Here is a 405,525-nt window from a genome sequence, read left to right on the forward strand (position 1 = left end):
TTCAGACATGGCCAGTAAAAGCGCCTTATAGGCGCAGAGCAAACCACCAGTTCTACTGGTGGTTATGATTTCTTTTTAATAAAGAAAACCTCTACCAAAATGGGTAGAGGTGGTTTCTTTAACTGATTGTTTTTCCTAATTCAGTGAGACGTTGTGCGAATGGTTCACTGCGATCAAATGCACCGCCGAAAGATTCTTTGACTTCGTAAGCACTCGTTCCGTGCTCTACATAATCCAGACCTGTTACTTCTTCTTCGCTTGTTACACGTATGCCCATTGTCCACTTCATCCCTAATACAACAATGGATGAAGAAGCGGCAACCCATACAATAACGGATACCACACCAATTGCCTGGATTCCAAGTAAACTGGCACTTCCCGTTGTGAAGAGACCGCTTGATGTTTCAAATAGCCCCACTGCCAGAGTTCCCCAAACACCAACTACTCCATGAACTGTAATAGCTCCTACTGGATCATCAACTCGTAGCTTTGCATCCAAAATGCGAATACTCTCGGTCATAATGATTCCCGCAAAAAATCCAATGACAATGGCTGCTGGAAGGGATACATTTGCTGCACCTGCTGTAATTCCTACAAGACCACTTAAAGCGCCATTCAATGTAAGCGAGGCATCAATTTGCTTATAACGTAGTTTGGTATATAAAGCAGTAGATAAGACACCGGCAGAAGCTGCAAGTAGTGTATTCGTAATAATCGATGGCACAACAGCTGGATCTGCTGCAAGTGTGCTAGCCCCATTAAAACCAAACCATCCTAACCAGAGAATAAAGACACCTAGTGCTCCAAGAGGGATGCTATGACCAGGTAAGACATTCACTTTTTTACCGTTGTATTTGCCAATGCGCGGCCCAAGGATCGAGGCAGCAACCAATGCGGCAACGGCACCAGTTAAGTGAACAACAGTCGACCCTGCAAAATCAATGAACCCAAGCTCAGCTAGCCAGCCTCCTGACCAAATCCAGTGACCTACGATTGGGTAAATGATTGCGACCATGGCGATGGTCAAAATAAAATAGGCCGAGAGTTTCATCCGTTCCGCTACGGCACCAGAAATGATTGTTGCACATGTTGCTGCAAAAACTGCCTGGAAGACAAAGAATGCAATGTCATCGACGCCAGATAGAACAAAACCACTAAATCCAATGACACCCCCAACAGAACTCCCAAACATAAAGCCATAACCCACTACAAAATAGAGAATAGAAGCAATTGACACCGTGATGATATTTTTCATTAAAATATTCACTGTATTCTTCGATCGAGTAAACCCAGACTCTACCATGGCGAATCCGGCATGCATAAAGAAAACAAGTACAGTTCCTAGCATAATCCATAACATATTAATCGATGATTCCAAAAGTTCAACTGTCATGTCAATTCCTCCTTAGCGCACAGCAATCGCGCCTTTCTCTTTTGTCCGAATTCGTATCGCTTGTTCCACAGGGTAAATAAATATCTTCCCATCACCGACTTGTCCAGTTGATGCGTAGTCGAGTAATAGTTCAATCAGTGTTTCGACTTCATGATCATCGACCACCATCTCCAGTTTTAGTTTGGTGTGAAATTGCATTTCATATTTGTTCCCTCGAAAAAGCCCAGTTCGACCTTCTTGGTTACCGATACCAGCGATTTCACTCACACTAAACCCATCTATACCGTGAAGGGCGAGGGCTTGTCGAACATCTGCAAATACATTTGGACGAATGATTGCTTCTATCTTCTTCATAATGCCACCTCCAATGTTATAATAACTAACATCATAATGCGTATAATCTGAAAAATCAAGGATTATTTTTTACTATATGTCAGAAAACATTACATTGTGTGTAGAATAATCTTTTAAAATGTCAATTCTTAAGTTAAATGTGTGCGAGGAATGGAGGAAAGGAGTAAAATGGAGGTAGTGTGTAACGGAAAAGACACGGAGGTTTTACTATGTCAGAATTAGTTGGTTCCAAGCAAGGAACTTTACACTTATATACAGAAACAATTGAATGCGAAGGGATTTCTCCACTTGCCCTATATGAGGCGGGGGAAAAACTATATAAAGGTCAACGCTTCTTTTGGCAAAATCGAGAAAAGACACGAACGATTGTTGGAATAGGTCATGCGCGCATTATTCGAGCGGAAGGAAGCCGCCGTGTGGACGATGTTCGTGAAGAATGGAATGAACTGAAAAACAACATCATAAAAGAACAAGCAGACCAGGCACCTATTCTTTTTGGAGGCTTCTCGTTTGATGAAACAGGCGTGAGTAGTGAAGAGTGGGATGCATTTTCTCCTGGTTTATTCGTTGTCCCTGTTTTTCAGTTAGAGATTGTGAATGAATCATCACAACTATCCATCAACTGCGTCACACCTCAAATCGACTACTCAAAACGCTTTGATCACTTACGTAAAGAACGCGATCGCCTGCTACACATCGCCCAAGTGCAAGAACGACCGTTATTTGAAAAACCGGTGGTCATCGAGAAAATAGAACGCAATGTACCTGAGTATTTGCAAGCTGTTCGATCGGTAAAAAGAAATATCACGCAAGGGCGTGTAGATAAAGTTGTGATTTCAAGATCCATCGAATTGGATTTTGAGGATACAGTGTCGTCTGGTTCCGCTCTTTATTATGCACTTCAAGAGCAACCAGAAAGTTATACGTTTGTTTTTGAAAATGAAAGTGACACGTTTTTTGGTGCAACGCCAGAGCGACTGATTCGAAAAGAGGCAGGTAAAATCTTTTCGGCGGGTGTCGCCGGGTCCGTCCGAAGGGGGAAAGACCTTGGTGAAGACCAGCGCTTAGGTCAGGCACTTTTATCTGATGAAAAGAATCGTGAGGAACACGCTTATGTAGTATCGATGATCCAAGAAGTGATTTCTCCTTTATGTACGTCATTGGAAGTGCCAAAGCATCCAAAATTACTTAAAATACGGGATATTCAACATCTCTTTACACCGATTCATGGGGAGGCGAACGCTTCTGCTGATTTACTCTCATTTGTCAGTGCATTACATCCCACTCCAGCGCTAGGTGGAACGCCTCGGAAAGAGGCTGTAGAATTAATTCGCGAACTGGAACAGATGGACCGTGGGTATTACGCAGCGCCTATTGGTTTTGTAGATGCAGACGACAATGGAGAATTTGTCGTAGGTATTCGTTCCGCGCTTTTAAAAGGTGGAAAAGCACTTCTGTATGCTGGAGGAGGCATCGTTTCTGAGTCCGATCCACTTGCTGAACTGGAAGAGACGAATGTGAAATTCCGCCCGATGCTTCGTGTATTAGGAGGACATCGCCATGAATTATAAGGAACAGTTAACTCACTATGTCCGGTCACTTTTATCTGGACTCAAAGATTATGGTGTCGAAGAGGTGGTTATCAGTCCTGGTTCTCGGTCCACGCCACTTGCGTATGGGTTTGTCTCCGACGAAGACTTCAAACACTCCATCCAAGTAGATGAAAGATCGGCCGCATTTTTTGCACTAGGTATAGCAAAAGCTTCTGAAAAGCCAGTTGCATTATTATGTACGTCCGGTTCTGCTGCTGCAAATTATTTTCCGGCACTTGTAGAAGCTTATTATGCTAGAGTCCCACTGATTGTACTGACGGCTGACCGACCACATGAACTTCGACAAGTCGGTGCTCCTCAGACGATTGACCAAGTGAAGCTTTATGGGGATCATGTCAAATGGTTCTTTGATTTTCCAGTGGCAGATGGTCATGAGGCGACCGCGCCGTTTGTCTATCACCAAGCATCACGAGGTATTCAATCTTCCATGACCCATCCTCGTGGACCGGTGCACTTTAATATCCCGTTTCGAGAACCATTGATGATTGATTTTGCACAAAAGGTACCTGGGAAAAAACCGAGAACCTATTTAAATGTCCAGTCCCACCTTGATATTCAAGCGGTAAAAAACCTTAAAGACATCGTAGAAAGCTCGAAAAAAGGGATTGTTGTAGCTGGAGAAATTTTAGTGAGTGAAAAACACCAGGTTGAGTCGTTCTTAGCGAATCTTGGATGGCCAGTGCTTGCAGATCCTTTATCAAATCTACGATCAACAGAACATCCGGAACTGCAATCCTTGATTATCGAAAATTATGATGCCATTTTAAAAAATGACACACTCTATCCACCTCTAAGTCCGGACACAGTCATTCGAATCGGCGCACAGCCCGTATCGAAGTTTCTAGGTATATTTTTGCAACATGTGAAGCCGTCGAACTTTCTTATCGTGGATGAGCATCCGAACTTCCGCGACGCACTTGGTTTAGCAACTCAACATTTGTCAGTCCTTCCAAGCGCTTTACATCACTTATCTGTCACGAAAAAAGGGCATGATACACTTACGCTTTGGAATGACTTGAATCGTTTAGCGCGAGAAGAAGTAGCTCATTATATTGGGAATGAAGTAGAAGAAGGGGCTTATGTGGGGACACTCATTCAATCCCTTCCGGAAGAGAGTGTATTATTTACAAGTAGCAGTATGCCGATCCGTGATGTAGATACATTCTATTCGCTTACGAGTAAGAACCAGACGGTTTACGCAAATCGTGGGACGAATGGGATTGATGGGGTGGTTTCCACCGCTCTTGGCGTTCAAAAAGCACTTCAAAAACATGTCTATCTCCTGATTGGAGACCTTGCGATGTTGCATGATTCGAATGGACTCCTTCTCAGCCGTTACCAACATCTCGACGCGACCATTGTGATAGTCAATAATGATGGCGGGGGTATCTTCTCGTATCTACCACAATCACAAGAAGAAGTGTATTTCGAGAAGCTCTTTGGCACTTCTTCCGGACTGACATTCGAGAAACTTGCAGAATTGTACCAGCTATCTTATACGTTGATTGATTCAAAAGAGCAGCTTGCAAAACTAGTAAGTGAACCATTTAAGGGACTGCGAATCTTAGAAGTGACAACGAACCGCCAATTAAATACCAAGCGGCACAGAGTTCTTTGGCAGCGTATCAAAGAAGGTGGAGAGAAGCTTTTATGACATTTCGTTATTTAGAATGGAATCCTAAAGGAAAACATACTGCCGTCCTATTACATGGTTTTACAGGTAGTGACCATTCTTTTGACATGGTCATTCCCTATCTTTCAGAAGACATTCGTGTCATTGTACCGTTACTCCCGGGGCATGGGAGTGTTTCTTATCCATTAGCAAATTTTGCAATGGATACACAGGTCGATTGGCTTCATCAGTGTTTTAAACAACTTGGGCTAAAACGATTTACTCTCATTGGCTACTCCATGGGAGGGCGTCTCGCACTCGGCTATTCGCTCGAATATCCGGTAGAAAAACTGTTGCTTACAAGTAGTTCGCCTGGCATTGAGGACGAACAAGCAAGAGAAGAACGGGCACAGGCGGATGCGAACCTTGCCACGCGAATCGTAGAAGTGGGAATCGACGCGTTTGTAGACTACTGGGAAGAGATTCCGTTATTTGCTTCTCAAAAAAAGCTCCCTACTGAAGTACAAGAAACCGTTCGAAGAGAACGTGAATCACATGAGGCGATTCCTCTCGCTCAGAGTTTACGAGAGTTCAGCACAGGGAAGATGCCAAACTACTGGCCGATGCTAGGAGAGTATTCAAATTCTGTGAAACTTGTAGTCGGAGAACTCGATCAGAAGTTCGTTCAGATCAATAAAGTTATGCAAACTAAATTTCCTCACGCATCCTTAACGATTGTTGAGCAAGTGGGCCATGCGATACATGTGGAAAATCCAAAAATGTTTGCTACAATAATAGAGGAGTACATATTGAAGGAGGAAAATTCATGACAAGAGAGTGGAAAACACTTCATGAATATGAAGATATTAAATATGAATTTTATAATGGTATAGCGAAAGTAACCATTAACCGTCCGGAAGTGCGCAATGCATTCCGCCCAAAAACGGTCATGGAAATGATTGATGCGTTTTCACGTGCACGTGATGACAAGAATGTAGGCGTGATTGTACTGACAGGAGAAGGCGAAAAAGCATTCTGTTCAGGTGGTGACCAATCTGTTCGTGGACACGGTGGATATGTTGGCGACGATGAAATCCCGCGTCTAAATGTACTTGACTTGCAGCGTTTGATTCGTGTCATCCCGAAACCTGTTGTCGCAATGGTTGCCGGTTATGCAATTGGTGGTGGCCATGTACTTCACGTGGTGTGTGACTTGACCATTGCAGCTGACAACGCTCGTTTCGGTCAAACTGGACCGACTGTAGGTTCATTTGATGCTGGGTACGGTTCAGGCTATTTAGCGCGTATCATTGGTCATAAGAAAGCACGTGAAATTTGGTATTTATGCCGTCAATACGATGCGCAGCAAGCGTTAGACATGGGGCTTGTGAACACTGTAGTTCCTTATGAGCAACTGGAAGATGAGACGGTTCAGTGGTGTGAGGAGATGCTATCAAAATCACCAACCGCTCTACGTTTCTTGAAAGCCGCAATGAATGCAGATACAGATGGACTTGCTGGTCTTCAACAATTTGCAGGAGATGCGACACTTCTTTACTATACAACGGATGAAGCTAAAGAAGGCCGTGATGCGTTCAAAGAAAAACGCAAGCCGGACTTTGGTCAATTCCCACGTTTCCCTTGATTGATGGAAAAGCTGTCCTATTGGACGGCTTTTTTTCTACGTAGTGAAAGAGAGAAGGTGTTTCAAAGTGTATCCGAATTTACTGAAAAAACGTGTCTCACTGACTCCTACGCGTCTTGCTCTATCAACTGAGTCTCGTTCCTATACGTGGCAGCAAGTGATGAGTCGGGTTCATGAGCTCGCTGGAAAACTTCCCTTTGAATCCGGGAGTCGCGTCGGCATTTGGGCGAAAAATAGTGAAGACGTCTATTTTTGGAGTCTTGCGTTGATGTGGAGAGATTGTGAAATTGTCTTTTTCAATGAACGTTTATCGGAAAAAGAATGGGCCTACCAAGAAAAAGATGCGAGTGTCTCTCTCGTCTTGGTCGATGATAAAAGAAGATTTACCAATTGCCCCCCAAATATCGTTACGTTTGAGGAAGTCGCTGACCATGAAGTAGCCCCCTATTCTTCAACTGACATGTGGGAACCAGACCGAACGATTTCCATCATGTATACATCTGGAACAACAGGAAAACCAAAAGGAGTCCGTCAAACACTTGAAAATCATATGACCAGTGCCCTTGGAGCCGCTCTCACGTCGGGAGTCTTGCCGGAAGATAAATGGCTATGTATGGTGCCTCTGTTTCATATCAGTGGATTCTCCATGATTATGCGCTCGTTAGTTTACGGATCCGCTCTAGAGCTCCATGAGCGTTTCGATGCAGAAGTAGCTGTAGAAGCGATTTGCAATAGAGGCGTCACGCATTTCTCCGTCGTCACCACGATGCTTGGAAATCTATTAGATGTCATTGAAAGAGACGACAGAGCGATTCCATCTTCATTTCGGGTCTTGTTGGCAGGAGGAGGACCTGTTCCAAAAACGTATCTTCTCCGTGCGCAGGCTCATCAACTTCCAGTTTTACAGACATACGGTATGACGGAAACGTCTAGCCAGACATGTACGCTTATGCCAGAAGATGCACTTGAGAAGCTGGGATCTGTAGGCAAACCTTTGTTCTTTGCAGACATTCGAATCGATGGTGAAGCGGAAGGTGAGATTTGGATTAAAGGGGCTCATGTCACCCCTGGATATATCGGAGATTTTCGAGAAAAGAATCCATTAACGGAAGACGGCTGGTTTCGAACAGGTGATATTGGACGGCTGGATGCTGATGGGTATCTCTATGTCCTAGACCGCCGATCTGATTTGATTGTTTCAGGAGGGGAAAATGTATACCCTGCTGAAATTGAACAAGTGCTCATGAACCATCCTCATGTGAAAGAGGCCGGAGTCGTAGGGATGGAAGATACAAAGTGGGGACAAGTACCAGTTGCTTATGTAGTGATGGAGCCGCAAGACGAGGAGTCACTGCGCCAGCTTTCGAAGGAAACGCTAGCGAAGTTCAAACAACCGGTTATCTATCATTTTGTTGCATCACTACCACGCAACGCATCGAATAAATTAGTGCGACGAGAATTGAAGCCATAAAAAACGTGCACTGGATATCTTTCCAGTGCACGTTTTCATTCATTGCAATGCTGTTCGTAGGGCTTCTAAATTTTGTTCCATCAACGTAAAATAGGTTTCTTCATTATCAACGTTCTCTTGCGTCAATACACCTAAGTTGTGAAGTTGGAGTGTTTCTGCCCCAACTTCTGAGCGAATAATTTCCGTAAGTTTCGACGATACATTTTGTTCGGTTAAGATGTACGCGATTTGTTGCTCACGGGCTTGATCAACCAAAGAAGCTAGTTCTTTTTGAGATGGCTCATCTTGTGAGTTAAGTCCAGCCACAGCTACTTGGTTGAGATTGTATGCGTCTGCCCAATACCCAAATGCAGCGTGCGAGACAAAGAAAGTATCTCGGTTCGCTTGCTCAGCCATTTCTTTGAAAGAAGCGTCGAGTGCAAGAAGTTCAGCCTTTAACTCGTTGAAGTTTGCTTCAAATGTAGCTTGTTCTCCTGGTGCAGCCTCGCTTAACTTTTTCTCAATGGCACGAGCGATTTCAATGCTGATGGCAGGTGAAATCCAAATGTGTGGATCCAGTTCTCCGTGGTCATGACCTTCATGTCCGTCCTCTTCATTAGCATGTTCTTCTTCCTCATGTGCATGCTCGTCTTCACTATGTGCGTTTTCCTCTTCTTCTCCGTGATTGTGCGGATCTCTAGCAATGAGGTGTTCATCCGAAATCGCATCTGCCAATTTGACGATTTCTACAGACTGGTTCGCTAATGTGTTTTCAGCACTTGAGAAGAATCCCTCCAACCCTAACCCAATAGAGAAGAGGTAGTCTGCGTCCGCCATTTCCATCATGTCTTTTTGAGTTGGTTCAAATGTATGTTCATCAGATCCAGGCGGATAAATGGAAGAAACAGAAACCGCTTCACCACCGATGCGTTCTGTGAAATATTCGATCGGATACACCGTTGTATAGATTGATAAACTATCTGTATCTGTTGAATCCGCGGCAGGTGAAGTCGTTTGTTCCTCTGTGTTGTTGCATGCAGCCAGTAGTAATGCAGAAGCAGCTAAAAATGCGGGTAATTTGAATTTCATAAGTTCCTCCTAAATAGGAATTATTCCGTTTTATAAATTTGACTTTCTTATCATACTTCGAAGCAGAAAAAAATGCAACAAAAAAAGCCACTTAGATTAAAGTAGCTTACTTATTGCTTCTCTTTTGCCATTCATCCGGAACAGGGTCAATCCCACCTTCGTGAAATGGATGACATTTCGATATTCGGCGAATCGTTAGATATAATCCTTTCATAGCCCCGTGTTTCTCTAAAGCTTCGATGCCATAGTGAGAACAAGTTGGGTAAAACCGGCAACTTGGTGGTGTGAGAGGAGAAATGGCCTTTTGGTAGATGCGAAACAGACCGATAAAAATTTGTTTCATAAATGTCACCTCGATACGTTTAGTTTACTTCAGAAATTGGGAACAATATAGTATACCGACTTAGAAAAGGAGATGTTTTTTATGTCAGCAGCTTTAAACAAAGAATTAAATAATCAAGTAGCTACCTGGTCTGTGATGTATACGAAATTACATAACTACCATTGGTATGTGAAAGGTCCAGCATTCTTCACACTACATGCTAAGTTTGAGGAACTATATAACGAAGCGACTTTGCATATGGATGAAATTGCCGAGCGATTACTTACTTTAGGTGGTAAACCAACCGCTACGTTAAAAGAACATTTAGAGCTTTCCGTTGTTAAAGAAGCAACCGGCAAAGAATCCACAGAACAAATGGTGGAAACGGTCGTCAAAGATTTTGATACGATTATGAAATCTTTGAAAAAAGGAATGGAAGAAGCAGCAAAAGATGAAGATGATATGACAGAGGATCTGTTAAATGCAATCTATCAGAGCATTGAAAAGCACCAATGGATGCTCAATGCATTCTTAGGTGATACAAACAAATAAGTTTAGTGGCGTGTACTTTATAGTACACGTTTTTTGTTATACTTTGAACGAAGAGAAAGGGAGGAGACCATGATGCAATTTCAAGATGGTAGGGGCATACCTGTGACTCTCTCCTTTAAGGAACATTCATTTGCAGAATCGGCAACACATATTCTCGTCATCGTTCGTAAAAGACATCAGTTTTTATTGACGGAGCACCAGGAGCGAGGATTTGAATTTCCCGGTGGCAAAGTAGAAGCAGACGAGATGCCAGAGGAAGCAGCGTTCCGTGAAGTGTACGAAGAGACCGGTGTGGAAATTTCCGATCTTCAGTTCTTTGCAGAATATCGTGTAGAAACTGAGACGCCATTTGTAAAACGTGTTTTTTTAGCAAAGTATTTAGATGAAAGACCTTTTCATGCAGAGCATGAAACAAAAGGTCGTGTCTGGCGAACTATTCGGGAGATTGAACATCAGCCAAATAAAAGCTTCTATATGACGGACGCAGGCATGGAGACAATGGTAAGTAAGTTAAAGCAACTGTTTCCCGAAGTGCACAAACACCGAATACCAAGTCCTCATCCGGACGTGAAACTGGAAGAAGTGAGTTATTATTCTGGTCCTTTCATCGTCAAAGGGTGGCTTGCGAGCCCTCGAGAAGAGTCGAATCGTTCGATTGTTTATTTACGCGGTGGAATCAATCAGATTGGAAAAGTACGCGCGGCTCGAATAGCTCAAATCGCAAGCCAAGGTTTTGTGGTGTTTGCTCCTCATTATAGAGGTTCATTCGGAGGAGAAGGGAAAGATGAATTTGTCGGGGAGGATCGACAAGATGCATACGCAGCAGTGGATTATCTCAAGACTCTAGGAATGAAATCCATTCATCTTTTTGCCTTTAGTCGTGGAGGAATTATGGCTTTATGGACGGCTGTCAAACGGCCAGAAGTGACATCTCTCGTTACATGGGGTGGTGTATCCTCCATTTATTTGACGTATAAGGAACGTGTTGATATGCGACGAATGATGAAGCGTATCTATGGGGGGAGTCCAAATACCGCCAAAGAAGCGTTTGAAGCACGTGATGTGCTCACACAGCTTCATCAGATTTCGTGTCCCGTACGGATTATTCATGGGGAATTAGATACCAATGTGGGATTTGAACACGCTACTCTCTTAGAGGAAGGGCTAAAACGAGAGGGGAAACAGGTAGAGACACAATATTTACAAAAGCATCATCACTTTGTTCCAGATCCGCTCAATCGACAAATTGTTCGAGAAGCCCTTGAATGGATGAAAAGACAAGAATAAAAAACCGTTCAGCGTTTGCTGAACGGTTTTTTGAATTAGATGATTGGGCCACCTTTAGAAAGAATGTCCTCAGATACATTGTTGAATTTTTTGAAGTTTTCACGGAAGCTGTCTGCAAGTTCTTTTGCTTTCTTATCATATGCTTCTTTGTCAGCCCATGCATTACGTGGATTCAATACTTCGCTCGGTACTCCTGGTACTTCTAAAGGAATGGCTACACCAAATACAGAACCTTGTTCTGTTTCAACGTTTTCCAGTTTTCCATCGATTGCTGCACGCACCATTGCACGTGTGTAGGATAGTTTCATACGTGAACCGACTCCATACTCTCCGCCTGTCCAGCCTGTATTGACTAGGTAGACGTTCGCACCGTGCTCATCAATTTTCTTTCCTAACATCTCTGCATAAACCGTTGCAGGAAGGGGAAGGAATGGAGAACCGAAGCAAGTTGAGAAGACAGGTTGTGGACTTGTAATGCCACGCTCAGTTCCCGCAAGTTTCGAAGTGAATCCACTTAGGAAGTGGTACATTGCTTGTTCTTTCGTTAATTTAGAGATTGGAGGTAATACGCCAAACGCATCCGCTGTTAAGAAGACGATTGTTTTTGGTTGCCCTGCTACAGAAGGAACCATAATGTTTTCGATGTAATCGATTGGATAGGCAGCACGCGTATTTTCTGTCAATGAATCGTCTGCGTAATCAGCTTCACGAGTTTCTGCATTTACCACTACATTTTCCAATACTGTTCCAAACTTGATGGCTTCATAGATTTCAGGTTCATTCGCATGTGTTAAGTTGATTGTTTTTGCGTAGCATCCGCCTTCCATATTGAAGACGCCTGTGTCAGACCAACCATGCTCATCGTCACCAATCAGCTTACGACCCTTGTCTGCAGATAACGTCGTTTTTCCTGTTCCAGAAAGGCCAAAGAACAAGGCTACGTCGCCGTCCTCTCCAACGTTTGCTGAACAATGCATTGGAAGAATCCCTTGTTCAGGTAGCAAGTAGTTCATGATACCAAAAATAGATTTCTTCATCTCACCCGCATATTCCGTTCCACCGATTAACACGATACGCTCTTCCATCGACACCATGATGAAGGTCTCTGAATTCGTACCATCGACAGTAGGATCTGCTTTGAAAGTTGGTGCACTCACAATCGTAAATTGTGCTTCGTGTGAAGCAAGCTCCTCTTTAGTCGGGCGAATGAAGAGTTGATGAGCAAAAAGATTATGCCATGCATATTCGTTAATCACTTGGATTGGAAGACGGGAGTCTTTATCCGCACCAGCAAATCCTTTAAATACGAATAACGCTTCTTTTTCTTGTAAGTATGCGGTTACTTTTTTATATAGGTTCGTAAATATGTCTTTTGAGATTGGACGGTTCACTGAACCCCAATCAATTTTGTCGCGAGAAATATCTTCATCGACCATATATTTATCTTCAGGAGAACGACCTGTGTATTTTCCTGTTTCCGCACGTAAAGCTCCAGTAGACGTCAACATGCCTTCTCCGCGTGAAGTTGCCTGTTCGACGAGCTCAGCTACAGAAAGTTGAGTGTGGACGTTGGCTCCACTTAATAAAGACTGGATTGCGCTTTTCGTATCGATTGATTGCATAGGGTAAGTACCATCCTTAAATAGATTTTCCGAAGCTACGGAATGCTAATATGTGAATTAGTATAACACATTAACCCAAATAGTCTACACTAATGACCCTGGGTCAATGACTTTTTTTGTGCAGCTTTTCACACAGTTTTTCGTTGACTTTCGACAAAGGAATGCGTATGATGAAAAATTGAACGGATACTCTTATCCCGAGCTGGTGGAGGGGTCAGGCCCTATGAAACCCGGCAACCTCAATAAGATAGAAAGCAACACTTATTGAAAGGTGCCCAACCTGAGACAGGGGATTTCCCTGATTGATAAGAGTGAAAGGTGCAAAGAAATCATCCTTTCCTCACGATGAGCGAAAGGATTTTATTATTTATGGACGCCTTCAACCATGTGCCAACCATTGTAGAAACGACTTTCATAGACGTTTTTGCATCTAAAATTCCAAAACAGCTTCAAGTATTTTAGGCTTGCCATGGGGAATGAGTACCGGTTCAATTCACGGAAGCAATTCCGCAGGATCAAGAAGGAGGAAATATATCATGACTCAACGTCGATTATTCACTTCGGAATCAGTAACAGAAGGCCATCCGGATAAAATCTGTGATCAAATCTCAGATGCTATCCTAGACGCAATCTTGGCTGAAGACCCGAATGCACGCGTCGCGTGTGAAACTACTGTCACAACAGGTCTTGTACTTGTCGCAGGAGAAATTACAACATCTGCTTATGTAGATATTCAAAAAACCGTTCGCGAAACGGTACGTGAAATTGGGTATACGCGTGCAAAGTTTGGTTTTGACGCAGATACATCGGCTGTCCTAACAGCAATCGATGAGCAATCTGTAGACATCGCAGCAGGAGTGGATCGTGCACTTGAAGCACGTGAAGGTTCTATGACGGATGCCGATATTGAAGCAATTGGTGCCGGAGACCAAGGTCTAATGTTCGGATTTGCATGTAATGAAACAGAAGAATTAATGCCACTTCCTATCAGCTTGGCACATAAATTGTCTCGTCGTCTATCGGAAGTACGTAAAAACGATACACTTGAGTACTTACGTCCTGACGGAAAGACACAAGTAACGGTTGAATACGATGAGAACGGCAAACCAGTTCGCGTGGATACCATCGTTATTTCCACACAACACGCACCAGAAGTGACACTTGAACAAATCCAATCAGACTTGAAAGAACACGTCATTAACGCTGTTGTTCCTGCTGAATGGATTGATGACAACACGAAATACTTCATCAACCCAACTGGCCGCTTCGTAATTGGTGGACCACAAGGAGATGCAGGTCTAACGGGACGCAAAATCATCGTCGATACGTACGGTGGATATGCGCGTCACGGTGGCGGTGCCTTCTCTGGTAAGGACGCAACGAAAGTTGACCGTTCGGCTGCTTACGCTGCGCGTTATGTAGCGAAGAATATCGTCGCGGCAGGCCTTGCGGATAAAGTGGAAGTCCAACTTGCATACGCAATTGGTGTAGCTCAACCGGTATCGATCTCTGTGGATACATTTGGGACGGGCAAAGCACTTGAAGCGGACATGGTTACTTGGATTCGTGAATTGTTTGATTTACGTCCAGCTGGCATCATCAAGATGCTTGACCTTCGCCGTCCAATCTACAAACAAACGGCTGCTTATGGTCACTTCGGTCGTACAGACATCGATGTACCATGGGAAAAAACAGACAAAGCTGCTGAGCTAAAAGTGAAAGCAGGCCTATAAGATAGATGAAGCCCACTCGAATTTGCTTCGAGTGGGCTTTGTTTTGCTTAAGATTATACTTATGCCACATCTAGTGTGGAAATGACTGTATGGCTAGTGCATCTAAATTCAGTAATAATTGGATACTGCCCAAAATCAGTAGTGAATAAAGCACATTCACGAGTGTTACTTCTGTAATCCCTTATAATACTGCCCCTTCTCATAATACTCTCGCACAATCCGCTCCATATCCTTGCGGTCTTCATCATTGATTTCACGTACAACTTTCGCTGGACGCCCATACGCCATCATACCAGGAGGAATCACTTTACCCTGAGGAACGAGGCTGCCAGCCCCAATAAATGCGCCTTCCCCGATTACTGCACCATCTAAAATAATCGAGCCCATTCCAATCAAGGCACCTTTCCGGATGGTACAGCTATGTAAAGTTACTTGATGGCCAACCGTCACTTCATCTTCAATCACGAGCGGGAACTGAGGACTTTGATGCAAACAACAGAGGTCTTGGATATTCACTTTTTTTCCTATACGAGTAGCGTTCACATCTCCCCGAATGATGGTATTAAAAAAGACAGCGGAACCTTCGCCAATTTCGACGTCCCCCGTAATGGTTGTAAAATCTGCGACAAATACAGAATCGTGGATTTTTGGAGTTTTTTCACCGAATGGATAGATCATAACAGACTTCCTTTCTCATCCCTTGCTATACTAGTAGAATAAGTGTAGCAGAATACGAAAGGAGAGGGTAGCCATGTGGATATGGGAAGCCGCACACCAACCTAAAGCCGTCGTCGTACTCGTCCATAGTGTCTTTGAACATCACAGACGGTATGCATGGCTGATTGAGACTTTCCGAGAAAATAATTTTCACGTGGTCATGGGAGACTTACCTGGTCACGGAGAAAATACGAAGCTCAAAACGATGCACAATGAATCCATTGGTGAATATGATTTGTACATCGAACGAGCCATTGAGTACGCTTCGAAAATGGAGTTACCCATCTTTCTGGCCGGCCATGGGTTTGGGGCGACTACCATTCTTTATTATATGAGAAAACCGAGAGAGTCCATAGCGGGTATCTTGTTGACCAGTCCTTGGCTTGAATTGCACCATACACCATCTAAGTGGACGAATCGCTTAGCGAAGTTAACTATTTCTCAAAAACTGCATTATAAGATTCCAACCGAAATGTATGTCAGTCAACCTGAACTAGTTGAAGAATATAAGACGGATGAATTAGTCCATGATGTGGTTACGACGGACTGGTATAGCGCATTGACAGAGCGGATGAAGCAGATGGCACAGTCATCAAGTGAGTGGTCAACACCCGTTTGGCTGCAGGTGGCTGGTCAAGATGAATTGATCTCTGTGAAAGCCGTCAGGGCATGGGTGAATCAACAACGTATGAAAACTCTGCATTATTCTGAATGGGCAGGTATGAAACATGACCTTCATCAGGAACCCGACCGAGAATTCTTGGCGAAAAGCGCGATTGATTTTATGCATTTAATGGTTTTGCGAATCGGTTATATGTTGTGATGTCAGACCTTTAGTTCTTTGGTGGTATATGATATACTCTTAAAATTGAAAACATGAAGGAGACAAAGCATGCGTCATTTAATTCGTAATATTATAGTAGAAACCCCATCAAAACCTGGAAATTTAGGGCTTGTTACATCAGCCATTGGAGCGGCAGAAGGCGACATAGGTGATATTAAGACCATTAAGAGTGGTCCACTTTCCACTGTTCGTGACATATCTGTGACCTGTAAAGATGAGGTCCATCTCCAGCAAGTCGTGCAGAACATTGAAACGATTGGAAATGGTATTAGTATTCATGCGGTGACGGATGATGTGTTGAAAGCCCATGAAGGTGGAAAAATTGCGATGAAGAGCACATTAGACGTACGCTCTTTAGGAGATCTTCAGCGTGTCTACACACCAGGAGTAGCAAGTGTATGTTTAGAGATTGAAAAAGATCCAGAACAAGCAAAATACTTCACTTCAATTGGGAAATCAGTCGCCATTGTTACTGACGGGACGGCGATTCTTGGACTTGGGAATATTGGTTCTGTTGCGGGCATGCCTGTCATGGAGGGAAAAGCCGTCTTACTTGATCACTTTGTAGGACTAAGTGGCATTCCGATTCTCCTTGATACAAGTGATCCAGACGAAGTTGTCGAGACGATTAAGCATATTTACCAAGGATTCGGAGCCATCTTATTAGAAGACATTGGTTCTCCTCACTGCTTTGAAATCGAAGAACGGTTGAAGGCGGAGTTACCGATTCCTGTGATGCACGACGATCAACACGGAACAGCTGTCGTGACACTGGCTGCCGTACTGAATGCTTGTAAAGCAACAGGTGTAGATCCGACGAAAGCAGTAGTTGGTCAAATTGGACTTGGGGCAGCCGGTTTAGCCATTGTCCGTATGCTTCTTGCTTACGGTGTCAAAGATGTGTTTGGCATCGACCGTCAACCGGATGCGATGGAACGCTTGCATAAATACGGTGGAAAATCGAAAGACTCCCTCGAAGACATGATGGCAGAATGTGATATCATCATTGCGACTACAGGAGTGGAAGGGTTGATTAAACCGGAGATGGTGCGAGAAGGTCAAATTATTTTGGCGCTGTCGAATCCGAATCCAGAAATTCTTCCTACAGAAGCAATTAAAGCCGGGGCGGCTTTTGCAGCAGATGGTCGCTCTGTCAATAATGTCGTTGGATTCCCTGGTATTTTCCGCGGAGCCCTAGATGCAGAAGCGAAAGAAATCACGTATCCGATGTTAATTGCCGCAGCGGAAGCGATTGTGAATCACACGCGTAAAGGGGAATTGATTCCTACGCCACTGGATCCTGCACTTCACCTAGTGGTTTCTCGTGCGGTAGAAGAAGCAGCGACGCTTGAAAAGAAGAATGTTTAATATGAAAACAACCCATTCTAGCGAACGGGTTGTTTTTTCTTTTCTATAACAACAAGCTCCGGGGGAGAGTTTTGTTGATTTAAAAAAGCTGTATGAAGAACTTGGAATTGTTCCTGTGGCAAATCAGCAACCTGTTGTAAAACCCTTTCTCTTTCACGCTTTCCACTTTCATGCCCATGATAAAGGACAATAACGGTTCGTCCGCCTGGTAAGAGAAGATTGAGTGTCCCCAGGATGGCTGTCCACGTTGAGTCACTTGTGGTGGTAATGCTGCGATCGGCACCTGGAAGATAGCCTAAATTGAACATTGCTGCTCGAATGGGCAGAGTTACAACTGTTGATAAATCCGCATGACTCCCATGGTAGAGTGTGACTTGATGAATCGCCTGTTCTCGCACAAGTCGTTCACGTGTCGCATCAATAGCGGCTGCTTGGATATCAAAGGCGGTGACTTTGCCATTTTTCCCCACCAGTCTAGCAAGAAATAAGGTATCATGCCCGTTTCCAGCTGTGGCATCCACTACGTGATCTTCCGGCAATACAATCTCTTTCATATAGCTTTTCGCTTGGTTTAGAGCATTTTGAAGCATATATTCGCATCCTTTCAATTTCTAGTTTATCATCTTGTTGGAAGTCAGAGAAAGGACTACAATGAGTGGAGTGAATGGAGATGTGAACAATGCCGAAATCGGTGTGGCTTTTGGTCATCGGAATGCTGATTAATGTAACGGGAAACTCATTACTTTGGCCTTTAAATACAATTTATATGAATGAATACTTAGGGAAATCGTTATCTGTAGCAGGTCTCGTGTTGATGGGAAACGCTGCTGCTGGGATAGTTGGAAACCTTTTAGGTGGCTGGATGTTTGATAAAGTGGGTGGCTATAAGGCAATTATGCTTGGTATCACTATCACACTTGTGGCGCTTATCGGACTTAATTTTTGGCATGGCTGGCCGCATTATGTATGGTTTATGATTCTCATTGGTCTTGGCGGCGGAATAGTATTTCCGAGCATGTATGCCCTTGTCGGAACTACATGGCCAGAAGGAGGACGAAAAGGATTTAATGCGATTTATCTTGCTGTGAATGTCGGCGTTGCACTTGGACCTGCAGCTGCAGGAATTATTGCCAGTTACTCCTTTGACTATTTATTTACGGCCAATATGTTGATGTATATACCGTTTTTCTTTTTAGCACTTGTTGCTTACAAAGGCTATGATCGTCGCGCAGTAGCTTCTACAAATGTTGTGCAAGAAAGCAGTCGAATCGATCGGAAAGCACCTTTTTATGCCCTCTTGTTAATATCCGGAGCATATCTTTTGGCGTGGGTCGGTTATGTGCAGTGGCAAACAACGATATCTACTTATACGCAAGAGATTGGTATTAGTCTGAAACAATATAGTCTTCTATGGACAATTAACGGAGCGATGATTGTACTTGCGCAACCACTTATCGCCCCTCTTGTGAAACGACTCGAAAACCGAATCAAACTCCAGATGGTCGTCGGCCTTGTTATTATGTTTAGCTCGTTCATTGTGGTGGCGTTTGCTGAAGAGTTCTCCATGTTCGTCGTTTCTATGGTCATATTGACACTAGGTGAAATGTTCGTCTGGCCAGCCGTACCTACAATTGCCAATCAACTCGCTCCGGAGGGAAAAATCGGCTTTTATCAAGGGATTGTAAATAGTACCGCAACAATTGGTCGAATGATTGGCCCTCTTGCAGGGGGGATTCTTGCAGATGTCTACGGAATGAGTTTTATGTTGCTTTTCATTACTTTGTTTGTGGGAGCTGCTATTATCCCAGCCCTCCTATATGACCGTCCGCTTCGTCAAGAATCTTCTGATTAGTCGAACAGTTAGGTTGCGGACGTAGGTGTTATTCTGCTTTAATTAAATATGAAAGCGTTTTTACATACGATAGGGAGGATTTACAACATGAAGCCAATCTATTCTTCTGCAGAAGAAGCAGTCAGCCAAATTCAAGATGGAGCTACATTAATGGTAGGTGGTTTTGGTCTTGTCGGTATTCCGGAGCAACTGATTATCGCCTTGGTCAATAAAGGTGTAAAAGATTTAACCGTCATCTCTAACAACTGTGGAGTCGATGAATGGGGGCTTGGATTATTACTTAAGAACAAACAAATAAAAAAGATGATCGGCTCTTATGTCGGTGAAAACAAAGAATTTGAACGCCAAGTGTTATCTGGTGAGATTGAAGTCGAATTAACGCCACAAGGAACGCTTGCAGAAAAATGCCGTGCAGGTGGTGCAGGGATTCCTGCGTTCTTCACGCCTGCTGGAGTGGGTACTACTGTAGCTGAAGGCAAAGAAGTGCGTGAATTTAACGGTAAGGAATACGTTCTAGAAGAAGCGTTAACTGCTGATTTTGCGCTCGTACGTGCAGCGAAAGCGGATAAATTCGGGAACCTCATTTATAACAAGACAGCGCAAAACTTTAATCCAATGATGGCTGCAGCTGGAAAAATTACGATTGCGGAAGTAGAGGAAATCGTTGAAACAGGTGATCTCGACCCAGCGATGATTCATACACCAAGCGTGTATGTCCAAGGTCTTTTCCAAGCGAACCAAGAAAAACGGATTGAACGTATGACGACGCGGGATTAATTAAAAGGAGGAATCAACGATGACACTTTCAACACGTGAGTTTATTGCGAAACGCGCAGAGATGGAAATCGAAGACGGAAACTACGTTAACTTAGGAATTGGAATTCCTACACTTGTTGCAAACTTTATTTCACCTAATAAGACAGTGGTACTCCAATCTGAAAATGGTCTACTTGGAATTGGACCATACCCGACAAAAGATCAGGTTGACCCGGATTTGATCAATGCCGGTAAAGAGACGGTCACAACGATTCCAGGTTCGGCATTTTTCACGAGCGCAGAGTCTTTTGCCATGATCCGCGGAGGCCATATTGATGTTGCGATATTAGGCGGCATGGAAGTTTCTGAAAAAGGAGATCTAGCGAACTGGATGATTCCTGGAAAGATGATAAAAGGGATGGGCGGTGCGATGGACCTTGTTCATGGCGCGAAAAAAATCATTGTCATCATGGATCACGTGGCAAAGGACGGATCACCGAAGATTAAGAAAGAGTGCTCGTTACCACTGACAGGTAAAGGCGTCGTTAACATGATCATCACAGACCGTGCTGTAATTGAAGTGACAGAAAACGGTCTAATTCTGAAAGAAGTTTTTGAAGGGCATACTATCCAAAGTGTGGTCGAAGCGACAGAAGCAAGCTTGACTATAGACGATGTAAAAGAGAATGTCTCTTTTTAATTGAGGAGTTCTCTTGAACTTCTATGAAAAGTTCGCTACAATACAATCAATAACATGACAGTGAGAAGGACTAGTAAGAACGCGACGATTCCAAAGAGAGCTGGTGGGTGGTGCAAACCAGTGAACGTGCATTCTGAACTCCCCTTTGAGTCAAACAGACGAACATTGAGTAGTCTGTTTCGTATTCCGCGTTAAGGAATCAAGTTGAGCAGAATTCTGCTAATTTGGGTGGTACCGCGTGAGACTAAATGACTCTCGTCCCTTTTTCAAGGGACGAGTTTTTTTATTGTCTGAAATGCGCCACCGACAAGGAGGAAATAGCATGAGTTTTCCGCATCAGGAAATCGAAAAGAAGTGGCAACAATTTTGGGACGATCATAAAACGTTCCAAACAGTGAATGACAACGAAAAAGAAAAATTCTACGCACTCGATATGTTCCCCTACCCATCAGGTGCCGGCTTACACGTAGGTCACCCGGAAGGCTACACAGCAACGGATATCTTAAGTCGTATGAAACGTATGCAAGGGTATAATGTGCTTCATCCAATGGGCTGGGATGCATTTGGCCTACCGGCAGAACAATACGCGTTAGATACAGGTAATGATCCAGCGGAATTCACAGCACAGAACGTGGCGACATTTAAGCGTCAGATGAAAGAACTTGGCTTTTCTTATGATTGGGATCGTGAGGTGAACACGACCGACCCGAACTACTACAAGTGGACGCAATGGATTTTTATCCAACTATACAATAAAGGACTTGCTTATGTAGATGAAGTGGCAGTGAACTGGTGTCCAGCTCTTGGAACCGTCCTTGCAAATGAGGAAATTGTCGATGGTGTTTCTGAACGTGGCGGTCACCCAGTAGAACGTCGTCCGATGCGCCAATGGGTGCTACGCATTACCGAATTCGCAGAACGTCTACTTGATGATTTAGAAGAGCTTGACTGGCCGGAAAGCATCAAAGATATGCAGCGTAATTGGATTGGAAAATCAAAAGGGGCAGAAGTCGAATTCGCCATTGATGGAACAGACAAAGCGTTCCGTGCCTTTACGACCCGTCCAGATACTTTGTTTGGTGCAACCTATGCCGTTCTTGCGCCTGAACATGCGCTTGTTTCAGAAATCACCACTTCGGAGCAAAAAGAAGCAGTCGAAGCGTATTTGGACAAAGTGAAATTGAAGAGCGACTTAGAACGTACGGACCTTGCGAAGGAAAAAACAGGTGTTTTCACAGGAGCTTATGCAGTCAATCCTGTGTCAAATGAGAAGATGCCAATCTGGATTGCGGATTACGTGTTAGCTTCGTATGGTACTGGAGCGATTATGGCGGTTCCAGCTCATGATGAGCGTGATTATGAATTCGCCAAAACGTTTAATTTGCCAATCAAAGAAGTAGTGGCGGGCGGAGATGTTTCAAAAGAAGCGTACGTCGGTGACGGCGAGCACGTGAACTCTGATTTCTTGAACGGTCTTGGCAAAGAGGAAGCCATCGGGAAAATGATTGACTGGTTAGCAGATAAAGGCGTAGGCGAGAAGAAAATCACGTACCGTTTGCGCGATTGGTTATTTAGCCGTCAACGTTACTGGGGAGAGCCTATTCCAATCATCCACTGGGAAGACGGTACGATGACAACGGTTCCAGAAAGTGATCTTCCTCTTGAACTACCTAAGACTACTGATATCAAACCAAGTGGAACTGGAGAGTCACCTCTTGCCAATATCGAAGAATGGGTCAACGTCGTTCATCCGGAAACGGGTATGAAGGGTCGCCGTGAAACCAATACGATGCCTCAGTGGGCAGGAAGCTGTTGGTATTACATTCGCTATATTGATCCAGATAATGCAGATGCCATCGCGGATCCAGAACTGTTGAAGCGCTGGTTACCTGTGGATATCTACATCGGTGGTGTCGAACACGCGGTTCTTCACTTACTGTATGCTCGTTTCTGGCACAAAGTATTGTTCGATATTGGTGTGGTTCACACAAAAGAGCCGTTCCAAAAGCTATTCAACCAAGGAATGATATTGGGTGAAGGTAACGAGAAGATGTCGAAGTCGAAAGGAAATGTCGTAAATCCTGATGACATCGTACGTTCTCATGGTGCGGATACACTCCGTATGTATGAAATGTTTATGGGGCCACTTGAAGCAGCCGTGACATGGTCAACCAATGGGTTAGATGGATCTCGTCGTTTCTTAGATCGTATCTGGCGTTTGATGATGACGGAAGAAGGAACGCTTGCTAGTAAAGTTCAAGATTCTTCTGACACAACACTTGAGAAGGTCTACCACCAGACAGTGAAGAAAGTAACGGAAGACTACGAAGGTATTCGTTTCAACACGGCAATTTCGCAATTAATGGTGTTTATCAACGAATGTTACAAAGCAGACGTTGTGCCAACACACTACGCAGAAGGTTTCGTAAAAATGCTTTCACCAATTGCACCACACGTTGCGGAAGAGCTATGGCAGCATCTTGGTCATAACGAGTCCATCACATATGCAGAGTGGCCAACGTATGATGAAAGCAAATTAGTGGATGATGAAGTCGAAATTCCAGTTCAGATTAATGGAAAACTTCGTGCGAAACTTGTCATCTCTAAAGATGCCACGCGTGAGGAAATGGAGTCACTCGCTCTATCAAACGAAGTCGTGAAGGAATGGACGGATGGCAAAGAAGTCCGTAAAGTCATTGCAATTCCAGGTAAAATGGTAAATATCGTTGTTGGATAAATAATAGCCGCTTCCTTTAGAGGGAGCGGCTTTTTCAAAGGACAAAATAAGTAGATGATTACTATGAAACCTGTGTTCATAGCATTTTTGCACGTGCGGACCAATGGAGGCTTCGATCCATACCAAATGCATGGTTGATTGATACCAAACGCACCCTTTAATGATACCAACTTGCTCGTATTCCTCTCAGTAAAAATTTGATTGAACCCAAAGAGGGCTCTAACCGAACCAAACAGGTCTTTTAATGATACCAATTATTTTAAAAGCTCCTCTTTTTATCTCAAATCATTTTGTTACCCACTTCTTCGATGAAAACAGGGCTGATTCTAAGAATCAGCCCTGTTCTTATGAGGTAGGTGGAATCGAGTTTGGCAGCCTTGAAATCCATGCCAAATGCCATCGCGGCCATTGAGGCAAAAGGCGCCTCCCTGTCCACGCTGTCATTTGACAGAATTTCAGTGCGAGCCTGCTACACATCTAGAGAAATCGAGTTTCGCCACCTAGAAACACACTCCAAAATCATTTGCACCCATTGAGGCAAAGACCGCCTCATTGGGCACACCTGATTTTCTCGGAGTTTCTGGAGCAGGTGGCTACACATCTAGTTTTGCAGCACTCATCCCCGCAACCCTTCCCGTAACTAGAGCAGCTGTGATGTTGTAGCCGCCTGTGTAGCCATGGATATCAAGAACTTCGCCGCAGAAAAAGAGACCATGCTTTTTCTTTGAAGCCATCGTCTTTGGCTCGATTTCTTTGATGGAGACACCACCACCTGTAACGTACGCTTTTTCAAGAGGCTGCGTTCCGTCTACACGCATGGAGAAAGATTTCAATAAAGTCGAAAAGGTACGTACTTTATCAGCGGACAGTTGTTCACCACGCATATCTTCGTCAATTTCGGCCCGCTTCAGTAAAAACAGCAACCAGCGTTCAGGAACTAACCCTTTCAACGAATTCTTCACAGCTTTCTTTGGTTCTTCTTTTAAAATGCCATATACGTGCTGGAACGTTTCTTCTCCGTTCAAATCAGGAAGGGAATCAATTCGGAGTTCCACGGGTTTGCCACCATTTTTCTTGCGTTCTTTGACGACAAATTGGCTACAGCGCAATATCGCGGGACCACTGACGCCAAAGTGTGTGAAGAGCATATCCATCTGATGCGTCACCAATGTCTTGCCTTTCGTATTGTGTACAGTAACTGCGACATCCCGTAACGCGAGTCCTTGCAACTCCTTTGAACGGATAAATGGTTCTGAAGAGAGCACAGGCACTTCTGTGGGGAACAGTTCCGTCACGGTATGCCCTGCTTTTTCCGCCCAAGGGTAGCCATCACCTGTAGATCCTGTTTGGGGCACAGCTTTTCCGCCTACCGCAATGATGACGGCCTTTGACAAGATTTCTGTGCCATCTTCTAAGCGAACACCGAGGACTTTATCATCATCCATTAGCAGCTTGGAAACTTTTGTCTGGAGACGAACGTCAACATGCCAACGTTTCATTTCATTGATCAATGCATTGACGACATCCATAGCTTTATTGGACACCGGAAACATGCGACCGTGGTCTTCTTCTTTAAGTGGGACACCCAGTCCTTCGAAGAAAGAAATAATGTCTTCGTTATTAAATACGGAGAAAGGGGAGTAGAGAAAACGACCATTTCCAGGAATATGTTTGACTATTTCTTCTTGTGGCAGTCGGTTGGTTACGTTACAGCGCCCTCCGCCGGAAATCGCAAGCTTTTTTCCGAGCTTCGTACCCTTTTCAATGAGTACAACCTTTTTTTGTTCTGCTCCTGCTGCACAAGCAGCCATCAGACCAGAAGGGCCACCGCCAATAACGATTACATCAAACATACATCATTCACAATCCTTTTTTCTTTTAGTATACAGCATTGAGGTTTTCAATGAGGAGATGTAAACTGAAAGATAGACATTTTGCAGATGGGAAGATGACAATGGCAGGAAATTTGCTTAAAGGCACCATGATTTTAACGCTGGGGCTCGTGCTCTCACGAATTCTCGGCGTCTTATATGTAATTCCGTTTTATCAATTGATTGGAGAAGAGTACGTCGTTCTTTATCAGTACGCATATGTTCCTTATACAATTATGCTGGCGATTGCTGTTTCCGGCGTTCCCGTAGCTGTATCCAAGTTTGTATCCAAATATAATGCGATGGGCGATTATGCGACCGGACGCAAGCTTGTGAAATCCAGCGGACTTATCATGTTGATTACCGGTTTTGTTGGCTTTTTAGTTCTCTTCTTTTTAGCAGAACCACTTGCTCATGTAGTGATGAAAGAAAATGCAGATCCTACTAAACCAATGCCATTCACTGTAGATGATGTAGCAACGGTTATTAAATACGTCAGTTTTGCGGTTATTGTTGTGCCAGCAATGAGCTTGGTACGTGGCTTCTTTCAAGGCTACCAGCATATGACCCCAACGGCTGTCTCTCAATTAATTGAACAGATCATTCGCATTGCTGTTTTATTGGTCGGTGCATTTGTTGTTGTAAAACTCATAGGCGGGACGGAGAAGACAGCGGTCTCCTTTGCGGTATTTGCAGCGTTTATTGGCGCCATTGCGAGTATGGGTGTGCTTGCGTGGTACTGGAAAAAGCTAAAACCGGAATTTGATGCCCAAATGCATCAAACCGGAACGGTTACATCAGATCACTCATTGAAATCAATCTATAAAGAAATGCTAATTTATACAGTGCCATTCGCACTTGTAGGCGTTATTAATCCACTGTTCCAGTTTGTCGATATGATCACGTTTAACAATGCGATGGTGTCGATTGGGGTAGATGCAGCCGACTCCCAAACGCTACTCGGAATGCTGAACTTTTCGGCCCATAAACTCGTGATGATTCCGGTCATGCTTGCAATGGGGTTTGCCATGACGCTTATCCCACTTATTACAACATATTATGCGAAAGAGGACACGGCCGGACTGACACGATCACTCAATCAAACGTTCCAAGTCCTAACGTTCCTAACATTACCGGCAGCTCTAGGAATTTCCGTCCTAGCGTATGAATTTTACACGGTTTTCTATGAAGCGAGTGAAACTGGGTCCTCTATCCTGGCATTCTATGCACCTGTCGCCATGCTGTTCGCCTTGTATCCTGTGACAACTGCGATTTTACAGGGAATCGATAAGCAAAAACTCATTATTTTGAATCTAATGATTGGAATCTTGGTGAAGATGGTATTGAATGTCCCGTTGATTAAGCTCTTTGAAACGAACGGAGCGATTTTAGCGACTGCGATTGGGTATATCACCGCTATCACATTAAACTTTATTGTGATTCGCTACTACTTGGATTATCAGACAAAAATGCTCTTTAGAAGACTGTTACTCATTGTAGCGTTGACCGCTGTCATGTTGCTTCTCGCGTTTGGAGTGAAAGAAGCCTTAGAACTGTTCCTAAATCCGGACTCGAAACTCCAAGCACTCATTATTATTTTTGTATCGGCTGGTGTTGGAGCTGCGTTTTACGGGTTGGTCAGCTTGAAGCTGGGCCTTGCGCAAAAACTATTTGGTGAGCGACTCACACGTATCACACGAAAGTTGGGAATCATATAATGCGAATGGATAAATTTTTAGCCAATATGGGCTTTGGTACACGTAAAGAAGTCAAGCAGTTGATTAAGTCGAAAGCCGTCACCTTGAATGAAGAAACGGTGAAAGATAGTGGCAAACAGTTTGACCCGGAAGCGGATATTGTCCGGGTGTATCGGGATGTGGTCGCTTACAAACCATTCTTGTATTTGATGCTCAATAAGCCTTCAGGCGTGATCTCTGCTACAGAAGATTATAAAGAGAGTACGGTCATTGATTTACTCGATGCGGATGTGCGTCATTATGATTTGCATCCGGTCGGTCGTCTTGATAAAGATACAGTGGGACTGCTTCTATTAACGAACGATGGAGATTTGACACATCAACTGCTTTCTCCAAAAAAGAAAGTGCCTAAGAAATACTATGCGCATATTGAAGGGCAAGTAACCGATGCAGATGTTGCTGCTTTTGCAAAAGGCGTCACTTTAGATGACGGCTATGAGACTAAACCAGGAAAGTTGACCATTTTAGAAAGTGCCTCTGAGTCAGTCATCGAACTCGTCATTACGGAAGGGAAGTTCCACCAAGTAAAACGAATGTTCGAAGCCGTCGGAAAGAAAGTCGTTTATTTGAAACGACTGGAGATGGGAAGTTTACGACTTGATGAGTCTCTACAAGAGGGAGACTACCGGGAACTGACTCAAGAAGAACTCGAACACTTATACTAATCAAGAAAAGAGAGGCTCTCCGCAATTGGAAAGCCTCTCTTTATTCGTAGATGTCTTGCGCCTAAGATGGAATTTTAACTCGTTTGTTCGTCGTTGTCCATTTTCCTCTAACAGGGCTGATGACTAGGTCATTAAATGCAAGCACGTTCAAATCCCGTTGAATCGTGCGAGGAGTGATGCCAAATTCATCGACTAAATCTTGCGTTGTCACGGTTCCGTTCTCACGGATGAACATGTACATATCTTTAATTCGATTGAGCATCCGATCAGTAGTTGGTTTCATTCGTAACCACTCCTTCTTATCGTATCCTTGACTCGACTAGCGGACGATGCATAAAACGGTTAACTGGCTGGTTCAGACAACCCCTTTTAAAATTCTATTATTATCTGACAATTCCATTATAACGACAATAAGCATTTTTTTCTAGAAAATTTATCGAATTTACAAAACCTTTACGTCATTTCGGTGTAGAATAGAAGCATTAAACTGCGCAAGGAGGCACGATATGAACTGGCAAGAACTTGTCTTAGAACGTAAAGATGAATTGCTTCAAGAACTTCAGCAACTGATACAAATCGAAAGTGTATTGGATGAATCGAATGCGACAGAAGAGTACCCATTCGGACCAAAACCTGCAGAAGCTCTAGCCTATTTGTTACAAAAAGGTGCTGAGCAAGGGATGAAAATCAAAAATGTGGATAACTTCGCAGGTCATATCGAGATGGGCGAAGGGAACGAACTAATCGGTATTTTAGGTCATGTAGATGTTGTGCCAGCTGGAGAAGGCTGGTCAGTTCCTCCATTCGAAGGACGCATCGTGGACTCAAAAATGATTGGTCGGGGAACGATAGATGATAAGGGACCGACAATAGCAGCATGGATGGCTATGAAACTTGTCAAAGACGCCGGTATTTCACTCGAGCGCCGCGTGCGGTTAATTATTGGAACAGACGAAGAGAGTGGCTTCCGCTGCGTACGTCGCTACTTCGAAACGGAAGAAATGCCGACACTTGGATTTGCTCCAGATGCCGACTTTCCTATTATTAATGCGGAAAAAGGCATTGCAGGCATCGAACTAAAACAACAGGCCTCTTTTGAATCAAGCAAGTTGCTTCTCTTCCAATCAGGAGAGCGCACAAACATGGTTCCTGATGAAGCCAGTGCACTGATTCAACTGCCTTTAGACGATGTAAACGAAAGTTTCCATGAATTTTTACACACCCACAAGTTGAGCGGGAAAGCACTAGATATGGATGGAAAAACGTCTCTCCTTCTTTATGGGAAATCAGCGCATGCCATGGAACCGGATCACGGAGTGAATGCAGCCATCAAGCTTGCTGAATTTTTGACGACTCTTGAACTGGACGGACAAGGAAATACCTTTATAGCAACGCTCGTCCACGCATTTGCAAGCAATTCGCGTGGAAAAGACTTTGATGGCTATTTTGCGGATGATATGTCAGGAGAAACCACGTACAATGCTGGCATTGTCCAATTTGCAAAAGAAGAAGGTTTTACAATTAAGGTGAGTATGCGCTATTCGGTCAGTTGCCCATTTGATGAAGTCATGGAACGGATTACGAACCACTTTAAGCAGCGAGATGTCGAGGTACGTGTAGCCTCAAATTCGGCGCCTCATTATGTCGACAAGTCAGATGAATTGATTCAATCGTTATCGAGGGTTTATGAACGTCAGACCGGTCACAAGGCAGAATTAGTAGCCATCGGCGGCGGGACATATGCTCGTGTTCTTAAAAAAGGGGTTGCGTTTGGCATGTTGTTCCCAGGCGAACCAGACGTTGCCCATCAAGCAGATGAATTTGTGAATATCGATAATTTGTTAAAAGCCACCGCGATTTATGCAGATGCGATTGCAGAACTTGCAGGAAAGAGGGAATAGACAATGGAAAAAGTGTTATGGAATGATCAACTAACAACGCGTGACGAAGTGAAAATCGGAATAGAAGACAGAGGTTACCAATTTGGTGATGGGATCTATGAAGTGATCAAAGTATATGGTGGAGACGTCTTTACGGCAACCGAGCATATTGACCGGTTCTATTCAAGTGCAGAAAAAATTGCTATGGCCCTTCCGTATACAAAAGATGTGCTGCATCATTTAATTCATCAGCTAATAGAAGAAAATGAACTCGAGAACGGTATCGTCTATCTTCAAGCAACACGTGGCGATTCCCCACGAAACCATCCGTATCCGAATCCAGCCGTCGAAGCTGTTTTGACCGGGTATACGCGTGAAACAAAGCGCCCACTTGCGGAGCTAGAGGCCGGAGTACCAGTTATTCTTATTGAAGACATTCGCTGGTTACGTTGTGATATTAAATCACTGAATTTACTCGGTAACGTCATGGCGAAGCAACAAGCGGTTGAAAAAGGCTGCTTTGAAGCGGTACAACACCGAGGGGATGTCATCACAGAAGGTTCTTCTTCCAATGCATTCGGAATTAAAGACGGAACGCTGTACACGCACCCAACGACAAACCTGATTCTGAACGGGATTACACGACAAGTCATTCTCGATTGTTGCAAAGAGATCGGTCTTCCTGTGGTGGAAGAAGCGTTCACTGTGGAGCAAGCGAAACAAATGGATGAATTCTTTATTTCTTCGACAGGAATTGAAGTGATGCCTGTAATCAAGTTAGATGATCATGTCGTTGGAAATGGCACTCCAGGAGAATGGACGCGCAAGCTTCAACACGCGTTTGAAGCGAAGTTGCCACGAAAACTCTATGTCTAATTTTCACTATTGTGTTGGCTTGTTCGTACCGGATGAGATAAAAGCCTATTTACGTACGATTCAAAAAGAATTAGATCTCGAAAATTATTACCGGAGGCTAACCCATGCGGATGATTTTCATATCACCTTATCGTTTATTGGTGAAATGAAGGAGGAAAATCTGCTAGCTCTTCAAAATCAACTAGCCCAACTCACATTTCCTGAGATGACATTCCGCTTGACGGATATAAAAGGCTTTGGAAGCGGACATCCTCCGCGTGTCGTTTATGCAGGCGTTGAAACGCAACCTACACTTGAAAAATTGGAGGAGGACGTGTACCGTGTGACATCACAGTATCAAGCGGACCGAAAATCACCTTTTGTACCGCATATCACGCTTGCCAAGCGGGTGAGACATGCAGATGAGGTCCAGTTCTCAGGAAAACTTGAAGGGGAGTGGACAGCTCAGGAGATGTCGCTATTTCGAGTGCATAAAGGGAAGCAACCAAGTTATGAGAGCATTGCAACGTTCGATGGTAAAGGTGAAGTGTAAATGAAATCTGTAACAGTCATTATTAATCCGGTGGCGGGGAACGGGCGGGCACTTAAAAAGTGGCAAAACCTACAACCGTCTCTACCGGAAGCAACTGTGTATTATTCAGAATACCCGCGCCATGCTGTTTCGATAGCGAAAAATCTGGTGAAAGAGAAGATCGCCAGATTAGTTATTGTCATTGGCGGCGACGGGACAGTTCATGAAGTGATTGAAGGAACAAAAGGGGCACCTTGGATAGAAGTGGTAGCTGTCTCTGCAGGAAGTGGCAATGATTTTGGTCGCACGTTCACAACGGTTGACTCCTTAGAAGATATTCAAGATTTTGTTGAGACGTCTGCACCGGTCAAACAGATGCGCATCGGACGAATGCACACTTCCCCTAAAGAAATGGTCTTTATCAATAACTCAGGATACGGATTTGATGCGAAGGTCGTCTATGAAGCGAACCAATCGATTTGGAAGAAGAGACTGAACCGTTTTGGACTAGGGAAAGTCGTCTATTATGGGCTCGTTGTGAGGGAATTGGTCACGTACCAGCCGACTTCGTTACAGTTGAAAGTCGACGATGAGAATCATACATTTCACGATGTATGGTTCGTTGTCGTCTGTAACCAAGCGTATTTTGGTGGAGGTATGAAAATATCGCCTCATTCCAATCCGGAAGACGATTTCCTGGAGGCTACGGTTGTCTCGGGCATTTCCCGGTGGAAATTACTTGTGTTATTTGGTACGGTTTTCTTAGGCTGGCATACGAAGCTTGCGGCTGTAAAGCAGTTTTCAGGAACTCGATTTGAATTAACGACAAGTGCGCCGCTCATTGGACATGCTGATGGAGAATACTCCGGTCAGTTACTGCCAGGTGACGTGGCGGTTGCGACTTTATATCAAGAAACATGGGCCATGCCCATTCAGTCAGAAAGGTGAACTACTATGCGTTTACGTAACAAACCATGGGCTCAAGAGTATATCCAAGCCCATCCGGAAGTGGTCATTGCCAACCCGGAAGCACGAAAAGGAAAGTGGCACGAAGAATTTGGGAATTCGAATCCTGTACACGTCGAAGTCGGCACGGGGAAAGGCCAATTCGTGATTGGTATGGCCCAACAAAATCCACACATCAACTATATCGGTATCGAATTATATGATTCCGTAATCGTAGTCGCACTCGAGAAAGTGTTGGAGCAGGAAGCACTTCCGAACTTGCGTTTGTTGAATGTGAATGGAAAAGATTTGACGGAGTACTTTGAGAAGGGCGATATCCATCAAGTCTATTTGAATTTCTCAGATCCTTGGCCTAAGACACGTCATGCAAAACGCCGTTTAACGCATGCGAATTTCTTAACATTATATCGTGATTTAATGCCAGAAGGTGGAGAGGTCCACTTTAAGACGGATAATCGAGGACTTTTTGAATACTCATTGATAAGCACGACAGATTTTGGTATGCAGTTGAAGCTCGTTTCATTAGATCTTCATGCAGAAGAACCAGAGGAAAATGTGCGTACGGAATATGAGGAAAAGTTTGCTGCGAAAGGGCAGCCGATCTATCGGTTAGAAGCCAAATTTAAATAGGGGTGAAGGAATGGACACGTATCAATTTGGGGATTTTTCATTTACTTGGTTAAAAGGAGGAACGACGAACATGGACGGGGGTGCCATGTTCGGTGTCGTCCCAAAAGCACTATGGTCAAAGCGCTACCCTGTGAACGACAACAACCAGATCGAGTTACCATGTGACCCTCTGCTGATTCAAACAAATGGTCACAACATCTTGCTTGAATCCGGACTGAATTTTGGAAAGTTTGATGACAAGAAGAAGCGGAACTACGGCATCACCGATGAGTCTCGAGTCGAGGCACAGCTTGGGGAACTTGGATTAACCGCAGCGGATATCGATATAATTATGATGACACATCTGCATTTTGATCACGCTTCCGGACTGACGACATTAGAACAAGATGGATCGTATTCATCGACATTCCCAAATGCCAAGATTTTTGTATCGGAAGTGGAATGGAACGAAATGAAGAATCCAAACATTCGCTCTCGCAATACATATTGGAAAGAAAACTGGCAGCCAATCGAAGGACAAGTGGTACCATTCACGGACTCGTCCGAAGTGATTCCTGGGATTGAAATGATTCATACTGGAGGCCACAGCAATGGCCACAGTATTGTGAAAATGGAGCAAAATGGTGAAACAATTATCCATTTTGCGGATTTGATGCCGACACATGCTCACCAAAGTCCGTTATGGGTGCTTGCGTATGACGATTACCCCATGACATCTGTCTTTACAAAAGACAAGTGGGTGCCGGAGCTACTTGAGAACGGCTACTGGGCAAGCTTCTATCACGATACATTTTACCGACTAGTGAAATGGTCGAAGGACGGGAAAGAGATTGTGGAGAGCGTGAAGCGCACGACTTAGATACATGAGTTCGAGTAAATAGTTTTAACATACTCCAGATGTTTTTATAACTATGTGATGATATAAAAGAATACGGTTGGATTGTGCAAATAGAGACGCACAATCTAATCGTATTCATTTTTTGTTGGCTAATATATCTTCCGGAGTGCAAAGCTACTTGGTAAAAGCATTATAGGGAAGTGTGCATCCATCCCACATTTATCAGTAGCACGAATTGTCGTGGGAAGAGATCTTAGAGTATTCTATATCTGGAAAGTTTCGCGTACACCAGTTGGCTTGATATTCGCACTAGTGAAGCTAGTATTCGCACCAGACAAGACGTTTTTCGCACCAGTCAACCAATTCAGCTAAGCTGCAGCTAAAATCGAAGCTTATTTAAAGGCGGAAACGCTCGTATATTTTCCAACGACATTCCCAAAGACAGTCTGCGAGATATTCGACGAGATACCCACGAATACAGTCCGCGAAAAACCCACGAATACAGACCTCGAAAAACCTACCAAAAAAGCCACAACCACCTAAGTGGTTGTGACTCCAAAATTCGCTTTTATGCCAACTGCTTAATCTCTAAAATCGTACCTGTCTTCGCATCCGCAGAGAACTCAAAGTTTTCTGTCACACCGTTTTTCATGCGGGAGATGCCGCCTTTAAAGACTTCCGTTTCGATTACACCGACATGAAACGGTTCGGTTTTCATATACACCCAAGATCCATCAATGGGGCCTTCTTTTTTAAATTCTGCCTTCACTTGCTCCAGGACCTGGTCCGCTGTCACACTGGGAATATACTTTGAAGCAGCCTGTGCTGCGACCACGCCAATCACTACGCCAGTTCCTAATCCCATCATATAATCACGAATTTTCATAGTCATATCCTCCTCGACAATCTGTTTATGGGTACAGTATATACTTTATTCACATGAATAAGAAACGAAAGCTATCTCAGGGCATTTCGGAATTCGAAAGAAACGATGGAATTTTCACGGTACATCCACTACAATAAAAGAAGAATGGTTGTGGAAGGGGAAATTGTCGTGAATGAACAAACACTTGAACTTTTTAAAACATTAACAGAGCTTCCGGGTACACCTGGAAATGAGCATCAGGTACGTAAATTTGTACGCTCTGAGCTTGAAAAATATGCAGACGATGTGATTCAAGATAACTTAGGCGGCATCTTCGGCGTGAAGAAAGGTCCGGAAAATAGCCCAAAGATTCTTGTCGCAGGTCATATGGATGAAGTAGGCTTTATGGTATCGTCCATCACAGAAAACGGTATGATTCGTTTCCAACCACTTGGGGGTTGGTGGAATCAAGTGATGCTCGCGCAACGCGTAGAGATTGTGACGCGTGAAAAAACAATTCCGGGTGTCATCGGATCGATTCCACCTCATTTATTAAGTGAAGAAGTACGTAACAAGCCGATGGATATTAAAAATATGTTGATTGATGTCGGTGCAGATGACAAAGCAGACGTGGCTTCAATGGGTATCCGACCAGGAGATCAAATCGTCCCAGTGTGTCCGTTTACTCCGATGGCTAACCCGAAAAAAATTATGGCGAAAGCTTGGGATAACCGGTACGGAGTAGGTCTTGCGATTGAATTATTGAAAGAGCTGAAAGACGAGCAGCTACCGAACCAGTTGTTTTCTGGAGCAAATGTGATGGAAGAAGTTGGCCTGCGTGGTGCACAGGCTTCTGCAACGATGATTAAACCGGATCTCTTCTTTGCACTAGATGCAAGCCCAGCCAATGATGCGTCAGGTAATAAAAATGAATTTGGGCAACTTGGTAAAGGCACATTGTTACGAATTCTTGACCGCTCGATGGTGACACACCGCGGCATGCGCGAGTTTGTCCTCGATACTGCGGAAACGCATAAGATCCCGTATCAATACTTTATTTCCCAAGGTGGAACGGACGCAGGACGTGTCCATACAGCAAATGAAGGTGTGCCAAGTGCGGTAATCGGGATTTGTTCACGTTACATTCACACGGCAGCTTCGATTATTCATACAGATGACTATGCAGCAGCAAAAGAACTTCTCGTGAAGCTCGTAAAATCAGCAGATGCCACGACTTTAAAAACAATTAAAGAAAACGTCTAAGTGTCCTTCGGGGCACTTTCTTTTTGGAGGAATCTTATGAAAATTGTCATTGGGACGACTAATAAAGCAAAGATAAGTGCAGTCCGTGAAGCTTTTCTGAAAGTAGGGATTATGGCGGAATTTCACGGAGTAGAAGCGAATTCCCTCGTATCGGCACAGCCATTGAACGATGAAGAGACCGTAAAAGGCGCAATCAATCGTGCAAAAGATACCTTGAAGAAAGAACAAGGAGACTTAGGGATTGGCTTAGAAGGCGGCGTCAAATGGGTGAATGAAACGCTCTACTTATGTAACTGGGGAGCCATGGTAACTCGCAGCGGACACCTGTATACAGCTACTGGTGCGGGCCTTCCACTTCCGCCAGAGATTGAGATGGGCATAAAAAAAGGTCACGAACTGGGACCGCTGATGGATGTCTATACGAATCAAAAGGGAATCCGGCATCACGAAGGGGCGATTGGTATTTTTACAAATGGACTCATTACCCGCAGTGATATGTTCGAACATGTGGTCATTCAGTTAATTGGCCAGTGGCAGCGTGAAAATTCAGTTGTTTGATTGTTTGGACTGTGTTCGTTACAATAGAAGGCAGGGAATTTTTGATTGGAGGAAAAGAAATGTTGAAAAGAAGGTGGCAATCATTCCTTGCCCCAGTAGCAGCCCTGTTCCTATTAACGGCATGTTCATCACCGGAAGAGCAAGCGGCGGAAGGTGTGCGTGCTGCAGTTGAGCACATTGAAAATGAACCAGAGTCGCCGAATGAAAAAGTAGGAGAGCAATCCATTTTCTTGCCAAGCGGTTTTTCAGTAGAAGCAGGCAGTGAAGCACCGAATTTCTTACTCCAAAAAGGCAATGACACGTACGTGCTATTTATAAATGAAAATGAACCGGCGACAAGCCGTCTATATTATGATTTACTCGTTTCCGATCCATCGAAGACGATTATCGAAGAACAGACAAATGAACTGAGTGATCAGTTCGCCTTTGCAGCTGTTGTGAAGCATGCAAAAGACCAATTTGAATTGATTGTCAGTCGCGGAGGCGTCAAATTATCTACCGTTACAGACGATTCACGCATTAATCAAAAATTACAAGATATGATGACGATTGTTCACTCGTATCAAACTGAGGAGGATACCCCATGATCACATTGCAATCCAAAGAACAATTTGAGGATTTAAAAAAAGGGAACACGGTCTTTTTGTTTACAGCTGGCTGGTGTCCAGATTGTACTTTTATCGACCCCTTCATGCCGGAAGTCGAAGAGAAGTTTTCAAGCTTTACGTTTGTTTCCGTTGACCGTGACGAATTTATCGACATCTGCCAAGAGATGGATGTATTCGGGATTCCAAGCTTCATCGTCTTTGAACAAGGCAAAGAAACGAAACGCTTTGTCAGCAAAGACCGTAAGACGCAACAACAAATTGAAGAATTTTTAGACGGTTCACTTGCGTGAGCCTTTTCTATTTGAATGAAAGAAGGAGGAGCTGAATTGAAGCCACTTGAATTGATTGCTCGCTTAAAAACAGCTTTACCTGAAGAAACCTATCACTACTCCTACAATCGGGAAACGAATATTCTAAAACTTACGCATATATCGCTTAACCGAAAACTAGACTTATCTTTAGGGCCTGTCATTGCGAAATATGGGAAAAAAAATCAAGTAGCGATTGATGAAGTCGTTTATATGATTCGAGAGACGTTTGAAGCGATGGAAGCGGAAGCAAAGCAAGAGATTTTTGATAAAAAATCTATTTTTCCAATAATCCGGTCGACATCCTTTGCCAAAGAATCAAAGCAAAAAATTCCATTCATCACAAAAGAACATACAGCTGAGACACGTGTCTACTACGCGCTTGACCTAGGCACGACCTACCGTCTTATTGATGATGACATCTTACAGAAGCTCAACATGTCTGAACAAGAGGTCAAGGAATCCGCATTATTTCAATTGCGTAAGTTGCCTACTACCTTTAAAATAGACGAAGTTGCAGGTAATCAATTTTATTTCTTTAACGCAAATGATGGCTACGATGCGAGCCGTATTTTAAATGATAAATTGTTACAAGAAATGAAAGCCAAGATTCAAGGAGAAATGACAGTTTCCGTTCCGCACCAAGACGTCCTTATCATCGGCGATATTCGTAACGACCAAGGGTATGATATTTTGGCGCAAATGACGATGCATTTCTTTACGGTTGGGATTGTACCGATTACATCGCTCTCTTTTTTATATGAAGAAGGCGAGCTTGAACCGATTTTTATTCTCGGGAAAAATGCGATTCAAAAGGAGAACAACTAAATGCGCGTGTTTTACAATACGAAAGGAATTGGAGATGTTCTGCTTGTAGAACTATCTCATTCAACCCCAAAAGAAGTAACAACCGAACGCTTTGGGGATATTACCCTCATTTCCGATGCAGAAACGAAAGAAGCATTGGCTCTTAATATGTTCTGCTTCTCAAACTACGAAAAATTGCCAAGTACAGGCATCGTCGAAGTGACACCAGAATTAGTGGACAAGTTGCAATCAATTGTCGACCGCAGCGACGTACCACTCGAACTGAATGTCGACTTCTCACCCAAATTTGTTGTCGGGTATGTGAAAGAGCTAACTGCTCACCCGGATGCGGATAAATTGCGCGTCGCAACGGTGGATATAGGAAGCAAAGAGTTACAAATCGTTTGTGGGGCTCCGAATATTGAACAAGGTCAATCTGTGATTGTTGCGAAAGTCGGGGCTGTGATGCCATCTGGATTAGAAATCAAAGATGCCGTTCTGCGCGGCGTGCCGTCTTCTGGCATGATTTGTTCAGCGAAGGAACTTGATCTTCCGAACGCCCCACAGGAAAAAGGAATTTTAGTCGTTGACGGTGGCTATGCTCCTGGCACACCTCTTGAAGCTCTTTCGATTGAATTATAAGACCTACGAACCAGATAGTGACGCTCACTATCTGGCTTTTTTATGTGGAATGCACCATCTATTGAAATTCCTACAGACGAAGGCGTAGATTCTTGATAAAATGGAAGGATAGAAAGGATGAAATCGTCCATGGAATGGTTAAAACGTATATTCCGTCAAGAAGAAGAACCAGAGGGTCACGTAGAGGAATATGTGGAGCTACCACAGACTGCTAAAAAACCACCTTTTCGTTTTCCTCTCATTTCTGACGAAGAAAAAGCATACTTGTTGCAATCGACACACCAGTCGGTTGATCAATCTTACATAGCACCATCAAAATCAACAGCAGCGTATAAAGAAGAAACGTACTTCAAGCCTCCTCGTGTCTATTCCGAACCCATACGCCAAGAAGTAAAACCAGTCACCAAATCAATAGCTTCACCGAATTCGCGAAAACGATATGTACCAAGTGTCGTACCCTCACCTGTATACGGCTTGAAGCCAGAAGCAGCAACGTTGACGGGACCTACTCGCACGATGCGAACGTCTCACTATGATTGGTCGGAAGCGCAAAAGCAAGAAGTGCAAGAGCAAGTAGTGGAAGAACAACAAGTTCAGCCACCAGCTGAAGAGCAATTAGCTACTCCAGAACCTGCCATTTACAAAGAGGCTCAACTAGACGATGCGTGGATCAATCCGGTTGTGATGGATGTAACACAAACGAATCTTCCGGAAGAGCCAGCGATTGAGAAAGAAGATGTAGTTGAGAAGATTGAAGAACCAATTGTTGAGGGACCAAAACTGGAAGAGCCAAAAGAAAAAATCAAACCATTTAACGTGATGATGCTTTCGTCTGATAAGAAAAAATGGAATGAAAAGCAACAACAAAATTCGATTGTAGAAGAACCACCTACAGAACAACTGAAATCAAAAGAAGGGTCACCTAGAACGGAAGCAGTGACAGTAGCTCCAGTAAGAAGCTATGCGATGCCAAACGCCAACTTCTTACACACACCTGATCATCAGCACGATGATTATGAATGGATGCAGCAACAAGCTGATCATCTTGTGGAAGCCCTTGCGCACTTCCAGATTCAAGCGGAAATCGTGGATATTGTTCAAGGACCTGCAGTGACTCAGTTTGAATTAACCGTCGGCCAAGGAACAAAAGTCAGTAAGATTCGCAATCTGACGGATGATTTGAAACTCGCGCTCGCTGCGAAAGACATTCGTATCCAGGCACCTATTCCAGGTCGCCGTTCGATTGGGATTGAAATTCCAAACCGGAAGTCACGAGCAGTCCAACTCGCAGAAGTAGTGGAATCGGCTGCGTTTAAGCAAGCAGAGTCCCCTCTTGAAGTGGCAATGGGCTTAGATCTCCATGGACAGCCTGTCACAATGGATCTTCGCAAGATGCCCCACGGATTAATTGCAGGAGCAACCGGCTCTGGGAAATCGGTCTTTATCAATTCTTTACTGATCAGTTTACTGTATAAAGCTTCTCCATCGGATTTGAAATTGTTACTCATTGATCCGAAAATGGTAGAGCTTGCCCCTTTTAATCACATTCCGCATTTAATTAGTCCGGTAATTACGGACGTCAAAGCGGCCTCTGCTTCATTAAAGTGGGCAGTAGAGGAAATGGAACGTCGTTATCAGTTATTTGCACATACAGGCGTTCGAGATATTAACCGCTTTAATCAGCAGGCGATGCAAGCAGGGGAGTACAACAAAAAACTTCCGTTCATCGTTATTGTCATTGATGAGTTAGCCGATATGATGATGGCGGCTCCACAAGACGTGGAAGATGCCATCTGTCGCATTGCGCAAAAAGCACGTGCGTGTGGAATTCATTTGGTGCTCGCTACTCAGCGACCATCGGTGGACGTTATTACAGGCCTCATCAAATCGAATGTGCCCACACGAATTGCCTTTGCTGTATCTTCTCAAATCGATTCGCGGACTATTCTCGATCAGCAAGGGGCCGAGCGCTTACTTGGAAAAGGAGACATGCTCTATCTGGGTAGCGGGATGGCTAGTCCGGTCCGGATTCAAGGTACCTATGTTTCCGATGAAGAAATTGACCGCATTATCGATCATGCGCGTGCGCAAGGAGAACCGGACTATATCTTTAAACAAGAAGACCTCATTGTCCGCGCAGTCGAAATTGAAGAACAAGATGAATTATTTGAAGAAGCTTGTCGCTTTATTATCGAACATGGCGCAGCGTCTACTTCGCTGTTGCAGAGAAAGTTTCATTTAGGCTATAATCGAGCAGCACGCCTGATGGATGCGATGGAACAAGCAGGCATTATCACATCCCAAAACGGCAGTAAACCACGTGAAGTATTAGTTACTGAAGATTTTTTACAGGAAATATTGTAAGCATAAGTTGAGGGGGATATGAGATGACAAGCTACCATTTTACAGGAATCAAAGGATCTGGAATGAGTTCACTTGCTCAGATCTTGCATGACGTAGGTCACCAGGTTCAAGGTTCAGATAAAGCCGAGTATTTCTTTACAGAAAAACCTCTTCATGAACGAGGCATACAAGTGTATGAGTTTGGTCAATCCAAATTAGAACCGGGCATGGTAGTGATTGCAGGGAATGCATATCCAGACACCCATCCAGAACTTGAAGAAGCACGGACACTCGGGCTCGAAATTATTCGTTACCATACGTTCTTAGGAGATTATATGAACCACTTTACATCGGTAGCTGTGACTGGTGCGCATGGGAAAACTTCTACTACAGGACTTTTATCGCATGTGTTGAATGTGTATTCGCCGACATCGTATTTAATTGGAGATGGAACAGGAAGTGGGATCGTCAATGCAGAGAACTTTGTGTTTGAAGCGTGTGAGTACCGACGCCACTTCCTGGCTTATCACCCGGATTATGCCGTAATGACGAATATTGATTTTGATCATCCTGATTACTTTACAAGCAAAGAAGATGTATTCCAAGCCTTCCAAGAGATGGCGAGTCAAGTGAAAAAAGCAATCTTTGCATGTGGAGATGATGAGGATCTGCAGCGCATTACCGCTACGGTTCCTGTGATCTATTATGGTCTAGATAAAGGAAACGATTTTCAAGCGACAAATATAGAAAAAACAACAGAAGGTACATCTTTTGACGTATTGATTCGGGAAGAATTTTATCATCGGTTCCATATTCCGATGTACGGAGACCATACGATTCAAAATGCACTAGCCGTGATTGGGCTTTGCCATTTTGAAAACATTCCAGCAGAAGCGGTTGCAGAAGGTCTTAGCTCATTCGGTGGCGTAAAACGACGGTTTACGGAAACAGTTATTGGTTCGCGTGTCCTTATTGACGATTATGCGCACCATCCTACTGAAATTAAGGCAACCATTCAGTCGGCTCGACAAAAATATCCGGAGAAAGAAGTTGTTGCCGTTTTCCAACCGCATACATTCTCACGTACGGCGAAGTTCTTAGGCGAGTTTGCGGATGCTCTGTCGCAAGCGGATACGGTGTATCTCTGTGAGATTTTTGCCTCTGCTCGAGAGACACAAGGAAAGTTAACTATTGCTGACTTACAATCCATTATCAAAGGAAGCACTATCATACAAGAAGAGGATGTCACCCCCCTTTTACAACATGAAAACGCCGTCTATCTGTTCATGGGAGCAGGAGACGTTCAGAAATTCCAACAATCGTTTGAAACACATTTATAAGATGGAAACTGCGCCTTTGGTGCGGTTTTCTTTTTGTTTTCCTTGCAGGAAATTCAAAAGAAAGGGAGAATAGGAATATAGGAGTACATGCGTTTAGTTTTTTTTGAGCAGGGTATAGCTAAACTAGCGATGCTTCATCTATTTAAAGGAGGAAACCACATGGAGAATTTACTCTACATAGCTGCCATCATTGCGGCAGTTGGCTTTTTGATTCTCTGTATCAGTCTCGCTGTTACTTTCTTCTCCGTGAAGAAAACATTAGCAAATGTAGCTGTCACAGTAGAACATCTCGATTCAAACTTACAAGATATGACGAAAGAAACAGCTCTCCTTTTACACAAAACCAATGCGTTAACTGAGGATATCCAATATAAATCTTCTCAGCTAAACGGTCTTGTCACTTCTGTGAAAGGGTTTGGTGATACGGTGAACCAGTTTAACCATTCGATGCAACGTATCACGAGCTCAGTTACAAATGAAGTAGAACGTAACGAAGACAAGATTGCACAAGTTGTTCAGTGGAGCAATGTCGTACTCAGCATTCGCGACCAGTGGAAAGAACGTAAATCATTAGAAGAAGCTGGTTACTACACGTACAAAGCGAAACAAACGAAACAAGAAGACCCGAACTACCGATCAACATTATAAGAGGAGGAAACAACATGTCAAACTACTCAAATAAACCAAATTACGGTGAAAGCCGCAAAAACAATACGGAATACTATGATCACGAGGCTTCTTATGCTACACAAGGCGAAACATTTTACGCACCACAAAATTATACGTCTCAACATGATATCTACAGAGAAGATTCTGCAGGAAAAGACTTCTTATTAGGAGCTATCGTTGGGGGAATTATTGGTGCAGCGACAGCGTTGTTACTTGCTCCAAAAACAGGTACGGAGTTACGTGGAACAATTTCTGAACAAGCGACAACATTAAAAGACAAGTCTTCTGATCTTTCCCAAGCTGCGAAAACAAAAACTACGGATTTCTCGAAAAAAGTCTCTGAGCAATCCAACCAGCTGTTAAGCAAAGTAAAGAAAAATCAAACACCTCCAATGGATGATGGAACAGCCTCTTCAGAAGGTGAAGAAGAAATCGATGTCATTGGCACAGTTTCAAACACTATAGATGAGTCAGACACCTCAGATACAGTCGTAGGAGAAGCTTTCTCTGATGCAATTGCTGAGAAAAAAGAAGATGACTCAAACGACAACAAATTAAACTAATCTGGGATTTGAAACAGCGAAGCTGCAGTAAAGGGCTCCGCTGTTTTTTTTTAGTATGAAATACTTTTTTGAAACAACCTTGAATTCCGTTAGTTAAACCTTGCTAATTCTAGCTTTGTAAACTTGTTTTTTACCATTTAAAACTTCAATGAGTTGAAGCGCTAAATTATTTTTCGTGACAAGTCCGACATCATTCCTTATAATAGACAGTATCTCGAAAATACAATACAATTTTCAGAAATTCCAAGCGACATAGGAGAGGAGCCTTATCATGAGTCAATCAGAACTAGAAACGTTAAGAGGCCGCGTAGATGAACTGAATAGTGAAATTTTGAAACTAATCAATGAACGTGCGGTTGTCGTACAAGAAATAGGACGCGTCAAAGAAAAGTCAGGTGTCAATCGTTACGATCCTCTTCGTGAACGCACGATGCTAGATCTTTTAAAAGAATCCAATCATGGTCCACTTCCTCAATCAACAGTGGAACATATTTTCAAAGAGATTTTTAAAACAGCACTTGAACTACAAGTGGATGATCAAAAGAAAGCTCTACTTGTCTCACGTAAGAAAAAAGCAGAAGATACTATTGTGACTGTGAACGGCGAGCCAATTGGACAAGGGAAGCCATCATTTGTGTTCGGTCCTTGTGCAGTAGAATCGTATACGCAAGTGGCAGAAGTCGCTGCTTCTATGCAGTCTAAAGGATTGAAGCTTATCCGCGGTGGAGCATACAAACCACGTACATCTCCTTACGATTTCCAAGGCTTAGGATTAGAAGGTTTGAAAATCTTAAAACAAATCTCAAAAGAATATAACTTAGGTGTCGTTTCTGAAATCGTGACACCAGGTCACTTAGAAGAAGCACTTGAATATATCGATGTCATTCAAGTCGGTGCACGGAACATGCAAAACTTCGAGTTACTTAAAGCAGTAGGTTCTGTGAATAAGCCAGTCTTACTTAAGCGCGGAATTTCTGCCACACTTGATGAGTTTGTACATGCGGCAGAGTACATCATGTCTCAAGGTAATGATCAAATCATTCTATGTGAACGAGGAATTCGCACATATGAGAAAGCAACACGTAACACGTTGGATATCTCAGCTGTACCAATTTTAAAACAAGAAACACATTTACCTGTCTTTGTAGATGTTACGCATTCGACTGGACGCCGTGATATCTTGCTTCCAGCTGCGAAAGCCGCACTAGCGATTGGGGCGGATGGTGTCATGGCAGAAGTGCATCCGGATCCAGCTGTTGCCTTATCAGATCAAGCGCAGCAAATGAACTTAAAGCAGTTTGATGAGTTTTACGAGTCCATCCAAAAATTCATGAATACTCACCATATTCACGCGTAATGGAAAGCACCCTGAGGGGTGCTTTTTCAATGGAGTTAAATGGTAATGATTTACTTTCAAAAATGGCCATGAAATAATAATTCAATCAAGAAAAAGTAGTGTATACTAAATGAAACAACCGTATTGTGGAGGGGAAAAACTATGACTGTCACCATTTATGATGTCGCACGCGAAGCCAATGTATCGATGGCAACGGTTTCACGTGTTGTCAATGGAAATCAAAACGTCAAACCTGCAACAAGGCAAAAAGTATTAGCGGTCATTGAACGCTTAGACTATCGTCCTAATGCCGTCGCCAGAGGATTGGCAAGCAAAAAGACGAAAACTGTTGGCGTCATCATTCCGGATATTTCGAATGTTTTTTATGCAGAGCTAGTTCGCGGAATTGAAGACATTGCAACGATGTATCGATACAATATCATTTTAACGAATTCCGACCAACAACCGATGAAAGAAGCCCAACTTCTTTCGACACTCCTTAGTAAACAAGTGGATGGCGTCGTGCTCATGAGTGATCAGTTGTCCGAGGAACTGCGTGAAGAAATGAAGCGTTCTTCTATTCCGATTGTGCTTGCAGGAACGTTGGATCAAACATCGGATACACCTTCTGTGAATATTGAATACCATGAAGCAGCCGTAGAAGCAGTGGAACGATTGATTCGCAATGGTCACACGCGTATTGCCTATGTGACAGGGTCGCTGAAATCGTCGATTAACCGCCTTCACAAGTTGACGGGTTACGAAAAAGCGTTAGATGCAGCGAATATCGAAATCGATTCTGATTTAGTTGTTGAAGTTAACAATACGTATGAAGAAGGAATTCGCGCGTTCGAGCAACTTCAATCGTTGAAACAACCCCCAACTGCTTATTTTGCGGGGAATGATGAAATTGCTATTGGTATTTTACAAGGGGCAAAAGATGCAGACTTAGATGTACCAGGGGATATTGAAATCATTAGTTTCGAAGATTCGAAGCTAACCCGTATGGTTCGTCCACAGTTGACAAGTATTGCCATGCCTCTTTATGACATTGGTGCGGTTTCCATGCGTCTCTTAACGAAGTTTATGAACAATGAAAAAGTTGAAGACAACTCTGTCATTCTTCCGTATCGTCTAGAAGAACGACAATCCGTCAAACAATAAACAAGCAGCACTTCTCCAAAGTGGGGAAGTGCTGCTTTTATTCGGTCGTCGATAATTTACGTTCATTTCGAATAATGTACAATGCTTTTTCAAGCATTTGATGGTTCTTTTCTTCTATTTCTCCTTTACGAGGAATTGCTTCATAGAGAGGAGAGGGATCTTCCCATGTAGGAATAAGTGGAACAGGGCTCTCTTCTTGCCAAGATGCAAGCCATTCTTCAGGAAGTTTTCCTGTTGGAGCAGGTTGTTTGGTCATCTCCATCCAGATAAGTGACCACGCACGAGGAACGACGCGCCAAATGTCATAACCACCACCACCTACAGCAATCCACTTGCCATCACAATACTCATGGGCAAGTTCATGGGCAAGTTTCGGGATCTCTCTGTAAATTTCTATCGTGCCATATAAGTGCGTCAGTGGATCAAAATAATGGGCATCTACTCCATTTTGAGTCAGAATCACATCCGGTTTGAAATGCTCAATAATCTCCCGGAAGGCTGTTCTATAGATTTCTAAAAACGATTTGTCTTCTGTAAACGCATCGATGGGAAAATTGAAGGCAGTCCCATAACCTTCACCCGAGCCGCGCTCTGTAATATTTCCGGTCCCAGGGAACAAATACCGACCCGTTTCATGAATAGAAATGGTACAGACATTTGGGTCATCATAAAAACACCACTGTACACCGTCTCCATGGTGCGCATCAGTATCGATATAAAGGACGCGCGCATTATATTTTTTCTGCATATACCGAATCGCTACCGAACTATCATTGTAGACACAAAATCCAGAGGCTTTTCCTCGGAAGCCGTGATGTAGACCACCCCCGAGGTTTAAAGCGTGCTGCGCTTTCCCTTCCATGACATAATCCACCGCCGTCAAGGTACTACCTACAAGGCGAGCGCTCGCTAAATGCATATCGACAAAGAGTGGGGTATCTTCGGTGCCTATCCCGTATGGCTCAAATTCCTCCGGATTACATTCCGGAAGGCTGGCTCGTTTCACTGCATCTATGTATCGTTCATCATGTGCCAGTGCCAGTTCTTCATCTGTTGCCAGACGAGGAGATACGATTTGGTTATCTGAAAGCGCATTCATTTTTCTGAGTAAATCGACCGTTAAGGTCAATCGTTTTTGGTTGAAGGGATGTGTCTCGGAAAATTTGTAGCCTAGCTGATCTTCCGAGTAGATAAACACCGCTTCTACAGGTTCGGCTGGCTTGGCCATAACACTTCAAACCCTTCCTTTTCAAGTGCCGAGACCAGTTTGAGTGGATTGATGGTTTTAACACGAATGACCAGTACTTTGTAGGTCTCATCTCTTTTATCTGGATAAACTAAGACAGACAGTACGTTAATTTTAAATTCGTAGAACACTTTGGACACTTCAAACAAGACACCTGATTTATTTGGTACGCGAATCTCTAATTGAGACCCTGGTTGATGAACTCCTGTGAGCTCGATAAATTTATATAGCATATCGGATTCCGTAATCATGCCTACCAGTTTGCCCTTGCTGACAATAGGGAGACAGCCAATACGATTGTCGTAAAAAATGGTGGCTGTTTCCTCTACAAAGTCGAGGGGGTGACCAGTTATCGGATTCCGCGTCATGATTTTTTCAATGGGAGTTTCTAAAATGGAATGGTCATCACTTTCCAACAAATTTGAAGGCGTCGCTTGTTTGATATCGCGATCTGTAATGACACCAACCACTTGACGTTCTTCGTTAATGACAGCAATGTGACGAATCTGCTTTTCACGGAGCGTAGCCGCCGCTTTTTTTAACGTTTGATGCGGATAAAGCGTTGCTACGTCTTGATTCATAATTTCTTCAATCAGCAAAATGATTCCCTCCTAATACATAAAGCGGTTCATAAAACGAAGTTGGTCAAACTTTTGAACGGACTCTGCGTCTATTCGCGTGCCAATCCGTGCCATCAAGCAGTTAGCAGGGTGCGAACTAATTTCGGGGTCATCGGTTGCGTAGTATTCAAGTCCGCCGGCATTCATCATTTTTTCCATCACTTTGCGGTATTCCCATACATTAAGGCCTGTTCCTTTTAAGTCCCAATGCCAATAATATTCGGTCGTAATGATGATGTAATCATTCATCGCATCATCCATCATAGAAACTTTGAGTAAACTTTTTCCGACGCCGCTACCTCGGTACTTTGGAATGACTTCAATAGCTCCCAGTTCAATCAAGTTTTCCATATTTCCTTTTGACCATCGTTCAAGAGGGTCGGGATATAAGAACGTCGTATAACCAACAATCGTCGTTTGGTCTCGGACAATAATTAAGCGTCCTTCAGGTAATTTTGCAATCTCGATAATGGCTTTATGTTGCTGTTCTGGAACACGGAAGGCTTTTAAATCTTCATGGAAATGCAAATTTGCGATTTCTTTACTTGGAACCGGTCCTTCGACAATCACGGTTCCATGTTTCGTCTTCACTTCAATTGCATTGTAGGTCTTCTTGTGAATCACACCGACACCACCTTCGTTAGTCTATCCTACATTATACCTTAAACAACAGATAATGTGTGCGCTTTCATAAAACATTCAGAATAGTTGTACAAACGAAATGACTTTCGGTAAAATAAGGGGGTGAATACATAGAAAGGGTGATTGGATGAAGATCGAAACTTTACCAGCAGCACAAGGAGATTATAATTTACATGATTACGAAGCATTCTCAAAAGATTTTTCTTGGGATCAAGCATCGGAAGTGTTTGATTGGCACAAAACCGGAAAGGTGAATATGGTACACGAAGCGATTGATCGCCATGCCCACTCCGATCGGAAAAATAAAGTAGCACTGTATTATCAAGATGGTACGCGTAAAGAGAGCTATACATTTTATGAGATGATGCGCAATGTGAACCGCGCAGCGAATGTGCTCTCTAAGCATTCAACCTTAACGAAAGGGGACCGGATGTTTATTTTCATGCCGCGTTCGCCAGAGTTATACTTCGCCCTACTCGGTGCTCTAAAAATGGGTGCTATTGTTGGTCCACTATTTGAAGCATTTATGGAAGGTGCGGTATTCGACCGATTAGAAGACAGTGAAGCAAAAGTATTGGTAACGACACCAGAACTGCTGTCTCGGGTTCCTGTGGATAAACTACCTAAGCTTGAGACGATTTTCTTAGTGGGTGAACATACACACTACGATGATAAATATGTCGATTTCACTTCACAGCACAAAGAAGCGAGTGACAAGTTTGAAACGGTTTGGTTAGACAAAGAAGATGGTCTGGTTCTTCACTACACGTCCGGTTCAACAGGAAAACCAAAAGGAATTCTTCATGTTCACGGCGCGATGGTCCAGCACTATCACACGATGAAGTGGGTTATGGACATTCGTGAAAATGATATCTATTGGTGTACAGCCGATCCAGGTTGGGTGACAGGTACTGTATACGGTGTATTCGGACCCTGGCTCACAGGAACGACATCTTTAATTCTAGGTGGCCGCTTCTCTCCAGAAGCTTGGTATAAAGCAATCCAAGATTATGGCGTCACAGTTTGGTATAGTGCACCAACAGCATTCCGTATGTTAATGGGAGCTGGAGACAATCTAGTAAAAGAATTCGATATGTCAGCGCTACGTCATATCTTATCTGTTGGTGAACCTCTCAATCCGGAGGTCGTCAAGTGGGGGATGCAAGTCTTTAATATGCGCATTCATGATACATGGTGGATGACAGAGACAGGTGGACAGATGATCTGTAACTACCCAACCATGGCGATTAAACCAGGTTCGATGGGGAAACCGATTCCAGGTGTCTATGCAGCCATTATTGATAACGAAGGGAATGAAGTACCTCCACTCACAATGGGGAACTTGGCAATCAAAAAAAGTTGGCCATCAATGATGCGTCAAGTATGGAACAACGAAGAAAAGTACCAATCGTATTTCATGAACGACGAGTGGTATTTCTCAGGCGATTCCGCGTACATGGATGAAGATGGCTACTTCTGGTTCCAAGGCCGCGTGGACGACGTAATCATGACGTCTGGCGAACGTGTAGGACCATTTGAAGTGGAAAGTAAACTGATTGAACACCCAGCGGTTATGGAAGCAGGGGTTATCGGAAAACCTGATCCGGTCCGTGGGGAAATCATTAAAGCATTTATCGCCCTAAATGAGGGATACGATCCATCTGATGAATTGATTGCTGAAATTCAGCAGTTTGTGAAAAAGGGGTTAGCAGCTCATGCGGCTCCACGTGAAATCGAATTCAAAGACAAATTACCAAAAACACGAAGCGGAAAAATTATGCGCCGCGTATTGAAAGCTTGGGAATTGAATTTACCTACTGGGGATTTATCTACAATGGAAGATTAATGAATGGCGGGCTCTCTTCGGGGGAGCTTTTTTTGATGGGATGAGTGGTGACTGTTTACTGTTTACTCCATTTAGCACGCTAATGAAAAAACCCTCCCTTCTCACAATAGAGAAGAGAGGCATTCATTTACTTATTCACCATCACCTGGCTCAGTCGGTTCAGGTTCGGTTGGTTCGGTTGGTTCGGTTGGTTCGGTCGGTTCGGTCGGCACAGATGGTGGAGTGGTTGTTCCACCGCCGCCGTTACCACCGTCGCCATCACCGTTACCGCCACCTGAAGTCGGTGGAGGGGTTGTAGGTCTAGGTGGAGGCGTAGGTTCAGGACGCGCAATGTTGACTACATTCGACGGAGCTGAAAGTTTTCCAGTAATGTCGACTGCAACTACATAGTAACTTCCAAAAGCTCCCGTAGAATAGCGATTTTCACGAGCTTCCGAAATGGTGGCTACACGAGAGCCCCCCTCTCCAACTGAACGATACACATAGTATCCGACAACATCGTTTGATCCGGAGTTGGACCAGGTCAATGTATTTCCAGATAAGGTCAGGGAAACACTAGCAGGTGCAGCATTATCTGCACTAAATACATTTTCAGAAACTACATTTGTAGACCAGGATGAATTGTTCGGGAACAATTTACTCGCATCGCCACCAAATCGTCCCATCATCCGATCCACAAACTCTTCACTGACTCCAAATCCGCCACCAACAACGAATTCAGAGGGTGTGGAAGGTAATGCACGATAACGACTACCGTTGATAGACACATAGGAAGAAGTGACAAGACTATCGTCCGGTTGTGTTGGCAAATAGGTTGCTGAATTAAATAGATCTGTTCGTACAAGCCCTGCATTCGAACAAGCTGCCGATGGAGCTAAACCAGAAATTCCACAGAATGCACGCTCTACGACACCTTCTGGGCGTTGGAATGTTTTGTTCGGAGCTGCAATCAATTCTGGGTTGACATCATACAAACCGTTCATGATATTGGACCATAACGTGTTCGTACGCGAGCTTGGGTGACCGTACGTATTGTTCATATAGAATAACGTATTGTCATCTGGGGCATACTTGTCATACCCGATCCAAACACTTAATGTCACATTCGGATTGTATCCGACTAGCCATGAATCCTTGTGATCCTGAGTCGTTCCTGTTTTCCCAGCAATATCTGAGTTGAATTTCAAACGTGAATTGGCAAGGGTTGCTGTTCCTTCAGTAAATACATCACGCATGATGTCAGTGATGATGTACGCTGTTGCTGGACTAAAAATTTGTGTGACTGGAGCTTCGTGTTGATATATCACGTTGCCATCAATATCTTCAATCTTTTCAATCAAGTACGCATCAACATGTGAACCATTGTTGGCAAGCATTGCGAACGCATTTGTATTGTCTTCAATCGTTACCCCGGAAGTCGTGCCACCAATAGAAACGGAAGGGTTGTTGTTTTCACTTTCATCGAGTGACTCGAAGCCCATTTTCTTATAGAACATGATTGGCTTGCGGTCTCGAATCTGGTCAAAGAGTCGAATCGCTGTTAAGTTTTGCGAAGTCGCTAACGCACTTCGTAACGATATAATTCCTTTTTCTTGATCCGGATTATAGTTCTGTGGTGACCAGTTATCATTAAACGCATCGGAGTATGTGAACTCCACATCGACAACTGGTGTACCTGCTCCGGCTACACCATACTCGATAGCAGGCGCATACACGAGCAATGGTTTAATCGTTGAGCCTGGTGACCGAACCGCTTGAGTCGCATGGTTCAGTGCTTCTATGTTATGGTCGCGCCCCCCCATAAAGGCAAGAATGCGACCGGTTTGGTTCTCAAGAAGCATTCCACCAACCTGGACTGGTTCTTCAATCGTTTCTATTTCGCCAGATTCTTCATTCTTAACTTCCTTCACACGTGTATAGCCATAGCTGTCATAGGCAGTTTTTACTTCTTCCATTTTTCGCATGAGTTGTTCATCAATAGTTGTATGGATTCGGTATCCGCCTGTGGCCATTTCTTGACGAGCTAGTTGGCGGTATTCTGTGCGAAGTGTGGAGTCGCCATCAATCCGTTTTGGGTCAAGGCCGTCGCGTTCTGCTAATACTTTTGCCATGATGGTTGTGACGCGTTCTTCAACTTCAATTGTTAGCCATGGTAAATCTTCATACGTAGATGTCTCACGTGGTTTGAAGTCTTTCGTGATGTCATAGGTGAGTCCTTGTTGGTACTCTTCGTCCGTAATATAGCCTGTTTCTTTCATGCGGAAGAGCACCGTTTTCATCCGGTCAATACCAGGTTGCAAACCTTCTGCGCTTTTCAGTTCACCACGGTTGGTAAAAGGTGTGTAGCGATAAGGAGCTTGCGGAATTCCTGCGATATAAGCAGATTGGGCAAGGTTAAGATCTTTTGCTTGGATTCCAAAGATCCCTTGCGCAGCCGTCTCAATTCCTGCAATGTTGCGGCCAGCCGAATTACGTCCGTAAGGAATAATGTTTAAATATGCTTCTAAAATTTCTTCTTTATTCATGAATTGTTCAAGACGCATCGCCAGTAAAATTTCAGTGGCTTTACGGGAATAGGAGACTTCACTCGTCAAAATTTGATTTTTAATGATTTGTTGCGTCAGTGTCGATCCTCCCGTTTGAGTATCAGCATTTGTGATGTCCTGGAACAAACCGCGGAAAATAGCTTTTGGCACAATTCCTCCATGGACTTCAAAATATTCATCTTCCGTTGCAAATACCGCATTTAAAACGTTAGATGATACAGAATCGAGTTTTGTTTCAGTACGTTCGAGGTCCGTCCGCATTTTTCCGAAGTAATTATTATCTTTAAAATAGATTTCAGATGTCTCTTCATATGTAAATACGGCGGCGCGCATCTGTGATTCGGAACGCAGTGGCTCATCTTTAACAAGCGCAGCAAAATAGCCGGCTCCTACGGATGCCCCAAAAGCGCCTAATACGACAAAAATGATCAGTACAAGTAGGGCGAGGTTCCAAAAAACACCCCCGGTAATACGCAAAGCTTTGGCCCATTTTGAGTGTGTCCATTTCGTCAATTGTTCTTTCCAGTTCAAGGTCGTGCACCCCCTAAAATATCACTTCATTATACCATAGGAAGGTTTGGGTTTACGATAGTTATTGACAAGTTCATCGAAATGAGTAAAATAGGGGTATATTTAAGCGATGAATAAATCGGAGTAGCGAACGACCAATGCCATTAGAAATCTGGTGGGTGCTGAAAACCAGACATTGTCGTGCGTGAATTACAGTTTAGGAGCTTGACGCATGACGGCGTTATCGTCATTTCGAGTGAGACGGAGATAGCTCCGTTCTAAACTGGGTGGTACCGCGCAAACATAGCGTCCCTGCATCAATTTTGATGCGGGGACTTTTTTGTTGGTGGACATCGCGAAAAGAGGAGGAAGAATCATGTCAAAAGAATTACTAGAAGATTTAAGCTGGAGAGGCTTGTTATATCAACAGACAGATGAAGCTGGCATGGCAGAACTGTTAGAGAAAGAGAAAGTATCTTTATACTGTGGAGTAGACCCCACTGCAGACAGTATGCACATTGGTCACATTGTGCCACTTCTCACACTTCGCCGTTTTCAACTTCACGGTCATCAACCCATCCTTTTGGTAGGTGGGGCGACAGGAACCATTGGAGACCCATCAGGCCGATCGGATGAACGTCAACTTCAAACCATGGAGCAAGTCGACTACAATGTTGCAGCGATTACGGAACAAATCAAGCGTATTTTTGATTTCGAAACGGAAAATGGCGCGAAGATGGTCAACAACAAAGAATGGATTAGTAATATGACAATCATCGATTTTTTACGTGACTACGGGAAACTTGTGAACATCAACTACCTACTTGCGAAAGATTCGATCTCGAGCCGCCTAGATTCCGGTTTATCTTTCACAGAATTTGCATACACTTTGATACAAGGGATCGATTTTAATCATTTATATGATTACCATAATTGCCGTGTTCAGGTTGGTGGTTCGGACCAATGGGGAAATATCACAACAGGTCTTGAAATGATTCGTAAAACACATGATGAGGAAGCAAAAGCTTTCGGAATCACGATTCCACTTGTGACAAAATCGGATGGAACAAAATTCGGAAAAACTGCAGGTGGAGCTGTATGGTTAGATGCAGAAAAGACATCACCTTATGAGTTCTTCCAGTTCTGGATTAATACTTCAGATGCGGATGTAATCAAATACTTAAAAATCTTTACATTTGTTTCTCGCGAGGAAATTGAAGCCCTTGAGAAATCCGTCGAAGAGCAACCACATCTTCGTGAAGCACAGAAGCGTTTGGCGAAAGAAATGACGACATTAATTCACGGGGGGGAAGCGTATCAGCAAGCTGTCCGTATCTCCCAAGCACTCTTTAGTGGCAACATCAAAGAGTTATCAATTGATGAAATGAAAGATGCATTCAAAGACGTACCGACAGCGGTAGCACCAAAAGAAGACAAGAACATCGTTGATTTACTGGTTGAAACAGCAGTTTCCTCTTCGAAACGTCAAGCTCGTGAAGATGTAATGAATGGAGCTATTTCCATAAATGGGGAAAAGGTCACAGACGTTGCATATACCGTAAGTGGGGAAGATCGTCTAGATGATACGTTTTTGGTTGTAAGAAGAGGAAAGAAAAACTATAAAATGATACATTTTTTACAGTAGATGGCATGAAAAGTTTATTGATTAATTTTAAAATTATTATTAATTTTTTGTTGTATAGATGTGGTACACTAATGTATATATGACCCGAAGCAAGGAGTACTGGTATGTCACAATCAAAATTCTGTACAGTTAGTCTTGTGGATGACTTCTTTGTGATCTTAGTTGATGAATCGTCCAAAGAACGCATCTTTGTTCCAAAGGATAAGTATACGTTGAAAGTAGTAATCGGGGAGCGTCTGGAAGTCATACGAGATGAGCGCCGAGGTGGCTACATATTTAAACAACTCATGTAAATCCCTTGTTCTCCATGCTTGCCATGGAACAAGGGATTTTTTGTTTTCATCTTATGAGGTAGAGAAAACAAAAAACCCTTCCACAGGGGAAGGGTTAAGAAATACCTATTAGCGAGAGTAGAACTCAACGATAAGAGCTTCGTTGATTTCAGCAGATAATTCGCTACGCTCTGGAAGGCGAGTGAATTTACCAACTTTTTTGTCAGCGTCAAACTCAAGGTACTCAGGAACGAAGTTGTTTACTTCGATTGCTTCATTTACAGCAGTTAGGTTTTGAGATTTTTCACGAAGTGAGATCTCTTGACCTGGTTTCACTAGGTATGAAGGGATGTCAACGCGAGCTCCATCCACCATAACGTGACCGTGGTTAACTAACTGACGAGCTCCACGACGAGTACGAGCAAGACCTAAACGGTAAACTAAGTTGTCTAAGCGAGTTTCAAGAAGAACCATGAAGTTTTCACCTTGTTTACCTTGAAGCTTAGCAGCTTTGTTGAATAACGTTTTGAATTGACGCTCGTTTAAACCGTAAGAGTGACGAAGTTTTTGCTTCTCTTGAAGTTGTAATCCGTACTCAGAGATTTTTTTGCGTTGGTTTGGACCGTGTTGGCCTGGTGCATAAGGACGCTTTTCTAATTCTTTACCTGTGCCGCTTAGAGAAATTCCAAGGCGACGAGACAGTTTCCATGATGGACCTGTATAACGAGACATAGTAGTCTCCTCCTCTGTTGGTTTTATTTTGTTGTAAAATAAAAACCAATTGTATTCAGTCAAAAGGCTATTTTGTCATCTGGTGATTTCGCCCATGCAGCCGAAGGGTTACGTATCACATCCACGCGGTGGTGGGACAAACTAGCAGCTCTTCACCATACAACTGCTGCGTTTATTTTACACAAAGGCCATTGTACCGCACTATAGAATACCTGTCAAGAGGATTTCCTCTTCAACAAAAGTCGCTTGTCTGACTTCCTAATGAAGCATTGTCAATTTCGAACGGAAAAAGTAAACTAGTAATGAAAGCGTTTACATCAAAGAGGGGTGCTTGACATGAAAAAAGATACACGCTTAATACACGAAGGAATGAATCCCGCCGATCATCATGATAGCCTGACGGTTCCGTTGTATCAGACTTCAACATTTACATTTCACAGTGCAGAGCAGGGCCAACGTCGGTTTGCTGGAGAAGAGCAGGGGGGAATATACTCACGCCTAGGGAATCCAACAGTAGATGTTCTTGAAAAACGTATGATGGCTTTAGAAGGTGGGGGAGGTGCGCTTGTATTTGGCTCGGGGATGGCCGCTGTAAGCACGATTCTTGTCCATCTGACGAAATCAGGCGATCATATTTTATGCTCGAAAGGGCTTTACGGTTGTACATTTGGACTTCTAAGCATATTTGAACAGAAATACGGAATTCACCATTCGTTATCAGGAATGACGTCGAAAGAAGAAATCGTAGCTGCTATTCAAGACAATACGACGGTCATCTATGTGGAATCACCAATTAACCCGACAATGGAACTTGTTGATCTTTATCTAGTGACAGAAGTTGCTAAAGAACGAGGAATTCGAGTAGTCGTTGACAACACGTTCTGTTCACCTTACCTACAACAACCACTTGAAATTGGAGCTGATTTTGTCCTGCACAGTGCAACCAAATATTTGAATGGTCATGGGGATGTCATTGCGGGAGTTTTAGTTGGCAAAGATGCTGACGAGATGCATCGAATCCGGATGTCGGTTCAAAAAGATTATGGCGGAATCATCTCGCCATTTGATGCATGGTTGATTTTACGTGGTCTTAAGACGTTACACGTACGCATGGAGCGACATGTAAAGAATGCACAAAAATTAGTGGACTATTTAAACACAGTTCCAGCAGTAGAGACAGTATTGTATCCATTTGATGCGAAACATCCACAAACAGCGATCGCAAAGAAGCAAATGTCAGCTGGTGGCGGCCTCATTTCATTTATTATTAAAGGTGGTACAGAGAAAGCGCAACAGTTTTTGAATGCTCTTGAACTGATTCATGTTGCTGTAAGTCTCGGGGATGCAGAAACGCTCATTCAACATCCTCCCACCATGACACACTCAGTGGTACCGGACAAAGACCGCATTGCAATGGGAATTTCGAATGGCATGTTACGACTCTCAGCCGGTCTTGAGGACATCGAAGATTTGATTGCCGATTTAGACCAAGCCTTTGCATCGATTCAATAATAAAAGTCAGCTGTCGAATAGGCAGCTGACTTTTGTTATAGTTAGAGGTGTTTCATTAAATGGTGGACAAATAGTTCAAGTCCTTGTTGGTCTTCTTCTGTAAAGCGACCTTTTGAAGGGCTATCGATATCAAGTACCCCAATGACTTCATCCTCTTTGATGAGCGGAATGACGATTTCTGAATTCGAAGCTGCATCACATGCAATATGTCCTGGGAAAGCATGTACATCTTCAATACGTAATGTCTGACGTTCCGAAACGGCTGTCCCGCAAACTCCACGACCTACAGCAATACGGACGCAAGCAGGAAGTCCTTGAAAGGGGCCGAGGACAAGCTCACCGTGTTCCATTAAGTAAAAGCCAACCCAGTTCGTATCCTCTAAGAATTGATTAAGTAACGCTGACGCATTACTGAGATTGGCGACTAGGTTGGTTTCACCCTCAAGAAGGGCTTCTAATTGTTTCGCAAGAAGTGCATAATTTTCCGATAAAGATTGGGCATACGTTTGTTTTGTAAACATCATCATTCCTCATTTCTCAAAATTTAGTAAGCGTTCAGAAAATTGATGGAAGTCTTTCGCTTGGTGGGCATCTGATCCAAAGACAACAGGGACACCAAGATCGATGGCTTTTTGAATCCAGCGTTCCGGAGGATAGGATTCCTGACAATACGGTTTTGCAAATCCTGCACTGTTCATATCGATTTCGTATTCTGCATGATGAATGGCATGAAGTACTTCTTTAAGATACTGATCATCATTTGGCTGAGTGGTTAATACATGTTGGAATTTATGGATTAAGGAAAAATGACCGATTCGTTTAGGTTTCCATTTCCCTAAATTCGCTGCCACTGATTTTAACACAGTAGTGTAATAAAGTGAATAAAGCTGTTCCGGCCCACCTAAGCGATCAGCCGTTTCAAGATACAGTTCCTTCGAATAATCAATGCATACGTAGTCAGCTTTCGCAACCTGTAAAAAATGTACAGAAAGAATGGAATCATCTAAGTACTGACCGTAAGCGTCTAAAAAGTTGGTTGTTTGTTCTTCAAATCCTTCGATAAAATCTACTTCAAGACCTGTCCGTATCGTCAAATCGTTTCGATATCTGGACTTTACGTCTTCCACAGCAGTCAGGTATTTTTCAAGTGTGTCTCTACTCATACCGCTGTCTCTAGTTGGTGTCGTATCTACAAAACCTTCCGGTAATGGGGCATGTTCAGTAAACGTAAGATCCTGAACACCTAACAGAATGGCTCGTTCAATATAGGATGAAAGTGAATCTGTCGTGCCATGTGGACAAAAAGGAGAATGTACGTGCGCATCACGCTTCATATTGAAATTCCTTTCTAAAAATAGTTACAATAGAATGAAACAATCTTAACATAACATGTTAAACTAGAAGTAATTGAAGCGTTTGACAATGGAACAGGGGGCTTATAATGGAATTTGTTATCCCAATATTACTTGTAATCGTTGTGGCAATTGCCGTTATTCTTATTTTTCGAAGAAAACACAATGCCATTATAAGTGATTTAGATCATCAGAAATTACAAATTCAGCACAAACCGATTTTAGAGGAAATGACAAAAGTCAAGCAGCTGAACATGAACGGGCAAACGGAAGAAATGTTCGAACGATGGAGAGCTTCTTGGAATGACGTCATGGATCATGACATTCCTCAAGTCGATACAATGCTTTTCGATGCAGAAGAATATATTGATAAGCTCCGTTACGGGAAAGCGACTCAAATCGAAGAGCAAGTGAAAGAAATCTTACATACAGCAGAGCAAAAGATGAATGCTATTTTAGAAGAACTCAACAACCTAATCGGCAGTGAAGAAAAGAATCGGATTGAAATGGAACAGATCCAAGAACAATACCGTTCCGCTCGCAAAACGGTTCTTGCACATCAGTACTCGTTCGGAGAAGCATTACCGGCTTTAGAGCGAGAACTTGAAAGCTATCAGCCTGAAATTCAAGAGTACAATGAGTTAACTGCTACAGGGAACTACATGAGTGCACGAGAAGTTGTTATGCGACTAAAGGAAAAGAGCGATCAACTCTTCCCGAAACTACATGACATACCCACGCTGTTATCCGAAGTTTCAACAAAAATTCCATCGACCATCCATGAACTGCGAATGGGTAAAAATGAAATGGAATCACAAGGCTATTATTTAGAGCATTTAAGCATTACGACAAAGCTTGATGGGATCGAGCAAGAGCTGTCTCAGCTAAAAACAAGTTTAAGTGAATTATCTGTTGGTCCTGCGAAACAGCGCATGGAAGAAATGAAAGATGAACTCGACTCGTTCTATGACTTACTTGAAAAAGAAGTGACAGCAAGATCGTTTGTCGATCAACAACATTTGGCCATTGCTGAACGATTGGATGTAATAAAAAGACAAACACTTACCGCCCAAGAAGAAGCAAGTTATGTACAGCAGAATTATCATCTTTCGGATGAACAGCTGGCGATTCCAGTCAAGTGCATGGAATCATTAAATTCGGCTGAATCTAAACTTATGCTTGTCCAAACGCGTTTAGGAGAAGAGCAATCAGCGTATTCTTCTTTAGAAGAAGAACTTCGTGAGATTGAGCAAGTGGTTGGGCAACAGGACGAAATCCAATCGGAATTCCATAATCGTTTGAAGAATCTTCGCATCGATGAGAATAGCTCACGGGCGAAAATTGTCGAATTAAAGAAGAAATTGCACACGATAGAACGAAGCTTACATAAAGCAAACCTTCCGGGAATCCCAGAAGAGATTGATGTCCGTTTTGAAGAGGCGGAAGAGCATATCTTTGTTGTGGAACGCAGCTTATCAGAAGTTCCACTTAACATGACAGCTATTGACCAGCATTTAAAAAATGCAGAAGTTTCAGTGGGAGAAGCTCAAGCAAAAGCACAAGAAATGCTTGAAAACGCAATGCTTGTCGAACGCATCATTCAATACGGAAATCGTTACCGCACGACGAATACGGCCGTTCATGTTAAACTATTGGAAGCAGAGCACGCTTTCCGACAAAAACGGTATAACAAAGCACTCGAAGAAGCTGGTATTGCTGTTGAACAAGCCGAGCCGGGTGCATTGAAAAAGATTCAAAAGATGATGAAAGAAAAACAATGGGACAATTAAAGGGGAGCTGCCTTTCGAGGCGGCTCTTTCTATTGGAGAGGAGATGCGCACATTGATTTATTTAGATCATAGTGCTACGACTAAACCGGATGCTGCTATTTTGCAAACATTTCTAGCCGTCAACGAAGACTACTGGTTCAATCCGGCCTCCATCCATAAAGGAGGCGACCAGGCTGCGAACTTACTTGAACGTGCACGGGAGCAAGTAGCTACTTTATTAAAAACACCGTCAAAATCGGTCATTTTCACTTCTGGTGGGACGGAAGGTAACAACTATGTCCTCAGGGGGGCGGAGATTGCTACAAAATCAAGAGGAAAGCATATACTTGTATCTTCTGTCGAGCATCCATCCGTTTTAGAGACAGCCAAAGTTCTACAAAATGAAGGATTTGATGTAGAATGGATAGCTGTGGATTCGAATGGACAGGTTTGTTTAGCGGATTTAGATAGAAAAGTTCGGAACGATACCATTCTCGTTTCAATACAACATGTAAATAATGAGATAGGCACCATTCAACCAATTGTGGATTCCATTGATATCATTCGAACCAAAAGCCGTGCAATAATCCATATGGATGCGGTACAGAGCTACGGAAAACTGCAGGTTGATTTTGATAAGTATCCAGTTGATTGGATTACACTATCAAGTCACAAATTCCATGGCATTAAAGGGTCAGGCGTGGCAGCTAGTCGCAATCACATCACACTTCCTCCCTATATTCATGGAGGTGGTCAAGAACATGGACACCGCAGCGGAACGACACCGGTAGCTCAAGCCGTGTCGACAGCAAAATCCATGCGTTTAGCTGCGAATGAACAACAAGCCACTTTTAAACACTTAGATATGCTTCAAAAAGAATTACGTAAATTTTTCGAAGAGCTATCTGCTGTGAATATTCTTACACCCGACATTTCAGCCCCACACATTTTGACAGTAGCTGTTCGTGGTGTAAAAGGCGAGGTCCTCGTTAACGCACTGGAGAAAAGAGAAATATACGTTTCGACAAGTAGTGCCTGTTCGTCTAAGAAAAAAGGAACGAGCCATGTACTTGAAGCGATGAATCTGCACTCAGAATTAATTGATGGCGTCATTCGCATTAGTACAGGTAAACATACGAGTATAGAGGAAATCGAGCAATTTAAACTTCATTTCACACACGTGATGAAGCAATTAGAGAGGAATGTAAAATCATGAAGTGGGACAAACTATTAATACGTTACGGCGAGCTTTCAACAAAAGGTAGAAACCGCAGACAATTTACCAATCGTTTACGTGACAACATTCGATTTTCATTTGAAGATGTACCGACACTGAAGTTGCAAGCAGAACGGGACCGAATGTTCTTGCGAACGACTTCTGAAGAAGATATGCAGACGTTGCTGAAACGATTGCCTACTGTATTTGGCATTCAATCGTTCAGTCCAGTTGCTTACGCTGAAAAAGACATTGACGCAATTGCGAATGTTGCAATCGATATTTTATCGGAAATCGAGTTGACGGGTAAAACGTTTAAAGTTACGGTCAAGCGCTCGGATAAGAGTTTTCCACTGGAGACCAACGAAATTCAACACTTGGTTGCCAGCCAAGTCCTGCGAAAATTTGAGGGTTTAAAAGCACAAATGAAAAATCCCGATTATACGGTGCGCATTGAGATTTTGAAAGAGGGAGCGTATATCTCTGCACAAACGATTCAAGGCGCAGGAGGAATGCCTGTCGGTTCGAACGGACGATCACTTCTCATGTTATCAGGAGGGATTGATAGTCCGGTTGCTGGCTATCAAATGCTAAAGCGTGGCGTGCGTCTCGACGCAATTCACTTTCATAGTCCACCTTATACAAGCGAACGGTCGCTGGATAAAGTAAAAATGCTCGCAGAAAAACTAAGTCATTTTGGTGCTACCGTTCGTTTACATGTCATTCCGTTTACAGAAATTCAAGAAGCTATTCAGCAACAAATTCCTAAAAATGTCTCGATGACGACAACTCGTCGTTTAATGCTGAAAATTGCAGACCAGGTGCGAGAAGATATTGGGGCACTTGCAATTGTTACTGGAGAGAGCTTAGGCCAAGTGGCAAGTCAGACACTTGAATCGTTAACGGCCATTAATGAAGTGACTTCGACACCAATCCTTCGGCCGCTTATTGCAGAAGATAAAACGACGATCATTCGACTGGCACAAGAAATTGGGACGTATGAAACATCCATTTTGCCTTTTGAAGACTGCTGCACGATTTTCGTTCCAAGTTCCCCGAAAACAAAACCAAAACTTGAAAAAGTGCAGTTTTACGAAAGCTTTGAGGCATTCGATGAAATGGCTGAAAAAGCGGTGGCAAACCGAGATGTCTATCGCTTCCCAGAAAAGAAAGAAACAAAACCGTTCGACAATCTTTTATAAAAGAAAAAATTACCACCTTGCTGCATGTATGAATGAAGACAAAAGGGTCATTCTATAGGCACAAGGAGGTGACAAACATGGCAAACAACAACAACTCCAATAAATTAGCGGTTCCTGGTGCAAAACAAGCCCTTGAACAAATGAAGTATGAGATTGCTCAAGAGTTTGGCGTACAGTTAGGAGCAGACGCTACTTCACGTGCCAACGGTTCAGTTGGTGGCGAGATCACAAAACGTTTAGTTCAAATGGCTGAACAACAATTAAATAACGGGCGTCAACAGTAATTAAATGACTCGAAGGATCACTTAGGTGATTTCTTCGAGTTTCTTTTCGTTCTCTGTAATTTACTTAAGTTCGACAAAGTGCTACACTGAATTCATTATTTCGAAAAAGAAAATTAATAGAGGATACCGCTTATGAATAAAGAGTTAAAAGGAATCCTACATGTTTTCCTTGCCTATGTTTTATGGGGACTTATGCCGATTTACTGGAAAACTGTCGCTCACATTTCGAGCGATGAAATCTTAGCAAGCCGCGTCGTTTGGTCGTTTATCTTTACCTTGTTACTCATTTTCGTATTACGTGATGTCCCCAAATTAAAACGTGACCTTCACGAACTATGGACGGATAAGAAAGCATTCTTTAGTCTGATGATTGCTTCGTACCTCATTACTGCCAACTGGTTTACGTTTATCTTTGCTGTCAATGCAGGAGAGCTCGTCCAAACAAGTCTAGGGTACTATATTAATCCTCTTTTCTCTGTGTTATTAGGGATCCTATTTCTCGGTGAACGATTAGCTGATGCTCAAAAAATAGCCGTAGGCATCGCTGCAGCAGGTGTTGTGATTTTAACAGTCACGTATGGACAACTTCCATGGATTTCACTTATACTAGCCAGTACATTTGCGTTTTATGGACTGATTAAAAAACAAGCGAAAGTCGGTGCTATCACTGGACTTTCAATTGAAACATTCTTTGTGTTACCGATTGCTTTTCTTTATCTTGTGTATTTATTTTCTCAAGATTCCCTTCAGTTCGTTGACTCGGACATATTGACTGTTCTACTATTAATGCTTTCAGGGATTGCCACAGCCTTACCATTGTTGTTGTATGCAAGTGGAACAAAATCGATCCCCCTTTATTTATCCGGATTTATTCAGTACATAGCACCTACAATGATGCTCATTTTAGGCGTTGTTCTCTATAATGAACCTTTTTCATCAAAGGAATGGGTTGGATTTAGCTTTATTTGGATAGCTTTACTGTTATTTTCTATCTCCAAGTTCATACAAGTAAAGCGCTCATTATAAAAATGAGCGCTTTACTTTTTCCCAATAGCTATTATCTTTTAATTTGACGGTCTTTACGACATGCTCGCTTAATCGGATATCAATCGAATTGACGTGTTGGATGGATAACGCTTCATTGTCCGTCGACATTGTAGGGTAGTCATTCCAGTCTTCATGAAGCTCTAAGCGAAGTGAACGATTTCCGCTTAAAATAAACGGTGAACCCAGTGAACGGAATTCATTATTATTCATGGAAGCGACTTCTGTTACTTGGAAGCAAGGAAGTTGCGGATCCACTACGGCCCCATGAAGGGATTTGTTATACGCAGAACTACCAGTTGGTGTGGAGACTACCAGGCCATCACCGCGGAATGTTTCAAAGAGTGTTCCATCAATTTTTACATCCATAGCAATCGTCTTCATAATGTTGGAACGTATCGAAAATTCATTGAGGCAATAAAATTTAGGTTCTTCATTTATGGAGACTTCGATAATCGGGTATTTACGTACTTCGACACGGTCCTGAATGATGGCATCTGTCATATCAGGAAAATGGAGTTCTTCTAATAAAAAGTCGCAATACATCGCGAGAATGCCAGACGTAGAAATACCGGCATACAATACATCCTGTCTAAATCCGGTTTTCCGAACAGCTTGTAGAAAAGATCCGTCAGAACCGACACTGACAATGATTGAAGCCTCTTCAGGAGAACCGACTACTTGAAGTCCTTGAGCGTCAATGGCTGTACCGAGCTCTTTTCGTATTTTTTGGGAAGCCTCATCATTTTTCGCATAAATATATAACGCATTGCGTTGTTTCATTGGATTGACCCCTTTCGCAAGGTAATACTATAGTTAGTGTACATCGGATGAAACATTTCTGCATGTTTTACGTAAAGAATAAAGAGACAACATGAAGGAGGAACATAGAATGAATGTGAAACGTTGGGTAGCACTTGGAATTGCTGCCGTTTTAGTAGGCGTATCGGTCTTAGTCAATGCAGCTTCAGCCGCTTTTACGACGGACTGGACAGCGTGGCTTGAGGATTATGACTCTGCCGTGTCAGAAAATTTAAGTGTGAAAGTTGTTGAAGAAGGGAATGCATCTAACCGCATTGCCGTCTTAAGAGTAGATGGAGTCATTCAAGATACTGGCGCTGCTACGAGTTTATTTGCCACTGAAGGATATAACCACTCCTTCTTTTTAAAGCAATTAGAAGAAGCGAAAGATGATCCGACAGTGAAAGGGATTGTGTTAGCTGTCGACTCACCAGGTGGTGGTGTCGTGGAATCTGCAGAGATTTATAAAGATTTAATGAAGATTAAAGAAGAAACAGATAAGCCGATCTATGTATCGATGGGCGGAATGGCCGCATCAGGTGGTTACTATATTGCAGCACCTGCTGACAAAATTTTTGTCATGCGTGAGACGATGACAGGGTCGATAGGCGTTATTTTACAAAGTGTGAATTACGGTGATTTGGCAGAGAAATACGGTGTCGAATTTGTAACTATTAAAACAGGTCCATATAAAGATATTTTAAGTCCATCTCGAGATATGTTACCTGAAGAACAAGCGATGCTTCAAGAAATGATCAACGATTCGTATGAAGAGTTCGTTCGAATTATTGCGGAAGGGCGAGGGATGTCTGAAGCCGATGTGCGAAAAGTGGCAGATGGCCGTATACTAAATGGTCGTCAAGCTGTAGAAGCAAATCTTGCAGATGATTATGGATTTGAAGAAGACGTCATCGCTGCACTGAAAACAGATCTTGACTTGCCAAATGCAGAAGTGTTTGAATATACATCTTCTCAAAGCTTAAGTTCATTACTAGGTGTCAAAGCGGCTTCGTTCTTAGGGTTTGATCTAGAAACAATGGTTATCTCTAAATTGATTTCTGATAATCAAGCACCGAGAATGATGTATCTATATGGTGAACAGTAAGGAGGACTACCTATGGAAACGACGTTTCAACCAAAATACGCTGGATTTTGGATTCGATTGTGGGCATATGTGATAGACTTGTTGATCATCACAAGTATCGGGTGGTTACTTGTACGCCCAATTTTTCGGCTCGTTGATTTAGATCTTTCTGCGACGATTTGGTATGCACCCATTACAATCGTATCGGTTGTGATTTTTTACACTTACTTTACATTGATGACGTATTTCTTCCAGCAAACACTTGGAAAGATGATTGTTGGGATACGGGTAGTAGACTTGTCTAAGCAGAAACCGTCCTTTGTTACTATTGTTTTTCGTGAGACAATAGGACGCATTTTATCTGTTATTCCTTTCAATCTACCGTACATCATTGTCGGATTCACTCCTAAAAAACAAGCAATTCATGATTATGTGGCGGATACTTTGGTTCTTCATGAACAAGACTATCAGCAGTTTGTCGTGGCGAATCAGTTGCACCAACCAAACCCTGTACAGTAAGATGAGTACAGGAAACCAAAGGAGGCTGTTATACGTGGCAAAAGTGACATTCAAAGGAAATTCAATAACTTTACCAACAAATGAAGTGAAAGTTGGCGATACAGCACCAGACTTCAAAGTACTTGCCAATGATTTATCTGAGGTGACGCTTGCCGACTCAAAAGGCAAAGTTCGTTTAATCAGTGTCGTACCTTCACTTGATACAGGTGTTTGCTCAACGCAGACGAACAAATTTAATAGTGAAGCGGCAAGCATGGGTGAAAATGTAGAAATTTTAACGATTTCTGTCGATCTTCCATTCGCCCAGAAGCGCTGGTGTGGTGCAAATGAAGTCGATGCGGTTCGTACGTTATCTGATCACCGCGATCTGTCGTTTGGAGAAGCATACGGCGTGACAATGAAAGAACTTCGACTTCTTGCTCGTTCCATTTTCGTCGTAGACGCAGATGATAAGGTCACTTACGTAGAATACGTTTCTGAGGGAACGGACCATCCAGATTATGAAAAAGCAGTAGAAGCTGTAAAGCAAGCAGCAAGCAAGTAAGAAGAATGCCCACTTCCTAGAAGTGGGCATCTTTTCGGTTTGCACAAAAGGAGCCTATTATGCACGCAGTAGAAAAATATTTTGAACAATTAAATCAAGCAGCAGAACAAATTGAACAAACAGGTCATGGAACATATTTAGAGGGAATCGTCTACGGTTTAGAACGATGGTTATCAGGAGCTGAGGAATGTCCAATCATTGAAGCGACAAAAGAAGAAAAACGACGCGCGATTCAATTGGCAATTTTAAAAGGCATGCGAAAATCTTCGCAACCAAACCACCAAATGACACCCGATTCTCTTGGAATGATCATGGCATTTCTAGTTCAAGAACTTGCAGATGGAAAAGGAAATGTTCGCCTATTTGATCCGGCGATTGGAACGGGAAATTTGTTATTTACAGTAGCCAACCATCTTAACGGAGATGTACAGCTCTATGGTAGTGAGGTGGATGAGCTCCTCGTTCAATTAGCCTCTCAAACAGCTGAGATTTTAAATCAACCAATTGAAATATTCTTGCAAGACTCTCTGAGACCATTTTTACTGGATCCTGTTGATTTTATTATTAGTGACTTACCAGTAGGTTTCTATCCAGATGATGCGCATGCTGATACGTTCCAGCTAAGGGGCAATCAAAAACATGCGTACGCGCATCACTTGTTTATTGAGCAGAGCTTTCAGTATACAAAAGAAGGTGGGCAACTATTCTTCTTAGTCCCAGCAGATCTGTTTTCTTCGCCTGAAGCCCAAAATTTACATCAATTAATATCCACGCAAGGAAGACTTGAAGCAGTATTCCAACTTCCGGAGGCATTGTTTAAAAACAAATCAGCGGCTAAAGCGCTCATCATCCTACGTAAAGACACTCAGATGACACTACCTAAAAAGGATGTACTACTTGCCCAAGTGCCGACTCTTTCTAACCGGAAAGGTATGGAGTTGTTTTTTGAAAAAGTACGCAGGTGGAAGTAAAATGAAACAAACAGGTCGGAGAGGAAGATTCGATGCATAATATACTCGCTATCAATGCGGGGAGTTCATCCCTAAAATTTCAACTCGTTCGTGTCCCTGAAGAGCGAATTGTCGCCAAAGGTCTGATTGAGAGAATCGGACTGACGGATTCCTTTATCACCGTAACAGTGGACGACCACAAAACAAAAAAGTTAGAGAAGATCCCAAATCATCACGTAGCCGTCCAATTCTTAATGGACTCGTTGGTTGAGACGGGGGCTATCCGCTCACTTCATGACATACACGGCATTGGCCACCGTGTTGTGCACGGCGGGGAAGTATATAGTGATTCGGTCATGATAACAGATCAAATTATCGATAAGCTGAACGAGTTATCTGAACTTGCTCCTTTGCATAATCCAGCCAACATCACGGGAATTGTCAGTTTCAAAGAAGCTTTACCTGATGTCCCTGCAGTTGCTGTATTTGATACGGCATTCCATCAAACGATGCCTGAGAGTTCATTCCTCTATTCAATTCCGTATTCGTATTATGAAAAATATGGTATTCGTAAATATGGTTTCCATGGAACCTCTCATAAATACGTCTCCGAACGCGCAGCGGAACTATTAAACCGTCCAATTGAAACGACGCGCTTCATTTCGTGTCACCTTGGAAACGGGGCAAGTATTGCTGCGATTCAATACGGAAAATCCATTGATACATCTATGGGCTTCACACCTCTTGCTGGTGTCACCATGGGTACACGTTCAGGAAACATTGACCCTGCATTAATTCCATTTTTAATGGAGAAAACGGGACTAGATGCTGAACAAGTCCTGGATATTTTGAATAAGAAGTCGGGAATGCTTGGCGTCTCTGGTTTTTCAAGTGATTTACGAGATATCGTGGAAGAAGCAGAGAAAGGCAATGACCGTGCGCAACTGGCATTGGATGTATTTGCGAATCGTATTCACAAATACATTGGTTCCTACGCAGCGCGCATGAACGGTGTCGATGCAATCATTTTCACAGCTGGAATTGGAGAAAATAGTGCAATTGTGCGTTCGAAAGTTTTACAAGGACTACAGTTTATGGGGGTCTATATGGATCACGAGCTAAATAAACAGATCGGAAAAGAGACGGCAATTAATTATCCTCATTCACCAGTCAAGGTCCTTGTCATCCCAACGAACGAAGAAATTATGATTGTCCGCGACACAGTTCGTGTAGCGAATTTATAACATAAGCAAAGACACCTGACGATTATATCAGGTGTCTTTTAGTGAGGGCTTCATAAATATCTGTTGTTCCACTACCTGATAACTTATTCGTCATCGTATGGAGCGTCAGTACGAACGACTAGTACATCACATTTTGATGTGCGTACAATGTTTTCAGAAACACTACCAATTAAGAAACGTTCTACTGCATTTAAACCAGTTGCCCCTACGATGATTAAGTCTGCATTGACTTTTGTTGCAAGGTCCTTTGAAATGATGGTTTTAGGGGAACCATATTCAACAAGTACATGTACTTTTTCGACACCGTGTTTTTCTGCTTCTTGCTTGTAGCCATCTAAAAGTTCTTCAGCAAACTTTTGTGCCCGTTCTGCAATCGAGCGGTCATACGCTTCGATAGATGCGAATGAACGTGTATCAATAATATTGGCAAGGTGTAGAGTTGCATTGTTGCGGGCCGCAATGCCTACTGACTTTTTAAATGCTAATTCCGCTTCTTTCGAACCATCTACTGCAACTAAAATTTCATTGTACGATAAGGCCATGTTTTACCTTCCTCCTTTAAAATGAATTCACTTACTTATTTCGACATGAAAAGATAAAACTCCTTTTTTAATTGTAAACAATTTAGAAGTATACCTAAAAGATAATTGAAATTCCTCCTAAAAAATAATTAAAGCTTTTTTTAGACACATTTGCTAAAATGGATTTGATTTAAGAAAAGGGAGGCACTTACTCATGAAAATCGGCGTTCCAACAGAAGTCAAAAACAATGAAAACCGTGTTGCCATGACACCAGCAGGTGTAGTTTCACTTGTAACGAATGGTCATGAAGTATATATTCAATCCGGGGCAGGTTTAGGCTCTAGCTTTACTGATGAAGATTATACACAAGCAGGTGCTCATATCGTTGCTATAGCACAAGAAGCTTGGCAGCAAGAAATGGTCATGAAAGTGAAAGAACCTATTGCTTCTGAATATGATTTTATTCAACCAAACCAAATTTTATTTACATATTTACATTTAGCTCCTGAACCAGAATTGACAGCAGTTTTACTTGAGAAATACGTAACCGCGATTGCCTACGAAACGGTTCAATTACCAAACAATACACTTCCATTACTTTCTCCAATGAGTGAAGTAGCAGGACGCATGGCGACACAGTTAGGTGCACAATATTTAGAAAAAATCAACGGCGGAAAAGGTATTCTTCTTGGGGGTGTACCAGGGGTTGAACGCGCTAACGTAACCATTATTGGCGGCGGAATCGCAGGAACAAATGCAGCGAAAATGGCTGTCGGTCTTGGCGCAAATGTCACAATCATTGATTTAAGCCCGGAACGTCTGCGTCAACTGGATGACTTGTTCGGTTCAAGCGTACAGACGTTGATTTCAAATCCTTATAACATTGCGGAATCATTGAAGAAATCCGACTTAGTCATTGGTGCTGTATTGATCCCGGGTGCGAAAGCTCCTAAATTAGTATCCGAAGAGATGATTAAATCGATGAGCCCAGGTTCTGTGGTGATTGATATTGCCATCGATCAAGGTGGTATTTTAGAGACGTCTGATCGAATTACAACTCACGATGACCCAACATACATTAAACATGGCGTGGTTCACTACGCCGTAGCAAATATGCCTGGAGCTGTTCCACGTACGTCAACCATTGCCCTGACTAACACAACAGTTCCTTATGCAGTTCAAATTGCAAACAAAGGGTACAAACAAGCATGTGTAGACAATCCATCACTACGTAAAGGGTTAAATACTCTTGCAGGTCACTGTGTGTATCAAGCTGTTGCAGATGCGCAAGGCCTTGAATACAAGGATGTAGAAGACGTATTGGCAACGGTTTAAAAAAGTAAGACTGACTCCACTCGAGTCGGTCTTTTTTTCACTTGAAGGGAGGAGTCTCATGTTTGCAGTTTTTTTAGGTGGGGCCATCGGGTCTATTCTACGTGCTATTCCCCTGTTACTCATCCCGGGGGTGAGTTCAGGATTTCCTCTATCCACTCTTCTTGTTAACTGGCTTGGTAGTGCAGGAATTGCTATTGCTTATCTTCACTACCGAAACCGATCGCCTAACTTTTTTCAGCGGTTTTGGATGACGGGTTTTTTTGGCGGATTTACAACGATGTCTATCTTCAGCTTTGATTCATTGATTTTGTTTCAAACGGAAGAATGGCTTCTCTTAATGGGATATATTCTGTTGACACTTCTTGGCAGTGTAGGAATTGTCAAATGGATGCTTCTTAGAGGAGGCGAGACGACATAATCATTGTACTCGTTGCTCTTGGCGGGGGATGTGGTGCTATTCTTCGGTATCTCTTGAGCAGATGGAATGTTACATTTCCATTTGGCACACTTACGGCCAATGTACTCGCTGCCCTTTGTATAGGATTTCTCATTCCTTATCTGAAAGAGGGAAATGTATTCGCTTTTTTTGTTACAGGAATCTGCGGTTCACTGGGCACGGTTTCGACATTTGCATTAGAAGCCGTGACAACGAACTATTCCATCCGTTATATGTTGATTACATGGTTACTCACTTGTGCGGCAGTTTATATCGGCCACCAGTTGAACTCATAAAATTTTTATACGTAAAAGAATGAAGCTTCTCCAAATCCGAAGACTCCTGAAGCATCAGAGGATTCACGAGACCCCACAGTGGGGAGCAAAGCGCAAACCTTAATGTGGAAAAGGCTGGTCCAGAAACTCTGTGAAGATCAGGCGGGCCAGAAGAGGCGTTCTTTGCCTCTACTGGAGCGAATGATTTTTACGTGTGTTTCTAGCCTTTGCAACTGGATACCACTTTGGGTAACCACGAGCAGGCTCGGGGATTCTCGCTTCGGAAAGCGTAGGATTTGGGGGAGCTTCATGATGTTAACACTAAATGCAAATAAAATTAAAGCACAATCAGGTCTTTCGTAAATTTGGTCAGGACTTCAACTCCGTCTTTTGTGACGACGACATCGTCTTCAATACGAACACCCGTGATTTCTGGATGGTAAATGCCTGGTTCGATGGTGAAGACCATTCCTTCTCGTAAGGCGAGGTCATTTTCTCCGTGAACGGAAGGATACTCGTGAACGGAGATTCCAAGTCCGTGGCCAAGGCGATGCGTGAAGAAGTCTCCGTAACCTGCTTCCGTAATTACATTACGTGCCGCGGCATCTAATTCTTTTGCAAGAACGCCTGGTCTTACTAAAGCGACAGCTGTTTCTTCTGCGTGTCGTACCGTTTCATAAATTTCGCGTTGTTCCGGTGTGGGTTCTCCAAAAGCGACTGTACGTGTGATATCCGAACAATAGCCCCCTACAACTACCCCTAAATCAAATAATACGAAATCGCCTTTTTGAATTTTACGGTTTCCAGGTGTCCCGTGGGGAGACGCCGTCTTAGGTCCACTTAATACCATCGTACTAAACGACATCGATTCTGCACCTTTTGCTTTTACCGCAGATTCGACAGCTGTTAAGATATCCATTTCTGTTTTGCCTTCTGCAATCAATCGACACCCTTCTTCAATCGCATAATCCGCGAGTTCTGCAGCTTTCCGCAGTTGCACGAGTTCTACTTCCGTTTTAATCAAACGCATTTCCGTGACTCTGTCATCAATGGCTGATAAAGCAACCCCTTGAATTCGCTCTTCTAAAAATTCTTTTCGCTCGACGGTCATATGTGATTTTTCAATGGCAAGTTTCGCTACAGGCACTGTGAATTGGGAGACAAGAAGGTCCCATGCATTTTCTGTATCCATATGTCCGATAATTTTCCCGTCAAAAACTTCTGATGCATCTGGAACTTCCATCTTCGGACAAATCAAAAAGGACTCGCCTTCAGCAGGAATAAACACGCCGAGTAATCGTTCGTGCGGATTGCTTCTGAATCCTGTGAAATAAAAGACATTATCTGGTGTTGTAATAAAAGCAGCATCGACTTGCTGCTCTTTTAGTACAGCTTGTAGCTGAGTGATTTTTGTCATCTCAATAACCTCCTAAGTGTTTAACTATCCATTTCTCATACTATCATAGTACAATTTGAAATAGGCAGTAAAATCTGAAAATGGAGGGAATCAAATGAATATTAGTTATCACGGACATTCCGTAGTGAAAGTCACGACAGGAGATTTTACCATTTTAATTGATCCATTCTTAACTGGAAATGGACAAGGGGATTTAAAACCAGAAAATGAGAAACCGACACATATCTTATTAACACATGGTCACAATGATCACGTAGGAGATACGATAGCACTTGCTAAGGAGAATAAGGCGCTCGTCATTGCAACATTTGAACTTGCTGATTATCTCGCAACACAAGGAGTGGAGACGCATGGCATGGGAATAGGGGGCGGACGTACATTTGACTTTGGGCATGTGAAGTACACGCAAGCCTTTCATAGCTCATCGTTTACAGACGAGGAAGGAACCGTTCATTATACAGGGATGCCAGCTGGAATTATTCTGACTGTTGAAGACACAAAGATTTATCACGCAGGCGACACAGGACTGTTTAGTGATATGAAACTCATCGGTGAAGAGGGCATCGATATTGCGTTTGTTCCAATAGGAGATAATTTTACAATGGGACCACGGGATGCTGCACGTGCAGTCGAATGGATTTCTCCAAAAATCACTGTGCCTATGCACTACAATACATTCCAACCGATCGAGCAAGATCCGGAAGAGTTTAAGAGATTGGTTTCACATGCAGATGTGCAAATTTTAAAAGCAGGAGACCGCGTGTCACTTTAACTTCCCCTGTGTTGAACTATGGTAAGATGAAGGGAACACTGTAATGGGGCGTGAACAACTGTGTCAACCAAACATGAACAATTACTGAATTATATAGAATCGCTACCTGTTGGAGATAAAATTTCAGTCCGGCAGATAGCGAAAGAATTATCGGTCAGTGAAGGCACGGCGTACCGAGCCATCAAAGAAGCTGAAAATCGTCGCATTGTTTCCACCATTGAACGGGTGGGAACGATACGGATTGAAGTGAAACGAAAAGAGAATTTCGAACGATTGACGTTTGCGGAAGTGGTCAATATTGTTGATGGACTTGTGCTTGGTGGGAAGTCAGGATTACATAAATCGCTGAGTAAGTTTGTCATTGGTGCCATGCAAGTCGATGATATGATGCGCTATGTAGACCCAGGAAACTTATTGATCGTTGGAAACCGTTTTAAAGTTCATGAACATGCACTCCGTGCAGGTGCAGCCGTACTTGTAACAGGTGGATTTGATGTACCCGAAGCTTCGAAACGACTAGCGGATGAATTGGAGTTGCCGTTGATTTCTACGAGCTATGACACGTTTACGGTTGCGACAATGATCAACCGGGCAATAGACGATCAGCTGATTAAAAAAGATGTGTTATTGATAGAGGATATATATATTCCAAAGCAACAGACTGCTTATCTGCATCACACGGATAAGGTATCGCACTACCGTGAACTGAATACAGAGACCAACCATGGTGGCTACCCCGTTGTGGATGCGAAAGACAATGTAGTAGGAGTCGTTACCGCTCGGGATGTGATGGATGCAGAAAGTGATGAACTAATCGAAAAAGTCATGACGAAAAATCCAATCGTTATCTCCTTGACGACAAGTGTTGCGGCTGCCAGTCACCGAATGGTATGGGAGAGTATCGACTTACTCCCGGTGGTCAATGATGCCAACAAACTGCAAGGAATTATTAGTAGGGAAGATGTCTTAAAGGCTCTACAAGCTTCTTCTCGTCAACCGCAAAATCGCGAAACGATTGATGACATCGTCAAATCGCAAATGACGATTGCTACAGATGATAAAACGGCTGTTGAATTTCAAGTGACACCGCAGATGACCAATCATTTTGGGACGCTGTCCTACGGCGCGTTCACGACGGTAATCACGGAAGCGGGATCCCAAGCGTTACGTTCGCGAAAGAGGGTCGAGAGTGTCGTGGAAAACATGGCGGTCTATCATACAAAGCCTGTTCCACTCGATGCCCATTTAAAGGTGATTACGAAAGTACTTGATTTTAGTCGACGCATGGCGAAGGTCGATGTCGAAGTGTATAACGATAAAGTTCTCACTGGTAAAGCACTCATTACTTATCAAATCTTTGATCATTAAAAAAGACCGTCCGGAAAAAAATTCGGGCGGTCTACTTCTGTTTATTGATTCAATTCCCATTCTTCTTGAACAAACTGTCCATAGTGCTTAGATGCTTTGAAATTATGGAAGGCCATATACCCACCTAAAACTAGAAACAGTCCAACTACAATGTAGGTAATGGTATCTGGAAAAAGGAATAGATAGTTCAATCCGAATAAGAAAACAAACGTGCCCATGCAGATTCCACTTTTCGCAGCATACCATTTTTTTCGAATCGGTAAATCTGTTCGGAATTGCTTTGTTTTAAAATAAAAATACCATACAATAGATATAATAATCCCAACGACTAAGAACGAATTCACGCGAATATCCCTCCAAAAACTTGCTCATTTCAGTTTACAGTCTTTTGAAGGAAATTGCGACCTTGGGAACCATCCAATAGGGGGAAATTCAATGCACCGTCAAATCCTGGACAAAATTAAGGCTTACTCGAAAATAGTCATTCATCGACACGTGCGACCGGATCCGGACGCCTATGGTTCCTCTATCGGTCTTTATCACTTGCTTCAAGAAAATTACCCAGAAAAAGAGATTTGGGTGACAGGGAAACCAGATGCAACTCTCGATTATCTGGCCACTCTCAAACCGGTACCTGATGGTGCGTTTCAGGATGCACTCATCATTGTTACAGATACCGCCAATACAGCACGCATTGACGATCAACGGTATACACAAGGGGATTACTTGATTAAAATTGATCACCATCCAAATGAAGAACCATATGGCGATTTGATCCATGTCGATACTAATGCCAGCTCAGTAAGTGAAATGATTTATGAACTGTTTCTTGTGGCAAAACAAGAAGAGGGTTGGCAGATGAATGCAACAGCTGCGCGACTTCTATATGCAGGTATAGTGGGAGATACGGGGCGCTTTATGTTTAGTAGTACATCTCTTGCGACAATGACGTATGCCGGTGAGTTGATGAGCTTTGACTTTGACCGGACGAAATTATTTAACGACATGTACGAAGTGTCTCCAAACGTTCTGAAATTAAAAGGCTATGTCTATGAGAATTTTAAGATGAAGAATGGAATCGGTCACGTGAAAATGACACGAGAGCTTTTGAAAGAATACGGGGTCAATCAATCAGAAGCCTCTTTACTTGTCAGTGCTTTAGCTGACGTGAAAGGGATGCGTGCCTGGGTGTTCTTCATCGAAGATGAAGACTCGATTCGTGTTCGCTTGCGTTCAAAAGGTCCGATTATCAATGTGATTGCGAAACAATTTAACGGTGGGGGGCATCCACTCGCTTCCGGAGCGACGATCTACAAATGGGAAGAAATGCAGGACGTATTAGAAGAAATGTATAAACTTTAGGAGGTTTCTCATGGCGGTCACCTATCCACAAATACGCACATCCATGGATCTACTGAGCAGTACAATACGGCTCGATCGCTTGAGTACTTTTCTAGTCGAGCAGCGTGTCCAACTCGCAGCCATTACAAACTCAACTCTTTATGGGGTACTCCCTTTTTATGATGCCATGATAGCTCATGGTATTCAGCCTGTGGTGGGTCTGCGCTATTTTCTTCAGTTTGAGGAAGAGCGGTTAGAAGTCGTTAGTTACGCAAAGACCGAAGTGGGGTGGAAGAATTTACTCAAGCTATCGAGTGCGATTGAAACAAAGCATGTCGAAGCCGTTCCCTTCTCCTGGTTCCAAGCTTACTCAGAAGGACTTTTCCATACTCTTGTCGTGAGTGAAGAAACGAACGAACAGGTGCATACGTTGTTTTCATCATCTATTGTGCCTGCTGTTCGAAAAGAAACGGTCATCCATGCAAAATTTATTGAGACGCTCTCTAAGACAGCGTCTTTCATCATTCCATATGCACCTGCAGATATGGAATCAGAAGAGGACCAGCATGCCTATCAGGTTCTTTCCGCTCTAAGACAAGGAAAGAAGTTACAAGACGTGAAAACAGTACAAGGACAACCTCTCTTAAAGAAAGAAGAGTGGGGGGATTTTTCACAATTAGGAAACTGGCATCAACATTTCTATGCCCAGTTTTCTTCCACATTTTCTCTGACGAGTAAACAACCATTGCTCCCTCGTTTTTCTGTCCCACCTGGGCAATCCTCAGATACATTCCTTGAAAAACAAGCACAACGTGGGCTGGAAGCGAAAGTACCAAACTATGATCAAACGTATGAGGAGCGTTTAGCAAAGGAACTGGGTATCATTCAACAAATGGGCTTCAGTGATTACTTTTTAATTGTCCAAGATTTTATTGCCTACGCACGTAGTCAAGGAATCTCAGTGGGACCTGGGCGAGGATCTTCAGCTAGCTCTCTAGTTGCCTATTGTCTTGGTATCACAAATGTAGATCCACTTGCGTACGGTTTATTGTTTGAACGCTTTTTAAATCCCGAACGTATCTCGCTTCCGGATATTGATGTAGACTTTGCGGATTATCGCCGAGATGAAGTCATTCAGTATGTCCGCCAAAAATACGGCCAACACCACGTGGCGCAAATCCTTGCGTACGGAACGTTGTCAACGAAAGCCGTCGCACGAGAAGTGGCTCGAGTGATGGAATATCCACAAGAAGTGTTGGCATTTCTTTCTAAAACGATTCCGTCTCAAGCAACGACTCTCGACGAAGTGGTCAATACGAATCGCGATCTGCAAAGTTTTGTCAAACGGGACGAACGAAACCAGCTTTGGTATTCCTTAGCCCGACGACTTGAAGGCTTCCCACGGAATACTACCGTCCATGCCGCAGGTGTCGTCATCTCTCCAGTTCCTATTGTGCAAGTCGTTCCGATTGAAGAACACCAAGAAGGGATGTTTTTAACCCAGTGGACGATGAAAGAAGTGGAAACAGCCGGACTTTTGAAAATGGATTTCTTGGGTCTGCGTAATTTAAGTATGCTCGATCAGATGACATATCTGATTCGAACACACGAGCAGTCGAATTTTACATTGGAAAGCCTTCCAGATGAAGATCGAGCCACATTTGCTACGCTCGCTTCAGGAGATACATTAGGGATTTTTCAGTTTGAATCTCCGGGCATGCGAAATGCACTTCAAGTAGTGGAACCACAGACGTTCCGAGAAGTGGTCGCGGTCAATGCCCTTTTCAGACCAGGTCCTATGGCATTTATTCCAACGTTTGCAGCTCGAAAAAAAGGAAGAGAGCAAACGGAATATCCGCATCCATCACTCGAGCCTATTTTAAAAGAAACGTATGGGATTATTGTCTATCAAGAGCAAATCATGCAAATTGCCCGTAGTGTTGGGAATTATTCGTATGCGGAAGCAGATTTATTACGCCGTGCGATAAGTAAAAAAGACCGGAATATTCTTGAAAAAGAGCGCCGCCAATTTGTCGACCGTGCTAGGTCCAATCAATTCCCTGAAGAAACAGCGAAAGTTATTTATGATCTAATTGTGCGTTTTGCTGAGTATGGTTTTCCGAAAAGTCATGCAACAGCCTATAGTTTGATTGCGTATCAGATGGCGTATATTAAAACACATTACTCAGCTTCTTTTTATGCAGCTTATTTATCGTCAACAACGGGAAACAAAGATAAGCAAGCACATGTCTTCCGTGAGATGAAACGGAAGGGTGTTCGTATCGAGTCACCTGACCTCTGGAAAAGCCGAGCTTCATTTTCTCTCGAACAAGACCGGGTGCGTATTGGTCTATCTAGTATTAGTGGCGTCCCAAGACCTTTCGTTCAGCGTCTACTTGCCATTCGTAAACAAAAAGAACGTCCGTGGAACAGTTTATTTGAGCTCGCAGCGGATCTTTCCGCTAAACATTTTACACGTGCCTCCTTGGAGCCTCTTATCAAGGCTGGGGCACTCGACTTTTTAGGCAAAGACCGTGCTGTTCTCTTAGCAAGTTTGGATCCTGCCATCATGCATGCTGAACTCGTTCGTCCAACTGATGACGTGGATTTGTTTGGTACAGATACGCACTCATTTGGTGAACCAAAGTACACGGAACAGGCAGACATGCCGCTCGGCTATAAATTACAATACGAAAAAGAAGTGTTGGGGACTTATATCACGACACATCCAGTCGAACTGGTGAGAAATAAAGTAAACGCGTCCGTCGAGACACTGGACCGTGTGGATCACCTCGTCGGCAGACGAGTCGATGTCATTGGTCTTATTCGAGACATCCGTAAAATCCGTACTAAAAAGGGACAAGCCATGGCATTTGCGTTACTTGAAGATGAACGGTCAGAAATCGATCTAACGTTTTTTCCTGAAACGTTTGCGAGTATCAATTTGCATTTAAAAGAACAGACCATCGTACACATGACCGGGAAAGTGGAACAACGAAATGGTCAGTATCAACTTATTGTTCAATCGATGGAACCTATCTAACTGTCAGCAAATGCTGGCAGTTTTTTCGTCTTTCTAGTTGTTTCTCTACATAAAATGCGGTATGCTATCCATGTGAGTGGTCTGACCACTTTCAAATAAATGGGAAAAGGTGTTTGAATGACAACCTCCTCACCAAAATTATTTATTGAAATCGTTCAACAATTACGGTCTCTCATCGAAGAGGAACGTATTCCTATTGGTGGTAAGTTACCATCTGAACGCGTTTTAGCCGAACAGTTAGACGTCGGTAGATCAACCATCCGTGAAGCATTACGCAGTTTAGAACTACTTGGATTGATTGAAACACGCCGTGGAGAAGGAACTTTTTTAGCGGACTATCGTAAACATCAGTTAGTAGAAGTGTTAGCAGCATTCATCTTACAAGACACGAAGTCGAGCGAAGATGTAACAGCTACTAGAATAACTATAGAGAAACAGGCCATGGCGGATGTGATGCAGCGAAACTCGAATTTGTTCCGCACATGGAAAAATGCATTAGATGAGTTAGAAACGATCAAGAGGGACTGGCTCATCAAAGAAATCGTAATTGCTTCTGGTAATCGATTATCTTTTAAAATTTGGCTATTATTGACAGAGTACAGTGGCAAACCTTATCAAAAAGATATGACGCCTGATGAAATGACACTTTGGCATCAGTTATTAGATGCCCTTGAAAAGAAGAACCGTGATCAAGCCTATGCACACTATGATGCGTGGTTCGAGTACATAAAGGGGAGAACGTAAAATGATCCGTGAGCTATTTGCAAAAAACAAAGTGAAATACGCAACGATTCCAAAAAAAGAACATAAAAACGACGTTCCAGAAGGGATTATGACCAAGTGTCCTTCATGTAAGAAAAATTTATTTACCAAAGATATTGAAGCTAACTTGTGGGTTTGCCCAAATTGTGACCACCACTATCCATTGAATGCCAAGCAGCGTGTCGCTACACTTCTAAAAGTCGAGGGGCAGACTTCTTTTGATAATGACTTACAGACAACAAATCCTTTAGAGTTTCCAGGATACACGGAGAAGATTCTTTCCGACCAGAAAAAGACGGGATTAAACGAAGCTGTATGGACAGGGGAAGGTGTTTTAGAAGAATCGAAAGTAGTTGTTGCCATCATGGATTCAACATTCCGCATGGGGTCAATGGGGTCTGTGGTTGGAGAAAAAATTACTCGTGCGATTGAATACGCGACAAAGCATCAATTGCCTATTATTATTTTCACAGCAAGTGGTGGTGCACGAATGCAAGAAGGTGTGTTATCTCTTATGCAAATGGCAAAAACCAGTGTGGCGCTAAATGCCCATCGACGTGCAGGACTTTTGTTTATTTCCGTCATGACCCATCCGACTACGGGTGGTGTATCGGCAAGCTTTGCTTCACTAGGGGATATTAACTTAGCTGAACCTAAAGCGCTGATTGGCTTTGCCGGTCGCCGCGTAATCGAACAAACCGTTCGCGAAAAACTCCCGGAAGATTTTCAAACAGCCGAGTTTTTACTTGAAAAAGGTCAACTAGATGCGGTGGTTCACCGTCACCAAATGAAGCATACGCTCAGCAATTTAGTTCGTCTTCACAGTAAGGAGGAAGTGCAGTGGTAAAACCATTACCGTTTGAAGAACCGATAATTAAGTTACACGATAAAATTGAAGAACTAAAAACATATACGAAGCAAGCAGATGTCGATTTGACAGATGAGATCACGACATTAGAAGAACGCTTAGAGCAGCTGCGGAAAGAAATCTACTCCAATTTACAGCCGTGGGATCGTGTCCAAATTGCCCGTCATTCGGCCCGCCCAACGACATACGATTATATAGATGCCATTGTGACGGACTTTATTGAGCTTCACGGGGACCGAACCTATGGAGATGATGCAGCGATTGTTGGAGGCATCGGGCGTATAGAAGGCAATCCGGTTACGATTATCGGACATCAACGCGGTCGTGACACGAAAGAGAATGTACGTCGCAACTTTGGAATGCCGCACCCTGAAGGGTATAGAAAAGCTCTTCGATTAATGAAACAAGCCGAACAGTTTGGTCGACCGATAATTTGTCTCATTGACACAAAGGGAGCGTACCCTGGAAAAGCAGCTGAAGAACGTGGTCAGAGTGAAGCAATCGCACGGAATCTGATTGAAATGGCCGACCTCAAAGTCCCAGTGGTAAGTATTATCATAGGGGAAGGTGGAAGTGGAGGGGCACTTGCCCTTGGTGTAGGAAATCACGTCCATATGCTTGAGAACAGCACGTATTCTGTCATCTCACCGGAAGGAGCAGCGTCCATTCTATGGAAGGATGCGACCATGGCTCGAAAAGCAGCGGAATCCATGAAAATTACGGCTCCAGATTTGCAGCAGATGGGCATCATTGACGCCATTATCCCAGAAGCTGAAGGAGGCGCCCACTTAGACAAAAAACAACAAGCAGAATTTATAAAAGAGACGATTGTTGCGTCGTTTAAAGAACTTGCCAATCTAACGCAGGAGGAGCTTGTTTCGCAGCGCTATGAAAAATTTGCTAAAATAGGTGCCTTCTCTTCCTAAATAAATTCATTCATTGACCTTTTTTCTTTCGAGGAGAAAGGTTTTTTCGACCTCTTTAAAAAAAATTCGAATTAAAGCGTTTTCATGGCTTTGCCCTTTAGACATCTGACAACCTAAGTGATAAGCTAAATAGAGATAAGCATTCTGGAGGAGGACTTCCTGTGAAAAGAATTGCAGTACTAACAAGTGGCGGCGACGCTCCTGGCATGAACCCGGCCATTCGAGCAGTAGTTCGTAAAGGAATTTATGAAGGCCTCGAAGTCGTGGGTATTTATAATGGATACCAAGGGCTTATTGAAGGAAAAATGGAACCGATGACACTCGGTTTTGTAGGAGATATCATTCAACGTGGTGGTACGAAGCTGTATTCCGCTCGTTGCCCAGAATTTCAAACTGAAGAAGGACAGAAAAAAGCACTCGAGCAATTAAAAAAACATGAAATCGATGGGCTGGTCGTCATTGGTGGGGACGGATCGTACCGCGGATCGATGATTTTAACGAAACAGGGAATTCCTTGTGTAGGTGTACCTGGAACCATTGATAATGACATCCCTGGAACAGACTATACACTAGGGTTTGATACAGCACTCAATACGGTAGTGGAAGCCATCGATAAAATTCGTGATACCGCAACGTCACATGAACGGACGTTTATTATCGAGGTCATGGGACGCGATGCAGGAGATATAGCCGTCTGGGCAGGACTTGCTGGCGGAGCAGAAACCATTTTAATTCCGGAAGTCGATGAATCCATGGAGTCTATTGTGAAACGACTGAATAGTGGTTCGGAGCGGGGTAAAAAACATAGTATCATTATTGTGGCAGAAGGTGTCATGAGCGGAACAGAATTTGCTGAGAAACTAAAAGACTATACGGACATCGATACACGTGTATCGGTACTTGGTCACATTCAACGTGGTGGAACACCTTCTGGACGAGATCGCGTAATGGCGTCCTTGTTCGGCGCGAAAGCCGTAGAAGTTTTACTTCAAAATAAAGGCGGACGGGCCATCGGTCTCCGAAGAAATGAAGTTGTCGATTACGATATGCAGGAAGCTTTCGAAGGAAGTCATGTATTCGATCTATCGATGTATCAACTGTCTAAAGAATTATCTATCTAAGTGAGGAGAAACTAGAATGCGTAAAACAAAGATTGTATGTACGATTGGACCAGCAAGTGAATCAGAGGAAATGTTAGAGAAGTTAATCTTGGCAGGGATGAATGTCGCTCGTCTAAACTTCTCACACGGAAGTCACGAGGAGCACGGAGCACGAATCACCCGAATCCGCAATGTAGCCAAACGTTTAAATAAAATTGTCGGAATCTTGCTGGATACAAAAGGTCCTGAAATCCGCACTCATAAAATGGAAAACGATGCGATTGAATTGTCGACAGGTCAACGAATCGCGATTTCAACAAGTGAAGTGTTAGGAAATGCAGAAGTATTTTCGATTACGTATGAAAAATTGATTGAAGATGTAGCAGAAGGTTCGGTCATCTTACTCGACGATGGGTTAATCGAATTAGAAGTAGAATCAATTGATGCAGAAGCTGGAAAAATCCATACACGTGTTATTAATGCGGGAACATTGAAAAACAACAAAGGTGTCAATGTTCCGGGTGTATCTGTGCAACTACCTGGTATTACTGAGAAAGATGCCCAGGATATCTTATTTGGAATTGAACAAGATGTCGATTTCATTGCGGCTTCCTTCGTACGTCGCGACACAGATGTACTCGAAATTCGCGAATTACTTGAGCAAAATGGTGGCGCACATATTCAAATCGTTCCAAAAATTGAAAACCAAGAAGGTGTCGATAATATCGATAAAATCTTGGAGGTCTCTGATGGCTTAATGGTTGCTCGTGGAGATCTTGGTGTTGAAATTCCTGCAGAAGAAGTACCACTTGTTCAAAAAACATTGATTGAAAAATGTAATGATTTAGGGAAGCCTGTAATCACTGCTACTCAAATGCTCGATTCGATGCAGCGCAATCCACGACCAACACGTGCAGAAGCTTCAGACGTGGCAAACGCAATTTTAGATGGTACAGATGCCATCATGTTATCAGGAGAAACTGCAGCTGGTATGTATCCAGTGGAATCTGTGGAGACAATGGATAAGATTGCACTTCGAACTGAAAAAGCAGTAGATTATCGTTCGATTGTTGGGAAATTGAGTAAAAAACGCGACGTGAATATGACGGACGCGATTGGCCAAGCGGTAGCTCATACATCTCTTAACCTTAATATAAAAGCAGTTATTGCACCTACAGAAAGTGGTCATACAGCTCGTATCATTTCTAAATTCCGACCAGGTGTGCCGATTATTGGTGTAACATCAAGCGAGCGACCTGCTCGTAAGCTTTCACTAGTATGGGGCGTCTATCCAATTATTGGAGAAAGAGTATCTACAACGGATGAAATTCTAGAAACTTCGATAGAAGATAGCATCGACCATGGATATGTCTCACATGGAGATGTTGTGATCATCACTGCAGGTGTTCCAGTAGGTAAAGCTGGATCGACGAATCTGATGAAAGTGCATATCATTGGAGATATGGTCGCACGTGGACAAGGAATTGGTAAGTCAACAGCAATAGGGAATGCATATGTCATCAAGCCTGGTGAAACGGTAGATGCTGCGAGAGCGGAAAACAAAATTCTGGTCACTGTCGGGACAGATAAAGAGATGGTGCCTGCTATTGAACGTTGTGCAGGTCTGATTGCGGAAGAAGGTGGACTCACTAGCCATGCTGCAGTTGTGGGGTTAACCCTCGGTAAACCTGTAATTGTAGGTGTCGACAATGCGACAAACTTGATAGAGTCGGATCAAGAAATTACAATTGATGCAGAGTCTGGTGCAATTTATCATGGTCAGGCACATATTATTTAAGGACGTGACGTCTTGAAATATTTGATTGCAGCAGCTATCTTTTTACCGATTATTGAGATGATTCTGTTCGTAACAATCGGAAAAGCGATTGGCGTCTTTTGGACAATCGGTCTAATTTTTCTTTCGGGAATTGTGGGTTTGTATGTCGTGAAAACTGTAGGAATTCAAGCTTTTAAAGAATTACCAAGACAAATGGAACGAGGAGAGCATCCTGCCAATACGGTCGTGGATGGGGTACTTCTCGGAATTGGTGCTATTTTGGTCATTCTCCCTGGCTTTTTCACAGATTTATTCGGACTGTCTCTACTTTTTGCACCGACGCGAAAATTGTATCGGCCTTTCATCAACCGCTTTATTCAGAAAAAGATACGAAAAGGGAATATTATTATTGTTCGTTAACACATCGCCTGATTCTGATTTGGAGTCAGGCGTTTTTTATGTTCAGTTCACTTAAGGCTATAAATAGCAAAGGGAGTAATAATAAGCCTTTGACCCCTAAAATAACAACAAGGCTCGTCAGACTAATAAGCAGAAGGAAGGTTGGAATTCGTATCGATTGTTTCCACAACAACGGTTCCAATAATTGACGTGAAATTACGACAAAAACAAACATGATGAGTGTTATGGTCGCAATCATCCATTGGTCAGTCAAATACCCATAGAGAGAAAAGGGGATGTAAAACAAGCTGATCCCAATAAACGGTATCAAGTCTGCTAAAGCGACAAGAAATCCAATAAAAAAAGGTTGGGGAATATGAAGTAACCAAGCAAATAGCGCTGTTGCAGACCATGTGAAGGCAAATAAGATGAGCTCATTTCGAAAAAACAAAGCACTCATTGACTGAACTCGTTGAATGGTTTGTTTATATCGATATCTTTTCTCGAACGGAACAAGAGTCAGATACCAATCAGGTTGTCGATAAAATTGAAAGCTAGCGCTAAAGAAAATTAAGAGAAACAACAAAAAATCCATAAGAATCGATGACGAGTGCGTGAAGGATGCCAAAATCGTTTCCATGGTAACCATTTCTTCAGCCATCATTTGTAGCGACGAAGATGAGAAAAAGAACGTAGCATGATTTAGTAAGTAGTCTATAAAGACATGAACTTTAGGAAGGAATTTTTCGGCAGATTGATACAAGAGCAATGTTACTAGTGCAACGACCGTACCGATTCCAATCCCGTAGAGCAATAAACCCATCTTAGGAAACCGTTGATGTTGTCTTTGCTGCATGATTGGTGTCAGAGTAAATGCAAAAAACACACCTAAATAAATGGGCGTCAACCAGTAAACAGCAATGGTACTAATCAGTAAAAGAAGGCTCCATTTTATATAAACGGATTGTGACCGAACATTCATCAATTTCATCCAATCTTTTCAAAAAATTAGGAAATAAAGTGTTGCGCAATTGTTATTTATTTATAAATTCAAGCGTTTTCATTCACAAACCCGCCATAATTAGCTATAATACGAGAGGTAAGGTTTATAAGGTACATACTCGATTTAAAGGAGAGAGACACACATGACATCCACACGTGGACTTGAAGGTGTTGTAGCTACACAATCAGCGATCAGTTCGATTATCGATGATACGCTAACGTATGTAGGCTATGATATTGACGATTTAGCAAACAATGCGAGTTTTGAAGAGGTTGTCTACCTTTTATGGCATCAGCGTCTTCCTAAACAAGACGAATTGGATCAGTTAAAGCAACAACTTGCTGAGCATATGGCAGTTCCAGATGAAGTGCTTGCTCATTTCAAAACCTATGATATTAAGTCAGTTCATCCTATGACCGCACTCCGTACAGCCGTATCGATGTTAGGTTTGTTCGACGAAGCAGCTGAAGATATGTCAGATGAAGCAAACTACTTGAAAGCAATCAAACTACAAGCGAAGTTACCTACGCTTGTAACAGCTTTTGCACGTGTACGTAAAGGGGAAGAGCCTGTACAACCACGTCACGACTTAACGTATGCAGCTAACTTCTTATACATGTTATCTGGTAAAGAACCAGAAGCTATCGAAGTGGAAGCATTTGATAAAGCACTAGTATTACACGCCGATCATGAATTAAATGCTTCTACGTTTACTGCACGTGTTTGTGTGGCTACATTATCTGACATGTATTCAGGTGTTGTCGCAGCTCTCGGTGCGTTAAAAGGACCACTTCACGGCGGAGCGAACGAGCAAGTAATGAAGATGTTATCGGAAATCGGATCTGTGGAAAATGTAGAGTCATACATTCAAACAAAACTAGATAACAAAGAAAAAATCATGGGCTTTGGTCACCGCGTATATCGCAAAGGCGACCCTCGTGCTAAACACTTACGTGAAATGTCACAGAAATTGACAACACTTCGTGGAGAGTCGAAATGGTATGAGATGTCTGTTAAAATTGATGAGTTGGTAACAGGTCAAAAAAATCTTCCACCAAATGTGGATTTCTACTCAGCTTCTGTTTACCACTCACTGAATATTGACCATGATTTGTTCACACCAATTTTCGCAGTTTCTCGTGTATCTGGATGGACAGCTCACATCTTGGAACAATATGCAGATAACCGTCTGATTCGTCCACGTGCTGAGTATACAGGACCTGGCATGCAGACTTATGTACCAATTAACGAACGTTAATTAGTACGAACTAAAGAGAGTGGGGCTACCGCATGTTATGCGACTAGCCCTTTACGTATGATTTATAGGAGGAGACATGACAATGACAAACGGTAAAATTACTGTAGAAAATGGCGTACTAAATGTACCTAACGAGCCAATTATTCCTTTCATCGAAGGTGACGGAACGGGTCCAGATATTTGGGCTGCAGCTGTTCGCGTCTTAGATGCTTCTGTAGAAAAAGCATTTGGCGGTGAGAAAAAGATTCAGTGGAAAGAAGTTTTAGCTGGAGAAAAGGCATTCAACCAAACGGGTGAGTGGTTACCACAGGAAACTTTGGACACAATCGATAAGTACCTTCTTGCAATTAAAGGTCCTCTTACAACACCAATTGGGGGAGGAATTCGTTCTCTAAACGTAGCTCTTCGTCAAGAATTAGATCTATATGCATGTGTACGCCCAGTACGCTACTTCGACGGTGTTCCTTCGCCAGTTCGTCGTCCAGAAGATACAGACATGGTCATCTTCCGTGAAAACACAGAAGATATCTATGCTGGAATCGAGTATGCTAAAGGTTCTGACGAAGTGAAGAAATTAATCGACTTCTTACAAGGTGAGATGGGCGTTAAAAACATTCGTTTCCCTGAAACATCTGGTATCGGTATTAAACCAGTTTCTGAAGAAGGAACAAAGCGTTTAGTCCGTGCTTCTCTTGAGTATGTCATCAAAGAAGGCCGTCAATCATTAACACTAGTTCACAAAGGGAACATCATGAAGTTCACTGAGGGAGCTTTCAAAAACTGGGGTTACGAAGTAGCTGAACAAGAATTCGGTGACAAAGTATTCACTTGGAATCAATACGATAAGATTAAAGAAGAGCAAGGTACAGAAGCTGCTGACAAAGCACAAAATGATGCACTTGCATCTGGCAAAATCTTAGTAAAAGATTCAATTGCCGATATCTTCTTGCAACAAATCTTGACGCGTCCTAAAGAGTTCGATGTAGTAGCTACAATGAACTTGAACGGTGATTACATTTCGGATGCACTTGCTGCTCAAGTTGGTGGTATCGGTATCGCACCAGGCGCAAACATCAACTACGTGACAGGTCACGCGATCTTCGAAGCAACTCATGGTACAGCTCCAAAATACGCGGGTCTTGATAAAGTAAACCCATCTTCAGTTATTCTTTCAGGAGTATTGATGCTTGAGCATCTTGGTTGGACGGAAGCAGCGAAACTAATCATGGACTCTATGGAGAAAACAATTTCTTCTAAAGTTGTAACTTATGACTTCGCCCGTTTAATGGACGGCGCAACAGAAGTAAAATGTTCTGAGTTCGCTGATGAACTAATCAAAAACATGTAATTCACTCTAACCAGTCTCTTCGGAGGCTGGTTTTCTTACAACCATGAAGCTTTTCCAAAGTCTCAGTTCAACAGTGGGACTTAGCGGCACGCTGATCCTCTGGAAGTCTTCGGTTTTGGGCCACTTTCTTCTTTTCCGACTTCCTCAGGTAGTAATGCATCTTATCTAATTTGAAGTTACATCTGTAGTAATTGAAATGACGCATCCTAAATGCATTTGTGAAAATTAAGTGGCGGAGTTGTGACGATGTTTGATAAACTGAGGGTAAGTGCTTGGATGAGGAGGACTCTGAATGTTTCTCGGAAAAAAACGCAAATTGGGACGTAAAATTGAAGACATGTCCGTGGGTGAAAAGCTTGTTATTACTGAGAAAATCGAAGACAAAGATTTATTGCTTTATTTAGGACTTACCAATGATGCCAATCCGCTCTATATTCAACATGATTACGCGATGAATACGAACTATGAAAAACCAATCGTGCCATCCATCATGTTAACAGGAATCGTAACATCTGCGGTTTCAAAGTACTTACCAGGTCCAGGTTCACATGTGATTCAACAGCATATAAAATATCCGAATGCAGCTTATCACTATGCGACACTCGATTTCCTCTTTGAAGTGGAATCATTAGATATCGAAACCAATGTAGCTATTATTAGAGTTCATGCAAAAAATGAAGAGGGTCAATCTGTGATTGAAGGAACACTTCATGTCAAACCGCCAAAGATTTCAGACCGTATGACTGAGCAAGCAATGGAAAATTTCTAAGTTTCTCTGGTTTGAAAAGGGGTTTTCAAATCAATAGGAGGTACATAGAAAATGGCGAAAATACTTGTTGTGGAAGATGAACAATCGATTCAAACGTTACTTACGTACAATTTAAATGAAGCTGGTCATGACGTTGTGAATGCCATGGATGGAAAAGAAGGTTTAGAGTTGGCACAAACTGAACAACCGGACTTGATCTTGCTCGACTGGATGTTGCCACAAATGGACGGAATGGAAGTGTGTAAACAGTTACGTTTGCAGAAAAATTTGGTGCCTATCATTATGTTGACTGCAAAAGATGCCGAGTTCGATAAAGTTCTTGGACTGGAGTTAGGTGCAGACGATTATATGACGAAACCATTTAGTCCACGGGAAGTGCTTGCTCGAGTCAAAGCCTTGCTTCGGCGTGCCCAGCATTCCGAAACCACTGATTTTGCAAATGGCGAAAAGCGCTATCAGTTTGGCGATCTCTTGATCTATCCGGAACGCTTTGAAGTAACAAAAGGCGGAGAGCGACTTGAATTCACACCAAAAGAATTTGAGCTTCTTGTTCATTTAGTTGAAAATAAAAATCGAGTTTTGACACGTGATCAACTTTTAAGCTCGGTTTGGAACTATGATTTTGCAGGTGATACGCGGATTGTCGACGTGCACGTAAGCCATGTTCGTGAAAAGATTGAAGAGAATAGTCGCAAGCCCCTCTATATTAAGACGATTCGTGGACTTGGGTATAAATTTGAGGAGCCGAAAAAGGGATGAAAACCTTCTATAGTCGCTTGCTCTTAGTGTTTGCTGTCCTCTATGCCATTTTACTTTCGTTAGTTGGCATTGTCCTCGGACAGCTTTTTCCAATTGTCATAAGACAACGAGTGGAACTGCACTCTTCTAGAGAAGAAGCGTCCGAGTTCATGCAATGGATTAGCGAGGATAGTGTGATTTATTCCACTCTATTAAGTGTTGTCTTGCTTGTTTTTTATGTTGCCTCGTTGTGGATTACAAGTCTAGTGATTGCCCGCTACATTAAACCAATCGATGATATTTCACAAACAGCGATTCAGTTAGCGGACGGCAACTATACCGCTCGGGTCTATGAAGACGATTTAACAGGTATAACACCGCTCACGAACTCGCTTAATGTGCTCGCTCGAAATCTACAAGAAATGAGCCAATTAAGAGAATCCGAACAAGAGCGTTTAAAAACTCTCATTGAAACGATGGGGTCCGGATTAATTGTACTCGGGCGCTCGGGCGACATCTCCATTATGAATAGACCATTCAGCGAGTGGTTTACTATTGATTTTAAACAAGCGCAGTCTAAAAATTATCAAGATATCGGTCTTCCGAAAGAGCTTGAAAAATTTGCTTATCAACTCCTGATGACAGAGACACCTACTCGACAACAAATTCCACTTGATACACTGAATGGATTGCGATATACCGAGTGTTATGGCGCGCCAATCATAGGGGAATATGGAAAATGGCTTGGGATGGTCATTGTTGTGCATGATATAACAGAACTAAAACGATTAGAGAAAGTTCGGCAGGACTTTGTAGCCAACGTCTCTCATGAATTAAAGACCCCTGTAACGTCTATCAAAGGATTTACAGAGACGCTACTATACGGAGCCTATAAAAAAGAAGAAACATTGCTTGAATTCTTGGAAATCATTAAACTAGAGAGTGATCGGTTGCAGCTATTAATCAATGATTTGCTTGATCTCTCGAAGATGGAGCAACAGTCCTTCGAATTGATGCGAAGACCGGTTTCAACGCAAACACTTTTCCAGCGGACCTTGCAATTGACACAACAGGCTTCAGAAGAAAAAAAGATTGCCATCGAACCTGAGCTGACGGAAGACGTCTTTTTACATGCGGATGAAAACAGACTTTTACAAGTCATGGTCAACCTAGTCAGCAATGCCATCACATACTCATCAGAACAAACGAAAATTACACTGAAGGCTTGGAAAGAAGATAGTTTTGGTGTACTTGAAGTGACAGATGAGGGGATAGGTATGGAGGCGGAAGAACTGACACGTATCTTTGAACGTTTTTACCGCATCGATAAGGCACGCTCACGCAACAGTGGAGGAACAGGACTAGGTCTTGCCATTGTGAAACACTTGGTGGAAGCACACCAAGGGAAAATCGAAGTGGCGAGTTCATCAGGAAAAGGCACAACATTTACGGTCTTCATTCCTCTCGCTCACTCATAATTTGGAGGCACATGATGCAACACGATTTTTTACCTATTATTGTAGGGACAGATATGAATGCCTATAACATGGCCATTTCTTTTCATGAGGAATATGGAATCCACCCAGTGCTCGTAGGAAAAGAAGAGATGTCTTTTACGAGCCTAAGTTCGATTCCACAAGCCATTGAATATGAGAAAAATCTATGGAACAAAGAAGCATTTGTTTCCATTTTAAAACGAATCGCACAAAAATATGCAGCACATAATCAACAGTTAGTACTTATCGGAACCAATGATTTTTATGTCCGCTTGATTATTGAACATCAAGATGAACTTCGTGAAGACTACGTATTTAATTACATGTCGGAAGAACTGATGAATAATCTCCTTGTGAAAAAAAACTTTTACCGGTTATGCGATGAGCACGGCTTGGATACACCGGAAACGTATTTTTACAGCTGTCGTGAACAAGGGATTTTTGACAAAGATGTTCGTTTTCCAATGATTGTCAAACCGAGCAATGGGGTTGAATACTATAAGAACAAGTTCCCTGGACAGCAGAAAGTGTATCGCGTGGAGTCTCTTCCGGAACTGCAACAAGTGTTAGATCAAGTCAATGCTTCTGGCTATCAAGAAGACATGATCATCCAAGATTTTATTCCGGGTGATGATACATTTATGTGGGATTCAGTATTCTATGTGAATTCTAAAGGGAAAGCGGAACTTGGGACACTTGCCCAAGTCGTCCTGCAAGAACATACGGTAACAGCAATCGGGAACTACACTGCGCTTGTTACTCGATACGATGAGGAGCTCCTGAAGAAACTGCAATACTTCTTAGAAGCCGTCGGGTACCAAGGATTTGCAAACTTTGATTTAAAGTACGATGCTCGAGACGGAAAATTTAAAGTATTCGAAGTGAATATTCGCCAAGGACGCTCAAGCTATTACACGACAGCTTGCGGCCATAACATGGCGAAATACATCGTTGACGATGTCATCCATTCCGAAGAAAAAGAATTGACGTATTTGAATACGGAGTATCTGTTCACAGTAGTACCTAAAATTGTGTTGCACAAATTTGTCGACAATCAAGAAGTGAACCAAGAATGTCGACGCTTGATTCGCCAGGGAAACTGGGGAAATCCGATGTTCTACAAGGCAGATACAAATTTCAAACGGAAATTTTATTTGTTTGCACGACAAGTGAACTATTACCGAAAATATAAAAATAACCAGTGGGATTCTTAACATAGAATTCATAATGGGTTAACAATCAAACCGTATGATGAGAGTAACCCCTTTTCCTACCAGGAAAAAGAAGGACCGGTGAGACATTGTCTTACCGGTTTTTCTTTTGTCGAAAGAAGGGTGAAACCATCGAGTGACTTGTCCGTATACATAGGTAGAACGTGAAAGGAGAACTACATATGACGTCCAAACGAATTCTTACGATCATCGGTGTATCGATTGTTGGCTTGATTGCCATTGTCGCATTGGCAACATCTTGGTACACTGTCGATGAATCCGAACAAGCTGTAGTCATTACATTTGGTGACGCAGGCGACCCAATTACAGAACCGGGGCTCAAATTTAAGATGCCTTGGCCAATACAAAAAGTTGAAAAATTATCAAAAGAAACATTTAGTCTCCAATTTGGCTATCAGCAAACAGCCGATGGTGAAATTGTTTCCTATGATAATGAAACCAAAATGATTACCGGAGACGACAATATCGTTCTTGCCGACTTAGTTGTACAGTGGCGTATCACGAGTCCACGTGACTACTTATTTAACTCAGAGGATCCACGTGAACTATTGCACTCTGCCACTTCTGCTTCTATCCGTTCCGTTATTGGGAGCTCAAAAATAGATGATGCCCTCACTTCCGGGAAAGCAGAAATTGAAGCAGCCACGCGGGATCTTTTAGCGGACCTCGTGACGAAATATGATATCGGAATTACAGTTTTATCCGTTAACCTACAAGACGTTGAATTACCAAATGAAGAAGTGCGACAAGCGTTCACAGCAGTACGTGATGCAGAAGAACAAAAAAATATTAAAGTGAACCAAGCAGGCCGATATGAGAACCAGCGATTTGGGGAAGCGAATGGTGAGAAAGATGCCATCATTTCTCAAGCTACTGGAGAAAAGATTGCCCGTGTGGAACAAGCACGCGGAGATGTCGCTTTATTTAATGAACTGTATGAAGAGTATCGATTAAATCAAGAAATCACACGTGATCGTTTGATCTTAGAGACGCTTGAATCGGTCTTACCGAATGCACAACTTTACATCATGAATGATGACAGTGGGACGATGACGTACTTGCCACTTGCAGGACCACGTCAAGCAGCTCCTGTTGCTACGGAAGGAAGTGACAACGAATGACCGGAAAAGATCCCAATTTCGTCTCGTTAGAAGAGCGATTTAATATGAATAAAAAGAAAAAGAGTGCGAATCCTAAATCACAAGTGGATATTGACTGGAAAAAACCCGGGAAACTGTTTGGTGGGTTGTTGCTGGCCTTTATCTTACTGATCATCCTGTTAACAAATATTTATGTTGTGCGAGAAGGGGAATACAAGATCGTCCGTCAGTTCGGTGAAATTGTCAAAGTCGTCAATGAACCAGGACTTGGCATGACAATTCCTTTCATTCAAAGTACCACCACGGTTCCTAAGTACTTAATGAACTATGAAATTTCAGAAGCAGAAATTAATACACTCGACAAACGGCGTATAATTATTGATAACTATGCAGTGTGGAAAGTAAACAATCCACAACTGATGATTGCCAACGCAGGAACACTTGTGAATGCGGAAGCACGGATGGAAGAATTCATCTACTCCGTCGTTCGTACCGAACTTGGCCGTTTGGCGTATGCTGAAATTATCAATGACGAGGACTCCTCACGCGGAAGTCTAGGTGAACAAGTCACGGCTCGAGTGAATGAACTGCTTGCTGCTGACAACTACGGAATCGAAGTCCTCGATGTGCGCATTAAACGTACGGACCTTCCCGTAGAAAACGAACAAGCAGTTTTCCAAGATATGATTTCTGAGCGTGAAAAAATTGCGCAGAAATTCTTATCAGAAGGGGACGCGGATAAACGTCGAATTGAAGCTGAGACGGATCGCCAAGTGCGTGAAATCATCGCCAATGCCGAACGTGAAGCAGCCGTTATTATTTCAGAAGGGGAAGCAGAAGCTGCTCGAATTTATAACGAATCCTTCTCGAAAGACCCAGAGTTCTACAATCTTTTCCGTACGTTAGAATCTTATAAATCAACCATTGGAGAAGACACGGTCATTATCTTACCTCCGGACTCTCCATATGCACGGATTCTTTCTGGAATCACAGAGTAATCAAAGCACCTTGCTTTCAGTCATGGTAAACTGAAAGCAAGGTTTTTTCTTTATTTAAAAAGGAGTGACGTATGTGTCCAAACAAAAAATCGTGTTAGTCGATGGCAACAGCCTTGCGTACCGTGCATTCTTTGCATTGCCTTTACTGACCAATGACCAAGGGATTCACACGAACGCAACATATGGATTTACGATGATGCTTCAAAAAATAGTGGAAGATGAAAATCCATCCCATGTGTTAATTGCATGGGATGCTGGTAAGACGACATTCCGCCATGCGACATTTAAAGAATATAAGGGCGGACGACAAAAGACGCCACCTGAACTCTCGGAACAATTTTCATACATTCGAAAACTTGTCGATGCGTACAACATCACTCAGTATGAACTCGAACAATACGAAGCCGATGACATTATCGGAACACTCTCCAAAAAAGCAGAAGAGCAAGACTTTGAAGTGGTCGTCATTAGCGGAGATAAAGATTTGACTCAGCTAGCAAGTGACCGAACGACTGTCCAGATTACTCGCAAAGGGATTACGGACCTTGAAATTTATACGCCTGCACATATCCAAGAGAAATACGGCTTAACGCCACTCCAAATCATCGACATGAAAGGATTCATGGGAGATGCATCCGATAACATACCGGGTGTACCGGGAGTTGGGGAGAAGACTGCCATTAAATTGTTAGTGGCTCACGAAAGTGTTGAAGGCGTGTATGAAAATATCGACGCGATGAAACCATCGAAGATGAAAGAAAAGCTTGTCGAAAACGAAGAACTCGCACATATCAGCAAACAACTCGCCACAATTGAACGGGACGCACCACTAACAATAGCAATAGATGACCTTACGTATGCGGGACCGAATATGGAAGAGGTGCATGCACTTTGGCAACAACTTCAGTTTAAAACACTTCTTGAGAAATCAGACTTCGCAACAGATACAAAAGAGATGGAAGCCATTTCTTACGAAGTGATTACGACATGGACACCGGAACATTTTAAGGAAGACATGGCTCTTCACATCGAATTGTTCGCAGAACATTATCACACGGCGGATGTACTGGCGGTTGCCGTCTTAACAGATAAAAAAGCGTACGTAATGGAGGGAAGCACGTCTTTTGAGCAACCAGCTTTTATCGAGTGGCTGAAGGATGAAACGAAAGCCAAGCGCTGCTATGATGTGAAGGCATTCCAAGCAGTTGCCAAACGATTTGGTAGCGAATTAAACGGAGCGTCATTTGATATGTTACTCGCTGCATATATTTCGGATCCATCGATATCGTCATCGCAAGATTTGTCGGCACTGTCGAAAGCTTTTGGCTACATGGAAGTGGACGGAGATGAAGCGGTATTTGGAAAAGGGGCGAAGAAAAAAGTTCCTGAAGCAGATGCTTTATTCACTCACACGGTTCGTAAAGCAGCTGCCGTGTGGCATTTAGAATCAACGATTGAAGCGAAATTAAAAGAAAATCAGCAATACGAACTCTATCATGAACTCGAACTTCCATTAGCGAGTGTATTAGGGGAAATGGAGTCGTTTGGTATACGTGTCGACAACGGTACACTGGAAGAGATGGGCTCTGAACTTAAAGGCCGCCTTGAAGAAATAGAGGCACATATTCACAAATTAGCAGGTGAAGAGTTCAATATTAATTCACCAAAGCAATTAGGTGTTATTTTATTTGAAAAACTTGGATTGCCAGCCCTCAAAAAGACGAAAACAGGGTACTCCACAGCAGCTGATGTTCTTGAAAAGCTTCAAGGCAAACATGAAATTATCGAGCATATTTTACTATACCGTCAACTTGGAAAACTTCAGTCAACGTACATTGAAGGTCTGTTAAAAGAAATTCACAAGGACGGAAAAGTGCATACCCGTTATCAGCAAGCTCTCACATCGACCGGACGACTAAGTTCGATACACCCGAACTTGCAAAATATCCCGATTCGTATTGAAGAAGGTCGGAAAATCCGGAAAGCCTTTGTGCCTTCAGAAAAGAACTGGGTATTATTTGCTGCCGATTACTCTCAGATCGAGCTTCGTGTAATGGCTCATATGTCGCAAGATGAAAAGCTCATGGCTGCATTTAAAGAAGATAGAGATATCCACACGCAAACAGCGGTTGATGTCTTTGGTGTGTCACCTGATGATGTGACACCGAATATGCGCCGAGCAGCAAAAGCGGTTAACTTTGGAATTATTTATGGCATCAGTGATTACGGTCTTTCGCAGAGTTTAAATATTACACGAAAAGAAGCCGCTGAATTCATTGAAAACTACTTAACCAGCTTTCCTGGGGTGAAACGATTTATGGACGCCGCAATCCAAAGTGCAAAAGAAAAAGGATACGTTACGACCATAATGAATCGTCGTCGCTATTTGCCTGAGATCACAAGTTCGAATTTCAATTTAAGAGCTTTTGCAGAACGGACGGCCATGAATACACCCATTCAAGGCAGTGCCGCCGATATCATTAAAAAAGCGATGATTGATATGGATAAAGAACTAGAAGAACGCGGTTTGAAAACAAAAATGCTCCTTCAAGTTCACGATGAATTAATATTTGAAGTACCTCATCATGAACTTGCCATTATTGAAGAGCTCGTACCACGTGTGATGGAGCAGGCAGTAGAATTGTCTGTTCCTTTGAAAGCAGATTTTGCGCACGGAGATACCTGGTACGATACGAAGTAAGGAGGGCATATTATGCCAGAATTACCGGAGGTAGAAGGGGTCGTTGAGTCCCTTCGACCTTTTGTTATTGATCAAACAATTGAAGAAGTGGAAGTTTCGAAACAACTTTTAGTGAGCCATGAAGCGGGAAAAGCAGCCATTATTAAAGGGTGTTCACCTGAAGAACTCATACGTGAGCTACCTGGCTACCGCATTACTGCACTGACTCGGAAATCGAAATATATGTACTTTGCGTTGCAGCGTAAAAATGAAGAAGCACTGCTTGTTGGTCATTTAGGAATGACAGGAGCTTGGTTTCCAGTTGAAACGGAAGAAGCTATACAAGAAGATAAATTTCGTAAGCATATCCACGTAAAATTGAGATTGTCCGGAGGCTACTGGCTCATCTATTCTGATATTCGTCGTTTCGGGGAATTACGGCTTTTACAGCAAGAAGCGGATTATCCGCCGCTCCTGCAGATGGCACCCGAACCGTTTACGGAAGAAGGGCGCCAACATTACCTCTCGATGTCAGAAATTGCAAAATACAGAAATAAACCAGTCAAAGGATTTATTATGGATGGCCATGTGTTGTCCGGCTGTGGAAATATATATGCGACCGAAGCGTTATTCCGGATGAAGATTCACCCGAACCGAAAAGTAGCACGCATCTCTAAATCTCGACTAAATGCTTTATATGACACTATTGTGGATGTGTTGAACGAAGGTATTGCGCGCGGCGGAAGTAGTATTTCGGATTACCGCAACGTCAATGGTGGAGCCGGAAGTATGCAGCATTTCTTGCAAATGTACGGGAAGAAGATGTGCTCAACATGTCTTACAGAGACAAAACAACTCATCATTGCTGGACGAACATCCACATATTGTCCAAAATGTCAGCGTTAGGAGGGTTCGTATGATTGTAGGACTAACAGGAAGCATTGCGACCGGTAAAAGCACAGTGGCCAATAGGTTAAAGGAACTTGGGTTGCCGATCGTTGATGCGGATGTAGTGGCGCGCCTGGTGGTGGAACCTGGTTCTAAGACGCTTACCGCAATCCATAAGGTATTTGGTGACGAGGCACTCTTATCAGACGGCTCAATGAACCGTGAAGGAATTGGTCGACAAATCTTTGGCGACAAAGAAAAAAGAGACAAATTGAATGCGATTATCCATCCTGCGATTCGACAAGAGATGTTGCGTCAGCGAGATGAACATGTCGCTGCAGGAGAATCAATTGTGGTTATGGATATTCCATTGTTGTTTGAAAGCCAGCTTCAGCATTTTGTTGACCGAATTCTTGTAGTGGGAACGTCTGAAGAAACTCAGATAAAGCGACTCATGAAGCGGAACGATTTTTCTCATGAGGATGCTTTGCAGCGGATCCAGTCTCAAATTCCGGTTCGTGAAAAAATGGATCAAGCCGATGACGTATTGTTAAATGAAGGTTCCGTCCAAGAACTTTATGAAAAAGTGGATGAACTTGTCGCTACTTGGAAAGCTCAGCTTTCAGAATAGTTGAACATTATTTCAAAATCTCAATTAGAGTACCTAATAGCAGTTAATGTGTTATACTAATTCCGTAAGTTTGTGAAACAGTATCACATAGTTAATGGGAGGAAATTTTTCAATGACAGCTTCTATCGCGATTAATGGATTTGGACGTATCGGACGTATGGTATTTCGCCAGGCAATCTTACAAGACGAGTTATCAATTGTAGCGATCAATGCAAGTTACCCAGTAGAAACATTGGCACATTTAATTAAATTTGATTCTGTACATGGTCCTTTCCAAGGGGAAGTAGTGACAGAAGAAAATGCGCTTGTGGTAAATGGTAAGCGCATACAAATTGTTAACGACCGCAATCCTGCCGCTTTACCTTGGAAGGAACTAGGTGTGGATATCGTGATTGAGGCAACTGGAAAATTCAATGAACGTTCTGGCGCTGCGCTTCATTTAGAAGCAGGTGCAAAGAAAGTTATTTTAACGGCTCCAGGAAAAAATGAAGATATCACAGTGGTACTCGGTGTCAACGACGATCAATTGGATATCGAAAAACATGATGTGATCTCGAATGCGAGCTGTACAACAAACTGTTTAGCACCTGTTGCCAAAGTGTTGCATGATGAGTTTGGTATCGTGAACGGTTTGATGACGACAGTCCATGCGTATACAAATGACCAAAATAACTTAGATAATCCCCATAAAGACCTTCGCCGTGCTCGTGCATGTGCACAGTCAATCATTCCGACGTCAACTGGAGCAGCAAAAGCTTTAACGCTTGTACTTCCAGAATTGAAAGGGAAGATGCACGGAATGGCGCTTCGCGTGCCGACTCCAAACGTCTCTCTTGTCGATTTAGTAGTTGATCTTGAGCGTGACGTAACAGTAGAAGAAGTGAACGAAGCGTTCGAAAAAGCAGCGAATGGCGCGATGAACGGCATTTTAGCGATTACTAATGATCCATTGGTGTCGATTGACTTTAACACAACTACGACTTCCGCTACAGTCGACGGGTTAACAACGATGGTGATCGGCGACCGTAAAGTGAAAGTTCTTGCATGGTATGACAATGAGTGGGGCTATTCTGCTCGCGTGATTGACTTGACGAAAAAAGTAGCGAAATCGTTATCTGCTATTACAGCCTAATTGATTTTCGTAAGCTCCCTCTTTTTATGAGAGGGATTTTTTTATGTATTTTTAAAATTCTATTGCAATTCGTACCCTACCATCCTATAATGAAATTCGTGCTTATTGCACCGGCTACTTAAAGGGTTAGGACCTCTTTGGACTAACTTTCCCCCGTGGTAGTCACTTTGATTAAAAATTCCAGTCAAAGGGGGAAACGGACATTGGAAACAATCGGACGTCACATCATTGCGGAACTATGGGAATGTGATTTTGACAAGTTGAATGATATGGACTTCATCGAGCGTACATTCGTGGATGCAGCACTGAAATCAGGTGCGGAAGTTCGTGAAGTGGCTTTCCACAAATTTGCACCACAAGGTGTAAGTGGAGTCGTCATCATTTCTGAGTCACACTTAACGATTCATAGTTTTCCGGAACATGGCTATGCAAGTATCGATGTGTATACTTGTGGAGACCTGGATCCAACAATCGCTGCAGGATATATCGCAGATGCATTGAATGCCAAGACGCGCGAAGTCATGGAACTTCCACGTGGTATGGGCCCAGTCGCAGCCAAATCACTACAAACTGTTTAAACCAAAGCAGAGGGAACTCCCCCTCTGCTTTTTCTTATGGATGGGTGCAGAAGCCCCTAAACTTTAGTATAATGAATGAAATACGAGCATATAGGAGCGTTTACTATGAGATGTCCTTCCTGCCAATACAATGGCACGAAAGTAGTCGATTCTCGTCCGGTGGATGAAAACAAATCTATTCGTAGACGACGAGAATGCGAGCAATGCGGATTTCGCTTTACGACATTTGAAAAAGTAGAGGAAACCCCGTTGATAGTTGTGAAAAAAGATGGCTCTCGCGAAGAGTTCAGTCGAGAGAAAGTGTTACGTGGACTGATCCGAGCGTGTGAAAAACGTCCAGTCACCTTAGAACAATTAGAAGAAATCGTCTTTACAATCGAAAAGGAATTACGGCGCATGGGCAATTCGGAAATCAAATCAGAACAAGTCGGCGAAAAAGTCATGGACAAACTAGCCGCTGTGGATGAAGTCGCGTATGTTCGATTTGCGTCGGTGTATCGACAGTTTAAAGATATAAACGTATTCATGGAAGAAGTAAAGGAAATTCTGAAACGGAATCCTTCTTCACACGATTAAGGAGGAAAGCCGATGCTGCGTAATGAATTGCAACCGATGGATGCGTTTCGCACCTCTACGGCTGCCCCAGTTACAAGTCAACATTTACAAACGGTCACGCTTCTTTACCAACCATTGATTGGTGCTGAGGCATTTACACTCTATCAACAACTATGGACCATGCATGATGACATGAAAGAAGAGCATGCTCATTATGCACTGATGAACGCGTTATCTCTTCCGATTCAGCGGATTTTTGAAGCGCGCGCTCACTTAGAGGCGATCGGTCTACTCAGAACATGGCGAAAAGGAAACGATGACCGCACGTTTTATTACGAAGTGCAATGTCCACTCGCTCCTCATGCATTTTTTGCAGACCCACTGCTTTCCATTTTCCTATGGAATAAAGTAGGAGACCATATGTATCAACAACTTGAAAAACGTTTTTCCCGTGATACGTCGTGGCAAAACAACGCCAAAGAACTCACCCGTAGCTTCACTGACGTGTTCCAGCCGAATTTAAAAATGGCAAAGACCACAACATCTAAAAGATCTTCTATAAAAACAAGTTACGATTTTGACTATGATTTTGATTTTGACTTATTGCTAGAAGGGTTAAACGAGCATCTGTTGCCTCGAAAACTATTAACTGCCGACGTCAGAAAGATGATTGCCAAACTTGCTTTTCTCTATGCATATTCGCCGTTAGATATGCAAAAGATCATTTTACTTGCAGTTGATGATCCGTCCACGATTTCGCTCGAACGATTAAAAAAGTCATGTGAACACTACTTTAAATTGAAGGCAGAACAACCCGTTGCTATTCAATCAGTGGTTACGAAAAAACAAGATGTGGTTGTACTCGAATCTGTTCCGGAGAAAATGCCTTCTATTTCAAAAGAACAAGAACTGCTCACATACTTAGAGACGTCGGCCCCTGTTGACGTGTTGCGAGATGTGGCAGGAGGGAAGGAACCTTTTCCTGCAGATGTAGAACTAGTAAACCGCTTTGTGACTGTCTACGACATGCCTGTCGGTGTCGTGAATGTATTGATTCAATATGTGATGCTGCGAACAGATATGAAATTGACGAAAACCTTTGCGGAGAAGATTGCTTCCCACTGGGCACGTAAGCAAGTCAAAGGTGCGAAAGAAGCCATGGAACTTGCCCGCAAAGAGCATGAACAGTATATGAAATGGAAGTCTGGAGAGACGAAGTCTTCCACTCCAGTGAAACGACAAGAAAAAGTACCTGAATGGTTTTATAAAAAAGAACAGCCAGTGGTGGAGGAATCTCCGGATATTGAAGCGGAACGTCAACGACTGCTTGCTGAAATCAGTGCAACGAAAGGCCGGTGATCTCCATGGAACCTATAAACCAAACTTTGCGACGGATGATTAAAAACCCTTCGTTCTCAGCTCGCATGGAAGAAATGAAGAATGAAGTTCTAGCAAATCGTGATGTGCAAGCTTTTCTTGAAGCGCATGCAGAAGAAGTCACGCCGGCTGTTTTAGAGACAAGTTTAAGTAAGCTCTACGAATTCATTGAGCAGACGCACGATTGCCAAGGGTGTCCGAGTGTCGCTCAATGTCAGAACCTAATGAACGGGTACGAACCTAAACTTGTGATGGGAAGAGGTCGAATTGAGATTGATTACCTACGTTGCCGTCAAGGTCGAGTGGAAGACGAACGGAAATCCATCACGTCTCTGATTAAGAGCATGCACATGCCAAAAGATGTTTTACAAGCATCATTTGCGGATGTGGATTTAACGGATGGTTCGCGAGTGCTTGCGCTTCGAGGAGCGAAGAACTTCATTGATCAGTTCGATCAGTCACATACTTTACCAACAAAAGGGTTGTTCTTACACGGCCCATTTGGTGTAGGTAAATCTTATTTTCTTGGTGCCATTGCAAATGAGCTTGCAGACCGACAGATAGCTACCGTGCTCGTATATGTACCAGAGTTTTTACGGGAGATGCGTCAGTCGATTGCGGAAAACTCACTCGCTGAAAAAATGGAGATGGTGAAAAATGCACCAGTTTTGATGTTAGATGATCTTGGAGCAGAAACGATGTCTAGCTGGACGCGTGATGATGTCATCGGTACCATCTTGCAACATCGAATGGCCCAGCAACTGCCGACATTTATCTCATCAAATTTTGATTATAGTGATTTGCAACATCACTTTACGACAACTCAAAAAGGCGAGAAAGAACCTGTCAAAGCAGGACGTCTGATGGAACGAATTAAAGCTCTAACGATTCCCATGACTCTTAAAGGGAAGAACTGGCGAGAAAGTTAATAAACTTTCTCGCTTTTTTTGTTGATTTTCATTCTCAATGAAGCTATACTAAAACATGGGAATGAAAATCATTATCAATTATAAAGGAGCTAAACAATGAAAAAATTATTTTTTGTCATTGCCATCTTGGCATTATTCCTAGCAGCTTGTTCAAACTCTTCTTCTGAACCAGCGGATACAGCAACATCTACACAACCTGAAGCAACTGAGGAATCAGGCGAAGTGAATCTTTACACGAGCCGTCACTATGACGTAGATGATGAGCTTTATGCAAAATTCACAGAAGAAACAGGAATTCAAGTGAATGTTATTAAAGGAGAAGCCGATGAGCTTTTAGAGCGTATTAAGCGTGAAGGAGATGCTACAGAGGCTGACCTACTTTACACAGCTGACGTTGGTAGATTATTCCGTGCGAAAGAAGAAGGCGTATTAGAAGCGGCAGAAAGTGATGTTCTTAGTGAACAGATACCTGCTAAATACCGTGATGTAGACAACGAGTGGTTTGGTTTAACGAAACGTGCGCGCGTGATCGTTTATAATAAAGAAACCGTTCAACCAGAAGACCTTTCTACATACGAAGCGTTAACTGAAGAGCAGTGGAACGGACGCGTATTGATACGTTCATCAGAAAATGTATACAACCAGTCACTAGTTGCTTCATTTATCGCAATTGATGGAGAAGAAAAGACAACAGAATGGGCACAAGGCTTAGTAAATAACTTTGCTCGTGATCCTGAAGGTGGCGACCGCGACCAAGCAAAAGCGATTGCTGCAGGTATTGGTGATGTCGCGATCATGAACACATACTACCTTGGTCAAATGCTAAATTCGGAAGATGCAGAAGAAGTAAAAGTTGCTGAAAACCTTGGTGTTTTCTTCCCGAACCAAGAAACGAATGGGACACACGTGAACATTTCTGGTGCAGGTGTTGTCAAAGGTTCTAAAAACAAAGAAAACGCCATTAAACTACTTGAATTCTTATCTGCTGCTGAAGCACAAGAAGTATTTGCTGAAGCTAACTATGAATACCCAGTGAACGAAAACGTATCAGCTTCTGAGCTGCTTCAAACATGGGGTGAATACAAAGAACAAGATATCCCACTTTCTGATCTAGGTACTCACAACGCAAAATCTATCATGATCTTCAACCAAGTTGGTTGGAAGTAATTCAAATTCATTCCTCCTCTTGTGGGAGGATTTTTTTTGACTATTTACCGAGCATACGTCACAATCTTCGGGCAGGGAAGAAAGTCACATGTTATAATGAACATCGCAAAGAAATTCGTTATATAGAAGGGTTTGACTCCCACTTGAGAAAACTTTCTTATTACTTAAATGGATGGACGATTCTATCCGTCATTATTGTCCTTACCTTATTGGCTCCCATGCTTCCAATCATTGGAGGACTCCTTGCTCCTACGAGTGAGAACTGGGAACATATTAAAGAATATATGCTTTGGAATTATATGGAGACGACGTTTCTCCTTGTATTTTATACAGCCATCGGAACGATTGTCATTGGGACCAGTTTGGCGTGGCTCATTGCCCAATATGAATTTCCACTAAGTCGGTTTTATAAATGGGCACTTATTTTGCCCTTATCCATCCCGCCATTCATCGCAGCATATACATATTCAGGAATGGTAAGCTACACAGGAGTCATTCAATCCACACTAAGAAATGTGTTTGATGTTCAAGTGAACCAGCGCTTTTTTGACATTATGAACATACCGGGTGCGATTTTCATCTACACGATGTTTTTATACCCATATGTCTATACCATCACGCGTGTCTTCTTGACGCAACAAGCTGCATCCCTTGTCGAAAGTGCGAAACTCCTTGGGAAAGGACCTTGGGCGATTTTCTTACAAGTGGTGCTTCCAATTTCCCGAGCTGCCATTATTGGCGGAGTTAGTCTGGTGTCGCTCGAAGTATTGAATGATTATGGTGTGGTAAAGTATTATGGGATTCAAACGTTCAGTACGGCCATCTTCCAGACTTGGTTCGGACTTGGAGACATTGACGCTGCCATTAAATTAGCGGGTTCGTTAATGACGTTTGTGGTGCTGATGCTGGTCATTGAAAAACTGCTCCGAGGGACAAAGCAATTTAGTTACTCGAATACGAAAGTCAATCCGCTTCCAAAAGTAAAATTGACTGGCTTCCGGAAGTGGGGCGCGTTTAGTTACGTCACAGTCATTTTCAGTTTGGCGTTTTTGTTTCCGGTCATTCAATTAATGGATTGGTTCGTTTTAACATGGGGAGCCATTCCAAATGGAGAATTCACCACCTATATTAAAAATTCGGTATTGGTGGCGGGTATTGCAGCAGTCATCATTATTATCGGTGCATTGATTGTAGGGAACTTTCAGCGCTTTACGCGAGGGCGCATTGGAAAGGTTCTTCCGAAATTCACAATTGTCGGCTATTCCATTCCTGGTGCCGTCATAGCGGTTGCCATTGTAACGATGTTTATTTGGCTTGATCGCCAATTGATTCCTCTCTATACAGCTTGGGGAATGGACCGATCGCTTGTCTTAAGTACCAGCGTCGTTATGCTCGTTGTCGCATATATCGTGCGGTTCTTCGCGATTGGCTACAATGCGATTGAGTCCGGATATGATAAAATTGGAGTAAACTTCAGTTTGGCATCACGGATGCTTGGAGCTTCCGTTTCAAAGACATTTTTTAAAGTGGATATCCCGCTTCTTAAAGGGGCTATCGTTTCCGGTTTGATGCTTGTGTTCGTAGATATTATGAAGGAAATTCCGCTTACGTTAATTTTGCGACCGTTTAACTTTGATACATTAGCCACGAAAGCGTTCCAATATGCGAGTGATGAGAAAATTATGCAAGCGAGTCAACCATCACTCATTATTATTATCATGAGCGCACTTGCAATCTTTATTTTCTATCGCCTACTTGATAAGGAGGATGCGAAATGACAATTGAAATCAAAGACCTTTGCTTTGCTTACCGCAACAGTAAGGAATTAGCTGTCAATCAATTTTCGATGAACATCGAGACGGGAGAAGTCATTTCGATTCTTGGGCGAAGCGGAAGTGGAAAGAGTACGGTTCTTCGCATCTTGGCAGGGCTAGAAGTGCCGTCTGAAGGAGAATTTACGTTGTTCGGTGAAACGATGTTTGGAAAGTCGACATTTGTGCAACCCGAAAAACGAGGGATTGGATTGGTCTTTCAAGATTATGCACTTTTTCCGCATATGACTGTTTTTGACAATGTGAAATTTGGATTAAGTAAACTGTCGAAAACGGACCGCAACAAACGCGCAAATGAAGTACTCGAACTTGTGGAGATGCAGGATTATAAAAAGCGTTTTCCGCATCAGTTGAGCGGGGGACAACAACAGCGTGTCGCTCTTGCCCGTGCGCTTGCCCCAAATCCGAAATTGTTGCTGCTCGATGAACCGTTTTCGAATTTAGATAAAGAACTGCAAAACAAAATTCGCGAAGAATTGTATTCGATTTTAAAACGTGCGCAGATTACGTCAATTTTTGTGACACATGATGAAGATGATGCACACACCATTGCGGACCGGATCGTCAAACTTGATAAAGGAAAGGTCACCAAAATCGGACGACCGTGTGATATGCTGGGCACACCACTCAAGCGTCCGGAAGTCATTTTGAAATAGGTCTTGCTAATTCAGCTATGACTCGGTATACTAATTTTCATATTAGGTTAGATGTAGGGATGAGGACACGAAGTCACCCTTTCGCCATTCAAGAGAGAGAAGCCAAGGCTGCAAGCTTCTTATGGTTGAACGTTACTTTACCACCTCTGAACAGTGTGCAACTCAATGCGCACCGGTACCGGCCGTTATCCGATGTAGAGCTTCGATTGTCTATGGACAATCTGAAGAAGGGTGGAACCACGAATTTATTCCTCGTCCCTTTATTGGGACGGGGATTTTTTGCGTTCTGCACCACAAAAAGAAGGAGAGATTCGTATGTCAGAAAACATTCAATTAGTTTATCCAGACGGTGCTGTAAAAGAGTTTGAACGTGGCACGACAATGGAAGACGTTGCTCAGTCCATCAGCCCAGGTCTTCGCAAAAAAGCACTTGCTGCTAAAGTTGGTGGCAAATTAGTCGATTTGAAGACGCCTCTTACGGAAGGTGGCAAAATGGAAATCATCACACCGGATGCACCGGACGCGCTAGAGATTTTACGTCACTCATCTGCCCACTTATTAGCACAAGCTGTCAAACGTTTGTATCCGGATGCGAAGCTTGGCGTAGGTCCAGTTATTGATGGTGGATTCTATTATGATATTGATTCAGAAGAGCCGATCACTTCAGAAGACCTTGTGACAATTGAAAAAGAAATGAAAAAAATCATCAATGAAAATATAGCGATTACACGTCATGTTGTTTCACGCGACGAAGCGTATGCTCGTTTTTCTGAAATTGAAGATCCATACAAGTTAGAACTGCTTGAAGCGATTCCAGCAGATGAGCAAGTATCAATCTATGAACAAGGGGAGTTCTTCGACCTTTGCCGTGGTGTCCATGTCCCGTCTACTGGGAAGCTAAAAGAGTTTAAACTGTTGAGTGTCGCGGGTGCTTACTGGCGCGGAGACAGCAACAATAAAATGCTTCAGCGTATTTACGGAACAGCGTTCTTTACTAAAGAAGATTTGAATGAACATCTTCGCTTATTAGAAGAAGCGAAAGAGCGTGACCACCGCAAAATCGGTAAAGAACTTGATCTATTCATGAACAGTCAAAAAGTCGGCCAAGGTCTTCCGTTATGGCTTCCAAAAGGGGCAACAATCCGCCGTATTATCGAGCGATATATCGTAGATAAAGAAGTCCAACTTGGCTACGACCACGTCTACACACCAGTGATGGCAAGTGTAGAGCTTTATAAAACAAGTGGACACTGGGATCATTACCAGGAAAACATGTTCCCCGTGATGGCTATGGACAATGAAGAGCTTGTTCTTCGTCCGATGAACTGCCCACACCACATGATGATTTTCAAAAACGGCATTCACTCATACCGCAACCTGCCGATTCGCATTGCAGAACTCGGTACGATGCACCGGTATGAGATGTCAGGTGCATTATCCGGTCTTCAACGCGTTCGTGGTATGACGTTAAACGATGCGCATATATTCGTGCGTCCGGATCAGATCAAAGAAGAGTTCAAACGTGTGGTTCAGTTGATTCTTGAAGTATATAAAGACTTTAATTTAGAAGACTATTCATTCCGTCTATCGTACCGTGATCCTGCGGATACAGAGAAATACTTTGATGATGATCAAATGTGGGAACGCGCACAAGGTATGTTAAAAGAAGCGATGGATGAGCTTGGACTCGACTACTATGAAGCAGAAGGAGAAGCTGCTTTCTACGGACCAAAGCTTGACGTCATGGTTAAAACAGCTTTAGGTAAAGAAGAAACGCTTTCAACAGCGCAACTTGACTTCTTATTACCAGAACGATTCGATCTGAACTACATTGGAGAAGATGGAGAGAAGCACCGCCCAGTCGTTATCCACCGTGGAGTTGTATCGACCATGGAACGCTTTGTTGCCTTCTTAATCGAAGAATACAAAGGTGCATTCCCAACATGGCTTGCCCCAGTACAAGTTCAAATCATTCCGGTATCGAACGAAGTGCACCATGATTACGCGAAGCAATTAGAAGAACAGTTTAAATCCAAAGGCTTCCGCGTGCACATTGATGACCGCGAGGAGAAACTGGGATACAAGATCCGTGAAGCTCAGATGCAAAAGATTCCGTACATGCTTGTTCTTGGCGATAAAGAGAAAGACGCAGGCGAAGTCAACGTCCGTAAGTACGGAGAACAAAAATCCGAAAGCATGGCATCAGAAGACTTCATAGCTCATATTTTAAAAGAAGTGCAATTCTCTGTTGACAAGTGACTCGTTGGGTGATATAGTTAATAAGGTTATTGAATACATGTTTGTGGTATAAGAAGAGGCTGCCCGCTTCTCACCTGTTCGACACATTGTTGACTGGTTCGCACAAGAACGACTTTCACATGCGTAAGCATGTCGTATAGCGGCGGGCAGACAGAGATGTCTGCCCGCTTTTTATATGGGTACAAGTTGTGAATAGCAACTGCACTTCATACCCGACTTTGTATTCGCGATACTATTTGGAGGTGGATTATTATTAGCAAAGACATGTATGTAAACGAAGGCATCCGCGCAAGAGAATTACGTGTAATTGACCAAAACGGTGATCAACTTGGACTAAAAACACGTAACGAAGCGCTTGAGATCGCTGCTCGCGTTAACTTAGACCTTGTCCTTGTGGCCCCTCAAGCCAAGCCACCTGTTGCGCGAATTATGGATTATGGTAAATTCAAATTCGAACAGCAGAAAAAAGATCGCGAGATTCGTAAAAATCAAAAGATTGTCGTTATGAAAGAGGTTCGCTTGAGCCCTTCTATTGATGAACATGATTTCCAAACGAAACTTCGTAATGCCATTAAGTTCCTTGAAAAAGGGGACAAAGTGAAAGCATCGATCCGATTCAAAGGCCGTGCGATTACGCATAAAGAGATTGGACAACGTGTCCTTGATCGATTTGCGGAAGCATGTACAGAGGTTTCTACTGTAGAGCAGAAACCGAAAATGGACGGACGCAGCATGTTCTTGGTTTTAGCGCCAAAGAACGAGAAATAAGCATTTAGAAATTGTTTAGGAGGAATTCGACATGCCGAAAATGAAAACTCACCGTGGAGCAGCTAAGCGCTTCAAGAAAACGGGTACTGGGAAACTTAAGCACGACCGTGCATATGGTAGCCACTTATTTGGAAACAAATCTACAAAAGCGAAACGCAAACTTCGCAAGCTGAAAGTAGTTTCTTCAGGCGACTACAAGCGCATCCGTACACTATTAACGTACATGAAGTAATTCGACTATAAATGAAATAGCAGGAGGTTGTTTAATATGCCACGTGTAAAAGGTGGATCAGTAACGCGTCAGCGTCGTAAAAAAGTCATTAAATTAGCTAAGGGATACTACGGTTCAAAACACACACTTTATAAAGTTGCTAATCAAGCAGTTATGAAGTCTGGTATGTACGCATACCGTGACCGTCGTCAAAAGAAACGTGATTTCCGTAGACTATGGATCACACGTATCAACGCGGCAGCACGTTTGAATGGTCTTTCTTACAGCCGTTTAATGTTCGGTCTTAAATTAGCAGGTATCGAAGTTAACCGTAAAATGTTAGCTGACCTAGCTGTAACGGATGCAGGTGCATTCACTCAGTTAGCAGACGCTGCTAAAAAAGCAATGAACAAATAAGAACCAACACAAGCTCTTCCTCTTATAGAGGGAGAGTTTTTTCTTTGGATTCAGACAAAAAATATAGTGGCGGGACGATGAGCATAATGGTCATAGTGCTTTAAGACAGTAAATTAAAAGAATAATAGTGATGTATCAAGAATAGAGTGAAGATGCACATAATGACTAATTAAAGCCACATAGTGATTAATTAAGGAAACAATAGATGGTTTAACAAATCGAACTTAGATTTCATCACTCAATTTTGCTACACTAGAAAAGAAAGTGGGGGAAATGGATGGAATACATTTGGATAATTATCGTCATCATGTCAGTTATCACATTTTTTGTAATGAGGTATGATAAGAAGCAAGCGCAACAAAGAGGACAGCGTGTGCCGGAAAATACACTATGGCTTTTAGCCTTACTTGGAGGAGGTCCCGGAGCATACGCTGGTATGCAGATGTTTCGTCATAAAACGAAACATACATCGTTTCGTGTAGGATTTTTAATTCTTGCCATCTTGCAGCTTTTTCTCATCCTCTGGATCAATCAGCAGGTGAGTTGAAAGTGGAATAAGAAGTAACTAAAGAAGTATTCGCAAAGGTGAAACTCAGGGCAGTTCGCAGTGCTAAAGTCAAAACTGTTCATAGAGCCAAAAATTCGGCCTAGTTTAAATAAATCAAACGAAAAAGCCGGTTTACACCGACTCATCTTTCACTCTCATTAAGTCTTCAATAGGATTTTTCCAGTTGATCTCCGCATTCGGATAACTCATGCGGATTTCGTTTTCGAGGAAAAGAAAATCTTCCCGCGTCAGCCCTTGCAATTTCACGGAATCATGGATCCATACAAAAATGGAGACCACATCAAATGCGTCAGTCGTGGTACCTAGATATTTTTCGCCTTCGAAGAGGGCTCCGCGGTACGCAATAAAAAAGTTTTTGCGTGCATTTTTGCTATCATCATAAAAGTAATACGTTTCTTTTTCAATTGCTTCATCGAGTTTGCGTTTTGAATCGAATAAATACTTTAGAACACGGTACATTGCATAAATAAGAACCGCGATAAGAATCAAACGAAAAATCATGACACCACTCCCTATACATACTTCTACCTTAGATACGTATGAGAATTAATTTGGTTTCAAACTATTTTAAATAAAGGTGTGAAAAAAGTGAACCTCACAAAATTATTTCAAATGCAGCGAGATTTAGACCGCTATATCGAAAAGCAACGAGACATTCAAAATGATGTCTTCGAACGAAAAGTGGTAGCTCTTTATGTGGAACTAGGAGAGCTTGCCAATGAGACCCGATGCTTCAAGTTTTGGAGTAGTAAAGGCCCTTCTGCTAAAGAGGTCATTCTAGAAGAATATGTAGATTCAATTCATTTCTTATTATCCCTCGGCTTAGAAAAAGAGTGGCATGAAAAAGTAGAGGTTTGGCCACCGGGTCGACACGTACAGGATTTAACGGAAGGCTTTTTGATAACGTATGAAGCGATAGCTAAGTTACGAATCGAACCAACACTTGATCGTTATCAATCTGTCTGGGAAGGGTACGCAGAGATTGCTAGACAGTTAGGATTTACAACCGACGAAGTAACGGAAGCGTATTACCAAAAGAATGAGATCAATTATGCAAGACAACAATCTGGCTATTAACAGTTTACATTCTATTCAGTGTTTTCGTATAATAAGGATAGATTGCTTAGGAGGTCGAAATAATGACGAAGCTAGATGAAACATTAACCATGTTAAAAGATTTAACTGATGCCAAAGGAATACCTGGCAACGAGCGCGAAGCGCGTGAGGTTATGGAAAAATACATAACTCCTTTTGCGGATGAAGTCAGCTACGATAATTTAGGTAGCTTGATTGCTAAAAAATCCGGTTCAGCAGACGGTCCGAAAATCATGGTCGCGGGTCACTTAGACGAAGTCGGGTTTATGGTGTCTCGTATTGATGACAAAGGATTTTTATTCTTCCAACCAGTTGGTGGTTGGTGGAACCAAGTTATGCTTGCTCAGCGTGTGACTGTTGTAACGCGTAAAAAAGGAGAGATTACAGGGGTCATCGGTTCAAAACCTCCTCATATTCTTTCACCAGAAGCTCGCAAAAAACCAGTCGATATCAAAGAGATGTTCATCGATATTGGTGCCTCTTCAAAAGAAGAAGCGATGGAGTGGGGCGTATTACCAGGGGACATGATTGTACCTTATTTCGAGTTCCATGTGATGAACAATGAAAAACATCTTTTAGCTAAAGCATGGGATAACCGTATTGGTTGCGCCATTGCAATCGATGTATTAAAAGGCTTGAAAGATACTGAGCATCCAAACACAGTATACGGCGTAGGGACAGTTCAAGAAGAAGTAGGTCTGCGCGGTGCGAGAACAGCAGCGATGAGAGTTCAGCCAGACATCGCCTTTGCAGTCGACGTCGGTATCGCTGGGGACACACCAGGGGTTACGGCTAAAGAATCAAATTCAAAAATGGGAGATGGCCCACAAATCGTCTTATTTGACGCATCTATGGTCTCTCACAAAGGATTGCGTGATCTAGTCGTCGATACGGCGGACGAAGCAGGAATCCCGTACCAGTTCGAAACCATTGCTGGCGGAGGGACAGATGCAGGTGCTATCCACTTAACGATGAACGGTGTACCAGCTGTAGCTATCGGTGTCGCTACTCGTTACATTCACTCACACGCAGGAATCTTGCATCGTGATGATTACGAGAATGCAGTAAAATTGATTGTAGAAGTTATCAAGAAATTAGACGCAGACACAGTCGAAAACTTAAAATTCAACTAAGTACCTTAGCCTTCCTCAGTTTCTGGGGAAGGTTTTGTTGTAATGAGATGGATTAACTAACTTTAGATGACTTTTCTTCAACAAGAAACAATAACTCTTGAGTGGCTTTCGTCTCTTTGTTAATAGTGTTCATTCACGAAGAACTCTATAAATATAATGTAGCAACTTTGTGAACTCATTTTGTTTAATTTTTATTTTCATGCATTGACATACACCTTTATGAATATTTATAATATATATTACATGAATATACATTTAAAGGGGATGGCGGATATGAAGTTGCTGGAATGGGTGAATTGCAAACCAGTGGAAAGTTTAAAGGGACGTGACTTGTTAACGCTTCTTGATTACACATCAGACGAAGTAAAAGATCTATTAGATTTAGCGACAAATCTAAAGTTTTTAACGAAGGAAGGAAAATGTCCACCGTTACTTGAGGGCAAGACGTTGGGCATGATTTTTGAGAAGCATTCCACGCGTACCCGTATCTCCTTCGAAGTAGGAATTAAACAATTAGGTGGAAATGGTATGTTTATGCATTCGCGTGATCTGCAAATTGGACGAGGAGAGAGTGTAGCAGATACAGCGAAAGTATTATCTGGCTATCTCGACGGCATCATGATCCGTGCAAATTCACATGAAATGGTGAAAGAGCTTGCGGACCATGCAAGCATTCCTGTAATCAATGGTCTGACGGACCTTTTCCATCCCTGTCAGGCGCTTGCAGACTTACTTACGCTTCAAGAACTAAAAGGGGCGCTCAAGGGACTAATACTAACGTATGTAGGCGATGGTAACAACGTGGCGCACTCGTTAGCGATTGGAGCAGCGCACATGGGGATGCATGTCCGCATTGCTACACCTCCGGGGTATGAGCCGGTGGAGTGGATTTCTGAAGAGATCTCCAAGCTGGCGATAACGAATGGTGGTTCTTATGCAGTGTTCAATGAGGCAAAAGAAGCCGTCCAAAATGCAGATTGTATTTATACGGATGTGTGGACATCAATGGGACAAGAAGAGGAATCTCAAGCTCGACTTGAAGCGTTCGCCACGTATCAAGTGAATGAAGAACTTGCTGCGCATGCAAAAGCAGATTTCACTTTCCTACACTGCCTGCCCGCACACCGTGAGGAAGAAGTGACGGCAGCCATTATTGATGGACCGAATTCGTATGTATTTCAGCAGGCGGAAAATCGTCTGCATGCACAAAAAGCAGTACTTGCATCGGTTATGTAAAGACAAATATAGGCAGACGTCCGACAATTTGTTTTAGAGGTTCGCTTGTGCCAGAGGGCACGGCGAGGTTACCTACATAAAAGTGGCCCGGGAGACGCTGGGCCACTTTTTTAATGGGTAAATTTTTGGGCAATTAGTTCGACGGCATCTTGTTTAAGGTGTGGTTCTGCGGATTGCCACCACTGTTCAAAAAATACGCCAAGTCCGGGTAAGAAGTGTTCGTCTCCTTTTTCAATAGCATCATCGACCATGGCATAGATCTCTTGCGCATCGGAGCCCGCGACACTGGTTGCAATCGCTTGTCTGATTTGAAATGACATTTTCATTCCTCCTTTTCCTTAATCAGTATGAATTCTGATAACCCTTTTTATACAAATCTTTATGGTACACTGAAAGAAAAAAAGTAGAGGGCTGCTATGAAACGATTAGAATCCACGGGAAATGCACTCGTAAAACATTGGAAAAAATTGATTACCGTTCGGAAGGAACGCGACAAAACGAATGAGTTCGTTGTAGAAGGAATGCATTTAGTAGAAGAGGCCATCCGGGTTCCAGGAATGGTTAAACATATCATGCTAAGTGATTATGCCTCGATTCCACATACATGGAATATAGATGGCATAGAAGTTCTAGAAATCAGTCCGGAAATCGTCGAGGAACTGACAGACACAGAGCATACGCAAGGAATTTTCGCACATTGCGCGCTTCCTCAAATGAAAGTAAATTCGGCAGAGTGGAGACGTGTACTACTGATTGATGCTGTGCAGGACCCAGGCAATGTGGGTACGATGATTCGCACGGCAGACGCTGCTGGCGTAGATGCTGTGATTTTAGGAAAAGGTTCTGCGGACGCGTACAATCCGAAGACGCTGCGCTCGGCACAAGGGTCAACTTTCCATCTTCCGGTGTTAAAAGGGGATTTGAGTGAGTGGGTCAACCAACTTGCGGATCATCACTTTGCGATTTTAGGAACGTCATTACAAGGGGCATCAAACTACAGAGATGTGAGTATGACGGAGAAAATGGCGTTTATTATGGGGAACGAGGGAAGCGGTGTTCAACCACAACTTCTCGAGCAAGTGGATGCCAAAGTGAAGATTCCAATTTACGGGAAAGCCGAGTCCTTGAACGTGGCGATGGCGACAGGTATTCTGTTGTACCATTTCGCTGAAAAAGCTTGAACATTCGCTGCGCTCCTCGTATAATGAGGGATGAAAATACAAAAGCAATGACCGGGAAAAGTATAAGAAGATGCGAATGGCTATAGGGAGAATGCGGCATGACTGAGACCGCTTCCCATTCACTTCTTAGAAGTTCACCCCAGGTAGCTGCCACTTGGACCAGAAATGTAAAGGTGGCCGGTTCCGAGCCGTTATTCGTTTGAGTGATGATGCTTCGGCATGATAACTAGGGTGGTACCGCGATGAGAACTCGTCCCTTTTTGGGGCGGGTTTTTTGTTGTTTAAAAAAGGAGGAAGAATCAATGGAAGCGCAATTAACTGTCCTGAAGCAGGAAGTTTTAGAGAAGATTTCAGCTGCTGCATCTGTGAAAGAATTAAATGATGTCCGCGTTGCGTATTTAGGGAAAAAAGGACCCATCACGGACTTATTGAAAGGCATGGGAAAATTGCCTGCAGAGGAACGTCCGAAAATGGGGGCTCTAGTCAATGAAGTGCGCCAAGAGGTAACCGAAGTTTTAGAAGCACGAATGGCAGATTTAGAAGCACAGGCTGTAGAGGCGCAACTCGCCAATGAATCCATTGACGTGACTTTACCAGGTCGTCCAGTCCAAATTGGAAATCATCATCCCCTTACGAAAGTCATTGAAGAAATTGAAGACTTATTTATTGGTATGGGCTACGAGATTGCGGAAGGGCCGGAAGTAGAAAAAGACTACTACAACTTCGAAGCACTGAACTTACCAAAAGGGCATCCAGCTCGTGACATGCAAGATTCGTTCTATATTTCGGAAGAGTTGCTTCTTCGTACTCATACATCTCCCGTACAAGCGCGCACAATGGAGAAGAAACAAGGCGAGCCGATTCGTATCATCTGTCCAGGAAAAGTATTCCGTCGTGACAATGACGATGCAACGCACTCGCATCAGTTCATGCAGATCGAAGGTCTCGTCATTGGCGAAAACATTCGCATGACGGACCTAAAGGGAACGCTTGATTTACTCGGGAAAAAGATGTTTGGGCAAGACCGTGAAATTCGTCTGCGTCCAAGTTTCTTTCCGTTCACAGAGCCATCTGTCGAGATGGATATCTCCTGTTTCAAATGTGGCGGTTCCGGATGTTCCGTATGTAAGCGCACTGGCTGGATTGAGATTTTAGGTGCCGGAATGGTACACCCGAACGTGCTTCGTATGGCTGGATATGATCCAGAGAAAGTTTCTGGATTTGCATTTGGGATTGGAGCAGAACGAATTGCCATGCTGAAATATGGCGTTGAGGATATTCGTCATTTCTATACAAACGACATGCGTTTCTTACAACAGTTTGAACGCAGTGAAGGGTAAGGTGAAGACACGATGTTAGTTTCTTTAAATTGGTTAGCTGAATATGTGGATCTTCAAGGACAAGACCCAATTGAGCTTGCAGAAAAAATCACACGTTCTGGAATTGAAGTTGATGGGATTGAGATGCGTGCGCAGGACATGAAAAATGTGGTTGTTGGACATGTCGTTTCAAAAGAGAAACACCCGGAAGCGGATAAGTTAAATATTTGTCAAGTCGACATTGGCGGAGGCGAGATTTCTCAAATCGTCTGTGGTGCCCCGAATGTGGACGCAGGACAAAAAGTCATCGTAGCCGTACCTGGAGCAAGATTACCTGGTGGCTTTAAGATTAAAAAAGCAAAGCTTCGCGGCCAAGAATCAAACGGAATGATCTGTTCTTTACAAGAGCTGGGGATTGAAGGGAAGACGGTTCCGAAAGCATACGTAGATGGGATTTTTGTGTTGCCAAGTGACGCAGAACCTGGTCAAGATGCACTCGAGTATCTTTCATTATATGACACGGTGCTTGAACTTGGCTTGACGCCAAACCGTGCGGATGCAATGAGTATGTTCGGTGTCGCTTATGAAGTAGCAGCTATTTTGAATAAAGAAATAAACCTTCCTGAGATTTCATATACACCTGTATCGAAGAAAGCATCTGATGTGTTTGCACTTGAAGTCGAAGCAACAGATGCCAATCCATTGTATGTCGCGAAAGTTGTGCAAAACGTCAAAGTCGGACCATCTCCATTATGGTTACAAAATCGTTTGATGGCGGCAGGCGTTCGCCCACACAATAACGTAGTTGACGTGACGAACTATATCTTAATGGAGTACGGGCAACCGCTTCACGCCTTTGATTATGACCGCCTTGAGACGAATAAAATCGTAGTTCGTATGGCAGCTGAAGGTGAAAAAATCACGACACTGGATGATCAAGAGCGTACATTAAAATCGACTGATCTCGTCATCACTAATGGACAAGAGCCCGTGGCTGTAGCAGGAGTTATGGGTGGGGCAAACAGTGAAGTGCATGACGGCACAACGACAGTTGTTATTGAGTCTGCGTACTTCTCAGGTTCATTTATCCGTCAAACTTCAAAAGAGCTTGGCCTTCGGTCAGATGCCTCTGCACGTTTTGAAAAAGGGGTCGACCCGAACCGTGTGGAAGCAGCTGCGGAACGTGCTGCAGGTCTTCTAGCTGAACTGGCAGGTGGTGAGGTATTAAAAGGAAGTCTTGTCGCAGACGAACTCGACAAATCACCGAAACAAGTCATCGTTTCTCCGGACTTCGTGAATGAGCGTCTTGGAATGAAGATTTCATTTGATGAGATGCAACAGATTCTAACTCGCCTTCAATTCCCATTTGAAGTGGCGAACGGTCTGTTCTATATCGCCGCACCGACACGTCGCCAAGATATCGTCATTCCAGAAGATATCGTAGAAGAAATTGCGCGTATGTATGGGTATGACCGCATTCCAATGACCCTTCCGGAAGGGGCAAGTCAAGCAGGTAGTTTATCTTCTTATCAAGCAAAACGTCGCTTAGTGCGCCAAACACTTGAAGGTGCAGGCCTCTACCAAGCAACTACCTACTCATTAACATCAGAAGAACAGTCGCAGAAATATACGATGTATACAGCGGATACGACGAAACTATTGATGCCAATGTCCGAAGAGCGTAGTACGCTTCGTCAAAGTTTGATCCCACACCTAGTAGAAGCAGCGAGTTATAACACCGCGCGTCGTGTGGAAAACGTAGCTTTATATGAAGTGGGTTCTGTGTTCCTTGATCAAGGTCAAGATGAACTACCTCATGAGATTGAGCACGTTGCAGGTGTGGTGACAGGACTTTGGGTCGACCACGCATGGCAAGGCGAGAAGAAACCAGTTGATTTCTTCGCTGTTAAAGGGATTGTTGAAGCACTTGCTGCAAAACTTGGCGTGGAGCTCTCGTACACACAAGCGAAGATCGAGGGGATGCACCCAGGTCGCACAGCAACGATTCATTTAGGTAATGCACAAGTCGGTTTTATCGGCCAGTTACATCCTAATGAACAGAAGCGCTTAGACTTGAAAGAAACCTATGTATTCGAGTTAAACTTAGTCGCTTTAACAGCGGATGCGTTACCAACTATCGCCTATACGCCAGTGTCCCGTTACCCAGCGATTACACGTGATATCGCACTAGTAGTGGAACGCGCAGTTCCAGCTGGGACACTTGAGTCCATCATTCGTGCAAATGGTGGCCGTCTCGTAACATCTGTGCGCTTGTTCGACTTGTACCAGGGAGAGAAGATGGCAGAGGATAAGAAATCCATCGCCTTCTCGATTACGTACCAAGACCCAGAACGCACATTGACGGACGAAGAAGTCGTGAAAGCACACGATAAAGTCGTTAAAGCCCTTGCAGAAGAAGTACAAGCGGAATTGCGCGGGTAATTTCATAGGTGAAAAAAATAACGGGTGCCCATGTGAATAGTTGCATGGGTCACCCGTTTTGTAATTTTATAAAAGTTGTAAGAGGCGAGTGGGACATTATACAAAGTTTCCGAGACATTTAAGGAGGTTTCCGAGACATTTCAAAACCGTTTCGAGACGTTTAGAAATTTCCGGGACATTTCCTATGCTTTTCGGGACATTCCAATCGTTGTCACGTCATATTGGACCATATTTCCGAGACATTTCATTCCTCACATCAAAATACTTATTTACTTCTTCACGCCCGCTAGTTTCACCGCCTTTTGCGTATTGGCAAAGTGAGCTTTCGTGATTGTGCGTAAATAATCTACCCCTTTTTTCTGGATGATGCGTGCAGCTACTTCATCGACTTTCGCCCCAGCTCCTTTCGGAATCATTACACCCGTTGACTCCGACAACGTATCCATCTCCTCCAAAAATGCGTAGCGCGCTAAAATAGATGCTGCCGCAACTGAGACATGAAGACCTTCTGCTTTTGTCGCGAAGTAGACATCTTCACGTATGATTTCAAGTTCTTCTGCAATGTGGCGGTAATAGATGCCTTTCTCCGCAAACTGGTCAATTAGGATGGCTTCTGGTTTCTTAGGAGCCATTTTACGTAAGACATGTTTCAGGGCTTGATTGTGGAGTAACGCTTTGATTTTTCCTTGTGACCATTTTTTATCCGTTGCCTTGTTGTACTTATCCATTGGAAGGACAAGGATGCTGTGTGGGAAGGCCGCTTTAATGTCCGGAGCGATCTTGCGGATCAGTGTATCGTTTAGTTGCTTCGAATCTTTACATCCAAGTTCCTGAGCAAGTGCGATTTGATCCCTCGAGATGTAGCAAGCTGCGACCGTAATGGGACCGAAGAAATCACCCGTCCCCGTCTCATCCGAGCCTAAGACGGACTTCATAGCAAATCCTTCTGGTAAAAGTGAAGAGCGTGTAGGTGTCTCATAAGTACCAGACGACCTTGCTGCTTCCCACTTCTCCGCTTCCCTTACTGCTCCACTTCCTTGAAACATCACTTTTCCGGATTTGTACATACTGACCCGGACGTCCGGTAAGACGGCAGCAAAAATCATGCCTGGTGCTAATTTAGAGACCGAAGCGTGTGCGTATTCTTTTTTTATTGCATCCAATTGTTCATTTGAAGGTTGTATAACCATGTTTGACATTTGATATGTTCCTTTCTTTCCATCTCTCTTCACTTCATGGTATCATAATAGTTAGGATTTTCTGAGGAGGGCTTTTCTTTGTCAGATCAAACAATTACACGCGTGTCCGTAGACATTTACGGGAATACATATAAAATGGCGGGATATGAATCGGCAGGTCATATGCGACTAGTGGCGACCATGGTCGATGACAAAATGCGCGAGATTCAAAGTGCCAATCCCAGTCTGGATACTGCAAAGTTAGCCGTACTTACAGCGGTCAATACCATGCATGATTATTTAAAAGTAAAAGAGCAAGTGGAGCAACTAGAACAGGAATTGAAACAGATAAAGGGCGGTCTAAATGGTTGATATCATTATACTGATTATTTTAATTGGAGGGTTGATTGTTGGGGCCAAACGTGGCCTGATTGTTCAACTCATCCACATGGTCGGATTTATTGTGGCACTCATTGTCGCATTTACCTACTACAAATCACTCGCAGAAAAATTTGTGCTGTGGATTCCATTCCCAGCCATTACAACGAATTCCCAGCTGTCGATTGCTGTAGAAACACTGGACTTGGATCAAACGTTTTACCGCATTATAGCATTTGCACTTATTTTCTTTGTTGTTAAATTCGCACTACAAATCGTCGCATCCATGTTCGATTTTTTAAAGTTTTTACCTGTCCTCGGGCCGATTAGCAGCATTGTCGGAGCCATACTAGGATTCATTGAAATGTATTTCCTCTTATTCGTCTTCCTATACATTTTAGCCTTACTACCGGCGGACTTCATGCAAGCAGCCATTTCCGAATCCGGACTGGCGAACTTTATTATAGAGAGCACACCATACTTATCAGAAGCCGTAAAAAACTGGTGGTATATTTACCAAGAGAATCGTACAACATAACGCACCCAAAAACTTCTCTCGACATGCTGGGAGAAGTTTTTGTTGCTTACACGCTGGAAAGGGGTCTTACCTATGGATAAAAAAACAATCATACGTACATTAGAACGCATTGCTTTACTTATGGAGTTACAAGGGGAAAATCCGTTTAAAGTGAGTGCATTTCGAAAAGCTGCGCAGACACTTGAGCTCGATTCACGAAGTCTTTCTGAAATGGACGATCCAACTAAATTGAAAGGCATCGGTGCGGCAACAGGTGGTGTCATCACAGATTTACTTGATAGGGGAGAATCCACATTATTAATGGAGCTTGAAGAGCAAGTTCCTGAGGGTCTTGTTGAAATGTTGCAACTTCCAGGTATGGGCGGCAAAAAAATTGCGAAACTCTACGCGGAACTTGGAATTGAAACACTAGATCAGTTGAAAGATGCGTGTGAAAAGAATGAAGTGCAAAAACTCGCTGGTTTCGGAGCGAAAACGGAAGAAAAGATTTTAAAAGAGCTGGAACAACTGGCATCACGTCCGGACCGTTACCCAGTTTGGAAACTCGAGCCGATTGTCGAGAGCTTGGAACTGCTTTTGAAAGGTCATAAAAGTGTTCAAAACGCTTCTGTGGCGGGGTCATTCAGACGTACAAAAGAGACGAGCAAAGACCTGGATTTTGTCATTGCAACAACTGATGTGCAAGCTGTGAAAGAGGTACTGAAATCTACACTGGATATTGAAGAAATGATTGCAGACGGCGACACGAAAATGTCTGTCGCTCTAGCGAAGCCAGAACGTGTCGATATTGACTTCCGGTTTGTCAGTGAAAAAGAGTTCGCATCGACACTTCATCATTTTACAGGCTCTAAAGACCATAATATTCGTATGCGACAACTTGCGAAAGAACGTAACTGGAAAATTAGTGAATATGGCGTCGAAAAAGAGAATGGGGCAGTGACGACGTATACGTCTGAAACAGAATTTTATGCAGATTTCGACTTACCCTTCATCCCGCCTGCAGTACGTGAAACAGGACAAGAGCTTGACCGACTTGATGAACTCGAGGGTCTTGTTCAACTTGAGGATATCATCTCAGACCTACACATGCATACGACATGGTCGGATGGCGCACATTCTCTAGAAGAGATGATTGAAGGATGTATCGCGAAAAACTATCAACTGATGGTCATCACGGATCACTCACGCTATCTGCGAGTGGCTAATGGGTTAACACCAGAACGTCTACGTGAGCAGAATCAGAAAATCAAAGAGCTTCAGAAGCAGTATCCGGACATTCATATTTTGTCTGGTACAGAGATGGATATCTTACCGGATGGATCACTCGATTTCGATGATGACCTACTTGCAGAACTGGATTTTGTAATTGCTTCGATTCATTCCAGTTTCTCACAGCCACAAGAAAAGATTATGGAACGACTCTATGCAGCCGTTTCGAATCCACATGTCGATATGATAGCGCATCCTACGGGGCGCATCGTAGGTGAACGCAATGGCTACGACCCAGATGTAGAGCAACTTCTTCAGTGGGCTAAAGAATTTGATAAGATTGTCGAATTAAACGCCAACCCGTACCGCTTAGATCTTGCGGTCAATTGGTTAGAACGCGCACAAGAACTCGGTGTAAAAGTGGCTATCAATACCGATGCCCATCATCTGGATCACCTGCGCTTTATGGATGTGGGTGTTCGTCACGCACAAAAAGCGTGGCTGAAAAAAGATACGATCGTCAACACATGGGAACCGAAGAAGTTCCTTGAGACTTTACAAAAGTAAGGAGGCGCCCGCATGATTGCTGCAAAAGCGCTGAAAACATTAGAATATCCAAAAATAATTGAACAACTAAAAACGTATACAACATCATCTGTTGGAAAATCGATGATTGAAGAACTGACGCCATCGACGTCGTTAGAACAAGTTCAGAAGTGGACAGATGAAACCGACGAAGCACTCTCCGTTCTTCGCGTGAAGGGGAATGTACCTCTTGGTGGGCTATTTGATGTACGTCCCCATGCGAAACGCGCGCAAATCGGCGGCGTGTTAAGTGCGATGGAGCTGATGGAAATTGCATCGACGATTCGTGCAAGTAAAATTATCCGCCGTTTTATGGAAGAAGTGAACGAATCGGAAGACTTTCCAGTGGTGAACTTGTATGACTACACGGAATCGCTTCCGGTTCTGACGGAGCTGGAACATGAGATCAATCACTGCATCGACGAGAACGGGGTCGTCCTTGATTCGGCGAGTCAAACATTACGTTCCATTCGTTCGCAACTTCGTACAGCCGTCCAGCGAATTCGTGAAAAATTGGAGAGCTATACCCGTGGTCAAAATGCAGCAAAAATGCTGTCCGATTCAATCGTAACGATTCGAAATGACCGCTACGTGATTCCTGTGAAGTCGGAATACCGTAGCCATTACGGCGGGATCGTCCATGACCAGTCGTCATCCGGTCAAACGCTGTTCATTGAACCGAATGCCGTTGTCCAGTTAAACAATGATGCTCGTGCCCTTCGTGTGAAAGAACAAGAAGAAATTGAGCGGATTCTAAAAGAACTGACACTTCAAGTTGAAGCCATCGCACCGGATTTGTTCCATCTTGTGAAAACAATGGCGAAACTCGATGCGATCTTTGCCAAAGCAAAGTACGGTACGGCGGAAGCATGTACACGTCCGGAAATCAATACAGATGGGCGTATCCGACTTATTAAAGCGCGTCATCCTCTCCTGTCTAAGGATGAAGCGGTCGCGAACACGATTGAATTCGGGGACCCTCATACCGCAGTCGTGATTACAGGACCGAATACAGGAGGAAAAACCGTTACACTGAAAACGGTTGGACTCTGTACACTCATGGCCCAAAGTGGGATTCCAATTCCTGCACTCGATGGTTCTGAAGTGGCACTCTTTGAATCCGTGTATGCAGATATTGGAGATGAGCAATCGATTGAGCAAAGCTTGAGTACGTTTTCCTCTCATATGGTGAACATCGTCGATATTTTAAAGAAATTTGATGAGCACTCCCTTGTCTTATTTGATGAGCTTGGTGCTGGAACGGATCCACAAGAAGGAGCAGCACTTGCCATCTCCATCTTGGATGAAGTTCATGGACGTGGAGCACGCGTGATGGCAACCACTCATTATCCGGAATTAAAAGCATACGGCTATAACCGTCCGGGTGTCATCAATGCAAGTGTGGAGTTCGATGTAGAGACACTCAGCCCGACGTATAAACTTCTACTAGGAGTCCCAGGACGAAGCAATGCGTTCGAAATTTCAAAGCGCCTTGGCCTGCCAGGACACATTATTTCTCATGCGGAAAGCTTTACAGGTACTGACCGCAGTGAAGTCGATACAATGATAGCTTCTTTAGAAGAAAGTCGTAAACAAGCTGAGCAGGACGCGATGGAAACCGCGCGTGTGCTCGAAGAATCCGAACAACTGAAAAAAGAACTCGCTGAACGATTAGCAGCATATGACCAAAAGAAAGAACAACTTGAACAAAAAGCAAAAGATAAAGCGAAAAAAATAGTGGAAGACGCAAGGCGTGAATCAGAGTCTGTGATTGCTGAACTTCGCCAACTGCAAAAGCAAGCAGCTGTCGGCGTGAAAGAACACGAACTGATTGATGCTCGAAAACGACTCAAGGATGCACTTCCTTCAAATCCGGTACTGAAGAAAGAGAAACAAAAGAAGCAGCGTGCGCAAAACCTTCAAGTGGGGGACGAGGTCAAAGTTCTCTCTTTCGGTCAAAAAGGTGTACTGCTTGAGAAAGTTTCCAAATCCGAATGGGCTGTCCAGATTGGTGTCCTAAAAATGAAGCTACCAGAAAGTGATTTAGAATTTGTGAAACCGGAAAAAGAAAAACAAATGGTTTCTGTGAACAATGTAGCAGGTCGTTCAGCGGGTGGAGTAAAGCTTGAGCTTGACCTTCGCGGTGAACGCTACGAGGATGCGCTCATCCGTACAGAGAAATATTTAGATGACGCTGTTCTAGCGAACTATCCACGTGTCAATATTATTCACGGAAAAGGCACGGGTGCTCTTCGTCAAGGAATACAGTCGCTGTTGAAAAAAGACCGCCGCGTCAAGAGCTACCGATTTGGTGAAGCCGGCGAAGGTGGGTACGGAGTGACCGTGGTCGAATTAAAGTAACGGAATTATGAAACCTCTTAAGAACTAAGCCGTATAGGGTACAATAATGAATGAAAATATAGGGTTTCGGGAAGAGGGGAAATGTAATGACATTACTTGCATTCTGGTCGCACCCACTTGTGGAATCAGCGGGTTACTTTAGTGTCGTCATCTTATGTCTGATTGTAGCGATGGTCATCTTTGAACTCGTTACCAAGTATAAAAACTGGGAAGAAATCAAGAAAGGAAATATCTCCGTTGCGATGGCCACAGGCGGAAAGATATTTGGGGTAGCCAATATTTTTCGATTTTCAATTGAAAAACACGCCAGTTTTCTTGAGATGATTGGCTGGGGAACGTTTGGGTTTGCGCTCCTCATCATCGCGTACTGGTTATTTGAGTTTTTGACGCCATCCTTTAACGTTGATCAGGAAATCGAAAACGACAATCGTTCCGTCGGGTTGATTTCGTTTGTGCTATCCGTTGGATTGTCCTACGTCATTGGGGCAAGTATTACAAACTAGGAGGACAACATGGAAAAACTAGCAAAAGTACTGCTGGTTGTCAGCGTTCTATTTATCTTAGTCGGTATCTATTATGTATTTTTACGATGACAGAAGACCGCTCTTTGAAGCGGTTTTTGTCATTTTTTTGATGAAATTATAAAACTTCTGTAGAAATTCATTGAACACCTATTCATTTTTTCATATACTAAAGTTAGGAATATTCACGCTATTTGAATGAAGGGGGTAATGAAATGACAGAAAAAGTTTGGCTCAAGCACTACCCAGAACAAATTCCTCAAACATTGATGTATGAATCTGTGCCTATTCAAGAGTTTTTGACGAGGTCGGCAAAGAAGTATCCTGAGAATACGGCGATTCATTTCATGGGGAAAGAAATGAATTATGAGGAGCTCTATGAATCGTCCCTCAAGTTTGCAAACTATTTGAAGACACTGGGTATTGAAAAAGGGGACCGAGTGGCGATTATGCTTCCGAACTGTCCACAAGGTGTCATAGCGTATTACGGAATTTTGTATGCGGGAGGCGTAGTGGTTCAGACGAATCCTCTCTATACGGAACGTGAAGCTCAGTATCAATTGAAAGATTCAGGCGCAAAAGCGATCATCACGCTAGACATTCTCTATCCACGCATTTCGAAAATCATGAATGAGACCGATTTAGAAAATCTCATTATTACAGGAATCAAAGATTATCTACCATTCCCCAAAAATTTAGTGTATCCATTCATTCAGAAAAAGCAGTACGGCTTCTCTGTGAAAGTCGAACACCGCGGGGCAAATCATTTATTTACAGAAGTGATAAAGGTTGCAAAAGCGGAACCGATTAACGTAGAAATAGATGCAGATCACGATTTAGCAATGCTTCAATATACCGGTGGAACGACTGGATTCCCTAAAGGGGTTATGTTAACGCATAAGAACTTAGTATCCAACGTGACAATGTGTAAAAATTGGCTCTACGAATGCAAAGACGGTCAGGAACGCGTTTTAGGAATTCTCCCATTCTTTCATGTATACGGCATGACGACGGTCCTTGTGTTGTCGGTGATGCAAGGAAATACAATGATCTTGCTTCCGAAATTCGATGTTGAAACCGCTCTCAAAACAATTGATAAACAAAAACCAACGTTATTCCCAGGTGCGCCAACAATTTACATCGGTATTCTGAACTCACCTAATTTAGAAAAATACGATCTTTCTTCTATTAATGCATGTATTAGTGGATCCGCTGCTCTACCGGTCGAAATCCAAGAGAAATTTGAACGGGTGACGGGTGGACGATTAGTGGAAGGGTATGGATTAACGGAAACATCGCCTGTTACGCATGCGAATTTAATTTACACAGACAAGCGTGTGAAAGGGTCAATTGGAATTCCATGGCCAGATACAGAATCAGCTGTATTCCAGATGGATTCCACAGAACCACTTCCGGTCGGAGAAGTTGGAGAGATTGCCGTGCGTGGCCCACAAGTGATGCAAGGCTACTGGAACCGCCCAGAAGAAACAGCTATGACGATTCGCAATGGGTGGTTGCTAACAGGTGACCTTGGTTATATGGATGAAGATGGATACTTCTATGTGGTGGATCGTAAAAAAGATATGGTCATCGCAGGTGGTTTCAATATCTATCCACGAGAAATAGAAGAAGTGCTTTATGAACACGAAGCGATTCAAGAGTGTGTCGTTGCAGGAATTCCAGACCCCTACCGCGGAGAAACGGTGAAGGCCTATATCGTGCTGAAAGAAGGACACCATGTAACGGAAGAGGATTTGGATACGTATTGCCGGACGAAACTTGCGGCATTTAAAGTTCCGCGGTTCTATGAGTTCCGTGATGAACTACCGAAGACAGCGGTTGGAAAGATTCTTCGTCGTACGTTGATTGAAGAAGAGAAAGAAAAATTAAAACAAGTACAAACAAGTTGACATTTAAAAAAAATCATACTACTATAAAAATATGAATGAATCATCATTCATATTTTTATTTTTGGGGTTGAGCAGATGAAAAAAGAAAAACCTAAATACCGACAAATCATTGATGCAGCAATACTTGTGATTGCCGAGAACGGGTATCACCAATCCCAAGTCTCCAAAATCGCGAAGCAAGCGGGCGTAGCAGACGGGACCATCTATTTGTATTTTAAAAACAAAGAAGATATTTTAATCTCTGTTTTCGATGAAAAGATGGAGATGTTTGCAGATCGACTAAAGGAAATAATCGATGAACCGATCAGTGCTTCTGAGAAATTATATAAAATGGTGGAAAATCATTTTATGGTGCTATCGAATGATCGTAATCTAGCCACGGTGACGCAACTAGAACTCCGTCAATCTAATCTTGCCTTGCGTTTGCGAATCAATGCCGTACTTAAAAATTATCTTGTTCTCTTAGATACGATTTTAAAGGAAGGTATTGATAAGGGAGAATTCGATAAAAATATGGACATTCGTTTAGCTAGACAAATGGTTTTTGGTACAATCGATGAAACGACCACCACATGGGTGATGAACGAATACAAATATGACCTGGTGGCAAATGCACCTAAAGTGCATCGGTTGTTGTTAAATGCATTAAAAGCTTAGCAAAGGGATGTGATACAGTGGAGTTTTTATCATGGGAAACAAAGGACTACGTAACAACAGTTACCATCAATCGTCCACCGGCCAATGCATTATCACGTGGTTTGATTTTAGAAATCAATGAACTGTTACATCAAGTCGAGTCTGATGACAATGTTCGCGTCATCGTGTTAAAAGGGGAAGGACGATTCTTTTCAGCTGGTGCTGATATAAAAGAGTTCACATCGATTACAAGTGGCGAAGAGTTCTCAGATCTTGCGAAGAATGGCCAAGATATTTTCGAGCGTGTCGAGACATTTTCAAAACCAGTAATTGCAGCGATTCATGGGGCAGCACTTGGTGGAGGACTTGAGCTTGCAATGAGCTGTCATATGCGAATCGTGACAGAAAATGCGAAACTTGGACTTCCGGAACTTCAACTTGGTTTAATACCTGGATTTGCAGGTACACAGCGTCTTCCGCGTTATGTAGGTCTTGCAAAAGCGACAGAAATGCTGTTGACGAGTGATCCCATTACAGGGAAACAAGCAGCTGAATTTGGACTTGCTAATCATGCCGTGGCAGAAGAAGACCTAGAATCATTTGTTCAAGAACTTGCTTCGAAAACGGCGCAGAAGAGTCCGGTTGCTGTGAAATTTGCTCTTAAAATGCTTCAATATGTGAAACACGAGCAGTACCATAAAGGTGTAGAAGCAGAAGCACAATCTTTTGGAACCGTTTTCGTATCCGAAGACGCGAAAGAAGGAATCTCTGCATTCTTAGAAAAACGCCAACCAGTTTTCAAAGGGAAATAACTATTTGGAGGGAAACTCATGAACATTTACGTATTAGTTAAACGTACATTTGATACAGAAGAAAAAATCGTCGTTTCTGGCGGACATATCCAAGAAGATGGTGCAGAATTTATCATTAATCCATACGACGAGTATGCAATTGAAGAAGCGATTCAAGTTCGTGATGCACATGGCGGAGAAGTAACAGTTGTCACAATGGGCGACGAAGAAGCAGAGAAACAACTGCGTACAGCACTTGCAATGGGCGCTGACAGAGCAGTGTTGATTAATACAGAAGATGTAGAAGACCTGGATCAGTTCAGTGCCGCACACATTTTAGCTGAATTCTTAAAAGATAAAGACGCGGACTTGATCTTAGCTGGAAACGTAGCGATTGATGGCGGTTCTGGCCAAGTAGGACCACGTGTTGCTGAACTTTTAGGGATTAACTATGTGACGACGATCACGCACCTTGATATCAACGGTGAAACAGTTTCAATTAAACGTGACGTTGAAGGGGATACAGAAGAATTAGAAACAAAGCTACCACTCCTAGTAACAGCTCAACAAGGGTTGAACGAACCACGCTACCCATCTCTACCAGGCATCATGAAGGCGAAGAAAAAGCCTCTTGAAGAAATCGAGCTGGATGATCTAGATATCGATGAAGACGATGTTGAAGCGAAGACAGAAACAATTGAAATCTATCTTCCTCCGAAAAAAGAAGCTGGAAAAGTGTTACAAGGCGATCTTCAAGACCAAGTAAAAGAACTTGTCCAACTACTACGTTCAGAAGCGAAAGTCATTTAAACTCTTACCAACAGGAATGAAGGAGGAACATAGAATGTCGAACAAAGTTTTAGTATTAGCAGAATCTCGTGAAGGTGCGTTACGTAACGTATCGTTTGAAGCGATTGCAGCAGGTAAGAAAATTGCAGGAGGCGGAGAGGTCACTGCCGTGTTACTTGGCGATTCCGTTCAAGGTCTACCAACTGAACTTGGTGCGTATGGAGCAGACCGTGTCATTACGGTTGAACATCCCCACTTAAAACAATATACGTCGGATGGATATGGTCAAGCATTATTGGCGGTAATCGAGCAAGAAAGTCCGAACGCAATTGTTTTTGGACACACAGCTCTAGGTAAAGATCTATCACCTAAAATTGCTGCTAAACTACAAGTAGGTTTAGTGTCTGACGTGACAGACATTAAAGGCGAAGGGGAAGACGCAGTCTTCGTCCGTCCAATCTACTCTGGAAAAGCGTTTGAAAAAGTGAAGATTAAAGATGAATTGAAATTTGTAACGATTCGTCCAAATAACATTGCGCCACTTGCAAGAGAAGAAGGAAAATCAGCAGATGTGAGCTCGCTTTCTATAGATATCACAAACCTTCGTACAATCATCAAAGAAGTCGTTCGTAAATCAACTGACGGCGTCGATCTATCTGAAGCGAAAGTAGTTGTAGCTGGTGGACGTGGTGTGAAGAGTGCGGACGGTTTCGGGCCATTAAAAGAACTGGCTGACTTACTTGGAGGAGCAGTGGGCGCTTCACGTGGAGCTTGTGACGCGGACTATGTCGACTACTCATTACAGATTGGTCAAACAGGGAAAGTTGTTACACCTGACCTTTATATTGCAGCAGGTATCTCTGGTGCGATTCAACATTTAGCAGGTATGTCCAACTCTAAGGTTATTGTTGCCATCAACAAAGACCCAGAAGCGAACATCTTCAAAGTAGCTGATTACGGAATCGTAGGAGACTTATTCGAAGTCATTCCAATGTTGACAGAAGAATTCAAAGCGGTTATCAATAAATAATGATGTAACTCGGCTCAATTCAGAGCCGAGTTTTATTAGTAGTAGGTTCAGGTTTTGTTTGTTATAATCACTAGTAGATATTGTAAAGGAGGAATTATGATGGCAGTTACACATACAACAGATGCTTCATTTGCACAAGATATTCAAGAAGGTTTAGTGTTAGTTGATTTTTGGGCACCTTGGTGTGGTCCATGTAAAATGATTGCTCCAGTTCTTGAAGAATTAGATGGAGAACTTTCTGACAAAGTGAAAATTACCAAGTTAGATGTAGATGAAAACCAAGCGACTGCTAGCCAATACGGCGTGATGTCCATTCCTACACTGATTCTTTTCAAAGACGGAGAGCCAGTAGATAAAGTAATTGGCTACCAACCAAAAGAAAATTTAGCTAACTTAGTGAGCAAACACGCCTAATCAAATTGGCATACCGGAGTCCCCATGGATTCCGGTTTTTTAAAGCATACGATACGAACATCCGTACGTGCTTACCATTCATCCAGAAAGCAGGTGATCCGATGAATGAACTCGTCAAACAAAAAAGTGAAATTCTTCCGGAACAACCGGGCTGTTACTTGATGAAGGATGGTCGCGGTACGATTATCTATGTAGGTAAAGCGAAAGTCCTTAAAAACCGTGTCCGCTCCTATTTCACAGGCACGCACAATGGAAAGACGCAACGACTCGTACAAGATATCGAAGACTTCGAATACATCGTGACATCTTCTGATCTAGAGGCATTAATTCTGGAACTTCACTTAATTAAAAAACATGACCCGAAATACAATGTCATGTTGAAAGATGACAAGACCTATCCCTATATAAAAATCACAGGTGATGCCTATCCACGCCTGATCACAACGCGCACTGTTAAGAAAGATAACGGCAAGTATTTCGGGCCTTATCCGAATGTTTACGCAGCCAATGAGACACGTAAATTGCTCGACCGCATCTATCCGTTTCGCAAGTGCGTTAAAATGCCAGACCGCTTGTGTCTCTACTATCATATTGGTCAGTGTCTGGGTCCTTGTGTAAAAGACATTCCTCGTTCAGATTTCCAGTTTATGATTGATGAAGTGTCGAAGTTTTTGAACGGCGGACATATAGAAGTGCGTTCCGAGCTTGAGAAGAAAATGATGCTTGCTGCAGAAAGTATGGAGTATGAACGTGCAAAAGAATACCGAGATCAAATTGCGCACATTGATACCGTAATGGAAAAACAAAAGATGCAGATGAACGACTTTACGAATCGCGATGTCTTTGGCTATGCAGTAGATAAAGGCTGGATGTGTGTCCAAGTATTTTTTATTCGTCAAGGAAAACTGATTGAACGAGATGCTTCTTTATTCCCGATTTATGGAGAACCAGAGGAAGAGTTTCTCACGTTTATCGGTCGTTTTTATGAGCAGTCGTCTCATATTAAGCCGAAAGAAGTCATGGTTCCTGGAAACGTCGATGCCGAGATCATTCAACAGTTACTCGATATTCGTGTCTTTGTTCCACAAAAAGGAAAGAAAAAAGAACTCGTTAAATTGGCAATCAATAATGCAGAAGTAGCGCTTCGTGAGAAGTTCCATTTGGTCGAACGTCAAGATGACCGAACAATTGGTGCAGTGGAACAACTCGGCATGCATATGGGTATTCCCGCACCACGCCGTATTGAAGCCTTTGATAACTCTCATATTTACGGGACGGATCCGGTTTCCGCCATGGTCGTCTTTGAAGACGGGAAACCATTGAAGAAAGAGTATCGCAAGTATAAAACCAAAACAGCAGAAAAACATGACGATTACGGCGCGATGCGCGAAGTCATTCGTCGCCGTTATACACGTGTGTTGAAAGAGCGACTTCCGCTTCCAGATTTGATTCTGATCGATGGAGGGAAGGGACAGATGTCATCTGCCCGTGAAGTACTCGAAGATGAACTTGGTCTTGATATCCCGATTGCAGGACTTGCGAAGGATTTAAAACACCAAACGGCTGAGTTATTATTTGGTGAACCACCCGTACCGGTTCCACTAAAGCGAACGTCGCAAGAATTTTATTTGTTGCAACGCATTCAAGATGAAGTCCATAGATTTGCAATTACCTTCCACCGTCAGCAACGTCAGAAACATGGGATTCAATCGGTACTCGATACCATTCCGGGCATTGGTCCAAAGCGTCGTCAGCAACTGATGAAACATTTTGGTTCGGTGAAAAACATGAAAGCAGGATCGACGGAAGACTTTATTAAAGCAGGTCTACCGGAAGCGCTGGCAGTCACAATTCAGAAAAAATTAGCAGAAGATGCCTTGCCACCAACCAATTAGTGTGTTAAAGTAATACCAATTTCATATTCACATTACGTGAAGATAGAGGTGCGAGCGTCAACAGTACGACTTTCGAGGACAGCAGGTCCAGTGACAAAGTCGGAAAGGGGCAATCGCCGAAATAAAGAGAAGCTGCTACTTTTCTTTGTTGGTCTTGTGTTGAACAAACCCAAGATTGTCAGAATACACATTCTGGAGGGCTATCTTACATGGACAGGTAAAATTGACCGTGTTGGACTAAATGCTTTCCGTTACTGGAAAGCATTTTTTTGTACCTTCTGAACGACGGAGGAGAAAAGAGAATGGGAATTGTAGTTATGAAATTTGGTGGGACCTCTGTAGGTTCCGTAGAACGTATTCGAAATGTTGCGGCACGAGTCATTCGTGAACGCGAGTTAGGACACCACGTCGTGGTCGTTGTATCGGCGATGGGCAAAACGACCGATCATCTAGTAGAACTTGCGGAAGAAATCAGTTCCTCACCTTCGAAGCGGGAAATGGACATGCTGCTTTCAACAGGGGAGCAAGTCTCGATGTCGTTACTTGCCATGGCACTTGAAACACAAGGGTATCCTGCTGTATCTATGACTGGCTGGCAGGCGGAACTCCAAACGGAAAAAGTCCACAGAAATGCGCGCATTGTGTCACTAAAGGGTGAAAAGATTAAAGCACGTCTCGACGATGGCAATATCGTAGTCGCTGCTGGATTCCAAGGGATTACGGAAGACGGAGAGATTACGACACTCGGTCGTGGTGGTTCAGACACGACAGCGGTTGCCATTGCTGCAGCCATCGGAGCAGAGCGTTGTGACATTTATACAGATGTTGATGGCGTGTATACATCCGATCCGCGGTACGTTGAGGGAGCTCGAAAACTACAGTCTATTGAATATGATGAGATGCTAGAATTGGCAAACTTAGGAGCGGGTGTCTTGCATCCACGAGCTGTTGAGTACGCAAAGAACTATAAAATCCCGTTAACCGTCCGTTCGAGCATGTCGGACGAAGAAGGTACAGTGATTGAGGAGGTAACATCGATGGAGTCTAATTTAATTGTGCGCGGCGTCGCTTTCGAATCGGACGTAGTGCGTTTAACGATAAGTTACGAAAAGGCATTTAACGGGTCATTGGCACTCATTTTTACAACGCTCGCCAAACACAATATTGACGTGGACATTATCGTACAGTCAATTGTCGATGGTACTCGCCCAACCGTGTCCTTTACTATTAAGAAAGAGTCATTGTCAGAAGCGATTCAAGTACTTGAGGAGCGGAAAGCAGAACTCGGCTTCCATGTAGCAGATTTTGAAGTGGGTCTAGCGAAAGTATCGATCGTGGGCTCGGGCATGGTATCGAATCCCGGGGTAGCTGCTCAGATGTTTGATCGTCTGCGTCAAGAAGACGTCCCGGTAAAAATGGTCAGCACATCGGAAATCAAAGTTTCGGTTGTTGTGCCGCAGGACCGCATGATTGCTGCTGCGAATGCACTGCATGATGAGTTTCAGTTGTCGGAGCTTGAAGTGGAAGTGTAAAACTCAAATTGAAAAACACGAGACAAAAATTTGTATAGTGACCGACGGATTGAAAGACTCCGACGGTCACGTTAGGCATCCAACTTTGAATATAATTATAAAAATTGTTATTTCTTAAATTGCTACTATCGAATAAAGTGAGCTAAAACCTAAGACTTTTAGAAGTTTCCTATAATTATTTCTCCAGAGAATGAAACTTTTCCAAAGGCGAAGACTCCTGAAGCATCAGAGGATTCACGAGACCCCGCACGGGGGAGCAAAGCGCAGCTTTGGGTAACCCGGAGGAGGCTCGGGGATTCTCGCTTCGGAAAGCGAAGGCTTTGGGAAAGTTTCATGATGAAACACGTACAGTCCAAGGTGCGACCTCAGAAAAGCGAAGGTGTTAGCGAACTTTCTGGTCTTATAAACTATCTTCATCATTCACTAATAAAGAGAGTAGACGTTGCATAGATGCAATCCGGTCTACTCTCTTTTTTCGTTGTTAATTCAAATATTCGACACTTAAGTTATTTAGAATCGTTACAATTCTGTGAACATAAATGTCGAAAATTGTCTGAAAATGAGCATATTTTTATAAACCTTACGGGTTACGTATTACACTAAAAAAGAACAGCTATTCTGATTTCGCCGTAAAGACGATTGCCACTGATGTAATGTCATCTGCACACTCTGTCATTCGACCATTCATCATTTCCAATTGTTCAGCTAAGAACCCTGCTTCTAGTTTGAAACAACGATTGGAGCGTGATTCTGATAACAGCGTTTCATTTAAATGGTAAACAGCTTCATTTTTTGAATATTTCTGTAATGTCAGGTTCCCCCAACCGGCCTGTTGGAAAAAAGCTTCAATCTCTTCCGTGGAGTGACAAGGAAACTTGCGGGCGAGGTCTTTTCCAGACCAATACAGCACTTCCTGCTCGTGTTTACCAAGAAGTGAAGACAATAGATGATCACGAATGAGTTCATACCCGAAGGCAGGAACGTTTTTTTCTTTTATTTCTTCCATAGGGACCACTCACTTTCGAATTTCACGCTATTAGTATAGCATGTCAAAACCGTCAATGCGTATGTGAAAAAAGACACAACCTCACCGAAAGCCTTGATGTGTCTAGTGTTTGAGAAAGATTCTCAACCTTATCGTACCTTGACCTACCTATTTTAGGGGAGTACAATAGTTATGTTAAACAACAACTACGCTGCAAGCGCGTAAAGCGCTATCATTTGTGGCAAATCTATTGAATTCTACATCGCCGTATAATTCAATCGCAAAATTTGAGGGGGGTAACTATTTTGGCGAAAAACAATGAATTTCTTTGGCGCCGACTGCATTCCTTACTAGGAATTATTCCTGTAGGACTGTTTTTGACGCAACATTTGATCGTGAACCATTATGCAACACGAGGTGAACAAGCTTTCAACGATGCAGCACATTTTATGGAAAGCTTACCATTCCGTTATGCACTTGAGATTTTTGTTATTTTCCTACCATTAATGTTCCATGCATTTTACGGAATCTACATTGCGTTCACAGCAAAAAATAACACAAGCCGCTACTCAACATTCCGTAATTGGATGTTCTTTGCACAACGTGTTACGGGAATCTTCCTTGTCATCTTTATCGCATGGCACGTGTATGAAACGCGCTGGCAGGTGGCAATTGGTGCAGATACAGCTGACTTTAACATGATGGCTGAAATTTTAGCGAATCCATGGATGTTTGCTTTCTACGTTGCCGGTGTACTTGCTGCAACATTCCACTTAGCAAATGGTATCTGGTCATTCCTCGTAACCTGGGGAATAACACAATCTCCCGGTGCACAACGTATGGCTACATACATCACGCTTGGTATTTTCCTAGCACTTTCAGTAGTGGGAATCCGCGCATTACTCGCATTCGTTTAATGACCGACCACTACTAAAAAATTGAGGAGTGAAAAAAGCATGGCAAAAAGTAAATTGATCGTTGTAGGCGGAGGACTTGCTGGTCTTATGGCTACAATGAAAGCTGCGGAAAACGGTACGCCTGTTGACTTATTCTCATTAGTTCCAGTGAAACGTTCACACTCCGTGTGTGCGCAAGGTGGAATTAATGGTGCTGTAAATACAAAAGGGGAAGGCGACTCGACGGACAAGCATTTTGATGATACAGTGTACGGCGGTGACTTCCTAGCAAACCAAGGACCTGTAAAAGCAATGGCGGACGCAGCTCCTGGTATCATTCACTTATTCGACCGTATGGGTGTTATGTTCAACCGTACACCAGAAGGCCTTCTTGATTTCCGTCGTTTTGGTGGAACCCTTTATCACCGTACAGCTTTCGCTGGTGCAACAACTGGACAACAGTTACTTTATGCACTAGATGAGCAAGTTCGTCGCTATGAAGTTGATGGTCTTGTCTCGAAGTATGAAGGCTGGGAATTCCTAGGTATTATCAAAGACAATGAAGGCGTTTGTCGAGGAATTAAAGCGCAGAACTTGAACACTGGAGAAATCCAAGCATTCCGTTCTGACGCAGTTATTCTTGCTACAGGTGGTCCTGGAATCATCTTTGGTAAAACGACAAACTCCATCATCAACACAGGATCTGCAGCATCTATCGTGTACCAACAAGGTGCGAAATATGCAAACGGGGAATTCATCCAAATTCACCCAACAGCAATTCCTGGAGATGACAAATTACGTCTGATGTCTGAATCAGCACGTGGAGAAGGTGGACGTGTTTGGACCTACAAAGACGGCAAACCTTGGTACTTCTTAGAGGAGAAATATCCGGATTACGGGAACCTCGTTCCACGTGACATTGCAACACGTGAAATTTTTGACGTGTGTGTCAACCAGAAACTTGGTATCAATGGAGAGAACATGGTGTATCTAGACCTTTCTCATAAAGATCCACACGAGCTTGACGTAAAACTTGGTGGAATCATCGAGATCTACGAAAAGTTCACTGGGGATGACCCACGCAAAGTACCGATGAAGATCTTCCCAGCAGTTCACTATTCAATGGGTGGATTATGGGTTGACGAAGATCAAATGACAAACATCCCTGGTTTATTCGCAGCAGGTGAGTGTGATTACTCACAACACGGTGCGAACCGTCTAGGTGCCAACTCCTTACTTTCAGCTGTATTCGGCGGAAGCGTAGCGGGTCCAAATGCTGTGAAATACATGAAAGGTCTCGAGAAATCAGCCGACGATCTTTCAGACGATATCTTTGCTCGTGAAGTTCAGAAAGAACAACAAGAGTGGGATAAAGTATTGAACATGAGAGGTACGGAAAATGCGTATTTGATTCATAAAGAGCTTGGTGAGTGGATGACAGACAACGTAACTGTTGTACGTTATAACGACAAGCTTGAAGAAACAGATAAAAAGATTCTTGAATTGATGGACCGTTGGGAGCGCATCAACATGGACGATACACAGCAGTGGTCGAACCAAGGTGCTTCATTCACTCGTCAGTTAAAGAATATGCTTTACCTTGCACGCGTGATTACAATCGGTGCACTACAGCGTAACGAAAGTCGCGGAGCTCATTACAAACCGGACTTCCCTGAGCGTAACGACGAGGAATTCTTAAAAACAACGGTTGCTGAATTTGATGTGGCAACTGGAGCACCAATCATTACTTACGAAGAAGTGGATGTTTCATTGATCCCACCTCGTAAGCGTGACTATTCTTCTAAAGGAGGGAAATAATCAATGGTAACTGCAACTGAAGCGAAAAAAATTACTATTGAGATCCAACGTCAAGACACTCCTGACTCGGAACCCTACTGGGAAGCATTTGAGGTAAATTATCGTCCAAATATGAATGTGATTTCTGCTTTAATGGAAATCCGTCAGTACCCAGTAAATAAAGATGGCAAAGCCACCAAGCCGGTAACATGGGATATGAACTGTCTTGAGGAAGTATGTGGTGCATGTTCGATGGTGATCAATGGTCGTCCAATGCAATCATGTTCAGCGCTTGTGGACAAACTTGAGCAACCAATCAAATTGGCTCCTATGCGTACGTTCCCAGTCGTTCGTGACCTTCAAGTAGACCGTACGCGCATGTTTGATTCACTTAAACGTGTGAAAGCTTGGGTTCCTATTGATGGATCATATGATCTTGGAGAAGGACCACGTATGCCTGAGCGTAAACGCCAATGGGCTTATGAATTGTCGAAATGTATGACATGTGGAGTTTGTCTTGAAGCGTGTCCTAACGTGAATGACAAATCAGACTTCATGGGACCAGCACCATTATCACAAGTTCGTCTATTCAATGCACATCCAACAGGTGCAATGAATAGAGACGAGCGTCTAAATGCGATTATGGGTGAGGGTGGACTAGCGAGCTGTGGTAACTCACAGAACTGTGTAGTCGCTTGTCCTAAAGGTATTCCATTAACAACTTCGATTGCTGCTCTAAACCGCGATACTACGGTTCAAATGTTCCGTAACTTCTTCGGTTCAGACAACATGGTAGACTAATTTTAGATGTGAAGAACGCTCGTTCAGAAATCTCGTGAAAATCATGCGGCTCATATGAGGCGACAGATTTTTGCGTGTATTTCTAGCGTTCGCAACTCGATATTATTACTTGCCCTGCTACTTCTGTAGCGGGGTTTTTTAGTTTGATTTTCTATCATGAATCGTTCCAAAACCTTCGCTTTTCTGAGGGAGCACACCGGAGCCTCCTTGTCGTGGCCCCCGAAAGCTTGCGCTCCCCTAGGAAAAGGTGCTTGAGTGGAGTTGCGATTTAGGTAGCTGAACAATAAAATAAGAGTTCATTATCAAGTTTCCTCCGCTCACCAAACTATGGTATAGTAATGACTGAATAGTCATTCATTTTAAGGAGGAAGGACAATGCGTGCGAATTACATAGAGAATCTAGAAGAGTGGAAAAAAGGCTTCTCATTTTATTCAGAAGTAAGTGTTCGATTCTCAGAAACGGACATGTATGGGCATTTGAACAATACAGTGAACTTTGCCTACTTCGAATATGCGCGGATCGAGTTTTTCAAGCATATTCAGCTGATGAACGACTGGCTTGATCCGAAAGGGGATACGATTCCGGTTGTAGCAGATCTTCAATGTGATTTTGTACAGCAAGTATTTTTTGATGAGAACCTACGTGTCTATGTGAAGGCCAACTCTGTGGGTAATTCCTCAATGGACATCCACTATATGATGGTGAATGAGAAAGAACAAATTACATGTACGGGTCGCGGGACGATTGTGCAGATTCATCGCCAGACCGGTAAACCAGTTCCTTGGCAAGAAGATACAAAAAAACAGCTTCAAGAGGCGTAGTCACCGCTCCTTCCTGTCCTTCATAAAGTAAGGAGACAGGGAGGAGATTTTTTGTTCGAACCAAACTATTTTATACTGACTGAACGTGAACGAGATGTCTTTTCATTACTTGCGAGTGGAAAATCTACGCGAGATGTAGCTGAAGCACTCGCTATACGAGAGAAGACGGTACGGAACCATATTTCCAATGCCATCCAAAAACTTGGCGTTTCCGGGCGGAAAGCAGCTATTGAAGAATTGATTCGACTCGGAGAAATTCAATAAACCTGCCGTGTTTGCTTGCCAATTACCCAGAAACACGTCACAATAAGATGTACTAGGGAAGACAAAAGTGAGGGATTAGATGACGAACGAACAAAATCCACCGGTAACCCACAATGCGGACCGAGTGGCCGTCTTAGAAAAAGAACTACGCTACATTTCCGGAGTAATTAAACAAAAAGGAAGACAAATTTTAAATTCCTATACAATTACACCACCCCAATTTATAGCGCTTCAGTGGCTGCATGAATCAGGGGATATGACAATTGGTGACCTATCAACTAAAATGTATTTGGCATTTAGTACGACAACGGATTTAGTGGACCGTATGGAAGCTAATTCCCTTGTCCAGCGTGTACGTGATGAATCCGATCGTCGTGTTGTGCGCATTCATCTATTAAAAGAGGGCGAACGGATCATTGAAGACGTGATTAGCAAACGCCGGGAATATTTAACAGCAGAACTTGAAACATTTACAGAACAGGAAGTCGAGCAATTGACAGAACTGCTTCATAAATTGCACAAAGAAATGAAAAAGAACTGAGGAATTTTTGTGGATCGACCGATTGGTGTACTAGATTCCGGAGTAGGCGGGTTGACGGTAGCGAAAGAGATTATGCGCTTACTACCAAACGAACAAATCATTTACGTCGGAGATACAGCTCGCTGTCCATATGGCCCGCGAAGTCCGCAGGAAGTTCGTAAATTTACTTGGCAAATTTCGCTTGCGCTGCAAAAAATGAATGTGAAGATGCTTGTGATTGCATGTAATACAGCGACGGCTGTAGCTCTCAATTCATTAGCTCGGAAAATGCCTTTTCCGGTTCTCGGTGTTATTTTTCCGGGAGCACGGGCAGCTTCAAAAGCGACAAAGAGTCATAAAGTAGTCGTCCTTGGAACACAAGGAACGGTAAAGAGTGGAGCCTACGAGTATGCCATTTCAGCGCTCAGCTCTTCCTGTCACGTTGAGGCACTGGCGTGTCCGACATTTGTGCCACTAGTGGAAAGTAATGAATACGACGGAGACTTTGCGTACAAAATGGTGCAAGAGGCGCTTGCTCCTCTCAAAATAAAAAGCTTTGATACAGTCATTTTAGGCTGCACGCATTATCCACTTCTCCAACCTCATATTGAAAAAGTGGTCGGTCCGGGTGTGACAGTGCTGTCTTCTGCAGAAGAGACAGCGAATGATGTCAAAGACTACTTAGATTTTCACAAGCAGCACAATCCGGATCAACTTATCAAACAGCCCATCTTTTATACGACAGGTTCAATTCCGATGTTTAAAGATATCGCGGAACGTTGGCTTGAGCTCGAAGATGCGGATGTCCGACGCATACAATTTTGACCCTCAGCAGGCTATCCTGAAGAGGGTCTTTCTACGAAAGAAGGGTACTCATGAGACATGATGAACGAACAGCAGAAATGATACGACCAGTGGAATTTGTAAAAGATTTTATAATTCACCCTGAAGGATCTGTCCTCATTACAGTGGGACAAACAAAAGTGATTTGTAATGCAACGATTGAAGAGAAGGTCCCCCCATTCTTGCGTGGACAAGGAAAAGGCTGGATCACAGCGGAGTATTCCATGTTACCTCGTGCAACACACTCCCGTTCTCCGCGTGAAGCGGCGAAAGGGAAAATTGGTGGTCGGACAATGGAAATCCAGCGTCTGATTGGACGAGCACTGCGCTCTGTCGTTGATTTAGAGGCACTTGGTGAGCGAACGATTTGGGTCGACTGTGATGTCATCCAAGCAGATGGCGGAACGCGTACCGCATCCATTACAGGCGCATTTGTCGCGATGACAATTGCAGTTGGAAAGCTTGTGGAAGAGAAACAATTGCCGGTGTTTCCTGTAAAGGATTTCTTAGCGGCGGTCAGTGTCGGTCTACTGGAAGAAGGTGCGGTAGCCGATCTTGATTACGTGGAAGATTTCGCGGCACTCGTCGATATGAACTTGGTGATGACAGGAAATGGAGAACTGGTTGAGATTCAAGGAACAGGCGAGGAAGCTACATTTTCAAGAAGCCAACTGAATGACTTATTGGATCTAGGGGAAGCAGCGATTCAAGAGTTGATTGTGAAACAAAAAGAAGTACTGGGTCCCCTTGCTGCTGAAGTTGGCATTCAAACAGGAGGACTGGCGTAATGAAAGAACTTATAATCGCAACGAAAAACCAGGGGAAAGCAAAAGACTTTGAATCAATCTTTGGTCCACTTGGGTATACTGTGAAGACATTAAATGATGTGGCGAGTCACATAGATGTGGAGGAGACAAGTTCGACGTTTGAAGGGAATGCGATTCTAAAAGCGGAAGCACTCGCAAAGGAACTCCATACATTTGTCATTGCAGATGACAGTGGACTGGAAGTCGATGCACTTGATGGCGAACCAGGTATCTATTCGGCTCGTTATGCTGGAGAAGCGAAAGATGACAACGCGAATATGGACTTGTTGCTTCAAAACCTTGAAGGTATAGAGGATGAAAAACGCACGGCACGCTTTGTTTGTGCGATTGCAGTAGCGGCTCCAGGTAAAGAAACGGAAACGTACCGCGGAACGTGTGAGGGTCGTATTGCTTTTGAACGTAAAGGAGCGTACGGATTTGGCTATGATCCGATTTTTTGGGTACCTGAGCTAGGCAAAATGATGGCAGAACTGAAGCCCGAGGAAAAAGCAGCCATCTCCCACCGGGGTCAAGCGATTCGTAAAGTACACGAAGCATGGAACTTCGAAAATTAATTTTTCTGAAATACCATTGACTTTGAGTTGAGCTCTACTTATAATGAAAAATGTCTTTCCTGTCAGATGGTGGGGAAGTACTTTGACTCTGTAGCTCAGCAGGATAGAGCAACGGCCTTTAATGTTAGGAGCCTCTATAGGGAAACCAAAACCTATAGAGTGGACGACACTGTATCGGTGAACCCTTCCAGGTTATGCTGATGGCAATACCGAGGAAACTTACGATCACTTTGTGATTAAGGCATAGTGAAGGTTCCATTCTTAAGTGATGGAAGGTAATTGTGCTAAAGAGTAATCAACTTATTGATTACTGTGAGGTTCCGTAGAGACTATACGTGTCGCACCTGAAATGGTGAAGATATAGTCCAGACCACAAACAAATCTGTTTGGTGACGAAAGTCATAGTGGTAAGCTAAGCCGTCGGTCGGGGGTTCGAATCCCTCCAGGGTCGTACATCAAGAGCCTTCTTCTTTCTATATCAATGGAAAGAGGAAGGCTTTTTATTTTATTCACTTTAGATGTTTTATCATTCCACAGAACGACACTTTCCTAGGGGAGGGCATCTCAGCCACACTCTGTTTCCTGGGAAAGTGCACTTCTGCTCCATTACATTTATAATAGATGTAACAAAAATATTTGAATGTGTTCCTAGTCTACTCTTGAATGAATAAAACCACTATGTATTAAGAATAGTTATGAATTCGAGGAAACTACGAAGACTTCCAAAGGTGCGCCTTGGAAAAGTGAAGTGGTTTCTGAAGGTTCGTTAAGTGATCCAGACCTACGAAAGCAGGTGAATCCATGAAAAAGCACAAACCGGAACAACGAGGCAACATGGTTATTTTCCCTGGCGCCTTTATGACACAGCTGGACAAAGCCGCACGCGCCGCCGACCGGCATGATTTTATGGAAGCCGTACGGCAATTTGAAATCGCGAAAGAACTCGGTGAACTTGAACCGGGCATGCAGCTCGTCTTTGCCTATTCCCTCTATGAGGTACGGCAATTTGAAAAGGCGCTGCTCATCTGTGAATCTCTTCTTCATGAAGGGTATGAAGAATATGAAGAACTAATGGACCTTTATGTTACGCTTCTCGTCGAGCTCCGACGATTTGAAGAAGCAGACGCATTGATCTCTACACTCATCGAAGAGCGCGTGTTATCTCCAGAACGGAAAGAGAAATGGTTGCACCTCCGGGACCTCAGTGGTCGTCTTGCAGCAAACGCAGAATCTAAACCCATTCCGGAACCGCTTGAGGAATTGGATGCTGAACTTTATAGCCTCGAAAATTTCTTGACCTATCCGCTTATCAAGCAGTATCAATTGCTTCTTTCTGCTTTTGAAGGAGATTGTCAGAAGCTTGAAGACGAATGGCGTAGTATTGTGGAGCAGCAGACCATCCATCCCGTCGTCCAGACGCTAGCACTACTTCTCCTCATGTCGACAGACAGTACAGAACTTGTGCGTGTTCGGAAGTTTAATTGGGACCAGCCGTGGATTCCGGCCGCTTTGGATGAACCATTCGACAATGCTCGCTTCCTTGACCTTGTCAAAAAGATTGAAGAACGTCTGGAAAAAGAACCAACTGCGTATTTACTCATTCGCGACACGTTCCAGCACCATGCCTATCTGCAATACCCGTATGTATGGAATGGCTATGCGGATGAGGATGTCGTCGAAGGATACGAGCTCTATTTCAAACAGCTCCTCTCGGGGAATGTACAGAAGAGTGAGCACCGAGTGTTAAACATGATTCGGAAGATTGACCAACTGTATGCGCTACTAGAAATTGAATAGGTTGAAAGTCGACTGAACTATGGTATAATGTACAAGTTGTCAATAGAATACATTGATTAAAATCAAAAATGAAACCAATTGTTGGAGGTAGAATATATGTCAGCGAAATGGGAAAAACAAGAAGGAAATGAAGGCGTATTAACGTTTGAAGTTTCTGCAGAAGAATTTTCAAAAGCAGTCGATCAAGCATTCAAAAAAGTTGTAAAAACAATTAATGAGCCAGGATTCCGTAAAGGAAAAATGCCTCGTCAGTTATTCAACAAAAAATACGGTGAAGAAGCTCTTTATCAAGATGCAATCGATATCGTACTTCCTGTAGCGTATACAAAAGCTTTAGATGAATCAGGAATCGACCCTGTGGATCGTCCAGAAATCGACATTGAGTCACTTGAAAAAGGACAACCTGTTGTATTTACAGCAAAAGTAACTGTGAAACCTGAAGTGAAACTTGGCGAATACAAAGGCTTAGAAGTAAAGAAATTAGAAGAAACGGTTACTGAAGAAGAAATCAACGAGCAATTAACAAACCACCAAGAGCGTCTTGCTGAAATGTCAGTAAAAGAAGATGCAATTGTAGAAGGCGATACTGCAACAATCGATTTCGAAGGTTTCGTAGGTGAAGAAGCATTCGAAGGCGGTAAAGGTGAAGACTACGAATTAGAAATCGGATCAAACACATTCATCCCTGGTTTTGAAGAGCAATTGGTTGGTGCTAAAACTGGCGACGCGAAAGACGTAGTAGTTACATTCCCAGAAGAATACCACGCAGCAGAGCTTGCTGGTAAAGAAGCAACTTTTAAAGTGACTGTAAAAGAAGTCAAAGGAAAAGTTCTTCCGGAATTAAACGATGACTTCGCAAAAGAAGTTGACGAAGATGTAGAAGGCTTAGATGCTCTTCGTACAAAGTTAACAGAACAAACAACTGAAGAGAAAAAACAAACGGCTGCACAAGCACTACGAGACGATTTAGTTGAGCAAGCTGCTGCAAACGCTGAAGTGGATATTCCTGAAGCAATGGTTACTTCTGAAGTAGACCGTATGCTACAAGAGTTCGGGCAGCGCCTTTCGCAACAAGGTATGAACCTGGATCTTTACTACCAGTTCTCTGGTCAAGATGAAGAAGCGCTTCGTACACAAATGAAAGAAGATGCAGAAAGCCGCGTTCGTGTTTCTCTAACTCTTGAAGCGATTGCTGCTGCTGAGAACATCGAAGTGACAGAAGAAGATGTGAATTCTGAACTTGAAAAGATGACTGCTCAGTTCGGTATGTCAGTTGATCAAATCAAAACAGCTTTAGGCGGAACTGAAATCTTAGAAAACGATATCCGTTTCCAAAAAACAGTTGAGTTCTTAGTAGACAACGCAAAAGTAACTGAATAAATAGAAGTATTCAGAACAAGGTGCAGAGAATTCTGTGCCTTGTTCTTTACATAATCTTTTCATTTGCTATACATACCACAATCTTGTAAACTAAATCTCTGAATAGGGGTGAGTACAGTGTTCAAATTTAATGATGAAAAAGGGAACCTTAAGTGTTCGTTCTGCGGCAAACCTCAAGAACAGGTTCGCAAACTTGTTGCTGGCCCTGGCGTATATATTTGTGATGAATGTATCGATCTTTGCTCTGAAATTGTAGAGGAAGAACTGGGAACAGAAGAAGAAGTCGAATACCGAGAAGTTCCAAAACCAAAAGAAATTCAAGGCATCTTGAATGAGTATGTCATTGGGCAAGACCGCGCGAAAAAAGCACTCGCGGTAGCCGTATATAATCACTATAAACGCATCAATTCCAACAGTGTGATTGATGAAGTTGAGCTTTCTAAATCCAATATCGTGCTAATCGGTCCTACTGGAAGCGGGAAAACGCTTTTAGCTCAGACACTTGCACGTATTTTAAATGTACCTTTTGCCATTGCGGACGCAACATCGTTAACGGAAGCTGGATACGTAGGGGAAGATGTAGAAAACATCTTACTAAAACTGATCCAGTCAGCTGATTACGATATTGAACGAGCGGAAAAAGGAATCATCTATATCGACGAAATCGATAAAGTTGCACGTAAATCGGAAAATCCTTCGATTACACGTGACGTGTCAGGGGAAGGTGTACAACAAGCCCTTCTCAAGATCTTGGAAGGCACAACTGCAAGCGTCCCACCACAAGGTGGTCGTAAGCACCCACACCAAGAATTCCTTCAAATTGATACAACGAATATCTTGTTCATCGTCGGTGGTGCATTTGACGGCATCGATTCGATCATCAAGCGTCGTATGGGAGAAAAAGTCATTGGATTCGGTTCCGACCCGAACAAAAAAGAACCAGAAGCAGGCAGCTTAATGAGCCACTTGATTCCAGAAGATCTTTTAAAATTCGGTCTCATTCCGGAATTTATTGGTCGTTTACCAGTGCTTGCTAGTTTGGAGACGTTAAATGTAGAAGCGTTGATTCAGATTTTAACAGAACCTAAAAATGCACTTGTTAAACAATATGAAAAAATGATGGAACTTGATAATGTCAAATTAACTTTTGAAGAGGATGCATTACGTGAAATTTCGAAACTTGCGATTGAGCGTAAAACGGGTGCTCGTGGACTTCGTTCCATTATCGAAAATATCATGCTTGATGTAATGTTTGAACTGCCGTCTCGTGAAGACATCGTCGAATGTATCATCACAAAAGAAACGGTAACTGAAAGCAAAAAGCCGAAGTTAATCAAAGAAGACGGGACAGAGTTCCAGTCAGATGCGAAAACTTCTGCATAATAGATGACATCAACAGCTGGCTTTCCATGAGCTCGTATAGAGCCTTTCGGAAAGTCAGTTTTTTATTTTAGATGTGGAGAACGCTCGCTGATACATACTATCGAGTTGCGCAGACTTGAAATCCATGCCAAATGTCATCGCGGCCATAGAAGCAAAAAGCGCTTCTCTGGCCACGCTGATATTTGACCGAATTTCAGAACAGTCTGCTCCACATCTAAATTCTAATCACTAGGGTTAAATGACCATTTTCGAGTATACTAAAGAACAGAATGGTCACTAGTACCATGAAAGGTGGAATCGTCATGACCTCACAAGATTCAACACGTTATCCGGTACTGCCGCTGCGCGGTTTGTTGGTCTTCCCATCAATGAATTTACATATTGATGTCGGCCGCAAGAAATCGATGGCAGCGCTGCAAGCCGCGATGAAAATAGATGAGAAAATTGTATTAGTTGCCCAGCGCGATATGGAAATGGACAACCCGCTCGAAAAGGACTTGTATAATGTCGGTATTTTGGTACACATTAAGCAATTAATTAAGCTGCCAAATGGCACGATGCGTGTACAAGTCGAAGGCGTTGAACGTGTTTCTTTTGTTGATTACCACGAAGAGAAGGCCTTTGATCAAGTGACTATTCAGTTCCACGCGGATGCGAAAACACCAACGCAAGAACAAGAAGCCCTTATGCGCACTCTTGTGGAAAGTTTTACGAAATTCAGTAAGCTCTCCAAACAAGTATCGGAAGAGTCTTCCCGTGCAGCCGCGCAGATTACGCAACCTGGTCTTTTGGCAGATACTGTCGCGACACATCTTCCGCTTCGTATTTCTGACAAACAAGCAGTGTTAGAAGCCTTCGATGTGACCGAGCGTATGGTGTTCTTGATTCAAAAGCTCGAGAATGAAAAAGAAATCCTGGACATTGAAAAGAAAATCCAAGTACGAGTAAAAAAAGCAATGGAACAAACGCAAAAAGAGTTTTACCTGCGTGAACAAATGAAAGCCATACAAACGGAACTTGGCGACAAGGACGGAAAGTCAGGCGAAGTGTCTGAACTTCGAAAGCGCATTGACGCAGCTGGTATGCCTGAAGCCGTAAAGAAAAATGTGTTGAAGGAACTTGAACGTTTTGAACGTGTACCTGCACAGTCGCCGGAAAGTGGCGTCGTCCGAAACTATTTAGAATGGATGACTTCGGTTCCTTGGTCGAAGAGAACAGAGGATGTACTCGATATCAACCGTTCGGAAGAAATCTTGAACCGTGACCATGACGGGTTAGATAAAGTAAAAGAGCGAATTTTAGAGTATCTTGCTGTACGTCAATTGACTCAATCTCTTCGCGGACCGATTCTATGTCTTGTTGGTCCGCCGGGGGTAGGGAAAACATCCCTTGCGAAATCAGTCGCAGAGTCACTGGACCGTAAATTTGTCCGTGTCGCACTTGGTGGCGTCCGAGACGAATCCGAAATCCGTGGTCACCGCCGCACATATATTGGTGCGATGCCAGGCCGTGTCATTCAAGGAATGAAAAAGGCAGGAACCATCAATCCAGTGTTCTTACTCGATGAGATTGATAAGATGTCGAATGATTTCCGTGGAGACCCGTCTTCAGCAATGCTTGAGGTACTTGATCCGGAACAAAACCACTCGTTCAGTGATCATTACATCGAAGAAGCATACGACTTATCGAATGTGTTATTTATCGCTACAGCGAATGATTTAGGTTCGATTCCGGGTCCACTGCGTGACCGTATGGAAGTGATTTCACTTGCCGGATACACGGAAATGGAAAAAGTTGATATTGCTGAGCACCATTTGTTGCCGAAACAAATGAAAGAACATGGTCTGACGAAGTCAAAGTTGTCCATCAAGCGCGACGTGTTGCGTGATGTCGTCCGTTATTATACGCGTGAAGCCGGTGTTCGTTCACTCGAGCGTACGATTGCAGGGCTTTGCCGTAAAGCTGCGTTACAACTCGTAAAAGGTGATAAGAAAAAGGTAACGATTACGGCAAAGAACTTAGAAGACTATCTTGGCAAACGGAAGTTCCGTCATGGGCAAGCGGAGAAGTCAAACCAGGTCGGTGCAGCGACGGGTCTCGCGTATACATCTGTTGGTGGGGATACACTTCAAATTGAAGTGTCGCTTTCAGCCGGTAAAGGCAAATTACTTCTTACAGGAAAATTAGGAGATGTCATGAAAGAGTCTGCGCAAACAGCGCTATCTTATGTGCGTTCTAATGCGGAAGCACTTGGCATTGATTCCGATTTCCATGAAAAATATGATATTCATATTCACGTTCCGGAAGGGGCCATTCCAAAAGACGGGCCATCTGCAGGAATTACGATTACAACCGCACTCGTTTCCGCGTTAACAGGACGTCCTGTGAAACGAGAAGTCGGGATGACAGGCGAAGTAACTCTACGTGGTCGGGTGTTACCAATTGGCGGACTCAAAGAAAAAACATTAAGTGCACATCGTGCTGGTATCGACACCATCATCCTACCGAAGGACAATATTCCGGACATGGATGACATTCCAGATAGTATTCGTGAAGAATTAACGTTCCATCCCGTCTCTCAAGTGGAAGAAGTACTAGCCATCGCACTCGAGGAGGGCAATTATGCAAATTCATAATGTCGAACTACTGATCAGTGCTGTGCGACCAGAACAGTATCCGGAATCCGGATTACCTGAGATTGCACTGGCAGGACGTTCGAATGTCGGAAAGTCATCATTCATCAATCGGATGATCGGACGTAAGAGCATGGCACGTATTTCATCAAAACCAGGAAAGACACAAACACTGAACTTCTATAAAATTGAAGAGCAATTAGTGTTTGTCGATGTGCCAGGATATGGTTACGCAAAAGTCTCAAAATCCGAGCGCGCAGCGTGGGGCAAAATGATTGAGACGTATTTCACTTCCCGTGAAGAGTTGAAATCGGTTGTTCTGATAGTGGACTTGCGCCACGAACCAACGAATGACGACATGATGATGTACGACTTCTTAAAGCACTACTCCATTCCATGTATCATTATCGCCACTAAAGCCGATAAGATTCCAAAAGGAAAATGGGAGAAACACAAGAAAGTTGTCAAAGAAACGCTCGATATGGACCCATCCGATCCTCTGGTATTGTTCTCTTCAGAAACCGGCAAAGGTCACGACGAAGCGTGGGCCGAAATTCAACGAGCGATTGGTGAGAAAACAGAATAAGTCCTAAGTTTATTAATCATGAATCGGCCCAAAACCTTCGCTTTTCTGAGGGAGCACGCCGAAGCCTTCTCCGGAGGGGCTTCGACGCACTCTGACTCTCTAAAAGCCTTCGGTTTTGGGTCGATTCATTCTCTATTTTTTTACATTGTGTAACGCTCATCGTCTATCTAGTCAGGGACCCAGGGTCGGACCGTGTCGTCGTCCTACTCGGCAACCCAGGGTCGGACCGTGTCGTCGTCCTACTCGCTTTCCTACTCGGCGACCCAGGGACGGACCGTGTCGCCAACCGTGTCGCCAACCGTGTCGCCAACCGTGTCGCCAACCGTGTCGCACATATGTTTCACGCCCAGAATCGAGGGAATACTCTGTAAAAGGGCGATGCGTTGTCGAATCTCCTTGTCTTTGCTATAATTTATTTAGAATCATTCTAAAGTGGATTATCAAGCAATCGTTTCTTTCATACAGTGTTCACAAATACCAACGTATGAAGGGTACACACTATGGTATACTCATTACTAGTTAAATGGACGTATAAAGGAGCTATGACGCAATGAACACACTTGTGGTCGGTGTCAATTACCGAACAGCGCCTGTTGAAATTCGGGAAAAGTTGTCGTTTATTGAAGCGGAACTGCCGAATGCAATGGAAGCGCTACAGGAACAAAAAAGCATATTAGAAAACGTGATTGTCTCTACGTGTAACCGTACAGAAGTCTACGCAACTGTAGATCAGTTACACACGGGCAAATACTATATCAAACAATTCCTCGCTGCATGGTTTGACTTAAGCATCGATGAATTGTCTCGTTATGTCTTCGTTAAAGAAGAAGACGAAGCAAAGAAGCACTTGTTCAAAGTATCTGCAGGAATCGATTCGATGGTTCTTGGGGAAACACAAATTTTAGGACAAGTGAAGAAGAGCTTCCTATCCGGTCAAGAGCACGGAACAACAGGGACTGTTTTCAATCAACTGTTCAAACAAGCGGTGACGTTCGCGAAACGTGCCCATGCCGAGACAGCAATTGGTGAAAATGCCGTATCCGTTTCGTATGCAGCAGTTGAACTTGGTAAAAAGATTTTTGGGTCGCTCAAAAACAAGCATATCGTGATTTTAGGCGCAGGAAAGATGGGCGAACTAGCCATTCAGAATCTTCATGGTTCCGGAGCGGGCAAAGTGACTGTTATCAATCGCACATTTGAAAAAGCAGAAGTCCTTGCAGAAAAGTTCAATGGACAAGCAAAACCGTTAGATGAGCTACAATGTACGCTTCTCGAAGCAGACATCTTGATCAGTTCAACAGGATCTTCGACGTACGTCATTGATTATCAACTGATGCAGTTTGTGGATAAATTACGTAAAGGTAAGCCACTCTTTATGGTCGATATCGCGGTTCCACGTGACCTTGATCCTAAAATCGGCGATCTTCCGAATGTGTTCTTATATGATATCGATGATTTACAAGGAATCGTCGAGGCAAACCTTGCGGAACGTAAGCGTGCAGCTTCTAAAATCGAAGAGATGATTGAAGGTGAAATCGTTGCTTTCAATGATTGGATTGCGACGCTTGGGGTCGTTCCTGTGATCTCGGCACTTCGTAAGAGAGCAAGCTCGATTCAACAAGAGACGATGGCATCGATTGAAAACAAGATGCCAGATTTAACAGACCGTGAAAAGAAAATTTTAAACAAGCATACAAAATCCATTATTAATCAGCTATTGAAAGAGCCGATCTTACAGGCGAAAGAGCTTTCTACAAGTCCGGAAGCTGCGAAGCAATTGGCGTTGTTCCAACAAATCTTTGGCATCGAAGACGATGTGCAAGAAGAAGTGCAGTTGGCAAGCCAAAAACTTAAAGCAGCGAAATCGGTTGAAGTTGTAGAGGAAACCTCTCTTCGCGGAGAATACTCTTATTAAGCAATCAAAAGGCGTTTCTCAAATCTATTTATGGCATAATAGATGATAGAGAAATGCCTTTTTCTTTGGACATCTAGTAGAGGATGATTTCTATGAATGACTTATGGGTATTACGGCTGCAAGAAGTCATCGTCATCATGATTGCGGCAGCCCTTGTATTTTATGTGATTGATTTTCTTAAGAAAAGTGAACGAATGAACCGCACCGGAACGATCTTGTTATCTACTGGATGGAGCATTCAAACGCTTCTCATCTTGTACCTCATCATTGGAGACGGACGTTTTCCGATTCTTTCCCTCGAAGAGGGGTTTTACTTCTATGCTTGGTTACTTCTCGGAGTAACGATTGCACTGCAAGTCATCTGGAAGTTAGACATTCCCGCATTGCTCGTCACGTGTATCGGATTTATTTTTCTTGTGATTCACACGTTTGGTCGAGGAGCAAACACGGCTGTTACGGATTCACTGATAAGTGAATTACTCATTATTCACATCACATTCGCAATTCTAGCGTACGTGGCATTTTCCGTCTCGTTTGTGTTCTCGATCTTGTATCTCGTCTTACACCGGATGCTAAAAGAGAAGAAATGGAACGCGACATTCTCAAGACTTCCGTCCCTCTCGCAAGCGGAATCAATGATGACGTATTCGATCATCGCAGGGATTCCTTTATTATTTGTGAGTTTATTGTTAGGCTTGGAGTGGGGCTATATTGCTATTGAAGAATTTAACTGGCTAGACGCTAAAATCGTCACATCGTTTATTTTACTCGTCCTCTACTTATTCGTTTTCATCGTCAGGGAACGAGCGAAAATCGTAGGGACGAATTATGCGTGGATTCACGTCTATGCCTTCTTGTTTGTATTAATTAATTTTTTCCTCGGAAGTTCATTTTCCGAATTTCATTTATGGTAGCAGAAAGGTTGGAGCAAAATGCGCAAAATTATTGTCGGATCTCGCCGAAGCAAACTCGCTTTATGGCAGACAAACTGGTTTATTGATCAACTGAAGAAGAGTGGAGCACCGTTCGAGTTTGAAATCAAAGAAATCGTTACAAAAGGTGATAAGATTCTCGATGTGACGTTATCGAAAGTCGGTGGTAAAGGATTATTCGTGAAAGAAATCGAGCAAGCTCTTTATGATAAAGAAATCGATTTCGCTGTACACAGCATGAAAGATATGCCAGCAGAAATGCCAGAAGGTCTTGTCATCGGCTGTATTCCGGAACGCGTAGATGAGCGTGATGCGCTTATCTCAAACAACCATGTAAAACTTGCTGACCTGCCTGTTGGAGCCGTTGTGGGAACAAGCAGCTTACGTCGTAGTGCACAGATTCTGTTGCAACGTCCGGATGTGGAAATTAAATGGATCCGCGGAAACGTCGATACACGGTTAGCAAAATTAAAAGCAGGCGAGTACGATGCCATCATCTTAGCCGCTGCAGGACTTAAGCGTCTTGGATGGTCCGATGACACGGTAACGGAATATTTAGAAACCGATATGTGCATTCCAGCTGTAGGGCAAGGAGCTCTTGCTATTGAGTGTCGCTCAGAAGACCAAGAACTGCTTGATGCACTTGCGAAATTGACAGATGCGGGTACGTGGACTGCTGTTGAAGCGGAGCGAGCATTCTTATCCGCTATGGACGGCGGATGCCAAGTGCCAATTGCGGGCCACGCAACTGTTAATGGTGAAGAAATCACGATGACAGGACTTGTGGCAGCACCAGATGCTTCTGTCGTCTATAAAGAAACACGTACGGGCACCGATGCCGTTAAACTCGGACAAGAAATTGCTGAAATCTTGACGAAAGAAGGGGCTTACGACCTCATTCAACGCGTCAAAGAACAGGCCGATGTCTAATTTCATTTTAACGAACCAACTGCATGATCCGGAGTTCCTTGAAAAAATCGAGGCTTCCGGATTTCGTGCTGTCCATTATCCGTTGATTGAAACAGAACCAGTTAAGATGACGAAAGAAGGGATTTCGCAACTGCTTGCTTGCGACTGGTTGCTTTTCACAAGCCAAACAGCGGTACATGCCTTTTTTCAACAAGTCACACAACCACTCTGGCATCAGTTCGCAGTTGTTGGGACGAAGACGGCAACAGCTTTAAAAGAGTATGGTTACTCCGCTTCTTTCATCCCATCGACTTTCAGTGCAGACCGCTTTGTCGAGGAGTGGAATGCGGTCCAGCCTTCTGGAAGTAGAGTCGGTTTTTGCAAGGGGAATCTCGCAAAACCTACGATTGAAGAGGGACTGGATGCCTTAGTCACGGCTGTGGTTGTCTACAAAACGACAGACAGGCCAGAGCATATAGAAGCAATCAACAAGTTATGTTTGAATGAGCCGGAATCGACCCTCGTTTTTGCCAGCCCTTCCGGAGTCAAGGTGTTTCAAGAAGCGGGTGGCAAGATTGCCCCGGACACCATTGTCTGTGCGATTGGCCATGTCACGAAACAGGCTCTTGAAGAAGCAGGACTGCCGGTTCATGTCATGCCGGAACGCTATACTTTAGAAGATGTACTACTCGAACGCTTACAATATAAGGAGTGATTTCCATGCAACCTACATTTACCCGTCACCGCCGCTTACGAACATCAGAAGCGATGCGCGCATTAGTAAAAGAAACCTATTTGCACAAAGAAGATCTGATCTACCCGTTATTTGTGGCAGAAGGAGAAAACCGTAAGACGGAAGTATCATCGATGCCGGGCGTGTACCAGTTTTCACTCGATCGACTAGGGGAAGAGCTTGATGAAGTGGTGAAACTCGGTATTCAATCCATCATCTTATTCGGTCTTCCCGCTGAAAAAGATGAAGTAGGAAGTGGTGCTTACCACAACCACGGCATCATTCAAGAAGCTACCCGCTTAGTGAAAGAGCGTCATCCCGAACTGCTCGTCATTGCGGATACATGCCTATGTGAATACACAAGCCATGGTCACTGTGGTGTAGTTGACGCGCACGAGCGTATCGTCAATGATGACTCACTAAATCTCCTTGCGATAACGGCTGTGAGTCAAGCAGAAGCGGGAGCGGACATTATTGCTCCGTCGAACATGATGGACGGATTCGTTGCTGTGATTCGAAAAGCTCTTGATGACGCTGGGTATCACGATATTCCCATCATGTCGTATGCGGTTAAATATGCATCTGGCTACTACGGGCCATTCCGTGAAGCAGCGGACGGTGCACCGAAGTTTGGGGACCGTAAAACGTATCAAATGGATTATTCAAATCGTTTAGAAGCACTTCGTGAAGCACAATCGGACGTTGATGAAGGAGCAGACTTCTTAATTGTAAAGCCTGCACTAAGCTACTTAGACATCATCCGTGACGTGCGAAATGCGCATAATCTTCCGATTGTCGCATATAACGTGAGCGGTGAGTATGCGATGGTGAAAGCCGCTGCCATCAATGATTGGATTGACGAGAAATCAGTCGTCATGGAAACCATGACAAGCATGAAACGTGCGGGTGCGGATCTTATTTTGACGTACCACGCAAAAGACGTCGCGAAATGGTTGGAGGAGAAGTAAATGACAAAATCGTACACGAAATCACACGAAGCATTCACCGAAGCGAAAGACTTGATGCCAGGTGGCGTTAATAGTCCCGTACGTGCATTTAAGTCTGTAAACATGGAACCGATTTTCATGGAAAAAGGAAAAGGGGCTATCGTCACAGACATCGATGGCAATGATTATATTGACTACGTTCTTTCATGGGGTCCTCTTATTTTAGGGCATACGGACGAAAAGGTTGTCTCAGAAATTCAACGTGTGGCTGAGCTCGGTTCAAGTTTCGGTGCATCCACACTGATTGAAAACGAAATGGCGAAACTTGTAATGGAACGCGTGCCATCGATTGAAATGATTCGTATGGTATCTTCAGGTACAGAAGCGACGATGTCTGCACTTCGTTTAGCGCGAGGCTTCACAGGCCGCAATAAGATTTTAAAGTTTGAAGGCAGCTACCACGGACATGGGGACAGCTTGTTGATCAAAGCAGGGTCTGGTGTGGCGACACTTGGACTCCCTGATTCACCTGGTGTACCGGAATCGGTAGCGAAAAACACATTAGCGGTGCCATTCAATGATTTAGAAGCCGTGAAAGAAGCATTCCGATTATATGGAGACGATATCGCAGCAATCATCACAGAACCAGTGGCAGGAAACATGGGTGTCGTCCCACCTCAACCTGGATTCTTAGAAGGCCTACGCGAGATCACCTCTGAACACGGTGCCCTTCTTATTTTTGATGAAGTCATGACCGGATTCCGCGTCGATTATGGGTGTGCTCAAGGCTACTACAATGTGAAGCCAGATCTTACGTGTCTTGGTAAAGTTATCGGAGGCGGCCTACCAGTAGGTGCATTCGGTGGACACCGTGACATCATGGAGCAAATCGCACCTGCAGGTTCCGTCTACCAAGCAGGTACGTTATCTGGGAACCCACTTGCGATGGCAGCAGGGTACGCAACACTTTCTCAACTAACACCGGAAAGCTACAAGCATTTCCAAAAGCTTGGCGACCGTCTTGAAGAAGGTTTCCGTCGCGTTGCGTCGGAATTTGATATCCCGCACACCGTGAACCGTGCAGGCTCGATGATCGGCTTCTTCTTCACCAATGAAGAAGTAATTAACTATGACAAGGCGAAAACATCTGACCTCGCATTGTTTGCAGATGTTTACAAACTCATGGCCGAGCAAGGCGTCTACTTGCCACCGTCTCAGTTTGAAGGATTGTTCTTATCGACCGCACACACGGAAGAGCACATCGATCAAACAATTGAAGCGTTCCGTAAGGCATTTGAGCAGTTGAAGAAATAATACATGACAAAGACCTGATCTCACTATCGATAGGAGAGCAGGTCTTGTTTGTTTCCTACGAGCATATGCTTTGGCAGGAGGGATGTCATGAAGAAAACTTGGACAGAACAACAATCGTTTGCACTGGAACCTGCACTTGGTGCATTTCATGGAGTGGAAGAATTCAACATCCAACCGCTCTTCACCTGGAAACAAGTAGATGGACAGTGGGAGTTAAAGGGACTTTATAAATTGATGGTACGAGCAGAGATTCAAGATGAGAGGGAAGAGAACGGCGATTTTGACGCGTCCGTGACACAAATTGATGACGTCGACCGCGAGAATACAACTGCCTATTTCGAATACGCTTTACCGTTCCACGTCTATGTGGACATCGATAAAGTGGCGAATAATTCGCAACCGTCCTTTGAACTCATCAGTCATGATGCGGACTATGATTCGGGATGTATCCACTGTTCATGGCAAGCATCTGTCGCGTATGAGGAAGCAGAAGCCGCTGTAGAATCCACGTCGGCGTATTACGAAATTGAAGACGCTATTGAAGCGTGGCAGGAATCTACGATTGAAGTTCCGGAAGTGGAAGCCGTGCACCCAGATCAACTTCCCAAATGGAAAGATACGTACACGACAATCCGAATTCCACTTAAATCACATCATGGTAGAACATAAAACTGAGTGCTACAAGGAAAAGTAGTAACAAAAAGTCGCCGGTGGTTGGAACGATAAGTACGCGGACGAGCTGGAAGCAGGTAATCGGAATGCAGATGGCTTTGCAATAGAACCGCGGCTTGCGAATCCATTCGGGCAAGTAGTGCGGGTTGTAGCGCCGTTTCATTAGAATCACCTCCTTTCGACAGCTTGACGTCTTGCAGCGGATTGCTTACAATAAGAACACATAACCAAATGCAACGAACGGGAAGAGTAGACAATCCCCTGATCTGTAGAGAGAAGGCCACTTGGTGAAAGGTCTTTGATGAGAATTGTTGAAGGTAGCCCGGGAGCAGCTGTCGTGAACATTGAGTAATGACAGCCGGCGTGAAGCCGTTACCGATTGAAGAGCATGTCTATTTAGGTAGGCATGAATAAAGGTGGTACCGCGATCATTCCTCGTCCTTTTTTAAGGACGGGGATTTTTTGTGTTCTGCTCCTCTTCAATCTACAAAAAAGGAGTGACTTACATGACAAAAGAAATCGAAATGCCAACCAAGTACGATCCGCAATCGATCGAACAAGGCCGTTATGACTGGTGGCTTGAAGGAAAATACTTCGAAGCTCATCCGGAAAGTGACAAAAAACCGTATACCATCGTAATTCCACCACCCAACGTGACAGGAAAACTTCACCTAGGTCATGCGTGGGATACAACGTTACAAGACATCATCACGCGTATGAAACGTATGCAAGGCTATGACGCGCTATGGCTTCCAGGAATGGACCACGCCGGAATTGCAACGCAAGCAAAAGTAGAAGAAAAACTGCACTCTGAAGGCAAGACACGTTATGATCTTGGTCGCGAAGCTTTTGTGGAAGAGACATGGAAATGGAAAGAGGAGTACGCAGGCCATATCCGCTCACAATGGGCAAAACTAGGCCTTGGACTTGATTATTCCCGCGAGCGTTTCACTTTAGATGAAGGTCTGTCTCATGCCGTTCGCGAAGTCTTCGTAAAGCTTTACGAAAAAGGCTTGATCTATCGTGGCGAGTACATCATTAACTGGGACCCAGCTACGAAAACCGCGTTATCCGATATCGAAGTCATTCACAAAGAAATTGAGGGTGCCTTCTATCATATGCATTACCCGTTGACAGATGGAACCGGGGCGATTGATGTTGCAACGACGCGTCCGGAAACAATGCTTGGCGATACCGCGGTTGCAGTTCACCCAGAAGACGAGCGCTACAAGCACTTGATCGGAAAAACCGTAACGTTACCAATTGTCGGGCGCGAGATTCCGATTGTAGCAGACGATTATGTCGATATGGAATTCGGGAGTGGGGCTGTTAAGATTACGCCAGCCCATGACCCGAACGACTTCGAAATCGGAAACCGTCATAACCTAGAACGTGTTCTTGTCATGAACGAAGACGGTTCGATGAATGGCAACGCCGGCAAGTATGACGGGCTCGACCGTTTCGAGTGCCGTAAGCAAGTTGTCAAAGATCTACAAGACATGGGTGTCCTGTTTAAGATTGAAACACATGTTCACTCGGTAGGTCACTCGGAGCGAAGCGGAGCAGTTGTAGAGCCGTATCTATCGACGCAATGGTTCGTAAAAATGAAGCCACTTGCCGAGCAAGCGATGGCGATCCAAGGCACAGAGGGCAAAGTCAACTTCGTTCCAGACCGTTTTGAGAATACCTATATGCGCTGGATGGAAAACTTGCACGACTGGTGTATCTCTCGTCAGTTATGGTGGGGTCACCGAATTCCGGCTTGGTACCACAATGAAACTGGCGAAGTATTTGTAGGGCACGAGGCACCAGCAGATAGTGAAAACTGGCGTCAAGAAGAAGACGTTCTGGATACGTGGTTCTCTTCTGCACTATGGCCGTTCTCTACAATGGGCTGGCCAGATGCGGATAACGAAGAATTGAAGAAATACTATCCGACAGATACACTCGTTACCGGGTATGACATCATTGCCTTCTGGGTATCTCGTATGATCTTCCAAGGTGTCGAGTTCACTGGACAACGCCCATTCAGAGATGTACTGATCCATGGTCTCGTGCGTGACGCGGAAGGCCGGAAGATGTCGAAGTCTCTCGGTAACGGGGTCGACCCAATGGATGTTATTGCGCAGTACGGGGCGGATTCTTTACGTTATTTCTTATCAACAGGCTCGTCACCAGGACAAGACCTTCGCTACTCAACCGAAAAAGTAGAAGCCGTTTGGAACTTTGCGAATAAGATTTGGAACGCTTCTCGATTCGCATTGATGAATATGGACGGTCTAAAATACGAGGAAATTAACTTAGATGGCAAGAAATCAGTGGCAGATGCGTGGATCTTAACGCGCCTTAACGAAACAATTGAAACAGTGACGCGTCTATCTGACCGCTACGAGTTCGGAGAAGTAGGCCGTGCTCTTTACAATTTCATCTGGGATGATTTCTGTGACTGGTACATCGAGATGGCGAAACTTCCCCTTTACGGAGAAGACGAAGAAGCGAAGAAAATGACGCGTTCTGTGCTTGCCTACGTACTGGACCAGACGATGCGCCTACTTCACCCATTCATGCCGTTCATCACGGAAGAAATCTGGCAGAACCTGCCGACAGAAGGTGACTCGATCGTCACAGCTGCTTGGCCAGAAGTACGCAACGACTTGAACTTCCCAGAGCAAGCAGAAGAAATGAAACTTCTCTCTGAAATCATTCGCTCTGTCCGCACGATACGTGCTGAAGTACAAACACCGATGAGCAAAAAAGTACCGTTGATTCTATCTGCGAAAGACGAGAAGTCACTTGCCACACTTGAGAACAACGCTGCCTACATCGAGAAGTTCTGTAACCCGGAAACGCTTGACATCGGTTTGCGTCTTGACGCGCCCGAAAAGGCCATGTCTGCGGTTGTAACAGGAGCAGAACTGTTCTTACCACTTCAAGGTTTGATCGACATCGACGCAGAACTTGCGCGTCTTGAAAAAGAACTTGCGAAGTGGGAGAAAGAAGTGAAGCTCGTTCAAGGCAAGCTCTCAAACGAACGCTTTGTCTCCAAAGCACCTGAAGCGGTTGTCGCCGAAGAACGCGCGAAAGAAGCGGATTATCTTGAGAAGCGTGATACAGTGATCAAGCGTTTAGAAGAATTGAAGAACTTGTAATACATCTTGACCCCTATTCTCGGAAGAGAGTAGGGGTTTTGTAATGAATGGCCAGTATTCGTATGGAGTGACCGACGGATTAATAGACTCCGACGGTCACGTTTAGCATCCTTCGTTGAACATGGTTAATGTAGGTTGTTATCTAATGTGGTGATTGTATCAAAGAAAGTGAGCTAAAACCGAAGACTTCTAGAGGCTTTAGAGTGGCTCAACTGACCCCTACGGGGGTACAAAGCGCAAGCTTTGGGTAACCCGGAAAGAAATAAAAGACATCGACCCTCAAGATTGCTATACTGAATTTGTACTTTTACGACACACGAAACATTACTCGGAACTAAGAGGAGACACGCTATGTATACCAATCTAAAGGACTGTCTTAAATTCGTATTTTCCATCCGCAATGAAAACTACAAACAAACGCCACTCGACCTGGTGGCTGACATATTACATGATTTAGGAAACCCTCAGAACAACATTAAAACCATTCACCTAGCTGGATCTAATGGAAAGGGCTCAACACTCAATGCCATCCATTCCATCCTAAAAGAACATAACTTGAAAGTCGGCGTCTTCACGTCTCCGCACATCCATCACGTCAACGAGCGCATCATCGTCAACGGACAACCGATTGATGAAGACACATTGCTCAATCACTTTAATACGATTATTGAGATTTCTGAGAAAAAGTATAACAAATATCCCACGTTTTTCGGCATGATGGCCATCATCTCGTACCTGTACTTTGACGAACAACAAGTCGATGTAGCGTTGATGGAGTCCGGAATAGGTGGACGACGCGATTCAACAAATGTCATCACACCACTCGTTTCTGTCATTACGACCGTTTCCTACGACCACACCGATGTGTTAGGGGAGACGATTCAAGAAATAGCTTCTGAAAAAGCAGGAATCATTAAACAAGGAGTTCCGGTTGTATCGAGCGTGAAAAATCCGGAAGCCCAGCTTGTTATTCGCGAAACGGCAGCTGAAAAAAAGGCACCACTTCAGCAACTCGAAGATCACATGAAAGTATCCAATGTTCGACTTGAAAATGGATATCAACTTTTTGATTTGGAAATTGGTGAAGACCGCTACGAAAATATCGAGCTCTCCATGTTCGGAATTCACCAAGCAGAAAATGCAGGACTGGCAGTTACAGCTGTTCTAACTTTACAATCTCATTTTGACATTCATACGGAAGCTATATATGCAGGACTTAAAAAAGCGAAGTGGGCAGGCCGTTTTGAAAGATTCGGCGAACACATCGTGATTGATGGTGCGCACAATCCGGAAGGGATGACGATGTTGCTCCAAACATTAGCTGCCGTGTACCCAGAGTATAACTATCATTTCCTATATGCAGCACTCGAAGAAAAAGACAACGCATCCAGCGTCGCCATGGTCGATCAAGTCGCAACTGACATTACGTTCACTAGCTTCCAACATAGTGGAGCTACACCAATAGACACGTTGATCGAGTACTCGTCACACACAGAAAAATCTGCTGTCGACGACTGGAAACAAGTCATTAATCAATTCCATGAAACTCATAAAGATACCGAAGTCCTGGTCATTACAGGATCTCTTTACTTTATGAGCGAAGTGCGGGAACACCTGTTAACGATGGAGTTTTAATTTATTCATTATGAATCCCCACAAAACCTTCGCTTTTCTGAGGGAGCCTCCCGGAGCCTCCTCGTGGCATACCAAAGCTTGCACTTTAGCCTCGACTGTGGGGTCTCCGGAACACTCTGACCTTCTAGAAGTCTTCGGTTTTGTGGAGATTCATTCACTTATTGCTCATCGGAGATTTTTTCTCATCATGTTGCTATATTATGAATTAACTCGACTTTCTAAAGTGAATTTAGAAGCCGAGCTTTTTGTGAATCTAAGGGGGACATACATAATGCAAATTCCAGGATTGGATGCATATAAGGAAAAGTGGGGGATTGGTAGTCGTTCTGTAATTGAGCCAGGACTCGAGCGCATGGAACGAGTCTTGGCTGAACTCGGAAACCCTGAACAGCACGACAAAATTGTGCATGTTGCGGGTACTAACGGCAAAGGCTCCACGATAGCATTTATGAAGGCCATTTGTGAATCACACGGTGTCACGTATGGTGCATTCCAATCGCCTGCCATATTAGACGTACATGATCAAATCACTATCAATGGTCAAAACGCCACAGAAGTGCAACTCGATTCCGCCATGAGACGAATAGCTGAGACGAAAGATGCTGATTCCTTAACAGACTTCGAACTCTTAACCATCTGTGCTTTTCTTATCTTTAACGAGTCCAATGTTGAAATCTGGTTGATTGAAACCGGTATGGGGGGAAGATACGATAGCACGAACGTGATTCCTCAAAGCATTGCAATCATCACGAGTCTAGCAATCGAACATACAAACTTCCTGGGTGAGTCGCTCGAAGAAATAGGGGAACATAAGGCAGGCATCCTAAAGCAAGATAGTGACGTATTCTTACCGGAAGATATCTATTTACCCCCGTTTGAGCGAGAGGCGGATATGAAAAACGCGCGACTCTTCCGCATGAGACCCTTAACGGAAGATATCGAGCTCTCCTTACTAGGTGAACATCAACGTATGAACGCCACTTTAGCTTCCACAGCTTTAAGTCAATATCTTCAGTTAGATGATACACTTCTTAGATCAGGTCTTAAAAAAGCATTCATCCCTTTCCGTATGGAGAAAATCACTGAAAATATTTACTTGGATGGTGCACATAATCCTGCTGCTGCAAAGGCGCTTGTAGAAACTATCCAAGCTCAGTTTTCTAATGAAAAAATCCATTTCGTTATGGGAATCTTAAAGGATAAAGATTTTGAAGAGGTGTTACGGACTTATGAAACAGTGGCGAACAAGTTCACATTTGTCGATTTTTCATATGAACGCGCACTTAAGTCAAATAGACTAGTCGAATTATGTCGAATTCAAAATGTTTCTTGTAAACATATTTCAGAAATAGATATAAATTTATTAAACAACGATAATTATAGGTCTTTTATAACCGGTTCTTTGTATTTTTTAAGTGAATGGAAATTGAAAAACAGGATTTAGTGCCTTAGTGAAGTATAGTAAAAGAGTGCTATAATTTGATTTGTCAGAAAACCAAATAACTGGAAGGAGGACCATTGTGAAGTTTAGTAAACGAACCAAACTGAATATTATTCTGCTGTGGGTATTTACTGCACTACCGATGTCGATCTTCCTTTACTACTACTACCCTAGTCAACCTATCGACTGGAGTATCTTCATGTTGATGGTCCTATTGGCCATTGCTACCACAGCCATCCCAATTTATATTGGAAATGTAACGATTTTTTTCTCACAATGGGTAACTGTAGCGGCATTCTTAGCTTATGGTGCTGGCGTTGAGATGATTCTTGTTCAACTTTCTATACTTCCAATGATATTCCGAGTACTCTTCTTACAAGATTTACCGTACCGACTCATTTTCAGCTCATGGATGTTTATTATGGTCTCTTTCTTGTCCGCCAGTGCTGCGCATATCGCGGGATATCAGATCGGCTCTATGGATACGATTCAAATTCTCCTGGGTGCAACGATATTCATGTTTGTGAGTTTGTTAAGTAATCATGTCATTTTATACAGTAGAGAGCGTATCCTCGGTCAGAAGGAAAAATTTTTCAGCCGCGATGCTCTGTGGGATTACGCAGCCGGATTAGTTACCTTACCGTTTGCGGTTGCGTTATATGTCCTTCAGCTAACCATGGGGTGGCTTGCATTTCCACTACTGGGTATACCATTTCTACTTATTACATATGTGATGCGTATGTACAACACGGCTGAACGAGCGAATATTGCACTTGCTAAAGCGAGTGCGTTCGGCCATGAATTAGCGGATCGATTAAGTGTGGAACAAATCGTGAACATGTTCTTAGAGCACTTGAAGAATTTACTTCCGGCGGATAACATCTATATTATCGATAACTTAAAAGGCAATTATGTTGTGATGCGTGCATTAGAGGATGGACATGAAATGCGCATTGACGTTCCATCGGATACGATTAAGAACTCATTTATTCATTACTATTTCACGTATTCTGAGAAACAGTGTTATGTCAAATCGAGTGAGTGGGTCCATGAAGCTCCTGACTTTTTAAAGAACGACATGAACAGTTTGCTAATTGTTCCGGTCCATCGGAATAAAAAGACAGAAGGATTGATCATACTTACGGCAAGGAAAAAGTATGCCTTCGAAAAGTTCCAGCTTGATATCGTTCACTTACTGGCCACGTATTTTGCCGTATCACTTGAGAAAGCAAAGTATGTCAATGCAGCAGTGGAGAAGAGCGAGACATGTGCCTTAACCGGGCTGCATAATTATCGATTCCTGAATAAAACACTAGAAATCGAACAGAATCGTTTGAATTCGAATCCGCACCTCATTTTGTCCGCATTGATGTTAGATATTGATCACTTCAAACAAATCAATGATCGGTATGGACATCATGCTGGAAATATCGTACTAAAAGACTTTGCAAAGTTAATACAGAAGAATGTTCCGGAGGATGCAGTAGTCGCAAGGTATGGGGGAGAAGAGTTTGTCATCATATTACCTCAGTATACAAAAGAAGAGGCGACGAAGATTGGCGAAAAAGTTCGTCAAACCGTGGAAATCCATCCATTCTTAGTGGATTCGGATTTAACGAAAAACCGTTTGGACGAAATCATCTACATCACGGTCTCTATAGGCGTTTCAAGCGCGCCAGAGGATACGGATGAAACGATGTCCTTATTACGCAACGCGGATCGCGCTTTATACATTGGCGCGAAGCAGGCGGGTAGGAATAAGGTGGCGGAGTATTTGAAATAAAAAACGCGGCCGTTATGGTCGCGTTTTTATTGATATTGAATATTTTCAATTAATTTCGTAATTTCTAATTTAGTAGTAGAAAATGAATTGTTTGAAACTGATAAATCTATATTAATTTTGCAATCTGTTTTAAACTGGTTCAGGTTTGAGATTGATAGTACTATATAATTTGGGGATGTTGGAGATTTCCAATCAAGTTTTTCTAACTGTTCGTTTGTTGGAGGAGAAAGAAAACAAATTTTAGTGTTTTCTAATTCAACATTTCTAGCATTTACTTTGTTGTTGAAAGCTAACTTATTAACAATAATTGTGGAATTCTTTATTTCTAATTTTCCGCTAGCAGAAGCAGGGAAGTTAAAAAATAAATCATCAGTTATCAACATGAAATTATTCAATCTAATCTGGTTTGCTTTAAGTTCAATGGTGTCATTAGAATATAATGTATAAGCCGGGGTAGTGAAATTTTGTATTTTAGCTATTTGTATAGTGCCTTTAGCAAATATGTCGTTTGTGATTGAGTCGTTTCCACTATTACCTTTCAATCGACTTTCTACACATTTGTTTTGTTCAATACAAAAAGTATTAAAAAATTTATTTAATACGGAATCCGAAGTTACTTTACTTGTCTCTGGTGTTCTAGTGACGCCGAAATTCATGGGTAAAGTAAAAGTAATATCAATTGATTTCTGAGTTGCTTGCTCTTTACCGAGACTTCGTATAATAAACTGATTATTATTCACATATGAAATCATATTAGTAGAATTAATATAATTTACGGTAGCAATTTTTTCAAATTTATTAGTTGAAAAGTTGAAAATTTGTATTTCTATTGGATTATTTACTCGATTGAATTTATTGTAAAGAGTTTTAGTGAATGACTGTAATAGTGATAACTTGGAATTGATAATTGCTTGGTTAAACTGCTGGTTTGTCCAACTTTCGTTCACTCTTACTAAGTTATATAGTTCATTTTGTGTTTTTAAAAAAAAACTCTGATAAGTTTCTTTACTATATTCAACTCCCATTTCTGAATACGCACCTGAAACTATTTGATTATCTGTTTTAACTACCTGCTTCGCCTGATTCATAGAAGCCATTGTAAACGTAGTCGTTATCATAATAAGTAAAACGACTAGAACAAGAGTGATGAGCAGTGTATAACCACGATTTGATGTAATGTACTTCATATGAATTGGCCTCCCAGAAAATCTAACCTAAAATAAGTATACAGGCTTCGACAAAACTTGCCAATCTTCGAATAGATATCCTCACTTATTCCATTAATTAAGCGGCACTTGCCACCGTTAAAAAAGGGTGACTTATTTAGGTAAAATTTTAAATTACAACAAATCATCCTTCTAAAAAAGACCTCATCTTGAGTTCCTTTAGTTTGCTGTTAGTTTTGAGAGACGAGTACTTAAAGTATAGTTAATTGTCTCAATATCTTTAAACGCACTAGACAGATCAATTTTAACTTCCATATTAATTCTGTTATTACCAATTGAATTAGAAATTAGACCATTAAGCGTCCTATTACAAGGAGATATGAGTTGATGTGGCGCTGAATCAACTAAACTGTATGTGATTCCATTACGTTTGGAAATCGTTTCTTTTGAACAAGAACCACCTTTATAAATTGTTAATGCACCATTTTCAATGGTGAGAGCGTGAATTGTGTTTTTTGTATGCTCGGCTTGCAATTTCGCCAAAATTACATTTGCTTCTTGTTGCAACGTTTGTTCAGTAACAGCGTAAGTATTATAATCAATTGTTTGAAAGAAGAATCGCCAGATAATAACTGTTAAAAAGCTTACGATTACGATGGCTGCTAAAATTTCTACTAATGTTATTCCTTTTTGATTATGGATAGACGAGTTCATTGAGATTGCCCTCCACTAAATAGCCATAATTGGTTGCACGTATTGTATCATCTTTATAAATATGAATAGTCGTTTCAAACAAATTCAATCCATCAACAAATTGATTATCGACTATAATCAAAGCGGTAAGTGGTGAATAGGAAGAATCGATGATGTATAAATGATCTTGGGGTATTTCAACTCCTCGAAACATTTCATTAGGTCCTGCAACTCTTACTTCATATCCACTTGTCTCATAATAAGAACTTTTTGCTTTAACCAATACATCCTTCGCCACCGCAACAGCATCTAAACTTTGCTCATTCACATCGTTTGTTCGAAACATATTTGGAAAGATACTTAGCGATAAGGTAATAACTACTGCTAGCAGTACAACAGATGCTAAAACTTCTACTAACGTAAATCCTCTCGAATTCAGAAAATTTCTTAACATCTATTGCACCCCCGTTCAAATCACTTTATACTTTCATCATATCAAACGTATCAAAAGAATGAAACAAAGGAAGATTCTGTTGCATAAATTTCATATATTCCACCAAAAGACATATTCAATGTAATAGAAATAACGTTACAATGATGATAAAGATAATGAATATATGATTTTTCGACTATAAAAATAGTTAGTCAATATTCCAACAAAGGGTGAGGAAATAGTATGAAATCATTTAAATATTTACTGACCATACTACTTGCATTACTATTATTATCTCCATTTGTTGCTGCAGACGAATTTCTTCACACGCTTGGTGGAGAGGTTGCTCCTAGTTTAGATAAACAAGAATTATCTAGCTTTATTACAAATGAAGTTGCGATTTGGAGCGATTCGGCATCTGTTCAATTGAATGCAAATCATCCCAATCTTGAAGTTACGCCAAATGATTTTCAATTTAATATAGAGAGTTCAGTCCAGCAGTTTCTTGATAAAGCAGATGTACCATGGTACGCGTTTTGGAAGAGAAAACAAGAAGTACATCAACCACTTGTTGTAACGATAAGTGATCGTCTCACAGAGGCTCTTGATCTAGATCCTTCCATAGATATGGTGCAATCGAGTAATGAACTACATTTGAAAGCAAGTGTATTAAGTGATGAACCTATCCAATTAGTAGCAAGTAATATTTCGACATCGGATATGGAACGTTTTTCATTTGTTCATGTACAAACAGGGTTATCTGCAGCGGAGCTTCTAACAGTCAGCGAACTATTAAATGATCACACTTTGCAACCTCAAGAAGAATTTTCATTACTAACTATATTAAATGGAGCTGCAGCGCCTATTAGTGAAGAGACGGCGAATTTTGTCGCATCTATGTTCTATATCGCTGTTTTACAGTCAGAATTCGAGATTTTAGAACGTCACTCACAAGGAATTGTCCCAAATTATACGACTCTAGGCTTAGAGGCGATGATTAGTGAAAAACTTGTTCGAGATTTTAAGTTTAAAAATACGTTTGATTCGCCGGTAACGATTAATGTAATTCATAATGCAGGGGTTTTCTTAGTAGAATTTTATACACTTGCACCCGACTCCAACGCTCGATACGAGGTAGGTTCAAGAGAAGAGATAGAACCAAAGCGAATTGAACGACTCGTGGCGGATTTAAGTTATGGGGCTGAGCGGAAAATTGAAACGGGTAGAAGTGGATGGCGGGTAACTACATATCGGACTATCTCATCATCAACTGGATCATTTGAAACGCAAGAAGTTGTCGCGCGGGATTATTATCCACCTGTACATAATGTTTATGAAGTTTCGTCACAACTACCCCCGGAAGTGGTAGTGACACCTACAGATGGTCAAACAACGGGGGATGGATCAATAGGAACAGATGGAACGACACCTGGAACTGATACTCCAACGGATGGAACGGCTCGATCCGGGTCAGGTGATGGAGGGGGTACTTCTCAGGGTGGAACTACCGGGGATAACACGAGTAACAATGGAGTTGGTTCTGGAGGAAGTTCTTCAGACGGATCGAATTCTAATGGAGGTTTATCAGGAGACGGGTCGAATAATGGCTATGATAAAGGTGGAAATAAAATTAATTAGAAAGGGGTGCTCACGATGCGGGTAAATTCACGAAAACGTTTAGGTGATATGCTTGTCGATGCTGGCATGATTACTCATGAACAGCTTGAATATGGACTTCAAAATAAGTTGCCAACTGAAAAGCTTGGAGATTACTTCATTCGTGAGAACCTTATTACTGAACAACAATTAATCGAAGTTTTGGAGATGCAACTCGGTATTCCTCACGTGAACCTAACACAGTATCCGATAGATCCTGAACTGACGGCTTTGGTTCCAAAAGAATTAGCAAAACGATTACTCGTTTTACCGATTAAAAGGGAACGAAATAAATTGCTACTCGCGATGTCGGATCCAATGGATTATTTTGCAATTGAAGAGGTCAGGATGTCTACAGGTCTTCAAATTGAACCAGCAATTGCAGCGAAATATGATCTATTACGGATGCTCACGAAATTTTACGACTTGAAAGAAACAATGGATATGTCACTGCAAGACATTATTCCCCAAGACATTGATGACGAGAATCAAATCATGGATTTAGACTCACCAATCGTTAACTTAGTAAATCAACTGATAGGTAACGCCGTTACACAACGGGCATCAGATATCCACTTTGATCCACAAGAAACGGATTTCCGGGTTCGTTATCGTATTGATGGGGTGCTTCACTTAGAACGAGCCTTACCTAAATATATTCAAAACGTTATATTGGCACGTATTAAAATTATGGCGAATTTAAATATCACTGAGCATCGTATTCCCCAAGATGGTCGGATCAAGCAAAATATCAACATGAAACCTGTCGATATCCGAGTTTCCACTTTACCAACTATTTACGGTGAAAAAGTTGTAATGCGGGTACTTGATCTGACAAATGCGATTAATGATATTAGTAAGCTGGGCTTTAGTGACGACAACTTAAAATGTTTTAAGAAAATGTTGAAGCGTCCAAACGGGATCGTCTTGATTACCGGCCCAACTGGATCAGGGAAATCCTCGACTTTATATGCTGGTCTAAATCGATTAAATGAAGATGAAGTGAACATCATAACAGTTGAAGATCCAGTCGAGTATCAATTAGAAGGTATCAATCAGATTCAAGTAAAAGAAGAGGTCGGGCTAACATTTGCGGCAGGACTTCGTTCGATTCTACGGCAAGATCCAGATATCGTCATGATTGGGGAAATTCGAGATTTAGAAACGGCACAAATTGCTGTTCGGGCTTCTCTAACAGGACACTTAGTATTAAGTACCCTTCATACAAATTCTGCTGTTGAGTCAGTCTCTCGTTTGCGTGATATGGGTATTGAACAGTTTCTAATTGCTTCTTCACTCGTAGGAGTTATTTCACAGCGACTCGTCCGCCGTGTGTGTCGAGACTGTGCTGTGAAGGAACCTGTATCTACTCGAGAGAAAGAATTATTTAGTGAGAATGGTATCGAAATTCATGAAGTCGTTAGAGGGGTAGGTTGTCCTGCGTGTAACAATACAGGATATCGTGGTCGGTTAGCAGTTCACGAAGTTTTGGAAGTAGATGATGATATTCGTTCAATGGTAATGGAAGGAAAGAGCCAGCGTGAAATTATGCGGTACATGAAAACAGCTGGTATGAAAACTCTTCTCCAGGATGGTATGGAAAAAGTCGCTCAAGGGATTACCACGACAGAAGAAGTATTTAGGGTCGCAACACTTGATTAAAAGGAGGTGGCATACTTGGTCTATTCAATTCTGGATTTATTAAATACAAGTTACGAACAAAATATCTCTGACTTACATATTACAGTCGGTGTGCCGCCCATGTTTCGTAAACATGGTAAATTGATTCCGGGTGGGGAAGTTACATTAACTGAAGAAATGACAGCGCATATGGTCAATGAAATTCTTCCACTTGATAAACAACAAGAGTTTGCAGAACGAGGAGAAACCGACTTCGGATTTGCGTTAGGCGACAAATGTCGCTTCCGTATCAATGCCTACCATCAACAAAAACGAGTAGCGTTAGCAGCGCGTCAAATCTCTAATAAAATTCCAACACTTGAGCAGCTTAATATGCCTAAGGTGTTATACGATTTGGCTGAACGTCCGCAAGGATTGATTCTGGTCACTGGTCCAACAGGTTCTGGAAAGTCAACAACACTCGCAGCGATGATTGATCATATAAATCGCACGACGAGTCGCCATATTTTAACTCTTGAAGATCCAATAGAATATGTACATCCGCATAACCAATCCATCGTGAATCAACGTGAAATTGGAGCCGACTCTCAAACCTTTGCCAATGCATTGCGTGCCGCACTTCGACAAGATCCTGATGTCATCCTGGTTGGTGAGATGCGTGACCTCGAAACCATCTCGACGGCTATTACTGCAGCAGAGACAGGACACTTGGTTATGGGTACGTTACATACAAGTTCCGCACCGACAACAATTGATCGTATCATAGATGTCTTTCCGCCTTTTCAACAAGGGCAGATACGAATCCAACTCGGAAATGTTTTACAAGGAATTGTTTCCCAGCGATTATTTGTGAATAGTTCAGGGAATGGCCGAGTCGCAGCTACTGAGATACTAGTGTCTACACCGGCTGTATCCAACTTGATTCGAAATGAAAAAGTTCACCAGATTCAAAACGTCATGCAAACGAGTCGCGCGCTTGGCATGCATACTCTCGAGGCAAATATTCAAGAACTCATTACTAAAGGGTCGATTAAATACGAAGATGCAAAACCATATTTGCCAGTGGGTGAGTATTGATGGTTGTTTTTCGATATCATGGACGATCTATTGAAGGTCAGCTGAAACGAGGAACGGTTGAAGCCGCAACGAGAGCTCAAGCGGTCCAAAAGTTACGTGAAATGAAGATTAATCCTCGTGAGGTGGAAGAATCAAAGTCGATTTTGCATAAAGAATTAGCAATTGGGACGAAAGTAAAAACGCAAGACTTTGTCATTTATACACGACAGTTTGCTACCCTGATTCGGGCAGGCGTTTCCATTGTGGAATCCACACGAATTTTAGCAGATCAAACAAAATCGAAACCTCTTAAGAAAGCTTTAAATAACGTAGAGGAAGATGTTCGCTCAGGTCTTACATTTTCAGATGCAGCAGCTAAATATCCGAACGTTTTTCCAGCCGTGTTTGTCAATATGATTCGAGCTGGGGAAGCGACAGGAAATCTAGATACCTCTCTTGACCGACTAGCCATGTCTCTTGAGAAGCAGTATGCGATTAAGAAAAAAGTTCAATCGACTTTAACATATCCAGTTATCTTACTCATTTTAACGTTTGGAGTAGCGGGATTCTTGATGCTAACGGTTGTTCCACAGTTTGTGGATATGTTCAACGACATGGGGGCAGAGCTACCTACCATTACGAAAGTGGTAATGGCGATTAGTGAAGTACTCCAATCAAGTTGGTACATTGTTTTACTTATAATAGCAGCTGCTGTCGGGATATTTATATGGCTGTTTAAAAACAATAAGCAGTTCAACTTTAGTGTCTACTACGCCATCATGAGAATGCCAGTGTTTGGCCAATTAATACAAAAATCTTCTATTGCTAGGGTTACTAGAACACTATCTTCATTATTCAGTTCGTCCGTACCAATTTTACAAGCATTAGTCATTGTTGAAAAAGTTTCAGGTAACCCTGTGATTGGGAAAGTACTATTAGAGGCTAAACGAAGTCTAGAAAAAGGTAGTACGTTAACCGCACCACTTCAAGCAAGCTGGATTTTCCCTCCACTTGTCACGCAGATGACGCAGATTGGAGAACAGACGGGTTCTCTAGATTACATGCTTGAAAAGGTAGCAATTTTTTATGAAGAAGAAGTAGATCGGACAGTAGATACACTAAAGTCATTGATTGAACCACTTATGATTTTATTCTTAGCTTTTATAGTGGGGGGAATTGTTATGGCGATAATGATTCCGATGTTTAGTCTATATGAACAAATGTAATAGATTTTATTCTGCTTAAGGAGGTGAAAACTATGAATGAAAATATACATGAATCACAACAAATAAACACAATGAGGGAGGACTCATCCATGAAAAAATTACTTAAAAAACGCTTAAATCAAAAAGGTTTAACACTGATTGAGCTATTAGCTGTAATTGTAATTTTAGCTATTGTTGCTGCGATTGCTGTACCTGCTATTGGGAATTTAATTAGTGAATCTAGAGACAAAGCAATCTTAGCTGAAGCATCTAATATTTTGTCTGGTGCAAAAATAGCTAAGACTTCTGGAGATTGTGACCCTTCTCTAACCAGTACAGGGGTAGCTCCAGCGGCAAATACCGTAGGTCCATGCGAAAAAACAAATCCAGCAATGGCTAAGTATGTAGAAGGTATTGACTCAACTGCTACTTATTATGTGAAAGAAACAAGCCCAGGGATTTGGGAAATTACTTTTTCTAGACTAAGTCAATTAGAAAACACTGTAGCAGGAGTAACAAATAGTGGAACTAATAATGCTATTACAGATACTGTAATAACTGAAACTGAATTAAATACCGCATTAGATTAATCCAACCTTATTTGAGGCCAGCCCACCAGCTGGTCTGACATAAGCTTGGAATTTCGAGCGAGAGTTGAAGTTTTTCGAGAGGGGTCATGAGATGTTTCGAAAACGAGGCCGCCGTCGAACAGTTTCACTAGATTTACATGAAACGGTTTTGCGCGCATTAGTTAAGCCCCAAGAAGATGGGGATGAATGGTTGCTGTATGAGGCAGCTGTACCAACCGGCTATGTGGAAGATGATTTAATTAAAGATGAAATCGGCTTTTTTGATTGGTTAAAAGAGTGCTTAGTGAAATGGAACTTAAAACGTGATGAAGTTCGTTACTTTGTTCCTGATAGCGCCGTCATGATGAAAGCGATTGAGCATCCAGAAAATGTGGAGAGTCATGAATTAAAAGGGTATGTCCAGATGGAACTTGGGCGTTCGATTCAATTGCCATTCGAAAATCCGTTACTGGATGTCTATGACCCCATTCCTGGTGATCAGAAGGCAACGGTTTTTGCCGCTCCTGCTGAAGAAGTCATGCGTTTAGCGAATATATTAGAGGATGCAAACCTTGATCCAATGATTGCGGACATTCGCAGTCTCTCTTCGATTCGCTATTTTGTGCACCACAATTATTTTGAAAAAGATAAAGCGTATATGATTGTTGAATGGATGATGACGGGTGTTGTTGTAACCATTTACCGAAATGAGTTTGTAGAATTCCTTCGCTTTCAAGCCTTAGAAAAAGAGAATGGACGATACAAATCTTATGAAGAAGGCGAAGATGTAGCCTTCCGCTTCGAGGGCGATTTTGAAAGTTATCAATTCCTATTATCTGATCAAGTTGCCGAGCTTGAACGAATGATGACGTTTTACCGTTTCTCAATACATAAAGGTGACATTGGAATAGATGAGATTCTCTCGTTTGGTGAGTCTCCAGATTTAGAGTACATCGAAATTCAAATGGTTGAAAATCCATCCTTTCCTAAAGTGACGACCATCAAAGATGCGGATGTTCAAAAAGTTTATTCGGGATTTGGCTCAAGTGACATATCATTAATTGGTCTCGCGCTAAAGGGGGATGTACATGAATCCAGAGATTAATTTACTCCCCGTCTTTGAAAAAAGAAAACCAGAAAGTTATGTAGGCTTACTATTATTTATTGTCGTACTTGGTGGACTCATCTTTTTTCTCGCAATGTATTTAATGGGAATCAAACAAGATGCGGCGGATCTTCTAGCGCAGGAACAGGCATTGATTACTGAACGTGCTACACTCCAAGACCAACTCGCAACAGCAGACCCAGAACCTGAAATTACATATGCAGACGCTGTCTTATTTGTAGAAACGCGGAGTTATCCAGTTTCGCCTCTTTATGAAGAAATCCAAGACCTCGCGGGCCCTACACGGTATGTGAAAAGTTATTCATTCAACCCTTCTCAGATTGCCATCCATGTCGATTTTGAAACGAAATCAGATATTGCCTTTTTTATCGAAGATATGATGAAGAGCAATTATTTTGAAGATGTTCGCGTATCCACTATCTCTGAATTCGAACTGATAAGTACAATTGAAGAATCAGAAAATCTCGTTGAAGAAGATGATGTGGCGCCGCGCTATACAGCGTCGATTACAGTTATTCCGCTTCCGGAATTTGTATCGGAAGGAGTGACACAGCCATGATGGATTCGATTCGTGAAAACAAGAGAGCAGCCATTCTACTTGGTGGCGCACTTATCGCCCTCATTTTAGCAGGTGTCTATTATTTATACATACTTCCTTTACAAGATGCAAATGATGCTAAGCGAAATGCGAACAACCTACTTCAAGCGGAAGTAGACATTCTTCGCAGTCAAGTTGCAGAGCCAGAAGCTGAACTTCCAAATCAAGATGAACCATATGAGCTCATGAAGAAGGTCCCTCAAGGCCGTGAACTAGATAAAATTATCCGTACCATTGAAGAAATTGAATTGATTACAGAAACGCGTGTTGGTTCTATCAGTTTTAATACATATGATGAGGCAGGTTCTGCTGGTTTCACTGAGGCGGAAGAAGAGGAAGTTGTGTCAGAGGAACCGGAAGAGCAAGCAGAAGATCCGGCCGTAGATGAAGAGACACCTGAGCCAGGCGATTCATCAACTGAAGCCCGTGAAGAAGCGGAAGAAGAAGCGACTCCAGTCTCTACGATTTCAGCTGCCAACCTGCCTGAAGAACTCAAAATGATCACGATTTCGTTAAATGTAACTGCCGAAACAGAACAACAGCTGGTTGATATTATTAAAGAAATCGAACAGGTAGAGCGAGTTTATCGCATTGATACCTTAACACTTGCTTTACCAAATGAGGAACAGCTAGCTACACCAGATATAGAAACATTAGTAACTGCAACGCTAACTGTGACTACATTTTATTATGTCGAATAACAAGGAGTGGTAGCTATGGAAGTCGGACAAGTGATTGTATACATTTGTGTCTATCTTCTCTCAGCTGCCACTCTTTTTAGTTTGGCCGCTCTTGCATTACTCTCCAACCCGAGGAACCGTGATAACCAAGTGGTTGCAGCGATTCCATTTTTGTATTCACTATTATTCTTTGCAGAGTTCATCCGACATCTTCTACCGATCTCGTATAGCCCTATTATGGTCAATATGATCTTCGGTAATATTGGATTAATCATGCTTGGTGTTTCCTTACACATGTATATCCGGATTAGCCGACTTCATCAGTTCAAGAAAATTCCTTTCTATCCTTACATCTTATATGTGATTCCGCTCTTGTTGATGCTCTTTAATGTATTTGGTGGAGATACCTTGACCAATAGCGAAGAGTTTCACCAAGCGGGATACTGGCTTGTGCCGGATTATAATGCGAAGTATTACGGAACGATGATCGGGTCCATAGTTATGATATTGGTTTCTCTCTATATTTTGACTGTGGGTATCCGACACGAAAAATCAGAACCGCGTATTCACTTACTAAAGTTTATTCGCAAAGGTTCTGCTGTGACGCTAATCGCCATGCTAGTTTTAGGGCTCTTTAGTTTCGGTAGTTTCTTACCTCCACATTCATATATTTTAATGGGACTCCTATTTAGTCTGTATCTCGTCATTGCCATCTATAAACATAATCTGATTCCATCGCTAGCAGAGCGCTACCGGACCATTTTTGAGTTAAATCCGAATGCGTTAGTCATCCTGAATCAAAATTTAGATATTCTGGAATTAAATCAGGCAGCATCCAAAAATATTCTGCGGTTCCGATTAAAAGGGGACAATGTGGTTCCGATGTTTGAGCAACTTCAGATTCTGGATCAATTTAATCGGTTTTTAAAATGAAAATATCAAATTTATCTGCGAGCAGAGGAAACGTTTCCATGTCACCTTGGGAAGTTATGCGGTCCTCGTTGATTTCAGTGTCGGCGGCGCTCATTTTAAAGATGGCGACACGCTCGATGAATTGTTGATACGTGCTGATGAAGAAATGTACAAAGAAAAATACAAAGATCGTCCACATGAAAGGAATTCATTCAAGTGACTGTAGCCATTGCTTTTCTATTTTTCATATATGGGTTGATTTTCGGTAGTTTTTATAATGTAGTGGGCCTACGTATTCCGAAGGGGCAGTCCATCATCTCGCCACCTTCTCACTGTACGGTATGCAACCGCCGATTGACGATCCTTGATTTAGTACCTGTATTTTCGTACCTATTTTTACAAGGAAAATGTCGAGGGTGTGGAACGAAAATCAGTTTTGTCTACCCTTTTATGGAACTCATCACAGGAATCCTTTTTGTTCTCGCTTATTTACGGTTCGGCATTTCATGGGAAATTGCGGTAGCCCTCGTCTTTTACTCGCTTCTTGTGGTCTTGACTGTATCTGACCTGGCGTACATGCTAATCCCCGACAAATTTTTGCTCGCATTTGGCATTCCACTCATCATCCTTCGCATGATAGAACCACTCGAACCGTGGTGGGACAGTTACGTTGGAGCCATCCTTGGGTTCAGCATCCTCCTACTCATCGCCATCATCTCAAAGGGCGGAATGGGCGGAGGCGATATCAAACTCTTCCTCGTCATCGGAATTGTTCTCGGATCACTAAATTCACTAGTTGTCCTTGGCCTTGCTTCCGTCATTGGCTTGATTTTTGGCATCATCTCCTTACGCCTGACAAAAGCCGGCCGCAAGACGCCGATCCCGTTCGGTCCATCTATCGCAATTGCTGCCGTTATTGTGCATCTGTATGGTGAAGAACTGATAACTGCTTACATGAGTTTATTTTAATTGTCTACCTGTTTTCGATTGTCGAGAACAGGTTTTTCTTTTTGCAAAAATAATTCACTCCCCGCAACCTTCGACGGACTTTGCAAGTGGGCTCGTGTACCCTTCAAGTCAGAGGGAGGGAACGGATATGATAAAGAAGAGGAAACGAGAACCGGGAATTTATGTGATGGCTATTTTTCAAGGAGCAATGATAGGGGTTATTGGGTTTTTAGTGATGGGGTATATATTTTCATTCTTTGAGTCGACTGCGCATGCACCGGGGGATGAAACAGTAATTGCGTCCGGAGATGTAAAGCCTGGGGAGGGTGACGAAAATCAAAATAGTGGAGCACAGACACCTAATGAAGTTTCGAAAACCTACTACACCGTGCAATATGGTGTGTTCTCCACAGAAGATGCGGCCAAACAATATTTGAATCAGCTCGCTTTGCCAACGGCTCAACTGGTGCAGCTCGATAATTATTTGTTTATCTGGGACGGGTTATCGGAACAGAGAGAAAGTTTACAGAAAACAGTAGACGTACAGTCGTTCACGAAACAAATCAACGTGAGTGCTTCCGGATGTAAAAAGGGGGTGGAGCTGCTAGTATCTCATGCAGCGAAACTCGATGACCAAAATTTTATTTTGGAGCAGATCAATGCCGCAAAACTCGAAAACGAGGAAATGAAATTGTTTCAAACGTGGCTTGGTGACTTCTCTGTGACGTCATCCAAACCGCTGGCTGCGCTGAATCAGGTGCTTGCCAAGGAGTCTTGTGTGTCAATTGAATTGGAATAGACAGGTCATGAAAACTTCGAAGTGTGTGTTGTGTGCAATTTTTCACCAATTTCTTTTCGCGGTACACTCCCAAAAAAGGGGGCACGTACCATGACCAATATCCATGCAGATGCATTTGAACTAATTCGTGATGTGAACAGGGACGATCGGCCAAGAGAACGGCTGATTCAGCAAGGACCACAAAGTTTGTCGAACCAGGAATTGATAGCGATTTTGCTTCGTACAGGAACGAAAGAGACATCGGTCTTATCATTATCCAATGAAATTTTAAAATACTTTGAGCGCATCCACCATTTAAAGAATGCGACGATTGAGGAGCTTACACAGATAAAAGGGGTCGGTACGGTGAAGGCAGTACAGTTATTAGCAGCTGTCGAGTTTGGACGACGGCTTGCAGTGCAAGATGCGCAGGACCGAGTGACGGTCCGGTCGCCAAAAGATGCGGCGGATTATATTAAGCATGATTTGCACCATTTGATGCAGGAGCATTTTGTATTGTTATTTCTGAATGTAAAGAATCAAATTATACACAAGCAGACGATCTTTATTGGAGGACTCAGTGCATCTATTGTCCATCCAAGAGAAGTGTTCCGAGAGGCGATTAAAAAATCCTGTGCGTCCATTATTGCAGTACACAACCATCCATCAGGTAATCCGACACCGTCGCCAGAGGATATTGCCGTGACGAAGAGGCTAAAAGATGCAGGCGAGATTATGGGAATAGAGCTTCTGGACCATTTAATCATCGGGGATCATCAATTCATCAGCCTAAAAGAAAAGGGGTACATGTGACGCTGTATTAATTTCCATCTATCGTCTATAATGAACTTTATGACGTCGCAGAGAGTGCGACAGGGATAGAAAGGAAGTTGGAACGTGTTTGGATTTGGAGCAAAAGATATAGGGATTGATTTAGGAACGGCTAATACACTGGTATTCATGAAAGGGAAAGGCATCGTGTTGCGCGAGCCTTCTGTTGTCGCTAAAAATACGCATACAAATGATATTGTGGCTGTCGGAAACGACGCACGAAATATGATTGGTCGTACACCAGGCTCCATCGTGGCGATTCGTCCGATGAAAGACGGCGTAATCGGAGACTATGATACAACATGGAAAATGATTGAATATTACATGAAAAACGGCATGAAGGCAGCAGGTTCTAGCTGGAGCAAGCCGAACGTAATGATCTGTGTGCCATACGGAATTACGTCTGTTGAGCAGCGAGCAGTGATTGACGCAGCGAAACAAGCGGGTGCGCGTGATGCGGTGACGATTGAAGAACCATTTGCTGCGGCAATTGGTGCAAATCTTCCGGTCTGGGAACCAACTGGGTCGATGGTCGTCGATATTGGTGGAGGAACGACGGAGGTTGCAGTCATCTCTCTTGGAGGGATTGTGACAAGTGAATCGGTTCGTGTAGCAGGTGACGCAATGGACAACGCGATTACGAGCTACATCCGCAAATCGTATAACCTGACAATTGGAGAGCGTACATCGGAAGCCATCAAGATGGAGATTGGTTCAGCACTTGTCATCGGGGAAGAGGAAAAAATGGAAATCCGCGGACGTGACTTAGTTACTGGTCTACCGAAAACAATCGAAATTTCTTCGAAAGAGATTGCGGAAGCGTTACGTGAATCCATCACTGTGATTATTGACGGCGTCAAACGTACGCTTGAGAAAACACCTCCGGAACTTTCTGCAGATATTATGGAACGCGGAATCATGTTAACGGGTGGTGGGGCATTACTGAAAAACTTGGATAAAGTGATCAGTGATGAAACAAACATGCCTGTCTTTATTGCGGAAGAGCCACTTGACTGTGTCGCAGTAGGAACAGGGAAAGCCCTCGACCACATGAACGAGATCCGTAAATCACAGCCTAAACGCTAAGGAGTTCTGAACATGCCATCATTTTTTTCAGCAAAACGATTAATCGTATTATTGGTCGGCATGATCGTTCTAGTTGTGTTAATTAGCTTTACGCTCCGTGACCGGGACAACGCGAACCCGGCGGAGTCACTCATTAAAGATGTCGTTGGTTTTGGGCAATCACTTTTTGCCAAGCCAACGCATTTTGTCGTGGAACGTTATCACAATGTCAAAGATTTTCTCAATACGTATGAGGAAAATGAGCGCCTCAAAGCGCGCATTCAAGACTATGCTTCCGTGCAGGCTGAAGTACAATTACTCGCGCAGGAAAATGCGGAATTAAAAGAACTTGTCGATGTACAGGAAGACTTGAGCGATTATGATCCGATTCAAGCCACGGTCATCGCCCGAAATCCGGATCAGTGGGATGAAAAAATCATTCTTGACCGAGGCTCGGTGCATGGTGTCAAAACCAATATGGCTGTAATGACAGCCAAAGGATTGATAGGAAAGATCACCGTTGTTACCAATCGAACATCAACGGTTGAACTCGTAACGACACAAAATCCAAATTCGCGTATCTCAGCGATTGTCGCAAATGACGAGTCGATTTTTGGTTTAATTGAAGGCTACGACGAAAAACGACGAGAACTGATTTTACGCAGGCTGGATACGAATGCAAATGTCGAGAAAGGCCAGAAAATCACGACGTCCGGACTTGGAGGCATCTTCCCAAGAGGACTGTACATAGGGGAAGTGACAGAGGTCACATCAGATGACCATGGTCTAACAAAGCTTGCGTACATCAAGCCAGCAGATGATTTTTTAACGCTTAATCATGTGATGATTGCCTCACGTGCAGTACCCATGGTAACTGGAGATGACGGTCAAGTGGAAGATGCGGAAGTCGCGGAAGGAGAGGACAGCGAATGATTCGTTTTGTTGTCATCTTCATCGCGCTTTTTCTCTTTTATTTGGAGCCGATTTTAGGTCTCATCTCTCCTTTTAAAATAGGAGAAGAATTCTATATTCTCGTCCCACGATTCTTAATTATGTATTTAATTTTTGTATCGATTTACTACAACCGAAAGCGTGCGATTCTCATGGGTGTGCTTTTTGGTCTCTTGTATGATGTGTTCTTCATTGATATTATTGGTTTATACGCTTTTATCTATCCGATTCTAATTGTCATTGCAACTTGGGTGATGCGATATATTCATATGAACATCGTGACGCTGACGTTTCTCAGTCTTCTGCTTCTTGCAGGACTGGAGTCACTGCTGTTCATCTTTAATACCATCATCGGCAACAGCGGATTGTTCTTCGATGAATTTTTAAAGCTACGTTTGATTCCTACGATGTTAGCCAATTCAGTGTTTTTATTCGCAGTGGGCTGGTTCTTCAAATGGATCTTACTGCAGCGCTATGAACAAAAATATCAAGCTAACACATTATAGATGGGGTGAAGTATTTGTCCAAACAACAAGGAATCACCATCCGGGGTACGAAAGATGGGCTGGTCATGAAGCTCGACGAACAAATGGGCTATTCGGAACTCCTTCAAGAAATCGAGCAAAAATTAACGGAAGAAGGCTTTGATGGTCAAGCGGAAATGACGATCCAACTCGGTCACCGCTTCTTGACAAATGTTCAGAAAAAAGAGCTGATTCAGCTCATTGAACAAGGTCAAAAAATCCGTATTACCAAAGTGCAGAGCGAAGTGATGACAGTCGAGGAATACAACAAGCGTCTGATTGAAAAACAGTCGGAGACGTACGTGGGAATTGTTCGTTCTGGTCAAGTCGTGAAAGCCCAGGGGGATCTTGTCGTGATTGGTGATGTCAATCCGAATGGTCGCGTCGTCGCAGGGGGCAATATTTACGTCCTCGGAAGATTAAAGGGAATTGCACACGCGGGAGCGAATGGTAACCGTACAGCTGTTATTGCCGCGTCTTGGTTAGAAGCGACACATCTAAAAATTGATGACGTATTAGAAACGATGACAGACGAGCTAACCGTGCTCTCTGAACACCCTGAAATGGAATGCGCGTATTTACATACAACTGGCAAGCTGGTCATCGACCGACTGCAAGAATTAAGACGGATTCGTCCGGATATTTCGACGTTTAAAGGAGGAAGCTAATGTGGGACAAGCGATCGTAATAACTTCAGGTAAGGGAGGCGTTGGTAAGACAACGTCCACTGCCAACTTGGGAACTGCATTGGCTTTACAAGGCAAAAAAGTATGTCTTATTGACACGGATATCGGTCTACGTAACTTAGATGTGGTGCTCGGCCTTGAAAACCGCATTATTTATGATTTAGTAGATGTGGTGGAAGGTCGTTGTCGCGTCGGACAGGCACTCGTAAAAGACAAACGTTTTGAGGATAAGTTATTTTTACTTCCTGCTGCACAAACGGCTGATAAGCACGCAGTCTCTCCAGAACAGATGAAAGAACTCGTGACGGAGTTAAAGAAAGACTATGATTATATTCTTATCGATTGCCCGGCCGGGATCGAACAAGGATACAAGAACGCGGTAGCAGGAGCTGACCAAGCGATTGTCGTCACAACACCTGAAATCTCGGCGGTTCGTGATGCGGACCGAATCATTGGTCTTCTTGAGCAAGAGCCGAATCTTGAACCACCGAAACTAATCATCAACCGGATCCGTCAGCATTTGATGGATAAAGGAGAAGCTCTCGATGTCAACGAAATCACGACACACTTGTCGATTGATTTACTTGGCATTGTGGCAGATGATGAGCGCGTCATCAGTTCGTCAAATAAAGGTGAACCCATCGTGATGGACCCGACAACGAAAGCAGCACAAGGGTACCGCAACATAGCTCGCCGCATCCTCGGCGAATCCGTACCACTCATGTCGATGACCGACCAAAAAGGCGGAGTCTTCTCGAAGTTGAAGTCGATTTTTGGTGGGAAATAGGAAACTGAGAACAATATCAGAATTATATCTTTTACTATCATAAGATGACGAATAGGTGTGGAGCATGCAAAGTATGCATGCCCCGCACCTATTTTATTTTTTCATATTGTGAATGCAATCTCGCGTGTTTCAATTTGCCTTATTTAAACTCTTTGGGGAAGTGTGCGTTCACCATTAGCCTATCGCGAGACCGTCTAAATAATCGCACCAGTCAACTAAATATTCGCACCAGTCGACTTGATGTTCGCACCAGTTAGCTTCTTCTTCACACTAGCCAGATATAAAAACACCAGATTTACTAATTAATCACACTAGCTAGACCCATATTCGCACCAGTCAGCGTATTTTTCGCACCAGATGCTTCCAAAACCACAGTCACACTAATCAAAATTGTTTAATAGGAAATGATTGCTTCATCAGAAAAACGAAGTGGTTCAGGGAGAATCATGTTATCCCACCGCCTCGCATACCTTAATCAAAAAGACCGGCAAAGGGGATGGCGAGTTTGAAGTGGACGTGGAAAGTGGCAATTATAGTAACGTCAATTTTAGCAGTACTTCATGTGGCAGAAGAGAAAAATGTATTGCATCTGGGTGTACAAGAAGCAATTTGGCAAACAGGCGCCTGGCTCCAGACACCTGAGTTTCCGGTAGCTGCAGATCCATTAATTCCGGTAACGGCAGATCAAAAAGCAGACCGTGAATTCATTTACACTTCGTATCAACCATTCGAAGAAGGACTGCTCCTTCGGGTGGAAAGCATACAACCTGTCGTGGCGAAGACGAGTGGGATGGTGCTATTCACAGGGGACAAACGGAAGACGGGCAAGACGATTACCGTCGCATACGATAGCGGAGACACGGTAACGTACGGGTTCCTGCACCAATTCGATATGCTGCCGTACACGCGCTTTCAAGCAGGGGATTCACTTGGATCATCGCAAAGTGACCTTTTCTATATTCAACACGAGAACGATTCAAGAGTGCTGGATCCGGAATCTCTGTTGATGTGGCTATTCATGTAGATGAAATTCCGACTGCATCCACTTCTCATCTTCTGGTTCATCTTTCTATTTGCGACAGGACAACTCGGCTTTTTCTCAGCAGTCTTTATCTCCCTCTTATTTCATGAGCTCGGTCATCTCGCTGCGCTCAAATTCTTTGGTGTGCAGGATGTCCGCTGTATTCTCTATCCATTTGGCGCACGTATCGAATGGGATAATAAGGCTAGTTGGTCTCGTTTGAAAAAGTTCATAGTTTATTTTGCAGGACCTCTTGCTACACTTGCACTCATTGGAATCCTACTATTTATTCCTGTGCCAGTCCCCCAATTATTTTTCACGATTCAATATATGATTCTACTCCTAAACCTCCTGCCCTTTTATCCACTCGATGGGGGAGGAATGGTCACAGCACTTCTTGGAGGACCATTTCAAAAGTTATACCGAATCTATGTTGCCCTAATGATTCCTGTTTTCGGATGTTTTGCGTTAATCAGCGCACTCAGCGGATGGTGGATGGTGGCGATGGTTTCACTTATCCTTTTTATCGAAAATTATCGCTACGTGAAGTCTTGACGCGGAGTTTTCAATTATGGTATTCTATTTGATGTTAGTCTTTGTAGCACCTGTGGCTGCAACCGCTCTGAGAAGGTTCAAGCATTCCCCTGGAATCACCTGATGGCAGGCGAGTCTAAGTATATGAGGAGGTGCAGGAATATGTACGCAATTATTGAAACTGGTGGTAAACAAATCAAAGTTGAGGCTGGTCAAGAAATCTATATCGAGAAATTGAATGTAGAAGCTGACGAGACAGTAACATTTGATAAAGTTTTATTCGTTGGTGGTGACGATGTGAAAGTAGGAGCTCCATTCGTGGATGGTGCTACTGTAACAGCGAAAGCCGTGAAGAATGGTAAGCAAAAGAAAATTACTGTCTTCAAATACAAAGCGAAGAAAAACTACCGTAAAAAGCAAGGTCACCGTCAACCGTACACGAAGTTAGTTGTTGACGCAATCAACCTATAATCATGATTCGTGTTGTTTTCAACCGAAATGAGGCAGGGTCGATTCAGTCATTTTCGATGTCCGGACATGCGGAGTTCGATGTTCGTGGAAAAGATCTGGTCTGTGCAGGCGCTTCTGCAGTTGCATTTGGCGCGGTAAACTCTCTTTTTGAGAATGCCAAGATTGAACCCATCATCGACCAAGGCAAAGATGGAGGCTATTTAGCCATCGAGATTCCTCCCGTGGAGGATGAGATGACGAAGTTTCGGATCGAGGTTATCCTTGAAACGCTTCGCACATCACTCGAAACGATAGAAAAAGATTATGGCCAATATATAAAAATATCCTATAACTAAACAGGTGGTGAGACACATGTTAAGATTAGATCTTCAGTTTTTCGCATCGAAAAAGGGAGTAGGTTCGACTAAGAACGGTCGTGACTCTCAATCTAAACGCCTTGGCGCTAAGCGCGCAGACGGTCAATTCGTATCTGGTGGTTCAATCCTTTACCGTCAACGCGGTACAAAGATTCACCCAGGTGAAAACGTAGGCCGTGGCGGAGACGATACACTTTTCGCGAAAGTGGACGGAGTTGTTCGTTTCGAACGTTTCGGACGCGACAAGAAAAAAGTGAGCGTTTACCCAACAGCTCAAGAAGCATAAGCTTATCTGTTTAAAGGACTGCACTTGCAGTCCTTTTTATTTTTTTAGATGTGAAGCAGGCTCGCCCTGAAATTCTGTCAAATGCCAGCGTGGACAGGGAGGCGCTCTTTGCCTCAATGGCCGCGATGGCATTTGGCATGGATTTCAAGCCTGCGCAACTCGATAATGCTAGATGTGGAGCGACCTGCTCCAGAAACTCCGAGAAAATCAGGCGTCCCCGAAGAGGCGTTCTTTGCCTCTACAGGGGCGAATGATTTTGGAGTGTGTTTCTAGGTCGCGAAACTTGATGATAAAGTGTACACATCCAGTGGAATTCTTCCGCTGGAGAAGGGTATAATAGAGTCATGAGCAAGGAGATGAGCGTATGAAACCCCATATTGAAGTGAATGAGTTGTTACGCGCCGTGCATCACGATATGCTGAACCGGCTGCAAGTCATGCAAATGAACCTTGACCTTGGGCGTACCGATCAAGTGCGGCGCCTCATCGAAGACTACTCCTTGCGTTGCCAACACTTTTTCCAATTGAACAATGCAGGATTCCATCAAATGAACAACTGGTTGGAAACCGTCCATATCCATCATCCGGAAATCAAAGTGACGTACGAAGTCGAAGGGGCGCACAAAGCTACCCCGGATCAAGATTCGGAACTCGTTCAGATGTTTGATGATTTTCTGCATCAAATGAAAGAACGCTTCACGGATTATCATGACCAATTGATTCATGTGACATTTGAAATGAAACAACCTCTTCATGTCCATGTTCATTTTGTCGGCAACTGGACGGTACTGCAAGACATTTCGTATGATCAAGATACATTGTTTGAAATACAAATTGTAGAATATACAAAAACTTCTCTGAAACTAGAAATAGTGGAGCGAGCGAGATAGGAGTGAGCGCATGTTTGTCGATCACGTGAAGATTTACTTAAAAGGTGGAGACGGCGGAGACGGTATGGTATCGTTTCGTCGCGAAAAGTTCATTGCAAATGGTGGTCCATCTGGAGGAGACGGAGGACGCGGGGCCAATGTTGTGTTTGAAGTAGATGAAGGTCTACGTACACTCATGGACTTCCGGTTCAAACGTCACTTTAAAGCAGACCGCGGAGAGCATGGAGCTACTAAAGGCATGCACGGACGCGGAGCTGCGGACATGGTTGTTAAAGTGCCACCAGGTACGGTCATTATCAATGAAGAGACAGGCGACATTCTAGCCGATCTTGTGGAACATGGTCAACAAAAAGTCATTGCAAAAGGCGGACGCGGGGGGCGCGGAAACATTCGTTTCGCAACACCAGCAAATCCTGCACCAGAGCTTTCTGAAAAAGGGGAACCTGGTCAAGAATTAAGCGTAGTACTTGAACTTAAAGTTCTTGCTGACGTAGGTCTTGTCGGCTTCCCAAGTGTCGGGAAATCCACATTATTATCTGTTGTTTCTGCAGCGAAACCGAAAATCGGTGCATACCATTTCACTACGATTGTACCGAACCTTGGTATGGTGGATATGGAGAACAACAAGAGCTTTGTTATGGCGGACCTTCCGGGCTTGATCGAAGGGGCATCGGAAGGTGTCGGTCTCGGTCACCAATTCCTGAAACACATCGAACGTACACGTGTCATCGTTCACATCGTCGACATGTCTGGTATGGAAGGGCGCGACCCGTACGAAGATTATGTAACCATCAATGAAGAATTGAAAAATTACAACCTTCGTCTGACAGAGCGCAAGCAAATTGTCGTGGCAAACAAGATGGATATGCCAGATGCGGAAGAGAACTTGAAAGTCTTCAAAGAAAAAGTCGGAGATGACATTCAAGTGTTCCCGATTTCGGCTGTTTCTCGTCAAGGTTTACAACCACTGTTGTATGCCATTGCGGAAACGCTTGAGACCGCACCAGAATATCCACTCCATGAAGTGGTTGAAGAAGCATCAGACAAGTCTGTACTTTATAAGCATGAAGCTTCGAGAGATGCTTTCGAGATCACACGTGATGATGACGGAGCATTCGTCTTATCCGGTGGTTCTGTGGAACGCGTCTTCAAGATGACAGACTTCTCTCGTGAAGAATCGATTCGTCGTTTCGCACGTCAGCTTCGCGGAATGGGTATCGATGACGCTCTACGTGAACGCGGCGCGAAAGATGGCGACACGGTTCGTCTTCTCGAATTTGAATTCGAATTTATTGAATAGAAGACTATTTGAGCACCCGGTAAAACGGGTGCTTTTGACTACATAACCGATTCGGAAAGGCGGAACGTACATGAAAGATGTAACCAATCAGCATTTTTATCTCGTTCGGGAAGATGTACTAACGGAAGCGATGCAAAAGACTTTGGAAGCGAAGGCGCTCCTACAGAGTGGGAAAGCGACGTCGATTTGGGATGCGGTGAAAGAAGTAGACTTATCGCGCAGTGCGTTTTATAAGTACCGTGACGCCGTCTTTCCGTTTCATTCGATTGTCCAAGAACGCATCTTGACGGTGTTTTTGCAACTGGAGGACCGGGAAGGGACGCTTGCACGACTTCTCCAACTCGTGGCAGATAGTGAGTGCAACGTTTTAACAATCCACCAAACGATTCCGATTCAAGGTCGCGCGAGTGTGACGTTGTCTCTAGATGTTACGTCGATGAGCAAAGACCTCAACGAATTTTTAGCAGAAATGAAACGTCTCGACTTTGTAGAAGCTGCGGACATCATTAGTTCGGGGGCGTTTTAAGTGACGAAGATTGCTTATTTAGGTCCGGAAGCGTCTTTTACGCATCTGGCGACAAAACATATTTTTCCTGTTCAACAGTTACTGCCGATGCGCACCATCCCAGAGTGCATTGAAGCTGTGACAGAAGGTCGAGCAGACTTAGCGGTCGTTCCGGTAGAGAATGCGTTAGAGGGGACGGTGCCTCTCACCATTGATTACTTATATCATGAAGCGCACGTATACATACAAGCAGAAATCCTAGCTCCGATTGCCCAGCATCTAATGGTACATCCGGACCGGAAGGATGCGTGGGATCAAGTCGAACGTATTTATTCGCACCCACACGCACTTGCCCAGTGTCATAAGTATTTATCTTACCGGTTGCCGCATGTCGAGACAGAGCAGTATGCGTCGACTGCTGCAGCTGCCAAACTCTGTGCAGATCACCCGGACATGAATATTGCTGCGATTGCCAATGAGACGGCGGCGCATGCCTATGGATTAACGATTGTGGAACGAGACATTCATGATTTCCATTTCAATCACACACGCTTTTTGGTGGTGGGACCGAAAAATCAACAGATTGACGTCCAGAATCATCAACCACAAATCAAGACGACGTGGATGCTGAAACTTCCGCAAGATGATCGTCCAGGTCTTTTACATCAAGTTTTATCCGTCTTTGCATGGCGGCGCCTAAACTTGAGTAAAATCGAGTCTCGTCCTCTTAAAACAGGTCTTGGCCATTATTTCTTCATTGTGGATATCCTCGAGCAGGAAGACCACATCATGATGAAAGGTGCCGTTGAAGAGCTCACATTCCTTGGCTGCTCGGTGAAGAATCTGGGGTCGTATTATACGTACGAAACGTCGACAGAATAAACATAGCGATTAGACTTATTTGGCCTGACGGTGATGCTGTCAGGCTTTTTCTAGTAGAAATGTGTTTTTCATTACACGAACTGACTCTCGAAACTGACTTAGGGACCGACCTTTTAAACTATGGACCGGGTAGGTGTGTTTAAAGGACCGGGTACACATACAGAATGGATTCCTTCTCAAAAATACATAAAAAAGAGTGGCAAATGAGTATGTATCTCATCCGCCACCCGAGTTTCTTTCTATCAATAGATTAATTTAAATAAATTTGAACCTAGTTAATCCTCCACCAAATACCCTTTCTCCCTTAGTGCTTCCTTCGCAGCATCCAGCTTCTCCTGAGAGTCTGCAGCCAGCGTGTGGAGGTGCGTGCCGTCTGTCATTTCGAGCAATAGCGTTGCTTTTCTTGTTTGAATTTGTGTTAAGAAGGACGTGATTTCATTTCGATTGGAAAGCAAGAGTTGCGCTGAGATTTCTCCGTAAACAGGGTGCTCCACAGTGACATCTTCGACTGTTACGCCGCAGTCCACTATCGAGTTCAACTCGTCCATTGTGTTTTCTGGCATATGGCGACAAGCAATACGCTCGCGAATGATTCCGGTTGAGGCATTACTGAGTATAATATAGCCTTGGCTTGTGGCCACAATCGGATGTCCCGCTACTTTCAGTAAGTTGATGTCGTTGACGATAACTTGTCGACTGACTTCCGCTTCTTCCGCAAGCACGCCGCCTTTCACCGCAAACTGTTCCGACAGTAGTTTCTGTAAAATCCATTGTCGACGCTCTTCGCCTTTTCTTCGCATAGGGCATTCCTCGATTTCCGTTGGTCTTTGCTTTAGTTTACCAGATGAGTTGTCATTTTTCATGTCACAATTCACGTCCGGAGGCATAGGATGTAATGAAACAGAAAAGGAGGCAACTGGTGCAAATTCATACGGTTCAAAAAGGCGATACACTGTGGAAGATTGCGAAAATGTATGGAGTGGACTTTGAGGAGCTAAAAGCCGCGAACCCACAACTTTCTAATCCGGACTTGATCATGCCAGGCATGAAAATTACAATTCCGGGTGGGCATGATACACGGCCGTATCATGTGGTGAAGCAAGGAGACACCATGTGGAAGATTGCGCGCATGCATGGCATCACCCTGCAGCAATTAATTGACGAAAACCCGCAAATTCAAGATCCGAATAAGTTGACGGTTGGCATGAAGGTGTATCTACCGACGTCCTTATTTCACCGCCATGTAGTGAAAGCTGGGGAGACGCTCTGGACGATTGCGCAGAAGTATCACGTGGACTTCCAGGAGCTAAAAGCCGCGAACCCGCAGCTTACCAATCCTGACGTGATTTCCCCAGGAGACATCATTTGGGTACCGAAGCATACGGTTTCTGTTCAACCATCCTATCTGCCGCTTCCGGACCTCGACATTCCGGACATGAATCAAGGATGGCAACTAGAGTCAAACAATTCGGGATCTCATCACCATCCTACACCACCAGCCCATCCATCACATCCATCACATCCATCTCATCCGCATCAACCGCACCAAGGCTATCCGATCTATCTCTATCCGGTCTGGCCTGCGCATCCGTGGCATGAAGGGTGCTGTCCTTACTGCCGGAAAAGCTGGATCTAAGTGCTCGAGGCGATCAAGCCGAATGTCTGGCGGTTAAAAGAAGAGGGCCGTGACGTCTGCATCAAATCCTATGAAGAACTTGTGCTGTATTTAAAAGTAAAGCATCTTCACAAGCAGTTGATGAAATTGAAATTCACACAAGCTCTGCCAACCGAGTTTGATGACGAGAACCAGCTGATCATTCAACCGTTTTGCAAGGTTACTCACGTAACGGATTATACCGAGAGTGCTACCCGGAAAGAGATTATTCATGTGCTCGAGAAACTTCATGCCACAGAGAAAGTAGAGTCGTGGTGGGAACAGACGACTCTGCCGGCATCAAGTCTGTATTTAAAGTGGCAACTGCGGCTGTCTCGGATATTAGCGGTCGAGGAACTTCTCATCAAGCATTTCGGAAAGGATCCATATTTGTATTTTGTGAGACAGGCGGAAGAGGCAATGTCCGAATATGTCCATTACGAGGCGGCCCACACGTTGATTCATGGAGACATTGCGCATCATAATTTCCTGCAGACGGCGAGTGGAATCGTGATCATCGACTTTGACCTGGCGAGCTATGCAGATCCGGACGAGGAATGGACCTTGTTGCTTCAACGATTCTTACCGTTTGCGGACTATGATTTGCAGCAGTTGATTGATGAGCACCCGGATTTCTTGCGCATCATTGAGGAGCAACCGAGTGGGCTTCGCTATCCAAACGAAGTCTTCCGGGAATGGCTCGCATTTCTTCAAAAGCCGCACAAACGAAAACAAGAACGTTTGTTGGCATTTACAGCAAAAGCATTAGAAAATCACCGCAAACTGTGGTATGATGCATAATATGAAACTGTTCGTTTTGGCCGCTACCCTTTAGCGGCCTTCTTTATTGACGGAACGAGAGATGAGGAACGCCTGTGTACGATTACATAAAAGGGCAAGTCGCCCGTATTACACCGGAATACATTGTGATAGACCGTGAGGGACTGGGCTTTCAGATTTTGACGCCTAATCCGTTTCGTTTCCAAATGGGACAAGACGACATGGTCTATACCTACTTACATGTCCGAGAAGATATTCATCAATTGCTAGGCTTTAAGACACTCACAGAGCGCGAATTGTTTCGTAAGCTCATCCAAGTGACAGGCATCGGTCCAAAGGGGGCTCTTGCGATTTTAGCAAGCGGAGAACCAGATCAAGTCATTCGCGCCATCGAGCGTGAAGATGATGCGTTTCTCGTGAAGTTTCCGGGTGTAGGTAAAAAGACCGCACGCCAAATCATTTTAGATTTAAAAGGCAAACTGCATGACCTGGCAGACGACGAATGGACGGATGGGCTGTTTGAAGAGACACCCGAACCCGCGACACAAAATCATGCACTCGACGAAGCCTTACAAGCGCTTCAGGCACTCGGATATTCCGAACGTGAACTAAAGAAAATCACACCGAAACTTGAAGTTGCAGGACTCGATACAACGGATGCACTGATGAAAAAAGCGCTGCAACTTTTATTTGGCAACTAGGAGGAAGACAGGATGACAGACCGCGTCATTTCAAGTGATGTAACTTCATATGATGAACCGTTTGAAGAGACGTTGCGTCCCGATACGCTCGGCTCCTATATCGGTCAAGGACAGATTAAAGAAAATCTCAGTATCTTCATCCAAGCTGCTCAATTGCGGGAAGAGAGTCTTGACCATGTTCTTCTCTACGGACCACCCGGACTCGGGAAAACGACACTCGCTGCTGTCATTGCGAACGAGATGGGTGTGCAGATCCGTATGACGAGTGGGCCAGCGATTGAACGACCGGGAGATCTGGCAGCTATCGTCAGTGCGCTCGAACCAGGTGACGTGCTGTTTATTGATGAAATCCATCGATTGAACCGAGCGATTGAAGAGGTCCTGTATCCAGCGATGGAAGATTTCTGTCTCGATATCGTAGTCGGAAAGGGTCCTTCTGCCAAATCCATACGACTCGATCTACCACCGTTTACCTTGATTGGTGCGACGACACGTGCGGGATCTTTATCTGCACCACTTCGTGACCGGTTTGGTGTGCTCGCCCGTCTGGAGTATTATGATGAAGACGCATTAACGTCAATAGTCACGCGAAGCAGTCGTTTGTTCCAAGCGGCTATCGATCTTCGTGCAGCTTCTGAGATTGCGAGAAGGTCTCGTGGGACACCTCGTATTGCCAATCGTCTTTTAAAACGCGTGCGGGATTATGCTCAAGTACGCGGAGACGGGATAATTACTGAGGCCCTCGCAAACGAAGCCTTAGAACTGTTACAAGTCGATAAACGTGGCCTTGACCACATTGACCATAAATTAATTCACGCGATGGCGGAGCGCTTCCGGGGTGGCCCGGTCGGTCTAGATACACTCGCGGCAAGTATTGGGGAAGAACCGGCGACGATTGAAGAAGTCTACGAGCCGTATTTATTACAGATCGGTTTTATTCAGCGCACGCCGCGTGGGCGCGTTTTGACGCCACTTGCTTATAGCCACTTGGGACTGCCCGTTCCGGAATGATAGAAAAGGAAGATGACAATGAAAGTAGAAGATTTTGATTTTCATTTACCAGAAGAATTAATTGCGCAAACGCCGCTTGCGGACCGTACGAGTAGCAAGTTGCTGATTGCAGACTACCCGAACAACCAAGTTACGCACACGACGTTCTCACATATTGTAGATGAACTAAAAGCAGGCGACTGCTTGATTTTGAACGACACAAAAGTCATGCCGGCGCGCCTCATGGGTGTAAAAGAAGAGACGGGCGCGCATGTCGAAGTACTGCTACTAACACAACTAGAAGGCGACGAGTGGGAGACACTCGTAAAACCTGCAAAACGTGTGAAAATAGGTACAGAGCTTGTCTTCGGCGATGGGTTGCTAAAAGCAATTTGTACAGGCATCAAAGACCACGGCGGACGCTTGTTTAAAATGAGCTACGATGGTGTATTCTTTGAAGTGCTCGATCAACTCGGCGAGATGCCGTTGCCTCCTTATATTCACGAGAAGCTTGATGACCGTAATCGTTATCAAACCGTGTATGCAAAAGAACAAGGTTCTGCTGCTGCACCGACTGCTGGACTTCACTTTACACAAGAATTACTTAAAGAAGTGGAAGCCAAAGGCGTGGAGATTGGCTATGTGACTCTTCACGTAGGTCTTGGAACATTCCGGCCAGTAAGTGTGGATAGCATTGAGAGCCATGAGATGCATGCGGAATTCTATCGTTTGCCTCAAGTGACTGCTGACCTTATTACCACTACGAAAGCGCGTGGTGGACGTGTGGTCGCTGTAGGAACGACTTCGACACGTACACTTGAATCTGTCGCTGCGAAGTTTAATGGGGAACTAAAAGAAGACAGTGACTGGACATCGATTTTCATTTACCCTGGCTTCACGTTCCGTGTCATCGATGCGATGATCACAAACTTCCACTTACCGAAGTCAACCCTCGTGATGCTCGTCAGTGCACTGACGTCTCGCGAATTTATATTAGACGCTTATCAAGAAGCGATTGACCAGCGCTACCGTTTCTTCAGTTTTGGAGATGCGATGCTGATCAAAGGAAAGGATTTCAAATGACCGCAATACGCTACGAACTACTAAAAAAAGACAAACAGACTGGTGCGCGCCTCGGTATCGTCCACACACCGCACGGTTCCTTCGAAACGCCTACATTTATGCCTGTAGGAACCCAAGCAACAGTTAAAACCATGTCGCCTGAAGAAATTAAAGGCATGGACGCAGGAATCATCTTGAGTAACACGTACCACCTGTGGTTACGTCCGGGTCACGACATCATTCGTGAAGCAGGTGGACTGCATAAGTTCATGAACTGGGACCGCGCCATTCTAACGGATTCTGGAGGCTTTCAGGTATTTAGCTTAAGTGACATGCGTAAGATTGAAGAAGAAGGTGTCCACTTCCGTAATCATTTGAACGGCGACAAGCTGTTTTTAAGTCCGGAAAAATCAATGGAAATACAAAACGCACTGGGTTCTGACATCATGATGGCATTTGACGAGTGTCCACCGTATCCGGCATCTCACGAGTACATGAAAGCGTCTGTTGAGCGGACCTCACGTTGGGCAGAGCGGTGTATGACAGCGCACACGAATACCGATCAACAAGGATTGTTCGGAATCATCCAAGGGGGCGAGTACGAAGATCTTCGTCGTCAATCGGCGCAAGATATTATCTCTCTTGACTTCCCGGGGTACGCAATTGGTGGATTATCCGTTGGTGAACCAAAAGACGTGATGAACCGCGTGCTGGAGTTCACGACGCCACTGATGCCTGACAATAAACCACGCTACTTGATGGGTGTTGGCTCACCTGATTCACTCATTGACGGCGCCATCCGCGGTATTGATATGTTTGACTGTGTGTTACCAACACGTATTGCCCGGAACGGGACAATGTTCACTCGAAAAGGGCGTTTAGTCATTAAAGGCGCGAAATTTGCACGTGACTTCGGACCAGTGGATGAGACGTGTGATTGTTATACATGCAAAAACTATTCTCGTGCCTATTTGCGACATTTGTTCAAAGCCGATGAGACATTTGGTTTGCGTTTGGCGTCGACACATAATCTTCATTTCTTGATGAACCTGATGAAAGAAGTACGTCAGGCCATTCGTGAAGACCGTTTGCTTGATTTCAAAGAAGAGTTCTTTGAAGAGTATGGGTACAATAAACCAAATGCAAAAAACTTTTAATTCAAGTATAATATTCTAGATGTAAGAAAGGGGGAATTATAGAGATGGAAACAGTTATCGGACTATTACCGATTATCGCAATGTTCGCTGTGATGTGGTTCTTCATTATCCGCCCAGCACAGAAACGTCAAAAAGCAACATCTACAATGCAAAACAGCTTAAAGCGTGGAGATCAAGTCATTACAGTAGGTGGCTTGCACGGCACGATTGATGCGCTAGATGATACAACTGTATTTCTTACAGTTTCAGATGGAACGCGTCTCCAATTCGAGAAAGTGGCTATTGGCCGCGTCGTCGAATAAGCAAACGAACCCCACATTCAGCTCATGGGCTGGACGTGGGGTTTTTGTATGCTTTTTTTCGGTAATAGTCGAACCGTGATAGCGACCGGGAGGACATTACTCGTTTAAATTCCACCTCTTTCACACACACTAACACGTGAGGTGATGGAGATGGATTACATCGTGCTGATTTGGCGGACTGTATTGTTCTATACAATAATTCTCGTCAGTTTACGACTCCTTGGAAAACGAGAAGTTGGCAATTTGAGTGTTTTTGATGTCGTTGTTTTTCTACTCATTGCAGAGGTGGCATCCGATACGATTCATTCGATTGATCTATCGGTTTGGAAAGGGATTGTCCCTGTCGCTGTTCTCGCGTTTGTGCAACTCACCATGGCGTTTATGACCATGAAGTACAAACGCTTTCGAGATACAGTAGATGGCGAGCCAGCGCTAGTGATTCGTGATGGGGTCATCATGGAAGATACGATGCGGAAACACCGCTACAATCTGGATGACTTGCTTCAGCAGCTGCGAGAACAGCAGATAGGGACCGTACAGAATATCGCATATGCGTTTCTTGAGTCGTCCGGTCGATTATCGGTATTCCAAAAAGGAGAATCCCCGTTCTTGTTAGCCGTCATCATGGATGGCGAGATTCAAGAGCGCCACCTACTAGTGACTGGACACACACGTGAGGAAGTCGAAGAAAAATTAGCTGAGCAAGGCATCTCTCGACCGGATGCAGTCTTTTATGCGGTTTTTCACGACAAGGAATTGATTATTCAACTTAAATCGACTTCACAGAAACTTTAAGCAGATGCCAGGTAAGCGCGATATCTTTCACATGAAGCTGACGTGTCACGATTAGTATAAACAGGAGTAAACAAGCACCTATAGCTACTTGAGCGATAAGAGGTAGAGAGGGTGGAATCAAAACGGGAAGCAAAGCAATGCCGACAAGAAAAATGAGATAGACCGGTAAAAATGTTAAATAGCCCACTTCGAGGCTACGAATGCTGCGGATCGAGGCGATATGTAATCCGGATGTGATGAGTACACCAAATCCAATCGCTAGAACCGCTCCTTGTTCTTTAAACGACACATCTGCAGTCAACGCTGCGAGTAATGCGAGTTTACCAATCCCACCGAGCACCGAATTACGGAATGCAATATGCGATGCGTCCATCGCCTGCAAGATTGAAAACAGGGGACTTTGAATGTAATAAAAGAAGAAAATCGGGCTAAGTAAGTGAAAATAGACGGTCATCTTGTCGGTGTGAAAAAATAACTCGGCAAGTTCGCCGCCATATACATAGAGAAGCGTTGAGGAAAGAACACCGGTAACAGCAGAGATACGCAGTGCTAAGTGAACACGGTCACGCACGAGAGTCATACGACCGGAAGCGGCTGCACCGCTGACCGCTGGAATAAGTACTGTGGCTAAAGCATACGGAATGAAGGAGGGGAAGAGGAGCATGGGCACTAATACTCCTGAAATGATTCCATACAGACTTGTAGCTTGTGCGACCGCCATACCACTTCGGGTAAGAGCATGTAAGAATAGGACGGGTTCTAAGAACCATGTGAAGGATCCGAATAATTTGCTCCCACTCGCAGGAAGCGAAGGGGTGAGTAAGGCTTTGTGTGGATAGGGTTTTCCTGTCCCTTTGACGCGGACGGCTTTGTAACGGATCCATAAATAGAAAAGCCCAACGAGTTCGGCGACTAACGCAATCAACATGGCAAGGACGGCCATTCCATGTGGAGTACTTGTTAGAGCATAGGGAAGCAAAAAGGTGACTAAAAGGATGCGAATCGCTTGTTCTAAGATTTGAGAAGTCGCCGTTTCAGACATCCGTGTCAAGCCTTGAAAGTATGCGCGAGCGAGTGTGGCCACAGCAGTAATCGGTGCCATGATAAGCGCGGCATATCCCACTTGAATCGCTGCCGATTGCTGCAAAAGCTCAGTCATGAGATAGGGAATAGCATAAAAAAAGATGGGAACAAAAATAGCGGAGCTGATGACGACCCATTTGAGGGCAGCTAGATACGCATCGGTTGCTCGTCCTAGTCGGTTTTCTGCCGTGTGAATCGCGGTCATCTTTGCGACGCCAACAGGAAGTCCTAGCTGAATAGCAGCTAAGAAAAAAATAAAAGCGGGATATACCGCCATATAAACTCCGACCGATTCTTCCCCGGCGATACGGACAAATTGCATTCGGAAGATAAATCCTAGTACTTTGGTGATGAGATAAGCGCCCATGAGTAGTAAGGACCCTTTTCGAAAAGACATTTGACACATCCTTCATAAATCGATACGATTTTAGCTACTACCACACGATATGAACGGGAGTCTAATTTATGCAAGGGGGCAAAGGAATGGATAAAGGGGAACATGAACAACGATTGTTCAATGACGTACAACTTGTGCTTGAAAGCAAGATTGAAGAATTCGAGTACTACGAATTCACAAAAGTGACAAAAGAGGATTTATGGGCATTTGCGAAACGGAAGTTCTGGAAAAAGAAATCATTTGAAGAGTTGCAGCTTCATCAAGTGATTGCTGATCTGTATGCCATTGCCCCTTCCACCTATATGTCACTGATTCAAGTTGAACAGTTCAAATCTGAGAATTGGTTTTCAGAATTAAAAAAAGAAGATTTAGAACAATTACTTAATCCAAAGTGAATAGGGCCGATGGGCATTTGACACGCTACACAACGTGATTCATAATAATCATGTTGTGTTTTTTCGGTTTCAGACCGGTGTCTGTGATTCCCCTCGCTTAGGGGAAAAGAAGGGAGAATGAAAATGAAATCCAGAGGAAGAATAGTAGCGTTTCTGCTGCTCCTCGTCATCTTTGCAGGTACCATTAGCAGTACTGCAAACGGCATCATAAAAGATATTAAACTAGGTCTTGATCTTCAAGGTGGGTTTGAAGTTCTGTATGAACTTTCACCTCTCGAAGAAGGTGGAGAAGACGTTACGCCAGAAACGGTGTCTGCCACTGTCGAATCGTTGAACAATCGAATCAACGTACTCGGTGTCAGTGAGCCGGTCATTTCCGTTGAAGGAGAGGACCGCATTCGAGTACAGCTTCCAGGTGTGGAAGATCAAGCGGCCGCTCGTGAATTGCTTTCTACAGAGGCTAACTTGACGTTCCGTGACGTAAATGACGAAATTATGTTAGATGGGAATGATTTGGTGGAAGGCGGCGCACAGCCTGCTTTTAGTCAAAATGGATCCCCTATCGTTACGTTAAAATTGAAAGATCCAGATAAATTTGCAGAAGTGACATCTGAACTTGCTTCTCGCCCGTTTGGCGAGAACCTCCTCGTCATTTGGCTTGATTTTGAAGAAGGCGTCGACAGTTACGCTGCTGAAGCGATGAAACCAGATCCAAAATTCGTATCTGCTCCAAAAGTTGATAATCGAATCGCTTCAAGTGATGTAGAAATTTCAGGTACCTTTACGACCGATGAGACACGCAACTTAGCAGGTGTGTTAAATGCAGGAGCGCTTCCTGTGAAACTGACGGAGATTTTCTCAACATCTGTAGGTGCTCAGTTCGGGGAACAGGCACTTGATGAGACGGTGTTTGCAGCCATTATTGGTATTGCACTCATCTTCCTCTTTATGATGGTCTATTACCGAATTCCAGGACTTGTGGCGATGATTACACTATCGGTGTATATCTATCTAGTCCTACTTGTATTTGAGTTAATCAATGGGGTACTTACTTTACCAGGTATCGCCGCTATCATGCTTGGTGTTGGAATGGCCGTCGATGCAAATATCATCACCTATGAACGGATTAAAGAAGAATTACGCGTTGGCAAATCAGTTGCCCAGTCGTTTGCTATGGGTGCCAAACAATCGTTTAGCGCAATCCTAGATGCCAATGTAACTACATTGATTGCAGCGGGCGTTTTATTCTACTTCGGGAACAGCTCCGTCAAAGGGTTCGCAACGATGTTGATCATCAGTATTTTAGCAAGCTTTATCACAGCCGTTTGGGGATCTCGTTTACTTCTTGGACTTCTCGTCCATAGTGGATGGCTCGACAATAAAAAAGGATGGTTTGGTGTATCTGCGAAAACCATTCATCCTGCGGAAGAAGAAGTGGACACACTCGACCTTCCAACGAAATTTGATCGCATTGATTTTGTAGGCACTCGAAAAATGTTCTACTCGATTTCCGTATTCTTGCTAGCAGCAGGGATTGCCATGTTATCTATTTTCCAATTAAATTTAGGAATCGATTTTGCAAGTGGAACCCGAGTTGAGATTTTGGCAGATGAACAATTGACGAAAGAACAAGTACAAAATGATCTTGAGGAAATTGGACTCCCATCAGAAGACGTCGTCATCTCGGGTGATGAGCAAAACATTGCTGTCATTCGTTACGTTGAAGATTTTACTCAAGACGAGATTGCTCAAATCAAAGCGGATATTACAGAACGTTTCGGCATTGAGCCAGGTGTGAGTGCTGTATCTCCAACTGTCGGACGAGAGCTCGCTCGAAATGCCGTTCTAGCACTCGCAATCGCTGCACTCGGGATTATCATCTATGCATCGATTCGCTTTGAGTGGCGTATGGGACTAGCTGCCATCGTTTCACTCCTACACGATGCATTCTTCATGATCGCGCTATTCAGTATCCTGCGACTTGAAGTCGATATCACCTTTATCGCAGCCGTGTTGACCATAGTAGGTTATTCAATCAATGATACGATTGTAACGTTTGACCGAATTCGTGAAAATATGGCGCGTTCGGGTGTCATTGCGACAGAAGAAGAATTGAAAGAGGTCGTGAATAAATCACTTCGTCAAACCCTTGGGCGCTCTATCAATACAGTAGCGACAGTCATGTTTGTCGTTATCGCCTTGATCTTCTTTGGAGCAGTTTCCATTCAAAACTTCTCGATTGCGTTACTCATCGGTTTAATTGCTGGTACGTATTCATCAATCTTCATTGCGGCTCAGCTTTGGTTCGATTTGAAACGGAAACAGTTGGGTAACAAAGGACCAATTGATGTGGTGGCTGAGAAGAAACAATGGGGTTCGGACGAACCAGTTGTTTAAAAGTTTCAAATATTTCAAAAGCAGGGTATAGTGAATCTATATCCTGTTTTTTTATGGGGTCATTTATACATAAGGAGATGATCGAGTGAAGGCACAATGGATTATTTTAATCGGTCTTATTTTAGCAATCGTCATCGCCATTTTTGCTGTCGTGAATGTGGACGCCGTTCCTGTCAATTATTTATTTGGCGAAGCAGAATGGCCACTGATTCTAGTTATTTTAGGTTCTGCGCTACTTGGCGCACTGGTTAGTGGACTGCTCGCAATGGTGCGCAGCTTTACGCTCAGTCGGAAAGTCAAAGCGCTAGAAGCAGAAAAAACGAAACGTGATGCAGAACTTCATGCAGTGGAAAATGAACTCGCTGTGTACCGTGAACGCGAGATGAAGAGTCAACCTACGTATCAACAAGAAATCACGCCATCAAATTGAACGAAAGACCTGTCCAGTTGGGCAGGTTTTTTTGCTATAATGAAAGTCTGTGAGGAAGTGAGAACATGATTCAATCAAAAAAGAAATGGCTGCTTGAAAGCATTGATCAAAAGCAAGCTGAAGAGTTTGCCAAGAGCTTAACTATATCCGTGATGGCTGCGAAATTGTTGCTAGCCCGCGGTGTAGATTCAGTAGAAAAAGCGCAAGATTATCTACATACAGACTCCTCGATGAGCCATGATCCATTTTTATTTACACAAATGAAACCGGCTGTGGAGCGCATACGAAAAGCAATCGAATCGAACGAACGAATTCTCGTATACGGAGACTATGACGCAGACGGAATTACGAGTGTGACAGTGCTAATGGAGACGTTAACCTCGCTCGGGGCGGATGCACACTTTAAGATCCCGAACCGTTTCACAGACGGATATGGACCAAGTGAACGACTTTTCCGCCTTGCTCATGACGAAGGCTGTACATTGATTATCACGGTCGATAATGGAATTTCAGGTCACGCCCAGATTGCAATTGCGAAAGAACTCGGCATGGATGTGATTTTAACCGATCACCACGAAGCAGGGGAAACGTTGCCACCTGCGGATTACATTTTGCATCCGCATCTCGATGAGAACTATCCTTTTTCCGATCTAGCTGGAGTGGGGATGGCGTTTAAGCTTGCCCATGCACTTCTCGGGCGACTTCCTGAAGAATATTTATATCTGGTCGCAATCGGGACGATTGCCGACCTTGTTCCACTCGTCGGAGAAAATCGCTTTTTTGTGAAAAAAGGGCTGCAGCAGATGCGCACGCAACCGACAGAAGCGATCAAAGCGCTCGCAGCTGCGTCTGGAATTGAAATTCCGACCATTACCGAAGAAACGGTGGGATTTGGTTTCGGCCCCCGCATTAATGCAGTCGGACGACTTGGAGACGCTGACCCAGGTGTGCACTTGTTCCGCAGTCACAGCAAAGAAGAAGCGAACCTGTATGCAAAATTCTTAAGTGACAAAAATAAAGAACGTCAGGCCATTGTCAAAGCGACGACGGACGAAGCAATTGCAATGGTGGAGTCAGAACCCATCCCAAGTGTTCTGGTAGTGGCAGGGGAGGACTGGAATCCTGGCATCCTCGGAATTGTCGCTTCACGGCTAGTCGAGAAGTATACGCGTCCGACCATTGTTCTTGGGATTGATCATGACAAGGGTATTGCAAAAGGGTCTGCTCGAAGCATTGAAGGATTTCACCTATACCAAGAAATTGCGAAAAATCGAGATCTTGTTCCACATTTCGGAGGACATCCAATGGCGGCTGGGATGACACTTCCTCTTGACAACTTGGATGAATTCATCAATCGTATGATTCAGCAAGGAGACGATACCTTAACAGAAGATCACTTCATACCGCGTTTAACGATTGATATTCCAATTCGTCTTTCTGAAATTACTGTAGAGGCTATTGAAGACACGGCAAAACTAGGTCCTTTTGGGATGAGCTTTGCTAAGCCACTTTACTGCATACAACAAGCAGAAGTGACGACTTCTAGAAAAATTGGGGCATCGACTAATCACGCAAAGCTCGAAGTTACTCAAGATGGGCATACGCTCGATGTCATCGGGTTTTATCAAGGCGAACTCGTTGATCAGCTGGCGCCACTTACCCAATTAACACTAGTTGGCGATTTGCAAGTAAACGAGTGGAATGGACGAAAAAAGCCGCAGATGCTGTTAGAAGATGCCGCTTCCAAAGATTGGCAACTGTTTGATGTGCGGGGGATTCGCCAGCTGTATCGTTGGATCAATCAAGTGCCAGTTGAAGAAACACACTTTGTGGCGTTCCAGTCGGAGACAGTGAAGGCCTATCAAGACCAACTTGCGGTCACGATTGAGTCAAAGGACAGTTTTAAACCGGTTCATTCGAATCTCGTGCTTCTAGACATGCCAGATTCCGAAGAGGAGCTTGACGACATCATAACTCGGGCGGAATGGAACCGAATCTTTGCGCACTTCTACACACCGTCTCAAGCCTTTTTTGACGGGTTGCCAAGCCGAGACCAATTTAAATGGTACTATGGATTCTTAACAAATCGTGCGTCGTTTCCACTGAAAGAGCAAGGCGCACAACTCGCGCGACACAAGGGCTGGAGCGAGCAAACAATTAATTTTATGTCAAAGGTGTTTTTTGAGTTGGATTTTGTTAAAATAGACAATGGACATTTAGTCTTAAACAAAGACTCATCCAAGCGTGACTTAACGGAGTCGCCAAGTTATCAGAATCAACAACAACGGGTGGCGCTCGAGCAGGTTCTGCTCTACGCTCCATATCGTGAATTAAAGCAATGGTTTGATGAAAAACGTCAATACCCGTCCTGAGGAGGAACAATTTTGGATTTGAAACAGTACGTAACGATTGTTGAAGACTGGCCAAAACCAGGTATTCGATTTAAAGATATCTCAACTATCATGGACAATGGTCCTGCATATAAATTTGCTGTCGATGAAATCGTAAAATATGCACGTGAAGTTGGTGCTGAAATCATCGTCGGTCCAGAAGCACGTGGATTCATCATCGGATGTCCAGTTGCTTATGCTCTTGAAATCGGATTTGCGCCTGTGCGTAAACCTGGAAAGCTTCCACGTGAAGTCATTTCTGCAGACTATGGTCTTGAATACGGAACTGACACATTAACGATGCACAAAGATGCATTAAAACCAGGACAAAAAGTGCTGATTGTTGACGATCTATTAGCTACAGGTGGAACGGTCGGCGCAACGATTGATCTCATCAACCAACTTGGCGGAGAAGTCGTTGGAGCGGCATTTTTAATCGAATTGTCTTACTTAAATGGTCGTGACCAATTAAAAGGCTATGACATTCGCACATTAATTCAATACTAATTGACAAGGCGCAGCAGAGAAATCTGACTGCGTTTTGTGGTACATACAAGCTTTACAATGGCTATAAGAGTTTACTACAATAAAGAGAAATCTTTCTGAATCGAAATACAGAGGAACAGGTGATTGACATGGCAAAAGAGCAGGTGCGAACCGCTGAAGAGGTATTTGAGTTAACCGCCGGATATATGAACGAGGAGAACGTTCACTTCGTCGAAAAAGCATACAAATTAGCGGAACATGCGCACCGCAACCAATTCCGTAATTCGGGAGAACCGTATATTATCCACCCTATTCAAGTAGCAGGGATCTTAGCGGACCTTCAAATGGACCCAGAAACGGTCGCTGCTGGGTTTCTTCATGATGTCGTGGAAGACACGGATTTGACACGAGAAGACCTCGTCAATGAATTTAATGAAGAAGTAGCGATGCTTGTAGAAGGCGTTACGAAGCTCGGGAAAATCAAATACATGTCTAAAGAAGAGCAACAAGCGGAAAACCACCGTAAAATGTTTATAGCCATGGCGCAGGACATCCGTATCATTTTGATTAAACTAGCGGACCGTCTGCACAATATGCGCACACTCAAACACCTTCCGGAAGAAAAACAACGTCGTATTGCGAACGAAACACTGGAAATCTTTGCGCCCCTTGCCCACCGTCTTGGAATCTCGACAGTAAAGTGGGAGCTTGAAGACACGTCACTTCGCTACCTAAATCCTCAGCAATATTACCGCATCGTGAATTTCATGAAGAAGAAGCGGACAGAACGTGAAGCCTATTTAAACAATGTGATGGGGGACATCGTCAAACAGTTGGATGAGGTCGGAATTCTCGCGGACATATCCGGGCGTCCAAAACATATCTACAGCATCTATAAAAAGATGATCGTCCAACAAAAGCAGTTCAATGAAATTTATGACTTGCTTGCGATGCGTATCATCGTCGATAGCATCAAAGATTGTTACGCTGTTCTTGGCATCATCCATACGTTATGGAAACCAATGCCGGGACGCTTCAAAGATTACATTGCCATGCCTAAACAGAACTTATATCAATCCATTCATACGACCGTTATCGGGCCAAATGGCGATCCTTTAGAAGTTCAAATCCGTACACAAGAAATGCATAATATCGCTGAGTACGGGGTAGCTGCACACTGGGCATATAAAGAAGGACGTAAAATTGATCACTCACATGAAACCGTGGATCAAAAGCTATCGTGGTTCCGTGAAATCCTCGAATTCCAGAACGAATCTTCGAATGCGGAAGAGTTCATGGAATCGTTGAAGTTCGATTTGTTCTCAGATATGGTCTATGTCTTTACACCTAAGGGTGACGTTATTGAACTTCCTGCAGGATCTGTGCCTATCGATTTTGCGTACCGCGTTCACTCAGAAGTCGGAAATAAAACGATTGGTGCCAAGCTAAACGGGAAAATGGTTCCTCTTGACACGAAATTGAAGACTGGGGACATCATTGAAGTATTGACGTCCAAGCAGTCTTTCGGGCCAAGTCGAGACTGGTTAAAGATTGCTCAGTCATCCCAAGCAAAAAACAAAATTAAACAGTTCTTTAAAAAGCAACAGCGTGAAGAAAATATCGAAAAAGGAAAGGAAGCCATTGAAAAAGAAATCCGTACACAGGATTTTGATCAAAAAGAAGTGCTGACTCCTGAAAATCTAAAGCGCGTCTGTGAGAAATATGCATTTACCAGTGAAGAAGATTTATATTCCGCTGTCGGATTTGGTGGTATTACCGCACAACAAGTCGTCAATCGATTAGCTGAGAAGAAGCGCAAAGAGCGCGATCAAGAAGAGACGCTTGAAAAAATCAACAAAACGATGGCCTCTCCGCCTGTGAAGAAGTCGACAGAATCCGGCGTTGTTGTTCGTGGTATCGAAAACTTATTGATTCGTTTATCTCGTTGTTGTAGCCCGGTACCTGGCGATGAAATCGTTGGTTTCATTACGAAAGGACGCGGTGTTTCGGTTCACCGCGCAGACTGTCCGAATGTCCAGCGAGCAGATTCGTCTCAGCGCCTGATCGACGTCGAGTGGGAACAAGATATTGAAGTGAAGAAGGAGTATGCCGTAGATATTGAAGTATCAGCTTTTGACCGTACGGGGCTGTTGAACGAAGTGTTACAGGTTGTGACGGATTCAAAGACAACGATTTCAGCTGTGACAGGGAGGTCGGAGAAAGATATTGCGACCATCAACTTAACCATCAAAATCACGAATATTTCACACTTACATCGTGTCGTCGAACGTATTAAACATTTGCCGAATGTTTACTCAGTGCAACGTATTATCAACTAAGAGGTGTTTTCATGCGAATTGTTTTACAGCGCGCGAAAGCCGCACAAGTCACCGTAAGCGGGGAACTGACAGGGGCCATTTCTCATGGCTATGTACTTCTTGTGGGAGTGACTCACGAAGATACAACAGCCCAAGCTGATTGGCTCGCAGAAAAAGTAGCGGGGATTCGCCTGTTTGAAGATGATGAGGGAAAGATGAACCGCTCGATAGCTGATGTCAGTGGGCAGATTTTGTCGGTTTCTCAGTTTACTCTCTATGCGGATTCTCGCAAAGGCCGCCGTCCCTCCTTCATCGAAGCGGCCCGACCGGAAATGGCAGAACCTTTATGGCTCTATTTCAATGATCGCCTCCGCGCACTCGGTCTCACTGTTGAGACAGGCATCTTCGGCGCCATGATGGATGTCCAATTCACGAATGATGGCCCAGTAACAATCATGTTAGAGAAATAATACGAACTAAATAGCTATAGAAAAAGTAAATAACTCTAGAGTCACATCTTAACTAAATGATTGATTTCTGCAAAAGAATGAAACGTTCCAAAACCGAAGACTTCTAGAGGACCAGAGTGCCTTCGAGACCCCACAGTTGGACCGAACGATGTGAGGTTCGACGAGGAGGCTTGAAGGTGCTCCCTCAGAAAAGCGAAGGTTTTGGAGCGGTTCATGATGATGAAAGAACATTAAAAACCATGCCGGAAAATCCTCCAGGCATGGTTTTTATGTGGTTATTTCAACTGTGCATCAAAGAAATTGATGATGCCTTCGTAGATGGCATGTGCTGCATTCTCACGGAACTGTGCAGTAGTTACTGTGCGTTCCTCTGTTGCATTGCTAAGATACCCAAGCTCGAGAAGTACGGCATGTTGCTTGTTCTCACGTAAAACAAGATAGTTACCTTGCCGAACGCCACGGTCACGGAGAGATAGACGATCCTGGAGAGCACCATGGATCTGGTCGGCAAGCTCTTTTTGGAAGCCATGTTGATAATACGTGGTGAATCCGTGGACGGAACTGTCGTCTACTGAGTCATAATGGACACTAATGAAGGCGTCAGCGCCGACTTGATGGCTAACAGAAACTCGTTTGCGAAGACTAACATATGTATCAGAGTCACGTGTCAATGTGACGCGTGCGCCTGCAGCTTCTAATTTTGATGCGAGCAGTTCGGCGGTCGGTAGTGTCAATCCTTTTTCATCTGTACCATAGTACCCCGTCGTCCCGCGGTCGTTTCCGCCGTGTCCTGGATCAATGACGATGTCTAATCCGTTTAACGTGCCTTTTTTTCGGTCTACTTTTTCTTCGGTTTTAGGGGAAGAAGTGTCTATCGCCACATCATCTGTCGTCACAACCCAGTTTGCAACAAACGCTTTCTGACCTTTGTAGTCCACCTCATACCAATCATTGACCGAACTGACTACCTTCAATTTAAGACCGGCATCGACTCGAGCAGCCACTTCACCCGACGTGCTGGGTTGGGTCCGTAGGTTTGTTCCGTTGTATAAAATTGTCACGGTAGTACTTGCTGCAGCTGAAGTTGGTGGAGCGGAAGTGGCAGGGTTATCTTGGAACACACCATAATAGCTATATACCCATCCTTTTGCACCATTCAATAACTCCACTTCAACCCAGTTTGAACTGATCGAAACTACTTTTAGCACTTCATTCCGATAAACCACCCCGACACGTTTCGAATCCAGCGTAGGTTTTTTTCGGACGTTCAACGCATCTATTTGAACGACAAATGAGGACGGCTTAGTTTTTGGAGTTTGTTCAGATGTAGAACCTGTGACGAGTTGAATATAATCTGTATGTACCCAAGCGGTCGTGCCTTTAAATGAAATTTCTGCCCAACTTCCATCAATGGAGAGTACCTGAACCATTGTTCCTTGCTGCAACTGACCGACTAAACTTGACGAAGTCGATGCTGAAGAACGGACATTTAAATTCTTGACTTGAACGATAGCCGACCGATTGATACTCTGAGCACTGTTTGATTTCGTCAACCAACTCGCTATCCATCCTTTGTGGCCCTTGTAGTCAATTTGGGACCAGTCGTCCTGAGATGTGAGAATCTCAAATTGATCTCCTTGTTTGACACTGCCAATCACATCATAACTCAAGCCAGGACCTGACCGGACTTTGAGTGAAGGCGTATCGACTATTACTGTTTCCGCAAGTGCTTGTAGCGGGGCAATAAATAAAATAAGTGAAATCAAAAATACGCCCCATGTTCGAAAATTCGCCATTTTTCGACCTCCTTTTCCTTAGTCTACCTACTCCGGTATAAAATATCTATATCGAATTGCATTTTGTTGTTGACTTTCTTTAAATGCATGATTAAGATAAAGTATATTATCAAGAACACATTGCCCATGACAGAGAAAGTAACTTTCAAACCGGACTGACAAGAGAGGAAAAGACGTGGCTGAAATCTTTTCTACAGACGTTGAACGTGAACAACACTCAAGAGGCGCTTGGTCGAACCAGAACTGGTGTAGGCGAAGACGGACCTGGCCGTTATCCAGATGGAAAGAGGACCTTTTGGGTCAATCAGGGTGGAACCGCGGAAGCTATTAGTATGCTCTCGTCCCTTGCACAATTCGTGCAAGAGGCGAGAGCTTTTTGTTTTTCTTGATGTGGAACGACCTGAATCTTTCTTTAGTAATCGTTTCTCGAGCGCAAGAAATACATTTGAAAATCCCCCGTAGCTAGTGAGACAAAGTACGCCTGATTAGCTACTTCTGATTTCATCAGTATTTTTAGAACAGCATTCTACACAGCTTATTTTAAGGAGGAAAACTTATGATCAAAGTACCTAGAGGCACGCAAGATATTCTGCCTGAGCAGTCGTATAAATGGCAAGCGGTTGAAAATATCATTCGTCAAACCTGTAATGTTTATCAATATAAAGAAATTCGGACACCGATTTTTGAACATACCGAATTATTTACGCGCAGTGTAGGAGATACTACAGATATCGTTCAAAAAGAAATGTATACATTTGAAGACCGTGGAAATCGTTCACTCACGCTTCGGCCGGAGGGGACGGCATCTACTGTACGAGCGTATGTTGAGCACAAACTGTTCGGGCAGCCTGACCAACCCGTCAAGCTTTACTACATGGGTCCGATGTTTCGCTACGAACGTCAGCAAGCAGGCCGCTACCGTCAATTTGTACAATTCGGAATTGAAGCCATCGGCAGTGCAGATCCTGCAGTAGATGCAGAAGTGATTGCCCTTGCTATGGATGTCTACAAAAAAGCAGGATTAAAAGAAATTAAACTCGTGTTGAACTCACTTGGTGATAGTGAAAGCCGAAATGCACACAAAGAAGCTCTAGTTGCCCACTTCGCCCCACGGATCGATGAATTCTGCGGAGACTGTCAAAATCGGTTAGAGAAAAATCCTTTACGTATTTTAGATTGCAAGCGAGATCGAAACCACGAATTAATGGCGATAGCACCGAAACTGACGGACTACTTAAATGAGGAATCCGCCACGTATTTTGAAAAAGTGAAAACCTATTTAGATGCTTTAGATATTGCTTACGAAATTGATCCAAATCTAGTCCGTGGGTTGGATTATTACAACCACACAGCATTTGAAATTATGAGCACGTCAAGTGGATTTGGTGCGATTACCACTCTTGCCGGTGGCGGTCGGTACAATGGACTGGTGGAAGAGCTTGGTGGTCCGTCTTCTCCAGGAATTGGTTTTGCAATGAGTATTGAGCGCCTGTTGCTTGCGTTAGAAGCAGAGAAGTCTGAGATTGAAGATCACTCATCAGTCGACGCCTACGTCATTGCTCTTGGTGATGAACCAAAAATTGCCGCGATGAAAGTATTAAAAGATCTTCGACAAGCTGGAGTTAGTTCAGATATGGACTACGCGGACCGAAAGCTAAAAGCACAAATGAAATCAGCAGACCGTAAAAAAGCAAAGGTCGTCCTCATCCTAGGTGAAGATGAACTTGCAAACAGCAGTGTTCAAGTCAAACTTCTCGCTACAGGTGAACAGCAACTAATTTCTTTAGGAGAAGTAGGGAATAAAGTGCAGCAGATGATCAGGGAGGAACAACAATGAAACGTACACACGAATGTGGGATTTTAACCACTCAACACATCGAAGAAAAAGTCGAATTAATCGGCTGGGTTCAAAAACGACGTGATCTTGGAGGATTGATTTTCGTTGATCTCCGTGATCGTACAGGACTCGTACAAGTCGTCTTTAATCCAGATTTCTCACAAGACGCACTTACAAAAGCTGAAAAGCTTCGTAGCGAGTTTTTGATTGCCGTTAAAGGGACTGTAGTTGCACGTGATGTGAAGCAAATTAACAGCAATATGAAAACAGGTGAAATCGAAATTCAAGTGAGTGACCTGACAATCATTAATGAAGCGAAGACACCTCCATTTGCAATTGAAAACCAGACAGAAGCTAATGAAGATATTCGTTTAAAATACCGTTATTTAGACCTTCGTCGTCCGGTTATGTATGATACATTTAAAATGCGTTCAGATATTACAAAAACGGTACGTAACTTCCTATCTGATGAAGGCTTCTTAGAAGTAGAGACGCCAATTTTAACAAAATCGACACCGGAAGGGGCACGCGACTATCTTGTTCCAAGCCGTGTGCACGACGGAGAGTTCTATGCACTTCCACAATCTCCTCAGTTGTTTAAACAAATGCTGATGGTTTCTGGGTTTGAACGATATTTCCAAATTGCGCGTTGTTTCCGTGACGAAGATTTACGTGCAGACCGTCAACCTGAATTCACACAAATCGATATGGAGATGAGTTTCTTATCGATGGATGAAATCATCGAACTGAACGAACGAATGATGAAACAAGTCTTAAAAGAAGTCAAAGGAATTGATATTCAAATTCCATTTCCACGCATGGACTATCAAGATGCGATGGCTCGTTTCGGATCGGATAAGCCCGACGTACGTTTCGAACTCGAATTAAAAGACCTTGAAGCAATTGCCAAGGATTCGGAGTTCGGCGTATTTAAAAATGCGATTGCAAATGGTGGACAAGTAAAAGGGATCGCTGTAAAAGGTGCAGCAGCTGATTACTCTCGTAAAGATATTGACGCGCTTGGCGAATTCGCTGCTCGACACGGAGCTAAAGGTCTAGCGTGGTTAAAAGTAGAAGAAGACGGTGTCAAAGGCCCAATTGCGAAATTTTTCCCAGAACAAAAAGGGCAGCAGCTGATGGAAGCGATGGAAGCGGAGGCTGGCGATTTATTATTATTCGTTGCAGATAAATCTTCTGTTGTAGCAGATGCTTTAGGTGCGCTTCGTCTGAAATTCGGAAAAGAACGTAACTTGATTGACCATTCGAAGCATGCTTTCTTATGGGTAGTTAACTGGCCACTGTTTGAATATGACGCGGAAGAAGGGCGCTACTATGCAGCTCACCATCCATTTACTCGTCCGTTCGATGAGGATGCTGCGCTTCTTGAAACTGATCCAGCTTCTGTTCGCGCGCAAGCTTACGATTTAGTGCTGAATGGGTATGAGTTAGGTGGAGGATCTCTTCGTATTTATGAACGAGAGATGCAGGAGCAAATGTTCCGCACACTTGGATTCTCAGATGAGGAAGCAAAAGAACAGTTTGAATTCCTACTCGAAGCTTTTGAGTATGGAACACCTCCGCATGGCGGGGTTGCCTTTGGTCTAGACCGACTGGTGATGTTACTCTCAGGCCGTACGAACTTACGTGACACCATTGCCTTCCCAAAAACAGCGAGTGCAAGCTGTGTGCTGACGGACGCACCAAGTCCGGTTTCGGAGAAACAATTAACTGATTTGCATCTGTCTCTAATCAAACAGAAGAATCAATAGCCTTATCGAGTCTTTAGTTGATTTTCGATAGAAGGTGTGCTATATTATCAGTAATACGAATCCTGATGTGTTCGTGACTTGTTAATCGATTTTGACCGAACATATTATCGTCGGGAGCTTAACTTTCAATGCAAAGATCATGCCACTCCGGTGGACGCATCGGCGCACTGAAGAGGGCACCCACCTGCTAAGTGCGGGTTCAAAACGATAGCATTACAGAGACGGCACGCTTGGGATTCGTCCTAATATGAATTTAACGCCCTTCAGTCCCGGCTGAAGGGCTTTCTTACGGAATCAATCAATTCCGACTATTCAACTAGGAGTGAAAAGATGTTACATCAATTTTCAAGAAATGAATTAGCTATTGGAACAGAAGGAATTGACTTATTGAAAAACACAACAGTTGCCATCTTGGGGATTGGCGGTGTGGGTTCATTCGCAGCTGAAGCTTGCGCACGTAGTGGTGTGGGCCGCATTATCTTAGTCGATAAAGACAATGTCGACATTACCAATATCAACCGTCAACTTGTGGCGTATTTATCAACAGTAGGTAAAAGTAAATCTGCAATCATGAAAGATCGCATTGCCGATATTAATCCGGACTGTGAAGTCATTGATATGCACATGTTCTATACAGAAGAGACATACGAAGATTTCTTTGCGCTTGGCATTGATTATGTCATCGATGCATCGGATACGATTATTTATAAAGTGCATTTGATGAAAGAGTGTTTGAAACGTGATATTAAAATTATCTCCAGCATGGGTGCGGCAAATAAAATGGATCCTACCCGATTCCAGATTGCCGACATCTCAAAGACACATACGGATCCGATTGCGAAAGTGATTCGAGTCAAGTTACGGAAAGAGGGCATTAAAAAAGGCATACCGGTCATTTTCTCAGATGAGAGCCCGATTGTTGTACGTGAGGATGTCGTGAAGACAGTTGGGAAACCAGATGCGCAAATCCGCAAAGCGAAGATGCCACCTAGCTCAAACGCTTTCGTCCCATCCGCTGCCGGTTTGATTGCAGCAAGCTGGGTCATCCGCGACATCTTGAGCCCAATCGAAATACAAACAGTGCGTGATGTGAAAGGCGGCAACTCTAAGAAAGAATGAATCGCTAGATGAAATTCTTCGTCTATCATGCAAATGTTTGTTCATAGTAAAGGTGAATTATTGGAATACGGTCGACTCTTGCAAAACCCGCAGGAGTCGACCGTGTTCTTATTTCTTTTTGAAGCTCTCGAGCTTCCGATAAATCGATGCCAGGCGTTTTTCTTCGCCGGCGTCAATGGGGGAATAGTAGTGCGTCCCCACCAACTTATCAGGCAAATACGTTTGGTCTACCCAACCGCCAAATGAGCCCACTTTGGTATCATGAGGGTATTGATAGCCCACGTGCCCGAGATCCTTTGCACCTCCGTAATGTGCATCTCGTAAATGCATCGGAATGTCGCCTGTTTTCCCGGCATGAATGGCAGCAATCGCCGCATCGAGGGCCTGATAGGCAGAGTTCGACTTTTCAGACAGGCACATTAACACAACTGCATTGGCAAGTGGGATGCGCGCTTCTGGAAGACCCAGACGTTCTGCAGACTGAATCGCTGCAAGAACTTGCGGACCGACAGCGGGATTCGCAAGGCCAATGTCTTCATAAGCGATGACCAGGAGTCGACGAGATAAAGCGACTAAATCGCCACTTTCCAGTAAGTGCGCTGTATAGTAAAGTGCGGCATCTGTATCACTTCCGCGAATTGACTTTTGCAATGCAGAGAGCAAATTATAAAAATGTGACCCTTTTTTGTCGCCGAATACACCAACGCGAGACACAAGTTGGGAGACGAGGGAGTCCTCCACAACTACGCTGCCATTTTCTTCATCCGATGCCTCGACAATCGATTCGAGGAGCGTCAAGGCTTTGCGTGCATCGCCGTTTGAAGCCACAGCAATCTGGTCAAGCTGTTCGGCTGTAATTTCAATCGACTGTTTCCCAAGTCCGCGCTCCTCATCATCTAAGGCACGATGAAGAAGTGTGAGCATATCTTCTTTCGTTAACCGCTTTAACTGTTTAATTTCCCCACAACGTGATCGGATGGCGGGGTTAACATCGTGGTACGGGTTTTCTGTAGTCGCTCCAATCAAGACTACAGAACCATTTTCAATATGAGGAAGAAGTGTATCTTGTTGGAGCTTATTGAACCGGTGGATCTCATCTAGAAAGAGCAGCACTTTTCCGGTCATCCGTGATTCTTTTACCACGTCTTCAATATCTTTCTTCCCGGAAGTCGTTGCATTCAGTGCTATAAAGGGAAGGTCGCTTGTACCTGCAATTGCGTAGGCAAGAGAGGTCTTTCCAATTCCGGGTTCTCCGTAAAGAAGCATGGAAGGGACATGTCCATTTCGAATCATCTGATACAGTGCGGTGTCTTTTCCGATGACCTCCTGTTGGCCTGCAACTTCATCTAAGGTACGAGGGCGCATTCGGTATGCGAGTGGTTGCCCAGTTGGCATGGTCATTCCTCCTAAAAACGAACATTTGTACTTAATGAGAAGTATACCTTACTCTCAGGTCCATTTCATCGAAAAACATTCATCGGATATGCTATACTGAAAAATGGAAAATGGACAAGTAGTTTGATGAACGAACGGACGGTGTGAACGAGATGAAAATCTCTACAAAAGGCCGCTATGGTCTTACAATAATGATTGAACTTGCGAAAAACGAAGGCGAAAAGCCACTTTCATTACGACAGATTGCTGCAGATAATGATTTGTCAGAAGCGTACTTAGAACAAATCGTTTCGCCACTTCGCAATACAGGACTTGTGAAAAGTGTGCGAGGTGCCTATGGTGGCTACAAACTCGCTAAGCCTTCCCATGACATTACTGCGGGAGATGTCATCCGCGTACTCGAAGGGCCGATTCAGCCAGTGGAAGGCATCGAAGACGAAGCTCCTGCCCAGCGTGAATTATGGATTCGTATACGAGACGCAGTAAAAAATGTATTAGACACGACAACCATTCAAGATTTAGCAGACCATTCCGACGATCCTTTTACGTCGGATGCGTACATGTTTTATATATAGGAGAGATCCCATGAACCGAATTTATTTAGATCACGCAGCCACTTCTCCAGTTCACCCGGAAGTGGTTTCCGTGCTTACTGAGATGTATACTCATCACTTCGGGAATGCGTCGAGTATTCACGAGACCGGTCGAGCAGCGCGAAAGGAACTGGACCGTGCCCGTGAAATTCTCGCGCACTCCATTGGTGCGCATTCAAATGAAATCATCCTCACGAGTGGGGGAACGGAAGCGGATAACTTGGCCATTTTAGGTGCGGTATATGCCTCTCAGGAGAGAGGGAAGCATATTATTACGTCTGCTATTGAACATCATGCTGTATTACATGCATGCGAATATCTGGAAAAGCAAGGTTTTGAAATCACCTATTTACCTGTGACGAAGAATGGCTTTGTGGAAGTAGAATCACTTGAGAAAGCTCTTCGCGATGACACGATTCTAGTGACCATTATGTACGGAAACAATGAAGTCGGTACGGTTCAACCGATTAAAGAGCTTGCGGCTCTCGTGAAAGACCATCAAGCTCTGTTCCATACAGATGCTGTCCAAGCGTACGGTACACTTGAAATCGATGTAAAAGAACTTGGTGTCGATTTACTAAGTACTAGTGCGCATAAAATCAACGGGCCTAAAGGTGTCGGTTTCTTGTTTCAAAAAGCAGGAACGAAACTTCGCCCACTCGCTCACGGTGGTCAACAAGAACGTAAGCGTCGAGCAGGTACGGAAGCTTTACCACTTGCTGCAGGATTTGCAAAAGCGATAGAACTAAAATCGAATGAGTTGTTAAAATCACAACTCGCACTTGAGAGTCTCAAACAGCATTTTCTAGAGGAACTCACAAAACATGGTGTATCCTACACAAAAAATGTGACGGTAGGAAAAGAGCTTCCGCATATTACGAATATCTTTTTCCCGGGAACGGATATAGAGACGTTCCTTATCCAGCTCGACCTTGCAGGAATTGATGCATCCAGTGGCTCTGCATGTACGGCGGGCTCCGTAGATCCCTCTCATGTCCTTGTAGCGATGTTTGGTGAGGACGCAGAGCAACTACGCTCGTCTGTTCGTTTTAGTTTTGGCTTTGGAACAACGAAAGAACAGCTAACTCTAGCTGTAGAAAAAATTGCTGGTGCTATAAATAAACCAGCATCGATATGGAAGTGATTGAAATGACAGAAACTAAAGGCAAACGCGTCGTGATCGGCATGTCCGGTGGAGTCGATTCCTCTGTCGCCGCCTATTTATTAAAAGAACAAGGATACGATGTCATTGGAATCTTTATGAAGAACTGGGACGACACCGATGAAAACGGGGTATGTACAGCGACAGAAGACTATGATGATGTTATTAAAGTATGTAACCAAATCGGCATTCCCTACTATGCAGTTAACTTTGAGAAACAATACTGGGATAAAGTATTTACGTACTTCCTAGATGAATACAAAGCTGGAAGAACACCGAATCCAGACGTCATGTGTAACAAAGAAATTAAATTTAAAGCATTTCTTGAACATGCGTTAGCACTTGGCGCGGACTATTTGGCAACAGGCCACTATGCGCGTGTCGAAGAACGAGATGGTTCAGTTCGTATGCTTCGTGGTGTCGATACCAACAAGGATCAAACCTATTTCTTGAACCAATTGACACAAGAACAGTTGAAACATGTGCTGTTCCCAATCGGAGAACTTGAAAAGAAGCGTGTTCGTGAGATTGCCCTGGAACAAGGTCTTGCTACGGCTACGAAAAAAGATTCAACGGGAATTTGTTTCATTGGGGAACGTGACTTTAAGACCTTCTTAAGCGGTTTCCTTCCTGCTCAACCTGGTACTATGGAAACGATGGACGGAAAAATCGTCGGTAAACATGATGGATTGATGTACTACACAATCGGTCAACGTCATGGTCTAGGCATAGGTGGCGCGGGAGATCCGTGGTTTGTCGTCGGGAAAGACTTGAAGCGTAATGTGCTCTATGTAGGTCAAAGCGCGCAAAATGAAGCCTTGTACTCGACTAGCCTTATTGCTGAGCACATATCTTTTACCACTCCGGAAGAAAAGCCGCAGGAATTCCGCTGCACCGCAAAATTCCGTTACCGTCAACAAGATACAGGCGTGACAGTAAAGCTGCTTGAAAACAATCGTGCAGAGGTCATCTTTGATGAACCTGTTCGTTCAATCACGCCAGGACAAGCAGTTGTCTTTTATCAAGATGATGAATGTCTAGGTGGCGGAACGATTGACCATGTATTTAAAGATGAAAAACGATTAGACTATGTAGGGTAGTGAAAACAATGAACTGGAATGAACAAGGAATTCATGCGATGCATGCTGGCGACTATGAAGACGCAGCACAAGCATTTACAAAAGCGATCGAAGAGAATCCTTCGGACGAAGTCGGCTATATTAATTTCGGGAATCTGCTTGCGATTCTTGGAGACACGGAGCGGGCAGAGCGCTTCTTCCAAAAAGCGATCACAGTGAACGAGGAAGCAGCGACTGCCTATTACGGTCTTGCGAATTTGTATTACAATGCTGAGCGATTCGAAGAAGCAGCGAAACTTTATGAAAAGGCGATTCGTTACAACCTAGAAGGGGCAGATGGTCATTATATGCTGTCTAAATCCCTTCAAATGACGGATCAATTGAAACTTGCGCTTCCTTATGCGCAGCGTGCCGCTGAACTTTCACCGGAGGATGATGAAATCGCTTTACACTTTGGCATCCTTCTCGCGTCTCAAGAGTTGTTTGCAGAAGCAAAACCTCTGTTCGAACAACTCCTTAATCGCACTGAGGAAAATGCGGATGCGCACTATAATATGGGAGTCCTTCTCGCACTTACGGAAGAAGATGCAGCTCCTGCACTTGCTCATTTTGAGCGTGCTCTTGAAATCGAACCTGGCTATGATCAGGCAAAATATATGGCAGACATGATTAAGTTACGCAATTAAATCTGGAGGCGATTGGATGACTGAACGAAATGAAGACAAATTGTTTATTTCGGGCCGTCCGATTGTCTCCATTTTTCATAATGAAGATAATCTGTACTCGATACTAAAAGTGAAAATCAAGTCGACTAATACGACCTATACCGATAAAGAGGGAATTGTGGTCGGTTATTTTCCGAAGCTTTCATCTGATGAAAGTTATACATTTTATGGCCAGTTAAAAAATCATCCCCGCTATGGTCAACAATTTACAGTCGATACGTTTGTTCGTGAAAAGCCGGATTCCGTGAAAGGCGTCGTACACTATTTATCGTCCGACTTATTTCCGGGGATTGGTCCAAAAACCGCACAAACCATTGTGAAGAAACTAGGTGAGAATGCCTTGCAACTCATCCTAGATGATCCAGGCAGTTTAGATAAAGTGCCACGACTAGCTCGTGAGAAAAAAGAAGTCATTATTAAAGGGCTTCAAGAAAATCACGGGATGGAGCGCATTATGGTGCAGCTAAACGAATGGGGATTCGGCCCTCAACTGTCTATGAAAATCTACCAGATCTACCGCGAGGAGACACTCCAAAAACTTCACGATAATCCCTATCGATTGATTGAAGATGTGGAAGGCGTCGGTTTTGGCCGGGCAGACGAACTGGGGTTGCAACTAGGGATCGAAGGGGTACATAGCGACCGATTAAAAGCAGGTATATTGTACTTACTCAATCAGGCATCTCTATCAGAAGGGCATATCTTTATGCCAACCGAACGTTTACTGGAAGATGTGAAGATGCTTCTAGAGAAGTCACAGCTAGTCGAAATCCATTATGATGCGCTAGCTCAAGCTGTCATTGAGCTTGGTGAAGAGAGCAAGATTGTTGTAGAGCAGAACCGAATCTATATGCCATCTCTCTATTTCTCCGAAGTAGGTATTGCCACGAAGACCGAACGATTACTTCAATCGAAGTTTAAAGGGTTCAAGAAAAAAGATATTGAAACCTCGCTCTCAGCAGTCGAAGAAGATTTCGGCGTGACCTATGCGCCTACGCAACGAAAAGCGATAGAGATGGCTCTGAATCATCAAATTTCAATTTTAACGGGAGGGCCAGGGACGGGGAAGACAACGGTAGTGCGAGCTATTGTCGAACTTTATGCGGAACTAAATGGACTTTCACTTGATCCAAAAGAGTGGTCAAAAGAAGGGAAGCCATTCCCGATTGCACTTGCTGCGCCGACCGGTCGAGCTGCAAAACGGTTAAGCGAATCAACAGGATTACCTGCTATGACGATTCACCGACTTCTCGGATTCACAGGCCAAGACGATGAGGATGCTGAAGGACGTCCAGTAGAAGCAAATCTCATTATTATTGATGAGACATCGATGCTTGACTGCTGGCTCGCGCATCAGTTATTAAAAGCCGTTCCTGAAGACTCTCAACTCGTACTTGTTGGAGACCAAGACCAGTTGCCACCAGTAGGACCTGGCCAAGTACTAAAAGACCTCCTTACAAGTGGACGACTTCCGGTCGTGGAACTGCAGGATATATATAGACAAGCAGATGGGTCGTCCATTATCGAGCTTGCCCATGCGATGAAGGGCGGAAAAACAACGGATGACTTGTTGAAGAAAACGAAAGATCGTTCGTTTATTCCCGCTTCTGCGAATCAAATTCCAAAAGTCATTGAACAAGTGGTTTCGAGTGCCATGGCCAAAGGCTTTACCATCCGAGATTTGCAAGTCCTTGCCCCGATGTACCGGGGACCTGCTGGGATTGATGCGCTGAATAAAATGATTCAAGAAATGGTCAATCCCAATCCAGACGGGTCTCGCAAGGAAATGGTCTTTGGAGACACCGTTTACCGGATCGGTGACAAAGTGTTGCAACTTGTGAACCAGCCGGAATCGAATGTCTTCAACGGGGACATGGGAGAAGTCATCAGCATTTTCAAAGCGTCTGAGAACGTGGAGAAAAAAGAGCTGATGATTGTATCCTTCGATGGAATTGAAGTGACGTACGAGAAATCTGAACTTCCTCAGCTGACTTTAGCGTACTGTTGTTCCGTGCATAAATCGCAAGGTAGTGAGTTCTCGATGGTCATTTTACCGGTCACTCGAGGGTATATGAAGATGCTTCGTCGGAATTTATTGTACACAGCGATCACACGAGCGAAGAATTATTTGATTTTATGTGGAGATCCGCAAGCTTTCCAGATTGGCATTGAACGAAACGATGACAATCTTCGTTTTACAACCCTAATTGAACGGTTATCCCCAGATGCGGTCCCACTAGAGGAAGTAGAGGGTGAAGAACTCGAGCTGGTCTTGTCCCCTGAAACCATTGACCGCATTCATCCGCTGGTTGGGATGGAAGGGGTCTCTCCGCAAGATTTTATGACGGTGGAGATTGACAGATGAAACTGTATTTCGGTATGATGGATGACAGAATAGACAATACGATGACGAAATAAGTAGAGGCAAAACCCGTTCAGAAAGAAGCTCCTAGGCTGGAAGAGCTTTCGGAAGTGTGTCCTTGAAAGCTGCTTCCGAGTGCAGACTAAAACCTGCCGTCCACGCCGCGTTAAGGCAAATTGAGATGCAAAACCATGTTTTGCAACTTAGGGTGGTACCGCGAATGCAGAGCTTTCGTCCCTTTGGGGATGAAGGCTTTTTTATTTGTCATTATTTCAATTTAAGGAGGAATTTTCATGAAACACCTATCCGGAAACGATATCCGCAGACTGTATTTGGAATTCTTTATTGAAAAAGGGCACCGTGTCGAGCCAAGTGCACCGCTTGTCCCGATCAATGATCCGTCTCTACTGTGGATCAACAGTGGAGTCGCAACACTAAAGAAATATTTTGATGGTCGCGTGATTCCAGAAAATCCACGGATCACGAACGCGCAAAAGTCAATTCGCACAAACGATATCGAGAATGTCGGAAAGACTGCACGTCACCATACATTCTTTGAAATGCTCGGGAACTTCTCGATTGGCGATTACTTCAAACAAGAAGCGATTCACTATGCATGGGAATTCTTAACAGACAAGAAGTGGATGGGCTTTGATCCAGAACTTCTCTCTGTGACCGTTCACCCTGAAGATGAAGAAGCGTATGCTATTTGGCGTGACGAAGTAGGTGTACCAGAAGAACGTATCATTCGTTTAGAAGGAAACTTCTGGGATATTGGGGAAGGTCCAAGTGGCCCGAACTCTGAGATTTTCTATGATCGTGGTGAGAAATATGGAAACGATCTATCCGATCCGGAATTGTATCCGGGTGGAGAAAACGAGCGCTATTTAGAAATTTGGAACTTAGTGTTCTCTCAGTTCAACCATAATCCAGATCATACCTACACGCCGCTTCCAAAACAAAATATTGATACGGGAATGGGACTTGAGCGTATCACATCGGTTGTGCAAGACGTGCCGACGAACTTTGATACGGACCTATTCTTACCAATTATTCGCAAGACAGAAGATATTAGTGGCAAGGCATATGGTGATTCGGCTGAACAAGACGTGGCATTTAAGGTCATCGCAGACCATATTCGTACGGTTGCGTTCGCGATTGGTGATGGAGCTCTCCCATCAAATGAAGGTCGTGGGTATGTATTACGTCGCTTACTGCGCCGCGCCGTTCGGTTCGCGAAACAACTCGGCATTGAAAAGCCTTTCCTTGTGGACCTTGTGCCAATCGTTGGGGAATTAATGGAAGTGTTCTATCCGGAAGTAAAGCAAAAAGAAGCATTCATCATGCGTGTTATTAAATCGGAAGAGGAGCGTTTCCATGAGACGCTAGCTGATGGCTTAGCGATTCTTTCACGTGCTGTTGAAGAACAAAAGTCACAGGGGTCAACGGTTGTTCCTGGAACAACGGTGTTTACTCTTTATGACACTTATGGCTTCCCAGTGGAACTGACAGAAGAGTATGCGGAAGAATCCGGAATGACAATTGATCAAGCTGGCTTTGAAGCAGAAATGGACGGACAACGTACACGTGCACGTGCTGCTCGTCAGAATGTCGATTCCATGCAAGTACAGTCCGAAGTGTTTGCTTCCATTCAAGACGCTAGCGAATTCGTTGGCTATGACCACTTGAAAACGATCGGTAAAGTGACAACAATTGTTCACGGAGCTGGAATTGTAAATTCCGCAACAGAAGGCGATGAAGTGAAACTGGTCCTTGACCGCACACCTTTCTATGCAGAAAGTGGTGGTCAGATTGCGGATGTTGGTACGATTTCGAACGATCGCTTCTCTGGTGTAGTAAAAGACGTTCAAAAAGCGCCGAATGGTCAGAACTTGCATACAGTGATCATCACTTCAGGTGAACTGTCGGTAGGTGCAGATGTTACAGCTGAAGTCGATCCAGAGTTACGTGGTAAGACGATTAAAAATCACTCCGCGACGCACTTGTTGCATCAAGCGCTGAAAGACATCTTAGGGACACATGTCAACCAAGCTGGTTCATATGTTGGTCCGGATCGCCTACGGTTTGATTTCTCTCATTTTGGGCAAGCTACGAAAGAAGAGCTTGAGCAAGTAGAGCGTATCGTCAACGAAAAGATTTGGGCTTCTACGCCGGTCGAGACAGGTTATCATTCCATTGATGAAGCGAAAAAACGCGGCGCTATGGCACTCTTTGGTGAAAAGTATGGCGATATTGTGCGTGTGGTCGAGATGGGTGACTATTCTCTTGAGCTTTGTGGTGGATGTCACGTGTCTACGACAGCAGAAATTGGCATTTTCAAAATTGTATCTGAAGGCGGAATTGGAGCAGGGACTCGCCGAATCGAAGCTGTGACAGGCCAAGCAGCTTATGAATTGATGAAAGAAGAGGAAGCGCGTCTTCAAGAGGCTGCTCAATTAATCAAAGCGCAACCAAAAGAGATTGTGACGAAAGTGCAGTCATTACTCACGGAAATGAAGTCTCTTCAAAAAGAAAACGAATCGCTTTCTGCAAAACTTTCAAGCAACCAGGCAGGCGACTTATTATCTTCCGTTCGAGACGTCAATGGCGTGTCTGTTTTAACAGCGAAAGTGGAGGCAAAAGATAATAATCAACTGCGTCAACTCGTGGATGACTTGAAACAAAAACTGTCTTCAGGTGTGGTGGTGTTGGGGGCAGTATCAGGTGAGAAAGTGATGATTGCTGCGGGTGTCACAAAAGATCTTGCAGGTTCTCGTGCACATGCTGGAGAACTAGCGAAATTCGTTGCAGAACAGTGTGGTGGAAAAGGCGGTGGTCGTCCTGATTTTGCGATGGCTGGTGCAAAAGACGCAGGCGAACTCGCAAAAGCACTTGAATCTGTTGGCGCTATGGTGAAATAAGTTCCTTCTTTTTCCGACATGGGGTATACTAAATATACAGTTCCATGAGTTGGATAGGAAGGGTGTTGTTGAGAATGGATTCGTTTGACAAAACAATGAAATTCAGCGTTCAGGAAGAATCAATGGAAGAGGATGTCAAGCACGTGATGCTTCAGGTGCACGATGCTCTCGAAGAAAAGGGCTACAATGCGGTCAATCAGATTGTTGGTTATTTGCTTTCAGGGGACCCAGCCTATATTCCGCGCCACCAAGACGCCCGCAATCTCATCCGTAAATTGGAGAGAGATGAAATTCTCGAAGAGCTTGTGAAATTCTACATCCGAAATACAAAAGAGGACAACTAATGCGCAAAATGGGTTTAGACGTCGGAACACGGACCGTAGGGGTCGCTATCAGCGATGCCCTTGGCTGGACCGCACAAGGAATTGAAACGATTAAGATTCATGAAGAAAACGGACAATTCGGTATGGAACGACTCGGTGAATTGATTGCCGAATATCAAGTGAGTGAAGTCGTTATCGGGTATCCAAAGAACATGAACAATACAATCGGGCCACGTGCAGAAGCCAGTGAACGTTTCGGCGATTTAATGAAACAGCAGTTTAGATTGCCAGTCGTCTATTGGGACGAACGATTAACGACGATGGCAGCAGACCGCATGCTGATTGACGCAGATGTCAGTCGCAAAAAGCGCAAGCAAGTCATTGATAAAATGGCGGCTGTGATGATTCTGCAAGGATATCTCGACAGTAAAAATAGATGAGGTGAATCAAATGGAACACGGACAAGAACATATCACAATCGTTGATGAAAACGGCAACGAGCAACTTTGTAATGTATTACTTACTTTTGAATCGGACGATTTCGGAAAGTCCTACGTCCTATACTACCCAGTAAGTGCAGACGCAGAAGATGAAAATGAAGAAATCGAAATTCATGCATCCTCTTTCGTTCCTTCAGAAGATGGGACTGACGGCGAATTAATGCCGATTGAAACAGAAGAAGAGTGGGACATGATTGAGGAAACACTTGGTGCATTCCTTGATGAGCAAGAAGAAGACGAATACGGAATTACAGAAGAATAAGTGCCAGAAAGCCCAGCCACAGTGCTGGGCTTTTTTGTTGGTGAAATCGGGTAGTGACTTTTATCATAGAAGGTAATTAGCGCACCAATCACTCCCGTTTCTACACTATACGACTAAATTCACCCTCTGCCCACTATAATCTAACTCAAATCGCACATTCTAGAGACAATTGTAGACGAGCAAATGGGAGTTCTAGTATACTTACGAAAGATAAAGGGGGATTCCCAATTGGACAAAGAAACAAAAAAGCAAGTGATGTTTGAACGCATGAAAGAAAAGAAAAAAGAAGTCAAAATCGTCCGTCGTATCGTATTTGCTCTTGTGGTAATCGTCCTACTTGTCGTCGGAATCGGTGGCTATTCTGCATACAACTACGTAACGAGCGCGCTACAACCGTATGACGATACTAATGATGATCCAATTGCCGTATCGATTCCAATAGGTTCGGGACTGGATTCCATTGCACAGACACTTGAAGACAATAATGTGATTCGAGATGCTCGCATCTTTAAATATTATGTAAAATTTAATAATGAATCCGACTTCCAAGCAGGAGAATACACGCTGACGCAGTCGATGACGCTCGATGAGCTTGTCGAAAGTTTAAAGACGGGACGTATCTATCGTGAGCCAGTCTTTACGGTGAACGTGCCAGAAGGACTCACACTCGAGCAGATAGCAGATGTAATAGAAGCTCGTACATCTCATTCAGCGGAAGATTTCTTGAATTTGGTGACAAGTGATGAATTTGTCCAACAAGCGATGACGGACTTCCCGAATTTGTTGACGAGTGAAATTCAAGGAGAAAACGTCCGTTATGCATTAGAAGGGTATTTATATCCTGCAACCTATCCATTCTATGAAGAAAACCCGTCTCTCCAGTCCATCATCTATACGATGTTGCAAGGAACTCTCGATAATGTCCAGCCATTCCGAGCACTGTTAGACGAGCAAGAAAAATCCGTCCACTGGTTGTTGACGTTTGCTTCCCTCCTAGAAGAAGAAGCAACAGCAAAGACCGACAGAAAAACGATTGCCAGTGTGTTTTATAACCGAATGGATGCAGGTATGCCATTGCAAACAGATCCGACGGTTCTCTACGCTCTCGGCGAACATAAAGACCGCGTACTTTATTCGGATTTAGAGGTTGACAACCCGTATAATACCTATAAAAATCAAGGTCTTCCACCAGGACCGATTGCTGGTTCAGGACGCACTTCCATTGAAGCTGTCATGGATCCTTCCACGTCAAGTTACTTCTATTTTTTAGCTGATAAAGAAGGAACCAATCACTTTGCGGAAACATATGATGAACACTTAGCGAACATTCAACAATACTTGAGATAAATCACATGCCCTGCTACTAACGAAGTAGTAGGGCTTTTGTGAGCAACCCGTGACACTTTGCGGAAACTATTGCACAACCTAAAAACGGAATGATATGATAACATGTGATATTTTTCTATCAATTTTTCCGGGAAGAAGAGGGGAACCAAAATGACCTCCACGGATTTTCAGCAGCTGTTCAGCTCTCAACGAACAGCCTTTTTTCATGATATGGAACGCTTTGCAACGGAACACCATGTGCCGATTATGCGACCCGATGGAATGGATGCACTCGTTCATTTGCTTCACTTACAAAATGCCGAGACGGTTCTGGAAGTGGGATCCGCTATAGGATACTCTGCTCTGCGGATGGCAGCGAGTTACCCAAGCCGCTTTATCTCCACCATCGAACGAGACGAGGACCGCTATAAACAGGCCGAACAATTTATTCAATCGAGTGATCACTCTCACCAAATCGAACTCTTCCATGCGGATGCCCTTGATTTTCCGCTAGAAAAGTTAAAACTAGCGTCCTATGATGCCCTATTTATTGATGCGGCAAAAGGTCAATACCAATTATTTTTTGATCGCTATGCACCACTCGTCAAGTCTGGTGGGGTCATTTATAGCGACAATATTTATTTAAATGGGCTCTCGCAACTACCTATGAGTGAAGTGCCACGTCGGAAGCGGACGATGGTTCGAAAACTGCATGAGTTTGCCGAAGCTCTTCATGACAATTCCGAATATGATAGCCAGTTTTATCCGATTGGAGACGGGCTACTTGTGAGTAAGAAGAGGTGAAATCGATGACAGAATTAGTAGTAACACCATGCCATGTTCCACATGCAAAAGATGTTTTAGAAGCAGGGGCAGATGCGATTGTCGTCGGTGAGCAGCAATTTGGACTACGCCTGGCAGGGGAGTTTTCACTTGAAGACATTGCAATCCTAACGGAGTTTGCTCACGTCAAACATAAAAAAGTATATGTCGCCATGAATGCCCTTTATCACAATGACCGTGTAGACGCACTTGCACCCTATATGCGTGAACTGAACCGCTTGAACGTGGACGGCATTTATTTTGGCGACCCCGCAGTTGTCATGACTCATCGTGAGATTGACAATCAAGTGCCCCTCATCTGGAATCCGGAACAAACCGCGACTAATTACTTCACAGCGAACTATTGGGGAGAACGCGGTGCAACACGTGCGTATCTTGCCCGCGAGTTGAGCATGGATGAAATGGTAGAAATCAAAGAGAACGCGAAAGTCGAAGTCGAAATTCAGATTCACGGCATGACCTGTATGTTTCAGTCGAAGCGGCCGCTACTCGGACATTATTATTTGTATCAAGATAAAGCGATGCTTGTAGAAAACCGTGAGAGTGAACGGAATAAACTTCTTTATGACAAAGAACGCGACAACCGGTATCCAATTTACGAAGATAGGAACGGGACGCATATTTTTTCACCAAACGATATGTGCATGATCGATGAACTCGATGAACTACTCGATGGAGAAGTCGATGCATTCCGAATCGAAGGAAATCTGCAGTCGGAAGCGTACACAATCTCCGTGACACGACTTTATCGTTTGGCGATGGATACGTATGCGCGATCACCAAAAGAGTACCGTGAAATGAAGCAACAATGGTTTAAAGAGATTGAAGCGATGCAGCAACCGCACCGCCCACTCGACACTGGATTTTTCTTTAAAGAATCGGTTTATTAAGGAGGCCTGCCAGATGGTACATATGAATGGGAGTAGTGAAATTCATAATGGCAAACGTGTCATAGTGAAGAAACCAGAACTATTGGCACCTGCCGGTAATCTGGAGAAGTTAAAAATCGCTGTAGAATATGGTGCCGATGCTGTATTTATTGGTGGACAGGAATACGGTCTCCGTTCGAACGCGGGCAATTTTTCTATTGAAGAGATGCGTGAAGGTGTTGAGTTTGCAAAACGGTTTGGAGCGAAGATTTACGTCACAACGAATATTTTCGCACACAATGAAAATATTGACGGACTGGTAGACTATCTTCAGGCAGTGGAATCCACGGGCGTCACAGGAATAATCGTTGCAGATCCTTTGATTATTGAGACATGCCGCACACATGCACCAAAACTTGAGCTTCATTTAAGTACGCAGCAATCGCTCTCCAACTGGAAAGCCGTCGAGTATTGGAAGAATGAAGGTCTTCACCGTGTAGTGCTTGCTCGTGAGACGACAGCGGAAGAAATTGCTCTGATGAAGGAAAAAGTCGATATCGAAATTGAAACATTTATTCATGGTGCGATGTGCATCGCCTATAGTGGCCGCTGTACATTGTCGAATCATATGACAGCTCGAGATTCGAACCGAGGGGGATGTTGTCAGTCGTGTCGCTGGGATTACAATTTGTTTGAACAAACTGCGGACGGAGAAAAGGCACTTTTTTCAGAAGATGTTACACCATTTGCAATGAGTCCCATGGATTTGAAACTTGTGGAATCCATTCCTCAAATGATTGAACTGGGCATTGACTCTCTTAAAGTAGAAGGACGAATGAAATCCATTCATTACGTAGCCACAGTGGTGCAGGTGTACAGAAAAGTCATCGATGCGTATTGTGAAGATCCAGACAATTTCGTGATGAATCCGGAATGGCTCGTGGAACTTGATAAATGTGCCAACCGCCCTTCGGCTCCAGCCTTCTTCGCAGGGGAACCTGGAATGGAACAGCAAATGTATGGCGAACATAGTCGGAAAGTAACACACGATTTCGCTGGACTTGTGTTAGACTATAACGAAGAAACGCAAACTGTGACACTTGAACAGCGGAATTTCTTCCATCCTGGAGATGAAATCGAATTTTTCGGTCCACAAATCGGAAATGTTCGACTCATCGTGCCAGAAATTTATGATGAAAAAGGGAAATCACTAGAGGCAGCTCGTCATCCGTTACAAGTTATAAGGTTCCAGTGTTCGGAAAAGCTGTACCCAAATAATATGATGCGGAAGAGGTTAGTGAAGTGAAGAGACCATTAGTAATTGGGATTGCAGGGGGATCTGGTTCGGGAAAGACCAGTGTGACCAACGCAATTTATGAAGCGTTTAAAGACCATTCCGTCGTAGTCATTCAACAAGATTTTTATTATAAAGATCAATATCATTTGGAAATGGAAGAGCGGTTAAAAACTAACTATGATCATCCCTTAGCGTTTGATAATGATTTGTTGATTGACCATGTGAATCAATTACTTACTCGACAGGGCATTGAAAAGCCAGTGTATGATTATGCTCGTCACACACGTTCAAATGAAACGATTCAAATCGATCCAAAAGATGTTATTATTCTTGAAGGTATCTTAGTGTTGGAAGATGAGCGTTTACGTGATTTGATGAATATTAAATTGTATGTGGATACAGATGCGGACCTACGCATCATTCGACGTATTTTACGTGATATTCATGAACGCGGACGTACAGTGGAATCGGTAGTTGAGCAATATTTGAATGTGGTCCGTCCGATGCACAACCAGTTCATCGAACCAACAAAGCGTTATGCAGATGTGATTATTCCTGAAGGTGGCCAAAACGAAGTAGCGATTGATTTAATGGTTACGAAAATTAAGGCTATTCTTGAAAGTAATGGAATTGTATAATATGATGATACGAGTGTTTAAAGACAAAAGGAGTGTATGGGAGTGTCAAATGAAAAAACATATCCAATGACGCTTGCAGGTAAGCAAAAGTTAGAGGATGAACTAGATGTTCTAAAGAACGTGAAACGTAAAGAAGTGGTAGAGCGAATTAAAATCGCGCGCGACTTTGGAGATCTATCTGAGAACTCAGAGTACGATTCTGCAAAAGAGGACCAGGCGTTTGTTGAAGGGCGAATTTCTTTACTTGAATCCATGATCCGCAATGCGGTTATAATTGAAGAAGAAGATAACAATGATATGGTCACACTTGGAAAAACAGTGACATTTATCGAAGTTCCAGATGGTGAAGAAGAAACTTATACAATTGTCGGTTCTGCAGAGGCTGACCCGTTAGAAGGTCTTATTTCCAATGATTCACCGATTGCAAGAGGACTACTTGGCCGAACAATTGGTGAGAACGTGAAGATTTTGACTCCAGGTGGCGAGATGGACGTTAAGATTGTCTCTATTTCGTAATCGATCCGTAATCGACCGTATGGCAACTTTTCAACCTGCCATACGGTCTTTTTCTATAAGAGTCTAGAGAACGTTTGCTTCTCATGTGGTTTCTTAGTAGAATTAATGAGTTACGAAAGGAGAGATGGTTATGCCAATCGAAACGTCTCGTAGACAACAAATGAAAAAGAAAAAGAAAGCTAATTTACTCATCAATTCGTTAATCGGAATTGTGGGTGTACTTATACTAATCACGCTTATCAATTTGTTATCCAATACTCGTGACGTAGCCGAAGAGGAGTCGTTGGTAGAGGAACAAGAACAATCAACAGAACAAACCGAAGATGAAGGACAACAGGAAGTAGAGTCTGAGGATTTAACGTCTTCCGAGCTTGATGGAGCAGATGAAAATGGGAATTCAACAGATGGTGCTTCTGAAGATGAAACAACTACTGAGAATGCAACGAACGATGAAGAGTCAACAGCTGAAGGGGATACTTCCAGTGGAGAAGTGGTGACAGAACCTTCAACAGATCCAATTGTAAAAGAAGCCTTTACAAATTCAGCATGGCAACCAATCGGCACGTCACAAACTGGAACTCATACATCCAGTTACGATCCAAACTCAGTCGATTGGGCTGAAAAAGTAAGAGCGCTTAGTTATGCAAGTGGCTTATCTGAAGACAATATGTATATTAAGTTTTTAGGTAATGGAGGCTCGCCTCAAAAATCAATTGGAACGATCACGTCGAAAGACGAATCGGAAAAGTATCGCGTGTATTTGGAGTGGGTGGATGGTCAAGGCTGGAAACCGACAAAAGTTGAAGTGTTGAATCAATTGCCTTAATGGAGGAAATTACATGAAAATTGCTGTCATCGGTGCGATGGAACAAGAAGTGGAACTATTGCGTCAAGCAATCGAAAATCCGCAAACGGAGACGATTGCAAATAGTGAATTTACAGCTGGAACCTATAAGAATCATGACATGGTGCTTGTGAAAAGTGGGATAGGAAAAGTAAATGCTGCTATGACCACAGCCATTTTACTTGATCGTTACCGACCAGATGTTGTCATCAATACAGGGTCTGCAGGTGGACATGATCCATCACTTAAAGTAGGCGATATTGTTGTATCTAGTGAAGTACGTTATCATGATGTTGATGTACGTGCATTTGGATATGAGATGGGACAAGTACCTGGAATGCCGGCTGCATTCACAGCTCATCAAGATCTGATTGACCGTGCGAAAGAAGCCATTGAAGTGACGGGGAACCATGCAGTGACAGGCCTTATTGTGACAGGAGATTCGTTTATGCACCTAGCGGAACGAATCGAAGAAACGAAAGGACATTTTCCTACTATGGCTGCACTCGAGATGGAAGCTGCTGCAGTTGCGCAAGTATGTCATCAGTTTGATACACCATTTGTTGTCATACGTGCGCTTTCTGACATTGCAGGGCAAGAATCACCGATGAGTTTTGATGAGTTCTTACCGATTGCTGCAAAGAACTCCACGCAAGTCGTTCTACATGTTGTCGAACACATATCCAAATGAAGTCAAAAGAAATCCTTTGGCTAGACGCCAAAGGATTTCTTTTTCGCTCAATGGGTTGTTCGTGTTTTTAATAACTGAAATAATTTGATGAGGGCCCGCTTTTCTATTCGAGAAACATAGCTTCTTGAAATGCCTAACTCTTCAGAAAGAGCGATCTGGGTAACAGGCATGTAATGATAGAGGCCATATCGCCGTTTGATGATTTCAAGTTCCCTTTCGTCAAGGACATGTAACCATTTATATAGATGTGAGGTTAAATCTTTCATCATTAATTGTTCATCTGCTGGAAGGTCATGACTTGGAAGTAAATCAGCAAGTGTTAGCGTCGTACCCTCTGCTTCTTGGCCAACTTGTTCATATAAGGAGACTTCATTTTTCTGTTTTTTCGTTTTTCGTAAATGCATCAAAATTTCATTTTCGATACACCGCGCAGCATATGTGGAGAGTTTAGTCTTTTTTTCCGGGGTATAGCTAGAAACTGCTTTTAATAAACCGATGGAGCCAATTGAGATGTATTCTTCGAGATCTTCAGGTTTAGATGTATATTTTTTTGCGATATGTGCGACGAGCCGCATATTATGCTCAATCAATAGATGTCGTGCTTGTTCGTCCCCTTGATGCATTTCATCAAACAGTTGTTTCTCACGGTCAGGGGCTAGCGGCTGTTCAAATGCCTGACTTCGAATGTATCCAAGGGCAAGTGGCAAGTGGGCAAACGCACTGATTAGAAACGTAAACCAGTGAATGAGAGGACCTCCTTATCGCACTATATGACGTGGCATAAAAAAAGACCACTCAAATGAGCAGTCTAAATCTTGCGTAGTGAAAATGTAGAAATCATCATAAGGGATAAGGCGACCATGAAAAACAAATAAAAAATGCCAGATACGTATGGAACGGCAAAATAGCTTAAAGTCAACACGACTCCGGCAGCAGTAATCGGCAAGCCTGTGAAAAATCCGTTCGACTCTGTGATATTAAAGCGAGCCAGTCGGAAAGCACCGGAAGCAATATAGACGACAGTGACTGCCATGGCGAGTGTACCCAGTTCATGAGTCGCATACGCATAGATAAGCAGTGCAGGCGCAATTCCAAATGAGATGATGTCACTCATAGAATCCAGTTGTTTACCAAGCTCCGACTCTATGCCAAGCTTCCTGGCAGTCATACCATCAAAACGATCAAGCAATCCGGCGACGAAAATAAAAAGCACGGCTAGCGCAAACTGATCGTTCATCGTGGCCATAATCGCAGAACCACCAAATGCCATATTCAAAATGGTTAATAAGTTCGCTGCGTGTGCTTTTAAGCGAGACAGTCGCTCCACAGCTGATTCTAATAAAAACACGCTAGATTCCCCTCACGTCAATAGTTTATCCTACTAGTATAAAGGGAATGCAGCGAAAATAATAGAGTGAAAGGAACTAAATGGATGAAAAAGTTTGTTTATCAACAATTGATTGAACTCACTAATACGAAGTGGACGTCAGGAGCTTTAAAGCAATTTGCTCAGTCTCGAATCAGCCGTCACTTGATTTCTTCGTATAAAAAAACATTTCAAATTGATACGAATGGAGCACTGAAAAATCAATCAGACTATAAGAGTCTCCATGACTTTTTTATACGTGAGTACGACCGAACAAAAAATGTTCTTGTACCAGCAACAACTGAAACGGTTATTAGTCCAGTGGATGCGAAAGTGGAATCTATGGGCGAACTGACACCTGAAGGGGAGTTTATGGTAAAAGGGCAGGCTTACTCAGTTCGTCGATTACTCGCGCGAGCCGATCATGCAGAAGACTTCTACGGTGGAGAGTATGTTGTCCTTTACTTAAGTCCAGCTGACTATCACCGGATTCATTCACCTGTTGATGGGGTAGTGTATGAGCATTATCTTTCAGGGGGAAGATCATATCCAGTGAACCAACTAGGCCTCCTGTATGGAAAAAAACCGCTCAGTGACAATTATCGTGTAGTCAATCTCGTGAAATCACATGGAAAAAAACTAGCGGTCATTAAAGTTGGCGCAATGTTTGTCAATTCGATTGAAATGACTGTAACGAACGATACCTGGAGGAAAGGTCAGGAAGTCGGTTATTTTGGATTCGGTTCGACCGTCGTTCTGTTGTTTGAAAAAGGAGCAATTAAGTGGCGAGATACTTGTCAAGTAGGACGTAAAGTGCAAGTAGGAGAGCCACTTTGCGATATGCTATACTAAGCAAAGAGTATGATTTAGAAGTGGAGTGTCGCATGTGCTAACTAATTTTGTACCGTCACAATTTGTGAAAACGATTTTTCATATTACACCAGAGGAATTAAAAGAGAATGGCATTCGAGGGATTATTACTGATTTAGATAACACCCTCGTTGAATGGGATCGACCCGATGCGACACCGCAGCTCGTGAAGTGGTTTGCTGAGATGCAGCAAGCTGGCATTCAAGTGACGATTGTATCGAATAATAATGAGATGCGTGTGAAAGCATTTGCCGATCCTATGCAAATTCCTTTTATTTATAAAGCGCGTAAACCGTTTCGACAAGCGTTCCGTCGTGCGTTACATCTAATGGGTCTAAAACCAAACGAAGTCGTTGTTATTGGAGATCAACTATTGACGGATGTCCTTGGTGGTAACCGATTACACCTTCATACGATTTTAGTGATTCCTGTCGCCAAATCAGATGGGTTCTTTACTCGTTTTAATCGATTGGTGGAGCGACGAATCTTCAGTTACTTAAAAAGAAAAGGTCATATCATGTGGGGAGATGAAGCGTAATGGAAGAAATTAAATGTATTGGATGCGGCGTGCCAATCCAAACCGAAGACCCTACAAAGCTTGGCTACGCCCCTCCTTCTAGCTTAGAAAAAGAAGAGGTCGTGTGCCAAAGATGTTTCCGCTTAAAAAACTATAATGAAATCCAGGCTGTTGAACTGACAGATGATGATTTCTTAAAGATTTTAAATGGTCTTGGAAAACAACAAGGCCTCATTGTGAAAATCGTTGATATTTTCGACATCAATGGAAGCTGGTTGCCAGGATTGCACCGTTTCGTAGGAAACAATCCTGTGCTATTAATTGCCAATAAATCGGATATTTTACCGAAGTCTGTGAAAAAGCACAAAGTAATCAACTGGCTACGTAGAGAAGCAAAAGCGATGGGCTTACAGACAGCTGATATCTTACTTGTCAGTGCAGCAAAAGGCCAGGGTATGATTGAGGCGATGGAGCGTATTGATGAACTCCGTGCCGGTCAAAATGTCTACGTTGTGGGTTCGACGAATGTTGGAAAATCAACATTTATTAATCGGATTATTAAACAGGCAACTGGTGAAGAACAAGTGATTACAACATCTCAGTTCCCGGGAACAACACTGGATATGATTCAAATTCCTATTGAAGATGGAAAGTATATTTGCGATACGCCAGGAATTATCAATCATCATCAAATGGCGCACTATGTGGATCCATCTGAACTAAAGTTTATTTTACCGAAAAATGAAATCAAACCAAAAGTGTATCAGTTGAATCCAGAGCAGACACTCTTTATTGGTGGACTTGCTCGTTTTGACTTTGTTCAAGGCGAACGCTCGGCGTTTACCGCGCACATTTCCAACCACTTATCGATTCACCGTACAAAACTTTCCAATGCAGATGCACTCTATGCGGAGCACAAGGGAGAAATGCTATCACCACCAGGAGAAAATTTTGCTGAAGCTTATCCGGAACTGGTGCGTCATGAGTTCTCGATTAAAGAACCAAAGACGGACATCGTCTTCTCTGGATTGGGATGGATCACTTGCCAAACAGCTGGCACCGTTGTAGCAGCACATGTTCCAAAGGGAGTTGCGGTCATGGTTCGACCGTCGTTAATTTAATATGAAGAAATGGTATGCCGTCCTCGGTCATCCGATTCACCATTCCATTTCCCCTCGTATGCACGAGGCATGGTTTCAAAAATACAACATAGAAGCGAGCTATGTGCCGATTCTCGTGAAACCGGGAGAGCTAGAAAAGGCAGTCGACAGCTTAAAGTTACTCGGCTGTAGTGGATTTAATGTGACCGTTCCATACAAAGAAGAAATCATACCGTTTCTCAATGAGCTGGATGTTTCCGCAAAAGTTGCGGGTGCGGTCAATACAGTTGTGAATCGAGATGGTCAACTTATAGGGCACAATACAGACGGCAGGGGTCTTCTCGCGAATATTTCTGGATTATCAGAAGAGAAGCGTGTGCTGGTGATTGGAGCAGGTGGAGCAGCAAAAGGGATAGTGGCAGCCTTAAAAGAGCGCCACATCAGAACACTCTTCATTGCCAACCGCACACTTGAAAAGGCTGTGCAACTCGCTGAATGGGCTAGTGGTACGGCCATCACCTATTCACAGGCAGAAGACATGTTTTCCACATTTGATATCGTTATTCAAACCACTTCGGTTGGAATGGAGGAAGATATAAGTCCCGTCAACTTGAAGGGGTGGCATCCATCGATGACGGCGATTGATATTATCTACTCCCCGCCTGAAACGGCGTTTTTAAGGCAAGCAAGAGAAGAGGGGGCATTCACCATGAACGGACTGAGTATGCTTATTGGTCAAGGTGCCCTCGCATTTGAATTATGGACAGGGATCTACCCGGACCAAGACTATTGTAAAAAGACGGTATTTTCGTCTTAAAAGGAGAATTTTTATGTTAACAGGTAAACAAAAGCGATTTTTACGTGCAGAAGCGCACCATTTGTCCCCGATTTTCCAAGTCGGAAAAGGTGGCGTGAACGATCAAATGGTGACCCAAATCAAGGAAGCACTCGAAGTGCGTGAACTACTAAAAGTATCGATTCTTCAAAACTGTGAAGACGACAAAAATGAAGTGGCTAAAGAGCTTGCTGCAAAATCAGGTGCGGAACTTGTGCAACTTATTGGAATGACGATTGTCTTATATAAAGAATCAAAAAACCACAAAAAGATTTTACTGCCTCGTGCCTAATGAAACAACGCATTGGGATTTTAGGAGGTACGTTTAATCCACCGCATTACGGTCATTTACTCATTGCCAATGAAGTGAAGCAGCAACTTGCGCTCGATGAACTCGTCTTTTTACCAAATGCGCTATCGCCATTTAAACAAATAGATCAACGTGTGAATGACACGCAACGTGTCGAGATGTTATCGCTCGCTCTTTCAGAACTACCAGAAAGTCGTATCGAGACACTTGAACTATCAAGAGGTGGTATTTCTTACACGTATGATACGATGGTCGAACTATCTGAAAACTACCCAAATAGCGAGATATTCTTTATTATTGGTGCAGACCAAGTCGAGAAGCTGTCAGCCTGGTACCGCATTGATGAACTTATCAAACTGGTGACACTCGTGGCAGTCCCTCGTCCGGGATACAAGCTCTTCACGTCGTATGATGTGCAGCAAGTCATGATTCCTATGCTCGATGTTTCCTCTACAGAGCTAAGAAAACGGCTTGCCAACCGGAAGACGGTGAAGTTTTTAATGCCAGATTCCGTCGCTACCTATTGTGAGGTGAATCGTCTCTATGATGACGCGTGATGAAATCTTAAAAAAAATTCGACCACGTATGAAAGAAAAACGCTTCCTTCATACAATTGGTGTCGCTGATACAGCGATGAAGCTTGCCGAACAATCGGGAATGAATCCTAAGAATGCTGAACTTGCAGGACTATTACACGATGTCTGTAAATATGCCAACTTGGAATGGATGGCGGAACAAATTCAGGGTCACGCATTAGACCCTCGATTACTCGACCATCATCATGAATTGTGGCACGGTCCAGTAGGAAGTCTCGTGGCGAAGTATGAATTTGGTGTACATGACGAAGATGTGTTAAACGCCATAAAGTACCATACAACGGGACGAATAGGTATGTCGAAACTTGAGAAAATTATCTATGTAGCGGATATGATTGAACCATCTCGTGATTTCCCGAATGTGGACGAATTGAGAGAGAAGACATTTAAAGATATAGAAATTGGGATGAAGTATGGCATTCGACATACGATACAATTTCTTGTGATGAAAAAGCAAGTAGTGTTCCCCGATTCGTTTGAATGCTATAATGACTGTTGGAAATAAGAAAGGGAAGATGAAATGAACTCTGAATTACTGATGAAACTTGCTGCCAAAGCAGCTGACGATAAAAAAGCACAGGACATCGTTGTTCTTAATATGCAAGGTGTTTCACCGATTGCCGACTACTTTGTGATTTGCCATGCCAATTCAGATCGCCAAGTCCAAGCGATTGCTAAAGAAATCAAAGACAAAGCGGAAGAAAATACAGTGCTCGTGAAGAAAATGGAAGGATATGATGAAGGCCGTTGGGTTTTGATCGATATGGGTGATGTTGTTGCTCATGTATTCCACCGTGATGAGCGTTCGTATTATAACTTAGAGCGTCTATGGGGCGATGCACCAATTGAGTTCATCGAAATGGCAGCAGATTAAGATGTACCAAAAGTTTGCCACGATATATGACCGGTTAATGGAAGACATTCCCTATGAAAACTACTTGGCGTGGGTGTCTCATGAAACAGGTGGGTTCGCAGGAAAATCGGTGATGGAACTCGGATGCGGTACTGGAACTCTGGCAATTGGTTTTGCTCATTTAGGCGCGAAGGTAATTGGGCTCGATTTATCTGCCGAGATGATTCATCAAGCGAAATTAAAATCGGTTGAAGAAGAAGTCGACGTCGAATTTATTCAAGGGTCTATGACGGATTTTACAGTGGACCAACTACTAGATATCATCGTAATTCCGATTGATTCTCTTAACTATTTAGAAAGTAAAGTTGATATTGTTACGACATTTGCCTCAATATATCGTGCACTGAAACCAGGTGGACATCTATTTTTTGATGTTCATTCGCTGGATAAAATAGAAGCGTATTTAGACGGCCCCTTCATCTATGAAGATGATGAAGTCGCTTATCTATGGAGCACAGAACCCGGTGAAGCGGAGTATTCGGTGTATCACGACATCACTTTTTTTGTCGCTGCAGCGGATGGGCGCTATGATCGATTTGAAGAGCATCACTATCAACGCACTTTTCCAGTGGTAGAGTATCAACAGCTCTTACAGAATAGCGGATTTCATTCGATAACAAGTTCAGATGATGTATTTGGTGAAGAACATGAAGGTCTTCGTCAGTTCATTCACGCTGTAAAATAATGCTTCCTGTTAATGGGGAAATCGAGTATAGTTAATGCTAACTCCTTCCATTCCCCCATAGCGGGAGGTTTTTTTATTCGACCACAACCTTTTTACACATCACCCAAATTTCTTCTTAGCATCATAGCCGCTGCAGTTCTCCTCGGACTGGCGTTTATGATGACCAGCAGTCCGCCTCCTCTAGAGATTGCTGCCAATCCAACACCTATTGAAACCGTGGACGTGCCAGTTGAAGTTCCTACGACAGTTATCGTGGAGATCAAAGGAGCCGTCATCAAACCAGGCATCTATGAATTACCAAGCGGAAGTCGCCTTTTTGAACTTATTGAAAAGGCAGGCGGTCTCTTACCAGAGAGTGACGACCTTCAAATCAATCAAGCCTCTTTACTTACAGATGAACAGTCGGTCTATATTCCTGTCGAAGGGGAGACCGTTCCAGCGAATTCAACGGAGAGTGAGTTCATCAACATTAATACAGCAGACGCAAACTTGTTACAAACGCTGCCTGGAATTGGTCCAGCAAAGGCAGCCGCCATCATTGCATTTCGTGAAAAAACGCCATTTACAACACCTGAAGACTTGAATGAAGTCGACGGAATAGGAGACAAAACGATGGAGCAACTACTCACACTGATTTCAGTGAAGTGAGTTGACGCTAGTCGTCTTCCCTAGGTAAACTGGTTACAAGATAGGGGGAGTGGCAATGGAGCGAATAACGTGGGATCAATTTTTCTTGGCACAAGGACATTTACTGGCACTGCGAAGTACTTGTACGCGACTTGCAGTTGGTGCCGTCGTCGTACGTGACCGACGTATTATTTCAGCAGGGTATAATGGGTCGATTTCAGGTGGTGATCACTGCATCGATCAAGGTTGTTATGTCATCGATAATCATTGTGTACGAACGGTTCATGCGGAGATGAACGCTCTTTTACAATGTGCGAAGTACGGCGTTTCTGTAAGTGGGGCTGACATATATGTCACGCATTTTCCATGTCTACCATGCACAAAGTCAATTATTCAAGCCGGTATTGCTCGCATCTACTATGCAACGGATTATAAAAACAATTCGTATGCTATTGAATTACTTGAGCAAGCCGGTGTTGATGTGATTCATGTCCCATTTGATGCAAAAAAAGTGGATTTCTTATCGACTGAAAAAGAGCAACTGACACGAGATCTTCTTAATGAACTCGCTGCCCAGTCTATGCCGCCAGAAAAATTAGAAGCCTACGAACAAAAGGTGGATCATTTATTTGGGGCGAAGGAACGTCTTTCAAACTAATTGGGTTTATATCGCTATGGCTGCCAGTTTTGGTTGCTTGGTGACGTTTGATTCGCAGAAGTGGATTCCCGCAGGACTCCTGCTCTGCGTTTTTTTATGGTTTAGAATAGGGAAAGTAGTGGCATTGTCGAGTGCTATGACTATTTTCATCTTTGCCATCTATACTCATTCTGTTTTACCTGTAGACTCAAAGCTTCAAGGGCCAATAACAGGAACCATCACGAGTACACATAAATTGTCCGGAGAAAAATGGACAGGTTTTATAGAAACGGAACAAAATGAAAAAATCTATATATCTTACAAGGTTCCTAGTGAAGAGTCTTTTACCCGCATGAAAGCACAAGTTTGGACGGGAATGATTGTCGAACTTCATGTTAGTCCAGTACCTGTACGCTTACAAAGCCATGCATTTGAGTTTTCTTTTCAAGATTACTTGATGTCGAAAGGAGCATCTGGAGCGTATCAATCTTCTAAATGGCGAGAGATTGGTCCAGATGACAGGTGGATGTGGCGTTTGGAACGACTCGTTGCCTCGTATCGCAAAAACGTTCATCAGAATATAGTTGAAAAAGTGCCAGTGTCTTTGCATGATGAGTTCTTGTCTCTATCGATTGGAGATCGTTCTCTAACCGATCAAGACAATGCACGTCTATATCAGCGACTGGGGTTGTCGCATCTTTTTGCTATTTCCGGACTACATATTGGTTTAATGACTGGAGGGCTTTATTTTCTCCTGCTGCACTTGAATGTCCGACTATTCACCATCCACTGGATTTTATTGATCACTGTGCCAAGCTATATGTTGTTAGCGGGAGCCGCACCATCCGTTGTGCGCGCTTCTCTCATGGTAATGATCATAGTGGCTTTTCAGCGGTTTCAAATGAAAACGGATCCTTCGGACTTACTTTCATGGGTCTTCATTGGAACTTTAGTATGGTCTCCGTTTTATTTTTTGCAACCCGGATATCAACTCTCTTTTGCAGCGGTCTTTAGTTTAATTTACTCGTCCCGTTTTCTGAGTAGACAGTCGTTTGTTCGTGGCCTATTTGCGACAACGCTCATATGTCAAGTGGCTGTACTTCCCATTGTACTTTTTCATTTCCAACAGATCTCCATCATCTCTCTCATCGTAAATCTTATAGCCATCCCGTTATTTACATTCCTATTGTTGCCAATCAGCCTATTTTATAGTGTTTATGCCCAACTTCCATTCCATACATTACTTGGAATTAATAAGTATGCGGTACTTAGAGAAAAGATCCAGCAACTATTTGAATGGTTTGCTAGCTGGCCGTTAAGTGTGTGGACGCCCCCAACCATTGAGGGAGTTCTTCCACTTGTTCTTTTATTTATTTTAGTTTCTTTTGTTTTAGCTGAAATTTCATTGTGGAAAGGCATTACAGTATTTCTTGCTACAGCGATGTTTTGGTCCAGTCTTCCTCACACTTATCCAGACGCTAGAGTAACATTTTTGTATGTAGGGCAAGGGGATAGCACGCTAATCGAATTACCATATAGAAAATATACGATTTTAATAGATAGTGGGGGAGTGACGCGGTTTGAGAAAGAAGACTGGAAACAGGGGAAGGAGTATGAGGTGGGAACGTCGATTGTTGCTCCGTATCTGCGTGCACAAGGAATTTCGACCATCGATTTATTTATACTTACACATGCCGATGCTGACCATACAGAAGGAGCCGATGAGATTCTTAAACAGTTCAGTGTTCGACAACTTGTTATACCCAAAGGGGTGATTCACTTACCCGAAATGCAAGATGTACTCCAACTTGCGGAGAAAAATAAAGTCGCTGTCATTGAACTCGAAGACTCCATAACTGTCTCGTCAAAGCAAGCTCATTTTTTTGTCGGAGCCATCTCGAACAGTTATTTAGGCAATGATAGTTCATTGCTTACCATCCTCGATGTGTATTCACAAAAATTTGTATTTGCAGGTGATTTAGAGGTCGATGGTGAGAAGATCGCTCTAAAAAGATATACAGATCTCTTAAAGAATACGGATATTTTAAAACTTGGCCACCACGGCAGTAAAACGTCTTCTAATCCGGTATGGCTCGACCATCTGACACCTTCCTTTGCCATCGGTAGTGCGGGTCAAGAGAATCGGTATGGTCATCCGCACAAAGAAGTACTCGCGGCATTACATGAGAGAGGAATCGATTACGCAGGAACACATGAGTATGGAACCATTCAAATTTCAGTTGATCGAAAAGGAAATGTTACGTTGATCGAAAAGTAAAAAAACACCTCGAGTGAGGTGTTTTCATTAGGATCCAACGTATTGAATTACTACTGCGATAAAGAACATAACAGTAAAGAATCCGAAAGAGGCAACAAATCCAATTCCCGAGTCGATGGCGTCGTTACGCTTCGACTGTACATTCTGTTCAAATTCGTTCATCAAAAACCCCTCCTATTTCTTCATTAAGTATAAACAATGTTCTAAAAAAAATCCATACACAATGGTGTGAACAATTTTTGTATAATAGAGATGGAAAGAGAGGTGGTTCCGCTGATTACCAAACAGTGGCAAGCGATTGGCAAAGAACCACTCGCACCCTTTTATTTAATTATCGGCGAAGAGGCGTATTTGCATGATGAAACGATTCGTCGGATTCGTGCCAAAGTTGACTCAGAAGAATGGTTTTCATTTGATCTCGAACAAGCGTCGATTGGGGACGTTATGTTAGAGGCGGATACGATGCCATTCTTTGCGGAGCAAAAGGGCATTTTAGTCAACAATCCGATTCTCTTCCGGGCTTCTACAAAAGAAAAAGAGAAGGACAAAGAAAAGGAGTCGAAAAAAGCGGTGGACGACTTCATTCGATGGATTCAACACCCATCTCCTTCGGCAACCGTAGTTTTTTCCGCCCCATATGAAAAACTGGATGAACGAAAAAAAATCGTGAAAGAGTTAAAGAAAGTCGCAGTCGTCATTGAGGCAGCGCCTCTATCTGAACAGGATCAGAAGAGCTGGATTGTGAGTCAGTTTCGAGCCTACGATAAACAACCAAGTGACGAGCTCGTCCAGTGGATCGCAGCTTCGCCGTCTGGCCTGGAATTCAAACGCAATGAAATTCAAAAAGCGGCATTGTATAAAGGGGACGAGACCAACGTAGAGCTTGTCGACTTCCAAGAAGTGGCAGCTCCTGTACTGGAAGACAATGTCTTTGCTTTAGGTGAAGCTTATTTTCTTAATCAACGAGAACAAGCTCTCGGAATCTACCATGAACTTCTAAAGCAAAAAGAGGAACCATTAAAACTCGTAGCACTGCTTGCGAGTCAGTTGCGTTTGCTTATTCAAGTAGGGTATTACAAAAAACTTGGGTACCATAGTGCACAGATTGCCGGTCAGATTAAAGCGCATCCATACCGAGTGAAACTGATGATGGAGCATCCGTTAGCAGACCAGGAGCAAATACTTGTGTCGAAACTAAAGGCCCTTGCAGAAGTAGACATGGAATTAAAGTCCTCGGGTATGAAGAAAGAACGTATCCTTGAACTTTATTTGCTGGAAAAATAAACGCAGAAAGAGCTGCTCCCATAAAAGGGAACAGCTCTTTTTCTGCAGGTGAACAATTGAAAAAAATTATGCTTTTTTCATCAATTGAGATTTTTTACGAGCTGCAGCATTTTTGTGGACTAAGCCTTTTGAAGCAGCTTTCTCTACTGCTTTGATCGCAGCTTTGATAGAATCATTTTTGTTTTCTTCATTATTAGTCACAGCTGTTTCTGCGCGCTTAACAGCAGTACGCATAGCTGATTTAGTTTGTGAGTTCTGAGCGTTTGCAGAAGCATTCGTCTTCACACGTTTGATTGCTGATTTAATGTTTGGCATTCCTTTCACCTCCTACTAAGGATGAGATGATACTTGTTAATTGAGTTCTGTTCAATTACAACAAGAATTATTTTATCAAATCTTCATTGATATTGCAATCATTAAATGCAAAGAATATTTACTTGACAGCTGCTCAAAATAAATCGAGGTGATTACATTGAAACATTCCGATTTAGCAGTCGAATGGACAGAAGTAATGGAAACTAGGGAAATGGATGAAGTCGTCCAAGAAGGGAAAATGACCATCCGGAAATTTCGACAAGGTGAACCGTTGCATACTTACATTACAGTGATAACAGAAGACTTCTCTACCGACCATGTATCTGATTTTTTAGCTGCAGAGAAAGTGCTGACCAATGAAATTGCGGGACTATTCCCGCCTAATGTAAAAAAAGTTTGTATTACGGGACTTGGAAACGAGTGGATGACAGCAGATGCCCTTGGACCTCGCGTCATTCAGAAGCTACAGCAAAACTACCTTTTTCTCGAACATGAAAAAGCTATATTACTACAACCGGGTGTCCGACTTCAATCCGGTATTGAGACAGCAAACTACGTACATGCGATTACGAAAGAAATGAAACCCGATGTCATTGTGCTAATCGATTCGTTAAAGGCAGCACAGCAGCCACATCTTGCGCGAACCATACAAGTAACAGATGCCGGTATACGACCGGGTTCAGGTTTATACAGTGACCGTGCAGAGTTATCTCAAGCCTATTTAGGGATTCCGGTCATCGCCATCGGGATTCCCACAGTCGTATCATCCATTGATGTGACGGCTTACCAACTCGAGAAGGCTCTGCATTATTTTGCGAAGCGCATCGAGATGAAACAAGATGGAAATCCTCTCGCCAACAGTGCATTTACAGATGCACAAACTTCAGATATTAAAATCCTTGAAAATATCTTTGGAGAATGGGCTCTACTGTCAAAAGAAGAGCGTCACCAGTTTCTCATTGAAAATAGTGGTCCAACAGATGCCATAGTAACGCTGACAGCGATTCATGAATGGATTGAGCGATGGTCCGAAACGATTGCTAGTGCACTTGTAGAAGTTCTTACCCCAGGACTCGTACCATATACTGATTAAAAAAGGAGGGGAGTTATCCGACTCGTTCAACTACTTGTTACATCCATCATTGTGATATTTTTTATTCCTTTTATATTCTTGTTATATCTCCCATCCCAAACAACGCAAACGATTGCCCAGGCGGAAGCACAGCCAAGCGGAAACTGGAAAGAAGAATCTATCGCCATTTCGGCAGCTCCCAACAAACGACTGCTGTTCCTCTTTACTCATTCCCATGAGGCTTATCCGGGTCAAGCTGATGCATCCGGTTCAATTCCTGTGTATCATGCAACTAAGAACATCACAACCTTTCATCCTGTAATCGAACAAGCCTTTTTAGAGAAAGGGATGCAAGCGTCATTACTTGAAATAGATGCGATGCAGTTATTATCTAAACATCAAAAAAGTTTTGACCAGGCCTATAATGTGATTCGTCCGCATTTATTAAGTCAGATTCAAGCAGACTCATTTGAGTATGTCATTGATTTTCATCGAGATTCTGCCGGAAGAAAGGTTACGGCGCTTAAGTCGCCGAAGGGATCTTTTGCCAAAGTCTTATTTATCGTGGGCGGAGAACACGCAGGCTATGCCGCCAACTTAGAACTTGCAAAACGTTTGTCTGCTCGTTTAGAAGCACAGATTCCAGGCATTTCACGTGGGGTTGCTGTGAAATCAGGAATAGGCGTGGACGGTGTTTACAATCAAGATCTCCACCCTAAATCTCTCCTCATTGAACTAGGTGGGATTGAAAATACACAAGCCGAAGTGGAAGCAACTATACGTCAAATTGCCATAGCCTTTGAAAACCTAGAGTAAACGCGCTCGATTTCCGTATCACTTCCTTGCTGATTCTGCTATAATTTGTTGTAGCTTAATTAGGAGTGGACGAATATGAATAACGAACAACGTTTAGATAGACAATCTAAAATACGAAATTTTTCGATTATCGCACACATTGACCATGGAAAGTCGACACTAGCGGATCGAATCCTTGAGAAAACACAGACGGTCACAAGCCGTGAAATGAAAAGCCAACTGTTAGATTCGATGGACTTAGAGCGTGAACGAGGAATTACCATCAAGTTGAATGCTGTTCAGCTTCAATACACAGCAAAAGACGGGGAGACCTATACGTTCCATTTAATTGATACACCAGGGCATGTCGATTTCACTTATGAAGTCTCACGAAGCCTTGCAGCATGTGAAGGTGCTATTCTTGTTGTGGATGCCGCACAAGGAATTGAAGCACAGACGCTCGCGAACGTTTATTTAGCTCTAGATAATGATTTAGAAATTCTACCAGTTATCAATAAAATTGACCTTCCTGCTGCCGACCCGGAACGTGTCCGCGGAGAGGTAGAGGAAGTCATTGGTCTAGATGCATCAGAAGCGGTATTAGCATCTGCAAAAGCAGGGATCGGGATTGAAGAGATTCTCGAACAAATCGTTGAAAAAGTTCCAGCGCCACAAGGGAACCCAGAAGCGCCTCTAAAAGCGCTCATCTTTGATTCTCTATTTGACCCATATCGTGGCGTAATCTGTTACATTCGTATTATGGAAGGAACCGTAAGCCCAGGTGACCGCATTCGTATGATGTCTTCTGGTAAAGAGTTCGATGTCGTGGAAACAGGTGTATTCACACCAAAAGCCATTCAACGAGATGAATTAACTGTGGGGGATGTTGGATTCCTTACTGCTTCTATGAAAGATGTGGGGGACTCAGCTGTAGGGGATACCATTACTTTGGCGTCCAATCCCGCAACGGAAGCTCTTCCAGGATATCGTAAAATGAATCCGATGGTCTTCTGTGGACTCTATCCAATCGATAACTCGAAATACAATGACCTCCGAGATGCATTAGAAAAATTACAACTGAATGATGCAGCTCTTGAATTTGAGCCGGAGAGCTCTCAAGCCCTAGGGTTTGGTTACCGTTGTGGTTTCCTTGGTCTTCTACACATGGAAATCATTCAAGAACGTATTGAACGTGAATTCAAGATTGATCTCATCACGACAGCACCAAGTGTTATTTACAACGTCAATATGACAAATGGTGATGTGATTCGGGTCGATAACCCATCGATGATGCCCGATCCGCAGAAGATTGACCGCATGGAAGAACCTTATGTGAAAGCATCAATTATGGTACCAGAAGACTATGTAGGGGCCGTTATGGAATTATGCCAACGTAAACGTGGCAACTTCTTAACGATGGATTACCTTTCACAAGCTCGTGTTAACATCCTTTATGAAATCCCATTATCGGAAATTGTCTATGATTTCTTTGACTCGTTGAAATCAAGTACAAAAGGCTATGCGTCATTTGACTACGAATTAATTGGATACAAAGAGTCGAAACTTCAGAAGATGGACATTCTTTTAAACGGAGAAAAAGTGGATGCCCTTAGCTTTATCGTTCACAAAGATTTTGCTTATGAACGTGGAAAACTGATTGTCGAAAAACTAAAAAGCTTGATTCCTCGTCAGCAGTTTGAAGTACCTGTTCAAGCCGCTGTTGGACAAAAGATTATTGCTCGATCCACTATCAAGTCGATGGGAAAAAACGTGCTTGCGAAATGTTACGGAGGAGACATCTCTCGTAAACGAAAACTTCTTGAAAAACAAAAAGAAGGTAAGAAACGTATGAAACAAGTAGGTTCTGTCGAAGTACCACAGGAAGCCTTTATGGCGGTCCTAAAGATGGACGAAGACCAAAAATAAGAGTACTAGAGGGAGGGTCAGCTTGCTGTCCTCCTTTTCTACTTGAAAGAAAGCAGGGATAATATGATAAAAGGTATTTACGTTCATATCCCATTCTGTCATCAGATTTGTAGCTATTGCGATTTTAATAAGTTTTATTTTCACAACCAACCTGTCGACGCGTACCTCGATCGTTTGGATCAAGAGATGGAACATTGGTCTCGAAAGACCGATTTATCCGAAGTTCATACGGTCTTTTTAGGAGGGGGCACCCCTACTTCTTTAAGTCTGCGTCAACTCAGTAAATTATTTGATTCCTTAGAGCAGCACTTTCCTATTCACCAGATCACTGAATTTACTTCGGAAGCGAATCCGGATGAACTAACGTATGACAAGATGGAACTCATGGCAGCACGTGGGGTAAATCGCTTCAGTATCGGAGTACAGACGTTTGATGCCAGGTTATTGAAAGTGTTAGGCCGTACTCATACTGAGCAACATGTAGAGCGGGTCATCCAACATGCCAATGATTTAAAGTTTCCCTCCATCAGTATGGATTTAATGTACGGTTTACCCAACCAAACGATGGACCACTGGAAAGATGCATTGCACCGTGCATTTCAAATGCCGATTACCCATATTTCAGCGTATTCATTGATCGTTGAACCGAAAACAATCTTCTATAATCTGATGTCAAAAGGGAAGTTACCTCTTCCTGCGCAAGATCTTGAGCGCGACATGTATGATTATTTATTGACCTCTACAAAAAAGCATGACTTTGAACAATACGAGATTAGTAATTTTGCGAAAAATGGTTTGTACTCAAAACACAATTCAATCTATTGGAAAAATGAAGAATACCTTGGACTTGGAGCAGGTGCACATGGGTATGTAGATGGGATTCGCTATTCTAATCACGGACCGTTAAAGAAATACATGAGTGCACTTGAAGAAGGGAATCTTCCAATCATTCATCAAAACTTCGTGACGGAAAAAGAAGCCATGGAAGAAGAACTTTTTTTAGGCCTAAGAATGAATAAAGGTGTATCTTTTTCAGATTTCAAACGTAAATATGGCAACGACTTGCGAGAAATTTACCAATCTCAGCTCTCGAAGCAGATTCAACTTGGGAACTTAGAAGAACGAGATGGAAGACTCCAATTAACTTACCAAGGGCGGTTCATTGGGAACGATGTCTTCTCGGAATTTTTACTCTAGCAAATTCGTTGACAGGGTTTTGAAGCTTTGATACCTTAATAAGTGAGTATTAGCACTCTCAACTAACGAGTGCTAACAGAGGTGATCAACATGTTAACGGAAAGGCAAATTTTAATATTGCAAGTTACTGTCGATGACTTTATCCAAACTGCTCAACCTGTTGGATCTAGGCAGCTCTCTAAGAAAGAGCTAGTACCATTCAGTCCAGCAACTATTCGCAATGAAATGGCGGACCTTGAGGAACTGGGGTATTTAGAGAAAACCCATACTTCTTCCGGTCGAATTCCTTCTGAGAAAGGGTACAGGTATTATGTCGACCATATGTCTGCACCGAATCAACTGTCCTCAGACGAAATGCAAAAACTTCATTCGATTTTCGAAGAAAAGCGTCTCGAATCTGAACAGATTATTCGAAAATCCGCTGAAATCATAGCGGAGCTAACGACCTATACAACGATACTACTAGGCGAAGATGTACAAAAGCACCGAGTTCGCAAATTTTCGATGGTGCCGCTGTCATCTGAAACAGCAGTTTCCATCATTGTGACAGATCATGGACATGTCCAAAATCGCTTGGTAGAAATTCCGTATGATTTCAAAATGGTCGATTTAGAACGAATGGTAGAGCAAATCAATCAACACGTCATAGGAGCGCATCTCTATGAAATTCCAAGCATTCTGGGACGTGTAATGAACCACTTGATTGAACAGCATGAAGGTCGAATGACAGAAGTCTTTGAAGCGCTCACTCAGTCAATCTCTGAGAATAGTGAAGAAAAAGTCGTCTACGGTGGCAAGATGCAGCTGTTCAATCAACCGGAATTTAACGATTGGCAGAAAGCACGCGGGATACTCGAATTTATGCAACAGCTCGAAGAACACCCCCGAACAATCGTACCCAATTCATCCGGACTGTCGATTCGCATCGGCTCTGAAAACAATATGGATTCTATGGAAAATTGTAGTATTGTGACCGCAACCTACTCCTTTGGTGAAAAACAAAAGGGGCAAATCGCTATCATCGGACCTATGCGGATGGATTATCGACGCGTTATCTCCCTGCTTGATTATGTGACCGGTGACTTATCACGAGAACTGACAAGAATCCTTCATTCCAAATAGAAAGGATTTGTGATGATGACAAATAAAAATGAACCGATTCAAGAGACAGAAGACGTCGTAACTGACGAACTAGTAGTAGAAGAAAGTCTAGTGGAAGAATCTTTAGTAGAAGAATCAATTGAAGATGAAAACACTTTTGAACAAACAGAAGTTGAGCGGCTTCAAGCGCAACTAGATGAGAAAGAAAATGAATATCTTCGTTTGCGTGCCGACTTCGATAACTATCGTCGCCGTGTACAGAAAGATTCGGAAGCAGCAGCGAAATACCGTTCGCAATCTCTTGTGAATGATTTGCTTCCGGTTGTAGATAACTTTGAGCGCGCACTTGAAACATCAGCGACGACAGAAGAAGCAAAAACACTTTTAAAAGGTGTAGAAATGGTTTTCCGTATGTTCAAGCAAGCGCTTGAATCGGAAGGCGTGCTAGAAATCAATCCGGATGGTGAACCGTTTGATCCGAACTTTCACCAAGCTGTAATTCAAGAAGCTTCCGACACACACGAGTCAGGAACTGTGATTCAAACTTTACAAAAAGGGTATCAATTGAAGGACCGAATTATCCGACCAGCAATGGTTAAAGTTAGCGAATAATTTCTAGGAGGAACATCATTTATGTCTAAAATTATCGGTATTGACTTAGGAACAACCAATTCATGTGTCGCTGTGTTAGAAGGCGGCGAACCAAAAGTAATTCCAAATCCAGAAGGTAACCGCACAACGCCATCTGTTGTCGCATTTAAAAATGGCGAGCGTCAAGTAGGGGAAGTGGCTAAACGCCAAGCAATCACAAACCCAAATACAATTGCTTCTGTAAAACGTTTAATGGGTACTTCTGAAAAAGTATCAGCAGAAGGAAAAGACTACACACCTCAAGAAGTTTCCGCTATGATTCTTCAATACTTAAAATCATATGCAGAAGACTATTTGGGTGAAAAAGTTGAGAAAGCAGTTATTACAGTACCTGCTTACTTCAATGATGCGGAACGTCAAGCGACTAAAGATGCTGGTAAAATTGCAGGTTTGGAAGTTGAGCGTATCATCAACGAACCAACTGCTGCAGCATTAGCGTATGGATTAGATAAAATGGATAAAGATGAAAAAATACTTGTGTACGATTTAGGTGGCGGAACGTTTGACGTATCTATCCTAGAACTGGGTGACGGTGTATTTGAAGTACTTGCAACAGCTGGAGACAACCGTCTAGGTGGAGATGATTTTGACCAAGTGATCATGGACTACCTAGTAACTGAATTCAAAAAAGACAATGGCATTGATTTATCAAAAGATAAAATGGCGATGCAACGTCTAAAAGATGCGGCTGAGAAAGCGAAGAAAGACTTATCTGGTGTGACATCGACACAAGTTTCACTTCCGTTTATCACTGCTGGTGAAGCAGGACCACTTCACTTAGAAGTATCGCTAAGCCGAGCTAAATTTGATGATATTACTGCTTCACTTGTAGAACGTACGATGGAACCAACTCGTCAAGCAATGCGCGATGCAGGCCTTTCTGCAAATGAAATTGATAAAGTCATTTTAGTGGGTGGATCGACACGTATCCCTGCTGTTCAAGATGCGATCAAGAAAGAAACTGGAAAAGATCCACACAAGGGAGTTAACCCTGATGAAGTAGTTGCAATGGGTGCAGCTGTACAAGGTGGTGTCTTAACTGGTGATGTGAAAGACGTTGTCTTACTAGACGTAACTCCACTATCACTTGGTATTGAAACAATGGGTGGCGTGTTCACGAAGTTAATTGAACGCAACACGACAATTCCCACGTCTAAATCTCAAACGTTCTCAACCGCAGCTGACAATCAACCAGCAGTAGATATCCATGTTCTTCAAGGAGAGCGTCCAATGGCAGCAGATAACAAAACGCTCGGCCGTTTCCAATTGGCGGACATCCCTCCAGCTCCACGTGGTATTCCACAAATTGAAGTAACATTTGATATCGATAAAAACGGAATTGTAAGCGTTAAAGCAAAAGACCTTGGAACTCAAAAAGAACAAACGATTACTATCCAATCTAATACATCTCTATCAGATGAAGAGATTGAGCGTATGGTGCAAGAAGCAGAAGCGAATGCAGAAGCGGATGCTAAACGTAAAGAAGAAGCTGACCTTAAAAACGAAGCAGATCAATTAGTGTTTATGACAGAAAAAACACTGAAAGATCTTGAAGATAAAGTGTCTGAAGAAGAAAAGCAAGAAGCGGAGACAGCGAAAGATGAGCTGAAGGTAGCTCTTGAAGCTGGCAATGTGGAAGACATTAAAGCGAAACGTGATGCTTTACAAGAAATCGTTCAAAAATTAACGATGAAACTTTATGAGCAAGCAGCGGCTGATCAACAAGCTACTGAAGGCACTAATTCATCTGACGATGGTGTCGTTGACGCAGACTTCGAAGAAGTAGACGACAAAAAAGATAAGTAAGAACGCGTCATGAAAAAGTCAAAGGCAGCAGTGTCTTTGGCTTTTTCCATGTCAGCAAAAACGTGGTACAATAGGGAAGTTGTGAGGAGAGTGACTTATGGAGAAACGAGATTATTATGAGGTGCTTGGCGTTTCCAAAACCGCCTCGCAAGATGAAATTAAAAAAGCGTATCGAAAACTATCAAAACAGTATCATCCTGATATTAATAAAGAATCGGGTTCTGACGACAAGTTTAAAGAAATCTCAGAAGCCTATGAAGTTTTAAGTAACCAAGAAAAACGTGCACAGTATGACCAATTCGGTCACGCAGGACCACAAGGTGGATTTGGTGGCGGATTCTCTGGAGCAGATGGATTTGGATTTGAAGACATCTTTAGCTCGTTCTTTGGAGGCGGTGGTGGACGTCGTCGTGATCCGAATGCACCGCGTAAAGGAAATGACCTTCAATATTCCATGACGATTGAATTTGAAGAAGCGGTGTTTGGAAAAGAAAAAGAGATTGAAATCTCAAAAGATGAGATTTGTAATACGTGTGACGGTTCGGGTGCAAAACCAGGAACATCACCTGTCACATGTTCTCAGTGTCAAGGTCACGGTCAAATCAATATTACACAAGACACGCCTTTTGGCCGCGTACAGTCAAAGCGTACATGTCCTGTGTGTGAAGGAACTGGTAAAGAAATTAAAGACAAATGTACGACTTGTTCGGGACGTGGCCGTGTAACCCGCCGCAAAAAAATCAAAGTGACGATTCCTGCAGGTGTGGACGATGGTCAACAACTACGCGTGTCTGGTCAAGGGGAGCCTGGCGTGAATGGTGGACCTGCTGGGGATTTATATGTAGTCTTCCGCGTGAAACGTGATGCTCGTTTTGAACGAGACGGCGATGACATCTATTATTCGTTACCACTGACTTTTGCCCAAGCGGCACTAGGGGACGAAATTGAAGTCCCTACAGTTCAAGGTAAAGTAAAGCTCAAGGTTCCAGCTGGTACTCAGTCTGGCACGAAATTCCGCTTAAAAGGAAAAGGTGTCAAAAACGTACATGGCTATGGAATCGGAGACCAACATGTCATTATTAAAGTCGTGACACCAAAGAAATTAACGGAGAAACAGAAGCAATTGCTTCGTGAGTTTGCAGAAATTAGCGGAGATATTCCGGAAGAACAAGGTAGTTCATTGTTTGATAAGATTCGTAACAAAATTAAAGGTGACTAAGGAGTGAATCGCAAGTGAAATGGATGGAACTTTCCGTATTGACGACAAATGAAGCAGTCGAACCCATTAGCAACATCCTACATGAGGCTGGTGCAAGCGGTGTTGTTATCGAAGATTCGTGGGAACTTGAAAAAGAACGGGTAGATCAGTTTGGAGAGCTTTATGAGTTGAACCCTTCTGACTTTCCTATAGCGGGTGTTCGAGTGAAAGCGTATCTCGCTACCAATAGCTTCATCTATGAAACCGTCGAAGAAATTAAGCTTGCGATTTCCAACTTACAATCTTTTGAAATCAATATTGGTGCTGGAGAAGTGACATTGCATGAAGTCGATGAAGAAGACTGGGCAACGGCATGGAAACAGTATTACCACCCGGTGAAAATTTCAAACCGCTTTACTATCGTTCCGACGTGGGAAGATTATCAACCGGTAAGTACAGATGAGTTGATTATTGAGCTCGACCCAGGAATGGCGTTTGGTACAGGTACACATCCAACAACTGTCATGTGTCTCCAAGCTTTGGAGAAGACAGTAAAAGCAAATGACACGGTTATTGATGTCGGTACAGGGTCTGGTGTGTTGTCGATTGGAGCAGCACTTTTAGGTGCTTCTCATGTCCATGCACTCGACCTGGATGAAGTTGCCGTCACAGCGGCAAAAGCAAATGTAGAATTAAACAAGGTATCAGACAAGGTTTTTGTGGTTAAAGGAAATTTGTTGGATTCTGCAAATGAGCCGGCAGACGTGGTCGTCGCTAACATCTTGGCGGATATCATTTTATCATTTACACATGATGCCTACCAAATGGTGAAGTCTGGTGGTACATATATTACATCAGGTATTATCGGTGCAAGAAAAGACGATGTTAGAAATGGTTTAGAAGAAGTAGGATTTGTTATTGAAGAAATCATGATGATGGAAGATTGGGTTGCCATTATCGCGAAGAAAGCATAGGGGGGAGAGCATGCAACGGTATTTTGTAGACAATGCAACTTCCTCGAATGCTGTAATACAAGGTGAAGACGCTCATCACATTACGCGTGTGATGCGTATGAAAGAAGGCGAACAAGTCATTGTTGTTTCGAATGAGCGAGCTTACCTTAGTACCATCACAAGTATTTCTGAACTAACTGTAACTGTTGTTCTTGGAGAAAAACTGCCTCTTCAAACAGAACTGCCTCTAGACGTGGTAATTGCATGCGGTTTACCAAAAGGGGATAAACTAGACCTAGTCATTCAAAAAGCGACAGAGCTTGGAATGGCTGGGTTTATTCCTTTTGAAGCAGAACGCTCAATTGTGAAATGGGATGATAGAAAGTGGCAGAAGAAGAAAGAGCGCTATGGGAAGATCGCGAAGGAAGCGGCGGAACAAAGCCATCGAACGGTCATTCCTACAATCCATGATTTACATACTTTTCATCAACTCACAGAAACAATGAAAAAGTATGATGTTGTTCTCGTGTGTGATGAAGAAGAGGCAAAGAAAACGGAGCGAGTTCGATTTGCAGACCATCTCAAAACAGTGTATGATATAAAGTCGATACTTGTCATTTTTGGACCTGAAGGCGGATTAGAACGTGACGAGGTAGAAAAGCTAGTAGCGAACGGGGCAGCGGCCACAACTCTTGGGCCACGTATTTTACGTGCAGAAACGGCACCTCTCTATGCTCTTGCGGCTCTATCCTATGAATTTGAATGAAAGAGGTGGCTCGCATGGCTTCAGTAGCTTTTCATACGCTCGGTTGTAAAGTGAACCATTATGAAACAGAAGCAATTTGGCAGCTTTTTAAAGAACAAAACTATGAACGGACTGATTTTGAAAAGCGTGCAGATGTGTATGTCGTCAATACATGCACTGTGACGAACACAGGAGATAAGAAAAGTCGTCAAGTGATTCGTCGTGCCATTCGACAAAATCCGGACGCAGTGATCTGTGTTACAGGTTGTTATGCCCAAACGTCTCCGGCGGAGATTATGGCGATTCCTGGAGTAGACATCGTTGTGGGAACACAGGATCGTCGTAAAATGCTCGATTATATTGAACAGTATAAAGTGGAGCGCCAGCCGATAAATGCAGTGGGTAATATTATGAAAAATCGTGTCTATGAAGAGTTGGATGTACCAAACTTCACTGACCGTACACGTGCATCTCTTAAGATCCAAGAAGGATGCAACAACTTCTGTACGTTTTGCATCATTCCATGGGCACGCGGGTTAATGCGTTCACGCGACCCACAAGAAGTGGTCCGTCAAGCGAAACAACTAGTTGATGCGGGTTATAAAGAAATTGTACTGACAGGCATTCATACAGGTGGATATGGCGAAGACTTAAAAGATTACAATTTGGCACAACTTTTACGTGATTTAGAGGCGGAAGTTCACGGACTGAAGCGTCTACGTATCAGTTCCATTGAAGCAAGCCAATTAACAGATGAAGTGATTGAAGTTCTTAAGAATTCTTCGATTGTTGTACGACATCTGCATATTCCGATTCAATCGGGTTCAGATACCGTGTTGAAACGGATGCGCCGCAAGTATACAATGGCTTTCTTTGCAGACCGTTTAGTCCAACTTCGCAAAGCACTTCCGGACCTTGCGATAACTTCTGATGTCATTGTCGGATTCCCAGGAGAGACCGAAGAAGAATTCATGGAAACGTATGAGTTCATTCGTACGCACCGTTTTTCTGAACTGCACGTGTTTCCGTATTCAAAACGCACAGGTACACCTGCAGCTCGCATGGATGACCAAGTGGATGAAGAAGTGAAAAACGAACGTGTGCATCGTTTAATTACGCTCAATGACCAACTCGCGAAAGAATATGCATCTAGTTACGAAGATGAAGTACTAGAGATTATCCCGGAAGAATCATTTGCACCGGATCAGCCAGGAGATTTTGTTGTGGGTTATACCGATAACTATTTAAAAGTAGTGATTCCAGGTGGAGAAGACCTCATAGGTAAACTTGTGAGAGTAAAAATAACAAAAGCAGGGTATCCTTACAATGAGGGTCAGTTTGTTCGCATCCTCGAAGATAATTTTGTAGTAGCTATGTAATTCCATTATGAACTGTCCAGTCTCGACTGGGCAGTTTTTCAGTACACTTGCGTTTCTATGAGAATTTGCTTATGATGAAGAGGTACGTACATCTCAACTAAAGGAGAGTTTAATCCGATGAAAAAACCAATTGCCTCATATATTGATCATACATTACTTAAACAAGATGCAACAAAAACGCAAATTGAAGTTTTATGCCAGGAAGCGGCAAAACACCAATTTGCATCTGTCTGTGTCAATCCAACATGGGTTTCTTTCGCAGCAGAACAATTAAAAGATAGCCCTGTAAAGGTTTGTACGGTTATTGGCTTCCCTCTTGGAGCTTCAACGACAGACACGAAAGCATTTGAAACAAAAGATGCGATTGCTAAAGGTGCTACAGAAATTGATATGGTATTAAATGTAGGTGCTTTAAAATCAGGTCTTATTGAAGATGTGAAGAATGACATCGAAGCAGTGGTAGAAGCAGCTAAGGGGAAAGCGATTGTTAAAGTCATCCTTGAAACATGCCTACTTACGAAAGACGAAATCGTAACTGCCTCTCAGTTATCAAAAGAAGCAGGTGCTAATTTTGTGAAGACATCCACTGGATTCTCTACAGGTGGAGCAACACCTGAAGATGTAGCGCTTATGCACAAAACTGTTGGAGCGGACTTAGAAGTAAAAGCTTCTGGTGGCGTTCGTAACTTAGAAGATTTCAACAAAATGGTGGAAGCAGGAGCGACTCGTATTGGCGCAAGTTCTGGTGTCGCGATTATGGAAGGTCTTTCAGCAGATTCAGACTACTAATTTTTTCTTGCATCAGTTGACGACTCACTCTCAATACGCTATAATTTTTAGGTAACGTAACTAATTAGTTATGTGCTTTGATGTGTGTTCGGAGGGAGGGAAAGAGAGATGTCAAAAACTGTCGTTCGCAAAAACGAATCGCTTGAGGATGCTCTTCGACGCTTCAAACGTACTGTTTCTAAAAGTGGTACAATTCAAGAGGTACGAAAGCGCGAGTTTTATGAAAAACCAAGCGTAAAACGTAAAAAGAAATCAGAAGCTGCGCGTAAACGTAAGTGGTAATCTATCCCGATACATCCCTGCGTTAACAACACTTGATGATTTAAATCGAACACATAACCCGTTCTCATCTGCTGATGAGTGCGGGTTATTTTTTCATTTATGGCGGGCAGTTATCGACGGATTAAATGAATCCGACAGCCATGTTAGCTATTTCTTATTATCAAAGTTCATGAATACAATAGAATAAATTTGAACAAATCCGAAAATTTTTGGCCAATTCATGTTAGGCACGCGTTTCCCTAAGTAATGATGTTTCTATGGATTTACTATTTTCAAATACTTATATTGGTAACTTCATTTTTAAAGGAGTATTCAATAAAAAAAGTTTCCATAACATGATTATTTGTAATCTATCAAAGAAAATGAAGAAATAAGTCAAAAAGAATGCATAAAAACGAAACTTTTCGTTATGATAGTCGTAGAACAGAGAGACAGATTCGGAAAGTGGGGTGAAAAGGTGAAAAAATTGCGAATATCGATGTTTGTCCTCATTCTCCTCAGTGTTTTACTCCCGTTCTTCTCTGGTAATGCGCAGAATGAAACCGTTTACCGAATTCCATTGGATGATGTAGTTGAAAAAGCTTTATTTACTTTCCTTGCACAGTCTATTGATGAAGCAGAAGAAAATAATGCTGATGCCATCATCATAGAGATGGACACGCCGGGTGGTGTCGTAGATGATGCCGAGAACATTGCAGAATTACTAGAAGAGACAAGTATAGATGTCATCATGTATATCAATAATCGTGCTTTATCAGCAGGGGCATACTTAGCGCTTTATGCCGATCAGATATATATGTCCCCAAATGCAACCATGGGAGCCGCAGCAGTCATTGATCAAACAGGAAATGCAGCGGATGAGAAAGCTCGAAGTGCTTGGGCTGCATCTATGAGAAATGCTGCCGAATACTCTGGAAGAAATCCGGAAATTGCATTAGCCATGGTAGATGACTCTATTGAACTGCCACAGTTTGGTGTAGAGGCAGGTGAGCTCCTGACGTTAACTTCTAGCGAAGCGATAGAGGCAGAGTATGCCGAAGGAATAGTGAACTCACTTGACGAGGTGCTTGAAGCTATTAACTTAGCTGATGCTGAAGTCATTTCAGTTGAGGAATCGTTTTTAGTAAAACTTGCTCGGTTTATTACACACCCTATTGTGGTTCCTATTCTCTTATCTATTGGGAGTTTAGGACTGGTCGTAGAACTGTACTCACCTGGATTTGGAATTCCTGGCTTTATGGGTATTTCCGCGTTGTTACTATTTTTCTATGGTCATATGATTGTAGGCCTCGCAGGATTTGAAGCTGTGATATTATTTATTATCGGGCTGATCCTTCTGGTCGCAGAAATCTTCCTGCCTTTTGGCATCAGTGGCATATTAGGTGGACTAGCCATCCTCGGAAGCCTCTATCTTGCTGGTGCGGATGTGACACAAATTAGTATTTCAATTTTAATTGCACTTGCTGTCGCAATTACAGGAATGGTGGTCATCATGAAGTTCTTCGGGAAAAAATTACGCATGTTTAATAAAATTATTTTAAGTGACTCAACCTCTACGGAGAAGGGCTATGTCTCGTCTGTAGAACGCAGGGAGCTTGTCGGTCAACTAGCAGACACCTTAACTCCACTGCGTCCATCTGGTACTATTGTAATTGGAGATGAACGACTGGATGCAGTTTCAGAAGGAAACTTCATTGACCGCAACCGAAAAGTGATTATCCGAAAAGTAGAAGGATCACGCATTGTAGTGCGTGAATTGAAAGAGGAGGAAATGTAATGTTTGAAGGTTTAGGTCTTGTCGGTTTTATCGCCGTCATTGTACTTGTTGTCTTGTTCCTTGCCGTCTTCTTCACATTTGTCCCTGTGACATTGTGGATCTCGGCTCTAGCAGCAGGTGTTCGAATTAGTATATTTACATTAATCGGGATGCGTTTACGTCGTGTTATTCCTTCACGTATTGTGAATCCACTGATTAAAGCCCACAAAGCAGGATTAGATGTGCAAATTAATCAGCTGGAAAGTCACTATTTAGCAGGTGGTAATGTTGACCGTGTGGTAAATGCACTAATTGCAGCACACCGTGCGAATATTGATTTATCATTTGAACGGGCAGCAGCAATTGACCTCGCTGGTCGAGACGTATTAGAAGCTGTACAAATGTCTGTTAATCCTAAAGTCATCGAAACTCCATTTATTGCTGGTGTTGCGATGGACGGGATTGAAGTAAAAGCAAAAGCACGTATCACTGTACGTGCGAACATCGAACGCCTCGTCGGTGGTGCGGGTGAAGAAACCATCGTTGCCCGTGTTGGTGAAGGGATTGTTAGTACAATCGGTTCTCAAGTGGATCACAAGAAAGTACTTGAAAATCCAGATATGATTTCTCAAACTGTCCTATCAAAAGGTCTTGACTCAGGTACAGCTTTTGAAATCTTATCCATCGATATTGCGGACGTTGATATCGGTAAAAACATTGGAGCTGAACTTCAGACTGAGCAAGCTGAAGCCGATAAGAAAATTGCGCAAGCAAAAGCGGAAGAACGTCGTGCAATGGCTGTTGCTACTGAGCAAGAAATGAAAGCCCGTGTAGAAGAAATGCGTGCCAAAGTTGTCGAAGCGGAATCACAAGTACCACTTGCGATGGCTGATGCTTTAAAAGATGGAAACATCGGTGTCATGGATTACATGAACTATAAAAACATTCAAGCAGACACGTCTATGCGTGATTCAATCAGCAAAGTTGGAAAGAAAGACTCTACTGATGGATCATCCAACGCATAATAACAGAAGGGAGGGGTCGCTGTGGAAGGGATTATACTGATTATCTTGTCACTGATTATCAGCTCATTTTTCGGTAACAAGAAAAAAGAAACCCAACAAACACCGCCTCCAGTGCGTCAAAAACAACCTGTTCAAACCAAATCTTCAACGAATCAAAATCGACCGTCTGTATTAAAAGAGCTCGAAAATTGGTCGAAGCAAATGTTGGAAGAAACGGAACAGAAAATGTCACCTCAGACAAAAGAAGTTGTTCAAAAAGCAGAACAACAAGTTCGGGAACGGTTTCCTGAACAAGCTGAGCGTATAGATCGCCAAAAGTCCCGGTTAGAGAAGAAAGTACCTACAGTCATTGAACAAACTGCAGTTACGACCTCTCGCACGCCTGAGCGACCAGGTCGTCTATCTATGCACCAACAAAAAACGAAAGAAATTGTAATGGAAGAGCCTGTTAAGCAACTTGTTAACTCCAGAGAAGAATTGGCACAAGCCATTGTCCTCTCGGAAGTGCTCGCTCCTCCGGTTTCGAAGCGTCGTTAGTCTAAACACCTTCTTCTTTGCATACGTTGCAAAGAAGAGGTGTTTTTTTGTGAACACTTATTATATCGAATCCAATCTAAAGAACTATTTTGAGTTAAAAGGCAACTACCGTATTCAGGAGTTCGGTGCAACATCTTGTATCCTTGTAGATCAAACATTTACTGTCTCGGTGAAAGCTCAACAAGTTCGTATTCGTGAAATGAAAGATGAATTTGTCTCCATTACATTTAAAGGATTGCATTCTATTGAAGTATCTACCACACGCGAAAATTAGAGTTGCAGTCAAAGGTGAATCAAACGAGATTTCCTCCTTTTTGTCACAACTTAGTGCTTCCCCTAAAGTAGAAATTAGCCACCTTACTTCTCAAAAAGGGTGTACGTTTGTTGTGGAGCGACAACACATCAAATGGATAAGAAAAGCCAAAAAGCAATCAGGTGTCACCATTCACTTGTCACCCGTGTGGCCGACCATTTCTTTTGTGATTCCAGTTTTCATCACGCTCCTCCTGTTTGCTCTGATTCCGTTTTTTAGTACGTATTTGATTTTATCCATAGATGTCAGTGGTCCTGAACTACTCGTAGCTCAAGCAGAAGAAAAGTTAGATGAGCTAAACATGCACACGCCACTTTATAAAAATGGAAGACCTGAAGATCGTTTCATTCGACAAAAACTGATGACAGAAATCACAGGAGTAGCATGGATCCTGCTAGAAGAAAAGGGGAGCAGGTTCCATGTAACATTAATTCCCGCACCTACCCTGGTAGAACCAATAGAGCTTCCATCTGCCCCTGCTTTCGTTGCAAGAGAGGATGCCGTAGTCGAACGGATTTATTTGGTGGCAGGAGAACGTCGAGTCAGTCGAAAAGATGTTGTCAAAAAAGGACAGCTACTTGCAGAAGGAACCATGGGATTGGAAGCAAAAGGAGAAGTTCGGGGTGTCTACTGGAAAGAGCTTGAGTTTCAAATTCAGCGCTATCAAAAAGATGAATTTGAACTGAAAAATAGTCATCTGCAAGCAATCCTTGAAAAGTTTATTCATTCACAGGGGCAACGCATACAAATAATGGACGTAAAGATTTTACATGTACAAAATGAAAATGGTAAAGTAGAAGGGAAGGTACTACTCAAACTAGAAGGCAATATTGCGAAACCAACGTACCCTAAGGAGACAGTGAATGACAACTGAAAAGATAGAAATCCATGTGAAAGATCCAAACGAAGCGGTGCAGCTTCATGGAAATGCAGATAAAAATTTTGCGCTCATCGAAGATCAGTTTCAGGTACAACTCATCTCCAGAGGAGATAGTTTGCAAATTGTTGGTGAGTCAGAAGAACAAGACAAAGCAGTGGCCGTAGTATCTGCCTTACTTGAACTTATTCGTAAAGGAATTCAAATAAACGAACGGGATGTAGTCGCTGCTATTGAAATGGCGGTGTCTGGTACGATCGATTACTTTGTACGACTTTATGAAGAAGAAGTCGCACGTACGGTAAAAGGGAAAGTTATTCGTGCAAAGACAATTGGTCAACGGGCATATGTGAAAGGGATTCAAAGCTATGACCTAACCTTTGGAATTGGCCCAGCTGGAACGGGTAAAACCTATCTAGCTGTTGTCATGGCCTCGCAAGCACTTAAAAATGGGCAAGTGAAACGAATCATCTTAACACGTCCTGCTGTTGAAGCTGGGGAAAGTCTTGGTTTCTTGCCAGGAGACTTGAAAGAAAAGGTCGATCCCTACCTTCGTCCTCTCTATGACGCTCTCCACGATGTGATAGGTGCCGAGCAGACCGAACGGTTAATTGAACGTGGAGTAATTGAGATTGCGCCTCTTGCGTACATGCGTGGTCGAACTTTAGATGATGCTTTTGTAATTTTAGACGAAGCTCAGAATACAACTCCTGCACAAATGAAGATGTTTTTAACACGACTTGGATTTGGTTCAAAAATGGTGATTACGGGAGATCGCACACAGATCGACTTACCTAAAGGAATGCAATCTGGTTTGAATGTGGCGGAATCCATTTTGAAAAATGTAAAAGGTCTTCAATTCCACTACTTAGAGCAAGGCGATGTAGTTCGCCATCCACTTGTTGCGAAAATCATCCATGCTTATGAAGAAGGTCAGTAACCGATTTCGGTTACGGCCTTTTTTCATGGTATACTTGAAGAAGATGGAGGGATGAACTTGGCCAAGTGGTATCAAAATATAACTGAACTCTATACTCGTAAAGGATTTTCTGCAATGATAGCGCTCCTTAGCGCACTTCTTTTATTTAGCATGCTTTCATTTATATCATCAGATAATACGTATTCCATCGAACGTTTTCAATTGTCACCAGAAACCATACGTTCTTCAAAAACTGTAGAAGATACTATGAAGACAGAACAAGATCGACAGGCGGCCATCGAAGCCACGGATCCAGTTTATGTCTTTCAAGACGATGCCGCAGAAAATCAAGCGGCATGGGTACAATCTGTCTTTGAATCACTGATTGCCGCAAAACAACAAGAGCTTGATGAAGCATCGAGCGAAAATGCAATACGCCTCTTTCGTGATGAACTCGAGACGTTATCTGCCGATTTATCAAATGTCCTTACGGATGAAGAAGTTCAAGCAATGATTGAACAACCACTTTCCGCCTTAGAGACATCTGCAAACCTCTTATCAAAAGATGTGAATGCGAAGTTGACGGAGCCTATCCGGAGTGGGCAATTAACTTCCGTCAGAGAACAATCTGTTAATGAGATGCGGAACAGATTGCCTTATTCTCAAAGTTTTGAAACAGCGCTTGCTAAGATTATTCGTTTAGCGATTGTGGAAACAGAAATCATCGACGAAGAGCTGACTGAAGAGCGGAAAGAGCAAGCAGCTAGCCAAGTAGAGCCTACACGTATTCTACAGGGACAACTGCTTGTTCAAAAAGGGCAGTATGTCGACCGTGAAATCTATCGCCAGCTTGAACTCTCCGGTATGATCAGTAACCAGACATCCTATATACCTTTTATCGGAATCGCCTTACTTAGCTTACTAGCGATCGGGAGTATCTATGGGGCATTTCTGATTTCAAAAGGGACTAAAAAGACAAAAATGAAGCAACTTGCTGTGACGCTTCTTGTATTGATTCTTGCTACACTACTTATGGTCATCACAAGTTTAATTGATGATAATTTTACATTAACGATTGCCTTTTTATTTCCTACTGCTTTTGTCGCCATGACGGTCTATTTATTGACCACAGAACGGCATGCATATGTATCGATAATCTCAGTGTCTCTCCTTTCTGGATACATATTTAAAGAAGGGTTTACGAGTTTTCTGCAGACAGATATTGCACTTTATAACTTGGTCGGAGGGCTAGCTGGAATTTTTGCATTGAAAATGATTTCAAACAATGCCCATATTTTAAAGGCAAGTGCAGTAGTGGCACTAATCAATGTACTCTTTATGCTTGCTTACTTGCTCCTTTCATCAACATCAATCACGATGAAAGATAGCTTCTTATTTATCGGTCTTGCTCTATTATCCGGTATGATATCAGGAGCTTTCACATTAGGCACATTGCCATTTTTTGAATCAGCTTTTAGTATTTTATCAACAATGAAACTTTTAGAACTTGCAAATCCTGGCCATCCATTACTCAAAAAATTACTTATGGAAACTCCAGGAACATACCACCACAGTGTTATGGTAGCCAATCTTTCTGAGTCCGCTTGTGAAGCCATTGGGGCGAATGGTCTATTTGCTCGTGTCGCTTGTTATTACCATGATATTGGGAAGACACGACGCCCTGGATTTTTTATTGAAAATCAAACAAACGGATATAATCCACACGACCATCTGCCTCCGGAAACGAGTGCATCTATTATTAAGGACCACACTACGGATGGAGCAAGTATACTGCTTCAAAATCGAATTCCTCGTCCAATTATCGATGTAGCACTTCAACACCACGGCACCACATGTGTAAAGTATTTTTACTTTAAAGCAAAAAAAGAACATGATGCAGTTGAGCAAGAGAATTTCAGATATTCTGGACCGAAGCCGCAAACGAAAGAGGCAGCTGTCATTTCAATTGCAGATAGTGTTGAAGCGGCCGTACGGTCCATGCAACAGCCATCCAGCACGAAAATAAAAGAGCTGATTGATTCCATTGTGTCAGATCGTGTCAACGATGGACAATTTGATGAATGCGAGATTTCCATGAAAGACCTAGTGAAAGTGAAAGAGAGTATTTATTCTACGCTACAAGGCTTCTATCATGAACGGATCGAATATCCGAAGGAGACAACCAAATGATTATTGATATTTTAAATGTGAATGAAGTGGCAACCACTGAAGCTGTGGACCTAGTGACACGAGTGCTTTCCTTTGTTGCAGATAAAGAAGGAATCGCAAAGGATACCGAAGTTTCGGTTTCATTTGTTAGCAATGATGAGATTCAAGAGATCAACCGGACATATCGCGGAAAAGATTCGGTGACGGATGTGATTTCTTTTGCTCTGCAAGAAAAAGGAGAAGGGGAAATCGACATCATTGGAGAAGAACCCCTCTTGCTAGGAGATATTATTATTTCTGTGGAACGAGCAAAAGAACAAGCAGAAGATTACAATCACTCCTTTGAGAGAGAGGTTGCGTTTCTCGCTGTCCATGGACTGCTTCATCTTTTAGGTTATGATCATATGTCGGAAGACGAAGAGCAAGAAATGTTTGCCAAACAGCATGCCTATCTAAATGAATTTGGACTGCCTCGAGAGGAGTAGTATTCATGCGCTTTGTCACTTCGGTTCGAAATGCTGCAAGAGGTATACGAGCAGCTCTAAAAAGTGAACGACATATGAGATTTCACTTTTTTGCCGCGGTTGTCGTTTTGATTATAGGGTGGATATTGAAGTTCAGCAGTATTGAGTGGGCAATCCTACTTATTGTCATCATAGGCATGATGGCTCTCGAACTCGTGAATACGGCACTGGAGACCCTTGTAGACTTGGTAGAACCTGACCAACATCCGGTTGCTGGAAAAGTTAAAGATATTGCAGCGGGAGCATGTCTTGTTTTTGCTATAGGAGCAGCAATCATAGGATTCATCCTATTTATCCCGAAATTAATTGACCTGCTTGTGTAACAAGCTCACTGGAGGAATGATTCGATGAATCAACAAAATACAAAATTTAAATCAGGTTTTATTTCAATTATTGGACGACCTAATGTAGGGAAATCAACATTTTTGAACCGTGTGATTGGCCAAAAGATTGCCATCATGAGTGACAAGCCCCAAACTACGCGCAATAAAGTGCAAGGAGTGCTCACACAAGACTCTAGTCAAATGATTTTCATCGACACACCAGGTATTCATAAACCAAAACATAAACTTGGCGACTTTATGATGAAAGTTGCTAAAAATACGCTTAAAGAAGTCGATGCTATACTGTTCATGGTCAATGCAACAGAACCAATTGGTGCAGGCGATAAGATGATCATGGAACTGTTGCAAGACAATAAAACACCTGTATTTTTAATCATCAACAAAATCGATCAAATTCATCCGGACGAGATTCTTGCTATCATTGATTCTTACAAAGAAGAATACGATTTTGCAGAGATCGTTCCTATTTCTGCATTGCAAGGAAATAACGTCGACCGACTCCTATCCACGATCGAATCGTACTTACCAGTTGGTCCACAATACTATCCAGCAGACCAAGTCACGGATCACCCAGAGCGATTTATTATCTCTGAACTGATTCGAGAAAAAGTACTCCATGTGACGCGCGAAGAAATTCCGCATTCGATTGCAGTAGTCATTGAGCAAATTAAAAAAGAAGAGACGAAAGAACTCATCAATGTGTCCGCTACCATTATTGTGGAGCGAGATTCTCAAAAAGGGATTGTTATCGGAAAACGGGGAGCGCTTCTTAAAGATATCGGAACAAAAGCTCGTCATGATATCGAAATGTTGTTAGGCTCTAAAGTATTTTTAGAACTGTGGGTCAAAGTTCAAAAAGATTGGCGCAACAAGTCAAATCAACTCCGTGATTACGGATTCCGTGACGACGAATATTAGGAAGGAGGCGCTGCAATGTTAACAAAAGCGGAAGGCTATATATTGCGCGCCATTCCTTACGGGGAAAACAATAAAATTGTTACGATTTTGACAGAAGAACTAGGAAAGCGAACGGCAATGGCTCGTGGAGCAAAAAAACCAGCCAGTCGCTTTTCAGCCGTTACTCAACTATTTACGCATGGTCATTTTCTCATTCAACAGGGGAAAGGTATGGGCACGCTCCAACAAGCGGAAATCATTCATTCGATGCGCCATATTCGTGAAGATATAGAAAAAGCAGCGTATGCCAGTGTCATTACTGAGCTGATTGATAAACTGACAGATGATGAAACGGCATCAAGTGGGATCTATCAACTTCTCCATCAATCGATGCAAGCAATCGAAGAAGAGTATGACCCTGAAGCAATTCTTTTGTTTGTAGAGTGGAAGATGCTCTCCGTTGCTGGAATTCGCCCTCATCTAGATGGATGTTCCAGTTGCGGTGCAAAAGAAGGCGAATTTGCTTTTTCATTTCAGCAGATCGGGTTTCTATGCCACCGCTGTTTTGAAGTCGACCGGTATATCATTCGATTAAAGCCAGTTCATGTGCGTTTGATTCGTACATTTCTTTATACACCTATTGAAGGTGTGGGGAAGATAGAATTAAAAAAAGAAACCAAACAATTTATGCGGAAGATTATTTCGACAATTTACGAAGAACAGGTGGGTGTTCGCTTAAAGTCCAGACAGTTTTTAGAACAACTCGAACGAAACCCATTGATTTTTCAAGCGGAGCCAATCATCAAAAAAGACGACCTCGAAAGTTGAGGTCGTCTTTTATAATTAAAACTCTAGGTGAGATTCAATGTACGCTTTGACGTCTGCAATTGGCATACGCGTCTGTTCCATAGAATCACGGTGACGAACGGTCACCTGACCATCCTCCTGCGAATCAAAGTCATACGTGATACAGAACGGTGTTCCGATTTCATCTTGACGACGGTAGCGTTTCCCGATGGATTGAGACTCGTCATAGTCCACCATAAAGTGTTTGCTTAGTTCAGCAAACAACTCACCAGCCGGTTCACTTAATTTTTTCGAAAGTGGCAGAATCGCCGCTTTAAACGGAGCAAGGGCAGGGTGGAATCGCATAACGTTTCGCGTATCATCGCCTTCAAGTTGCTCTTCTTCATACGCATTGATGAGGAAAGCTAGTGTCACACGATCAGCGCCTAAAGACGGTTCGATTACATAAGGGACAAAACGTTCATTCGACACGGGATCAATGTATGTGAAATCTTCATTGGAATGCTCCATATGCTGTTTCAAATCAAAATCTGTACGGTCCGCGATTCCCCAAAGCTCACCCCATCCGAATGGGAATTTGTATTCAATATCTACCGTTGCATTTGAGTAGTGAGAGAGCTCGTCTTGGTCATGCTCACGTAAACGGATGGTTTCTTCCTTCATCCCAAGGTTCAGTAACCAGTCTTTACAGAAGTCTCTCCAGTACGCATACCATTCTAAATCTTCACCTGGTTTGCAGAAAAACTCAAGTTCCATTTGTTCAAATTCACGCGTGCGGAACGTAAAGTTTCCAGGTGTAATTTCATTTCTGAAACTTTTTCCGATTTGACCAATACCAAATGGTACCTTTTTACGCATGGACCTTTGGACGTTTTTAAAATTTACAAAAATTCCTTGAGCCGTTTCAGGGCGTAAGAAGATTTCGTTGGTAGAACTCTCTGTCACGCCTTGGAACGTTTTGAACATCAAATTGAACTGACGAATGTCCGTGTAGTCAAACTTTCCACACGTTGGACAGACAATATGGTGTTCTTCAATCAACTTCTTCATGTCATCAAACGATAGACCATCGACAACCATTTCGATTCCTTTTGCATCGAGTGCATCTTCGATGATTTTATCGGCACGGTGACGAGACTTACACGCCTTACAGTCGATCATCGGATCATTAAAGTTTCCGATATGGCCAGAAGCTACCCACGTTTTAGGATTCATTAAAATAGCCGCATCAATCCCAACGTTTGTCGGAGATTCTTGAATGAATTTCTTCCACCAGGCTTTTTTGATATTGTTTTTGAGCTCAATCCCAAGTGGACCGTAATCCCATGTGTTTGCTAGACCCCCATAGATTTCAGAACCCGGAAATACGAACCCGCGTTGCTTGGCAATACTAACGATTGTTTCCATATTCATCTGAATTTCCTCCTTTTTGTTTTCATAGACAAAGAAAAAACCCGCCCACGGGCACATTGGCCCGAGGACGAGTCTTTAAACCCGCGGTTCCACCTCGATTGACTGATTTGAATCAGTCCTCTTTGTCCGTGTAAGACTCCTGGATGCCGTTTCGTACCGTCGCAGGCTTTCACTACTTCCTGCTCGCTAATGGGGTACTACTTATTGTCCATTCACCGTCTCTATTTGAATAAAATTAGTATAGCATGAGCAAGTTTACTTAGCAATCATCCCTTATGTGCGCTATAATTAGACTGAAATTTTGATGAACTTTGAGGCGGTGGAAACAATCGAACTCAATAAACGACAAGTAGAGATTCTGGATATTGTCAAAGAGAATGGACCGATTACGGGAGAGCAGATTGCAGACCGTCTAAGTCTAACTCGTTCGACACTTCGTCCGGATTTAGCTATTTTAACAATGGCAGGATATTTGGATGCACGACCTCGTGTCGGATATTTTTATTCGGGAAAAAAATCAGGACAAGCGATTACTGATACGATGACGAAATGGAAAGTAAAAGATTTTCAATCGGTTCCTGTGGTCATTCAAGAGCATATCTCGGTATACGATGCGATTTGTCAACTGTTCTTGGAGGATGTGGGCTCTATGTTCGTGACAACGAAAGAAGGCAACTTATCTGGTGTAGTATCTCGGAAAGATCTCTTACGTATCGCAATCGGAAATCAAGATTTAACAAAGATGCCCGTCCATATGATGATGACGCGGATGCCTAATATTACAGTGTGTCATAAAGAGGACACTCTACTTAGTGCAGCACAACAATTAATGGACCGCCAAATCGACTCGCTTCCGGTTGTCAAACAATCGGCAAAGGGCTTAGAAGTGATTGGACGAGTGACAAAAACAACAATTACACGCGCATTTCTTGCGCTTTCAGAAGAACACGATATTTAAGGGAGGCACTTTATGCGGATTTTTATTGTGTCAGATTCCATTGGGGAAACAGGAGAGCTTGTGGCCAAAGCAGCACTTAGTCAATTTGAACAAGTGTATCACAAAGCACAAATCAAACGATTTACTCATATTGATTCACTAGAACATATCGAAGAAATCGTTTCACTTGCGAAGCTCCATGGCGCACTCATCATCTATACTCTGGTTCGTGATGACATGAAGCAGCATATCAATCTGCTCGCGGAGAAAGTGAATGTAGAGATCATTGATCTGATGGGGCCAGTGATTAAAAGCTTTGAGAAAATCATAGGCACGCAAGCGATGCAAGAACCAGGTCTTGTACGCCGATTAGATGAAGATTACTTCGCCAAAATTGAAGCAGTGGAGTTTGCTGTTAAATATGATGATGGTCGGGATCCTCGGGGACTGTTACAGGCTGATATCGTCTTAGTAGGAGTTTCTCGTACATCGAAAACACCACTTTCACAGTATTTGGCGAACAAACGTTGGAAAGTGGCGAATGTTCCTCTCGTTCCCGAAGTAGATCCGCCGGAGGAACTTTTTCAAATTGACCCTTCTAAGTGTTTTGGACTTATCATCAACCCGGAAAAATTAAACTCGATTCGCAGGGAGCGATTGAAAGCAATTGGCTTGAGTGATGACGCGAATTACGCTAAAATTGAAAGGATTCAAGAAGAATTAAAGCACTTTGATCGTGTGGTTGAACGTATCGGTTGTGAAGTAATCGATGTAACGAATCGTGCAGTCGAAGAGACAGCCAATATTATTATTTCGAAGAGGCAAGAATATCTCCGAAAAAAATGAGTAATCCACTTTTACATGGTAGTTTAAAAATCCGGACGGAATCTACGTCCGGATTTTATTACGCTGTATCTTAAGAAATTTCTAAAAGATGCATAGCAGATAGGTCAAAAATAGTATATACTTATTGTTTGTGATTATTAATTTATTTTTTTTATAATAAGTGTCGATTTTTGCAGGATTTTCGTTCCGCCTTGTTGAAAGATTATGAGTATGCAAAGAGTAGGTGACACGATGAGCCAACATATTGATGAACAAACGATCGATACCATACGGTCTTCCGTGGATATCGTCGATGTGGTCTCTGAATATGTACAGCTGACGAAGCGGGGACGAAATTATTTTGGTTTGTGTCCATTTCATGGAGAGCAAACACCTTCTTTCTCTGTTGCGCAAGAAAAACAAATTTTTCACTGCTTTGGTTGTGGAGCCGGCGGAAATGTTATGACATTTCTTATGGATATCGAGGGGCTATCCTTTCAGCAAACTGTCGCAAAACTAGCGAATCGTGCAGGAATAGACGTTGATATCAAGAGTGATGAGCATGTCCCAAAAGCAACCAACCCCTCCCATCATGCGTGGAAAAAAGCGCATACATTTACGGCATCTTACTATCATCATTTACTACTGAATACAGTGGAAGGTGAAGAAGCTCTTGCCTATTTGAAAGCCCGAGGAATCACAGAAGAAATTATTAAAAAGTTTCAAATTGGTTGGTCACTTCCACGCTGGGACGGATTGACGAATGTATTAAAACAACGTGAATTTGACTTGGATAATATGGAAAAGTGCGGTTTAATCATACGAAAAGATCAGGGAGATTCATTTTTTGATCGATTTCGCGGTCGAATCATGTTTCCCATATGCGATGATAAAGGCCAAGTGATTGCTTTTTCAGGTCGTATTTTACATGATTCTACTGAAGATGCGAAATACATGAATAGTCCGGAGACGGACCTGTTCAAGAAGAATGAGGTCCTTTATAACCTTCACCAAGCCCGGGTGGCAATACGAATGAAAAAACAAGTTGTAGTTGCAGAGGGATTTATGGATATTATCGCCTTCCATCGAGCGGGAGTTGAAAACGCTGTAGGTACGATGGGAACTGCATTGACACAGCAGCATGTGACGCATTTAAAACGATTAACAAATGAACTCCTCTTTTGCTTTGATGGAGATAAAGCGGGAATGGAAGCAGCACGAAAGGCGTTAGAAGCTACACAGAACGACCGACAATTAAAGCGTTCCGTTATTGTGTTGCCAGACCAAGCCGATCCGGATGACTTTCTTTCTGTCAAAGGACCCGAAGAGCTCCAGCAATTTGTTGCGGAAAAAGGGTTGTCGGAAATGAGCTTTTACATGCTCTACCACCGAAAAGGATTGAACCTTAAACAAGATTCAGACGTCTTACACTATACAAATCAATTACTAGAGTTAATTGCGAAGCGCGCATCACCTATTGAACAATCACTCTATGTAAAACAATTAGCGGAAGACACAAATCTGGAATTAGAAGTATTACAGCAACAACTGCGCAAACTACTTGCATCACGAGCAAAAAAAAATAATCAAGAAAAACCACCCGTTCCACAAGTTACACCAACGACGCGAAAATTAAATGCGACAGAACGTGCAGAGTACCTTCTTCTAGCTCATCTTATTGAAGATCCAGACCAGATTGGTCATATGGCCACTTCGGAAAACATGGATTTATTCGTCCATGAAGATTTTACGGAAGCATATTTACATCTTGCCGCATTTTATGAAAAATATCCGGCAGGAGATTTTCAACGTTTAATCGAAACAACTGAATATCCGCATTTAAAGAAACTTTTTATGCAAGCAACGATGATGGACCGTGACCCCGAAAGCAACAAACAAGAAATTGAAGACTGTATGCGTCAACTACGCAAATATCGGGTAGAGAAACGTATTGAAGAAATCATGCATGAAGCAAAGCTTGCAGAAAAAATGTCAGATTACGCTAAGGCGCTTGAACTCGCGAAAGAAGCGATCGAATTAAAACGTTCCATTCATTCAGTTTAACGTCATACAGGCAGGTAAAGGAGGAATTCTTATGGCAGAGAAATCAGATCAGGTGAAAGAGGATTTGGAATTGTCATTAGAAGATGCAAAGAAACAATTAATCGAGTTAGGAAAGAAAAATGGTGAGTTGACTTATGGGGATATCGCTGAGAAATTAGCGACATTTGAACTTGAGTCTGACCAGATTGAAGAGTTCATCGACCAATTAGAAGGTAAAGGTATTGAACTTGGCCGAAAAGAAGGCGATGAAGAAGAACTCGATCAAATGATGAAGAAAAATGAAACAGAAACATTTGATTTGAATGATTTAAGTGTTCCTCCTGGAGTAAAAATCAATGATCCCGTCCGCATGTATCTGAAAGAAATTGGGCGTGTTGAACTTTTAAGTGCTAAACAAGAAATCGAACTTGCAGAACGTATTGAGCAAGGCGATGAAGAAGCACGCAAACGGTTAGCAGAAGCGAATCTTCGTCTTGTTGTAAGTATTGCCAAGCGCTATGTCGGCCGAGGCATGTTGTTCTTAGATTTGATTCAAGAAGGAAACATGGGTCTGATCAAAGCAGTTGAAAAATTTGATCATCGCAAAGGATTCAAATTCAGTACGTATGCAACGTGGTGGATTCGTCAAGCGATTACGCGTGCGATTGCGGACCAAGCTCGTACAATTCGAATTCCGGTGCACATGGTAGAAACCATCAATAAATTGATTCGTGTGCAGCGACAACTTCTACAAGATTTAGGTCGCGAACCATCTCCTGAAGAAATTGGAGAAGAAATGGATCTTCCGGCAGAAAAAGTACGTGAAATTCTTAAAATTGCACAAGAGCCCGTTTCACTTGAAACACCCATTGGGGAAGAGGACGACTCGCACTTAGGTGATTTTATTGAAGATGCAGACGCACAGTCTCCATCAGATCACGCTGCGTATGAACTGTTAAAAGAACAGTTAGAAGATGTATTAGACACGCTTACAGACCGAGAAGAGAATGTGTTACGTCTTCGTTTTGGATTGGATGATGGCCGTACACGTACACTTGAAGAAGTAGGGAAAGTCTTCGGTGTCACTCGTGAGCGAATCCGTCAGATTGAGGCAAAAGCGTTGCGCAAGCTTCGCCACCCATCTCGCAGCAAGCGTTTAAAAGATTTCTTAGATTAACATATATGCCGTCCTACTTATGTAGGGCGGTTTTTTTGTTTGGGTGGAATCGAGTTACGAACTCAAGAAACACACTTCAAAATCATTTGCACCCATTGAGGCAAAGAGCGCCTCATTGGGCACACCTGATTTTCTCGGAGTTTCTGGAGCAGGTGGCTCCACATCTAGTGATATCGAGTTGCGCAGGCTTAAAATCCATGCCAAATGCCATCGCGTCCATGGAGGCAAAGGACGCCTCCTTGTCCACGCTGTCATTTGACCGAATTTCAGGTCGAGCCTGCTCCACATCTGGTATGTGTTTAAATTCACATTCATTTTTATGCCATTTTATCAAATAGTTCTGTATAATCAATCATGTAAGCGTTTACTAAGGGATGTAAAGGGGATGGAACAACATGAATTTCGATTTATCACAGGAACACAAAATGCTAAAAACAATGATGCGCGATTTTGCAAATGACGAAGTGGCACCAGGAGCCATTGAACGAGATAAGACAAAAGAGTTTCCAAAACAAGTTTTTGAGAAACTAGCAGATATGGGTATGATGGGTCTACCATTTTCCGAAGAGTATGGTGGTTCAGGGGCTGATACGATCAGCTTTGCAATTGTGACGGAAGAACTTAGTCGTGCATGTGCTTCGACAGGAATCACGTACTCTGCTCATATTTCACTAGGGGGTGCTCCACTAAACTTATTCGGAACGGAAGAACAAAAGAATAAATATCTGACACCGATTTGTACAGGGGAATCTTTCGGTGCGTTTGGATTAACAGAGCCGAATGCAGGGTCGGACGCTGGTGGTACACAAACAACAGCAAAGCTTGATGGCGATGAGTGGGTCATCAATGGAAGCAAAGTGTACATAACCAATGCAAGCCATGCCAAACACTTAGCGATTACCGCCATTACAGGGCAAAAAGATGGTCATAAAGAAATTTCAGCAATTATTGTACCAACAGATGCACCAGGCTTTACGATAATCGATAACTACGAGAAAATGGGTCTCAATGCGTCAAATACAACGGAACTTGTTTTTGAAAATGTCCGAGTGCCTAAAGAAAATCTTTTAGGCGTCCAAGGAAATGGCTTTAAGCAGTTTTTGATAACGCTTGATGGTGGCCGTATTGGGATCGGCGCAATGGCAGTCGGCATCGCACAAGCCGCATTTGATCGTGCTCTCCAATACTCGAAAGAGCGAAAACAATTCGGCAAATCATTGTCTGAGTTCCAGATTACACAATTCAAATTAGCAGATATGGCACTGAAGATTGAACTTGCACGTACGATGGTTTATAAAGCTGCTTGGCTAAAGGATCAAGATCGTCCATTCGGTAAGGAAGCTGCAATGTGCAAACTATATGCATCTGAAATTGCAATGGAAGTGGCGGATGAAGCCATTCAAATTCATGGAGGCTACGGCTATATGAAAGAATATGAAGTGGAGCGTTACATGCGTGACGCGAAGCTACTCGAAATTGGAGAAGGAACTTCTGAAGTGCAACGCATGGTCATTGCGCGTCATATTGGCTGTTAAGAGATTTGTCGAATTTGTCACAAAGCATCAAAACTTACCTCATTTCCCTTTTCGTTTTTTGACGAATGGAGTACAATAATGATGTTGACTAATGTTATTAGTGATAGTGTGACCAAGAGGGAGGGTTATTGATGACAAAGAATCCAATCATTCCGTACATTTTAATTATGCTTTTCGGGATCGGACTTATTTTCTTCCTTTCTGTTGAGGGTATTGGAAACCAGGCAGAAATAGCTGAATCAGGAGAACACGGTGAAGAAGGCGCTGAAGGTGGAGAAGGTGCATCTGCAGGCGAATTTGACCCTGAAGCTGTAGCTCAGCAAAAATGTATCAGCTGTCACGGAAGCAGCTATGAAGGACAAGGTAATTTCCCTGCACTTGTAGGTACTGAGCTTTCTGAAGAAGAAATCGCAGACATCATTGCAAACGGTAAAGGTGCAATGCCAGGTGGCCTAGTAGAAGCAGAACATATCGATGCGATGGCTGCATGGGTAAAATCATTAGAATAGGTTGTCGAGAAGCCTCATCCATTTGGGTGAGGTTTTTTACTTTGTCGTTAAATTCGGTATACTGTGTAGTGAGGTGTTGTTATGAACAGTGAACAATTATCAGAACGCCTGAAACGGGTAGGTTCTTATGTAGAAAAAAATGCACGACTTGCTGATATCGGAAGTGACCATGCGTACTTACCTTGTTATCTGGCAAAACATCGACTTATTGATTTTGCCATAGCAGGTGAAGTGGTAAAAGGTCCATTTCAATCGGCAGAACGTCAAGTTCGAAGCGAAGGACTAACTGACCGGGTTGAAGTCCGAATGGGCGATGGTCTAGAAGTTATTCGTTCAGAAGATGAAATTTCTACGATAACGATTGCAGGCATGGGGGGACCACTCATTGCGAAGATCCTTGACCGAGGAGAAAAAAATGCAGCTCTTGCGTCTCGCTTAATCTTGCAACCGAATATTCATGCGTGGTCAATCCGGGAGTGGGCCGAGAAGAATGAGTGGAACATTGTCGACGAAGATATCTTAGAAGAAAATCAAAAAATCTATGAAATCCTCGTTCTTGAAAAAGGAAATATGACGTTGACTGAAGCACAACGACTACTCGGACCCATTTTAATGAAGAAGAAGTCTGAGACTTTCCAAAAGAAGTGGCTTCGTGAAAAGCAGGAATGGGTTCGTATCTTAGAACACTTGCCAGCTGAGGAACGTCCTGAAATTCTAGAAAAGAAGGAAGAATTACGCATCAAGATTCAAATGGTAGAGGAGGTTCTTTAAATGAACGGAAATCGTGTCATTGAATTATTTGAAAAGTGGGCTATGCCAAGTCTAGCCTATGATTGGGACCCTATCGGACTTCATATCGGAACACTAAATAAAGTTGTGACGAATGTACTTGTGACACTAGATGTTACACCAGAAGTGATAGGAGAAGCAATTTCTAAAAAATGTGAGCTAATTATCGCCCACCATCCTCCTATCTTTTCGAAACTTAAAGCAGTCGATACATCGACGTACCTAGGGGCCATGATTGAAACGTGTATCAAGCACAATATTGCGGTTTATGTAGCGCATACAAATCTTGATATTGCGATAGGTGGCGTCAATGATATGTTGGCGGATGCATTACAATTGCAAAACAAAAAAATCCTAACAGAAACGTACAATGAACCTGTGATGAAGCTTGCGGTTTTTACACCACTTGAACAAACAAAACAAGTGAGAGAAGCATTAGCGGAAGCCGGAGCAGGTGAAATTGGGGATTACGAACATGTGTCTTATTCTATTAAAGGTACAGGAAGGTTCCGTCCGGCTGAAGGGGCGAATCCCTTTATCGGTGAAATTGGCAAGATGGAAATGGTCGATGAGGAGAAAATTGAAGTCGTCTTTCCTCAATCGTTAAAAAGTCGTGTGCTAAAGGCAATGTTCCGCTCACATCCATACGAGGAGGTGGCATATGATCTTTATACAATGGCAATTCAAGCCAATGAACATGGTTTGGGCCGTATCGGATCTATAGAACCAACTAGCCTCGAAGACTTTGCAAACTACGTTAAAACCCATTTAGGAGTTCCTTTTGTCCGTATTGCAGGAGATCGTTCCCAAACTGTTGAGCGAGTGGCGGTTTTAGGTGGGAATGGGAGTAAGTATATTTTTGATGCGAAGCGTGCTGGTGCGGACGTACTTGTGTCGGGTGACATTGATTTTCATACAGCTCAGGACGCCAATGCGAATGGATTGTCTATTATAGATGCAGGGCATCATATAGAGTCCGTTATGAAAAAAGGAACTGTAGAATATATGACTAAGATGATGCAGCAGGAGAAAAAACGTCCTGTTTTTCACGCGTCGGAGCTTTCAACGGAACCATTTGAAGTCATATAAAAAAGTCTGCCACACATGGCAGACTTTTTTTATTGAGCATACGGTTCGATACGTACAACTGGTTTCGGGATTTTAATTTTTGGAAGAATCTTATCGTTTGTTACTTTTTTCGTTGTATCATGTGTTGCCGGATCATTTCGGTCAAACGCTTCGAGGAAGTTAATCACTTCTTTAACAATTGGTGTTGGTGTAGATGCACCTGCTGTTACAGAAACCGTTTCAACGCCTTCGAGCCATTCCAATTTCAATTCGGATAAATCCCCGATTCGGTAAGATGGTGTAGACGCAATTTCCTCCGAAACTTGCGTGAGGCGATTCGAATTGTTACTCATCGGGTCACCTACAACAATCAAGAGGTCGGTGTCTCCGACTTGTTCTGCCACAGCTTCTTGTCGAACTTGAGTAGCAAGACAAATTTCTTTATGAACTTCAATTGTTGGGAACTTGGCTTCAAGAGCTTGCATCAAGTTGACAACATCCCACTGAGACATCGTCGTTTGATTCGTCACAAGTAACTTGTCATTAGTCAAAGTCAGTTGATCGACATCTTCTAGTTTTTCAATTAAATGCACGTGGTCAGGGGCGACACCGATTGCACCCTCCGGCTCCGGATGTCCCTTTTTCCCGATGTAAAGAATGTCATAGCCTTCTGCTGTTTTTTCTGCAATTAAATCATGGGTTACCGTCACGTCAGGACACGTGGCATCGATTGAGACGAGACCTTTTTGACGAGCGAGTTCTCTCACTTGTGGAGAAACTCCGTGTGCTGTAAAAATGACGGTTCCCGATTCGACTTGTTGTAGGATTTCTAAACGATTTGGTCCATCCAATGTAATAATGCCATCCTCTTCAAAAGCATCTGTCACATGTTTGTTATGAACGATCATTCCTAGTATATAAATCGGACGAGGTAGACTTGTGTCCATCGCCGCATTGCGCGCTATGACCATGGCGTCCACTACGCCGTAACAGTATCCGCGTGGTGATATTTTTTTAACTTTCATAGTGAAACTCCTTTCACAACTCATACTATCTACATTATAACGAAGGAAGTGATTCGGAGCAAAGTATAGCTATTTTGGCGTAAATACGGTAGAATCACGAGAGTGTGTATTTTTTCGTTCCTGCTGAACTGGACTAGAGAATCCTTGTAGCAGGCTAGCCATCATCGAAAACTGTTGAAGCAACGGACTTAACTGCTTGAGTAGAGGCGCAAGATCATTTGCGACTTGTAGCCATTCACGCAGATTGTCTGTTTTTTTAATGGAGGGAGTTTGAGTAAAGGGATAAAATTCTCTGTATTTCATGGGCCACTCCTTTCATACGTAGTATATGAAAAGTCTAGGAAGACGTTAAAGGCATGTTACAATAAAGCAAAGCAATCTGATAGGAGTGACTTCTATGTCCAAATTTAGTGATTACAATTTTCAACCTTTCGTTATGGACGCCATTAACGAGTTGAATTTCCAAAAACCAACACCCATTCAACAACGCATGATTCCTTTAATAATGAAAGGGAAAAGCGCAATTGGGCAATCTCATACAGGAACAGGGAAAACACATAGTTTTCTATTACCTATTGTTGAGAAAATTGATCCGGAAAAACAAGAGCTTCAAGCGATTATTACTTCGCCAACGCGTGAACTGGCGACTCAAATTCATAAAGCATTACAACAGTTAATTGAGCATTCCGATATTCAGTCGAAGTTATTTATCGGTGGAACGGATAAAGCCCGTTCGATTGCAAAATTGTCTACACAACCTCACATCGTCGTGGGGACACCAGGTCGTATTAAAGACCTTATGGTGGAAGGTGCTCTTCATGTCCATACAGCAAATACGTTGGTTATTGATGAAGCAGATCTTGCATTCGATTTAGGATTTATCACAGATATCGACCAGTTTGCCGGAAAGATGCCAGAGGACTTAAATATGTATGTCTTCTCAGCAACCATCCCAGAAAAACTACAACCATTCTTAAAAAAATATATGTCTTCTCCAGAACACGTTCATATTGGTGACAAACGCCCCGTAGCTGAAGGAATTGAATTCTTTGCAGTGCCTGTTCGCGGAAAGTCGAAGAAAAATCGTCTCATCGAAGTATTAAAAGGAATCAACCCGTACTTAGCCATTATTTTTGTTAACACAAAATCCTTTGCTGATGAAGTAGCCAAGCATTTAAATGAAAATGGATTCAAGGTTGGCCTTCTTCACGGTAACCTAGCACCTCGTGACCGCAAGCGTATGATGCAGGCTGTTCACGACTTGGAATATCAATATATTGTGGCGACAGACCTTGCTGCTCGTGGGATCGACATTCCAGGTGTGAGTCATGTCATTAATCTCGAAATTCCAGATGATCTAGAATTCTTCGTTCACCGCGTTGGACGTACGGCCCGTGCAGGTCTTGATGGCCAAGCAATTGCTCTGTACCAACCGGAAGATGAAGATGCACTTGTTCGCATTGAAAAAATGGGCATCACATTTAAGCATATGGATGTAAAAGACGGTGAATGGTCTGAACTGAAAGACCGTCACGCACGTAAAAACCGTCCAAAGCAAGAGAATGAAATTGATGCGAAAGCAAAAGCGCTCGTCCGGAAGCCTAAAAAAGTGAAACCGGGCTATAAACGCAACATGAAATGGGAAATGGATAAAGTAAAGAAACGGGAGCGTAAAATTCGCAATCGTAAGCGCTAGGAGGAAGTAGAGTGTTAATTGGTTCACATGTATCAATGAATGGCAAGAAAATGCTGCTTGGTGCCAGTGAAGAAGCACTGAGCTACGGCTCAACAACATTTATGATTTATACAGGAGCTCCGCAAAATACCCGACGTAAACCGATAGAAGAGCTTAATATCGAAGAAGGGGTAAAGCATATGCAAGCGAATGGATTATCGCATATCGTTGTCCACGCGCCGTATATTATCAATCTTGGAAATACCACCAAGCCAGAAACATTCGAGCTTGGTGTGGAATTCTTACAAAAAGAAATTGAAAGAACCTATGCTCTTGGTGCTAAACAAATTGTTCTTCATCCGGGTGCCCATGTAGGTGCAGGTAGTGAAGCCGGGATCGCTCGTATTGTAGAAGGTCTTAACCGAGTACTTGAAAATAAAAGTGAGGTTCAAATTGCGCTAGAGACGATGGCAGGAAAAGGGTCAGAGGTAGGCCATAGCTTTGAAGAACTTGCGATGATTATGGATGGGGTCACACACAACGAACGCTTATCTGTTTGTATGGACACGTGTCACGTACATGATGCCGGTTATGCAATCAAGGAAGACTTTGATGGTGTACTTGAGGAGTTTGACCGAATTGTAGGTCTTGATCGACTCAAAGTTGTTCATGTCAATGATTCTAAAAACATTCAAGGAGCGCGCAAAGACCGCCATGCGAATATCGGTCATGGAGAGATTGGTTTTGACGCCTTATCATACATCGTCCATCATCCGCAATTAGCGGCTCTTCCCAAAATCTTAGAGACACCTTTTGTCGGCCCAGACGCCAAAAATAAACGTGCCCCCTATGCAATTGAAATCGAGATGCTACGTAATAAAGTATTTCATGAAGCCGCTCTTGAGGAATTACTAACTGTATAAATAGATTATAAGACCATGTAGCTTCATCGGCTTCATGGTCTTTTAGTTTCATTTAATTTACAATGAGAGAAAAATCCCTTATACTAATTCAAGTGTAAATCGGAATCATTATTATTAGAGAGAAGGGTCGTATATGACTCCTTATATTGAATTGAAAAATGTAAATTATTTTTATGAAAAAACAGAAGCTTTAAAAGATGTATCGTTAACAGTGAATGAAGGAGACTTTTTAGCTATCATCGGACCGAACGGGTCAGGAAAATCGACACTGATGAAATTGATATTAGGTCTTCTTAAACCGATGCAAGGCGAGGTCTATTTATTCGGAAAACCCGTGAGTGAATTTAAGGATAGGGCTTGTATTGGGTATGTTTCACAAAAGTCAAATAGCTTCAATAGCGGGTTTCCTGCTACGGTGTTTGAAGTCGTGAGAAGTGGGCTGGCAAAGAAAACAGGTTTATTTCACAGATATCCGAAAGACGCGGAACAACAAGTAAAAGCCGCATTGATATCTGTTGGCATGCAAGCCTATATAAATCGACCGATCAGCGCTCTATCTGGAGGTCAGCAGCAACGTGTATTTATTGCACGCGCGCTTATTAGCAAGCCTAAAATACTACTTCTTGATGAGCCAACAGTAGGGATTGACCAACAAAATATGCAATCATTTTATCGCATGTTGACACATTTGAATACACATCATGACATTACCATCCTCTTAATTACACATGACGTCGATGCCGTTTCAAAAAGTATCAGTCATGTAGCTTGTTTAAACCGCACAATTCATTTCCATGGGTATCAGCAAGAATTGGAACAATTACCGGATCAACAATTGGAGGAATGGTATGGTCACCCTGTTCGCCGTGTGATGCATAAGGGAGGGGACAGGTCATGATTGAAGCAATCTTAACGTATGACTTTTTGAGACAGGCCTTTATTTCAGGCATTCTGATTGGTATCATTGCGCCATTACTCGGCTTGTTCATTGTCGTTCGAAGACTGTCCCTTATTGCGGATGCATTGAGTCATGTTACACTTGCGGGAATTGCGGGGAGTCTATTGATCAGTCAAAGCGTACCAGCTTTTGCAGCGCTCAACCCACTTTATTTAGGTATGGCATCCGCCGTAGCAGGATCTACTCTAATTGAAAAATTACGCAATTTATATAAACATTACGAAGAACTGGCGATTCCCATTATCATGTCTGCAGGTCTCGGTCTTGCAGCCCTCTTTATCTCATTAGCTGATGGGTTCCGCACAGATTTGTTCTCTTATTTGTTTGGGTCAGTCTCTGCCGTCAGTTTTCAAGATATGATGGTGGTCGTGGTAGTAACAGTCATTGTGATTCTTTTTTTAGTGGCATTCTTTAAAGAATTATTTGTGTTATCGTTTGATGGGGAATATGCGACGGCGACAGGACTTCCTGCTCGTACAGTCCATTTCTTATTTATGATTGTAACTGCGCTTGTCATTGCGGCATCGATGCGAATCGTTGGGATATTACTTGTTTCTTCATTGATGACTCTTCCAGTTGCAGCCGCTATGCGTTTAGCCAAGAGTTTCCGACAAGCGCTGTTCTGGTCCTTGGCCTTTGGACAAACATCTGTCATCATTGGACTTGTCACGGCATTTTATTTAGACCTCGCTCCAGGAGCTACCATTGTCTTAACATCGATTGTTATCTTGCTCATCGTCATTGGGTATGTATCTAGGAAACGGAGGAAGATTCTATGAATAATACAAAAGCATGGATTGTCTTAAAGGAAAATGGGTTTAAACGAACCGACAAACGAGAACGGCTCGTTGAATTGTTGACACAAACGGATAAATATGTGACAGCTAAAGACGTAGCGAACGAGTTGCGTCAAGAATTTCCATCAATGAGTTTTGATACGATCTACCGAAACCTACATACATTTGTAGAGCTTGGTATATTAGAAGAGACAGAGTTGTCTGGAGAGAAGCATTTCCGTATGCACTGTGATGTAGACCATCATCATCACCATTTTATTTGTATGTCGTGCGGAGAAACCAAACAAATTTCAATATGTCCGATTAATACAATTCAAAATGAAATTCCGGGTTATCAAATTGAAAATCATAAGCTTGAAGTTTACGGGAAATGTCCCGCGTGTGCATAAAAAAGACTTGGCCAGTGGCCAAGTCTTATTTTATTGGAAAGTGATGACGAATCCATTCGTCTGCTTCTCTCCAGTTGTGAACACGTATAACTTGTTTTGGTACAGGTTGACGATTATACGGAGTATCGAAGAGCAAGACAGGAATATCAAGTTCTTCTCCAATTTCCACCGCATTGTCATGTTTATCTTCAAAGAAAGCCTGAACATTATGCGTTCGCGCTGTTTCGACTTTATTATGACTACCAATGAGTTCAATGTGATCGTAGTGGAGCTCTTGTTCTAAAAACCACTGAAGGGTCACGTCCGAAACGTTTTCGCCTCGAGCAGAAATAAAATATAGTTCATGATACTGTTTCCATTCATCTAAAACACGTTTGGCATGTTCTTGGATGGGAGAAGAAGCATAAATCACAGACTCCTGTTCTTTGAACCAACGATAGAAACGTTCGCTTTCCACTGGAAAGGCTGCAGTTAGATCATATTCTTTGATGTCATCTAAAACCAGTTCCGTTTGAAACGCTTTATTGATATGAGGAAGAAGGGAAGTCGGGCTTGTTACAGTGCCATCAATATCAATGCCGAACCGAGCCATTACGCTTCCAGCCGTTCTGCGTTTTGCTTTTCTTCTTCTTGTTTTGCGAAATATTCCGCTGCAATTTTATCAATTTCGATTTTTAACTCCTCAACCATCGTTTCTTCTGGCACTTTACGCACAGTTTTCCCTTTGCGGAAGAGAAGACCCTCCCCACGAGCCCCAGCGATTCCAATATCTGCTTCACGTGCTTCACCAGGACCGTTTACTGCACAGCCTAGCACAGCTACTTTAATTGGAGCTTTGATTGTGGAAATGTATTCTTCTACTTCATTTGCAATGGTAATCAAGTCAATCTCAATACGTCCGCAAGTAGGACATGAAATAAGAGTCGCTGCATTTGAAGAAAGACCGAAGACTTTTAATAATTCCCGCGCCACTTTTACTTCTTCAACTGGGTCAGCGGAGAGAGATACTCGAAGAGTGTTTCCGATCCCCATGCTGAGAAGTGTTCCTAGACCTGCAGCACTTTTGATTGAGCCGGCGAACAGGGTACCTGACTCGGTAATTCCTAAATGAAGAGGATAATCAAATGCCTTCGAGGCTAAACGGTAAGCTTCAATTGCTAGATTGACATCCGAAGCCTTCATGGAAACGATGATGTCATGAAAATCTAAGTCTTCAAGAATTTTGATATGATGTAAAGCACTTTCTACCATACCTTCAGCAGTAGGATAGCCATATTTTTCTAATATTTTTCGCTCAAGTGAACCGGCATTTACTCCAATTCGAATGGGAATGCCTTTTGCTTTAGCCGCATTTACGACAGCTTCCACTTTTTCACGACGACCAATATTTCCTGGATTGATACGGATTTTATCCGCTCCTTGTTCGATGGCTATTAAAGCTAATTTATAATCAAAATGGATGTCGACAACGAGAGGAATATTGATTCGCTCTTTTATTGCTCCGATTGAATAAGCTGCACGCTCGTCCGGACAAGCCACACGAACCACTTGGCAACCTGCTTCTTCTAATCGTAGGATTTCTGCGACCGTTGCTTCGACATCATGTGTTTTTGTAGTGGTCATACTTTGAATAAATAACTCATTGCTTCCACCAATTGTTATATCTCCGACACGTACAGGACGTGTATTTGAACGATGGATCATTTCAGACATTTTTTTCGCTCCTTTTATTGTTGCGCTTCACTTCATTCTACCAATGTACCAGATGGAAAGACAAGAAGGAAGCTTATTCAGCAGGCAGAGTCCCATACTGGATAAACGATAAAGGATGAAGAGAGGTTGCTTGGTGGGTTAAGTTGTTCCACTAGATGTAACCACTCCGGATACGTTAAGGGTACTTCTCTTTCATTATACAAGCTTTCGAGTGAGACATCAGGTGCAGATGATGAGAGAGAGTACTCTTCTTTATTTTGGCAGGTGGATGTAGCAGGGGGGGATGATGTGATCCAGTCTGCTTTAATGCCATATAGTAATAAACAGATAAAAAATGATGCCAGTACAAATCGCATAAGAAAACCTCCTTGCAGCAATATATGCAAGGAGGCAGACTCTATGACTATTTTTGAAGTTTAGGATAGTAACGTAACGCAAGGCAGACCAAAACGAACGTTAACATATAGGTTAGCCAGGTGATATATGTCATACTCGGAAATAGAAAGTAACTGACTACCTGAATTAAAAAAGACCACGTATTGGCAAAAAGAGTTGTACGCCATAAAAACCGATAATCTGCTCGCCGTTTTAGTAAAGGTGCAATGAAGAAACCTGCAGCTGCGATTACGCTCAAAGTAAGAAAAATAACAAGTGTCTGCACGACTAATAAAAATAAAAATGCAAAAGGGTATAGCAGCCAACTGATTTCATTAAAATAGTCGAGTACACCTTCTAATTGCGCTGCACTCTCGCCAATACCATTTGCAAATTGATAGAAACCAAGAATCGTAAATAAAAGAATAAAGAAAAAAATATACTGCATTGTTTTACCCATCGGCATCAAGCGGAATGCAGCGTGTTTTTTACTGGAGATCAGGCTATTTTTAAAAATCTGTAAATGGGACATAAACGACGCTTCCTTTCGCTATGTATTGTAGCATGATGAAAATCCGACAAACAAATATTAAGATATTGTAAATTTACAATGATTTCTCTTTACAATACGTTTATACTTTAAGCATAATAGGTGACGTGTGAAAAAATTGTATGGGAGTTGACCTTTACGTGGAATTAAACTGGCAGGAAATGCTGTTCACATTCTTTGGTGGGTTAGGTATTTTCTTATTTTCAATAAAATTTATGGGAGAGGGCCTTCAAAAGTCAGCTGGTGATAAGCTTCGTGATATTTTGGACCGTTTTACTACGAATCCGTTTATGGGTGTACTGGTCGGGATTATTGTTACCATCCTAATTCAGTCATCATCAGGAACTACAGTTCTCGTCGTAGGACTTGTAAGTGCTGGCTTTATGACACTTCGTCAAGCGATTGGGGTCATTATGGGTGCCAATATCGGAACGACTGTCACAGCCTTTATTATTGGATTTGACGTTGGGGCTTATGCATTGCCAATTATGGCGCTTGGTGCATTTGCTATTTTCTTCTTTAAAAATGTACGTATTCATAATATTGGGGAAGTTATTTTTGGATTCGGTGGACTTTTCCTAGGGTTAGAGCTCATGGGAGACGGGATGAAACCGCTTCGTGAAGTGCAAGCCTTTACCGATCTAACACTTGAGATGAGTACTAACTCTATACTAGGTGTCGTCGCTGGTGTTGTCTTTACAGTCATTGTTCAAAGTTCAAGTGCAACAATCGGAATTTTGCAGCAGCTATATGCTGAAAATTTAGTAACACTTGATGCAGCGCTACCAGTTCTATTTGGAGATAACATTGGTACGACTATTACTGCTGTTCTTGCTTCTCTTGGTGCATCTATTGTTGCCCGTCGTGCAGCGGCTGTTCACGTCCTCTTTAATTTAGTAGGAACAATGATTTTCTTGCTTTTCTTAGTGCCATTTGAAGCCTATGTTTCATGGCTCACTGGTATTTTAGGTCTTGAAGAAAAAATGCAAATTGCTTTTGCCCATGGTTCATTTAATGTAGCCAATACGATCATACAGTTCCCACTAATTGGTGTATGGGCATATCTTGTAACCAAATTGATTCCAGGTGAAGAACTTTCTATTGAATATAAACCAAAACATTTGGATGAAAACTTTATTGAACAATCTCCTTCCATTGCCATAGGTCAAGCGAAAGAAGAAATTCTGCGCATGGGGAACATGAGTGTTCAAGGATTAGAATTAACATATAGCTATTTAAAAAATCGGACGAAACGTGATGCGGAGTTAACGTTACAAATTGAAGAAGCATTAAATAACTTAGATCACAAAATCACTGATTATTTAGTGAAGATTTCGTCTCAGTCGCTATCACCGCAAGATTCAACGCGTCACAATATGTTGATGAACACGGTACGTGACATTGAGCGCATTGGAGATCACTTCGAGAACATCATTGAATTGATTCAGTATCAAGAGTCCCATAAACTGGTTCTAACAGATGATGCAATTGAGGACGTATCTGAGATGTTCGAGTTGACCATTGATACGGTAATGAAAGCAATGAAAGCTCTTGATGAGAACTCGGCTGAAATTGCACGTGAAGTGGCAGAACAAGAAAACATTATCGATAAGATGGAACGCAAATTCCGTAAAAATCATATTAATCGTTTAAATGAAGGCCGTTGTACAGGTCAGGCAGGGATTATGTTTGTTGATATCCTAAGTAACTTAGAGCGTATAGGCGATCACTCTGTGAACATCGCTGAAGCTGTTTTAGGGAAGCGTGTATAATGGAGATTCTTGCGTGGATCCTCATCGGACTCAGCTTTGCAGTTGCATTTGTCGGTCTAGTGTATCCGATTATTCCTTCTGTGGTTTTCTTAGTGCTAGGATATATCCTATATGGGGTGTTCTTCAGCTTTAATGAACTCACTTGGTTATTTTGGGTCATCCAAATCTTATTTGTTGTTCTGATTTTCAGTGCAGACATGCTAGCAAACGCAGCAAGTGTCAAACGATTCGGAGGAACAAAGCCTGGGCTCTACGGAAGTACGATTGGTTTGCTTATTGGACCATTTGTAATTCCTGTTGCAGGAATCATTCTTGGTCCGTTCCTTGGGGCATTTCTCGCTGAACTTCTTATCAGCCGGAAAAAGCCTAAAGATGCGTTCCGAGCAGGAATTGGATCGTTTGTCGGTCTGATTACATCCAGTATTGTGAAAGCAATCTTGTTTGTCATCATGATTATCATTTTCTTTTTCTTTATCTAACTTCAGACTTTAGCCTGAAATATGAAAAATTAAATAGTTTTTATTTGATTGCCATTGTCTTCTTTGCTAATGTAAATAGTGGATAAACTACTAGTACCTTAGGAGGAAATGACAATGGCATTTGAATTACCAAAATTACCTTATGAGTATGACGCACTAGAACCACATATCGACAAAGAAACGATGAACATTCACCACACGAAACACCACAATACGTATATCACGAATGTGAACAACGCTTTAGAAGGTCACGCAGATCTTTCTTCTAAATCTGTGGAAGAGTTAATTGCGAACCTAGATGCAGTTCCGGAAGATATCCGTACGGCTGTTCGTAACAACGGTGGCGGTCACGCAAACCACTCTTTATTCTGGGAAATCCTATCACCTAATGGTGGAGGACAACCAACTGGCGAATTAGCAGAAGCAATCGACAGCAAGTTTGGAAGCTTTGATGCATTTAAAGAAGAATTTGCAAAAGCTGCTACAACTCGATTCGGTTCAGGTTGGGCATGGCTTTCTGTATCAAATGGAGAATTAGAAGTGTCTTCTACTCCAAACCAAGACTCTCCAATCATGGAAGGTAAAACGCCACTTCTTGGTCTTGACGTTTGGGAGCATGCGTACTACTTAAACTATCAAAACCGTCGTCCAGATTACATTTCTTCTTTCTGGAATGTTGTTAACTGGGATGAAGTGTCTCAACGTTACGCTTCAGCAAAATAAGTTTAAATCAGATCCTGCAGAGTCTTCTGCAGGATTTTTTGATTCAAATTGTTCATATCAGGGAACTAAACTTCTCCTTCTGTCGTGTTATACTTAAGGGCGAGGTGCACGTGATGAAAAAAATAACGACACAACGAACAAGAACGAGCAAAGCGAAACAACGCGCTCATTTAACTTTCCGAATGAATGTCCTATTCTTAACGATATTTATTTTATTTACGATGTTAATCTTCCGCCTTGGATATCTCCAGATTGTTAAAGGCGAGGAGTATACAAGTTTACTAGCGCGTACAGAAGAAGTCCCCGTAAATACGAGCGTACCGAGAGGTCGTATTTTTGATACGGAAGGTCGAATCTTAGTCGATAACAAAGCAGAACGAGCAATTACATACACGAAAATGCAAACAACCAAAGCAGAAGAAATGTGGACAATTGCTGAACAACTGGCTCTGTTGATTGAGAAAGACGACAAAAGCATCACGAAAAGTGATCTTCAGGATTATTGGTTACGTAAGAACAGCGAGAATATCTATGTGAATGTTTCCGAAGAAGAGCGAAAAGCGATACAAGATAATGATGAACTTACAAATTCAGAAAAAACCTCTCAGATTAACCGGTTAATTCGTGAGGCGATTCCACAAGAAGACTTAGACAGTTTTTCAAAAGAAGACCGAGAGATCATTGCCATTTACCGTGAGATGGCATCAGGTTATGCATTATCTCCTCAGATTATTAAGGGTGAAGATGTTACAGCCGAGGAATTTGCACGTGTTTCTGAACGTCTTGGTGAGTTAAAAGGGGTCAATACGACAACGGACTGGAGAAGGGTTCGGAATTCGAATTTAGCCATTCTTGGAACGACTACGCTACCTAAGGAAGGAATTCCGAGGTCTTCGTTAAATCACTATCTAGCTCGCGACTATTCACGCAATGATCGAGTAGGTCGAAGTTATGTGGAACAGCAGTATGAAGAAATTCTTCAAGGTCAAAAATCTGTTGTAAAGAACATCACAGATGGAAAAGGGCGAGTTATCGATACACAAACCGTATATGAAGGAGATCCTGGAAAAGATATTGTCCTTTCCATCGATACCGAAGTACAAGCTCGACTAGAAGAGGTCGTCACAAACCGGCTTCTAGAAATGAAACGAGATGTAGGTACGCAACACCTCGACCGAATGTTCTTCACGCTCATGGACCCCAACACAGGGGAGATTATCGCGATGGTCGGTAAAATCCTTCGTCGGGATGCAGAGACTCAGGAATTTGCACGTGATCCAGAGACAGGTAGCTATATTGTGGATGATTATGCGTTCGGCACATTTACAACAGCATATGAGGCCGGTTCGACAGTGAAAGCCGGAACACTATTAACGGGGTACCGTGAAAATGCCATCAATGTAGGAGATTCTAAAGTAGATGAACCTATCTTTATCGCACAAGATCGACCGAAGTCATCTGTATTTAACCGATCAGGTCGAATTCCAATGAATGACTTAACAGCCCTAGAGCGGTCTTCAAACGTATATATGTTTAAAACAGCCTTTACATTGGCAGGCGAGACCTATCAACCGAGAGAAAGTGTGAATTTTAATTTTGATGCGTTTGATAAACTTCGTAACGGGTATGCCCAACTTGGGCTAGGGGTACCGACTGGTATTGATCTCCCTGGAGAAGTTGCCGGTTATAGTGATCCCACGCAAGATTCAGCAGGAAAACTTCTTGACTTAAGTATCGGCCAGTATGATACCTATACACCGCTTCAGTTGACACAATTTATTTCAACTATTGCGAATGGTGGAAAGCGATTAAAACCTCATGTTGTCAAAGAAATCCGTGAACCTTCAGAAAGCGGTGAACGCCTTGGTGCGCTTTCTATGGAAGTAAAACCGCAAGTGTTAAATGTGTTGGAGAACACGCAGCGTGAGATCAATCACGTACGCGAAGGGATGCGCCGAGTGTATCAAGGCTCCCAGGGAACGGCACGCGGAGCTTTCAATGGTTTTAAATATAATGGTGCTGGAAAAACTGGAACGGCAGAAACATTCGCCTACGATCCTGTCCGAAAGCGCATGTTTGAAACTGTGACACTCACACATGTAGGATTTGCTCCATTTGATAACCCGAGTATAGCCTATTCGACCCTCATTCCATGGGCGTCAACCCGAGATGACTACACAACGAATAGTTCAACTCCCCTTACGAGGGAACTTGTCGATGCCTATTTTGAGATTCTGGAGAAACGTAGAGCGGAACAGATTGAAGAAGATTTACATCCTACTATCAAACCTTCTTTAAACCAACTACAAGTCGATGAAGAAGATGAACAATAATTAGACAGCTGCCTCCGGGTAGCTGTTTTTGCGTTTACAAAACCTTTACATTGCTTTCATAAAGGCTCAATAAAGTCCTTGTATAGTTAGCAATGTAAGAAAAAACAAACTCTGTAGGGGGACACACCTGATGAAGAACTGGAAATACTTTATGGGAACAGCAATGCTTGGATCTGCACTTATTTTAGGAGCGTGTGGAGACGAAGCTTCGGAATCAGCAGAAGGTACAGATACAACAGATACTGGTAGTGAAGAAGCAGTCGTTGAAGGTTCAGTAGTAGGAGATGGTTCATCAACAGTAGCGCCAATCCTAGAAGCACTAGTTGAAGAATATTCTGCACAAAGTGAAGTACAAGTAACAGTTGGTGTATCAGGAACAGGTGGAGGATTTGAGAAATTTATCGCAGGAACTACAGACTTCTCAAACGCATCTCGTCCAATCAAAGAAGAAGAAGCAGCAGAATTAGAAGCAGCAGGAATTGACTTTACAGAATTCCTACTTGCTTATGACGGATTAACGGTAGTAGTAAACAGTGAAAATGACTGGGCATCTGATTTAACTGTAGAAGACTTGAAGAAGATTTGGGTAGAAGATGGCACAACAAAAATGTGGTCAGATATCAACCCTGAATGGCCTGAAGAAGAAATCGTGTTCTATTCACCTGGTACAGACTCAGGTACTTACGATTACTTCAATGAAGTTATCTTAGAAGATGCTGACATGGTTTCAGCTGCAACTCTTTCTGAAGACGATAACATACTTGTACAAGGTGTACAAGGTGACGTCAATGCAATTGGATTCTTCGGGTATGCGCACTACCTAGCGAACCAAGATACAATTTCTGCAGTGAGCATTGAGGGCATTGAGCCAAACAACGAAACAATTGAATCTGGTGAATATTCACCACTATCACGCCCACTCTACACATATGTGAGCAACGCAGCTATTGCTGAAAATCCAGCAGTATATGACTTTATGAAATATGTGATTGAAAATGCAGGAGAAATGGCTGAGGCTGTTGGGTATGTATCTGCACCACAAGAAGAGTATGACGCAGATATGGAAGCACTTGAAGCTTTAAAATAATCACTGTTTATACGTGAAGAACAAGAGTAGCGTCTTGCTACTCTTTTCTTCCGTCTAGTTGGAAAAGGGGGATCACGATGGCTGAGCAACGTCCATCTGTTCAAGAGATGATTGCAAACGCAGGAACAAAGCGAAACCGGAAAACACTTGAAAAAACAATACCGGTTGTCCTTTTCATCATTGCAGCAATCTCTGTACTAACTACATTAGGTATTGTATTTACACTAATAGTTGAAACATTTATCTTCTTTACAGAAGTACCTTTCTTCTCTTTCTTATTTGGTACAGAGTGGTTACCATTCTCCAATACAGAAGCGCGATTTGGGATATTGCCCCTCATTGTTGGTACTTTAAAAGTAACATTCATAGCAGTAATTGTAGCAGTGCCACTTGGTCTATCGGCAGCTATCTACTTAAGTGAATATGCAAGTGATACTGCTAGAAGAATTATTAAGCCAATTCTAGAAGTACTTGCGGGTGTACCAACAATCGTATATGGCTACTTTGCATTAACATTTGTTACTCCAGTGCTTCAGCAGTTTATTCCTGAACTGAAGATCTTCAATGCAATCAGCCCTGGAATCGTAGTGGGTATCATGATTATTCCAATGATTGCTTCTTTATCTGAAGATGCGATGAGCGCAGTACCGAACAGCATTCGTGAAGGTGCACTTGGAATGGGATCAACTCGTCTTGAAGTGGCACTGAAGATTGTTCTTCCAGCTGCCCTGTCTGGAATTTTAGCATCGATTGTATTAGCGATGTCACGCGCAATTGGAGAGACAATGATTGTATCTCTAGCAGCAGGGTCAACGCCTCGATTTGATGGTCAATTCACAGACAGTATTCAAACCATGACAGCTTACATTGTGCAAGTAGCAACAGGTGATGCTGGGTATGGCACAACAATCTATTATTCCATTTACGCAGTTGGGTTTACATTGTTCTTGTTCACACTAGTGATGAACTTGTTAGCACAACGAATTTCAAAACGTTTCAGAGAGGAGTATTGATATGCGCTATATGAACAATGAAGCCGTGATGAAAAAGATGAATTCACGTAAAATCGTCAATCTTATCTTCAAAGGCATCTTCTTATTTGCGACAATACTCGCTCTTATGACGCTTGCTGTGCTATTTTATCGAATTTTATCTCAAGGAATCGGCTATCTCTCTTGGGATTTCTTCAACAACTTTGCCTCACGCTTCCCAGAAAAAGCTGGTATTAAAGCGGCTTTAATTGGATCGATTTGGTTGATGGCTGTTGTCGCACCTGTTTCGATGTTCTTAGGTATCGGTAGTGCAATCTATCTAGAAGAGTATGCCAAGAAAAACAAAATCAATGATTTTATTCGAGTCAATATTTCAAATTTAGCCGGCGTACCTTCTGTTGTATTCGGTTTACTTGGTTTAACGATTTTCGTTCGTGCGCTTGCGCTTGGAAATAGTGTATTAGCAGCTGGATTTACAATGAGTCTTTTAATACTACCGGTGATTATTGTGGCATCTCAAGAAGCTATCCGTGCTGTTCCTAGTGAAGTGCGAGCAGCTTCTTATGGAATGGGAGCTACAAAGTGGCAGACGATTACACGCGTCGTATTGCCAAGTGCAATACCGGGGATTTTAACAGGTTCAATTCTTGCGTTATCTCGAGCAATTGGAGAAACAGCTCCACTAGTCGTCATTGGAGTTCCCGTCATTATTCAGTTCTTGCCGAGTGGTGTGTTCGATACATTTACCGCACTTCCTATGCAGATCTATGACTGGGCGAAGCGTCCACAAGCGGACTTCCAAAACGTTGCTTCTGCCGGGATCATTGTTTTGATGTCTGTTCTATTGTTAATGAACTCTGTGGCTGTATTAATACGTAATAAATTCCAGAAGCGTTACTAGACGCATCGGAAAAGGGGAGACTACACATGGTACAACAAATTGATAAAAAGCCTGAAACAACTCAAATTGTCTATGATACAAAAGGTTTGAATCTTTGGTACGGCACGAATCACGCTTTGAAAAATATTGATTTGCCAATTTACGAAAATGAAGTGACAGCGATTATCGGTCCATCTGGATGTGGGAAATCGACGTATATAAAAACGCTAAATCGTATGGTGGAATTAACACAAGGTGTAAAAACATCTGGAGAAATTCACTACCGCGGTCGCAACATTTTTGATAAGGATTACACAGTTGAAGAACTACGTACGAAGGTTGGAATGGTATTTCAAAAACCAAACCCATTCCCGAAATCGATCTATGACAACATTGCCTATGGTCCACGTATCCACGGTATTAAAAACAAGAAAATCTTAGATGAAATTGTCGAGAAAAGTTTACGTGGCGCAGCGATCTGGGATGAAGTAAAAGATCGTCTATCTACAAATGCTTACAGCTTGTCGGGTGGTCAACAACAACGAATCTGTATTGCACGTGCACTAGCAATCGAACCAGATGTCATCTTGATGGACGAGCCTACTTCTGCCCTAGATCCGATCAGTACTTTAAAAGTAGAAGAATTGGTGCAGGAATTAAAGAAAGATTACTCAATCATCATCGTCACGCATAACATGCAACAAGCAGGACGAATTTCAGACAAGACAGCATTTTTCTTAAACGGGGAAGTTGTTGAATACGATGAGACAAATGTGATTTTCTCAAATCCATCTGATCAACGTACAGAAGATTATATTTCAGGTCGATTCGGCTAAGGGGGCTATTCACATGGTAGTAAGAGAAATGTTTGATAACGAATTAAAGAATTTACACCAAAAGCTCATTCATATGAGTCAACTTTCAATTGAACGTCTTAGTGAATCTGTAGATGCACTTGCAAATCATGATGTCGCGCTGGCGAGTAAAATTAAAGAAGCAGATGCGGAGATTAATAAACTCGAGGAAGAAATTAATGATGCGGTCATTTTAACGATAGCTAGACAGCAACCTGTTGCTACAGATTTGCGACGATTAATGGTCTTAGTGAAGATTGCTGGAGATATGGAGCGAGTCGGGGACTATGCAGTCAACATTGCGAAAGAGACGGAACGCATCGGTTCACAAGAGCATTTAACTCAATTGCCTAAAATTCAAGAGATGAAAGACAAAACCGTGTCTATCTTACGTCTGACATTAGATGCATTTATCGCAGAAGATGTTGAACAAGCGCAAACTATTGCGAAGCTCGATGACGAAATTGATAAAATGTACGGTGAACTGATTCGTGACTTGTTAGGGTCTGGTGTATCAAGTCCAGACCAGCTTCCACAAATCACACAACTTGCCTTTATCTGTCGCTACTTAGAGCGTTCAGCAGATCATGCAACGAACATGGCAGAGCAATTGCTGTACCTTCGCAAAGGAAAGCACATTGATTTAAACTAAAATTATTTCAATCCAGTGCAGACTCTATGGAACCAATAGAGAATGCACTGGTTTTCCTTTAGAGTAAAACAAGAGTTCATCAAAATAATTTAGTGAAAATGACTAGATTTTATATTTCATTGTGATATAATAGGTAAGTCGTATAAATCAGCTCAAAATGATTTTAATACATCCTTTATAGAGTGGGAGGGACTACTATGCGCGTTAATATTACTCTTGCATGCACAGATTGTGGAGAGCGTAACTATATTTCTAAGAAGAACAAACGTAACAATCCAGAGCGTTTGGAGCTTAAAAAATATTGCTCTCGTGAAAAGAAAATGACTCTTCACCGTGAAACGAAATAATGACCGTTAAACCAAAATCCCCGCTCGGATTTTGGTTTTTTTACTCCAAGAGATATCTTTATTCACTCATCTGACGATTTAGCCAGGTGAGTGTCTTTAATTCTAAGGGGGATTGGAATGAAACGGCAGTTAAGGCAACAAGTGCTTGAAACGTTACAACTGATGACACAAGAAGATTATCAGCGAAGAAGTTCAAGGTTACATGAACGACTTCTCTTAACGATTTCCTTTACAACCACGCATATGGTGGGTTGTACGATTTCTCGCTTTCCTGAACCCGATACGCGAGCCCTTATCGAATATTTTTGGAAACATGATATACCGGTAGCAGCTCCCGTATCCAACCCGAATACAAAAGAAATGACATTTTACCAAATCCATTCGTGGGAAGATGTGACGGAGGGTTACAAAGGGATACAAGAGCCTGTCGCAGATTCAAACAGAGTGGTTACAAAAGAACAGTTTACGCATATTCTAGTGCCTGGAGTTATAGTTGATCAGAATGGATATCGCATCGGATTCGGTGGTGGTTTTTATGATCGTTTTCTGATGGACTGTCAAGTGCCCACCATCTTACTTGCATTCAATGAGCAAGTATTATTTCATGATCAAATAGAAACCCATGATATACCTGTCCAACTTATTGTGACGGAGACTGAATTGATTAGGCCTTAAGGAGATTGCAATGGATACGTTTTATGATGTTTTACAATTATTAAAAAGATATGGCATCTTTATCTACACAAAAGATGCAGTTGCAGACATTGAATTGATGGAATTTGAATTAAATGAGTTAAAAACATCTGGAGTTATCGATGCAAATGACTATTTAAAAGCAATTTTAATTTTACGAAAACGGAAATCAGAGTTCACAAAAAACAACTAAAATTTTTCGTTTTTCTATGACTTTTTTATCGATTCTAGTAAATTTGAAACTAAATAGGCATATACTCGTCTAAATGAGGGTATCATGTTTATGTTATGTATAGATTTTGTAAAGTATGCGAAGCGCATACAATTTTAAAGGAGGGTATGGCCATGAAAAAATGGTCTACGCATTCTTTACTATTCGCTGCAGTAGTATTGACTTGGATAAAAACATTTATTGTTTATCACATGAGTTTTAACATGAAAATAGAAAACATCATGCAGCATATTATTTTGTTTATCAACCCATTAAGTTTTATCTTATTATTCTTTGGTATTTCACTCTTTTTCTCAAAAGAAAAAACATCTAAGCGATTTATTTTAGGGGGAAGCACGATTCTTGCAATGATCCTCTATGCAAATGTCGTGTTCTACCGATTCTTTACGGACTTTATTACGTTGCCTGTATTGTTCCAAACAAGTAACTTTGGTGATCTTGGATCTTCAGCCTCAAATAGTATTTACTTTACGGATGTGTTTTATTTTATAGATGTCATCTTACTATTTATTTTTGCACGGTATTTGTCGAAACATCAAGAGCAAGTGGTGCGTAAACCAATCCACCGTAAAGCATATTTCGTCTTTGCGGCTGCTATCTTTTTCTTGAATCTCGGACTTGCGGAGATTCAACGTCCACAGTTGTTGACGCGTAGTTTTGACCGTGAAATGCTTGTGAAAAATATTGGAACATACAACTATCATCTATATGATGTCTATGTACAATCCAAATCTCAAGCACAACGAGCGTTTGCAGATGGTAGTGAATTAGTTGAAGTGAACAACTATGTTCGCTCGAACCATGTAGAGAATACAACGCCTCTACAAGGCGTTGCAAAAGATAAAAATATTATCGTTATCTCTATGGAATCCTTGCAAAATTTTGTGATCAATGAAGATATGAACGGAGAAGTTATTACACCTTTCCTTAATGAGTTGACGCAAGATAAAGACACGATGTACTTCTCAAACTTTTATCATCAAACAGGACTAGGTAAAACATCCGATTCCGAATTTATTGTAGAGAACTCCTTGTATCCACTGGGGGGAGGGGCTGTTTTCTTTACACATGCAGGAAACACATTTAATTCTCTTTCTGAACGTTTAGGTGAAAATGGATACCACACATCAGTCATGCATGCGAACAACAAGAGTTTTTGGAACCGAGATATGATGTATCAGTCCCTCGGTGTTGATACTTTCTATGATATCGATAGCTATACTGTTGAAGAAGGACAAGCTGTTAACTGGGGAATGAAAGATATTCCGTTTTTTGAACAGTCAGCTGAGATTCTGAAAAGAGAAGAACAACCTTTCTTTACACGTATGATTACCTTAACGAATCACTATCCATTTACGTTAGATGAAGAAGATAAACTCATTCCGGAATATACATCGAATTCAGGAACACTGAATCGTTACTTCCAGACTGTTCGTTATATGGATGAATCGTTACGTGTATTCTTCGACGAGTTAAAAGAACAGGGATTATATGAAGATTCCATCATCGTTATGTATGGAGATCACTACGGAATTTCCGACAACCATAATAAAGCGATGGAACAGTATTTAGGCAAGGAGGTCACACCATTCGTTTCGGCGAAGTTACAAGAAGTTCCACTCTTCATCCATATTCCAGATAGTGGACTGGGGGGAGAACGCACGGATCTTACAGGCCAAGTAGATTTGCGTCCTACAATCTTGCATATGGCGGGTATTGACACTTCAAAAGATATTCAATTAGGAACTGACATCTTTGCGGAAGACCGTGAGCAGAAAGTGATTTTCCGTGATGGTGGCTTTGTTACAGAAGAAGTGTTGTTTACAAAAAATACATGTTACGATGCAACTACTGGTGAAGAAATTGAACGCACACTATGTGATGAAGAAATCTCTAAGACTAACCAAGAATTAAATTATTCGGATCAGTTGATCAACGGTGATTTGCTCCGTTTCTATAACCGTCAGACAGGACAACTTCTAATCGAAGAAACAAATACAACAGACGAATAAGGGAAGGCCTCTGCGTTTGCAGAGGCTTTTTTGTACACAAAAAAACGAGGGCTCACAAATTGTGAGCCCTCGTCTTGTGATCATCACTAAGGATGATTAGTGCAATCCTGGTGGATATCCTTGGAAGATAACCGTTGCCACTGAAAAGAATCCGAATACAAGAACAGTCGCTGCATTAAAGAAGACGCCTAAAAAGTTTCTTTCTTTAAATGCTTGATAAGTTCCAATGATAGCTAGGATTGTCGTTAGACTAAAAATTACGATTAATAAGTTCATGAATGACTCTCCTCCCGACATTAGAAAATGAATGCCGCAATCAAATATTCCTCTTTTATTTTACGTTGTTCTCGCGTATTTGTCGAGTAACATTCATGACAATTGTTTGAACGTTCAGGTAAACTAAGAAGTGAGGTGAAAATATGTTAACGATTCGACGATTATCACTGGGTCCGATTCAAACCAATTGCTATGTGGTCCGTTCGAAAGAACAGGCCTTGATCATTGACCCAAGTGGAGAAGCAACAAGAGTAAAACAAGTCATTGAACAAGCGGGTCTAAAAGTACAAGCTATCCTACTTACTCATGCTCACTTTGATCACATTATGGGACTTGAGGACATACTTCGTTTATATCCTGTTCCCGTTTACATGCACAAGAAAGAAGTGGAATGGTTAAAAGAACCGATGTTCAATGGTTCAGGGAAATATGCAGAACTTCCGAACATCTCTGTTGATGTGGAACCTGAAACTCTGAGAGAAGGTGAGTTTTCTATTGGGGATTTCACCATGAAAGTTTTCGAAACACCGGGTCACTCACCTGGAAGTTTAAGTTTCTATTTTGAAGAAGGTGGATTTGTCGTAAGTGGGGACGCGTTATTTCAAGGAAGCATCGGTCGAACAGATTTGATCGGTGGCGACCTGCGATTATTGCTCTCTATGATCGAACAAAAGCTACTCACGCTTCCTGAAGACACGATTATCTATTCTGGGCACGGTCCTGAAACATCAGTAGAAGATGAGATGAACCATAACCCGTTTTTAAATGGATTTTAATCAAAAAACCAGTTTCCCTAAACAGGGAAACTGGTTTTTGGATTAATGTCCTGCACCTGGTACATGAATGAAAGATGCATAGTACGTGAATCCTGCAAAGAAGAACATGAGGTACGCACCGAAGATATACATATACATACGTTCAGATAAGTTCAAGAATCCTAGAAGAAGAAATAACCCGGTGTTTGCTAGCATAAGTAATGAAGCTGGCATCATATCACCAATGTAAAACATCACTGCAAAAATTCCTGTCCAAAAAGCCATTACTTTATACATATTGCCCATCATAATTGAAGTCCCTCCTTTTAACGACAGACGTTTCACATATTTATTATAATAGATGAGGTAGAGGAAAGTAAACAGAATCTATCGGCTCCTCATGTAATGACAAGATGTTGACACATTTAGAAGAGGTATCTCGGAAATAAGAGTTTGATAATTCGAAAAACAAGCTAGACAGCTTCTTTTTTTCATGTATACTAAAAGAACATTCGATAGGCGATGGTCGAATGGTCTGGAGAAAGGAGAATCCTTTGTCTGAAATAAATCCAATGGAAACAAAGAGTAAAGCCATTTTAGAAAAAGCAGTTTTATTTGAAGCGTCCGACCTTCATTTAATCCCACATGATACGGAATACCAACTTGTATTTCGTAAACAACAGCAAATGTTTGATGCGGGTGTGTTGCCACTTGCTTTTGGTGACCGACTGATCACGTACCTTAAATATTTGTCTTCTCTCGATATTACGAATAAACGTAATCCCCAAAGCGGAGCTTTCCAATTGCTCCTTCTCTCAGAAGTTTATCATTTCCGAGTTTCTACCCTTTTATCCATTTCCAAAAGAGAAAGTTTGGTGGTCCGAATCGCCAAGCCTAATTTAATTGTGCCTTTAGAAGAAATTAGCTTGTTTCAAGAACACGCCTCTCTATTAAAAGAAATCAGCAGTGCCAAACAAGGTCTTGTTCTAGTCATCGGACCTACAGGCTCTGGGAAATCCACCACTATGTACGCAATGACGAAATATTGTTCACATGAATTATCGCGTCATGTCATTTCCCTTGAAGATCCTGTTGAAATTAATCAGAGCTACTTGCTGCAAGTACAAGTCAATGAACGGGCAGGCCTGTCCTATGCGACGGGACTGAAAGCCATCTTGCGGCATTCTCCAGATGTGATATTAATTGGAGAGATACGCGACGCAGAAACGGCAAAAATAGCCGTTGAAGCTGCTTTGACAGGACATCTCGTCATTTCCACTATCCATGCGAAAGATGCATCGGGTGCGTTATTTCGTTTGCTGGATTTGGGCATTACAGCAGAAGAGATTGGACAAATTTGTCGAGCATTTATCTCACAGCGGCTACTACTCCGAAAAGGTAAGGAACAATTAGGTGCCATCTATGAAATAGCTGAAACCGATACGATAGCTACAATGATTGCAGCAATCCATCAAGGGGTCCGCCCGGTAATTCCAACACATCTAAGTCTTGCATTTCAAATTGAGCGAGCTGTCCGTGGATAAACGAGGACGCTATTCAAAACCATTGATTGCGAAAGCTTCCCAAGCAGAATTCCTTGAAAAACTCGCCTCGCTTCTTGAACAAGGCTTTTCTTTACCAGATGCCATTGTTGTCTTGTGCCCATTTTATATGGAATTGGAAATTCAAACCAAGCTCTTCATCCTTTTTGAAGAGGGACATAATTTATCCCATGTATTTGAAATAATGGGCTATCCAGATACAGTGGTCGAATCAATTCGTTTGGCAGAAGTTCATGGACATTTGACGGTCGTACTAAATCAAACGGCTGATTTATTAAAGAAACAACGTACCATGAGAAAACAAGCAGTCACAACACTTAGTTATCCCATCGGACTGTTGTTCTTTATGACTGCTCTTTTTGTTGGTTTTAAACTCTATTTTCTGCCTATGTTCTTACCTTTAGTAGAACGATCCAATCCTGCTGCTGTGGGACGCATCAAATTGATTTTTTCTCTTCCATTTTATTTGATTCTTATGGCGTTAATTCTTCTGGCCATAGGGTGGTTCTATTTTTATGTGGTATACCGAACAAAATCGGTAAAGTGGCTACTGTTTTCAAGAAAAGCTTTGTTCATCAAAGTGCTTCAAAACAATATTACTTCTTGGCAGATGAGTAGAGAACTAAGCTTATTGTTATCTGGAGGAGTAAATTTAGCAGACTCGATACGTTTCATTCACTCTGGCAACCATCTGCTTTGTAAGCTAGCGTGCGCAGAACTTCTGGAGTGGCTCGAACGAGGAGAGGATTTTTCTTCTGCAGTGAAATTGAATGCCTGGATGTCTAAAGATGTCGTTCGGTTTATTGAACACAGTGAGTTACATGGCTATCTCTCAGAAGAACTCGCATTGTATCAACAATCAAAAGCAGACGCTGTTCAAAAGAGGCTAGAAGTGGGAATTGCTCTCGCGCAACCTGTTCTATTCCTCTTGATAGGAGGACTCGTTATCAGCGCATATCTATCTATTATGTTACCGATTTATAATCTAATATCCGTATAGGAGATGAAAATATGAAAAAGTTGTTAAATCAGAAAGGTTTTACACTTGTAGAAATGATGATTGTATTGCTAATAATATCTGTATTACTGTTGGTGACCATTCCAAATATAGCGAAGCATACGGCTACGATCGATTCAAAAGGATGCGATGCTTATATAAATATGGTCAGTGCGCAGATTGAAGCTTATAAACTTGAATTTAAAGAAATACCTACATTACTTTCTTTAAATACGACTGGTTTTATTAAAGAAGAGAAGCTGGTATGCCCTGGTGGTCAAGAGCTAACAATTGATGTAAATGGCGTAGTCAGTGAGAAAGCAAGTTAAGTCAGAACTTGGTTTCACCCTGCTTGAAGTGCTTGTAACATTAACGATTATCAGTGCCTTACTTGTGATTCCAATTCGGATGAGTGCAGAAATATCTCATGAAATGATGGAGAGGCAATTTTTCAATCAGTTGCATCATGACATTTTCCAGGCACAAGCTCTTGCTATTTCTTCGAGACAAGTGGTCAGTGTGAAATTAAGTAGGGCAAATCGCTATTATGCTTTGATGGCTGGCACGAAGGAAATTAAACGTGTACCGTTTCCGCGAACGATCGACATCAGTTACAAAGCGACGTTATTTGAAATCAGTTTCCTGTCAAATGGCAATGTTGGCCAGTTCGGAAACATCTTATTTACAGTGTCAGGTAAAGAAATGGACTTCAAAGTACACATTGGAAAAGGGAGGATCGCTTATGAATATGAAGGGTTATAGTACAGTAGAGTCTCTTGCTGCATTCGGTGCATTTATTTCCATGGCAATGATTCTCACTCCTTTACTGACAGGTCTACTTTCAACACACCAGAAGGCGTTAGATAACTATTCATTTGCTCTAGCAGAATATGAATTAATCAAGCGCCTGCCATCAAGTGGAGAAATCGTTGTCTTAAACACTCGATATTGGAGTACGTATGATGGAAGCGAGTTCTGTGTACATACCCCAACACGGGATGCGCGATGCAGAGATTAAAACTGCTTAATCAAAGAGGCTATTTTCTACTGGATTTATATTTGCAGCTTTTACTTTTAGTTATAACTTCTGTTGGAATTGCGTTTTTTCTTGGTGTGCTTCATCCGGTGAAGAAACAACTGGATGCGACCATCCCTCTCGAATATGAACTCTTTTGGATGGAGTTGGAATCCACGGCGGCTCAATCTACCACAGTAGATGGGGGGATCCATAGTTGCATCCTTCGACTTGTGACGAATGACGGTACCTATATTTACGAAAAGTATGGAACCATTATACGAAAGCGTAAAAACAATCTCGGTCATGAGCCCGTCCTTCAACAGGTGCAGTCCTGTGAGATTCAAGGTTCATCAGATCAAATTCGAATGACAGTCTATTTTTTAACTGGAGAAGTCATAGAGAGGGTGATGTACATTGCTCCGAGCAAATGATGGATATATTTTATTATTTGTTTTGACAATGATCCTACTCGTTTCAACCATTATTGGAGGAATGACTTCTTCTTTACTCACCAAACAAACGTATTATAAATCTTTAGAAATTGTTTACAACCAAAAAGCCACAGCCTACTGGATAGTGTATACTAATAAAAACGACGTGGAGTAAATGAGTGAGTTTATGAGAAAAGTATATTTGGTAGGATTTATGGGTTGTGGTAAAACAGCGATTGGAAAACGATTGAGTTTCGCACTTCGAATCCCGTTTTATGATATGGATAAAGAAATCGTTAAACAAACGGGAATGACCATTCCTGAGATTTTTGAAACATATGGAGAAACCTATTTTCGGGAACTGGAGACACAGTTTCTAAAACAGTTTCGAAATGAGTATTGCATCATTTCAACAGGGGGAGGGGTCGCTATCTCAGAAGAGAACCGTAAAGTCATGCGGTCAACAGGACTGGTCCTTTTTTTAAATGCGGCATTCCCAGATATTTGGATGCGAATCCACCGAGATAAAAACCGACCAATCGTTCAGCGAAGCACACGTGAAGAAATCGAAGCCCTCTATCTAAGGAGGCTCCCCTTTTACAAAAAAGCAGCGCATGTCACCGTACGAACGGAAGGTAAAACATTGAAACAAATTACAGAGTATTGTGCCTTCCAAGTTAATCGACTTAAATCCGAATGATTTTATCTTTTTATTTCATATAGTTCGTGTATATGATGATTTTAATAAAAAGATTGCGTTTACAAATAGACAATGTTAGGATGTAGGTATTGAAACTACATATCTAGCGGATGAAAGTGCGGGGAGAGAACGTCTCTGACGTCGCCGAAGGAGCAAATGCATAGTCATGAATCTCTCAGGCAAAAGTACTCGTACTGGACGCACCTCTGGAGAGTGCTGATATAGATCAGCCACCAAAGAAGAAAAGCCTTTTGGCTGAAACTTTCAGGTAAACGGACAGAGACCCATCAAAAGGGGTTTCTGTCTTTTTTTATGCGCAAAATTCATAATACTAAGAAAGTTGAAGGAGGATATTTATGCTTCGTACACCTTTATATGACCTTTATGCAAGTTACGGTGCGAAAACGATTGATTTTGGAGGATGGGATTTACCAGTCCAATTCTCTAGCATCAAAGAAGAGCACGAAGCCGTACGTACTAAAGCTGGCCTGTTCGATGTTTCTCATATGGGCGAAGTCTTCATTACAGGATCAGATAGCCAAGCATTCGTTCAAAACTTGGTAACCAACGATATCTCCAAATTAGTTCCAGGTCGTGCAATGTATGCAGCCATGTGTTATGAAGATGGAGGAACCGTTGATGATTTACTTGTCTATATGATGGGTGAAAATCATTACCTGCTTGTCGTAAATGCTTCCAACATCGACAAAGATGTAGAATGGATGAACCGACATGTCACAGGTGACGTACATATCGACAATCAATCAGACCAGTGGGGACTACTTGCTTTACAAGGACCATTGTCTCAACAAATTCTCCAAACATTGACAGAAACGGACCTTACAGAAGTGAAGTTCTTCCGCTTCGTCCAAGGCCAAGTCTCAGGTCGTGACGTGCTCATTTCTCGTACCGGATACACGGGAGAGGACGGGTTCGAGATTTACGCAAAAAATGAAGATCTTCCTGCTCTATGGGAAGCGATAATTGAAGCTGGTAAATCGGATGGCCTCCTTCCAGCTGGACTTGGCGCACGAGATACACTTCGTTTTGAAGCTTGTCTACCTTTATATGGCCAAGAACTTTCGAAAGATATTTCTCCTCTTGAGGCAGGAATCGGGTTTGCAGTAAAGCTGACTAAAGATGGTTTCATAGGAAAAGAAGCCATAGAGAAAAAAGGACAACCCCGCAAGCTTGTCGGCATTGAAATGATAGACAAAGGAATTCCTCGTCACGGATACCCTGTGTTTATAGGAGGTCAACGTATTGGAGAAGTAACAACCGGTACACAATCACCTACATTAAAGAAAAATATCGGGCTTGCGTTACTTTCTAATGAATTTACCGAAATAGGTCAAGAACTAGAAGTGGAACTACGCGGAAAACGTCTTCGCGCCGTCGTTGTGCCTACGCCATTTTACAAACGAGCAAAATAAAAGGAGCGATCGTCCATGATCAACCATCGTTACTTACCGATGACAGAGCAAGATCAGAAAGACATGTTAGATACAATTGGAGTTTCATCGATTGATGAGCTTTTTGCAGACATTCCTGAAAAAGTTCGTTTCCAAGGTGAATACAACATTAAACCTGCTAAATCAGAAACAGCACTTTTAAAAGAGTTAACTAAGATGGCTGCGAAAAATGCAGATAGCCGTCGCTATGCATCCTTCTTAGGTGCTGGCGTTTATGATCACTTCAAACCTACGATTGTCGATCACGTGATTTCTCGTTCAGAGTTCTATACGGCTTATACCCCGTATCAGCCTGAAATTTCACAAGGGGAATTACAAGCCATCTTTGAATTCCAAACAATGATCTGTGAATTAACAGGAATGGATATTGCCAACTCCTCCATGTATGATGGCGGAACGGCTTTAGCAGAGGCAGGAAATTTAGCGGCGGGACATACACGTCGTAAAAAAATCCTTATTTCAGATGCGGTTCACCCTGAATATCGTGATGTTGTGAAAATGTATGCACATGGTCAAAACATTGCGGTTGAAACGGTTCCCTTAAAAGATGGGAAAACGGACCTAAAAGCATTAGAAAGCCAATTGTCAGATGATATTGCGGCTGTGATGGTACAGTATCCAAACTTCTTTGGACAGTTAGAGGATATGCAGAAAATCAGTGATGTAACACATGCACACGGTGCACTTTTCGTTAGTTCATCCAATCCACTCGCACTAAGTGTACTCACACCACCAGGTGAGTTTGGTGCAGACATTACGGTAGGTGATGCGCAAGTATTCGGAATTTCCGAAGCGTTTGGTGGTCCTCACTGTGGATACTTTGCAGTATCAAATAAATTAATGCGTAAAGTGCCAGGGCGTCTTGTCGGGGAAACTACAGACGATCAAGGGCAACGGGGGTATGTATTGACACTTCAAGCTCGCGAACAGCACATTCGTCGTGACAAAGCGACATCCAATATCTGTTCGAACCAAGCGTTAAATGCACTAGCTGCAAGTGTTGCAATGACAGCACTTGGTAAAAAAGGTACGAAAGAAATGGCAATCCAGAACATTGCAAAAACTGCGTATGCAAAACAAGCGTTCGAAGCAGCTGGATTTAACGTGGTCTTCCAAGGTGCACACTTCAATGAAATCGTAGTTGCATTACCAGGCACATTTGAAGGTCTGAACAAACATCTGATTGAAAAAGAGATCATTGGTGGACTTCACTTAGGCACATATTACAAATCGTTAGAAAATCATGTGCTCGTTGCTGTAACAGAACAACGGACGAAAGAAGAAATTGATGCACTTGTTGCAGAAATGGGGGCTTATTATGCATAAAGATAACCAACCCTTGATTTTTGAATTATCGACGGAAGGCCGAATCGGCTATAGCCTGTCGGATTTGGATGTACCGGAAGTGAATCTAGATGAGCTTCTGCCAGAAGGAATGAAGCGTACAACAGAAGCGGAACTTCCTGAAGTATCAGAACTTGATATTATGCGTCACTACACGGCTTTATCAAATCGTAACCATGGGGTGGATTCTGGCTTTTACCCACTTGGATCTTGTACGATGAAGTACAACCCAAAAATTAATGAAAGCACAGCACGCTACCCAGGTTTTGCAAATATTCATCCGTTACAAGATGAGTCAACTGTTCAAGGTGCGATGGAGCTCATGTATGACCTTCAAGAGCATCTGATCGAAATCACGGGTATGGATGATGTGACCCTTCAACCAGCAGCAGGTGCACACGGAGAATGGACAGCACTTATGATGATTCGTGCCTTCCACGAGGCAAATGGTGACCATCACCGAACGAAAGTCATTGTTCCCGACTCAGCACACGGAACAAACCCGGCGTCAGCAACAGTGGCTGGTTTCGAAACTATTACTGTGAAATCCGACGAACATGGCCTTGTTGACTTAGAAGACTTACGTCGTGTTGCAGGGGATGACACAGCGGCACTTATGCTGACAAACCCAAATACACTTGGTTTATTTGAAGAACACATCTTAGAGATGGCAAGCATCATTCATGGAGTCGGTGGAAAGCTTTATTATGACGGGGCGAATCTAAATGCCGTTATGTCGAAAGCACGACCTGGGGACATGGGCTTCGACTGTGTTCACTTAAACTTGCATAAAACATTTACAGGCCCTCATGGTGGGGGTGGACCAGGTTCAGGTCCAGTTGGTGTGAAAAAAGATTTGATTCCATTCTTACCAGCACCAGTACTTGTGAAAAAAGGCGACAGCTATACATTCGACTATGATCGTCCACAAGCGATTGGGCGTGTAAAACCTTTCTACGGAAACTTTGGTATTAACGTTCGTGCGTACACGTACATCCGTTCAATGGGGCCAGATGGCTTAAAAGCTGTAACAGAATATGCAGTACTCAATGCAAATTATATGATGCGTCGTTTGGAGCCTTACTTCGACCTCCCATACAACCGTCATTGTAAACACGAATTCGTGTTAAGTGGTCGCCGTCAGAAGAAATTAGGTGTACGCACCCTGGATATGGCAAAACGACTGCTCGACTTTGGGTACCATCCACCAACGATTTACTTCCCACTGAACGTGGAAGAAGGTATGATGATTGAACCAACGGAAACAGAGTCGAAAGAAACACTTGATGCCTTCTGTGATGCATTGATTCAAATTGCGAAAGAGACAGAAGAAAATCCAGAAATGGTCCAAAATGCACCACACACAACAGTGATTGGTCGTCTAGATGAGACCAAAGCAGCTCGCAAACCTGTATTGCGCTATACGAAATAATTTAAAAGGCTCGCCAGTCGGCGAGCCTTTTTACATGAATCTATGATTTTGTTTTAATTTTTCCTGTCCATTTGCGGAAACCACCATCTAACTGGTAGATTTGCTCATAGCCTTTTTTCTTTAGGTTAAGTGCTGTACGAGCACTTCTTGCGCCACTCTGGCAATAAAGATAGACTGGCTTGTCTTTGCGAATCTCTTTCATACGAGTACGCATTTGACTTGCGGGAATGTTTCGAGCTCCCAAAATGTGACCGCCGTCAAATTCTTTTGGTTCACGTACATCGATGAGCTGGGCTTTACGGTACCCCTGAATAAATTCTTCTTGTGATAAGGTGGTCACTGATTTTTTCATACGTGTTCCCATGAAGAACGTATAAATACCGAAGACAATGATTGCCCCTAAAATTACTAATACGATTTCTAACAACTTCATTACTCCCTTCTCTACTTCTATTATAATAAGTAAAAGATAGAGATTCAATGTGAATACATAATTGGAGGAAAAACAATGAACACAACATGGTATTTTATTAACTCAGGTAAACAAGATCCTGCTTACAATATGGCACTTGATGAAGCACTTTTAGATTGGCATTCGGAAGGATTGATTCCTCCAGTGATTCGGTTTTATCAGTGGGAACCTGCATCTTTATCGATTGGGTATTTTCAAAAAGCAGAAAAAGATGTGGATATGGAAGCGATTAAACGTTTAGGGCTCGGATTTGTACGCAGACCAACTGGAGGCAGAGCTGTTTTGCATGAAGATGAATTGACATACAGTGTCATCGTCACGGAAGACTATCCAGATATGCCAAAAACCGTGACGGAAGCGTACCGAGTCATCAGTGAAGGAATTTTACAAGGATTTCGTAATCTTGGATTACGTGCAGAATTTTCGGTTCCTGTCTCTGAAGAACAACGTGCCGCATTAAATCAACCCAAATCTGCAGTTTGTTTTGATGCCCCTTCATGGTACGAACTCCTTGTAGAAGGAAAAAAAGTAGCGGGATCTGCCCAAACTCGACAAAAAGGTGTCATTTTACAACACGGGGCCATTCTAGTAGATCTAGATGAAGAAAAGTATATTCAGTGTTTTCATTTTTCATCAGATGACGTACGTAAAAAAGCAAAAACACGTTTAGGTCAAAAAGCTGTTTCCATTAACAAAATACTAACAAATCCGATTACTGTAGAAGAATGTATTCCCGCATTTAAAAAAGGTTTTGAACAGGCACTTTCCATCGAATTATATGAATATCAATTATCTTCCGAGCAACAACAATATGTAGAAAACCTTACAGCATCAAGGTACCGTACTGATGAGTGGAATTTTAGAAAATAATCGCCACTTCTGGGCTATGGAAATTAACCAAAATAGGTGCAAAGTTTCATTCTGTGAATTTGTTTGTCTGGCGCTAGACAACCAATATGTTGTGCTATATTATTTCTATATACACTATATATTGTGTCAAGAAGGCAATTAATCATTCGGGAGGAATTCGCATGGTCACATCTTCAATTCAAGAACAACAAGGTTTAATTGATCAATTAAATGCGTCAATCGCAAAATTTCCACAAGTTCACCCAGTGACACCAGACATGAAAATTACGCATAAAGGGGTTTCTAGACTGGTCATGATTGATCGTTATTCTTTCAAAGATACAGAAAAGAAAACCCTTCAAGCAGGGGATTTCGTGGTCTTAACAGTAAAAGAAGATCCGAAATTTCCGGCGCGAGGTTTAGGTCATATTGTATCCATCGATTGGGACAATAAGACTGCACTCGTTCGCATCGATGAGGAATACCGAAGCGCGATTGATGATCCCGAAAAAGTAGTGACTGGTGAGATCGTGCGTCCGCTATCTGTCATTGAAAAGCCTCTTGAAATTTTTTATGAACAAATCGCAAAACGTAATGCGACTGGACTTGCCTCTGTGGAAACTACAGAAGAAAAACGTCAAGAGTGGTTCGAAAAATTCTATCAAGAACTCGTATCACTTCGTTTCATACCAGCAGGACGTGTCATTTATGGGGCTGGTGCAGATACGGATGTCACGTATTTTAACTGTTATGTTATGCCATTTGTACCCGATTCACGGGAAGGTATCAGTGACCACCGAAAGCAGGTCATGGAAATCATGAGCCGTGGAGGTGGAGTCGGAACGAACGGTTCAACACTTCGCCCACGCAACACGTTAGCACGCGGGGTCAATGGAAAATCTTCAGGGTCTGTGTCATGGTTAGATGATATTGCCAAGCTGACACACCTAGTTGAGCAAGGAGGCTCTCGCCGTGGAGCACAGATGATCATGCTAGCCGATTGGCATCCGGATATTGCTGAATTCATCATTTCCAAAATGCAAAATCCGCGAATTTTGCGGTATTTGATCGAAAATACGGAAGACAACTGGATTAAAGATTTAGCAAAGGACAAACTGAAATTCAAGCCACTTTCCCAGCAGGAAGATCAGATGTATCAAGGTATCGTTAATTATAGAGCAATTCCGGGACTCGGTGGCTTTAGTGAAGCCATCATTCGTGATGCAGAAACAAAACTGCGTGATGGTGGGCACTACAGTGTTCATAATCCAGAATTCCTAACAGGCGCGAATATCTCAGTGACATTGACTAAGGAATTCATGCAGGCGGTTGAAGAGGATGCAGAATTCCAATTACGCTTCCCCGCAGTTGAAAACTATTCGAAAGAAGATATGGAAGTCTACAATCGCGAATGGCACAAAGTAGGTGACGTACGTGAGTGGCAACAAATGGGATATGAGGTCCGTACATACCGGACCATCAAAGCGCGTGAGCTTTGGAACTTGATCAATATTTGCGCAACCTATTCTGCAGAACCTGGTATTTTCTTTATTGATAATGCAAACGATCAAACGAATGCCAAAGCGTACGGTCAAAAAGTAGTCGCAACAAACCCATGTGGAGAGCAGCCGCTTGCTCCTTATAGCGTTTGTAATTTAGCAGCTGTCAACTTAGCACAGTTTGCGAATAAAGAAACAAAAACGGTCGACTTAGAAGCATTGAAAGAGACCGTGCGTGTTGGTGTTCGTATGCAAGATAACGTCATCGATGCAACGCCTTATTTCTTAGAAGAGAATAAAACGCAAGCATTGGGTGAGCGTCGGGTTGGACTTGGAGTGATGGGACTGGCAGACCTCTTAATCTACTGCGAGAAAGCTTATGGCTCAGATGAAGGTAACCAACTGGTCGATCAAATTTTCCAAACAATTGCAGAAACGGCATATGAGACTTCTGTAGAACTGGCAAAAGAGCGAGGCAGCTTCCCATTCTTAGTAGGTGAGACAGATGAAGAGACTGCTCGTCTGCGCTCAGCATTTACGAAAACAGGCTTTATGCAAGGGATGAATGAGTCGATTCGTGAGTCCATCTTAACGCATGGAATTCGCAATTCACATCTTCTGACTGTGGCTCCAACAGGATCAACGGGAACGATGGTCGGAGTTTCAACAGGTCTTGAGCCATACTTCTCGTTCACGTATTACCGTAGTGGGCGTCTTGGAAAGTTCATTGAAGTTAAAGCGGATATAGTTCGTGAATACTTGGATACCCATGCAGAAGCGTCGAATGAAGAATTACCCGAGTGGTTTGTGACAGCGATGGAATTGAAACCTGAGGCTCACGCAGATGTGCAATGTATTATTCAACGCTGGATTGATTCATCCATTTCAAAAACTGTGAATGCGCCAAAAGGCTACACTGTCGAACAAGTCGAAGGCGTTTACGAACGATTATACAAAGGTGGCGCAAAAGGCGGAACGGTATATGTAGACGGAAGCCGTGATTCACAAGTTCTTACATTGAAAGCAGAAGAAAATGATATGGAAGAACCACAAGCAGTAGCTGTGGCTGAAAAACGACCGATCGTCTTGATTGATACGATTCAAGATCTTCGAAGCACCAATGTAACCATCGGTTCCGAAGTAGGGAATACATGCCCAGTATGTCGAAAAGGGACAGTAGAAGAACTCGGTGGATGCAATACGTGTACGAATTGCCAAGCACAATTGAAATGTGGATTATAAGTAAGATGCCCGTCTTGGGCATCTTTTCTTCGTCTTACGGAATATAATGATTTCTCTGTAAATTCCTCTGTGATAAACTTATAGATAGTGTGTATCCAAGGAGGAATTAGAATGAAATTAGAAAAATTACGCGCAACACTCACAGAACAAAATGTATCTGCTCTATTAATAACTAACCCACATAGCCGTCGCTACGTGACTGGTTTTACTGGGACGGCAGGAGCTGCAATAATTTCTGCAGAGAAAGCTTACTTTATTACAGATTTCCGTTATACCGAACAAGCGAACGCGCAAATTCAAGGATTTGAGATTATTGAACAAACAGGAACACTTGTAGATACGATTGCAGAGGTCATCAAAGACCAAGGGTTTGATAGCATAGGGTTTGAAAAAGATGCAGTGACCTATGCGGAATTTGAACGCTATTCAGATGCGTTTGAAGCGAAACTAGTTCCAACTTCCGGCATCGTTGAAAAAATTCGCTTGATTAAGAGCGACGACGAGATTACTATTATTAAGCAAGCTTGTCAAATTGCTGATGAAGCTTATGAACATATTTTGTCATTTATTAAGCCAGGTATGACAGAACTTGAAGTTTCAAATGAGCTGGAGTCGTTTATGCGCAGTAAAGGAGCAACATCCTCTTCATTCGACATTATTGTTGCTTCCGGCACACGATCAGCTTTACCGCACGGGGTTGCCACGTCGAAAGTGATTAAAACGGGTGATTTCGTAACACTCGACTTCGGTGCCTATTATAATGGTTATGTATCGGATGTGACACGTACACTCTCTGTCGGAGAACCTTCTGAGCAGCTTAAAGAAATTTATCAAGTCGTTCTTGACTCTCAGTTACTTGCACTTGAAAACATTAAACCAGGTATGACTGGAAAAGAAGCAGATGCCATCGCTCGTGACTACATTGCTTCTAAAGGATATGGCAAGGCATTTGGTCATTCTCTAGGCCATGGAATCGGCTTAGAGGTTCATGAAGGTCCAGGATTATCATCTCGTTCCGATGTCGTATTGGAGCCAGGTATGGTCATCACGATTGAACCAGGAATATATTTGCCAGGCATTGGTGGCGTTCGCATTGAAGATGATGCGCTGGTCACTGAAAACGGTTTGGAGAAACTGACCCACACATCAAAAGAATTAGTCATTTTATAGGAGGAACTTCCATGATTTCAGTAAACGATTTTAAAACAGGTCTAACCATTGTATTTGATGGCAACCTATGGCGCGTCATTGAGTTTCAACACGTAAAACCAGGAAAAGGTGCGGCATTCGTTCGTTCGAAACTTCGTAACCTACGCACAGGTGCTGTCAACGAGCGCACGTTCCGTGCAGGAGAAAAAGTGGAGAAGGCTCAAATCGACACGCGTAAAATGCAATACCTGTATGCAAATGGCGATCAACACGTATTCATGGATACAGATACGTACGACCAAGTGGAGCTTCCAGAAAATTCAATTGAGTACGAGTTGAAGTTCTTGAAAGAGAATATGGAACTCAGCATCATCCAGTACCAAGGGGAAACACTTGGTGTCGAACTTCCAAACACTGTGGAACTTGAAGTGATTGAAACTGAGCCTGGTATCAAGGGCGATACATCAGGTGGTGGTTCAAAAACAGCAAAACTTGAGACAGGTGTCGTTGTAACTGTTCCACTTTTCATTAACGTAGGTGACAAGTTGATCGTCAATACATCAGAAGGTTCTTACGTTTCTCGCGCATAACCTTTCTAACTCCATCCAATTCGGGTGGAGTTTTTTTGTGCTTGTCGTCATTACACAATTCCAGTTGTGCTTTTTCAATTCTATAAGATATAGGAATACGGTTGCCACATGATGTAAATATACTCAGACGGTAACCGTATTCTTATTTCGAAAGAAGTATAAATCCAGCTTCCATAGTATGGTTCCTCAGGCCAACTTACAATTGAATTACTATTTCCTCCGAAGTCTGCATAAGTTGAAGCAAGGGGAGGTGAGGGACGTCAGCTTTGATGATATTTTTCGGATGGCAGGCGTTGGGATACTACTTGCCTTACTTCATGTGTTTCTTGAATCCAATGACAAGAAAGAATACACCTTCTTCATATCAGTCACAGCATTCATCTATTTTACAGCAGAACTGTTACGTCTATTAAAACTGTTCTTTGAGATGATGGCTGAGTACCTGCAGTGGTTGGCGCAGATGTGACCATCTCCATACTTGTGCTCGTAGGGATGGTCATGCTGTATCTGCTCATAAAACATGTGGTCCAAGAGTTGTATCCACCTGTCACTTTTTATGTGACCATGCTATTTTTTCTTGTTTTCACGATTAGCTGCATTCAACTGCTCGTTCCGGTAATTGGTCCCCTTTATCAACAACTATCTGTTGCGAACCATCCAGTCATTAAAGCATTTTTGATTACATTTCTTGCGCTTGCCAGTTTAGAAGTATTCCAATCGTATTTACAATCAGAACAAGAAGATGCCATTAGTAAGTTACTAGAGATGGTTATTAAATGTTTTTTACTCGTCTATTGGATTGCCTATTTTCAACAAATGCGGTGACGAATGTTTCCACTTGAACTAATAAAGCAACTCTTCATCTTGACCTTTACCTATCAGATTTTGTGTTATTTACAGCCCAAACAACAAAAACTCTACGAATTCCTCTATGTACTGCTACTCATCTGGTCCATTATTTTGTACTTTGAACACCTCTATACACTTATTCAGTTTCTACAAACGACTCTATTTCCACTTTGGGAAGCATTTATACCGATAACGCTCAGTATCGCTCATCTGTTCATGCTCATTGTTTTTCCACTCGCTCCTATTCTGACCGTATTTTATAGCTTGTTCAGTCTACAACTGATTAAGAGCGTAGTTTATCCATTATTTGTGGTTACATTAGTCATCGTCTTCCTTAACAGGGTGGATTCAGGAGCTAGCTTAACCCGTTTTTATGAATTGCTACGTGCGACCCTTGTATTTCTACTAGTTGTCTTTTTCTCCAGTTTTAGTTTCTTTCTTACGGTTAGCGGAGGGATTGGTTACTTTGCGCTTGAACAAGTCAAACCATCTCTTGCTGCTATTATTCAGAATTCGATACCCGTCGTTGGTTCACTTGTTACGGAAGGTATTTCCACTGTGAAAGGTATTGCCTCTTTGTCTGCAATTGCTGGTGGAGCCATCGCTGCGGTTTCCGTTTTAAGCGCTGCATTTGTTCCATTTAGTAAACTTTTGATCGATGCATTTTGTTTTCGATTAGCAGGAGCTATTATTTCCGCTTTAGGTAGTGAGCGAGCAGGGGCTATCCTCGACGATGTCGGAAAGTTAATTTTTATTGCACTTGCTTGGTTTTTATTTTTTGTTTCTGTTATCTTTTTTTGCACCATGTATCTCTTTTTCTTTATTCAACTACTAGGACGTGGATAGATGGAAATCATAATCGTCGTTGTCACACTGTATCTTATGGCAGAAATCGGTTGTGTCCTCCTGGAGGAACGAGAAGTCGAAATCCAACGGGTCAAGCAGCTTTTCTTGATGGGTTTGCTATTCATATTTCTATTTTGATGGTCATACGCTATGGTAGGTGATTGTCATCAAGCCTCCCATTCAAATAGTTGGAATAGCTGGTCTCTTCGTCCTTCTCCTTTTTCTATATTTTTTTCCATCTTCACAAGAACCGCAACTTTCCTCATTAGAAGAAGTGCTTTCTAAAATGGAAGGAGCGGGGGAAATTACAATTTATATTCATCAAGCAGATACGCAAGCACGTCTATTTGATTTCCCATCAGAATCTTCAAAACTCACAGGCGTGCTTGTTATTGCGGAAGGAGCCGATCAACCATCCATCAAGCTCAAACTTCGTCAGACTGTCGCATCCGTTCTCCAAATCGCTGAACACCGCGTCATTGTGGAACCTATGAAAGGAGTAGAAAATGAACCCTAAAAAACGTACCGTTTGGTTTCTGACATTACTTAGTTTGGGTGCAGTATTTTCTGTTTATGTATTAAATGACCGTCCAGACCCATTTGACGGGATAGTATTATTTGAGGATGAAGTGGCGGAATCAGATGAAGCGGCTCAACCTGTATCCTATCCTGTAAACGAGACGTTTCAGGAGATGAGAATGGAAGTCGAAGCGAAACGTAGTCAACTACGTGAACAATTAACACAAAAGATAGGTTCACCTGAATTTACAGCAGAAGAAAAAAATGCAGCCTATGCGCAACTTGAGTTGCTGACAACTCAAGACTCGACTGAAGCATTGTTGGAACTGGTTATTAACTCTCTTGGCTATCCGGAGTCACTAGTACGAATCGAACAAGATCAAGTAATGGTCAACGTGGCAGCGGAAATGCTGGATCCTGAAGAAGCCAACTCCATTATTTATGCTGTAAAAAAAGAGTATCCAGGGGCAGCGAAAGTACAAGTGGATTATTCAGCGTATTAAACCCGCGAAATGCGGGTTTTTATTTTTTTTGAATACAGAACAATGAAAAATCTAAGAGCAGGTACTAAAAATAGGTGCGCATTGAACAGAAAAACGATAGAATAGACTGTGTAGATAAGACAATCACGAAATAGAGGAGCTCGGTATACATGAAAATTCAAGAAATTCGCGAAATCATTAAATTAATGGATCAATCGACTTTGGATGAGTTTGTGTTCGAAGCGGAAGGTACAAAATTAAAACTAAAAAAACATAACGGAGAAACGCGTCCTACTGTACATACATCTGCACAACCACAAGAACAACCGGCAGCAGTGGTGACTCCAAAAACGGATGCACCAAAGGTGGAAGCCGCACCAGCTGAACCAATTGAAAAACAAGAATCAACATCATCAGAAGCGTCATCATCTTATAAAACAATTACATCACCGATGGTTGGAACATTCTACTCCTCTTCATCACCAGAAGCTGATTCTTATGTGAAAGTTGGAGACCGAGTGAATGCGGACACAATTGTTTGTATCGTAGAAGCAATGAAACTATTTAATGAGATCGAAGCAGAAATTGAAGGGGAAATCGCTGAAATCCATGTTAAAGATGGCCAACTTGTTGAATATGGTCAGCCTTTATTCTCGATTAAATAATTCAGCGAAGAGGTGATTTCAATGAAAAAAGTATTAATTGCAAATCGAGGCGAGATTGCAGTTCGCATTATTCGAGCATGTAAAGAATTAGATATAGAGACTGTAGCTGTCTATTCGGAAGCAGATAAAGAAGCGCTTCACGTACAACTTGCAGATGAAGCGTATTGTATCGGGCCCCACTTATCCAAAGACTCGTATCTACATTTCTCAAACATTATGAGTGTTGCGAAATTGACAGGAGCTGACGGAATTCACCCGGGTTATGGATTTTTAGCTGAAAACTCGGATTTCGCAGAGCTTTGTGAAACATGTAACATTAAATTTATCGGTCCTTCAAGTTCCGCTATTTCTAAAATGGGAACAAAAGACGTCGCACGTGAAACAATGCGTGCAGCTGGCGTACCTGTTGTACCAGGTTCTACTGGAATTGTGGAAACACAAGATGAAGCGACGCGCATTGCTTCAGAAATTGGCTATCCAGTCATTATCAAAGCCACTGCTGGTGGAGGCGGGAAGGGAATCCGTGTTGCACGCAGTGAAGAGGAACTAATTACGGGTATCAAAATCACCCAAAAAGAAGCGCAAGCAGCCTTTGGAAATCCTGGTGTGTATTTAGAGAAGTTTATTGAAGAGTTCCGCCATGTTGAAATTCAAGTGTTAGCGGATGGGCATGGGAACGCCATTCATTTAGGCGAGCGAGATTGTTCCATTCAGCGCCGCATGCAGAAGTTGGTGGAAGAAGCACCTTCTCCAGCCCTTTCCGAAGAAACACGTGCTAAAATGGGCGAAGCGGCTGTTAAGGCAGCTCTAGCAGTTAATTACGAATCTGCTGGCACAGTGGAATTTATCTACGATCATATTCATGATACGTTTTACTTTATGGAAATGAATACTCGAATCCAAGTGGAACATCCGGTAACGGAAATGATTACAGGAGTCGATTTAATTAAGCAACAGATCCTCGTTGCTTCGGGTGAAGTTCTTGCATACAAACAAGAAGATATCCAGTTAAATGGGTGGGCGATTGAATGCCGTATTAACGCAGAAAACCCATCGAAAAACTTTATGCCTTCTCCAGGAAAAGTTGTAATGTACTTACCTCCTGGTGGCTATGGTGTTCGAGTGGACTCTGCCGTGTATCCAGGCTATTCCATCCCTCCATTTTATGATTCAATGGTCGCAAAGTTAATTGTCCATGCGCCTACTCGTGAAGAAGCGGTGTTGAAAATGAAGCGTGCTCTTCAAGAGTTTATCGTAGATGGAGTCGAGACGACAATTCCGTTCCATATACGTTTGATGGATCATGAAATTTTCCGTTCGGGAGACTTTGATACGAAGTTTTTAGAGCGTTATGAGTTAATGAAAGAGTAGGGAGATGAGGTAGTATGGCGGAAACAAAAGGACCTGAGTATTTTCAAATGTCAACTGTTAAAGATGATTTAGGAACGATTCAAATTGCTCCTGAAGTTATCACAGTTATTGCAGGAATTGCAGCAAATGAAGTAGAAGGTGTCGCCGCAACACGTGGAAATTTTGCAGTGGGTGTTGCTGAAATGCTCGGTAAGAAGATTCACGGAAAAGGTATCAAGACAGATATCTCTTCAGAAGGCTTATTCATAGATGTATTTTGTTCGGTTCGTTATGGAAAATCTGTACCAACAGTAGCGCAAGAGATTCAACAAAATGTTCGACAGACGATTGCCAATATGACGAGTTTAGAAGTGAAAGAAGTTAATGTTCACGTGACTGGTATCCAGTTCGAAACAACAGAGAATTAAAAAAGTGGAGCACTTCATTTTTCCAAATGAGGTGCTTCCTTTTTGATGGGCAAAACGAACTTATCAGAATAGGGAATTAAGTTTTGTCGCACTCATTTCTATGCTATGATGAGTAGCATAGTGAAAGATAAAGGAGTTCAACAATATGAAAAGAAGAGATGCTCGCGAACATGCGTTACGCGTGTTGTTTCAACTCGATCATTCGGAAATGGATGTCCATGAAGCGATGGCACATGTGACCGAAGAAAAAGATGCTTTTTTCGAATTGCTCGTGCAAGGAACGATGGAAAAGCGAGAAGAAATCGATGGCAGCTTAAATGAAAAACTAGAAAATTGGTCTTTAGCTCGGTTGCCGAAAATTGAGCGAACCATTCTTCGTATGGCTGTTTATGAAATTTTATTTGGAGAAGATGCTCCAAAACCTGTTGTCTTAAACGAGGCGATCGAATTAACGAAAGCTTATGGTGATGAACAATCAAGCCGCTTTGTAAATGGCGTATTATCTAAATACCTCAACGACTAGGAGTGTGCAACATGACAGCAAAGATCATCGATGGAAAACAGATTGCAGAACAAGTCATTTCAAAAGTAGAAGAACGAGTGAAATTATTAAAAGGACAGGGAATTACACCGGGATTAACCGTTATTTTAGTCGGTGATGACCCTGCTTCTCAAACCTATGTGGCGAGTAAGGAACGAACAAGTCAACGTCTCGGTATGAAATCAGAAGTCATCATCAAGCCCGTTACCATCTCAGAAAAAGAACTACTTACACTCATTCATCAATTAAATGAAGATACAACGGTAGATGGAGTCTTACTTCAACTTCCGTTACCAAAACATATTGATGAAAACAACGTGTTACAAGCCATTTTACCTGAAAAAGATGTCGATGGGTTTCATCCGGTCAATGTCGGAAAATTGATGCTTAATCAAGAGGGATTTGTTCCATGTACACCGTATGGGATCATTCAATTACTCGATTATTCTTCCATTTCCATCGAAGGGAAACATGCTGTTATCGTTGGGCGAAGTAACATTGTTGGGAAGCCGATGGGGCAATTACTACTGAATCGGCATGCTACGGTCACATATACGCATTCACGTACACAGAATCTTGAAAAGTTCACGAAGCAAGCGGATTTATTAATTGTTGCAACCGGTCAACCTCAAATGATTACAAAAAATCATATTAAACCTGGAGCAACAGTAATCGATGTGGGAATACATCGCAACTCTGATGGCCGATTATCGGGTGACGTTGATTTTGCTTCCGCTTCCGAAGTCGCTGGATTTATTACCCCTGTTCCAGGAGGCGTCGGGCCGATGACGATTGCCATGCTAATGGAAAATACATGTCTGAGTGCTGAGCGGAAGCTTTCTAAATAGTAAACATGGATAAGCTTGTACACTTGTACAAGCTTATTTTGCAGAAAGTGAGGGAGAAAATATGACGACCGAGCACAGTTACTTAACTGTTACAGCGCTTACTCGCTATCTGAAGAAAAAGTTTGATGCAGACCCTCACTTGCGTAAAGTGTATGTAAAAGGAGAATTATCGAATGTTAAGTACCATTCGAATGGCCACATTTACTTTACATTAAAAGACGCAGGTGCCCGGATCTCATGTGCATTATTTGCTTCTCAAGCTCGTCACCTCCCTTTTAAAGCAGAAGATGGCATGAATGTCTTTGTTACTGGAGACATCAGTCTGTTTGAAGCGGCCGGTAATTATCAACTCTATGTGAAGACCATGGAACCGGACGGGATTGGTGCGTTATTCGTAGCCTATGAACAACTAAAGAAAAAACTCGAACAAGAAGGATTGTTTGACCCTGATCGAAAAAAACCGATTCCTAAGTTTCCTTTGCATATCGGTATAGTCACATCGCCTACAGGTGCAGCTATACGGGATATGTTGACGACACTAGAACGAAGGTTCCCACTAGCGAAGGTAACAGTATTTTCTGCACTCGTCCAAGGAAAAGGGGCAGCACTTTCAATCGTTCAAGCCATTAATAAAGCAGAACTGTCGCATCAAGTCGATGTTCTCATTGTAGGGCGTGGGGGTGGTTCCATTGAAGACCTTTGGGCGTTTAATGAAGAACCTGTAGCTCGAGCCATAGCTACAAGTCCGCTTCCGATTATCAGTGCTATTGGTCATGAGACAGATACGACAATCGCAGATTTTGTGGCGGATCTTCGCGCACCGACGCCAACGGCTGCAGCGGAACTTGCGGTACCTGACCATTTTCAGTTGCGTCAAGCCATCACGGATTATCAAATGCGTAGTGAAAACAGAATAGCGGCGATCATGCAACAACACATGAAAGACTTAACTAAATTGAAACAAGCCGTAGTTTTTTCACAACCGTTACGTATGTACCGACCTTTTTTAGAGTCGCATGTACAATTAAATGAACGACTTGAACGGGCCTATGAAAATTATGTTATACACGCCAAGTCAAAATTTGATCACTACACGGTTCGACTACGGTCGCTCCACCCTCATCAAAAAATAGCACGAGCTGAAAAACAGAAAAGTGATGTAACCAGCCGTCTCATGTATATTGAGCGTTCGTTGATTACAAAAAAACAGCAACAATTTAGTGATTTGATCCGAACGCTTGAAGCTCTTAGTCCACTAGAGACGATGAGAAAAGGGTTTGTGCTGACGCAAAAAGAAGACCATCTTGTTAAATCTGCACATCAACTTGAAACTGGCGATTTGATTCAAATTGTCTATCATGACGGAAAAGCTCAAGCTGTCATTCAATCTATTGAAAAGGAAGAGACGCATGAACTTAACATTTGAAGAAGCAATGAAACAACTTGAAGAAATTGTACGTCGTCTCGAACAAGGCGATGTACCTCTTGAAGAATCCATCGACTTGTATAAAAAAGGAATGGAGCTTTCGGCATTATGTACAACTAAATTACAAGATGCAGAAAAGCAACTCGTTCAGTTTATCGATCAAGACGAGGAGGCCTAATATGGATACATCACTCCAAGCTTTTCTCCAAAGCCAAAGTAGTCCCTTAAACGCCCATCTTATGGAGTCTATTCAAACACAGGAGATAACCCCGACTTTAAAGGATGCTATGATGTACTCACTCGAAGCAGGGGGTAAACGTGTACGCCCAATGCTTCTACTTGCTGTGCTTGAAGAGTTCAAGCAACCACTTGAACGTGGGTACGATGCAGCGTGCGCCTTGGAATATATCCATACGTATTCATTAATTCATGATGACTTGCCTGCTATGGATAATGACGACCTTCGTCGAGGGAAACCTACAAATCATATCGTGTTTGGAGAGGCGACAGCTATTTTAGCAGGGGATGCCCTTCTCACAGAAGCCTTTGCGCTCATTAGTCAATCGCCCCATTATACGCCTGTGCAAAAAGTCGAATTGATTCAACTTCTCTCACGAGCAGCTGGTGCTCCAGGTATGGTCGGTGGACAGTTAATGGATATAGAAGCTGAAGGAAAGACTGTGGACCTTCTCCATCTTCAGAAAATCCATGCATTAAAAACAGGGGCCCTTCTCAAATTCAGCATTGATGCGGGGGCACTGTTAGCTAATGCAGATGAACGAGACCGTGTAGCTCTTTGTACTTACGCAGAAGCCATAGGCGTCCTGTTCCAAATCCAAGATGATATATTAGATGTCGAAGCAAGTTCAGAAGAACTCGGAAAAACAGCAGGCAAAGATCAGGTCCAGGAAAAAAGTACGTATCCAGCCCTCCTGACAGTACATGGAGCGAAACATGAGCGAGATCGGTACTTCCGTCTGGCTCTTGATGCCCTTCGTCAAATCGGGAAGGATAAAGGGTTACTTGAAGCGTTTGCGAATTACATCGCCTATCGTGGAAACTGACTTCTTACTGTATTTTACGGCTTGATATTGCTATCATATAGAGTACCTATAAATTCAGGAATAACAAGATAAGGTGTGTGATGGAAGTGGATCTTAATACAATAACAAATCCATCCTTTTTAAAAACATTAACGAATGAAGAGTTACAGAACTTAAGTCAGGACGTACGTGACTTTTTGATTGAAAAATTATCTGTGACAGGTGGACATATCGGCCCAAATCTTGGTGTCGTTGAACTGACTATTGCTTTACATAAAATGTTCAACTCTCCGGATGATAAACTCATCTGGGATGTCGGGCACCAAGCGTATGTGCATAAAATCTTAACAGGTCGTGCGACGCAGTTTGATACACTTCGTCAATACAAAGGGTTATGTGGCTTCCCTAAACGGGTTGAGAGCGAACATGATGTGTGGGAGGCCGGACATAGTTCTACGTCTCTTTCAGCAGCTATGGGTATGGCAAAAGCGCGTGATGTGATGGGGAAATCAAACCACGTAATACCGATTATTGGGGACGGGGCATTAACAGGTGGAATGGCCCTTGAAGCATTGAACCATATTGGCCATGAAAAAACGAAGATGATTGTCATTTTAAATGACAATGAAATGTCGATTGCACCTAATGTGGGGGCTCTTCATAATATCCTTGGGAAACTTCGCACGCATGGTTCGTATAACAAGGCGAAAGATGACCTCGAGTATTTAATGAAGAAAATTCCAGCGGTTGGAGGGCGTATTGCTTCTGCTGCGGAAAAAGTAAAAGATAGCATTAAATATTTGATGGTATCTGGCGCATTCTTCGAAGAGATGGGCTTCACGTACCTTGGCCCTATTGATGGTCATGATTTTGAGGATTTAGAAGAGAATCTCCGGTATGCAAAAAATGCAGATGGTCCTGTATTGATTCATGTCCTTACGAAAAAAGGAAAAGGATTTAAACCTGCTGAACAAGACACAGTCGGTACTTGGCACGGAACGGGTCCTTATAAAATGGAAACGGGTGACTTTGTAAAGTCTTCTGCAAAAGGTCCTTCTTGGAGCAGCTTAGTTTCAGAGACTGTGCGTAAGTTAGCACGCGAGGATCAGCGTATTGTGGCAATCACGCCAGCCATGCCCGTAGGATCTAAACTTGAAGGATTCGCATCTGAATTTCCAGACCGCATGATTGATGTCGGAATTGCCGAACAACATGCAATTACTATGGCTGCAGGGATGGCAATGGACGGTATGAAGCCGTACGTCGCCATTTATTCTACTTTCCTCCAACGTGCTTATGACCAGATGTTACATGATGTCTGTCGGCAAAACTTAAATGTCTTTTTAGGAATTGACCGAGCGGGCTTAGTTGGTGCGGATGGAGAGACGCATCAAGGCGTCTATGACATTTCGTTTTTACGACATATGCCGAATATGGTTATTATGATGCCTAAAGATGAGAATGAAGGTCAGCACATGGTGAAAACAGCCATCGAGTATAACGACGGTCCAATTGCTCTGCGTTATCCACGTGGGAATGGTTTAGGGGTGGCGATGGATGAAGAATTGATGACCCTTCCAATTGGCAGTTGGGAAGTGCTAAAAGAAGGCAATGACGCAGCGATATTAACTTTTGGAACAACCATTCCTATGGCGGAACAAGCTGCAAGGGAATTGTCTACAGAAGGAATTCATGTAGAAGTGGTCAATGCACGTTTCATTAAACCAATGGATTATGATAAATTAGATCAACTAGCAAGCCGTTCCATTCCTCTGATTACACTAGAAGAGAGTGTACTTCAAGGTGGATTTGGAAGTTCAGTGCTTGAGTATTACAATGATAAAGGGGTCCATGTTGATATAGACCGAATGGGTATACCCGATTGCTTTATTGAGCATGGAGACGTACCTGAGCTTCTGAGTGAAATCCACATTACTGTCGAAGATTTGAAACAACGAATTCGTACACAAGTAAAGCAGGTACAGGCCGGATGAGTCATGTACCAAAAGAACGAGTAGATGTGCTGCTTGTCGATCAACAATTTTTCACCTCACGTGAACAAGCCAAACGAGCGATTATGGCAGGACAAGTCTATGTTAATGAAGAACAAATTACAAAACCTGGCGAAAAAGTACCGATCACAAGTGAATTCGTCTTAAAAGGGCAACGGTTGAAATATGTGAGCCGCGGGGGCCTGAAGCTTGAAAAAGCAATAGATTTTTTCGGCCTAGATATAAAAGACAAAATCTTATTAGATATTGGATCTTCCACCGGTGGATTTACGGATTGCGCCCTTCAAAACGGAGCCCGTCATGCGTATGCGCTCGATGTGGGATATAATCAATTGGATTGGAAAATTCGGAGTGATGAGCGTGTCACGGTGATGGAACGTACGAACTTCCGGTATAGTAAGCCTGAAGATTTTGAGGTAGGTCTACCACAAATCGCAACCATTGATGTGTCATTTATCTCGTTGAACTTAATCCTTCCTGCGTTATCTACGATTTTAGTGGACGAAGGAGAAGTGATGGCCCTTGTAAAACCTCAATTTGAGGCAGGAAAAGAGCGCGTTGGGAAAAAAGGGATAGTACGTGATCCAAAAGTTCATGAAGATGTACTCGCTCAGGTAAAGGACTATGCAAATGCAGCAGGCTTTAAACTTCTTGGAGCGACGTTTTCTCCAATTACCGGTGGAGAAGGGAATATAGAGTTTCTATTTCATTTAAAAAAGACTGCTACCGAGGTGGCGGAATTTGACGCATTTCACGTATTAACGAATGAAGCACACCTTACACTTAGTAAGTCAACGACCATGGAATCTTGATTCCATGGTCTTTTTTGTGACTTGTTTCTCTTCCCCGACAATGATACTGTAGGGATAAGACAGTATAAATATACAATGGAGTGATTGGAATGAATAAGGGGCAACGACATATTCGCATTCGAGACATTATTGCCAATAATGAAGTGGAAACGCAAGATGATTTAGTCGAATTCTTGAAGGCGGAAGGGTTCAATGTGACACAAGCTACTGTGTCTCGGGATATTAAAGAACTGCATTTAGTGAAAGTACCATTGTCTAACGGAAGGAACAAGTATAGCTTACCAGCAGATCAACGGTTTAATCCGATGCAAAAATTAAAGCGGGCATTAACAGATGCCTTTGTTTCCATTGATGGGGCGAGTCACTTTCTTGTGATGAAAACTTTACCTGGGAATGCGCATGCTATTGGATCGTTAATTGATTATTTGGACTGGGACGAGATTTTAGGGACGATTTGTGGAGATGACACGTGTCTTATCCTCTGTCGTGAAGAGAAGGACCGGGAAGAAATCAAAAACAAATTACTGGAGATGTTGTAAGAGGAGCGATCACGGTATGTTGACTGAACTATCAATACGCAATTTTGCGATTATCGACGAACTCAGTATCAGTTTTGAGGCAGGTCTGACAGTACTAACAGGTGAGACGGGCGCAGGGAAGTCCATTATCATTGATGCTGTCCAACTTTTATGCGGGGCTAGAGGCTCAAGTGAGTTTATTCGCCACGGAGCGAAACGGGCAGAGCTCGAAGGATTATTCTCCCTCACCTCAAATACCCATGCAAGTTATCGAAAGCTCGAAGAACTCGGAATACCTACAGATGAGGAAAGTATTATCCTTCGAAGGGAGCTAAACAGTTCCGGGAAAAGTACTTGTCGAGTTAATGGGAAGTTAGTGACCATCGCTGTTTTAAGAGAAATTGGTTCGACACTTGTTGACATACATGGTCAACATGAAAGCCAAGAGTTGATGGATGATAAAGCACATATTCGACTACTCGATCAATTTGGCAATTCGGAACTGTTAGCTGCAAAAGAGGCTTATAGTCATCTTTATGCAGATTATATGAAAACGAAAAAGCGCTGGCAGTCTCTTCAAATGGATGACCAAGAAATGACCCACCGAATGGATTTATACCGTTTTCAGTTAAACGAGATTCAAGTAGCGAATCTACTTCCGGGGGAAGAAGAAGAGTTACAGATAGAACGCACAGAGCTGATGAACTATACAAAAATCGTTGATAAATTGCAGACGGCTTCAGCTGCGATGTCTTCTGAATCTGCTGGGATGGAATATTTAAGTGTCGCACTTCAGGCTGTTCAGGATTTGGCGCCAGTTCAACCGAATTATGAAAAAATTGCAGACGAATTCGCAAACGCATTTTTCATTCTAGAAGATTTGCAATCTCAAATTCAAGGGCAACTTGAAGCGATGGAATATGATGAAGAGCGTGTTCAATATGTAGAGAACCGACTGGCCTTGTTACAAACGCTAAAGCGAAAGTACGGATCTTCAGTTGATGAAGTTATTGCGTATGGAGCCAAACTGGAGCGACAATTGAATCAACTGACGAACCGCGATGAAGAACTGCATTCACTTGAGAGAAAAGTAAAACAAATCGAAGAAGATTTAGCTATAGAGGCAAATGAACTGACAGAGATTCGAAAGCAAACGGCAGCCGACTTAAGTCGACGAATTATGGAGCAATTAAGCGCACTCTATATGGACCGAGCTGTTATGGAAGTTCGTGTGGAACAACAGAAGCAGTTTACAGACAATGGACGGGATCTCGTAACATTTTATATTTCGACAAATGTCGGGGAACCTTTAAAACCGCTCACAAAAATTGCCTCGGGCGGAGAACTCAGTCGCGTCATGCTTGCATTGAAAAGTATCTTCTCGAAACATCAAGAGATCACATCCATCATCTTTGATGAAGTCGACACAGGTGTCTCAGGTCGAGTCGCACAAGCAATTGCTGAAAAAATTGGACAAATTGCAAAAGATTCACAAGTACTGGTCATTTCTCATTTACCGGCTGTTGCAGCCATCGCAGACCATCACATGCGAATTGAAAAACGTGTCACGGATGAACGGACGGTCACTTCGCTTCAATCATTGACTCTTGATGAGCGAACGGAAGAACTAAGTCGTATGATGGCTGGAGAAGAGATTACAGAGATTACTCTTCATCACGCAAAAGAGTTATTACTCGCGGCTCAGTCAAAAAAATAGTCCATTTAACAAAATCTGACCACACATCTTTCACCTTACTTGCCGCAAACTAGCTGCAAGGAGGTGATTTTTTTGAAACGCGTCGGCCTGGTCGTGTTCAGTATACTTTTGGGATCGTCACTACCTGTCTATGCAGATGTTATTCCGCTCGGGCACACGATGGAAATTGATTTACCCATTGGTCATATCATTTTAACTGGAGAAGTTTCTGCTTGTGGCCAACAACTCCATACAGCGGATCAATTGAATGAATATGTCTCCATTCAAGATTTACTTCACGAGACAAATTCAAATCCTTCAATTGAAGTTAACGTGTCCCGCAAAGGTAAACAGTATACACTCACCTGCACAAAAAAAGAAATTGAAAAAATTGTGCAAGTCAGTGTTGACCGTGTGACGGCAACAGGAACGATGAGTTTTGTTGATTCTGAAACAGGTACGTATTACGCACTAGGACATCCGATTATAGAGAAAGCTAGTGGATGGATACCGGATGGACAAAATGGGAAGATCCGGTACGCAGCAGTAGAGCGTGTGGTGCGTTCTGAAGCGAAACGACCTGGCTATAAACTGACGACGCCAGTTCTTCCTATCAGAGAAGCGAAGGTCTCCACAAACGGTACACTAGGCATTCAAGGGACTGAACGTGAACTGAGCAAATGGCCTTATGAAAGAGAAGAACTGCCTCATCAACAACCTGCAACCGGAAAAGCGCTTGTCCGAACGGTCATCGAAGGGACAGAACCACAAGACTATGTCATTCATATAGACCGGATTACTGAGCAAGATATCTTTCTTACAGTGACGGATGAACGATTGCTGAAAAAGGCAGGAGGCATAATACAAGGCATGAGTGGCAGTCCTATCTTGCAAGATGGGAATGTAGTGGGAGTCCTTACACATATGAGTGTCGAAAACACTGCAAAAGGTGCTGCACTTTCGGTTGATTATATTCTAAATGGATCCAAACCTCATTGAGGTTTGGATTTTTTAGTAGAGGAGTTACGACGTAAAGATTATACTTATGAAAAGATTATTCGACAAACAGACGTTTTTATGGCACATCTTGTCAGATTGGGAAGAAATTATCCTACAAAAGCACGATTTATTTCAGTGAGAGAAAAGTCTATAGTAAAACTATAGAAAGATTCCGACAAAGGGGATGGGAATGTGGAAAAGATAAAAATTATGGTAGTTGATGATAATCGAGATTTGGTGACCACTGTCGCTGAGTATTTTCAAAATCATCCATCGATTGAGGTCATTCATACAGCTTACAATGGAAAACAGTGTTTGGACTTATTAGAAGAACGTGTACCCGACGTCCTACTACTGGATATTATCATGCCACATCTAGATGGAATCGCTGTTATGGATCACTTGCATGAAAATCAGCTGTATCCGAATATGAAAGTCATTATGCTAACAGCGTTCGGTCAAGAAGAAGTCATGAAACAAGCTGTAGATTTAGGGACAGCCTATTTCATGTTAAAACCATTTGAATTTGATCGACTTGTCCAACAGATTTTGCAAGTGGCTGGTTCTGCAGCAGAGCGCAAAGAAGGAAAAGCACGTAAAGTGTTTCAGGCAAGAGGGATTGATTATATAGTTACGAATGTCATCAAGGAGATTGGGGTTCCCGCTCACATTAAAGGGTATTCTTATTTACGCGAAGCCATTCAAATGGTTTATCATGATATTGAACTACTTGGATCTGTCACGAAAGTTCTTTATCCGGAAATTGCAGTAAAATTTGATACAACACCTTCACGTGTTGAGCGCGCGATTCGTCATGCGATTGAGGTCGCATGGAACCGAGGAAATTATGAAACAATTTCACAAACCTTTGGGTATACCGTGCATCACTTAAAGAGTAAGCCTACCAACTCAGAATTTATTGCCATGATTGCAGACAAGATTCGTCTAGAGAACATGGCCAGCTAGAAAGGAAGACGCTAATGTTACCCGTATATGCACACCGAGGCGCATCCGGATATAAAATGGAGAATACGCTTGCTGCTTTCGAAGAGGCAATTGCAAGGAAAGCGGATGGTATTGAAATTGATCTCCAATTGACTGCCGACGGGCAACATATGGTCATCCATGACCTTGATCTATTTCGATTGACAGGACAAAATAAGCAGATTCGCGATGTGGCTGCAGAAGAAGTGATGACATGGAAAGTGGGGCGTCGATTTTTCCGTAAATGGTTTGGTCACCGGATTTTGACCCTTACCGAATTTCTGCAATTTGCATCTACATCGAAAGTGGCTTTAAATATTGAACTTAAAGAAACGTATATGGGAAAGCATGAAAAAATATCAGAAGTGGCAGAACTGGTGAAGGACTTCAAAGACGTTCATTTTTCATCCTTTGAAGTAGCGATTCTTGAATCGGGACACAACAGTCACCCGGACCGAGAATGGTGTCTTATCGGAAAGAAATCGACAGACTGGGAGTACGTTTCCTCATTAAAATGGCTTCAGACCATCCATTTAAATAAACGATTTAGTGAAGCAAGCTGGGTACAGAATCTGCCTTCTCATTATCAATTTCGTTTCTATGGACTATCAGGGAAGGAAGCCATGTTGAAAAATCCTCCGGAAAATGTCATTGGATGGATTACTGATTTTCCAGATCGCGTCATAAAAGCACAAAAAAGTTGAATTCCGACAGGGAATTCAACTTTTTTGTTTTTCTTTGAACCGTTCTGATACGCGACCATTCTTTCGGTCACGACGTAGTAGAAATCCAGCAAAAAATCCAATACCTAAAATCGTCAATGCTAAACCAAATAAAAATTGAAGCCCAAGGGGAAGTGTTCCTAAATTCGCAATACCGAAAAACGTATCACGCATAAGTTTAATCCCATAAGCTGCTAAGATTCCAGGTATAACAAGAACGATGAGTGCCGCCAATCGTGCCACATACGTCATCTCCTTACTCTTTTTCAACTATCGCATCTTAGAAAAGGATTGTCAATTGACCCGCGTTCCTGTATGATAAAATGGAAATGCAACAAATTGCACGTACATAATGGAGGTGTGCAAATAATTGCAAAATATCGTATTAATCGGGGCCGGTAAAGGCGGAAGTGCCTTACTTGAACTATTGCGTGATGCTGGAAAATTTACGTTTACAGCGGTTATTGATAAGAATCCTAGTGCACCGGGACTGCGCCTTGCAGAACAGATGAATATTCCAATTGCAAACGATTGGCGTTCCTATATATCTGCTTCTGTTGATGTCATCATCGATGCTTCAGGGGACGATACACTACTTCCAGAACTCTTAGATGCGAGAGATCGTTCTACAGTCGTCATACCAGGTGAAATTGCTTCGATTCTTGTTCAGCTAATTGAAGATAACAAAGAGACCTATCAACAAATCGATGCGGCGCGCTCCATTCAACGTCTAATTTTTGATTCGATGGAAGAAGGAATCATTAGTATTGATCAAAATGGCTACATTACGTCATTTAACGAAAGTGCTGCACGCATCACACAAGTCGATCGAAAACAAGTCATCGGGAGACCAGTGCATGAAATTATTCCAGATAGCCGACTTCCTCAAGTTGCCTCTTTCGGACGTTCAGAAATCAATCAGCAACTTACTCTTGAAAGCGGTACCAAAATAGTTACCTCTAGGCATCCTATCATTACGGAAGCAGGGGAACGAATAGGTGCGTTTGCTGTGTTTCAGGATATTTCCGAGTTACAACAGATGGCCGAAGAAATCACGAATCTTAGAGAAGTCCAAATGATGCTCGAAGCCATCATTCAATCGAGTGACGATGCCATCTCCGTTGTCGATGAAAAGGGAATTGGTTTACTCATCAATCCGGCATACACCCGTATCACAGGTTTAAAGGAAGAAGACATCATTGGTCGGCCAGCAGAAGCTGACATTGCGGATGGGGAAAGTATTCATAGACAGGTTCTAGATACGAGAAAACCAGTCCGCGGCAAGCAATTACAAGTGGGCAAGGACCGGAAAGATGTCATCGTCAACGTTGCACCGGTCATCGTCAATAACCGTTTAAAAGGTAGCGTCGGTGTTATTCATGATGTCACTGAAATCCGATCGATGATGAAAGAACTGGATAGAGCGAGACTGTTAATCCGGTCCTTAGAATCAAATTTATCGTTTGACGACATCGTCGGCGTCTCTGAAAAGATTCAATTCGCAAAAGATCAAGCAAAACTTGCAGCCGGTGTACCGGTCACTGTTTTTCTTCGAGGAGAGACGGGTGTAGGTAAAGACTTGTTTGCACATGCCATTCATCGAAAGAGCGAAAGAAAACATAACAAGTTCATTCGGGTCAACTGTAGTTCCGAAGAAGCGAGAGACCAGCTCTTTACGAGTAGTGATAAGCTCAGCCTTGCGGAACAAGCGATAAATGGAACGTTGTTTCTAGACGAGATAGGGGAATTGACTCTAAGTCAGCAACAACATCTATTGGATCTATTGAGTTACCAGAAGCTTCCTTCTAGGAACGAGTTAGTTGATTTACGCATCATCGCATCTACGAGTGAACCTCTTGAGAAAAATATGAGAGACGGGTTGTTTCTAGAAGAACTGTATTTCCAGATTAATAAGATGCCAATTTTTATCCCTCCCTTACGAGAGAGGACAGAAGATATTCCAATCATTCTTGACCATCTTCTGGTGAAATTAAACAAAGAATATGGACGACAAATTGCGGGGTTCTCTGACAAAGCCATTCAAGCTTTAAAACAATATGATTGGCCTGGAAATGTTCGGGAACTTGAAAATGTGGTCAGTCGCACGATGATTTTTATGAATGCATCAGAACTCAAAGTCGAAGAGAAGCATTTGCCACTCACTACGATTCGAGGAAAGCAACCGGAACTACCGGATGGCTCCCTTTCTGATTTAGTAGAGTCGTATGAGAGACAATTGATTCAACAGACGTTGACCGCTTATAAAGGCAATAAAGCAGCGACTGCCAAAAAGCTCAATGTATCACTTCGAACGCTGTATTATAAAATTGAGAAACTTGGTATTGAAGAATAGGGAGGTGTTCAAGTGAAATCTTTTGATCAACTGATGCAACCTGCTACGAGTGGAACAAAAAAACGGGTGGCGGTTGCATGCGCAGCAGATCCGGAAGTGATGGAAGCTGTTCGTTTGGCAGCAGAAGCCAATATCGCAGATTTTATCTTGTTTGACACAGAAGCACATTTTGATAAGTTGTTAGTCGAACTTCCTTCCGTTCAAGTACGCTACACGGATTCAGCACAAGATGCAGTAAAACAAGCTGTACAAGCAGCCTCTTCTGGTGAAGCAGACGCCTTAATGAAAGGTCATGTGGATACTGCGACGCTGTTACGTGAAGTGTTGCGAGATGAAAATGGCTTGAAAACAGGAGCGACCATCTCACATGTTGCGGTGTTTGAATTTCCTGAATTCGACCGTCTTCTCTTTGTAACAGATGCAGCAATGAATATCGCTCCTGACCTAAAACAAAAAGTGGATATCATCAAAAATGCGGTAGGAGTTGCAAGGCGGATCGGAATTGAAATGCCGGTCGTGGCGCCACTAAGTGCAGTGGAAGTCGTTAATCAGGCGATGACCTCTAGTACAGATGCGGCACTCCTTACTATGATGAATCTGCGTGGGCAAATTCAAGGCTGTATCATTGATGGGCCCCTTGCATTTGATAATGCGATTTCAATTGATTCAGCAAAAGCAAAAGGAATTACGTCATCCACTGCAGGGAAAGCTGACATATTAGTTGTGCCAACAATTGAAGCTGGGAACATTTTGTATAAATCATTTATGTATTTCGGACGAGCCAAAGTTGGTGCTGTCATCGAAGGGGCGAAAGTTCCGATTGTATTAACTTCTCGCGCCGATAGCGCTGAAAGCAAATTATACTCGATCGCCTTAGCGGTTCGATCTTATTAATTGGAGGAATGAACAATGGAAATCTTTAAATATATGGAAACGTACGATTACGAGCAACTTATTTTTTGTCAAGATAAAACATCAGGTTTGAAAGCCATCATCGCCATTCACGATACTACGTTAGGACCTGCACTTGGTGGAACACGTATGTGGAACTATGCCACAGAAGAAGAAGCGATTGAAGATGCACTTCGGTTAGCAAAAGGAATGACATACAAAAATGCTGCAGCCGGTCTTAACCTTGGCGGTGGGAAAACGGTCATTATCGGAGATCCCTTAACAGATAAAAACGAAGAAATGTTCCGTGCATTTGGTCGATTCATCCAGGGGTTGAACGGTCGCTACATCACAGCAGAAGATGTGGGTACAACAGTAGCAGACATGGACTTGATTCATGAAGAGACGAATTATGTAACAGGTATTTCTCCAGCTTTCGGTTCGTCAGGGAATCCTTCTCCTGTCACAGCTTATGGTGTGTATATGGGAATGAAGGCTGCAGCTATGGAAGCATATGGTTCTGATTCACTTGAAGGGAAAACAATCGCTGTCCAAGGAGTTGGAAATGTAGCTTACAAACTATGTGACTTCTTACATCAAGAAAGTGCAAAGCTAATAGTTGCAGATATTAACCAAGCTTCTGTAGACCGCGCGGTGAAAGAATTTGGGGCGACTCAAGTGGATGTCTCTGAGATCTACTCTCAAGAAGCGGATATTTTTGCACCGTGTGCGTTAGGTGCGATTATCAATGATGACACGATTTCGCAATTAAAAGTAAAAGTGGTTGCTGGAGCTGCAAACAACCAACTAAAAGAACCACGTCACGGAGATAAATTACATGAGATGGGTATTGTTTATGCACCAGACTACGTGATCAATTCAGGTGGCGTAATAAACGTTGCAGATGAGCTCAATGGATACAACCATGAGCGCGCATTGAAACGTGTTGAAGGAATTTATGACACAATCACACGCATCTTTGAAATATCTAAACGTGATGGTGTGGCATCTTATATGGCGGCTGACCGTCTAGCTGAAGAACGTATTGCGCGTATGGCGAAATCACGTCGTCAGTTCTTACAGAATGGAAAACACTCACTTACAAACCGCTAAGCTGAGATAAGGAGGAAACATGATGGAACCTTTTCGTATACTTGTTCTAAATCCGGGTTCAACCTCCACAAAGATTGGTGTTTATGAAAACGAACAATTGCTGTTTGAAAAAACCATTCGCCATAAAACGGAAGAAATTGAAGGCTTCCCTACGATTATTGCTCAATATGAATTTCGGAAGGACATGATTCTTCAAGCACTTGATGAGGAACAAATGAACATTTCCCGCTTGTCCGCTGTCTGTGGACGCGGGGGACTCCTTCGCCCGATTGAAGGCGGAACGTACGAAGTAAATGAACAGATGCTTGAAGATTTAAGAAAAGGCTATTCGGGGCAACATGCATCGAATCTTGGTGGAATCATTGCCAATGAAATCGCGAAAGGGTTGCATATTCCTGCATACATTGTAGATCCCGTTGTTGTAGATGAATTACACGAATTGGCACGCATTTCTGGCACGAAAAAACTGGAAAGAAGATCAATTTTCCATGCACTCAATCAAAAAGCAGTTGCCCGTCGTTACGCAAAAGAACAAGGGAAGCCATATGATACATTATCTTTAATCGTCGCCCACATGGGTGGTGGTGTCACAGTTGGTACCCATTCCAATGGACGAGTGATTGATGTGAACAATGGATTGCATGGAGATGGTCCGTTTAGTCCGGAACGTGCAGGAAGTGTGCCAATCGGAGACTTGGTGGCTATGTGTTATTCTGGAAATTACTATCAACACGAGATTATGAAAATGATTGTTGGACAAGGTGGTCTTGTCAGCTACCTCGGAACGAATGATGCAATCACTGTAGAAAAGCGAATTGCAAATGGTGATGCAGAAGCGAAACGTATTTATGATGCCATGGCCTACCAGATAGCCAAAGAAATCGGTTCCCAGAGTGCCGTGCTTTCTGGTAAAGTCGATGCCATCTTACTTACCGGTGGTCTAGCGTACGGGAAAGACTTTGTGAAAGAAATTGCTAACCGTGTGAGCTGGATATCTGATGTTGTGATCTATCCAGGAGAAGATGAACTACAAGCTCTTGCGGAAGGCGCATATCGCGTATTGAGTGGAGAAGAACAGCCGAAGCATTACCCGAATTAAAGGAGGGATACGATGGCTAAAGAATATGATCTAGTCATTATCGGTGGAGGAACAGGTGGATACGTTGCCGCCATTCGCGCAGCGCAACTGGGCCTTAAAACTGCCGTTGTTGAAAAAGAAAAATTAGGTGGAACATGCCTTCATAAAGGATGTATTCCGAGCAAAGCACTTTTACGTTCTGCAGAGGTTTATCATACAGCAAAAGAAAAAGCAGCAGATTATGGTGTAGTGACTGGAGAAGTTTCACTTGATTTTTCAGCAGTGCAAAAACGTAAACAATCGATTGTCAATCAACTACATCAAGGTGTTCAAGGTCTCATGAAAAAAGGAAAAATCGATATATATGAAGGAACAGCTCGCATGCTTGGACCATCGATTTTCAGTCCTTCTCCAGGCGGAACCGTTTCTGTAGAAATGAACAATGGGGAAGAAAATGAAATGATCATCCCGAAAAATGTCGTTCTTGCAACAGGGTCTCGCCCACGAACATTACCTGGGTTGACGATTGACGGTGAATTTGTCATGACATCGGATGAAGCGCTCGAAATGACGGAATTACCTAAATCTATCTTAATCGTCGGTGGCGGTGTCATCGGAATCGAATGGGCTTCGATGTTGAATGATTTTGGTGTTGAAGTCACCGTTATTGAATATGCAGACCGCATCATTCCGACAGAGGATGAAGCCATTTCTCGTGAGATGAAAAAACTCCTTGAGAAAAAAGGAATTACATTTGCGACAAGTGCTAAGGTTCTTCCAGAAACGTTAAAAACAGAAAACGGTGTCAGCATTGAAGCAGAAATGGGTTCAGAGACGAACTTATTTACAGCAGATAAGATGCTTGTATCCGTCGGACGTCAAGCGAATGTTGAAAACATCGGAATTGAGAATACAGATATCATTGTAGAAAATGGTTTTGTTCAAGTGTCGGATACGTATCAAACTAAAGAATCTCATATCTATGCAATAGGCGATGTGATTGGTGGACTTCAACTAGCTCACGTAGCAAGTCACGAGGGGGTCACAGCTGTAGAGCATATTGCAGGTCGTTCCGTTCACGCACTCGATACGGAAAAAGTTTCACGCTGTATCTATTCAAGTCCAGAAGCTTCGAGCGTGGGGATTACGGAAGCTCAAGCAAAAGAACGTGGCTTCAAAGTGAAAACAGGCAAGTTTTCCTTTAAAGCGATTGGGAAAGCACTCGTTTACGGGGAATCCGATGGTTTTGTCAAAATCGTCGCCGACTCGGAAACAAACGATATTTTAGGTGTTCATATGATTGGACCACACGCAACGGATCTGATTTCCGAAGCAGGTCTTGCCATGGTACTTGATGCTACACCGTGGGAAATTGCTTCAACTGTGCACCCACATCCAACCCTATCAGAAATTATGGGTGAAGCAGCTTTAGCAGTCGACGGAAACGCTATTCACAGTTAAGGGAGGAAATGAAATGACAACTCGTCATGAAGAAGTTGGTTTAACTAATGATGATGTACTAAAAATCTACGAAACAATGCTTCTTGCCCGCCGTATCGATGAGCGTATGTGGTTACTCAATCGCGCAGGAAAAATTCCATTTGTAATCTCATGTCAAGGGCAAGAAGCAGCGCAAGTAGGGGCTGCATACGCACTTGATACAGAAAAAGATTATATTGCACCATACTACCGTGATATGGGCGTTGTTTTGCACTTTGGAATGACTGCTCGCGACCTCATGCTTTCTGCTTTTGCTAAAGCAGAAGATCCAAACTCTGGTGGACGTCAAATGCCAGGTCACTTTGGTCAAAAGAAGAATCGTATCTTAACAGGTTCTTCTCCCGTTACAACACAAGTTCCTCATGCAGTAGGTGTAGCACTTGCAGCCAAAATCGAGAAAAAAGATTTCGTTTCATTTGCGACTCTTGGAGAAGGCTCTTCGAACCAAGGAGATTTCCACGAAGGATTAAACTTCGCAGGTGTTCACAAATTGCCATGTATCACGATGGTTGAGAACAATAAATATGCGATTTCTGTTCCCTTTGATCGTCAAGTTGCGAGTAAAAATATCGCAGACCGAGCGATTGCTTATGGCATGCCAGGGTATGAAGTCGATGGAAAAGATCCAATCGAAGTGTACCGTGTTATGAAAGAAGCTGTTGAGCGTGCACGTAAAGGGGAAGGCCCATCTCTTATTGAAGCCGTAACATTCCGTTTAACTGCGCACTCTTCGGATGATGATGATCGTCAATACAAGTCAGCAGAAGAAATCGAAGAAGGTAAGAAACTAGATCCGATTTTATCATTTGCTGCTTACCTGAAAGAACACGGTATTTTAACCGATGAGTCGGAAAAAGAAATAAATGAACGTGTCATGAAAGAAGTGAATGAAGCAACCGATTATGCAGAAAATGCACCTTATGCTAAACCAGAGGATGCGTTACTACATGTGTATGCTGAGCAAGGAGGCGACAACTAATGCCAATCATGTCTTATATCGATGCCATCACACTGGCAATGAAAGAAGAAATGGAACGCGATGAGCGCGTCTTTGTTCTTGGAGAAGACGTTGGCCGTAAAGGCGGCGTATTTAAAGCAACAAATGGTTTGTACGACCAGTTCGGAGAATACCGCGTACTCGATACACCACTAGCTGAATCAGCGATTGCAGGTGTCGGAATTGGAGCTGCCATGTATGGTCTTCGTCCAATTGCAGAAATGCAGTTTGCCGATTTTATCATGCCTGCAGTGAATCAAATCATCTCAGAAGCTGCACGGATCCGTTACCGTTCTAACAATGACTGGACATGTCCAATCGTGGTTCGTGCCCCATTCGGTGGGGGAATTCATGGGGCGCTCTATCACTCACAATCCGTCGAAGCGATCTTCGCTAATCAGCCTGGTCTTAAAATCGTCATTCCTTCGACTCCGTATGACGCAAAAGGATTATTAAAAGCAGCGATTCGCGATGAAGATCCAGTCTTATTCTTCGAGCACAAGCGTGCGTATCGTCTAATCAAAGGAGAAGTTCCTGAGGACGATTACACGATTGAAATTGGAAAAGCAGACGTGAAACGTGAAGGAGAAGACATTACTGTCATCACCTACGGCTTAGCTGTTCACTTTGCTCTCCAAGCAGCTGAGCGCTTAGAAAAAGACGGGATTTCTACTCACGTTTTAGATCTTCGTACCGTCTATCCATTAGATAAAGATGGAATTATTGAAGCTGCGAAAAAGACCGGAAAAGTACTTCTCGTTACTGAAGATAATAAAGAAGGTAGTATCATGTCGGAAGTGGCGGCCATTATTGCTGAGCACTGCCTATTTGACTTGGACGCACCTATCCAGCGCCTCGCAGGACCAGACGTACCTGCTATGCCTTACGCGCCAACAATGGAAAAATTCTTTATGATCAATCCGGATAAAGTAGAAAAAGCTATGCGTGATCTTGCTGAATTCTAAGAAGGAGGAATGAAAATGGCTCTTGAACAAATCAAAATGCCTCAGCTCGGGGAAAGTGTCACGGAAGGTACCATTGAAAAATGGTTGGTCTCTCCTGGTGACCACGTCAACAAATACGACCCTCTTGCTGAAGTGAATACCGATAAAGTAACTGCAGAAATTCCTTCATCGTTTACTGGTGTCATTAAAGAACTCATTGCCGGTGAAGGCGAGACACTGGCTGTCGGGGAAGTCGTCTGTACGATTGAGACAGAAGGGGGCAGTGCAGAAGAATCTCAAAAAACACCTGCCGCTCCAGAAGTCAAAGAAGAACCCAAACAACAGGAGACTCCAGCGAGTGCACCTAAAGTGGACCGTCCTAAAAATAAGAATGCCCGATACTCTCCAGCTGTTCTCACGATGGCTAGTGAGCACGGCATCGACCTAGAACAAGTCGAAGGCTCTGGTCGCGAAGGGCGCATCACCCGTAAAGATCTGCAAAAGTTAATTGACTCTGGTTCGATTCCAACTGCAGCCCAACGTCCGAAAGAATCACACCCTGAATCAATGACTCAAACGGAAGCTCCAGCTTCTACACCTGCTGCACCTAAACAAGATATCCCGTCATTACCAGGTGATGTTGAAATCCCGGTAACAGGAATTCGTAAAGCGATTGCGGCCAACATGCTGCGTAGTAAGCATGAGGCTCCACATGCATGGACAATGATTGAAGTAGATGTAACGAACCTTGTATCATACCGCGACTCGATCAAGAATGAGTTTAAACAAAAAGAGGGCTTTAATGTGACGTATTTTGCTTTCTTCGTTAAAGCAGTTGCCCAAGCATTAAAAGAATTCCCGATGATGAACTCCATGTGGGCTGGAGACAAGATCATTCAGAAGAAGGCAATCAACATCTCCATAGCAGTTGCAACTGAAGATGCCCTATATGTACCAGTTATCAAAGACGCCGACGAGAAAACAATCAAAGGCATCGCAAAAGAAATTAACGAGCTAGCCGGAAAAGTCCGTGCAGGTAAATTGAAATCAGAAGATATGCAAGGCGGTACATTTACCGTTAACAACACTGGATCATTTGGTTCTGTCCAGTCGATGGGTATCATTAATTATCCTCAAGCTGCCATCTTACAAGTGGAATCTATTGTGAAGCGTCCAGTCATCATGGAAGGCGGCATGATTGCCCCTCGTGACATGGTCAACCTATGTCTATCTCTCGACCACCGTGTATTGGATGGTTTAGTATGTGGCCGATTCCTTGCTCGTGTGAAAGAAATCTTAGAACATATTTCTAAAGACACTACATCAGTGTATTAATCATAAAAGTCGTCCTTCATGGGCGGCTTTTTGTCTAGGTAAAGAATTTGGAGTACACTAAGAAGGTACATAAGCTTGGGGAGGAAACGATATGACAGAATCGACATTCGACAACTGGAAAGATCTCGTCAAAGCATCCCTCAAAGGAAAAGAGTGGAATGCACTCCAAACGGGGACAGCAGAAGGAATTACGTTAGAACCACTTTATACAACATTAACTACGCAACAACAAAACCAATCGAGTCGTGTGATTGCGAGTCGAACACAATCAGAGGTTGCATTTTTGAAAGCGCTGACTTCAGTGCACGTTGATGTGCGAGAAGCACATAAACGAGGGGCAGATGCGGCTACTGAATTGCTATCTTTTTTAATCGATTGTGATGCGTATATGACGCAACATCAGCAATTGCCGAAAACAGCTGCTTTCGCTGTCGATACACATTTCTTTATGGAAATTGCAAAACTTCGTGCGGCCCGCTTACTTTGGGCAAACTTTAGCGATGTCCACGCACAGAAAGATGCACCTCTTCAACTGGTAGCGGAAACATCCCTTCGTTCCTATTCACTATATGATCCACATGTAAATTTACTTCGAAGTGCAAATAGCGCATTTGCAGCCGTTTTGGGCGGAGCGGAGGCGGTACATGTCTATCCGTTTGATTGTTTAACAGGGGGAACAGGTCTTGGCCAACGTCTTGCGGAGAACGTCCTTGAAATTATACGTCACGAGAGTCTGGTAACAGAGGTGTTAGACCCTGCCGGGGGCAGCTATAGCATAGAGGCGCTCACGGAGAATCTTGCTAAAAGTGTCTGGGAACAATTCCAAAATATTATGGATTTACCTAGTGACGAGCGTACGAAACAACTCGAAGAAAAAATAACAAAGGCATATATTTTCTTAGCAAATCAAACCGCGATACGCGCGCATTCTCTTATCGGCACCACGATTTATGCCAATCCAAAAGGTGCCGTGGCAGAAATCATTCAAGATTTCGGCTACGTTCGTCTGGCTGAACCTTACGAAACGTTACGTGCGAAGCTTCAACCTTTGGCTCAGCGAGTGGCAATCGTTCAAACAGGATCCTTAAAAGAATCAAAACCTCGGGTGGATTTTGTGAAAGGATTTTTATCTACCTTTGGGTGGGACGCACCTGTCTTTGATTCGATGACGACAACTCCCGAAACCTTGCTCCAGCAGGGCGTAACCTATGCGGTGCTTGTTGGTCCAGATGAGTCAATTGAAGAAGTCGTTCCGAAATGGCTTAACAATGGCTTAATCCTAGATGTAGCTGGAAAACACTCAAAAACGAGTGACTGGCAAGACCAAGGGCTAAACGGATCTATTTTCTTAGGACAATCATTAATTGAAAAAGGGCAGGAGTTAGTAGATGCACTGCAAATCAAGGGGGCATTCGAATGAACCGTTATTCAAACCATTCATTCCAAGTCTTAGCGAATGAGTCGAACAGAAATATGGAAACACGTATGACTAATGAAGGCATCACACTCAAGTCACATTATTCAGTTGAAGATATAAAATCATTTAAGCACCTTCAAGATTTACCTGGAATCGCACCATTTACACGAGGTCCTTATCCATCCATGTACGTAACGAAACCTTGGACGGTGCGTCAGTATGCAGGATTCTCCACGGCGGAAGAGAGCAATGCCTTCTATCGTCGGAATCTTGCGATGGGACAAAAAGGGTTATCCGTCGCGTTTGACCTTGCGACTCACCGAGGGTATGACTCTGATCATGAACGTGTGAAGGGAGATGTCGGAAAAGCTGGGGTTGCCATCGATTCTGTTGAAGATATGAAGATTCTATTTGACGGTATACCACTGGACAAGATGTCTGTGTCGATGACAATGAATGGAGCTGTGCTGCCCATCTTAGCATTTTATATCGTTACAGCGGAAGAACAAGGTGTTCGTCCAGAGCAACTGACAGGAACGATTCAAAACGACATTTTAAAAGAATACATGGTTCGTAACACATACATCTACCCACCAGACATGTCGATGAAGATCATTGCGGATATTTTTGCCTATACATCAAAAAACATGCCAAAGTTCAATTCTATTTCGATTTCTGGGTACCACATGCAAGAGGCAGGGGCGACGGCTGATATAGAACTTGCCTATACACTCGCAGATGGTTTAGAGTACGTTCGCACCGGACTCGCTGCTGGGATGGACATCGATACATTCGCGCCGCGGTTATCTTTCTTCTGGGCCATCGGCATGAACTATTTTATGGAAGTGGCGAAAATGCGTGCGGCTCGCAAGATATGGGCAGAGCTCATTCAACAATTTATGCCCAAAAATCCAAAGTCACTTGCCCTACGTACACATTCCCAGACGTCTGGGTGGAGTCTGACTGAACAAGATCCTTTCAACAATGTGACACGGACATTGCTAGAGGCGAACGCAGCTGCTATGGGTCATACACAGTCCCTGCATACCAATGCACTGGATGAAGCCATTGCGCTTCCAACAGATTTCTCTGCTCGTATTGCTCGTAATACGCAACTGTTCTTGCAAGAAGAAACGAAAATGACAAAAATGATTGACCCGTGGGGCGGCTCGTATTATGTAGAGACGTTGACGGATGAACTGATGAAAAAAGCTTGGGAACATTTAAAAGAAATTGAATCTCTCGGCGGCATGGCAAAAGCGATTGAAACAGGGCTTCCGAAAATGAAAATTGAAGAAGCCGCCGCAATCCGCCAAGCACAGATTGATTCAAAGAGTGAAAAAATAGTCGGTGTGAATTATCGTCGACTTGATACAGAAGATCCAATTGATATTTTATCGATTGACAACACGGCTGTTCGTACAAGTCAAATAGCACGATTGAACCAATTGAAAGAAACACGAGACGAAGCAGCTGTTTTGCAAGCGCTCAAAGAACTGACGGAAGTCGCGCGTAAAGCCGGTGGAAATCTACTAGAAGCAGCAGTGAATGCTGCGCGTGTCCGCGCCACTCTTGGTGAAATATCGGATGCGATTGAAGAAGTGTCCGGCCGTCATAAAGCAATCATTCGCTCGATTAGTGGCGTCTACAGTTCCAACTATTCAGCATCCCAAGAAGTAGATGTGGTGAAAGAGATGGCGGAAGACTTCCTAGAAAACGAGGGACGTCGACCTCGTATTATGATTGCGAAAATGGGCCAAGACGGCCACGACCGCGGAGCCAAAGTGATTGCCACGGCATTTGCGGACCTTGGTTTTGATGTGGATATGGGACCTCTTTTTCAAACACCAGAAGAAACTGCCCAGCAAGCTGTGGAAAATGACGTGCACGTGATTGGCGTCAGTTCGCTAGCTGCAGGTCACTTAACACTTGTACCAGAACTCAAAGCAGAGCTTGAAAAGCTAGGTCGCGGGGATATTTTATTAGTCGTAGGTGGCGTTATCCCAAGCCAGGATTACTCCTTCTTACTTGAAAACGGAGCAACAGCCATTTTTGGACCGGGAACAGTAATCCCAGTCGCTGCTCAGAAAGTGATTGAAGAGATTTACAAGCAACTTGGGTATGAAGAAGACGGAGTATCGTCATGACACCTGTGAAAAAGTTTACGAAGAAAACGTCCTCTGATGTCGATATTCAAAAACTAGCAGCCGATGTTCGTGACGGTTCAAGAATTGCTTTATCACGTGCTATCACATTAATCGAAAGTCAGCACGGATCTCACCAACAACAGGCAAAAGATCTATTACAAATACTCCTTCCACACACCGGAAACTCAACTCGCATAGGAATTACAGGTGTACCCGGTGCAGGAAAAAGTACATTCATTGAAACGTTTGGTAAAATGCTATGTGACAAAGGTTTTCATGTGGCAGTCCTTGCGATTGATCCTACGTCATCTCGTTCAGGAGGAAGCATTTTAGGGGACAAGACCCGAATGGAGCAGCTTGTGAAAGAACCGAATGCGTTTGTACGACCTTCGCCTACATCAGGTACACTAGGTGGGGTGCATAAAAAGAGTCGTGAAACGATGCTGCTCTGTGAAGCTGCGGGATACGACGTGGTCTTGATTGAAACGGTTGGTGTGGGACAGTCGGAGACGACTGTACGCGGGATGACAGACTTTTTTCTATTACTTACATTAACAGGAGCTGGGGACGAACTTCAGGGTATGAAGAAAGGGATTATGGAACTAGCCGATGCTATCATCGTTCATAAAGCGGATGGCGCGAATGAAACAACTGCAAAAAAAACCGTAGCGGAATACAAACAAATTTTGCATTTCATACAACCAGCGACAGAAGGTTGGACGCCTGTAGCACTTCCAGTTTCTTCTTATACAAAAATGGGGCTCGAAGATACATGGCAACATATTGAGAAGTTTGAGAAGGCGACAAAATCTTCAGGTGTCTTCACTAGTCGGCGAAATCAACAGCAAATGGAATGGTTCCGTGCGTCTGTCATCGATACATTGGAGAGACGCTTCTTTTCAGACAGTGAAAAAAAGGTACTAATGAAGCAACTTGAAAAACAAGTGGCTCATTCTGAGTTGACGGTCGATCAAGCGCTGACTAAGCTTTTTTCTTCTTCAAATGAGCGAAAGTCTGCTACAATAGAGCAATAAAGGAGTGTTTACACATGAGTATGGATTTTAATCTATATATGAATGAAATCGTAACAACTGCACGTAAAGAAATGGACGCAGCAGGCTACGAGCAACTGCGTACACCGGAAGACGTAGATATGGCTCTTGATCGTCCAGGAACGACTTTGTTTATGGTCAACTCTGTTTGTGGATGTGCTGGAGGAATCGCCCGTCCAGCAGCAACAAACGCGGTGCATTACGATCGTCGCCCAGACCACCTAGTGACTGTATTTGCCGGTCAAGATAAAGAAGCTACATTCTATGCACGTGACAAATTTGGGGATGAGCACTTACCGTCCTCTCCATCCTTCGTACTTGTCAAAGACGGTCAGATGGTTGCAGAAGTCGGCCGTCATGAAATTGAAGGACATGATCCAATGAGCGTCATCACACACCTCCAAGCCTTATTTGAAGAACACTGTGAAGAATATTAATCCAAACAAAAAGACTGACGAGGTGCACTCGTCAGTCTTTTTTGCCTGTTATAGCAAGAAGCTAAGTCCAAATACAAAGCTCGATAATACCATAACGGCAATCATCATATAAATGACAAATTTACGGAAGTTTTCATTACGCATCTTAACATCGCTCCTCTAATTCTCTCCCCTTATTCTATCAGAGACAAAAGAGGTAGCCAACTATTTTTGAAATCGCTACAATAGAAGATAGATTGTGTAAAGGAGTGGGATGGAATGAATCGCGTAGATCATATCGGCATCGCAGTTGCTTCTCTAGAGGAGACGCTACCTTATTATACGGATACTCTCGGATTAACACTTTTAGCGATCGAAGAAGTCGAATCAGAACAAGTGAAAGTCGCTTTTCTTGATGGAGGCAATGTAAAACTCGAACTATTGGAACCGCTCTCAGAAAAAAGCGCCATCCATCAGTTCATCGATAAGAAAGGGCAGGGAATCCATCATGTCGCATTTGGTGTCACCTCCATTCAAGATCGATTGAATGAATTGAAGGTGAATGGCGTCCGCTTGATCAACGAACAACCGAAACAAGGAGCGGGTGGTGCCCAAGTTGCCTTTTTGCACCCGAAGTCTTCACATGGTGTGCTTTACGAGCTCTGTGAGAAACAAAAGGGGGAAACGAAATAATGGATATGTACGATAAAATAAATGAACTCTACGACCGTAAACGGATCATCGAACTAGGTGGTGGGGATGAGCGGATCGAGAAACAGCACGAAAAAGGAAAATTGACAGCTCGTGAACGTATTGAACTATTGTTAGATGAAGGTACATTTGTGGAATTAAACCCATTCATCAAACACCGAACGACAGATTTTGGTATGGCCAACCTTGAGGGGCCAGGTGACGGTGTGGTGACTGGTTATGGGAAAGTACATGGTAAACCCGTGTATTTGTTCTCTCAAGATTTCACGGTATTTGGAGGCGCTCTTGGTGAGATGCACGCTTTAAAAATTGCCAATGTGATGGATCTTGCCGCAAAAAATGGAGCTCCATTTATTGGTCTCAATGACTCGGGCGGCGCTCGTATTCAAGAAGGTGTCGTTTCACTTGATGGGTACGGACAGATTTTTTATCGCAATGCCATCTATTCAGGTGTGATTCCACAAATATCCGTTATCCTAGGGCCTTGTGCTGGTGGTGCGGTATATTCTCCAGCCATCACCGATTTTGTTTTCATGACGGATGAGACAAGCCAGATGTTCATCACAGGACCAAAAGTAATTGAGACGGTTACGGGTGAGAAGATTTCTTCTGAAGATTTAGGCGGATCAAAAGTACATAATGCCATCAGTGGTAACGCCCATTTCCGAGGAGCGACAGAAGGGCAAGTGTTAGCAGATGTTCGTCGTTTACTTGCCTACCTTCCACAGAATAATACGGAACGCCCTGCAGTTGAAGCAGTAGAAGAAGAGTCAGATGAGCGTCCGGACTTGGCCGATATTGTCCCGTTCGAAGCGATTCGCCCGTATGATATTCGTAAAGTCGTGGAACAAGTCGTTGATAAAGGCTCGTTCATGGAAGTCCAAGCAGAATTCGCTCGGAATATCGTCGTTGGTTTTTCACGAATCAAAGGAGAGACAGTGGGTCTCATTTGTAATCAACCAAAAGTCATGGCCGGCGGACTCGACATCGATTCATCGGATAAAGCTGCACGATTCATTCGTTTCTGTGATTCTTTCAACATTCCGTTGATCACATTTGAAGATGTAACGGGCTTTTTCCCAGGTATTAAACAAGAGCACGGCGGCATCATCCGTCACGGAGCAAAAATTCTCTATGCGTATTCAGAAGCGACTGTTCCTAAATTAACGGTCATCTTACGTAAAGCATACGGAGGAGCTTATGTTGCACTAAATTCTAAATCAATTGGTGCGGACGTTGTATTTGCGTGGCCGAATGCAGAAATTGCGGTTATGGGGCCAAACGGAGCAGCCAACATCATCTTTGCACGTGAAATTGCGGCAAGTGACGATCCGGAAGCTGTTCGTGCTGAAAAAATTGAAGAATACCGTGAGAAATTCGCAAATCCATATGTTGCGGCCTCCATGGGAATGGTGGATGATGTCATCGACCCACGGGAAACACGCATCAAACTGATTCAAGCGCTTGAAATGATGCGTACCAAACAAGAGACACGTCCAACGAAAAAACACGGAAACATCCCGTTATAAAGGAGAGACCTATGTCACTACTAATCGAAGAATTCATTGAACTTGTTGAAACGTCCTCTGAGACTGGAAATGAAGGACAAATAGCAAAACTACTCTTAAAAAAATTAGAAGAGCTCGGCTTTAGTGTAGTGGAAGACGATGCGAAAGAAAAAACAGGTTTTGGTGCGGGGAACTTGATTGCGACAAAAGCAGGAAACCCGAGTAAACCGAAACTTCTCTTTTCCGTTCACATGGATACGGTCACACCAGGTGAGAATGTAATTGCTGTCATCTCAGGAGATATCATTTCTTCTAAAGGTGAAACCATCTTAGGTGCGGATGACAAAGCAGGTATTGCGGCTTTGTTTGAAGCAGTTCGTCGCACGCAAGAAAAAGATCACGGTCAACTTCAAATTGTGATTTCAGTAGGTGAAGAAAGTGGGCTCGTAGGGGCAAAAGCACTTGACGCTGCTCATTTAGACAGTGATTTCGGATATGCACTAGATAGCGACGGCGAAGTCGGAGGCATCGTCATTGGTGCGCCTTACCAAGCCAAGCTTTGGACGACCATTACAGGAAAACCGGCTCATGCAGGTGTGGCTCCGGAAAAAGGCATCTCAGCCATCACAGTAGCCGCAAAATCGATTGCCGCGATGTCTCTTGGACGTATTGATGACGAGACGACAGCGAACATCGGTCGATTCGAAGGTGGAAAGGCGACAAATATTGTCTGTCCGGAAGTGAACATCTTATCGGAAGCAAGATCTCTTCAAGAAGACAAATTGAATGCGCAAGTCGAGCATATGGTGAAGACCTTTGAAGAGACGGCACGTTCATTAGGTGCTTCAGCTGACACGAAGACAGAATTGATGTACCCAGGATTCTCATTCGGGGAATCCGATCAGGTCGTAGTATATGCTCAAGAAGTCATCGAAGCGCTTGGTCTCCCGCTTGAATTAAAACGCAGTGGCGGAGGCAGTGACGCAAACATTTTAAATGGCCTCGGCATCCCGACCGTCATCTTAGCTGTCGGATATGAAGATATCCATACAACCAATGAAACGATGCCAATCTCACAGCTCGAGAAACTTGCAGACGTTGTAGAACACTTGATTATAAAAGGGTAAAGGAGGAAGACAGATGGCAGAGAAATCACGCATTCTATTTCATTTAGATATGAATAGCTTCTTTGCATCTGTCGAACAGGCCTATAACCCGGAACTAAAAGGCAAACCGGTTGCCGTTGCAGGAAATCCAAAAGAACGCAAAGGGATTATCATCACCTGTTCGTACGAAGCTCGTGCGTACGGCGTCTATACCACGATGCCCGTTTGGGAAGCGAAGCGCAAATGCCCTTCGCTTCTTTTGATTCAACCGACGTTTGAACGGTATCGTATTGCCTCTCAAGCGATGTTTGCCATCTTGCGAGAGTACACGAACCTTGTCGAGCCGGTTTCGATTGATGAAGGGTATGTTGATGTCAGTGACATCGTCACTGGTAGTGATGCAGTGACCTTAGCTGAGACGATTCAAAAGCGCATTCTTCGGGAACTCGATCTCCCTTGTTCAATAGGTATTGCCCCGAATAAATTTTTGGCAAAGATGGCGAGTAGGATGAAGAAGCCAATGGGTATCACGATTTTAAGAAGACGAGATGTTCCGCATGTTCTTTGGCCTCTTGAAGTAGGCGAAATGCACGGGGTAGGGGATAAGACGGCAGAGAAATTAAAAGAAGCGGGAATTCTTAAAATAAGAGACCTTGCGAAAATGACCGAGAATCAAGCCATTGAAACGCTCGGAAAACACGGTGAAAAGCTATGGAAAAGAGCACATGGCATGGATGCACGTCCTGTGGATCCCGATTCCGTATTTGAACGAAAAAGTGTCGGAAATTCCATGACGCTATCTTATGACGAGACCTCTAAAAAAGAACTCATGAAACATATCGAGAAGCTTTCAAAGAAAGTCGCATCCCGCTTAAAGGAAAAAGGATACGTAGGCTATACTGTACACGTTCAAATCCGTTACTACGATTGGCAGAACCGATCAAAAAGTCGGTCGTTTAAAGAACCTATCTACCGCTTAGAAGATATCGAGCGATATGCAAAGAAACTTTTTTCAGAACTTTGGAACGGCGAACCTGTACGTCTTGTTGGAGTGACGGTTCAACAATTGAAAGAGCCAGGTGAAATCACCGAACAACTCACCTTCGATTCGTATCAGCAAGTGGCAAAAGAAGAGCCTGTGCGCGCACTGATTCAAGACCTCCAGAAGAAATTTGGTGAGACGAGTATCCGTAAGGGAGTTAGATTGTCTAAAAATGAAGGGTCGACCTCAAGCTTTAGTAAAGACTTTTTAAATGATCACAAACGGAAGGAGGACTAAGTATGGAACTCGTATTTTTAGGAACAAGTGCAGGAATGCCATCGAAATTTCGAACGACATCCTCTCTCGTCGTCAATTTATCAGAAGAACGGGGAACTTATTGGCTAGTTGATTGTGGAGAAGCGATGCAGCATCAATTCATGAAAACACCGTTGAAACCGCGAAAAATCGAAAAAATATTTATCACGCATATGCATGGTGACCACATTTTTGGTCTTCCTGGTTTTCTTGGTTCTCGATCGTTTTTAGGCGGCACAGAGAAACTAACGATTTACGGTCCATCTGGGATACGTGAGTTTGTCCAGACGGCTCTCTCACTTTCTCGGACGCATTTGACCTATCCTCTTGAGATTATAGAGATCGAGCGAGGCGTAGTATTTGAAGACGACTTATTTGTGGTCACTGCGGATCTGCTCGCACACGTCATTCCAAGTTACGGATATCGCATTGAACAAAAACCTCTTGAGGGGAAACTTGATATCGAAAAAGCCTTGGCTTTTGGTGTTCCAAAAGGTCCTCTTCTTGCAAAGCTAAAAAGTGGGTCAGATGTCGTTCTTGAAGACGGAGCTCTCGTCAAGAGTGCAGATGTAACATCACCTCCTCAAGACGGGTTCATCGTCACAATCCTCGGAGACACCAAAAAATGTGATGCATCGATTCAACTTGCTAGACATGCAGATGTACTCGTGCACGAAGCAACCTTTGATGATGATAGCCAACAACTGGCGGCTAGTTATGGTCACTCTACGTTTCGTGAAGCAGGCGAAGTCGCAAAAAAAGCCGGTGTACGCCATGTCATCGTGAACCATATTAGTGCACGGTTCACAAAATTAGACGAACAACGACTTCTTGAAGAATTAAAAGTTAGTGATCGCCCAAGTTACATTGCGGACGATCTTATAGGGTTTAGATTGACGCGTCAGCGAGAAATCGAATCTTTCACATTCTGACCGAGTACTTTCGATTGTTTTGTGGCGGCGTCAATACCGGTAAGGATCGCATGTTCCATTCCACATTCGGCCATCGCTTTTAAACCAGCTTCTGTCGTCCCACCAGGGCTCGTTACACGTTTTCTAAGTGTAGCGGGCTCTTGTTTGGTTTCTTTCATCATGGAGACTGCCCCGTCTAGCGTCTGAAGCACAAGAGCACGCGCTTCTTCCGCAGTAAAACCATGCTCCATCGCTGCTCGTTCAAGTAGTTCTGTCACATAGTAAATATATGCTGGGCCACTACCGGATAACGCCGTGACGGCATGCATCATTTGGTCTTTTACCACTTCAACAGAACCAATTGTCCGGAACAATTCGGAAATCAGCTGTATGGACGTATCTGTGACAAGCGCATTGTGACTGATAGCTGTTGCACTCTTTCCAATAGTGGCACTTGTATTTGGCATGACACGGATAATCGGCTGATTAGTAAAAAAATCGCTTAACGTATCGATATCAATACCTGCCAGTACAGAAATGATGGTACTGTTCTTTGGAATGCGATTTTTGATGAGTGGAAATGCCTCCGCAGCATCCTTTGGTTTCATGGCGAGTACGATATAGTCTGCTTGTTCGAGAATTTCTGGAGAATCGCTAACTAGCGATACGCCATAGGTTTCCTTTAATCGAATGAGCGCCTCATGGTCACTTTTATTGGTGACACAGATGGATAGAGGAGGAAGTGTGGGAGAGGCCGTCCACCCACTGATAATGGCTTCTGCCATGGATCCTGCACCAAAAAATACAATATTCATCCGTCATGCCTCCTCCTGCTTATTGTTTCGAATTATATGATTGTCTTAGCAGAATGTCAACGACACAAGGTGACGTATTGTACGAAACAAGGTACACTATGAATAACCATTCATTTTTAGGAGGCGGCTTATGATTCACCAATTGACGATTCCCACTCCGTTTGCTGTAGGAGATGTACATAGTTACCTAGTAAAGGGAGATCAACTAACCTTGGTTGATGTGGGACCCAATACCGAACAAGCGCGAGAAGCCATCGAATATCAATTAAAAGAAATCGGCTATCGCCCAGAAGATATTGAACAAGTCGTTCTCACACATCATCATCCCGACCATTCCGGTTGGACAGAACTGTTTCCAAATGCACCTCTTTCCGGACACGCATATAACAATGTCTGGTTCACGCGGAGTGATGCATTTTTTTCCTATCACGATGCCTTTTATTTGGATCAATTAATAGAAGAAGGGGTACCGGAAAGCTATCATCATTGGATAGAGAAGATGAGACGGCCCATAAAACTGATGGGGAATCGTCCGCTCGATTTCATTTTAAAGGAAGGCGATCACGTGCCAGGACATGAGAAATTGCTTGTCATTGAGACGCTCGGACATGCGCAGAGTCAATTGTCGTTTTACCACCGGGACGACGAATGGATGATTGGCGGTGACCATTTAATTAAACATATTTCTTCCAATCCCTTGATTGAACCACCACTCAATCCAGCATCTAAACGGCCGAAAGCACTCTTACAATACAATGCATCGCTCAAACGATTAAATGATTTCCCTATTTCACGAATATATAGTGGACATGGCGACGTCGTCGACAACGTACATGTGCTCGTTCGTGAGAGACTTGCTAAACAGCACGGACGGGCTTTACAAGTACGGGAATTTATAAATGGTGAAGCAAAAACCATTTTTGAATTGACGCAGACACTCTTCCCTAAAGTGTATGAAAAAGAACTAGGACTTACATTGTCTGAAACGATTGGACAAGTGGATTATTTAGAAGATAAGGGTATGGTTTTAGCAGAAAATAGAGGCGGAGTGATGTACTATCAAAGCGTCTAAGCATGTGTTGATTACTGGAGGGACAGGAGGATTAGGTTCATACATAGCATCATCCCTCCTAAAGGCTGGCCATAAAGTAACCGTGACCGGCCGCAATATCAAAATTTTAGAGACAATGAAACAGCAAGGCATTCAAACGATTTATTGGGATATGGCTAGTGGGGAAGACATTCCAGCCGCTATCACTTTCGATCAGTTTGATGTCATCATCTTGAATGCAGGAATAGGGTACTTCAAAAATCATCACGAACTTTCTAAACTAGAAATCGACAATATGATTTTAGTGAATATGACCATTCCTATCCAATTGGCCACAATCCATTCAAGGCACTTTCAGCAGCGTGGCGAAGGACATCTTGTGTTTATTGGCTCACTCGCAGGCAAGATGGCAACCCCGAAAGCTTCCGTTTATGCAGCGACGAAACACGCGCTAGATGGCTATGTCCAAGGACTGCGCATGGAACTGCAAGACTCATCGGTACAAATATCCATCATTCACCCAGGTCCGATAGATACACCGTTTATCGACAAGGCGGATACGACAGGTAACTATAAAAAAGCACTTGGCAGTCATTTGTTGTCGATTGAAGAAGTGGCAGAGAAAGTGCTGGATGTTTTGGAGAAACCAAAAGGGGAAGTGCTGATTCCTGGGTATCTGGGAGTACTTGCGAAACTGACAAAAGTATTTCCACTGACTGTTGAGAAGTGGGGACGGCGTTTTTACGCAAAAAAATAAACCGCCGAGGCGGTTTATTTTAATCCAATCGTCGCTTTGACATCTACTTCTGCATACTTCTTTGCGTCAGCGCGCTGGCCTATTAGAGTCCCAATAAATCCTCCTAGGAAACCAGCAGGCACAGATACAAGGGCTGGGTTCGTGAGTGGGAACAGTGCTTCTCCCGTAAACAGCATCGATCCATCTGCTGCCCATAAGTTTGGACTCAAGATAACAAGGACTAAAGCTGAAACAAGACCTGATACGATAGCTGTGAGTGCACCCGTCGTATTGAATTTCCTCCAGTAGATGGTGTAGATAATGACTGGAAGATTCGCAGAGGCTGCAATACAGAAAGCGAGCGACACAAGAAACGCAACGTTCATATTTTGTGCGCCTAACGCTAAAAAGATCGAAATAACAGCAACGGCAATGGAAGCACTACGAGCAGCAATCATTTGCTCTTTTTCAGTTGCTTTCCCTTTTTTTATGATTTGACCATATAAATCATGAGCGAATGCGGACGCACCTGATAATACCAAGCCGGCTACAACTGCTAAGATCGTAGCAAACGCTACAGCAGAAACAAAGGAGAGGAGTAGATCTCCACCAAGTGCTTCAGCCAGTAATGGGGCTGCCATGTTTCCAGCTGCATTCGCAGCGACAATTTTTTCTGAACCTACAAAAGCAGCAGCTCCGAAACCTAAGAAAATCGTTAAGATATAGAAGATTCCCACGATCCAAGTCGCATAAACAACAGAACTACGTGCTGTTTTCGCATCTTTTACTGTAAAGAATCGCATTAAAATATGCGGTAATCCTGCAGTACCTAGAACGAGTGCAATCATCATAGAGATGGTATCAATACCATTTGTATAGCGGACACCTGGATGTAAATAAGCTTCTCCGTGCGTAGTTACCGTTTTCATTTCAGAGAACATTCCCAGAATGTTAAAGTTGAATTTCCACAGAACGAGGAAGGAAATCAGAACGGTTCCAACCATTAAAAGAACTGCTTTAATGATTTGTACCCAACTCGTTGCAGCCATTCCACCGAATAAAACATAAATTGTCATCATCGTTCCGACAATTAAAACAGCGATCCAGTAATCAATTCCAAGTAATAATTGTATAAGTGCACCTGCACCGACCAGTTGCGCAATCATATAAAAGAGAACAATGGTGATTGTACTGACCGCAGCAGCTCCGCGTACTTTCTTTTGGTTAAATCGTGCGGCAATCATATCCGCCAACGTGTAGCGGCCAAGATTTCGTAACGGTTCTGCCACAATAAAGAGAACAACGAGATAGGCTACTAAGTAACCAATAGAGAAGAAGAATCCATCAAATCCAAAAAGGGCAATCGCGCCTGCTATACCGAGGAAAGAAGCTGCGGATAAATAATCCCCGGCAATGGCAATTCCGTTCTGCCAACCCGTTAGCCCGCCTCCTGCTGTATAAAATTCGCTTGCTGAGTTCGTGCGTTTTGATGCAAGATATGTAACGTACAAGGTAAGCCCCACAATAGCAACGAAAAAAGCAATTCCAATTCCACTCATTTCGTCACCCCATTCATCGCTTCGTTTTTAATCTTTTCTGCTTCTTTATCAAACCCATTTGCACGTTTTACATAGATCATGCAAAGTGTCCACGTCATCACGAACAAGAGAAGTGAATAGATCCATACGAGTGATATGTCTCCAATCACGGGCGTGTTGAGTAGGGTCGTATACGAAGTGAGGATAGGTAGCGCGATATACGCCATTAAGAAAAAGATAGAGCTATACAAGATAAAGTTGTTTTTCTTTCTCTTCAGAGATTTGAAATCATCCCGATTCGCGATCTCTTCATACGGATAATCTCTGGTGTAACCGCTTTCTTTAATTGGGTCCATAAAGTTCCTCCTTACTCATAATGATTCAGTATAATGAATAAGTAATCAGAATTCAACGAATAGTATAAAAATAATGAAATAGCCTACTCTGAAATAAACGAAGTAGGAAAATGGTTCGACATAAATGACACGAAGATGGACGAAAAAAAGAAAATATTGTCACATTATGATTCGTGCAAAATATTCTGTTAATTCTATTCTTATTGTTAACCTATACTCCTAATAGGTGGGTCAATCCAAAGATTTGATATGGATAGTTGGTAGTGTCTGTAAAATGCTCAAATCAGTTTCATGATGCAATAAACCGTCCAAAACGTGAATCGCATCCCTTGAATTAGTCTGAAAGATCTTTGTGTAGTAAGATGAAAATTAATTACTCGTAATCTGATAGATAGTAGTTGCTTCTCAGGCATTACCTCGTGGTGGAGTCTTAAATTGTGATTATGAGGGAAGACGTACAAAATTAAAGGGAAAGGCTGCTTTATATTCCATAGCAGTACAAGAGGTTGTAAAAATAAATGATTCAGAAGTATTCTATTCAACTGCGGAACTTCACATCAACTTAAATGGGATTGTAATGTCCCTTTTTATAATTTTTAGATGTGTAGAAAGAAGGACTTGAAATATGAAAAAAGGATTTCTTTTGTTACTAATAGCTACATTATTTTGGGCAGGTAATTACATAGCTGGACGTTATTTAAGCGACGCTCTACCTCCAACTTTATTGAATACCGTTAGATGGGGGATTTCTTCCATACTATTGTGGGGATTACTAGTTATTAATAAAAAGCCATTTCCGATCTTTTCAAGATGGAGAGAGTTCCTTGTTCTTGGTTTTTTCGGTATCTTTATCTTTTCAACATCTACGTATATGGGTCTAAGAGAAATTAGCTCTTCACAGGCGGGAATGATTGTAGCCGGAATACCTGCAACAATATTAATTTTCTCTTTTATCCTACTAAAAGAAGAAATAAAAGGAAGGGCTTGGATTGGTACCATCATTTCAATAATCGGTGTCGTTATACTAATACAAGGAAAAGCACATGTAGAATCATTGGGTAATGCGATATTGGGAGAGATATTAATCATACTATCTTGTGTCGCTTGGGGGCTTTACACGGTTTTAGGCAGAATATATGGAAAAGTTACTGATCCTTTAACACTTACAGCAGGGGCGGCGGTATATGGAACGATGTTAAGTCTAATAAGTTGTATAGGTACAGTTGATATGAATGCTGTCCAGATGAATGGAATGGCTTGGGTATCCCTACTTTATGTGAGTACCTTTGCCTCAGTAGTCGCATACTTAGCTTGGAATGCCGGCGTTAAGATACTAGGACCAGGAACTGCTGCTCCATTTATAAATTTACTACCGATTTGGACCGTAATTCTAGGGGTTTTAGTTTTAAATGAAGGCATCACACCGATTACTTTGGTTGGTGGAGTAATTACAATCATAGGCGTCGTTTTAGCTAGTTTTAGAAAATAAATAGTCGTGCTTTGTACTGATATAAAAAGAGTTTTGAGAATTAAATGGAGGATTAAAATACCCATTCATTAATTACAGCTGAAATTCACATTGAAGAATTATACTTAAAGTAATGGGAGCATTAGCTCAAGAAGCAAATTTAAAAAAATCGGTTCCTAACGTTGTAAAGGAATCGTTTTTTTATACTGTAATTTGCTTAACGTTGTAAATCCGCATTTTCCTGACGCTACCCCATATGGGACAATAATCTGACACAACTTTTTATATGAATAATTAAATAAAAAGTTGTATCAATATACAATCCGTGATAATATGTGCATATTGATAAATTAAAATGCATAAACATACATGGAGGGTTTTTTATGAAAAAGGTTGTTTTAGCTTATTCAGGTGGATTGGATACGTCAGTTGCCATTACGTGGTTAAAGGATCAAGGATATGAAGTAGTTGCGGTTTGTCTTGATGTTGGTGAAGGAAAAGATCTTGATTTCATCAAAGAGAAAGCATTAAAGATCGGAGCATCTGAAAGCTATGTCATCGATGCAAAAGAAGAGTTTGCGAATGAATATGCACTCATCTCTATGCAAGGTCATACATGGTATGAACAAAAATATCCACTAGTCTCTGCCTTGTCACGTCCGCTGATTGCGAAAAAGTTAGTTGAAGTAGCCGAACAAGTCGGTGCTACAGCGGTTGCTCATGGATGCACAGGTAAAGGAAATGACCAAGTGCGCTTTGAAGTATCGTTCCAAGCACTTGCACCACATCTTGAAGTGATTGCTCCTGTGCGTGAGTGGTCATGGAGCCGTGATGAAGAAATAGCGTATGCCAAAGAAAAGAACATTCCGATCCCTATCAATTTAGACAGTCCTTTTTCAATTGATCAGAACTTATGGGGTCGTGCGAATGAGTGCGGTATTTTAGAAGATCCATGGGCTGCCCCACCAGAAGATGCATATGACCTGACAAATGCACTTGAAAATACGCCCGATACGCCAGACATTATTGAAATTGAATTTAAACAAGGCGTTCCCGTGGCTTTAAATGGAGTAAGTTATTTACTCAGTGACTTGATTCAAGAACTCAATAAAGTCGCAGGTAAACATGGAGTGGGGCGTATCGACCACGTGGAAAATCGTCTTGTTGGAATTAAATCACGTGAAGTGTATGAAATTCCGGGTGCACACACGTTATTAGTAGCTCATAAAGAATTAGAAGATATCACGCTGGTAAAAGAACTGGCTCATTTTAAGCCGGTCATGGAGAAGAAATTGACGGAACTCATCTATGAAGGGTTATGGTTCTCGCCTCTACGTACAGCTCTTCAAGCGTTCTTAAAAGAAACGCAACAGTACGTGAACGGTACAGTCCGTGTAAAACTCTTTAAAGGACATGCCATTGTGGAAGGACGTAAGTCGCCAAATTCTCTATATGATGAAAAACTGGCAACGTACTCAACGGACGATGCGTTCAATCATGCTTCAGCAGTTGGATTTATCGAACTTTGGGGCTTACCAACAAAAGTCCATGCAGTGGTGAACAAAGGGATAGAGGAGAAGGTGACGGTATGACGAAACTATGGGGCGGCCGATTTCAAAAGACGGCAGAAGAATGGGTCGATGAATTTGGCGCTTCCATTGGATTCGATCAGGCACTCGTGATGGAAGACATCACAGGAAGTCTTGCACATGTCCAGATGCTTGGGGAAAGTGGAATTCTTTCAGATGAGGAAGCTCGGCTGATTTCAGAAGGTTTACACCAACTCCAATCAAAAGCTTCTGCCGGCGAACTTGAATTCTCTGTTGCGCAAGAAGACATTCATTTGAATCTAGAAAAACATTTAATTGATTTGATTGGACCCGTAGGCGGGAAGCTGCACACGGGACGCAGTCGAAATGACCAAGTCGCGACTGATATGCATCTGTATTTAAAGACACGTACAAATGAAATTATTGAGTTGATCTCTAGCTTTCAACAAACTCTTGTCCACCAGGCGGAAGCCCATGTGGATACAATCGCTCCTGGCTATACACATCTTCAACGTGCCCAGCCGATCTCATTTGGTCACCATTTGATGACGTATTTCTGGATGCTCGAGCGAGACAAAGCGCGCTTTGTAGACGGTCTTAAGCGAACGGACTTGTCTCCGCTCGGCGCAGGTGCACTTGCCGGTACGACGTTTCCGATCGATCGTGCGCGTACTGCAGAGCTCCTCGGGTTCTCTGGTGTATACGAGAACAGCTTAGATGCGGTGAGTGACCGTGATTTTATCGTCGAGTTTTTAAGCAGTTCGTCGCTTCTGATGACGCATCTTTCACGTCTTGCGGAAGAAGTCATTCTGTGGTCAAGTCAGGAATTCTCTTTCATTGAACTGGATGATGCGTTTTCAACTGGCTCCAGCATTATGCCGCAGAAAAAGAACCCGGATATGGCAGAACTTATCCGCGGGAAAACAGGCCGTGTGTTTGGAAACTTGTTCGGTTTGTTGACCGTTTTGAAAGGACTTCCGCTTGCGTACAACAAGGACATGCAAGAAGATAAAGAAGGTATGTTTGACACCGTTCTTACGGTAACAGGGTCACTGAAGATTTTCGAAGGCATGATACGCACGATGACCGTACATACAGATCGTCTGGAAAAGGCAGTGAGTCAAGATTTCTCGAATGCCACAGAACTTGCCGATTATCTTGCAGCCAAAGGCATGCCGTTCCGCGAGGCACATGATGTCACGGGTCGTGCGGTGTTCCACTGCATCCAGAAAGGTTGCTTCTTACGAGACCTCAAGCTTGAAGATTACAAGACGTTCTCTGAACTTATTGAAGAGGATATTTATACAGTCCTTGCCCCATATGAAGCCGTCAACCGACGTAACTCGTACGGTGGAACTGGTTTTGAGCAAGTGAAGCTGCAGATCCAGAAGGCGAAGGAATTGCTTGTCTGAATAACCTTTAACCTATAGTAAGGTTTATTTTCTAAATTCAAAAGATAATAAATGAAAAGCAGCGCCCCTTGATGAATCATCTGTCATGGGGCGCTGCTTTTCTTATTATCATTTCTCTAGAAAATCGTCTTCTATATCATACTGAGGATTCTGAAGTGCTGTCAAAATTGGAAGAGCCAACAAGACGCCTAGGTTCAGATTAATTTCTAGGATTATGGGTATAGTCTGTAGTATAATTACCTAAATTAACTAATGTTAGGGGTGTGACATGATGCGTACAATTACAATATCTAGAGATGCTATTTCTGGGGAGGAACATACGTTGGCACATGATTTGCCAGTTGAAAAAGATTTAACCTGGACAATCTCAGGTACTGTCTATACAATTCGAAATGTCCCTACCTATGAGATGAATGCCGAATATCAAGATTATCATGATTTGGATGTCGTGGATCTTTTGACAATGGTTCGAAACCTGATGTATGCAGATGAGATACCTCATACTGTAGATTTCAATGATATTGCTGATCTAGTTTAATTTGAATCCCTTGAACTTTTATGTTCGAGGGATTTTTTCTTTTAAGTCTTCGGCTGGTCACCCTCGTAATTCTGAAACGGGATTAATCGAGTTATGTTTCTTTAACATTTGATAGTCAATTTAAACATTACTCTTCAATATTTTTGAACATGCTAATTTCTTCTCTACTAATCTTACTAGCGGATAAAGCGGTTTTTCTAGCATCAAGGATTTGCACATCAGTTTTTATGTCATAATCATGATTTAATTGTTCGGCAATAGATTTCAATTTATCAATTTTTTTAAAATCATTATCATAAAAAACAACTACCAGATATATTGCTCTTTTTATGTCTTCTTGTATCATATATTGCAAAAGTTGCGCTTCTAACCCCTTATAAATATTTGTGTTACTCAGCAATTTAATTTCCATTAAAACCTTATAATCATGATTATAAACAAATTTAAAATCAATTGGACCACGGCCATTATTAACTTCTCTTGAAACATTAACTCTTTTACGTATACAGAAAGGTGCTATAGTATTATAAAACAAACTTTGAACACTCTTTTCATTTTTTGGTGTTTTATCATCATTCCATAAGAGTAGATTTAAGTTTTCATTAACTAGGGCATGATTAACATGTCCTATTAAACTTTTTAAGAATATACTCAAATCACTTGAACTTACGAATGTCTCATCTGCTACTTCTATTTTTTCTCCATTTATTTCATCAAATAAATGACTATACTTTCGAGAAATATCGATTGGTATTAAGTCTTCATATAGTTTTATATCAATTCCATAATTTTCGAATACTTTAGTATCTCCCAAAATATATCTATTTAATAATAAATCAATATATTTGAAGTCATGATCTTGAAATAAGTTTTCATAATAAAAATCGAACGTATCTGCGTACATTAAATCCATTTCAATTAACTCTCCATCGCTCATTTCTTCAGAGTCCCTAAAAGGAATCTCATCAATATCTTTCATGTCGTAAATATTTTCTTCGGAGTCAGAATGTAGATCCTCATGAGCCAATAAAATGTGGTAAATTGCGTATTCATGTAAAGGTGTCAACTCATGAATATGCTTATCTCGTGACCAATAATATAAATCTCTTATTGTTTGAAAACACTTTTCTTTTCTTTCAAGAACAGTTAAATCCGGAAAGAAAATAAATAACAGTTCTTCATCCTCTCCGCAATCAAATAGTAAATCGTAATAGAAATCTATAAAGTTCGCTAATTTTTCATTTGCATATTCCATAACTCTATAGTGTACATTGTAAACTTTAATCATTAAAACACCTCCCATTTAAATTTAATTTTGTTATTAGTGTACCCTATCAACAGTTTAACAATAAATATTTTAATTTTAGATATCGAGCCTGCGCACCCATCATTAAATTGTTTAATTTCTGATCTGTCCACTGACAACACTATAAACTTAAGAAGACAAATTTCTATCTAAATGATTATAAATAAACAGGGCTATGTGACATGATTATCTGTCATGCAGCCCTGTTCTTATTTGTATTGTATTGGGAATCAGACCATTGAAAAAAACGGCGGTTTAAACTAAATCCAACTTTTTGAACCGTGCTTCTCACCATCCTCTACTGCGCATTTTAAAATTCAAATTTACTTTATTCAGTATCATTCTCTTTAGTGAGAAGTCACGGAGCCGAGCCACCTTCTCCCAGGGATCAGAGTGCTTGAAAGACCCCACAGGCGGGCGCAAAGTGCAAGCTTTGAGTACCGACGAGGAGGCTTCCGAGTGCTCCCTTAGGAGAAGGTGGTTCGGTGGAGTGGCTTCGAAAAACTACTCCTTCTAATTGACCAAGGCGTAGAACGCTTCAAACGTCTTTCAGAAGAACAACTTGCGTTTAAAGACGTTGCTTTAAAATTCACACGCACGTATAGATTTGTGCTTCAAGTCGTGACATTTATCGATTTGGGTCTTCATAAGCACTATATCTACTTAAACTATTTGCTGCGTAATTTGCCAAGAAGCTCTATAGATAAAGACATCTATCTTGCTGACGACGTTGCACTCGAATACTACCGCAATCAAAAAGTCTTCGAAGGCAGCATCGAACTCGAAAAAACTGGAGGCTCTGAACTTGATCCTCAAAAATACGGCGCAGGTGGGGCAGTAGAAGACGAAAAAGTCCGTTTGTCCTCAATTTTAGAAAAACTAAATGACCGGTTTGGTGCCGAATTCTCAGAGACTGACTATCTATCACGTGAACAAGTGAAAGAAGATATCTTAAATAGTGACGATATTCGTCAAAAAGCTAAAAACAACACGAAAGAGAACTTCAAGTTTGCATTTGAACGGACCTTCATGGACTTCGTTACGATCGTATGAACACCAACCAAGACTTCTTCATGAAAATCCTTAAGAACCCAGAATTTAAAGCGTATATCATGGAGGATATGATGTATGAAGTGTATGGAGAGGTTAACCAGTAGAAGCTTTGTGGATAGGAGGATTTGATAATGAAAAGAAAGCAGCCGTATAGTGTTATGTCTACCTTCAATGAAGAAGAAATTGAGTATATTTTAAATTCGTTTTCTGAACAACTTAAAAATAAGATTTCTATTGATGAAGATTCTTCGAGAATATCTTTCCCGAAATTCACTAAGTATCGACCTGAACTCTGGAAGTCATTTGAAAGTAATAATATAATCTATTATGTTCAAATTCTTGAAGATTATTTGATTTTTGCAGGTGATTTAAAATCTGCCATTAATAAAGTTTTGATATATTCTCAACCTGAATAATCTAAGTCCGGAGCCTGTAATATATTCAGGCCTTTCAAAGGTTGAAGGGAGAATGTACACTTCTTGAAAAAAGGTCTGAGATGTCCCTATATTGGATAAAAGACTCTCTAGAGAAATGATAATAAGAATAGCGGCGCCCCATGACATTATTGTTCGTCATGGGGCGCTGCTTTTGCTTTATTTTATTTTCCACTAGAAAATCAGGCTTGATCATAAATTAGGATTACAAATATTTTTATACTTCTCATGTTATATTTCCGACACCACCACATACAATATTTACAAAAATAAATTTTTGTGTGTTTACAAAATTGACTTATTGTTAAATTTAGTTACAATGGAGGTAAGAGGTGATGACGATGTCAATTCAAGTGTTGGAAAGAACGAAAGACACAATTAATGTGGCATTTCAATCAAAAGATCCAGTATTGTTAGAAAAAGAAATTCAATTTTTACTATATGCATTTTCTGACTTTATCTCCGATATGTTTTCCAATTCGGTTCGATTTATTAGTCTCCGAAAAATGAAAATCAAATCTACAAACCAATTGATGACTCAAACAAATAGTGATGTCCTGCACGAAATCATTGAAATGTTAGAGCAACAAAAAATGGATGGACCGGAATTTAAAACAATTAAATTTTCATTTGATAAACTATTTTCGGAAGTCACTGAAGACGGATATATTGATTACGACTATAATGTGAATGAATTAATGTCTGTAGAAGATGCTGCACAATATCTTGGAGTTTCAAGACCCACTGTCTATAAATATGTAACTAAAGGATTAGAGGTCCAAGAAGTAAATAATGTGAAGAAAATTCCTAAAGTCGCTTTGGACCTTTGGCAAGATGCTACAACAGCATTCGAAATTCAGTGGATGTATCAACAAAATAAAAAAAGATGGCAAACGACAGAAGAGAAAATTGCAGAAGTGCAACAAAAAATAACAGAATTCGAAATGGAATTTGGTGGCGAATTCAACACCTTATATGGGGATTTAAATGACCGTGAAATAGATCAGCTAGATGAGGCTCTTGATCTCTATGATTGGAGAGATTACTTAATTAAAAAGAGTAATTTAATCAAACGGCTAAAAGTTCAAAGAGATACAGATGCCTAAGTCTACTGATTACAGAACACTCATACAAAAATATAGTCATCTATTTCGAGAAGCTCCAGATTTAACTCTAGAAAACATGGGGGAACAAACTATTGTAAAAATCACCTTGTATTTTAAGTCTTGTTATTATGGTGAAACAAGATTGCGTGTTAAAGAATGGTTCAACTCTGATGATGAAAAATTGCAGTATCGATATTCGTGGGAAAAGAATAGAACTAAACCTGGACATATCAGCGCGTGGGAAAATGAATTCCATGAAGTTCCTCATCATCAATTTCCAGATGGTATGGAGACTGATCCACATCACCATCATCATGTACCTGCTGACCGCTCTCAAGTGCAAGAAAACTATACGATTCATGATTTAGATAAAGCTTTAGGGATTATAAAAGAATTCATAGAAAACGGGAAACCTTACGACGGCCAAAAACTATAGTTAGTTATCAGGTCCGTAGCCTACTTTCAATAATGATTGATTTGAAACCCTACAGCGCATTAGCGAGAAAAGACAAACAGCGTTTGCAAACTGCCTGAAAAAAGATCTGAGATGTCCCTGTATTCGATTAAAGACGATTTTTTAGAGAAATGATCATAAGAAGAGCAGTGCCCATGACAGTTTTGTCCGTCATAGGGCGCTGCTTTTGCTTTAATATGTTTTGCAAAAAAAAATCAAGCTTGATTAAGAATATAGAGTTATCAAAGACTCTTTTTTCATACTTCAAAAGAACCCACAGATGGCGCTCATTGCATGATTTGTCACAGGAGCCTGTCACCCTCACATTTCTAAAGCAGCTTTTACTCGGCGATACTTGTTCAATGCTGTTTCAAACTAGCTAGAATGGTGTTGTGGGTTACACAGGCACGCTCTGATTTTTTGGGGAAGGGTGAGGGACTGATTCTCCAGATATTTGTTGTATATATGTCTCATTGTACTTACTGCGCATTCATATGCATCAAGTGGTTAAACTTTTTTTGATTAAGTATAATGGTCTTAATTGGAATTTTCGGAAAAATTGGAGGAATACTTTATGCATTCTAAATTACTAGTTGATGCAACTGATATAGTCCAGTGGGCAGATAGACGTGACTCTCAATCTATACTTCCTCAACTTATTCGAAGCTTGATACTGTCAAGTAGTGAACATATTGAAAAAATTAGCTTTGCTGCAGGGGAAGGAGTAAGTCTAGGTGGATGGGATGGTATTACTATAGTTGAAGAAAGTAGTAGTTTTGTACCAAGTGGCATTACAGTGTGGGAAATGGGGGTAAACAGAAGCGTTAAAAAGAAAGCTGATGATGATTACAAGAAACGAAGTGAAAATCCATTAATTATGATTCCCTCAGAAACCACATATGTTTTTATCACACCTAGGAGATGGGGGAATAAAGATGAATGGACTGAAGAAAGGCAAAAAGAAGGCATTTGGAAGGAAGTTCGGGTTTATGATGCCGATGATCTTGAAACGTGGCTAAGCCAAAGTCCAACTGTTCATGTCTGGTTGTCTATACTTTCAGGAAAGCACCCTCAAAACTGTACTGATTTGTGGAGTTATTGGACTGATTGGTCGGAGGAGACTCAGCCTATAATCTCTTCAGAAATGGTATTAGCAGGGCGTGAAAATATCACAGCAGAAATATATCATTGGCTAAAAAGTTCAACTTCTCCGCTGAGGTTACAAGCAGAAACTCGTGATGAGGCTATAGCAGTATTTGCTGCTGCTATTAATTTACTTCCTTCAACAGAGAAGGATTTCTTTCTATCAAAAGCAATAGTGGTAAATAATTCAGAAGCATGGACTTATTTATCATCATCCCAAAATAATCTTATATTAATTCCTACTTTTGAATTAGAAGGTTTGAGTCGTGCAATTAGAAATGGTCACCAGATTATTATACCTTTGATGCGTTCCGATAGTTCAACGTCAAGTGCTATACAAATTCCGCGTCTTTCTCGTAATAGAGTAACAGAAATCCTAATTGAAATGGGGATTAATGAGAGCCATTCACGAGAACTTGGACTATTAGCTCGAAGAGGACTTACTACATATCGTCGACAAACAGCACTTAGTCCAGAAATCAGGCAGCCTTTATGGGCAAGACCAAGTGAGGCACGATCTCTTATTCCATTATTATTTGCAGGTGCTTGGAATGACAATACAGAAGGAGATAAACAAGCACTCGTTGAATTGGCAGAAACTTCTTACGATAGTCTTACTGAAGTGATAATTAGATGGGCTAATGAATCTGACCCTCCTATCCGTCGCATAGGAGGCGCCTGGTACATAATTTCAAAGGAAGATGCATGGTCACTCTTAATTCGTTACGTTACCCCTGCAGATATTGAAAAATTTAGATTAGTAGCTCTCAAAGTTCTTGGTACAATTAATCCTAAATTTAATTTGCCCGTCGAAAAGCGTTTGTTGGCAAAGGTGATTGGTTATTCATCTAATTATTCCGAACTTTTTATAAGAGATCTAGCTGATACATTAGCGTTTTTGGGAGCTAAGGAAGATTCTTTTCATGCTACTTTATCGTTAAGAACTTATTCTTCAAAAATTATTTATGAGTTATTTAATGATTCAAAAGGAAGCTGGCAAGTATGGTCTTCATTATCCTCTGTTCTCCCATTGCTTGCAGAGGCGGCGCCAGTCCAATTTCTTCAAGCGCTTGAAGACGAAATATTAAATGAGGAGACGATTTTAGAGCTTTTTAATGATCAAAAAGACTCTCTATTTGGATCTTCTCCTCATACAGGACTACTTTGGGCACTTGAAACACTCGCATGGAATCCTGAATATCTTGGTCGAACTTCCATATTGTTAGCTAAGTTAAGTAAAATCGACCCTGGTGGTAAAATATCTAATCGACCTAAGAATAGTCTTCGTGAAATATTTTTGACATGGAATCCTCAAACCTCTGCTTCTACTGAACAACGTCTTCAAACCCTTGAAGTTCTATTAAAAAGGGAACCAAATATTGGTTTGGATTTGTTATGCGAATTACTTCCAAAGAATCATCCCATAGGGCACAGCACGTCTAAGCCAAAATGGAGGAACTGGGCTCCAGATTCTAAAAGATATATTTCAGAAGCAGAATATAAAAAAGCAACTCATGAAATTGTGAAACTCTTATTAAAGGAGGTAGGAGTTTCGGGTAGACATTGGGTTAAAATCATTAATGCCATACCAAGGTTACCTTTAGAGGACTTTGAAATAGTTTTAAATGAGCTTAAGAGAATAAGTAATATCGACATTGGGTCAGAAGAAAAGGCACTGATTTGGAACGCGATCAGAAAAGAAATTTCAAGGCATCGCTCTTTCCCTGATGCAGATTGGGCTCTTCCTATGGAAATAGTAAATCGATTAGAGGAAACTTATCATAAATTTGAAATTCAAGAGCCAGTTTCACGCTATAGTTGGTTATTTAGTTCCAGACCTGAACTACTAGAAGGGCGTGAAGCGGATTGGAAAGCGCATAAGGAAAAACTTAATGAAGAAAGGGTAAGTGTACTAAATCATATATATAATAGATTTGGGATTGAGGGAGTAATTGATCTGATTATTAATGTCGAAGATCCACTTCAGGTGGGTTCAGCACTTGGTAAAAACCAATTATCGGAAATCGAAGAGAATAAGATTCTTATAGATTACTTGGACTCGCCTGATATAAAATTTTCACAGTTCGCTCGTGGATATACCTTAGGTAGTATTGAAAGCTTTGGGAATGACTGGGCACTAAAAAAGTTAGAAGTAGCTATGGAATGGGAGGCAAATAAAAAAGCAGAAATATTATTATGTTTACCTTCTAATGAAACTACATGGGATTTGGTACAGCAATCAGGTGATGAGGTCGAGAGAAGGTACTGGTCATTGATTTCTCCATACCTAATAAATGACAAAGGTTTAGAAAGGGCGTTTGACAAGTATTCACAATACAATCTACCTTATTCAGCAATAGAGTTATTATCATTACACATAAAAATTGCCGAACCCTCCAAAATAGTAGAAGCCCTAAGAAAAGCACTTGATGTATCATCAATAGATAATTTGAACTCTGATTCATTTTCTTACGATATTTCTATCTTGTTTCAGAAACTTGAAGCTTCTAATGATATTGAAGAAGAGAAAATAGCATCTTTGGAATGGGCATACCTCCCTATTCTAGATCGTTGTGGCCATGCTCCTAAGCTTCTGCATGATGAATTGGGACGTAACCCAAAGTTTTTTGCAGAAGTAATATCGCTTGTTTATAATGCGGAGAATGAGGAATTGAAAGAATCTACCTACGAGGAACGTCAGCGTGCCTCCCAAGGTGATGACCTTTTGAAATCATGGCGCACTTTACCAGGTTTTAAGAAAGATAACAGTGTTGATAAGCAGGAGTTAATTGAGTGGGTTAGCAACACTCTAAAGTACACTCTTGATTTGTATAGAGGTACAATAGGGGCTAACTATGTTGGTAAATTATTAAGTGCATCTATTGTTGGGAGCGATGGTGGATGGCCACATGAAGCTGTTCGAGATGTTATCGAGCAGTTCAGTAATACAAACCTCGAAAAAGGATTTACTACAGGCGTGTATAACAGTAGGGGAGTTGTAACCAAAAGTATAACTGAGGGAGGGGCGCAGGAGAGAATACTTGCCGACAGGTATAATGGTTATGCAAATATCTCTGATGCACGCTGGCCACGTACAAGTGCATTACTCCGTTCTATCGCTGACTGCTACAGCAGGGAGGCACAACAGGAGGATATAAGAGCTGAGCTTAGAGAAGATTTAGACCACTATTGACTTAATATAATTTTAGAAGTGTCGCCTTGAAGGTAAGTAGGAATTTTTTAACTTCTTCAGATCTTTAGCCCGTCACAGGCACGCTTGTCTGCTGTCATACATTTAGGTCTTCCAATGGCTGTGGGGAGAATGCACCCTTCCCGCAAAAAGGTCTGAGATGTCCCTATATTTGATTAAAGACGATTTTCTAAAGAAATGATAATAAGAAGAGCAGCGCTCCATGACAAGATTGTTCGTCATGGAGCGCTGCTTTTGCTTTCTTCTCTTTTGCACAAGAAAATCAGACTTGATTAAGAATTTAGGATGATTAAAGGCTCTTCTTTCATCCTTCAAAAGAACACACATCTGGCGTTCATTGAAGGATTGGTCATCGGACCTGTCACCCTCACAATTCTGGAGCAACTTTTGATCAGACACACTTCTTCGACGTTATCTCGAACTGTGTCTGATCAAAAGCTAGAATGGTGTGGGTAACAGGCACGCTCTTCTGCTTGAACAAGTATTCTATATTGTATAAGAACACTTGTTCGATGTATACTAAGAAAAAATAGAAAGGCGGGATTTACATGTATGAACTGCTTGAACCGCGGAAGATCCTTTGCATCGATATGCAAAGTTTCTTTGCAAGCTGTTCTGCTGCTGTACACGGCCTCGATATTCAACAAGAAGCCATTGCCATCGTCGGCAACCTTGAACAAAAAGGAAGTGTGGTGCTCGCCGCATCGTCACCGATGAAAAAACGCTTCGGCGTCAAGACAGGTACACGTCTGTTTGAAATTCCAAATCACCCCGACATTCGCATCATCCAGCCACAGATGGAGCTCTACGTCAAAATCTCGGCAGAAATCACACGCTATCTGAATCAGATCGTCCCGATGGAAGACATCCATGTCTACAGCATTGATGAAAGCTTTATCGATATTAAAGGTACGGAACATTTGTGGGGAGACGCTTGGGATGTAGCCCGTAAGATTCGCAGCGACTTGCTGCGACAATTCCAAGTGCCGTGCACCATCGGCATCGGGCCGAACATGCTGCTTGCGAAACTCGCGCTTGATCTCGAAGCCAAAAAGACAACGTTTGCCGAATGGACGTATGAAGACGTACCCACGAAATTATGGCCAGTATCTCCACTGCGGGATGTCTGGGGCATTGGCCCGCGTCTCGAGCGCACACTGCACAGTATGGGTATCTATACGATGGGGGACCTGGCCCATACACCGCTTGAACGACTCGAAGACAAGTTCGGCGTCATGGGGAATCAACTCTACCATCATGCGTGGGGCATTGATCTTTCGGACATCGGCGCTCCACTCATGGAAGGACAAGTGAGCTACGGCAAAGGACAGATCCTGTTCCGCGACTACAATTCCAAAAAAGAAGTAATGGCGGTCGTCCTTGAGATGACAGAAGACGTTGGGCGGCGTCTACGTGAAGCGAAGAAAGTGGGCCGGACGATGCACATGAGCATCGGCTACAGCAAGTTCGGGGGCTTCAGCCGCTCCATGTCCATTGACGAAGCAACCAACCGTACATCCGTCATCTATGAAGCTTTTGACCTTCTGATGGACACATTTTATGACGGCTCTCCCGTGCGACGGATCGCCCTGTCAGTTTCGAACCTGGAAGAAGACGAAAGCCTCCAACTCAATCTCTTTTCTCACCGGGAGCAGTTGCGCGAAGAACGACTCGGAAAAACCGTTGATGCCCTTCGTCGGAAATATGGATCGACCGCAGTACTCCGGGCGGTATCCTATACTGCAGATGGGACGGCGCGATACCGGGCAACGCTCCTTGGTGGACATAATAAGTTGTAAGTGCAACTATTTCAGTTTTCGAAACTATTTTAGTCGTTCATCTTCCGAAATGTGTGAACATTTGCTAAACTAAATAAGGTTTTCAATTTGTACGAGAAAAGGGGAACGACACATGAGGGTATTTTTAGACCTTGCCTGGTTCTTTAAAGAGAGAAAATGGCATTACGGACTTGGCATCGTCATGTTGCTGTTTGTTGCATTTTTGACACTGATTCCCCCACGCATCATCGGGGAAGTCGTCGATGCCATCAATGAAGAGCGACTCACATCACAGCTTCTTACGCAGTGGCTGGGCCTACTTGCTGGAGCCGCCGTCCTTATGTATATCCTTCGCTATTACTGGCGAATGATGATTTTTGGTTCGGCCATCTTATTGGCACGACGCATGCGACAAACATTATTTACACATTTTAGCCGAATGTCACCTGCGTTTTATCAGAAACGCCGCGTCGGGGACTTGATGGCACATGCAACGAACGATTTATCGGCTGTCCAACAAACAGCGGGTGCGGGAGTTTTGACACTTGTCGACTCTCTTGCTACAGGCGGTTTCGTAATTGCCGCGATGGCCATCACCATCAACTGGAAGCTGACGCTGATCGCACTTCTTCCGATGCCACTTATGGTTTTATCGACTAGCTATTACGGTCGATTGTTGCATCAGCGCTTCCGCTTCGCCCAAGAAGCCTTCTCCGATTTGAATGACAAATCGCAAGAAAGCATCAGCGGAATCAAGGTAATCAAGACGTTTGGCCAAGAAAAAGAAGACACTGAAGATTTCAAACGACTGTCTCAAGATGTCGTTGATAAAAATGTCCACGTAGCAAAAGTCGATTCCTTATTCGACCCGACCATTTCTCTGATTGTCGGCGCCTGTTTCTTCTTAGCCATCAGCTTCGGGACACAATTTATCTTGGCTGAAGAAATGACAATCGGACAACTCGTGGCATTCAATACGTATCTTGGTTTGCTTGTGTGGCCCATGCTTGCTTTTGGCTGGCTGTTCAACATTGTGGAACGTGGCCGTGCTTCATATGACCGAATCCGACAGCTCCTATCTGAGCCTGTGGACATCGATGATCGTGTCGGTGCACTGGAGATGAAACCAGAAGGAAAAGTGACATTTGCGATTGATTCGTTCTCCTTCCCAGGAGATGAACGTGTTGCTTTACACAATGTTCACTTCACGCTTGACCGAGGGGAAACACTCGGTATTGTCGGACGGACCGGTTCCGGAAAGACCGCCATACTGAAGCTATTGATGCGAGAGTTCGAAGGGTATCAAGGTCACATCACCTATGGTCAGCATGACATTCGCGATTACAAAAAAGAAAGTCTACTCGAAGCGATTGGGTATGTTCCGCAAGATCATTTCTTGTTCTCGACAACAGTGGGACTCAATGTCGCGTTCACAAATGTCAAAGCCTCACAACAAGAAATCGAACGGGCAACCAAGCTCGCAGCGATTCACGAAGACATTTTACGTTTTACCGATGGCTACAACACCATTGTGGGTGAGCGAGGGGTTTCGCTCTCAGGTGGTCAGAAGCAGCGGATTTCGATTGCGCGGGCTCTGATGATGAAGCCAGAGCTTCTCATTTTGGATGACTCTCTGTCTGCAGTCGATGCAAAGACAGAGGAAGCGATCTTGGAATCACTGAAAGGTGAGCGAACGGACGAAACGACCATCATTACGTCGCACCGTCTGAGTGCAATCCAGCATGCACACCAGATCATCGTCATGGAGAACGGGACAATCAAAGAAAAAGGCACGCATGAGGAGCTTATGGCTCTAGAAGGTACGTATTTCGAGATGTATCAGCTCCAGCAGCTCGAGTCACTCGTAGAGCAAGGAGGGGATCTGAATGGATGAGAAAATGCCCAAACTGACCGGTAAAATGCAGTGGCAAGTGTTGAAACGCCTTCTGCGCTATTTGATTCCTCATAAAAAGATGATGGCGATTGCGCTTGTGTTATTAACGCTGACGGTCATCGGGGATCTGGTAGGCCCATATCTCATCAAGGTCTACATCGATGAATACTTAACGGTCGGTTCCTTTCCGCAAGCAGCTATCATTGGACTTGCCGGAGGATACATCTTCATTCAAATCAGTAACGTGATTATCAGTTACTTCCAGCTGATGACCTTCCAAAAGCTTGCACTGAAAATCATTCAGACGATGCGAATCGATGTGTTCACCAAGGTCCAGGGTCTTGGCATGCGCTATTTTGACCGGACGCCTGCTGGAAGCATCGTGTCCCGCGTCACAAATGATACGGAAGCTATTAAAGACATGTTTGTCAGTGTCTTAGTCGGATTCGTGCAAGCCGGTTTCTTGATCATCGGGGTGTATATTGCGATGTTCTTGATTAATCCGCAGCTTGCCCTGATGGCGACTCTGCTTCTACCAATCCTTGGTTTGATTATCTACACGTACAGAAAACATAGCTCGGTCGTCTATCAAGACCTACGCGAGCGCTTGTCACAATTAAATGCGAAACTTGCCGAATCACTTGCCGGAATGGGGATGATTCAAGCGTTTCGCCAAGAAAAACGGCTTCGCGACGAGTTTAGTGAAATCAATGATGCACATTTTCGAGCAGGCAGACGCAACATCAAACTGGATAGCTTATTGCTTCGACCAGCCATCGACCTTGTCTATGCACTGGCCATCATCCTTGTACTTAGCTACTTCGGGATCACATCGTTCACAAGTCCTGTAGAAATCGGAGTCATCTATGTTTTTGTTACGTATATCGACCGATTCTTTGAGCCGATTAATCAAGTAATGCAACGTTTATCGATCTTCCAGCAAGCCATCGTGGCTGCTTCCCGCGTATTTAAACTCATGGATGAGGAAGACATGGCTCCTGCACAAAGTGAACAGCCAAAGGCAAAAATCGAGCAAGGCAAGATCGAGTTTCGCAATTTGACGTTTTCTTATGACGGACGCCAAGATGTTCTAAAAAACATTTCATTTACTGCAGAACCCGGTCAAACCGTCGCCCTCGTCGGTCATACAGGGAGTGGAAAGAGCTCGATCATCAATTTGCTCATGCGTTTTTATGAATATGAAAACGGCGACATCCTGATTGACGGTCATTCCTTAAAAGACTTTCCGATGAATGAACTGCGGAAAAAAATGGGGCTCGTGCTCCAGGATCCGTTCCTTTTCTATGGAGACATCGAGAGCAATATCCGTCTCCATGACTCCGAGATGACAAGTGCGCAAGTACGAGCGGCAGCCGAATTCGTTCAAGCCGATTCGTTCATTCGGGAACTACCGGACGGGTATCAACAAAAAGTGACCGAGCGCGGCTCGACCTTCTCCAGTGGTCAGCGTCAGCTCGTGGCGTTTGCCCGCACCATGGCCACAGATCCGAAAGTACTCATCCTCGACGAAGCGACAGCGAATATCGATACGGAAACCGAAGTCGCGATTCAGACAAGCCTTGAAAAAATGCGAAAAGGACGGACGACGATTGCAATCGCTCACCGCCTGAGCACCATCCAAGATGCCGAACTGATTCTCGTCTTGCACCAAGGAGAGATCGTCGAGCGTGGTACGCACCAAGAACTGATTCGTCAAAAAGGCTTATACCATAAGATGTATCAGCTTCAAAACGGTATTGTCCAAGAACAACTGTCATAGAAATGTCATAAGCAACAGTAGGGTCTTTTCGCTCGAATTCTGATACGATAAACACAGTGAATACGAGAGGGTGATTGATTTTGGCAACCGATGTAACCATCTGGCTTGCTTTTGGGGCAGGGTTTTTGAGTTTTATCTCGCCTTGTACGCTTCCTCTGTATCCGGCATTTTTGTCGTATATAACTGGAATGTCGATCGAAGAGATCAAAACAGATAAAAAGAAAATGCAGACTAGAGGGATGTTCCACACGCTCTTCTTCTTACTCGGCTTTTCGGCCATCTTTATTGCACTGGGCTTCGCTACGTCGTGGCTCGGTACAGTCTTTATCCAATATGGTGATTTGATTCGCCAAATCGGGGCTATCTTGATTATCGTTTTCGGACTTCTTGTCGTTGGTGTTTTCAAACCGGAGATGCTGATGTCTGAAAAACGTCTTCAATTTAAGAATCGTCCGTCTGGTTATTTCGGAAGCAGCTTGATCGGTATGGCATTTGCTGCAGGATGGCAACCATGTACAGGGCCAATCCTTGCAGCGGTCCTTGTCATGGCAGGATCCAATCCGGAGCTTGGCGTCTGGTATATGGTCGCGTATGTCCTTGGATTTGCCATTCCGTTCTTCTTGCTATCGTTCTTTGTGACACGTACGCAGTGGATGCGCAAAAACAGCGGGAAGTTTATGAAAGTAGGGGGCTATATCATGATTGCCATCGGGGTGTTATTGTTCTTTGATGGCTTGACATGGATCATCCGTTTACTTAGTCCGATATTTGGCGACTTTACAGGCTTTTAGGGAGGCAATGAGTCATGAAAGAAATCACTTCATATGATCAGTGGCTTCACGCCTGGGAAGACGAACGTATCGGTCTCTTATTTGTGAAGACAACAGGCTGTTCGGTATGTGACGGGTTACTCCCGCAAGTCGAAGCGATTGAGGAAGATTATCACATTCCATTCTATAAAGTGAATATCGCAAATGTTCCGGAAGTGGCGGGGCAACTTGGTCTCTTTACAGCACCGGTTGTACTGTTGTGGAAAGAAGGACGCGAGATGCAGCGCTTCGCACGATTTGTTCCGATGGAAGAGCTAAAGCTACGTTTGCAGGAGCTAGAAGAGTGGTGTGGAGAAGATGCCTAACTGGATCTCGCAAGAACTGCTTGTCACGTTTTCTCTCGTCAGTGCGGTTGTGATGGGTACTCTTCTTACCATCCTCCGCAGTAAAGCTGCGAAACGACCAGCAAGTACAAAAAAGATTTTGCTACCGCCACTCTTCATGTCCACGGGAGCGCTGATGTTCATGTTTCCGTTCTTTCGAGTACCTTGGATCAACGTACTCGAAGCCATCGCTGTCGGGATGTTGTTTTCTATCCTGCTCATCAAAACTTCCAATTTTGAGCACCGGGCCGGGGACATCTATTTGAAGCCATCTAAGGCATTTTTATTTATCCTTGTTGGACTCTTGATCGTTCGGATTCTACTCAAGTTGCTCCTTAGCAGTGAAATCCATGTAGGAGAACTCAGCGGCATGTTCTGGTTACTCGCTTTTGGCATGATAGTTCCGTGGCGCCTGATGATGTATAAAAAATACAAAGACATACAAAAAGAGACCGTTCACAGGTGATGTGAGCGGTCTCTTTTTAGTGAAAATAGGATTCATACGAAGTAAGATCGATTTTTAATTCATCCATCTTTTTACGTAAAAACTTATGGTCCCGTTTAGGCGTAGCTAATATATACCCACGGATTAATAGCTCCTGAGTGATGGCATCTGCCTTTTCCTCTAGTGCGAGCTGACCAATACGTCCTGCGATCTTTTGCTTGGCTACAGGACGGAACAGTTCTGGAACAGGCTCGACCAGTTCATTCAGCAATGCTTTTTGTTCATCCGACCATAGATGAATCGTTTGGTCGACATAATAGGATTCCCAATCGAGATCCGATTTTCCATCTTCTTTCGGGAGCGCTTTTAAAAACTTGCGGAACATGAAATAGCCACCGATGGCCATCAATGAAATCAGCACGACGACCCAAAATAATATAAACCACAAAAACCAACCTTCAAGCACAGTCGTTCACCTCGAGATAAGTATACAAGTTTCCGAACAGAATTTCATCCAGAGGTGTCCCTTTTCACAGAACTTTTCTATTTAGTGTGTGAAGGGGGTGAGAACATGGCAGCGTATAACTTTAAAAGTGCAGTCCTTCGTTTAGTGTATGATGACGGACTCACAATCGACGGCAAACCGAAACGTAAAGTCAAAACGTATTCAGGAATGCTTGAAAGTGCAACCGCCGACCAGATGGTGCAAGCAGCAGACGCATTTAGCAGCTTATCATCTAAAGCATTGATCGGTGCAGAAAAACAGCAAATCAGCGACATCTACTAATTCGTAAAGGAGGAATACAGACATGGCGAAAACCTTACAACTGGAATTTGCGAATGCAGCGGGCAAGACGATGCTGCTATCGGTCGATGAGCCGACCGAGACGCTGACGGGTGTAGAAGTGACACAAGCAATGAATGCCATCATTGCCTCGTCCCTGTTCTTTGTGGATGGATCACCAGTCACGACCATTCACGGTGCCCAAATCGTGGAACGACAAGTCCAAGAACTGATCTAATCGATAAGTCTCCTCTATCCCGAGGAGACTTTTTTTATAGAAAGGAGGGAACAGCATGGAACAGTGGATTCAACTCATCCAAGAAATCGGGTTTCCGGTCGTGGTGTCGTTTTATTTACTCCATCGCATCGAATCTCGCTTAGAAGCGATACGCGACGTCCTCGTGACCATTGCTCCTGTCACAAAAGTGTAAGAACTTACGGATTGAATGCCACTTCGTTTCAGTCTATGATGAATAGTGATGAGGAGTGATCACATGAAACGATGGATGCTGATGCTTATAGCCTCTCTACTGGTCCTAACAGGGTGCGGTGGTGGCTTTGAAGCACAGACAAACTGGGAAGTAGAAGATTTCTCATTCACGACCCACCGAAATGAAACACTGGCCCTAGAAGATCTAAAAGGCGAGATTTGGCTCGCAACATTTATTTTCACGAACTGTGCCACCGTTTGTCCGCCGATGACGGCTAATATGACGGATATCCAAGAGTCATTGGAAGCAGAAGGGGTAGAAGGCTATAAAATCGTTGCATTTAGCGTTGACCCTGACGTGGATACACCGGAAGTGCTGACAGAGTACTTGGGAATGTATGAATTAACGGATGAATCAAAGTGGGAACTACTGACTGGGTACGACCAGACGTTCATCTCCCAATTTGCACGTAATTCATTTAAAACAGCAGTCCAGAACGATCCGAACTCGGATCAAGTGATTCACGGGACAAGTTTTTACTTAGTTGATCAAGAAGGAATTGTGGTGAAGAGCTACAGCGGTGTCAGCAATGTTCCGGTCGAGGAAATCACCCAAGATATGAAAGCTTTATCAGAAGAAAACTAACTGTCCCGGGCGGACAGTTTTTTCATTGGGTAGAACGGTGTATGATAGAAGAAGCATATATAGGGGGAAGCGGACCGAATGAAAAAGAAAGTCTCCAAACAAATTACGATACGGCTATGGGCTGCAGCGCTCCTTGCGCCTATTTTAGTGGTCGGTTATTTTATCAGTGTCATTGGATGGCATGAACTGCAAAACATACCGTGGGCACACGAAGTGAATCAGTTCATTTCATCGAAAGCTATCGAATTCAGAGACCCTGAGATTCCGGAAGAATACATAGATGTCTATCAATCGGCTGAGGCGGAGTACGGGGTGCCTTGGCAATTACTCGCTGCTCATCACCGAATTGAAACACGCTTTTCTACGATGGACCCACTTCTGTCTCCAGTAGGAGCGGAAGGACATATGCAGTTTATGCCTTGCACATTTGTTGGGTGGTCACACCCGACATGTAGCGGTCTCGGACAGGGAGAGATTCCAGTTGAAGACAAAACCAATCCGAAAGTGATTGCTGTATATGGGGGATACGGGGTGGACGGGGACGGAGACGGAATCGCAGACCCTTATAATATTTATGATGCTGTTTTCAGTGCTGCGAACTATTTAGGGGCGAATGGAGCAGCGGATGGAGAATTGGAACGAGCCATCTTCAATTACAATCGAAGCGACGCATATGTCAAAGACATCTTGTACTTTTTTGCGCAGTACGAAGAAAAGTACCCCGAACGAGTCACACGAAGCCAATAAAAAAGCCTCCAAGCGGAGGCTTTTTTCTGGTTATGCTGCTTTACGCATCGATTTTAAGATGAATGATACGATGAAGACCACTAAGATCGCACCGATCAATGCTGGAATGATGGCCATTCCCCAAACTGTTGGACCAAAGTCAGAGAATAGAAGTCCACCGACCCAAGCACCGATAATACCTGCAATGATGTTTCCGACAATACCACCAGGAATATCTTTACCAAGAATAAGTCCAGCCAACCATCCGATGATACCACCAATTATTAAGTATAAAATGAATCCCATGTCTTTCACTCCTTGTCTAATGTTAGTGTATGAGTACACTCTCTATATAACCGTCGACAAAGAATCATAAACCTTTTATTAAAAATTATTTTACAATGGCACCTAAAGTTGTTTCAAAGTGGCGAAGTGCCCACGCATGACCTTCCGGATCAAACGAAGCGACCGCATCTCGATGTACCGTGATTTGATATCCTAGATTATAGGCATCGACCGCCGTGTGGAGGACACAGATGTCGGTGCATACACCAACTATATGAACATGAGTGACACCGCGTTCTCTCAAGTATTGATCTAAGTTGGTTCCACTAAACGAGCTGTATCTGCGTTTATCCATCCAATAAATGCTTTCTTTATGGTTTTGATAAAAGGTATTCAAACTCCCATATAAATCTCGACCAGACGTTCCTTCAATATTATGCGGGGGAAAGAGCTTGGTTTCGGGATGGAATGGGTCATATTTAAAGTGAAGATCGACTGGAAAGACGATTTCATGTTGCTCTTTTAAAAATATCTCACAAAGTTCTACAATCCTTTTTTCAATGACTTGACCTGGCTTTCCGCACGTGAGGGATCCCTCATCCGCTACAAAATCAAATGTATAATCGACCACTAGTAATGCTTCTTTCATTTTTATCCACCTTTCGGCCATATTATTTTAAAAATGTTCTGAAAAATTGTATACTAAAAAATAAAGGAGGCAACAATTATGGATCGTGACATGCATGTCAAGTGGACTAAGCATGGAACTTGGTTCGCCATCTTACACACCGCATTTGTTGTAACACTCGCTTTTGATTTTATTCAATTTTACTAAAAGAGTGGATGAGCTTTCCACTCTTTTTGTCTGTGAGGAGGAAGAAGATGCGTACACTAGAGTTGCTAAATGAAGCAAGAGAAGAATTAGTAAAAGAGTTCCATCAGTTTTCCGATGAAGAAATCAATCAAAAACCCGATGCCGATACGTGGAGCGCGAAAGAATTATGTGAACACTTATGGAAAATGGAAGGGTATGTAATGGAGCAATTAGCAGACGAGAAAATAGAAGCAAAAGGTGCCGTCTACAAACCCGTCCGACTTACGACGATGCGTCAGATTAAAGTAGAAGCACCGGGCATGTTGCAACCAGAACTTGGGGATATATCAAAAGATGAGATCTTAAACCATCTGTTCTCCCGTCGCATGCAGCTGATCGAACAATATAAAAAGCATAAATCCGCCGGACGATTAAAGGATTCTGCAAAACATCCTGTATTTATGAGACTAAAAGTAAAGCAGTGGTACGATTATATTGGTTATCACGAAAAACGCCATACTGAACAATTAAAACGGATTCGTCAACAGCTGAACTCATAAGAATTACTTATTAAGATTAATAATTTTAATGTAATTTACTTATCAAGTCGTCTAGCGTATGATTAATAGTGGAGAAAAGCGACACCATGTCTCTTTCAAGAATGTAAAGGAGGAAACACGATGGCAAAAAGCAATCTACATGAAAGCCGCGCTTCTTTCGAAGTGAATGGCAAAACGTACAACTATTACCGACTAAAAGCTTTAGAAGAAGCAGGAATCGCAAACGTCTCACGTCTGCCATATTCCATCAAAGTCCTTCTAGAATCTGTACTTCGTCAATATGACGGATATGTGATTAAAGAAGATCACGTTGGTAAGCTTGCAAACTGGGGCAAAGAAAACGACCCAGAAGCAGAGGTACCATTCAAACCTTCACGCGTTATCCTACAAGACTTCACAGGAGTTCCTGTAGTCGTTGACCTTGCTGCACTACGTTCAGCAATGGCTAAAATGGGGGGGGACCCTTCAAAGATCAATCCTGAAATTCCTGTTGACCTTGTCATTGACCACTCTGTACAAGTTGACAAATACGGTACAAACGACGCGCTTCGCCTGAACATGGAGCTTGAGTTTGAACGTAATGCGGAGCGTTACCAGTTCCTTAGCTGGGCTCAAAAAGCATACGACAACTACCGCGCAGTTCCACCAGCAACAGGGATCGTTCACCAAGTTAACTTAGAGTACTTAGCGAACGTTGTCCATGCTGTTGAAAACGAAGATGGTACATTCGAAACATTCCCAGATACACTTGTTGGTACAGATTCTCATACAACGATGATTAACGGTATCGGTGTACTTGGATGGGGTGTTGGTGGTATCGAGGCTGAGGCTGGAATGCTTGGTCAACCTTCCTACTTCCCAATCCCTGAAGTTATCGGTGTACGTTTAGTTGGCGACCTTCCAAACGGAACGACAGCAACTGACTTAGCACTTAAAGTGACTGAAGTTTTACGTAAACATGGTGTTGTAGGGAAATTCGTCGAGTTCTTCGGACCTGGCGTAGTTCAGCTGCCACTAGCTGACCGTGCGACAATCGCTAACATGGCTCCTGAATACGGTGCAACATGTGGTTTCTTCCCAGTAGACGAAGAAGCACTTGATTACATGCGTTTAACGGGTCGTGAAGACGAGAACATTGAAGTGGTAAAAGCTTACTTACAAGCGAACGATATGTTCTTCACTGCAGATTCAGTAGAACCAACGTATACAGACATCATCGAGCTTGATCTATCTGCAATTGAACCAAACCTATCAGGTCCTAAACGTCCACAAGACTTAATTCCACTTTCAGCAATGAAAGAAGAATTCAACAAAGCAGTTGTGGCTCCACAAGGAAACCAAGGATTTGGTTTGTCGAAAAAAGAGTTCGCAAAAACAGCGACAATCGAGCTAGATGGCAAAGAAGTTACGATTCCTACAGGTGCTGTAGCCATCGCTGCTATCACATCTTGTACGAATACATCTAACCCATACGTAATGCTTGGTGCAGGTCTAGTTGCGAAAAAAGCAGTTGAAAAAGGATTAACTCCACCTGCTTACGTAAAGACTTCTTTAGCACCAGGTTCAAAAGTTGTAACAGGCTACCTACAAGATTCAGGCTTGCTTTCATCTCTTGAGCAAATCGGTTTCAACTTAGTAGGATACGGTTGTACAACATGTATCGGAAACTCAGGACCACTTCTTCCTGAAATCGAGCAAGGCATCATTGACAACGATCTACTAGTAACTTCTGTGTTATCTGGTAACCGTAACTTCGAAGGCCGTGTTCACCCATTAGTAAGAGCAAACTACTTAGCTTCTCCACCACTAGTTGTGGCATATGCACTTGCTGGTACCGTCGATATCGATCTTCAAAACGACCCAATCGGTCAAGACAAAGATGGCAACGACGTGTTCTTCAAAGACATCTGGCCAACTACGGAAGAAGTGAAAGAAGCGGTTCGCTCAACTGTAACTCCAGAATTGTTCCGTAAAGAGTATGCACGCGTATTCACAGAGAACGAAAAGTGGAATGCCATTGAAACTCCAGACGATGACCTGTATGCATTTGATGAGAACTCAACATACATCCAGAACCCACCGTTCTTCGAAGGTCTATCGAAAGAGCCACAAGCCATTCAAACTCTAGCTGGACTTCGCGTCGTGGCGAAATTTGGCGATTCTATTACAACGGACCACATCTCTCCAGCGGGAGCGATTGGGAAAGATACACCAGCAGGTCGCTACCTTCGTGAAAACGGTGTAGAGATCCGTGACTTCAACTCATACGGTTCTCGCCGCGGGAACCATGAAGTGATGATGCGTGGTACATTCGCAAACATTCGTATCCGTAACCAAGTCGCACCAGGTACAGAGGGTGGTTATACGACTTACTGGCCAACTGGTGAAATCATGGCGATCTATGATGCAGCGATGAAATACCAACAAGACGGTACAGGACTTGTTGTACTTGCTGGTAAAGATTACGGGATGGGATCTTCACGTGACTGGGCTGCGAAGGGTACGAACCTTCTTGGAATCAAAACAGTTATCGCAGAGAGCTACGAGCGTATTCACCGTTCAAACCTTGTGATGATGGGTGTACTTCCACTTCAATTCATGCCAGGTGAGAGTGCAGAATCTTTAGGCTTAAAAGGAACAGAAGAAATCAGCGTGAACATTGCTGAAGGCGTAAAACCACGTGATATCCTAACTGTAACTGCAAAAGCGAAAAACGGCTCTGAAAAAACATTCCAAGTACTTGCTCGCTTCGATTCAGAAGTAGAAGTAGATTACTACCGCCATGGCGGAATCCTTCAAATGGTACTTCGTAACAAAATGTTAGAAGCATAATTCATTCCTAAACTTGTCTTCTCCACTATGGGGAAGGCAAGTTTTTTTGTTCCAAAACCCAATTATAAATTGTACTTATATCCAATAGGAGAAGTGTAAAATCAATATTATTTTAATATAATAGCAGTATATTATATTTATATATTAGAATAATATAAGGGGTAGCCCGTCCGAAGTCCGGATAAGGTATACTACTAGGAGAGGTGAAAATGATGAAGAGTATAAAATCAGTGGAAGTACGCTATGCAGAAACCGACCAGATGGGCGTTGTCTATCATGCCAATTATTTAGTGTGGCTTGAAATGGGAAGAACCCAACTGATTAAAGATCTAGGATTTGATTATGCAGGTCTTGAACAAAAAGGATATCTCTCGCCGGTCCTTGATGTCTCCATTCAGTACAAGCAGAGTGTACGATATGGGGAAACAGTGACCGTGAAAACATGGATTGACAGCTATAGTCGATTGAAAACCATCTACGGATATGAAGTAATCAAAGAAGATGGCTCGGTGGCTGCCACTGCGAAAACCATCCATACACTTGTACATAAGGAAACATTCCGACCCGTCTCCTTACAAAAAGTGGATGTTGAGTGGCACGAAGCTTATGCGAAAGCGTGCGTGAATGTCTAATGGCTTTTGGCATTAACCGACAAGAGCTCATCAACTGGAAAAGAAAGATTGAAGCAGGAGAGATTGCGATATTGACGCACTACTGGCTAGATTCACGCTTTCCAGAATCCACATCCGTAACGAAAGTAGGGTGTTCGGACCTTTCTAAACTGGCGGAATGGGGAAGGGAATACAATCTTAAAAAGGAATGGATCGATCGTAAAGAGGGCTATCCACATTACGATTTGTTTGGGGAGATCCAGGAGCGTGTTCTTCGTGAAGAGGGGATGAACGAACAATATGATCGTTTTCTTAAAACAAAAAGATCGTAACCAAAGTGGCTACGATCTTTTTATATAATCAAATTCAATTTCATGGCGATCCTCATTTAAATTAACGATGAGGTCGTGATTATCAAAATACCATAGATCTTGTTCTTCAATAAAGAAACGAATGCCCTGTTGTTCGAGTGAAACACCCACTTCATCTGGTTCTGACTTCGTCAAGCCGAGAGTGAAGCCTTCATGCAGTTTGCTGCTTCCACCGTAGCGGGCATAAAATTGAATAGACTCTCCAGATATGGCTTCCATTTCTGTTTGAAACCAATTCATCGCATCTTCTGTGACTGTAATTTTCATCTTCTCACATCCTAGATCCACGTGATTTTTGGTTCTGTACCTTGTCGAATCCGCGAAATGTTTGCACGGTGACGATACACAATAAATATCATCAGTACCGTTATTAATAGGATAAGGGCTATGTCTGGCTCAATCAAGAAATGCGAACCGACGGCCATCAGAAAAGCGATAATGGCTAATAAGATGGATGTTAACGAGACCATTTTCGTCAATTTCAATAACAAGAAGAACAATCCAAGTAAGATGACGAAAAACACCCAGTTATACCCGAGCAATACACCTGCCGATGTCGCGACCGCTTTCCCACCGCGGAACCCGGCAAATATCGGATACATATGTCCAATCACCGCCACAGCACCAAGAATGAGTGGGTGAATAGCTGTTTCTGCAAAGAAAGGCAGAAGAGGTAAGAGTACTGCTGCTGTTCCTTTTAAAATGTCGATCAGCGACACAATGATACCGGCTGGCTTTCCGAGTACGCGGAATGTATTCGTTCCTCCTAAGTTCCCTGAGCCGTGCTCACGAATATCGGTTTTAAAGAATGCTTTTCCAATAATTAGACCTGTCGGAATTGATCCCAGCAGGTAGGCTAGTATAATCATCAATACAATTGTCATAGGACTCTCCTTTTAGTCATTACTCCGTATATTCAGTTTACCATAACCTAATTTTGATTGGACAGACTGCATTGCATTCTTTTCACTGTTTCATTACACTTAGAGAATGACGGTCCAGCGGTTGACACAACACGAGGACAAGCGTATCGTTAAAAATAGAACACACGTTTGATAGGGGAGAATATTTTGGCGAAACAGACATTAACATCCTACACGGATGATGATATTCAAGTATTAGAGGGTTTAGAGGCTGTCCGCAAACGACCTGGAATGTATATCGGATCAACAGACACACGCGGGCTTCATCACCTCGTTTATGAAATTGTCGATAACGCTGTCGATGAAAGCTTAGCTGGATTCGGAAACCAGATCGATGTGACCATTCATGAAGACAACAGTATTTCCGTTCGTGATTACGGGCGCGGAATGCCAACCGGAACACATAAGACCGGGAAACCAACTGCAGAGGTGATTTTTACCGTCCTTCATGCAGGAGGAAAGTTTGGTCAGGGAGGATACAAAACCAGTGGAGGACTACATGGGGTAGGTGCCTCAGTAGTTAATGCCTTGTCGAGTTACGTCAATGTGGAGATTCATAGAGATGGCAAAAAGTTTTTCCAGCGCTTTAGTCACGGTGGAAAAGTCGAAGTGGCCCTTCATGAGACAGGGAAAACAAAAGAGACAGGGACATTGGTTCATTTCTTACCTGACCCGTCCATTTTTTCGGTGACCAAATACAATTTTGAAACACTAAGCGAACGACTTCGAGAATCCGCGTTCCTTTTAAAAGGTCTACGCATCACATTGAAAGATGTACGGACAGACACTACGGAAGTCTACTTCTATGAAACAGGGATCGAAGCATTTGTTTCTTATTTAAATGAAGAGAAAGACACGCTTCACCCTGTCTTTTATATGGAAGGGACGCAATCAGAGATTGAAGTTGAGTTTGCCTTCCAGTACAATGACGGGTACTCAGAAACCATTTTATCGTTTGTAAACAATGTCCGGACGCGTGATGGCGGCACACATGAGACAGGTGCGAAAGCAGCACTCACTCGCGTGTTTAATGATTACGCACGAAAAACAGGGTTACTCAAAGAGAAAGATAAAAACCTCGACGGTGCCGACATTCGTGAAGGAGTTGCTGCGATTATCTCTGTGCGTATCCCTGAGAACCTCTTGCAATTCGAAGGCCAAACGAAAGGGAAGCTCGGAACGAACGAAGCGCGTAGCGCGGTCGATACGGTTGTGTCTGAGAAACTTCAGTACATTTTAGAAGAAAATGCAGACTTAACAGCGTCTCTGATCCGTAAAGCGATCCGTGCCCAACAAGCACGTGAAGCGGCACGTAAAGCTCGTGAAGAAGCCCGTACAGGGAAGAAGAACAAGAAAAATAATACAATACTTTCCGGTAAACTAACACCTGCACAGTCACGAAACGCAAAACGTAATGAACTGTACCTGGTGGAGGGAGATTCTGCCGGTGGTTCCGCGAAACAAGGGCGTGACCGTTCGTTTCAGGCCATCTTGCCATTACGAGGGAAAGTTATAAATACGGAAAAAGCAAAGCTCGTCGACATCATGAAAAATGAAGAGATCTCAACAATCATTCATGCGATTGGCGGAGGTGTTGGTGCCGACTTTACAGTAGATGATATCGCCTACGACAAAATCGTCATTATGACGGATGCCGATACCGATGGGGCTCATATACAAGTCCTGCTTCTCACGTTCTTCTACCGCTATATGAAACCACTAATTGAAGCTGGGAAGGTTTACATTGCACTTCCTCCGCTTTATAAAGTGTTCAAAGGAGCTGGAAAGAAAGAAGTGAGTACGTATGCTTGGACAGAGAAGGAGCTTCAAGCATCCATCGAAAAGATTGGAAAAGGTTATGGTCTCCAGCGCTACAAAGGTCTAGGTGAGATGAATGCCGATCAATTATGGGAGACGACCATGAATCCTGAGACACGCACTCTCATCCGTGTCACGATTGAAGACGGTAGCCGCGCCGAACGTCGTGTGACGACACTGATGGGCGATAAAGTAGAACCACGCCGTAAGTGGATTGAGAGTCATGTTGACTTCAGTCTAGAAGAAGAGGGCACAATATTAGAAAATGAACGTATTCATATGGAGAGTGAGATTCAATGACCCAAGCTGAACGTTTTCAAGATTTACCCCTAGAAGAGGTTATTGGTGACCGCTTTGGACGCTATAGTAAATACATCATTCAAGACCGAGCATTACCTGATGCTCGGGACGGATTAAAACCAGTGCAACGTCGTATTCTTTATGCGATGCACCATGAAGGTAACACACACGACAAAGCGTTCCGGAAGTCAGCAAAGACTGTCGGTAACGTCATCGGGAATTATCATCCGCACGGAGATAGCTCTGTTTATGAGGCAATGGTCCGAATGAGTCAAGACTGGAAGCTTCGTAACGTACTTGTCGAGATGCACGGGAATAATGGATCTGTTGACGGCGATCCGCCGGCAGCGATGCGTTATACAGAAGCTCGTCTCTCCGCGATATCTTCTGAACTTTTACGAGATATCCAAAAAGAAACCGTTGATTTTATTCCGAACTTCGATGATTCCGATAAAGAGCCTACTGTGCTCCCAGCTCGTTTCCCGAACTTACTTGTGAACGGTTCGACAGGGATCTCTGCAGGATATGCTACAGATATCCCGCCACATGCACTGCACGAAGTGATTGATGCACTTTTCATGTATATGGAAAACTCAGCAGTCACTGTCGACGAACTGATGACCGTCCTAAAAGGTCCTGATTTCCCTACGGGTGGCATTATTCAAGGTGTCGAAGGGATAAAGAAAGCGTACGAAACGGGTAAAGGAAAGATTATTGTTCGTTCCAAAACCGAAATCGAAGCTATCAAAGGGAATAAGCAACAGATTGTCATCACAGAGCTTCCTTTTGAAGTGAACAAAGCGAACCTTGTGAAACGAATGGACGAACAACGTTCTGACAAGCGTCTCGATGGCATCGCGGATATCCGTGATGAATCGGATCGAACAGGTTTACGAATTGTGATTGAAATGAAAAAAGATGTGGATGCGCATGGGATTCTGCAGTATTTACTGAAGAACACAGATTTACAAGTGTCGTATAACTTCAATATGATTGCGATTCATAATCGCCGTCCGATGATGATGACGCTCCCACTTATGCTAGATGCGTATTTAGAGCACCAAAAAAATGTGATCCGCAGACGTTCCGATTACGATCTAAAACGTGCAAAAGCGCGTTTGCACATTGTAGAAGGTTTAATGAAGGCTTTATCCATTTTAGACGAAGTCATTGCGACCATCCGTGCTTCTAAAGACAAGCGTGACGCAAAAGAGAATCTAAAAACAAAGTATGCATTTACGGAAGAGCAAGCGGAAGCTATTGTATCGTTGCAGCTTTATCGTTTAACCAACACCGATATTACCGCGCTTCAACAAGAAGAAGCGGAACTTCATAAAACGGTTAGTCAATTAGAAGGGATTCTTGGAGACGAGAAAAAATTGATGCGTGTCATCAAGAAAGAACTCCAAGACCTTCGTAAAACGTATGCCGAATCTCGTCGTTCCGTGATTGAAGATGACATTGAAGAAATTAAATTAACGCTCGACGTTTTGATTCCAAGTGAAGACGTACGTGTGACAGTGACGCGGGAAGGGTACATCAAGCGGACAAGTTTACGTTCGTATCAGGCTTCTAACGGGAAAGATTTTGCGATGAAAGAATCAGATCACTTATTACTAGACCTGACATCAAACACGCAGCATCATTTGCTTCTGTTTACATCGCTCGGCAATTATATTTATCAGCCGGTCCATGAGCTTCCTGAAATTCGCTGGAAAGACCTAGGACAGCATATTTCAAGTATTGTACAGCTTGAGCCAACTGAACAAATTATCCATGCAGAAGCGATTGAATCCTTTGATCTCGACTACACTGTCATTACGGTTTCTGCGCAAGGGATGATCAAACGCTCCTTATTAGCCGAATTTTATGTTCAGCGCTACAACCGCACATTAAAAGCGATGAAACTGAAAAAAGGCGATGTAATGATTGCTGTCAAGCTTGCTAAACCGTCTGATGATTTAGCGCTCTTTACAGTAGGAGCTTACGGACTTAGTTATTCACTTGATGAAGTGCCTATCACTGGAGTGAAGACAGGCGGCGTAAAAGCAATTAATCTAAAAGACAATGATACTGTCGTATCACTCACTATGATGGAGAAAGATACCAATTATCATTATGTGCTTGTCACACACCGAGGGGCTGTTAAAAAGCTTGCCCGGAAAGAACTGGAACCTAGTGCCCGTGCAAAACGGGGAGTGGTCGTGTTACGTGAGCTGAAATCGAATCCACATCGAATTGTTGACGTTGAATACGCTGCACCAGAAGATGTCTTAGTACCGATACTTGATGTTGGTTTAGGCGAAGGACTTCTTGTGAAGGATTTAAAATCAGTCGATCGGTATTCAAATGGAAGTTTCTTAATGGATCCAGAAAAAGAGGGTAAAATTATGGGGTTCAAACTGATAAAACCATAAAACAAATCGAATATATGAGGTTCGTTAATGATTACTGGAGCAGAAGCAGCAGTGGCTATATCGAAAATCAAATTGAGCAAATAGATGTAAAAACTCTGAGAGAACTTAAATCATTTGCAAAAAATATTATAAATAAAGAAGATAATTATAACCTTAAGCTCAAATCAATGATTTGGGCTTTTTTCATTCTTATTTTTCAATATATCAAGTATACTCTAGTATGAAATACAACTTTAGATAATATATATTATGGAAACTAATTTTTAGAAAACAAAAAGAGACCTCTATTGGTCTCCTTCATGTCCATTGATGAAAATATTACTACTGAATTAATGTTAAAACTGGATATACATATGGTTCGTCAGGTTCATTAATTACTTTCCAATTGGTTGCTTTTATGATTGGCATTTCAAAGCCATCGAAATTTGTAGTGTCTAAAACCCCTTCGATTTCAAGCCACGTATCTTCTGGAAACATGTTTGTTTCTTCGAACTCCGTAAGAAATCCTAGAATGCTCGCGTCTGCTATACAATGGGTTATCATAAAACGAGATACAACAAGCTGATTGGAATTGAACCCTTCATCTCTAAAAACAAAGCCACTTATCTTGATTGATCTTCCATTGTAGTTAGCTGGAGTTTCGTTAATGGCTCCATAAAAAGAGCTAAACATATCCTCACTCATTTGAATCGTACCTGACTCTAACGTCTTTAGCTTTTCCTTGTATTCATCGTCCGTCAGAATATTGTTATTAGGCAATGGAATGTTTTCATCAGCGTAAATATCGATATTCTCCTTTTCAGCTAATGATTCTGCATTTTCCGTTAAAGACTGGTTATCATTTGTATTGTCATTACTTTGGTCAACTTTTGAAAAAAAAGCCCCTTTATTAGCTGCAATGCTCGAATTAAGTGTAGCTGGACCAAAAGCAAACCCTGTGACTAATGGAAATACCATAACACATAACCCAATAATTCTAGCTAAATTTAAATGTCCATTCCCATGATTATGGTCGTGGTCGCATCCTGACGAACAAATATGGTGATGACGCTGTTTCTTCTGCAATATACGGAAAAGTTGTATTAGAAACAAGATGATAAAAATACTTGCCGCAATTTTACTAATATAATCATATTTAGGGTTGATATATTTAGTGATATCCCCCGTGGTATGCAACATAATAAAAAACAAAGCAAATAAGCCTAAGATCAACGCTTTTAAGAATTGATGTAAGTGAAACTGCATTTTATACTCCCTCTATGAAGTTAGTCAGACTAACTGTATTTGGCAGTTAACTTTTGCATGAAATGGCAATTAAGAAAACTCTCCTAATCGTATTTTTATACATTCCTGTTGACGCTTTACACTGAGCCTCCTTGGTCATGAAACCAGGCAAGAGAGCAACCAATATGCTTGCTTGGCATAGCTAGCCTATCATGACCACTCTCAGTATAAAGCTAGTTTTATTCACAAGATATTGCATAACTTTAATTGCCAATAACTACATTTCTTATATGCCACTAACAAGACTAACAAATAAAAATACAATCAATGTGATGAGAATAAATAATATAAAAACGAACTTTGCTTTGAAGACATTTAACAACATAATTGTATTTTTCAAGTCAATCATTGGGCCATAAACTAAAAACGCAAGAATGGAAGACGAAGGAAAAATATTTTTAAATGAAGCTCCAATGAAAGCATCTGCTTCTGAACATAAGGATAAGAAGAATGCCATCGCCATCATTACAATCATCGATTGATACACACCATCCCCAAACAGTAAAAGGGTTTGTGCAGATACATATGTTTGCAAAGCAGCTGCTACAAATGCACCTATAATAAGATATTTACTCATATCAAAAAATTCATCGATGGAATGCTCAAGCATCCCTTTCACTCTTTGAAAAAGAGGTAGTTGTTTTGTTTTCACTTGAGATAATGAGCGTTCTTTTTGTTTGAGTTGATTTGATTTGAATAAATAGCTGATTACTAACGCAATGGTTAAAGCTGCGACAAATCCAACACCCATTCGTAATAAAGCCATCTTCATATCGTTTCCAAATGCCATATAGGTTGATAAAATAACTATTGGATTGATAAGAGGTCCCGTTAATAGAAATCCAACTCCTGCATATAAAGGCACGCCTTTCTCTATTAATCGACGAACAATTGGTACAATTCCGCATTCACAGGCAGGGAATAATGCACCGACCACACAACTCATGAAAACAGCCTGCACTTTATTTTTTGGTAGTCTTGCCCGAATGTGTTCTTCTGTAATAAAGATTTGAATAAAACCTGCAATTAAAACACCTATTAATACAAAAGGAATTGCCTCAATCAATATACTAAGAAAAATCGTATTTAATTGTTGAAAAGTAGAAAAGCTAAATTCATTAGAACCAAAAGCGGGACTTACAGTAACGAAGCTGATGGCGAAAAGTAGCAGAAATATCAGGATGAAATTATTGGACCGATTCTGACTATATTGCAATTGTGAAATCCTCACTCTCTTAAAATTTTTTACGATGTTGTCTATTCAAACTTGAATGAAACGTAAATCATTTTAATCACACACTTTCAAATATTGCACTTTATTACTATATGTAGATGTATTCCTCTCTATTATTTAGTTTGTCAAAACTTTTATAGAATATTAAAGAGATGAATAGATTGAAAGTCTGTTCGTGTATACGGCTGTCATTGTATCTAACGTATCTTAATTAATTTTGTCTTAATCGTTGATAATTCTTCATTCGTAAATTAATCCAAAAAAATACACCCTAATTGTTGTTTGTATCTAACAATTAGGGTGTATTTTTTTGGCATTGTTTCGTAGGATATTATATCTTGGTATACGGTTAATATGGATAAATCGAACAAATTTTTAAATCTCTTGTCCCTTCCTTCATCAGGTGTGTTAGTTACCCATAACCCACTTCATCATGTTATACCTTTCTTTCGCTTCTGGATCTTTATCTTCATAAGCCCATAGCAGATACACCATTCCTAAAGCTTTTATCGCATCCAGTAGTTCTTGCTGATCAAAATTATACTCGTCAGAGAGTAACTTCACTTTTTCAGCAAATTCTTCAACGGATTCATTTTTGTTAAATAAAAACTGAACACAATCATAATATGCATGACCTATGACGCCTTTTGGATCAATGATAGTAAATCCCCGCGTTTCATCCCATAATATATTTTCATGATGCATATCACCATGTAAAATCGTGTCTTGATTTAGTTGGTTTAATCTTTGCTGTGCGGCACGTGCTGTATCCAACCAATTTGTAGGAACGTGATCAGTTTTATTCATTAACACCTCAAACCATACATTAATGTGTGGCAATTCATGAGTAGTCTGTTTCTCTTGTAGTGAAGACGTTTGATGCAACCTCCCCCACTGTTCTACAAATATTCGAACGTTTGTTCTCGTGTCGGAGAATTTGACATTCAAAGGCTCTCCAGGTGAAATACTCTCCATAATATAGTAGCCTTCAATCGAGTTGGCAGATACTAAAGATGCAATTGCGTCTTTAGGGAATGTTTGTAGCGCGAGTATCTCATTGTTGAAATCATATCCAGGAAGTCCGATTTTTAAGACGACAGATTCATCGCTTCTTAAAGCTCTTGCTACGTAATTATAGGACAAATTAGTGAAAGGCTGGACAGAGCTTATTCCTTCAACTGCTGTTATCTTTTGAATGCGTTCCGGTAAAGTTTCGAGCCACCTCTCCCCTCGTTCTCCAAAAGCCGCTTTAATTCTCTCGTTAAAATTCATTTAGTACTGCTCCATTCAAATGGGGTCTGCTGGTATACATAGTAGTTTAACCAGTTCGAAAACAACAGATGCGTATGCGCCCTCCATGTGTTTTGTGGAACATTCTTCGGGTTATCTTCAGGGAAATAGTTCTCCGGTACGGAACAAGGAATTCCTTTTGCCACATCTCGCTCATATTCATCTCGAAGTGTCGTCGCATCATATTCCAAGTGACCTGTCGCCATTATATGACGCTGATCCTTCGACTGGATCAAAAACACACCCGCTTCATCTGAAACCGCCACAGTTTCAAGTTCTGGCTGCTTCAAAATCTTGTCATACCCGACTGTTGTATGACGTGAATGTGGAGCTAAAAACGTATCGTTAAACCCTCTTACGAGTGGACTATGTGGTGTCAATAATTGATGCGGGTAAACACCTGAACATTTCTGAGGAAGTGCCTCTTTATCAATACCGAACTCATGATAAAGAACTGCCTGAGCACCCCAGCAAATCGATAATGTAGACGTTACATGTGTTTTTGCCCAAAATAACAAGGTGACGATTTCCGGCCAGTAGTCTACTTCTTCAAAAGACATCTGCTCGACTGGCGCCCCGGTGATGATCATGCCGTCAAAACGACGGTCCTGGATTTCCTCAAATACAGCATAAAACTGCTCCAGGTGACTGCTACTTACATTTTTCGGCTGGTAGCTTGTCATACGTAGAAAAGTCACATTGGTCTGTAAAGGTGTATTCCCGAGCAGACGAAGCAACTGGTGCTCGGTCTTTTCTTTTTCGGGCATTAAATTGACAATCAAGACTTCCAGTGGACGAATATCTTGGGTATGGGCACGGTCCGAGTCCATCACAAAGATGTTCTCTTCTTTTAATTTTTCAATAACAGGTAGATCTTTCGGTAGATTGATGGGCATTCTTCTTCACTCCTTTGAAATAAAAAACACTCGACCCATACAAGGGCAGAGTGTCGGTAAGCATTATCTTCCAAGTCAGCACTTGATGGAGGGAGCACCTTTCTGCTAGGCAGAGGTTGCTGAAGCGTCCTCGGGCCATGTCCCTCAGCTTCTCTTGATAATAAGTATTTAGTTTAGATGTTGCTGTCATTTTAGCACTTCACAATACAGCTGACAAGCTATTCTTCAATATCAAAAATTAGTTCGCTTTCATCTTCTTCGCTGCTTCCGTCAAAAAAGAGGGCAACGGTTTGAAGTGTTAAATGAGTTTCCTCTTCTCCTTCCGCCGGTAGCCAACGTTCATCCGGAATAATTTCAAATGGAATCATCTGTGTCCCTTTTGAGGCAACGGTTCCAACGAGTTCAAAAGATTGTTTCGTCAAAATTTCTTTCGTGTTTTTCTTACAAACTACAAGACGAAGAGTTTCTAATACATCATCACTCTCTACCCCTTCAATATAAATAGTACCTGAGAGATTGATCCCGTGTTCGATATTCGTATGGTCGACCACGGTTTCGATAGTGATGTTGTCTTTGGTAATTTTTGACTCAAAACTGTTCATACTTACTCCACCTTATTTGTTTTGGAAACATATTCGTAATGGTTATCCACGACCGGCTCATATCGATTATAGCGCATCTTAAAGAGATGGAAGAAGTGGGTAACGATTACTTTTACTATAGCATATCCAGGGATTCCGAGAATAACACCAGCTACTCCAAATAAGGCCCCTGAGGTGACCAACACAAAAATGATCGTAATCGGATGGATATGTAATGTTTTTCCCATAATCTGTGGTGAGATAAACTTCCCTTCCACAAGCTGGACAACCGTCCACACGGCAGCAAGTTTCAAAAGCATCCACGGAGACATGACAAGAGCGATGATAACCGCTGGAGTGATAGCGATAATCGGCCCAAGATAGGGAACGACGCTTGTGACCATTGCGATCGACCCTAGAAGTAGCGCATACGGCATCTGGATGATGCTAAATCCAATAAATACCATGACTCCAATAGCTGCTGACACGAGAAGCTGCCCTTGGATATACGAACTGATTTGTTTATCAATGGATTGAAAGACATCTGCCGTCTCTTCTCGCATGCGTGGTGGCAACAGGCGTAACACATATTGCGGCAATTTTTCCCCGTCTTTCAGTAGATAGAAGACAATGAATGGAACTGTGACAATAGCTAAAATAAAACTTGTGATCGCGCCGATGATGGACGTAACTCCGGAAGCGACACGTGTAAAGGTGTCTTGGAAAAACACGCCAATCTGAGCTGGGAGGTCTTGAATCATTTCATTAAAATCCTCTTCTACCGTCGCATAATATTCAGAGAACATCGATCCTTGAAGCCATACCGTGATGTTATTTACAAGTATACGGAAATCTTCTGGGAAGTTTTCCACAAAACGAATGGACTGCGTCTTCAAAAATGGGAATATTAAAAACACGAGTAGCGTAACCAACCCGATGACCGCAATAAATAAAATGAGAATTCCCCATATACGCGGTATCTTCAAACTTTCAAGTAGTCTGAGTACAGGTCGAAGTAAATAATAGACGATTGTCGCGAGAATAATCGGCAGGACCACATTCCCTAAAAACACAGTCAGTGGATTAAAGACAAAAGACACAAGGTCAAAGATAAAAATCGAAAGACCGACAAGCACAATCAGAATGAGCGCAAAGATGGTGTTCTTTCCGCCCATAAATTGAATAAAACGCGTATCAAAAAAGCTTGGTTTTTTCTCATCGAACACTTTCTACTCCCCCTACTGTAAGAAGTCGTGAATGGCGGTGCGAGCTGCTTCTTGATCGAGCTCAATCACACTGCCAGCATGGTTATAGGAATTGTACCAGTACGCCCCTTCTTGAGGGATTGTTAGACGCTCAGTCTCGACTTTCCCACCCAGTATGGCATCGATCAAGTAACGTACTTTTTCTGATGCCCCCACATCGGTCTGGACATATCCATTGAGTGCCCCTGCAAATTTCGGGAGGCGGTGGAAGTTCATTGGGTTTGTCAGTTCATTCCCGAGTGCTTCAATAACGAGCTGTTGGCGGCCCACACGACCGAAATCCCCTTCTTCATCGGCACGGAATCGTGCATAGCCGAGAAGTTCTTTTCCATTCAGACGGTGTACGCCTTTTGTAAGGCTGACACCAATTTTTTCAGACATGTCTTTTTCTACATCGACTTCAATGCCATCTGGTGCGATGACATCCACCATCGTTTCAAAACTAGTAAAATCGATAAGTGCGTAGTGGTGAATCGGGACATCAAACATCTCTTCAACCGTTTGTTTCGTCAGTTCCGCACCACCAAGGTAATAGGCAGTGTTTAATTTATAGGACTGGTACCCCGGAATCGTTGCATATATATCTCGCATCAAGGAGATGAGTCGTACATCATTCGTATCCGGATCCCATGACGCAATCATCATTGTATCCGTTCGAGACTGTTCTTCGCCTCGACTATCTACACCGAGTAACAAGACATTCATTCTCCCTGATTCGTATGGTGTTCCGTTAAAAGGCTCTCTGGCCGCTTCATTATCTGCGAGTTGTAGACCTTGCCAAAACGTAAAGATCCCGTAAGCAATCAATAGTACGACGAGTAAGAGACCCACTTTGAAGAATGCTTTAACTGGTGACCTTCTCTTTCGGCGTCTTCGTAATTCTGTGCGTTGTTCCATAGACTTACCCCTTTCTATTCTTATCATAACGTAAAACAAGCGTTGGTAGTTTCATACTTTTGCAAGAAGTGATAAAATCTTTGAAGCAAAACATTTAGGAGGTAGACAAATGGAAAAAGCAACATTTGCTGGTGGCTGTTTCTGGTGCATGGTCAAACCGTTTGATTCGTACGACGGTATTCATAAAGTGACGTCAGGATATATGGGTGGTCATGTGGATAACCCTACGTATGAGCAAGTGAAGACAGGAACGACGGGACATCTAGAAGTCGTGGAAATTGAATTTGACCCAACTCTCTTCCCGTATGAGCAGCTGCTCGAGATTTACTGGCAGCAAATTGACCCAACAGATGATGAGGGTCAGTTCCAAGACCGTGGGGATCAGTACCGTACGGCGATTTTCTATTATACAGAGGAACAGGAAGAAACAGCGCTTGCCGCAAAAAACGAATTGGCATCCAGTGGGAAGTTCTCACAACCTATCGTCACACGCATCCTCCCTGCCTCTACATTCTACACAGCAGAAGAGTATCACCAAGACTTTTACAAAAAAGAGCCCGAATATTACAAGAAAGACCGAGAAGCATCGGGACGTGATGAATTTATTGAGTCGAACTGGAAGTGACTTTTTACACATTCATGGTATAATGAAATGATTGTGTGTTAAGGAGGAAATTAAATGATTCAAGTAAGTGAAGTTAGTTTACGTTTTGGTGACCGTAAACTATTTGAAGATGTAAATATTAAATTTACTGCAGGTAACTGTTACGGGTTAATCGGAGCCAATGGTGCCGGAAAATCAACATTTATTAAAATATTGTCAGGTGATCTAGAACCTCAAGAAGGTCATGTTTCTTTGGGAACAGACGAGCGTCTTGCTGTTTTGAAGCAGGATCACTTCGCCTATGAAGAACATCAAGTCATTGAAACAGTCATGATGGGTCATAAACGATTGTATGAAGTGATGAATGAAAAGAACGCTATCTACATGAAAGAAGATTTTTCTGATGAAGACGGCATGCGTGCTGCTGAACTTGAAGGCGAATTTGCGGACATGAACGGATGGGAAGCTGAGTCAGAAGCAGCTATCCTCCTACAAGGTCTTGGAATTGCTGAAGAGCTCCACACGAAAAAAATGAGTGAATTGAACGGGTCAGACAAAGTGAAAGTACTCCTTGCACAAGCCTTGTTCGGTAAGCCAGATGTTCTTTTACTAGATGAGCCGACCAACCACTTGGACCTAAAAGCGATTCAGTGGCTAGAAGAATTCTTAATCAACTTTGAAAACACCGTTATTGTGGTCTCTCACGACCGTCACTTCTTAAATAAAGTATGTACACATATTGCCGACCTCGACTTTGGAAAGATACAAGTTTATGTCGGGAACTATGACTTCTGGTATGAATCAAGTCAACTTGCACTGAAGATGGCACAAGATCAGAACAAGAAAAAAGAAGAGAAAATTAAAGAGCTTCAAGCTTTCGTAGCCCGTTTTAGTGCAAATGCTTCGAAATCTAAGCAAGCGACGTCACGTAAAAAGACACTCGAAAAGATTGAGCTGGATGATATTCGTCCATCTTCTCGTAAATATCCATACGTCAACTTCTCGATGAAACGAGAAATAGGAAATGACGTTCTTCAAGTACAAGGCCTAACCTATGAACAAGAAGGTCATACATTACTAAAAGATGCTCATTTCATGTTGAACAAAGATGACAAGATCATTTTACTTGGAGATGAACTTGCGAAATCTGCCCTTCTTCGTATTTTAGCTGAAGAAGAAGAGCCGACATCAGGAACAGTTCGTTGGGGTGTAACGACGACACGTGCCTATTTCCCAATAGACAATCAGCGTTATTTTGAAGGTAGTGAGACATCACTAGTCGACTGGTTACGTCAATATTCACCAGATGATGAGAGTGAAACGTTCTTACGTGGATTCTTAGGACGTATGCTGTTCTCAGGAGAAGAAGTGAAGAAGAAACCTTCTGTTCTTTCCGGTGGAGAGAAAGTACGTTGTATGCTATCAAAAATGATGCTTTCAGAGTCAAATGTGTTGTTATTCGACGAACCAACAAACCACTTAGACCTTGAATCGATCCAAGCATTAAACAACGGATTGATTACCTTTAAAGGCGCGATGATCTTCACATCTCATGACCATCAGTTCATCGAAACGATTGCGAACCGTGTCATCGAAATCCTTCCAGATGGATCTATTCTGGATAAACAACTTTCTTATGACGAATATCTTGAGTGGCGTGACAAACAGCCCGTTTCTTAAATCATAACCACCAGTAGAACTGGTGGTTTGCTCTGCGCCTATAAGGCGCTTTTACTGGCCATGTCTGAA

The 405,525-nt window shown here is 42.8% G+C and carries 404 protein-coding genes, 1 other RNA gene, 3 pseudogenes, 4 riboswitches and 6 other annotated features; of the genes and pseudogenes, 338 read left to right on the plus strand and 70 right to left on the minus strand.

The genetic code is table 11. The features are described 5' to 3' along the window. Positions 1-118 precede the first annotated feature (118 nt). The gene (locus ACFO0S_RS12375) at positions 119-1,393 is read right to left on the minus strand and encodes an ammonium transporter (protein WP_378142407.1); all 1,275 of its coding nucleotides are present in this window, start codon (positions 1,391-1,393) and stop codon (positions 119-121) included. 12 nt (positions 1,394-1,405) lie between these two features. Then, on the minus strand, positions 1,406-1,747 hold the full coding sequence (locus ACFO0S_RS12380) for a P-II family nitrogen regulator (protein ID WP_378142408.1): 342 nt from the start codon (positions 1,745-1,747) through the stop codon (positions 1,406-1,408). 209 nt (positions 1,748-1,956) lie between these two features. Between ACFO0S_RS12380 and ACFO0S_RS12385 the strand changes: the two genes are divergently transcribed. The 5 genes from ACFO0S_RS12385 to menE all read left to right on the plus strand — a co-directional run bounded on the left by ACFO0S_RS12385 (position 1,957) and on the right by menE (position 8,088). After that, entirely contained in the window at positions 1,957-3,318 is a 1,362-nt protein-coding gene (locus ACFO0S_RS12385) for an isochorismate synthase (protein ID WP_378142409.1), read from the plus strand. Next, positions 3,308-5,014: a 2-succinyl-5-enolpyruvyl-6-hydroxy-3-cyclohexene-1-carboxylic-acid synthase gene (menD, locus tag ACFO0S_RS12390; RefSeq protein ID WP_378142410.1), complete on the plus strand. Its 1,707-nt coding sequence runs from the start codon at positions 3,308-3,310 to the stop codon at positions 5,012-5,014. Before ACFO0S_RS12385 ends, menD begins: the two co-directional genes overlap by 11 nt. Further along, entirely contained in the window at positions 5,011-5,802 is a 792-nt protein-coding gene (gene menH / locus ACFO0S_RS12395) for a 2-succinyl-6-hydroxy-2,4-cyclohexadiene-1-carboxylate synthase (RefSeq protein ID WP_378142411.1), read from the plus strand. Before menD ends, menH begins: the two co-directional genes overlap by 4 nt. Then, positions 5,799-6,617: a 1,4-dihydroxy-2-naphthoyl-CoA synthase gene (gene menB, locus ACFO0S_RS12400; RefSeq protein ID WP_378142412.1), complete on the plus strand. Its 819-nt coding sequence runs from the start codon at positions 5,799-5,801 to the stop codon at positions 6,615-6,617. The genes menH and menB overlap by 4 nt, the downstream gene beginning before the upstream one ends. A gap of 67 nt (positions 6,618-6,684) precedes the next feature. Then, the gene (gene menE, locus ACFO0S_RS12405) at positions 6,685-8,088 is read left to right on the plus strand and encodes an o-succinylbenzoate--CoA ligase (RefSeq protein ID WP_378142413.1); all 1,404 of its coding nucleotides are present in this window, start codon (positions 6,685-6,687) and stop codon (positions 8,086-8,088) included. A 39-nt stretch (positions 8,089-8,127) separates the two neighbouring features. On the opposite strand, the gene ACFO0S_RS12410 is transcribed toward menE, so the two are convergent. Both ACFO0S_RS12410 and yidD read right to left on the minus strand, forming a co-directional pair. Next, a complete protein-coding gene (locus ACFO0S_RS12410; RefSeq protein WP_378142414.1) occupies positions 8,128-9,156 on the minus strand; it encodes a metal ABC transporter solute-binding protein, Zn/Mn family in 1,029 nt (342 codons plus the stop codon). A 106-nt stretch (positions 9,157-9,262) separates the two neighbouring features. After that, a complete protein-coding gene (yidD, locus tag ACFO0S_RS12415; protein WP_378142415.1) occupies positions 9,263-9,499 on the minus strand; it encodes a membrane protein insertion efficiency factor YidD in 237 nt (78 codons plus the stop codon). Between the two features lie 81 nt (positions 9,500-9,580). On the opposite strand from yidD, the gene ACFO0S_RS12420 reads away from it, so the two are divergent. Then, positions 9,581-10,030 (plus strand): Dps family protein, encoded by a 450-nt coding sequence (locus ACFO0S_RS12420; protein WP_378142416.1) that lies wholly within the window; start codon positions 9,581-9,583, stop codon positions 10,028-10,030. 72 nt (positions 10,031-10,102) lie between these two features. Beyond that, positions 10,103-11,317, plus strand: coding sequence for a prolyl oligopeptidase family serine peptidase (locus ACFO0S_RS12425; RefSeq protein WP_378142417.1), 1,215 nt, complete (start codon positions 10,103-10,105; stop codon positions 11,315-11,317). 35 nt (positions 11,318-11,352) lie between these two features. Here ACFO0S_RS12425 and pckA read toward each other — a convergent pair whose 3' ends face one another. Further along, positions 11,353-12,939, minus strand: coding sequence for a phosphoenolpyruvate carboxykinase (ATP) (gene pckA / locus ACFO0S_RS12430; RefSeq protein ID WP_378142418.1), 1,587 nt, complete (start codon positions 12,937-12,939; stop codon positions 11,353-11,355). 189 nt (positions 12,940-13,128) lie between these two features. Beyond that, a riboswitch (SAM riboswitch) is annotated at positions 13,129-13,251 on the plus strand. Between the two features lie 224 nt (positions 13,252-13,475). Between pckA and metK the strand changes: the two genes are divergently transcribed. Further along, on the plus strand, positions 13,476-14,672 hold the full coding sequence (metK, locus tag ACFO0S_RS12435; RefSeq protein WP_378142419.1) for a methionine adenosyltransferase: 1,197 nt from the start codon (positions 13,476-13,478) through the stop codon (positions 14,670-14,672). A 165-nt stretch (positions 14,673-14,837) separates the two neighbouring features. Here metK and ACFO0S_RS12440 read toward each other — a convergent pair whose 3' ends face one another. After that, entirely contained in the window at positions 14,838-15,350 is a 513-nt protein-coding gene (locus tag ACFO0S_RS12440; protein ID WP_378142420.1) for a gamma carbonic anhydrase, read from the minus strand. Positions 15,351-15,423: 73 nt separating this feature from the next. Between ACFO0S_RS12440 and ACFO0S_RS12445 the strand changes: the two genes are divergently transcribed. Together ACFO0S_RS12445 and ACFO0S_RS12450 are read left to right on the plus strand one after the other, a co-directional pair. After that, positions 15,424-16,212, plus strand: coding sequence for an alpha/beta fold hydrolase (locus ACFO0S_RS12445; RefSeq protein ID WP_378142421.1), 789 nt, complete (start codon positions 15,424-15,426; stop codon positions 16,210-16,212). 69 nt (positions 16,213-16,281) lie between these two features. Next, positions 16,282-17,601, plus strand: a complete 1,320-nt coding sequence (locus ACFO0S_RS12450) for an NAD-dependent malic enzyme (protein ID WP_378142422.1) — start codon at positions 16,282-16,284, stop codon at positions 17,599-17,601. Between the two features lie 17 nt (positions 17,602-17,618). Here the strand turns inward: ACFO0S_RS12450 and mnmM are convergent, their stop codons facing one another. Continuing rightward, the gene (gene mnmM / locus ACFO0S_RS12455; RefSeq protein ID WP_378142423.1) at positions 17,619-18,191 is read right to left on the minus strand and encodes a tRNA 5-(aminomethyl)-2-thiouridylate-methyltransferase MnmM; all 573 of its coding nucleotides are present in this window, start codon (positions 18,189-18,191) and stop codon (positions 17,619-17,621) included. Between the two features lie 89 nt (positions 18,192-18,280). On the opposite strand from mnmM, the gene ACFO0S_RS12460 reads away from it, so the two are divergent. The 4 genes from ACFO0S_RS12460 to leuS all read left to right on the plus strand — a co-directional run bounded on the left by ACFO0S_RS12460 (position 18,281) and on the right by leuS (position 23,646). Further along, entirely contained in the window at positions 18,281-19,453 is a 1,173-nt protein-coding gene (locus ACFO0S_RS12460; protein WP_378142424.1) for an MDR family MFS transporter, read from the plus strand. Between the two features lie 87 nt (positions 19,454-19,540). Beyond that, a complete protein-coding gene (locus ACFO0S_RS12465; RefSeq protein ID WP_378142425.1) occupies positions 19,541-20,230 on the plus strand; it encodes a CoA transferase subunit A in 690 nt (229 codons plus the stop codon). Positions 20,231-20,249: 19 nt separating this feature from the next. Beyond that, positions 20,250-20,909 (plus strand): 3-oxoacid CoA-transferase subunit B, encoded by a 660-nt coding sequence (locus ACFO0S_RS12470; protein WP_378142426.1) that lies wholly within the window; start codon positions 20,250-20,252, stop codon positions 20,907-20,909. Positions 20,910-20,960: 51 nt separating this feature from the next. Further along, positions 20,961-21,175: a binding site (T-box leader), on the plus strand. Between the two features lie 56 nt (positions 21,176-21,231). Further along, entirely contained in the window at positions 21,232-23,646 is a 2,415-nt protein-coding gene (leuS, locus tag ACFO0S_RS12475) for a leucine--tRNA ligase (RefSeq protein WP_378142427.1), read from the plus strand. Between the two features lie 280 nt (positions 23,647-23,926). Here leuS and ACFO0S_RS12480 read toward each other — a convergent pair whose 3' ends face one another. Beyond that, positions 23,927-24,055 (minus strand): hypothetical protein, encoded by a 129-nt coding sequence (locus ACFO0S_RS12480; protein ID WP_378142428.1) that lies wholly within the window; start codon positions 24,053-24,055, stop codon positions 23,927-23,929. Between the two features lie 184 nt (positions 24,056-24,239). Continuing rightward, entirely contained in the window at positions 24,240-25,499 is a 1,260-nt protein-coding gene (locus tag ACFO0S_RS12485; RefSeq protein ID WP_378142429.1) for a BaiN/RdsA family NAD(P)/FAD-dependent oxidoreductase, read from the minus strand. A 101-nt stretch (positions 25,500-25,600) separates the two neighbouring features. Here ACFO0S_RS12485 and ACFO0S_RS12490 point away from each other — a divergent pair, with 101 nt between their 5' ends. Continuing rightward, positions 25,601-27,235, plus strand: a complete 1,635-nt coding sequence (locus tag ACFO0S_RS12490) for a putative polysaccharide biosynthesis protein (RefSeq protein ID WP_378142430.1) — start codon at positions 25,601-25,603, stop codon at positions 27,233-27,235. Beyond that, complete coding sequence (locus tag ACFO0S_RS12495; protein WP_378142431.1) at positions 27,235-27,939, plus strand: pseudouridine synthase; 705 nt, start codon at positions 27,235-27,237, stop codon at positions 27,937-27,939. Before ACFO0S_RS12490 ends, ACFO0S_RS12495 begins: the two co-directional genes overlap by 1 nt. Before the next feature lie 61 nt (positions 27,940-28,000). On the opposite strand, the gene ACFO0S_RS12500 is transcribed toward ACFO0S_RS12495, so the two are convergent. Next, positions 28,001-28,222 (minus strand): DeoR family transcriptional regulator, encoded by a 222-nt coding sequence (locus ACFO0S_RS12500; protein WP_094944012.1) that lies wholly within the window; start codon positions 28,220-28,222, stop codon positions 28,001-28,003. 223 nt (positions 28,223-28,445) lie between these two features. On the opposite strand from ACFO0S_RS12500, the gene pepV reads away from it, so the two are divergent. The 6 genes from pepV to ACFO0S_RS12530 are packed head-to-tail and all read left to right on the plus strand — an operon-like array spanning position 28,446 to position 33,661. Beyond that, complete coding sequence (gene pepV, locus ACFO0S_RS12505; protein WP_378142432.1) at positions 28,446-29,840, plus strand: dipeptidase PepV; 1,395 nt, start codon at positions 28,446-28,448, stop codon at positions 29,838-29,840. Between the two features lie 3 nt (positions 29,841-29,843). After that, positions 29,844-30,695 carry a D-amino-acid transaminase gene (gene dat / locus ACFO0S_RS12510; protein WP_378142433.1) on the plus strand — a complete coding sequence of 284 codons (852 nt, stop codon included), beginning with the start codon at positions 29,844-29,846 and terminating at the stop codon, positions 30,693-30,695. Then, complete coding sequence (thpR, locus tag ACFO0S_RS12515; RefSeq protein ID WP_378142434.1) at positions 30,688-31,227, plus strand: RNA 2',3'-cyclic phosphodiesterase; 540 nt, start codon at positions 30,688-30,690, stop codon at positions 31,225-31,227. Before dat ends, thpR begins: the two co-directional genes overlap by 8 nt. After that, the gene (locus tag ACFO0S_RS12520; RefSeq protein WP_378142435.1) at positions 31,228-32,154 is read left to right on the plus strand and encodes a diacylglycerol/lipid kinase family protein; all 927 of its coding nucleotides are present in this window, start codon (positions 31,228-31,230) and stop codon (positions 32,152-32,154) included. Positions 32,155-32,160: 6 nt separating this feature from the next. Continuing rightward, entirely contained in the window at positions 32,161-32,802 is a 642-nt protein-coding gene (gene trmB / locus ACFO0S_RS12525; protein WP_378142436.1) for a tRNA (guanosine(46)-N7)-methyltransferase TrmB, read from the plus strand. Positions 32,803-32,812: 10 nt separating this feature from the next. Continuing rightward, a complete protein-coding gene (locus tag ACFO0S_RS12530; RefSeq protein ID WP_378142437.1) occupies positions 32,813-33,661 on the plus strand; it encodes a YtnP family quorum-quenching lactonase in 849 nt (282 codons plus the stop codon). Between the two features lie 547 nt (positions 33,662-34,208). Here ACFO0S_RS12530 and ACFO0S_RS12535 read toward each other — a convergent pair. After that, entirely contained in the window at positions 34,209-34,526 is a 318-nt protein-coding gene (locus ACFO0S_RS12535; protein ID WP_378142438.1) for a PepSY domain-containing protein, read from the minus strand. Between the two features lie 168 nt (positions 34,527-34,694). Between ACFO0S_RS12535 and ACFO0S_RS12540 the strand changes: the two genes are divergently transcribed. From ACFO0S_RS12540 to ccpA, 12 genes are all read left to right on the plus strand, one after another. After that, positions 34,695-35,768 carry a M42 family metallopeptidase gene (locus ACFO0S_RS12540; RefSeq protein WP_378142439.1) on the plus strand — a complete coding sequence of 358 codons (1,074 nt, stop codon included), beginning with the start codon at positions 34,695-34,697 and terminating at the stop codon, positions 35,766-35,768. 36 nt (positions 35,769-35,804) lie between these two features. Continuing rightward, positions 35,805-36,326: a DUF84 family protein gene (locus ACFO0S_RS12545; protein ID WP_378142440.1), complete on the plus strand. Its 522-nt coding sequence runs from the start codon at positions 35,805-35,807 to the stop codon at positions 36,324-36,326. Between the two features lie 59 nt (positions 36,327-36,385). After that, positions 36,386-36,913 carry a hypothetical protein gene (locus ACFO0S_RS12550; RefSeq protein WP_378142441.1) on the plus strand — a complete coding sequence of 176 codons (528 nt, stop codon included), beginning with the start codon at positions 36,386-36,388 and terminating at the stop codon, positions 36,911-36,913. Then, positions 36,910-37,224, plus strand: a complete 315-nt coding sequence (locus tag ACFO0S_RS12555) for a thioredoxin family protein (RefSeq protein WP_378142442.1) — start codon at positions 36,910-36,912, stop codon at positions 37,222-37,224. The genes ACFO0S_RS12550 and ACFO0S_RS12555 overlap by 4 nt, the downstream gene beginning before the upstream one ends. A 36-nt stretch (positions 37,225-37,260) precedes the next feature. After that, positions 37,261-38,070, plus strand: coding sequence for a DUF1444 family protein (locus tag ACFO0S_RS12560; RefSeq protein WP_378142443.1), 810 nt, complete (start codon positions 37,261-37,263; stop codon positions 38,068-38,070). Continuing rightward, positions 38,071-38,691, plus strand: a complete 621-nt coding sequence (gene ytpR / locus ACFO0S_RS12565; RefSeq protein ID WP_378142444.1) for a YtpR family tRNA-binding protein — start codon at positions 38,071-38,073, stop codon at positions 38,689-38,691. A 129-nt stretch (positions 38,692-38,820) separates the two neighbouring features. Next, the gene (locus ACFO0S_RS12570) at positions 38,821-41,055 is read left to right on the plus strand and encodes a DNA translocase FtsK (RefSeq protein ID WP_378142445.1); all 2,235 of its coding nucleotides are present in this window, start codon (positions 38,821-38,823) and stop codon (positions 41,053-41,055) included. Positions 41,056-41,078: 23 nt separating this feature from the next. Beyond that, entirely contained in the window at positions 41,079-42,374 is a 1,296-nt protein-coding gene (gene murC, locus ACFO0S_RS12575; protein WP_378142446.1) for a UDP-N-acetylmuramate--L-alanine ligase, read from the plus strand. A 159-nt stretch (positions 42,375-42,533) separates the two neighbouring features. Beyond that, positions 42,534-43,022 (plus strand): DUF948 domain-containing protein, encoded by a 489-nt coding sequence (locus ACFO0S_RS12580; protein ID WP_378142447.1) that lies wholly within the window; start codon positions 42,534-42,536, stop codon positions 43,020-43,022. Between the two features lie 14 nt (positions 43,023-43,036). Beyond that, positions 43,037-43,606: a YtxH domain-containing protein gene (locus ACFO0S_RS12585; protein WP_378142448.1), complete on the plus strand. Its 570-nt coding sequence runs from the start codon at positions 43,037-43,039 to the stop codon at positions 43,604-43,606. 271 nt (positions 43,607-43,877) lie between these two features. Beyond that, positions 43,878-44,963: a bifunctional 3-deoxy-7-phosphoheptulonate synthase/chorismate mutase gene (locus ACFO0S_RS12590; protein ID WP_378142449.1), complete on the plus strand. Its 1,086-nt coding sequence runs from the start codon at positions 43,878-43,880 to the stop codon at positions 44,961-44,963. Positions 44,964-45,104: 141 nt separating this feature from the next. Continuing rightward, positions 45,105-46,106, plus strand: a complete 1,002-nt coding sequence (ccpA, locus tag ACFO0S_RS12595; RefSeq protein ID WP_378142450.1) for a catabolite control protein A — start codon at positions 45,105-45,107, stop codon at positions 46,104-46,106. A gap of 37 nt (positions 46,107-46,143) precedes the next feature. Here ccpA and ACFO0S_RS12600 read toward each other — a convergent pair whose 3' ends face one another. From ACFO0S_RS12600 to ACFO0S_RS12610, 3 genes are read right to left on the minus strand one after another with little or no spacing between them, the layout of a single operon-like run. After that, entirely contained in the window at positions 46,144-47,334 is a 1,191-nt protein-coding gene (locus tag ACFO0S_RS12600) for an acetoin utilization protein AcuC (protein ID WP_378142451.1), read from the minus strand. Beyond that, positions 47,310-47,951, minus strand: coding sequence for an acetoin utilization AcuB family protein (locus tag ACFO0S_RS12605; RefSeq protein WP_378142452.1), 642 nt, complete (start codon positions 47,949-47,951; stop codon positions 47,310-47,312). Before ACFO0S_RS12605 ends, ACFO0S_RS12600 begins: the two co-directional genes overlap by 25 nt. Positions 47,952-47,963: 12 nt before the next feature. Continuing rightward, positions 47,964-48,596 carry a GNAT family N-acetyltransferase gene (locus ACFO0S_RS12610; RefSeq protein WP_378142453.1) on the minus strand — a complete coding sequence of 211 codons (633 nt, stop codon included), beginning with the start codon at positions 48,594-48,596 and terminating at the stop codon, positions 47,964-47,966. 145 nt (positions 48,597-48,741) lie between these two features. On the opposite strand from ACFO0S_RS12610, the gene acsA reads away from it, so the two are divergent. Then, a complete protein-coding gene (acsA, locus tag ACFO0S_RS12615; RefSeq protein ID WP_378142454.1) occupies positions 48,742-50,460 on the plus strand; it encodes an acetate--CoA ligase in 1,719 nt (572 codons plus the stop codon). A gap of 131 nt (positions 50,461-50,591) precedes the next feature. Here the strand turns inward: acsA and ACFO0S_RS12620 are convergent, their stop codons facing one another. Continuing rightward, positions 50,592-53,537 carry a transglycosylase domain-containing protein gene (locus tag ACFO0S_RS12620; protein ID WP_378142455.1) on the minus strand — a complete coding sequence of 982 codons (2,946 nt, stop codon included), beginning with the start codon at positions 53,535-53,537 and terminating at the stop codon, positions 50,592-50,594. A gap of 100 nt (positions 53,538-53,637) precedes the next feature. After that, positions 53,638-53,833: a binding site (T-box leader), on the plus strand. Between the two features lie 59 nt (positions 53,834-53,892). Between ACFO0S_RS12620 and tyrS the strand changes: the two genes are divergently transcribed. Next, on the plus strand, positions 53,893-55,161 hold the full coding sequence (tyrS, locus tag ACFO0S_RS12625; protein WP_378142456.1) for a tyrosine--tRNA ligase: 1,269 nt from the start codon (positions 53,893-53,895) through the stop codon (positions 55,159-55,161). A 104-nt stretch (positions 55,162-55,265) separates the two neighbouring features. Then, positions 55,266-55,454 (plus strand): hypothetical protein, encoded by a 189-nt coding sequence (locus tag ACFO0S_RS12630; RefSeq protein WP_378142457.1) that lies wholly within the window; start codon positions 55,266-55,268, stop codon positions 55,452-55,454. A 108-nt stretch (positions 55,455-55,562) separates the two neighbouring features. Here the strand turns inward: ACFO0S_RS12630 and rpsD are convergent, their stop codons facing one another. Then, entirely contained in the window at positions 55,563-56,165 is a 603-nt protein-coding gene (gene rpsD, locus ACFO0S_RS12635) for a 30S ribosomal protein S4 (protein WP_378142458.1), read from the minus strand. Between the two features lie 336 nt (positions 56,166-56,501). Between rpsD and megL the strand changes: the two genes are divergently transcribed. Further along, positions 56,502-57,677 (plus strand): methionine gamma-lyase, encoded by a 1,176-nt coding sequence (gene megL / locus ACFO0S_RS12640; protein WP_378142459.1) that lies wholly within the window; start codon positions 56,502-56,504, stop codon positions 57,675-57,677. 41 nt (positions 57,678-57,718) lie between these two features. On the opposite strand, the gene ACFO0S_RS12645 is transcribed toward megL, so the two are convergent. Then, positions 57,719-58,198, minus strand: a complete 480-nt coding sequence (locus ACFO0S_RS12645) for a GAF domain-containing protein (protein ID WP_378142460.1) — start codon at positions 58,196-58,198, stop codon at positions 57,719-57,721. A 9-nt stretch (positions 58,199-58,207) separates the two neighbouring features. Further along, on the minus strand, positions 58,208-59,011 hold the full coding sequence (gene hisJ / locus ACFO0S_RS12650) for a histidinol-phosphatase HisJ (RefSeq protein WP_378142461.1): 804 nt from the start codon (positions 59,009-59,011) through the stop codon (positions 58,208-58,210). A gap of 107 nt (positions 59,012-59,118) precedes the next feature. On the opposite strand from hisJ, the gene ezrA reads away from it, so the two are divergent. The 5 genes from ezrA (at position 59,119) to rarD (ending at position 64,526) form a co-directional block, all read left to right on the plus strand. Beyond that, positions 59,119-60,819 (plus strand): septation ring formation regulator EzrA, encoded by a 1,701-nt coding sequence (gene ezrA / locus ACFO0S_RS12655; protein ID WP_378142462.1) that lies wholly within the window; start codon positions 59,119-59,121, stop codon positions 60,817-60,819. 43 nt (positions 60,820-60,862) lie between these two features. Next, positions 60,863-62,014, plus strand: coding sequence for a cysteine desulfurase family protein (locus tag ACFO0S_RS12660; protein ID WP_378142463.1), 1,152 nt, complete (start codon positions 60,863-60,865; stop codon positions 62,012-62,014). Next, on the plus strand, positions 62,011-63,216 hold the full coding sequence (gene thiI, locus ACFO0S_RS12665) for a tRNA uracil 4-sulfurtransferase ThiI (protein WP_378142464.1): 1,206 nt from the start codon (positions 62,011-62,013) through the stop codon (positions 63,214-63,216). Before ACFO0S_RS12660 ends, thiI begins: the two co-directional genes overlap by 4 nt. A 77-nt stretch (positions 63,217-63,293) precedes the next feature. Then, positions 63,294-63,500 carry a small, acid-soluble spore protein, alpha/beta type gene (locus ACFO0S_RS12670; protein ID WP_378142465.1) on the plus strand — a complete coding sequence of 69 codons (207 nt, stop codon included), beginning with the start codon at positions 63,294-63,296 and terminating at the stop codon, positions 63,498-63,500. 132 nt (positions 63,501-63,632) lie between these two features. After that, entirely contained in the window at positions 63,633-64,526 is an 894-nt protein-coding gene (gene rarD, locus ACFO0S_RS12675) for an EamA family transporter RarD (RefSeq protein WP_378142466.1), read from the plus strand. Here rarD and ACFO0S_RS12680 read toward each other — a convergent pair. After that, complete coding sequence (locus tag ACFO0S_RS12680; protein ID WP_378142467.1) at positions 64,521-65,327, minus strand: NAD kinase; 807 nt, start codon at positions 65,325-65,327, stop codon at positions 64,521-64,523. The genes rarD and ACFO0S_RS12680 overlap by 6 nt on opposite strands. A gap of 109 nt (positions 65,328-65,436) precedes the next feature. Here ACFO0S_RS12680 and sppA point away from each other — a divergent pair, with 109 nt between their 5' ends. From sppA to ACFO0S_RS12705, 5 genes are read left to right on the plus strand one after another with little or no spacing between them, the layout of a single operon-like run. Next, a complete protein-coding gene (sppA, locus tag ACFO0S_RS12685) occupies positions 65,437-66,450 on the plus strand; it encodes a signal peptide peptidase SppA (protein WP_378142468.1) in 1,014 nt (337 codons plus the stop codon). A gap of 12 nt (positions 66,451-66,462) precedes the next feature. Next, entirely contained in the window at positions 66,463-66,948 is a 486-nt protein-coding gene (locus ACFO0S_RS12690) for an RDD family protein (protein WP_378142469.1), read from the plus strand. 34 nt (positions 66,949-66,982) lie between these two features. Further along, entirely contained in the window at positions 66,983-67,492 is a 510-nt protein-coding gene (gene tpx / locus ACFO0S_RS12695) for a thiol peroxidase (RefSeq protein ID WP_378142470.1), read from the plus strand. A gap of 59 nt (positions 67,493-67,551) precedes the next feature. After that, positions 67,552-68,463: a class I SAM-dependent methyltransferase gene (locus ACFO0S_RS12700; protein WP_378142471.1), complete on the plus strand. Its 912-nt coding sequence runs from the start codon at positions 67,552-67,554 to the stop codon at positions 68,461-68,463. A 32-nt stretch (positions 68,464-68,495) separates the two neighbouring features. After that, a complete protein-coding gene (locus tag ACFO0S_RS12705) occupies positions 68,496-69,686 on the plus strand; it encodes an acetate kinase (protein ID WP_378142472.1) in 1,191 nt (396 codons plus the stop codon). Positions 69,687-69,769: 83 nt separating this feature from the next. On the opposite strand, the gene ACFO0S_RS12710 is transcribed toward ACFO0S_RS12705, so the two are convergent. Next, positions 69,770-70,228 carry a universal stress protein gene (locus tag ACFO0S_RS12710; RefSeq protein ID WP_378142473.1) on the minus strand — a complete coding sequence of 153 codons (459 nt, stop codon included), beginning with the start codon at positions 70,226-70,228 and terminating at the stop codon, positions 69,770-69,772. A gap of 193 nt (positions 70,229-70,421) precedes the next feature. Between ACFO0S_RS12710 and ald the strand changes: the two genes are divergently transcribed. From ald to ACFO0S_RS12725, 3 genes are read left to right on the plus strand one after another with little or no spacing between them, the layout of a single operon-like run. Then, a complete protein-coding gene (gene ald / locus ACFO0S_RS12715) occupies positions 70,422-71,543 on the plus strand; it encodes an alanine dehydrogenase (RefSeq protein WP_378142474.1) in 1,122 nt (373 codons plus the stop codon). A gap of 58 nt (positions 71,544-71,601) precedes the next feature. Then, the gene (locus tag ACFO0S_RS12720) at positions 71,602-71,961 is read left to right on the plus strand and encodes a fluoride efflux transporter FluC (RefSeq protein WP_378142475.1); all 360 of its coding nucleotides are present in this window, start codon (positions 71,602-71,604) and stop codon (positions 71,959-71,961) included. Positions 71,962-71,963: 2 nt separating this feature from the next. Further along, a complete protein-coding gene (locus tag ACFO0S_RS12725; protein WP_378142791.1) occupies positions 71,964-72,275 on the plus strand; it encodes a fluoride efflux transporter FluC in 312 nt (103 codons plus the stop codon). Positions 72,276-72,591: 316 nt separating this feature from the next. Here the strand turns inward: ACFO0S_RS12725 and ACFO0S_RS12730 are convergent, their stop codons facing one another. After that, positions 72,592-73,671 carry a M24 family metallopeptidase gene (locus ACFO0S_RS12730; protein ID WP_378142476.1) on the minus strand — a complete coding sequence of 360 codons (1,080 nt, stop codon included), beginning with the start codon at positions 73,669-73,671 and terminating at the stop codon, positions 72,592-72,594. Positions 73,672-73,765: 94 nt separating this feature from the next. On the opposite strand from ACFO0S_RS12730, the gene ACFO0S_RS12735 reads away from it, so the two are divergent. Beyond that, a complete protein-coding gene (locus ACFO0S_RS12735; protein WP_378142477.1) occupies positions 73,766-74,443 on the plus strand; it encodes a metal-dependent hydrolase in 678 nt (225 codons plus the stop codon). Between the two features lie 60 nt (positions 74,444-74,503). Then, the gene (locus tag ACFO0S_RS12740) at positions 74,504-75,811 is read left to right on the plus strand and encodes a DRTGG domain-containing protein (RefSeq protein WP_378142478.1); all 1,308 of its coding nucleotides are present in this window, start codon (positions 74,504-74,506) and stop codon (positions 75,809-75,811) included. Between the two features lie 41 nt (positions 75,812-75,852). Here the strand turns inward: ACFO0S_RS12740 and ACFO0S_RS12745 are convergent, their stop codons facing one another. Further along, complete coding sequence (locus tag ACFO0S_RS12745) at positions 75,853-76,155, minus strand: YtpI family protein (RefSeq protein ID WP_378142479.1); 303 nt, start codon at positions 76,153-76,155, stop codon at positions 75,853-75,855. Positions 76,156-76,246: 91 nt separating this feature from the next. On the opposite strand from ACFO0S_RS12745, the gene ACFO0S_RS12750 reads away from it, so the two are divergent. The 8 genes from ACFO0S_RS12750 (at position 76,247) to ACFO0S_RS12785 (ending at position 86,048) form a co-directional block, all read left to right on the plus strand. Beyond that, positions 76,247-77,173: a DHH family phosphoesterase gene (locus ACFO0S_RS12750; protein WP_378142480.1), complete on the plus strand. Its 927-nt coding sequence runs from the start codon at positions 76,247-76,249 to the stop codon at positions 77,171-77,173. 10 nt (positions 77,174-77,183) lie between these two features. Further along, positions 77,184-80,195, plus strand: coding sequence for a DNA polymerase III subunit alpha (locus ACFO0S_RS12755; protein ID WP_378142481.1), 3,012 nt, complete (start codon positions 77,184-77,186; stop codon positions 80,193-80,195). Positions 80,196-80,312: 117 nt separating this feature from the next. Then, a complete protein-coding gene (locus ACFO0S_RS12760) occupies positions 80,313-80,939 on the plus strand; it encodes a FadR/GntR family transcriptional regulator (RefSeq protein WP_378142482.1) in 627 nt (208 codons plus the stop codon). A gap of 1 nt (position 80,940) precedes the next feature. Next, positions 80,941-81,804 (plus strand): acetyl-CoA carboxylase, carboxyltransferase subunit beta, encoded by an 864-nt coding sequence (gene accD / locus ACFO0S_RS12765; RefSeq protein ID WP_378142483.1) that lies wholly within the window; start codon positions 80,941-80,943, stop codon positions 81,802-81,804. Beyond that, complete coding sequence (gene accA, locus ACFO0S_RS12770; RefSeq protein WP_378142484.1) at positions 81,798-82,751, plus strand: acetyl-CoA carboxylase carboxyl transferase subunit alpha; 954 nt, start codon at positions 81,798-81,800, stop codon at positions 82,749-82,751. The genes accD and accA overlap by 7 nt, the downstream gene beginning before the upstream one ends. A 161-nt stretch (positions 82,752-82,912) precedes the next feature. Further along, positions 82,913-83,872 carry a 6-phosphofructokinase gene (gene pfkA, locus ACFO0S_RS12775; RefSeq protein WP_378142485.1) on the plus strand — a complete coding sequence of 320 codons (960 nt, stop codon included), beginning with the start codon at positions 82,913-82,915 and terminating at the stop codon, positions 83,870-83,872. A gap of 16 nt (positions 83,873-83,888) precedes the next feature. Beyond that, positions 83,889-85,649, plus strand: coding sequence for a pyruvate kinase (gene pyk, locus ACFO0S_RS12780; protein WP_378142486.1), 1,761 nt, complete (start codon positions 83,889-83,891; stop codon positions 85,647-85,649). 12 nt (positions 85,650-85,661) lie between these two features. After that, entirely contained in the window at positions 85,662-86,048 is a 387-nt protein-coding gene (locus ACFO0S_RS12785) for an FxsA family protein (RefSeq protein WP_378142487.1), read from the plus strand. Positions 86,049-86,073: 25 nt separating this feature from the next. Here the strand turns inward: ACFO0S_RS12785 and ACFO0S_RS12790 are convergent, their stop codons facing one another. Next, on the minus strand, positions 86,074-87,009 hold the full coding sequence (locus tag ACFO0S_RS12790) for an AI-2E family transporter (RefSeq protein ID WP_378142488.1): 936 nt from the start codon (positions 87,007-87,009) through the stop codon (positions 86,074-86,076). 163 nt (positions 87,010-87,172) lie between these two features. Between ACFO0S_RS12790 and citZ the strand changes: the two genes are divergently transcribed. The 24 genes from citZ (at position 87,173) to ACFO0S_RS12910 (ending at position 112,596) form a co-directional block, all read left to right on the plus strand. Then, positions 87,173-88,288, plus strand: coding sequence for a citrate synthase (citZ, locus tag ACFO0S_RS12795; protein WP_378142489.1), 1,116 nt, complete (start codon positions 87,173-87,175; stop codon positions 88,286-88,288). A gap of 82 nt (positions 88,289-88,370) precedes the next feature. Next, entirely contained in the window at positions 88,371-89,636 is a 1,266-nt protein-coding gene (gene icd / locus ACFO0S_RS12800) for an NADP-dependent isocitrate dehydrogenase (RefSeq protein WP_378142490.1), read from the plus strand. A 292-nt stretch (positions 89,637-89,928) separates the two neighbouring features. Beyond that, positions 89,929-90,405, plus strand: coding sequence for a hotdog family protein (locus tag ACFO0S_RS12805; protein ID WP_378142491.1), 477 nt, complete (start codon positions 89,929-89,931; stop codon positions 90,403-90,405). A gap of 51 nt (positions 90,406-90,456) precedes the next feature. After that, positions 90,457-91,164 (plus strand): response regulator transcription factor, encoded by a 708-nt coding sequence (locus ACFO0S_RS12810; RefSeq protein ID WP_378142492.1) that lies wholly within the window; start codon positions 90,457-90,459, stop codon positions 91,162-91,164. Then, positions 91,161-92,621, plus strand: coding sequence for a two-component system histidine kinase PnpS (gene pnpS, locus ACFO0S_RS12815; protein ID WP_378142493.1), 1,461 nt, complete (start codon positions 91,161-91,163; stop codon positions 92,619-92,621). Before ACFO0S_RS12810 ends, pnpS begins: the two co-directional genes overlap by 4 nt. An 11-nt stretch (positions 92,622-92,632) precedes the next feature. Then, positions 92,633-93,853, plus strand: a complete 1,221-nt coding sequence (locus tag ACFO0S_RS12820; protein ID WP_378142494.1) for a carboxylate--amine ligase — start codon at positions 92,633-92,635, stop codon at positions 93,851-93,853. Positions 93,854-94,032: 179 nt separating this feature from the next. Then, positions 94,033-94,992: an FtsH protease activity modulator HflK gene (gene hflK, locus ACFO0S_RS12825; RefSeq protein WP_378142495.1), complete on the plus strand. Its 960-nt coding sequence runs from the start codon at positions 94,033-94,035 to the stop codon at positions 94,990-94,992. Then, a complete protein-coding gene (gene hflC, locus ACFO0S_RS12830) occupies positions 94,989-95,969 on the plus strand; it encodes a protease modulator HflC (protein ID WP_378142496.1) in 981 nt (326 codons plus the stop codon). The genes hflK and hflC overlap by 4 nt, the downstream gene beginning before the upstream one ends. A 73-nt stretch (positions 95,970-96,042) precedes the next feature. Then, the gene (polA, locus tag ACFO0S_RS12835; RefSeq protein ID WP_378142497.1) at positions 96,043-98,670 is read left to right on the plus strand and encodes a DNA polymerase I; all 2,628 of its coding nucleotides are present in this window, start codon (positions 96,043-96,045) and stop codon (positions 98,668-98,670) included. Positions 98,671-98,682: 12 nt separating this feature from the next. Then, on the plus strand, positions 98,683-99,555 hold the full coding sequence (gene mutM, locus ACFO0S_RS12840) for a bifunctional DNA-formamidopyrimidine glycosylase/DNA-(apurinic or apyrimidinic site) lyase (protein ID WP_378142498.1): 873 nt from the start codon (positions 98,683-98,685) through the stop codon (positions 99,553-99,555). A gap of 10 nt (positions 99,556-99,565) precedes the next feature. Further along, the gene (coaE, locus tag ACFO0S_RS12845) at positions 99,566-100,168 is read left to right on the plus strand and encodes a dephospho-CoA kinase (protein ID WP_378142499.1); all 603 of its coding nucleotides are present in this window, start codon (positions 99,566-99,568) and stop codon (positions 100,166-100,168) included. A gap of 112 nt (positions 100,169-100,280) precedes the next feature. Further along, positions 100,281-101,300 (plus strand): glyceraldehyde-3-phosphate dehydrogenase, encoded by a 1,020-nt coding sequence (locus ACFO0S_RS12850; RefSeq protein WP_378142500.1) that lies wholly within the window; start codon positions 100,281-100,283, stop codon positions 101,298-101,300. A gap of 203 nt (positions 101,301-101,503) precedes the next feature. Continuing rightward, entirely contained in the window at positions 101,504-101,878 is a 375-nt protein-coding gene (speD, locus tag ACFO0S_RS12855) for an adenosylmethionine decarboxylase (protein WP_378142501.1), read from the plus strand. A 105-nt stretch (positions 101,879-101,983) separates the two neighbouring features. Beyond that, positions 101,984-102,454, plus strand: a complete 471-nt coding sequence (gene nrdR / locus ACFO0S_RS12860; RefSeq protein WP_378142502.1) for a transcriptional regulator NrdR — start codon at positions 101,984-101,986, stop codon at positions 102,452-102,454. A gap of 12 nt (positions 102,455-102,466) precedes the next feature. Next, positions 102,467-103,792, plus strand: coding sequence for a replication initiation and membrane attachment family protein (locus ACFO0S_RS12865; RefSeq protein ID WP_378142503.1), 1,326 nt, complete (start codon positions 102,467-102,469; stop codon positions 103,790-103,792). A gap of 5 nt (positions 103,793-103,797) precedes the next feature. Further along, complete coding sequence (dnaI, locus tag ACFO0S_RS12870; protein ID WP_378142504.1) at positions 103,798-104,739, plus strand: primosomal protein DnaI; 942 nt, start codon at positions 103,798-103,800, stop codon at positions 104,737-104,739. Between the two features lie 96 nt (positions 104,740-104,835). Next, positions 104,836-105,906, plus strand: coding sequence for a Fe(3+) ABC transporter substrate-binding protein (locus ACFO0S_RS12875; RefSeq protein ID WP_378142505.1), 1,071 nt, complete (start codon positions 104,836-104,838; stop codon positions 105,904-105,906). Between the two features lie 218 nt (positions 105,907-106,124). Further along, a complete protein-coding gene (locus ACFO0S_RS12880; protein ID WP_378142792.1) occupies positions 106,125-107,684 on the plus strand; it encodes an ABC transporter permease in 1,560 nt (519 codons plus the stop codon). Next, positions 107,681-108,394, plus strand: a complete 714-nt coding sequence (locus tag ACFO0S_RS12885; protein ID WP_378142506.1) for an ABC transporter ATP-binding protein — start codon at positions 107,681-107,683, stop codon at positions 108,392-108,394. The genes ACFO0S_RS12880 and ACFO0S_RS12885 overlap by 4 nt, the downstream gene beginning before the upstream one ends. A gap of 315 nt (positions 108,395-108,709) precedes the next feature. Then, on the plus strand, positions 108,710-110,653 hold the full coding sequence (gene thrS / locus ACFO0S_RS12890; protein WP_378142507.1) for a threonine--tRNA ligase: 1,944 nt from the start codon (positions 108,710-108,712) through the stop codon (positions 110,651-110,653). Positions 110,654-110,917: 264 nt separating this feature from the next. Further along, positions 110,918-111,421 carry a translation initiation factor IF-3 gene (gene infC, locus ACFO0S_RS12895; protein WP_378142508.1) on the plus strand — a complete coding sequence of 168 codons (504 nt, stop codon included), beginning with the start codon at positions 110,918-110,920 and terminating at the stop codon, positions 111,419-111,421. A 31-nt stretch (positions 111,422-111,452) separates the two neighbouring features. Next, on the plus strand, positions 111,453-111,653 hold the full coding sequence (gene rpmI, locus ACFO0S_RS12900) for a 50S ribosomal protein L35 (RefSeq protein ID WP_094944135.1): 201 nt from the start codon (positions 111,453-111,455) through the stop codon (positions 111,651-111,653). Between the two features lie 36 nt (positions 111,654-111,689). Beyond that, the gene (rplT, locus tag ACFO0S_RS12905; RefSeq protein WP_378142509.1) at positions 111,690-112,049 is read left to right on the plus strand and encodes a 50S ribosomal protein L20; all 360 of its coding nucleotides are present in this window, start codon (positions 111,690-111,692) and stop codon (positions 112,047-112,049) included. Between the two features lie 277 nt (positions 112,050-112,326). Continuing rightward, a complete protein-coding gene (locus ACFO0S_RS12910; RefSeq protein WP_378142510.1) occupies positions 112,327-112,596 on the plus strand; it encodes a DUF1294 domain-containing protein in 270 nt (89 codons plus the stop codon). Between the two features lie 132 nt (positions 112,597-112,728). Here the strand turns inward: ACFO0S_RS12910 and ACFO0S_RS12915 are convergent, their stop codons facing one another. After that, positions 112,729-113,118 carry a sigma-w pathway protein ysdB gene (locus tag ACFO0S_RS12915; protein WP_378142511.1) on the minus strand — a complete coding sequence of 130 codons (390 nt, stop codon included), beginning with the start codon at positions 113,116-113,118 and terminating at the stop codon, positions 112,729-112,731. A gap of 87 nt (positions 113,119-113,205) precedes the next feature. On the opposite strand from ACFO0S_RS12915, the gene ACFO0S_RS12920 reads away from it, so the two are divergent. The 3 genes from ACFO0S_RS12920 (at position 113,206) to argF (ending at position 116,081) form a co-directional block, all read left to right on the plus strand. Beyond that, positions 113,206-113,694 (plus strand): dUTP diphosphatase, encoded by a 489-nt coding sequence (locus ACFO0S_RS12920; protein ID WP_378142512.1) that lies wholly within the window; start codon positions 113,206-113,208, stop codon positions 113,692-113,694. Positions 113,695-113,756: 62 nt separating this feature from the next. After that, complete coding sequence (locus ACFO0S_RS12925) at positions 113,757-114,845, plus strand: M42 family metallopeptidase (protein WP_378142513.1); 1,089 nt, start codon at positions 113,757-113,759, stop codon at positions 114,843-114,845. A 273-nt stretch (positions 114,846-115,118) separates the two neighbouring features. Continuing rightward, entirely contained in the window at positions 115,119-116,081 is a 963-nt protein-coding gene (gene argF, locus ACFO0S_RS12930) for an ornithine carbamoyltransferase (RefSeq protein WP_378142514.1), read from the plus strand. 110 nt (positions 116,082-116,191) lie between these two features. Here the strand turns inward: argF and sspI are convergent, their stop codons facing one another. Then, on the minus strand, positions 116,192-116,401 hold the full coding sequence (sspI, locus tag ACFO0S_RS12935; RefSeq protein ID WP_378142515.1) for a small acid-soluble spore protein SspI: 210 nt from the start codon (positions 116,399-116,401) through the stop codon (positions 116,192-116,194). 96 nt (positions 116,402-116,497) lie between these two features. Between sspI and ACFO0S_RS12940 the strand changes: the two genes are divergently transcribed. The 3 genes from ACFO0S_RS12940 to pheT all read left to right on the plus strand — a co-directional run bounded on the left by ACFO0S_RS12940 (position 116,498) and on the right by pheT (position 121,023). Further along, entirely contained in the window at positions 116,498-117,262 is a 765-nt protein-coding gene (locus tag ACFO0S_RS12940) for a TrmH family RNA methyltransferase (RefSeq protein WP_378142516.1), read from the plus strand. 38 nt (positions 117,263-117,300) lie between these two features. Beyond that, positions 117,301-117,523: a binding site (T-box leader), on the plus strand. A gap of 41 nt (positions 117,524-117,564) precedes the next feature. Continuing rightward, positions 117,565-118,602, plus strand: a complete 1,038-nt coding sequence (gene pheS / locus ACFO0S_RS12945; protein ID WP_378142517.1) for a phenylalanine--tRNA ligase subunit alpha — start codon at positions 117,565-117,567, stop codon at positions 118,600-118,602. Between the two features lie 12 nt (positions 118,603-118,614). Further along, complete coding sequence (pheT, locus tag ACFO0S_RS12950) at positions 118,615-121,023, plus strand: phenylalanine--tRNA ligase subunit beta (RefSeq protein ID WP_378142518.1); 2,409 nt, start codon at positions 118,615-118,617, stop codon at positions 121,021-121,023. 269 nt (positions 121,024-121,292) lie between these two features. Here pheT and rnhC read toward each other — a convergent pair whose 3' ends face one another. Continuing rightward, entirely contained in the window at positions 121,293-122,222 is a 930-nt protein-coding gene (gene rnhC / locus ACFO0S_RS12955; RefSeq protein WP_378142519.1) for a ribonuclease HIII, read from the minus strand. 78 nt (positions 122,223-122,300) lie between these two features. Here rnhC and zapA point away from each other — a divergent pair, with 78 nt between their 5' ends. The 13 genes from zapA to ACFO0S_RS13020 all read left to right on the plus strand — a co-directional run bounded on the left by zapA (position 122,301) and on the right by ACFO0S_RS13020 (position 136,790). Beyond that, positions 122,301-122,573: a cell division protein ZapA gene (gene zapA, locus ACFO0S_RS12960; RefSeq protein WP_378142520.1), complete on the plus strand. Its 273-nt coding sequence runs from the start codon at positions 122,301-122,303 to the stop codon at positions 122,571-122,573. Beyond that, a complete protein-coding gene (locus tag ACFO0S_RS12965) occupies positions 122,566-123,117 on the plus strand; it encodes a CvpA family protein (RefSeq protein WP_378142521.1) in 552 nt (183 codons plus the stop codon). Before zapA ends, ACFO0S_RS12965 begins: the two co-directional genes overlap by 8 nt. 72 nt (positions 123,118-123,189) lie before the next feature. Beyond that, positions 123,190-124,893, plus strand: a complete 1,704-nt coding sequence (gene polX / locus ACFO0S_RS12970; RefSeq protein ID WP_378142522.1) for a DNA polymerase/3'-5' exonuclease PolX — start codon at positions 123,190-123,192, stop codon at positions 124,891-124,893. 12 nt (positions 124,894-124,905) lie between these two features. After that, positions 124,906-127,272 carry an endonuclease MutS2 gene (locus tag ACFO0S_RS12975; RefSeq protein WP_378142523.1) on the plus strand — a complete coding sequence of 789 codons (2,367 nt, stop codon included), beginning with the start codon at positions 124,906-124,908 and terminating at the stop codon, positions 127,270-127,272. An 86-nt stretch (positions 127,273-127,358) separates the two neighbouring features. Then, positions 127,359-127,775 (plus strand): DUF350 domain-containing protein, encoded by a 417-nt coding sequence (locus tag ACFO0S_RS12980; RefSeq protein ID WP_378142524.1) that lies wholly within the window; start codon positions 127,359-127,361, stop codon positions 127,773-127,775. A gap of 233 nt (positions 127,776-128,008) precedes the next feature. Continuing rightward, positions 128,009-129,703 carry a long-chain-fatty-acid--CoA ligase gene (locus ACFO0S_RS12985; protein ID WP_378142525.1) on the plus strand — a complete coding sequence of 565 codons (1,695 nt, stop codon included), beginning with the start codon at positions 128,009-128,011 and terminating at the stop codon, positions 129,701-129,703. Positions 129,704-129,778: 75 nt separating this feature from the next. Then, positions 129,779-130,360 (plus strand): TetR/AcrR family transcriptional regulator, encoded by a 582-nt coding sequence (locus ACFO0S_RS12990; RefSeq protein WP_378142526.1) that lies wholly within the window; start codon positions 129,779-129,781, stop codon positions 130,358-130,360. Between the two features lie 17 nt (positions 130,361-130,377). Next, positions 130,378-131,151 (plus strand): enoyl-CoA hydratase, encoded by a 774-nt coding sequence (locus ACFO0S_RS12995; RefSeq protein ID WP_378142527.1) that lies wholly within the window; start codon positions 130,378-130,380, stop codon positions 131,149-131,151. Positions 131,152-131,169: 18 nt separating this feature from the next. Next, the gene (locus ACFO0S_RS13000; protein ID WP_378142528.1) at positions 131,170-131,940 is read left to right on the plus strand and encodes an electron transfer flavoprotein subunit beta/FixA family protein; all 771 of its coding nucleotides are present in this window, start codon (positions 131,170-131,172) and stop codon (positions 131,938-131,940) included. A 34-nt stretch (positions 131,941-131,974) separates the two neighbouring features. Next, positions 131,975-132,949, plus strand: a complete 975-nt coding sequence (locus ACFO0S_RS13005) for an electron transfer flavoprotein subunit alpha/FixB family protein (RefSeq protein WP_378142529.1) — start codon at positions 131,975-131,977, stop codon at positions 132,947-132,949. A gap of 99 nt (positions 132,950-133,048) precedes the next feature. After that, positions 133,049-133,363, plus strand: a complete 315-nt coding sequence (gene trxA / locus ACFO0S_RS13010; RefSeq protein ID WP_378142530.1) for a thioredoxin — start codon at positions 133,049-133,051, stop codon at positions 133,361-133,363. A gap of 101 nt (positions 133,364-133,464) precedes the next feature. Next, a complete protein-coding gene (uvrC, locus tag ACFO0S_RS13015; RefSeq protein WP_378142531.1) occupies positions 133,465-135,258 on the plus strand; it encodes an excinuclease ABC subunit UvrC in 1,794 nt (597 codons plus the stop codon). A gap of 35 nt (positions 135,259-135,293) precedes the next feature. After that, positions 135,294-135,469: riboswitch (Lysine riboswitch) on the plus strand. A 91-nt stretch (positions 135,470-135,560) separates the two neighbouring features. Further along, entirely contained in the window at positions 135,561-136,790 is a 1,230-nt protein-coding gene (locus ACFO0S_RS13020; RefSeq protein ID WP_378142532.1) for an aspartate kinase, read from the plus strand. A gap of 613 nt (positions 136,791-137,403) precedes the next feature. Here the strand turns inward: ACFO0S_RS13020 and ACFO0S_RS13025 are convergent. Next, complete coding sequence (locus tag ACFO0S_RS13025) at positions 137,404-137,796, minus strand: YslB family protein (RefSeq protein ID WP_378142533.1); 393 nt, start codon at positions 137,794-137,796, stop codon at positions 137,404-137,406. A gap of 284 nt (positions 137,797-138,080) precedes the next feature. Between ACFO0S_RS13025 and ACFO0S_RS13030 the strand changes: the two genes are divergently transcribed. The 21 genes from ACFO0S_RS13030 to ACFO0S_RS13130 all read left to right on the plus strand — a co-directional run bounded on the left by ACFO0S_RS13030 (position 138,081) and on the right by ACFO0S_RS13130 (position 160,297). Continuing rightward, on the plus strand, positions 138,081-138,692 hold the full coding sequence (locus ACFO0S_RS13030; RefSeq protein ID WP_378142534.1) for a succinate dehydrogenase cytochrome b558 subunit: 612 nt from the start codon (positions 138,081-138,083) through the stop codon (positions 138,690-138,692). 39 nt (positions 138,693-138,731) lie between these two features. Further along, entirely contained in the window at positions 138,732-140,489 is a 1,758-nt protein-coding gene (sdhA, locus tag ACFO0S_RS13035) for a succinate dehydrogenase flavoprotein subunit (RefSeq protein WP_378142535.1), read from the plus strand. A gap of 3 nt (positions 140,490-140,492) precedes the next feature. Further along, positions 140,493-141,269 (plus strand): succinate dehydrogenase iron-sulfur subunit, encoded by a 777-nt coding sequence (sdhB, locus tag ACFO0S_RS13040; protein ID WP_378142536.1) that lies wholly within the window; start codon positions 140,493-140,495, stop codon positions 141,267-141,269. Between the two features lie 375 nt (positions 141,270-141,644). Then, on the plus strand, positions 141,645-142,091 hold the full coding sequence (locus ACFO0S_RS13045) for an acyl-CoA thioesterase (protein WP_378142537.1): 447 nt from the start codon (positions 141,645-141,647) through the stop codon (positions 142,089-142,091). A gap of 51 nt (positions 142,092-142,142) precedes the next feature. Beyond that, the gene (locus tag ACFO0S_RS13050) at positions 142,143-142,355 is read left to right on the plus strand and encodes a helix-turn-helix domain-containing protein (RefSeq protein WP_378142538.1); all 213 of its coding nucleotides are present in this window, start codon (positions 142,143-142,145) and stop codon (positions 142,353-142,355) included. A 79-nt stretch (positions 142,356-142,434) separates the two neighbouring features. Then, the gene (locus ACFO0S_RS13055; protein WP_378142539.1) at positions 142,435-142,896 is read left to right on the plus strand and encodes a MarR family winged helix-turn-helix transcriptional regulator; all 462 of its coding nucleotides are present in this window, start codon (positions 142,435-142,437) and stop codon (positions 142,894-142,896) included. Between the two features lie 9 nt (positions 142,897-142,905). Then, a complete protein-coding gene (racE, locus tag ACFO0S_RS13060) occupies positions 142,906-143,700 on the plus strand; it encodes a glutamate racemase (protein WP_378142540.1) in 795 nt (264 codons plus the stop codon). A gap of 50 nt (positions 143,701-143,750) precedes the next feature. Beyond that, on the plus strand, positions 143,751-144,506 hold the full coding sequence (rph, locus tag ACFO0S_RS13065; protein WP_378142541.1) for a ribonuclease PH: 756 nt from the start codon (positions 143,751-143,753) through the stop codon (positions 144,504-144,506). Continuing rightward, positions 144,506-145,099, plus strand: coding sequence for an XTP/dITP diphosphatase (locus ACFO0S_RS13070; protein WP_378142542.1), 594 nt, complete (start codon positions 144,506-144,508; stop codon positions 145,097-145,099). The genes rph and ACFO0S_RS13070 overlap by 1 nt, the downstream gene beginning before the upstream one ends. An 801-nt stretch (positions 145,100-145,900) precedes the next feature. Then, positions 145,901-146,896, plus strand: coding sequence for a hypothetical protein (locus tag ACFO0S_RS13075; protein ID WP_378142543.1), 996 nt, complete (start codon positions 145,901-145,903; stop codon positions 146,894-146,896). Positions 146,897-146,992: 96 nt separating this feature from the next. Then, entirely contained in the window at positions 146,993-148,276 is a 1,284-nt protein-coding gene (gene tig, locus ACFO0S_RS13080) for a trigger factor (RefSeq protein ID WP_378142544.1), read from the plus strand. 117 nt (positions 148,277-148,393) lie between these two features. Continuing rightward, positions 148,394-149,659: an ATP-dependent protease ATP-binding subunit ClpX gene (clpX, locus tag ACFO0S_RS13085; RefSeq protein ID WP_378142545.1), complete on the plus strand. Its 1,266-nt coding sequence runs from the start codon at positions 148,394-148,396 to the stop codon at positions 149,657-149,659. 302 nt (positions 149,660-149,961) lie between these two features. Beyond that, positions 149,962-152,295: an endopeptidase La gene (gene lon / locus ACFO0S_RS13090; RefSeq protein WP_378142546.1), complete on the plus strand. Its 2,334-nt coding sequence runs from the start codon at positions 149,962-149,964 to the stop codon at positions 152,293-152,295. Further along, positions 152,282-152,878 carry a ribosome biogenesis GTP-binding protein YihA/YsxC gene (yihA, locus tag ACFO0S_RS13095; RefSeq protein ID WP_378142547.1) on the plus strand — a complete coding sequence of 199 codons (597 nt, stop codon included), beginning with the start codon at positions 152,282-152,284 and terminating at the stop codon, positions 152,876-152,878. Before lon ends, yihA begins: the two co-directional genes overlap by 14 nt. A 550-nt stretch (positions 152,879-153,428) precedes the next feature. After that, positions 153,429-154,793 (plus strand): glutamyl-tRNA reductase, encoded by a 1,365-nt coding sequence (gene hemA, locus ACFO0S_RS13100; RefSeq protein WP_378142548.1) that lies wholly within the window; start codon positions 153,429-153,431, stop codon positions 154,791-154,793. Positions 154,794-154,885: 92 nt separating this feature from the next. Next, positions 154,886-155,707 carry a cytochrome c biogenesis protein CcsA gene (ccsA, locus tag ACFO0S_RS13105; protein ID WP_378142549.1) on the plus strand — a complete coding sequence of 274 codons (822 nt, stop codon included), beginning with the start codon at positions 154,886-154,888 and terminating at the stop codon, positions 155,705-155,707. A gap of 18 nt (positions 155,708-155,725) precedes the next feature. Then, on the plus strand, positions 155,726-156,655 hold the full coding sequence (gene hemC, locus ACFO0S_RS13110; RefSeq protein ID WP_378142550.1) for a hydroxymethylbilane synthase: 930 nt from the start codon (positions 155,726-155,728) through the stop codon (positions 156,653-156,655). Then, positions 156,648-157,349, plus strand: coding sequence for a uroporphyrinogen-III synthase (locus ACFO0S_RS13115; RefSeq protein ID WP_378142551.1), 702 nt, complete (start codon positions 156,648-156,650; stop codon positions 157,347-157,349). The genes hemC and ACFO0S_RS13115 overlap by 8 nt, the downstream gene beginning before the upstream one ends. 5 nt (positions 157,350-157,354) lie before the next feature. Then, on the plus strand, positions 157,355-158,335 hold the full coding sequence (gene hemB / locus ACFO0S_RS13120; RefSeq protein WP_378142552.1) for a porphobilinogen synthase: 981 nt from the start codon (positions 157,355-157,357) through the stop codon (positions 158,333-158,335). Further along, positions 158,336-159,628: a glutamate-1-semialdehyde 2,1-aminomutase gene (gene hemL, locus ACFO0S_RS13125; RefSeq protein ID WP_378142553.1), complete on the plus strand. Its 1,293-nt coding sequence runs from the start codon at positions 158,336-158,338 to the stop codon at positions 159,626-159,628. Between the two features lie 87 nt (positions 159,629-159,715). After that, positions 159,716-160,297, plus strand: a complete 582-nt coding sequence (locus ACFO0S_RS13130) for a hypothetical protein (RefSeq protein ID WP_378142554.1) — start codon at positions 159,716-159,718, stop codon at positions 160,295-160,297. On the opposite strand, the gene ACFO0S_RS13135 is transcribed toward ACFO0S_RS13130, so the two are convergent. Then, positions 160,272-160,463, minus strand: a complete 192-nt coding sequence (locus ACFO0S_RS13135) for a hypothetical protein (protein WP_378142555.1) — start codon at positions 160,461-160,463, stop codon at positions 160,272-160,274. The genes ACFO0S_RS13130 and ACFO0S_RS13135 overlap by 26 nt on opposite strands. Before the next feature lie 64 nt (positions 160,464-160,527). Continuing rightward, positions 160,528-160,746 (plus strand) — a binding site (T-box leader). A 60-nt stretch (positions 160,747-160,806) separates the two neighbouring features. On the opposite strand from ACFO0S_RS13135, the gene ACFO0S_RS13140 reads away from it, so the two are divergent. The 4 genes from ACFO0S_RS13140 to ACFO0S_RS13155 all read left to right on the plus strand — a co-directional run bounded on the left by ACFO0S_RS13140 (position 160,807) and on the right by ACFO0S_RS13155 (position 168,308). Continuing rightward, a complete protein-coding gene (locus ACFO0S_RS13140; protein ID WP_378142556.1) occupies positions 160,807-163,449 on the plus strand; it encodes a valine--tRNA ligase in 2,643 nt (880 codons plus the stop codon). Between the two features lie 351 nt (positions 163,450-163,800). After that, positions 163,801-165,084, plus strand: a complete 1,284-nt coding sequence (locus ACFO0S_RS13145; protein WP_378142557.1) for a bifunctional folylpolyglutamate synthase/dihydrofolate synthase — start codon at positions 163,801-163,803, stop codon at positions 165,082-165,084. A gap of 271 nt (positions 165,085-165,355) precedes the next feature. Further along, positions 165,356-166,528: a bifunctional folylpolyglutamate synthase/dihydrofolate synthase gene (locus ACFO0S_RS13150; RefSeq protein ID WP_378142558.1), complete on the plus strand. Its 1,173-nt coding sequence runs from the start codon at positions 165,356-165,358 to the stop codon at positions 166,526-166,528. 76 nt (positions 166,529-166,604) lie between these two features. Continuing rightward, a complete protein-coding gene (locus tag ACFO0S_RS13155) occupies positions 166,605-168,308 on the plus strand; it encodes a sensor domain-containing diguanylate cyclase (protein ID WP_378142559.1) in 1,704 nt (567 codons plus the stop codon). A gap of 26 nt (positions 168,309-168,334) precedes the next feature. Here the strand turns inward: ACFO0S_RS13155 and ACFO0S_RS13160 are convergent, their stop codons facing one another. From ACFO0S_RS13160 to ACFO0S_RS13170, 3 genes are all read right to left on the minus strand, one after another. Beyond that, the gene (locus ACFO0S_RS13160; RefSeq protein WP_378142560.1) at positions 168,335-169,495 is read right to left on the minus strand and encodes a hypothetical protein; all 1,161 of its coding nucleotides are present in this window, start codon (positions 169,493-169,495) and stop codon (positions 168,335-168,337) included. Positions 169,496-169,693: 198 nt separating this feature from the next. After that, positions 169,694-170,188 (minus strand): PulJ/GspJ family protein, encoded by a 495-nt coding sequence (locus ACFO0S_RS13165; RefSeq protein ID WP_378142561.1) that lies wholly within the window; start codon positions 170,186-170,188, stop codon positions 169,694-169,696. Continuing rightward, positions 170,169-170,621 carry a PulJ/GspJ family protein gene (locus tag ACFO0S_RS13170; RefSeq protein ID WP_378142562.1) on the minus strand — a complete coding sequence of 151 codons (453 nt, stop codon included), beginning with the start codon at positions 170,619-170,621 and terminating at the stop codon, positions 170,169-170,171. The genes ACFO0S_RS13165 and ACFO0S_RS13170 overlap by 20 nt, the downstream gene beginning before the upstream one ends. A 222-nt stretch (positions 170,622-170,843) precedes the next feature. Between ACFO0S_RS13170 and ACFO0S_RS13175 the strand changes: the two genes are divergently transcribed. The 9 genes from ACFO0S_RS13175 (at position 170,844) to ACFO0S_RS13215 (ending at position 180,064) form a co-directional block, all read left to right on the plus strand. Beyond that, a complete protein-coding gene (locus ACFO0S_RS13175) occupies positions 170,844-172,238 on the plus strand; it encodes a VanW family protein (protein WP_378142563.1) in 1,395 nt (464 codons plus the stop codon). 15 nt (positions 172,239-172,253) lie between these two features. Continuing rightward, positions 172,254-173,918 carry a GspE/PulE family protein gene (locus ACFO0S_RS13180; RefSeq protein WP_378142564.1) on the plus strand — a complete coding sequence of 555 codons (1,665 nt, stop codon included), beginning with the start codon at positions 172,254-172,256 and terminating at the stop codon, positions 173,916-173,918. A 15-nt stretch (positions 173,919-173,933) separates the two neighbouring features. Then, positions 173,934-174,974, plus strand: coding sequence for a type IV pilus twitching motility protein PilT (locus ACFO0S_RS13185; RefSeq protein WP_378142565.1), 1,041 nt, complete (start codon positions 173,934-173,936; stop codon positions 174,972-174,974). Continuing rightward, positions 174,974-176,179 carry a type II secretion system F family protein gene (locus ACFO0S_RS13190; protein WP_378142566.1) on the plus strand — a complete coding sequence of 402 codons (1,206 nt, stop codon included), beginning with the start codon at positions 174,974-174,976 and terminating at the stop codon, positions 176,177-176,179. Before ACFO0S_RS13185 ends, ACFO0S_RS13190 begins: the two co-directional genes overlap by 1 nt. A gap of 89 nt (positions 176,180-176,268) precedes the next feature. Beyond that, a complete protein-coding gene (locus ACFO0S_RS13195; RefSeq protein WP_378142567.1) occupies positions 176,269-176,748 on the plus strand; it encodes a type II secretion system protein in 480 nt (159 codons plus the stop codon). A gap of 91 nt (positions 176,749-176,839) precedes the next feature. Continuing rightward, positions 176,840-177,832, plus strand: coding sequence for a type IV pilus biogenesis protein PilM (gene pilM / locus ACFO0S_RS13200; protein ID WP_378142568.1), 993 nt, complete (start codon positions 176,840-176,842; stop codon positions 177,830-177,832). After that, a complete protein-coding gene (locus ACFO0S_RS13205; protein WP_378142569.1) occupies positions 177,816-178,412 on the plus strand; it encodes a PilN domain-containing protein in 597 nt (198 codons plus the stop codon). Before pilM ends, ACFO0S_RS13205 begins: the two co-directional genes overlap by 17 nt. Next, positions 178,409-179,152 (plus strand): hypothetical protein, encoded by a 744-nt coding sequence (locus tag ACFO0S_RS13210; protein ID WP_378142570.1) that lies wholly within the window; start codon positions 178,409-178,411, stop codon positions 179,150-179,152. The genes ACFO0S_RS13205 and ACFO0S_RS13210 overlap by 4 nt, the downstream gene beginning before the upstream one ends. A 15-nt stretch (positions 179,153-179,167) precedes the next feature. Further along, on the plus strand, positions 179,168-180,064 hold the full coding sequence (locus ACFO0S_RS13215) for a PAS domain-containing protein (protein ID WP_378142571.1): 897 nt from the start codon (positions 179,168-179,170) through the stop codon (positions 180,062-180,064). Here ACFO0S_RS13215 and ACFO0S_RS13220 read toward each other — a convergent pair. After that, positions 180,045-180,242 (minus strand): hypothetical protein, encoded by a 198-nt coding sequence (locus tag ACFO0S_RS13220; RefSeq protein WP_378142572.1) that lies wholly within the window; start codon positions 180,240-180,242, stop codon positions 180,045-180,047. The two genes, ACFO0S_RS13215 and ACFO0S_RS13220, sit on opposite strands and share 20 nt — an antisense overlap. A 17-nt stretch (positions 180,243-180,259) precedes the next feature. Between ACFO0S_RS13220 and ACFO0S_RS13225 the strand changes: the two genes are divergently transcribed. The 17 genes from ACFO0S_RS13225 (at position 180,260) to pheA (ending at position 192,857) form a co-directional block, all read left to right on the plus strand. After that, entirely contained in the window at positions 180,260-181,012 is a 753-nt protein-coding gene (locus ACFO0S_RS13225) for a prepilin peptidase (protein WP_378142573.1), read from the plus strand. Positions 181,013-181,139: 127 nt separating this feature from the next. After that, on the plus strand, positions 181,140-181,790 hold the full coding sequence (locus ACFO0S_RS13230) for a hypothetical protein (protein WP_378142574.1): 651 nt from the start codon (positions 181,140-181,142) through the stop codon (positions 181,788-181,790). Between the two features lie 90 nt (positions 181,791-181,880). Then, a complete protein-coding gene (radC, locus tag ACFO0S_RS13235; RefSeq protein ID WP_378142575.1) occupies positions 181,881-182,582 on the plus strand; it encodes a RadC family protein in 702 nt (233 codons plus the stop codon). Positions 182,583-182,666: 84 nt separating this feature from the next. Then, positions 182,667-183,686: a rod shape-determining protein gene (locus ACFO0S_RS13240; protein ID WP_378142576.1), complete on the plus strand. Its 1,020-nt coding sequence runs from the start codon at positions 182,667-182,669 to the stop codon at positions 183,684-183,686. Positions 183,687-183,698: 12 nt separating this feature from the next. Then, positions 183,699-184,598, plus strand: coding sequence for a rod shape-determining protein MreC (gene mreC, locus ACFO0S_RS13245; RefSeq protein ID WP_378142577.1), 900 nt, complete (start codon positions 183,699-183,701; stop codon positions 184,596-184,598). Next, positions 184,595-185,122, plus strand: coding sequence for a rod shape-determining protein MreD (mreD, locus tag ACFO0S_RS13250; RefSeq protein WP_378142578.1), 528 nt, complete (start codon positions 184,595-184,597; stop codon positions 185,120-185,122). The genes mreC and mreD overlap by 4 nt, the downstream gene beginning before the upstream one ends. A gap of 14 nt (positions 185,123-185,136) precedes the next feature. Then, positions 185,137-185,808 carry a septum site-determining protein MinC gene (gene minC, locus ACFO0S_RS13255; RefSeq protein ID WP_378142579.1) on the plus strand — a complete coding sequence of 224 codons (672 nt, stop codon included), beginning with the start codon at positions 185,137-185,139 and terminating at the stop codon, positions 185,806-185,808. Position 185,809: 1 nt separating this feature from the next. Beyond that, the gene (minD, locus tag ACFO0S_RS13260; protein WP_378142580.1) at positions 185,810-186,613 is read left to right on the plus strand and encodes a septum site-determining protein MinD; all 804 of its coding nucleotides are present in this window, start codon (positions 185,810-185,812) and stop codon (positions 186,611-186,613) included. Between the two features lie 505 nt (positions 186,614-187,118). Next, complete coding sequence (locus ACFO0S_RS13265; RefSeq protein ID WP_378142581.1) at positions 187,119-187,637, plus strand: peptidoglycan DD-metalloendopeptidase family protein; 519 nt, start codon at positions 187,119-187,121, stop codon at positions 187,635-187,637. After that, entirely contained in the window at positions 187,638-188,189 is a 552-nt protein-coding gene (locus ACFO0S_RS13270) for a site-2 protease family protein (RefSeq protein WP_378142582.1), read from the plus strand. A 50-nt stretch (positions 188,190-188,239) separates the two neighbouring features. Continuing rightward, positions 188,240-188,316: a sequence feature (ribosomal protein L21 leader region), on the plus strand. A 14-nt stretch (positions 188,317-188,330) separates the two neighbouring features. After that, positions 188,331-188,639 (plus strand): 50S ribosomal protein L21, encoded by a 309-nt coding sequence (gene rplU / locus ACFO0S_RS13275; RefSeq protein ID WP_378142583.1) that lies wholly within the window; start codon positions 188,331-188,333, stop codon positions 188,637-188,639. A 2-nt stretch (positions 188,640-188,641) separates the two neighbouring features. Then, positions 188,642-188,974, plus strand: coding sequence for a ribosomal-processing cysteine protease Prp (locus tag ACFO0S_RS13280; RefSeq protein WP_378142584.1), 333 nt, complete (start codon positions 188,642-188,644; stop codon positions 188,972-188,974). A 16-nt stretch (positions 188,975-188,990) separates the two neighbouring features. Next, entirely contained in the window at positions 188,991-189,281 is a 291-nt protein-coding gene (gene rpmA, locus ACFO0S_RS13285) for a 50S ribosomal protein L27 (RefSeq protein WP_094944214.1), read from the plus strand. A gap of 364 nt (positions 189,282-189,645) precedes the next feature. Beyond that, a complete protein-coding gene (locus ACFO0S_RS13290; protein ID WP_378142585.1) occupies positions 189,646-190,170 on the plus strand; it encodes a Spo0B domain-containing protein in 525 nt (174 codons plus the stop codon). Between the two features lie 10 nt (positions 190,171-190,180). Continuing rightward, entirely contained in the window at positions 190,181-191,470 is a 1,290-nt protein-coding gene (obgE, locus tag ACFO0S_RS13295) for a GTPase ObgE (RefSeq protein WP_378142586.1), read from the plus strand. Between the two features lie 70 nt (positions 191,471-191,540). Further along, positions 191,541-191,996, plus strand: a complete 456-nt coding sequence (locus tag ACFO0S_RS13300; protein WP_378142587.1) for an ACT domain-containing protein — start codon at positions 191,541-191,543, stop codon at positions 191,994-191,996. Continuing rightward, a complete protein-coding gene (pheA, locus tag ACFO0S_RS13305) occupies positions 191,997-192,857 on the plus strand; it encodes a prephenate dehydratase (RefSeq protein ID WP_378142588.1) in 861 nt (286 codons plus the stop codon). Positions 192,858-193,132: 275 nt separating this feature from the next. Here pheA and ACFO0S_RS13310 read toward each other — a convergent pair whose 3' ends face one another. After that, a complete protein-coding gene (locus ACFO0S_RS13310) occupies positions 193,133-193,657 on the minus strand; it encodes a transcription repressor NadR (RefSeq protein WP_378142793.1) in 525 nt (174 codons plus the stop codon). Between the two features lie 119 nt (positions 193,658-193,776). Between ACFO0S_RS13310 and safA the strand changes: the two are divergent. From safA to ACFO0S_RS13355, 8 genes and pseudogenes are all read left to right on the plus strand, one after another. Continuing rightward, positions 193,777-193,920: pseudogene (safA, locus tag ACFO0S_RS13315) on the plus strand (SafA/ExsA family spore coat assembly protein); the annotation flags it as partial. Between the two features lie 573 nt (positions 193,921-194,493). Next, entirely contained in the window at positions 194,494-195,312 is an 819-nt protein-coding gene (locus ACFO0S_RS13325) for a phosphotransferase (protein WP_378142589.1), read from the plus strand. A 74-nt stretch (positions 195,313-195,386) separates the two neighbouring features. Then, positions 195,387-195,992 carry a Holliday junction branch migration protein RuvA gene (gene ruvA, locus ACFO0S_RS13330; protein WP_378142590.1) on the plus strand — a complete coding sequence of 202 codons (606 nt, stop codon included), beginning with the start codon at positions 195,387-195,389 and terminating at the stop codon, positions 195,990-195,992. Between the two features lie 12 nt (positions 195,993-196,004). Next, on the plus strand, positions 196,005-197,003 hold the full coding sequence (gene ruvB / locus ACFO0S_RS13335) for a Holliday junction branch migration DNA helicase RuvB (RefSeq protein WP_378142591.1): 999 nt from the start codon (positions 196,005-196,007) through the stop codon (positions 197,001-197,003). Between the two features lie 18 nt (positions 197,004-197,021). Further along, positions 197,022-198,065, plus strand: a complete 1,044-nt coding sequence (gene queA, locus ACFO0S_RS13340; protein ID WP_378142592.1) for a tRNA preQ1(34) S-adenosylmethionine ribosyltransferase-isomerase QueA — start codon at positions 197,022-197,024, stop codon at positions 198,063-198,065. Further along, on the plus strand, positions 198,062-199,201 hold the full coding sequence (gene tgt / locus ACFO0S_RS13345; protein WP_378142593.1) for a tRNA guanosine(34) transglycosylase Tgt: 1,140 nt from the start codon (positions 198,062-198,064) through the stop codon (positions 199,199-199,201). The genes queA and tgt overlap by 4 nt, the downstream gene beginning before the upstream one ends. A gap of 44 nt (positions 199,202-199,245) precedes the next feature. Continuing rightward, entirely contained in the window at positions 199,246-199,503 is a 258-nt protein-coding gene (gene yajC, locus ACFO0S_RS13350; RefSeq protein WP_378142594.1) for a preprotein translocase subunit YajC, read from the plus strand. A 150-nt stretch (positions 199,504-199,653) separates the two neighbouring features. Beyond that, positions 199,654-200,298 carry a DUF421 domain-containing protein gene (locus ACFO0S_RS13355; protein WP_378142595.1) on the plus strand — a complete coding sequence of 215 codons (645 nt, stop codon included), beginning with the start codon at positions 199,654-199,656 and terminating at the stop codon, positions 200,296-200,298. Here ACFO0S_RS13355 and ACFO0S_RS13360 read toward each other — a convergent pair. After that, positions 200,273-201,778, minus strand: a complete 1,506-nt coding sequence (locus tag ACFO0S_RS13360; RefSeq protein ID WP_378142596.1) for an oligosaccharide flippase family protein — start codon at positions 201,776-201,778, stop codon at positions 200,273-200,275. The two genes, ACFO0S_RS13355 and ACFO0S_RS13360, sit on opposite strands and share 26 nt — an antisense overlap. 86 nt (positions 201,779-201,864) lie before the next feature. Here ACFO0S_RS13360 and ACFO0S_RS13365 point away from each other — a divergent pair, with 86 nt between their 5' ends. The 7 genes from ACFO0S_RS13365 (at position 201,865) to dtd (ending at position 210,664) form a co-directional block, all read left to right on the plus strand. Beyond that, on the plus strand, positions 201,865-202,173 hold the full coding sequence (locus ACFO0S_RS13365; protein ID WP_378142597.1) for a post-transcriptional regulator: 309 nt from the start codon (positions 201,865-201,867) through the stop codon (positions 202,171-202,173). 123 nt (positions 202,174-202,296) lie between these two features. Next, positions 202,297-204,570: a protein translocase subunit SecDF gene (gene secDF, locus ACFO0S_RS13370; protein ID WP_378142598.1), complete on the plus strand. Its 2,274-nt coding sequence runs from the start codon at positions 202,297-202,299 to the stop codon at positions 204,568-204,570. Positions 204,571-204,655: 85 nt separating this feature from the next. Further along, positions 204,656-205,000, plus strand: a complete 345-nt coding sequence (locus tag ACFO0S_RS13375) for a LapA family protein (RefSeq protein ID WP_378142599.1) — start codon at positions 204,656-204,658, stop codon at positions 204,998-205,000. A 65-nt stretch (positions 205,001-205,065) separates the two neighbouring features. After that, positions 205,066-207,372 carry a single-stranded-DNA-specific exonuclease RecJ gene (recJ, locus tag ACFO0S_RS13380; RefSeq protein WP_378142600.1) on the plus strand — a complete coding sequence of 769 codons (2,307 nt, stop codon included), beginning with the start codon at positions 205,066-205,068 and terminating at the stop codon, positions 207,370-207,372. A gap of 12 nt (positions 207,373-207,384) precedes the next feature. Then, positions 207,385-207,897, plus strand: coding sequence for an adenine phosphoribosyltransferase (locus tag ACFO0S_RS13385; RefSeq protein WP_378142601.1), 513 nt, complete (start codon positions 207,385-207,387; stop codon positions 207,895-207,897). Between the two features lie 128 nt (positions 207,898-208,025). Beyond that, complete coding sequence (locus ACFO0S_RS13390; RefSeq protein WP_378142602.1) at positions 208,026-210,215, plus strand: RelA/SpoT family protein; 2,190 nt, start codon at positions 208,026-208,028, stop codon at positions 210,213-210,215. 11 nt (positions 210,216-210,226) lie between these two features. Further along, positions 210,227-210,664 carry a D-aminoacyl-tRNA deacylase gene (dtd, locus tag ACFO0S_RS13395; protein ID WP_378142603.1) on the plus strand — a complete coding sequence of 146 codons (438 nt, stop codon included), beginning with the start codon at positions 210,227-210,229 and terminating at the stop codon, positions 210,662-210,664. A gap of 275 nt (positions 210,665-210,939) precedes the next feature. Here dtd and ACFO0S_RS13400 read toward each other — a convergent pair whose 3' ends face one another. Next, positions 210,940-212,460 (minus strand): SH3 domain-containing protein, encoded by a 1,521-nt coding sequence (locus tag ACFO0S_RS13400; RefSeq protein ID WP_378142604.1) that lies wholly within the window; start codon positions 212,458-212,460, stop codon positions 210,940-210,942. 117 nt (positions 212,461-212,577) lie between these two features. Continuing rightward, positions 212,578-212,809 (plus strand) — a binding site (T-box leader). Between the two features lie 207 nt (positions 212,810-213,016). Between ACFO0S_RS13400 and hisS the strand changes: the two genes are divergently transcribed. From hisS to ACFO0S_RS13420, 4 genes are all read left to right on the plus strand, one after another. Next, positions 213,017-214,297 carry a histidine--tRNA ligase gene (gene hisS / locus ACFO0S_RS13405; RefSeq protein WP_378142605.1) on the plus strand — a complete coding sequence of 427 codons (1,281 nt, stop codon included), beginning with the start codon at positions 213,017-213,019 and terminating at the stop codon, positions 214,295-214,297. Beyond that, positions 214,294-216,066 carry an aspartate--tRNA ligase gene (aspS, locus tag ACFO0S_RS13410; protein WP_378142606.1) on the plus strand — a complete coding sequence of 591 codons (1,773 nt, stop codon included), beginning with the start codon at positions 214,294-214,296 and terminating at the stop codon, positions 216,064-216,066. Before hisS ends, aspS begins: the two co-directional genes overlap by 4 nt. Before the next feature lie 56 nt (positions 216,067-216,122). After that, a non-coding RNA gene (gene ssrS, locus ACFO0S_RS13415) (6S RNA) lies at positions 216,123-216,307 on the plus strand. A gap of 89 nt (positions 216,308-216,396) precedes the next feature. Then, the gene (locus ACFO0S_RS13420; protein ID WP_378142607.1) at positions 216,397-217,185 is read left to right on the plus strand and encodes a tRNA threonylcarbamoyladenosine dehydratase; all 789 of its coding nucleotides are present in this window, start codon (positions 216,397-216,399) and stop codon (positions 217,183-217,185) included. A gap of 108 nt (positions 217,186-217,293) precedes the next feature. Here the strand turns inward: ACFO0S_RS13420 and ACFO0S_RS13425 are convergent, their stop codons facing one another. Continuing rightward, positions 217,294-218,580, minus strand: a complete 1,287-nt coding sequence (locus tag ACFO0S_RS13425) for a replication-associated recombination protein A (protein WP_378142608.1) — start codon at positions 218,578-218,580, stop codon at positions 217,294-217,296. Between the two features lie 152 nt (positions 218,581-218,732). On the opposite strand from ACFO0S_RS13425, the gene cymR reads away from it, so the two are divergent. The 17 genes from cymR to mtnN all read left to right on the plus strand — a co-directional run bounded on the left by cymR (position 218,733) and on the right by mtnN (position 235,531). Beyond that, positions 218,733-219,155 (plus strand): cysteine metabolism transcriptional regulator CymR, encoded by a 423-nt coding sequence (cymR, locus tag ACFO0S_RS13430; protein WP_378142609.1) that lies wholly within the window; start codon positions 218,733-218,735, stop codon positions 219,153-219,155. Between the two features lie 10 nt (positions 219,156-219,165). After that, the gene (locus ACFO0S_RS13435) at positions 219,166-220,317 is read left to right on the plus strand and encodes a cysteine desulfurase family protein (protein ID WP_378142610.1); all 1,152 of its coding nucleotides are present in this window, start codon (positions 219,166-219,168) and stop codon (positions 220,315-220,317) included. Between the two features lie 5 nt (positions 220,318-220,322). Then, positions 220,323-221,435 (plus strand): tRNA 2-thiouridine(34) synthase MnmA, encoded by a 1,113-nt coding sequence (gene mnmA, locus ACFO0S_RS13440; RefSeq protein ID WP_378142611.1) that lies wholly within the window; start codon positions 220,323-220,325, stop codon positions 221,433-221,435. 8 nt (positions 221,436-221,443) lie between these two features. Further along, the gene (locus tag ACFO0S_RS13445) at positions 221,444-222,100 is read left to right on the plus strand and encodes a tetratricopeptide repeat protein (RefSeq protein ID WP_378142612.1); all 657 of its coding nucleotides are present in this window, start codon (positions 221,444-221,446) and stop codon (positions 222,098-222,100) included. Positions 222,101-222,116: 16 nt separating this feature from the next. Beyond that, positions 222,117-224,504, plus strand: a complete 2,388-nt coding sequence (recD2, locus tag ACFO0S_RS13450) for an SF1B family DNA helicase RecD2 (RefSeq protein ID WP_378142613.1) — start codon at positions 222,117-222,119, stop codon at positions 224,502-224,504. Between the two features lie 290 nt (positions 224,505-224,794). Further along, complete coding sequence (alaS, locus tag ACFO0S_RS13455; protein WP_378142614.1) at positions 224,795-227,422, plus strand: alanine--tRNA ligase; 2,628 nt, start codon at positions 224,795-224,797, stop codon at positions 227,420-227,422. Between the two features lie 74 nt (positions 227,423-227,496). Beyond that, the gene (locus ACFO0S_RS13460; protein ID WP_378142615.1) at positions 227,497-227,766 is read left to right on the plus strand and encodes an IreB family regulatory phosphoprotein; all 270 of its coding nucleotides are present in this window, start codon (positions 227,497-227,499) and stop codon (positions 227,764-227,766) included. Further along, a complete protein-coding gene (gene ruvX / locus ACFO0S_RS13465) occupies positions 227,766-228,185 on the plus strand; it encodes a Holliday junction resolvase RuvX (protein ID WP_378142616.1) in 420 nt (139 codons plus the stop codon). Before ACFO0S_RS13460 ends, ruvX begins: the two co-directional genes overlap by 1 nt. A 10-nt stretch (positions 228,186-228,195) precedes the next feature. Next, complete coding sequence (locus ACFO0S_RS13470) at positions 228,196-228,507, plus strand: DUF1292 domain-containing protein (RefSeq protein WP_378142617.1); 312 nt, start codon at positions 228,196-228,198, stop codon at positions 228,505-228,507. 228 nt (positions 228,508-228,735) lie between these two features. Then, entirely contained in the window at positions 228,736-229,854 is a 1,119-nt protein-coding gene (mltG, locus tag ACFO0S_RS13475) for an endolytic transglycosylase MltG (RefSeq protein ID WP_378142618.1), read from the plus strand. Positions 229,855-230,004: 150 nt separating this feature from the next. Continuing rightward, complete coding sequence (locus ACFO0S_RS13480) at positions 230,005-230,637, plus strand: O-methyltransferase (protein WP_378142619.1); 633 nt, start codon at positions 230,005-230,007, stop codon at positions 230,635-230,637. 5 nt (positions 230,638-230,642) lie between these two features. Continuing rightward, positions 230,643-231,566, plus strand: a complete 924-nt coding sequence (locus ACFO0S_RS13485) for a peptidase U32 family protein (RefSeq protein WP_378142620.1) — start codon at positions 230,643-230,645, stop codon at positions 231,564-231,566. A 13-nt stretch (positions 231,567-231,579) separates the two neighbouring features. After that, positions 231,580-232,851, plus strand: coding sequence for a peptidase U32 family protein (locus tag ACFO0S_RS13490; RefSeq protein ID WP_378142621.1), 1,272 nt, complete (start codon positions 231,580-231,582; stop codon positions 232,849-232,851). Then, on the plus strand, positions 232,848-233,480 hold the full coding sequence (gene udk, locus ACFO0S_RS13495) for a uridine kinase (protein WP_378142622.1): 633 nt from the start codon (positions 232,848-232,850) through the stop codon (positions 233,478-233,480). Before ACFO0S_RS13490 ends, udk begins: the two co-directional genes overlap by 4 nt. A 42-nt stretch (positions 233,481-233,522) precedes the next feature. Next, complete coding sequence (greA, locus tag ACFO0S_RS13500) at positions 233,523-233,996, plus strand: transcription elongation factor GreA (protein WP_378142623.1); 474 nt, start codon at positions 233,523-233,525, stop codon at positions 233,994-233,996. Positions 233,997-234,126: 130 nt separating this feature from the next. After that, positions 234,127-234,822 (plus strand): YrrS family protein, encoded by a 696-nt coding sequence (locus ACFO0S_RS13505; RefSeq protein ID WP_378142624.1) that lies wholly within the window; start codon positions 234,127-234,129, stop codon positions 234,820-234,822. Between the two features lie 13 nt (positions 234,823-234,835). Further along, a complete protein-coding gene (gene mtnN, locus ACFO0S_RS13510) occupies positions 234,836-235,531 on the plus strand; it encodes a 5'-methylthioadenosine/S-adenosylhomocysteine nucleosidase (RefSeq protein WP_378142625.1) in 696 nt (231 codons plus the stop codon). 47 nt (positions 235,532-235,578) lie between these two features. Here the strand turns inward: mtnN and sigK are convergent, their stop codons facing one another. Continuing rightward, on the minus strand, positions 235,579-236,277 hold the full coding sequence (sigK, locus tag ACFO0S_RS13515) for an RNA polymerase sporulation sigma factor SigK (protein ID WP_378142795.1): 699 nt from the start codon (positions 236,275-236,277) through the stop codon (positions 235,579-235,581). A gap of 62 nt (positions 236,278-236,339) precedes the next feature. Further along, positions 236,340-236,879 carry a CDP-diacylglycerol--serine O-phosphatidyltransferase gene (pssA, locus tag ACFO0S_RS13520; RefSeq protein ID WP_378142626.1) on the minus strand — a complete coding sequence of 180 codons (540 nt, stop codon included), beginning with the start codon at positions 236,877-236,879 and terminating at the stop codon, positions 236,340-236,342. An 84-nt stretch (positions 236,880-236,963) separates the two neighbouring features. Between pssA and ACFO0S_RS13525 the strand changes: the two genes are divergently transcribed. From ACFO0S_RS13525 to ACFO0S_RS13580, 12 genes are all read left to right on the plus strand, one after another. Further along, positions 236,964-237,749: a phosphatidylserine decarboxylase gene (locus ACFO0S_RS13525; protein WP_378142627.1), complete on the plus strand. Its 786-nt coding sequence runs from the start codon at positions 236,964-236,966 to the stop codon at positions 237,747-237,749. A 34-nt stretch (positions 237,750-237,783) separates the two neighbouring features. Continuing rightward, positions 237,784-238,305 (plus strand): YqeG family HAD IIIA-type phosphatase, encoded by a 522-nt coding sequence (locus ACFO0S_RS13530; protein WP_378142628.1) that lies wholly within the window; start codon positions 237,784-237,786, stop codon positions 238,303-238,305. Further along, complete coding sequence (yqeH, locus tag ACFO0S_RS13535) at positions 238,305-239,405, plus strand: ribosome biogenesis GTPase YqeH (protein WP_378142629.1); 1,101 nt, start codon at positions 238,305-238,307, stop codon at positions 239,403-239,405. Before ACFO0S_RS13530 ends, yqeH begins: the two co-directional genes overlap by 1 nt. A 1-nt stretch (position 239,406) precedes the next feature. Then, positions 239,407-240,201 carry a shikimate dehydrogenase gene (aroE, locus tag ACFO0S_RS13540; protein WP_378142630.1) on the plus strand — a complete coding sequence of 265 codons (795 nt, stop codon included), beginning with the start codon at positions 239,407-239,409 and terminating at the stop codon, positions 240,199-240,201. A 13-nt stretch (positions 240,202-240,214) separates the two neighbouring features. Further along, a complete protein-coding gene (gene yhbY / locus ACFO0S_RS13545; protein ID WP_378142631.1) occupies positions 240,215-240,511 on the plus strand; it encodes a ribosome assembly RNA-binding protein YhbY in 297 nt (98 codons plus the stop codon). After that, positions 240,511-241,086: a nicotinate-nucleotide adenylyltransferase gene (locus ACFO0S_RS13550; RefSeq protein WP_378142632.1), complete on the plus strand. Its 576-nt coding sequence runs from the start codon at positions 240,511-240,513 to the stop codon at positions 241,084-241,086. Before yhbY ends, ACFO0S_RS13550 begins: the two co-directional genes overlap by 1 nt. Further along, positions 241,076-241,630 carry a bis(5'-nucleosyl)-tetraphosphatase (symmetrical) YqeK gene (gene yqeK, locus ACFO0S_RS13555; protein WP_378142796.1) on the plus strand — a complete coding sequence of 185 codons (555 nt, stop codon included), beginning with the start codon at positions 241,076-241,078 and terminating at the stop codon, positions 241,628-241,630. The genes ACFO0S_RS13550 and yqeK overlap by 11 nt, the downstream gene beginning before the upstream one ends. Positions 241,631-241,645: 15 nt before the next feature. Further along, positions 241,646-241,999 carry a ribosome silencing factor gene (gene rsfS, locus ACFO0S_RS13560; RefSeq protein WP_378142633.1) on the plus strand — a complete coding sequence of 118 codons (354 nt, stop codon included), beginning with the start codon at positions 241,646-241,648 and terminating at the stop codon, positions 241,997-241,999. Then, positions 241,971-242,723 carry a class I SAM-dependent DNA methyltransferase gene (locus ACFO0S_RS13565; RefSeq protein WP_378142634.1) on the plus strand — a complete coding sequence of 251 codons (753 nt, stop codon included), beginning with the start codon at positions 241,971-241,973 and terminating at the stop codon, positions 242,721-242,723. The genes rsfS and ACFO0S_RS13565 overlap by 29 nt, the downstream gene beginning before the upstream one ends. A gap of 156 nt (positions 242,724-242,879) precedes the next feature. Further along, positions 242,880-243,371, plus strand: coding sequence for a helix-hairpin-helix domain-containing protein (locus ACFO0S_RS13570; RefSeq protein ID WP_378142635.1), 492 nt, complete (start codon positions 242,880-242,882; stop codon positions 243,369-243,371). A gap of 55 nt (positions 243,372-243,426) precedes the next feature. Continuing rightward, positions 243,427-244,008: a ComE operon protein 2 gene (locus tag ACFO0S_RS13575; protein ID WP_378142636.1), complete on the plus strand. Its 582-nt coding sequence runs from the start codon at positions 243,427-243,429 to the stop codon at positions 244,006-244,008. A gap of 118 nt (positions 244,009-244,126) precedes the next feature. Further along, entirely contained in the window at positions 244,127-246,265 is a 2,139-nt protein-coding gene (locus ACFO0S_RS13580) for a DNA internalization-related competence protein ComEC/Rec2 (RefSeq protein ID WP_378142637.1), read from the plus strand. A gap of 27 nt (positions 246,266-246,292) precedes the next feature. Here ACFO0S_RS13580 and ACFO0S_RS13585 read toward each other — a convergent pair whose 3' ends face one another. After that, the gene (locus tag ACFO0S_RS13585) at positions 246,293-246,427 is read right to left on the minus strand and encodes a YqzM family protein (protein ID WP_378142638.1); all 135 of its coding nucleotides are present in this window, start codon (positions 246,425-246,427) and stop codon (positions 246,293-246,295) included. A 102-nt stretch (positions 246,428-246,529) separates the two neighbouring features. Here ACFO0S_RS13585 and holA point away from each other — a divergent pair, with 102 nt between their 5' ends. Beyond that, positions 246,530-247,549 carry a DNA polymerase III subunit delta gene (gene holA, locus ACFO0S_RS13590; RefSeq protein ID WP_378142639.1) on the plus strand — a complete coding sequence of 340 codons (1,020 nt, stop codon included), beginning with the start codon at positions 246,530-246,532 and terminating at the stop codon, positions 247,547-247,549. 66 nt (positions 247,550-247,615) lie between these two features. Here the strand turns inward: holA and rpsT are convergent, their stop codons facing one another. Continuing rightward, positions 247,616-247,864 carry a 30S ribosomal protein S20 gene (rpsT, locus tag ACFO0S_RS13595; protein WP_378142640.1) on the minus strand — a complete coding sequence of 83 codons (249 nt, stop codon included), beginning with the start codon at positions 247,862-247,864 and terminating at the stop codon, positions 247,616-247,618. Between the two features lie 157 nt (positions 247,865-248,021). On the opposite strand from rpsT, the gene gpr reads away from it, so the two are divergent. From gpr to recO, 24 genes are all read left to right on the plus strand, one after another. Beyond that, the gene (gene gpr, locus ACFO0S_RS13600; RefSeq protein WP_378142641.1) at positions 248,022-248,957 is read left to right on the plus strand and encodes a GPR endopeptidase; all 936 of its coding nucleotides are present in this window, start codon (positions 248,022-248,024) and stop codon (positions 248,955-248,957) included. A gap of 51 nt (positions 248,958-249,008) precedes the next feature. Continuing rightward, a complete protein-coding gene (gene spoIIP / locus ACFO0S_RS13605; RefSeq protein WP_378142642.1) occupies positions 249,009-249,752 on the plus strand; it encodes a stage II sporulation protein P in 744 nt (247 codons plus the stop codon). Between the two features lie 75 nt (positions 249,753-249,827). Beyond that, positions 249,828-251,657: a translation elongation factor 4 gene (lepA, locus tag ACFO0S_RS13610; RefSeq protein WP_378142643.1), complete on the plus strand. Its 1,830-nt coding sequence runs from the start codon at positions 249,828-249,830 to the stop codon at positions 251,655-251,657. A gap of 63 nt (positions 251,658-251,720) precedes the next feature. Further along, a complete protein-coding gene (hemW, locus tag ACFO0S_RS13615; RefSeq protein ID WP_378142644.1) occupies positions 251,721-252,854 on the plus strand; it encodes a radical SAM family heme chaperone HemW in 1,134 nt (377 codons plus the stop codon). A 90-nt stretch (positions 252,855-252,944) separates the two neighbouring features. Further along, the gene (gene hrcA / locus ACFO0S_RS13620) at positions 252,945-253,976 is read left to right on the plus strand and encodes a heat-inducible transcriptional repressor HrcA (RefSeq protein WP_378142645.1); all 1,032 of its coding nucleotides are present in this window, start codon (positions 252,945-252,947) and stop codon (positions 253,974-253,976) included. 15 nt (positions 253,977-253,991) lie between these two features. Beyond that, positions 253,992-254,567: a nucleotide exchange factor GrpE gene (gene grpE, locus ACFO0S_RS13625; protein WP_378142646.1), complete on the plus strand. Its 576-nt coding sequence runs from the start codon at positions 253,992-253,994 to the stop codon at positions 254,565-254,567. A gap of 21 nt (positions 254,568-254,588) precedes the next feature. Beyond that, positions 254,589-256,412 (plus strand): molecular chaperone DnaK, encoded by a 1,824-nt coding sequence (gene dnaK / locus ACFO0S_RS13630; RefSeq protein WP_378142647.1) that lies wholly within the window; start codon positions 254,589-254,591, stop codon positions 256,410-256,412. 97 nt (positions 256,413-256,509) lie between these two features. Beyond that, a complete protein-coding gene (gene dnaJ, locus ACFO0S_RS13635; protein ID WP_378142648.1) occupies positions 256,510-257,631 on the plus strand; it encodes a molecular chaperone DnaJ in 1,122 nt (373 codons plus the stop codon). Positions 257,632-257,645: 14 nt separating this feature from the next. Then, entirely contained in the window at positions 257,646-258,584 is a 939-nt protein-coding gene (prmA, locus tag ACFO0S_RS13640) for a 50S ribosomal protein L11 methyltransferase (RefSeq protein WP_378142649.1), read from the plus strand. A gap of 10 nt (positions 258,585-258,594) precedes the next feature. Further along, positions 258,595-259,329, plus strand: a complete 735-nt coding sequence (locus ACFO0S_RS13645) for a 16S rRNA (uracil(1498)-N(3))-methyltransferase (protein ID WP_378142650.1) — start codon at positions 258,595-258,597, stop codon at positions 259,327-259,329. Between the two features lie 14 nt (positions 259,330-259,343). Further along, positions 259,344-260,687: a tRNA (N(6)-L-threonylcarbamoyladenosine(37)-C(2))-methylthiotransferase MtaB gene (mtaB, locus tag ACFO0S_RS13650; RefSeq protein WP_378142651.1), complete on the plus strand. Its 1,344-nt coding sequence runs from the start codon at positions 259,344-259,346 to the stop codon at positions 260,685-260,687. Positions 260,688-260,804: 117 nt separating this feature from the next. After that, positions 260,805-261,476: a deoxyribose-phosphate aldolase gene (gene deoC / locus ACFO0S_RS13655; protein WP_378142652.1), complete on the plus strand. Its 672-nt coding sequence runs from the start codon at positions 260,805-260,807 to the stop codon at positions 261,474-261,476. A 108-nt stretch (positions 261,477-261,584) separates the two neighbouring features. Further along, the gene (rpsU, locus tag ACFO0S_RS13660) at positions 261,585-261,758 is read left to right on the plus strand and encodes a 30S ribosomal protein S21 (protein WP_004227078.1); all 174 of its coding nucleotides are present in this window, start codon (positions 261,585-261,587) and stop codon (positions 261,756-261,758) included. A gap of 457 nt (positions 261,759-262,215) precedes the next feature. Then, entirely contained in the window at positions 262,216-263,535 is a 1,320-nt protein-coding gene (locus ACFO0S_RS13665; protein ID WP_378142653.1) for an NfeD family protein, read from the plus strand. After that, a complete protein-coding gene (floA, locus tag ACFO0S_RS13670; protein WP_378142654.1) occupies positions 263,535-264,539 on the plus strand; it encodes a flotillin-like protein FloA in 1,005 nt (334 codons plus the stop codon). Before ACFO0S_RS13665 ends, floA begins: the two co-directional genes overlap by 1 nt. 21 nt (positions 264,540-264,560) lie before the next feature. Continuing rightward, a complete protein-coding gene (locus ACFO0S_RS13675; RefSeq protein WP_378142655.1) occupies positions 264,561-265,076 on the plus strand; it encodes a hypothetical protein in 516 nt (171 codons plus the stop codon). Between the two features lie 49 nt (positions 265,077-265,125). Next, positions 265,126-265,350, plus strand: a complete 225-nt coding sequence (locus ACFO0S_RS13680) for a hypothetical protein (RefSeq protein ID WP_378142656.1) — start codon at positions 265,126-265,128, stop codon at positions 265,348-265,350. Positions 265,351-265,390: 40 nt separating this feature from the next. Beyond that, on the plus strand, positions 265,391-266,263 hold the full coding sequence (locus tag ACFO0S_RS13685; protein ID WP_465251273.1) for a sporulation protein YqfD: 873 nt from the start codon (positions 265,391-265,393) through the stop codon (positions 266,261-266,263). Next, the gene (locus ACFO0S_RS13690) at positions 266,253-267,206 is read left to right on the plus strand and encodes a PhoH family protein (protein ID WP_378142658.1); all 954 of its coding nucleotides are present in this window, start codon (positions 266,253-266,255) and stop codon (positions 267,204-267,206) included. The genes ACFO0S_RS13685 and ACFO0S_RS13690 overlap by 11 nt, the downstream gene beginning before the upstream one ends. Before the next feature lie 57 nt (positions 267,207-267,263). After that, a complete protein-coding gene (locus ACFO0S_RS13695; RefSeq protein WP_378142659.1) occupies positions 267,264-269,375 on the plus strand; it encodes an HD family phosphohydrolase in 2,112 nt (703 codons plus the stop codon). Beyond that, the gene (gene ybeY, locus ACFO0S_RS13700) at positions 269,372-269,839 is read left to right on the plus strand and encodes an rRNA maturation RNase YbeY (protein WP_378142660.1); all 468 of its coding nucleotides are present in this window, start codon (positions 269,372-269,374) and stop codon (positions 269,837-269,839) included. The genes ACFO0S_RS13695 and ybeY overlap by 4 nt, the downstream gene beginning before the upstream one ends. A 5-nt stretch (positions 269,840-269,844) precedes the next feature. Further along, entirely contained in the window at positions 269,845-270,201 is a 357-nt protein-coding gene (locus tag ACFO0S_RS13705) for a diacylglycerol kinase family protein (RefSeq protein WP_378142661.1), read from the plus strand. A 24-nt stretch (positions 270,202-270,225) separates the two neighbouring features. Further along, on the plus strand, positions 270,226-271,140 hold the full coding sequence (gene era, locus ACFO0S_RS13710) for a GTPase Era (RefSeq protein ID WP_378142662.1): 915 nt from the start codon (positions 270,226-270,228) through the stop codon (positions 271,138-271,140). A gap of 15 nt (positions 271,141-271,155) precedes the next feature. Continuing rightward, complete coding sequence (gene recO / locus ACFO0S_RS13715; RefSeq protein WP_378142663.1) at positions 271,156-271,947, plus strand: DNA repair protein RecO; 792 nt, start codon at positions 271,156-271,158, stop codon at positions 271,945-271,947. A gap of 15 nt (positions 271,948-271,962) precedes the next feature. Here recO and ACFO0S_RS13720 read toward each other — a convergent pair whose 3' ends face one another. Further along, complete coding sequence (locus ACFO0S_RS13720; protein WP_378142797.1) at positions 271,963-273,333, minus strand: glycine--tRNA ligase; 1,371 nt, start codon at positions 273,331-273,333, stop codon at positions 271,963-271,965. 325 nt (positions 273,334-273,658) lie between these two features. Between ACFO0S_RS13720 and ACFO0S_RS13725 the strand changes: the two genes are divergently transcribed. The 4 genes from ACFO0S_RS13725 (at position 273,659) to rpoD (ending at position 278,321) form a co-directional block, all read left to right on the plus strand. Then, positions 273,659-274,297 (plus strand): helix-turn-helix transcriptional regulator, encoded by a 639-nt coding sequence (locus tag ACFO0S_RS13725; RefSeq protein WP_378142798.1) that lies wholly within the window; start codon positions 273,659-273,661, stop codon positions 274,295-274,297. Positions 274,298-274,309: 12 nt separating this feature from the next. Then, the gene (locus ACFO0S_RS13730) at positions 274,310-275,122 is read left to right on the plus strand and encodes a pyruvate, water dikinase regulatory protein (protein WP_378142664.1); all 813 of its coding nucleotides are present in this window, start codon (positions 274,310-274,312) and stop codon (positions 275,120-275,122) included. 231 nt (positions 275,123-275,353) lie between these two features. After that, positions 275,354-277,165, plus strand: a complete 1,812-nt coding sequence (gene dnaG / locus ACFO0S_RS13735) for a DNA primase (protein WP_378142665.1) — start codon at positions 275,354-275,356, stop codon at positions 277,163-277,165. Between the two features lie 31 nt (positions 277,166-277,196). Continuing rightward, positions 277,197-278,321: an RNA polymerase sigma factor RpoD gene (rpoD, locus tag ACFO0S_RS13740; RefSeq protein WP_378142666.1), complete on the plus strand. Its 1,125-nt coding sequence runs from the start codon at positions 277,197-277,199 to the stop codon at positions 278,319-278,321. A gap of 54 nt (positions 278,322-278,375) precedes the next feature. Here rpoD and ACFO0S_RS13745 read toward each other — a convergent pair whose 3' ends face one another. Then, positions 278,376-278,549: a hypothetical protein gene (locus tag ACFO0S_RS13745; RefSeq protein ID WP_378142667.1), complete on the minus strand. Its 174-nt coding sequence runs from the start codon at positions 278,547-278,549 to the stop codon at positions 278,376-278,378. Between the two features lie 167 nt (positions 278,550-278,716). Here ACFO0S_RS13745 and ACFO0S_RS13750 point away from each other — a divergent pair, with 167 nt between their 5' ends. From ACFO0S_RS13750 to ACFO0S_RS13765, 4 genes are all read left to right on the plus strand, one after another. Continuing rightward, positions 278,717-279,856 (plus strand): acyl-CoA dehydrogenase, encoded by a 1,140-nt coding sequence (locus tag ACFO0S_RS13750; RefSeq protein WP_378142668.1) that lies wholly within the window; start codon positions 278,717-278,719, stop codon positions 279,854-279,856. Positions 279,857-279,987: 131 nt separating this feature from the next. After that, positions 279,988-280,365, plus strand: coding sequence for a cytochrome c550 (cccA, locus tag ACFO0S_RS13755; protein WP_378142669.1), 378 nt, complete (start codon positions 279,988-279,990; stop codon positions 280,363-280,365). An 81-nt stretch (positions 280,366-280,446) separates the two neighbouring features. Continuing rightward, positions 280,447-281,136, plus strand: a complete 690-nt coding sequence (locus tag ACFO0S_RS13760; protein WP_378142670.1) for a tRNA (adenine(22)-N(1))-methyltransferase — start codon at positions 280,447-280,449, stop codon at positions 281,134-281,136. Next, positions 281,137-282,243 (plus strand): Nif3-like dinuclear metal center hexameric protein, encoded by a 1,107-nt coding sequence (locus tag ACFO0S_RS13765; protein WP_378142671.1) that lies wholly within the window; start codon positions 281,137-281,139, stop codon positions 282,241-282,243. A gap of 29 nt (positions 282,244-282,272) precedes the next feature. Here ACFO0S_RS13765 and ACFO0S_RS13770 read toward each other — a convergent pair whose 3' ends face one another. Continuing rightward, the gene (locus ACFO0S_RS13770; protein ID WP_378142672.1) at positions 282,273-283,247 is read right to left on the minus strand and encodes a 4-hydroxy-3-methylbut-2-enyl diphosphate reductase; all 975 of its coding nucleotides are present in this window, start codon (positions 283,245-283,247) and stop codon (positions 282,273-282,275) included. Positions 283,248-283,316: 69 nt separating this feature from the next. Then, entirely contained in the window at positions 283,317-283,550 is a 234-nt protein-coding gene (locus tag ACFO0S_RS13775; RefSeq protein ID WP_378142673.1) for a hypothetical protein, read from the minus strand. 94 nt (positions 283,551-283,644) lie between these two features. Here ACFO0S_RS13775 and ACFO0S_RS13780 point away from each other — a divergent pair, with 94 nt between their 5' ends. The 5 genes from ACFO0S_RS13780 (at position 283,645) to ACFO0S_RS13800 (ending at position 287,989) form a co-directional block, all read left to right on the plus strand. Continuing rightward, entirely contained in the window at positions 283,645-284,943 is a 1,299-nt protein-coding gene (locus tag ACFO0S_RS13780) for a DEAD/DEAH box helicase (RefSeq protein WP_378142674.1), read from the plus strand. An 11-nt stretch (positions 284,944-284,954) separates the two neighbouring features. Next, entirely contained in the window at positions 284,955-285,845 is an 891-nt protein-coding gene (locus tag ACFO0S_RS13785) for a deoxyribonuclease IV (protein ID WP_378142675.1), read from the plus strand. 133 nt (positions 285,846-285,978) lie between these two features. Further along, a complete protein-coding gene (locus ACFO0S_RS13790; RefSeq protein WP_378142676.1) occupies positions 285,979-286,743 on the plus strand; it encodes a metal ABC transporter ATP-binding protein in 765 nt (254 codons plus the stop codon). Continuing rightward, entirely contained in the window at positions 286,740-287,582 is an 843-nt protein-coding gene (locus ACFO0S_RS13795) for a metal ABC transporter permease (RefSeq protein ID WP_378142677.1), read from the plus strand. The genes ACFO0S_RS13790 and ACFO0S_RS13795 overlap by 4 nt, the downstream gene beginning before the upstream one ends. Further along, a complete protein-coding gene (locus tag ACFO0S_RS13800) occupies positions 287,579-287,989 on the plus strand; it encodes a Fur family transcriptional regulator (protein WP_378142678.1) in 411 nt (136 codons plus the stop codon). Before ACFO0S_RS13795 ends, ACFO0S_RS13800 begins: the two co-directional genes overlap by 4 nt. A 25-nt stretch (positions 287,990-288,014) precedes the next feature. On the opposite strand, the gene ACFO0S_RS13805 is transcribed toward ACFO0S_RS13800, so the two are convergent. The 4 genes from ACFO0S_RS13805 to ACFO0S_RS13820 form a co-directional block, all read right to left on the minus strand. Continuing rightward, entirely contained in the window at positions 288,015-288,581 is a 567-nt protein-coding gene (locus tag ACFO0S_RS13805; protein ID WP_378142679.1) for a 5' nucleotidase, NT5C type, read from the minus strand. Then, positions 288,581-289,702: a flavodoxin-dependent (E)-4-hydroxy-3-methylbut-2-enyl-diphosphate synthase gene (gene ispG / locus ACFO0S_RS13810; protein ID WP_378142680.1), complete on the minus strand. Its 1,122-nt coding sequence runs from the start codon at positions 289,700-289,702 to the stop codon at positions 288,581-288,583. The genes ACFO0S_RS13805 and ispG overlap by 1 nt, the downstream gene beginning before the upstream one ends. Before the next feature lie 77 nt (positions 289,703-289,779). Further along, on the minus strand, positions 289,780-290,058 hold the full coding sequence (locus tag ACFO0S_RS13815; protein ID WP_378142681.1) for a hypothetical protein: 279 nt from the start codon (positions 290,056-290,058) through the stop codon (positions 289,780-289,782). Between the two features lie 47 nt (positions 290,059-290,105). Then, positions 290,106-290,609 carry a DUF1189 family protein gene (locus tag ACFO0S_RS13820; protein WP_378142682.1) on the minus strand — a complete coding sequence of 168 codons (504 nt, stop codon included), beginning with the start codon at positions 290,607-290,609 and terminating at the stop codon, positions 290,106-290,108. Positions 290,610-290,767: 158 nt separating this feature from the next. On the opposite strand from ACFO0S_RS13820, the gene ACFO0S_RS13825 reads away from it, so the two are divergent. The 13 genes from ACFO0S_RS13825 (at position 290,768) to ACFO0S_RS13885 (ending at position 303,683) form a co-directional block, all read left to right on the plus strand. Continuing rightward, positions 290,768-292,399, plus strand: coding sequence for a Na/Pi cotransporter family protein (locus ACFO0S_RS13825; RefSeq protein ID WP_378142683.1), 1,632 nt, complete (start codon positions 290,768-290,770; stop codon positions 292,397-292,399). After that, positions 292,399-292,878: a DUF456 domain-containing protein gene (locus tag ACFO0S_RS13830; protein ID WP_378142684.1), complete on the plus strand. Its 480-nt coding sequence runs from the start codon at positions 292,399-292,401 to the stop codon at positions 292,876-292,878. Before ACFO0S_RS13825 ends, ACFO0S_RS13830 begins: the two co-directional genes overlap by 1 nt. A 114-nt stretch (positions 292,879-292,992) precedes the next feature. After that, positions 292,993-293,601 carry a superoxide dismutase gene (locus ACFO0S_RS13835; protein WP_378142685.1) on the plus strand — a complete coding sequence of 203 codons (609 nt, stop codon included), beginning with the start codon at positions 292,993-292,995 and terminating at the stop codon, positions 293,599-293,601. A gap of 113 nt (positions 293,602-293,714) precedes the next feature. Then, positions 293,715-295,934 (plus strand): peptidoglycan D,D-transpeptidase FtsI family protein, encoded by a 2,220-nt coding sequence (locus tag ACFO0S_RS13840; RefSeq protein ID WP_378142686.1) that lies wholly within the window; start codon positions 293,715-293,717, stop codon positions 295,932-295,934. A gap of 130 nt (positions 295,935-296,064) precedes the next feature. Beyond that, positions 296,065-297,021, plus strand: coding sequence for a PstS family phosphate ABC transporter substrate-binding protein (locus tag ACFO0S_RS13845; RefSeq protein WP_378142687.1), 957 nt, complete (start codon positions 296,065-296,067; stop codon positions 297,019-297,021). A gap of 77 nt (positions 297,022-297,098) precedes the next feature. After that, positions 297,099-298,034, plus strand: a complete 936-nt coding sequence (gene pstC / locus ACFO0S_RS13850) for a phosphate ABC transporter permease subunit PstC (RefSeq protein WP_378142688.1) — start codon at positions 297,099-297,101, stop codon at positions 298,032-298,034. A 1-nt stretch (position 298,035) separates the two neighbouring features. Next, positions 298,036-298,914: a phosphate ABC transporter permease PstA gene (pstA, locus tag ACFO0S_RS13855; RefSeq protein ID WP_378142689.1), complete on the plus strand. Its 879-nt coding sequence runs from the start codon at positions 298,036-298,038 to the stop codon at positions 298,912-298,914. A 26-nt stretch (positions 298,915-298,940) separates the two neighbouring features. Beyond that, positions 298,941-299,729 (plus strand): phosphate ABC transporter ATP-binding protein PstB, encoded by a 789-nt coding sequence (pstB, locus tag ACFO0S_RS13860; protein ID WP_204589338.1) that lies wholly within the window; start codon positions 298,941-298,943, stop codon positions 299,727-299,729. Between the two features lie 13 nt (positions 299,730-299,742). Then, positions 299,743-300,399 (plus strand): phosphate signaling complex protein PhoU, encoded by a 657-nt coding sequence (gene phoU, locus ACFO0S_RS13865; RefSeq protein ID WP_204589337.1) that lies wholly within the window; start codon positions 299,743-299,745, stop codon positions 300,397-300,399. Positions 300,400-300,596: 197 nt separating this feature from the next. After that, positions 300,597-300,746, plus strand: coding sequence for a 50S ribosomal protein L33 (gene rpmG, locus ACFO0S_RS13870; RefSeq protein ID WP_053588882.1), 150 nt, complete (start codon positions 300,597-300,599; stop codon positions 300,744-300,746). 117 nt (positions 300,747-300,863) lie between these two features. Further along, a complete protein-coding gene (locus tag ACFO0S_RS13875; protein WP_378142690.1) occupies positions 300,864-301,421 on the plus strand; it encodes a 5-formyltetrahydrofolate cyclo-ligase in 558 nt (185 codons plus the stop codon). 10 nt (positions 301,422-301,431) lie between these two features. Continuing rightward, complete coding sequence (locus ACFO0S_RS13880) at positions 301,432-301,632, plus strand: YqgQ family protein (protein WP_378142691.1); 201 nt, start codon at positions 301,432-301,434, stop codon at positions 301,630-301,632. Positions 301,633-301,778: 146 nt separating this feature from the next. Beyond that, the gene (locus tag ACFO0S_RS13885) at positions 301,779-303,683 is read left to right on the plus strand and encodes an LTA synthase family protein (RefSeq protein WP_378142692.1); all 1,905 of its coding nucleotides are present in this window, start codon (positions 301,779-301,781) and stop codon (positions 303,681-303,683) included. A 96-nt stretch (positions 303,684-303,779) separates the two neighbouring features. Here the strand turns inward: ACFO0S_RS13885 and ACFO0S_RS13890 are convergent, their stop codons facing one another. Continuing rightward, on the minus strand, positions 303,780-303,959 hold the full coding sequence (locus tag ACFO0S_RS13890; protein WP_378142693.1) for a DUF2759 domain-containing protein: 180 nt from the start codon (positions 303,957-303,959) through the stop codon (positions 303,780-303,782). A 143-nt stretch (positions 303,960-304,102) separates the two neighbouring features. Between ACFO0S_RS13890 and ACFO0S_RS13895 the strand changes: the two genes are divergently transcribed. Continuing rightward, positions 304,103-304,735 (plus strand): MBL fold metallo-hydrolase, encoded by a 633-nt coding sequence (locus ACFO0S_RS13895; RefSeq protein WP_378142694.1) that lies wholly within the window; start codon positions 304,103-304,105, stop codon positions 304,733-304,735. A gap of 42 nt (positions 304,736-304,777) precedes the next feature. Here ACFO0S_RS13895 and ACFO0S_RS13900 read toward each other — a convergent pair whose 3' ends face one another. Further along, complete coding sequence (locus ACFO0S_RS13900; protein ID WP_378142799.1) at positions 304,778-305,020, minus strand: DUF2626 family protein; 243 nt, start codon at positions 305,018-305,020, stop codon at positions 304,778-304,780. 248 nt (positions 305,021-305,268) lie between these two features. Here ACFO0S_RS13900 and comGA point away from each other — a divergent pair, with 248 nt between their 5' ends. From comGA to gcvPB, 11 genes are all read left to right on the plus strand, one after another. Then, a complete protein-coding gene (gene comGA / locus ACFO0S_RS13905) occupies positions 305,269-306,258 on the plus strand; it encodes a competence type IV pilus ATPase ComGA (RefSeq protein ID WP_378142695.1) in 990 nt (329 codons plus the stop codon). Continuing rightward, on the plus strand, positions 306,251-307,276 hold the full coding sequence (locus ACFO0S_RS13910) for a type II secretion system F family protein (protein WP_378142696.1): 1,026 nt from the start codon (positions 306,251-306,253) through the stop codon (positions 307,274-307,276). Before comGA ends, ACFO0S_RS13910 begins: the two co-directional genes overlap by 8 nt. An 11-nt stretch (positions 307,277-307,287) precedes the next feature. Further along, complete coding sequence (comGC, locus tag ACFO0S_RS13915) at positions 307,288-307,602, plus strand: competence type IV pilus major pilin ComGC (protein WP_378142697.1); 315 nt, start codon at positions 307,288-307,290, stop codon at positions 307,600-307,602. Next, on the plus strand, positions 307,586-308,035 hold the full coding sequence (comGD, locus tag ACFO0S_RS13920) for a competence type IV pilus minor pilin ComGD (RefSeq protein ID WP_378142698.1): 450 nt from the start codon (positions 307,586-307,588) through the stop codon (positions 308,033-308,035). The genes comGC and comGD overlap by 17 nt, the downstream gene beginning before the upstream one ends. Continuing rightward, complete coding sequence (locus ACFO0S_RS13925) at positions 308,016-308,291, plus strand: hypothetical protein (protein ID WP_378142699.1); 276 nt, start codon at positions 308,016-308,018, stop codon at positions 308,289-308,291. Before comGD ends, ACFO0S_RS13925 begins: the two co-directional genes overlap by 20 nt. Further along, the gene (locus ACFO0S_RS13930; protein ID WP_378142700.1) at positions 308,279-308,722 is read left to right on the plus strand and encodes a competence type IV pilus minor pilin ComGF; all 444 of its coding nucleotides are present in this window, start codon (positions 308,279-308,281) and stop codon (positions 308,720-308,722) included. Before ACFO0S_RS13925 ends, ACFO0S_RS13930 begins: the two co-directional genes overlap by 13 nt. Further along, entirely contained in the window at positions 308,706-308,897 is a 192-nt protein-coding gene (locus ACFO0S_RS13935) for a hypothetical protein (RefSeq protein WP_378142701.1), read from the plus strand. The genes ACFO0S_RS13930 and ACFO0S_RS13935 overlap by 17 nt, the downstream gene beginning before the upstream one ends. Before the next feature lie 12 nt (positions 308,898-308,909). Further along, positions 308,910-309,422: a shikimate kinase gene (locus ACFO0S_RS13940; RefSeq protein WP_378142702.1), complete on the plus strand. Its 513-nt coding sequence runs from the start codon at positions 308,910-308,912 to the stop codon at positions 309,420-309,422. 110 nt (positions 309,423-309,532) lie between these two features. Continuing rightward, positions 309,533-309,623: riboswitch (glycine riboswitch) on the plus strand. Positions 309,624-309,778: 155 nt separating this feature from the next. Beyond that, positions 309,779-310,855: a glycine cleavage system aminomethyltransferase GcvT gene (gcvT, locus tag ACFO0S_RS13945; RefSeq protein ID WP_378142703.1), complete on the plus strand. Its 1,077-nt coding sequence runs from the start codon at positions 309,779-309,781 to the stop codon at positions 310,853-310,855. 18 nt (positions 310,856-310,873) lie between these two features. After that, positions 310,874-312,220, plus strand: a complete 1,347-nt coding sequence (gcvPA, locus tag ACFO0S_RS13950) for an aminomethyl-transferring glycine dehydrogenase subunit GcvPA (protein WP_378142800.1) — start codon at positions 310,874-310,876, stop codon at positions 312,218-312,220. Continuing rightward, positions 312,213-313,670 (plus strand): aminomethyl-transferring glycine dehydrogenase subunit GcvPB, encoded by a 1,458-nt coding sequence (gene gcvPB, locus ACFO0S_RS13955; RefSeq protein WP_378142704.1) that lies wholly within the window; start codon positions 312,213-312,215, stop codon positions 313,668-313,670. The genes gcvPA and gcvPB overlap by 8 nt, the downstream gene beginning before the upstream one ends. Before the next feature lie 40 nt (positions 313,671-313,710). On the opposite strand, the gene ACFO0S_RS13960 is transcribed toward gcvPB, so the two are convergent. Further along, positions 313,711-314,103, minus strand: a complete 393-nt coding sequence (locus ACFO0S_RS13960; RefSeq protein WP_378142705.1) for a rhodanese-like domain-containing protein — start codon at positions 314,101-314,103, stop codon at positions 313,711-313,713. A 75-nt stretch (positions 314,104-314,178) separates the two neighbouring features. On the opposite strand from ACFO0S_RS13960, the gene ACFO0S_RS13965 reads away from it, so the two are divergent. From ACFO0S_RS13965 to ACFO0S_RS14085, 25 genes are all read left to right on the plus strand, one after another. After that, positions 314,179-315,012, plus strand: a complete 834-nt coding sequence (locus ACFO0S_RS13965) for a lipoate--protein ligase family protein (RefSeq protein ID WP_378142706.1) — start codon at positions 314,179-314,181, stop codon at positions 315,010-315,012. A gap of 161 nt (positions 315,013-315,173) precedes the next feature. Continuing rightward, on the plus strand, positions 315,174-317,732 hold the full coding sequence (locus ACFO0S_RS13970; protein WP_378142707.1) for a vitamin B12-dependent ribonucleotide reductase: 2,559 nt from the start codon (positions 315,174-315,176) through the stop codon (positions 317,730-317,732). Between the two features lie 111 nt (positions 317,733-317,843). After that, positions 317,844-318,902 (plus strand): M24 family metallopeptidase, encoded by a 1,059-nt coding sequence (locus ACFO0S_RS13975; protein WP_378142708.1) that lies wholly within the window; start codon positions 317,844-317,846, stop codon positions 318,900-318,902. An 11-nt stretch (positions 318,903-318,913) separates the two neighbouring features. Beyond that, entirely contained in the window at positions 318,914-319,471 is a 558-nt protein-coding gene (efp, locus tag ACFO0S_RS13980) for an elongation factor P (RefSeq protein ID WP_378142709.1), read from the plus strand. Positions 319,472-319,721: 250 nt separating this feature from the next. After that, on the plus strand, positions 319,722-319,937 hold the full coding sequence (locus tag ACFO0S_RS13985; protein ID WP_378142710.1) for a SpoIIIAC/SpoIIIAD family protein: 216 nt from the start codon (positions 319,722-319,724) through the stop codon (positions 319,935-319,937). Further along, positions 319,934-320,296 carry a hypothetical protein gene (locus tag ACFO0S_RS13990; RefSeq protein WP_378142711.1) on the plus strand — a complete coding sequence of 121 codons (363 nt, stop codon included), beginning with the start codon at positions 319,934-319,936 and terminating at the stop codon, positions 320,294-320,296. Before ACFO0S_RS13985 ends, ACFO0S_RS13990 begins: the two co-directional genes overlap by 4 nt. A 3-nt stretch (positions 320,297-320,299) precedes the next feature. Continuing rightward, complete coding sequence (locus tag ACFO0S_RS13995; protein ID WP_378142712.1) at positions 320,300-321,166, plus strand: stage III sporulation protein AE; 867 nt, start codon at positions 320,300-320,302, stop codon at positions 321,164-321,166. Continuing rightward, the gene (locus ACFO0S_RS14000) at positions 321,167-321,304 is read left to right on the plus strand and encodes a hypothetical protein (protein ID WP_378142713.1); all 138 of its coding nucleotides are present in this window, start codon (positions 321,167-321,169) and stop codon (positions 321,302-321,304) included. It begins immediately after the preceding gene. Positions 321,305-321,452: 148 nt separating this feature from the next. After that, positions 321,453-321,683 (plus strand): hypothetical protein, encoded by a 231-nt coding sequence (locus ACFO0S_RS14005; protein WP_378142714.1) that lies wholly within the window; start codon positions 321,453-321,455, stop codon positions 321,681-321,683. Next, positions 321,673-322,188: a SpoIIIAH-like family protein gene (locus ACFO0S_RS14010; protein ID WP_378142715.1), complete on the plus strand. Its 516-nt coding sequence runs from the start codon at positions 321,673-321,675 to the stop codon at positions 322,186-322,188. The genes ACFO0S_RS14005 and ACFO0S_RS14010 overlap by 11 nt, the downstream gene beginning before the upstream one ends. A 149-nt stretch (positions 322,189-322,337) precedes the next feature. Continuing rightward, on the plus strand, positions 322,338-322,832 hold the full coding sequence (gene accB / locus ACFO0S_RS14015) for an acetyl-CoA carboxylase biotin carboxyl carrier protein (protein WP_378142716.1): 495 nt from the start codon (positions 322,338-322,340) through the stop codon (positions 322,830-322,832). A 21-nt stretch (positions 322,833-322,853) separates the two neighbouring features. Beyond that, positions 322,854-324,203 (plus strand): acetyl-CoA carboxylase biotin carboxylase subunit, encoded by a 1,350-nt coding sequence (gene accC, locus ACFO0S_RS14020; protein WP_378142717.1) that lies wholly within the window; start codon positions 322,854-322,856, stop codon positions 324,201-324,203. 14 nt (positions 324,204-324,217) lie between these two features. After that, entirely contained in the window at positions 324,218-324,610 is a 393-nt protein-coding gene (locus tag ACFO0S_RS14025; RefSeq protein ID WP_378142718.1) for an Asp23/Gls24 family envelope stress response protein, read from the plus strand. A gap of 145 nt (positions 324,611-324,755) precedes the next feature. Continuing rightward, positions 324,756-325,133 (plus strand): transcription antitermination factor NusB, encoded by a 378-nt coding sequence (gene nusB / locus ACFO0S_RS14030; RefSeq protein WP_378142719.1) that lies wholly within the window; start codon positions 324,756-324,758, stop codon positions 325,131-325,133. A gap of 11 nt (positions 325,134-325,144) precedes the next feature. Next, complete coding sequence (gene folD / locus ACFO0S_RS14035; RefSeq protein ID WP_378142720.1) at positions 325,145-325,999, plus strand: bifunctional methylenetetrahydrofolate dehydrogenase/methenyltetrahydrofolate cyclohydrolase FolD; 855 nt, start codon at positions 325,145-325,147, stop codon at positions 325,997-325,999. Positions 326,000-326,060: 61 nt separating this feature from the next. Further along, positions 326,061-327,425, plus strand: coding sequence for an exodeoxyribonuclease VII large subunit (gene xseA, locus ACFO0S_RS14040; RefSeq protein ID WP_378142721.1), 1,365 nt, complete (start codon positions 326,061-326,063; stop codon positions 327,423-327,425). Next, on the plus strand, positions 327,409-327,603 hold the full coding sequence (xseB, locus tag ACFO0S_RS14045) for an exodeoxyribonuclease VII small subunit (RefSeq protein ID WP_378142722.1): 195 nt from the start codon (positions 327,409-327,411) through the stop codon (positions 327,601-327,603). The genes xseA and xseB overlap by 17 nt, the downstream gene beginning before the upstream one ends. 1 nt (position 327,604) lies before the next feature. Continuing rightward, positions 327,605-328,489 carry a polyprenyl synthetase family protein gene (locus ACFO0S_RS14050; protein WP_378142723.1) on the plus strand — a complete coding sequence of 295 codons (885 nt, stop codon included), beginning with the start codon at positions 327,605-327,607 and terminating at the stop codon, positions 328,487-328,489. Between the two features lie 80 nt (positions 328,490-328,569). After that, positions 328,570-330,462 carry a 1-deoxy-D-xylulose-5-phosphate synthase gene (dxs, locus tag ACFO0S_RS14055; protein ID WP_378142724.1) on the plus strand — a complete coding sequence of 631 codons (1,893 nt, stop codon included), beginning with the start codon at positions 328,570-328,572 and terminating at the stop codon, positions 330,460-330,462. Next, positions 330,459-331,292: a TlyA family RNA methyltransferase gene (locus tag ACFO0S_RS14060; protein WP_378142725.1), complete on the plus strand. Its 834-nt coding sequence runs from the start codon at positions 330,459-330,461 to the stop codon at positions 331,290-331,292. Before dxs ends, ACFO0S_RS14060 begins: the two co-directional genes overlap by 4 nt. Before the next feature lie 89 nt (positions 331,293-331,381). Beyond that, positions 331,382-331,831 (plus strand): transcriptional regulator AhrC/ArgR, encoded by a 450-nt coding sequence (gene ahrC / locus ACFO0S_RS14065; protein ID WP_378142726.1) that lies wholly within the window; start codon positions 331,382-331,384, stop codon positions 331,829-331,831. 16 nt (positions 331,832-331,847) lie between these two features. Continuing rightward, positions 331,848-333,527 (plus strand): DNA repair protein RecN, encoded by a 1,680-nt coding sequence (recN, locus tag ACFO0S_RS14070; RefSeq protein WP_378142727.1) that lies wholly within the window; start codon positions 331,848-331,850, stop codon positions 333,525-333,527. A gap of 72 nt (positions 333,528-333,599) precedes the next feature. Further along, entirely contained in the window at positions 333,600-334,505 is a 906-nt protein-coding gene (locus ACFO0S_RS14075) for a SpoIVB peptidase S55 domain-containing protein (RefSeq protein ID WP_378142728.1), read from the plus strand. 192 nt (positions 334,506-334,697) lie between these two features. After that, positions 334,698-335,471, plus strand: a complete 774-nt coding sequence (gene spo0A / locus ACFO0S_RS14080) for a sporulation transcription factor Spo0A (protein ID WP_378142729.1) — start codon at positions 334,698-334,700, stop codon at positions 335,469-335,471. A 14-nt stretch (positions 335,472-335,485) separates the two neighbouring features. After that, positions 335,486-336,193 (plus strand): glycerophosphodiester phosphodiesterase, encoded by a 708-nt coding sequence (locus ACFO0S_RS14085; RefSeq protein ID WP_378142730.1) that lies wholly within the window; start codon positions 335,486-335,488, stop codon positions 336,191-336,193. 15 nt (positions 336,194-336,208) lie between these two features. On the opposite strand, the gene ACFO0S_RS14090 is transcribed toward ACFO0S_RS14085, so the two are convergent. Next, positions 336,209-336,454 (minus strand): DUF2627 domain-containing protein, encoded by a 246-nt coding sequence (locus ACFO0S_RS14090; protein WP_378142801.1) that lies wholly within the window; start codon positions 336,452-336,454, stop codon positions 336,209-336,211. A gap of 127 nt (positions 336,455-336,581) precedes the next feature. Here ACFO0S_RS14090 and ACFO0S_RS14095 point away from each other — a divergent pair, with 127 nt between their 5' ends. From ACFO0S_RS14095 to ACFO0S_RS14150, 12 genes are all read left to right on the plus strand, one after another. Then, positions 336,582-338,564: a sigma 54-interacting transcriptional regulator gene (locus ACFO0S_RS14095; protein WP_378142731.1), complete on the plus strand. Its 1,983-nt coding sequence runs from the start codon at positions 336,582-336,584 to the stop codon at positions 338,562-338,564. Between the two features lie 12 nt (positions 338,565-338,576). Then, positions 338,577-339,458 carry a bifunctional enoyl-CoA hydratase/phosphate acetyltransferase gene (locus ACFO0S_RS14100; RefSeq protein ID WP_378142732.1) on the plus strand — a complete coding sequence of 294 codons (882 nt, stop codon included), beginning with the start codon at positions 338,577-338,579 and terminating at the stop codon, positions 339,456-339,458. A gap of 15 nt (positions 339,459-339,473) precedes the next feature. Further along, complete coding sequence (gene bcd, locus ACFO0S_RS14105) at positions 339,474-340,568, plus strand: branched-chain amino acid dehydrogenase (RefSeq protein ID WP_378142733.1); 1,095 nt, start codon at positions 339,474-339,476, stop codon at positions 340,566-340,568. 19 nt (positions 340,569-340,587) lie between these two features. Beyond that, entirely contained in the window at positions 340,588-341,667 is a 1,080-nt protein-coding gene (gene buk, locus ACFO0S_RS14110; protein ID WP_378142734.1) for a butyrate kinase, read from the plus strand. 12 nt (positions 341,668-341,679) lie between these two features. Beyond that, positions 341,680-343,107 carry a dihydrolipoyl dehydrogenase gene (gene lpdA, locus ACFO0S_RS14115; protein ID WP_378142735.1) on the plus strand — a complete coding sequence of 476 codons (1,428 nt, stop codon included), beginning with the start codon at positions 341,680-341,682 and terminating at the stop codon, positions 343,105-343,107. Positions 343,108-343,120: 13 nt separating this feature from the next. Then, positions 343,121-344,125: a thiamine pyrophosphate-dependent dehydrogenase E1 component subunit alpha gene (locus ACFO0S_RS14120; RefSeq protein WP_378142736.1), complete on the plus strand. Its 1,005-nt coding sequence runs from the start codon at positions 343,121-343,123 to the stop codon at positions 344,123-344,125. After that, positions 344,125-345,108, plus strand: a complete 984-nt coding sequence (locus ACFO0S_RS14125; protein ID WP_378142737.1) for an alpha-ketoacid dehydrogenase subunit beta — start codon at positions 344,125-344,127, stop codon at positions 345,106-345,108. The genes ACFO0S_RS14120 and ACFO0S_RS14125 overlap by 1 nt, the downstream gene beginning before the upstream one ends. Positions 345,109-345,123: 15 nt before the next feature. After that, positions 345,124-346,422 carry a dihydrolipoamide acetyltransferase family protein gene (locus ACFO0S_RS14130; RefSeq protein ID WP_378142738.1) on the plus strand — a complete coding sequence of 433 codons (1,299 nt, stop codon included), beginning with the start codon at positions 345,124-345,126 and terminating at the stop codon, positions 346,420-346,422. Positions 346,423-346,513: 91 nt separating this feature from the next. Continuing rightward, positions 346,514-347,842 carry a methylmalonyl-CoA mutase family protein gene (locus ACFO0S_RS14135; protein WP_378142739.1) on the plus strand — a complete coding sequence of 443 codons (1,329 nt, stop codon included), beginning with the start codon at positions 346,514-346,516 and terminating at the stop codon, positions 347,840-347,842. 53 nt (positions 347,843-347,895) lie between these two features. Then, positions 347,896-349,986, plus strand: coding sequence for a methylmalonyl-CoA mutase (gene scpA, locus ACFO0S_RS14140; RefSeq protein ID WP_378142802.1), 2,091 nt, complete (start codon positions 347,896-347,898; stop codon positions 349,984-349,986). Next, on the plus strand, positions 349,983-351,020 hold the full coding sequence (gene meaB / locus ACFO0S_RS14145; protein WP_378142740.1) for a methylmalonyl Co-A mutase-associated GTPase MeaB: 1,038 nt from the start codon (positions 349,983-349,985) through the stop codon (positions 351,018-351,020). Before scpA ends, meaB begins: the two co-directional genes overlap by 4 nt. Before the next feature lie 14 nt (positions 351,021-351,034). Continuing rightward, complete coding sequence (locus ACFO0S_RS14150) at positions 351,035-351,475, plus strand: BrxA/BrxB family bacilliredoxin (protein ID WP_378142741.1); 441 nt, start codon at positions 351,035-351,037, stop codon at positions 351,473-351,475. A 48-nt stretch (positions 351,476-351,523) separates the two neighbouring features. Here the strand turns inward: ACFO0S_RS14150 and prli42 are convergent, their stop codons facing one another. Then, entirely contained in the window at positions 351,524-351,619 is a 96-nt protein-coding gene (prli42, locus tag ACFO0S_RS14155) for a stressosome-associated protein Prli42 (RefSeq protein WP_378142742.1), read from the minus strand. Between the two features lie 114 nt (positions 351,620-351,733). On the opposite strand from prli42, the gene mce reads away from it, so the two are divergent. Genes mce through rnz form a run of 5 tightly spaced genes read left to right on the plus strand, consistent with a single transcriptional unit; the run spans position 351,734 to position 357,008 of the window. Next, a complete protein-coding gene (gene mce / locus ACFO0S_RS14160) occupies positions 351,734-352,147 on the plus strand; it encodes a methylmalonyl-CoA epimerase (RefSeq protein WP_378142743.1) in 414 nt (137 codons plus the stop codon). Beyond that, positions 352,147-353,694 (plus strand): acyl-CoA carboxylase subunit beta, encoded by a 1,548-nt coding sequence (locus ACFO0S_RS14165; protein ID WP_378142744.1) that lies wholly within the window; start codon positions 352,147-352,149, stop codon positions 353,692-353,694. The genes mce and ACFO0S_RS14165 overlap by 1 nt, the downstream gene beginning before the upstream one ends. 11 nt (positions 353,695-353,705) lie before the next feature. Continuing rightward, positions 353,706-354,800, plus strand: coding sequence for a M20/M25/M40 family metallo-hydrolase (locus ACFO0S_RS14170; RefSeq protein ID WP_378142745.1), 1,095 nt, complete (start codon positions 353,706-353,708; stop codon positions 354,798-354,800). Between the two features lie 13 nt (positions 354,801-354,813). Then, the gene (locus tag ACFO0S_RS14175; RefSeq protein ID WP_378142746.1) at positions 354,814-356,058 is read left to right on the plus strand and encodes a DNA polymerase IV; all 1,245 of its coding nucleotides are present in this window, start codon (positions 354,814-354,816) and stop codon (positions 356,056-356,058) included. A 2-nt stretch (positions 356,059-356,060) separates the two neighbouring features. Continuing rightward, positions 356,061-357,008 carry a ribonuclease Z gene (gene rnz, locus ACFO0S_RS14180; protein WP_378142747.1) on the plus strand — a complete coding sequence of 316 codons (948 nt, stop codon included), beginning with the start codon at positions 356,061-356,063 and terminating at the stop codon, positions 357,006-357,008. On the opposite strand, the gene proC is transcribed toward rnz, so the two are convergent. Then, complete coding sequence (proC, locus tag ACFO0S_RS14185) at positions 356,978-357,802, minus strand: pyrroline-5-carboxylate reductase (protein WP_378142748.1); 825 nt, start codon at positions 357,800-357,802, stop codon at positions 356,978-356,980. The genes rnz and proC overlap by 31 nt on opposite strands. A 130-nt stretch (positions 357,803-357,932) precedes the next feature. Here proC and ACFO0S_RS14190 point away from each other — a divergent pair, with 130 nt between their 5' ends. Both ACFO0S_RS14190 and ACFO0S_RS14195 read left to right on the plus strand, forming a co-directional pair. Next, positions 357,933-358,874 carry an MBL fold metallo-hydrolase gene (locus ACFO0S_RS14190; RefSeq protein ID WP_378142749.1) on the plus strand — a complete coding sequence of 314 codons (942 nt, stop codon included), beginning with the start codon at positions 357,933-357,935 and terminating at the stop codon, positions 358,872-358,874. Positions 358,875-358,878: 4 nt separating this feature from the next. Next, positions 358,879-359,610 carry an SDR family NAD(P)-dependent oxidoreductase gene (locus ACFO0S_RS14195; protein ID WP_378142750.1) on the plus strand — a complete coding sequence of 244 codons (732 nt, stop codon included), beginning with the start codon at positions 358,879-358,881 and terminating at the stop codon, positions 359,608-359,610. Positions 359,611-359,624: 14 nt separating this feature from the next. Here the strand turns inward: ACFO0S_RS14195 and ACFO0S_RS14200 are convergent, their stop codons facing one another. The 3 genes and pseudogenes from ACFO0S_RS14200 to ACFO0S_RS14210 form a co-directional block, all read right to left on the minus strand. Beyond that, the gene (locus ACFO0S_RS14200) at positions 359,625-361,148 is read right to left on the minus strand and encodes a solute symporter family protein (RefSeq protein ID WP_378142751.1); all 1,524 of its coding nucleotides are present in this window, start codon (positions 361,146-361,148) and stop codon (positions 359,625-359,627) included. Further along, positions 361,145-361,483, minus strand: coding sequence for a DUF485 domain-containing protein (locus ACFO0S_RS14205; protein ID WP_378142752.1), 339 nt, complete (start codon positions 361,481-361,483; stop codon positions 361,145-361,147). Before ACFO0S_RS14205 ends, ACFO0S_RS14200 begins: the two co-directional genes overlap by 4 nt. A gap of 217 nt (positions 361,484-361,700) precedes the next feature. Next, positions 361,701-361,852, minus strand: a pseudogene (locus ACFO0S_RS14210) (Tn3 family transposase); the annotation flags it as partial. A gap of 256 nt (positions 361,853-362,108) precedes the next feature. On the opposite strand from ACFO0S_RS14210, the gene ACFO0S_RS14215 reads away from it, so the two are divergent. The 4 genes from ACFO0S_RS14215 (at position 362,109) to ACFO0S_RS14230 (ending at position 366,451) form a co-directional block, all read left to right on the plus strand. Beyond that, entirely contained in the window at positions 362,109-362,972 is an 864-nt protein-coding gene (locus ACFO0S_RS14215; protein WP_378142753.1) for a DMT family transporter, read from the plus strand. 362 nt (positions 362,973-363,334) lie between these two features. Next, the gene (locus tag ACFO0S_RS14220) at positions 363,335-364,543 is read left to right on the plus strand and encodes an argininosuccinate synthase (protein WP_378142754.1); all 1,209 of its coding nucleotides are present in this window, start codon (positions 363,335-363,337) and stop codon (positions 364,541-364,543) included. Beyond that, complete coding sequence (gene argH / locus ACFO0S_RS14225; RefSeq protein ID WP_378142755.1) at positions 364,540-365,913, plus strand: argininosuccinate lyase; 1,374 nt, start codon at positions 364,540-364,542, stop codon at positions 365,911-365,913. Before ACFO0S_RS14220 ends, argH begins: the two co-directional genes overlap by 4 nt. A gap of 271 nt (positions 365,914-366,184) precedes the next feature. Beyond that, complete coding sequence (locus ACFO0S_RS14230) at positions 366,185-366,451, plus strand: hypothetical protein (protein WP_378142756.1); 267 nt, start codon at positions 366,185-366,187, stop codon at positions 366,449-366,451. Positions 366,452-366,578: 127 nt separating this feature from the next. Here ACFO0S_RS14230 and ACFO0S_RS14235 read toward each other — a convergent pair whose 3' ends face one another. After that, positions 366,579-367,739 carry a hypothetical protein gene (locus ACFO0S_RS14235; protein WP_378142757.1) on the minus strand — a complete coding sequence of 387 codons (1,161 nt, stop codon included), beginning with the start codon at positions 367,737-367,739 and terminating at the stop codon, positions 366,579-366,581. A 519-nt stretch (positions 367,740-368,258) separates the two neighbouring features. On the opposite strand from ACFO0S_RS14235, the pseudogene ACFO0S_RS14240 reads away from it, so the two are divergent. The 11 genes and pseudogenes from ACFO0S_RS14240 to ACFO0S_RS14290 form a co-directional block, all read left to right on the plus strand. Beyond that, positions 368,259-368,914: pseudogene (locus ACFO0S_RS14240) on the plus strand (type I restriction endonuclease subunit R); the annotation flags it as partial. Positions 368,915-368,941: 27 nt separating this feature from the next. Beyond that, a complete protein-coding gene (locus ACFO0S_RS14245; protein WP_378142758.1) occupies positions 368,942-369,226 on the plus strand; it encodes a hypothetical protein in 285 nt (94 codons plus the stop codon). Positions 369,227-369,585: 359 nt separating this feature from the next. Next, entirely contained in the window at positions 369,586-370,350 is a 765-nt protein-coding gene (locus ACFO0S_RS14250) for a helix-turn-helix domain-containing protein (protein WP_378142759.1), read from the plus strand. Continuing rightward, positions 370,343-370,786 carry a toxin-antitoxin system TumE family protein gene (locus tag ACFO0S_RS14255; protein ID WP_378142760.1) on the plus strand — a complete coding sequence of 148 codons (444 nt, stop codon included), beginning with the start codon at positions 370,343-370,345 and terminating at the stop codon, positions 370,784-370,786. The genes ACFO0S_RS14250 and ACFO0S_RS14255 overlap by 8 nt, the downstream gene beginning before the upstream one ends. 592 nt (positions 370,787-371,378) lie before the next feature. Beyond that, the gene (locus tag ACFO0S_RS14260) at positions 371,379-375,140 is read left to right on the plus strand and encodes a hypothetical protein (RefSeq protein WP_378142761.1); all 3,762 of its coding nucleotides are present in this window, start codon (positions 371,379-371,381) and stop codon (positions 375,138-375,140) included. 566 nt (positions 375,141-375,706) lie between these two features. Next, positions 375,707-376,957, plus strand: coding sequence for a Y-family DNA polymerase (locus ACFO0S_RS14265; RefSeq protein ID WP_378142762.1), 1,251 nt, complete (start codon positions 375,707-375,709; stop codon positions 376,955-376,957). 112 nt (positions 376,958-377,069) lie between these two features. Continuing rightward, positions 377,070-378,830 carry an ABC transporter ATP-binding protein gene (locus ACFO0S_RS14270; RefSeq protein WP_378142763.1) on the plus strand — a complete coding sequence of 587 codons (1,761 nt, stop codon included), beginning with the start codon at positions 377,070-377,072 and terminating at the stop codon, positions 378,828-378,830. Next, positions 378,823-380,610, plus strand: a complete 1,788-nt coding sequence (locus ACFO0S_RS14275; RefSeq protein ID WP_378142764.1) for an ABC transporter ATP-binding protein — start codon at positions 378,823-378,825, stop codon at positions 380,608-380,610. Before ACFO0S_RS14270 ends, ACFO0S_RS14275 begins: the two co-directional genes overlap by 8 nt. 80 nt (positions 380,611-380,690) lie before the next feature. Beyond that, positions 380,691-381,401, plus strand: a complete 711-nt coding sequence (locus tag ACFO0S_RS14280; protein WP_378142765.1) for a cytochrome c biogenesis protein CcdA — start codon at positions 380,691-380,693, stop codon at positions 381,399-381,401. Positions 381,402-381,415: 14 nt separating this feature from the next. After that, complete coding sequence (locus tag ACFO0S_RS14285; RefSeq protein WP_378142766.1) at positions 381,416-381,745, plus strand: thioredoxin family protein; 330 nt, start codon at positions 381,416-381,418, stop codon at positions 381,743-381,745. Then, a complete protein-coding gene (locus ACFO0S_RS14290) occupies positions 381,738-382,229 on the plus strand; it encodes a CcdC family protein (protein ID WP_378142767.1) in 492 nt (163 codons plus the stop codon). The genes ACFO0S_RS14285 and ACFO0S_RS14290 overlap by 8 nt, the downstream gene beginning before the upstream one ends. Before the next feature lie 16 nt (positions 382,230-382,245). On the opposite strand, the gene ACFO0S_RS14295 is transcribed toward ACFO0S_RS14290, so the two are convergent. Beyond that, complete coding sequence (locus tag ACFO0S_RS14295) at positions 382,246-382,674, minus strand: DUF2621 domain-containing protein (RefSeq protein ID WP_378142768.1); 429 nt, start codon at positions 382,672-382,674, stop codon at positions 382,246-382,248. Between the two features lie 105 nt (positions 382,675-382,779). On the opposite strand from ACFO0S_RS14295, the gene ACFO0S_RS14300 reads away from it, so the two are divergent. The 5 genes from ACFO0S_RS14300 (at position 382,780) to ACFO0S_RS14320 (ending at position 384,815) form a co-directional block, all read left to right on the plus strand. After that, positions 382,780-382,995, plus strand: coding sequence for a DUF1659 domain-containing protein (locus ACFO0S_RS14300; protein ID WP_378142769.1), 216 nt, complete (start codon positions 382,780-382,782; stop codon positions 382,993-382,995). Positions 382,996-383,017: 22 nt separating this feature from the next. Next, positions 383,018-383,230 carry a DUF2922 domain-containing protein gene (locus tag ACFO0S_RS14305; RefSeq protein ID WP_378142770.1) on the plus strand — a complete coding sequence of 71 codons (213 nt, stop codon included), beginning with the start codon at positions 383,018-383,020 and terminating at the stop codon, positions 383,228-383,230. Between the two features lie 55 nt (positions 383,231-383,285). Then, the gene (locus ACFO0S_RS14310; protein ID WP_378142771.1) at positions 383,286-383,423 is read left to right on the plus strand and encodes a YvrJ family protein; all 138 of its coding nucleotides are present in this window, start codon (positions 383,286-383,288) and stop codon (positions 383,421-383,423) included. Between the two features lie 63 nt (positions 383,424-383,486). Then, complete coding sequence (locus ACFO0S_RS14315; RefSeq protein ID WP_378142772.1) at positions 383,487-384,068, plus strand: SCO family protein; 582 nt, start codon at positions 383,487-383,489, stop codon at positions 384,066-384,068. Positions 384,069-384,146: 78 nt separating this feature from the next. Then, complete coding sequence (locus ACFO0S_RS14320; RefSeq protein ID WP_378142773.1) at positions 384,147-384,815, plus strand: lytic transglycosylase domain-containing protein; 669 nt, start codon at positions 384,147-384,149, stop codon at positions 384,813-384,815. A gap of 30 nt (positions 384,816-384,845) precedes the next feature. Here the strand turns inward: ACFO0S_RS14320 and ACFO0S_RS14325 are convergent, their stop codons facing one another. Together ACFO0S_RS14325 and ACFO0S_RS14330 are read right to left on the minus strand one after the other, a co-directional pair. Further along, positions 384,846-385,100: a GlsB/YeaQ/YmgE family stress response membrane protein gene (locus tag ACFO0S_RS14325; protein WP_378142774.1), complete on the minus strand. Its 255-nt coding sequence runs from the start codon at positions 385,098-385,100 to the stop codon at positions 384,846-384,848. Between the two features lie 85 nt (positions 385,101-385,185). Next, complete coding sequence (locus tag ACFO0S_RS14330; RefSeq protein WP_378142775.1) at positions 385,186-385,728, minus strand: cysteine hydrolase family protein; 543 nt, start codon at positions 385,726-385,728, stop codon at positions 385,186-385,188. A 233-nt stretch (positions 385,729-385,961) separates the two neighbouring features. Here ACFO0S_RS14330 and ACFO0S_RS14335 point away from each other — a divergent pair, with 233 nt between their 5' ends. The 4 genes from ACFO0S_RS14335 to ACFO0S_RS14350 all read left to right on the plus strand — a co-directional run bounded on the left by ACFO0S_RS14335 (position 385,962) and on the right by ACFO0S_RS14350 (position 390,228). Beyond that, a complete protein-coding gene (locus tag ACFO0S_RS14335) occupies positions 385,962-386,453 on the plus strand; it encodes a DinB family protein (RefSeq protein ID WP_378142776.1) in 492 nt (163 codons plus the stop codon). Between the two features lie 120 nt (positions 386,454-386,573). Beyond that, complete coding sequence (gene acnA / locus ACFO0S_RS14340; RefSeq protein WP_378142777.1) at positions 386,574-389,285, plus strand: aconitate hydratase AcnA; 2,712 nt, start codon at positions 386,574-386,576, stop codon at positions 389,283-389,285. A 209-nt stretch (positions 389,286-389,494) separates the two neighbouring features. Further along, positions 389,495-389,917 carry an acyl-CoA thioesterase gene (locus ACFO0S_RS14345; protein WP_378142778.1) on the plus strand — a complete coding sequence of 141 codons (423 nt, stop codon included), beginning with the start codon at positions 389,495-389,497 and terminating at the stop codon, positions 389,915-389,917. Beyond that, positions 389,917-390,228 (plus strand): hypothetical protein, encoded by a 312-nt coding sequence (locus tag ACFO0S_RS14350; RefSeq protein ID WP_378142779.1) that lies wholly within the window; start codon positions 389,917-389,919, stop codon positions 390,226-390,228. The genes ACFO0S_RS14345 and ACFO0S_RS14350 overlap by 1 nt, the downstream gene beginning before the upstream one ends. 9 nt (positions 390,229-390,237) lie before the next feature. On the opposite strand, the gene ACFO0S_RS14355 is transcribed toward ACFO0S_RS14350, so the two are convergent. Then, on the minus strand, positions 390,238-390,534 hold the full coding sequence (locus ACFO0S_RS14355; protein WP_378142780.1) for a HesB/YadR/YfhF family protein: 297 nt from the start codon (positions 390,532-390,534) through the stop codon (positions 390,238-390,240). A gap of 11 nt (positions 390,535-390,545) precedes the next feature. Further along, a complete protein-coding gene (plsY, locus tag ACFO0S_RS14360) occupies positions 390,546-391,151 on the minus strand; it encodes a glycerol-3-phosphate 1-O-acyltransferase PlsY (protein WP_378142781.1) in 606 nt (201 codons plus the stop codon). A 186-nt stretch (positions 391,152-391,337) separates the two neighbouring features. On the opposite strand from plsY, the gene parE reads away from it, so the two are divergent. Then, entirely contained in the window at positions 391,338-393,308 is a 1,971-nt protein-coding gene (parE, locus tag ACFO0S_RS14365) for a DNA topoisomerase IV subunit B (protein ID WP_378142782.1), read from the plus strand. Continuing rightward, a complete protein-coding gene (gene parC / locus ACFO0S_RS14370) occupies positions 393,305-395,725 on the plus strand; it encodes a DNA topoisomerase IV subunit A (RefSeq protein ID WP_378142783.1) in 2,421 nt (806 codons plus the stop codon). The genes parE and parC overlap by 4 nt, the downstream gene beginning before the upstream one ends. A 321-nt stretch (positions 395,726-396,046) precedes the next feature. On the opposite strand, the gene ACFO0S_RS14375 is transcribed toward parC, so the two are convergent. The 7 genes from ACFO0S_RS14375 to ACFO0S_RS14405 form a co-directional block, all read right to left on the minus strand. Beyond that, entirely contained in the window at positions 396,047-396,970 is a 924-nt protein-coding gene (locus ACFO0S_RS14375; RefSeq protein WP_378142784.1) for a TIGR03943 family putative permease subunit, read from the minus strand. 265 nt (positions 396,971-397,235) lie between these two features. After that, the gene (locus ACFO0S_RS14380) at positions 397,236-398,165 is read right to left on the minus strand and encodes a permease (protein ID WP_378142803.1); all 930 of its coding nucleotides are present in this window, start codon (positions 398,163-398,165) and stop codon (positions 397,236-397,238) included. A gap of 486 nt (positions 398,166-398,651) precedes the next feature. After that, on the minus strand, positions 398,652-399,515 hold the full coding sequence (locus tag ACFO0S_RS14385; protein ID WP_378142785.1) for an aminoglycoside phosphotransferase family protein: 864 nt from the start codon (positions 399,513-399,515) through the stop codon (positions 398,652-398,654). Further along, a complete protein-coding gene (metA, locus tag ACFO0S_RS14390; protein WP_378142786.1) occupies positions 399,512-400,429 on the minus strand; it encodes a homoserine O-acetyltransferase MetA in 918 nt (305 codons plus the stop codon). Before metA ends, ACFO0S_RS14385 begins: the two co-directional genes overlap by 4 nt. A 60-nt stretch (positions 400,430-400,489) precedes the next feature. Next, positions 400,490-400,593: riboswitch (SAM riboswitch) on the minus strand. 54 nt (positions 400,594-400,647) lie between these two features. Then, positions 400,648-401,031 (minus strand): hypothetical protein, encoded by a 384-nt coding sequence (locus tag ACFO0S_RS14395; RefSeq protein WP_378142787.1) that lies wholly within the window; start codon positions 401,029-401,031, stop codon positions 400,648-400,650. 2 nt (positions 401,032-401,033) lie between these two features. Next, positions 401,034-402,185, minus strand: coding sequence for an AI-2E family transporter (locus ACFO0S_RS14400; RefSeq protein ID WP_378142804.1), 1,152 nt, complete (start codon positions 402,183-402,185; stop codon positions 401,034-401,036). Between the two features lie 63 nt (positions 402,186-402,248). Beyond that, on the minus strand, positions 402,249-403,172 hold the full coding sequence (locus ACFO0S_RS14405) for an LCP family protein (protein WP_378142788.1): 924 nt from the start codon (positions 403,170-403,172) through the stop codon (positions 402,249-402,251). Between the two features lie 109 nt (positions 403,173-403,281). On the opposite strand from ACFO0S_RS14405, the gene msrA reads away from it, so the two are divergent. Continuing rightward, positions 403,282-403,797 carry a peptide-methionine (S)-S-oxide reductase MsrA gene (gene msrA / locus ACFO0S_RS14410; RefSeq protein WP_378142789.1) on the plus strand — a complete coding sequence of 172 codons (516 nt, stop codon included), beginning with the start codon at positions 403,282-403,284 and terminating at the stop codon, positions 403,795-403,797. 54 nt (positions 403,798-403,851) lie between these two features. Next, a complete protein-coding gene (locus ACFO0S_RS14415) occupies positions 403,852-405,456 on the plus strand; it encodes an ABC-F family ATP-binding cassette domain-containing protein (RefSeq protein ID WP_378142790.1) in 1,605 nt (534 codons plus the stop codon). Positions 405,457-405,525: the final 69 nt, after the last annotated feature.

Source organism: Chryseomicrobium palamuruense (assembly GCF_042649045.1).
Lineage (GTDB): Bacteria > Bacillota > Bacilli > Bacillales_A > Planococcaceae > Chryseomicrobium > Chryseomicrobium palamuruense.

Bases quoted from the DNA above. Each gene is read 5' to 3' on its own strand.
- ACFO0S_RS14265 (WP_378142762.1), top strand. From the start codon at position 375,707: ATGTATGAACTGCTTGAACCGCGGAAGATCCTTTGCATCGATATGCAA.
- pstC (WP_378142688.1), top strand. From the start codon at position 297,099: ATGGCTGAGCAACGTCCATCTGTTCAAGAGATGATTGCAAACGCAGGA.
- ACFO0S_RS12680 (WP_378142467.1), bottom strand. From the start codon at position 65,327: ATGAAACAACGCAATGCGTTATATATTTATGCGAAAAATGATGAGGCT.
- ACFO0S_RS13220 (WP_378142572.1), bottom strand. From the start codon at position 180,242: ATGTGGACGATCTTTGTATTTTTCTTTGTACATTTCTTCATCAGCACG.
- ACFO0S_RS13765 (WP_378142671.1), top strand. From the start codon at position 281,137: ATGAACGGAAATCGTGTCATTGAATTATTTGAAAAGTGGGCTATGCCA.
- nusB (WP_378142719.1), top strand. From the start codon at position 324,756: ATGAAAAGAAGAGATGCTCGCGAACATGCGTTACGCGTGTTGTTTCAA.
- ACFO0S_RS13280 (WP_378142584.1), top strand. From the start codon at position 188,642: ATGATTCGTGTTGTTTTCAACCGAAATGAGGCAGGGTCGATTCAGTCA.
- ACFO0S_RS14250 (WP_378142759.1), top strand. From the start codon at position 369,586: ATGTCAATTCAAGTGTTGGAAAGAACGAAAGACACAATTAATGTGGCA.
- prli42 (WP_378142742.1), bottom strand. From the start codon at position 351,619: ATGCGTAATGAAAACTTCCGTAAATTTGTCATTTATATGATGATTGCC.
- ACFO0S_RS12820 (WP_378142494.1), top strand. From the start codon at position 92,633: ATGATGCAACACGATTTTTTACCTATTATTGTAGGGACAGATATGAAT.
- ACFO0S_RS14245 (WP_378142758.1), top strand. From the start codon at position 368,942: ATGAAAAGAAAGCAGCCGTATAGTGTTATGTCTACCTTCAATGAAGAA.
- ACFO0S_RS14025 (WP_378142718.1), top strand. From the start codon at position 324,218: ATGGCGGAAACAAAAGGACCTGAGTATTTTCAAATGTCAACTGTTAAA.
- hemW (WP_378142644.1), top strand. From the start codon at position 251,721: ATGATAAAAGGTATTTACGTTCATATCCCATTCTGTCATCAGATTTGT.
- ACFO0S_RS13005 (WP_378142529.1), top strand. From the start codon at position 131,975: ATGTCGAACAAAGTTTTAGTATTAGCAGAATCTCGTGAAGGTGCGTTA.
- ACFO0S_RS13550 (WP_378142632.1), top strand. From the start codon at position 240,511: ATGAAACAACGCATTGGGATTTTAGGAGGTACGTTTAATCCACCGCAT.
- ACFO0S_RS14260 (WP_378142761.1), top strand. From the start codon at position 371,379: ATGCATTCTAAATTACTAGTTGATGCAACTGATATAGTCCAGTGGGCA.
- ccpA (WP_378142450.1), top strand. From the start codon at position 45,105: ATGACTGTCACCATTTATGATGTCGCACGCGAAGCCAATGTATCGATG.
- ACFO0S_RS13210 (WP_378142570.1), top strand. From the start codon at position 178,409: ATGATGGATTCGATTCGTGAAAACAAGAGAGCAGCCATTCTACTTGGT.
- ACFO0S_RS13360 (WP_378142596.1), bottom strand. From the start codon at position 201,778: ATGTCTTTTCGAAAAGGGTCCTTACTACTCATGGGCGCTTATCTCATC.
- gcvPB (WP_378142704.1), top strand. From the start codon at position 312,213: ATGCATAAAGATAACCAACCCTTGATTTTTGAATTATCGACGGAAGGC.
- thrS (WP_378142507.1), top strand. From the start codon at position 108,710: ATGTCAGAAAACATTCAATTAGTTTATCCAGACGGTGCTGTAAAAGAG.
- ACFO0S_RS13215 (WP_378142571.1), top strand. From the start codon at position 179,168: ATGGAAGTCGGACAAGTGATTGTATACATTTGTGTCTATCTTCTCTCA.
- ACFO0S_RS13160 (WP_378142560.1), bottom strand. From the start codon at position 169,495: ATGAAGTACATTACATCAAATCGTGGTTATACACTGCTCATCACTCTT.
- grpE (WP_378142646.1), top strand. From the start codon at position 253,992: ATGACAAATAAAAATGAACCGATTCAAGAGACAGAAGACGTCGTAACT.
- ACFO0S_RS12925 (WP_378142513.1), top strand. From the start codon at position 113,757: ATGACGAAGCTAGATGAAACATTAACCATGTTAAAAGATTTAACTGAT.
- ACFO0S_RS14255 (WP_378142760.1), top strand. From the start codon at position 370,343: ATGCCTAAGTCTACTGATTACAGAACACTCATACAAAAATATAGTCAT.
- accC (WP_378142717.1), top strand. From the start codon at position 322,854: ATGAAAAAAGTATTAATTGCAAATCGAGGCGAGATTGCAGTTCGCATT.
- mnmA (WP_378142611.1), top strand. From the start codon at position 220,323: ATGACAGAAACTAAAGGCAAACGCGTCGTGATCGGCATGTCCGGTGGA.
- ACFO0S_RS12670 (WP_378142465.1), top strand. From the start codon at position 63,294: ATGGCAAACAACAACAACTCCAATAAATTAGCGGTTCCTGGTGCAAAA.
- ACFO0S_RS13485 (WP_378142620.1), top strand. From the start codon at position 230,643: ATGACAGAATTAGTAGTAACACCATGCCATGTTCCACATGCAAAAGAT.
- ACFO0S_RS13570 (WP_378142635.1), top strand. From the start codon at position 242,880: ATGATGACCAGCAGTCCGCCTCCTCTAGAGATTGCTGCCAATCCAACA.
- ACFO0S_RS14305 (WP_378142770.1), top strand. From the start codon at position 383,018: ATGGCGAAAACCTTACAACTGGAATTTGCGAATGCAGCGGGCAAGACG.
- ACFO0S_RS12420 (WP_378142416.1), top strand. From the start codon at position 9,581: ATGTCAGCAGCTTTAAACAAAGAATTAAATAATCAAGTAGCTACCTGG.
- ruvB (WP_378142591.1), top strand. From the start codon at position 196,005: ATGACAGACCGCGTCATTTCAAGTGATGTAACTTCATATGATGAACCG.
- dnaK (WP_378142647.1), top strand. From the start codon at position 254,589: ATGTCTAAAATTATCGGTATTGACTTAGGAACAACCAATTCATGTGTC.
- ACFO0S_RS13880 (WP_378142691.1), top strand. From the start codon at position 301,432: ATGGATACGTTTTATGATGTTTTACAATTATTAAAAAGATATGGCATC.
- ACFO0S_RS13165 (WP_378142561.1), bottom strand. From the start codon at position 170,188: ATGAACTCGTCTATCCATAATCAAAAAGGAATAACATTAGTAGAAATT.
- ACFO0S_RS14320 (WP_378142773.1), top strand. From the start codon at position 384,147: ATGAAAAAGAAAGTCTCCAAACAAATTACGATACGGCTATGGGCTGCA.
- mtnN (WP_378142625.1), top strand. From the start codon at position 234,836: ATGAAAATTGCTGTCATCGGTGCGATGGAACAAGAAGTGGAACTATTG.
- ACFO0S_RS13770 (WP_378142672.1), bottom strand. From the start codon at position 283,247: ATGAAAGTTAAAAAAATATCACCACGCGGATACTGTTACGGCGTAGTG.
- ACFO0S_RS13470 (WP_378142617.1), top strand. From the start codon at position 228,196: ATGGAACACGGACAAGAACATATCACAATCGTTGATGAAAACGGCAAC.
- hemA (WP_378142548.1), top strand. From the start codon at position 153,429: ATGAACACACTTGTGGTCGGTGTCAATTACCGAACAGCGCCTGTTGAA.
- menB (WP_378142412.1), top strand. From the start codon at position 5,799: ATGACAAGAGAGTGGAAAACACTTCATGAATATGAAGATATTAAATAT.
- ACFO0S_RS13480 (WP_378142619.1), top strand. From the start codon at position 230,005: ATGACCTCCACGGATTTTCAGCAGCTGTTCAGCTCTCAACGAACAGCC.
- ACFO0S_RS13995 (WP_378142712.1), top strand. From the start codon at position 320,300: ATGTTTCCACTTGAACTAATAAAGCAACTCTTCATCTTGACCTTTACC.
- ACFO0S_RS13525 (WP_378142627.1), top strand. From the start codon at position 236,964: ATGAAAAAGTTTGTTTATCAACAATTGATTGAACTCACTAATACGAAG.
- ezrA (WP_378142462.1), top strand. From the start codon at position 59,119: ATGGAATTTGTTATCCCAATATTACTTGTAATCGTTGTGGCAATTGCC.
- ACFO0S_RS12445 (WP_378142421.1), top strand. From the start codon at position 15,424: ATGTGGATATGGGAAGCCGCACACCAACCTAAAGCCGTCGTCGTACTC.
- ACFO0S_RS13900 (WP_378142799.1), bottom strand. From the start codon at position 305,020: ATGGGCAATATGTATAAAGTAATGGCTTTTTGGACAGGAATTTTTGCA.
- ACFO0S_RS13435 (WP_378142610.1), top strand. From the start codon at position 219,166: ATGAACCGAATTTATTTAGATCACGCAGCCACTTCTCCAGTTCACCCG.
- accB (WP_378142716.1), top strand. From the start codon at position 322,338: ATGAAAATTCAAGAAATTCGCGAAATCATTAAATTAATGGATCAATCG.
- sspI (WP_378142515.1), bottom strand. From the start codon at position 116,401: ATGTCATTTCAAATCAGACAAGCGATTGCAACCAGTGTCGCGGGCTCC.
- obgE (WP_378142586.1), top strand. From the start codon at position 190,181: ATGTTTGTCGATCACGTGAAGATTTACTTAAAAGGTGGAGACGGCGGA.
- ACFO0S_RS13720 (WP_378142797.1), bottom strand. From the start codon at position 273,333: ATGGAAACAATCGTTAGTATTGCCAAGCAACGCGGGTTCGTATTTCCG.
- ACFO0S_RS14375 (WP_378142784.1), bottom strand. From the start codon at position 396,970: ATGCAGTTTCACTTACATCAATTCTTAAAAGCGTTGATCTTAGGCTTA.
- argH (WP_378142755.1), top strand. From the start codon at position 364,540: ATGACGAAACTATGGGGCGGCCGATTTCAAAAGACGGCAGAAGAATGG.
- ACFO0S_RS13875 (WP_378142690.1), top strand. From the start codon at position 300,864: ATGAAACGGCAGTTAAGGCAACAAGTGCTTGAAACGTTACAACTGATG.
- dtd (WP_378142603.1), top strand. From the start codon at position 210,227: ATGCGAATTGTTTTACAGCGCGCGAAAGCCGCACAAGTCACCGTAAGC.
- recJ (WP_378142600.1), top strand. From the start codon at position 205,066: ATGATTCAATCAAAAAAGAAATGGCTGCTTGAAAGCATTGATCAAAAG.
- mreC (WP_378142577.1), top strand. From the start codon at position 183,699: ATGCCATCATTTTTTTCAGCAAAACGATTAATCGTATTATTGGTCGGC.
- tig (WP_378142544.1), top strand. From the start codon at position 146,993: ATGTCAGCGAAATGGGAAAAACAAGAAGGAAATGAAGGCGTATTAACG.
- ACFO0S_RS12710 (WP_378142473.1), bottom strand. From the start codon at position 70,228: ATGGCCTTATCGTACAATGAAATTTTAGTTGCAGTAGATGGTTCGAAA.
- ACFO0S_RS13130 (WP_378142554.1), top strand. From the start codon at position 159,716: ATGAAGAAAACTTGGACAGAACAACAATCGTTTGCACTGGAACCTGCA.
- hisS (WP_378142605.1), top strand. From the start codon at position 213,017: ATGATCAAAGTACCTAGAGGCACGCAAGATATTCTGCCTGAGCAGTCG.
- ACFO0S_RS13960 (WP_378142705.1), bottom strand. From the start codon at position 314,103: ATGAAGTTGTTAGAAATCGTATTAGTAATTTTAGGGGCAATCATTGTC.
- ACFO0S_RS14005 (WP_378142714.1), top strand. From the start codon at position 321,453: ATGGAAGGAGCGGGGGAAATTACAATTTATATTCATCAAGCAGATACG.
- nrdR (WP_378142502.1), top strand. From the start codon at position 101,984: ATGAGATGTCCTTCCTGCCAATACAATGGCACGAAAGTAGTCGATTCT.
- ACFO0S_RS13845 (WP_378142687.1), top strand. From the start codon at position 296,065: ATGAAGAACTGGAAATACTTTATGGGAACAGCAATGCTTGGATCTGCA.
- mreD (WP_378142578.1), top strand. From the start codon at position 184,595: ATGATTCGTTTTGTTGTCATCTTCATCGCGCTTTTTCTCTTTTATTTG.
- ACFO0S_RS12910 (WP_378142510.1), top strand. From the start codon at position 112,327: ATGGAATACATTTGGATAATTATCGTCATCATGTCAGTTATCACATTT.
- ACFO0S_RS14130 (WP_378142738.1), top strand. From the start codon at position 345,124: ATGGCTCTTGAACAAATCAAAATGCCTCAGCTCGGGGAAAGTGTCACG.
- ACFO0S_RS12850 (WP_378142500.1), top strand. From the start codon at position 100,281: ATGACAGCTTCTATCGCGATTAATGGATTTGGACGTATCGGACGTATG.
- ACFO0S_RS14200 (WP_378142751.1), bottom strand. From the start codon at position 361,148: ATGAGTGGAATTGGAATTGCTTTTTTCGTTGCTATTGTGGGGCTTACC.
- ACFO0S_RS12790 (WP_378142488.1), bottom strand. From the start codon at position 87,009: ATGAATGTTCGGTCACAATCCGTTTATATAAAATGGAGCCTTCTTTTA.
- floA (WP_378142654.1), top strand. From the start codon at position 263,535: ATGTTTGAAGGTTTAGGTCTTGTCGGTTTTATCGCCGTCATTGTACTT.
- ACFO0S_RS12570 (WP_378142445.1), top strand. From the start codon at position 38,821: ATGGAATGGTTAAAACGTATATTCCGTCAAGAAGAAGAACCAGAGGGT.
- trxA (WP_378142530.1), top strand. From the start codon at position 133,049: ATGGCAGTTACACATACAACAGATGCTTCATTTGCACAAGATATTCAA.
- lepA (WP_378142643.1), top strand. From the start codon at position 249,828: ATGAATAACGAACAACGTTTAGATAGACAATCTAAAATACGAAATTTT.
- rph (WP_378142541.1), top strand. From the start codon at position 143,751: ATGAGACATGATGAACGAACAGCAGAAATGATACGACCAGTGGAATTT.
- ACFO0S_RS13830 (WP_378142684.1), top strand. From the start codon at position 292,399: ATGGAGATTCTTGCGTGGATCCTCATCGGACTCAGCTTTGCAGTTGCA.
- yidD (WP_378142415.1), bottom strand. From the start codon at position 9,499: ATGAAACAAATTTTTATCGGTCTGTTTCGCATCTACCAAAAGGCCATT.
- ACFO0S_RS14350 (WP_378142779.1), top strand. From the start codon at position 389,917: ATGGCTTTTGGCATTAACCGACAAGAGCTCATCAACTGGAAAAGAAAG.
- ACFO0S_RS14275 (WP_378142764.1), top strand. From the start codon at position 378,823: ATGGATGAGAAAATGCCCAAACTGACCGGTAAAATGCAGTGGCAAGTG.
- pnpS (WP_378142493.1), top strand. From the start codon at position 91,161: ATGAAAACCTTCTATAGTCGCTTGCTCTTAGTGTTTGCTGTCCTCTAT.
- recD2 (WP_378142613.1), top strand. From the start codon at position 222,117: ATGACTGAACGAAATGAAGACAAATTGTTTATTTCGGGCCGTCCGATT.
- ACFO0S_RS12875 (WP_378142505.1), top strand. From the start codon at position 104,836: ATGAAAAAATTATTTTTTGTCATTGCCATCTTGGCATTATTCCTAGCA.
- ahrC (WP_378142726.1), top strand. From the start codon at position 331,382: ATGAATAAGGGGCAACGACATATTCGCATTCGAGACATTATTGCCAAT.
- sppA (WP_378142468.1), top strand. From the start codon at position 65,437: ATGAATGTGAAACGTTGGGTAGCACTTGGAATTGCTGCCGTTTTAGTA.
- recN (WP_378142727.1), top strand. From the start codon at position 331,848: ATGTTGACTGAACTATCAATACGCAATTTTGCGATTATCGACGAACTC.
- ACFO0S_RS13290 (WP_378142585.1), top strand. From the start codon at position 189,646: ATGAAACCCCATATTGAAGTGAATGAGTTGTTACGCGCCGTGCATCAC.
- ACFO0S_RS13885 (WP_378142692.1), top strand. From the start codon at position 301,779: ATGGCCATGAAAAAATGGTCTACGCATTCTTTACTATTCGCTGCAGTA.
- ACFO0S_RS12585 (WP_378142448.1), top strand. From the start codon at position 43,037: ATGTCAAACTACTCAAATAAACCAAATTACGGTGAAAGCCGCAAAAAC.
- xseB (WP_378142722.1), top strand. From the start codon at position 327,409: ATGAACTTAACATTTGAAGAAGCAATGAAACAACTTGAAGAAATTGTA.
- ACFO0S_RS14385 (WP_378142785.1), bottom strand. From the start codon at position 399,515: ATGAATTTTAACGAGAGAATTAAAGCGGCTTTTGGAGAACGAGGGGAG.
- ACFO0S_RS13025 (WP_378142533.1), bottom strand. From the start codon at position 137,796: ATGGAAGAAATAAAAGAAAAAAACGTTCCTGCCTTCGGGTATGAACTC.
- ACFO0S_RS12885 (WP_378142506.1), top strand. From the start codon at position 107,681: ATGACAATTGAAATCAAAGACCTTTGCTTTGCTTACCGCAACAGTAAG.
- ACFO0S_RS12535 (WP_378142438.1), bottom strand. From the start codon at position 34,526: ATGAAAATTCGTGATTATATGATGGGATTAGGAACTGGCGTAGTGATT.
- ACFO0S_RS13970 (WP_378142707.1), top strand. From the start codon at position 315,174: ATGGTCACATCTTCAATTCAAGAACAACAAGGTTTAATTGATCAATTA.
- ACFO0S_RS13445 (WP_378142612.1), top strand. From the start codon at position 221,444: ATGAACTGGAATGAACAAGGAATTCATGCGATGCATGCTGGCGACTAT.
- ACFO0S_RS14165 (WP_378142744.1), top strand. From the start codon at position 352,147: ATGGATATGTACGATAAAATAAATGAACTCTACGACCGTAAACGGATC.
- efp (WP_378142709.1), top strand. From the start codon at position 318,914: ATGATTTCAGTAAACGATTTTAAAACAGGTCTAACCATTGTATTTGAT.
- ACFO0S_RS12465 (WP_378142425.1), top strand. From the start codon at position 19,541: ATGAAGCCAATCTATTCTTCTGCAGAAGAAGCAGTCAGCCAAATTCAA.
- ybeY (WP_378142660.1), top strand. From the start codon at position 269,372: ATGATTATTGATATTTTAAATGTGAATGAAGTGGCAACCACTGAAGCT.
- ACFO0S_RS14355 (WP_378142780.1), bottom strand. From the start codon at position 390,534: ATGAAAATTACAGTCACAGAAGATGCGATGAATTGGTTTCAAACAGAA.
- icd (WP_378142490.1), top strand. From the start codon at position 88,371: ATGACAAACGGTAAAATTACTGTAGAAAATGGCGTACTAAATGTACCT.
- rpmG (WP_053588882.1), top strand. From the start codon at position 300,597: ATGCGCGTTAATATTACTCTTGCATGCACAGATTGTGGAGAGCGTAAC.
- ACFO0S_RS12730 (WP_378142476.1), bottom strand. From the start codon at position 73,671: ATGACAAAAATCACTCAGCTACAAGCTGTACTAAAAGAGCAGCAAGTC.
- yqeK (WP_378142796.1), top strand. From the start codon at position 241,076: ATGACGCGTGATGAAATCTTAAAAAAAATTCGACCACGTATGAAAGAA.
- ACFO0S_RS12580 (WP_378142447.1), top strand. From the start codon at position 42,534: ATGGAGAATTTACTCTACATAGCTGCCATCATTGCGGCAGTTGGCTTT.
- ACFO0S_RS12380 (WP_378142408.1), bottom strand. From the start codon at position 1,747: ATGAAGAAGATAGAAGCAATCATTCGTCCAAATGTATTTGCAGATGTT.
- yqeH (WP_378142629.1), top strand. From the start codon at position 238,305: ATGGAAGAAATTAAATGTATTGGATGCGGCGTGCCAATCCAAACCGAA.
- ytpR (WP_378142444.1), top strand. From the start codon at position 38,071: ATGCGCGTGTTTTACAATACGAAAGGAATTGGAGATGTTCTGCTTGTA.
- sdhA (WP_378142535.1), top strand. From the start codon at position 138,732: ATGGCAAAAAGTAAATTGATCGTTGTAGGCGGAGGACTTGCTGGTCTT.
- hrcA (WP_378142645.1), top strand. From the start codon at position 252,945: ATGTTAACGGAAAGGCAAATTTTAATATTGCAAGTTACTGTCGATGAC.
- pyk (WP_378142486.1), top strand. From the start codon at position 83,889: ATGCGTAAAACAAAGATTGTATGTACGATTGGACCAGCAAGTGAATCA.
- ACFO0S_RS12660 (WP_378142463.1), top strand. From the start codon at position 60,863: ATGCGCACATTGATTTATTTAGATCATAGTGCTACGACTAAACCGGAT.
- aspS (WP_378142606.1), top strand. From the start codon at position 214,294: ATGAAACGTACACACGAATGTGGGATTTTAACCACTCAACACATCGAA.
- ACFO0S_RS14120 (WP_378142736.1), top strand. From the start codon at position 343,121: ATGACAACTCGTCATGAAGAAGTTGGTTTAACTAATGATGATGTACTA.
- ACFO0S_RS12590 (WP_378142449.1), top strand. From the start codon at position 43,878: ATGAGTCAATCAGAACTAGAAACGTTAAGAGGCCGCGTAGATGAACTG.
- ACFO0S_RS13020 (WP_378142532.1), top strand. From the start codon at position 135,561: ATGGGAATTGTAGTTATGAAATTTGGTGGGACCTCTGTAGGTTCCGTA.
- mnmM (WP_378142423.1), bottom strand. From the start codon at position 18,191: ATGCTTCAAAATGCTCTAAACCAAGCGAAAAGCTATATGAAAGAGATT.
- ACFO0S_RS13310 (WP_378142793.1), bottom strand. From the start codon at position 193,657: ATGCGAAGAAAAGGCGAAGAGCGTCGACAATGGATTTTACAGAAACTA.
- ACFO0S_RS13645 (WP_378142650.1), top strand. From the start codon at position 258,595: ATGCAACGGTATTTTGTAGACAATGCAACTTCCTCGAATGCTGTAATA.
- ACFO0S_RS12810 (WP_378142492.1), top strand. From the start codon at position 90,457: ATGGCGAAAATACTTGTTGTGGAAGATGAACAATCGATTCAAACGTTA.
- ACFO0S_RS13800 (WP_378142678.1), top strand. From the start codon at position 287,579: ATGAATAATACAAAAGCATGGATTGTCTTAAAGGAAAATGGGTTTAAA.
- uvrC (WP_378142531.1), top strand. From the start codon at position 133,465: ATGAATGAACTCGTCAAACAAAAAAGTGAAATTCTTCCGGAACAACCG.
- ACFO0S_RS14220 (WP_378142754.1), top strand. From the start codon at position 363,335: ATGAAAAAGGTTGTTTTAGCTTATTCAGGTGGATTGGATACGTCAGTT.
- rpoD (WP_378142666.1), top strand. From the start codon at position 277,197: ATGGCAGAGAAATCAGATCAGGTGAAAGAGGATTTGGAATTGTCATTA.
- megL (WP_378142459.1), top strand. From the start codon at position 56,502: ATGAAAAAAGATACACGCTTAATACACGAAGGAATGAATCCCGCCGAT.
- dnaJ (WP_378142648.1), top strand. From the start codon at position 256,510: ATGGAGAAACGAGATTATTATGAGGTGCTTGGCGTTTCCAAAACCGCC.
- ACFO0S_RS14400 (WP_378142804.1), bottom strand. From the start codon at position 402,185: ATGGGCGGAAAGAACACCATCTTTGCGCTCATTCTGATTGTGCTTGTC.
- ACFO0S_RS13940 (WP_378142702.1), top strand. From the start codon at position 308,910: ATGAGAAAAGTATATTTGGTAGGATTTATGGGTTGTGGTAAAACAGCG.
- dat (WP_378142433.1), top strand. From the start codon at position 29,844: ATGGAAAAAGTGTTATGGAATGATCAACTAACAACGCGTGACGAAGTG.
- rnz (WP_378142747.1), top strand. From the start codon at position 356,061: ATGGAACTCGTATTTTTAGGAACAAGTGCAGGAATGCCATCGAAATTT.
- radC (WP_378142575.1), top strand. From the start codon at position 181,881: ATGACCAATATCCATGCAGATGCATTTGAACTAATTCGTGATGTGAAC.
- ACFO0S_RS14215 (WP_378142753.1), top strand. From the start codon at position 362,109: ATGAAAAAAGGATTTCTTTTGTTACTAATAGCTACATTATTTTGGGCA.
- plsY (WP_378142781.1), bottom strand. From the start codon at position 391,151: ATGACAATTGTATTGATGATTATACTAGCCTACCTGCTGGGATCAATT.
- metA (WP_378142786.1), bottom strand. From the start codon at position 400,429: ATGCCCATCAATCTACCGAAAGATCTACCTGTTATTGAAAAATTAAAA.
- ACFO0S_RS13895 (WP_378142694.1), top strand. From the start codon at position 304,103: ATGTTAACGATTCGACGATTATCACTGGGTCCGATTCAAACCAATTGC.
- ACFO0S_RS13230 (WP_378142574.1), top strand. From the start codon at position 181,140: ATGATAAAGAAGAGGAAACGAGAACCGGGAATTTATGTGATGGCTATT.
- murC (WP_378142446.1), top strand. From the start codon at position 41,079: ATGACAAGCTACCATTTTACAGGAATCAAAGGATCTGGAATGAGTTCA.
- ACFO0S_RS12490 (WP_378142430.1), top strand. From the start codon at position 25,601: ATGGCAGGAAATTTGCTTAAAGGCACCATGATTTTAACGCTGGGGCTC.
- ACFO0S_RS13775 (WP_378142673.1), bottom strand. From the start codon at position 283,550: ATGAAATACAGAGAATTTTATCCCTTTACTCAAACTCCCTCCATTAAA.
- ACFO0S_RS14175 (WP_378142746.1), top strand. From the start codon at position 354,814: ATGGCAGAGAAATCACGCATTCTATTTCATTTAGATATGAATAGCTTC.
- thiI (WP_378142464.1), top strand. From the start codon at position 62,011: ATGAAGTGGGACAAACTATTAATACGTTACGGCGAGCTTTCAACAAAA.
- ACFO0S_RS13175 (WP_378142563.1), top strand. From the start codon at position 170,844: ATGAAATCATTTAAATATTTACTGACCATACTACTTGCATTACTATTA.
- ACFO0S_RS12530 (WP_378142437.1), top strand. From the start codon at position 32,813: ATGGACACGTATCAATTTGGGGATTTTTCATTTACTTGGTTAAAAGGA.
- alaS (WP_378142614.1), top strand. From the start codon at position 224,795: ATGAAACACCTATCCGGAAACGATATCCGCAGACTGTATTTGGAATTC.
- yhbY (WP_378142631.1), top strand. From the start codon at position 240,215: ATGTTAACAGGTAAACAAAAGCGATTTTTACGTGCAGAAGCGCACCAT.
- folD (WP_378142720.1), top strand. From the start codon at position 325,145: ATGACAGCAAAGATCATCGATGGAAAACAGATTGCAGAACAAGTCATT.
- ACFO0S_RS14190 (WP_378142749.1), top strand. From the start codon at position 357,933: ATGATTCACCAATTGACGATTCCCACTCCGTTTGCTGTAGGAGATGTA.
- ruvX (WP_378142616.1), top strand. From the start codon at position 227,766: ATGCGCAAAATGGGTTTAGACGTCGGAACACGGACCGTAGGGGTCGCT.
- acsA (WP_378142454.1), top strand. From the start codon at position 48,742: ATGAAGATCGAAACTTTACCAGCAGCACAAGGAGATTATAATTTACAT.
- ACFO0S_RS12980 (WP_378142524.1), top strand. From the start codon at position 127,359: ATGACATTACTTGCATTCTGGTCGCACCCACTTGTGGAATCAGCGGGT.
- ACFO0S_RS13045 (WP_378142537.1), top strand. From the start codon at position 141,645: ATGCGTGCGAATTACATAGAGAATCTAGAAGAGTGGAAAAAAGGCTTC.
- ACFO0S_RS13490 (WP_378142621.1), top strand. From the start codon at position 231,580: ATGGTACATATGAATGGGAGTAGTGAAATTCATAATGGCAAACGTGTC.
- yihA (WP_378142547.1), top strand. From the start codon at position 152,282: ATGCAAATTCATAATGTCGAACTACTGATCAGTGCTGTGCGACCAGAA.
- thpR (WP_378142434.1), top strand. From the start codon at position 30,688: ATGTCTAATTTTCACTATTGTGTTGGCTTGTTCGTACCGGATGAGATA.
- ACFO0S_RS14330 (WP_378142775.1), bottom strand. From the start codon at position 385,728: ATGAAAGAAGCATTACTAGTGGTCGATTATACATTTGATTTTGTAGCG.
- mtaB (WP_378142651.1), top strand. From the start codon at position 259,344: ATGGCTTCAGTAGCTTTTCATACGCTCGGTTGTAAAGTGAACCATTAT.
- ACFO0S_RS12520 (WP_378142435.1), top strand. From the start codon at position 31,228: ATGAAATCTGTAACAGTCATTATTAATCCGGTGGCGGGGAACGGGCGG.
- secDF (WP_378142598.1), top strand. From the start codon at position 202,297: ATGAAATCCAGAGGAAGAATAGTAGCGTTTCTGCTGCTCCTCGTCATC.
- pheT (WP_378142518.1), top strand. From the start codon at position 118,615: ATGTTAGTTTCTTTAAATTGGTTAGCTGAATATGTGGATCTTCAAGGA.
- ACFO0S_RS14395 (WP_378142787.1), bottom strand. From the start codon at position 401,031: ATGAACAGTTTTGAGTCAAAAATTACCAAAGACAACATCACTATCGAA.
- cymR (WP_378142609.1), top strand. From the start codon at position 218,733: ATGAAAATCTCTACAAAAGGCCGCTATGGTCTTACAATAATGATTGAA.
- trmB (WP_378142436.1), top strand. From the start codon at position 32,161: ATGCGTTTACGTAACAAACCATGGGCTCAAGAGTATATCCAAGCCCAT.
- ACFO0S_RS13300 (WP_378142587.1), top strand. From the start codon at position 191,541: ATGAAAGATGTAACCAATCAGCATTTTTATCTCGTTCGGGAAGATGTA.
- rplT (WP_378142509.1), top strand. From the start codon at position 111,690: ATGCCACGTGTAAAAGGTGGATCAGTAACGCGTCAGCGTCGTAAAAAA.
- ACFO0S_RS13355 (WP_378142595.1), top strand. From the start codon at position 199,654: ATGGATTACATCGTGCTGATTTGGCGGACTGTATTGTTCTATACAATA.
- ACFO0S_RS14125 (WP_378142737.1), top strand. From the start codon at position 344,125: ATGCCAATCATGTCTTATATCGATGCCATCACACTGGCAATGAAAGAA.
- argF (WP_378142514.1), top strand. From the start codon at position 115,119: ATGAAGTTGCTGGAATGGGTGAATTGCAAACCAGTGGAAAGTTTAAAG.
- bcd (WP_378142733.1), top strand. From the start codon at position 339,474: ATGGAAATCTTTAAATATATGGAAACGTACGATTACGAGCAACTTATT.
- ACFO0S_RS14345 (WP_378142778.1), top strand. From the start codon at position 389,495: ATGATGAAGAGTATAAAATCAGTGGAAGTACGCTATGCAGAAACCGAC.
- ACFO0S_RS12805 (WP_378142491.1), top strand. From the start codon at position 89,929: ATGTTTCTCGGAAAAAAACGCAAATTGGGACGTAAAATTGAAGACATG.
- hemB (WP_378142552.1), top strand. From the start codon at position 157,355: ATGCAACCTACATTTACCCGTCACCGCCGCTTACGAACATCAGAAGCG.
- ACFO0S_RS14290 (WP_378142767.1), top strand. From the start codon at position 381,738: ATGCCTAACTGGATCTCGCAAGAACTGCTTGTCACGTTTTCTCTCGTC.
- ACFO0S_RS14050 (WP_378142723.1), top strand. From the start codon at position 327,605: ATGGATACATCACTCCAAGCTTTTCTCCAAAGCCAAAGTAGTCCCTTA.
- ACFO0S_RS12440 (WP_378142420.1), bottom strand. From the start codon at position 15,350: ATGATCTATCCATTCGGTGAAAAAACTCCAAAAATCCACGATTCTGTA.
- ACFO0S_RS12760 (WP_378142482.1), top strand. From the start codon at position 80,313: ATGACAACCTCCTCACCAAAATTATTTATTGAAATCGTTCAACAATTA.
- ACFO0S_RS13000 (WP_378142528.1), top strand. From the start codon at position 131,170: ATGAACATTTACGTATTAGTTAAACGTACATTTGATACAGAAGAAAAA.
- parC (WP_378142783.1), top strand. From the start codon at position 393,305: ATGACCCAAGCTGAACGTTTTCAAGATTTACCCCTAGAAGAGGTTATT.
- ACFO0S_RS14230 (WP_378142756.1), top strand. From the start codon at position 366,185: ATGCGTACAATTACAATATCTAGAGATGCTATTTCTGGGGAGGAACAT.
- metK (WP_378142419.1), top strand. From the start codon at position 13,476: ATGACTCAACGTCGATTATTCACTTCGGAATCAGTAACAGAAGGCCAT.
- rplU (WP_378142583.1), top strand. From the start codon at position 188,331: ATGTACGCAATTATTGAAACTGGTGGTAAACAAATCAAAGTTGAGGCT.
- ACFO0S_RS12720 (WP_378142475.1), top strand. From the start codon at position 71,602: ATGTTTGCAGTTTTTTTAGGTGGGGCCATCGGGTCTATTCTACGTGCT.
- ACFO0S_RS13055 (WP_378142539.1), top strand. From the start codon at position 142,435: ATGACGAACGAACAAAATCCACCGGTAACCCACAATGCGGACCGAGTG.
- hflK (WP_378142495.1), top strand. From the start codon at position 94,033: ATGACGTCCAAACGAATTCTTACGATCATCGGTGTATCGATTGTTGGC.
- ACFO0S_RS14010 (WP_378142715.1), top strand. From the start codon at position 321,673: ATGAACCCTAAAAAACGTACCGTTTGGTTTCTGACATTACTTAGTTTG.
- coaE (WP_378142499.1), top strand. From the start codon at position 99,566: ATGATTGTAGGACTAACAGGAAGCATTGCGACCGGTAAAAGCACAGTG.
- ACFO0S_RS14285 (WP_378142766.1), top strand. From the start codon at position 381,416: ATGAAAGAAATCACTTCATATGATCAGTGGCTTCACGCCTGGGAAGAC.
- ACFO0S_RS13965 (WP_378142706.1), top strand. From the start codon at position 314,179: ATGAACACAACATGGTATTTTATTAACTCAGGTAAACAAGATCCTGCT.
- leuS (WP_378142427.1), top strand. From the start codon at position 21,232: ATGAGTTTTCCGCATCAGGAAATCGAAAAGAAGTGGCAACAATTTTGG.
- ACFO0S_RS13575 (WP_378142636.1), top strand. From the start codon at position 243,427: ATGGAGCGAATAACGTGGGATCAATTTTTCTTGGCACAAGGACATTTA.
- ACFO0S_RS12485 (WP_378142429.1), bottom strand. From the start codon at position 25,499: ATGTTTGATGTAATCGTTATTGGCGGTGGCCCTTCTGGTCTGATGGCT.
- ACFO0S_RS12495 (WP_378142431.1), top strand. From the start codon at position 27,235: ATGCGAATGGATAAATTTTTAGCCAATATGGGCTTTGGTACACGTAAA.
- pckA (WP_378142418.1), bottom strand. From the start codon at position 12,939: ATGCAATCAATCGATACGAAAAGCGCAATCCAGTCTTTATTAAGTGGA.
- ACFO0S_RS13145 (WP_378142557.1), top strand. From the start codon at position 163,801: ATGTATACCAATCTAAAGGACTGTCTTAAATTCGTATTTTCCATCCGC.
- ACFO0S_RS13760 (WP_378142670.1), top strand. From the start codon at position 280,447: ATGAACAGTGAACAATTATCAGAACGCCTGAAACGGGTAGGTTCTTAT.
- ACFO0S_RS12750 (WP_378142480.1), top strand. From the start codon at position 76,247: ATGCACCGTCAAATCCTGGACAAAATTAAGGCTTACTCGAAAATAGTC.
- xseA (WP_378142721.1), top strand. From the start codon at position 326,061: ATGACGACCGAGCACAGTTACTTAACTGTTACAGCGCTTACTCGCTAT.
- ACFO0S_RS13150 (WP_378142558.1), top strand. From the start codon at position 165,356: ATGCAAATTCCAGGATTGGATGCATATAAGGAAAAGTGGGGGATTGGT.
- ACFO0S_RS12990 (WP_378142526.1), top strand. From the start codon at position 129,779: ATGAAAAAAGAAAAACCTAAATACCGACAAATCATTGATGCAGCAATA.
- ACFO0S_RS13780 (WP_378142674.1), top strand. From the start codon at position 283,645: ATGTCCAAATTTAGTGATTACAATTTTCAACCTTTCGTTATGGACGCC.
- ACFO0S_RS14170 (WP_378142745.1), top strand. From the start codon at position 353,706: ATGTCACTACTAATCGAAGAATTCATTGAACTTGTTGAAACGTCCTCT.
- ACFO0S_RS13795 (WP_378142677.1), top strand. From the start codon at position 286,740: ATGATTGAAGCAATCTTAACGTATGACTTTTTGAGACAGGCCTTTATT.
- infC (WP_378142508.1), top strand. From the start codon at position 110,918: ATGTATGTAAACGAAGGCATCCGCGCAAGAGAATTACGTGTAATTGAC.
- ACFO0S_RS13890 (WP_378142693.1), bottom strand. From the start codon at position 303,959: ATGAACTTATTAATCGTAATTTTTAGTCTAACGACAATCCTAGCTATC.
- aroE (WP_378142630.1), top strand. From the start codon at position 239,407: ATGAAGAAATGGTATGCCGTCCTCGGTCATCCGATTCACCATTCCATT.
- ACFO0S_RS12470 (WP_378142426.1), top strand. From the start codon at position 20,250: ATGACACTTTCAACACGTGAGTTTATTGCGAAACGCGCAGAGATGGAA.
- ACFO0S_RS13925 (WP_378142699.1), top strand. From the start codon at position 308,016: ATGAATATGAAGGGTTATAGTACAGTAGAGTCTCTTGCTGCATTCGGT.
- ACFO0S_RS12480 (WP_378142428.1), bottom strand. From the start codon at position 24,055: ATGGCCGCGATGGCATTTGGCATGGATTTCAAGGCTGCCAAACTCGAT.
- ACFO0S_RS13425 (WP_378142608.1), bottom strand. From the start codon at position 218,580: ATGCCAACTGGGCAACCACTCGCATACCGAATGCGCCCTCGTACCTTA.
- ACFO0S_RS13075 (WP_378142543.1), top strand. From the start codon at position 145,901: ATGAAAAAGCACAAACCGGAACAACGAGGCAACATGGTTATTTTCCCT.
- ACFO0S_RS13750 (WP_378142668.1), top strand. From the start codon at position 278,717: ATGAATTTCGATTTATCACAGGAACACAAAATGCTAAAAACAATGATG.
- ACFO0S_RS13835 (WP_378142685.1), top strand. From the start codon at position 292,993: ATGGCATTTGAATTACCAAAATTACCTTATGAGTATGACGCACTAGAA.
- era (WP_378142662.1), top strand. From the start codon at position 270,226: ATGAATCAACAAAATACAAAATTTAAATCAGGTTTTATTTCAATTATT.
- ACFO0S_RS13505 (WP_378142624.1), top strand. From the start codon at position 234,127: ATGCCAATCGAAACGTCTCGTAGACAACAAATGAAAAAGAAAAAGAAA.
- pilM (WP_378142568.1), top strand. From the start codon at position 176,840: ATGTTTCGAAAACGAGGCCGCCGTCGAACAGTTTCACTAGATTTACAT.
- scpA (WP_378142802.1), top strand. From the start codon at position 347,896: ATGGAAACACGTATGACTAATGAAGGCATCACACTCAAGTCACATTAT.
- ACFO0S_RS12940 (WP_378142516.1), top strand. From the start codon at position 116,498: ATGAAACGATTAGAATCCACGGGAAATGCACTCGTAAAACATTGGAAA.
- ACFO0S_RS13840 (WP_378142686.1), top strand. From the start codon at position 293,715: ATGAAAAAAATAACGACACAACGAACAAGAACGAGCAAAGCGAAACAA.
- ACFO0S_RS12500 (WP_094944012.1), bottom strand. From the start codon at position 28,222: ATGAAACCAACTACTGATCGGATGCTCAATCGAATTAAAGATATGTAC.
- meaB (WP_378142740.1), top strand. From the start codon at position 349,983: ATGACACCTGTGAAAAAGTTTACGAAGAAAACGTCCTCTGATGTCGAT.
- ACFO0S_RS14310 (WP_378142771.1), top strand. From the start codon at position 383,286: ATGGAACAGTGGATTCAACTCATCCAAGAAATCGGGTTTCCGGTCGTG.
- ACFO0S_RS13690 (WP_378142658.1), top strand. From the start codon at position 266,253: ATGACAACTGAAAAGATAGAAATCCATGTGAAAGATCCAAACGAAGCG.
- accD (WP_378142483.1), top strand. From the start codon at position 80,941: ATGATCCGTGAGCTATTTGCAAAAAACAAAGTGAAATACGCAACGATT.
- comGC (WP_378142697.1), top strand. From the start codon at position 307,288: ATGAAAAAGTTGTTAAATCAGAAAGGTTTTACACTTGTAGAAATGATG.
- ACFO0S_RS12975 (WP_378142523.1), top strand. From the start codon at position 124,906: ATGATTGCTGCAAAAGCGCTGAAAACATTAGAATATCCAAAAATAATT.
- rpmA (WP_094944214.1), top strand. From the start codon at position 188,991: ATGTTAAGATTAGATCTTCAGTTTTTCGCATCGAAAAAGGGAGTAGGT.
- ACFO0S_RS13585 (WP_378142638.1), bottom strand. From the start codon at position 246,427: ATGAACGAATTTGAACAGAATGTACAGTCGAAGCGTAACGACGCCATC.
- ACFO0S_RS12755 (WP_378142481.1), top strand. From the start codon at position 77,184: ATGGCGGTCACCTATCCACAAATACGCACATCCATGGATCTACTGAGC.
- ACFO0S_RS13820 (WP_378142682.1), bottom strand. From the start codon at position 290,609: ATGTCCCATTTACAGATTTTTAAAAATAGCCTGATCTCCAGTAAAAAA.
- pepV (WP_378142432.1), top strand. From the start codon at position 28,446: ATGAACTGGCAAGAACTTGTCTTAGAACGTAAAGATGAATTGCTTCAA.
- ACFO0S_RS14300 (WP_378142769.1), top strand. From the start codon at position 382,780: ATGGCAGCGTATAACTTTAAAAGTGCAGTCCTTCGTTTAGTGTATGAT.
- deoC (WP_378142652.1), top strand. From the start codon at position 260,805: ATGAAAAAACCAATTGCCTCATATATTGATCATACATTACTTAAACAA.
- ACFO0S_RS14315 (WP_378142772.1), top strand. From the start codon at position 383,487: ATGAAACGATGGATGCTGATGCTTATAGCCTCTCTACTGGTCCTAACA.
- ACFO0S_RS12410 (WP_378142414.1), bottom strand. From the start codon at position 9,156: ATGAAATTCAAATTACCCGCATTTTTAGCTGCTTCTGCATTACTACTG.
- yajC (WP_378142594.1), top strand. From the start codon at position 199,246: ATGGAAACAGTTATCGGACTATTACCGATTATCGCAATGTTCGCTGTG.
- ACFO0S_RS12865 (WP_378142503.1), top strand. From the start codon at position 102,467: ATGCTGCGTAATGAATTGCAACCGATGGATGCGTTTCGCACCTCTACG.
- rpsU (WP_004227078.1), top strand. From the start codon at position 261,585: ATGTCAAAAACTGTCGTTCGCAAAAACGAATCGCTTGAGGATGCTCTT.
- ACFO0S_RS14135 (WP_378142739.1), top strand. From the start codon at position 346,514: ATGACAGAATCGACATTCGACAACTGGAAAGATCTCGTCAAAGCATCC.
- ACFO0S_RS14415 (WP_378142790.1), top strand. From the start codon at position 403,852: ATGATTCAAGTAAGTGAAGTTAGTTTACGTTTTGGTGACCGTAAACTA.
- ACFO0S_RS13070 (WP_378142542.1), top strand. From the start codon at position 144,506: ATGAAAGAACTTATAATCGCAACGAAAAACCAGGGGAAAGCAAAAGAC.
- hisJ (WP_378142461.1), bottom strand. From the start codon at position 59,011: ATGAAGCGTGATGCGCACGTACATTCTCCTTTTTGTCCACATGGCACG.
- mutM (WP_378142498.1), top strand. From the start codon at position 98,683: ATGCCAGAATTACCGGAGGTAGAAGGGGTCGTTGAGTCCCTTCGACCT.
- ACFO0S_RS12550 (WP_378142441.1), top strand. From the start codon at position 36,386: ATGTTGAAAAGAAGGTGGCAATCATTCCTTGCCCCAGTAGCAGCCCTG.
- pheS (WP_378142517.1), top strand. From the start codon at position 117,565: ATGGAAGCGCAATTAACTGTCCTGAAGCAGGAAGTTTTAGAGAAGATT.
- ACFO0S_RS13170 (WP_378142562.1), bottom strand. From the start codon at position 170,621: ATGTTAAGAAATTTTCTGAATTCGAGAGGATTTACGTTAGTAGAAGTT.
- lpdA (WP_378142735.1), top strand. From the start codon at position 341,680: ATGGCTAAAGAATATGATCTAGTCATTATCGGTGGAGGAACAGGTGGA.
- msrA (WP_378142789.1), top strand. From the start codon at position 403,282: ATGGAAAAAGCAACATTTGCTGGTGGCTGTTTCTGGTGCATGGTCAAA.
- ACFO0S_RS12375 (WP_378142407.1), bottom strand. From the start codon at position 1,393: ATGACAGTTGAACTTTTGGAATCATCGATTAATATGTTATGGATTATG.
- ACFO0S_RS12735 (WP_378142477.1), top strand. From the start codon at position 73,766: ATGAATATTAGTTATCACGGACATTCCGTAGTGAAAGTCACGACAGGA.
- ACFO0S_RS13420 (WP_378142607.1), top strand. From the start codon at position 216,397: ATGTTACATCAATTTTCAAGAAATGAATTAGCTATTGGAACAGAAGGA.
- hflC (WP_378142496.1), top strand. From the start codon at position 94,989: ATGACCGGAAAAGATCCCAATTTCGTCTCGTTAGAAGAGCGATTTAAT.
- ACFO0S_RS13815 (WP_378142681.1), bottom strand. From the start codon at position 290,058: ATGCGATTTGTACTGGCATCATTTTTTATCTGTTTATTACTATATGGC.
- ACFO0S_RS13460 (WP_378142615.1), top strand. From the start codon at position 227,497: ATGGATTCGTTTGACAAAACAATGAAATTCAGCGTTCAGGAAGAATCA.
- ACFO0S_RS13195 (WP_378142567.1), top strand. From the start codon at position 176,269: ATGAAAAAATTACTTAAAAAACGCTTAAATCAAAAAGGTTTAACACTG.
- ACFO0S_RS12700 (WP_378142471.1), top strand. From the start codon at position 67,552: ATGCACGCAGTAGAAAAATATTTTGAACAATTAAATCAAGCAGCAGAA.
- ACFO0S_RS13805 (WP_378142679.1), bottom strand. From the start codon at position 288,581: ATGGCTCGGTTCGGCATTGATATTGATGGCACTGTAACAAGCCCGACT.
- dxs (WP_378142724.1), top strand. From the start codon at position 328,570: ATGGAAGTGGATCTTAATACAATAACAAATCCATCCTTTTTAAAAACA.
- ACFO0S_RS13400 (WP_378142604.1), bottom strand. From the start codon at position 212,460: ATGGCGAATTTTCGAACATGGGGCGTATTTTTGATTTCACTTATTTTA.
- ACFO0S_RS13975 (WP_378142708.1), top strand. From the start codon at position 317,844: ATGAAATTAGAAAAATTACGCGCAACACTCACAGAACAAAATGTATCT.
- rpsD (WP_378142458.1), bottom strand. From the start codon at position 56,165: ATGTCTCGTTATACAGGTCCATCATGGAAACTGTCTCGTCGCCTTGGA.
- ACFO0S_RS12555 (WP_378142442.1), top strand. From the start codon at position 36,910: ATGATCACATTGCAATCCAAAGAACAATTTGAGGATTTAAAAAAAGGG.
- ACFO0S_RS13390 (WP_378142602.1), top strand. From the start codon at position 208,026: ATGGCAAAAGAGCAGGTGCGAACCGCTGAAGAGGTATTTGAGTTAACC.
- rpmI (WP_094944135.1), top strand. From the start codon at position 111,453: ATGCCGAAAATGAAAACTCACCGTGGAGCAGCTAAGCGCTTCAAGAAA.
- pstA (WP_378142689.1), top strand. From the start codon at position 298,036: ATGCGCTATATGAACAATGAAGCCGTGATGAAAAAGATGAATTCACGT.
- ACFO0S_RS12690 (WP_378142469.1), top strand. From the start codon at position 66,463: ATGGAAACGACGTTTCAACCAAAATACGCTGGATTTTGGATTCGATTG.
- ACFO0S_RS13135 (WP_378142555.1), bottom strand. From the start codon at position 160,463: ATGAAACGGCGCTACAACCCGCACTACTTGCCCGAATGGATTCGCAAG.
- rsfS (WP_378142633.1), top strand. From the start codon at position 241,646: ATGAACTCTGAATTACTGATGAAACTTGCTGCCAAAGCAGCTGACGAT.
- proC (WP_378142748.1), bottom strand. From the start codon at position 357,802: ATGAATATTGTATTTTTTGGTGCAGGATCCATGGCAGAAGCCATTATC.
- hemL (WP_378142553.1), top strand. From the start codon at position 158,336: ATGACAAAATCGTACACGAAATCACACGAAGCATTCACCGAAGCGAAA.
- acnA (WP_378142777.1), top strand. From the start codon at position 386,574: ATGGCAAAAAGCAATCTACATGAAAGCCGCGCTTCTTTCGAAGTGAAT.
- ACFO0S_RS12880 (WP_378142792.1), top strand. From the start codon at position 106,125: ATGCTTCCAATCATTGGAGGACTCCTTGCTCCTACGAGTGAGAACTGG.
- sdhB (WP_378142536.1), top strand. From the start codon at position 140,493: ATGGTAACTGCAACTGAAGCGAAAAAAATTACTATTGAGATCCAACGT.
- ACFO0S_RS12385 (WP_378142409.1), top strand. From the start codon at position 1,957: ATGTCAGAATTAGTTGGTTCCAAGCAAGGAACTTTACACTTATATACA.
- ACFO0S_RS14150 (WP_378142741.1), top strand. From the start codon at position 351,035: ATGAGTATGGATTTTAATCTATATATGAATGAAATCGTAACAACTGCA.
- ACFO0S_RS12915 (WP_378142511.1), bottom strand. From the start codon at position 113,118: ATGATTTTTCGTTTGATTCTTATCGCGGTTCTTATTTATGCAATGTAC.
- ACFO0S_RS13140 (WP_378142556.1), top strand. From the start codon at position 160,807: ATGACAAAAGAAATCGAAATGCCAACCAAGTACGATCCGCAATCGATC.
- ACFO0S_RS13365 (WP_378142597.1), top strand. From the start codon at position 201,865: ATGGATAAAGGGGAACATGAACAACGATTGTTCAATGACGTACAACTT.
- gcvT (WP_378142703.1), top strand. From the start codon at position 309,779: ATGCTTCGTACACCTTTATATGACCTTTATGCAAGTTACGGTGCGAAA.
- polX (WP_378142522.1), top strand. From the start codon at position 123,190: ATGGATAAAAAAACAATCATACGTACATTAGAACGCATTGCTTTACTT.
- ACFO0S_RS14335 (WP_378142776.1), top strand. From the start codon at position 385,962: ATGCGTACACTAGAGTTGCTAAATGAAGCAAGAGAAGAATTAGTAAAA.
- dnaG (WP_378142665.1), top strand. From the start codon at position 275,354: ATGAGCCAACATATTGATGAACAAACGATCGATACCATACGGTCTTCC.
- ACFO0S_RS13930 (WP_378142700.1), top strand. From the start codon at position 308,279: ATGCAGAGATTAAAACTGCTTAATCAAAGAGGCTATTTTCTACTGGAT.
- menD (WP_378142410.1), top strand. From the start codon at position 3,308: ATGAATTATAAGGAACAGTTAACTCACTATGTCCGGTCACTTTTATCT.
- pstB (WP_204589338.1), top strand. From the start codon at position 298,941: ATGGTACAACAAATTGATAAAAAGCCTGAAACAACTCAAATTGTCTAT.
- ACFO0S_RS14270 (WP_378142763.1), top strand. From the start codon at position 377,070: ATGAGGGTATTTTTAGACCTTGCCTGGTTCTTTAAAGAGAGAAAATGG.
- ACFO0S_RS12460 (WP_378142424.1), top strand. From the start codon at position 18,281: ATGCCGAAATCGGTGTGGCTTTTGGTCATCGGAATGCTGATTAATGTA.
- ACFO0S_RS12425 (WP_378142417.1), top strand. From the start codon at position 10,103: ATGCAATTTCAAGATGGTAGGGGCATACCTGTGACTCTCTCCTTTAAG.
- recO (WP_378142663.1), top strand. From the start codon at position 271,156: ATGTTAACAAAAGCGGAAGGCTATATATTGCGCGCCATTCCTTACGGG.
- ACFO0S_RS14000 (WP_378142713.1), top strand. From the start codon at position 321,167: ATGGAAATCATAATCGTCGTTGTCACACTGTATCTTATGGCAGAAATC.
- ACFO0S_RS13115 (WP_378142551.1), top strand. From the start codon at position 156,648: ATGTCTAATTTCATTTTAACGAACCAACTGCATGATCCGGAGTTCCTT.
- menH (WP_378142411.1), top strand. From the start codon at position 5,011: ATGACATTTCGTTATTTAGAATGGAATCCTAAAGGAAAACATACTGCC.
- citZ (WP_378142489.1), top strand. From the start codon at position 87,173: ATGACATCCACACGTGGACTTGAAGGTGTTGTAGCTACACAATCAGCG.
- queA (WP_378142592.1), top strand. From the start codon at position 197,022: ATGAAAGTAGAAGATTTTGATTTTCATTTACCAGAAGAATTAATTGCG.
- buk (WP_378142734.1), top strand. From the start codon at position 340,588: ATGATGGAACCTTTTCGTATACTTGTTCTAAATCCGGGTTCAACCTCC.
- mce (WP_378142743.1), top strand. From the start codon at position 351,734: ATGAATCGCGTAGATCATATCGGCATCGCAGTTGCTTCTCTAGAGGAG.
- cccA (WP_378142669.1), top strand. From the start codon at position 279,988: ATGACAAAGAATCCAATCATTCCGTACATTTTAATTATGCTTTTCGGG.
- ACFO0S_RS14405 (WP_378142788.1), bottom strand. From the start codon at position 403,172: ATGGAACAACGCACAGAATTACGAAGACGCCGAAAGAGAAGGTCACCA.
- ACFO0S_RS12965 (WP_378142521.1), top strand. From the start codon at position 122,566: ATGGTTGATATCATTATACTGATTATTTTAATTGGAGGGTTGATTGTT.
- rpsT (WP_378142640.1), bottom strand. From the start codon at position 247,864: ATGCCAAACATTAAATCAGCAATCAAACGTGTGAAGACGAATGCTTCT.
- hemC (WP_378142550.1), top strand. From the start codon at position 155,726: ATGCGCAAAATTATTGTCGGATCTCGCCGAAGCAAACTCGCTTTATGG.
- ACFO0S_RS12600 (WP_378142451.1), bottom strand. From the start codon at position 47,334: ATGGCCAAGCCAGCCGAACCTGTAGAAGCGGTGTTTATCTACTCGGAA.
- rnhC (WP_378142519.1), bottom strand. From the start codon at position 122,222: ATGTCAAACATGGTTATACAACCTTCAAATGAACAATTGGATGCAATA.
- ACFO0S_RS13790 (WP_378142676.1), top strand. From the start codon at position 285,979: ATGACTCCTTATATTGAATTGAAAAATGTAAATTATTTTTATGAAAAA.
- ACFO0S_RS13180 (WP_378142564.1), top strand. From the start codon at position 172,254: ATGCGGGTAAATTCACGAAAACGTTTAGGTGATATGCTTGTCGATGCT.
- ACFO0S_RS13190 (WP_378142566.1), top strand. From the start codon at position 174,974: ATGGTTGTTTTTCGATATCATGGACGATCTATTGAAGGTCAGCTGAAA.
- ACFO0S_RS14205 (WP_378142752.1), bottom strand. From the start codon at position 361,483: ATGGACCCAATTAAAGAAAGCGGTTACACCAGAGATTATCCGTATGAA.
- ACFO0S_RS12645 (WP_378142460.1), bottom strand. From the start codon at position 58,198: ATGTTTACAAAACAAACGTATGCCCAATCTTTATCGGAAAATTATGCA.
- ispG (WP_378142680.1), bottom strand. From the start codon at position 289,702: ATGTCTGAAATGATCCATCGTTCAAATACACGTCCTGTACGTGTCGGA.
- ACFO0S_RS12545 (WP_378142440.1), top strand. From the start codon at position 35,805: ATGAAAATTGTCATTGGGACGACTAATAAAGCAAAGATAAGTGCAGTC.
- ACFO0S_RS12985 (WP_378142525.1), top strand. From the start codon at position 128,009: ATGACAGAAAAAGTTTGGCTCAAGCACTACCCAGAACAAATTCCTCAA.
- ACFO0S_RS14325 (WP_378142774.1), bottom strand. From the start codon at position 385,100: ATGGGATTCATTTTATACTTAATAATTGGTGGTATCATCGGATGGTTG.
- ccsA (WP_378142549.1), top strand. From the start codon at position 154,886: ATGAATGACTTATGGGTATTACGGCTGCAAGAAGTCATCGTCATCATG.
- ACFO0S_RS13730 (WP_378142664.1), top strand. From the start codon at position 274,310: ATGCGGATTTTTATTGTGTCAGATTCCATTGGGGAAACAGGAGAGCTT.
- ald (WP_378142474.1), top strand. From the start codon at position 70,422: ATGAAAATCGGCGTTCCAACAGAAGTCAAAAACAATGAAAACCGTGTT.
- ACFO0S_RS13705 (WP_378142661.1), top strand. From the start codon at position 269,845: ATGCGCTTTGTCACTTCGGTTCGAAATGCTGCAAGAGGTATACGAGCA.
- ACFO0S_RS14235 (WP_378142757.1), bottom strand. From the start codon at position 367,739: ATGATTAAAGTTTACAATGTACACTATAGAGTTATGGAATATGCAAAT.
- ACFO0S_RS13270 (WP_378142582.1), top strand. From the start codon at position 187,638: ATGAAATTCCGACTGCATCCACTTCTCATCTTCTGGTTCATCTTTCTA.
- rarD (WP_378142466.1), top strand. From the start codon at position 63,633: ATGAATAAAGAGTTAAAAGGAATCCTACATGTTTTCCTTGCCTATGTT.
- ACFO0S_RS12705 (WP_378142472.1), top strand. From the start codon at position 68,496: ATGCATAATATACTCGCTATCAATGCGGGGAGTTCATCCCTAAAATTT.
- tyrS (WP_378142456.1), top strand. From the start codon at position 53,893: ATGTCAAAAGAATTACTAGAAGATTTAAGCTGGAGAGGCTTGTTATAT.
- ACFO0S_RS12630 (WP_378142457.1), top strand. From the start codon at position 55,266: ATGTCACAATCAAAATTCTGTACAGTTAGTCTTGTGGATGACTTCTTT.
- dnaI (WP_378142504.1), top strand. From the start codon at position 103,798: ATGGAACCTATAAACCAAACTTTGCGACGGATGATTAAAAACCCTTCG.
- ACFO0S_RS12450 (WP_378142422.1), top strand. From the start codon at position 16,282: ATGCGTCATTTAATTCGTAATATTATAGTAGAAACCCCATCAAAACCT.
- tgt (WP_378142593.1), top strand. From the start codon at position 198,062: ATGACCGCAATACGCTACGAACTACTAAAAAAAGACAAACAGACTGGT.
- ACFO0S_RS13205 (WP_378142569.1), top strand. From the start codon at position 177,816: ATGAATCCAGAGATTAATTTACTCCCCGTCTTTGAAAAAAGAAAACCA.
- ACFO0S_RS14060 (WP_378142725.1), top strand. From the start codon at position 330,459: ATGAGTCATGTACCAAAAGAACGAGTAGATGTGCTGCTTGTCGATCAA.
- lon (WP_378142546.1), top strand. From the start codon at position 149,962: ATGACCTCACAAGATTCAACACGTTATCCGGTACTGCCGCTGCGCGGT.
- phoU (WP_204589337.1), top strand. From the start codon at position 299,743: ATGGTAGTAAGAGAAATGTTTGATAACGAATTAAAGAATTTACACCAA.
- ACFO0S_RS14085 (WP_378142730.1), top strand. From the start codon at position 335,486: ATGTTACCCGTATATGCACACCGAGGCGCATCCGGATATAAAATGGAG.